The sequence below is a fragment of the Roseibium sp. genome (assembly GCF_965229775.1).
In the GTDB taxonomy this organism is placed as follows: Bacteria; Pseudomonadota; Alphaproteobacteria; order Rhizobiales; family Stappiaceae; genus Roseibium.
Genome location: NZ_OZ245929.1, coordinates 2,324,125 through 2,785,497 on the forward strand (window position 1 = coordinate 2,324,125; position 461,373 = coordinate 2,785,497).

Sequence of the window (461,373 nt, forward strand, 5' to 3'; positions counted from 1 at the left end):
TCGAGAAGGAAAACGCCGAGTAATCCGGCCCGATCTCGAAACGGAAAACGCGCGGAGGACCTCGTCTTTCGCGCGTTTTGTTTTGGCGGCACCGGCTCACGTCCTGACAATAACAACGCGTCCACCGGCGCATTCGGGAACGTGGATTTGCCTCCGGTGCGGAAGCTGCTATACCCGCGGTCGAATATCGCAAGAGAGGATCGACATGGGGCAAATGCGCTTGGTTGTCGTTGGGGCCGGCGGCCGTATGGGCCGGGCGCTGACCAGGGCCGTGACAGAGATTGACGGTGCCACCGTTGCCGCCGCGATCGAACGCGAAGGGTCCGAGTTTCTCGGCGCGGACGCTGGTGAACTTGCCGGTGTCGGCCCTCTCGGCGTTGCCGTGAGCGACGATCCCCTGACGGCTTTTGCCAATGCCGACGGCGTCCTGGATTTCACCGCTCCCGCGGCCAGCCTGTGGTTCGCGGAACTGGCCGCACAGGCGCGGATCGTCCACGTGATCGGAACCACCGGGTGGGCCGGCGGCGAGGACGAGCCGCTGAAGGCGGCAGCACGCCACGCAAGGATCGTGAAGTCCGGCAACATGAGCCTCGGTGTCAATCTGCTGGCGAGCCTCGTGCGTGTCGCTGCAGCCGCCCTGGACACGGACTTCGACATCGAAGTTGTTGAAATGCATCACAAACACAAGGTCGACGCACCGTCCGGAACGGCGCTTCTGCTTGGGCAGGCCGCTGCGGAAGGCCGTGGGATCGATCTCGGATCGCACGCAGTGCGCGCGCGCGACGGCATCATGGATCCCCGGAAGACCGGTGATATCGGCTTCGCCACGCTCCGGGGCGGCTCGGTGATCGGCGAGCATTCGGTGGTCTTCGCCGGCGAGGGGGAACGCATCGAGCTGACCCACCGTGCGGAAGACCGCCAGCTTTTCGCGCGTGGCGCCGTCAAGGCGGCGCTCTGGGGATACGAACAGAAACCGGGACTTTATTCGATGGCCGATGTCCTCGGCCTCAACGCATAATGATTGCCTGAAGCCCTTTTGAATAATACCGGGCTAAATGGCCCCGAATAATTCAAAAGGGCTCTAGTTTAAGGAGAACGGCATGGAACGCCTTCTTGTGCTTGTCCGGCATGGACAGAGCGAGTGGAATTTGAAGAACCTGTTCACGGGCTGGAAGGATCCGGGTCTGACCGAACAGGGCGTTGCGGAAGCACACCGGGCCGGTCAGCAGTTGCGGGACCTTAAGCTCGAGTTCGACATCGCGTTCACGTCCGATCTGTCACGCGCGCAGAAAACCCTCGGCATCATCCTGGACGAACTCGGGCAGTCCGGCCTGGAAACCCTTCAGGATCAGGCGCTGAACGAGCGTGACTACGGCGATCTGACCGGCATGAACAAGGATCAGGCGCGCCAGGAATTCGGCGAGGAACAGGTCCATATCTGGCGCCGTTCCTACGACGTGCCGCCGCCGGGCGGTGAAAGCCTGAAGATGACGGCGGAACGCGTTCTGCCCTATTACAGGGAAGAGATCCTGCCCCGGGTCCTGGAAGGCAAGCGTACGCTCGTTTCCGCTCACGGAAACTCGCTCAGGTCGCTGATCATGGAACTGGAAGACCTGACCCCGGAAGAAATCCTGAAGCGGGAACTGGGGACCGGAACGCCGATCGTCTACCGTCTGGATGAGAATGGCGGCGTCGTCAGCGTTCAGGACCTCGCCGACTAGGCAGACGAGAGTTTCAAGGAAAAAGGCGGTCGCGAGGACCGCCTTTTTTGTGTCGGGTCAGATTTCAAAGCCGCTTTGCGCGGCGATGTTCTTGAGCGGTCGTTCCGGCCTTGCACCGACATGGCTGATCACGTTCGCCGCGCACAGGCAACCAAGCTCGGCCGCGTCGCCGAGCTTGTAGTCGCGCGCCAGGCCGAACAGGAAGCCGGACGCGAAAAGATCGCCTGCACCGGTCAGGTCCACGACATTGCTGACGGCCTGTGCGGACACCTTGACCGTTTCGGTGCTGTCTAAGGCCATGGCTCCGTTCTCGCCGAGCGTGAGCGCTGTCAGGGCGCCGGAGTCCCGCGCCGCGGAAATGGCGGTGTCGAGATCAGCCGTTTCGTAAAGCGCCTTCAACTCGTGCTCGTTGGCGAACATCAGGTCGACGACCTTGTCCTTCAAAAGCCCCTGGAACTCGCTCCGGTACCGGTCGACACAGAAGGAATCCGACAGGGTGATTGCCACTTTCCGTCCGTTGGCGTGTGCGACTTCGGCGGCCTTCAGGAACGCTTTCTTCGCCTCTTCCGGATCCCACAGATAGCCTTCCATGTAGGTGACTGCGGAGGCCGCCACGACATCTTCGTCAACGTCGCTTGTACCGAATTCGACACAGGCACCGAGATAGGTATTCATGGTCCTTTCGCCGTCGGGCGTGATCAGGATCATCGACCGCGCTGTCGGGTTGCCGTCGACGAGGCGCGGCGTGTTGAAATAGACGCCCGTGCCGTTCATGTCGTGGTAGTAGCTGTCGCCGAGTTCGTCTTCGGCCACCTTGCCGAAATAGGCGGGGTTGCCGCCCAGCGAGGCTATACCCGCCGCCGTGTTTCCGGCGCTGCCGCCCGAAATGCGCACGGTCTGCCCCATCTTGTCGAACAGCCTCACGGCCTCGTCGGTATCGATCAGCCGCATGGAGCCCTTGACGAGGCTCTCGCGCACCAGGAAATCTTCTTCGACATGCGCGAACACGTCGCAGATCGCGTTGCCGATGCAAAGCGCATCAAATCTCGTTTCAGTCATGAATTCCTCTGAATATGAAAGCTGTTGTCGTGTCAGGAATGCGGATTTGGGCGCAGCGCGCGGTTGGCTTCCGGTTCCTTGATCTTGTCGCGGAAGGGGCTGGCCCGGTAGACGCCCAGGATGTTCAGTTCCGCGCAAAAGAAGGCGAGTTCTTCAAGCGCGAGGCCGACGGCCGGGTCGTCCGGGTGGCCTTCGACATCGGCGTAGAACATCGAGGCGAAGAACTGGCCTTCCAGCTGATAGGATTCCAGCTTGGTCATGTTGACCCCGTTGGTGGCGAAGCCACCGAGTGCCTTGTAGAGAGCCGCCGGCACGTTCCGGACGCGGAAGATGAAGGTCGAGATGACGGGCTGGCCGTTATGGGCCGCTTCCATCTTCTCCCGGGAGAGGATGACAAACCGCGTCGTGTTGTGCGCGGCGTCTTCAACGTCTCTTCGCAGGATATCGAGACCATAGATTTCAGCCGCCATTTCTGGCGCGAAAGCGGCCACCGTCGGGTCGTTCAGGTCGGCAACCTGGCGCGCTGATCCCGCGGTATCTCCGCCGACAACGGCCGTCAGCCCGAGTTCGCGGATGATGTTGCGGCATTGCCCGAGCGCGTGGATGTGGCTCTGCACTTTCTCCAGCTTGTCGATGGAAGCACCCCGGGGCGCCATGAGCTGAAACCGGATCGGCATGAAATATTCACCGATGATGTGCAGGTCCGACTTGGGCAGGAGGTGATGAATGTCGGCAACGCGTCCGGCGACGGAATTTTCGATCGGGATCATGGCAAGGTCCGCCGATCCGTCCGCCATTGCGGAAAAGCAATCCTCGAAAGTCGCGCAGGGAATGGCCTCGTAGTCCGGGTAGACACTCCTGCAGGCCATATGGGAATTCGCCCCGTTTTCACCCTGGAATACAATTCTCTTTCTGTCGGTCATGGATCTTTCGCGTTCTGGCGGTTGGGGTCACTGGGTCTGGAGCGCGGCACGCGCCCGCTCCAGGTCTTGTGGTGTGTTCACGTCCAAGGGGGCGCTGTCAATGATGGAAATGTCAATTCGCATGCCTGCCTCCAGCGCACGCAGCTGTTCCAGCTTCTCGCGCAGCTCCAGAGGCGAAGGCGGCATCTGAACGAAACGCTCAAGCGCTTCCCTGCGATAGGCATAGATGCCGATATGCTGGTAAAGCGGCCCGTCGCCGGTGGGAGCGGTCGCCCGCGTGAAATAGAGAGCCCGATGATGCCCCTGGCCGTTGGGCGTCGTCACCGCCTTCACGAAGCTCGGATCATCGCGAAACTCCGGAAGCGTGATTTCAGTCATGATCGTGCCGATCGAGACATCCGGGATACGCAGTGGTGAAAAGGCCGCACGGATCGCCTCCGGCTCGATCTGGGGGACGTCGCCCTGCACATTGAGCACCACGTCATAGCGGCCGTCCGGGTCGAGACTGCGGGTGGCTTCATGGATGCGGTCGGAGCCGGAAACATGGTCCTTGCTGGTCAGGACCGCCTGACCGCCGTGGTCCCTGATCGCCTCGGCAATGGAGGCATCATCGCAGGCAACGGCGACCGGCCCGATATCGGCGTGCTGGGCCTGCTCCATGACCCGGACGATCATCGGCTTTCCACATATGTCCGCAAGCGCCTTGTTCGGCAGCCGCGTTGCGGCCAGGCGGGCGGGAATTATCACCAGTGCTGCTGTCAATCCGGTCTCCATTCGGGCGGTGCGCGCAATTTTCGTGAAAAAAAAGCCTGCCGCGTCCGTTTGTCATATCAATTGCCCTTTTAAAGCTATGGACAGCAAGGTCAAAAAATTTGTAGGTTCCGGCGAAATTACATAAAGCTGATAGGGGTCCCGTTTTTCGGGAGCCCGGGCGCGTATGAGCTTGGAGCCGGAGAGAATGGATTCCTTCACACTGAACAAGGCCGCCGGTGCGGTTCTGATGGTTCTGATTCTGACGATGGGTGTTGGAATTGTTTCCGACGTCATTTTCCATCCGACGATCCCCGGGAAGCCGGGATACGAAATCGTGGTGGAATCGTCCCCGGATGCAACGTCGACCGTGCAGGCGGAGCCTGATGTCGTGCCGATTTCCGAACGCCTCCTCGCTGCGTCCGCTTCAGACGGCGCCAATGTCGCGAAGAAGTGTGCGGCCTGCCACACGTTCAACGAAGGCGGTGAAAACAAGTCCGGTCCGGCCCTCTGGGACATTGTCGGCCGCAAGCCGGGCGGACACGATGGCTTCCGTTACTCTTCCGCGATGACGGCCTATGGCGACGCCAATCCGGAATGGACCTACGAGTCGCTCGACAATTTCCTTGCCGGTCCCAAGAAGTACATCGACGGAACGTCCATGGGCTTCGCCGGTCTGCGCCGGCCGGAGGAGCGCGCCAACATGATCGCCTATATGCGCGAACAGTCGGGTGCTCCGAAACCGCTGCCCACGGAGTGAACGCAGCGATCTGAAACAGAGCATTGTTGTTAAAAAAGCCGGGTGTGCAGCCCGGCTTTTTTGTTGCTAAATGAAAAATTAACGAAGGTGGGTTCCGTTGTAGGACGGCGTTGGGTTGACGTCTGGCAGGGTCCACATGGGCAGACGCGCGAAACTAAAACATGTTCTAAAGCCAAGTGGGACCTGGGTGGCTTCCATTGCGGCCGTCTTTTGTTTCCTGGTGGGAATTGCGCTGACAGGCTACGTCGGACTGTTCGTGCGCAGTGAACTCGTCTACCACCACAAAAGCGACGTTCTGAGCGAGCTGAACGGCGTTCGTGCGCGCCTTGAGCTCGAGATCGGGCGCGCGGTCGCCCACGGGCTCGGCCTTCGGGACTATCTCGCGGAGTTCGAGGGCCGCGCCTTCGAACCGGACACCTTCCGCAATATTGCCACGGAACTGATCAACGAAAATCCCGGCATCCGCTCGATCGGCATAGCGCCTGGAAACATTCTGCGGGCCGTTTATCCGCTTGCACCGAACGAGGGCGCCGTCGGACTTGACTACCGCTCGAACACGGCCCAGTGGCCGGCGGTTGAACAGGCGATGCGTTCCAGGGAAATCGTTGTATCGGGTCCGGTCGATCTTGTTCAGGGCGGACGCGCGCTACTGGTCCGCATTCCCGTTTATCCGGCAAGCTACACCAGCCAGCCGCTTGCCGAGCGCACATACTGGGGCGTTGCCACGCTGGTGATGGACGAGGCGAAGCTCCTTGCGGCCGCCGGCGCCCTGTCCGTTCCCGAAGGCATCCGGATCTCGGTGATGTCGCAACCGGGAGACGGCGACGCTGCGGAGCTTCTGTTCGGGGACGCGATCCCTGCCGGCGCGGACCCGGTCAGCGCACCGCTGCTCTTGCCCGGCAATGTGGAATGGCAGCTTCTGGGCTACCCGGTCGAAGGCTGGCGGAGCACCGGCAGGGAAGTGTGGATCACGCAGTTTGTCGGCAGCGTCCTCGCCCTGGTTTTCAGCGCCATGACGTTCCTGCTCATCAGCGAAATCTACCGGGCGAGGTCGATTGCATTGCATGATCCGCTGACCGGGCTCGCAAACAGGCGCCTTTTGGAAGAGCGCATGAACCAGCTGGTGGCCATGTGCGACAGGTCCGGCGTGGGTTTCGAGATCTTCTATGTGGACCTGGACGCTTTTAAACCGGTCAACGATCACTACGGGCACTCCGTCGGCGACCAGCTCCTGATCGAGATCGGACGGCGCCTGCAGAACCAGACCCGCGAATATGACACGGTGGCGCGCGTCGGCGGCGATGAATTCATCGTGCTCACCCCCGGCAACATGCGGCAGGCGGAAAAGGAAACCTTCGTTGCCCGTCTGTCGGAGCGGGTGAATGCCGCGTTCCAGTTTTCCGGCACGCAAATCGACATAAGGGCGAGCATCGGCAGTGCGGGCTACCCGATGGATGCCGAGACCATCAGCGACCTCTTGCGTGTTGCCGACGCGCGCATGTACGCGCAGAAGGCCAGATCGAAGCCTTCCGCGTCGAATGTTCCCGAGGGCGGGGTTCCCCAAGCTGGTTAAATTTCTGTCATAATGACATCCAGCAGGTGACGTTTGTTCGGCTGATCCCTACACTGTTTCACAAGTAACCCTATAAATCTGGGTCTGAGGAACGGAAACGGGACGGAGAAACCGATAGTGTTTTCACGGCGTCTATTTAACAACGCGGCCGCGGCGGTCGGGTTTGTCAGTGTAGTTTCTTTTGCGGCGGTGCCGGCCGGACTGGCCAATACGTCCGAGCCTGAATGGCAACACGCAACGGCATTGACCGGAACACCCGGTTACAGCGCGGACGCCGCCCATTTCGACTATGTCAATCCGGACGCTCCGAAAGGCGGTCTGCTGCGCTTGTCGACGAGCGGTGGTTTTGACACGTTCAATCCGATCCTGCCGAAGGGCAACGTCGCGCCGGGCATCAATCTCATTTACGACAGCCTGATGGAACAGGCGCTCGACGAGGCCGACATCAGCGCCCAGTACGGTGTCATTGCCGAGGCGATGCGCTACCCGGAAGACTATTCCTGGGTCGAATACCGGCTCAACCCGGACGCCAGGTGGCATGACGGCAAGCCGATCACGCCGGAAGATGTCATCTGGTCGTTCGAGAAGGCGACCGAACTCAATCCGCGCCAGCGGTTCTACTACCAGAATGTGACATCGGCAGAAGAACTGCCCGGAGGCGTGGTGAGGTTCGAATTCGATACGGCGAACAACCGCGAGCTGCCTCACATTGTCGGGCAGGTGCTCGTGATGCCGAAACACTGGTGGACCGGCACCAACGACAAGGGTGAAACGAGGGATATCGGCGCCAGCACCCTGGAGCCGCCGCTGGGATCGGGGCCTTACGCGATCAAGAGCTTTGAACCGAACCGCCAGGTTGTCTACGAGCGGGTCGACGATTATTGGGGCGAAGACCTTCCGATCCGCGTCGGCACGAACAATTTCGGCGAGATACGCTACGATTCCTATCTGGACAGCACCGTTCAGCTCGAAGCCTTCAAGGGCGACCAGTTCGACTGGCGGTCTGAAAACGTGGCGAAAAACTGGTCGACGGGCTACCGGACACCGGCGGTCGATCAGGGCAGAATTCTGCTGGAAACCTTCCCGGACAAGGGCAGCGGGCTGATGCAGGCCTTCGTTCCGAACCTGCGGCGCGAAAAGTTCCAGGACGAACGCGTCCGCCGTGCCATGAACTATGCCTTCGATTTTGAATCGACCAACCGGACCGCGTTCTTCGATCAGTACAAGCGCATCGATTCCTACTTTGCCGGAACCGAACTTGCCCATTCCGGTCTTCCGGAAGGCAAGGAACTGGAAATCCTGGAAAGCGTCCGCGACCTGTTGCCGGCGGATGTCTTCACCGAAACCTACGAAAATCCCGTCGGCGGCGATCCGCAGACGATGCGCGGCAATCTGCGTGAGGCCTTCAATCTCCTGAAGGAAGCCGGCTACGAGCTGAAAAACGGGAAACTTGTCAGCAGCCAGACCGGCGAACCGTTCACCATCGAGTTCGTGTCCAACGATCCCAACTCCGAACGGTACGTGCTGCCCTTCGCGGCGAACCTGAAGCGCCTCGGGATCGACATGTCCTACCGGGTGCTGGACACGCCGCAATATATCAACCGGATCCGCAGCCGCGATTTCGACATGACGACACTCGGAATGGCCCAGTCGCTCTCTCCGGGCAACGAGCAGCGGGATTTCTGGGGGTCGGAAGCCGCCGACAAGCAGCAGTCCTACAATTACGCCGGGATCAAGGATCCGGGCATCGACGCGCTCATCGAGAAAGTGATCTTCGCCGAGGACCGGGAAACGTTGGTGGCAGCGACACGGGCGCTCGACCGGGTCTTGATGCACGGCAATTACGTCATCCCGCAGTGGTATATCGACACCTACAGGACCGCGCGGTGGGACCGTTTCGGACACCCGGACAACATTCCGGAGTTCACGCACGGCTTCCCGACGATCTGGTGGTATGACGAAGCGAAGGCCGAAAAGACGGGGGTAGCGAAATGAGCGCTGTCTCGACCCCGACCCGGAGGCAATTACTCAAGCTGTCGGGCGCTGCGGCGCTCGCCGGATCCATGCCCATCGGGACCACGTCCGGCTGGGCCGCCGGAACGTCAGCAGGCAAGCCCCAGCACGGCTTGTCGGTGTTCGGTGATCTCAAATACGGTCCCGATTTCACGCATTTCGACTATGCGAACCCCGACGCTCCAAAGGGTGGAACCTTCATCTTCCAGGCGCCTTACTGGTACTACAATCAGAACACCCTGACCTACAACACGTTCAATTCCTTCATTTTGAAGGGCGATGCGCCGCCGCGCATGGAACTGTGCTTCGACACGCTGATGGTGCGGGCCTATGACGAACCAGATGCCATGTACGGCCTTCTTGCCGAGACGGTGGAGGTCTCCGAAGACGGCAACACCTACACGTTCAATCTGCGGCCGGAAGCGCGTTTCCACGACGGTTCGAAGCTGACCGCCGAGGACGTCGCCTTTTCGCTGATGCTGCTCAAGGGAGACGGGCATCCGCAGATCAGCCAGAACATCCAGGAACTGATGGATGCCGAGATCCTGGACGAATACCGGGTTGCCCTGCATTTTTCCGGCAATCAGTCGCGGCAACTGCCGTTGCTCGTTGCCGGTCTGCCGATTTTTTCCAAGCGCTACTACACCGCCTATGATTTCAAGCAGAGCACGCTGACATCGCCTTTGTCGTCGGGCCCCTACAAGGTCGGCAAACACGCGGTCGGCCGCTATGTCGAATACCACCGGGTCGAGAACTATTGGGGAAATGATCTGGCGGTCCTGAAGGGACAGAAGAACTTCGACGTGATCCGCGTTGATTTCTACCGCGATCTGCAGGTGTCGTTCGAGGCCTTCAAGAAAGGCGAAATGACCTATCGCGAGGAGTTCCGGTCCAAATTCTGGGCGACGGAGTACACTTTCCCGGCAGTTGTCGAAAAGCGCGTGGTCAAGAAGGAGTTTCCGGACGGACGCCCCTCCGGCGCGCAGGGCTGGTTCATCAACACGCGCCGCGAGAAGTTCAAGGACCCGCGGGTCCGTCGCGCGCTCAGCTACGCGTTCGATTTTGAATGGTCGAACAAGAATCTGTTCTACGATCTTTATCAGAGGACCGAATCCTTTTTCGAGAATTCGGACATGAAGGCGGAAGGATTGCCCGCGCCGGACGAACTGGCGCTGTTGGAGCCCTATCGCGACAAGCTCCCCGAGAGCGTCTTTGAAACCGCATATATTCAGCCGGTCAGCGACGGGTCCGGTTTTGACCGGAAACTGCTCAGGCAGGCCAACGACCTCCTGAAGGAAGCCGGCTACGAACGTCAGGGCACCAGCCTGGTCGGACCGGACGGACAGCAGCTGACGATCGAGTTCCTGAACAATTCGCCTGCTTTCGAGCGCATCATCAATCCGTTTATCAAGAACCTGGAACGGCTCGGGGTAAACGCCACCTTCCGGCTTGTGGACCCGGCGCAGTATCAGTCGCGGCTGAACGACTATGATTTCGACATCTGCTCGCGGCGCTATTCCCTGAACGCGACGCTTTCCGAGGCGATCCGTACGTCCTGGGGGTCCAAGGCCGCGGCAACACCGGGAACCTACAACATCGCCGGTATTTCCGACCCCGTTGTCGATGCCCTGATCGACAAGGCCCTGGAAGCCGACACGCGTGAGGAGATGGTCGTGGCGGCGCGCGCGCTCGACCGGGTCCTCAGATCCGGCCACTACTGGGTGCCGCAATGGTTCAAACCTGTGCATAACGTTGCGGTATGGGACATGTTCGGACACCCGGACGTCACGCCACGCTATTTCTTTCCGGTGGAAGATCTCTGGTGGATAGACCAGGAAAAAGCGGAAAAGATCGGCAAAGCCGGGTAAAACCTGAATGTGGCAGTGTCAGTGCGCTTCATAAGTCCAAGGAAAAAGGGAACGAAATAACCCCATGGGCGCCTATATCCTACGCCGTGTCCTGTTGATGATACCGACCCTCGTCGGGATCATGGCCATCAACTTCATCATCATCCAGTTCGCGCCCGGCGGGCCCGTGGAACGCGTGATTGCGCAACTCCAGGGAACGGACGTGTCGGCGACCGCCCGGATCAGCGGCGGAGGCAGCGACTTTTCAGCGACCGGCAACGAAGCCTCTGGCGGGAGCGGGACCGCGGGCGATGCGGTCACGTCCAAGTATCGCGGCGCTCAGGGGCTCGACCCGGAATTCATCAAGGAACTGGAAGCGCAGTTCGGTTTCGACAAGCCGCCGCTTGAAAGGTTCCTGACGATGCTCTGGAACTACGCCCGGTTCGATTTTGGCGAGAGCTATTTCCGGGACATCCGCATCATCGATCTCATCAAGGAAAAACTGCCGGTCTCCATCTCGCTCGGGCTCTGGATGACCCTGATCTCCTACATGATCTCGATCCCGCTCGGTATCCGCAAGGCAGTCAAGGACGGAAGCCGGTTCGACATCTGGACATCCGGGATCATCATCATCGCCTATGCGATCCCCGGGTTCCTGTTCGCGGTGCTTCTCATTGTCCTGTTCGCCGGCGGGTCGTTCTGGGATTTCTTCCCCTTGCGCGGGCTGACCTCGGACAATTGGGCGGAGCTGTCCTGGTACGCAAAGATCATCGATTACTTCTGGCACCTTGTCCTGCCGCTGATTGCCCTGTCTCTCTCGGCTTTCGCGACCCTGACGCTGCTGACGAAAAACTCGTTCCTCGATGAAATCCGAAAACAGTATGTCATCACCGCGCGGGCGAAGGGGCTTGGGGAAAGCCAGGTTCTCTACGGCCACGTTTTCCGCAACGCGATGCTGATCGTGGTGGCCGGGTTCCCGGGTGCCTTCATCTCGGCCTTCTTCGCCGGGTCACTCCTGATCGAGCAGATCTTCTCGCTGGACGGACTGGGGCTTCTCAGCTTCGAATCGGTGATCAACAGGGACTACGCGGTCGTCTTCGCAACCCTCTACATCTTTGCCCTGATGGGTCTCATCGTGAACCTGATCTCGGACCTGACCTACACCTGGATCGATCCCCGGATCGACTTTGAAAGCCGGGAGGTGTGATCCATGGATACGCGCCTTGACAAGGATCTCGAAGGGGCAGGGTACGATGTCCTGAACCCGTTGCCGGAAGAGACGGCGCCGCCGCCGGTCAAGCGGGGCCTTTCGCCAATCAACCGGCGCAGGCTCGAGAATTTCAAGGCGAACCGGCGCGGGTACTGGTCCTTGTGGATCTTTCTCGTCCTGTTCTTCATGACCCTGTTTTCCGAGTTTCTGGTCAACGACCGGCCGATCGTGGCCATGTACAAGGGCGAGTTCCTGACACCGGTCTTCACCGAGTATCCGGAAGAGAAGTTCGGCGGGTTTCTGGCGACCACGGATTTCCGCGATCCCTTCATCCAGGAGGAAATCAACGCCAACGGCTGGATGCTCTGGCCGCCGGTGCGCTACTCCTACAACACGGTCAACAACGAGATACCGGTTGCCGCCCCGTCTCCGCCGACATGGATGATTCCCAAGGCGGAGCGCTGCGTTCAGTACCCGTTGGGAGACGAGGACCCGAACTGCACCCTGGGGAACTGGAACTGGCTCGGGACGGACGATCAGGGCAGGGACGTCGTCGGCAGGTTGTTTTACGGCTTCAGGCTGTCCGTCCTGTTCGGACTTGCGCTGACGCTTGCCTCGTCGGTGATCGGCATCGCTGCGGGGGCGACGCAAGGTTATTACGGCGGATGGGTCGATCTGGGCTTCCAGCGCTTCACCGAGATCTGGTCTGCGATGCCGACCCTCTATCTCATTCTGATCATTTCATCGGTGCTCACACCCGGCTTCTGGGTGTTGTTCTCGATCCTGCTCGCCTTTTCCTGGATAGCTCTCGTCGGCGTGGTCCGCGCGGAGTTCCTGAGGGGGCGGAACTTTGAATATATCTCCGCCGCGCGGGCGCTCGGGGTCTCCAATCCGGTGATCATGTGGCGGCACCTGCTTCCCAACGCCATGGTCGCGACCCTCACGTTCATGCCGTTCATCCTTAACGGATCGATCTCGACGCTCACGGCGCTGGATTTTCTCGGGCTGGGTCTGCCGCCCGGATCACCGTCACTCGGCGAGCTTCTTCGGCAGGGAAAGAACAACCTCAATGCGCCCTGGCTCGGCCTCACCGGCTTCTTCGTTCTGTCGATCATGCTGAGCCTGTTGATCTTTATCGGCGAAGCCGTGCGCGACGCCTTCGACCCGCGCAAGAGCCTGGCGCAGGGAGGTGCCAATGGCTAGCCGCACGCTCATCTCCGTCAAGGACCTTTCGGTCGCCTTTGCCCAGGGCAAGGGCCAGTCGCTCGCCGTCGACGGGATTTCCTTCGACATCGACAAGGGCGAGACGATCGCGCTGGTCGGTGAAAGCGGTTCCGGCAAGTCCGTTTCCGCGCTCTCGATCCTGAAGCTGCTGCCGTATCCGGCGGCGTCCCACCCGTCCGGCGAGATCCTGATGAACGGTCAGGATCTTCTGAAGGCGAGCGACAACGAGTTGCGCAAGATCCGCGGCAATGCGGTGTCGATGATCTTCCAGGAACCGATGACCTCGCTCAATCCGTTGCACACGGTTGAAAAGCAGATTTCGGAAGTGCTGCGTATCCACCGGGGCATGGGCGAAGCGCAGGCGCGCAAGCGGGTGTTGGAACTGCTCGACCAGGTCGGCATTCGCGAGGCGGAAACCAGGCTGAAATCCTATCCGCACCAGCTCTCCGGCGGACAGCGTCAGCGTGTCATGATCGCCATGGCGCTCGCCAACGAACCCGACCTCCTGATTGCCGATGAACCGACGACGGCGCTCGACGTGACCGTACAGGCACAGATACTTGAACTCCTGAAGAAACTGCAACGCCGGCAGGGCATGGCCATGCTGTTCATCACCCACGACCTCGGCATCGTGCGCAAATTCGCGGACCGCGTCTGCGTGATGACGGACGGCAAGATCGTGGAACAGGGGCCGGTCGCGGATATCTTCGACAATCCGCAGCACGACTACACCAAGCATCTTCTGGCCGCCGAGCCGAAGGGAGAACCGCCCGAGACGGACAAGTCCAAGCCGGTCGTGGTGCAGGCGGAGGATCTGAAAGTCTGGTTCCCGGTCAAGCGTGGTCTCCTGCGCAAGACCGTCGACCACATCAAGGCCGTCGACGGCATCGATATCGAGGTCAGGCAGGGACAGACACTGGGGATCGTCGGTGAGAGCGGGTCCGGCAAGACGACGCTCGGTCTGGCGATCCTGCGCATGATCTCGTCGACCGGACGGATTTCGTTCGACGGCAACGAGATACAGCAGAACTCGTGGAAGCAGATGAAGCCTCTGCGCCGGGACATGCAGATCGTTTTCCAGGATCCCTTCGGCGCCTTGTCACCGCGCATGTCCGTCGCCGATATCGTCGGCGAGGGGCTGCAGGTTCATTTCCCGGAAATGTCCTATGAGGACAGGGACCGGAAAGTCGCCCAGGCCCTGGTCGAAGTCGGGCTGGAGGCCGGCATGCGGCACCGGTATCCGCACGAGTTTTCGGGCGGTCAGCGGCAGCGGATCTCGATTGCGCGCGCAATGGTTCTGGAACCCAAGTTCGTCATGCTCGACGAACCGACCTCCGCGCTCGACATGAGCGTGCAGGCCCAGGTGGTCGATCTGCTGCGCGATCTGCAAAAGGCGCATGGCCTCGCGTATCTCTTCATCTCCCACGATCTGAAGGTCGTGCGGGCGCTTGCGAACGAAGTGATCGTAATGCGGCAGGGCAAGGTCGTGGAGGCCGGGCCGTCGGAGCAGATTTTCGATGCACCGAGAACCGACTACACCCGGGCGCTCATGGCCGCCGCTTTCCGCCTGGAAACGGCACCGGAAGGCGTTGTGAACGCCTGATTTTGCTGGCAGGGCCTTTCGATTGCAGCACAAACATCAAACGGCTTGTGATCCGAAACGATCGCGTGTGAGCCTTTGGGCGTAGGCAAGGGCTGCGGTCTGGTCCAGAGGTTTGGAGAAGAAGTAGCCCTGGCCGAGATTTGCACCGGTTGAAACGGCGAGGTTCAACTGGGCCTGATTTTCAATCCCTTCGACGACCACTTCCTTGTTGAGGCCCTTCGCCATTTCGACGATCTTCGCGAACAGAAAATGCTTTTCATTGTTTTTTGCGATGTCCTGGAGGAAGGAACGGTCGATCTTGATTTCGTCGAAGACCAGTTGCTGCAGGTAGCGCAGTGACGAATAGCCGGTTCCGAAATCATCCAGGGCAACGCGAACACCATTTGCGCGCATGCTGCTCAGGCTCTCGTTTGCCGATGCCACATTCTCCACGAGCACGCTTTCAGTCACCTCGATCGTCAGACATCGCGGCGGCAATCCGGCCTTCGTGACGCAATCAAGAATCCTGTCTGCAATCTGCGGTGTTCTGAACCCGAGAGCCGAGACATTTGAACTGATCCTGACCTGCGTTCCCGTAAGGTTGATGGCACAAACCGCGAATTCGGCAGCCTTGGCAAGCGTTGCAAGGTCAAGTTCGAGCACCGTGCCGGTTTCTTCGGCGATCTTGACGAACTCGCCCGGCGATACGGGCTTTGAATGCAGGTCCCACCTGGCTAGCGATTCGAATTCCACTGGCAGCCCGCTCGCAAGACAGATCTTGGGCTGGAACGCCACGCTCAACTCGTTGTGCCGGATGGCCTGGGGAAGTGCGGAGGTTATGAGCGACCGCCGGTTCAGGTCGCGGCGGATACCGTCATCAAATTCGCAGTACTGATCCTTGCCTCCGTTCTTGGCGACATAAAGCGCCGCGTCCGCATATTTCAGGAAGCTCTTCCTATCGTGCAACTGTCCGGGCCCGCATTCGGACAGGCCGACGGAGCAGCTTGATTGGATCGAAAAGCTGTCATGGGTCACTTCACGGCGGACCAGGTCAACGATGCTGGTACCGATCGATCGCATGGAAGGGATGCGTTCGGTTTTCGGGACAAGGAGGGCAAATTCGTCGCCACCCAGTCTTGCCGCCAGTCCTGAGGCATCAATGGCAAGGTTCTGTAACCGGCTGCCAATGGCGACGAGCAGGGCATCCCCCGCATCGTGTCCCATCGTATCGTTGATCGTCTTGAAATCGTCGAGATCTATCAGCGCCAGGAAAAACCTTTTTTCGCAACCTTCCGCGCAGATGTCGCCGAGCTTTTCCATGAACACGGAACGCCGCACAAGGCCCGTCAGGGAATCGTGGGACAAAACGAAATTTGAATGTGCTTCCGCCTCCCGTCTCTGTCTTTCAAGTTGCACCTGGCTTTCAAGTTCCACGATGGCCCGGGTTCGCCGGTATTCGCGGTTGGCCAGGATCTGATAGCCCAGCAGCAGCAGTCCGAACGCGAAACCCGCATAGGCCAGGCTTCTCGCAACATAACCGGTGAGGTCGGACTCAACGACAAAGGCACCCATCACGTCGCCCTTGGCAAAACGCGCGCTGCCCAATTCCCTGTTGTGACAGGTGACGCAGACCTCGGACGTCGCCAGGGTCGGGAATATCGAACGGCCGACGACACGCCAGTCCTCGACACGCAGCTCTTCGTGAATGCCGGCATTCCCGCTCGCAGCGATGCGGTCGATCGTGTCGGCAACATGCGCGAGCGGCTCCGTATAGCCGAGTTCAGCACCGGGACGCCCAGGAACCCTTACAGTCATGGGGGCATGGCTTGTGTTGCCGAGACGGGCCTGAAGAAAGGTCTCGAGTCCCATCCGCCGGAACGCGGCGGGTAAAGGCATGCCCGCTGAGTGCTGTTCGGCATATTGGCCGACAAACGCCTCGGCGAGTTGCACAATCCGGGCTCGGTCATCGGCTTCTGTTCGACTGAATTCCCAAAGGGAAACCGAAAAAAAGGAAAGGGCAAGCACAAGTGCTCCGGTAAACACCAGTGAGGCTGAAGCTAGTGGTTGTTGCCGAAACAGTCTCATGCGTAGTTAAAATTGCCGATAACGTGAGTAGTTCGACAAAGTTTACATGGATCTGATTACTGAACCATTGCTTGATGTGTGGCTTTTAGTTTGTTTTGTACGTATTTTTTTTAAGGGTGTTTTCACCCAACCCAGCAAGTCGCAAAGAAACCATTCTTTTCCTGGTCCTTGCCGATGGACCGGCGCGTCTTGAAGCCGATCAGCCCATCGGCACCGCCGACATCATGGCCGAGACCTTCAAGGCGAACCTGGAGATTGCGCACCGCCCCGCGCGTCGTGTCCTTCATCGGTTTCCAGCTGGCGACGAAGGGCTTGTTGCTGCCGTAGCGGTCAGCAAGGTGGCCCACGAAAAGCGCATAGGTGTCGCTCTCGTTGTATTCCTTGAGGACGTAGAAATTCTCGGTGGCTATGAAAGCCGGACCATAGCGGCCTGCGGGCAGAAGAATGTTGCCTGGACGGTTGATCTCATTGTCCGGAAAGGGTTTGCCGCTGACACGCTTGACGCCTTCGCCGACAAACCGGGATATTTTCTGCCGGTTGTCCGGGCCCTCGCGGGTGCAGGAGACCGTCTCCGGAAGATGGACCTCATAACCCCAGTCGCGGCCTTTCTGCCAACCGTGTGCGGCAAGGTAATTGGCGATCGAGGCCATGGTATCGACCTGGGACGTCCAGATGTTGCGTTTGCCGTCACCATCGAAGTCGACGGCATATTTCAGGTAGGAAGACGGCAGGAATTGCGGTTGCCCCATGGCCCCGCCCCAGGAGCTTCGCATGGCACTGCGGGAGACATCACCTTTCTGAAGGATATTCAGCGCGGCGATCAACTCGCCCTTGAAGAAGTCGGCGCGCTGGCCCATGAAGGCCTGCGTTGCCAGCACTCTAAGGGCGTCATGCGGGATCTTGGCGCCCCCATAGCCGGATTCGCGCGCCCAGATCGCCAGGATGATCCGCTTGGGAACACCGTATTTCGCCTCGATTCTCTGAAGCGTTGCCGCGTGCTTCTGCATGAGGCGGCGGCCACCGGGGACCAGCGAATTGAACTGGCTGTCCCGGAAGTAGCGTTGCGGAGACCGGAATTCGGCCTGGAAATTGATCTTCGGCGGAGCGCCCTTGCCGCCCGGTCCGACAAGGCCCGGCAGCGACGTATCCGGCGTCAACCCTGCCAGTTCCCTGTCCAGAGTTGCCTGTGACACACCGGCCCGTTTCGCCTCGGGGATGACGGTCTCATTCAGAAACTGACGGAACTGGGCATCGTATTTTCCCGCATTTGCACTGCCGGCAAGGGCAACGAGCGGTATCAGAAGCGCGGCAAGGGCAAGTGTCAGACCTCGGATCACGGCAGGCTCCAGCAGTTGAATCTCGGCGGCAAGCTTAGCACGGCGCGCGGCGAAGTCCGACCGGCATCAGACCTCGATCCAGCTTAAATCACCCGCCGCCTGTGTCGTGAGCCAGTCTTTTTCGAACCGGTACCAGCTGCCGCCGCGCTTCTGGTCATGCGACCTGGATATTGGCGTTCCCATCAGGTGGCACATCAGCAGTGTGCCTGCCGCCCCGTGACCGGCAAAGAGAACGGGCGTCTCCGGTGCGATGCCCGCAATGACGTCCTTCACGCCGTTCAGGATGCGTGCCTGTGCGTCGATCGCCCGTTCCCAGCCACGCACGGAGGTTGCGGGATCGGCGAAGAACTGGTCCGCGACCGCCTCGAATTCGGCAGGGGGCAGGAAGCCGGTTGCCGATCTGTCGTTCTCGTGAAGATCCGCGCGCACGAGCGGTGTGAGGTTCTGTATTGCGGCAAAATACGCCGCGGTCTCGATCGCCTTCGTTTCCCCGCTGGAGACGACCGCGCCGATCCCAGATGCGAACGGGAGCCCGGTCGCCTGTTGTGCGCGCGCGCGGCCAACCTCCGAAAGGCCCCATTTAGGGACGGGGACATTCGGGTCGATCGCGACCTCGGGATGGGTCAGATAAATGCACCAGGTCATCACAGACGCTCTTCAAGCCAGCCGACGATGAGTTCATAGGCGATGGAGATGGATGGCGGTATCCGGTGTTCCTCCGGGTGGGTGCCGTCGATCATCTGGCGCACCTCCGCCCGGTCGCACCATTTGCACGCCTCCAGTTCGTCATCGGCAATCTCGATGTCGAGGGACGTTGCCGTGCCGATGCAGCCAAGCATGAGATTGGCGGGAAACGGCCAGGGCTGGTTGGAAACCAGGGCGACCTCGCCGACCCGGATCCGGCTTTCCTCGAACACCTCCCGTCTGACCGCCGCCTCGATTGTTTCCCCGGGTTCCATGAAGCCCGCCAGCGTGGTGTAGACGCCTTCCGGCAAACGTGCGGGCCGGCCGAGCAGGGCGCGGTCCTCATGCGTGATCAGCATGATCACGCAAGGATCGGTGCGGGGGAAATGCGGAGCGCCGCAGGACGGGCAGTCGCGCCGGTAGCCGCCTTCCGCCATATGGGTCTTCGCACCGCACCTGGAGCAGTGCTGGTGGGTCCGGTGCCAGTGGATCAGCGCCCGCGCCTGGGCAAGGACGCTGAGATCTTCGGTCGAAAACGCATTCTGGAGCGCAAGGTTGCGCAGGTCCTGAACGAGCAGGCTCTCGTTTGCTTCCAGATCCTCGTCGCTGCAGGGCAATGTCGTTGCGAACAGGGCCTGGCCGCTATCCGGGCGAAGGCCCAGGAACACCATTTCGTCGGCGCTTGCGCCGAGCGCCAGCGCCGATCCCAGATCGTGTCCGATGCCGTTCTCGGCTTCGTTCCGAAAGACCAGCGTCTTGTCCGTGGACAGCACGACCCGCGTTTCGGCAAGGTCGAGCAGGCCTTTCAGGTAGCTGATTTCACCGCGCCGTTCCGACTGCCTGTCGAGGGTGTTGTCGATAAAGCTCATCTCCATTGCCTGGAGACTGGCGGCAGCTGCTCGCATGGTAAGGTCCCTGAAAATTTTTTGGGAAGGAAAGCGTTTGGGCGGACTTTAGGGCCGCACGGATGGTGTGTCCAGCGCGGCCTATTGCACGTCAGCGAGAGCGTCCCTGAGATCGCCGATCAGCCGGTCGGCGTGGTCGGTCTCATAGTCTGCCGGCGGAACGACGCCCCAGACGGGGCCGGGCCATGCGCTGTCATTGCGGAACCGTGCGATCACATGAACATGAAGCTGTGATACCTGGTTGCCAAGCGCGCCGACATTCAGTTTCTCGCACTCCGTGACCGTTCTGAGCGCGCTGCTGGACAGCGCAATTTCCCGCATCAACTGCATCTGGTCGCTGTCGTCCAGATCGATGATCTCGACGAGGTCGGATTTGCGTGGCACGAGCAACAGCCACGGATAATTGGCATCTTTCATCAGCCGTACCGAGGACAGCGGCAGATCGGCGACAAAAATGCTGTCACCTTCAAGGCGTGGGTTGAGGGCAAAGGAAGTCATGGTCGGGTGTCCGGTTGCTTTGGTCTGCGGACGCCCGAAGTCGGGAAGCCCGCGAAAATTGCATTTGTCCAACATATGGGTAGATTGCTCGCGAAGCGAAGCTGTTTTCGTGAATATTCCCGCCACCTCGACATTTCCGGACGACGCCATGCCCCTTGAAACACTCCTCAGTTTTGCACTTGTCGCCGCGCTTCTGGTCATGTCGCCCGGACCGAATGGTGTTCTCATCGCGAAGACCGTGCCGACATCCGGAAAGGGAGCGGCCGCCTTCAACATCGCCGGCTTCGTCGCTGCGTTCTTCCTGCACGGAACTCTCTCCATCCTGGGCATCTCCGTGATCCTCGTGCATTCGGCAGAGGCGTTTTTCGTCGTCAAGATGCTCGGTGCGGCATACCTGGTCTGGATCGGCCTGAAAGCGCTCCGCGATGCCCTGACCGGGCGCGTGCTTGCTTCCGGATCCGTTGCCCCGGCCCGGCGCCGGCGCACCATGATCCGGGCCTGCGGCGAGGGGTTTTTGACCAATGCGCTGAACCCGAAGGTCTCCATGTTTTATCTCGCCGCCTTTCCGCAGTTCATTCCCGAGGGGGCGGGCGCCGTGGCGGCGGCCTTCTCTCTGGTTGCCGTGCATGCGCTGATCAACGTCATCTGGTTCGGGGCGATGGTGCTTCTGCTCTCCAGCGTCTCCAAAGCTGCCGGGAGCCCGGCCTTCCAGCGCTGGCTGAAAGGCATTACCGGTTTGGTGTTCATGGGGTTCGGTCTGAAACTGGCGACCTTGCGGCCCTGACGCGGCCGTTTCCCCGGCAAACAAAAAACCTCTGGCAGCCCCTTGCCAAACCCCAGGGGGCATCTGATATAAGGCGCTCGGGAGGTTGGTGGTGGACGAGCCACTCGCCAACCGGGTCAGGTCCGGAAGGAAGCAGCCCTAACGAGCCTCGGCACGGGTCGCCGTGCCAGCCTCCCACCCTCATGAAACCCGCATACTTTGCGGCGGCCGCCTCCGGGCGGCATTTTTGTTTGTGCAGGCACCAGGGCCACCGTTGACTGGTCCCGGCTTGTGCAATCCGCATTTCACAGAAAAACGCAATCTTGCCGTCCCCATTTTCGAAAAAGGCGGTATGGTGCCGCTCATGGACGAGTCAGGTTTTCCGCAGGAAGGTGCGCCCGCACCGGTGACGAACAGCAATTCCGATTCCGGCGATCACCGCCAGGACGGTGCGTACCGTGTCCTGGCGCGCAAGTACCGGCCGAAGAATTTTGAGGATCTGGTCGGCCAGGAGCCGATGGTGCAGACGCTGGAAAACGCGTTCGAGACTGGGCGGATTGCCCAAGCCTGGATGCTGACCGGGGTGCGCGGTGTCGGCAAGACAACCACCGCAAGGATTTTGGCGCGTGGCCTGAACTACGAAATTCCCGGAGAAGCGGACAAACCGACCGTCAAGCTCGAACGGGAAGGCACCCATTGCAAGGCGATCATGGAGGGCCGTCATGTCGACGTGATCGAAATGGATGCAGCCTCCCACACGGGTATCAACGACATTCGCGAGATCATCGACGCGGCGCGCTACCGTCCGGCGACAGCGCGTTACAAGGTCTACATCATCGACGAAGTGCACATGCTCTCCAACGCGGCCTTCAACGGCTTGCTCAAGACGCTTGAGGAACCGCCCGAGCATGTGAAATTCATCTTTGCGACGACCGAGATCCGCAAGGTGCCGATCACGGTGCTGTCGCGCTGCCAGCGCTTTGATCTGAGACGGATCGACCAGTCCAAGATGATCGGCCTTTTGCGCCGGATCGCCGACGCGGAAAACATCCGGATTTCGGATGAGGCGCTTTTGCTGATTGCCCGGGCCGGCGAGGGTTCCGCGCGCGATTCCCTGTCCCTGCTCGATCAGGCTATGGCGCATGAGACCGGCGCGATCGAAGCGGACGATCTGCGCCAGATGCTCGGGCTTGCTGACAGGGCGCGCGTCATCGATCTGTTCGGGCACCTGATGTCGGGGCACATCGAAGAGGCACTTTCAGAACTTCAGGCCCAGTATGATGTTGGCGCGGATCCTGCGATCGTGCTGACGGATCTTGCCGATTTCACCCATCTGGTCACCCGCATGAAGGTGGCCCCCAAATCGGCGGACGAGGCCACGGTCACGGAAGCCGAACGCGCGCGCGGCAAGGACTTCGCCGAGAAGATTTCCGTGCGCCTGCTCTCGCGCGCCTGGCAGATCCTGCTGAAGGGTGTCCAGGAGGTTCAGACCGCGTCGAAGCCCCTGCAGGCCGCCGACATGGTGCTGGTCCGCCTCGCCTACGCGATCGATCTCCCCGATCCGGGTGAATTGCTGACCCAGGTGAAAAACGGCCAGAACCCGCTGGCCTCGGCGTCAGGCCCTGCCGGGCAGGGCGGTCACGGGGCCGGCCCGTCCGGCGGCGGCGCCCAGGCAATGGCAGTCGGCATGCCGCCACCGTCCGGAAATCATGGCCCGGGTGACGGCGGTGGCGCACCGTCAATGCAGGCGGCCGGCAGGCCGCAGCTTGCGGCGATAAGCGGGGGCTTGCCGGACCACGCCCCGGTCACCGGCAAGGCCGAAACGCAGCCGCAGCATATGCCGGAAACAATGCAATCCGCGCTGAAGAACCTTTACGATTGCGCCGCCCTTGCCTCGGAAAAGCGCGATATTCCGATGAAGGTCGCCATTCAGCGGCAGATGCGCCTGGTGAAGTTCGAACCCGGCAAGATCGAGATCCAGCCGACGGATGACGCGCCCGCCGACATCGCCGGGGAGTTCGGCCGCAAGCTGACCGAATGGACCGGCCAGCGCTGGTTCGTTGTCGTGTCGCGTGAGCATGGCCGGCCGACCATTCACGAAGAACAGGAAGCCAATCAGCAGCAGCTTCTGTCCGACGCCAAGTCACACCCGACCGTCGCCGCCCTGCTCAGCCAGTTCCCGGGGGCGAGGGTCGTCGATGTGAAGGTGCAGGTCACCGAGGAAGACGAGGCGGCCCTGGCCGATCCGATGGTGAGCGACCCGTTGCTCAACGAAGCCCTCGGTGAAGACGAAGACGATTGATCGGACGCTGTTGTTCTTCTAATAGCTGACCCCAGATAATGGACACGCGGCGCATCGCGCCTGAGAAATTGCAAGGAGAGATCCCATGGACTTCCTCAAGATGATGAAGCAGGCCAAGGAGATGCAGGAGCAGATGGGCTCGCTGCAGGAACAGATCATCGATATCGAGGTCGAGGGTGTCGCGGGCGCCGGTCTCGTGAAGGTGACGCTGAACGGCAAGAGCGACCTGAAAGGTCTCAAGATCGACCCTTCGCTTCTGAAAGAGGACGAAGGCGAGATTCTGGAAGACCTGATCATGGCCGCGCATACCGACGCCCGCGCCAAGGTGGAAATGGCCATCCAGGAAAAGACCCAGGAACTCATGGGTGGTCTCGGACTTCCGGCCGGTATGAAACTGCCGTTTTGAGGGTCACGCTGCAGTCGCGGGGGTAGGCAAAATAAGCTGGGTACCTGCGCCGCATTGCTGCACCCGAAAACGGCAAGATCAGAAGGATAGCCTCTCCCGCCGGGAGAGGCCGGGTCGAAGACCCGGGTGAGGGGGCAAACCTCTTCGAGCCTCCAGCCCGTCAGAGAAGATGAGAACATGGCACAAAAGAGCGTAGCGGGACCGGAAATCGAGCGGTTGATCCAGCTCCTCGCGAAGCTGCCCGGTCTCGGGCCGCGGTCTGCGCGCCGGGCCGCGCTGCATCTCATCAAGAAGAAGGACCAGCTTCTGGTTCCGCTGTCCGAGGCGATGGGTGTCGCGGTCAGTGAAATCGGGATCTGCTCGGTGTGCGGCACCGTCGACACCTCGGACCCCTGCACCATCTGTTCCGACCCGAAGCGCGACGAAACGGTTCTTGTCGTCGTTGAGGACGTCGCCGATCTGTGGGCGCTTGAACGCGCCGGCGCCGTGAAGGCGCGCTACCATGTTCTCGGCGGCACCCTGTCGCCGCTTGACGGCATCGGCCCGGAGGACCTGAACCTGGCGTCCCTGATCGATCGCTGCGGCTCCGAAAGCTTCAACGAAGTCATCCTGGCCATCAGCGCGACGGTCGAAGGACAGACCACGGCGCACTACATCATGGATCAGCTTGCGCCGCTCGGCGTCAACGTCACCAAGCTGGCCCACGGCGTGCCGGTTGGCGGCGAGCTGGATTATCTCGACGAGGGAACGCTGGCCCAGGCGCTCAAAGCGCGGACACAGTTCTAGAACGCTGTCCGGCTCACGCGCCACCTGGTCTCTTGCACCTTCCTGTCACCGCACCTATGTCGTTGCAGTCGCTCACAAAGACTTGAAGGTTTCATGTTCCAAGCAGCTTCCCGCGCCATGTCGCAGGTATTCGAGCAGCCGTTTCGCAAGATTTTCTGGAAAATGCTGGGGTTCACGCTCGCGATCCTGATCGTGATCTGGTTCGCCCTGCAGGGCATCGTCAGCCATCTTCTGGGTGTCGCGGCGACCGAGTGGGGCGACGGCAGCGCCTGGATCAGCTGGACGGAATGGTCGATTTCGATCCTGACCGGCATTGGCGCGGTCTTCGTGCTCGGCTTCCTGATCGCGCCAATATCGGCCTTGCTTGCCGGCCTGTTTCAGGATGACATCGCCGATATCGTCGATGCGCGGGACTATCCCGCGGACCGTCCCGGCAGCGCTCTGCCGCTTTCCAAGTCCCTGGTCCAGACCCTCAAGTTCACGGGTGTTGTGATTGTCGGCAACCTGTTCGCGCTGTTGCTGCTGTTGGTGCCCGGCGTCAATCTCGTCGCCTTTTTTGTCGTCAACGGTTATCTGCTGGGCCGTGAATTCTTCGAGTTTGCGGCCATGCGTTACCTGCCGCCTGCAGAGGCGAAGGCATTCCGCCGCGCCCGCGGCGGCACGGTCTTTCTCGCAGGACTGATCATCGCCTGCCTGCTGGCCGTCCCGATCCTCAATCTGGTGACGCCGATTTTCGCGACCATCTTCATGCTGCATCTCTACAAGAGACTTGCATCCGGGGCGGCGATCTGACGAACTGCTGCCGCTGGGTCAATGGATCTGCGCGCATGCAGGCCGGAGGATGACGATGCAGGAATTGTTGCTGGAAATCGCCGAGACGGCCGCAAACAGTGCCGACAAGGGCAAGGTGGCGACATATATCCCCGAGCTTGCCGGCATCGACCCGGATCAGTTCGGCATCGCCGTAGCGCTTGAGGACGGGCGTCTCATGACCGCCGGTGACGCCGATGTCCCGTTTTCCATCCAGTCCGTTTCCAAGGTGTTCGCCCTTGCGCTGGCTCTCGGGCGCGTCGGCGATCAGCTCTGGTACCGGGTCGGGCGGGAGCCCTCCGGGCTGTCCTTCGACTCCATTCTGCTTCTGGAGCGGGAAGACGGGATCCCGCGCAATCCGTTCATCAATGCGGGCGCCCTGGTCACGACCGATACCTACCTCGCCGGATCCAACCCGCGCGAGGCGCTGGGGGAACTGATCCGTTTCATCCGGGCCGCCGCGGACGACGACAGCATTCACATCAACGAAAAGGTGGCGCAGTCCGAGCTGGCGACCGGGCACCGCAATTTTTCGCTCGCGCATTATCTGGCCTCGCATGGCAACATGCGGTCCGATGTCGACAAGGTGCTCGGCACCTACTGTCACCAGTGCGCGATCGAGATGAGTTGCCGCCAGCTGGCGCTCGCCGGGCGGTTCCTGATCGAAGCGGAAACCGTGCCGGCGCTTGTCGCCGTCCAGCGCCGCCGCCGCATCAACGCCCTGATGATGACCTGCGGTCACTATGATGGCTCCGGCGACTTCGCCTTTCGCGTCGGACTTCCCGGAAAGAGCGGCGTTGGCGGCGGCATCCTGGTGATTTCGCCGGGCCGGGCCTCGATCGCCGTCTGGTCGCCGGGCCTGAACCGTTACGGCAATTCCAAGCTCGGCACGGAAGCCATGGAGACCTTCGCAAAACGGACCGGCTGGTCCGTGTTCGGCTGAGTGCCCCTTGCGAACCGGCAGCCGGAGCATCTCCGGCCGCCGTCCCGCTTTCTAGCTTTCTTCTTCCGCTGCAAGCATGCCGGACTTGAACAGGAGGCCTGCGGCGGCTCCGCCGATCAGCGGCGCGGCAATGAACAGCCAGACCTGGCCCAATGCGCCGGGGTTGCTGGCAACGCCGATGATCGCCGGTCCGAGAGATCGCGCCGGATTGACGGAAACGCCGGTGACGTTGATGCCGACGATGTGGATGACGACCAGCGTCAGACCGATTGCCAGACCTGCGAGATGCGCAGGCGCACCCTTTTGCGTGACGCCGAGAATGCAGACGAGAAACAGGAAGGTCGCGACGATCTCGAAGATCAGCGCTGACATCATGTTGTATTCGCCGAAATTGCCTGCGCCCCAGCCGTTCTGTCCGAGACCGCCGTCCCACCCGTCGGCCTTGCCGCTCAGGATGATCGCAAGCACTGCCGCGCCCGCCAGTGCGCCGAGCACCTGCGCGATCCAGTAGGTGATGAGTTCGTTCGCGGGCATCCTGCCGGCCAGGTAGACCCCGAGACTGACGGCAGGATTGATATGACATCCGGAGATCATGCCGATGCCATAGGCCATCGCCACGATGGACAGGCCGAATGCGAAGGCGATTCCCAGGACATCGATGGCGGTCGGGCCGGTCCCCATCCCGGCGATGACGGCTGCCCCGCACCCGAACAGCACGAGGGTGAATGTTCCAACAAATTCCGCGATTGCTTTCTTCATGAAATGTGCCTCCTGTTACCGCCGGCCAGCGGCCCCGCGTCACCGGAAATAAGATGACGCAGGGGAGAGTTACGCAATTTTGATCCGTTGGGAAGGGCAGAGTTTTGTGCGCCGCAGAACGTAATTTCCGGGATCTCATCGATTTAAGTCCACAACGGGCAAAGTAACTTTCCAGATTCTCCTTTTTGATGTTTTGACGCGACGCCATCTTGGCGCTAGAACCTTTCTAGACAACGCACTGATTTCCTTACGTTTGCGTAAGCGTAAGGTAGCGTCGTACGGGAGAGGAATTCCATGTCGAACGCCGATATGCGGGGCAACCGTCCGCTGTCACCCCATCTTCAGATCTACAAGCCGATTCTGACGATGGTCATGTCCATCCTGCACCGCATCACCGGTGCGGCGCTCTACTTCGGGACGATCCTGCTGGCGTGGTGGCTGATCGCCGCCGCCGCCGGCCCGACCTACTTCGACTTCGTGAACGGCATTTACGGTTCCTTCATCGGACGACTGATCCTGTTCGGCTTCACCTGGGCACTGGTGCACCACATGCTCGGCGGCCTGCGCCATTTCATCTGGGACATGGGCGCCGGCTTCGGCAAGGAGGCCCGTGAATGGCTTGCCAAGGCCACGATCATCGGTTCCGTCTCACTCACGCTGATCCTCTGGATCATCGGCTACATGGTTCGCTAAGGAGAGTGTCATGAGCGATATGCGCACCCCTCTCAACAAGGTTCGCGGACTGGGCTCTGCCAAGGAAGGCACCGACCATTTCTGGAAGCAGCGCCTGACGGCCGTGGCCAACGTTGTCCTGATCAGTTTCTTCGTGATCCTCGTGATCTCGATCCAGGGTTCGAGCCACGGCGACGTGATCGAAACCCTCAAGAACCCCCTGGTTTCGATCCTGTTCCTGCTGGTGATCCTCTCCGGCGTCTATCACATGAAGCTGGGCATGCAGGTGATCATCGAGGACTACATCCACGGTGAGGGTCTGAAATTCCTCACGCTGATGGCAAACACCTTTTTCTGCGCCTTTATCGGCTTCGGCTGCATTTTCGCAGTGCTCAAGATTGGCTTTGGAGGCTGACCCGGATGGCCAAATCCTACGAATTCGTCGACCATACCTATGACGTGGTTGTTGTCGGCGCCGGTGGCGCGGGTCTGCGCGCAACGCTCGGCATGGCCGAACAGGGCCTGCGCACCGCCTGCATCACCAAGGTCTTTCCGACGCGCTCCCACACGGTGGCGGCCCAGGGCGGCATCGCCGCATCCCTGACCAACATGACGCCGGACTGCTGGGAATGGCACATGTACGACACGGTCAAGGGATCCGACTGGCTCGGTGACACCGACGCCATGGAATACCTGGCCCGCGAGGCCCCGAAAGCGGTCTACGAGCTAGAGCACTACGGCGTGCCGTTCTCGCGCACCGAAGAGGGCAAGATCTATCAGCGTCCCTTCGGCGGGCACATGCAGAACTACGGCGAAGGCCCTCCCGTGCAGCGCACCTGCGCGGCGGCCGACCGGACGGGCCACGCCATCCTGCACACGCTCTATGGCCAGTCCCTGCGCCACAATGCCGAATTCTACATCGAGTATTTCGCGCTCGACCTGATCATGTCCGAGGACGGCGTCTGCCAGGGCGTGATCGCCTGGAACCTCGATGACGGCACGATGCACCGCTTTGCCGCCAAGATGGTGGTGCTGGCAACCGGCGGCTACGGCCGGGCCTATTTCTCCGCGACCTCCGCACACACCTGCACCGGCGACGGCGGCGGCATGGTCGCCCGGGCCGGACTGCCGCTTCAGGACATGGAGTTCGTCCAGTTCCACCCGACCGGCATCTACGGCTCCGGCTGTCTGATCACAGAGGGCGCGCGCGGCGAGGGCGGTTATCTCGTCAACTCCGAGGGCGAGCGTTTCATGGAGCGCTACGCGCCGTCGGCCAAGGATCTGGCCTCGCGCGACGTTGTCTCGCGCTGCATGACCATGGAAATCCGCGAGGGACGCGGCGTCGGCAAGAAGGGCGATCACATCTTCCTTCATCTCGATCACCTCGACCCGGCCCTGCTGGCCGAACGCCTCCCGGGCATTTCGGAAAGCGCGCGCATCTTCGCCGGCGTCGATGTGACCAAGGATCCGATCCCGGTCCTGCCGACGGTTCACTACAACATGGGCGGCATCCCGACCAACTACTGGGGTGAAGTCCTGAACGCGGACGGCAAGAACCCCAACCGCATCCAGGAAGGCCTGATGGCGGTGGGCGAGGCCGGCTGCGCATCGGTCCACGGCGCCAACCGTCTCGGCTCGAATTCCCTGATCGACCTTGTCGTGTTCGGCCGTGCTGCGGCGATCAAGGCCGGTGAAGTCGTCGACCCCAAGGAAGCGACGCCGGCACCGAACGAAGCCTCGTGCGAAAAGATCATGGATCACTTCGACAAGCTCCGTAACGCCAGCGGCTCGATCCCGACCGCGGACCTGCGTGACAAGATGCAGCACGCGATGCAGGAAGATGCGGCGGTGTTCCGCACGCAGGAAAGCCTGGAAGCCGGCTGCAAGCGTCTGAGCGATATCTGGAGCGACATGAAGGACCTCAAGGTCTCCGACCGCTCGCTGATCTGGAATTCCGATCTGGTGGAAACGCTGGAACTGGAAAACCTGATGGCGAATGCGATCACCACCGTCTATGGCGCCGAGGCCCGCAAGGAAAGCCGCGGTGCCCATGCACGCGAGGATTTCAAGGACGGACCGTTCTCGGGCCGAGACGACGAAAACTGGCGCAAGCACACGTTGGCCTGGGTCAACGAGGAAGGCGACGTGAAGCTCGACTACCGTCCCGTCGTCCTCGATCCGCTGACCACCTTCGAGGAAGGCGGCATCGACCCGAAAAAGATCGCGCCGAAAGCGCGTGTCTACTAGGGAGCGCGCTGCGTGAGCCAGTCGGCAACACTTCTGGACACAAGAAGCCCGTTCGGAACCTACCCGGCCGAACGGCTGGTTCGGGCTGCCTGGCGTCTGGCCGACCGGCATGATCTCTCACGGGGCCTGCGCAAGCGCATCCGCGCGCTCGTCGCGCGGGTTTTCAAGGGGCCCTACGACCTTGAGGCGGACGGCCTGAAATTCCGGATCTACCCCGGCGAGAACTACGACGATCGCAAGATCCTCGCCAAGGGACGGCTGCCGGAACGCGCCGAACACGGTCTGCTGGAACCGCACCTGCACGAGGGGACGGTCTTCGTCGACGTCGGTGCGAATATCGGCTCCTATGCCGTATTTGCCGCCCGGCACGGCGCAAGGGTGGTCGCCATCGAGGCGAACCCGCAGACCGCGCACAAGCTGAGTTTCAACGTGCGTGCCAACGACCTGGAAAACGTGACCGTCGTCAATACCGCGGTCGGGTCGAAGGATGACACGTTGCCGCTGTGGCACGAACCCAGCAATTGCGGTTTCGCCACTTTCGTGACCGACCTGACACGGGGCGAGTGGGCCGGCAACTGGACCCAGACCTACGTGACCGTTCGCCCGCTGACCGACATTGCGGACCAGCAGGGACTTGAACGGATCGACATACTCAAGGTGGATGTGGAGGGATTTGAGGACCGGGTCGTCCTGCCGTTCCTCCGCCACGCGGACGAGGCCATGTGGCCCCGTGTGATTCTTCTCGAAACCAATTGCCGGCCTTACTGGTCCGAGGATTGCCTGAGCGAACTGGCAAACCGGGGCTATGAGGTGACAGGCCGGACGAATGACAACATGGTCTTTGAGCTCACGACCTGAGCGAGAGGACGTTTTGGCCCTCGTGCCCCTGAAAGGCATGGCACGGGCCCAACGCGGAGCAGTAACGAGATGGTTCAGCTGACGCTACCCCGGAACTCCACGGTGACGGAAGGCAAGGTGTGGGACAAGCCGGAAGGCGCCACCAACTTGCGCGAATATCGCATCTACCGCTGGAACCCGGACGACGGCCGCAACCCGAGGGTCGATACCTATTTCATCAATGCCGATGACTGCGGTCCGATGGTGCTCGACGGCCTGATCTACATCAAGAACAAGATCGACCCGACGCTGACCTTCCGCCGCTCCTGCCGGGAAGGCATCTGCGGCTCGTGCGCCATGAACATCGACGGCACCAACACCCTTGCCTGCACCAAGGGCATGGACGAGATCGCCGGTGACGTGGTCAAGATCTACCCGCTGCCGCACATGGCGGTGGTCAAGGATCTGGTGCCCGACCTGACGCGCTTCTACGCCCAGCACCGCTCGATCGAGCCCTGGCTGCAGACGGTCTCTCCCGCCCCGGAAAAGGAATGGCTCCAGTCCCATGAGGACCGGGTCAAGCTGGACGGGCTGTATGAATGCATCCTGTGCGCCTGCTGCTCCACCTCCTGCCCGAGTTACTGGTGGAATGGCGACCGCTATCTCGGCCCGGCGATCCTGCTGCAGGCCTACCGCTGGCTGATCGACAGCCGCGACGAGGCAACCGGCGAACGCCTGGACAATCTGGAAGATCCCTTCCGCCTCTACCGCTGCCACACGATCATGAACTGTTCCCAGGCCTGTCCGAAAGGCCTGAACCCGGCCAAGGCGATCGCCGAGATCAAGAAGATGATGGTCGAACGGCGGGTCTGATCCCCCGATTTCAGAGCAAATTGCGAAAAGCCGTCCTTCAGGGCGGCTTTTTTGTGCGCGATGGCGCGGGTTCTTGACCGTTTCTTCCCGCCGTCCTGCACCGGATCTGCACAAAATCCCTGAAATCCCTGCCCGGTTTCACCATGGGTTCTCCCAGCCATCAGGCAAGACTGCTCTTCGCATTGGGTGCGCTGTCCCGGTTGCGCCCGCCTCGCAGAGGGACTTTGAATGACCGACAACACAGACCACGGCACCACTTACGGCCCGGTGCCGCCGCCGCAACCTTCAACGACAAGGGTCTTGACCTTCCTGAGCTCGCCGGCCGTCAAGTTCGTCCTGATAGGACTGCTCTCCTTCCTGCTGCTTGTTCCCAGCGTCTTTGTCTGGGTGCTCGTGGAGGAACGCGCGCATCGGGCAAAGGATGTCGCGCGCGAGATTGCCCGCTCCTGGGGCGGAACACAGGAGATCAACGGCCCCTATCTGGTGATCCCTTTCACCGAAACCTACACGACGGGCTCCGGTGAGGATTTCGAGACCATGACCGTCCGCAGAACGGCGGTGCTGTTTCCCGAGCGGCTGACGGTGGGCGGAGATATCGCGGTCGAGGAACGGAAGAAGTCCATCTATACGCTTCCCGTCTACAATGCGCGGCTCGACCTTGACGGCACGTTTGCCGCACCTCCCGACGACATGTTCGAACCGAAGCACGGCGGTACGATCGATGTCGCGGCCGACAGGGCCGTTGTCGTTATCGGCATCCGGGATGTCCGCGCGCTCAAGAGCGAGGTCGCGCTCGCTCTGGCCGGAACGGGAGCCGTCCCCTTCGAACCGGGTCTTGGGCCCCTGGCGCGTGCGGACGGCGATCCCCGCCGGTCATCCGGCCGATCCGGGATCAATGCAGCCGTGTCTCCCCAGGCCTGGCAGACCGGCTTTTCCTTCGACGTGAAACTGCAGCTCAACGGCTCGACGGCGATCTATGTCGCACCGGCCGGCCAGACCACGAAAGTCGCCGTTCAATCGGATTGGGCTCATCCCGGTTTCACTGGTGCCTTCCTGCCGGAAACGCGAACCATCACCAGCTCGGGTTTCGACGCCGCCTGGACAATTCCCTATCTTGCGCGCGGCATCCCGAAGGTCATGGAAACGAGCCATCTGCCGCTTCAGGACAAGCTCCTCGGCGTGAAGTTCGTCGAGCCGGTGAATTTCTATCAGACAATTTCAAGATCCCTGAAATACGCGATCGGCTTCATAAGTCTGACCTTTCTGGCGGTCTTCGTCCTGGAGATGCGCTCCGGCTGGCGGTTCCACTGGATCCAGTACGCTCTCGTCGGCCTTGCCCTGATCGTCTTCTACGTGATGCTGCTGGCCTTCGCCGAACATGTCGGCTATGCGCCGGCCTACCTGATTGCAGCCGGAGCGGCGACCCTGCTGAACGCGGTCTATATCGGCACGTCGCTCAAAAGCAGGCTGGCCGGTCTGGTGATGCTGGCGGTGCTCGGAAGTATCTTCGCTGTTCTGTTCGCCCTAATGCAGGAACAGGACTATGCGCTCCTGATCGGCTCCGTCATCGCCTTTGTCGCCCTGTCCATCACGATGTTCGTGACCCAGAGGATCGACTGGTCGGGGCAGGGAAGGCCGGATACGGAACCTGCCGAAGCAGCGGTCTGATGTGAATTCATTGTAAACCTGACGACCCCGGGCGCGGCAACAGGGCGGCCCGGGGTTTATTTTCTGCCGGGAACGCTTCACAACATCGAACTTCTCGCCCGCACGTCATTGCTGGTTTCGAGCCAACGTTGTCCAGTTTACCCTGAACAGCGTCTGGTGAGATCATCTTAAGTCATGAGACTTGTCATTCCGGCTGGAGCGCAGCGGAAGGCCGGAACCCAGTAAACTCTGGCCTCTTCGTATTCCCTTGATCTTCGCCCAAACGGGATACTGGTTCCCGGTCTTGCCGCTTGCGCGTCAAACCGGGACGACAAGCTCAAGAATGGCCCCAAAACCGTGCCTGCGAAGGCCTGCAGATTCGCGCGGATTCAAATCCTGCCGCTCATCCCGCGTGATGGACCGTGCAGTCTCTTCACGATGAGAGTTTTTTCTGGATGTCTGGCCGTTGAACACGATGCGAAGGTCATGAAATCTGATCTCGTTTGTCACCCCGGACGAACGCAAGTGAGATCCGGGGCCGGGGAGCCCCGGTCCGGAGGGTAGGAGACGGTGCAAACCGCCCGATTTGATGTCCTGCGATCCCGGCTTGCGTTTTGACTGGCCGGCACCGAGAGCCCCAGTCGGCTCGAAACGCACCCGTCCCTTGCTCTTACATTTCATTTGTTCTATTTTTGTTCTCATTTCAGTGAAGAGTTGGAGGCGCGTATGCACAAGAGCCGATTGGGAGATCTCGTGATCGATTGCGAAGGCGGTGATATCGACGAGCACGCCGCGTTCTGGGCGCAGGCGCTTGGGCGCACGCTGGAGGACGCGCCGAAAAACCCGCGCTACCGGCGGCTGTTCGGCAAGGATGGAGAAATCGGCATTCTGCTACAGGCGGTCGAGCATCCCGCGCGCGTTCATCTGGACATCGAGACCGACAATCCGGAAGCCGAGGTTGCCCGTCTGGAAAAACTCGGCGCGAAGATCGTCAGGCGCTTCGACAACTGGGTGGTAATGGAAGCGGCGAGCGGCCACAGGTTCTGCGTGGTCAACCCGCAACTGCCGGGTTTTGAAGAACGTGCGACTTCCTGGAAGGACTGATCCGAGGCGTCCGGTCACGGTCATCTCACGGCGTTGTGCGGGGGTGCGAACGGAGTTGAGTTGCCTCGGCAAGAGAATGCGTTACCTCTATCTGCAATCGATGGAGGATCCAACATGAAGCGTTTGTTGCGGCAGACTTTCCTTGCTGTACTTGTCGGCGTCGCCCCCGTTGCCACGGCACAGGCCGAAACGGCCATCTTCGCCGGCGGCTGTTTCTGGTGCGTGGAATCGGACCTTGAAAAGCTGCCGGGTGTCCGGGACGTCAAGTCCGGCTATGCCGGCGGCAAGAGCCAGAACCCCACCTACAAGAACTACGAGCGCGGCGGACACCGTGAAGTGGTTCAGGTGGATTTCGATGAAAACCAGATCAGCTATCAGGACTTGGTCCGGATCTTCCTGCGCACGGTCGATGTGACCGACCCGGGCGGTCAGTTCTGCGATCGCGGCTATGGCTATTCGACTGCGATCCATCCGCTGAACGACAAGCAGGCCAAGGCCGCGAACGCGGAGATTGCCAAGGCGAACAAGGTCCTTGGCGGAAGGGTGGTGACACCGGTCGAAGGCGCAGCGGTCTTCTGGCCTGCAGAGGATTATCACCAGGCCTACTACAAGAGCAATGCGCGCACGCTGACCCGTTTCGGCTATGTGACACGCGCGGAAGCCTACAAGGGCTACCGGAAAGCCTGCGGCCGCGATGCCAGGGTAAAATCCGTATGGGGTGCCGAGGCCTACAAGGGATTGCCCAAGGCCGGTTCCTGACCGGTGTGACCTGACACGCAACCCGGACCAGCGCCGGGTTGCCCTCAAACGCCGGCTTCAAAAGCCTCGACAAGCTCCAGAAACGTCTCGCCGTATTTTTCCAGCTTGGATTGGCCGACCCCGGATACGCTCAGCAGCGCATCGGGCGTGACCGGCCGGGCGGACGCGATGCCGGCCAGCGTGGCATCGGGAAAGACCACGTAAGGCGGGACATTCTGATCCCGCGCAATCTGGGTTCTCAGGCGCCGCAGGCGCTGGAACAGCAGCTTGTCTTCCTCGTCCAGTTCGTCGGCGACCGAGGCCGTTCGCGAGGATCGTGTCTGTTTCAGACCGGCGGCGTTCCGGTCCTTTCGCAATGAAATCGTCTCGTCGCCGCGCAGAACCGGACGCGCGGCTTCGCTCAGGACGAGCGCCCCGAACTGCGCATGGTCCACATCAATGTAACCCGTGGCGACCAATTGGCGCGCAATGGACTGCCAGGTTTTCTGGGAATGCTCCTGTCCGATGCCGAAAACCGACAGTTTGTCATGTGCAAACCGGGTCACCTTCTCGCTGGTCTTGCCAAGCAGCACATCGATCACGTGGCCGGTTCCGAAGCGCTGCCCGGTCCGGTAGATCGCGGACATCAGTTTGCGCGCGGATTCGGTTCCGTCCCAGGTTTCCACCGGAGACAGGCATGTGTCGCAGTTGCCGCAGGGCTGGGGATAGGTTTCCCCGAAATGCGCCAGCAGCGCCTGCCGCCGGCAGCCTGAGGTCTCGCAGATGCCGAGAAGCGCGTTGAGCTTGGTGTTTTCCGCACGTTTGATGTCGTCCGGCGCGTCACCTTCGGCAATCATCCGGCGCCGCTGTACGAGATCGGCCATGCCGTAGGCCATGAAGGCTTCCGAGGGCGCCCCGTCGCGGCCGGCGCGCCCCGTTTCCTGGTAGTAGGCTTCCACGGATGACGGCAGGTCGAGATGCGCGACATAGCGCACGTCCGGCTTGTCGATCCCCATGCCGAAGGCGACGGTCGCAACAAGGCAGAGCCCTTCCTCAAGGAGAAAGGCGTCCTGGTTCGCGGCGCGCTGATCAGAGGGCAATCCGGCGTGATAGGGCAGGGCCCGGATCCCCTTTGCCGTCAGCCAGTCCGCAATCTCTTCCACCTTCGCACGCGACAGGCAGTAGACGATGCCGCTTGCACCCTTGTGCTTGCCCAGGAAGTCCAGCAGTTGCTGGCGCTGGTTGGATCTTTCGACGATTTCGTAGCGGATATTCGGTCTGTCGAAACTGGTCGCGAAGACCTGGGAGTCCTCCAGTTTCAGGCGCGCGAGAATGTCCTTTTGCGTATGAGGGTCCGCTGTTGCCGTGAGGGCCACCCTCGGCACGCCCGGATAACGTTCGGCGAGACAGGACAGCGACATGTATTCCGGCCGGAAGTCATGGCCCCACTGGCTGACGCAATGCGCCTCGTCAATCGCGAAGAGTGCAATCTCGAGCGTATCCAGAAACCGCCGGAAGCTCTCGTTTCCAAGGCGCTCCGGGGTCACGTAAAGAAGGTCGATGTCGCCGCAGCGCAGTGCGTCGCGAAGGCGGTCCTGTTCTTCCGGCAGAAGGGTTGAGTTGAGCGCCGCGGCCCGGACGCCGGCGGCCGTCAGCGCGCCGACCTGATCCTTCATCAGGGCGATAAGGGGAGAGACCACGACACCGACGCCACGCCGGCACAGGGCCGGTATCTGGTAGCAAAGCGACTTGCCGGCGCCCGTTGGAAACAGCACGACGGCGTCCCTGCCGTCGATCAGCGTGTCGATCACCTCGCGTTGCCGGCCGCGAAACGCGTCATAGCCGAAGACGGTCTGCAAAACCGCCAGCGGTTTCGCCTCCGGGCGCACCGATGGCGGATCATTGAGGTGAAGATGTGGTGCGTCATCCGCGAGGAGGGCGGGCGAGACTGGCATGAGGCGGCTGATTCCCTAAAGTCTCCCGCACCATGTCTTATTCGCCAATGAAGGGCAAACCGGCCTGTGGATGATTTCACATCAAATGCGGATCGGCGGTCAGAATTCCGCGTCCGGATCCGTCGCGAGTGTCTCGGCGCAGTGAATGCGCATCTGCTCGGTGAGTTCGGTGAGGTCGCCCTGCAGTTTCTCGGGACGGATCGGCTTGTCGAAATGCACGTTGAAGGCAGCGTCCTTCTTGTTGAGCAATTCGTTGAAGACCGTCATGTCGCGCAGTTCGGTCGACACGCGCGCCAGGAAATAGAACAGGCCGGAGTTCCTCCCGCCCATATGCATCGGAATGATCGGTGCCTTGTTCTTGCGCGCCAGGGCGAGGGCGGAGGTCATCCAGGGCCGCTCGGTCAGCTTGCCGTCGTGCCAATAGGCGAGGCGGCCGGAGGGAAACAGCACCACGACCCGTTCCGTCGCAAAGGCGGATGAGGCGATCTTGATCGTCTCTTTCGACTTGGCCCGGCTCTTGAAATCCGCGCGCCACTCGACCGGAATGATCATTTCAGCCAGGCGCGGGTTGATCCGGATCGCATCCCTGTTGGCGAAGATCGCGAGGTCCGTGCGCCGCGACTTGATGGCGTCGTAAAGGACAATGCCGTCGGCGATACCGGTCGGATGGTTGGAAACAAGCACCACCGGGCCGCTTGTCGGCACGCGCTCGAGACCGAGCGTGGTCACGTTGAGTGTCAGAATTTCGCTCAAATGCGCGAAGACATCGACCGCTTCCATCTGGGCGATCGTATCCGCCATTTCGACGGCGGACCGGTATCTGAGAATCTTGTAGGCAAACGGCTTTATGAACGGCCACCAGGGGCTCGCCATGACAAGTTTGCCGCGTTCGGCGATGAGGGCGTCGACGATATGCGGGTCCGCAAGCTGACGCTGCAGGGTCTCCTGACGGCGCGCCGGCAAGGTATCTGTCGTCTGATCTGTCGTGCGCACAATGCACCTCTGCCCGTCGGTAACCTGTACTATTCACTTGCATCGTTAGCGAAATCGGCCGCGCGGTGCAAATGCTCCCTGCAATTAATTTTCGGCCGGCGGGAAGCTCAGCTCCATAGTGAACTCGTGAAAAGCGCCACAATTGTGATGAAAGACGCCGCCCAGGCCAGTGACCTGGGATTGGACCTGTCGGTCCAGTAGCAGAACACGTAGATCAGCCGCAATAGGATGAACAGCACCGCCAACTGGTCGATCCAGTAGGGCGAGGCGCCCTGGCTCATGGCGACGAAAACAGAGACGGCAAAGAACGGGAACGCTTCGAAGCCGTTGGCCTGCGCGGCCTGCGCCCGCGCCCTGAACCCGTCGCGCCAGTAGTCCGGGTTGCGCGGGTTTGAGTTGTCGAATTCCCTGTTGAGCTTGGCCGGAAAGGCCGACAGGATGGGCAGGATTGCAGCGGCGAGAATGCACCAGATTGCGATTGGCATGGAGAGTTCCTTGTTGTCCGGGTCCCCGATGACATAGGGCACCCGGCTGGCAATGCGCAAAAAGAATGCGCCTGGCCGGTCCGTTGCAGCGGCAGACCCCCGGAACGGCATGTCCAGGATTCCGGTGCGCACCGGTACGTCTTGTGGCGCTGGGCGCCACGTTGCCGCCATTTTGAAACTCTAACACCGCTGACGGAAGGCGGTCTCTGACAACGAAAATTCGTGACGCCGGCCCGGTCCGGGACAGGGATGCCGGGTGAGCGGGTTCGGACAGGCGGAAATACGGCAGCTGAGGACGGTGTTTCACACTGAAATTGCGGACAACTGCGCTGTGTTTTGGATTTTCAGTAAATAGTAAGTTAAGAGATGCCACGATGGTGAGGCGGAGATTAAGGGACTGATTCGTCATGAAACGCTCGGGTAAGCTGGTTTTGGTTTTGGGAATGGTGGTTCTGGCCGCCGGGTGCCAGAGGCTCTCTGGGGGCCCCAACTATGCTGCGCCGCTGCCCGCGACACCGACGACGCCCGTCGGTTCGGCATCGCTTGATCCGCTGGATCCGAATGCCGCTCCGCCTGTCGGCACGACGACCGACGGAACAGGGGCTTCGGCTGACCTTGCAAGCAACCCGGTTGCAGCGCCGAGCAACGCCCAGCAGGTGGGACGGACGGACCTTCTGGGTGGCTGGAAACTGGCATCTTCGGGCGACAACTGCCAGGCATTCATGACCCTGACGACCTGGTCTGGCGGCTACCGGGCAAATACCAGAGGTTGTACCACCCCGACACTGTCCGGAATCTCGGCATGGGATCTGAACGGCAATCAGGTCGTTCTGAAGGATGGTTCCGGCGTGATCGTCGCACAGCTTTATTCCAGCGAACCCGGGAAGTTCAACGGTCAGACGTCGACCGGATCGCCGATTTCCCTGTTCCGTTAAACGGCCTCAGTAATTCTGCTAGACACTGCGCGTAATAAGTGTATATTCACATTGCTACCGGAAAGGCTGTGCAATGTCGAAATACGAACCTTTACGCGAACACCTTGCTCGTCTTGAGGATGTCGTCTGGGCAGCAAAGCTCGACGAACTCGAGGACATTCTGGGAACCAACCTTCCGAAAAGTGCACGCGAGCACCGCACCTGGTGGGCGAATTCAGGCGGCAGCCTGGTTCATCAGAACTCCTGGCTGGATGCCGGCTGGCGTGTCGAGCGCACCGACCTGATGCGGGACGTGATCGTCTTCAGGCGCCTGCGGATCGGCGGCACCATTGCCGTCGGTAAATCCCAGACCGCCGAGCGCGCGGCCAAGAACCCGAAGCGCGCGGCTGAAAAGCGGCTCGCCAGGGAAATGCCGGCGTTGCGCCAGCCGGCAACGGTGACGCTGCGCTCCGAATGGACCGGGCTTGGCGATGTGCACCACACACCCTGTTCCAGCAACTCGATCCCGCAACAGGGCGGCGTGTTGCGTTTTGCCGCGATGGAAGGCGAAAGTGTCGTCACGGCCATTGTGGCAACGCTCGGCGTGCAGCAGGTTTATCGCGGCTTGAGAGCCCAGATGAAAGGGCTCGATGCGGAAGACGAGTCCCGCGTCGGTTCCGAGCTTATCGAGAAAGCGGGTCTTGATGCGGGCGAGCCGGTCGAGTGCGACGTCGTCAAGGCCGGCAACGCGTGGCTTCTGACCGACGGGCGCGGCCGCAAGGCCGACCTCGACGACCGCTCGGAATGCTACCTCGTCGCGCAGCTCCTTTACCTCCAGGAACTGCAAAGCGGCCGCAAGTCGACGCTGCTTCTGCGCTAGGGTTCTGACCCTGGAGCCCTTGTTGCTCAAAGGGTTCTTGTCTCCTCCCGCACAGCGTTCCCCCCTCCCTGTGCGTCCCGCCCGCATCCGGCTTGCCGGCTGCGGGCGATTTTTCGACATACTTTTCCGTAGTGGTTCCCTGTTTTATTTTCTCATTCCCATGGGCTGCTTTTGTTTTCGGCTCCCACAGGAATGTTCTTTGTTACATCGACTGCGCCGCCCGTACTTCTCGAAAGTACCCTGCGCTGCGATTTGTTCGGAGTTGATTATTGGACGGCACAATTTTGGTTGCGTCTTCGTTTGGAATCACTGCTGCCCGGTTTGGGAACTACATTCGGATTTTTTTGCCATAGAAAAAGCTACACAATTCCGATCGGTATCAAGTCGGGATACGGTGTTTTCTCCCGGATTGGTCTTCCCGGTTTGCTGCATAAGCGGCAGGACCGGGAACCAGTACCCGCGGTAGCCGGAGACTGAAACAAGACGGAAAATCGGGTGGTTACTGGGTTCCGGCCTTCCGCTGCGCTTCAGCCGGAATGACAAGTTCATAAACTGGGGATCGCCTCAACAGATCATTGCCGGGTTAATCTGGGCAGTAGTGATTTTGAAAGCGGAATTCGAGTCGATCGAAAAGCCGATTGTTGACCCAGTAACGGCAAAAGCTCACTGCAGTCTTCCTCGACGACATCTTCGGTTCTGCATCCAGCGATCCTCCACGGCCTGTGCTCCTGGCGGCGTCATCGAAGCCGACCGACTTTTCAGCTGTTTTTCAGATGACGGCCATTCAATCGTTTGAAAGTTGTTGACGTGAAGAAGTGTAACAGATTCAAACCATAACTTGACTTGCATCCAAGGCGCATTGACCTTATTCCGCCGAGCCAACAGTCACGTCCAAGGCCCCATGAGTCCTCATGGAGGGAGCAGCACCTTTGAAGATGGAACTGCCGGTCAACCGCGCGCTCAGCGCCCGCTACGATGCTCTGATCGCATCGGGCGAGATCACCGAGGATCCTGTCCAGCGGGAAGCCGTCAGACATCTCGATCTGCTCAACACCCGCCTTGCCGAGACCCGGCTCGCCTCCAAGAAAAGCTCGCTCGGCTGGCTCTTCGCCAAGAAGAAGAACCAGCTCTGGGCCTCCGTGAAGGGCCTCTACATGTGGGGCGGCGTCGGCCGCGGCAAGACGATGCTGATGGACCTCTTCTATGAAGTGACGGTCATCCAACGCAAGCGCCGGGTTCATTTTCATGAATTCATGAACGACGTGCACGAGCGTATCCACGAGCACCGGCAGGCGCACAAGCGCGGCGAGGTGAAGGGGGATGATCCCATCCCGCCGGTGGCAAAGCAGATCGCGGTGGAAACGCGCCTGCTGCTCTTTGACGAGTTTTCGGTGACAGACATTGCCGACGCGATGATCCTGGGACGGCTGTTCACGCAGCTCTTCGAACGCGGCGTGATCGTGGTTGCCACCTCGAACGTCAATCCGTCCAATCTCTACAAGGACGGCCTCAACCGGCAGCTCTTCATTCCCTTCATCACCATGCTGAAGTCACAGGTCGAGGTCCTGCATCTGGATTCACCGACCGACTACAGGCTCGAGAAGCTCGCCGGCGCGCCGGTCTACGTGACCCCGCTCGGGGACGCCGCGGACGTGGAGATGGACCGTCTCTGGACCAAGCTGACCCACGGCATGGCGGCGCATCCGGAGGAACTGGAAAACAAGGGCCGGACGATCCCGATCCCGAAGGTCGCCTCCGGCGTTGCCCGCTTCACCTTTGACGACCTGTGCATGCAGCCGCTCGGCGCCAGCGACTACCTGAGGATCGCAAACGCCTTCAGCACCGTCTTTGTCGACAATGTGCCGGTCCTTTCGAAGGCGCGCCGCAACGAGGCCAAGCGCTTCATCAATCTCATCGACACGCTCTACGACAACGGCATCAAGCTGGTGGTGTCGGCCGAAGCCGAGCCGCCCGATCTTTACGTCTCCGAAGGCGGCACCGAGGCGTTCGAATTCGACCGGACGAGTTCCCGGCTGATCGAAATGCGCTCGGAAGCCTACCTCGCGGGTGACAGACGCGAAATGCACGTATAAGTCTGCATTCCGTATAGGAGAATTATGCAGACGGGAAGAATTGAAAAATTTTGCCGCCTCAACCGCAATATTCTTTTGGCGAACTTGCGCGGGGACGGCAAAGGGGGTAGTGCCATCTGCAGTCATCAGCGGATGGCACTTAGTTCCATCTTACGTAAAGGGAAACTTTCGATATGGCGCGGAACAAAATTGCCTTGATCGGCTCTGGTCAGATCGGTGGCACGCTCGCTCATCTGGCAGGTTTGAAGGAACTGGGAGATATCGTTCTCTTCGACATCGCGGAAGGTGTTCCGCAAGGCAAGGCGCTGGACCTCGCTGAATCTTCCCCGGTAGACGGGTTCGATGCCAAGCTGGCCGGTGCCAACAGCTACGAAGCGATCGCAGGGTCGGACGTGGTCATCGTGACCGCCGGTGTTCCCCGCAAGCCCGGCATGAGCCGCGACGATCTCCTGGAAATCAACCTCAAGGTCATGGAACAGGTCGGCGCGGGCATTGCCAAGCATGCGCCCGATGCCTTCGTCATCTGCATCACCAACCCGCTGGATGCAATGGTCTGGGCGCTTCAGAAATTCTCCGGTCTGCCGAAGAACAAGGTTGTCGGCATGGCCGGTGTGCTCGACAGCGCCCGCTTCCGCTACTTCCTTGCCGACGAATTCAATGTCTCGGTCGAAGACGTCACCGCATTCGTTCTCGGCGGCCACGGCGACACCATGGTGCCGCTGACGCGCTATTCCACGATTGCCGGCATTCCGCTTCCCGACCTGGTCAAGATGGGCTGGTGCACGGCGGAGCGTCTTGAGGAGATCGTCCAGCGCACGCGCGACGGCGGCGCGGAGATCGTCGGCCTCCTGAAAACCGGTTCTGCTTTCTACGCACCCGCATCCTCCGCGATCGCGATGGCGGAAAGCTACCTGAAGGACAAGAAGCGCGTGCTGCCCTGCGCGGCCGCTCTCGATGGCCAGTATGGCCTCAAGGACACCTATGTCGGTGTCCCGGTCGTCATCGGTTCCGATGGTGTCGAGCGCATCATCGAGATCGACCTTCAGGGCGAGGAAAAGGCCAACTTCGAAAAGTCCGTCGGCGCGGTCGACGGTCTGGTGGAAGCCTGCAAGAAAATCCAGCCGGCGCTCGCCTGAGCGTCGACTGTCTCGGATAAGCAGCGGCCGTTCCTTCGGCGATCGAGGGAACGGTCCTCCGACAACGGGGGAAACACATGAACATTCATGAATACCAGGCCAAGCAGGTGCTGAAGGGGTTCGGCGCTCCGGTTGCAGACGGCGTGGCCATCTTTTCTGCCGACGAGGCGGAAGCGGCGGCCAAACAGCTTCCCGGCCCGCTCTGGGTCGTCAAGACACAGATCCATGCCGGCGGACGCGGCAAGGGCAAGTTCAAGGAACTTCCCGAAGACGCCAAGGGCGGTGTCCGTCTTGCCTTCTCGCTCGACGAAGTCACGGCGCATGCGAAGGAGATGCTCGGCAACACGCTGGTCACGAAGCAGACCGGCGCGGCAGGCAAGGTCGTCAACCGTCTCTATATCGAGGACGGCGCCGACATCGAGCGTGAACTCTATCTCTCCATCCTGGTGGACCGGACCGTCGGACGTCCTGCCTTTGTCGTTTCCACCGAAGGCGGCATGGACATCGAGGCGGTTGCCGAGGAAACCCCGGAAAAGATCATCACCCTGCCGATCGACCCGGACACGGGCGTCACCGAGGCCGATGCCGCAAAGCTCTGCGATGCGCTGGCGCTGGATGGTGCGGCACGCGAAGATGGCATGACGCTGTTCCCGATCCTGCACAAGGCGTTTGTCGAAAAAGACATGAGCCTTCTGGAAGTGAACCCGCTGATCGTCATGAAGGACGGTCACCTGCGCGTCCTCGACGCCAAGGTCTCCTTCGACGGCAACGCCATGTTCCGCCACCCGGACATCATGGAACTGCGTGACGTCACCGAAGAGGACGAGAAGGAGATCGAGGCCTCCAAATACGATCTCGCCTATGTCGCGCTCGACGGTGATATCGGCTGCATGGTCAACGGCGCCGGCCTTGCCATGGCAACCATGGACATCATCAAGCTCTATGGCGCCGAGCCGGCCAACTTCCTCGATGTCGGCGGCGGCGCCTCCAAGGAAAAGGTCGCGGCTGCCTTCAAGATCATCACCTCGGATCCGAACGTGAAGGGCATTCTGGTCAACATCTTCGGCGGCATCATGCGCTGCGACGTGATCGCGGAAGGCGTGGTGGCGGCCGTCAAGGAAGTCGGCCTGCAGGTTCCGCTCGTTGTCCGCCTGGAAGGCACCAACGTGGAACTCGGCAAGAAGATCATCAACGAAAGCGGTCTCAACGTGATCGCCGCCGATGATCTCGACGACGCTGCCCAGAAAATCGTGAAAGCCGTTAAGGGGGGCGCGTGAATGTCCATCCTCGTCAACAAAGACACGAAAATCATCGTTCAGGGCCTGACCGGCAAGACCGGCACGTTCCATACCGAACAGGCACTTGAGTATTACGGCACCAAGATGGTTGCTGGTGTCCACCCGAAAAAGGGCGGCGAGACCTGGGGCTCCGTGGAAAGCGCGGCGCAGCTGCCGATCTTTGCCTCCGTCGGCGAAGCCAGGGAAGCGACCGGTGCGGATGCCTCCGTGATCTACGTCCCGCCGGCAGGCGCGGGCGCCGCGATCATCGAGGCGATTGACGCCGAGATCCCGTTCATCGTCTGCATCACCGAGGGCATCCCGGTTGCCGACATGGTCAAGGTCAAGGCGAAGCTGGACAAGTCCAACTCCCGCCTGCTCGGCCCGAACTGCCCCGGCATCCTGACGCCGGAAGAATGCAAGATCGGCATCATGCCGGGCTCCATCTTCAAGAAGGGCTCCGTCGGCGTCGTGTCGCGCTCCGGCACGCTCACCTATGAAGCCGTCTTCCAGACCACCAACGCCGGCCTCGGCCAGACGACGGCGGTCGGCATCGGCGGCGACCCGGTCAAGGGAACCGAGTTCATCGACGTCCTGGAAATGTTCCTGGCCGATGACGAGACGGAATCCATCATCATGATCGGCGAGATCGGCGGCTCCGCGGAAGAAGAAGCCGCGCAGTTCCTGATCGACGAGGCCAAGAAGGGCCGCAAGAAGCCGACAGCCGGCTTCATCGCGGGCCGCACCGCGCCTCCGGGCCGCACCATGGGCCACGCGGGTGCCGTGATTTCCGGCGGCAAGGGCGGCGCGGAAGACAAGATCGCGGCAATGGAATCGGCGGGTATCAAGGTTTCGCCGTCACCGGCCAAGCTCGGCGAGACGCTTCTCGAAGTCTTGAAGGGCTAAAAACGCAGGAAATTGTGCTGACAGCAACGGAAACTGTTTACCTTTCCGTCTGCATGATGAAAGGATGGGTTGCGGCGCCAAGTGTGCCGCGACCAATTTTCGAGGGGCCGGTGTTTCATCGGTCTTTGTAGGGAACCGGCCGCGGGTCTTTTTCGGCCCGCCATAACAAAAAGGGCGGAGCAGCCCTCCGCTAAAGGACATGGCACGGCAGGAAGCGAACAACGTATTCGCACTGACGTCGTTGCTTTACGGCGCCAACGCAGCCTATATCGAAGACCTCTACGCCCAGTACAAGACGGATCCGAATTCGGTCGATGCCGAATGGCGGGACTTCTTCGCGGCCTTCCAGGACGAGAAGGAAGCCGTGCTGAAGGAAGCGCGCGGGGCTCCCTGGAAGCGCAAGGACTGGCCGATCGAAGCCAATGGCGACCTCGTCAACGCCTTTGACGGCAACTGGGGTCCGATCGAGCAGAAGCTTGGCGAGAAGATCAAGAAGAAGGCGGAAGCAACGGGCGCGCCGGTGTCCGATGCGGAAGTGCATCAGTCGACCCGCGACTCCGTGCGCGCGCTGATGATGATCCGCGCCTACCGGATGCGCGGTCACCTGCATGCGGATCTCGATCCCCTTGGTCTTGCCGGCAAGGGCGATCACGAGGAACTGCATCCCTCGTCCTACGGCTTCACGGAAGCCGATTGGGATCGCAAGATCTTCATCGACCATGTTCTCGGCCTGGAATACGCCACCATCCGCGAGATGATGGACATCCTGAAGCGCACCTACTGCTCGACGCTCGGTGTCGAGTTCATGCATATCTCCGATCCGGCCGCGAAGGCGTGGATCCAGGAACGCATCGAGGGGCCGGACAAGCAGGTCGCGTTCACCTCCGAAGGCAAGAAGGCGATCCTCAACAAGCTGGTCGAGGCGGAAGGCTTCGAAAAGTTTCTCGACGTGAAATACACCGGTACCAAGCGCTTCGGCCTTGATGGCGGCGAGGCGCTGATCCCGGCGTTGGAGCAGATCATCAAGCGGGGCGGCCAGATGGGCCTCAAGGACATCGTCCTCGGCATGGCCCACCGCGGCCGCCTGAACGTGCTCTCCCAGGTGATGAACAAACCGCATCGCGCGATCTTCCACGAATTCAAGGGCGGCTCCTACGCGCCCGACGAAGTCGAAGGCTCGGGCGACGTGAAATATCATCTCGGCGCGTCCTCCGACCGGACCTTCGACGGCAACAACGTGCACCTGTCGCTGACGGCCAACCCGTCGCACCTGGAAATCGTCAATCCGGTCGTGCTCGGCAAGGCGCGGGCGAAACAGGATCAGCTTGCCGCCGACAAGAACGGCAACTTCATCGAGACGACGGAAGTGGAGCGCAACACCGTTCTCCCGCTTCTGCTCCACGGTGATGCGGCCTTTGCCGGCCAGGGCGTCGTTGCCGAGTGTTTCGGTCTGTCCGCCCTGCGCGGCCACCGCACCGGCGGCTCGGTGCACGTCATCATCAACAACCAGATCGGCTTCACGACGAACCCGCGTTTCTCGCGGTCCTCGCCGTATCCGTCCGACATGGCCAAGGTGATCGAAGCCCCTATCCTCCATGTCAACGCGGATGATCCTGAAGCGGTCGTCTTCGCTGCCAAGATTGCGATCGAATACCGCCAGACGTTCCAGCGTCCGGTGGTCATCGACATGATCTGCTATCGCCGTTTCGGCCACAACGAGGGCGACGAGCCGGCATTCACGCAGCCGATCATGTACCGCAAGATCCGCAAGCACGCGACCACGCTGCAGCGCTATTCGGAACGCCTCATCAAGGAAGGCGTGCTCAGCCAGGAAGATGTCGACCGGATGAAGGCTGACTGGCGCAAGCACCTGGACGGCGAGTTCGATGCCGGCCAGGCGTTCAAGCCGAACAAGGCCGACTGGCTTGACGGCAAGTGGGCCGGTATGCGCCGTGCCGATGACGAGGAAGACCCGCGCCGAGGCGAAACCGGTATCCCGATGGGTGAACTGAAGGAAATCGGCCGGGCGCTGACCCATGTGCCGGAAGGCTTCAACATTCACCGCACCATCGCGCGTTTCATGAACCACCGTGAACGCATGATCGAAACCGGTGAGGGGATCGACTGGGCAACAGCCGAAGCGCTCGCCTTCGGATCGCTCCTGGCCGAAGGCCACCCCGTGCGCCTGTCCGGTCAGGACTGTGAGCGCGGCACGTTCTCGCAGCGCCACTCGGTGCTTTACGACCAGGAAAACGAAAGCCGCTACATTCCGCTCAATCACGTGTCTCCCGACCAGCAGCGCTACGAGGTCATCAACTCGATGCTCTCCGAAGAGGCCGTGCTCGGGTTCGAATACGGCTACTCGCTGGCGGAACCGCGCGCGCTCACCATGTGGGAAGCCCAGTTCGGCGACTTCGCCAACGGGGCGCAGGTGCTGTTCGACCAGTTCATCTCCTCCGGTGAACGCAAGTGGCTGCGCATGTCCGGTCTCGTCTGCCTGCTGCCGCACGGCTATGAAGGCCAGGGACCGGAACACTCCTCCGCGCGGCTTGAGCGTTTTCTTCAGCTTTGCGCCGAGGACAACATGCAGGTTGCGAACTGTTCGACGCCGTCGAACTACTTCCATATCCTGCGCCGCCAGTTGCGCCGCGATATCCGCAAACCGCTGGTCCTGATGACGCCGAAGTCGCTTCTGCGTCACAAGAAGGCGGTCTCGCGGATCGACGAGCTCGGCCCCGACACGACGTTCCACCGCGTGCTTTGGGATGACTGGGGTGCGAACCTCAGTTCCGAAGGCAAGCTGGTCTCCGACGACAAGATCCGCCGGGTCGTGATGTGCTCGGGCAAGGTCTATTTCGATCTGTTCGAGGAACGCGAGAAACGCGGCATCGACGATGTCTACCTGATGCGCGTCGAACAGCTCTATCCCTTCCCCAAGAAGGCGCTGATGCTTGAACTGGCCCGCTTCCCGCATGCGGAGATGGTCTGGTGTCAGGAAGAGCCGAAGAACATGGGCAGCTGGTTCTTCGTCGAGCCCTATATCGAGTGGGTCCTCGAACAGATCGATGCCAAGCATCGCCGGCCGCGCTACGCCGGCCGTTCGGCAATGGCATCCACCGCGACCGGCCTGATGTCGGTCCATCTTGCGCAAATGCAGGCATTCCTCGAAGAGGCGCTTGGAAACTGATCTTGAGAGGGCGGCATCGCCCTCTTTCAACAAATTGGCCGGGTAATTTTAAGAGAAGGCGACCATGGCAACCGAAATTCGCGTGCCCACTCTGGGTGAATCCGTTTCCGAAGCAACTATCGCACAGTGGTTCAAGAAGCCGGGTGACGCCGTCAACCAGGACGAACCGCTCGTCGAACTCGAAACCGACAAGGTGACCGTCGAGGTGCCCGCCCCGGCAGCTGGCACGCTGGAGAGCATCGTCGTCAAGGAAGGCGACACGGTTGAAGTCGGTGCCCTGCTTGGCCAGATCGCCGAAGGCGCCGCCGCCGCTGCAGCCCCCGCTGCTGCAGCGCCTGCTCCGGCCGCCGAAGCAGCCGCGCCTTCAGGTGGTGCGGCTCTGGTCGACGTGGTCACGCCGAGCGCCGGTGAATCGGTGACCGAAGCCGAGGTCGGCGAGTGGAGCGTCAAGGTCGGCGATGTCGTCAAGGCGGATGACACGCTTGTCGAACTGGAAACGGACAAGGCGGCTCAGGAAGTGCCTGCACCTGTCGGCGGAACGGTCGTCAAGATTGCCGCCGAAACCGGCGCCACCGTGGAACCCGGTGTTCTGCTCTGCCAGATCGATCCGTCGGGCGCAGCCGTTGCCGCTGCTCCCGCAGCTGCAGCTCCGGCGCCCGCACCCGCGGCGGCCTCCGGCACGTCGATGCCGCCGGCACCGTCCGCGCAGAAGATGATGGCGGAAAACAACCTCTCCGCGGATCAGGTCGCCGGCTCCGGCAAGCGCGGCCAGGTCCTGAAGGAAGACGTGATCGGCGCGATCGCCTCCGGCGCGACGGCAGCATCCTCCGCCCCGGCAGCGGCACCTGTCGCCCGTGGTCCTGTCGTGGCGCAGGACGAGGCGCGCGAGGAGCGCGTGCGCATGACCAAGCTGCGCCAGACCATCGCGCGCCGCCTGAAGGACGCCCAGAATACGGCCGCCATGCTCACCACCTACAACGAGGTGGACATGGGCCCGGTCATGGAACTGCGCAAGCAGTACAAGGACCTGTTTGAAAAGAAACACGGCGTCAAGCTCGGCTTCATGGGTTTCTTCACCAAGGCGGTCACCCATGCGCTGAAGGAAATTCCGGCGGTTAACGCGGAGATCGACGGCACCGACATCATCTACAAGAACTTCTGCCACATTGGCGTGGCCGTCGGCACGGACAAGGGTCTCGTGGTTCCGGTCGTGCGCGATGCCGACCAGATGTCGATTGCCGAAGTCGAGAAGGAGATCGGCAATCTCGGCCGCAAGGCGCGCGACGGCAAGCTCGGCATGGCCGACATGACCGGCGGCACCTTCACCATCTCCAACGGCGGTGTCTACGGCTCGCTGATGTCCTCGCCGATCCTGAACGCGCCCCAGTCGGGCATTCTCGGCATGCACAAGATCCAGGAGCGGCCCATGGCCGTGAACGGGCAGGTCGTGATCCGTCCGATGATGTACCTGGCGCTTTCCTATGACCACCGCATCGTCGACGGCAAGGAAGCCGTGACCTTCCTCGTCCGGGTCAAGGAAAGCCTGGAAGATCCGCAGCGTCTGGTCCTGGATCTCTGATCCGGGTCCTGATCGTTCCGAGGGCTATGGAGGCGGCCTCATGAGCCTGGAGTTTCTGATAACCGCGCTGATCGTCGTCCTGGTTCCCGGGACCGGGGTGGTCTACACGGTGGCGGTCGGCCTCGGCAAGGGGCGGCGCGCCGCCCTTGCCGCCACGATCGGCTGCACGCTCGGGATCGTTCCGGCGATCCTGGCATCCGTGGTCGGCCTGGCGGCGCTCATGCACACAAGCGCGATTGTCTTTCAGGCGGTGAAATATGCCGGTGTCGCCTATCTGCTTTATCTCGCCTGGCAGACCCTGAAGGACAGCGGTCCGGTGGAACTGAAGGCCGACAGCGCCGTGCGCAAGAGCTTCCTGGCGACAGCGCGCACCGGCTTCCTGATCAACATTCTCAATCCGAAACTGACGGTGTTCTTTCTCGCATTCCTGCCGCAATTCGTGAGCGCGTCCTCGGCGCATCCGACGCTCGAAATGCTTGCACTCGGCAGCGTCTTCATGGCGATGACCTTCGTCGTCTTTCTCGGCTACGGTCTGTTTGCCTCCCTGGTCGGCGAGAAGGTGCTCAGGAGCGACCGGGTCATGGTCTGGATGAGACGCACCATCGCGGCGGCCTTTGCCGGTTTCGGGCTTCGTCTGGCGATTGCGGAGCAGTAACAACAAACAGGGCGGACCCGGTCCGCTCAAACAGGTTCTGGAGTATTGATGTCTGACACTGTTGTCATCGTAACGGGCGGAAGCCGCGGCATCGGCGCGAGCGTCTGCCGCAAACTGGGACGTCTCGGGCATACGATCGTTGTCAACTACACCGCCAATCTGGCGGCCGCCGGCAAGGTTGTCGCCGAGATCGAGGCCGAGGGTGGCAAGGCCGTTGCCGTGAAGGGCGATGTCGGCAGCGAAAGCGATATCCTGACCCTGTTTCAGGAGGCCGACAAGCTCGGCCGCCTTGCCGGGCTGGTCAACAATGCCGGCGTCGTCGACATGTCCCAGCGCGTGGACGAAATGAGCGTCGAGCGCCTGAACCGGATCTTCACCATCAACGTCGTCGGCTCGTTCCTGTGCGCGCGCGAGGCCGTGAAACGCATGTCGACCAAACATGGCGGCGCAGGCGGTGGCATCGTCAATCTGGCGTCGGCCGGGTCCAAGCTCGGATCGCCGGCGCAATATGTCGACTATGCGGCCTCCAAGGGCGCGATCGACACGATGACGGTCGGTCTCGCACTCGAGGTTGCTGACGAAGGCATCCGGGTCAATGCCGTGCGCCCGGGCATCATCGATACGGAACTGCATGCCTCCGGCGGGCTTCCCGACCGCGTGGCGCAGCTTGAATCCAAACTGCCGATGAAGCGTGCGGGCAGCGCGGACGAAGTCGCGGACGCAATCGTCTGGCTCATGTCCGACCAGTCCAGCTACACGACCGGCGCCATTCTGGACGTGTCCGGGGGCCGGTCAATCCTACCGTAATCCGTCAATGGACTTGAAACTGAAAAGGCAAAGGCGACCAAAATGTCCCAATATGATCTTGTCGTCATCGGAACCGGCCCGGGGGGGTACGTTTGCGCGATCAAGGCGGCGCAGCTCGGTCTGAAAACCGCGGTTGTCGAGAAACGGGCGACGCTTGGCGGGACCTGCCTCAATATCGGCTGCATTCCCTCCAAGGCGCTCCTTTATGCGTCGGAAATGTTCGAGGAAGCCGGCCACGGATTTGAGAAACTGGGCATCAAGGTCTCCAAGCCGAAGGTCGACCTGCCGGAGATGATGAAGCACAAGACCGACGTGGTGGATGCCAACGTCAACGGCGTCGCCTTCCTGATGAAGAAGAACAAGATCGACGTGCACACCGGCACGGGCAAGGTTCTGGGAACGGGCAAGGTGGAGGTCACCGCGGATGACGGCAGCGTCTCCGTGGTCGAGACCAAGAACATCGTCATTGCGACCGGATCCGATGTCATGCCGCTGCCCGGCGTGGAAATCGATGAAAAGCAGATCGTCTCTTCGACCGGCGCGCTTGAGCTGGACAAGATCCCCGGCAAGATGGTTGTCGTGGGCGGCGGTGTCATCGGCCTTGAACTCGGGTCCGTCTGGAACCGCCTCGGCTCCGAAGTGACCGTTGTCGAATTCATGGACAAGATCCTTGGCCCGATGGACGGCGATGTCTCCAAGAACTTCCAGCGCATGCTGAAGAAGCAGGGCATGACCTTCAAGCTGTCGTCCAAGGTCACGGGCGTGGCCAAGAAAGGCAAGGGACTGGCCGTCACGATCGAACCCGCCAAGGGCGGAGACGCCCAGGAGATCGAGGCCGACATCGTTCTGGTTGCGATCGGCCGCCGGCCCTACACGGAGGGCCTTGGTCTCGACGCAGCCGGTGTCGTCCTGGACGAGCGCGGCCGGGTGCAGATCGATGCGCATTACAAGACCAATGTCGACGGCATCTACGCCATCGGCGATGTCGTCGCCGGTCCCATGCTGGCGCACAAGGCCGAGGATGAAGGTGTTGCAATCGCCGAGATCCTCGCGGGTCAGGCCGGTCATGTGAACTACGACGTCATTCCGGGCGTGGTCTATACGCAGCCCGAGGTCGCCTCTGTCGGCAAGACCGAAGAGGAACTGAAAGCCGACGGGATCGAGTACAAGGCCGGCAAGTTCAATTTCTCCGCCAATGGCCGTGCGCGCGCCATGAACCACACCGACGGCTTCGTGAAGGTCCTGGCCGATGCCAAGACCGACCGGGTTCTCGGCGTTCACATCGTCGGCTTCGGGGCCGGCGAAATGATCCACGAAGCGGCTGTGCTGATGGAATTCGGCGGCTCTTCGGAAGATCTCGGGCGCACCTGTCATGCGCATCCGACCATGTCGGAAGCTGTCAAGGAAGCGGCGATGGGGGCATTCGCCAAACCCATCCACTCTTAAAGTTGCGGTTTGCAATTCATCGGAGCGCTGCAGGAAACCTTGCCTGCGGCGCTCTTTGCATGTTAGCGGCATCGCGAGAGACCGGTCGTACCGTTCAAACGGGGATCGGCTTCGAAGGCTGAACACGGGAGATCATTTGTGCAGGGCGCGGAAACCAGCCGTTTCACGATGCTGCAGTCAGGGCTCTGGCTGTTGCTGGCAATAGCGGCCGCGCTCGTGTTCTTCTGGCCGGAGCGCACGATCGCGCATGTCGATGATCTGTTCTTCATCCCCTGGGCGGCCGAGGTTGCCGCAACCGGGAACCACGTCAATCCGCTCCTGTCGGTGCAGTTTCCCGGCCTGGAAAACTACCATCTCTACACGCGCTTCCACCTGATCCTGTCAGGCCTCTACCTGGACCTGTTCGGCGTCAGCCGGCTGAGCGTCGTCGGCTATGAGTATCTGTGTTACCTGCTGACAGCGCTTGCCTTTTCCGCCATGTGCCTGGCGATCCGGTTGCCGAAGGCAGCGCTGATGGCACCGCTCCTGTTCGCGCCGATGTATGTCGTGACCGGGTTCCGGCTCGAGATCACCGCCTGTGTCTTCTGGGCCTTGGGCTTTTTTCTGCTGTTCTGGCCTGCAAGGGAGCGGGATGGGGGAGACGCAACCGCGCGCTTTTCGGCGATCCGGACCATGGGCAAACTCGCACTTGCCTTTGCTCCGCTCGCCTCGCCGGCGGTGTTCGCGTGGAGCCTTGGTGCGATCATCGTCCATGACCTCTGGCGGATCGCCTTCCGCGATCTGAGAATCGTGACGCTGGCGATTGAAAATGCCTTGGCGCTTTGCGTGGCGCTGCTGATCTTTTCGCTCAGCATCGACTTTCAGTTTCGCGAGTTCATCGATCAGATCGTCTTCCACGCGCAGAGGTCGACCGGACACGGGATCAACGACGAAGCACTTGGCCGGGCAGCGATCTTTGCTGCGGTCGGTCTCGTGCTGTTGAAATTTTCTCGTCCTGCGGCGCTCGTCTGTCTGATGCTGTCCCTCGGGCAGGGGCTTGCAGCTTTCCTGCACGACAAGGTTCTGGTCCGGAACCTGGCCGCGACCATGGTGTTTCTTGTCGCGCTTGATGCCGTCACGCAGAAGCGCTTCAGGAATGTGGCGTATGTCCTTTGCGTGCTGGTGTTCCTGGTCGTCTCTGCCAACTTCCTGATCTTCTACATCCTGTCGGATCGTGCGCCGGGCCGGGAGGCCGCCGCCGGTGACTATCTGGACGATGTCGCTGCGCAAAAACTGGTCTTCATCGATGAGACCATGGCGCACCACTATCTCGATCATCAGACCCGTGACGCGATTTCCTGGACGTGGGGACGGAAATTTCCGCTCGCCCGTGCCGAGAAACTGGAGGAACTGCGCGACGGAGAGGTCTGGTACCTGAGCCCCTACACGCTGTTCGCCTATCTCAAGGGCCACACGGCCATTGCCCAGGCGCTGTCGAATGACGTCACCTACAGGCGCACGCCGCAGCTGCCCTGCGTGATGGGCCGTCATTCCTGCCGCCTGCCGGCAGATGGCTGGACAATGCTGCGCCTCGAGCGCGACGGGGAAAATGTGCGGGTGACGGACTACGCCGAGGAGCACGAGTTCGTCGTCCCGGATTGATCCGGCTTACCCGGGCAGCGTTGCCGTGATCACGAAATGGGTGATGGAGAAAAAGAACCGGCCGGAGCGGGCAAGCCGGACCTGTTCTTCCGCCCAGGCATCGGCCTCCTCTTTTGAAAAAGAACCCTTGGCGACGGCATAGGGTTTCATCAGATGGATCAGCATGTTCGCCAGCCCGTCGGGATGAAGACCGGTACTGGTGAACGGGACGGCCGTCACGCCGTCCACCCGGTAACCCGCTTCGCGCAGGATCGGCGGCAGAATGGCGGGAATGCACCGCTCGACAAGGTGTCCGTCCCATGTGTCCAGCATCGTCTTCATCCGGTCCGGCGCATCGCTCAACCAGGTGATGGTGTCCCAGTGCATGTCCCCGACGACGAGCCGTCCTCCGGGTTTGAGGATGCGCTTGATCTCGGCGACGGCGCCTGGAAGGTTGTCCAGATATTCAAACACCTGAAGGGAGACCGCCTTGTCGGCGGACGCCGTGTCAAGCGGCAGGTCCGCGACGGTCCCGCTGAGAATTTCGACATTCGTGCAGTTGGCGCAACGCTTCACTGCCGCGCCGCGCATGTCGTCGCTCGGGTCGATCCCGATGACCTTGCCGGTGCCGCCGAGGGTCCGGGACAATTCAAGCGTCAGCAATCCGTTGCCGCAGCCGATATCGGCGATGACGTCGCCGGGCGACGGGCTGAGCGCGTCGAAGGAGGCGCGTCTTCGCCGGGAAAAGTCGGCGCCGAGATAAGCTTCCTCCAACAGTTTGGTGGTACGCTCGTCGAACTGCAGCATCGCAACGTCCCCTTGTTTCAGTGTGCGTCGAGGCATTGGCCATGATCGCCAAAGGCCTTGAGCACGTTGCATTCCGTCACCGTGTGATCGCCTTCGCAGCTCGAAGCGATCCGGACGAGTTCCGCTTCCAGTTTTTTCAGATGCGCAATGCGTTCACGGATCGATGCGAGCTGGTTCTTTGCGATCCGGTCCGCCGCGTGGCAGGGCCTGTCGGGGTGCTGACTGAGCTCGATCAGGTCACGGATGGCCGGCATCGGCAGGCCGAGATCCCGGCTGTGCTTGATGAAGCGGAGACGGTCGCGATCCGTCTCGTTATAGCGCCGCTGATTGCCTTGTGTCCGAAAGGGCGCGTCGATCAGGCCCTCCTTTTCGTAGTACCGGATCGTCGGGACCTTCACGCCGGTCTGCTTCGACAGTTCCCCGATCGAAAAATCCATCAATTTACCTCTTGAACCTCTAGTCGCTATAGGAATTAGACTGTCCCGGTTCGAATAAATCAAGAGGCTTTGAGGAGCAGGACATGGGCGCATGCTGCGCGAAGACGCAGACCCCGTTTGACGGCATGTCAAGAGACTATCGGCGCCGTCTCTGGCTTGTGATCGGGTTGAACGCCGGCATGTTCGTCGTTGAAATGGCAGCCGGCCAGGCCGCCGGTTCGAAGGCCTTGCAGGCCGATGCGCTCGATTTTTTCGGCGACGCCGTCACCTACGGGATTTCACTGGCAGTGATCGGAGCGTCCCTGAGGACGCGGGCGCTTGCGGCGTTGGGCAAGGGCGTGAGCCTGCTTCTGATGGGGCTCTGGGTCGCCGGGTCGACCCTGCATCAGGTGTTTGTGCTCGGCGTGCCCCAGGCCGCCGTGATGGGGTCCATCGGCTTTCTCGCCCTTGCCGTCAACCTTGCGAGCGTGATGCTGCTGGTGCGCTACAAGGACGGCGATGCCAATGTGCGCTCCGTCTGGCTGTGTTCTCGCAATGACGCGATCGGAAATCTCGCCGTCATGATGGCTGCCCTGGGTGTGTGGGGAACAACGACTGCCTGGCCGGATCTCGCGGTTGCCGGACTGATGGCGGCGTTGTTCCTGAGTTCGGCGGTTCAGATCCTGTCGCAGGGCGTTCGCGAGTTTCGGCAAAACGCGCTGGCACCTGCCGAAAGCATCTGAACGGCTCCGGCATGCGGTTCAGGCGGAGACTGCCGCCGTGGTGCCACCCAGATGGACAAGCGTAATTTCCGGCGGGACACCTATTCTCAACGGCAGCAGGGAACATCCAAGTCCACCGGACACGATCAGGTGCCTCGGGTCTGCCGAAAGCCCTAGATGCCGATTGACCGTCGTACCCAAGGTGTCGACATAGTGGCCATAGGGAAAACGGTTGCCATGCTTGGCAGGATAGCCTGGCCGGTATCCGAAACAATTGATCTGGCCACCATGGGTATGCCCGCTCACGGTCAGGCTGACACGGCCGGGAACCTCGTTGAAAATATCAGGCTCATGCGCCATCAGGATGATCGGAGCGTCGTCGGTTACCTGCGCAAGTGTTCCCGTCAGATTGTCGAGACCCTGCCAATTCCTTCGCTTGAACTTCGGGCTTGGTCCGAGCGCCAACTGGTCGTCTATGCCTGCCAGCCAGAAGGGTCTTCCGTCCTTTTCGAGACGTATTGCCCGGTTCTGGTAAAGCGGAATGCCGGCATTGAGAAGCGCCTGGCCGTATTTCGTCGGACCGCTTCCGGTTTTCTGAGCCTCTTGATCATCCCACCAGTCATGGTTGCCCAGGATCGCATGCGTCCCGAGAGGAGCGGACAGGTTTGCGAAATGGTCTGCCCAGGCCTGCGGCGGGATCGGATCATATTGCATCTTGTGATCTGCAACGTAGTCGCCAAGCATCAGGATGATGTCCGGCTTCAGGACGTTTGTACGTTCGACGATGAAGCGGACCCGCTCGAGCCCCATCCAGGGATCACAAATATGCGGATCGGCGATGAGCGCAGCGGTGAGCTGCAGGTCCTTTGGCCAGGGTCCGGGCGTCAGATGGTACCGTTTGATCCGCAGACGGAAAGGTTCGATGCCGACTGCATAGGCAGCCGTTGATATCGAACTCAAGGCCGCGAGACCCAACCCCTTTAGAAACACGCGTCTGGAAATCATGAAACTCCCGCTTGTTGCAGCTTGCAAGTCTTTATGTTCGCCGGACTATTCGTGCCCTGGTGGGCGTAATGAAGGAGACTTTCAGCAGATACTGTGCAGGGAGCGTTTTTTCAAAAAAAAACCGCTGCCGAAGCAGCGGTAAGATAGATTGGAGCAAAAGAAACTTGAATTACTCGGTCGGTGCCTCTTCAGGGACCGGCACGATAACGTCTTCCTGCGTGATCTCTACGCTGAGATCATTCGTCGCGATGGCAACGTCGGTGTCGACTTCCGGAACGATAGACGTATCCGCGACAGTCATTTTTTCGTCGGCTTTGGCAGTTTTTCCCCAGGAACAGGCATGTGCCGGTGCAATCGCGAATGCCGCGATGGCGAGCCCTGCTATGGCTGTGCTGATCAGACGCATGATGAGCCTCCGTCTGTTGCTGCGCGGGACTGGCGCAGTAACGTCTAAGGTAAAGCAAAAATGAAATCGGACAAGGAAAAACCGGGTAGAGATTGATACCAAGGTTAAGATTGGCGCATTTACTTTCTGTTAAGGTTGTAGGTCTTCTGAGTCTTGGGCTGTGACAAGTCGTTGACAACGTTGACAACACGCGCGTCGAGAAGATCTCCGAAGGCCTTCAGCGTGATCTTCTTGCTGCTCAGGAATCCGATCAAAAGAACCTGTATTGCACCGTCCGAACGCAGTTCGGCCTTTGTCCAACCCCACTTGCAATCGCGCGGAATACAGGACGTGAAGGCTCTCACGCGCACCAGCACCTGCTCGTTTTCGCACGTGCTTTCCACCTCGATGCGGCTGATTTCCTTCGGTTCGGCATCGGGGTTGATCCAGACACCGTCCTCCGGCAGCGGGCAGTAGATCCGTTGCGCCTGTGCCGGTACCGTCGACAGGACGAGAAGTCCGGCAAAGAAAAGCAAGAGACGAGACATGATCACTCCACCTTGTGTTTCACCCGCATGATACCTCACTTCGTGCCGTTGCGCGGATGCGCCCGGTCATAGGCAGCCAGCAGATGCGCACTGTCTATCTCGGTGTAGATCTGCGTGGACGCGAGGCTGGCGTGTCCGAGAAGCTCCTGGATTGTCCTGAGATCGCCGCCGCCGGCGAGCAGGTGCGTGGCGAAGGAATGCCTGAGGGCGTGTGGCGTCGCGGTGTCTGGCAATCCGAGCGCCCCGCGCAGCTTCGCCATGGCCAGCTGGATCATGCGCGGATTGAGAGGGCCGCCGCGTGCGCCGAGGAAAAGAGGGCCGTCCGCCTCGATGGTGAAGGGGCACAGCTTGACGTAATGCGCGACCGCGTCGCAGACGGCTGGAAGGATCGGTACGATGCGTTCCTTGCGGCCCTTGCCCACGATGCGCATGGTCCGGGTTCCCGGCACGGGCGCCATCTTGCCCGTCAGGGACAGCGCCTCGGATATCCGGAGGCCGCAGCCGTAGAGAAGCGTCAGCACGGCGGCATTGCGTGCCTCTATCCAGGGCGCCGTCTCGAGGGCGAGTTCGCCGCTGGTGACATCGATGGCATCGCGCGAGGAAACCGGCTTGGGCAGCGACCGCGCCTGCCTCGGCGGTCGGACGGCGTCGGACGCCGCTGCGTTCACGTCCCCGCGCCGTTCCAAGTATTTCAGGAAGGACCGTATCCCGGCAAGGCCCCTGGCCAGTGACCGGCTCTTGACGCCCTGCCTGCGCCGGGACGCCAAGAACCCCCTGAAGTCGGCGGGCCTCAGGGCGGCGACGTCCTTCAATGACGGCGCTCCCCCGAGATGTTCCGTCAGGAAGCGGAGGAACTGCCGCAGATCGCGTTCATAGGCGACCAGCGTCTTGTCGGAAAGCCGGCGTTCATCGGACAGATGATCGAGCCAGAGCCCGATCCGGTTGTTGAGATCCGGCTTCGCGGTGACCAGCAGGTCGGACAGGTCGGGTGCGGTCGTGCTCATGGGCCGATTTTAGGCCCGTTTGCGTTCGGATTGGTTAATGCGCAGCATTGAATTTACCGGCGATTAAGCCCGCTCCCCTTAGATAGGCCGAATTGGGTTTATAGCGCGCAGGTGAGCGGACCGTGGACTTCGCCGGACGGATATACGAGCTTCTTCAGCTGCTGGTGACCAATAGGGTCTACAGCATCTCGTTTCTGGCCACCGCTGGATTTGCGCTCGCCGTGCTTCTGTTCGATCTCCATCGCCGCGGATACCGGTTCGACTGGCCCGTCAGGCTGATCCGCAGCGTGGGTGCAAATATCGGCTTCTGGTGGGTCAACCTCCTGTTCGCACCGATCGTCTTCCTGACATCCGAACACATCAAGCAGGGCTATGACACGCTCGGCATCCCGAGCGTCGACGAGACCTTCTGGTCCGGGGTGCCCTGGTGGGTGCTGGTTCCCTTCGCCGCGCTTTGCTACGATTTCGCCGACTACTGGAACCATCGCATCCTGCATCACCGCTGGCTCTGGCCGATCCACGCGATCCATCATTCCGATCCGGACCTGAACGTGCTGACGAGCTACCGGATCCACTTTCTGGAATCGCTGGTCATGACCACGTCCTACATCCTGCTCCTGAGCTGGCTCGGTTTCCCGACCGACGTGATGGGCTACGGCGCGATCCTGCTGACGCTGCACAACATGTATGTCCACATCAACGTGGACTGGGGCCACGGTCCGTTCAGATACGTGCTGGCGTCGCCGCGCATGCACCAGTGGCACCATGCCGACCTCCCCGAAGCCTACGGCAAGAACCTGGCAAATGTCTTTCCGGTCTTCGACCTCCTTTTCGGCACCTATTACGTTCCAGGACCGTGCAAGGAGCCCTTCGGCGTCCAGGATGTTCCGCAGAACGATGTCGTGAAGCTTGTCTTCTATCCATTCGTGGAATGGACGCGGCAGGTGAAGTCGGCGATCCGCGCGTTGAGGCCCGCCCATAAGCGCGGCGGGGAGGTCTCCCCGCAGGAACGGGAAGCCTTCAAATAGGCACGTGACGTGAAATGCGCGCCGGATCCGCACACCTCACAGTGTCCGAAAGCTCACCGCGAAGGCGATATCCGCCGAATGATCGTGGCCTTCCTTTGAATACATGCGGATTTCCCGGACCTCGGGCTTCGTGATCCGCCCCTCTTCCGCCAGTCCGGCAAGCGCGGCATCGAAACCGTGATCGCCGTAATGCGCCCGGTTGACGCCGATCACGAAGAGGGCGCCGCTTCGCGCGATCGAAAGCAGGCTCACCAGAACATCCGGGCCGAGATGTCCGTGCGTGAAGGCACCGGACGAAAGGACGGCACCATACGCATTGCTGATCGGTGCGAGGTCGCCGGTCAGGTCGATTTCGAAGGTCCGGCCGTAGAGCGCCTTCGCCGCTGCGCGTTCCAGCATCTCCGCGGAAATGTCCATCCCGTCGACCTGGGCAGCCGGCAGGCCGAGCGCTTCGGCAACCAGACCGGTGCCGCAGCCTATGTCCGCGACGGGGATATCGTCTGGCCCGGCCTTTTCCGTATAGATCCTGGCGATCGTTTCCGGATACACGAACCCGAGCGCTTCGGCGAAATCGCCGTCATAGGTGTCGGCAAATTCGCGGTAATAGGCCTTGTTGTCTTCCGGCGTGGAAAGCTTGTACGCGTTTTCCAGAAGCGCCTTGCCCTTGTCGTCTTCCGCCATCTTCGTGTTCCGTTTCACTAATCTTTCAAGCAAGTAGAACGGAAGCGTATTGGCGGCGGATGATGCGATCAAGGTGCGCGGCGTGGCGGGCAGGGTCATCTCGCTATAGAAGCCAACAAAAAAACGGCCCGGAAACCCGGGCCGCCCAAATGATCGGTTTTGCGTAAGGCGTCAGAGAATGCTCTGGCCCGTCTTGGCCCAGTCGGCCAGGAACGCATCGAGGCCCTTGTCCGTCAGCGGGTGCTTGACGAGGGTTTTCAGGGTTGCAGGCGGAACGGTGGCGACATCCGCACCGATGATCGCGCATTCCTTGACGTGGTTGGGTGTGCGGATCGAGGCCGCCAGGATTTCCGTATCGAAGCCGTAATTGTCGTAGATCACGCGGATCTCGCGGATCAGCTCCAGCCCGTCGATGTTCATATCGTCCAACCGGCCGATGAACGGGGATATGTAGGTTGCACCGGCCTTGGCGGCGAGCAGCGCCTGGTTCGCGGAGAAGCACAGCGTGACGTTGGTCTTGGTGCCTTCCTCGGTCAGCTGCTTGCAGGCTTTCAGCCCGTCGAAGGTCAGCGGCAGCTTGATGACGACATTGTCGGCGATCGCGCGCAGGACATGCGCTTCCTTGATCATCTGTTCGAACTCGGTCGCGGCAACTTCCGCGGAGACATCGCCGCCGGTGATCCCGCAGATCTCGGCAATCACTTCCTTGAAGTCGCGGCCCGACTTGGCAATGAGCGAGGGATTGGTCGTCACGCCGTCGAGTAGGCCCGTGGATTCAAGTTCCTTGATGACGGCGGTGTCGGCCGTGTCGACGAAAAATTTCATGTCTGGTAGCTCCCTGTGAAGCGCCGGTTCGGTCGCCGGAGTGGCTCGCCTGCGGATCCCGCAAAGCGATTTGCGTAATCGGTCGCGCTCTCTTTACCCTAGGATGATGACAAGAAGAACCCCTGATTCTCCGGTGGAAGAAATTTTTGTGGTACGTACCTCAAAAAAGTCAGCCCTTGATCCCGGCCCGTTCTGGCGCAAACGTTTGCGACTGCCCCCGGTGGTGAGGCGCCTGCGGGTGTCAGCCCGACCCGACAAGTTGCGGACCTGAATTCTCGTGCTGTTTGACGATCCAGAATTTGAGGAGACGATTGCCAGCGTCCTGGTGCCGGTCGCGGTCCCGACGGCCTATACCTACAAGGTGCCGCCCGGAAAGTCGGTTATTCCCGGAACGATCGTCAAGGTCCCGCTCGGGCCACGCGAAGTCATCGGCGCGGTCTGGGACGGGGAGCCGGACGCGGCGATCAATCCGAAGAAGCTGAAAAGCATCACCCGCGTCTACGACACCACGCCACCCCTCGATGCGGATCTGCGCCGGTTCGTCGACTGGGTGGCGAACTGGACGCTCGGAGCGCCCGGCATGGTTCTGCGCATGGTGCTGCGATCCGAAGAAGCACTTGAGCCGGAAGCGCCGGTGCCGGGTGTGCGCCGGATCGAGGGCGCCGAGCCCGACCGGCAGACCGCCGCCCGCCGGCGGGTGCTGGGCACGATGGAAGACGGTTTTGCCTGGACCAAAAGCGGCCTTGCCCATGCCGCCGGCGTGTCGCCTTCCGTAATTGACGGCCTGATACACCAGGAGGTGCTCGAAGTCGTCTCCATGCCGGCCGCGCCACCGCCGCCCAGACCGCAGCTCGACTTCGCCCGGAAGGAGCTGACACAGGCGCAGGCCAACGCGGCCGAGGGTCTGATCGCAAGCTTCGACAAGGGCGCAGGCGTGTCGCTGATCGACGGCGTCACCGGTTCCGGCAAGACGGAGGTCTATTTCGAGGCGATCGCGGAGGCGATGCGCCGTGAGCGGCAGGCGCTCGTGCTCCTGCCGGAAATCGCCTTGACGGAACAGTTCCTGCGCCGGTTCGAACAGCGCTTCGGTGTCTATCCCGCCGAGTGGCACTCGGAGATCACGCCGAAAAACCGCGCGCGGGTCTGGCGCGGCGTTGCGTCCGGCGACATCCGGGTGGTGATCGGCGCGCGCTCATCCCTGTTTCTGCCGTTCCGCGAGTTGGGTCTCATTATCGTGGACGAGGAACACGATGCCGCTTTCAAGCAGGATGACCGGGTTCCTTACAGCGCCCGGGACATGGCCGTCGTGCGTGGCCACATATCCGGATTTCCCGTCGTGCTCGCCTCCGCAACGCCTTCGGTGGAAAGCCGCGTGAACGCCGATTCGGGCCGCTACACGCTTTATGAACTTCCCGAACGGGCCTCGGGGGCGGCGCTTCCGGACCTCAAGGCCATCGACATGCGTCTTGACGGTCCCGAACGGGGCAGGTGGCTGGCGCCGCAACTGGTTCACGCGATCAAGGACACGTTTGCCGCCGGAGCCCAATCGCTCCTCTTTCTCAACAGGCGGGGATACGCGCCCCTGACGTTATGCCGCACCTGCGGCCATCGCTTTCAGTGTGCCCATTGCAGCGCCTGGCTGGTCGAGCACCGGTTTCAGAAGAAACTAGTCTGCCACCACTGTGGCCACACCGAGCCGGTGCCGCAAAGCTGTCCCTCCTGTGGCCAGGCGGACAGCCTCGTTGCCTGCGGCCCGGGTGTCGAGCGCATCGCAGAAGAGGTATCGGATCTTTTCCCTCAGGCGCGCACGCTGGTCCTGTCTTCGGACCTTGCAGGCGGGCCGGAGCGGCTGAAGCGGGAGATGAAGCTGGTGGAAGAGGGCGAGGCCGACATTGTCATCGGCACCCAGCTCGTCGCCAAGGGCCACAATTTCCCCAAGATGAAGCTCGTCGGTGTCATCGATGCCGATCTCGGCCTGGCGCATGGAGACCCGCGTGCCGCCGAAAAGACGTTCCAGCTGCTGGCACAGGTCACCGGCCGGGCGGGGCGCATGACCGGCGGCGGCGTCGGGCTGCTGCAGACCTATAATGCGGAGCACCCGGTCATCAGGGCACTCTACGGCGGTGACACGGCGGCTTTCTACAAGGCGGAAATCGAATCCCGGCGCGTCTCCGGCCTGCCGCCGTTCGGCCGGCTGGCGGCCATCGTCGTCTCGGGGCCGGACAAGGGGTTCGCGGAGGGCTATGCGCGCGCGCTCGCGCGCTCGGCTCCACCGGATGAGGCCGTCAGCATTCTCGGTCCTGCGGAAGCCGCCCTGGCGATGGTACGCGGCCGCCACCGCTACCGTCTGCTGACCATGGCGCCGCGCCAGTTCGACCTGCAATCCTACCTGCGGCGTTGGCTCGCCGCGGGGCCGAAGCCGACAAAGGGACTGCGCGTCCAGGTGGATATCGATCCGCAGCATTTCCTGTGACCGGCGCGATATCGGTCCGGTCAAGGCAGGTCTTTGCGGCAGGCCGGCAAGGTGGTGCCGTGCGCCGCCTGCACGCGGTGGATTCGGGCCGCATTCAACCAAAGTTCGATGACCCCGGGGGACGGCGCGGAGCACTTTTTCCCGCCTTGCGGTAAAAAACACCGAAGATTCGGTAAAAACAGTCTTTTGGCGAAGTTGCACACTGACAAACCCTGTGCTAATTGAGGCGCGGCTTTGGGGGAACGGTTTAACCGTCACACCTTCTGACCTCGAAATCATTCATTATTTTCAATGCCTTGCGAGCGCTAGCCGTTTTGCGGGCTTGAAAAACGTCAGAGAGCACGGACCTGGTGACTGACAACGTATCTCTCGTATCCGGCGTGGCACAGCGTTATGCGTCCGCCCTTCTCGACCTCGCGGAGGGTGACGGCGTTACGGCTGACGTGGAACGGGATCTGGGCGCTTTCGAAGGCATGCTTGCCGAAAGCGAAGATCTCGACCGTCTCGTGAAGAGCCCGGCATTCAGTGCTGAGGAGCAGCTTGCGGCGCTCACAGCACTTCTGGACAAGGCGGGCATCTCCGGCCTTGCCGCAAATTTCGTGAAGCTGGCCGCCCGCAACCGGCGCCTCTTCGTTCTTCCCGACATGATCAAGTCTTTCCGCGCCCTGCTTGCGGAAATGCGCGGTGAGGAGACTGCTGAAGTCACGTCTGCAGCAGCCCTGTCCGACGAACATGTCGCTGCCCTGAAAGAAGCCTTGTCGGCTTCAACGGGCAAAACCGTAAATCTCGCAGCGAAAGTTGATCCTGCTCTGATCGGTGGCCTTGTGGTCAAGGTCGGATCCCGCATGATCGACACCTCCCTGCGTACCAAGCTCAATTCACTCAAGTTCGCGATGAAAGAGGTCGGCTGATGGATATTCGGGCCGCGGAAATTTCCGCAATCCTCAAGGATCAGATCAAGAGCTTTGGCCAGGAAGCCGAAGTTTCTGAAGTTGGTCAGGTGCTCTCCGTCGGTGACGGTATCGCCCGTGTTTATGGTCTGGACAAGGTTCAGGCTGGTGAAATGGTCGAGTTTCCAGGTGGCATCAAGGGCATGGCCCTGAACCTGGAATCAGACAATGTCGGTGTCGTTCTCTTCGGGTCTGACCGCGACATCAAGGAAGGCGACACCGTCAAGCGGACCGGCGCCATCGTGGAAGTCCCGGTCGGCAAGGGCCTGCTTGGCCGCGTTGTCGACCCGCTCGGCAACCCGATCGACGGCAAGGGCCCGATCGACGCGACCGAAAAGCGCCGCGTGGACGTGAAGGCTCCGGGCATCCTGCCGCGTAAATCCGTGCACGAGCCGATGTCTACCGGCCTCAAGGCGATCGACGCCCTGATCCCGGTCGGCCGTGGCCAGCGTGAGCTCGTGATCGGCGACCGCCAGACCGGCAAGACCGCCATCATCCTCGACACGTTCCTGAACCAGAAGCCCCTGCATTCCGGTGATGACGAAGACGCCAAGCTGTACTGCATCTACGTCGCCGTCGGTCAGAAGCGGTCCACCGTTGCCCAGTTCGTCAAGGTCCTGGAAGACAACGGCGCCCTGGAATACTCCATCGTCATCGCCGCGACGGCATCCGATGCCGCACCGCTGCAGTTCCTGGCACCGTTTGCCGGCTGCGCGATGGGTGAGTACTTCCGCGACAATTCCATGCACGCCGTGATCGGCTACGACGATCTGACCAAGCAGGCCGTGGCCTATCGTCAGATGTCCCTGCTTCTGCGCCGCCCGCCGGGACGTGAAGCGTTCCCGGGCGACGTCTTCTACCTGCACTCCCGTCTTCTGGAGCGTGCTGCGAAGCTCAACGAAGAGCACGGCAGCGGTTCTCTGACGGCACTGCCGGTCATTGAGACCCAGGGCAACGACGTGTCCGCGTTTATTCCGACCAACGTGATCTCGATCACCGACGGTCAGATCTTCCTTGAAACGGATCTCTTCTACCAGGGTATCCGTCCGGCGGTGAACGTCGGTCTGTCGGTGTCCCGTGTGGGATCCTCCGCCCAGATCAAGGCCATGAAGCAGGTTGCCGGCCCGATTAAGGGTGAACTTGCGCAGTATCGCGAAATGGCTGCCTTCGCGCAGTTCGGCTCAGACCTCGATGCCACGACGCAGCGTCTGCTGAACCGTGGCGCCCGTCTGACCGAACTCCTCAAGCAGCCGCAGTTCTCTCCGCTGAAAACGCAGGAGCAGGTCGCGGTCATCTATGCCGGCGTGAACGGTTATCTGGACGGCTTTGGTGTCGACCGGGTGAAGGACTTCGAAGAAGGCCTGTTGCTGTTCCTCCGTGGTGAGCATGCGGATCTTCTGGATGCCATCTGGGAAAAGAAGGCCCTTGACGACGAACTGACCGGCAAGCTGAAGGCTGCCATCGACGCGTTCGCCAAGAACTTCGCTTAAGACGACACGCCGGGATAAGGAGCAGGGGCGGCCATGCCGAGCCTGAAGGACTTACGAAACCGCATCGCTTCCGTTAAGGCGACGCAGAAAATCACCAAGGCCATGCAAATGGTGGCCGCGGCGAAACTGCGTCGTGCCCAGGAAGCTGCGGAGGCTGCACGCCCCTATGCGGAGCGCATGGGTGCAGTGCTGGCCAACCTCGCGGAAGCATTCGAGGGTCGCGACGACGCTCCGAAGCTGATGTCCGGCACGGGCAACGATCAGGTGCATCTCCTGCTCGTTGCGACTGCCGAACGCGGACTGTGCGGGGGCTTCAACACCAACATCGCCAAGCTGGCCCGTGAAAAGGCACGCAGCCTGATCGCCGACGGCAAGACCGTCAAGATCATCTGCGTCGGCAAGAAGGGCTTCGACGCCCTGAAGCGCGAGCTCGGCCAGCATGTGATCGAGACCGTCGATCTGCGCAGCGTCAAGAATGTTGGCTATGCCAATGCCGATGAGATCGGCAAGAAGGTCCTGGCCATGTTTGCCGACGGCGAGTTCGACGTCTGCACGCTGTTCTACTCGACATTCGTCTCGGTGATCGCGCAGGAGCCGACGGCTCAGCAGCTCATCCCGGCCAGTTTCGAGGCCAAGGGCGATGGCGAGAGCGACGGTGCCCATCCGGTTTACGAGTACGAGCCGGACGAAACCGAGATCCTCGAGGATCTTCTGCCGCGCAACATTTCCGTACAGATTTTCCGGGCGCTTCTGGAAAATGCTGCATCCGAGCAGGGCGCGCGTATGTCCGCAATGGACAACGCGACCCGTAACGCCGGTGAGATGATCGACAAGCTGACGATCAACTACAACCGCCAGCGTCAGGCACAGATCACGACGGAACTGATTGAAATCATCTCGGGCGCCGAGGCGCTCTAGAGCATTGTGCGCCCTCTGGGCGCAGAGTGCCGGAATACTAACATTGTCGATCGACTCTTCCGCGCGATGTGAAAGACACGGGAAGCAGGTCGATCAAACGGGATCAAGACGAGGATTAGGGATATGGCTGACAAACAGGTCGGACGGATCACCCAGGTCATCGGCGCCGTTGTCGACGTCAAGTTCGATGACCACCTGCCGTTGATCCTGAACGCTCTGGAAGCTGACAACCAGGGTGTACGACTGGTTCTCGAGGTTGCACAGCACCTCGGCGAGAACACGGTACGCACCATCGCGATGGACTCCACCGAGGGTCTGGTGCGCGGACAGGAAGTTGTCGACACCGGCGCACCGATCGCCGTGCCGGTCGGCGACGGCACTCTGGGCCGCATCATGAACGTGATCGGCGAGCCGGTCGATGAAGCAGGCGAAATTCCGCACACGGACAAGCGCGGCATCCACCAGGAAGCTCCGACGTTCATCGAACAGTCCACGGAAGCTGAAATCCTGGTCACCGGCATCAAGGTCGTGGATCTGCTCGCACCTTACGCGAAGGGCGGCAAGATCGGCCTGTTCGGCGGCGCGGGCGTCGGCAAGACCGTTCTCATCATGGAACTGATCAACAACGTCGCGAAGGCGCACGGCGGTTACTCCGTGTTCGCCGGTGTCGGCGAGCGGACCCGTGAAGGCAACGACCTTTACTGGGAAATGATCGAATCCGGCGTGAACAAGGAAGGCGGCGGAGAAGGCTCCAAGGCGGCCCTCGTTTACGGCCAGATGAACGAGCCTCCCGGAGCGCGTGCACGTGTTGCCCTGACCGGTCTGACGGTTGCCGAGCATTTCCGTGACGCAGGCCAGGACGTTCTGTTCTTCGTCGACAACATCTTCCGCTTCACGCAGGCCGGTTCGGAAGTGTCCGCACTTCTCGGCCGTATCCCGTCCGCTGTGGGATATCAGCCGACGCTTGCGACCGACATGGGCTCGATGCAGGAGCGCATCACCACGACCAACAAGGGCTCGATCACGTCCGTGCAGGCCGTTTACGTGCCTGCCGATGACTTGACCGACCCGGCGCCGGCTTCGACCTTCGCCCACCTGGACGCGACGACCGTTCTGAACCGCGCGATCGCGGAAAAGGGCATCTACCCGGCCGTGGATCCGCTCGATTCCACGTCGCGCATGCTTGACGCCCGCATCATCGGTGAAGAGCATTACAACACCGCGCGTGCCGTTCAGGGGACGCTGCAGCGCTACAAGGCCCTGCAGGACATCATCGCCATCCTCGGCATGGACGAGCTTTCCGAAGAAGACAAGCTGACCGTGGCACGTGCCCGCAAGATCGAGCGCTTCCTGTCGCAGCCGTTCTTCGTGGCCGAGGTCTTCACCGGATCTCCGGGCAAGCTGGTTGCTCTCGAAGACACGATCAAGGGCTTCAAGGGCCTTGTCGACGGCGAGTACGATCACCTGCCGGAAGCTGCCTTCTACATGGTCGGCTCCATCGAGGAAGCCGTCGAGAAGGCACAGAAACTGGCAGCGGAAGCCGCCTGATTTCAAGATTGACCCGGACGTCCGTCGGGACGTCCGGTTTTGTTCAAGCATGATGGCCTCGCCATCTGAGAAGAAGACTGACAAGGAAGACGCCACATGGCTGAACTTTTCCAGTTCGAGTTGGTCTCGCCGGAACGCCAGCTCCTGTCCGCACAGGTCTCGGAAGTGGTCGTTCCCGGTGCCGAAGGTGAATTCGGTGTTCTGAAAGACCACAGTCCTTTCATGTCCAGCATCGCACCCGGCATCCTGAAGGTTCGCGGCGAAGGCGATTCCTGGGATGAGTATTTCGTGCGCGGTGGATTTGCGGACGTCTCTGCAGGCGGATTGACCGTTCTTGCCGAACAGGCGGTGCCGGTTGCGGAAATCAGCCGTGAGCAGCTCGACCAGGCGATCCAGAACGCCGAGGAAGACGTCGCGGACGCAAAGGATGACGCGACGCAACAGAAAGCCGACCGCACGCTTCGCCGGCTCAAGGACGTCGCCGAGGCGTTGAAGCAGGTCTGATACCGGTCGCACAGCATCCACGAAATTTAAACGGCTCCCCGGGAGCCGTTTTTTTGTGATCTGATCCCGGATTTCAAACGTAGAATAATGTTATTTGAAAATTCAAAGTAAAACTTGCGTGTTGCGCAACAATAAAGTGTTATCTGAGCGGTTTGTATTTTGAGATTGTAAATTCTGTTAGAAATAACTAAATATTTTTTTCCATTCAATAAAAACACTTTTTCTTTTTTGGAATTTTTACCTACAATTAATCTGAAGAACAAAATATTCCGCTACGGTATTTTTCTGGAGCGGTTCATGAGCGTCAAGATGAGAGTGCTGCTGGGGTTCGGCATCGTCGCCTGTTTCCTGGCTTTTTTCGGTACATTTTCCCTGTATCAATTCAACGCGTCTTCCCGGGCGGTCGCGGATCTTGCCGATATGAGCGAAGACGCTCTGCTGGCATCCGAACTGAATGCGGACATGGCCAAGGCGGTGCGCGCCACGCTGCGCTACATTGCTTCGCGTTCGCCTGAGGACAAGGCCGAGGCCCAGGACTTCATTGATCAGGTCAAGGCCGGCGGAGAAATCGCGAAGCAGGAAATCGCCAATCCAGAACGTGTCCGCAACAGGGACATCATCATTGCCGAGATCGGATCGTTTGAAACCGCATTGGCAGCCGTATCGACCCTCTATGCAGAGCGCGACGAACTCGTCACGAACAAGCTGGATGTTCTCGGGCCGGAGGTGCGCAAGCTGATCACGGAGATCAATCGCACGGCAACGGAGGACAACGATCCGGTGACGGCGAACTTCGCTGCGCAGGCGCAGGAGAACCTCCTGCTCGGCCGTCTCTACATGATGAAGTTCCTGGCTTCCAACGACGAGGCGGATTTCGAACGTCTGGAAAAGAGCTTCGCGGACTTCGCGGACCGGTTCAAGGCTCTCGACGAAAGTGTCGAAAACCCCCGGCGCCGGGAAATCCTGGCTGCGATCGAGCCGATGATCGTCACCTATCTCGAGGCAGCGCGGCGCGTCAGAGACGTAATCTGGGAACGCAATGCGATCAGGGACGACACGCTGCTTGCCAAGGGAGCGGAGATCAGCCGCCAGGCAACGCTCATGAAGGAAAGCGCCGGCGTCGACGCTGAGCTTATCGCCTCTGAAACCCAGTCCTATCTGAGCAGTGCCATGTGGCAGGTCGGAATCGCATGTGCGATCACGTTTCTCCTCGCCATCGCTCTGGCATTCGTCATCGCCCGGGCGATCACGAAACCGTTGACCATGCTCGTCGAGGACGCGCAGCAGCTAGCTTCCGGCGACACCGAGGTCGCCTTTGCCGAGGCGCGCCGAAAGGATGAGATCGGTGTCGTTGCCAAGTCCATTGCCGGTTTCCGGGACGGTGTCGTCGAGCGGTTGCGGCTCGAAGAGAAACAGCAGCAGGAGATGGCTGAGCGCGAGGCGCGCAATACCCGTGTCTCCGAAGCAGTCGTCGAATTCGAGCAGTCGGCCAAGCAGATGCTGGACACGATCACCGCAGCGACCGGAAACCTTCAGAATACCGCGTCGGCCATGACCGAAACAGCCCGCGGGACAAACGGCCAGGCGACCATGGTTGCCAGTGCGGCGGAGGAAGCAACGACGAATGTGCAGACGGTTGCCGCGGCTGCCGAGGAATTGTCCGTGTCGCTCGCCGGTGTAACCAGTCAGGTCGGGCATTCCGCCGATATCGCGCAAAAGGCCACCGACGACGCCGAGCGCACCAACCGGCAGATTGCCGGGCTCGCCAATGTTGCCGAAGACATCGGCGAAGTTATCTCGTTGATTTCCACGATCGCGGAACAGACCAATCTGCTTGCACTCAATGCGACCATCGAGGCGGCAAGGGCCGGTGAAGCCGGCAAGGGATTTGCGGTGGTCGCGGCCGAGGTCAAGGAACTGGCCAGCCAGACCGGCAAGGCCACCGAGGAAATCTCTTCCAAGATCTCGGCGATCCAGTCGGAAACCCGGGAGGCCGTCGACGGTATTCAGAACATCGCCACGACCATCCAGGAGATAAACACGGTCGCGAATTCGATTGCCACGGCCGTCGAGCAGCAGACCGACGCGACGGCGGAGATATCCCAAAGCGTCGACCAGGCCTCCCAGGGCACCGCCGAAGTCAGCCAGAGCATCGTTCAGGTCTCCGAGGCGGCTGCGGAAACGGACAGGGCCGCCGGGACGGTGGTCGAGGCGGCGGAAACGCTCTCGAAGCAATCCGAAGAGATGCACATCGTCATCGAGAAGTTCCTCTCGACGGTGAAAGCGGCATAGCTTCGGTCCCCTGTTGTCCGGTTTGACTTGAAAGGGATCTCGTGAGCGATCACCAGTCATTGATCTTGTCATTCCGGCTGCAGCGAAGCGGAAGGCCGGAACCCGGTAATCACTGGAATTTACGTATTCCATTCGTCAACGGCGACACTGAGTACTGGTTCCCGGTCTTGCCGCGTGCGCAGCAAACCGGGATGACAAATCGTGGAGGCTATTCTGTATCCCGCTTCGGCATCTGACGGCACAATGATGCTTTCTCAACGACGCTGATACATCTCGGCGGTCATGCCATGGCTTGACCATGGCATCCATGCCGTTTCGTTTCTGAAACATGCAGCGGAGGAGAGGTCACGGCATGGATTGCAGGGTCAAGCCCTGCAATGACGATGGTTGGTGAGAACATCCCAGGTCGGGAGACTTGTCATTCCGGCTGCAGCGAAGCGGAAGGCCGGAACCCGGTATCCAGCTGTTTCTCCTACTTCTGAGAACCGCCGGCCACAGTGGGTACTGGTTCCCGGTCTTGCCGCTTGCGCAGCAAACCGGGATGACACATCGAGGAGGCTATTCTGTATCCCGCTTCGGCATCTGACGGCACAATCACGCTTTCTCAACGACGTTGATACATCTCAGCGGTCATGCCATGGCTTGACCATGGCATCCATGCCGTTTCGTTTCTGAAACATGCAGCGGAGGAGAGGTCACGGCATGGATTGCAGGGTCAAGCCCTGCAATGACGATGGTTGTGGAGACGTGGTCCCCTCGTCGCTCGCTTGCTGCCTGGAAGTACGCTTTCACCGGATCGGCCGGCACAAAGGCAGACCTTGCCGCCTCCGCGAACTTCCATCTGTCCTCCGTCATGCCATGGCTTGACCATGGCATCCAAGCCGTTTCCTCTCTAGATCCTGAGGCGGAGGAGAGGTCACGGCATGGATTGCAGGGTCAAGCCCTGCAATGACGATGGTTGTGGTGACCATCTCAAATCAAGAGACTTGTCATTCCGGCTGCAGCGCAGCGGAAGGCCGGAACCTAGTAACCACTGGATTTTCCGTATTCCATTCATCAACGGCGACACAGAGTACTGGTTCCCGGTCTTGCCGCTTGCGCAGCAAACCGGGATGACAAATCGGGGAAACAGTTTCGCAAGCAGACCTGGTGTCGCACGGAATTATTGCGTTTTCTCAGAGACATAAGTTCGACAGTCCTTTCCGAACCGGACAGCAGTGGGTTCGATCCGAAAAGGCTTTTCGATTGTGAAACTGCTGCCGGAGCGCAATTGTCCGGATCAGCCGGCGGCAGCGCTCTCGGCCGCACCCGGCTCCAGATACTTGAAGGCGTTTCTGCCGCTGTTCTTGACGTCGTAGAGCGCGATATCCGCGTTCTTGATGATCGCACTCACGTCGTCACAGCCGGCATAGATCGGCGAAAGCCCGACGCTCACGCCGATCCTGATGGACAGATCGTTGATATTGAAGGGCACCTGGAGCTTGTGCACGATGCGGCTCGCGATGACTTCGGCGACCTTCCGGTCCGAGCGGTTGAGAATGATGCCGAATTCGTCACCGCCGAGGCGGGCGACGAGGTCGGTGGACCGCACGCAGGATTTCAGCCGTTCACCGACCTGTTTCAGGAGCGAGTCACCCGCGTCGTGCCCGTAGGTGTCGTTGACCGGCTTGAACTTGTCGAGGTCGAGAAGCATCAGAATGCTTTGCGTGTCGTCATCCAGTGAGCGCAGGGCTTCGTCCAGCGTCGCGTTGAACAACGTCCGGTTGGCCAGTCCGGTCAGGGTGTCGTGATGCGCGGCGTATTCGATCTTCTGGACAGCCAGCTCGCTGATGGTCACGTCTTCATGGGTGCCGATCCATCCGCCGCCCGGCAGTGGCGCGTGGACCGCGCTGATGAACTTGCCGCCGGGATGCTTGAACTTTGATCGCACGACTTCCCCGGACGACAGGCGGATCAGCAGGTCCCTGACATGCTCGAGCACGTCGCCATCGAACTCGCCGCGGCGTTTTTCCGCTTCGATCAGTTCGACAAGCGTCACGCCTGCGCGCACATCGCCTTCGGGCTTGTCGAAGATGTCGACATATTGCTTGTTCCAGAGCTTGAGCTGGCCATTTGCGTCGAACACGCTCACGCCCTGGCGCATGTTGGCAAGGATGGCCTCCAGCTCCTGCGATCTCAGGCGCGCGCCCCGTTCGTTTTCCGCCAGTTGCTCTTCCAGCTTCTTCCTGTCCGTGACATCGAAGAAATTGTAGACGAAGCCTCCCGAGGGGAGCGGTGTTCCTCGTATTTCCAGAAAGGTCCCGTCGGCTGCGCCGCGAACGTAGCTGTGCGGTTTGCTGCGATCGTAGGATTGGAAAATATCCAGAGCGAGCTGCTCGGGATCGCCTTCGCCGTAGTCTCCGCGTTCCGCGTTATATTTCAGGTAGTCGAGTAGGTGCAGTTTCTGATCGACGAAATCCTGCGGATATCCGAGCAACCTGGCGAACCCCGTGTTCGCCGAGCCGAGCTGGAAATTCTCGTCGTAATAGGCGAAGCCACCGGGAAAATTGTCGAAAATGGCCTGCAGCGTGTCGGCCTGTTCCTTGGTTTCGGTGATATCCGCAAGCGAAACGACAATACCGTCCAGGCCATGTTCGCCCTGGCTGTCGATCGGTCTCGCATTCACGCGAAGCCATGTCGCCCGGCCCGACGTTGCGGTCCTCAGACTTGCAACGAGATCGGTGACGGCATCGGGATCCCTGATGGCAAGGGCAAGCGGATTGTCGTCACTGATGGCGCCGAGCTCGGTGCAGGTCAGCGCGTGGTCGAGTTCTTCGATCTGCAGACCGACGAGGCGTCTGCCCTGATATCCCAGCAGCCTTTCGGCCATCGGGTTCGCCGTCTCAATCGTACCGTCATGCGACAGCAGCAGAATGCCTTCGCTCACCGCATCGAGCGTCGTCCTCTGAACCGCTTCGGCCTGGCGAATGATGAGTTCGCGCTGTTTGCGTTCCGAGATGTCCATGAGGCTGAACACGATCCCGCCATTCGGCAGCGGCATCGACCGCACGTCCAGGACGGTGCCGTCCGCCGTCACCCGCTCAATCTGCTCGGGCTTGCCGCTCATGAAGGGATTGAACCTGCCCTCGACGATTTCTTCGTGGTTGTCGTCGTCCTGATGTTCCTGCCGCGCGGCGTACATCATCGTTTCCTTCAGATGCGGGCGTTGCGCAAGAAAATCGCCTGGAAGCTTGAACGCGTTCTGGAACGCATCGTTGTAGTTGGCAAGGCGCATCGTCTCGTCAAAGTGAACCATGCCGCCCGGAAAATTGTCGAAGACCGCCTTGAGCGTATCTCCCTGGCGTTTGTTTTCCGTGATGTCCGTCAGCGACAGAACAGCGCCATCGAGGCCGAATTCATTGGCGTCGTCGATGGAAGAAACATTGATGCTGAGCCAGATACCCGCCGGTTCGTTGCGCCGCTTGACGTGAACAACCATGGCGTCGACCTTGGTCATCGTGTCGAGAACGGTCCGGACAAGGGCTTCAGGTTCGAGGTGCTGGTTGTCTTCACCGATGAAATCCAGGCCGAGGTCCTGAAACCGCGCGCCTTTGATCTTCTCGACCTCAAAACCGAGAAGGTTGGCCCCGGCAGCATTGATTGTCTGAATGCGCCCGGACCTGCCGACCACCACGACACCCTCGGACAGCGTCTGCAGCGTCGCCCGCTTCAGGGCTTCGGAAAAAAGGACTGTCTGCTCGTTTTCTTTCCGGGCGGTGATGTCCTGAAATGCTCCGACCAGCCGGACGACCTCGCCGTCCTCCAGGATCGGCCGGCCGACGGCGCGCACCCAGATGTCACGGCCCTTGGCGGTGACAAACGGCACCTCCACGTCCCAGGAGACGCCGTTTTCAATTGCGTCCTGCACTGCGGAGGAAACCTTTGCGCGGCTGTCGGGCGGGTAGAAGGACAGGGCGAAGTCCACAGTCGGCGTGAAGTCAGCCGGAACTTCGTGGATCTCCTTGGTCTTCTCGGTCCAGGTCAGGATGTTGGTGCGCAGGCAGAGTTCCCATCCGCCGACGCCCGAGACAGCCGTCACTTCTTCCAGTAGATCGCTCTCAAGGATCGCCCGCTCATGTTCGCGCGACGCCTCGCTGAGGGCAGCCTCTTTCTCTTGGCGCAATCGATGTGCCGATATCAGTCCCTCGACCACCTTGCCGAGCCGGCGCAACTGGTCCAGTTGCTGCGCGCTGGGTTGTTTTGGCTCGCGATCAATGACGCAGAGTGTGCCCAGCCGGTTCGTCCCGTCGATCGAGAGCGGATAACCGGCATAGAAGCGGATATGGGGAGCGCCCGTGACGAGAGGGTTGTCCCTGAACCTTTGGTCTTCAAGCGCATCGGGAACGACAAACAACTCGTCGGACAGGATCGCGTGCTGGCAGAACGACACGTCGCGGGCCGTGCCATCGACGTCAAGACCGCAGCGGGCCTTGAACCATTGCTCGTCTTCGCCGACCAGGGAGACAAGGGCGATCGGGCAATCGAAAATGGCGGCGATCGCATCGACGACGGCGTCAAACTCCGGCAGCCGTTCAGATCCGACGATCTGCAGCTCGTCCAGGGCTTTCAAGCGCTCCGTTTCCGCCGTTTCCAGTGTTGTGCTCATGCCGTGCTTCGCTTGTGGGGCAACACCCGGACCGGTCGCCCGGGTTGCCTCCAAGAGTGGGGCAACAAATGCAACAAATGATTAAGTCGACGGCGTGGCGAGATAAATTTAACGTTAGGGCAATCTGGTTGACAAAAATTCACAAGCGCCCGCGGCAAAAGATCATTCCGCATCCGACCGATTTTCCGGGCTCGATCAGGTCTCCGGCGGCAGATCGTCGAAATGCCTGAAACCGTTGCGGCCTTCGTTTTTCACCGCATAAAGCGCGATATCCGCTTTCTTGAGGATCGCGTTGGCGCTTTTGTCGGTGCTTGCAATTGCGGTGATGCCGACACTCGCGCTGACCTCGATCATGTTGCCGTTGATCTCGTACGGCTTCATGAGCGCTTCGACGATCCGTTTCGCAATCGCGCAGACCCGTTCCTGCTCTTCCGGCAGGTTCCGCGCGATGATGGCGAACTCGTCGCCGCCAAGCCGCGCGACCGTATCCTTGGAGCGCACGCACTCCTTGAGGCGTGTGGCAGCCAGGCGCAGCAGGCTGTCGCCGGCATCATGGCCATAGGTGTCGTTGACCGGTTTGAAGTGATCCAGGTCGATCATCAGGAGATCGCTGGTTTCACCGAAATGAACCGCCCGCGTGATGGCGTCTTCTAGCTTGAGATTGAAAAGCGTCCGGTTGGCCAGTCCGGTCAGCGTATCGTGATGGGCGGCATAGGTTATCTTCTCTGTCGCCATTTCCCGTGAGGTGATGTCTTCATATGTCCCGACCCAGCCGCCATCGGGCAGGGGCGTGCGGACAATGCCGATGATCTTGCCGTTGATGTGCTTGAACTTGGCCTTGACCACCTCGCCGGCGTCCAGCTGCCGGCGCAGCGTCGCATCAAACGCGACCGGGTCTTCGTTAAATTCGCCACGTTGCTTTTCGAGTTGCAGTACCTCGACCAGGCTCATGCCCCTCTTGATTTCACCATCCGACTTTCCGAACAGTTCGAGAAAATGGCGGTTCCAAAGCTTGATCCGTCCCTTGTCGTCGAACACGCTGACGCCCTGGCGCATATTGGCGATGATGGCTTCAAGTTCATCGAGCCGGCTTCTGACAAACTTTTCCTTGTCGACGAGCATCCCCTCCATTTCCTTCCTGGCGGTGATGTCCAGGAAGCTGGAGACATTGCCGCCTCCGGGAAGCGGGGTGCCGCGGATTTCCAGAACCTTGCCTTCGCGCGTCCGGCGCTCATAGGCGTGCTGGCTGCCTGCGCCGTACCTTTCCAGGCGGTCTGCAGCGATCTCGCCCGGATCACCCGGCCCGTAGTCGCCGCGGTCGGCCAGAAACCGGATCACCTGCTGCAGGTTGGGGCGTTGCTCGAGGAAGCTGCGTGGCATGTCCAGCAGCCGCTCGAATTCCTCGTTCCAGTAGGTCAGCTGAAGCTGGCTGTTGTAGTGAACGAGACCGCCCGGGAAATTGTCGAAGAAAGCCTGCAGCGTATCGGCCTGCTGCTTGTCACTCGTGATGTCCGTTAGGGACAGAACCACGCCATCATGCAGGCCGTCAGCTCCTTGCGTCACGGGTTTGACGCCAAGCCGGAGCCACTTGTCCTTTCCGTTGACCGAACTCGTCAACCGCACCTCCCGGTCCTGCAGGCTCTCCGGATGGCTCACCGCCAGCGAAAGCGGGTTTGCCATCGAGCCGTCGGGGGACGCGATGTCCTGAAGACCGTGCGCAAGGTCCTGGATATGGGTCTGTGCCAGTGTCGCCTCGGAGCATCCGAGCAACGCCGCTGCGGCAGGGTTGAAGGACCTGATGCGCCCGGACTGATCCAGGAACAGGATGCCGTCCCGGGACGCCTCGAATGTCGTCCGGGCCAGGAATTCCGGCCGGTGAATATCGGCCGGGGTGCCCCGGTGGTGGTCGCTCTGAGCGCGGGTTAGCGCCTCGCGCAGCTCGATTTCGGTTTTCCGCGCCTTGATCAGACCCTCAACCACCCGTGCTGCATTCTTGATGTGCTCGACATCGGCGTCACTGACCGCATGTGGTTTCGTGTCCATGACGCAGATGGTTGCGATGCGGTGCTTGCCGTCGACCTTGACAGGGCAACCGAGATAGAAGCGGGCGCCGAAATCGCCTGTCACGAGCGGAATGTCCTTGAACCGCTCGTCCTTGGTCGCATCCGGCACGATCACGACGTCATCGGACAGTATGGTGTGTCCGCAGAAAGAGTTTTCGCGCGGGACTTCCGTGGCGCCGAGGCCGAAGGCTGCCTTGAACCAGATGTCTTCTTCGTGGACGATCGATACGACGGAGATGGGGCAATCGAGCAGATGAGCGAGATTCGATACGACGGCATCGAATTCCGGCTGCCGTTCGGAACGAAAGATCGAAAGCCGGCGAAGGGCGTCAAGTCTTTCCGTCTCAATTTGAGCCTGCGCAAGCGCCATATTCGGCAAGGACTCCAAATCTGAAGTTGTACTGGCCACTGCCCGGGAAATAGTATCGATTTATAGTCAACATATACGCAATAAACCCAAAATTGAAATGTCGCCCTGCAAAAAAACCGAATAGTTGCATTGGCGTATCAAGAAACTGTCGGGACATAATTAATTATGACAAGGGGCTTTGCTTGTGGCTTGCCGCCCGGCTTTGATGCGGACTTGTGATAAAGGCCGAATTGTTGGCTCCCGGTGTCACGAACTGTACGGTGCATTGATCGGCCCGCCGGGAAGCGGCCGGGGCGGGGCGTTGGAAACGGCAACAAAAAACCCGGCGTCGAGGCCGGGTTCCGAAAGCGTGAATTTTGCCACGAACGATGTGTCCGTGGTGCGCTGGCAGTGTTACGCCGCGCGGCGGAAGGACAGGCTCATGCCACCACCCGAAGACCGGTTGCGGCGGCGCTCTTCCGGCGGAATGTAGACGATTGCGCTATGCTCGGTGCAATAGGAAACGCCTGCTTCGACGCGGTTGTTGCACGGGAACGTGTAGTTGCCTGCATCGCCTTCTGCCCATTTGCAGCAGCCCGGACGCGGAAGAGACAAGTCAGCCATTTTTATTTTCCTTTTCGTTCAAGCGACAAAAGCGCTCGAGCATCCTCGGGAGGTGAGGATCCGAACAGCTTTCGATAGATCTCGGATATTGCCAGCGCCCGGGACGATAACTGCCGTCCAACCCATCACAGGTGCTCTTCAGCAAGCGCAGGCATTACATAAGCGGCATGTCACAAAAATGCAATAGTGCAACAGGCAATTCCGGCTTGCATTCAGCGCATAGCGGGTTAACGGCTGGTTACCGGTATTTGGCGGTCGCGCACGCCTCACTGATCCTCGAACGATCCGCCCGCGTCTTTCAGGGCCTCGGGTGTGTCCAGATCCAGCCGAGCGGCCGGTCCCAACTCCACTTCGGCGACGAAACCCGGGTTCTCCGCGATGATGTGTCTGGCGCCGATATCGCCGCGCAAAGTCGCCAGGTCATGGAAGAAGCGCTTGTCCCAAAGAACCGGATTGCCGCGCTTGCCGTCTGCGGTCGCAGCGACAATGAGACCGTCGGCATTGTCGCGATAGGTCTCGATCATGGTCTTTATGTCGGCGCTGGTGATCATCGGCATGTCGCCAAGCAGAATGACCACCGCATCGGTGTCAGGGTCGAGTGCCTTCATCCCCGTTCTGATCGAGCTGGCCATGCCGTCTTCGAAATCCGGATTGAAAACGGGCATGATGTCGAGATCCGCGACTTCTGCGCTGACTTGTTCGCCAAGGTGGCCGGTCACAAGCAACGTATGCGACGGCGCCACCCCGATCGCGGCTTCACCGGCATGCCTGACCAGAGACTTGCCGTTCAGCCTTGCAAGCAGCTTGTTCGGACCGCCCATCCGGGTGGACTTCCCGGCACCGAGGATCATGACCGCGATCCTGGAAGCCGGCGACGGCCGTTTTACTTCACGCGGCTGCGGTCTGGTTCCGATTTCCATCAGCAGGCCTCCGACGCCCATGGCGGTAATGTCGTCCGGCCCTGTCTCCACATCTGCAAGCAAACGGTCGAGAACCCAGTCGAAGCCATTCTCCTTCGGGCTGCGCGCACATCCCGGAGCGCCCAATACGGGCACCCCCTCAAGGTCCGCGAGCATGAGCAGATTGCCCGGATCGACCGGCATGCCCAGATGAGAGACGGTGCCGCCGGCAAGGTCGACCGCCGCCGGGAGAACGTCGAGCCGGTCGACCACTGCGGACGCGCCGAACAGGATGAGGAAATCGGCACCTGCCGACACATGTGATGCCATCGCCGCGGCAACGGACGCTTCATCGTGCGGCACGCGCGCTTCCGAAAGGATGGTGCTTCCGCTCACGCGCAGCCGGTCCTCCAGAACACGGCGCGTCTTGTCCATCGTCGTGGTCTTGAGATGCGGCAGGCACGTTGCGACAAGTCCGACTTTGCGCGGCCTGAACGCGGCGACCCGAACGGCCCCTCGAACCGCGTCCTGCGCGCGCTGCAGGTCTGAGTGAGAGACGGCGAATGAGATGATCTTCGCCGTTGCGATCATGCGGTCCGCCATCACCTTGGAATGGTTCGGCAGGGTTGCGAAGGTGATGGCAGGGTCGATCCGGTTCGCCGCTTGCACCGCATCCGTGTCGACAACCAGGATGCCGGCCGTGTCGGCGTAAAGGTTCATGCGGCCGGTGAAGGCGGTGTCTTCGCCGACGGCCGGTCCCCTGGCTGCGCGTCCAAGGCGACGGGCGGCTTCGTCCTCTTCGACATCACCGGGCTCAAGGCGTGCTGCGACAAGTTCCGTGAGGCCGTGACGCAGAAGATCGCGGCAATCCCCGGCGGTCAGCACATGCCCCTTCTTCAGGACGCGGTCCGGAAGGTTTGTCTTGTGCGCGAGGATGCAGCCGGCAGCTTGGTCCAGCGGCACGGGACCGAACTTCATGTGCCGGGCTCCGGCGGCTTGCGCAGGGCCTTGATGATCGACCCCAGCACCGCGACCGCGATTTCCTCTGGAGACGCCGCGCCGATGTCCAGTCCGATCGGAGCATCGATCCGGCTGAACAGGTCCGGATCGACACCGGCATCGGTGAACCGTTCCAGCCGCTTGCCGTGGGTTTTTCGGCTGCCGAGCGCACCCACGTAGAAGCAATCCGAGCGGAGCGCTTCGATGAGGGGGAAGTCGTCGATCTTCGGGTCGTGGGTAACCGCGGCAACAGCCGTGAAAGCGTCCAGAGGCGTCTTCTCCAGGACGTCCTGCGGCCATTCGGCCTTGAGCGTGCTTCCCGGAAACCGGTCTTCCGTGGCAAAGGCCGTGCGCGGGTCGATCACCGTTACGTCGAGCCCTGCACGCTCGGCCATGGGCACAAGCGCCTGACTGATGTGAACGGCCCCGATGAGGACAAGCCGGGGTGCAGGAACCGAGACGGTCAGAAAGGCATCGCCGGTTTCGGTCTCGACCGTTCCGGATTTTCCGGAGCGGAACCGCTTGTCGAATTCCGGCGCCAGCGGTTCGCACGCATAGTCATCGGTCTTTCGGATCAGCGCTTGCGATCCGTCCTTCAGGTGCGTGACGAGAATGGCCGCGCGGCGCGCGGCCCGTTCCGTGTTCAAGTCTTCAAGCAGCCGGCGGTCCATGGTGCTAGGCCCGGTCCGTTGCCAGCCTGACGCCGAGGCCCACCAGGAGTGACCCGCCGATCCAGCGCGTGAATTTCTGGAACCTGGAGGTCCGGCCCAGGCGTTTTTTGACTTCCGAGGCAAAGAACACCGTCATGACATCGGCTGACGCGAAAGCGAAGTTGACGATCGTTCCCAGGACCAGGAACTGGATCCAGATCGGCAGGCTGGCTTCCGGGCTGACGAATTGCGGCAGGAAGGCAATGAAGAAAATGGCGGCCTTCGGGTTGAGCACTTCGACAAGAATGCTGTCCAGGAACGCCCTGCGGACCGATTTCTGCGGCAGGTCCGGAACCGGCCCGCTGTTCATGCGGGTGCGGATCATCTGGATACCGAGAAAAATGAGATAAAGGCCGCCGGCCACCTTGAGCGCGAAATAGAGCGTCGGCACAACGGTAAAGATGGCCGACAGGCCGAAAGCGGCTGCGAAGACGTGCGCGTAGCACCCGACATGGATGCCGGCGGCCGCCATGAAGCCGGCGCGCCGCCCGCGTGAGATCGTCTGTGCCGCGGTATAAAGCACGGCGGGGCCGGGCATGTAGGCGAACAGAGCCGTGGCGGCGAGAAAGGCAAGGAAGGTTTCGATTGTCGGCAAGGCTTCGTCTCAATCAGTTGACGGGTTCGACATAAACGCGAATGCGGCCGCCGCAGGACAGCCCGACGCGCCACGCGGTCTCATCTGCAACACCGAATTCAAGAGTGGTCGGCCGCCCGGTTTCGATCACGTCGACCGCTTCGGCCACAACAGCTCCCTCGACGCAGCCGCCGGAGACCGAGCCTTCGAAATTGCCGTCCGCGTCGATCACCAGATGTGAGCCGGTCGGACGGGGCGCCGATCCCCAGGTCTCGATGACGGTCGCGAGCGCGACCTGGCGGCCGGACCGGCTCCAGTCTTCAGCCGTTTGAAGCACATCCGCGATAGGCAGGTTGTCGTTGGTCATGAGTATTCCGCTGTTGGAAAATGCCCGGTTCAGTTCTCTGAATATAGACCTTTCCAGTGCAGATGAAAGCCGTCCTAAAGCACAAGCGGCACCCGGATGACGGGTGCCGCTCGGCTGTCCTCAAGAATTGGAATGTCTATTCGGCTGCTGACCGGAGCGCCGGGGCCGCGCTCAGCACGGTTCCGTCGACATGACCTTCGAAGGATTCGAAATTGTCGACGAACATCTGCACCAGCTTGGCCGCCTGGACATCGTAGGCCGCCGTGTCGTCCCAGGTTTCGCGGGGGGTCAGGATCCGGGCATCGACACCCTCAACCGCGACCGGGACTTCGAAGCCGAAATTCGGATCCGTGCGGAACTCGGCACCTTTCAGCTCACCGGAAAGCGCGGCTTGCAGCAATGCGCGTGTTGCCTTGATCGGCATGCGGTGGCCGGTGCCGTAGGCGCCGCCGGTCCAGCCGGTATTCACCAGCCAGCAATCCACGTTGTGCTCCGCGATCAGCTTTTTCAGAAGGTTGCCGTATTCGGACGGGTGGCGCGGCAGGAACGGGGCGCCGAAGCATGTCGAGAAGGTGGCCTGGGGTTCGGTGACGCCCTTCTCGGTGCCGGCCACCTTGGCGGTGTAACCGGACAGGAAGTGGTACATGGCCTGCGCGGGCGTCAGGCGGGCCAGCGGCGGCATGACGCCGAACGCGTCGGCCGTCAGCATGATGATCGTGTGCGGCACTGGGGCGCAGCCGGTCTCGCTCGCGTTAGAGATGAAATGGATCGGATAGGCTGCGCGTGTGTTTTCCGTCTTCGAGCCGTCGTCGAAATCCGGAACCCGGTTGTCATTCAGAACGACATTTTCCAGAACCGTTCCGAACCGCTGCGTCGTGGAGTAGATTTCCGGCTCTGCTTCGGCGGACAGCTTGATGGTCTTGGCATAGCAGCCGCCTTCGAAATTGAAGACGCCGTTTTCGCTCCAGCCATGTTCGTCGTCGCCGATCAGCGTGCGTGCCGGATCTGCGGAAAGCGTGGTCTTGCCGGTGCCGGACAATCCGAAGAATACCGCGGTATCGCCCTTGTCGCCGACATTGGCGGAACAGTGCATCGACATGAGCCCCTTGGCCGGCAGCAGGTGGTTCAGCATCGTGAAGACGGATTTCTTCATCTCGCCCGCATAGGATGTGCCGCCGATCAGGACGATCTTGCGTGTCAGGTCACAGGCGATCACCGTTTCGGTCCTGCAGCCGTGACGATCCGGATCTGCCTTGAAGCTCGGCAAATCGACGATCGTCATCTCGGGAACGAAGCTTGCCAGTTCCGCCGTCTCGGGGCGCAGCAGCAGATTGCGGATGAACAGGGAATGCCAGGCATATTCGGTGTAGACCCGCACGGGCAGCCGATGTGCCTTGTCGGCACCGCCGAACAGGTCCTGCGCGTAAAGGTCCAGTCCGTCCGCATGCGCGAGGAAATCCGACATCAGCGTGTCGAATTGCGCTTTCGACATTTGCGCGTTGTTGTCCCACCAGACCGTGTCCCGCGTTTCGTCGTCGAGCACCACGAACTTGTCCTTCGGGGAGCGGCCGGTATGGACCCCGGTTTCGGCAACGAGAGCGCCTCCGGCTGCAAGCCGGGTTTCGCCGCGCTTGAGGGAATGCTCGTAAAGGGCAGGTTCGCTCTGGTTCCAATAGACCGCGTTCAGACCCTTGAAACCGAACGTTTCGCTGCCATTGGAAGGATTCCTGACGCCTGTTTCCTGCATTTTACCGCCGTCCTCGTGAGGTCATTCTATCTGCCGGGACAAATGAAAACGCTGTGACCGGCAATGAGGGCTGCGAAACTAGTGGAAGGATATTTGGGCAGCAAGACTACTAAAGGTGCTATGTCTTTGTTTAATCGATTAAAATACTGCACAAAAAAAACGATGATTAATTTGATGGGCGAAGTAATAAACGAAACCTTCGGAATATTCGCTTTGTATGGCAAAGCGAAAATTTTCGCGCCGGAATCGCGCGCATCTGTTAACCTTGCGCGCACCCGGGCGCGATGATTTTGGTTTGGTGACGCTTTGGGGCGCATGCCTGTATAATTCGGTGAAATCCCGGGAACGCCTGGGTTGCCCGGCAAGTCTTCAGTCCGCCGGAAAATACTGTTTGCCTTAATTTATGCGCATTTAGCAGGCCAAAGGCTGTATGTTACAGTAAAAGCGAAGCGCCTTTTGTGCTGACCGGATTGGAAAATTGAAGCATGCCGACGATTGCTCTGGTCGATGACGACCGCAACATCTTGACTTCGGTGTCGATTGCTCTGGAAACGGAAGGATATCGCGTCCAGACCTACACGGACGGGACATCCGCCCTGGACGGGTTGCAGAGCGACCCGCCGCAGTTGGCAATTTTCGATATCAAGATGCCGCGTATGGACGGGATGGAGCTCCTGCGCCGGCTGCGCCAGAACTCGGACCTGCCGGTCATTTTTCTGACATCCAAGGATGACGAGATCGACGAACTGTTCGGGCTCAAGATGGGTGCGGACGATTTCATCCGGAAGCCGTTTTCGCAGCGCCTTCTGGTCGAACGTGTCCGAGCGGTCCTGCGCCGCGCGCAGCCCAAGGACGCAAGCGCGCCGAGGGAAGATGCCGACAAGCTGCTCGAACGCGGCCAGCTGGTCATGGACCAGGAGCGCCACACCTGCACCTGGAACAACAAGCCTGTCACGCTGACGGTCACCGAGTTTCTGATCCTGTCGGCGCTTGCGCAGCGTCCGGGTGTCGTCAAGAGCCGGAACGCGCTGATGGATGCGGCGTATGACGATCAGGTTTATGTTGACGACAGGACGATCGACAGTCACATCAAGCGCCTTCGGAAAAAGTTCAAGGTGGTTGACGACGACTTCGACATGATCGAAACACTCTATGGCGTAGGGTACCGTTTCCGGGAAGTCTGAAACAGCCATTGAGACAAGGCGTGGATGGCGGTTGAAAGCGAGAGTGCTGAGAATATTGTCCAGCCTGATCCGTCCAGCGGATCGGACCGCTCGCGCTTGCGCCGTCTCGGCAACAAACGCATTCGCCGTCGGCTGTTCAGCCAGGTAGGCCGTATCTTCGGCACCTATGTCCTGTCCTCTCTGACGCGCAGGATCATCGCGATCAATCTTGTCGGCTTGCTCGCGCTCGTGATCGGCATCCTCTATCTGAACCAGTTTCGCGCGGGCCTGATCGATGCAAGGGTGCAGAGCCTCCTGACCCAGGGTGAGATCATCGCGGGAGCGATTGCCGCCTCCGCGACGGTGGACACCGGCACCATCACCGTTGATCCGGAGCGTTTGCTGCAGCTGCAGGCGGGTGAAAGCATAACGCCGACGGTCGATGATCTGGATAGCCTTGATTTTCCGATCAATCCGGAACGGGTCGGCCCGGTTCTGAGGCGCCTGATCTCGCCCACCAAGACGCGGGCACGCATCTACGATCCCGAGGGCATCCTCATTCTTGATTCGCGGCATCTTTATTCAAGTGCCCAGATCCTCCGCTTCGATTTGCCGCCGCCGACCGCCGAGGAGACGGGGTTCTGGGACTCCGCCTGGCAATGGACCAAACGCTGGCTCAGCCAGGGCGATCTGCCGCTTTACCAGGAAGTCGGGGGCGGTGACGGCCGTGCCTATCCGGAAGTGGAAGCCGCGCTTGCCGGCTCGCCGGCCAGTGTGACCCGGATTTCCCCGCGCGGTGAACTGATCGTGTCTGTCGCCGTGCCGATCCAGCGCTTCAGGGCGGTGCTCGGCGCGCTGCTTCTGTCGACACAGGGCGGTGACATTGACGCCATCGTGCGGGCCGAAAGAATTGCGATCATCCGTGTCTTCCTGTTTGCGGCGACCGTGACGATCCTCCTGTCGATCCTGCTTGCCGGCGCCATCGCCGGACCTGTGCGGCGTCTGGCCGCCGCCGCGGATCGGGTGCGCCGCGGATCCAATTCGCGCGAAGAGATCCCGGACTTTTCCGACCGGCAGGACGAGATCGGCCACCTGGCGCGCGCATTTAGGGAAATGACCAACGCGCTCTACAACAAGATCGACGCGATCGAGAAATTTGCGGCCGACGTGGCGCACGAACTCAAGAACCCCCTGACGTCGCTCCGAAGCGCGGTGGAGACATTGCCGCTCGCAAAGACCAAGGCCTCGCAGGACCGGCTCATGGAAGTGATCCAGCACGACGTGCGCCGCCTCGATCGCCTGATCAGCGATATTTCGGATGCCTCCCGCCTGGACGCCGAACTCGCGCGCATTCAGTCCGAAACCATCGACATCGCCGAGTTGCTGCGCAACATGGCCGATGCGGTGAACCAGCGGACGGGACCGCAGGAAACCAAGGTCAAGTTGACGGTCGCCGATGCACCCGGCCAGAAACCCTATCAGGTGCAGGGACACGATATCCGGCTCGGCCAGGTGATCAGCAATCTTCTCGACAACGCGCGCTCCTTCTCGCCCGAAGACGGAACCGTCCGCATCGACCTTGCGCGCGAGGGGCGCAGTATCCGGATCACGGTTGACGATGACGGACCGGGTATCCGGGCGGAAAACACGGAGCGCATCTTTGAACGGTTCTACACGGACCGGCCGGACGGCGAAGGCTTCGGCAACAACTCCGGTCTTGGCCTGTCGATCTCGAGACAGATCATCGAGGCGCATGGCGGATCGATCTCCGCGACCAACCGCAAGGAAATGGACGGCGACGGCGAAGCGGAAATCGTCGGGGCCCGGTTCACGATCTACCTGCCTGCCGGGTCGGGTAAGTGAGCGCGCAGACGGTCCACGCCAATTGCCTTGTCGTCGGCACGCACGGGATCCTGGTTCGAGGCCGGTCCGGTAGCGGCAAGTCGGAACTGACCGACCTCCTCATCGAAGCGGCCGGTGTCAAGGGCAATCTGGGCGTCCTGGTTGCCGATGACCGCGTGTATCTGTCTTCCCTTGACGGACAGCTTTTGGCCCGTGCCCCGGAAACGATCTCGGGTCTGATGGAAGTCCGCGGCAGGGGAGTGGTGAAAACGCTCTCCATGGCCGCAGCGAAGATCGATCTGCTGGTTGATCTGAAACCGGAGAGCGCGATCGAGCGCCATCCGGACAGTGCTCTCGGTTGTGAGAAAATGGACGGCGTCCCGGTCCCGGTTTGTACCTGTCCGGAGAACAGGCCTCTGGAAAGCATGCGGCTGATACGCTGGAGCCTGAGGGAGCTTTTCCCGGGAGTACCGGACTACATTTAACGTTAGGGTACGGACCCATAAATGAAGCCGATTTGGCGGCAGAAATGGCAAAACAGCGCGAGGAAGCGTGCGCAGAGCGGGCTTTTTGCCCGGTCAAGCGCGGTGACGCTGCGAGGTAAAGCTATTTTGCCGTCCTTCGGATTTGGCCGTTTTGGCCATCTGCCGCGTCGCGAAAGGCTTGAAAATGAACCACATTTCCTGCGCTTTCGCTCCTCACAGATGGCCAAAACGATCCAAACCAAATTGGCTTCATTTATGAGTCCGCACCCTAGGCTCGCGTTTTTTGCTTGCAACTGGTTAACCGGTTGAAGAGAGTGCATCAGACTGATAGAGCCATGGTCCGCCCAGGGCATATGCAAACGATAGTCAGGCTGAAGACCGAATGATCGGACTAGTACTTGTTACGCACGGACGTCTCGCTGAAGAATTCAAGGCGGCGCTGGAGCATGTTGTCGGTCCCCAGGAACAGGTCGAGACCATTTCCATTGGCCCGGATGACGACATGGAGCAGAGGCGGCAGGATATCCTGTCGGCCGTCGAGGCCGCCAATTCCGGGAACGGTGTTGTGCTCCTCACGGACATGTTCGGCGGAACGCCGTCGAACCTCGCGATTTCCGTCATGGACAGCAAGTCGGTCGAGGTGGTCGCCGGGGTCAATCTGCCCATGCTGATCAAGCTGGCCAGCGTACGTGCGGACAGGGAATTGGCCGATGCCGTAGACGAGGCCCGCCAGGCCGGTCAAAAGTATATTTCAGTTGCGAGCCAGGTGCTGTCGGGACAGAACTGAAACGAATAGGACAGCATTGGACTTGATTGAAAAAGATCTGACCATCGTCAACCGCCGCGGCCTCCACGCGCGCGCCTCAGCCAAACTGGTCAAACTCGTCGAAACATTCGAAGCCGACGTGCATGTGTCGAAGGACGGCCAGACCGTCGGGGGCACGTCGATCATGGGGCTGATGATGCTCGCCGCCAGCCCGGGGTGCTGCATTAGGGTGTGCGTCAGCGGCAGCGACGCCGAGGTCGCTCTCGCCGCGATTTCCGAACTTGTCGAAAGCGGATTTGGCGAGACGGACTGATATTGGAAGCTCGTGCCGTTGCATCGATCCGTCCGGCTCCGCCCCGATGCGGTCCGGTGTGTCGGAAAAGGACGGCGCACCGCATCTTTGAAGGACTATCATGGCAAGCCAATCCGGTGACCGTACCCTTGCCGCAGCCCGAGCTGCGCTCAGCCACATTCACGAGGCGCTGGACCTGGAATTCGGGTTCGAACTCTGGGACGGCAGCCGGATCCCGGAAAACATGGAAGCGGACGGTCTGCGGATCGCCGTCGCACCGGCGGCGCTGACCAAACTGCTGCGCAGTCCGCGCATCAAGACCGTCGTCGATCTTTATTCGACGGGAGAAATCGACCCGCGCGGCGGAACGATCTTCGAATTCGCGGAAAAGCGCCCGAAGCTGAAAAGCCGGGAGCTGCGCAAACGGCTGAACAAGCTTCTTCTGATGAAGAACGCAGCATCGCTGTTCCTGGGAGCGGGCAAATCTGCGGCGCAGGAACAGGAAGACGGCCTGGATGCGGGAGCGGCCGCAGACAGGGGGTCGGGCAGCCGCAAGGACGACATCGCATTCCACTACGACGTCTCCAACGAGTTCTACAGGCTCTTTCTCGACCCGGAGATGGTCTACACCTGCGCCTATTTCAGGGACTGGTCGAACGATCTGGCTACCGCCCAGAAAGACAAGCTCGACATGATCTGCCGCAAGCTGCGCCTGAAACCCGGTGACCGCATGCTCGACATCGGCTGCGGCTGGGGGGCGCTTATCTGTCATGCGGCCCAGCACTATGGCGTCACGGCTGTCGGTGTGACCCTCGCTGAGGAACAGCTCAAGCTTGCGCGCGAACGGATCGAGGCACGCGGGCTGCAGGACAAGGTGTCCGTGGAACTGATCGATTACCGGGACATGAAGGGCCAGCAGTTCGACAAGATCTCCTCGATCGGCATGTTCGAGGCCGTCGGCCTGGACAATTACGACAACTACTTCCAGAGCGTCCATCGTCTGTTGAAGCCGCGCGGGATCTATCTGCATCACGCCATTACCCGGCGCGGCAAGAAGGATCTCAGGAAGTTTCGCCGCAAGAAACCCGAATACCAGGCGCTTGTCCGCTACATATTCCCGGGAGGCGAGGTTGATCATATCGGCTGGACCCTCACCAATCTGGAGGCGCATGGCTTCGAAGTGCACGATGTGGAAGCCTGGCGCGAACACTATGCGCGCACGACACGGCTGTGGGCGGAAAACCTGATGGCGGTCAGGGAGGCCGCGATCGCAGATATCGGTGAACAGAAATACCGGCTCTGGCTGGCCTATCTGTGCGGGGTTTCGCTCGGTTTCGAACGCGGCTCGATCGGCATTTTCCAGACGGTGTCGTCGCGCAGAACCAAGGGGCCGTCCGGGTTGCCGCCGTCCCGCGAGGACCTTTACAGATAATCGTTCACCTTTCTGACTAATGATATAAAGAATTCTTTATATCTTTATTGCATGAAGTCCTTCCTGGCGCTATAACCGCCCCCAACGGCTTCCGGCGTGCTCCGGAAACCGGCTTGCGGCTGCCGTTTCGATCGATCCTCGCGATTGACGGGAAAGCGGGCTGCGTTCACCAGGCCGGCGCAATCAGCTGGATTCAATTGCAGGACATATTCATGACCGACTACATCGTCAAAGACATCGGGCTCGCAGACTGGGGCCGCACCGAAATCGAGATCGCCGAACACGAAATGCCGGGCCTCATGGCCTGCCGCGAGGAATTCGGCGATGCCAAGCCGCTGAAGGGCGCCCGGATTGCAGGGTCTCTTCACATGACCATTCAGACGGCTGTTCTGATCGAAACGCTCGTGGCGCTGGGCGCAGAAGTCCGCTGGGCCTCCTGCAACATCTTCTCCACGCAGGACCAGGCAGCTGCCGCGATTGCCGCTGCCGGCATCCCGGTTTTCGCCGTCAAGGGCGAGACGCTGGAAGAATATTGGGACTACGCCGACAAGATCTTCGATTTCGCCGACGGCGCAAACATGATCCTCGACGATGGCGGCGACGCCACGCTCTATATCCTGATGGGAGCACGGGTCGAGGCAGGCGAAACCGGCCTGATCGAGAACCCGCAGTCCGAGGAAGAGGAATGCCTCTTCGCCCAGATCAAGAAACGCATGGCGTCGCATCCGGGCTGGTTCACCAAACAGCGTGACCTGATCCAGGGCGTTTCCGAAGAAACCACGACCGGTGTTCTGCGTCTTTATGAAATGCAGAAAAACGGACAGCTGCCGTTCCCGGCCATCAACGTCAATGACAGCGTCACCAAGTCCAAGTTCGACAACCGCTACGGCTGCCGCGAATCCCTCGTCGACGGCATCCGCCGCGGCACGGATGTCATGATGTCCGGCAAGGTCGCCGTTGTCTGCGGGTACGGTGATGTCGGCAAGGGCTCCGCCCAGTCGCTGGCCGGTTCCGGTGCCCGCGTGATCGTGACGGAAATCGATCCGATCTGTGCGCTCCAGGCGTCTATGGACGGCTACGAGGTGAAAACCATCGAGCAGGCACTGCCCGAAGGCGACATCTATGTGACCGCGACAGGCAACAAGGACATCATCACCCTGGACCACATGCGTGGCATGAAGGACATGGCGATCGTCTGCAACATCGGCCACTTCGACAACGAGATCCAGGTTGCCGCTCTGAAGAACTTCAAGTGGCGTCCGGTGAAGGATCAGGTCGACATGGTCGAGTTCCCGGACGGCAAGCGGATGATCCTGCTGTCGCAGGGCCGTCTTGTGAACCTCGGCAACGCCACCGGCCACCCGAGCTTCGTCATGTCTGCAAGCTTTACGAACCAGGTTCTGGCCCAGATCGAGCTCTACACCAAGGGCGATCAGTACCAGAACGAGGTCTATGTTCTTCCGAAGCATCTCGACGAAAAAGTCGCACGCCTTCACCTCGAGAAACTTGGCGTCACGTTAACTGAATTGACCGACAACCAATCCGATTATCTGGGGATTAATAAGGCCGGTCCGTTCAAGTCAGAGCACTACAAATACTGATTTTCGAAATCGCGGCTACTACATGTGGTAATGGCCGCGATTCGACCATGTGAACAAAAAAATGCAGAACCCTTCAAATTGAAGGGTTCTGTTAACTTTTCGGTTACGGACTCTTCTGCGTGATTCTCAAAAAGGTTATGGTTGAAACGAATCAGGGGCCAGGAGGCAAATGTCTCTGATTTGCTCCCATAAACCGGGGGCTGCACCCGCACAGCGGGAAAGGCGGCGTAAGGGGATCAGGAAATGCCGAAAGGCAGCAGGGACGACGTGCACAGGGGCACGCCGTGGCGAGATCGGAGTCTGAAATCTGTTAAGCTCGGCAGCACAGCGCTTGCCGGCTACGGCCTCATGACGGCGCCGGTTTCCGCCGACATGCTCGCCAACACCTCCGCCGCCATCAATCCGGGCGCCATGATCCTCGTCGGCGCCGTCGGCGGCATGTGCGCCTTTGCCGTAACGGCGGCAATCTCCCTCATCCGGCACCGCAAGCAATCTGCTCAAATCACCGCAGCGCTCGAGAAGGAAAAGGCGGATCTCAAGTTCCGTGTCGACCGTCTGGAGGCCATGCTGAACACGGACGAGCAGCGTGTCATCGTCTGGACGGGCAACGGAGCCGTTCCGCAGATCTGGGGTGTGCTTCCCGAAAAATCCGGTGTTCCACGGCCGCCGGCACAGCTTCTGGCCTTTGGCAGCTGGCTCACCGCGAAATGCGCTGGCGACCTTGAGCGCCACCTCGACATGCTGTTTCGCGCAGGCGAGGCCTTCACGGCCACGTTGAAGACCCGCACGGGCACGTATGTTGAGGCACTGGGGCGCACGACCGGAGGCGCCGTGGTTCTCAGACTGCGTGACCTGACCGGCGAACGGCAGATGCAGGCTGAACTCGCCGCACGCAACGCCAAGATCTCCGGCGAGTTGCACATGCTGCACGCCTTGCTGGATGCCATGCCGGCACCGGCGTGGCAACGGGACTCGGAAGGCAAGCTGACCTGGGCAAACGCGGCCTATGCGGAAGCGGTTGAAATGCCGGACGCGGAAAGGGCGGTGAAGGACGGGGTCACGTTCCTGGATGCCGCGGCCCGCACCGCAATGGCAGTCCAGCGCACGGAAGACGGTTGTTTCAGCGCGCGTATCCCGATCGTCGCCTCGGGCGCACGTCGGGTGTTCGAGGTCACTGATGTCAATGCGAGTGTCGGCGGCGCCGGCATTGCCGTGGACATCAGCGAACTTGAACAGGCGCGCAAGGAGTTGGGCCGCGCCGAAGACTATCACGGCCGCACCCTGGATCAGCTTGCCGCTGCTGTCGCGATTTTCGGCAGCGATCGCAAGCTGCAGTTCTACAACGCCGCCTTCCGTCAGTTGTGGGACCTGGACGACGCCTTTCTGGAAAGCAAGCCCGAGGACGGCACCGTGCTCGATTCGCTGCGCGCGTCGCGTAAACTGCCGGAGCAGGCCGACTACCGCGTCTGGCGCACCAAGATGCTCGAGAGCTATCAGTCGCTCGAGGCACGCGAAAGCTGGTGGCACCTGCCCGACGGGCGCACCTTGCGCGTCATCGCCAACCCGCACCCGCAAGGCGGCGTGACCTATATCTACGAGAACTTTACCGAACGGCTGGACCTGGAAAGCAAGTACAACGCATTGACGCGTGTGCAGGGTGAAACACTGGACAACCTGTCCGAGGCCGTCGCCGTGTTCGGCTCCGACGGCAAGCTGAGGCTCTGGAATCCCGCATTCGGGCGGATCTGGCAGATCGATGAAAACCGGCTCGCCGAATTGCCCCATGTCAACGAAGTCGTCTCTGCCTGCACGCTCAGCGAAACGGAAGAGACGGCCTGGCAGCAGCTAGCCGGAAACGTCACCGGCCTGCTGGACAACCGTACCCACAAGGTCAGCCGCCTGGAGCGTCACAACGGCGACGTTCTCGACTATGCCACCGTCCCACTGCCGGACGGAGGCACGCTCGTCACCTTTGTGGATGTCACCGACAGTGTGAATGTTGAGCGCGCGCTTCTGGAGAAGAACGAGGCCCTGCAGCAGGCGGACCAGATCAAGAACGCCTTCATCCAGCACGTTTCCTACGAACTCCGCTCGCCGCTGACCAACATCATCGGCTTTGCGCAGCTTCTCTCCGATCCGAAATTCGGCGACCTGAGCGAGAAGCAGGGCGAATATGCCGAATACATCCAGTCGTCCTCGTCCGCCCTGCTGGCGATCATCAACGACATTCTCGATCTGGCAACGCTTGACGCGGGCATCATGGAACTCGATCTCGGCGAGGTCGATGTGGCCTCCACCGTGTCGGCCGCCGTCGAAGGGCTGAAGGACAGGATCGCGGAAGCGCAGATCACCCTGCGGATGGACGTCCCGGAAAACATCGGTGTGATCGTTGCCGACGAGAAACGCCTCCGCCAGGTCCTGTTCAACCTGATCGCCAACGCGGTCCGGTATTCGGAAGAAAACGGCGTGGTCGATGTCAGCTGCAACCGCGACGAGGAATCGGTCACCTTCGTGGTGCAGGACCATGGCTACGGCATTCCGGCCGAGGTGCTGACCCAGGTGTTCAACCGGTTTGTCGGCCACGACACCGGCAGCCGCCGGCAGGGCGCGGGACTTGGCCTCGCGATTGTGAAGAGCTTTGTCGAATTGCATGGCGGCAGCGTTGACATTCAGTCGGCGGAAGGCAAGGGAACGACGGTCACTTGCGTGTTTCCGTCCCAGCCCGAACTGGCAGACCAGGTCGCCGCCGAATAGCAACAGGACGGCCCATGGCAGAGCATCGGCTGCGGGAGCTTCCTGCGTCAATTCTCAGACTGGAGACGAAGGACGAGGCCGAAACGCGCCTGCTTGCCGAAGATGTTGCCATGATCTTGAATGCAGGGGACGTCGTCTGCCTCTCCGGTGATCTGGGAGCGGGAAAGTCCACCTTCGCCCGAGCCTTGATCAGGGCGCTTGCCGATGACGAACTCCTGGAAGTGCCCAGCCCGACATTCACGCTCGTCCAGTCCTACGAGTTGCCGAGGTTCGACCTTGCACATCTTGATCTCTACCGCCTCGAGGAGCCGGACGAGATCGAGGAGCTCGGGCTCGCAGACCTGCTGCAGACGGGTGCGGCACTGATAGAATGGCCGGAAATGGCGTCTGAATTCCTGCCGCAAGACGCTTTGTGGGTTCAGATCAGCCAGCCGGACGCGGATGCCGGGCGGCGGCAGTTCGATTTTTATTCCTCTCGCGAGGACTGGCAGGGTCGGATCGCGCGGACGCAGGACACGCGCAGCTTTCTCCGCACGGCGGGTCTCGGCAATGCCGGGCGCCGGTTCCTGGCAGGCGACGCCTCCTTGCGGACGTTTGAAAGCATTGCGGACGCGGATGGAAGACGGGTTCTGATGCAATGGCCGTTTCGCGAGGGCGGCGTTCCGGAAAATGTGCGCGCCTACATGAAGGCCGTTCATCTGGCTGAAGACTGCCGTTCGGTCCTGGCGATCGGCATGGAGTTGCGCAAACGGGGCCTCAGAGCGCCGGAGACGATTGCCGCCGATCCGGAGAAGGGTCTTGTCCTCCTGGAAGACCTCGGACGGGAGACGATTGTCGTCGACGGAAAGCCCAATCCTGAGCGCTACGAGGTTGCCGTCGATGTTCTCGCGACCATGCACAGTCAGACTTGGCCCGATGCCGTGGATTTACCGGAGGGCGGCAGGTACGCGCTGCAACCCTATTCGGACAGCGCTCTGATTGCGGAGGCTTCGCTTTTTCTCGACTGGTACGTCCCGGAAACAGGCAAGGTTTCCGTCGATGCAGCGTTGCGGAAAGATTTCGAAGTGCTCTGGCAGGAGGCCCTGAACGGCATGGCCGATGCGCAAAGAGGCTGGGTGTTGCGTGATTTCCATTCTCCGAACCTGCTCTGGCAGCAAGGCGCTGAGGGAACGGACCGCATCGGGCTGATCGACCTGCAGGACACGGTGATCGGACCGGTCGCCTACGATGTTGCCTCGCTCCTGCTCGATGCACGCACAGACATCGGCGTCGAACTGGAAACGCGTCTTTACGATGCCTATGTCAGGCAGATGGAAACGCTTTTGCCCGGCTTCGACAGGCAAGGCTTTTCCAGGGCATATTCAGTGATGGCTGCCCAACGCATCACCAAGATCCTCGGGATCTTCGTGAGGTTGGCACGGCGGGATGGCAAGCCGTCATATTTGAGCCATCTGCCGCGTATGCTAGGCTATCTGGACCGGGTGTTCGAGCGTCCGGGCATGTCGGAACTGAAAGACTGGTATGGGCAATTCCGGCACTGAGGGCTCGCAGATTGGCCGGAACAATCGTTTGAGAGACAAGATGACACAACCGCGGTTTCGACCAACAAAGGCCATGATTCTTGCGGCCGGTCTCGGCAAGAGAATGCGGCCCCTGACGGCGACAACGCCCAAGCCGCTGATCGAGGTCAACGGGCAGGCGCTGGTCGACCATGGCATGGACCGTCTCGCGGCCGCCGGTGTGAAAACCTGTGTCGTCAACGTTCATTATCTGGCCGACCTGGTCGAGGTGCATGTACGCCGCCGCCAGGACATGGAAATTCTGATCTCCGACGAGCGCGAGGAGCTGCTTGAAACCGGCGGCGGCATCAAGAAAGCGTTGCCGCTCCTTGGGGATGACCCGTTCCTGCAGTTGAACGCGGACACCTGTTACTGGATCGAAGGTGTCAAACCGAACCTGGAACACATGATCGATGCATGGGACGGTGACCGCATGGACGCCCTGCTGCTGGTCGCCGAAACCGTGAAGTCGGTCGGCTATTCGGGGCGCGGCGACTTTGAACTTGCCCGGGACGGCAGTTTGACAAGGCGGCTGGAAAAGGGCGTCACACCCTTTGCCTATGCCGGTGCGGCCATCCTCCATCCGAGGGTCTTTGAAGGGGCGCCGGACGGGCCGTTCTCGATGAACATCCTGTTCGACCGGGCGATCGAGGCCGGCCGTCTCTTCGGTGTTCAGATGGAAGGCCTCTGGCTCCACATCGGCACGCCGGATGCGATCCGCGCGGCGGAATATGCGGTTCGAGAGAGCGCGGCCTAGGGTACGGATGTCCAAGCGACCGCGCCTTTATTCCGTTCCGCCGTCCGTTCCGTTTCTAGAGACGCTGGTCGATACCCTTGTCGACGGTACCCTTGTTCCGGGCTTCCGCCCGCTGGACGATCCGCACCTGCTCGCGTCTGCGACCATCTATCTTCCGACACGGCGGTCGGCGCGACTGCTGCCCGCGATCTTTCAGAAGAAGTTCGGTGCACGGCCGGTCCTGCTTCCGAAGATCAGACCTGTCGGAGACGCGGACGAAGACCTCTTGAGCCTCGACGCGTCGGCAGATCTTGCTCCCCTGCCACCTGCGATACAGCTGACGGAGCGGCATCTGACGATGACACGGCTCGTCATGGCGTGGAAAGGCGCGCTGCGGCGCGAAGTTCTGAATCTGCGCCTCGATGAGCCCCTTGGCGTTCCGGCCTCGACCGCCGATGCCGCCTGGCTCGCGGCCGACCTCCTGGCCCTCATGGACGAGATCGAGACGGAGGAAGCGGACTGGTCGGAAATCGGGTCGCTCGTTCCCGAGGACTTTGCCCGCTATTGGCAGATCACGCTCGATTTCCTCAAGATTGTGCAGGAGGCCTGGCCGGCGCATCTTGCCGAGCGGGGACAGATGGACCCCAAGGCGCGCAGATCCGCCTTGATCCGGCGCGAAGCGAAACGGCTTGCCGGAGAAGTTTCTGACGCTCCTGTTGTCGTGGCCGGCGTGACCGGGTCGGTTCCGGCGACGGCCGAACTGTTGAAGGTCGTTGCCGGCCTTCAGCGCGGCGCCATCGTCCTGCCCGGGCTGGACCCGCATCTCGACGACCGGTCCTGGTCTCTCTTGAGGACCGATGGCGGGTCCGCCAGAGCCGGCGGACATGCAGGTGGGCTGCGTCCGTCGTCCTTGCCGTCGCATCCGCAGTTTTCCTTCAGGCAGCTCCTGGACAGGCTCGGGGCCACGCGGTCGGATGTTGTTCCGCTCGGGAACCGGATGAGTTCCGGGCAAGCGCTCCGGGAAAAACTGGTTTCCGAGGCGTTGCGTCCCGCCGACACGTCCGATCAGTGGACCGCGTATCTGGCCGAAACCGGCGTCGCGGAGCGCACCGCCGCCCTTGACGGCGTTTCGCTGCTTGTCGCGCGCAACGAGGCGGACGAGGCCCTCAGCCTTGCCATCGCCCTGCGTGAAGCCATTGAACGGGGCGAGACCGCCGCCCTCGTCTCGCCTGACAGGATGCTGACCCGCCGGGTCGCGGCGGAGCTGACCCGCTGGAACATCCAGGTTGACGACAGCGCAGGCCGCCCGCTCGACCAGACGGCCCCTGCCGTCCTGCTGTTGCTGTCTGCAAAACTGGCGCTGAACGGCTGCGAGCCGATTGATCTTCTCGCGCTTCTGAAACATCCGCTCGCACGCCTCGGCCTGCCTTTCAAGGACATCCGGTCCGCGGCGCGGGCGCTTGAACGCGGTGTGCTTCGCGGCCCGAGGGCAAGGCCCGGAACGAGCGGTTTGCGCGCGGCGGTGGAGGCGAGCCGCAACGCGGCGGACACGGCGCACATGCCGCGCTGGAAGAAGGTGCATGACGGCGACTGGGATGTCGTCGCCGATCTGGTTGAAAGACTGGCCGCCGCGCTCGCGCCGCTCGAAGCCCTGGCGGAGAGCGCCGGGCCGGTGCCGGTCACGGAGCTGGCGCGCCTGCAGGTGGATGTCGTCCAGTCAATCGCGGCCGATGAGACCGGCTCCTGCGATGAACTCTATGCCGGTGAAGCCGGCGACGCGCTTGCGTTGTTCCTGAACGGCTTTCTGGAGGCCGAAGCAAGCGGATTGGCGATCGCGCCGCCGGAATGGCCGTCCGTCCTGCCCGCGTTCATGGCCGGTCAGGCCGTTCGGCGGCGATTGCCCGGAGATCAGAGGGTTCAGATCCTGGGGCCGATGGAAGCCAGGCTGCAAAGTTTCGACTTTGTCGTTCTGGGCGGCCTGAACGAGGGGGTCTGGCCTCAGCGGACACGCAACGATCCCTGGCTTAACCGTCCGATGAAACGGGATATCGGCCTGGAACCGCCGGAACGCCGTCTGGGTGCCTCTGCGCACGACTTCGCGCAAGGCATGGGCGCCGCCCGCGTTCTGCTGTCGCGAAGCGCAAGAACCGACGGGGCGCCGACCGTCGCGTCCAGATGGCTGCAGCGCCTGACCACCCTGGCCGGGCCGGATGTCGCTGGCGCGATGGAGCGGCGCGGCAGTCTCTATCCGCGTCTCGCGGATCTCATCGACCGGCCGGCAGGGCCGGTCAGGCCTGCGATGCGTCCGGGCCCTTCGCCCCCGCTTGCCGCGCGGCCGCATGCGCTGTCGATAACGGAAATCGAGCGATTGATCCGGGACCCTTACGCGATCTTCGCGCGGCATGTCCTGGAGCTACAGCCGGTCGACCCGATCGGCGGCGAACCCGGAGCGGCCGACAAGGGCAACCTGATCCACGATGCGCTTGCCCGGTTCCTGTCGACCTGGTCCGGCCCGTTGGACGACAGCGCCCTGGCGGCGCTGACGCAGATCGGCGAAGAGCTGTTCGAGCCGCTTGATGCCTTTCCGGCCATACGGGCCATGTGGTGGCCGAGGTTCCAGAAAATTGCCGCGGGTTTCGTCGCCTTCGAAAACCGGCGCGAACAGGAAATCGACAACCGGTTCCTGGAAATCGGCGGCGGTGTCGAGCTCCGGCTCCCGGGTTTCGAGTTCCGTCTGCGCGGGCGGGCGGACCGGATAGATATTCTGAAATCTGGCGGTCTTTCGGTGATCGACTACAAGACCGGTCAGGTGCCCTCGCAAAAACAGGTGGACGCGCTGCTGTCGCCGCAGCTCTCGCTTGAAGCCGCCATGGTGCGCCGGGCCGGTTTCAAGGGTGTGCCGTCCGACCGACCCGTATCGGAGTTGCTCTATCTGCAGCTGAAGGGCGGCGATGAGGCCGTCGTTCCGCTTCTGCGGAACCCGAAGGAGCGGGAGCTTGAGGATCTGATCGAGGATGCCTGGACCCGTCTCGAGCAGCTGATCGCCCATTATTGCGATCCCGGGACCGGTTATCTTTCCCGCGCCCGCGTGATGCGGGGACGGGCCCTGGACGGCGACTATGACCATCTTGCCCGGGCGCAGGAATGGGCGCTCGGCGGCGAGGACACGCCATGAGCGGTTTCCAGATCCCGGAACTGACGCGGCAGCGTCAGGATCTTGCGTCCCGGCCGCGCGCATCGGCCTGGGTGAGCGCCAATGCCGGCTCCGGCAAGACATTCGTTCTGTCGCGCCGTGTCGTGCGGCTGCTCCTGGACGGTACCGATCCCGGCCGCATCCTGGCGCTGACCTTCACCAAGGCCGCGGCCGCGGAAATGGCGACCCGCGTCTTCCGGATCCTGGGCGACTGGGTGACGATGTCCGATGATGTGCTGGCGACAGAGCTTCAGGCCATCGAGGGCCGAAGGCCTGATGCCTCCAGGCTTGCCATGGCCCGGAGGCAGTTCGCCCGCGCGCTCGAAACGCCCGGTGGCCTCAAGATCCAGACCATCCACGGTTTCTGCGAAGCGCTGCTGCATCAGTTTCCGCTCGAGGCGAACGTGGCCGGGCACTTCTCCGTGCTCGACGACCGTGTCGCCGCCGAGTTGATGGCGGAAGCACTTGGGGGTGTGCTGCACACGGCGGAGATGCAGCCGGAAAGCCCTCTCGGCCATGCACTTGCATCGGTAATCGATCTCATGAGTGATGGCGGGGTCCAGAAAGCGCTGGAGGACGTGATCCGGGACCGGGATTCCTTCCGCCGCTGGACGGTCGATGCCGGTGGTTTTGAAGCAGCGCTCGTGGAACTCGCCGGTTTGCTGGGCGTGTCTCCCTCGGACCGGCTTGCCGATTTCGATGCACGCTTCATGGAAACGTGCCCGCTGGATCTGAACATCTGCCTGAGCTTTGGCGAGGCCTTGCTGACAGGAGGCAAGACGGATCAGAAACGGGCAGAGGATCTTGCCAATGCACGCCGCCTGAAAGACCCGGCCCTGTTCCGGGAGGCGTGGCAATCGATCTTCCTGACCTCGAAACTGGAACCGCGAAAGTCCCTGGCGACCAAGAAGGTCGCGGCGGACTTCCCGGAGATGGTCGACAGGCTGGTGGCCGAACAGGAGAGGATTCAGGCGCAGCTGGACGAGCGCCGGAAGATCGTGACCTTCCAGGGAACCGCCGCGCTTTTGCGTCTCGCCGAAGCGGTCATTGCGCGATACGAGCGCGCCAAGACCGGGCGCGGGTTTCTGGATTTCGAAGATCTCGTCGTGAAATCAGCGACGTTGCTGCAGAAGTCGGATGCGGCGCTTTGGGTGCAATACAAGCTGGATCAGGGACTGGACCACATCCTTGTCGATGAGGCCCAGGACACGAGCCCGCGCCAGTGGGACGTGGTGACATCGCTCGCCTCGGAATTCTTTTCCGGAACGGGGGCTCACGAGCGCACCAGGACGCTCTTTGCCGTCGGTGACGAGAAGCAGTCCATCTACTCCTTCCAGGGCGCGGTCCCCGCCTATTTCGATGCGATGCGGCGCGCCTTCTCTAGCAAGGCAGAGGCGGCCGAACAGGAGTTTCACTCGGTCAATCTTCAGCTCTCCTTCCGCTCCACGCCGGACGTACTGGGAGCGGTCGACAAGGTCTTTCAGGACGAAAGCGCACATCGCGGCTTGTCCCAGGACGTGAGTGCCCCGGTGCACGAGGCGATCCGGCGTGACCCCGGCATCGTCGATCTGTGGCCGCTCGAGGCCGATGCGGAAACGGAAGAGCCGGAAGACTGGCGCTTGCCCATCGACCACATCGGCTCCGGCAGTCCGATGCTCAAGACTGCCCGGAGGATCGCTGCCGAGATCGCCGGCTGGGTCCGTCGCGGTGAGGCCGATCCGGGCGACGTCATGATCCTGGTCCGCAAGCGCGGTCCCTTCGTTGATGCCCTGAACCGGGAACTCAAGGCGCTCGATATTCCGACGGCAGGCAGTGACCGGCTTGTCCTGACCGAGCATATCGCCGTTCAGGATCTGACCGCGCTTGGCCGTTTCATGCTGTTGCCGGAAGACGATCTGTCGCTAGCAGCCGTCCTGAAGAGCCCGATCTTTGGCCTCCTGGACGACGATCTGGTCGAGATCGCACGCGAAACGGATGACAAGGCGCGTCCCGGAACGCTGTGGCAAATGCTCGTGAAACGATCGGAAACCGAGGAAAAGTGGCAGTCGGTCCGGGCTCGCCTGGAAGACTGGCGCGCGCGCGCCGATTTTGTTCCGCCGTACGAGTTCTTTGCGCGGCTGCTCGGGCCGGATGGCGGACGCAAGGCTTTCCGGGCGCGCCTCGGTGTCGAGGTTGACGATGTTCTGGACGAGTTTCTGGCACTGACAACCGCGTATGAACAGTCCGGCACTCCAGGACTGGAAGGGTTCCTGGCCTGGCTGGCCGCCGCGCCGACGGAAATCAAGAGGGAACTGACCAACACCAAGGGTATGGTCAGGATCATGACCGTGCACGGATCAAAGGGTCTGGAGGCCCGGATCGTGGTGCTCGTCGACCCTGGTGCCGCGCCGGTGAGCGCGATTCATGACCCGTCCTTCCTGCCGTACAAGCGCTTGAACAACGACCTGCTTCCGCCTGCGCTTGTGTGGTTGCCGCCGAAGGTTGACCGGACACCGTGGCACGAGGCCGCGGTTGAGGACCTTCGCGCAGTCCAGGCCGAAGAGTACAGACGGCTTCTCTATGTGGCTCTGACGCGCGCGGAAGACCGCCTGGTCGTGTGCGGGTGGGAACCGAAGCGCGGGCAGCACGAGGAGTGCTGGTATGCGCTTGTGGAGCGGGCGCTGAAACCCGGAGCGGAAGAGCTGACGAACGACCGGGGCGAAGTCATCGGCTGGCGCTGGCAGATGACCGCCGCCGACGCCCACACGCCGTCCGGAACCGGAAAACCGTCGCAAATGCCGGGCGGAGAGCAGCCTGAGGAGTTGCCGGACTGGCTGCTGACGCCCGTTGCACCGCAGCCCAGGAAAAAACGTCTGCAGCCGTCACGGGTTTTCGAGGAACTCGAAACCAAGGACGGGATCGAACCGGTTCCTGCACCGGCCCGTCTGCTGGGCAACACCCAGCCCGCGTCCTGGCCCCTGGAGCGTGGCCGCCTGGTTCACCGGCTTCTGGAACTTTTGCCGGCGATACCCGAAGAAGAACGCCTTGCGTCGGCGGACCGGTTTTTGAAGCAGGAACTAAAAGCCGAATTTGCCGGATATGCGGACCGGCTGCTGAACGAAGTCGCAAAGATCCTGCAATCGGACGATTTTGCGCCGCTGTTCGGCGGCGCCACACAGGCGGAAGTTCCGGTCGTCGGCTCGATTCGGACCAGTGACGGCATCGAAGTCGACATCTCCGGACAAATCGACCGGCTCCTGGTTGAGGATAACCGGGTTGTGATTGTGGATTACAAGACGAACCTCAACCCGCCCGAAACCGTCGACGCCGTACCGCTCGAATACCGTGCCCAGCTCAGTGTTTACAGGGAGTTGCTGCGCCGGATCTATCCGGACCGGGACGTATCGGCCTGCCTCTTGTGGACTTCCGTACCGTCCGTGATGGAAATTCCGTCGGAGATTCTCGATGCAACCCTCAACAAGCTCAGGCCCGATGGCACTTCGGCTTGACGACCGGCTTGCCGGTACCTACGTTCGGGCCAACAGACACGCTTACATCGGGTAGGCGTGACACAGCGAACCACGAGATCTAGATATGGCAACCACCCAAGTTACCGATGCTTCCTTCGAAGCCGAAGTTCTGAAATCCGATGGCCCCGTCGTCGTCGACTTCTGGGCCGAATGGTGCGGTCCGTGCAAAATGATCGCGCCCGCTCTTGAGGAAATCTCCGACGAGATGGACGGCGCGGTGAAGATCACCAAGCTCAACATCGACGAGAACCAGGACATGGCCATGAAATACGGCGTCCGTTCCATTCCGATGCTGATCCTGTTCAAGGACGGCGAGCCCATGGCGACCCAGGTGGGTGCAGCGCCGAAGGGCAAGCTCGCGGACTGGATCAAGAGCGCCATCTAACCCAATCTTCTGGCGGCTGCCCGGCTGCGGATCATAAGGACGCATCCGGCGGATAGGCGATGGCTTGTCCGCCGATTTGCTTTGAAATCTCCGCGACCGGACGTATAAGCATCCGCATACAGATCGAGCCGAACGGAACATCAATGAGTGACGAGAACAAATCCCCGGAAGACCAGCCGTCCGACCCGGCCCGGGACGCTGACGCCGCCGCAGCACAGACGGACGCGCCCGAGGCAGCAGCCGATCCGGTCGAGGTGCTGAAAGGCGAGAACGCGGAGCTCAAGGATCGGGCCCTGCGCGCCATGGCGGAAATGGAAAACCTGCGCCGGCGCACCGAAAAGGAGGTCAAGGACGCAAGACAATATGCCGTGTCCGGCTTTGCACGTGACATGCTGACAGTGTCGGACAATCTGCGCCGCGCGCTTGAGGCCCTGCCGGAAGACGACCGCAAGAATGCCGATGCGGGTGTCGCGGCGCTGATCGACGGTGTCGAAATGATCGAGCGCGACCTGCTCAACCAGCTCGAGAAGAACGGCGTGCGCAAGCTGGAGCCGGAAGGCCAGAAATTCGACCCGAATTTCCATCAGGCAATGTTCGAGGTCCCAAACACCGAAGTCCCGAACAACACGGTTGTTCAGGTCGTGCAGGCGGGCTACGTCATTGGTGAACGTGTGCTGCGCCCGGCGATGGTCGGCGTTTCAAAGGGCGGTCCGAAGGACGCACCGCAGCCTCAGGCCGAGGGCGGCAGCGAAGCGGGACAGACCGTCGACAAGAACGCTTGACGCGGACCTCTATGAACTCTTTTCCTGAAAGCCGCTCCTGACGGAACCGGGAGCGGTTTTTTGTTGGAGACTGCGATGCTGCTTCAGCTGCTCGATTATCTGGGCGTCGCCGTGTTTGCGGTCACGGGCGGCATCGTTGCGTCTCGAAAGCAACTCGATTTCATCGCGCTCCTCTTTTTCGCGACCGTGACCGGCATCGGCGGGGGGACCTTGCGCGACCTGTTGCTCGGAGTGCCCGTCTTTTGGGTCGAGAACGAAGCCTATCTGCTGGTCTGTCTTTTCGTCAGCATTCTCGTCTGGTTCTTCGCGCATCTGATCGAACGTTTGAACAAGCCGCTCAGATGGGCGGATGCGGTCGGCGTATCGGCATACTCCGTGATGGGGGCGGCAAAGGCCATGTCGGTCGGCGACACCGTGCTGGTCGCCGTCCTGATGGGCGTTGCCACGGCCACTTTCGGAGGTGTCATCCGCGACACGATCGCAGGCGAAGCGTCTTCGATCGTCAAGCCGGAGATCTATGTCAGCGCCGCCTTCGCGGGCGCCGGAAGCTTCGTTCTGCTCGCCGTGCTCGGAGTGCCACAACTCGCCGCAGCCGGTCTGGCGGCGCTCGTCGCACTCGTTCTTCGCGGTGGCGCCATCCAGAAAGGCTGGACCTTGCCGGGCTACGGACGATCACGTCCGTGAGGCTCGATTTTGTTTTGGCAAAGCGCTTCAAGATGATGGGAAAGTGCACTAGAGCATTTTCCGACCAATTTGGATCATTTGACCGAGGCCCTTTTTCGCGCTGGCGAGACGGTTCGCCCGCCGTGGTGTTGCCCACCACAAGGGTGAACCAACGACGCCAGAGCGGAAAAGGGCCCGGCCAATCTTGATGTTTGTCGCTTGAATGCGTTCCACAAAGGGTGAGGATATCCAGCCCATCGGCTGCGTTGTGCCACTTGCACGATGCACCGCATCGCGCTTCGTGACCCGCCTGGCCGAGTGAACCGGATATCCGCATCAAATGATTCAAATTGGTCGGAAAATGCTCTAGGTTGTGCATCTCGCGTAACGGAGCAGGTTGAGGTTGCAATGGGTGAGCATGGCACATTCTACTGGAACGAACTGATGACGCGCGACACCGGCAAGGCCCGGGAGTTCTACGGCAAGTCGCTCGGCTGGACCTTTGCCGAGATGCCGATGGAAGACGGCACGGTCTACGTTGTTGCCAATCTTGGCGACAAGCCGGTCGGCGGCATGTTCCAGATGAATGGCGCTCATTTCGAGGACGTTCCGGAACACTGGATGTCCTATATTGCGGTCGACAATATCGACGAGCGGCTTGAACTCGCGCTCGCCCATGGAGGCGAAGTCATCAGGCCACCCTTTGACGTCGCGGGTATCGGCCGGATTGCAATCCTGAAGGATGTCGGTGGTGCCGTCCAGGGCTGGATGACACCCGCAGAAATGGCCGATTAGAGCCACTTCTGCCCTGTCCCGGATTCACCTCTCACCGCCATCCCGGACGCAGCAAAGCGGAGATCCGGGACCGCAGGGCCGCCGCGTTGGCGAAAAACAGGACATGGCGGCTCCCCGATCCCGGCTTGCGCTGCGCTTGGCCGGGATGACGATCGAGAGTGGAAATGCCAGGAACAATCCTGTCGGTCGTCATTGCCGGACTTGATCCGGCAATCCATGCCGCTTCGTCCCGGCAACGAAAAGCCGTGCAAGCGGAACCGTAATCATCAGAGACGAAACGCCATTCAAAAATCCAGCCTAAACCCAGGCTTCGGTCTGAATGTTCTGCACAAAAACAAAGCCGGTTCCTGAGGAACCGGCTTTTTGTTTTTCCTAGAAGACAAGCCCCGACGTGGCTGAGACATAGAAAATCAGGCCAATCGATATTGCTGGTAGGCTTGCCGAATAGGCAAGTGTCGTCAGCATTGTTCTGCTCCTTTGCAAAACGCTATGGGGAAGCGTTGTACGCTCTGCCTTATCCGGCAATAAACTGTCAAACGCTTCTAAAGTCTCCCCCTCTGCTGCGTACTAATGTGGTGTCTCGCGTGCCGAGTTCCAGATCTCAGGATCTCAAAAAAACGTGTGCGGCAAGTGCGTAGTCTTCGAGACCGGTCTTGGTGCTTGGAAGAAACAGCGTTCTCTGGCCGTAGTAACGCCTTCCGGCCTTGCTGCCCTGGGCAAGTTCGAAGAGGTCGGCGGCACACTCCAGATCGGCATTTGCCGGAGCGGATTTGTCGGAGGAAAACAGCCGTGCTTCCTCCAGGAAAGCCGACGGCACGGTTGCCCTTGTGTCCAGGACGTCGACATGGCAGCCGACGGGCGGGTCGAGATAGGTGAGCGCGTGATACGTCCCGCTTTCGCTGTCGGGACCGGCGATGCAGATCATGTCGGCGCCTTCCTGCGCAGCATGAATTTCCGTGGTCTCGCCGAGGCTGACCTTGGCAAGGGACGGCTGGTTCGCGGCCTTCCTTCGTGTCTCCGCCGAGGTCCCGGCAAACAGGATCGATGTCAGGTTCCGGGTCGTGGCAAAGGCCGACAGGACGCGCGGCAGCAGCGGGTTGTCGCCGATGACCAGGAGCCGTGCCGTATCTTCGCGGGACAGATAAGAGGCAGCCAATGCATGCAGGGCGGCGGTCCGCCACGCGCTCAGGCGCATGCCGTCGATGAGGGCGATGGGCTGGGCGCCGGTCCCCGAGAACAGAATGTAAAGGCTCGAGGAACTCGTCTTTTGTTCCGGCAGTTCTAGGGAAAGACTGCAGCCGACATAGCCGCGGGTAACGTCCCTCTGCGCCGCGAAATTCGTCCAGGCGGGCTGGACGTTGAGGCGTCCTGCCGTCTCGTCGAGACGCTCGACCTGCTGCTCGGGGATGGTCGGCGCGATTGTATTGGACCGGAAGGCCCGGCGCAGTGTTTCGATTACGTCTCTGTCTTCCAGGCAGGCGTCAATCTCGTCGCTTGAGATAATCCGCATTCATCCGTCCGGTCCTAGGGTCAGGACTCATTAATTTGGTTTAATTGGCGCAGCAAACGGCAATGAGCTGCAAGGAAAATCGCGACAAGCGGGCTTCCTGCCCGGTTGAGCGGTTTGACGTGGCGGATCGAAGCCGTTTTTGCGTCCCGCAGGGATAGGGTGAATTTGCCCGGCAACGTCGTTGCAAATCTTTGGAAACCGGATGGTTTCCTGCAGCTTTGCGCCTCGTATCCGAACAAATTCATCCCTACCAATTCATCCAAATTAATGGGTCCTGACCCTAGGCAGCCGAGCGCTTGTCCGGCGCAAGCAGACCTTTTGTATTTGCCGAAGGCTGTGTGGCGCCTGTCATTTCACGAAGCTGATCGGCTTCCTTGTGCCACTTGTCTGCCTCGCGGCGCTTGAGCCGCGCTTCTTTCCGCCAGCGACCCTGTTTCGCCCAGGCACCCAGGCCGCCAACAACGATGCCGACACCGAGGCTTGCGAAAATCACCCAGAACAGCGGGATGTCGGGAATTGTCAGCCGCGGGTCCTGAGGGTCGAACGGATTGAGAGACAGATTGACGGTGTGCCTGTTTGCAACGGACAACGGCACGAGAACCACCGCGATCGCCAGAAGGATCAGGTTCTTGATGAAGCGGGTCAAGTCGGTCTCCCCGGAAGTGTCAGGTCAATGCTCAATTTCGGACGATGGACCGGCGAGTGCTGCTCAATCGTCGCCGTGGTCGACACCGTCATTCAAACGTATACGCATTTCCTTGCCGGTTTTGAAGAAGGGAACGTGTTTCTCGTCCACTTCCACTTTTTGTCCGGTTCGCGGATTGCGTCCGACACGGGCGGGCCGGTTTTTTACGGAGAAGGCGCCAAATCCGCGCAATTCAACCCTGTCTCCACGCATGAGGGCCTCGGTGATCTCATCGAGAATTGCATTCACGATATTCTCGACATCACGCTGGTAGAGATGCGGATTCTGTTCTGCGATATGCTGAACCAGCTCAGATTTGATCATTGAGAGCCCCCTCGCTTACGGTTTTTGTTCTGCCGCGTCTGAAGCCTGCCAAACGGATACGAGCCCGTCAAGCGTAAGGCCCCGTGGAATCAGCCCCTTAGCGTCATTTAACGGGTTTAAGATGGCAGATCCGATGCCTTTTCCGAATTCTCGCGAGATTCGAGAGGAGAATGGCAGCTCTTCAAGGTTTTCGTTTGTCGTCCATGTCAGCACCGGCAGATCCTTGGAAACCCCTTTTTCCGTCTCAAGCCATTCGACTGCCTTGTCCTCGCCCCCGATGGCATCCACCAGCTTGTTTTCCAGTGCGCTGTGTCCCGTCAGGATGCGCCCGTTGGCGAGATCCTTGGCGGTCGTCTCGTCAAGCTGCCGGCGTTCGGCAACCAGGCCGACAAACCAGGTGTAGGAGTCGTTGACCAGCGACTGAAGCATCGCGCGCGCCTGCGGTGTCGTCGCCGAATAGAAATCCGGCTCAGCCTTCAGCGGTGCGCTTTTGACGGCTTCCATTTCCACGCCGACCGTGTTCAGCAGCTTTTCGAAATTACCGAACTGGAACAGGACGCCGATCGAACCGGTGATGGTGTTGTAGCGCGCGACGATATGGTCGGACGCAAGCGCCACCATGTAGCCGGCCGACGTGCCGATTGTGCGGATCTCGGCGACCACCGGCTTCTTTTCCGCCAGTTCCCGCAAGGCCTGATAAAGCGCTTCGCCGCCGGTGGTGCTGCCGCCCGGAGAATTGATGGAGATGACAACGCCCTTCACGGCATCCGCCTTTGCGATCTTCTCGATCATCTTCAGCGTTTTCCGGTTTTCGACGATGACGCCTTCGATCGGGATCCGGGCAATATGGGCGGACCGCTTGGAAAGACCCGACACGCCCGACACGAACGCCAGGCCGGCAATGAGCGCCCCTGCAACAATGATGAACGTCGCCGCGCGCCAGAACGTCACCTTACGCCGCAACCGTCTTCTGTCCACGAGCGCATCAACATCAACAGCCATGTACCGGGCCTCTCCGAACAAGATCTTTTGAAAACCAAGCACCTAAATAGGGTGAGTGTCCTGCGAATTGCAATCGCTTATCGGACTCTGGCACCAGAATGAGGCAGTTTGGGGCAGGGAGCGGGATTATTCCATGTCGACTGGGCGAATCGCCGCACTAGGTGACGGACCCATAAATGAGGCCGAAATGGTTAGAGGCGGCGTGCTTTCCGTCAAGGCGCTAAAGCGCAGGAAATGTGGTTCATTTTCAAGCCTTTCGCAACGCGGAGGAGGCGCAATCCGGTCGAATCCGAAGGACATGGAATTGGCTTCACCCGGTGTTGACGCGTGCTTGACCCGGCAGCAAGCCCGCTCCGCACACCCTTCCTAACAGGATTTCGCCATTTCGCACGCCATTTCAGTCTCATTTATGGGCCCATCACCCAGCGGTTCTGAGCGCGCGGCGAGCCTTGTCCTTGCAGAATTTCTCCATGACACTGCCGCTATTTGATCCCGGCCAGCGTGATTGCAAATGTCAGCGCCTTGCCTGCGAGCGGATGGTTGGCGTCGAGCACGACTTCCTCATCGGAAAACTCGACGACCGTGACCGCCATGGTTTGTCCGGTCTCGGTCTGGGCCTGCAGCTGCAGACCTATTTCGAGCGGCACGCTGGGCGGGATATGGGCACGCGGCACGGTTTGCCGGGCCTCCGGGTTCACCGCTCCATAGGCCTCTTCGGCCTCGACCCGCACGGTCTTTTCGTCACCGATCTTCATGCCCGGGATCGCCTTGTCGAGACCGGGGATGATCTGGCCGGAGCCAACGGTGAATTCCAGCGGTTCGCGGCCTTCGGAACTGTCGAAGACGGAACCGTCATCCAGTGTGCCCTTGTAGTGAAGTTGAACCGTGTCACCGGCCTTGGCTTCGCTCATGTTGCCTGTCGCAATTCTGTCTGGAGGTGAATCTGGAGGCCGCGCGGAAAGCGCAGCTGCTCGTTGAAAGCTGAAGCGTAAAGCAAGGCGGTGAAATGTAAAGCTCGCAAGATTTACGTAAAACCGGTGTCCTCTGCCTGCCGCGCCTGGCGACGCGGCAGGAAACGGGCTTCGCTCACCACATCATGACAGCGGTCTCGCCTTCGGCCCAGTTGTAGTAGAGCCTGATCCGGAGCTTGTACTTGCGGTTCTTGACCAGGCGGACCGTGAAGCGCGCATTGCGGTTGAAGCCGCTGTCGTCGTCGCCTTCAACGAACACGGGTTCGCCGTCAATGTCCTCGAACAGCACCATGACCGTGTCGGATCGCCCGAATGTCGAGAAAGTGTATTCCCTGGAATGGCCGGGAATGACGGCGAAGTCCTTTTGATCGCCGGGTGCCAGCGCGAGCCGCTCGGACTGGAACGGCTTGAGTTGCGGCAGGACCGTCGAGCCGCCCTGGGAAGGATAGAACCGCCGGGCAACGTCCTTGTCTTTTTCGGAGAGGCCGGGAGCCGGTCTGAGCCCGGTGCGGAATCGCGCCGGCTGATCGATCAGTCCGGCCGAAAACGAATAATGCATGATCGAATCCGGATCCCAGTCCGAACCGTCGACGGAAGAGGGATCCAGCGTGTTCAGAATATTGTGGTCGGTTCTGGACCTGTCCCAGGGCGGGTTCTGCGTCCTGCGGAAATGCTCATAAACGGCCTCCCTGTTCCACACGAGACCGGTATTGGGGTTTTGGTGTTCGTGCTTAAACCCCAGCGCGTGACCGATTTCATGGATGGCGGTGTCGAGGCCGTTTGGGCCGGACTGGGTAATGTCCCAGCCGAAATTCATGGTCCTCTCCGTCTGGCCGACCCTCAGGGCCACCGTACCGACATAGGACCACGAACCGTTGTTGCGCAGAAAACCGATCCTGAGTTCGGCGTCTTCGATATCGCTCACTTCCGTGAATGTGAGACCGATCCCGACATCCTTCCAGATCTGGAAGGCCTGCCTGACGACGTCCTGCTCGTCACGCGGGCCGCCGAACCGTCCGTCCTTGAAAAGGTAGTAGTGAATGTTGGTTCCGTTCACCCACTTGTCGCCGGTCGACAGGATTGCGTTTTCCCGTTCGGGCGAAATTCCGGCAGCGAACTCCCGCTTCGGAAGGACCGGGAGCGAGCATGCCAGGGCAGTACCTTCTCCACCTTCTGCGTCCTGCTCCAGTCCGTAGGAGGTCATGTCCAGGCGGTCTTCCAGTTCCTCGATGCGGTCTTCGAGGTCGGCGATCCGGGATTTGGATGTCTTGCGCGTTGCCATTCCGAGTCTCCTTGTTTCCAGGGACTACGAAACTGTTGACTTGCAGTTTTGTAGTAAAATAAATCAGTTCTTGAAATAAATCTAAGATAGCGCAAGAAATCAATTTCGTAAACACGCATAACGTGTGGGCAGGTTGTAACTGAATCTCAAGAAAATTAGAGTCCGCAAAAAGCAAAACCCGGCCGTTCGGCCGGGTTTATTTTGTTGGATGTTTCAAAGCTTAGCGCTTCGGCAGCGGGATCCACTCTGCGACGGAAACGTCGGCATGCTGGAACTGCGGCATTTTCTCGCCGAGATCCTCCATGTTGCGCACGTCCTGCTCATTGAGGAAGGACTGGGTGATCAGCGTCGGCGGGACGATGACCTGTTTGCCGGGGTCCTCGCCGGCAAGCATCAGGGCAAGCGTACGGACGCTGACTTCGCCGACAACGGCCGGGTTCGTTGCAACTGTTGCGGCCCAGGCGGAATCCGGTTCGCGCATGGCGGAGATGTCCGCCGTCGAAACGTCTGCCGAATAGATCTTGATGTCCTGGCTCAGACCCGCCTCGTCGACGGCGATCTTGACCCCCTTGGCGAATTCGTCATAGGGCGCGAACACCACGTTGATGGTCGGGTTGGCCTGAAGAACGGAGCGCGCCTGGTTGGCCACCGAGTTGGCAATCGGGTTGTCCAAGGTTCCGAACATCGCCGCTTCCTTGATACCCGGATTGGCTTCCTTCACTTCCTTCCAGGCCTTGTCCCGGCGGTCCAGCGGAGCGATCCCGGGAACGTAGACATATCCGGCCGTAAAGGAGTTGCCGTTGTCCTTGATCGCCTGGTCGAGAGCCATTTTCCCGAGCAGGTAATCCGATTGTTCGACCTGCGGGATTGCGTCGTTTTCAACGTTCACGTCAAAGGCGACGACCTTGATGCCCGCGTCGACCGCGCGCTGCGCCGCCGGCTTCATGGATTCTGTCAGACCGTGCTGGATGACGATGCCGTCAACGCCGAGCGCGATTGCCTGGTCGACCATGTCGGCCTGCAGGGCCGCGTCCTGCCGGCTGTCGAAAACGCGGAGATCGACACCGAGCGCTTCCGCCTGGCTTTCGACACCGGCCAGATAGGACTGGAAGAAGTCGCCGGTCGACAGGTAGCGGACGAGCGCGATCTTGACCTCTTCCGGCTTGTCGAACGGGGCGGGCATGTCCGCGGCAAAAGCAGTGCATCCGCTGAGGCCGATGCCGGCCGCGAGGGTCAGTTTCATGAATTCACGTCTGAGCATATTGTTTCCTCCCAATATGAACGGCGCCTTGCTGGCGTCACGCTGTTCTCCTGCCGCCACGCCGTGACGACAGGTAGAATGTGAAAACGAGGGCTGCGACCAGAACGGCTCCCTTGACGAAATCCTGCATGTAGTAGGGAGCGTTCATCATCGTCAGGCCCTGAAGCAGGATCCCGACAAAGAGGGCGCCGGCCGCGGTGCCGAATGCATTCGGCCGCGCGGCGCCCAATACGGCGAACCCGATCAGCGCCGCGGCGACGCTGTCGAGCAGGAGATTGTTTCCCGAGGCGATATCGCCGCGCCCGAGCCGCGCGGCAAGCAGGATGCCGCCGACCGAGGCGAGCATGCCGGAAATCATGTAGGCAACGACTTTGTAGCGGTGAACGTTGGTTCCGACCAGTCCGGCAGCACGCTCGTTGGAACCGATCGCGTACATCAGTCTCCCGTGCCGTGTATATCCGAGGAACAGCCAGATCAGTACGGCAATCAGGAGGAACACGACGACGGGGACGGGCACAAGCCGGTCGAGAAAGAGGTCGAAGCGGTGGCGGCCGAGCCACAGGAACGCGGCCGAAAAGGTACCTTCGGCAACCGACCCGTCGGCGAGGCTCATGCCGGTGGCGATGGAATTGCCCTGCGTCGGGATGCGCTGCAGGCCGATCAGGAGAAACATCATGCCGAGCGTTGCCAGCAGGTCCGGGACGCGCATCTTGACGATCAGCAAGCCGTTGACGAGGCCGACCAGCGCGCCCATGAGCAGGCAAAGCGCGACGGCGACAAAGGCGGACTGTTCGAGGATGACCATCGTGTAGGCCGACAGCATCAGCGCGGACGTCGCGACCGACCCGATGGAAAGATCGAACCCGCCGACGACGAGCGTACAGGTGACGCCAAGGGCGAGAATACCGGTAATGGCGACGGACTGCAGGATGAACACGGCGGAGCGGGGGCTGGCGAAGCCGCTGGCATAAAGGGAAAAGAAAACGGCGAGCCCGCCCAGAAGGATCAGGAAGCCGTATCGGATTGCAAAATCGAGTGCGTCGTTGTTGTTCATCTGTCGAGTGTCATCCTGCAAGGGCCAGTCGTTCACCGGGGCCGGACACATCCGCAACCAGGCTGTTCAGATCAATGTCCCTGTTCACGTATTCTCCGGCGATCGCCGCCTCGTTCAGCACGATGATGCGGTCCGCGATTTCAAGGGCTTCGTCGATCTCCGCGACGAACACCAGCGTGGTGCGGCCCTTCGCCGTCTGGCGGATGTAATGGCCGATGTCGCGCCGCGCACCGATATCGACACCCTGGAAGGGCTCGTCGAGCAGAAGGATCCGCGAGGCCTTGAGCAGCCAGCGGCCGATCATGACTTTCTGCTGATTGCCGCCGGACAGCGTGTTGATGTCATCGGAATTGGACTGGCAGACGACACCGATCTTGTCGATCATCCCGTCCGTGGCGCTACGCTGCATCCTGTCGTGCAGGAAGGAAAACCCGCTGAACGCGCCGAGAAACGGCAGCGTCATGTTGTTGGCGATGTCGAAATCGGGCACGACCGCGTTCACGCTCCGGTCCTTGGGTGACATGAAGACGCCCTTTTGGACAGCGTCGCCGGCCCCCCTGGGACGATAGTCTTCACCGTCCAGAAAGAGCCGCCCCGCGTGCGGTTCGGCAAGCCCGTAGATGATCTCCGCGAGCCGTGTCTTGCCGGACCCGAGCAGGCCGGTAAAGGCGACGACTTCGCCTTCCCGCGCCTCGAAGCCGATGTCCTTGCTGTCTTCGAACAGCTTCAGGCCCTCGACGCGCAGCACGGGTTCGCCGCCAGCGACCGGGTCGATGTCGACCTCTGTCATCTGGTGTCCGAGCATGGCGTTGACCGCACCGACATAGTCGAGCGGTTCGGTCTCGAAGAGGCCCGAGATCGCACCGTCGCGCATGGAAACGATCCGGTCGGCAACGCGCCGGATGTCCGACATGCGGTGGGAAATATAGAGGATCGCGACCCCTTCGTCGCGCAGCCTGTCAATCAGCGCGAACAGCCGTTCGGCTTCCGACGACGACAGGGAGGAGGTGGGCTCATCCAGGATCAGCAGTTTGGGCGAACGCGCCATGGCGCGCGCAATCGCGATCATCTGGCGGTCGGCGACATCCAGATCGGCAACGCGCATGCGCACGTCCATGGTCAGGCCCATGCTTTCTGCAACGGCGCGAGCCTGCCTGCGCAGTTTTGCGTCATTGACGAAAAATCCGACCCCGGGCTCAGTGAGCCGGTCAAGGGTGAGGTTGGTTGCGACATCCAGATCCGGGATCACGCCATCGTCGATGGACTGGTGCACCGTCACGACACCCTTGGCTATGGCGTCGGCCGCATCCAGCGGGGAAAAGGCAGCGCCGGCCAGTTCTATCTCACCGGCATCGGCGAAGTGATAGCCGCACAGCACCTTCACAAGCGTCGACTTGCCGGCGCCGTTGGCGCCCATCAAGGCCGTGACTTCCCCGGATCGCAGCTCCAGATCAATGCCCTTGAGAACGTGGTTCTGCCCGAAGGACTTTTCCAGACCGCGGAGTTTCAGGGTGACGTTTCTCACCATTCCTCCCAATTTTTGACGAGCTCCTCTCCCGCTGCGCAAAGTTACAGCACGCAATATAGTCATTTGTCAACCAAGTTGACTTTTGAACAATCTTGATCATTATCAGGGCGAAATAGGGAGGAAGAAGCGCAGTCATGGATACGCCTGAGCAGTATCGGCCGTTGACGCCGGAGGACCTCGGAACGCGTCTTGCCTCGATCGGGGCGGTGGCAGAAAGGGTGGGAAGCGACCCGGCCGCCTGGGAGGTGAAGGAAGTCGGCGACGGCAATCTGAACCTTGTCTTCATTGTGGAAGGACCGGCCGGCGCCGTGGTCGTCAAGCAGGCGTTGCCCTATGTCCGGCTCGTCGGCGACAGCTGGCCCTTGCCGCTTTATCGCGCCTTTTTCGAGAACCACGCACTGGTCAGGCAGGCATCAAGAGATCCGGGCTCGGTGCCGGAGGTTTTCCATTTCGATGAGACGCAGGCGCTGATCGTCATGGAGTTCCTGGCGCCGCACAAGATCCTGCGCCGGAAGCTGATCGACGGTGAAAGGGTCGAGGGGCTCGGCGACTTCCTCGGCCGGTTCTGCGCGCGCACCGCGTTCCGTGGCTCAGAACTGTCCATGAAAAGCGCCGACAAGAAAAACGATGTCGGTCTGTTCGCGGGCAATATCGAGATCCCGGCGATTACCGAGGCGCTGGTATTCACCGATCCCTACTATGAAGCGGAGATGAACCACCATACGGACGGCCTGGATCCGGTCGTCAGGGACCTGCGTTCGGACGCGCGCCTGAAGGCCAGGGTCCAGCGGCTCATGATGAAATTCGCCTCCAACACCGAAACGATGGTGCATGGCGATCTGCACAGCGGATCGATCATGTCGACGGAAGACGAAAGCCGCGTGATCGATCCCGAATTCGTCCAGTACGGCCCGATGGGTTTCGATCTCGGCATGCTGCTCGCGAATTTTCTCATGGCCTATTTCAGCCAGCCGGCCCACCGGCAGGACGCTGATCTGGAGACCTATCAGGAATGGCTGCTTTCGGTGATCACGGAGACGGTCGCCGCTTTCGAGGACGAATTCAGGCACCTGTGGGCGACGGAGCGCACCGGCATGCTCTACCCGCAGACGCTGTTCGAGGGGCAGGGACATGCTTCGGATGAGGTCTGCGCGGAATTGCTCGAAGAAATCCGCGTCGATGCGCTCGGCTTCTGCGGCATTGAAATGCACCGCCGCACGCTCTCGCTGGCACATAACGCCGATTTCGAGGAAATCGAAGACAAGGCGCTGAAGGCAGCGCTGGAAGCACGCAATCTCCGCATGGGTGCAGAGCTGATCCTGAATGCCGGGACCATCGGCACGATGGAAGACCTCTTGTCGCTGGCGCGCAACTACAACGGAAGGGACATCCTATGAAGGTCGACGGAACCCATTACCGGTCGCTCTGGTGGGACGAGGGCAAGGACGCGCTGCAGATCATCGACCAGCGCTGGCTGCCGCATGAATTTCGGATCCAGCAGGTCGATACGCTCCAGGATTTCGCCGACGCGATCGTTGAAATGCGGGTTCGCGGCGCGCCCCTGATTGGAGCGACCGCCGCCTACGGCATGGCGCTCGCCGCCAGACTTGACCCTTCCGACGCAAATCTCGACACGGCCTGGGCGTTTCTGGACAAGACACGTCCGACGGCGATCAACCTGCGCTGGGCGCTCAACCGGTGCCGGGCGCATCTGAAGCCATTGCCGGAGGCTGAGCGAGCGGCAGCGGCGCTCAAACTCGCGCATGAGATTTCCGATGAGGACGTCGACATAAACCACCGCATCGGACAGAACGGGCTGGAGATCATTCGCAGGATCGCGGCGGGCAAGAAGGATGGCGAACCGGTCAACATCCTCACGCATTGCAATGCCGGGTGGATCGCCACTGTGGACTGGGGCACCGCCACCAGTCCGATGTATCAGGCCTTCAACGAGAACATCCCGATCCATATCTGGGTCGACGAGACCCGTCCGCGCAACCAAGGCGCCCTGACGTCCTGGGAGCTTGGCAGTCACGGCATTCCGCATACCTACATCACCGACAATGCCGGCGGCCACCTGATGCAGCACGGCATGGTCGATCTCGTTATCACCGGCACCGACCGCACGACTCGCCGGGGCGATGTCTGCAACAAGATCGGCACCTATCTGAAGGCACTCGCCGCCAGGGCGAACAATGTTCCCTTCTACGTCGCGCTGCCGTCTCCGACCATCGACTGGAGCGTCGATGACGGCGTTGCCGAAATCCCGATCGAGGAGCGGCTTGAACGCGAAGTGACCCATGTTCAGGGCCTGAGTGACGAAGGTCAGATCGCGCAGGTCCAGGTGACCCCGCACGGTACGCCCGGCGGCAACCCGGCCTTTGACGTGACCCCGAACCATCTGGTCACGGGCCTCATCACCGAGCGCGGCGTCTGCGAGGCGAGCGCGGAAGGCCTCGCGGGCCTGTTCCCGGATCTGGCGGCGGTTGCCAAGAGCGCATGAGACCCGCCTCGTCCAGGTCCCGGCCGTCGGAGCCCAGAAACGGCGCGCGCCCGCGCACCCAGGAGGACGCGATCGTCGAGGTCACCTGGTGCTATTACCAGGACGGGATGAACCAGAACGAGATCGCCGAACGGCTCGGGATCTCCCGCGCCACCGTGGTCAATTACCTGGCGGAGGCGCGCAAGAGGGACTATGTCCGCATCTCGCTAGACAGCGATGTCTTCCGGAACCAGGAGCTCGCCCGCCGGATCGTCGACCGTTTCAGCTTGAGCGATGCGGTGGTCATCCCGTCCTCTCCAGACGGACCGGAACGCTCCCTGGACCGGGTGACCCGCGTGGTTGCGGACTGGCTGCCCGGCTTGCTCGAACCCGGCGACCGGCTTGGTGTCGCCTGGGGGGAGACCGTCTACCGGGTCGCGGAGGCCGCGCCGAGGGTCGACCTTGAAGATCTCACCGTCGTTCAACTGGTGGGATCGCGCCCCGCCGCACTCGGTTTTGCCGCTGAAACCTGTTCGGCGACGCTGGCACGGCGCTATGGCGCGCATTGTGTGAACCTTCACGTCCCGCTGGTCCTGTCGGACAGGGAACTGGTTGAACGTCTCAAACAGGAGCCGGTCATCGAGGCGCAGTTGGAGGCCGTCGCCAATTGCAACAAGACGATCTTTGCCTGCGGCACCTGCGGCGAGGACAGCCACGTGGTGCACACCGGTCTCCTGGAAAAGGCGGATATCGACGCCTGCGCCGCCAAGGGGGCCATCGGGGTCATTTGCGGCCGGCTGATCGATCAGGATGGCCAGGGCCTCGACAGGGATATTGAGGACCGCATGATTGCCGTGACGCTTCAGCAGATGCGCAACAAGGACATGGGGTTGCTGGTGGGCTCGGGCCCCGATCGGGCCGCCCCGATGCTTGCAGCCATTCGCGGCGGATATGCAACCCACGTTGCGACATGTTCCGAAACCGCTGCCGACCTTCTCAAATTATCGGAAGACCATGCTTAAGCCACCTTACAAGGACACCGCCAAACTCCGTCAGGCGATCATCGAAACCTGCCGGGACATGAACCGGCGCGGGATCAACCAGGGCACGTCCGGCAACGTCTCGGCCCGGGCTGGGAAGAGGATGATCATTACGCCTTCCGGCGTCCCATACGACCGGATGACACCCGATATGCTGGTCTCCGTTCCCCTGAAGGGAAAGGGCAAGCAGAAGGGCGACTATCCCCCCTCGACCGAGTGGCAGTTTCACCAGGCGCTGCTCCGGGAAAAGGAAGACATGCATGCCGTCGTTCATGCCCACCCCGTGCATTGCACGGCGCTCTCGATCAACCGCGTCGAAATTCCCGCCTGTCACTACATGGTCGCGATCTTCGGGGGAAACACCGTGCCGCTCGCGGATTATGCCCTCTTCGGCAGCCAGGATCTGGCGGATCACGTCACCGGGGCGATGGCGGAGCGGTCCGGTTGCCTGATGGCCAACCATGGTGCTGTCGTCACCGGCGAAACGCTTGAAAAAGCGCTCTGGCGGATGGAGGAACTGGAGGTTCTGGCGCGCGCCTACATCGTCAGCCAGACGGTCGGCAAACCGCATATCCTGTCGAAGGGCGAAATCGACGAAGTCCTCGGCGCTGTCGCCAATTACGGCATCAAGTCGTCCTGATCTTCAGCGCCAGCCGCTGCATGATCACGCTGAACGCCGGAGCGCCAGGGATCCGAGACCCGAGGCGGCAATCAGAAACAGTCCGGCAAAGGCTGTTGTATCAGGCCAGTCGCCGAATACGACAACGCCAAGCACGGTCGCGGAAATGAGCTGCGTATAGACCAGCGGGGCGACGAGACTGGCATCTGCCGTCCGGTTGGCAATCACCAGAAGATAATTGCCTGCCGCTGAAGTCAGCGCACTCGCGATGATCAGGACCCAGACGCCGGCTTCGTTGACGGGAAGCGGCGAAGACAGGCCGAAGGGCGTCAGCAGCACCGTGCCGATCAGGAGCTGCGACATGAGCAGCCGGGTTGGCCGCATGGCCCCGGCAAGCAGCTTGGTCATGAACAGGTAGCAGCCGTAGAACGTTCCGGCGAGCAGGGCGAACAGCGTGCCCGCCGTCATGCCGAATCCGGGTTTGACCACCAGCAGAACGCCCAGAAACCCGATGACAAGGAGCACTGTATGCGCGGCCGACGGCCGCTCCTTCAGGAAGACGACGGCGAGGATATAGGAAATGATCGGTCCGATGAAAAAGGCACCAAACACGTTGGCGATCGGCTCGGTTTCCAGCGCCGTCAGAATGGAGCTGATCCCGCCCGCGATGAACACGGCCCTGAGGATCACCCGCCAGTCCTTCATCGGGCCAAGTTCGCGTCACTGCATCCGGGCAAGCGGCCACAGGACGAGCGCCGCGATCAAAAAGCGCGTCCAGGCGACAATGAAGGGATCCACACCGCTCTGCGTGAGCAGCTTGCCGCAGGTATCGCCGGTCACCACCAGCGTCACGGCAAGAAAGACGATGCCGGCGAGGCGGCACAGATCGAGGGCTGACATGTTGGAAATCCAGAAGCGGCAGACGTGAATGTCCCACGATCATTCCGGACTGCTGCATCGGACGCAAGCCTTGTAAACCTTTCTTCGGTTCGCTTGCGGCCTGGCGCGGTCTTACTTGCCGACGAGAAACGCCACCGGCGCGCCGTTCTTCTCGCCGTCGAACAGAACCAGCACCCTGTAGGCAGTAGCGGTTTCCTCCAGAACCAGCAACGTCTCGGCGCTCGCATTCAAGTCGACACCGGGCAGCGCGCCGAGTGGCTTGGCGGCATCGCCTGATACGCCGCTCCAGAACCAGAGCGACGGCGCCGGCGAGGGCGGCTTGCGTTTTTCGCCGCAGGTGAAATCCTCGGAGCCGCGGCGGTCGTCGCTCCGGCCTGCCAGAATGAGAAGGCCATCCTTAACCCGGGTCAGGTCACGGATGCCGACATTGTCGCCAAGCGCGACCTTGTCGGTCGTGGATGGAGGCGGCGTCTCCTGGAAGAGGTCTCCGGTCGAGACCCGCAGGATAAGCGCATGACCGGCAAGGCAGGGGCTTCTGAGACCGAACAGCATGTCGCCGTTCATCTCGGAAATCCCCTCGATGGTGACACCGTTCCGGTCCAGCGTCTGATCGGCAAACGGCGCGAGATCCGGTTTGGACTTGATCGTCTCGGTGAGCAGCGTTGTGCGCTCGACGTCCGGTGAGACCTTCTTGTCGTTGAACTTGAAAGCCGGTTTGCCGGAACCTGTCTCGACCGGAAATCGGAACAGCGTATACCGGGACGGCTGGAAGTCGCCGCTCCTGGACAACCCGTGCGAACCGGTGACATAAAAGTGGGAGGGTGCATCTTCGTTGCCGGATGGCACGAACACCACGCCTTCAGCGTCGATCTCGTCCATCTTCCTGCCGTCGATCTTTTTCGGCAGCAGCCGGATCACGCCTTTCTTGTCCGGATCGAGCCTGTTTTTCCCGATCCTGAAAAACTGCGCGTAGTTCTTCTCGTCATTCGCCGCAAGGCACCACCCGCCGTCCGGAGCGCAATCGGCACCGCTGATCGACTCGCGCGCGGCCGCACTCTTCTCGAAATCCGGTTTGACCTTCCATTTGGCCTTCAGCCGTTCAATCTCCGCCAGGGCAGGCGAAGCCAAAAAGGGTGCGAGGAGAAGGACGAGAAACAAGCGCATCGGTGACCCCCGTGCAGAACCAACTTGTGCCCGGCTATCAGGGCACATTCGCGTGTCCATGTCCACGATGGGAAACCTGCCGGCAGCGGCGCTTCGTGTCCCTGTGTGCCGGCCAACAAAAAAGCCCGGCATGACTGCCGGGCTTTTCATTTCCGTTCCCGATCTGCCGGGACACGAAAACCTTAGTCGTCGGACTGCTGCTTGAGGGCAGCACCCAGGATGTCGCCGAGAGACGCACCGCTGTCGGAAGAGCCGTACTGTGCGACAGCTTCCTTTTCTTCGGCAATCTCGAGCGCCTTGATCGACACGGTGACCCGGCGGGTCTTCTTGTCGAACTGGGTGATGCGCGCGTCGAACTTGTCGCCCACGGAGTATTTCTCCGGACGCTGCTCTTCGCGGTCACGGGAAAGGTCCGCACGGCGGATGAACGCAGTCAGGTCGCTGTCTGCGATCTTGACGTCCAGGCCGCTGTCCTTGATCTCGGTGACTTCACAGGTGACGACGGAGTTCTTGCGCAGTTCGCCGGCTGCGCCCGATTCCATCGGATCGCCGGTGAGCTGCTTGATGCCGAGAGAGATGCGCTCTTTCTCGACGTCCACGTCGAGGACGATGGCCTTGACCATGTCGCCCTTCTTGTACTCCTCGATGACCTGCTCGCCCGGACGGTTCCAGTCGAGGTCGGAAAGGTGCACCATGCCGTCCACGTCGCCGTCGAGGCCGATGAACAGGCCGAACTCGGTCTTGTTCTTGACTTCGCCTTCGACGTTGGCACCGATCGGGAACTGTTCCGCAAACGCATCCCACGGGTTCTGCAGGGTCTGCTTCAGGCCGAGAGAAATGCGGCGCTTGACCGGGTCGACTTCCAGGATCATCACTTCGACTTCCTGGGAAGTGGAAACGATCTTGCCCGGATGGACGTTCTTCTTGGTCCAGGACATTTCCGAAACGTGGATCAGGCCTTCGATGCCCGGCTCCAGCTCTACGAATGCACCGTAGTCGGTGATGTTGGTCACGCGGCCGTTGAACTTGGCTTCCAGCGGGTACTTGGCTTCGATACCGTCCCACGGATCGGTTTCAAGCTGCTTCATGCCAAGGCTGATGCGGTGCGTGTCCTGGTTGACGCGGATGATCTGCACCTTGACCGTCTGGCCGATGGTGAGAACTTCAGACGGGTGGTTGATGCGGCGCCACGCGATGTCGGTGACGTGCAGCAGGCCATCGATGCCGCCGAGGTCGACGAACGCACCGTAGTCGGTGATGTTCTTGACCACGCCTTCCACGGTATGTCCTTCTTCCAGGCTCTGAACCAGTTCCGAACGCTGTTCGGCACGGGTTTCTTCCAGAACGACACGGCGGGACACGACGATGTTGCCGCGGCGCTTGTCCATTTTCAGGATCTGGAAAGGCTGAGGCGTGTGCATCAGCGGGGTCACGTCGCGAACCGGACGGATGTCGACCTGCGAACGCGGCAGGAAGGCAACGGCGCCGTCCAGATCGACGGTGAAGCCGCCCTTGACCTGGTTGAAGATCTGGCCGTTGACTTTCTCGTTTGCTTCGAACGCGACTTCCAGGCGAACCCAGCTTTCTTCGCGGCGTGCTTTTTCGCGCGACAGAACAGCTTCGCCGAGAGCGTTTTCAACACGCTCGAGGTAAACTTCAACTTCGTCGCCGACACCCATTTCGCCATCGCGGCCTTTGGCGCCGAATTCCTTCAGCGGCACGCGGCCTTCAACCTTCAGGCCGACGTCGATGACGGCAAGGTCTTTTTCGATTGCAACGACGGTGCCTTTGACGACGGCACCTTCATAGAGGTCGTTCTGGACGAAGGACTCTTCGAGAAGAGCTGCAAAATCCTCGGTAGAGGGATTGAAATCGGTCATTTATACTCCTGAGCGCCTGTTGGCGCGCCGCCGGCGGGTTGGTGTTGCACTCCGGATTGCCTGTCTCCCGGGATCGCGATCTTCGCTGATCCTTCCGCTTCGAAAGCGGGCCGGCGGAGGCGGCAGACGGAAAATCCGGTCTCGCCACAGGACACGTTCCGAAGCGCGTCCTGCCGAAATTCAATTGTCGTTCATAAGAACCTGCGGCCTTCAAGGCCGGATGTGTTCCGGATGCACGGAAAGGGGCGCACCTGAAAGTGAACCCCTAAGTCCTGGGACCATCCTTGGCGCTCGAAATGATATCCACAGCCGCCTGGAACGCGGTTTCTATATCCATTTCTGTCGTATCAAGCAAGACCGCATCTTCAGCTTGTTTCATCGGGGCGACGGTTCTCTGGCTGTCGCGCTCGTCCCGGCGCTTGAGATCATCGAGAACGGACGCGTAATTTGCGTCCTTTCCCTTGGAGATCATTTCATCTGTGCGCCGCCGGGCGCGCGCTTCCGGAGACGCGGTGACGAACAGCTTGACCGTGGCATCCGGGCAGACCACCGTGCCGATGTCGCGCCCGTCCAGAACGGCACCGGGAGGCGTTTCGGCGAACCGGCGCTGAAGTTCGACAAGCTCCTTGCGGAGCCCGCCCAGAACCGCGATGCGCGAAGCCGCCTCGCCGATTTCATGCGCGGACAGAACCGTCTTGTCCATCTGCGCCAGATCGAGGTTCTGCGCGATCTCAATGGCAACGCCTTCGTCTCCGAGCGGCAGCCCCTTGGCAAGAAGCGCAGCCGACACCGCCCGGTAGGTCAGGCCGGTATCGAGATGCCTCAGGCCGAAATGATCGGCGAGCCTGCGCGCAAGCGTTCCCTTTCCGGAGGCCGCAGGACCGTCAATCGCGATAATCATGCCGCCTCGCTGGCTTTCTCGGAGAACTTGGCCCCGAGGGTTTCGAAGAGAGACGTGAAGGTCGGGAAGCTGGTCGCGATGACCGCACCATCATCGACGGTCACGGCCTTGTCCGACGCCATACCGAGCACGAGAAAGGCCATGGCGATGCGATGATCCAGATGGGTCGTGACGGTGCCGCCGCCGATCGTGTTGGCACCGCCGGTCACGGTCAGCGTGTCTTCCGTCTCCAGGCAGGGAATGCCGTTGGCTTCCAGGCCGCGCGCAACGGCGGCAAGCCGGTCGGACTCTTTCACGCGCAGCTCGTCGAGCCCCGGCATGAATGTCTCGCCGGAGGCAAACGCTGCGGCGATTGCCAGCACCGGATACTCGTCGATCATGGACGGTGCGCGGTCCGCCGGCACGGTGATGCCCTTCAGCTGGCTTGCCTTCACCCGCAGATCACCGACGTCTTCACCGCCTGTTTCCCGCCGGTTGACGATCTCGATGTCGCCACCCATTTCGATTAGCGTCGTGATCAGGCCGGTGCGGTGCTCGTTCAAAAGCACATTCTCGATGGTGATGTCGGACCCCGGGACGATCAGCGCGGCAACGAGCGGAAAACCCGCCGAGGACGGATCGCCCGGCACGTCGATGTCCTGCGGTTTCAGTTCGGGCTGTCCCGTCAGCTTGATGACCCGCTCGCCGTTTTCGTTCAGCGTGACGGAAATTTCCGCGCCGAAGCCCTTGAGCATTTTCTCGGTGTGATCGCGTGTCGGGATCGGCTCGATCACGGTCGTCTCTCCGGGGGCGTTGAGGCCTGCCAGAAGCACGGCCGATTTGACCTGCGCGGACGGCATCGGCACCCGGTAGGTGATCGGCAGGGCGGTTTCCGCGCCCCGGATGGACGCGGGCAGGCGGTCGCCGTCGCGGGCGATCACATTGGTCCCCATTTCGCGTAGGGGATCGAGCACGCGGCCCATCGGGCGTTTGGAAAGCGACGCATCGCCGACGAAGGTCGCCGCGATATTGTGACTTCCGAAGATGCCCATGGTCAGGCGGACGCCGGTGCCGGCATTGCCGAAATCGATCACGCCCTCCGGCTCCAGCAGGCTGCCGAGACCGATCCCGTCGACCGTGTAGGAGCCGTCGTCCTGTTTTATGATGGTCGCGCCGACCGCGCGCATCGCGTCGGCTGTCGCCAGGACATCTTCGGACTCCAGCAGGCCCTTCACGGTGGTGCGCCCGACGGCGAGTGCACCGAACATCATGGACCTGTGAGAAATGGACTTGTCGCCGGGCACGCGGATCGTGCCGGTCAGCGGGCTGCCCTTGCTCGCGGTAAGAGGCGTGGGCGCGGTATCATGTGACATTTTCAATGTCCGGAACTTGAGAGGTTTCGAAAAGGTGACACGTCCTATCATGCGGATGCGGCCCCGTCATCACCCGGTTTTTCCACGCGGCTCCGTAAGGCGCCGGCTTGCCGCCCTGGCCGGGCGCTTGCGTCCGCCCGGTCTTAGGAAATCGTAAAGCGTCCGGGGTCCATATAGTGCGATTTGTTGGCGAGAACTTTCCGGCGCGCTTGAAATTTGGTTCGCAACATGCAGAAGAATGGGGCGAACGGTTTTTTTGTCCGATTTGTCTTTGACAGCAGCTGAGCTTGACGCTATGGGGCGGCCCACCGACAAGTCAGCCAGATAACAAACGAAGGGTGAGCACAGTGGCAAAACCTGAACTTGGTACAAAACGGCTTTGCCCGAGCTGCGGCGCCAAATACTACGATCTGAACCGGGATCCGATCACGTGCCCGAAATGCGGCACGATCTTCGAGACCGTGATGACGGCACGCGCGGCCAAGGCGGCCAAGGTCGAAGAGAAGCCGGAAGAGGAAGAAGAAGAAGAGGACGCGGCAGCTCCGGAAGTCGTGAGCCTCGAGGAAGCTGACGCGGAAGCGGAAGGCTCCGATGATGTGCCGGATATCGACGGCGACGATGACGTCGAGATCGATAACGACGAATCCGACGACGACGTTTTCCTGGAGGATGAAGACGAAGACGAGGATTCCGTACCCGGTATCCGCGTCGAGATCGAAGACGATACCGACCAGTAATCCTCTTGCCGGGCCGCCCTTCCGGGCGGCCTTTCCATGGTTGTTCACGGCAGGATAATTCTTCGAAATTTCTGCTTGATCTTGGGGGGCGGTGTGACTATGTTCCGCCTCCATCGACGCCGGGGACCTAGACCGGCACCAAGATGCGATACGGGGCCATAGCTCAGCTGGGAGAGCGCTTCGCTGGCAGCGAAGAGGTCAGGGGTTCGAGCCCCCTTGGCTCCACCATCTTTCTTCTCACCTATATTGTGCACCGATCCGGCACGGGCTGCTTGAACGCCCGCATACGGCGGATTCCTGCATGTGCCTTGTTCGGCAATGCGTCCGGAAGAAAAGGCAGGGTTTACCGTGCCTTCGATTTGCAATCCAGGGTAAGTGCCTTGCGCACACTGATTTATCTGTGCGCGGACTGCCGCAGCAAAACACTTGACTTAACGTAAGCTCGCAGCGCCAAATGAAACGCAGGTTCCAGACATCCTTTTCTGAATCTGGAGGTCTTTGGCATGGTTCGCGCATTGTTGGTTTTGCCTCCGCTGCCGCAACCGATGAACACGCCCTATCTCGGCCAGCAGTATGTCGCCGCGGCGCTGCTTTCGGCCGGACATGCTGTGCGCTGCCTGGACCTTGCCAATGTCCCGGCACCGGTGGCCCGGACGCGGCTTGCTGAGGAGGTCCGCCGTTTTTGTCCCGATCTCATCGGCATGACGCTCTTCACCTACAACGCCCTGGCCGGATACCGGCTCGCCGACATGCTATCGGATGGCGATGCCCTTCTGATCGCGGGTGGACCGCACCCGACCGTGTTGCCAGAGGAGCCCTTGTCACACGGCTTCGATCTGTCACTCAGCGGCGAAGGCGAGCATGCAATCCTGGCTGTGGCCGAGGCGCTTGAAACCGGTGGCAGCTTCGACACCATTCCGGGCCTGCACGCACGGACCGGGCACGGTCCGCCCCATGGCACGATCGAGGATCTCGACGCGTTGCCCTTTCCCCACGTTGCCGCCGGAACCACGGACGAGGATGCCGTCGCAGGCGGTATCGTCACCAGCCGGGGATGCCCGGCGCGCTGCACCTTCTGTGCAAACTATGTTACGGGCCGCGCCTATCGCTGGCGCAGCCCGGAAAACGTTGTCGCCGAACTGCTGACGCTGCGCCGCAAGTTCGGTCTCGCCCACGTGCCGTTCTGGGATGATGCCTTTACCGCCCGCCGCCCACGGCTCGAGGCCCTGTGTGACGCCATCCTGGCGGAACCGGACCTGGCGGGCATGACCTGGACCTGCATCACGCCGGGAAACATGGTGCTTCCAAAGGATCTGGAGCGCATGCGCCGCGCGGGATGCGTGGCGATCAATTTCGGCATTGAAAGCGGCGACAGGAGTATTCTGCGCGCCATCAGGAAGGGGCAGACGCCCGAGCGCGTCATCGCAGCGGTCCAGGCCGCCAAGGCGGCGGGGATGACCACGATCGTGAACTTCATGTTCGGCTTTCCGGACGAGGGACCGGAGGAACTTGCCAATACCCGGGCCCTGATGGCGCAGCTGGCACCCATGACCGATTTCTTCAACAATTTCGGTGTGCTTGTGCCGTTTCCCGGCACGGCGATCTACGACCGGTATCACCTCGAGTACGGATTTACCGACTGGTGGCTTGATCCTGCCCGGATCCCGGCAGCGCCGGGAACGGATCTTGGATGTGATCCTGCGCTCGAAAGGAACTTCTTCAACTATGAGCCACAGCTGAAGGCCGAGATCGCCGATCTGGTTCGCTGGAAGGCCCGGCACAATGCCACCTGGGAGAGCCGGAACGTCAAAAGCGGTTAGAGATTTTTTTAAGGAGGCTTGAACAATGATTTCCAGTTTGCGTCATACCAGAATTTCAAAACATGCTGCGGAATTTGCGGGTCAGACCGCGAAATCGGTGGCCAAACACGCCACCCGTCAAGCCGACAATGTTTCGAACGCCGCCAGGAAAGTATCCGATATGGCAACGGATGTTGCCCAGAAGACATCCGGCGCCGCGCAAAAAACCGCGAACCAAGCTGCCGGGATCGGGGCGAAAGCCGCGAATACGGCAGGGCAGGGCGCCGCGCATGCCGCAAAGGTGCTGAACGAAGGCGTCGGCAACGCCGCCGGAAATCTTGCGAAAATCGGCAACGCCGGCGCCAGTGCCACCCAGGCACAGGCGACGTTGATGGTCGAACAGATGTATTCCATCGCGTCCGGCTCATCGGGAGGCGGCGGCGCGGCGCCGACCGCATCCTTCACTTCCGCCGACCAGGCGGCCGTGATCGACGCGATCAAGCCCGCGGTCAAACAGGCGGTCGACATGTGGAAGATCAGCGCACATTTCTCCGACCTCACGATCATGGCCGTGAGCGCGGTTGGCGCTCCGGGCTGCCTCGACGGTCCGGAGCTTGAATCCCATATCCGCATCCATCCGAAGGTCCAGTCGCTGTCCGGTCTTGCACGGGACATGGCCAACGGGATCGCCGAAGGCTTCTCGGACAATTTTTTTCTGTGGCAAAACGCGGTCACCGTCCCTGGCTTGCCGTGGTATCCGGCCTTTGCCGCTTTCCCGGGACCGATCGCCCCACCCATGCCGAATGTTCCAATGCCGCTGATCAGTTGCGTATCCGCCCGGGCCTCAAAGATCATGGTGCACTCGGAAATCGCCGATGCGATCACCCAGGCGCTGCCTGCTCCCTTGAGCGGGGAAACGGCTTTCATCAACCGCGTCGCGACGGGGCTGGCTCTTGCAGCGTCGACATGGCTCGGTTCAGCACAGGTGATGAACGTCCTCGGCCACGGGCAAGTTCCCTCCTTCGCGCCTCCCTATGTGCCGGTCGGCCCGGTGGTCGGGGGTACGATCATTGCGGCTCCAGGCCATCTGATGACGGCACCATCATTGAACCCGATCATCGTGTAGCCGGGTGCCGGCGCAAAGGGCCCACGTTTCCCAGCGCCAGGAGGACATGTCCAGATCTTCCGCTATCCGGGCAAGAAGCGCCGGCCGGTCCTCCGGCCGGACTTGTCCAAGCAGCGTGTCGTTCACCGGGGGCAGCGCCATCCAGTCGAGATAGGCCTGCTGCGTCAGCCTGAGCCGTGTATCCGACCGCGCCATGGAGAAGCCGTTTTCCCGGAATGCCTGCGCCAGGCTCGTATCGCTGAGGGGCGCCATTTCGGCGCCGGGTGGGTTTCCAAGATCAAGCTCGGCCAGCGCGGCTGGCAGGGCGGTGAGATGGGGATCCGTGCCGCCGCCCGGCTCATCGGCTTCGCCCAGATAGGCGGCGGGAAGCGAGACCGCGAGGGTGCCTCCCGGCGCAACAAGGTTCGACATCCCGCCGATCACCTCGCTCACCGGGCCGAGCGCCCAGATCGCGGCGCCGCAGATCACCCGGTCGAACTGCTGCCCTTCAGGCGGCGCGGAGCGCCAGGCGATCCGCCGGCCCCGCGTGCGGCGTTCGCCTTCCTGCCGCATGGCGCCGGACGCCTCCACAGCCACGAGCACGTCACCTTCTCCCAGCCGTTCCAGGCAGGCCAGAGCGGTACAGCCGATCCCCGCGGCGACATCGAGTACCCGGTGCCCGGGCCCGATTGCCGCGGCCTCGACCAGCGCCCTTGCCGCCGCCCCGTAGCGGTCGTGACGGTCGGTGAAAAGGCGGTAGCGTTCCGCGGTCACGGGATGGTTCCAGAGGAAAAGGCTCATCCGGGTGTCACCGCCGATCCGGGGCGAAGCGAAAGTCTATCGACAACCTCGGGCGGTCGGCGCTGCGATTGGGCAGGCTCCTGTGAGGGGTCAGGCCCGAAAACAGCAGAACATCGCCCGGGGCGCAGGGGACAGCTTGCCAATTGAACGGCATATCTGCGCTCAGTCCGGTTTCATCGTGCGGCTGGAGTTCCGTTTCCCGCTCGGCGACCTGAAGGGCCCCAAGCCGCCGCGGGCAATTGACGAGCGGAACCCAGGCAATCCACAAACCTGGCGTGTGGCAGTACCAGGCATCCTGATGCGCGGCCGTGCCGCATGGTTCACCGGGAAAGGTTATCCGGCAGACATCGGCCTTCAGCGGCTTCAGGCGTTGGCCACTGGCGCGATCGAGCACGTCTTGCAGGTCCGGGTCCGAGCGCAGGTCATCGACTTCCCGAAGCGCCAGCACATCGGCGAGAAAGGAGACATAGTCGGGATCGTCGATCTCCAGCCTCCTGCCACGCATGTGCGGCGTGGCCTGCCCATCCGTGTCGAGCCAGCCGCGAGCCGTTGCCGCGTCCCGAACCCGCGCCGCAAGCGATCTCACAAGACCCCGGTCAAGCACACGCCGCAACAGTCGCGGACGTTTGCAATCCGCTCCGGGGTTTGTTTCGAATGTCCGTGCCAGGGTCATCGGGAGCCCAAGACGTCATGAGGCATTGCGATATTCCTTGATGCCCGCGACGCCATGTCCAGCCGCCTGCCAACATGTCAAAGCGGGGCCACCTGCGTCAGCCGGACGATAACTCACTTTCGCTTGCCGACAAATGTTGCCGGTATCCGGTGCGGCAAACGGGTTGAAACCGCGGGTGTTGTTCAGGCGAGTTCGTCTGAAAGCCATTCCAGCAGTTTGTCGGTGTCCGGATGCAATCCGCGCGCGGTGCCGCGATAGACGGAAATCTCCGTCGGACGCGAAACAAACTCCTCGCAGGGTCTGACAAGCTTTTGTTCCTCGATCATGATCTGTGTGGTTCGCCTCCACCCGAGCGCAATGCCTTGCCCGGCGACTGCTGCCTGAAGGGCAAGCGGATAGCTGTCAAAATGAAGCAGACGAGGCCGCCTGGGCGCCGTTGTTGCCACGGCGCTGAACCAGTCGGACCAGTCCATCCAGTCTTGCGGTACCACCCGGTGTGCCAGCAGCGGGTAAGACCCGAGTTCGCCCGGTTTCAGTTTGCGGTCAGGCTCTTCCAGCAGGGAAGGCGCGCATACCGGGAAAATGTCATCCGATGCGGTAAAGGCCAGTTTCGCCGCGCCGGAAGGACGCCCTGATGTTTGCATGGCAGCATCAAAGTGTTCCTTTGCTTCGGTGATCGGGTTCAACGAACTGACAATGCGCAGCTCAACACCCGGGTGGCGTTCCTGAAAGCCGGCAAGCCTTGGCATCAGCCAGTAGAAGGCTTCACAAAGCTGGCAATGCAGGACCAGTTCTTCAGGCCGTCCAAAGCCCTGAAGCAGGGCCATTTCCTCGGCGATGTCGGAAAGCGCCGTTCCGACGACCTGGCCAAGACGGCGCCCCTCGCTTGTGAGAAAAACAGCGCGGTTCCGGCGATCGAACAGCACGACACCGAGTTCTCGTTCCAGCAGTGCGATCTGCTTGCTGACGGCTGTCTGGGTCATGCCGAGTTCTTCGGCCGCGCGGGAGAAGCTTTCGTGCCGCGCAGCGGCTTCGAATGGTTTGAGGCGCGAGAGTGACGGCAGCGGTCGCGGCTTGATTTTCATAACTTCAGCTCATGTAAAAACAAGTAAAATTCGCTTTTTTGATAGCTTAAAACATGATTTTTCAACGCGCAAAGGCAGTTTATCAAGCGCCGCCGCAGTCTGAAAAGTCTTGCTCGAATGGCGCTGCAGCCCAACAGGAGTTGCGTGTGGCAACGGTTTCAAAACTTGGACTGGCGTTTTGTCTGGTCTTCGTGACGCTGGAAGCGTTTCAGGCTGTTTATCTCGGGTCCGTCTTCCAGAAGGCGGATTCGTTTTTGGTCGGTGCTTGCGTGTTCGGCGTCTCGGTTTCAGCCTGCACCTTGATCACGGCCTTGTTTCGCCCGGGAGAACTCCGCGCGTCGCTGGTCTCATGGAGAATAGTCGCTGCCCTCAACGTCTTCGCTGCGACAACCTGGTGTACCTATTTTCTGGCAATTCAGCTGATCGAGCCGGCCATTGTCTTCACGGTCTTTTCGGGCATGGTTCCACTCGGGACCGTCGTCGCGGGCTGGTGCCGCTTGCCCGAAGCCGGAACCATGCGTCACAAGCCGGATATCATCGGAAACGCTCTGATCTTCCTTGCCGTGCTGCTTCTGGGAGCGATAACGGTTTTCGGCTATTCGGGGTTTGTCCGGGGAAGCTGGCTGTCGGGTGTCGCCGGTGTGGTTCTCTCCGCGGTCTCGGGTCTGTCTACCGCGTTTGTCATTCTTCTTTCAGTGCGGCTGCACGGGAAAGGTGTTGGTCCGCTGGCACAGTTCGGCCTGCGCTTCATTCTCTACACCTGCCTTGCGCTCGCCGCATACGCGACAGGACTGGATGACAAGGGCAACCCCATGTCACCTGCTGACCTTGCAACATTGGTTTTGGTTGGGCTGGGTGTGATCGCGTTTCCGCTCTATCTCGTTCAAAAGGCAATCCCACTGTTGCAGCCCTCCATCATAGCGGCCATGACCGCCCTGGGTCCGGTGATGGTGTTTTCGATGCAGTTGCTGGAAGGACGCGTCGACTATTCCGCAGCAACATTGACCGGACTGCTCGTTTACATGACCGGAGCGCTCCTGGCTGTTTACGGGTCAATATTGCAATCCACTCACACGCGCGCGGAATGTTCGCGAGCCGTGACATAGGGTACGGACCCATAAATGAAGTCCATTTGGCGGCAGAAATGGGTCGGTACCCTAGTCACCTGAATCTGAAGTTCGACTCATTTTGCAGCAGGCTTCGAACGAACTTCAGGTTCAAGAAGGTGACTAGCAAGTCTATGTTTCTAGTGCGGTTTACGAATTTGAAGTTCGCTTCGGAGACTGCTGCAGCAATGATGCGAACTTCAAATTCACCGCACTAGCTTCCGCCAGCCATCCCCTCAATCGCTGCCATGAACGACAGCACTTTTGCGTCCTGGCCGCGCGCACCGACGATCTGCAGGCCGACGGGCAGACCGGCTTCGGTCTTGCCGCAGGGAACAACGCCCGCGGGCTGCTGCGTCAGGTTGATCGGGAAGCTGAAGCTCGCCCATTCCGTCCAGCGCTGCAGGCCGGACCCGGCCGGGACTTCCAGTCCGGCCTCGAAAGCCGGAACCGTGACGGCAGGCGACAGGATGAAATCAAGGTCGGCAAGCGCCATGTCCATCCGTGCACCGAACTCGGCACGCTCGACCTGCGCGGCGACCAGTGTCCTCACGTCATAGCCGCCGCCCGTTCCGGCAATCTCCCGAAGGCCCGGATCGATCTTTTCCCGCTCCGCGGGTCCATACGGCGCCAGACGCGCGGCAGCGCCCGAAAACCAGTGTTTGTGGAACGTTTCGAGCAGGTCGTCTGCGGGAAGGTCGAAAGGCTCGATGACAGCGCCTGCCGCTTCCAGCCGTTGCATCTGGGCCTCGACAAGCGCGGCGACTTCGGCGTCGACCTTGCCCGCAGGCGGAACCGTCCAGTAACCGATGCGGCTGCCCCTGATGGCAGTGGCCGGATCGTCAAGCGGGGCGAGTTGACCTTCGCCCTGGTTCCAGTCGCGCCGGTCCCGTCCGCTCATCGCTTTCAGCATGGCGGCCGTATCGCGCGCATTGCGGCACATCGGACCGATATGGGCCACGGTTCCGAAGGGGCTCGCCGGATAGGCCGGCACGCGCGAGAAGGTCGGCTTGAGACCGGTGATGCCGCAGAAGGAGGACGGGATGCGGATCGATCCGCCGCCGTCCGTGCCCAGGTGAAAGACGCCGGCGCCGAGCGCTGCGGCAATGGCGGCGCCTCCGGAAGAGCCGCCGGGGGTCATGGCCGGATCGTGCGGATTGCGTGTGACCCCGAAGGCATTGCTGTCCGTGACCGCCTTCCAGCCGAATTCGGGCGTCGTTGTCTGCCCGAGAAAGACGATGCCGGCCGCGCGCATCAGCTGTACGCTCGGCGCGTCTTCCGGCTGGGGCGTATCGCTGGTGACAAGACTGCCGAAGCGGGTGGGCCAGCCTTTCACCCAGACGATATCCTTGAGGGTCGCCGGGATGCCGTCGACTGCCGACAAGGGGGTTCCCTCAACCCATCGGGCCTCTGATGCCCTCGCCGCCTCGATCGCGCCCTCGTGATCCAGGAACGTGAAGGCGTTGAAAACGGGATCGATCTCTTCGGCCCGCGCAAGGCACGCCTTTGTCACGTCAACGGGAGAGAGGGTGCCCGCGCGATAGGCACTTGCAAGCTCGTCTGCGCTCATCCGGCAAAGCGGGTCCGCCTGATCCAAACTGTGATACCCGTCGCTCATCCGCCATCACCTTCGCTGTTCGATTCACGCTGATGGTAGTCCTTTTCAGGGCTTGCGAAAGCCTAAAATCGCGGCTCAGGTTCCGCGGGGCGGTGGTGTCAGGGGCAGGCTGACCCGGATGATCGAAGTCCCGTTCGACCCGGCGGCAACGAAAGCGGTTCCGCCATGGACTTCCGCGATCTTGCGCACCAGCGGCAGGCCCAGTCCGTAGCCGTCGACATTCTGCTTGCCCGGTGCGCGGTAAAACGGCTGGAACACGTTTTCCCGGTCGGCCTCGGAAATTCCATCACCGCTGTCATGGACGTCAATCCGTGCGGTGTTTCCGTAAACGGACAGGGCAATGGTCACTGGTGGTACGCCGTGTTTGAAGGCGTTTTCGAGCAGGTTGCCGAGCATTCGGTGCAGGAGACGCGGATCTCCGGCAATCTCCGGAACGCGCCCCGAATATTGGCAATTGTCGTAGCGGGCGCATTCCTCGGCAACGAGAGCGAGGAGATCGACGGGTTCGGGCGTGCCCGTCGGCATGTCGCCATCGAGGCGGCTCATGACCAGGATCTCGTCGATCAGCGCGTCGAGTTCCTCGATATCGCGCTTCAGGGCGCTTCGGTGTCTTTCGGAAGCTTCCGCCTGATCCATCTCAAGCGCAAGCTTGATGCGCGCCAGTGGCGTGCGCAATTCATGCGAGGCATTGGCGAGCAGAAGCTTGTGTGCGCTGACAAGCTGCTCGATTTTGTCCGCCGCCGAATTGAACTTGCGGGCAAGCTGCGCAACCTCGTCCTGTCCCTGGACGTCGACGCGGGCATTGAGGTCTCCGGAGCCGATCCGGTCGACACCGTGGCTCAGGGTTTCCAGGCGCTTGGTGAGGCGGCGGGACACCGGATAGACGGCGATCCCGACGCAGACGGCGACAACAGCCAGCAGGAACAACAGGTTCAGGAGAGGCTCGAACGGAGGCGCGTCATGTGCGTCGGCAACCAGCCAGCGGCCATCCGGCAGGGCAAGCGAAAGGACCGGTCCGCCACGCGCCCGAAACCAGCCGGTTTCACCGGCGTGCCGATCCGGTGGCATGTCCGGTTCGCCGTAGACCGCGATGGACTGGCCTTCCTCGTCGAACAGGGCAAGGGCGATGTCGAGCTCTGCACCGAGGCCCGCAATCGTGCGCTGCTGATCTGCGCGGCTCGCATCGTCAGGCGGAAGCGTCAGGGCGACGAAGCGGCTGACCGTATCCAGGATGTTCCGGTTCAGGCGGTCACGGCCCACGGCTTCCCACAAGACGCCGGAAATGAGGACCACCAGCACGAGGCTTGCGATCAGAGTAGCATAAATCTGAAGGTAGAGCCTGCGTGTCAAGCCCGAGGCAAAGAAGCGGCGCGGTTTGTTTGCCATCGCGTCAGTCCTGTGCCCGGGCGAAGACATAGCCGGCGCCGCGCACGGTGATCAGCCGGCGCGGTTTGTTCGGATCGTCTTCGATTTCGGCCCGTATCCGTGAGACGTGGACGTCGATCGACCGGTCGAAGGCCGCGAGGCTTTCACCCTTCAAGAGGTCCATGATCATGTCCCTTGAAAGAACGCGGCCGGCCCTGCTGGCAAGGATCTCCAGCAACTGGAACTGGTGGGCGGTGAGGTTGCAGGCCCTGCCGTCGATCCGCGCCTCCATCGCCGACCCGTCGATTTCGAGCCGGCCGAACCGGAAGATCTGCCGGTCCGGCTCGACCGGACCACGCCTCAGGATCGCCTTGAGGCGGGCAAGCAATTCCCTCGGCTCGAAGGGCTTGGGCAGGTAATCGTCCGCGCCGAGTTCCAGCCCGATGATGCGGTCCATGGGTTCTCCCTTCGCCGTAAGCATCAGGATCGGTGTCTGGTCGGTCGCCCGCAGGATGCGGCATACCTCAAGCCCGTCGATATCGGGCAGCATTATGTCGAGGAGGATTGCGTCGAAACGGTTCCGTTTCTGCAGGTCGAGGCCCTGCTGACCTGTCGGCGCGATCGACACGCTGAAACCCGACGCGCCGAGATAGTCCTGAACCATCTCGGCAAGCCGGGCATCGTCTTCAATGAGAAGGATGTGCTGCGTCATCTTACGGCGCGCTTCGTCCTCGTTAGTGGTGACGGAACCCCGGACGCATAGCACGGAACTCCTTGATGCGCTCGTCAAGTTGGCTGCGCTGTTCCGGTGACAGAACATCCGCGACCTCGATCATCATGCCGGTCAGCGTCTTGCTCACCTCGTCGGCAAGTGCGAGTTTCTCGGCGCGGAGAGCCTCGACGGCGAAACGGTCGACCTCCTGGGCCAGCAGCAACTCGCGAAGCTCTTCCCCAACGCCGGACATGTCCATGCGCATCGCCTTCAGGTCAAGTGCGACCGGGGTCACGATGCCGATGATTTCATCCACCTGCTCCTGTGTCGCGTCGATCTCGATCGCGACATGGCGAACCACACGCGTGATGCGTTCCTTGATTTCCTCATCGCTCAGCCTGAGCAGCATGCCGGGTCCGCCACGGGCCTTGCGCCAGCTGATGCCGTGAATGTCCGGTAGGCCGCCAGCTTGAACGGAACCGGCAACTTGGCTGTTCAGGGCGGGCGCGGCAATGGCCTTGGAAGCGCTGTTGACGCTGATTGCCGACCCCGTCAGGATTCCGGTGCTGATCAGGCAGGCCGCGATGAGCCGGCTTGTGCGCGGGGTTGCCGTTTTCAGGCGCAGGTTTTCCAGTTTCCGAAGCATGTCAGGGTCCTTTCGGGTTGGTCGGGGGGGGGCAGAGAGGGGTCGCTTCCGCGTGTCTAGTTGCGCCTTCCACGAGGCGCGATTTCCTTCAGTATGTGCATCTGCTGAGGTGTCAGCACCGCTGAAAGCTCGGTCTCAAGCTCGCGCTGGTTCTGCATCATTTCAGCGCGCAGTTTTCGCATGACCTGAAACGACGGCCGTCCCTTTGAAGGGTCGACACCGTGTCTTGCCAGGAGCGCTTTCGTCTCGGCGAAGTGGGTGTCCATGATGGAGATGAAGACGGGGGTCTGTTCGGGTGACAGGCTGAGCTTCGCAGCAAGATCAGCCGGTCTTGGCGGCGCAGGCACTTGCTGCGCAAGACTGTGTCCGGCCGTCAGGGCCAAAGCCAGGATGAGTGCGGCGGTCGCTATACCGGCACGGTGAAGGCGTATCCGGAGGGTCTCGATCATGAGGTCGTTTTCCTTGTTGGCACTGCCGGAAAACCCCAAGAGTGGGGGCTGGGTGTTTTCCGGCAGTCAGCGGGCGATTGCAGCGTCCCGATACCGTAGGAAATAGACCGCCTCGGTTTCTCGCGTTCTTCGCGAGTGTAAAGAAATGTAAAGCCGGAAAGACTCGGACGGACGCAACACCCCGGCCGGGCCAAAAGGGAGCTTGCGCAACAGATGGAAGTCTGCGGCGCCGTGCTGAAACAGCGTGGAACCACTGTCAGGGCGCACTGAGCCTGTTCGCTCAGGTAATGGTCCAGCCGTCGGACAGGAGGCGCGCGCCCGGGGGCAGGTCGTCCCGGAAAAGACCACCGGAGGCTGCGATATGAGAGCGTTCCGCCGTGTCGCGCATCTTGGCCGATGCTCCACATCGTCCCGCGACACGCTCCTCGCGGAACACTCTCATGTCCCGGTCTGATAGGGTCTTACTTTTTTAAGGTTGGTATCTGGGGGTCAAGCGGCCGGCGCGATCAGGTGTCGGACCCTCGGAGCGTCCGGGCCTTGATGGAATTTACGCACCTCATCCTGCAGGTCCGCGTCTGTCCGGGTCACGCGGTCATGCTGGCGCAGGTGATCGAGCCAGCTTGAAACGATAAAGCTCTCCGTCCAGTGCTCCGCATTTTCCGCGTCCTGAAACAAATTCCAGTCGACAGCTCCGTCACGCCGGCGCTGCGCGGAAAACCTGCGCAATGCGGTCACGAAGGCATCGGTGTCGGCCGCCTTCACGTGATAGTCGATCAGGATCATTACCGGCCCTCTGTCCGCGGCAAGTTCGTCTGAAACAATCGGCGCCGGCCAATGTGCCGAGGGCGTCAGGTCAAGCGAACCGACCGAAGTCAGCGGCACCCGGCGCACCAGAGCCAGCATCACCACCAGGACAACGGCTGCCGCCAGGAGAGCCGCCGGGATTCCCGCGATCGCGGCTACCTGTCCCCAGATCACGCTGCCAAGGCTCATGGAACCGAAGAAAACCGTGAGGTAAATGGAAAGCCCGCGCGCGCGCACCCACTCGGGCAAGGACGCCTGGGCCGAGACATTCAGGCTGGAAAGCACGGCGATCCATGAGAAGCCGGCAAGCAGGGAGACCGCATAGCCGGCGATGGCGGAGGGAACCAGCGCGAACACCGCGAGGACCAGCGCCGTTCCGATTGTTCCCGCCGCGACCGTGTCGTCGGCTCCGAGCCGCTTGCGGATCTTCGGCAGGAAAAGGGCCCCGAGGACTGCGCCGCCCCCCACACAGCCGAGCAGCATTCCGTAAAGTCCGGGGCCGCCTGAGAGCAGGTCCTTTGCGATTAGCGGCAGCATGGCCCAATAGGCGCTCGCAAACAGGAAGAAGGCGATGGCGCGCAGGAGCGTCGACTTGAGCGCGGGACTGTGCAGCGCATAGCGCACACCTGTCTGTATGGCGCTGAAGACCGGTTCGGGCGGCAGTCGCCTTTCGGTTTTGTGCTCTGGCTTCCAGAAGACCAGAGCGGCAAGAATGCCGACAAAGCTGAGCGCGTTGAGGGCGAAGGGAGACGCCAGGCCAACGGCCGTTATCAGAACGCCGGCGAGCGCCGGGCCGATTGCGCGGCTGATATTGATCCCCATCGAATTGAGGGCGACGGCCGACGACAGGTCCTTCCTGGGAACAAGACTTGGCACAATCGCCTGCCAGGCGGGCGCGACGAAGGCGGCGCCGGTTCCGAGCAGGAAGGTGAAGAGCAGCAGGAGTTCGACGGTCGCCTGTCCGCTGGCAACGACAACGGCAAATAGACCGGCGACAACGCCCATAAGCAAATTGACCACCAGCAGGAGCCGCCGCCGGTCGACTATGTCGGCAACAGCGCCAGCCACCAGGGCGAACAGGAAGACGGGCAGGGTGGTCGCAGCCTGCACCAGCGAAACCATTACCGGGCTGGGAGACAGTGTCGTCATCAGCCAGCCGGCCCCGACATCATGCATCCATGTCCCCACGTTGGAAACGACGGTTGCTGTCCACAACATGGCAAAGGGGAGCGACTGAAACGGTGCCCACGCACCACCTTCCCGGGCGGTCACCGGTTTCTGTTCAACGTTGGTAGACATGGAAACGCTCCGGGCTCGCTTGGTTCTTGCAGATTTAGTCGGGCAACGGCGGCAACAGGCCGGCGCGCTTAGTCTTGTTGAAGGTCGGCGGTGACGGTCACGGTCATGCCGGGGCGCAGGGTCCGCTCCGGGTTCGGGACCAGGGTAAAGACGGTCAGCGCACCGCTCGCCTCTTCAACGGTCGCGCCTGCAAATTCGGGCCTGAGGCCGGAAGCGACTGTTTCACCGCTTTGCAGCGTGACCGTCAGGGACAGCTTCGGGAACAAGTCCTCCAGTGTCGTTGCCCCGGTGGCCCGAAGCGTCGCGAGACGCGTTTCGTAAGGCACCTTGTAGGCCACGAGCACAGGGTCCAGTTGCACGATCCGCGCGAGCGGCGGACCGGCCTCCGCTTCCAGAAAAGCGCCGAGAGCGGCGGACGGGCGGCTGATGATACCGGCGATTGGCGCGCGGATTGTCGCCTTATCGAGCTCCAGCTCTGCCCGGTTCAACTGGGCGACAGCAATCATGCGCCCCGCTTCGGCTGCGGCAAGCAGTGCCGTGGCGTCGTCCAGGCTGGCATTCGAGGCAACTTTGCGCTCCGAAAGGGTTATCAACCGGGAGGCCCGTTGCTGCGCCGCTGCCAGCTGCGCATCTGCGGCTTTCAACTGCGCTTCGGCCATCTGCACATCGATGTCCAGCGTGCGCGTGTCCTGACGCATCAGCGCCTGTCCTTCGCTGACCAGCTCTCCGCCCTGAAACAGGATTTCGGTGAGTTGACCATCGGTTCCTGCGGACAGAACGGCGGTTTCACGCACCTCGACGGTTCCCACGAATACAAGATCTTCAGCCAGCGTTGGAGAAGCGATAAGGAGAACGCAAAGGAAAACCAGAACGCCGAAGGGCCTGGTTTTGTGGTGCAACGGTTTGTTGGTCATGTCTCTTGCCTTGCTCAGGTGCGATTGCGCGCGGGCATTTCGCGCGTGCCGCCCGCAGTCCCGGACTTTGCCGTCGCGAACGACTTGTCGTGGAGGCAATGCGCGGCAGCTTCCTGAACCGTGAATTTCGATTTTGCCCAGGAGACCGCCGTTTCCCCGATCAGCATGCCCAGAAGACCGAGCAGGGCGATGACGGGCGGTGCCGGCGAACGCGTGCCCAGGAGAGCGTAGAGCACGCCAACACCGAGCCCGATGCCAAGGGAAACGAGGTAGGGTGTGTAATTCATGTCTGTCTCCTTCAGGCTCAAGCGAAGCTCAGGGTGTTTGCCGGAGCGCCGGGGGCACCGAAGAACGGTACGGGCGACCAGTCCGGCAATTCAGCCAGCGGCGGTGGTGCATACTCGGATAGCGTGCCCTTGGCATGGACAATCTTTCCACCCGACAGTGTCAGATCTGAGGTGATCTCGGTAATTTCACCTTCCTCGACGGCAAAGTAATCCCGGTCGAGCACGGCAAGGTCGGCAAGCTGACCGGCCGTGATCTGACCCTTGATGCCGTCTTCGCGGCTGAACCAGGCACCGGCTGCAGTCCAGTGGCGCAAGGCGTCCTCGCGGCTCAACCGGTTTTCCGCCGCCCAGATGATGTCGCCGCCGCGTCCCTTGCCCGAGACCGCCCAGTGAATGGCGAGCCAGGGGTTGTAGGACGACACGCGCGTGGCGTCGGTTCCTGCGGCAATTGGCACGCCGGAGGCCATCATCTTGCGGACCGGCATGACGTCCCTCAATGCGTCTTCACCGTAGCGCTCGCGATAAGCCGTTGCCTGGAAGGCAATGCGGTTCTGGTAGGAGATACCACCGCCCAGGCGAGCGACCCACTCCATCGTCTTTTCCGAGATCGTCTCACCGTGATCAAAGATCCAGTTGAGTTCCTCAAGAGCCCTGTCGCGGCCAACCTCCTCGAGCACCGTGAGTAGGCGGTGCGCACTTTCCTCGTATGTGCAGTGGAAGCGGATCGGCCACCGGTTCTCCAGGAGGAACTCCAGAACCGGCCTGAGATCACCCTCCATGCGCTTTGGCAATTCGGGGCGCGGATAGGAGAAGTCCTCGAAATCATAGGCCGATGCGACCAGCATTTCACCGGCGCCGACACACTTGAGATAGGAGTTGCCCTGATCCGGCTTCACCATGTCATGCCAGCGCTTGAAGTCGTCGAGCTCGAAAAGCGGCCGCTGTGCGAACAGTTGATAGCCGATGCGCACGGTCTGTTCGCCCCGCCGGTTCAACTCGGTGATGACACCGTAATCGTCCGGGTAGTTGAGAAAGCCGCCGGCGCAGTCGAGCGCGGACGTCAGGCCAAGTCCGTTCAAGGCCCGGAAATAGTGCTTCGTCGACAGGATCTGCTGTTCGAAATCGAGTTTCGGCGCCATGTCGAGAAGCGCGTAGAGCGGCTGCGCGTTCGGCCGTGCGAGGGCGAGGCCGGTCGGGTTGCCGTTGTCGTCGCGCTCAAGCCGGCCCGAGACGAAAGGCTCGTAGTAGTGGCTGTCGATCCCGAGCGCACGAAGAGCCGCCTTGTTCAGCCAGGCGCGGTCGTAGAGATGCAGCACATAGACGGGCACATCCGGCGCAACGGCATTGATCTCGTCGATGGTCGGCAAGCGGCGCTCGGCAAACTGGTCTGCGGACCAGCCGCCGACGACGCGGATCCATTGCCCGGCCGGTGTCCGCTGAGCCTGGGCCTTGAGCATGGCAAGACCGTCCGCAAGCGAGGGAACGTGGTCCCACCTCAATTCCATGGCGAAATTGTTGCCCTGCCGGATGATATGCGTGTGACTGTCTATCAGGCCCGGAATAACGCGCTTGCCCTTGAGGTCGATCACGGTCGTGTGGCTGCTCTTGAGCCGCATGATGTCGTGGTCGCTCCCGACCTCTAGGATCTTTTCGCCTGCAATTGCAACGGCCTCGGCAACCCGGTCCTGCGCGTCGAAGGTCGTGATTTTTCCGTTGGTTAGGATCAGGTCTGCTTCGGTCATGAGATCTCTCTGGAAATTGGAATTCAGGTCTTCGGGAGACCGGTGTCTCAAACCGGTCTCCCGATGGCTTTGTTACAAGGACCGGGTATCGCCAAAGGTGATCACCGGCGACCAGTCGGGGCTGACCGGGGGTACGTGCCGCAGGTCGTGATGCGCCAGATCGTCCTTCGCGAACACGACCTTGCCGTCAACGGCGGTCAGGGCTGAGGTGATGCGCCCGATTTCCGCGTCGGTCACGGCGAAATAGTCGCGGTCGAGGATCGCGAAATCCGCCAGCTGGCCTTCGGTGATCGCGCCCTTGCGGCCGCCGTCCCCGGTGAACCACGAAGAGCCGACGGTCCACACGCGCAATGCTTCCTCGCGTGTGAGCAGGTTGGCGTCGTCGTACATCCGCATGCCGCCGCGCGACAGACCAGTCGCCATCCACTGGATCGAGTACCAGGGGTTATACGAGGTCACCCGGGTCGCATCGGTGCCTCCGCCCATCGGCACGCCCAGATCCATGATGAATCGGAAGTTTGGTGTCTTCTTGAGCTTTTCCGGGCCATAGTTGCGCACGAAGTCCTCAGCCTGGAACTGGAGGCGGTTCTGCAGCGCGATTCCGCCGCCGAGTTCCGCGATTCTCTCAAGGTTCCGCTCAGAGAATGTCTCCACGTGGTCGATGAACCAGCCGTCGACAAGGCCCGCACCCCTGGCCACGTCCTCATAGACCTTGAGCAGCCGGTCACCCGTCTCGTCATAGGTGATGTGCTGACGGAAAGCCCAGCCTTTTTCTCCCAGCAGGGTCATGATCTTGTGCTGGATTTCCTCGGCATCACGGTCGATTTCCGGACGCGGATCTCCGAAGATCTCGTAGTCGTAGGAGGCCCAGGTCAGGTTTTCGCCCGCACCCACGAGCTTCAGCATGTCGTCGCCGGTACCCGGAGTGAAACGCGACGTCCAGTCCGTGTAATCGTCGAACTCGCGGCCCTTGACCTGTGGGAACGTATGATAGCCGATCCGCGTGGTCAGCAGACCTTCGCGGTGCATGTGATTGATGACCTTGTAGGGATCGGCATTCGGGAACTCCATACCGCCGCCACCGGCATCCGAGACGGACGTGATCCCGAGCGAATTCAGCTCGTCCATGTATTGCATGGAGGAGTTGATCTGGTCGCGGATCGACAGCTTCGGCGCCTGGCTGAGGGTCTTGTACATCAAGAGCCCGGACGGTGCGGCCAGCAGCCGGCCCGTGGATGCGCCGGTCTCGTCCTTTTCGATGATGCCGCCCGGATAGGTCGGATGATCGGCCTGATCGTAGTTGAAATACGAGATTGCGCGGCTGTTGAGCAGCGTCATTTTGTACAGGTAGTGGATCAGAACCGGATGGTTCGGTGCAACACTGTCGAGTTCCTCGATGGTCGGCAGGCGCTTTTCCTTGAACTGGAATTCCGAAAAGCCGCCCGCGACGCGGATGAACTGGCCTTCCGGTGTCCGGTCCGCCTGCAGGCGCAGAAGGTGAAGCGCTTCCTCCAGGCTGTCCGCTGCATCCCAGCGAACCTCGAGATTGTAGTTCACGCCACCGCGGATCGAGTGCGTGTGACTGTCGATCAGGCCGGGGATGATGCGTTTCTTGTTGGCGCGGATGACCTGCGTGAACGGCCCGATCAGCGGTGCAACATCGGTTTCGTCGCCGATGGCGATGAACCGGCCGCCGCGCGCGGCGAGCGCTGTGGCTTCCGGACGTGCCGGATCCATGGTGGTAATGCGTCCGTCGAGAACGACCAGGTCCGCGAAACCGCCATTGATCTGGGCGTAGGCAGGTGTCAAGGCGCTCGAACCAAGAAGGGCGGCCGCCCCTTGCAGGAACTGACGTCTTTGGATTGGCATAACAAACCTCCGTCCGGCATGCCGATGACAGCCGGTGCGAATAAACAGGGACTGAAGGAAGGAATGCCGGCGCTGGCCGAACCAGCGCTGGCTTGTCAGGACAGCAGCTTACTCGGCCGCAACGCCCGCTTCCGATGCGTGTTCTCCAAGAGCCCATTTGGAAAAGCGCACCTGGATACCGTAGGGTGTGTGAGCCTTGAGGATTTCCATGACACCGTCATAAGTCTCGCCGCGAGCCCAATCCTGTTGGAGTTCAAAAATGAACTGCAGCGAGTTCATCGGAACAGCACCAGCCTGGACCAGCCGATCCATGGCGCGCTCGTGTGCCTCGGGTGTAACGTCGCCACACGCGTCGGCGGGAATATAAACCTCGTAGCCTTCGTTTAGCAGATCGAGGCTTGGGAACATGACGCATGCCTCTGTCCAAAGGCCGGCCAGGACGATCTTCTTGCGCCCGGTCGCCTTGACGGCAGCACGAAAGTTGCCGTCGACCCAGGAATTGATCGAAGTGCGGTCAATGATTTCCGTTTCTGGAAATAGATCCGTTACTTCCGGCATGAACGGGCCTGAAAAGCTGTCCTTGGCGACCGTGGAAATGATCGTCGGAAGACCGAAAAGCTTGGCACCCTTGGCCAGTGTTTGCACATTATGGACAATCGACAGGCGGTCGTGGCTTTCAACGCCTTGGAACATGGCCGGTTGAAAATCGATCAGGACAAGTGCGGCGTTTTCAGGCGTAATCATTTCAAGTTTAGACATGCGATGAGCTCCTTTGCGAGGATTCAATGGATGATTTTGGTTGCAGAGTTTCCGGTGCCTGGCCGTCCGAACCCAAAGAGATTTCCCGACAAGGTTTCTGGACCAGGTTGATTGAGGAACCGAACGCTGCACGCCGTCTGCGTCTCATGGACGATGAGGAGAATCTGGGTGTGCCGCGCGCTTGAGGCGTCGAATTTGACGGACATTCAAATCTCCATAACTTCTGGGGCGAACAGGGTTTCTGGTTCGGTCGAAAAGGGAGATAGGCGCTTCCAGCTGGAATTATTTCATCTTTCGTGCATATGTTTTACAGGAATTTGCGGATTGGAAATCGGTGCGCGTACAGCGCGTCAACATGGACTGAACAATGGGTCGCCACGCCTTTAAGAACGAACCTGAACACTGCCGCGTATACAGGCAGATCCGTGAGAAAGATGCGATTCCGGAACTGTTCGGGATTGAGGAACAATGGAACATGCCGGTGGTTCGGCACAAGGCCAGTCTCGGCCCGGGCACACGCTTTGAAGGCGTGGGGCATTATATCCTGACCTATCACATTGGCGGAGCAAATGCGCGCCGTCTCGACCTGAATGACGGCTTGTCGATCGCCAGTCAGGGGGCATTGTCGCTGCAGAAGCCGGACAGCTCCGGGATCTTCTCGTCGACCGGTATCGTCGACTACGCCCACTTTTACTTCAACCAGGGCCTTCTGTGCGAGATTGCAGACGAGCTTGAGGGCGCGGAGGTTGCCGAGCCGGACGATTTCTTCGCTCTTTTCGACGCGGCGGCGGCAAGTGACGCAGCTGCCTATGTTCAGCGAGCCGCCAATCCGGAAGACCCGCCGACGTCCATCGAGATGGACAGCCGGGCGTATTTGCTGGGCCTTGGCCTGCTGCGTGCTGTGCGCTCCCGCTCCGGGCACGTCGCCAGTCTCAGCCGGGTCAAACCCGGCTGCGCGATGCGGCCTGTGCTCGATTTCATCGAAGACCGCATCAGCGACCCGTTGCGCTTGACCGACCTTGCGCGGACGATCGACATGAGCCCGTTCCATTTCACACGGGTTTTCAAGACGGAAATCGGCCTCTCACCCTCGAAATATCTCGCAAGGCGGCGGGTGGAACGGGCGCGGGACCTTATTCAGGAATCGAGCCTGCCACTGGCGGAGGTTGCTTTCCGAACCGGTTTTTCAAGCCAGGCGCACATGACGAACCGCATGAAGGCGGAACTCGGCTCAACTCCTGGTGAATTGCGCAAGGGGTGATTATTCAATCGGCGGAGTAACCGTTGAAGAAGATATGCACCTTCATGGCGCGTGCACGGTCTCCGGCCCGTTCGAAGGCTTCGACCGCCTTTTCCAGCGGGAACGACGGGCTGATGATTGGAGACACGTCGATCGTACCGGTGTCGATTGCCTTGACGGCGGCGGCGAATTCCGGGTGAAACCGGTGCGTCCCCCGGACGACGATTTCCTTGCTCACGATCAGGTTGAGCGGCATCGGGGTATCTCCTGCGACCCCGACCGCAATCAAGCTGCCGCGCGGCCTGAGACAGGCCAGCGCATCGCGGATTGCGGGCGCCGCGGCGGAACATTCGAACGCGACATCGAACTGCCCCTTGTCAGCCATGTAGGGACCGAGCCCGTCGTGTTCCTCTGCCAGGTTTACGGTCTTGTCCGCCCCCATCCGTTTCGCGACACTGAGCGGCATCGCCTGCAGATCCGTCGCAACGATTTCGCGCGCTCCGGCGTCCCTGGCCACGGCAACGCACAGGGCCCCGATCGGTCCTGCACCGGTCACGAGAACGCGTTTTCCGTTCAGATCCGGAGCCTGCGCCCGTGCATGCAGGCAGACGGCAAGCGGTTCCGCGCACGCGGCCTCAACTGGGTCGGCATTTAATCCGAACCTGAAGACCCGGGTTTCCGGAACCACGACCCTTTCCCGAAACAGACCCTGCTCATGGGGCAACCGGTAGGCGGATCCCATGAACCGCATGTCGAGGCAATGAACCGGGTTGCCTTCCTTGCAGTAAAGACAATTCCCGCAAGGCCGGCTCGGATTGATGGCGACGAGATCTCCGACATGAACCGCATTGACGTCGTCACCGGTCTCGACCACCCGGCCGGCAGCTTCGTGCCCCATCGCGATCGGTTCCCGGACGCGGACCGGTCCGAAGCCGCCATGGTGATAATAATGGAGATCGGAGCCGCAGATGCCGCCGGCCTGAACAGAAACTTTCACGTCGCCGGGGCCCGTGACCGGTTCGGGGTGCGATTCAAGCCGCAGGTCGTGGATACCATGCAGCACACAGGTGCGCGACGTCATGGCGGGTCCTATCCGAATATGAGGTTTGGCAGCCAGGTCGCCAGGGCCGGGACGAACGAAACCAGCAAGAGGACGATGATGTTGCTCAGGAGAAAGGGCAGAATGGCCCTGACCACCGGCGACAGCGGCAACCTTGCAATCCCGGCGCAGACGAACAGGCAGACGCCGACCGGCGGTGTGGTCAGTCCGATCATCAGGTTCAGCACGGCAAAGGTCGCAAAATGCAGCGGCTCGATGCCGACGGCCTGCGCGAGAGACAGGAGCGGAACGAACAGGATGATCAGCGCGGCGATCGTCTCCATGAACATGCCGACAAAGAGCAGCAGCAGATTGATGATCAGCACGACGAGAATGGGATTGTCGGTGATCGAAAGCACGGTGCCGGCAATGGCCTGAGGAATCCGTTCGGAGACCAGGATCCAGCCGAATACGTTGGCCAGGCCGACCAGCGCCAGGATCGAGGCGGCTGAAACGGCGCTGTCCGCGATGATCTTCGGGACCTTCTTCAAGGGAAGTTCCCGGTAGACGAACGCCCCGACAATGAAGGCATAGACGCTTGCGACAACTGCGGTTTCCGTGGGCGTGGCGATGCCGCTCAGAAGACCGTAGATGATGATGCCCGTCATCGCGATCGCCCAGAAGGCGCTCGCAAAGGCACGGACGAGTTCGCCGGTGCCCCGCCACGGTTCCCTCGGAAAGTTGTTCCGCCGTGCGATCACATAGCAGGTGATCATCATTGCAAGGCCCATCAGCAGACCCGGGATGGCCCCGGCCATGAACATCTGGCCAACGGAGATGCCGCTCAGGGCACCGACGATGATCATCGGGACACTCGGGGGGATGATCGGTCCAACCGTGGAAGACGCCGCGGTGACGGCTGCCGAGAAGTCCGCCGGGTAACCGGCCTTTTTCATGCCGGGGATCATGACACCGCCAATGGAGGCCGCGTCCGCGACCGCCGTGCCGGTGATGCCGCCAAATAGCATCGAGGCACCAATATTGGTCAGTCCCAGCCCGCCCCGGACCCAGCCGACCAGTGCATTGGCGAACCGGATGATCCGTTCGGTGATGCCGCCGTTGTTCATCAGGTTTCCGGCCAGGATGAAACCGGGGATGCTCAGCAGAACGAACACGTCGATTCCGGCGTAGACCTTCTGGGGGATGACCACGAGCGGGATGCCCGAGACCAGAAGATAACTGAGCGACGACAGCCCGAGGGCGATGGCAACGGGGATACCGATCACGAGCGAGCCGATAAAGACGGCAAACAGAACGAACACGTCCAAGGTCAGATCTCCTGCTTCAATCGTGGATCATCGAGGTGCAAGAGCGTGAGAACGGCGCGCATGAGTGCAAAGACCAGGAGCAGAAGAAACAGCAGGAAAACGCTGAAATGAACAAACGACATTTGAAGGCCCATCGCCGGAGATTTCTGGAGCAGTCCGATCTGAACGTATTTCCAGGCGCCCGGTAGCAGTACTGCGGCAAGACCTGCAGTCGCCAGGGAGGCGACGAAGCGCAGCATGCGCGGCCACGGATCGGGCAGGGCGTCGCAGACGATGTCGACATTGACGAGGTCGCCGCTCATCAGCCCAAGTCCGACACCCAGCGCGGTCATGTAGATCAGGGCAAACCGTGTGAGTTCCTCCGTCCAGACCGGGGAATCGCCGATTGCACGGCCCAGAACCTGGGTGAGGACCGCGATGATCAGCACCATGAACGCCAGCAGAACCCCGGTTCGGCAGAGCAGTTCGAGCGCGCGGTAGACGTGCAGGATGAGCTTCATGATACGGCCCGCAGAAAGGCCCGCCGCTGTCTTCACAGCAGCGGCGGGCAAGTTGGGGGAGGGAATTACTTCTGGCTGTTGAAGAGATCTTCCACGATCGGTTTGATCTCGTCATTCACGTTGGCCAGAACGGCGTCCTTTGCCGCTGCCGCATAAGCTGCCCCGTCAACCTCGACGAAGGTCATGCCGTTTTCTTCCAGGTAGGCACGATCCTCGGCGAGACTGGTTTCCAGGAGGCCGCGCTCGAATTCCTGTGCGCGCTTTGCAGCTTCAAGAACAAGCGCCTGGTCTTCGGCGCTCAGATTTTGCCAGGTCGATTCGGCGATCGTCAGGTAGATCCAGGACCGGACATGCTGGGTCAGGTTCACATGGGACTGAACCTCGTTGAAATTGGCGGAGCGGATCAGGGCAAGCGGGTTTTCCTGCGCCCCGATGGTGCCGTTTTGCAGGCTCGTGAACACTTCGGAAAAGGCCATCGGCGTCGGCGCCGCGCCGAGCGATTTCCAGACATCCACGAAGAGAGGGACGTTGGGGACGCGCATCTTCAGGCCTTCGAGCTGATCGGGAGCCGAGATGGCCCGGTTTGATGTGAGGTTGCGCGGTCCGCGCGCAAAATAGGCAATCGGCCGGATCTGCGCCTTCTCGATGATCTGGGCTTCGATCTGGTCGCCGATTTCCCCTGATGCAACCTCGTCCATGTGCTCGGTCGAGGCATAGGCGTAGGGCACGGCGAGAAGAGCGGCCATCGGCGCCCAGTTCTGGAGGCTTTCCCCGGTGATCGTCATGTCGACCGTACCGAGCTGCATGCCGTTGATGAGATCGATTTCCTTGCCGAGCGACTCGTTCGGATAGACTTCGACCGCGATCCGGCCATCGGTCAGGGTGGAGAGCTCTTCGCCGAATTTGACCGCCGCCTTGTGCCAGGCATTCTGTTCGTTCGCCAGATGGCCCAGCTTCAGTGTGGTGTCCTGCGCCACCGCCGCACCGGCCACGAACTGCGTCACGAGGCAGGCTGCAAGGAAATTGCCAATTCTGAATGTCATGACTCTCACTCCCGTTTGGATGATGATCCGTCGGTCGCCAGATCCTCGCAGCGATCGAAATAGACCTGATTTCTCTCTATGATCTGGGGCAGAGTCTTGAGGATCTCGTTCAGATGTTTGCGCATCGGCTGGGAGGCTGCATCCGGTTTCCCCGCATCTATCTGATCGACAATGGCGGTATGCTGATCGATCAGCGTGGCAAAGGGAAAAAGCTCGAAGCTGAGGAACCGGACCCGGTCCATCTGGCTTTTCAAACCTTCCACGAACTGCCACGCAACGTCCTTTCCGGCCGCTTCCGCAAGCGTGCGGTGGAACCTTTCATCTTCATTGATGAAGTCTGCTGAGGACGCTTTTCCGATCTTGGCCTGATGCCGCAATTGCGATCGCAATTCCTTTATCAGGGCCGGCTGCGGATCCTGTGCGAGCAATCGCACGATGTCGGCCTCGACCGCTTCCCGAACGAACCGCGATTGCAGAACGGTCGGGTAGTCGATCCTGGTGACAAGCGTGCTGCGCTGAGGCCGGATCAGGAGCAGTCCCTCCTCGGCCAGCTTGATGAATGCTTCGCGAACCGGCTGCCGGCTGATGCCATAGCTTTTGGCGATCTCTGCCTCGGACAGCTTGCTGCCCGGCGGGAGGTCATTCTTGACGATCCGTTCGCGCAATATGCGCCGCACCTGCGGCGCAATCGCAAGCGTATCGTCAAGCCACGTATCGATTCCGACTTCGTTCAACACGAGAAGTCCTCCCAGAGCGGTTATCTGCCATACTGCCATACTAGTCAACAAAAATTTGACAAGCGGCCGCCAAGCCTTCAAAAAATGGGTTACACGTTGATCCAACGGTATAGGAGGGAACCGGCTTGCGCGAAACATGGAGATGGTTCGGACCGGCAGATCAGGTCTCGCTGGATGATGTCGCCCAGGCTGGGGCCCGCGGGATCGTGACGGCATTGCATCATGTTTCGCCGGGAGACGTCTGGTCGCCGGACGAGATTTCCAGGCGGCAGGCCGCGATCCGGAGCCAGACGGCGCATTTGCCCGAGCCACTGGAATGGGAGGTCGTTGAAAGCCTGCCGGTCTCGGAGGACATCAAGAGGCAGACGGGCAATTGGCGGGAGCATGTCGCAGCGTACAAGACCAGCCTGACCAACCTCGCAGAGGCCGGTCTGAAGGTAATCTGCTACAACTTCATGCCGCTGCTTGACTGGACCCGGACCGACCTGGCCCATCAGGTCTCCAACCGGGCGACATGCATGCGTTTCGATCTGGTCGACTTCGTCATGTTCGACCTCTTTCTCTTGAAGCGGCAAGGCGCGGCATCCGACGTTCCGGAGGAGGTGGCAGAGGCCGCCCGCAAGCGGTTCGCGGATACGGACGATACCTTCAAGACCGCGCTTGTCGGCAATGTCATCTGCGGGTTGCCGGGCGGAAACGACCAGCTGACGCTCGATGATATCCGCGCCCATCTGGCGGCCTATGAACCTTTTGATCATGCGGCGCTCTGCGCGCACCAGACGGCGTTTCTCGAACTTGTCGTGCCGCATGCAGAGAGGCTTGGGCTGCGTCTCTGCTGCCATCCGGACGATCCGCCGTATAGCCTCCTGGGACTGCCTCGGATTATGTCAACGGAAGAGGACTATCAGCGTCTGGTGAGGTCGGTTGATTTGCCGGCAAATGGTATCACTCTTTGCTCCGGATCGCTCGGTGCCCGGGCCGACAACGACCTTCCCGGCATGATGGTGCGCCTCGGCGCGCATGTTCATTTCCTGCATCTGCGCAATGTAAAGCGGGAACATGACACGGTGTTCGGGTCTTTCCATGAATCGGAACATCTCGGCGGCGACGTCGACATGCCGGCTCTGATTGCGGCGGTGCTTGCCGAGGAGGAAAACCGCCGCCAGAGCGGCCGTGCGGATCATTCCATCCCCTTCCGGCCGGATCACGGACAGGACATTCTGGACGACCTGTCCCGGCGGGCGCAGCCCGGCTATCCCGCGATTGGGCGGCTGAAGGGACTGGCCGAGCTGCGCGGCGTCGTTGCCGGACTGGACTATGCGTCGCGCAGGCAAGCTGCCGAGTGACCCCCATCGTCTCCGGCCAATTCGCTCAGCCGGCCCTGGCGCCGAGCGCGCGCAGTTCGCTGATCATGCGGGCATTGTCGAGCGCGATGACACTCTGGTCCGCAAAGGTATGGGCCAGCGCAGTCACCTGCGCATTGAACGGCCGGACCTGCTGCCGGTAAATGGTGAAGGCACCGACCAGGCCGTCGCCCGACAGCATCGGGATTGCCACGAAAGAGCGCGCCCCGCCCAGATCGGCCGTCGCAAGGCGCAGCGGATCATCCGTTCTGTAAAGTTCCTCGGACCGGACATCGACGATGTTGACGACGTCCCGCACCGTTTCCATCCGTCCGAGACCGGTCGCCTTGCCGACCGCGAAAACCCCCTGTCGGTCGAGCCAGTCCCGAAAGCCTTGCGGGATGCCGCGCGTGAAGCGTGCCGAGAACCGCCGGTCGCCGTGATACTCGAACAGGATGCCGAATTCCGCGTCGCACAGCTCCAGTGCATGGCCCAGGATCGCCGCCATCACGGCTTCGGTGTCGCCGCGCGAGCGGCTGATGATCCGCAACACCTCGCTGAGCGCCCGCTCGCGCCCGATGGCTTCCTCCAGGCTCAGAGCCAGTTCTGAAATGACGGCGCCATGGTCGGTTTGGGTCTCGGCGGGCGGGCTGGCGCCGTCCAGGCGGGCACGAAGTTCCAGCTTCGAGGACACTTCCAGCTTCCGGTAGATCGCGGCGAGATGCGTCCGCACCGTCGAAGGCGCGATGTGCAGGCGCTCGGCAATCGCGTGATAGGTTTGCCCGCGCGCATAGCTTTGCGCAATTTCCAGTTCGCGCGGACTGAGTATCGTGTCTGGCTGCACCTGCTTCCGCCCCCGGCTGTCCTGACGCATCCTGCGACGTCTGCCGGCAACGTGCAATCCCGCATGGACCTCCGACAAATACTGCACCGGCAAGCAAAAATTACAGCATCTGCACGATACCGGTCCACGAACGCCGTTCCTATGCTTGGCCGATATGGGGGAGTAGATGAGCAAAACCAGGCAGTCACCAAACCACTTCGCGGCAGATGGCTCGGTCCGGACCGGTGCGCGCACGCATCGCAAGCAACAGATCGGGTGGGCGTGATGCGCTGGAGGATGCTTGCCCTGCTTTTCTTTGCAAGGATTGCCCTCGGCTTTCAGTTCCAGACCGCCGCGTCCGTTGGCGGCGACCTCGTCACGGTCTTCGGCATCGATTATTCCGACGTCGGTTTCCTCATCGGCCTGTTCATGGTTCCCGGCCTGTTTCTGGCTTTGCCCGCCGGGGCCATGGGCCGGTATGTCTCCGATCGCGGTCTTGCCTTCGCCGGATTGAGTGCGCTGGCGCTGGGGGGACTCGTGAGCGGGTTCGGACCCGGCCCCGTCACGATCGGCCTCGGCAGGCTCGTCGCCGGAGCGGGCTTTCTTCTCTCCACGCTTTATTTCACCAAGATGATTGCCGACTGGTTCGAAGGCCGCGAGATATCGACGGCGATGAGCATTCTCGTCATGAGCTGGCCTTTCGGCATCGCGATGGGACAGGTGGGGCATGCCTACCTGGCCGGCTTGCAGGACTGGCGCTTGCCCTTCGTGGTCGCGTCGCTGTATTGCGCGGCCGCGGCAGCCGGTGTGCTGCTCTTCTACCGCGCGCCTGCGGGGAGGAAAGCCGTACAGGGCGCCAATTCGACCCGGCTGAGCCGCCGTGAGCTGCAACTGATCCTTCTTGCGGGAACGGCATGGGGCGTCTTCAACGCAGGCTATGTTGCCTATCTCTCCTTTGCGCCGCACAGGCTGGAGGAACTCGGACATCCCGCGCTTCAGGCTGCCGCGGTCGTAAGCGTTGCCAGTTGGATCATGATTGCCTCGGGCGCGGTGTGCGGCCAGATCGTCGACAGGTTCAATCACCGCAATCTCGTGCTGATTGTCTGCATGACGGCGGCGGTCGTCTCGCTCTGGCTGATGGGGGTGTCCGGCGCAGGTGTCGCCGCCAGCCTGCTGTTCGGCCTTGTCGGCATGGCGCCTGCCGGCGTCATCATGGCCCTGGCCGGCGAGGCCGTTGCCCCGGCGAGGCGCGCATTCGGCATGGGCATCTTCTTCACGGTCTACTATGCAATCATGGCGGCCGCGCCACCACTGGCCGGGTGGATTTTTGAACGATCCGGGACCGCCGGTGCACCGCTTGTGTTCGGCATGATCCTGTTTGCATGTGTCGTTCCGGCCGCTCTGGCGTTCCGGTTGGTGAAAACGGGAGAACGCGCCGTCACACCGAAGGAGGATGGTCAATGAAAATACGAAAGACACTTCTGATCGAGGAAACCGTCGAGACCGATGAATTCGGCGCGGCCTGCGATCCGCTGATCCGGATGGCGGCACTTGCGGTCCTGGAAAATCCGTTTGCCGGAATTGACGCCGATGACCTTTCCGAGCTGTTTGAAATGGGAGCACGGCTCGGAGACCGGCTGGCAGGACAGATCATGCACCGCCTGGACGGTGCGCCGACCGGCTATGGCAAGGCGGCGATCGTGGGCTCCGAGGGGGTCGCCGAGCATGGCGCGGCGCTCCTGCACCCGATGCTGGGCAAGCCGGTGCGCGCAGCCATCGGCGGTGGCAAGGCCCTGATGCCGTCCAACGTGAAGGTGGCCGCGCTTGGTGACACCATAGACCTGCCGCTTGGACACAAGGACGAAGCCTGGGCGTTCAACTTCATCGATACGCTGTCGGTGGGCATCGCCGACGCACCCCGCGCGAACGAGATTGTCTTGTGTGTCGGCATAGCGAGCGGCGCCCGCCCGCGCGCCCGGGTCGGCGACGGCCCCCGATAGAAAAACGGCACCGGCAAAGTGGCCGGTGCCGTTTCCGCTTTGATCATGCGCCGTCCGGAGCCGTCTTTAGCTGATCGGGTCGTCGTTCACGAGGAACTCGACGGCCGGAAGCAGGGCGGCCGGATTGACATCGGAGGAAATGCCGTTGAACTCGATCGTGCCGGTCAGATGGGTGATCAGGAGATCGCCGTCATGGGAGGCACCGAGCGAAACGGCGCCGGCGTCGACGAGGTCGAAGAGTTCCAGTTCGTTCGGATCGTTGTTGGCGACGATGGCGGCCAAAAGGTCCGGATCGCCGTCCCGGAGGTCCAGCACCAGCTTGTCCCTCTTGACGTTGAAATCGGCGATCACGTCGTCGCCTTCGCCGTCACGGAACGGGTTGAAGATGAAGCTGTCGGCGGACCGGCCACCGACCAGGAAGTCGTTGCCTTCTTCACCTTCCAGGCTGTCTTTTCCGCGTCCTCCGTTGAGGTAATCGTCGTCGGCACCGCCTTCGAGCATGTCCTTGCCGCGTCCGCCGATCAGAGTGTCGTGGCCGTCGCCGCCATCGAGGACGTCGTGTCCGCGTCCGCCGTTCAGGTAGTCGTTGTCGGCACCGCCTTCGATCGTGTCGTTGTTCCGGCCTCCGAGGAGGTAATCGTTGCCGTCACCGCCCTTGATGAGATCGTCGCCTCTGCCGCCGAAAATGATGTCATGGCCGCCAAGACCGTTGGCAATGTCATCGCCTTTCCCGAGCGAGATGAAATCGAAATGATCGGAGCCGATCACGGCATCCGGGCCGTTGCCGGTGAACAGGAACCCGCCCGTTGCAAACGTGATGTCGTAGGGCAGCAGAACGTTGTCGATCACGTGAACGATGCCGTTGTCGGCAACGATGCCGTTTTCGGAACCTGCCGGGTTGGCAACATTGGGGTCGGCGAAACCGTCGTCCTTGTCGCCGAGCGAAAGCCCGGAGGAGGCGTCCGGCTCGATCGTCTCGCCGGAAAGGGTCGTGATGCTGCTGCTTCCGGCAACCGCTGCGCCGTCAAGCGCGCCGCCGGCAATGTGATACGTCAGCACCGACTTCAAAAAGGCGGTCGGGTCGTCGGAAGGCGACAGCAGTTCGGAAGCCGCGATCAGGGCCGGAACGACCTTGGTCTCGTCCGAGCCGATGCTTGGGTCGAGCGCATTTGCGAGGTTGAGAAATGCCTGGTCTGTTGGTGCGAAAACGGTCAGCGTCGCGGTTGGATCACCGGCAGCGGTGGCAAGATCCGGAAAGGCTCCGAGGGCTGCTGTGAGAATCTGAAAATCATTACTTCCGCTCGCGATATCGAGGATCGTGTTTGTAGGCATTTTTTGCGCTCCCTACTTGCGCCCCATCGCGGCTGTTTACGGTTGGTTGGACGATCGGTTTGAAAAAGAAGACGAAATGCCGTTCACAGTCTCGTGAAGACGGGGCGCCGGTCGCATCCGTCTTGGCCCGGACCGAAACATTGAAATATACGATTTTTGCAGTCAGGTTATCCCGGACGTCGGCCTGCCGCAGGTCTGGCCCCCACATAAGGAGCGACGCATGTATCTGGCAATGAACAGGTTTTCAATTCTTGAAGGCCAGGAAGAGGCGTTTGAAACCGTTTGGCGTGAACGGGAATCCAGACTTTCGGATGTTCCCGGTTTCAAGACGTTTCATTTGCTGAAAGGCGCGTTCGACGAAAAGACCGGAACGACACTATACGCGACCCACACAATCTGGGCGGATCGCGAGGACTTCCTGAACTGGACGAAGTCGGAGCACTTCCGCGCGGCGCACAGAAATGCCGGCGACAACAAGCATCTATATGCCGGCCACCCGCAATTCGAAGGTTTCGAGGCTGTTCTGAGCGAGTGACTTCGCTGAACAACGCTTGGACTTTGACGTGCCGCCCCGCTTGTGTGCGAGGCGGCAGGCCCGTTGTTACTCGGCGGCTTTGGCCGTCAGATTTTTCAGCGCGCCTGTCATCTTGCCGATGCTCGGATGGTCGGCGGGCAGACCGTGTTCCGCCGCAAGGGCTGCCGGTGCCCGATAGACCAGGATGGTGCCGTCGCTCGTTTCGATGATTGCAACCCGGATCGGCAGGTCCAGTCCGGCTTCCGGCGCGTCCTTGATGACCGGCGTGCCAAGCTTCGGGTTACCGAAAATCACGACCTGATTGGCCGGAATTTCCATGTCGACGCTTTTGCCGCCAGCGGCATGATCCACCCGCGCGAACACCTTCGCGCCCGCCTTTTCGACGGCGGCGACCAGATTGTCTGCGGTCTGGGCGACCGAATGCGCGCTCGGAACATGAACAAGCGAGGAGTCGGCTGCATTGGCGGCAGGGACGAGAAGCGATAGGGCGAGGGCCGAGAGAAGGGACTTGAAAGCAGTGGTCAGCATGGTGGTCTCCGCAATGGGTGATTTGAACGGCGCGCAGTTTCGCTTGTTGATTGTCCAACAGGCCAATCACACTTTTATGAGGAGAACGTGGCAACCGAAAACGAGGCTGACGAGAGGTGGACGCCAGAACCTGTTCGCACCGGTTCAGCTCCGTTGAAATCCGGCGACGAAGCACCTGCGTAAAGAGGGCGGTCTTTCAGGAGGGGCTCGTGATTTTCACCGCTGCGATCAGGTCGGGACTGGCTGTTGTTTGCGCATCTGTTTCATTTGCCGCGAGCGCACCGCTCATGGCAAGTCCTTCCGACGCGTGGGCTTGGAAGCATCGCGTTGTCGTGGTGTTCGCGCCGCACAAGCGGGATGCGTCGTTGACCGCGCAGCGCACCGCCCTCGCAGGCACTGGTGCCCATATCGCGGACCGGCATATGGCCGTTATCGAAATAGTGAACGGCGAGGCGAAAACCGTCATGGGGACCCGGCTCGATGTCTCGGCTTCCGGGATGAAGAAATTCCTGCGCAAGAACGACGACAGGTTCGAGGTTTTCCTGTTGGGCAAGGATACCGGCGTAAAATTGCGTTCCACAACGCCCGTGACCGGTGATGACCTGTTTTCCCTGATAGACACCATGCCGATGCGGCGACAGGAAATGACAGCCGGCAGCGGCGCAAAAGGTTCGTGAGGGGAGACGCGCATGGAAACGCAGATGACCGGAACGGATAACATTGCATCTGCGAAGGCGGAGGCAATGCCTTTGCCGGCAAAGTGGCTTGGTGCGACCGGTGCAGTCCCTTTCGTCGCCACCGCGATTATCGCGGCGTTTGGTCCGGAAAACTGGTCGGCATGGGCCGCGCACGCCCTGGCGTATTACGGCGCGGTAATCCTGTCGTTTCTCGGTGGTATCCATTGGGGTCTGGCGATCTCCGACAGCGGGACCGCGAAGATATCGGCGGCGAGGCTGTGCTGGAGTGTTGTCCCGTCGCTGATTGCTTGGGGCGCGCTGCTGTTGCCGCTGTTTTATGGATTGATGGTTCTGACAGCGGCATTCGGGCTTGCTCTGTTCGTCGACACGAGAGCCGGTACGCGCGCGGTCGTTCCCTCGTGGTTTCCCGACCTTCGAACGGCTTTGTCGATTGCCGTGATCGCGTCTCTTCCCCTGGGACTGATCGGCGCTGCCTGAATGGTGCCCTTCCAGCATCTCGACATCCGGCCTTCTTGAGCGCGCGCATCCGAGCTTCTACAGGAATCGACGTGCCTCGCCTGCCACGGCAACCCGACCGCAGCTCACGCGTTCGTGATTGGCGATTCTTACAAGTGTTTACAATCTACCTATCAGTAGATAGATTGTTGGCAAATGACCTCGTGAGGTAGGTTTGGTACGCCCTTGCTTGCCTGCGATTCAATACGCAAGCAACGAGGGCGGGTGACACGGAGATTGACGACGATGGAACTGAATGCGGATTTTGACGAGAGCGTCCAGATAACACCTGCCGAGCACGACTGGGTGTCGTCTCCGATGCCGGGCGTTGAGCGCATGATGCTTGACCGCCTCGGTGCCGAGGTGGCCCGTGCAACGACGATCGTGCGCTACGCGCCGGGCAGCGCCTTTTCTGCCCATACCCATGACGGCGGTGAGGAATTCATCGTTCTGGAAGGCGTGTTCGAAGACGAGCACGGCGCGTTTCCTGTCGGATCCTATATCCGCAATCCGCCCGGATCGAGCCACACGCCGAGCGCGCCGCAGGGAGCCGTGATCTTCGTCAAGCTTTGGCAATTCGATCCCGAAGACCGCAGCCATGTCCGGATCGATACCGGCAAGCTTGGCGCGGTTGCCGATGCGAACCGGCCGGGTGTGAGCGTATCGCCGCTCTTCGAGGACTCGTATGAAGCGGTGAGCATGGAAACCTGGGCAGCCGGAACCGAGGCAATCGTCGAAGCGCCGGGTGGTGCGGAGATCTTCGTTCTGTCCGGAAGTGTCAGCGCCGGCGGCGCGGCGCTCGAGCCCTGGTCCTGGCTGCGCCGGTCGGACGGCCACGACGTGGTCCTGAAGGCCGGTGCCGACGGTGCCCGTCTGTGGGTGAAGCGCGGACATCTTCGCAACGTCTCCGCCCCTGAAAACCGGTAAGCGGCGGATCCTGCAAGGTGACCGGCATGCGGTTCGACAGCGTTGTGATCGGCGCGGGCCTGAGCGGTCTCGCAGTCGCCAGGGTTCTGCTGGCAAGGGGCGAGTCTGTCGCGCTTCTCGAAGCAAGGGACAGGGCAGGCGGGCGCGTCCTGTCACGTTCCGTTTCTGCGACGGGGCCGCGATATGACCTCGGCCCGGCCTGGATCTGGCCCCACAACACCAGAATGCTGACCCTCGTCTCGGAACTCGGTCTGCCGCTGATGCGTCAGCACTCGGCGGGCAAACTGGTGTTTCAGGATCAGAACGGCGCGATCCGCCGCGATCTCGATTTCGCCACCATGGGCGAAGCCTTGCGCGTCGAAGGCGGCCTTGCACGGGTCACCGACAGCCTTGTGCGCGCCTTGCCGGAAGGTGTTCTGCGCCTCGGCCATGCAGTCAACGAAGTCGAAGCCCGTGACACGGGGGTTCGCCTGACGGGGGAGAGCGGGGAAGGCCCATTCACGGTCGAGGCGGACCGGGTCATCCTGGCCTTGCCGCCGCGTCTTGCCGCCAGCAGGCTCGATTTTCTGCCCGCGCTCCCGGAAGCACATGTTCAAAGCATGAAATCCGTGCCGACCTGGATGGCCGGACATGCCAAGCTCGTCGCCGTATTCGAACGCGCCTTCTGGCGCGAGGCCGGTCTGTCCGGCGACGCAATCAGCCACCTGGGACCGCTATTCGAAATCCACGACGCGTCGCCTGACCCGGATGCATCGGGCGGGGCCGCCCTGTTCGGCTTCGTCGCACCGGGCCGTGCGGGCGGAGATTGCGACGAGGCCCGACTGGTCGAGGATGCAACGCGTCAACTTTCGGCACTGTTCGGCCCGAACCTCGGTGCACCAACACAGGTGCTTTTGGAGAATTGGGCAAAGGACCCGTTCACGGCAACAGCGCTTGATCGCCCGGACCTTTCCGGACACCCCCGGTATCGCAGGCTTGGTTTCGCGGAGGCGCCCTGGTCGGGACGGGTTCTTTTCGCCGGCACGGAGACGGCGCCCGAAAACGGGGGCTTTCTGGAAGGGGCCCTGGAAGCCGCGGAATCGATTTGAGCCTGCGGCATGTGTCTGAACGGGCATAATGAATTTTACGACCGTGCAAGGGCGAGAGGATTTGAGATAAGGTTCCCCCTGAGCAAAAGCAGGACCGGATGGGCATCTGGCTGCGCTAGGGTACGGACCCATAAATGAAGCCGATTTGGCGGCAGAAATGGCAAAGTCTCGCGAGGAAGCGTGCGCAGAGCGGGCTTTATGCCCGGTCAAGCACGGTGACGTTGCGAGGTGAAGCCATTTTGCCGTCCTTCGGATTTGGTCGTTTTGGCCATCTGCCACGTCGCGAAAGGCTTGAAAATGAACCACATTTCCTGCACTTTCGCTCCTCGCAGTTGGTCAAAACGATCCAAACCAAATTGACTTCATTTATGAGTCCGTACCCTGAAGTCAGAAGTGGGGAATATCATGGAGCCTGCAGCGGTCGCCGATCCGATAACGATTGACAGCTTTGCCGCCTTCACGCTCGGTATCGTCGTGTATTTCGTGGGAGCGCGGCTCACGAAACGGTTTTCGATCCTCTCGGCCTACAGCATTCCGGAACCCGTCAGTGGAGGCCTCGCCGCCGCTTTCTGTGCGCTCCTGGTTGTCGTGGCGACAGGCCGGACGATCGAATACGATCTTTCCGTGCGCGATTTCCTGCTGGTCTACTTTTTCACCACGGTGGGTCTGAACGCGCGTGTTTCCGACCTGACGCGCGGCGGGCCGGTTCTGGCGATTATGCTCGGCCTTACCCTGGTTTTCATGATTGTCCAGAACGGTGTCGGTGCTCTCGGCGCGCTACTGTTCGGACTGCCGTCGCAGGCCGGTGTTCTGCTCGGCACGGCGTCCCTGATCGGCGGTCACGGAACGGCGATTGCGTGGGGCCCGACAATTGCCTCCCAGTACGGCGTCACCGGTGCCGCCGAACTCGGCATTGCCTCGGCCACGGTCGGGCTGATCCTTGCAAGTGTCCTCGGCGGTCCGATCGCCAAGTACCTGATTTCCAAGAACAGCCTGACGGCGACGGACGAGACGGATGCCATCGAGACCCACGAGGCCGCGGCAACCGATGAGACCCGCGCACCGATCAACCACGTGGAGATCATGCGGTGCATCCTCTGGATCCACGTCGCGATCGTGATCGGCTATTCCGCACATGAGAGCCTGCTGACGGCAGGCCTCAAACTGCCGCTTTTCGTCCCGTGCCTGATTTCCGGCATCGTGTTGTCCAACGTCGTGCCTATGGTTTTCCGAAAATCGAAATCTCCGGCGGGCACACAGTCGCTGGATCTGATCAACGAGTTCAGCCTGTCCGTTTTCCTGTCCATGTCGTTGATGAGCATGGAACTCTGGACCCTGGCCGGCAGTGCGGGCGTACTTGCCGTGACCATGGTGCTGCAGGCGGTGGCGGCGGCGGTGTTCATCGTGTTCATCGTCTTCCGGGTGATGGGGCGGAACTATTTCGCCGCGGTGCTGTCTGCCGGGTTTGCGGGCTTCGCACTCGGTGCGACACCGACAGCGATCGCCAACATGAAAGCGGTGACACAGCGCTACGGGCCGTCGCCGCTCGCCTTCATCGTGCTGCCGCTGATTTCCGCTTTCTTTGTCGACCTTGCCAACGCGTTCATCATTCAGTGGTTCCTGAGCCTGTGAGGACCTCCGGCCGCTCTGTCACGCCCAAGGTAAACGGCGGCAAGCGGAGCCACCGCAGATGAGACGTCTCCTGCTTGCCGTGACGAGGATCGGCGCCGGGGTCCTTGTCCTTCTGATCGCCGTCTTCATGGCGCTGGCCAGCTATTACTGGCTGGGTTGGCCGGACTGGCTGCGCCTGACGCTTGCCGTCGCGGTCATGCCCGTGTTGGCGGTCCTGTGGTTCTTCCCCGGTGAGCGACGATGGACGCGCCGCGGGGCCGCGCTCGTTTTGATCGCTGTCTTTTTTGCCGCCTATTCGCAGAAGGAAGTTCTGCCCCGGGCGTTCGTTCCGCTGCATGAACGCGTCAGCGATGCGAGCTTTTCGGGAAACATCGTCGAGATCGACAATTTCCGGGATGCGATCCACCCGATCGGGGCGCCCGCGCAGCCCAGATGGACGACCCGTTCCTTCGATCTGAGCGAACTCGCAGGCGCGCAGCTTGTCTACCAGCCCTTCGGCAACTCCGCCGCGACGGTCCACGTGATGATGACCTTCGCGTTTCGGAACGGCGATCACCTCGCCGTCTCCTTCGAAGCGCGCCGGACGAGCTGGGACAGATTCGATGCGCTGGCCGGCTTCTTCAGGCACGACCAGCTCTATCCGGTTCTGGGCACCGAACGCGACCTGCTCTGGAAGCGCCTTGCGCACGTACCGCCCAACGAACTTTACTTCTTCGACATCCAGGGATCCAACGCCGAAATCCGGGCCTATCTCACGCGGCTTCTGGAATTTGTCGCCGAACTGCACGACAGGCCGCAATTCTATTCAACGGTCTCCGAAAGCTGCTTTACGACGCTGATCAAGCTGAGCCCGCAGGTTCAGAACGCTGTGCCCTGGTACGACTTGCGGCGCTGGGTGCCGGGCGCTTCGGTCGGGCTGCTGCAGGAACTCGGTGTCATTGAAAACGATGTCACCGAGGAAGAACTGACCAGGAGGCAAAGGCTCGGACCCGGCGTGAAGCCCCCCTGGGAGTTCGAGAGTGCCAACGACTGGAGCCGCCATCTGCGGTCGCGGATCGGGGTTCCGCAGACCGCTTCGATGGGACAGTAGAGGATGTGGCGCACAGACCGTCCGGCACGGACAGGTCAGCGCACCGCCCTGACTTCGGGCTGGATGAAGTTGAAGATGGTCTGGGGGTCGCGGCCTGCGAACAGGAATTTGATGACGATCGCCGCGGCGGCTTCGAGCTGGTAGGCGTGTTCGTTGCCGCCCAGGCGCAGCGGATCCGCACCGACGTCCCTGATCAGTTGGGCTATCGTCTCATCCGCCCCGGCATCCGCCGTATAGAGCGTCACCATCTGGCGGCCGTCATAGGTCATGTCGTCGTCTTCCCAGACCGCCACCTGCGCCATGTTGAAGGCCTTGCCGACGTGAGCATCCGGCAGATGATCCGAAATAGCCTGGGTCAGCGACCGGCCGTCGTCGCGCGTCGTCAGGAACGTCTCGATGCTGACCGGATTGTTGATGTCGATGACGATCTTGCCTGCAAATGCCGACGGGCCGCCGGCGCTTTCAATGCCGCTGAAAGTGTCCTCCCAACGGGTGGCGAGAACGACGACGTCGCCAAAAGCGGCCGCTTCTTCCGCAGATCCCGCGCGTGCTCCGATCTCCGCGGCGACGGCGTTTGCCTTGTCCGGGTTCCGTCCCGAAAGCATGACCTCATGCTTTCCCGTCCACTTGCCCGCGAGTGCTTTCGCCATGCCGCCTGATCCGATGATGCCGATTTTCATGACTTAATCCTTCATTCGTGATGGCTTGTATTTGGCGAACGATCACGCATAACTAAAATTATGAATTTGTATGGCTTCTATAATCTGCATGGATATTAAGCAGGGAGATATCGGGCTGCTTATGGCCCTGGATGCCCTTCTCGAGCATGAGAGCGTGTCAAGGGCGGCTGACCAGCTCGGTATCAGCCAGCCGGCCATGTCGGCTCAGCTGAAACGGCTGCGGAGCCTCTTCAACGATCCGCTCCTGACCCCGTCCGGCCGGAGGCTGGTCGCGACGAGCCGCGCCCGGGCGTTGCAGCAGGATCTGCGCCGTCACTTGCAGAACCTCGACGCGCTTGTGCGCGAAAACGAAACCTTTGATCCCGCAGTAACGCGAAAGACCTTCAGGATGATCGCGACGGACTACGTGCACCTGATCCTCGCTGCGCGGCTGGAGGACCGGATCAGTGCCGTTGCCCCGGATGCGCGTCTCGCTTTCCTGCCATTCGAGCCAAGGTCGATGTGGGAGAGCCTGGAGGGAGATACAGCCGACCTCGCGCTGGTCACGGGAATGGACCTCCCGGACGCGATCAGCCGGCCCGCGATGAAAGAGACATTCTGCGTGATCATGCGCCGCGGTCATCCGCTGGAAGATGGAGAGCTGACATGCGCTGCCTTCTGCGCGCAGCGGCACATCCTGATATCGCCGGAAGGCGGCGGTTTCGTCGGGGCGACCGACCGCGCGCTCGCAGGCCTCGGGATGAAACGTCATGTCGCGGTCTCGCTGCCGAGCTTCCTGCTCGCGCCCGGTCTGGTTGCCGCTTCGGACGCGCTTTGCGTCGTGCCCCGCAGACTTGCTGACCTTTATCGGGACAGTGTTGTTTGCCGGAACTTGCCGTTCGACGTGAGCGGTTTCGAGGTCGACATGCTGTGGCATCCCCGCCGCCAGAACGATCCGGCGCACATCTGGTTCCGGGGTGAGGCCGCCAGTCTGGCAAGGGCAATTTGAGGCGAACGGCGCTCATGCTGCCGGAATGACGGATCGTGAGCCCGTTTCTTACAGGGAATTCATTTGTGTATGCGCGGGTTCGACACAACATCAAGGACGAGAGATAGGAATGATCGAAGGACCGCGAGTTATCATTGAAGGGATTTTTTATGTGTTTGATCCATGAGAAGGACGGTATCAGCCGGCGGAACCTGATTGCAGGCGGACTGGCGGGTGCAGGCGTGCTTGCGGCCCCGGCGGCTTTGGCCCAGGAGGCATCCGGTCCCGTGAACACGTCAAGACCATCCTCTCCGGAAGAAGCCCTGCAACTCCTGAAGGAAGGCAACGCCCGTTATGTTGCCAATACGCCGATCAACACGGATCATTCCCTGGACCGGGCCAAGCGCGCCCAGAGACAAAAGCCATTCGCGGCCGTTGTTGCCTGTTCAGACTCCCGTGTTGCGCCCGAGATTGTTTTCGACCAGGGGCTCGGAGACGTTTTTGTCGTCCGTGTCGCCGGCAACTTCATCAATGAAGACGGGCTTGCCAGTCTTGAATTCGGAGCCGCAGCGCTGGGTGTCCAGGTGATCGTCGTCCTCGGGCACACGGCTTGCGGAGCGGTGGATGCCACGATCCAGTCCATTGAAGACAGAACGCTGCCACCCGGGCACCTGCCCAGCCTGGTTGAGGCGATCCGGCCGGCGGTTTATGACGTCATGCCCGAACAGCCCGCCGATCTTCTTTCAGCAGCGATTGCCCAGAATGCACGCCTGAACGCCGACAAGGCGTCCCGGTCCGGGCCGGTGCTTACCGACCTGAAGGAAGCCGGAAAGCTTGTATCTGTTCCGGCCGTTTACGACATCGCGACGGGCAAGGTCGATTTCCTTTAGAGCTATTCGGCGACTGGCTGCGCTTTGGTCAGGGCAGCTTTTCCACCCAGTCCATGGCCCAGTCGCCGAGCGGCTCCAGCCTTTCGAAGAGCTGCCGTCCGTCTTCGGTCAGGGCATAGCCATCCTCTGCGTTGTAGATCAGACCGGCCGCGCGCAGTTCCTTCAAACGGGTGTTGAGAACGCTGGGTGATGCCGATCCGCAGCGGTCCTGGAGGTCGCGGAACGTCCGGTTCCCGTCGCTGAGGTTCCAAAGAACACCCATGGACCATCGGCGGCCGATCAGGTCGAAAAGCACCATGATCGGCTGACCTGATGTCGACCCGCGCACAGGCGCGCCCGGTTTTGGCAGTTTCGGCGGCGCTTTCTTTCCGGCCATCTGATCCTCATTTCGCTTGCTACGAAAATAGTAGCAGTATATGCTACGAATATAGTAGCAAAGGAATGATCAACATGAAAGACGCTGCAAGCCCTGCCGATATCGCCCTGTGGCTGGTCCTCGCATTGCTGTGGAGCACCTCCTACACGGCCATCAAGGTCGGCGTTCAGACGCTCGATCCGGTCGTTCTTGTTGCCGGAAGGCTCGTGATCGGCGCCCTGGCGCTGTTCGCTGTCCTGAAGCTGCGCCGGATGGCACTGTCCGGCCGTCTGGAAGACTGGAAACACTATGCGGTCAGCGGTTTGCTCGGCAGCGCGATCCCGTTTCTGCTGATCTCCTACGGAGAGCAGACGGTCGACAGCGCCCTGGCATCCATCCTCATGGGCATAGCGCCCGTGACGACGGTCTTCATGGCGTCCTTTGTCTTTTCCGACGAGTATCTGACGCCCCGGATCGTGCTCGGTCTCGTCTTTGGCATCGCCGGGGTGACGCTACTTGTCGGTCCGGAGGCGCTGAAGGATCTTGGCGGTGATCTGACGGCGCAATTGTCGATCCTTGCTGCCGCCCTGTGTTACGGCGTCACGACGATCTACGTCAGGCGTTTCGTCAAGCGGCCACCACTTGAAATGGCAGCCGGATCGACGATCTTTGCCGCCGTTGCCATGACTGTGATGGCGGTTCTTTCGGGCTCGACAGCTGCCGTTGACACGAGCGCCGCATCGCTCGGAATTGTTGTTTATCTGGGTCTGTTTTCGACGGCTCTGGCCACGCTGATCTATTTCCAGCTCGTGCCGAGGCTTGGCGCCACGAGGATGTCGCAGGTCAATTTCGCCGTGCCGGTCGGAGGCGCGCTCATTGGCGCGACCGTGCTCTCTGAATCCCTCGCGCTTCACCAGGTCGCGGCGCTCGGGGTCATCATGGTTGCGATTTTCCTCGTGACGAAAAAGCGCCGCCCGAAAGGCCGGGACACTGTATCGATCAAGCCGGGTGCAGCCGAACAGGAATCGCTTGTCTGCAGGCCGCCTATCGCTAACCGGTTGATGCATAACGGCAATGCAGTTGCAGACATGGAACTCCCCTTGCGTCGTTCCGATATAGGGCACGAAAGGAGATGGCGATGACACATGCATTCGACATCCGCACCGAAGACATGCCCGCAACCATGCGCGTCCTGCTGGACGAATACCCCCGCGACAGCTGGGACGCACATCCGGGCTTCAAGGAGAAGACGAAACACTGGCTCGGTGCACATCAGATGTTCCGAAAGCTCGGTGAACTCGTGCGGTCCGAAACCGAACTCTACCTAGACAGGTCCAGGGAGCCGGACGATTTCGCCGGGCGTCTGTCCTATTACGGCAATGCGCTGGTGGCAAATCTCCACGGACATCACAACTGGGAAGACAAGAGTTACTTCCCGGAACTGTCGGCAGCCGACCCGCGATTTGATAGAGGTCTGGAGATCCTCGAAAAGGATCACCAGGAACTGGACCGCGTTCTGGACCAGTTCACGGAAACCGCGAACCGGTCGATCAAGCTGATCCATCTCGACGAGCCCCAGGTGCGCGAGGAAGCAGGCCGGCTGCACGGTCTGGCCGGAACGATCGAAGCCTTTCTCGACCGGCACCTTGCCGACGAGGAGGAACTTGCCGTTCCGATCATCCTGCATCACCGCTTGCGCGGATGACCGGCTGACACAAACCTGGCCGCACACGAAGGAAACCGTGTGCGGCACAGCGTCCTTTTTCCATCAGCTCCTGTCTGAAGCCGGTTCGCCCGCGTTAACCGCGCCGGGTCCGTAATATCGCTCACGCTCCACCGCCATCGCACGCTCCCAGTCGGCACGGAGCTGAGCCAGGCGTTTGGGAACGCGATCTTCCAGTATCTCTGCCTGTGTGATCCGCTCGGTCCGGAAGTACCGGAAGCCGCTCCGCAACTCGCACCACGCAGCCAGGATCCGGCCCTCGTCCCTGTATCCGAGCAGAACGGGCCAGACGATCCTGTCCGTCAGCGTCCCCCTGTCGTCCCGGTATTCCAGCCTGATTTTTTTCTGCCGCCGGATCGCGGCCCGGATATCGGACGAGGCAAGAACCTCGGGCGGCGTCTCCACCGGTGCGACGCCGGTCACCGGCTGGGCGAAGAAACTATGCAGATCGTCCGGGGCGATGGCTTCGATCTTCGCAACAAGGCTTGCCGCAGCACGCCGCATGTCCGGTTCGCCGCGTGTCTGCACCCACTGTGCCCCGAGAACCGCCGCTTCGATTTCATCCGGCGTGAGCATCAACGGCGGCATGTGAAAACCCGCCTCCAGCACATACCCGACCCCGGCCTCGCCGCGGATCGGAACCCGTTGAGCCATCAGTGCGGCCACGTCCCGGTAGACTGTTCGTTTGCACACTTCCAGTTCCGCAGCGATCGCAGTGGCGGGGACGGGACCGCGTGCGCGTCTCAGGATCTCAATCAGTTCAAACAGCCGGTCGCCGCGCCTCATGTCACCTCCTTTTTTCGAATGCTGACACCATGCTGACAATACGCTGTCAGCATGGCGCTGCTAAATCAAGGTCAGCGGAACTGGAGAGGAGATACGCGTGCAGAATTCGGATAAGAAAATTTCGGGAAGCTGCTGTTGCGGCGCCGTGCGGTTCACCGTCAAGGGTGCGCCGGGCATGATGGGAACCTGTCACTGCTCGCGCTGCCGGAAATTGGGCGCAACGCCGTTCATATTCGTCAAGCGGGAGCAGTTTGAACTCGTGAGCGGGGAAGCGGAGATTGCCTGCTACCAGCCCGAAGCGCCCTATACCTATATGCGCTCCTTCTGCCGGCGCTGCGGGACAGCGCTCGGGGAACCGCTCTCGGAGGAAACCTCCTTTCCCGTCAACGCGCATTGTTTCGACGATGATCCGGGTGTTCGCAACACGTTTCATGAATTCGTTGCCGAAAAGCCGGCCTGGTATGAAATCTGCGACGGCGCACGGCAATTTCCGGGGCATCCGGAAACCTGACGTCGATGGATATGCGGCGAATTTGTGAAGTTGTCGTGGACGCGGGACGCGTCGCCGGATAACACTTCTGCACGGCCCCATTGATCGGACCGGTCAATGGAGATGCAAGATCGCCCGCCCACCCAACACAGTTCCGTCCAGCTCCGGGCACTTCAACACCATGCGCGGGATCGCGCTCATGGCGCTCGGCATGTTCATGTTTTCCGCCGTCGACACCATGGCGAAATTCCTGACCGACACGATCCATCCGTTCCAGATCGTCTGGTGCCGCCAGCTGGGCCTGCTGCTCGGTGTCTTTGTTCTCATCGGCCTCAAGGGCCGCTCCGTGCTCGTCTCGGCCAATCCCGTTTTGCAGATCGGGCGGGGTGCGCTCGCCGCGGTCTCCGCAACGCTTTTCATAATCGGTGTCAAGTTCGTTCCGCTGGCGGACGCGGTCGCGATCACCTTTGTTGCGCCCTTCATGGTCACCGTGATGGGCGCGCTCATCCTGCGCGAGCCGGTTGGCATCCGCCGGTGGACCGCCGTCATCATCGGGTTCATCGGCACGCTGATCGTGATCCGTCCGGGGCTGGGTGCCCTGCACCCGGCGGCGGGCTTGCTGGTGATTGCCGCCGGGGCCTTCGCGCTCCGCCAGATCCTGTCGCGTATTCTCGCCGGCGGTGACAGCGCCGGAACGACAGTGGCCTATACCGCGATCGTCTCCTGCATCCTGTTGACCGGACCGATGCTCTTTGTCTGGGAGACGCCGGGATCGGCAACCGAAATCCTGCTGCTTGTCACCATGGCCGTTCTTGCGGCAGCCGGGGAAACGCTCGTGATCCTGGCGCTGGATGCCGCACAGGCTGTGGTGGTTGCACCGCTGCAGTATACGCTGTTGATCTGGGGCACGTTCTACGGCTTCGTCGTCTTCGGGCAGTTTCCCGACGGCTGGACCTGGCTCGGTGCCCTCATCATCGTTGCCACCGGCATCTATACGCTCAACCGGGAGCGCCTCGCGCTGCGCAGAAAACGCTGAAACCGGAAAGCCGCACCGGGCATACGGTCCCGGCCCTAAGCGCCGCGAACCAGGCTGTCGGGCGTCTCCAGGTAAGCCAGCAGATCTGAAAACGCCATGGGTCTGGCAAAGTAGAACCCTTGCAGCCGGTCGCAGCCGAGCCGGGTCAGGATCTCGGCCTGCTCGCGCGTTTCCACACCTTCCGCCGTGACGCCCAGCTCAAGGGCCTGGCCGATTTCGATGATCGAACGCAGCAGGCGCAGCCCGCCGCTGCCTTCGGCAACCAGCGAAACAAGCCGCCGGTCGATTTTCAGACGGTCCGGGTTGATCCGCTGCAGCGCAACGACCGACGCGCGCCCGCTGCCGAAATCATCGACTTCGATGCCGATCCCCAGCTCGCGCAGTTGGCGAAGACGGGCCAGGAAATCATCGTCCTGCTCCTCCAGAAAGATGGTTTCCAGAAGCTCGAAACTAATCTGGCCGGCATAGGTGTCCACGCAGTCGCGGATTGTCTTGATTTCGCTGTCGTTGATCCGGTTTTCACTGACATTGAACGACAGCGACAACGGTTCGCGGTATGCGCCGAAGGCCTGCTGGCATTCCCGGACCGCCCGTTCGAAGATCATGCGGTCAATGTCTGCCGCCACATGCAGATCCGTTGCAACCGACAGAAAGGCAGCCGGTGTGAGGATCCCTTTTTCAGGGTGATGCCAGCGCGCCAGCGCCTCGATCCCGACAACCTGCCGGGTCTCGGCATCCACCTGCGGCTGGTAGAAAGGCACGAATTCATCGGTCTCGATCGCACGCAGCAGGTCGTCGGCGACATCCTTCGTGCGCTGCACTTCTTCAAGGTCGGACCGGTCGAAGATGCCGAGTTGCCCGCGTCCGTGCCGCTTGGCCTTGTAGAGCGCGACGTCGGAATTCGTCAGGAGCTGGTCGACATCGGCAAGCGGCGTACGTGCCAGGCCGATCGAGGCACCGAAGCGGCAGATCTTTCCCTCGTAGCGCATCGGGCGCGACAGGTCCTCAAGCAGCACGTTGGCAAGGTTTTCGGGCCGGTTGACGTCGTCGTCGCACACATAGAGCAGCACAACGAATTCATCCCCGCCGATGCGGGCGACGACGTCTTCCGCGTTCACTCTGGCCAGAATGCGCCTGGAGATGTCCAGCAGCACCTCGTCGCCGGCGGCATGACCCATCGTGTCATTGATCTGTTTGAAACGGTCCAGGTCGATATGCAGGGCCGCGATCTCGCCGCCGTGGCTGGAGCGCCGCCGGACAAAGTCCTCGAATTTCTGGGTGAGATAGCGCCGGTTGCCGAGACCTGTCAGGTCGTCGTGAAGCGCCTTGTAGGTGATTTCCTGGTTCGCCTTTTCCAGCCGTGCGGAATACTGCTCCAACGCACGTTGCTGGCGAACGACCTCCGTGATGTTCAGGCGCAGGACGACATATTCGCCCTTTTCGGTACGAGAGCGAACCATGCGGTGATGCTGGTCGTTTGAAAACTCGAAATCCTCGACACCCGGCTCCAGGACATCCGGTGTGCAATACGCCTCGACCCATTCCTCTTCGCGCCCGATGGCCGCCGGGATACGTCCGCATTTCGCCGCCGTGCCGAGAAGGTCTTTCAAACTGGCGCCTGCTTTGATCTCGTCCGGATCGTCCGTCATGGATATCGCGTAGGCCGGGTTCCAGATCACCAGGTTGTGGTTTTCATCGTAGATCGCGAACGGATCGGGATAGGCATTGATTGCCGAGAACAGGCGGTCCTGCGTGGCCTCCAGGGCCCGGCGCTGGCGCACCAGTTCAGTCGTGTCGATGCGGAGCATGACAAGGTCGCCGTTTTCGACGCGTGTCCGAAGCAGCCGGTGATGTACATCCCCGGGAAGTTCCAGGTCCTGAACGGGCTTGGCGACATCGACCTCCTGGTGGTCATCGGACATCCACTCTTCTTCCCGGCCGATCGCGTTGGCGATCTTGCCGGCCTTGATCGCAATGCGTGCGACCAGTGTCCGGTGCATGCCGGCCTCCAGCTCGTCCGGGTCGTTTGTCATCGAAGCCCGATAGGCGTCGTTGCACACGACGAGACAATCGTCGGAATCATAGATGACGAAGGGGGCCGGATAGGCGTTCAGTGCCGCCAGCAGCCGGGCCTGTGCCGCTTCTGCGGTACGCTTCTGCCTGACGAGTTCGGTGGAATTCAGCCGGATGACCACGAAGTCGCCATTCGAGGATCTGGAGCGCAACAGCCGGTGATGAATGTCGCCGTCCAGTTCGACGTCTTCCCAGCCGCTGCCCAGGTTCTCGGGCGTCATGACGCTCTCCACCCAGGCTTCCTCCTGCCCGACGGCATCGGGATACCGCCCGTGTTCAATCGCAAGGCCCAGGACGTCGCGCAGATGCATGCCTTCGGCCAGATCTTCCGGGTTGTCGGTTACGGAAGCGGCGTAGCCGTCGTTCCAGCAGACGAGTTTGAGATCCTTGTCATATATGACGATCGGGTCCGGATAGGCATTCAGGGCCGCGACGAGCCGCGCGTGGGTGCGGTCCGATGCCTGGCGCTCGCGCGTGATCTCGGTCGTGTCGAACCGGATGGCAAGGAGGTCGCCATTCGCGGCCCGGCTGCGCAGGACACGCTGGTAGACATCGCCTGCAAGCTCCAGGTCGGATGTTGGTTCGGACGTTTCGGCCAGTTGGATCTGCTTTTCCAGCCAGGCGTCCTCCTGACCGCGCGCCTCCGCAAATCGGCCGTTTTCAAGCCCGATCCGCAACAGCGCCTCAAGGCTCAGGCCTGCCTTGATGTCACTGGTGGTCTCCGTCAGGGATGCGCTGAAGGCCCTGTTCCAGAAACGAAGCCTCTTGTCCTTGTCGTACAAGGCCACCGGATCGGGAAAGTCCTGCAGCGCCGCCTTGAGACGGTCGTCTTCAAGGTGCATCTCTCCGGTTTGCTCAGGCTCGTCATGCGCAGGGCGTTCGTTGGCGGCGCGGAATGTTGCGCAAATGAAATGGCCGCCGTCTTCCGTGTTCTCGACGGCAACGAAAGACACACTCACCTGCAAGTCCGAACCGTCGGACCGATGGCAGGTGTCTTTCGTGGTCTGCGCCTTGCCGCGCCTGGTGAGGTCTTCCAGAAAGGCGGCGCTGAAACCGCGCGGGCCGGACGGGCTGAAAAGACAGGCCATGTCGCGGCCGACAATCTCCTCCGGCCGGTACCCGAAGAGGTCCGAAAAGGCAGTGTTGACATGAATCAGGGGTGCCGACGGCGCGCCGGGCAGAAGATGCCCGACGGCGACCGCGTCACTCATCAAATCCATAAAATTGGTCTTTAACGCCGCAAATTCCATTCCGCCTCACAACTCAGTATTTGAGTGTAAAGGAACGAAGTTAGATAAACATAAATTTGTGATGTGGCAGGTGCTTAAAGGGAATTCAAATTCAATATATTGTCATTTCTGTCAATATTGTCGATTTAAGCTAGATGTATTGCCTGGTTGCAGCGAAAAATTCATGGTTTTATTATAAATCTTGAATTGCAGCAGCGTAATCTTCAACTCAGTAGTCTTCGCCTGCATATCGGTTCGGTTGATCCAATGCCTTCGGGTCACCTATGAAATCCGCCCAGTCGGCACCGGGTTTCCAAATGCTGTCCATGTTTTCAAAAGCCGTGGCCTCTGCAAGGAGATGACCCGTTCTGGCATAGCGGTAGAAGAATGCGCTGACCCGTGCATTGTAGATGCAATGCACGTGGATTGTTGTGTCCTTCAGATTTTCGAGCGCGTGCCGGAACGCGTCAAAGTCGGCGTCGGTGGGATGGTCGAATTCGACCGGAATGTAGACATATGTCATTCCGAGGCCGGAGACGGTTCCCGGCTCGTCCTCCAGCGCGCCCTTGTTGTGATGAGGACCGAGATTGACGACATGAGTGACGCCCAGAGATTTGATCTCGGCCAGTTCCGCCTCGCTCGGTTGTCCGGACGTTGTAATCCTGCCGGATATCCGCCGCCAGTTCAGGATGTGGGGGAGATCGCGCATGGCACGGGCTCCCGTCAGGCCTGAAGGTCCGCGCATTGCGGATGCGCCTTGGTGAACCGTTTTGTGGAAGCCGGGTTTTTGACAAGGTGTTTCTCGGGCCGCACCGGCCGTTCGACAAAGTTGCCGCCGCAATTGGGGCAGGTGTCCCCGAAGCGGTTTTCAGCGCAGTCGGCGCAGAAGGTGCATTCGAAAGTGCATATGCGGGCGTCGGTTGCCGAAGGGGGAAGATCCTTGTCGCAACACTCGCAATTCGGTTTGAGCAAAAGCATGGGACGTCTCCGTTTTGTTGACCAGTGACCGGTTCGTGCAGCCCTAGGGTACGGACTCATAAATGAAGCCGATTTGGCGGCAGAAATGGCGAAATCTCGCGAGGAAGCGTGTGCAGAGCGGGCTTTATGCCCGGTCAAGCGCGGTGACGCTGCGACGTAAAGCCATTTTGCCGTCCTTCGGATTTGGCCGTTTTGGCCATCTGCATCGTCGCGAAAGGCTTGAAAATGAACCACATTTTCTGCGCTTTCGCTCCTCGCAGTTGGTCAAAACGATCCAAACCAAATTGACTTCATTTATGAGTCCGTACCCTAGACTACTGAATTGTTCCGTGGCATGAATGACAAGATGACCTCGTTTTCTGCCAAAATCGCCGAAACCCGCGCCAAGGCCAGACCGGTGGTGTTCGTCGTCTACCCGGACATCGTCCTGCTCGACCTTGTCGGACCGTTGCAGGTCTTCAGCCACGCGCCGGACCCGCAAACGAAAACCAACGGCTACGGGTGTGCCGTTGTCTCGCTGAATGGCGGCATGGTGACGACGAACACGGTGGTCTCGATCCCGAGCGAACCAGTTTCGCAGTACCTGGACGCCGAGATCCATACGCTGGTCGTCGTGGGTGGGGACGGCGCCAACACGGCCATGCACGACACGCACGTGCTCGACATGGTCAACGCCCTGGCGGAACGGGCACAGCGGGTCTGTTCGGTCTGTTCCGGCGCGCTGGTTCTTGCGGCGGCAGGTCTCTTGAACGGGCGAAGAGCGGTGACGCACTGGGACGACTGTGCAACGTTGGAAGCCGGGTTTCCCGAAGTGAAAGTCGAAATCGACCCCATCTACATCAAGGACGGCAATGTCTGGACCTCTGCCGGCATAACGGCCGGCATCGATATGGCGCTTGCCGTGGTCGCGGAAGATCTCGGCCGGCGCTCGGCGCTGCGCGTCGCAAGGTCCATGGTCACGCACATGGCGCGCGCCGGGGGGCAGTCGCAATTCAGTCCCGTGTTGCGCCGGCAGCTGCTGGATTCGACCGGCCGCTTCGAGGACCTTCATCATTGGGTCGCGGAAAACCTCTGTCGTGATCTGAGGGTCGAGGAACTTGCCGCGAAGATGAACATGAGCGCCCGGAATTTCGCCAGGCTGTACACCGGGCAAATGGGTTTGACACCGGCGAAAGCGGTCGAGGCCATTCGAATAGAGGTGGCCCAGACCCTTCTGGAAACAGGTGAGAAGACCGTCAAGCAGATCGCCGTGCAGTGCGGTTTCAACGACGAAGAGCGCATGCGCCGGGCCTTCATGCGCACACTCAACGTCTCCCCGACGGATTACCGGCGCGGCTTTCGCGCCGACTGACTCGAGGGAAATTCCGCTACGGCAGACTATAAATCAAAATGAATATGAATGAAGTAATACACAAATTCATTTGATGTAAAATTGTAAACGCAAATATATCGACAAATTTACCTATAGATAATTTGGAAAGAATTTATAAAATGATGAAAAAGTAAAGCGTTTTTCGAGGGCTGAATTTGTGAAAATCGCCGGATAGAAGCAAAAAGTCATTGAGGGGGGAATATGTTTAAACAAATACTTGTGATGGCGGCCATTCTGCTGCCGGCTACGGCTTATGCCGAACCGAGCCTGGAACGCGGTGAATATCTTGTGCGGGGCCCTGCCGCCTGCGGCAATTGCCATACGCCCCAGGGGCCGAACGGGCCTGATATGGCCAACGAGCTTGGCGGGTTTCTGGTCGAAAAGAACGACGCGATGGAGGCCTGGGCCGTCAACATCACGCCGGGAAGCCGGGTGGCCGGGTGGAGCGATGAAGAGCTTGCCCGGGCAATCCGCGAGGGCATCCGGCCCGATGGCAGCGTTATCGGCCCGCCGATGCCGATCGGTCTCTACCGGGGGCTCAGCGATGACGACCTCATGTCGATCGTGATGTTCTTGAGGACGGTTCCGGCCAGCGACAACCAGACGCCTCAGTCGACCTACAACTTCCCGCTTCCACCGGCCTACGGGCCTCCGATCGACACGGTGGCGTCGATCCCTCAGGGGGTGACGGTCGAATACGGAGAATACCTGGCCGGTCCGGTCGCGCACTGCATGGAATGTCACACCACCTTCGGCGAAAAGGGGCCGATGTTCGAGACCCATCTCGGCGCGGGCGGCTTTGAGTTTCATGGACCCTGGGGTGTTTCGGTCGCTCCGAACATAACGCCGCATGAAGACGGGATACCCGGCTATTCGGACGAAGAGCTCGCACGGATGATCACGCAAGGCCAGCGGCCCGACGGCAAGCCGATGCTGCCGCCGATGGGCTACGGCTACTACAACACGATGACGCCGGAGGATTTGGCAGCGATCCTGCTTTATCTGCGCCAGATACCGCCCCTGCCGAGCCCGGGCTGATCGTGCCGCTGCAAAGCGGCACGCGGATCACTTGAGCGCGCGCATGCTGCGCAGCGGATCGGATTGCACCGCCACCCGCTGAACGTATTTCAGGTGGCCGACGGCAGGCAGGAATTCCTGGTGCGCGGGCTTGTGCTCCAGGAAGTCCTGCAGCCGCAGCAGGTTGATCGGCTGTTTCTCGATGAGCGCCTTCACGCGCTCGACCGCCTCGTCCAGCGGATAATTGTCTATGAACTGGCAGGCCGTTTGTGTCGGTGTCAGGATATAGAAATCCTGCGCCTGCCTCGGCGCGTAGCGCGTTATGTCGAACGGCGATGCACCGAGGGCATGAAACTTGGGCATCAGTCCGCAAATGCCTGACTGCCCGTGTTTGACAACCGTGCCCGAGGTCTGTCTGTAGCCGAGTTTTTCGAGCCGTTGCACCACATGGCGGCGCATCGCCGGCGACAGCATGTCCGCGTCCGAACGATCGTATTTCAGGTCGTCGAAAACCGACAGAAGCCTGAGACCCGTATCGGCGACGTGGAGATACGGCCCCAGCTTCAAAGGCTCGGTCTGATCGAAAATGTTCAACGCACACATCCGTTCCGAAGCGTGTTCCAGCGGGTGCAGGAACAGCAACGCTCAGTCATGCCTCCTTACCTAGAGCGCAGGTGAGCGTTGAGGAATAGGGGCAACCACATGGTTTGCGTCAAACCGTCCAGACGTCGATTTCGTTCTGCCGTCCGCGCAGCTTGATGGGTTTGCGGTGCGAGAACCTTGTCGCCGGTTCGTCCGCGTCGTCGGACAAGCCCGCCCGGCGCATCAGCTCCTCGCTGACAACGCATTTGCATCCCAGTTCGCGGGTGGAGGCTTCCAGCCTGCTGGCGACGTTGACCGTGTCGCCGACAACGGCAAATTCCAGCCTGCGCGACGGGCCGATATCGCCCAGGATGACCGGTCCGAAATGAACGCCGATCGAGACGTTGATCGGGATCTGTCCCTGTGCTTCCCGTTCCGTGTTGAAGCTCTCGGTTTCCTCGATCAGCTGCAGGGCCGCCTTCAACGCGTTGGCCGCATCGCCCGGGCCGGTTTCCGGCGTGCCGAACGTCGCCATGACACCGTCACCCAGATACTTGTCCAGGGTGCCGCCGTTCTGGAAAATCGAGCGTTCGACGAACGCATGGTAGTGACGGAGCAGCTCCATCACGTCCTCCGGCGAGTGTTCTTCCGCGTATTTGGTGAAGCCGACGATATCGGTGAAAAGAACGGCAACGTCCTGCGTGCGCACCGCACCGATGTCCCGGTCCGTGGACGCAAGGACATCGACGAGGCTGGAGGGGAAGTATCGCGACAGATTTGCGCGCTCGGCGGCGATGTTCGCCTGGCGCATCAGAAGCTGGTTGGACCGCCATCCCTTGATCGCCAGGATCGCGGCGACGATCAGCATGACGACCAGTTCCTGCACGCGCACGCCGGGTTGAACGCTGTTCGGATCCAGTTCGCTTTCGACCAGCGGATACCCTGCAAAGGCACTCGCGGCGGCGGCGGTCAACTCCGGCACCATGTGTCCGAACCACGCCACGCCGAGCGAACCGATCAGCCATAACAGGGCAATCCAGGTGCCCATGGCCCAGACCGTCCGGTAGGAATAAGCCAGGGTGCCAAGTGCGAGGAATATGAAGAAGTAGATGAAATTGTCGAACCGGTACATGAAGGCGGTCGGCACATCCTCGCTCAGGAACGGGTTCGGCGTCACGAACAGGAGCGTCAGCAGGCTCACATCGGCAAAGATCAGGAGAAGCTCGGACTTTGAATAGCCCACACTTGCAAGGCGCAGCTGCAGCCAGCCGAGCGCAATGAACATCAGCAACGTGGCTTCATAGAAGAGTACGCTCGGGCTGAAATTCAGAAACGGCAGCAAAATTCCGATCAGGATAAGCGCGACCGTCCGGGCGATGATCGCCAGCCGGTGTCCCTCCATTTTTTCCTTTTCCAGCGCTTGCGCGAGGAATGGATTTGAAAGGGCCTGCTGCTTTTCTTCTTCCTGCATCCGGCGCAGGCGTTCGAGGAACCTGAGTGGCGGTGGTAGTCTGAGAGCCGGCATGCTCGCTCCGTTTCACGGTCGGTTCGATGGGCGAAGGTTATCACTCAATCGAAGCCGGATTGAAACGATTTCAGCGGTCGAAATTGCAATGGATTTTCGTCCGTTCTGCCGGTGTGTGGACAGCAACCGGTGCGCGCAAACATCGAAGGCCGTCGGAAAATGCTCTAGGTTCTGGTCAGGAATTAAGGATTACCTGATCAGGATATGAATTGCGGCAATCGTCACGAAGCCCATGAAGTTGGCTAAGAGTTTGTCGTAGCGAGTGGCGACGCGTCTGAAGTGTTTGAGCTTATTGAACAAACGCTCTATGGCGTTCCGTTCTTTATAGATTGTCCAGTCACAAGCATGGGGCCGCAGGCGATTGTGGCGTGGCGGAATGACGGGTGTTGCTCCCAAATCAAGAATAGCGTCGTGGAAATGCTCCGCATCGTATGCCCGATCCGCGATAACATAGCCGGGTTTGTAGCCCTTGATCAGCTCAGCCCCGAACAGAACCTCGCCCCGGTGTCCTGGACTGGAGACAAAGCGCAAGGGCAGCCCTAAACTGTCACATACGCCGTGCAGCTTGGTTGTCAGCCCTCCCTTGGAGCGCCCGATACCCTGGGCTTCAGAGCCCCTTTTTTGCGACTTGCGCCGCTGGCGTGTTGATGAACCCGGACAACGGTGGCATCGACACTGAGCCATTCAAAGTCCGCGTCCTCATTCAACGCTTTGAAGATGTTTTGAAAAACGCCTCTTGAAATCCAGTCGTAGTAGCGTTGCTTGACCGTGCCGTAACGGCCATAGCGCTCAGGCAGATAACGCCACTTGGCTCCCGAGCGTGCGATCCACAAGACTGCGTTCAGAAAACGCCGGTTATCCGTTCGTGGACCGCGTTTGCCTCGGCACCCTCCAGGCATCAACGGTGCAAGACGAGCCCATTGAGCGTCCGTCAGTTCATCCTCGTAACGCGTCTCAGACATGACTGATCTCCAAAAATCAGTCTTGAATCTGATTTGCTGCCAAAAGGGAATCCCTATTCGTTAAATCCTGACCAGAACCTAGCGTTCCTGAATGAACAGGGACTACGCACTTGATGGAGAGGCGGCGCGCCTGGCCGTCAGTGAGGGCAGGGCCGGACCGGCCTGGTACCGACCCAGGATCGATCCGGACAGCATCCGCGCCCTGCGCGAAAAGTCGGATGCGATCGCGCTGCGGGACACGGTGCTCTGGCTTGGCCTCATGGTTCTGTCCTGCGGTGTGGCGATCTGGCTCTGGCCGTCCTGGTGGTCCGCTCCTTTCTGGTTTGTCTATGGCGTCTTGTATGGTTCGGCGTCGGATTCGCGCTGGCATGAATGCGGACACAGGACGGCCTTCAAGACGGCCTGGATGAATGCCGTCGTCTATCAGATCGCCAGCTTCATGCTCATCCGCAACCCCGTTGTCTGGCGCGCAAGCCATGTCCGGCACCACACGGATACGATCATCGTCGGCAGAGACCCCGAAATCGTGGCAATGCGGCCGCCCGATCTCATCAGGCTGCTGCTCAATCTGTTCGGGATCGTCGACACCATTTACCTGGTAAGACGCATGTTCCTGCATGCCGGCGGGCGACTTCATCCGGAAGAGAGCACTTACGTGAGCGAAAGCGACCGGGGCAAGGTGTTCCTGATCGCGCGGATCTGGCTTGCGATCTATGTCGCAACGATCGCCCTGAGCATCTGGCTCGGATCAATCCTGCCGCTGATGGTGATCGGCTTGCCGAGACTTTATGGCGCCTGGCATCACGTGATGACCGGCATTCTGCAGCATCTGGGGCTGGCGGAAAATGTTGCCGATCATCGCCTGAACACGCGCACGGTCCTCATGAACCCGGTCAGCCGGTTCATCTACCTCAACATGAACTACCATCTGGAACACCACATGTTCACGATGGTGCCCTACTATCACCTGCCGAAACTGCATGAGCTGATCAGGCACGACGTTCCCGCGCCTGACCCCTCGATTTATGCAGCTTTCCGAAGGCTGGTGCCGGTTCTTGTCAAGCAGCTTCGATACGCCGACGCGGTGATCATTCCGGACCTGCCGGAAGGCGCGACACCTTATGGAAGCGAAGTGGACCGGCTCCGGCCGCACGCTGCCTAGCGCTTTTTCCGACTGATCGGTGCGAAGTCTTCAGGGACTGCGGGCAAATGTCTTAAGAAACGAATTCAACTCCAGGCATCAATCTCTCCCGGAGGCCGGAAAACGCTGCTTACGCAAAAAAGTCATCGAAAAACGGAACGTCCGTATCATGCGGGCGTTCGATGTGCTCATGAGCAATGGTCATTTCTTCGATCCCGATATCCGTTTCCTTGGATGTGTCGCCGGCGGAAAACTCCGGATCGAACTCTTCTTCCGTGTCGCTGTTGTCCGCGTTCTTGAAATTGAAGTTGAACGTGTCGTTGCTTTGGTTGCGATCCAGTTCTTTATAGGTCCATTCGATCTTTTCGTAGTTGAGTGTGACTTCAGACATGGTGTTCTCCTTGCGTGTTCATGACGTAACGTTATGTTGGAGTGCCGTCTTGATCTGTGACCCAAATTACATTGTGACGTTTCGCGTATCAGCAGTGGGGTTTTGACGGGTCGACGTTCCGCACCGCACGAAACGGCTCCAGGGAAGTCAAAGGAACACTCACGGAGTTTTGCCTTGAAGGTGTCCGCTCTCCGGCAAAGGATCGTCCCGGTTTCAATCAGGGCAATTCTGGATGCGTGCGTTTTTTGTGTCGGTCTTCCTGCTTGTTTTTCCGCTGTCCGCTGTTGCCAGCGATCCGGGCAGCCGTGGTGAAGTTCCGGGCGGGTATTACCTTGCCGCCGCGCCCGATGACTGGGACGGCAAGACGCCGCTGGCGCTTGTCGTCTACTTCCATGGCTGGAACAGCTCGCCGGAGGCAACCTTCCGCAACAGGGCGATGGTCAACGGCGTGACCAGCCGGAATGCCCTCTTCGTTGCGCCCTTTGCCGAGCGGGGCTATTGGCGTCAGATCGGGGAAGGCCGCGCGGAACCCGGCCGCGACGAGGCAGCCTTCATTCGCGCCGTCTTGAAAGACGTGCACAGCCGCTGGCCGGTCGATGAGAAAAGGACACTGGCGTCGGGTTTCTCGCGTGGGGCCTCCACGGTGTGGAACATCGCCTGCTACATGGGCGGCGCGTTCCGCGGCTATGCACCCATTGCAGGCGGGTTCTGGCGGTCGAACCCGGAGACCTGCCCGAGCGGGCCGGTCAATCTGCGGCACATTCACGGTCTTGCCGACGGTGTCGTCGCGTTTGAAGAGGTCGGCATCTACAATTCCATGGCGATCACGGACGGAATTGACATTCTTGCCGGGCTGAATGGGGTGTCGGGCGAGAGCCGGCCGGTCGAAAGCGGCGACCGGCGTCTTGACTGCGAGCGTTGGGACAAGAGCCGGAGCCGGCGTGTTCTCGAACTCTGCCTGCACGAGGGCGGGCATTCCATTCCGGCTGAATGGGTCGCCCATGGCCTGGATTGGCTGGATGCCCTGCCGGACGGGTAGCAACGCGGCGCGACGGCAAATCGAACCAAAAGAGCCGAAGCGGCCCGCGTGGCGCGCGATCCGCTTCGAGGCTGTGTATGTTTGGTGGGCGGGTCACACCGCCGGCCGGGAATTTTCCTCCAAAATCGAAGGGCGCCTTGCGCGTTTCAGCGAGAGAGCGCACAGAACGCCGACCACGAGCTCGATCACGAGGGCAAGCAGGATGGCGTCCGAAGGTATGCCATCAAGCACGATGCTCACGATCCGGCCTGCCGCATAGGCAAGAAAAACAGCGGTTCCGAGCGTTGCCGAAAATCGTGTCCAGTCCGCCTTCAGAGCCCCGAGGAAAATCAGGGCTCCAAGGAGCGCGAGGTTTGCACCGGGTGCCCTGACTTCGCTGTAGAAGTCAGCGCCGGCCGGAAGCACGATCCCGTAGGAGACATAAAAGGCGTCGGGTGCGAACGTGATGGCCGCGCCGATCCCGAGGGCGAGCACGCCTGCAACAGCAAGCGTCAATCGCGTGACGTGCGCGTTCATGTCGATCTCCTTTGCGGCTTCGGGCTCAGGCTGCAGTGGACCAGGCACCGGCCCGAGCGGCCTTTGCGGCGAATTCTGCGAAATCGCGAGGCTTGCGGCCGAGGGCGCGTTCGACACCGTCTGTCACGTGGGCGTTGCGCCCGTCGAGCGTTTCGCGCGCTATTGCCTCAAAGATATCTGCAATGAACGGTCCGGCAGCCTCTGCGACCCCTGCCCGGAATTCTTCGAAGCTGATTGGGATGTGCCTGACCGGATGCCCGGTCGCCGCACCGAGTTCAGCAGCCATTTGCGCGAAGGACATGAGCCTCGGGCCGGTCACTTCATAGAGCTCTCCCAGGTGCCCGTCCTCCGTCAGCGCCGCCACCGCAACATCGGCGATGTCGTCGATATCGATGATCGGCTCGAGAATGTCGCCGCCGGGCATCGGCAGGACACCATCCAGAACGGGATCACGAAGATAGCCTTCTGAAAAATTCTGCGCGAACCAGGCGGCGCGGACGATCGTGTAGTCGACACCGGAGGCACGGATCACGTCCTCGCCGAGCCGTGCATGGTGTTCGCCGCGCCCGGTCAGCATGACCAGGTGTTCGACACCGGCTGCCTTTGCGGCTGCGGCAAGGGCCTCGACTTTTTCCACGGCGCCCGGAATGGCGATGTCCGGAAAATAGGTGACATAGGCGCTGATGACACCGTCGAGGGCCGCGTTCCATGTTTCCGGCCTGTCCCAGTCGAATGGAATGGCGGCACCGCGTGAACCGCGCCGGACGGGGACGCCCTTCTGATCGAGGATGCTGGCGACGCGCGAGCCGGTCTTGCCGGTCGCGCCGATAACGAGGGTGGGTCTGGTCTGCATTTGGTCTCTCTCTTGGTTGAAGCGATGACCCTAGAGATAGAAAACCGGATGCCCGGGGTATTGACCGCGTGTGCCACAGTTTTGATCCGCCGCGCCAATCCTGCGTGCCAGGTCACACGCATGGCTCCCTGTCGCGGCTGGCGTCAGCCGTGCTGGACGGCGCGCCGGAAGTTGGCCGGCGTTTCGCCGCGCCAGCGCTTGAAGGCGCGCGTGAAGGCGCTCTGTTCGGCAAAGCCGGTCAGAAACGCGATCTCGGCAAGCGCATAGTCCGTGCGCCGGAGCAGCCGGACGGCCAGGTCCTGGCGGGCCTCGTCGACGAGATCCTGGAAGGCGTGGCCCTGTGCCGCCAGCCGACGCTGCAGCGTCCGGGCGCTCAGGCCCAGGCGGCCGGCGACATCGGCAACATTCGGCACGCCTTCGCTCAAGGCCCGGGACACGAGACTGCGCACACGGCCATCGAGTTCCTGCGCCTCGGGCAGCTCCGCGATTTCCTTTTCCATATGGGAATCAAAGAACGCGGAAATGCTTGGGTCGCCCAGCTTGTTCGGCGCGAACAGATAATCCCTCGACACTTCGATGGCATCGCGATCGGCCCCATAGTGGACCGGGCAGCCGAAATAGCTTTCATGCGCGGAGATATCGTCCGGGGCGGAATGCTTGAAGTAGACGGCGTCCGGCGAAAATGGCCCCTGCGCCACTTCCCTGCTGATCTGCGTGACCGCGACGATGGTCTGTTCGTTCGACAGGCGCATGCCGAGATGGCGCGCGCCGGTACGGTTGAGGGTCATGAAGAACCGGCCGTCTTCCGCGACGCATTCATAGGTGGACACGCTGGTCAGCACCCGCGCATAGCGTTCCGCGCGCTGGTAGGAACCGCGCAGGTCGATCGCCGATTTCCAGGCCAGCCCGAACGCGCCGTAGTCGTCGCAGCGCATGGAAGAGCCGACGCGGATCGGTACGGACGCTCCGTGCGGATCCTCCCTAACGACCCGCTCGCACAGTGCGTAGTAGTCCGTGTCCGGCACCATCTGCTTCGGATCGACAGGTGCATCTGGATCAACGCCGACCGACTGAAAAAGCACGCGCCTGCGCGCGCCCCCGTTAGGGTCCGCCGCGGTCACCGCATCAATCACCTTTTGCGCGAACAACGCCGATATCTGTCCCATGGCGGAAAGTATAGCGGAGGGAAAGGAAACTTCGAGATAGGCGGATGCATGCTGACTTGAGTGACACGGCAAAATGAGAAAAATCACTCTGCGGCCTCGACACATGTCGCATGTCGCGCCTTTGAGGTATGCTTCGTTGAAAAGGAGAATCTCAAGTGTCAGTTGCGAAACCACGCGGTGCAGCGCAGCGGGTTTTCCGCTTGAACCGGCAACTGGTGTGCCTGGCAGGGCTGTTCGCGCTGCTCGTGTTCGCCGCGCATTCGGACGCCGTAGGCCAGGACAAGTTCATTTTCGAGGCCGACAACAGCGGACTTCCCTTCGCGCCGCATGGATTTGGCGCCGTGTCCAATTCGAGGCAGCCGGGTCCGGACGTTCTCGGCGCAGAGGGTCAGGGCGATTATTCGGCGTATCTGAGTTCGTTTTCGCTGGTGACGCCGGAAAAGGATCTGTCCGGTCTCTGGACGGTTTTTCGCGTCACCCAGGTCATGTGCCGCGCGCTTTACCGTGGCGAGAAGAACCTTGTTGAAGCGGCACCAAAGGGGTTCGTCATCGCCCGTGACGACATTCACGGCTTGGGTTTTGAAAGACCGGGATGGAAGGGAGAATCGTTCGCCGTCACCAGAACCGGAGACAGTGAACGCGACGCCGCCGGCGGTCATCCATTCTGGAATGTGAGTTACGATGATGCGGGCCGTCTCGAATCCTGCGGCGTTGAGCTTGTCTCGATGACGCAAGAAGCGGACGCTGCCGGGCAAGACCCGGAGTACGATGCCGCTGTCCGCTTTCTTTACATTGGCATGCCTCAGATTTTTTTCGGGATCATCACCGAGCCGGTCATGGCCGGTGTCCACCCGCCCGGTCCCGGCGATGCAATCACGGTGATGGCTCCCTGTGGCGGCGCATGGTGCCGGATCTCGACCCTTTACCAATTCAGCCCGGAGCGCTGGTACGTGAGTTCAAGGATCGGGTTCGGCAATCCGCTGGGGCTCGAACAAACACCCTAGGTGCGGAATCCAAAAAGGCTGTTCACGTTCAGCACGCCGCCTTGTGTCAAAGCCGTATTCGCTTCTCGCTCTTCGGATCGAAGAGATAGAGATGATCCGGGTTGAGGCTGAGGCCGACGATGTCGTCCTGGTCCTTGCGCAGGTGCCGGTCGCCGCGGGCGATCACCCGCTGTTGGCCCCACTCGACGGTCAGGAAAGAAGCCTCACCGGTGTTTTCAAAGGCATAGATCGGCGCGTCGATATCCCCGGCGCCCGCCTCGTGCACGTTGATGTCGTCCGCGCGCACGCCCAGGACGACATCGTCCCTGTCTCCGGTTGCGATCGGTGCGAGGCGCAGGCCGTTTTCGGTGAGGAAGTGACCGCCCCTGACGCTGCCGCGCACGAGGTTCATTGCCGGAGAGCCGATGAACCCGGCAACGAAGAGATTGGCCGGGTCGTTGTAGATCTCGTCCGGCGTTCCAAGCTGCTGGATAATCCCGTGCTTCATCACGGCAACCCGGTCGGCCAGCGTCATCGCCTCGATCTGGTCATGGGTGACATAGACGGTCGTCACTTTCAGTTCCCGGCTGAGATGTTTCAGTTCGGCGCGCATGGTCACCCGCAGCTTGGCGTCGAGATTCGACAGCGGCTCGTCCATCAGGAACACTTTCGGCGTGCGCACGATGGCGCGGGCGAGCGCGACGCGCTGGCGCTGGCCGCCCGATAGCGCCTTGGGCTTTCGGTCGAGAAACTGGGTCAGTTCCACCTGCTCTGCCGCGCGCTCCACCCGGGGGCGGATTTCGGCCTTCGGCGTGCCGCGCACCTTCAGCGGGTAGGCGATGTTGTCGAATATGGTCATGTGCGGATAAAGGCCGTAATTCTGAAAGACCATGGCAACGTCCCGGTCCTTCGGCAGGTCGTCATTGACGACCCGGTCCCCGATCCGGATCTCGCCCGAGGTCGGTTCCTCCAGCCCGGCGATCATCCGCATGGTTGTCGTCTTGCCGCATCCCGACGGCCCGAGCAGCACCAGGAATTCCTTGTCGTGGATGTCGAGGGACTGGTTGTCAACGCCGACAAAGTCGCCCCAGCGCTTGGTCAGGTTCTTGAGGATCACCTCAGCCATTTACCGCACCGCTCCCATGGTCATGCCCTGTACGAAATATTTCCGGATGATGAGCGCCAGAATGAACATCGGCGCCATGATGATGATCCCTGCGGCGGACAGGAGGTTCCAGAGGTCGCCTTCCTCGCCCTTGAACAGCGCCAGCCCGATCGGCAGCGTCACCGCGTCCTTGTTGGTGAGAATGAGCGCGAACAGGAACTCGTTCCACGCGATGATGAAACAGAAGATCGCCGCGGTGAGCAGCCCCGGCGCCGCCATGGGCAGCACGATGTTGCGGATCACCTGGAGCCGCGAGGAGCCGTCCACCATGGCGGCCTCCTCGGTATCCATCGGGATCCCGTCGATGAACCCCTTGATCATCCAGATCGCGAAGGGCATCACGATGGCGAGGTTCACCAGGATCAGGCCGAGGCGGGTGTCCAGGAGCCCGATATCGCGGAACATGACGAAGAACGGCAGGATGATCACGACTGCCGGGACGAACTGGGTCGCCAGGATCATCACCAGCATCGTCGTCTCGCCGCGCAGGCGGAACCGGCTGAAGGAATAGGCGGCACAGGTCGCGATCGGAATGGCGAAGACCACCGTGACGAAGGCGACCACGGTGGAGTTGTAGAGCTTTTCGCCGAGCCGGTAGGGGTCATCGAAAACGGTGCCGAAATTCTCCAGCGTCGGCCGGAAGAACAGTTTGAGCTGGTAGACGTCGACGTGCGTCTTGAACGCCGCCAGGAAGATCCAGACGATCGGAACCAGCATGATGAAGGTGGCGATCAGGATGAGGGTCAGCTGAACCGCGTTCCAGAACTGTTTGCGTTGCCTGCCGGTCATGTCAGTCCTTCCGGAAAACGTATCTCGCGTAGAGATATGTCAGGAGGATCATCGGAATGACCATCAGCCAGGCGACGGACGCCGCGTATCCGATCTGGCCGTATTTCATCCCGTTGAAATAGATGTAGTGGCTGAGCGTCTGGGTGGCCGTTCCCGGCCCGCCATTGGTCAGCATGAAGATCTGGTCGAAGGTCTTGAGCGAGAAGATCGATTTCAGGATGATCACGACCGCGAGCACCGGGGCGAGCTGCGGCAGCGTGATGTCCCTGAAGACCCGCCACCCGGATGCGCCGTCGACCTGGGCGGCCTCGATCGTGTCCTGCGGGACGGAAGCCAGCCCCCCGATCAGGACCAGCGTCAGGAAAGGGATCCAGCCCCAGACATCGGCCATGACGCAGACCGCGAAGGCAAGCGTCGGGTCGGCGAGCCAGCTGACATCGGCCAGCGGCGGCATTACCGCGCCGAAAAAGGCGTCGAACAGCCCGAATTCCGGATTGAACATGAAGCGGAACGAGACCCCGATAAGCGCCGGCGACATCGCAAACGGCAGGATCAGCAGCGTTTGCACGCCCGAGCGCAGCCGTCCGCCGGGAGCCAGCAGAAGCGCCAGCCCCAGTGCCAGCAGCGTCGTCAGACCCACCGTGAGGAGGGTGTAGATGCCGGTGACCCAGACCGAATTCCAGAAGGCGGGCTCTTCAAAGAAGGCCCAGGTATAGTTTTCCAGGCCGATATACTGGTCGAGCGAGCCGGGCCGGTTCAGCCGCCCGACGGTTGCCGACAGGCGTGCGCTCTCCATCAGCGGCCAGATCGCGGTCGCAAAAACCACCATCACTGCCGGAAGCACCAGCACGTATTTGAGTGTGTTGTCGCGCATGGGATTGCGTGCCCCCCTCCTGGGCGGAGAGGGGCTTTCGGACCTTACTGGATGCAGCCGGAGCGGCGAAGGACGCGGGTCGCCTGCTCGGCGGCGCCGGTCATGAGTTCGCGGACGTCTCCGCCTGCCGCAGCTTCCGCGATGGCCGCTGACAGGAGGTCGCCGACCTCGGGCCATTCGGCGATTTGCGGCATGATGTCGGACTCCTTCAGGGAATCCCATGCAGCCGCCTGGATGCCGTCATTGGCGGCGTTCACATCCGGATCCTGCAGCGAGGAGATGTGCGTGACCACGTTGTTGACGATCGGCTTGCCGGCAACTTCTCGCTCAACCGCGTTGGCCTTGTCCATCTCCGGGTTGGAAAGCCACTTCATGAACTCCCAGGCCGCATCCTTGTTCTTGGAATACTCGGAGATCGAGAACGGCATGGAAATGGCGTAGGTTTTCGTGGCGCCCTGATAGGAAGGCATGCCAGCGAAAGCGACCTGGTCCTTGGTCAGCGTGCTGGAATCCGGATTATGGAAACCGGAATACGCCCACCACCAGACGGGGATCATCGCGGATTTGCCCTGCATGAACGACTGGCGTGCGTCCTGTTCGACAAAGGCCACGGAATTCGGATTGGTGACTTCATGCACCGTGTGCAGGGCGATGTAGTCTTCCGTTGCCTTCAGGGCTTCCTCCGTGGTCCAGGCCGGTGTGCAATTGTCGTTGAAGACATCGCCGCCGGCGGCCCACAGGAAGTTCAGCCAGATGAACAGGTTCTGCCTGTTGCCGTCATTGTTGAAGTAGAGCGCGAGCGGCGCGATGTCCGGATTGCTTTCCTTCAGCTCCTTGCCGATGCGAACCACGTCCTCCCAGGTCTTGGGCGGTTCGGAAATGAGATCCGCGCGGTAGAACATGAGCTGGGGGTGGGCGCGCAGCGGAAAACCGAGGGTCTTGCCCTCGAACTGGGCCGACCTTGCAAACGCGGCCGGGTAGCGGTCCATCGAGATGCCGTCGCGCGCCATCAGCTCGTCGATCGGCATCAGCCAGTGCGCGTTGGGCGGTCCCCAGCTGTCGAGATAGTTGACCACGTCGAAGGTGCCGTTCGCGGCGATACCCTCGGCGTTGATTTTCTCCTGAAGGCTGCCGAAGGGAATGAAGGTCCACTCGGTTTCGATACCGGTCAGTTCGGTGAACTCGCCGTCGCGCAGCATCAGCCCGTCGAATTGGGGCGTGACGACGCTCAGGATGTTCAGCTTGGTACCGTCGAATGGTTTGCCGGCCGTCAGGCCGTGGGGCAGGTCTTCGGCAGTGGCCTGAGGCACACTCCATGCCAGTCCCGCGGCCGTCACTGCCGCAAGAAGTGTCCGTCTGTTCATTGTTCAGTTTCCTCCCAGGATCGTGCGGTTGACCGCAATTTCCAAAGGCAGGGTAGCACGTTTGCATACGAATGCAAAAAAGATTTACCTTAGGGTATGGACCCATAAATGAAGCCGATTTGGCGGCAGAAATGGCAAAACCGCGCGAGGAAGCGTGCGCAGAGCGGGCTTTATGCCCGGTCAAGCGCGGTGACGCTGCGAGGTGAAGCCATTTTGCCGTCCTTCGGATTTGGCCGTTTTGACCATCTGCCGCGTCGCGAAAGGCTTGAAAATGAACCACATTTTCTGCGCTTCCGCTTCTCGCAGCTGGTCAAAACGATCCAAACCAAATTAACTTCATTTATGGGTCCGTACCCTCGGTAATCCATTGTGCATTGCGTGGTGGCGCTCAATGAAAATCCCGGCTCGGGAACAGTTTCTTCGCCTGGTCGCGCGGGTGCATGGCACGTGGCTTGGGAGCGGCTGACTTGAGATGCACCGGCACCTCGTCGGTCTTGCCGGTCATCTGGCCGAGGACCTCGTCATTGGGATGGCCGAGCAGGGCGAGCTTGTGCGAGCAGTCCTCGATGTGATCGGCGATCAGGTGGACGACAATGCCCTCGCGCTCCAGTCGTCCGGTCACTTTCAGAAGCCGTCCGCCGATGACGGCGGCGCGGAATTTCTCGTACATCTTCGGCCAGACGACCACGTTGGAAACCCCGGTCTCGTCCTCCAGCGTGATGAAGATGACGCCCGAGGCGGTGCCGGGGCGCTGGCGGGTGATAACAAGGCCGGCGACGGAGACGCGCCGGGCCTCGTAAGGCGTGAGCCGCGCCAGCCGGTCATGGGGCGTCAGCTGCGGGATGTGCGGGCGCAGCAGCTCCATCGGATGGGCGCGCAGGGTCAGGCGGGTGGAAAGATAGTCCTCTACCACCTCCTGGCCGAGATGCATGGCGGGCAGGAGCACATCCGGCTCGAAGATCGCCTCGCCGTCGATCGGGTCGTTGAACAGCGGCAGCGGCTTCGGGCTGCGGATGGTCTTTACCTGCCACAGCGCATCCCGGCGGCTCAGGCCCATGCCGGCAAAGGCGTCGGCCTCCGCAAGACGTTCCAGCGTCGCCGGCGGCACGCCGGTCCTGAGCCAGAGCGTCTCGGTATCCGGATAGCCGTTGCCGCGCGCGGCCACGATCCAGTCGGCATCCTCCTCGCGCATGCCCTTGATCTGGCGGAAACCGAGCCTGAGCGCCAGCGCGCCGTCGCTGCGCCGCTCCAGCGTGTTGTCCCAAAGGCTCGTGTTGACGCAGATCGGCCGCACCTCGACCTGGTGTTCGCGGGCATCGCGCACGATCTGCGCCGGGGCATAGAACCCCATCGGCTGCGAGTTCAGGAGCGCGCAGGCGAACTCGGCCGGGTAATGGCATTTGAGATAGGCCGAGACATAGGCGAGCATGGCAAAGGCGGCCGCATGGCTTTCCGGAAAGCCGTATTCGCCGAACCCTTCGATCTGGCCGAAGCAGCTTTCGGCGAACTCCCGGTCGTAACAGCGCCGGATCATGCCGGCGATGAATTTCTCGCGCAGCTGGCCGATCGTGCCCATGCGCCGGAAGGTCGCCATGGAGCGGCGCAGCTTGTCGGCTTCCGAGGGGGTGAACCCGGCGGCGACGACGGCGATCTGCATGGCCTGCTCCTGGAACAGCGGCACGCCGAGCGTCTTGCCGAGCACCTCCTCCAATTCCTTCGACGGAAACCGGACCGGCTCCTTGCCCTGGCGGCGGTTGATGTAGGGATGCACCATGCCGCCCTGGATCGGTCCGGGGCGGACGATCGCCACCTCGATGACGAGATCGTAGAATTCGCGCGGGCGCATGCGCGGCAGGAAGTTCATCTGCGCGCGGCTTTCCACCTGGAACACGCCGATCGCATCGGCCTTGCACAGCATGTCATAGGTGGCCGTGTCGGCCTGGGGCACGGTGCCCAGGGTGAACGCCCGGTCATGATGGCTGTCGATCAGGTCGAAACACTTGCGGATGCAGGTCAGCATGCCGAGGCTGAGCATGTCGACCTTGAGGATGCCGAGCGCGTCGATATCGTCCTTGTCCCATTCGATCACCGTGCGGTTTTCCATCGCCGCGTTCTCGATCGGGCAGAGCGCGTCGAGCCTGCCTTGCGTGATCACGAAGCCGCCGACATGCTGGCTGAGATGGCGCGGAAAGCCGATGATTTCCCGGATGAGTTCGATCGTCTGGGCAATGCGCCGGTTCTCCAGGTCCAGTCCGAGCTCCTTCATCCGCGCATCGTCCGGCCCGCTGTTGGAGCTGCCCCAGATCTGGCCGGAGAGCGCCGCGGTCACATCCGCGTTCAGCCCCATCACCTTGCCGACTTCGCGGATGGCCGCGCGGGTGCGGAAATGGATCACCGTGGCGCAGAGCCCGGCCCGGTGGCGGCCGTATTTCTCGTAGACATACTGGATCACCTCCTCGCGCCGCTCGTGTTCGAAATCGACGTCGATATCCGGCGGCTCGCCCCGGTGTTCGGAAATGAAACGTTCCGAGACCATGGTGATGGTTTCCGGCCCGACATCGGTGATGCCGAGCGCGTAGCAGATGATCGAATTGGCCGCCGAGCCGCGCCCCTGGCACAGGATATGCCGGCTGCGGGCAAAGCGGATGATGTCATGGACCGTCAGGAAATAGGCGGCGAACTTCAGTTTGCGGATCAGCCGCAATTCCTTGTGCGCCAGGTTTTGCGCATGCTCCGGCACACCGGCGGGATAGCGCATCTCCAGGCCTTCGAAGGTCAGCCGCTCCAGCCGCTCCTGCGGGTCTTGCCCGTCGGTGATCTCGTCCGGATATTCATAGGAGAGTTCCGACAGGTCGAAGCTGCAGCGCGTGGCGATTTCGACCGTGCGCCGGAGGGCCGCCGGGTGGTGGCGGTAGAGGCGGGTCATGTCGGCGGCCGACTTCAGCCGCCGCTCGCCATTGGGCAGCGCCCGTGTGCCGATCTCGTCGATGGTGCAGCCTTCGCGCAGGCAGGTCAGCACATCGGCAAGCCGCCGCCGTCCGGCATGATGCATCATGACATCACCGACCGCGACCATGGGGGTTGCGAGAGAATGGGCCACTTTCGCGCAGGCGCGGAACCAGGCCTGGTCGGTGCCGTCATACCGGGGCGCTGCCCCCAGGAACACGTGGCCCGGAACTTCCTGGCGCAGCGTGCGGATATGATCCCGGGCGGTTTTCGAAAAGGCCTCCTGCGTGTGGCCGCCCTGGGGCAGGGCGATGAAGATGAGGCCCTCGGAGAACTTGACCACATCCTCGAAGTCCAGGTGGCAGTCGCCCTTTTCCGCCCGCCGCTTGCCGAGGGTCAGCAGCTGGCTGAGCCGCTCATAGGCGGCCCGGCCGGTCGGCAGGGCGACGAAGTCGACCGGGCTGTCGGTGAGCACCAGCCGGGCGCCGACGATCAGCCGCGGCAGCTTCAGCACCTCCGGCACGGGCAGGGGCGGGATCTCGTTCGTCTGCTGCCGGGAGGAGGCGTCGATCTGCGAATGGGAGCGCACGGGCACCCCGCCTTCGCTTGCCGCGCGCCTGATTTCCTTGAGCGCCGAATAGGCCCGGACAACACCGGCCAGGGAATTCCAGTCGGTGATCGCAATCGCCTCAAGCCCGAGTTCTGCGGCCCGCGTGACAAGCTCTTCCGGGTGGGAGGCTCCGCGCAGGAAGGTGAAATTGGACGTAACCGTCAGCTCCGCATGCCGGGGAACATCCCAGTGCAGGCTCTCCGGTGAGACGTGAGAGGTCATCGGCGGACCTCCCGCCTCTTCCTCCTGCTGTCACCCCGGACAAGCGTCAGCGCAGATCCGGGGCCTACTCGCCTTTCAGCTTGCCGAAGCAGGAGGTTCTGGCCTCTGCGCCGGCTTCCTTCTAAGGGCTCTGAAAACGAGTGGGTCCCGGCTCTCGCTGCGCTCGGCCGGGATGACAATAGCGGATGAGGCGAGGCAGCCGGAAAACCTGTCCCTGATGCTGCCACCTTCGTCCCCGACCCCTCATCCTGAGGAGGGCCGGGACGGCGGGAAGAAAAGGAGAGGGCAGAAAGAAACATCAGCCGAACTCCCCCTGCACATACCAGCCGGGGTTCTGCGGCGTGTGGAACAGCCACAGGCGCTGGCCCTGGCCCGTGGCGATGCGCCAGTAGTCGCGCAGGCCCCGTGTCCAGTCGTCGTCGCCTTCCCACCAGGCCGGCGTGATCCGTTCCGGGCCTTCGGCCTGAAGCGTCGTCAGGGCGCGGCCGCGCCAGCGGAAGCGGGGCGGCGGTGTGGTGCCGGCCCCGGTGATCGGTTCGGGAGGGAAAAGACGCAACGGACGCGGACGCCGGTAGGGCCAGGAGCGGACCGGCGTGCTGTAGGCCGCAGGCACCAGCTTGAAGCTGCGTTCCGGGATATGGCTGTCGACGGGGGTGAAGCGCTGGATATTTTCCAGCCCGATGCGGTTGCCGAGCTGGGTGATCAGATCGGCGAGGCTGTCCTTTTCCAGGGTTTGCGACGGGGTCAGCTGACGGGGGCCGAGATCTTCCACCCGGGTGGCTTCCAGGCGGATCATGTCGATGCCGTAGCCGGCATCGACCGCGCTGACCCCGCGTTCGAACAGGGCCAGCATCCGGTCGCCGTCGCGCATCGGCCGGGCCAGGCGCAGTTCGACCGACTGGTTTTCCTGGTCCACCCTGCGGAAGGTCAGTTTCAGGCTGCGGGCGCCTTTTTGGGCCGTGTCCAGCTGTTCGCACAAATGGCCGATCAGCCGTTCCGCCCCGGCCATGACGTCGTCCACAAGGCCGATCGGGTCGGGCAGGGTCATGCGCACGGCGAAGCTGATATCTTCCTTCAAGGGAGAGATCTGTTCGGGGAGAGTGCCGAGCGCCTGGTCGAGGCGGCGCAGCACCTCCGGATCGTAGCGCCGGGCCACGCTTGCCCGCGGCAGGTTGTAAAGATCGGAGACGGTGGCAATGCCGAGCCGCTCCAGGCTGGTACAGGTCTGGTCGGCAAGGCGCAGGGCCGCCAAGGGCAGGGGGCCGATACGGGCAAGCGTTTCGCCCGGTCCGGCGATGCCTTCGGCAAAGCGGGACAGCGCCCAGGCGGTGCCCGGCGTGGAGGCAAGACCAAGCCGGGCGGTAAGACCGGCCCGGGCAAGACGAGCACGGATATCGTCAAGTAAGGGCGCCTCGCCCCCCATCAGATGCGCCGAGCCGGTGATGTCCAGGAACAGGCCGTTCAGCCCGTCGAGACCGACCCAGGGACAGTAGCGGGTCGCCCACCGGGCCAGCAGGCGCAGAAAACGCTGGTCGGCTTTCGGGTCGGCGGGCCGGGTCAGCAGCCCGGGGCAGAAGCTTCTGGCATGGACAAGCGTGATGCCCCTGTTGAGACCGGCGCTTTCCGCGCGCGGGCACAGGTCGTAGACGCGTTCGGAATTGCGGTCGTAAAGGGTCAGGGCAAAAGGCGCGTCAACGGGATTGGCGCGGAGCGAACGCTCAGCCGCCAGCCTCGGAAACCACAATGACACGATGCGCCGCTGCATCCCAACGCACTACCCACTCTGACAATGTTCCTGTTTTGTTCTTTATAATCGACCACAGCCAGGGAGTCGAGTCGTGATCATTTTGCCAAGGGCCGGTTGATGGGGGCGTCTCCCGGCCATGCGCACCGGGCGCGGGCAGGCCGCTGCAGCGCCATCTTGTCTCCGCCGCGTTGCTGCCACCGCCTTCCGGCACCAGAAGAAGCGCCGTCGTTCCGCCGGTTTCGGCGGCCAGCTGCAGCCTGCGGCCCTCCGTCAGCCCGATCGGGTCGGTGATCTCGGCGACCACAAGCCCCACCGCACCGGACCGGAGCGCGGTTTCCGCACTGGCAAGGACATTCAGCGGCGTATCGGCGCGGGTGATCAAAAGCTTGCCCGGATCGCAATAGGGCGCAAGCCCTTCCGGGTTGACCACGGGGCGCCAGCGTTCCGACACCCAGACCACCGGACCGCTTGCCTGGCCGGCCGTGATCGCGGCAAAGACCAGGCCGCCTTCGCCGCACACTTCATGGGCACGGGCGCGTTTCAGCGGATAGGCGGAGGAAAACGGCAGGGACATGATCTGGCGGCAATGGCATCGGGTTGACGGTCCCTTTTGAACATAAGGCCAACCGCGTTCCCGTCAAAGCCGGATTTTGCGCCGCGCGAATCGCACCCGGGCGCAGCAGGCGCGTCTCATCGGAAAATCCGTCGTTGCATGGCAAAAATACACGGTCATTGTTTCTGCGGACAGGTGGTGCCGAAGCTTCCTGTAAGCCGACTAAGCTTTCTATCGGGCCGGTGGCGGACAGCGGCAAAAGAGTGTTGCAAAGGGCGCATGCCAAGGTGGCCGCTTGGTCAGTTTTCCTGAAAATGCGATTGAGGAAACCTTCGATTTCCGAACCGTGGCAAGATAGGTGCAAAGTAAAGCCCCTTCTCGATTGCGGACGCGGTTAAGGCGTGTTTAAATGTTCATATGAGCGTCATACAACGTTCATATGAAAACAATACGAAACGCAGGCGTTATCGTTTCAGGTGCCGGAAAAAGCCGTTGTGGCACCGAGAGAACAAACTGCTGACCGGGGCATATCGCCCTCCAATGTGGGAGCAAATAAACATGGCTTATCGTAAGACCGTCGCCAGCTTCGTTGCTGCGGCTGCCCTTCTGGGAACTTCCTCTGCTTCTTATGCAGCGACCGACATCGCCTGGTGGCACGCAATGGGCGGCCGTCTCGGTGAAGTCGTTGTAGACATCGCAAACGGTTTCAACGCCGACCAGAGTGCCTGTAAGATCACCCCGGTCTACAAGGGCACCTACGAAGAGACCCTGACGTCCGGTATCGCCGCTTTCCGTGCAGGCGAACAGCCGAACATCCTGCAGGTCTTCGATGCGGGCGCAGCGACCATCATCGGCGCCAAGGGCGCGGTCATCCCGGCTCAGGACATCCTTGAAAACGCCGGTGTCGGCTTCAACATCGAAGACTATATCGAAGGTGTCCGCAACTTCTACGCCGACAGCGACGGCAAGATGATCGGCATGCCGTTCAACTCGTCCACGCCGATCCTCTACTACAATGAGGAAGCTCTGGAAAAAGCGGGCGTTGAAGCTCCGAAGACCTGGGAAGAATTCCAGGAAATCGCTCCGAAGCTGAAAGAAGCCGGCTATGTGCCGCTCGCCCAGTCCCACCTGCCGTGGATCTTCACCGAGAACTTCAAGTCCCGTCATAACCTTCAGTTCGCGACCAACAACAACGGTTACGACGGTTCCAAGGACACCAAGCTGGTATTCGGTGAGCCGATCAAGAACCACTTCACCGCCGTCAAGGGCTGGCTGGACGACGGCATGTTCGGCTACTACGGCACCGGCTGGGGCGACAACCAGACCCCGTTCAACGAAGGCAAGGTTGCCATGTGGCTCGGTTCCTCGGGGTCCTTCGGCGGCATCCAGAAAACCGTCGAGTTCCCGTTCTCCGCGACCTACCTGCCTTACTGGGATGCAGTTGACGGCGCCGGCACCGGCACATTCATCGGCGGCGCGGCCCTGTTTTCCATGGCCGGCAAGCCGGACGATGAAAACAAGTGCGTTGCTTCCTTCTTCGAGTACCTGACCTCTCCGGAAGTCCAGTACATGTGGCACAAGGAAACCGGTTATGTGCCGATCACGACCGCCGCTTACGACCTGGCCAAGAAGGACGGCTACTACGAGAGCACCCCGGCCGCTGAAATCGGCATCAAGCAGCTGACCCTGCCGGGCGGCGACTGGACCAAGGGCTACCGCATGGGTTTCTACGTCCAGATCCGCGACGTCATGAACCGTGAGTACGGCAAGATCATGTCCGGCGAAACCTCTGTTGAAGATGCATTTGCTGCCATCGAAGAAGAAGGCAACAAGCTTCTCGAGCGTTTCTCCAAGACCACCGGCAACTAAGCCGGACGGACCACTTGTCCTGGGGGCGCATCACCTGCGCCCCCATTTCCATGCTCATGAAGCGGGCCGGCCTGGTGACAGCCCGCTTTCCCGCCCTCTGCGGTCGAGCAACAATCAGGTCGCGGCCATATGAAAAAAGTCCAGTTCAAGTCCCCGTTGCTGCCCTATCTGCTGCTTCTGCCGCAGCTGGCCATCGTGACGATCTTCTTCCTGTGGCCGGCGGCTGAGGCGGTCCGATCGTCCTTTTATCTTGAAGATCCCTTCGGCTTCGGCTCGACCTTTGTCGGCATCGACAACTTCACAGACACGCTGACGTCGTCCGACTATGGCCGCGTCGCGCGCTTCACCGCCGTCTTCACGTTTTTCGTGACCTTCCTGTCGCTTGGCATCGCCCTTCTCTTGGCGGTCAAGGCGGACAAGGTCATCCGCGGCGCGTCCAGCTACAAGACGCTGCTGATGTGGGTCTATGCGGTTGCGCCTCCGGTGGCCGGCCTGATCGGTGTGCTTCTGTTCGACCAGCACGTCGGGCCGATCGTCGATTTCTTCGCCATGTTCGGCTGGAAGATGCAGATCGGCGTCAACTATTTCGACACCAGCTTCGCCATGATCGTCACCTCGGTCTGGAAGCAGATCCCGGTCAACTTCATCTTCTTTCTGTCCGGTCTGCAGGGCATATCCAAATCCGTTCAGGAAGCGGCCAGCATTGACTGCCGCTCCGGCATGCGCAGATTCTGGACCGTCACCTTCCCGCTTCTGGCGCCGACCGGGTTCTTCCTGCTGATCATCAACATCACCTACGCCTTCTTCGACACGTTCGGCATCATCGACGTGATGGTGAAGGGAGAGCCGGGCAACAACCCGGTAACCCTCGTCTACAAGGTCTATCTCGACGGATTCCGGGGCAATGACCTGGGCGGCTCGTCGGCACAGTCCGTCATCCTGATGGCCCTGGTGTTCATCCTGACAATCATACAGTTCCGCCTGATCGAGCGGCGTGTGCATTACACGTGAGGAGCCGGAAATGAAAAAGAACCAGATCTGGGACCACGTCATTCTGCTTGTCGGCGTCTTCTTCATGGTCTCGCCGGTCGTTCTGACCCTCATGACGAGCACGCACGATGCCATCACGGTCTACAAGGAAGGCGTCCAGTTCCTTCCCGGCGGCAAGTTCCTCGAAAACTACGAAACGGTCCTGTTCCAGGCCGGCGGGTTTACCAAGGAAGTCGACGGTTTCGTGATGCTCAAGAACTCGATGATCCTCGGCCTCGGCTTTGCCATCGGCAAGATCATCATTTCGATGCTCGCGGCCTATGCGATCGTCTATTTCCGTTTCCCGATGGCCTCGCTCTGCTTCTGGATCATCTTCGCGACCCTGCTGCTTCCCCTGGAAGTCCGCATCCTGCCGTCTTACGAGATCGTCCAGCAGCTCGGCATGGTGAACACCTATTCGGGACTGATCGTCCCGCTGATCGCGTCGGCGACGGGGACTTTCTTCTTCCGTCAGTTCTTCCTGTCGGTTCCCGATGAACTCCTGGAAGCGGCGCGTATCGATGGTGCCGGTCCGTGGAAATTCTTCAAGGATATCCTTGTGCCGCTGTCACAGACCATGATCGCCGCGATCTTCATCATCATGTTCGTCTTTGGCTGGAACCAGTATCTGTGGCCGACCCTGATGACGACGGATGAGAGCCTGTTCACGCTGGTGCGCGGCATCAAGCAGATCCTGCAGGTCTGGGTCGGTGCCCAGATCCCGGCCTTCAACGAGGCAATGGCGCTGGCGATCCTCGCGATCGTTCCGCCCGTGCTCATCGTGGTGATTTTCCAAAGCTGGTTCGTCAAGGGGCTCGTCGAGAGCGACAAGTGAGAAACTAGAGGTAACTTATGTCAACGATCACTCTCGACGCCGTCCGGAAGGTGTATGCGGGCAATGTGGAGGCCGTCAAAGGCGTCTCCATCGATATTGCCGACGGCGAGTTCATCGTGCTTGTCGGCCCGTCCGGCTGCGGCAAGTCGACCCTGCTGCGCATGATTGCCGGCCTGGAAGACATCACGACGGGCGAATGCAAGATCGGCGACCGGCTGGTCAATGACGTCGATCCGGCCGATCGCGATATTGCCATGGTGTTCCAGAACTACGCGCTCTATCCGCACATGTCGGTCTATAACAACCTGGCCTACGGTCTGAAGAACCGCGGCATTGCCAAGGACGAAATCGACCGCCGCGTGAAGGAAGCCGCCCGCATTCTCGAAATCGGTGACTTTCTCGACCGCCGGCCGCGGCAGCTGTCCGGTGGCCAGCGCCAGCGCGTTGCCATGGGCCGCGCCATCGTGCGCGAACCCGCCGCGTTCCTGTTCGACGAGCCGCTGTCCAACCTGGATGCCAAGCTGCGCGTCCAGATGCGTGTCGAGATCAAGCGCCTGCAGCGCTCGCTCGGCACCACCAGCGTCTATGTCACCCATGACCAGCTGGAGGCCATGACCCTGGCCGACCGCCTGATCGTCCTGAATGGCGGCAACATCGAACAGATCGGGGCCCCGATCGATGTCTATGACAAGCCGGCCTCGACCTTCGTTGCCAGTTTCATCGGTTCACCGGCCATGAACCTCCTGAAGGTCAAGGCAGGGGAAAACGGTCTTGCCGGCGAAGAAGGCGGCGGTCTGTCCGGTCAGAACACCAAGGGACGGGACCGCTACACAATCGGCATCCGGCCGGAACATCTGGAAGTCACCGATGCGCCGGGCACCGGCGACGGCGTTACGCTGGAAGTGACCGTGAATGTTCTGGAGCCGATCGGTGCGGAGAGCTTCCTTTATTGCAGCCTCGTGGATGACGGACCGGAAATCGTCGTGCGCGTGTCCAGCCACGCCAAACATGAGCCGGGCGAGAAACTGTTCCTGCATGCCGCCGCCGAGAACGTACATTTCTTCGACGTGGACACAGGACGCCGGATCGACTGAATGTCGTCAGACTTCGGACGGGTGGCGAACGAGGGTGCTGTCCGTTTCGAAAAGGCCACTCCGGGAAACCGGGGTGGCCTTTTGGTTTCATCCTGACGGTCCTTGTCAGGAGAGTGGCAGGAAGAGGCTGGGACAGAACGTCAGCTTCTGGCAAAGACTGGGCAAACGAACCGTCACGCACAAGGACCGACGATGGAACCATTCAAGAACAAGATCTCGCCGGATCTCGTAAAGTGCCTCGGGCTGCATATCGAACGGCATCTGCAAGGGTTCGACCGTACGTCCTACGAAGCCGCCATCCTGGCCGAACTGGAAAAGCTCGAACTGAAACAGCGTGCGCGGCTGATCGCCGACGAGACCGGCAAGATCCTCCCCGAAACCCTGGACGCAAAGTTCCACATTCTGAGATCGATTCTGCACCCGCTTGAAAATGAAGGCGTCGACCGGGCAAGCGATGATAAGGGCATCAGGGGCTGGGGCATGATGCCGCTCGGCATGGTCGTCACCGATTTTGGCCTGGAGGACTTCGACAAGTCCTTTGCGCTCCTGAAGGAAATGACCAAGCGTGCGACGGCCGAGTTCGAAGTGCGCCCGTTTCTCGACAGGGATCAGGAGCGGGCGCTCGCCATCATGACGCCCTGGGTGAACGACGACAGCGTCCATGTCCGCCGGCTCGTCTCCGAAGGCACCCGCCCGCGCCTGCCCTGGGGCATGCGTCTGAAGAAGCTCGTCGAGGACCCGGCACCGACCCTGCCGCTTCTGGAAGCGCTCAAGGACGATCCGGAAGATTATGTCCGCCGTTCCGTAGCCAATCACCTCAATGACATTGCCAAGGATCATCCGGACCTCGTCGCCGAGATCGCAAAACGCTGGCTGAAAGGTGCCGGCAAAAACCGGCAGCAGCTGGTGCGCCACGCCTGCCGTTCCCTCATCAAGCAGGGCCATGCCGGAACGCTGACGGCCTTCGGGCTGAACCCGCCGGAGATCAGCGTTGACGGCCCGCTGGTCAGGACACCGGCCGTCACTTACGGCAACGCGCTGACCTTCGAGGTCGGGCTGACCTCCACGGCCCGGAAGCCGCAGGACCTCGTGATCGACTATCTGGTTCATTTCAAGAAGGCCAACGGAACGCGCGCGCCGAAAGTCTTCAAATGGACGAAGGTGAAATTGGAACCGGGAGAGACGGTGTCCCTGTCCCGCGATCACGCCATCCGTCCGATCACCACGCGGGTCTACTACGGCGGAACCCAGGCCGTCAGCCTCCGGATCAACGGAAAGGATTTCGGCCATGCGGAGTTCGAGCTGGTGATGGATAGGGATTGAACTGCGAACCCAATCGCCGTCCCGGACAAGCGTTAGCGCAGATCCGCGACCGGAAAGCCGAGACGACTGTTTTCGTTTTCCGAGAAGCTTCTGCCTCCCCGGTCCCGGCTCGCGCTGCGCTTGGCCGGGATGACGATGGCAGGGCTGTGTCACTCACACTTCTCTCATACTGAGGAGGACCGCTAGGTTCGTCTCGAAGGATGGCCAACTCACAGCTTGTCGTCCCGGTTTGCCGCTCTGGCGGCAAGACCGGGAACCAGTAGTCCGTGCGGTTGGCCAGTGAAGACGACGGTCAGGCAAGGGGATACTGGATCCCTGCCTTCGCAGGGATGACAACGGAAGACTGTGCCGCAAATGTTTCCGCCTCACATCCGCAAGACCTCATCCTGAGGAAGGGCCATAGGCCTGTCTCGAAGGATGGGCCACACGGCTCTGCACCCGCTGCTTGATCTTCACCCGATCCGCTTCAGCCGCAACATGCACAGGATCCCGAACGCCGGGCCGATGGCCATCAGGGCGAACGTGCCCGGCCAGCCGATCAGCTCTGCCCCGAGCGGTGTGACCTGAAACGGGAAAGAAAATCGTTTATCTTCCTAATAGAGATCATCTTTTTCAATAGTATCGCGCACAGTCTTTATCATGAATGGCAGAATCAAATAAATCGAAATCATAATATTCATTAGTAGAAAGAGCCCGGTATATTCAAGGTTCGGATATAGGTAGATCGTAAGAAAATATGCAAGCCAACCAACTGCGCAAGAAATCAGTTCAGTTCGAAAGGTGAGATGTTCTCTTTTGCTTTTTCTATTGCTGAATACTATCGTAAGATAAATATTCCCCATAACTAGGCACGCCAGCATCCGGTCCCCGTATTTCGATGGATCAAGATTTGCCCGTAACATGAAGTAGAAAATCCAACCGCATGCCACCACAACGATTTCTAACTTGAAGGGCAGCCTTCCCTTCATGATCAAAGCCGCTTCAGCCGGAACATGCCTAAAATCCCGAGCGCCGGGCCGATGGCCATCAGGGCGAACATGCCCGGCCAGCCGATCAGGTCGGCGCCGAGCGGTGTGAGCTGGACGGTGAAGAAGGTCAGCGCAAAGCCGAGGGCGGTCTGGAAGCTCATCAGGCTGCCGGCCTGTTCGGGCGGCGCGTAGTCTGCGACGAGGGCGGAGAACTGGGCGGAATCCGGCAGGATCGCCGCGCCCCAGACAAGCACGCACAGGATCGTCAGCCAGACGGGGCCGCCGAAGGTGAGGGCGGAGGCGACCGCTGCGGTGCCGCTGACGGCCATGGCCAGGATCGCGATATTTGCCTTGCCGACCCGGTCGGCGACAATGCCGGCAAGGACGCTGGCGACGCCGCCGGCGGCGATCGTCAGAAAGGCGATCAGGCGGGAGAGGGAAACGGCCTCGCCTTCTGCCATATGCGCGGAAAAGGAAAGCGTGAGCGCGACGCCGATCCAGGCCCACATCGCATATAACTCCCACATGTGACCGAGATAGCCGGCATAGGCATAGCGTATCCGGGCGTTGGTCCAGGCGGTGAAGATCGCGTCGATCTTCATGCGCGGAGCCCTGGCATGAAACGGTCCGAGACCTGCGAACAGGCAGAGCACACCGCCGACTGCCGAAGCGAGCGAGGCGACGGTCAGGCTCCAGCGCCAGTCGGCGCCGCCCAGAAGCGCCAGAAGGTGTGGCGCCGCCGAGCCGAGCGTCAGGGCACCGACAAGCGCGCCGACCAGAAACCCCCGGTCCTTCTGGCCCCAGCCAACGGCGATCTTCATGCCCACGGGATAGACCCCGGCAAGCAGCGCGCCCGTTGCAAACCGTGCCAGGATCGAGACGGTACCCCCAGGTTCCACGACAAGAAGACTTGCGTTGAACAGCGCGGCCGTGATCGCGCAGAAGGCAAACAGCCGGCGCGGATCGATCCGGTCGGCCAATCCGAGGAGCGCGGAGGCGAGTGCACCGACGACGAACCCGATCTGAACGGCGCTGGAAAGCGCCGCCTGCCGCATTTCGGAAATCGGATACTCGCGTGTGAGATCCGGCAGGATCGCGGCGGACATGAACCACAGGCCCATCCCGGCGACCTCCGCCACCATCAGCAGCGTGAGCGAACGCCACTTGCCTGTGAAGTCAGTCTCCAAGGCCGAGCTCTTTCCTGACCTTTTTGGTGAGCTTGCCTGCAATGATCTTGTGGGCGGCGGTGATATAGGCCTTCAGATCCTCTTCTGAAAGCGCGCCTTCCTTTTCCATCTGCACCCACTTCGCCCGGGCGAGATAAGGGGCGGGGATCAGGCCTTCCTGCTGGATGAGCAGCGCGTAGGACATGTCGGAACACTTGAACCCGATCCGCTGGTGATCGCCGTCGCCCCAGCGCGAGCATATCGCGAAGATCTTGCCGCCGACCTTCCAGACGGAGGCATTGCCCCACTGGATCACATGGGTCGTTGCGGGCAGGCTTTTGCAGAAGGCATCGAATTCGTCGCGGGTCATCGGAAACTCGTGTCTGAACAGCACGCTGGGAACGGGAGCGCAGAGTGACGTTTCATGTCCGTTCGTGCAAGCCGCGCGCTGATCAAAAAAATATGTCACACATTCCGGTGCACTGCCCTCTAACACTGTGAACGACCGCAATACAGGATCGCGACATGACAATTGCAGATGTATCACCGGCAGTGATCAGGGCCGCACAGGATGGCGACAGGCAAGCTGTGGAAGCGGTTCTGCTGAGCGTTCAGGACCGGATCTACAACCTTGCGCGCAGGGTTCTGGTCAACCCGGAAGATGCCGGTGAGGCGACACAGGAAATCCTGATCCGGATCCTGACGAAACTGTCTACGTTCCGGGGAGAGAGCGCGTTTTCCACCTGGGCCCACCGGATCGCCATCCGCCATATTCTCGGCGCGAAAAAACTGCGCGACCGCGACCCCGGCCTGACGTTTGAAATCTTTGCCGCCGATCTGGAAACGGGACTTGTTGCAGACCCGCCGGATGCGCCCGATCAGGCGCTGCTTCTGAACGAGTTGCGGGTCTCCTGCACCATGGCGATGCTTCTGTGTTTGTCGATGGATCTCCGGCTTGCCTACGTGCTCGGCGATGTCTTCGAACTGGACCAGTCCGAGGCCTCGCAGATCCTGGAGCTGGCACCGGCGACCTACCGCAAGCGGCTGTCGCGCGCCCGTGCCGAAGTGATCGCCTTCACTTCCCGCCATTGCGGGCTGGTCGGCGAGAACACGAAATGCAGTTGCCGCAAACGGTTGCCGGCCGCGCTTGAGGCAGGCCGGGTGCAGCCCGGTTCCTACCCGAATTCGGCCGGTTCCCGTCTCTCTTATTCCGATGCAAGGAACGAGATCGGCACCGTGGTCGAAGACCTGAAGACCTTCAAGCTCCAGCAGGCGGTTCCGCATCGGAATTGCCCCGCGGATATCCGCACCGAGCTCACCAGAATTCTGTCTCCGGGGCGTTAGCATCGCTTCCGGCGCAGATCCGCCAGAACCTGAAAACCTCGACTGAATACCGAACCGGCTTGGCAACAGGCGGGACTGGCACCGCTTTGCCTTGTCAATGAACGGAGACCCCATGAACCAGCGACGTTACGCAGCAACGGCCGCGGCCGTGATCGCACTTTCAACCCTTGCCGTCCCGGCAATTGCACAAGGAACAGACAAGATGACACAGGATCAGGAAGACGTTCTGGCCCTTATCGGAAAAATGACCGGCTCGTTCGAGGCAGGGGACCTCGACACGGTCATGCAGACCTATGAGACCGATCAGACCATTATGTTCGAGCCGGGCAAGCCCGTCTCGGATCCGAATGGCGCGAGACTGGCCTTCGAACAGTTCCTGACCGTCTCGCCGAAATTTTCCTATTCCGGTCACGAAGTCATCGTGGAGGGCGACATTGCGGTTCATATCGCGCCCTGGCAGATGACCGGAACCGGTCCGGAAGGCAAACCGGTCGAGGCGGCGGGGCTCTCGATCGCCGTGTTGCGCAGGCAGCCGGACGGGTCTTGGAAAATGGTCATCGACAACCCGCATGGCAGCCACCTGCTGGCCGGTTCGGCCGACTGACCTTCGGCGACGGGCTGCGCCTTTAAGGGCGCAGCTTCCTTATCGACTGGTGCGGTGGTCCCCGATCCGATCGCGTTCCGTCGTTTTGCATCCGGTCCGACGCTCCATCGGGTCTTCCGGCACGAGCCCCGGCAGGCGCGGTGCCCGTGCAAAGGCAGCGAACGCACGGAGCCAGTGAAACCGGAAAAATGCACGCACCCAGGCGCGCTGTTTCGCCTGTCTGAGTGTTATGGCCTGCCTTTCGAAAGAAACATGCTCCGGAAGGTCTTCCGGCCAGAGTTCCGCATGATGCGGATAGAGGCTCCTGCGCGGGTCGTTCCAGGCGTGGCACCCTTTGCAACCGGTCGTACCGGTGGGCAAGACTGTACTTGGAATTGTCATTCGAAATTCCTCTCATATTTGATTTTGAAGGAGTGTGTGATGCATAATCTCTCATGAAATTCATCTATCTGCATGTTTTTGAATTGAAATTGAGATTTCAAAAATGAAACAAAATATGGATTGGGAAGATCTGAGGCTCTTTCTCGCGGTCGCCAGGGCCGGCGGTCTTGCCGGTGCCGCCGAACAGACGGGGGTGAGCGCGGCGACACTTGGCAGGCGTGTCGCGTCTCTTGAAAGAAGCCTGAACGTGAGGCTGGTGGAGCGCGAGGCGCGGGGCTATCAGCTGACCTCCGCCGGCCGTGACCTGCTGGTCCGTCTGGAGGATATGGATGACGCCGCCCGCGCGATTTCGGCGTGGCGGGAAAGCGGCAACACCAGGAGGCGCGTACGCATCTCCGCGGGCGACTGGACCGCGCGGCTGCTCATGGACAATATCGGCGCTTTCTGGTCGCAGGACGATCCCTGGGTTCCCGAGTTTCTGGCCGATCCGCGCAGCCGCGATGTCGCCCGGCGGCAGATCGACATTGGCGTCAGGAGCCGGCGGCCGAAACAGGAATGGCTTGCCGGCAGGAAGATCGGAACCGTCCGATATGCTGTCTACCAGGCGGCGTCGGTCGGGGACGCGTCCGGGATCGGCTGGGTCGGCGTTGTCGAGGATGAGGCCCATTTCCCGACCGGCAGCTGGATACGTGACCATCACGGCGAGGAGGTCACGGTCACGGTGAACCGGGCCATGCATGCCCTGCCGCTGGTCCGGCAGGGTGCGGGGCGCATGCTGTTGCCGATGTTCGTCGGCGAGGCATTTTCAGACCTTGTGCGCCTGGGCGATCCGATCGCGTCCCTTCAAACGGAAAGATGGCTGGTCATGCACCAGGACGAACGGCATGAACCTGCGGTCCGCCAGGCCTTGTCCGCCTTGGGAAAACTGTTGAAAACAGACCCGGTTCTGCGATCCGAATTGTGAAAACCTGCCCGGCAAGCCCGCGAAATCGGCGGAAATGACCACTCGCCTTGAATCAATTTTAACTAGGCTCCATATTTACTAACGAATGGAGCCGGTTGGTTCCTGCCCGGATGCCTGATTGGGTCCGGGTGCAAGGTCGCTTCGACAAGGACTTTGAGGATGTCACGCATGTCAGCGTTTTCCAGCCCGTTTATGCTCGGGTTCGACGATATCGAACGTGTGCTCGATCGCGTTTCAAAAGCCGCCAATGACGGCTATCCGCCCTATAACATCGAACGGCTTCCCAAGGTCGAGGGCAGGGGCGACGTCATACGCATCACGCTTGCGGTCGCCGGCTTCACCCGGGAACAGCTTGATGTTTCGGTGGAAGAAAGCCAGTTGGTCATTCGCGGCAGGCAGGTCGACGACAAGTCGCGCGAATATCTGCATCGCGGCATTGCCGCACGGCAGTTTCAGCGGGCGTTCGTTTTGGCCGAAGGCATCGAGATCCTCGGCGCTGACCTGAAAGATGGCCTTTTGTCCATCGACCTCGCGCGTCCCGAACCGGAACGCGTTATAAGAAAAATAGAAATCTCCAGCGGCGAATAGACCCTCGTCGGCAAGAAGAACGGAGAAAGACTGATGCACGATCCCAATAGCCCGGACTGGGCTGACCAGACCATTTTGTCCGAATTCATGTCTGCGGATGAACTGACCGAGCTTGGTACCGGCGATGTAGCCTACATCAAGCCGATCAAGGCCGGAGACCTGAAGGAAATGTTTCCGGACGTCCCGCCTTTGCACGACAACGTGACGCTCTACGCGCTGCAAAATGCGGACGGCACGCCGATCCTGCTTGCCGACAGCCGCGAAGCAGCCGTGGCAAATGCCTTCGAGGCGGAGCTTGAAATGGCGTCGCTGCACTGAGCGATGCGTTGATTGGTGCCCTCAAGCGCCGAGGGATCCGGCACGCAGCGTGCAGCGGGACCGAGGATTTGGACGCGGCCTTCTTGAGGCCGCGTTTTCATTTTTAGCCGACGATCAGCTGTTTCAGCTGCAGCGACTCGTATTCCAGTTCGGTCAGGCGGTAGTTCACGACGTCGCCGATGGTGACCATGCCGACGACAGCGCCGTTTTCGACGACAGGCATGTGGCGGAACCGTCCTTCCGTCATCTTGCGCAACAGAGAAATCAGCGGATCATCCGGTCCGCAGACCTCCACGTCGCGTGTCATGATATCCCCGACCGTCTGCTTGAGCGTTTCCCCGGGGGTCTCCGCGAGCCTGCGCACGATGTCCCTCTCCGACAGGATACCCTGAAGCTCACCGGCGGCATCCTTGACGATCAGCGCACCGATCCTCTTGTCCCGCAGCATTTCAGCGGCTTCCAGAAGCGTGTTCTGGGGGCGGAGGGCGAAAACTTCCTGACCCTTCGAGGCAAGAATCTTGCGCACGGAAGCCGCCTCGTTCGTCGTGTTGGTTTGCGAGGACTGGCTGTGGGTGGTTGCTTGCATCTTGTCTTTACGGCTCGGGGCCTGATAAGAGCTTGGCATGATTTTGGCTCCCTTCTGTCTGTCCCTCTGCGGACTTGACAATCAGCTTAGCCGAAACATGCCTGTTTAAGGAACTCTTCAAATTGCAAGATTTGATACTCTCCCCGTTTGTTGCCACAAGCCTGTTCGTTCTGGCCTGTTTCGCCGGCTTTCAGTACCGGCGTGTCTGGGTCAACGAGGGACCGAGATGGAAACTCTGGCTTTTCGGGGTTCTGGCGGGCGTTTGCCTGGCCGTCGTGGCGTTCATACCGGTCGCGGCGAACAGCTGATCCGGGAGGCCGGGTCTCAGCCTTCCATTTGTGCGTTCATTTTCCGCGCCCGCGGGCAGGACGCAAGACGGTCGCGCAACGGGCTGTCCGGATCGATTTCCTTTTTGCAGACCAGGCAGTGATCCGCATCCGCAATCGCGTTCAGGCCACCGCAGCTTCCCTTGATGGTCCGTCCGGAAAAGATCACGCCGATCGCCATGCCGACAACGACGACAAGCAGAAGCGCAAATGCCAGAACGAAGGTCATCAGGATCTCAATCCGGTTGTTTTATCAGGCCTGCAGCGCCTTGAAGCGATTGCTTGTCGCCGTCACGAAGCCGCTGTTCGGCGCGTCTGCTTTCCGATCGATGAACATTACCGCCAGATCGCGCTGGTTGGCAATCTCAAGCCCGCGGTCCGTACCTGCGGCAAGAAGAGCGGTCGACCAGGCATCCGCCATCATCGTGTTTTCCGCCAGAACGGTCACGGACGCCGTCCTGTGCGTGATCGGCCGGCCGGTATGGGCATCGATGATATGCGAATAGCGTTTGCCGTCCTGCTCGAAATAGTTCCGGTAGTCGCCGGACGTGGCCATGCCGAGATTGGACACACTGGCAACCTGGAAGGTCTGGCGCGACAGCGCATTCGGCGATTCAATGCCGATCTGCCACTCCATGCCGTCCGCATTGCGCCCGGAGACGTAAATGTCGCCGCCGATCTCGACCATGAAATCCGTAAGACCGAAAGATCTGACCACTTCTGCGATCTGGTCAACGCCGTAGCCCTTGCCGACCGAGGGCACGTAGATCTGCGTGTCCGGACGTGTCTTGCGCAGGCTCGTGCCCTGGACCTCCAGGCCATCCGTCTGGCCTGCCGAGCCCTTGGCGGCTGCAAGAACAAGCGTGTCGGGTGCGGCGTGGATGCCCGGCTTGCTGGCGCCGAAGCCCCAGGCTTCGATCACCGGACCAAGCGTGATGTCGAATTGCCCGTCGCTGGCGTGATTGACGTCCTTGGACGCCAGAACCACCTTGGCAAGGCCTTCCGACACCTGCATCGGGTCGGTCGAATTCAACGCGTTGAAACGGGAAACCTCCGAAGCCGGGTCCCAGTTGGACAGCTGCTCATTGACGCTTGCGAGGCTTTTTCCGATCGCCTTTTGCAGCGCGGCCTTGTCAACCTGCCGGTCATGATCGACAGCCGTTACCGAATATCCTGTTCCCATCGTGGAACCGGAAAGTTCCAGAATATCCGCTCCGCCCTTGCAGGCGGCCAAGGACAGCGACATCAGGATGAAGCTGCGCCGGGAAAATAAGATATCAGTGGGCACGGTACCAGTCTCCGGTAGATCATGAGCGACATGTGTCGCATGTCCACTCGCGCTTTTCATTGGTTTTGCCGGCCAATTCAACCAAAAAATTTTGTCCACAGGCAAATTAGTGCTTTTGACCGAGGCAAAAACATAGCATATGCGGGGCTAGAATTTTCTGGAGGCCGGGTGCGTGCAAAGCTTCAAGCTCAAAAAAGGTCTGGATCTGCCGATAACGGGCGCGCCCGTTCAAGAGATCAGCGACGAGCTCAAGACAAACTCCGCTGCGGTTCTGGCGGCAGACTATATCGGCCTGAAGCCGCGTCTGCTTGTTGGTGAAGGCGACACCGTCGGCGTCGGCACGCCCCTCTTCTTCCATAAGGACACGCCCGAGGTGATGATCGTGTCGCCCGTGGCCGGCCGCGTCAGAGCGATCAATCGCGGCGCGCGGCGTGTCTTGATCAGCGTGGTGATCGACATCGACGACGGTGCGGCCGAACCGGTTGATTTCTCAGGTGTCGGCGATCTGGGCGAAGCCTCCGGTCTCGTGGAACGGCTCTGTGCCTCCGGCCTCTGGACCTCTTTCCGCACCCGTCCTTATTCGAAGGTTCCGGATCCGGCAACTCGGCCGGCGGCGTTGTTCGTGACTGCGACCGACACCGAACCGCTTGCCGCCGACCCGGCCACTATCATCGGCGAAAACGGGGCCGCGTTCGAAAAGGGGCTCGAGGCAATCAGATCCCTGAGCGACGGAAAGACCTATCTTTGCTGCGAAACGGGGGCCGAGATCCCCGGTTTGACCATGTCCGGTGTCGAAGTCGCCGGGTTTTCCGGACCACATCCGGCGGGGCTCGCCGGAACGCACATCCATTTCCTGGATGCTCCGAGCGCGGAAAAGACGATCTGGAGCATCGGCTACCAGGACGTCATCGCGATTGGGAAGCTGCTCGAGACGGGACATTTCGATCCGAACCGCGTAATTGCCCTGTCCGGCCCGCGCTGCGCCAAGCCGCGGCTGGTGCGGACGATCGCCGGTGCATCGATGGAAGAATTGGCAGACGGCGAGATCACCGGCGATGAACCCGTGCGGCTCATTTCCGGATCGGTGCTGAGCGGACGTCTGGGCGAGGGACCGAGCGCTTACCTTGGACGCTATGCGCGGCAAATGACCGTGATCGAGGAGGATCGCAAGCAGATCCCGATGGGCTGGATCTTGCCGATGCCGTCCAAATACGCATTTCAGCCCGTGCTGGGCTCCGCGTTTTCAAAGAAACTCTACGCGCTGACGTCGAACCTGAACGGCGGCCGCCGGGCGATGGTTCCGCTCGGGACCTTTGAGGAACTGATGCCGCAGGATTACCTGCCGACCCAGCTTCTGCGCGCGCTCCTGGTCATGGACACCGACCAGGCGCAGGCGCTTGGCGCACTGGAACTGGACGAGGAAGATCTCGGACTGGTAGGCTTTGCCTGCCCTGCGAAATATGAATATGGCATTGCGCTCCGTGATTGCCTGTCGAAGATCGAAAAAGAGGGCTAGGTTTTGGGTCTGCGCAGCTTCTTTGACCGCATTGAGCCGCTTTTCGTAAAGGGCGGAAAATACGAGAAACTTTTCCCTGTCTACGAGATGGTGGAGAGCTTCCTTTATACACCGCGGACCGTCACCACCGCAGCACCGCACGCGCGATCCTACATCGACATGAAGCGCATCATGACCTACGTGGTCATCGCGACGATCCCGTGCATTCTGGTGGGGCTCTACAACATCGGCTTCCAGGCAAACCACGCGATCGCGACGTATGGCGCGTCCGGATGGCGTGCCTGGATCATCGAAGCGCTGGGGATCGGGTTCAATCCGGCCAATCCATTTGCGAATTTCGTGCACGGCCTGCTCTACTTCCTGCCCATCTACATCACCACGCTGGTCGCGGGCGGCATCTGCGAAGTGGTTTTTGCGACCGTGCGCGGCCATGAGGTCAACGAAGGTTTTCTCGTGACCTCGATGCTTTATGCGCTGATCCTGCCGCCGACTGCACCGCTCTGGCAGGTTGCCCTCGGCATCGTGTTCGGCGTCGTCATCGGCAAGGAAGTCTTCGGTGGAACCGGCAAAAACTTCCTCAACCCGGCACTCACCGGCCGTGCGTTCCTCTATTTCGCCTATCCGGCGCAGATGTCGGGCGACACCATCTGGACGCCGGTTGACGGCTTTTCCGGCGCGACGGCGCTGTCCGTCTCCGCATCGGACGGCTACGCCCAGCTCGCAGCCCATGGCATGACCTGGATGGATTCCTTCCTCGGCATCATGCAGGGCAGCATCGGCGAAACTTCGACCCTTGCCTGCCTGATCGGCCTCGCCTTCCTGCTTGTGACCAAGATCGCCAACTGGCGCCTCGTCGTCGGCTGTCTTGCGGGCATGATCGCATTTTCCACGCTGCTCAACCTGATAGGCTCGGATACGAACCCGATGTTCGCCATGCCCTGGTACTGGCATCTGGTTGTCGGCGGATATGCCTTCGGCCTCGCGTTCATGGTCACCGAACCGGTGTCCGCGTCCCACACCAACATGGGGCGGTACATATACGGCGCCTTGATCGGTTTCATGGTCGTCATGATCCGGGTGATCAACCCGGCCTTCCCGGAGGGCATGATGCTGGCGATCCTGTTCGGCAACGTGTTCGCACCGCTGATCGACTATTTTGTCGTGCAGGCCAACATCAAGCGCAGGGCGAAGCGAAATGCCTGAAGACACCGGACAGAACGAAAACAGCCAGAACAAGGGCTTCGTGCGGCGGTTTCTCGACATGCCGGCCGACTCCGTTCCCAAGACGGTGTTCGTGGCCGTGTCGCTGTGCCTGGTCGCGTCCATGATCGTGTCGGCGGCCGCCGTTTCCCTGCGCCCGCTCCAGGCCGTGAATGCGCTGAAGGACAAGCAGATCAACATTCTGCAGGTCGCCGGCCGCTATGAACCCGGCACCGATGTTGCAGAAGCATTCAAGGTCTTCGAACCGCATGTCCTTGAACTGGCGACCGGCGAGTTCACGGATGCATTCGACCCGGCGACCTTCGACGACCTTGCCGCTGCCAGCGATCCGGAAACGTCCATCGCCCTGGAGAACGATCCGGCATCGATCGGCCGCCAGTCCAAATTCGTCACGGTCTATCTCCTGCGCAAGGACGACGGCAGCCTGGACAAGGTGATCCTGCCGTTGCACGGCTATGGCCTCTGGTCGACGCTTTACGGGTTCATTTCGCTCGAGGCGAACGGCAACGACATCTACGGATTGCAGTTCTACCAGCACGCGGAAACGCCGGGGCTGGGTGCGGAAGTCGACAATCCGCGCTGGAAGGCCCTTTGGAACGGCAAGAAACTCGCCGACGATGGCGGCAATCTGCTGATAACCGTTGCCAAGACCGCCCCGCCGCAGGGGGAAGAATATCATGTGGACGCGCTGGCAGGCGCAACGCTAACCTCGGTCGGCGTTGATAACCTCGTGCGTTTCTGGATGGGCGAGGCGGGCTATGCGCCCTTCCTGGCCAAACTGCAAGCAGGAGAGATCTGATGGCGCAGACCAGAAGACAGATGCTGATCGATCCACTGGTCGACAACAATCCCATCACGCTGCAGGTTCTCGGGATCTGTTCTGCCTTGGCCGTGACCTCCTCGCTGCAGGTCTCGCTGGTGATGGCGATCGCCGTGACCCTTGTGACGGGCTTCGCATCGATGTTCATCTCGATGTTGCGCAACCACATCCCGGGTTCGATCCGGATCATCGTGCAGATGGTGATCATCGCGTCTCTCGTGATCATCGTGGATCAGGTCCTGAAAGCCTATGCCTACGAAATTTCGAAGACCCTGTCGGTCTTTGTCGGCCTGATCATCACCAACTGCATCGTCATGGGCAGGGCAGAAGCCTTCGCCATGAAGAACCCGCCGGTTGCCTCCTTCATCGACGGTGTCGGCAACGGTCTGGGATACGGTCTGATCCTGATGCTGGTCGGTTTCATCCGTGAACTCTTCGGGGCGGGCAGCCTTTTCGGCTTCAACATCCTGCAGACCGTGAACAACGGCGGCTGGTACGTACCCAACGGCATGCTGCTGCTGCCGCCGTCAGCCTTCTTCATCATCGGGCTGCTGATCTGGGCGTTCCGGACCTGGAAGCCTGAACAGGTCGAGGAACCCGAATACAAGATCCAGGTGGTGGACGCGCACTGATGGAACATCTGGTCTCCCTAGCCGTCAAGGCGATCTTCGTCGAGAACCTCGCGCTGTCCTTCTTTCTGGGCATGTGCACCTTCATCGCCGTGTCGAAGAAGATCTCGACTGCGATCGGTCTCGGCATTTCGGTCATGATCGTCCAGGCGATCACGGTTCCGGCCAACAACATCATCCTCAACTATCTGCTTGCACCCGGTGCGCTCGCCTGGGCCGGGTTCAGCGATGTCGACCTGACCTTCCTTGGACTGATCTCCTATATCGGCGTGATCGCGGCGCTGGTGCAGATCCTCGAGATGGTTCTCGATAAGTACTTCCCGCCGCTCTACAACGCGCTCGGCGTGTTCCTGCCCCTGATCACGGTGAACTGCGCCATTCTCGGCGGATCGCTGTTCATGGTGGAACGCGACTACGATTTCACCGAGTCGGTCACTTACGGGCTTTCCTCCGGTTTCGGCTGGGCCCTGGCAATCACGGCCATGGCCGGCGTCCGGGAAAAACTGAAATACTCCGACATTCCTGAAGGCCTTCAGGGTCTGGGCATCACCTTTATCACTGCCGGACTGATGGCTCTCGCCTTCATGTCCTTCAGCGGCGTTAAACTGTAACGGGAGAGCCTTGTGGCCACATTCGGACTCGGCATTCTGCTCTTTACCCTGATCGTGCTGGCGCTCGTCACGATCATTCTCGGCGCGCGTTCCAAGCTCGTGTCGACCGGCAATGTCAATATCAGCATCAACGGCGAGAAGACGATCTCCGTCCCGGCCGGCGGAAAGCTGCTGCAGACCCTCGCCGAACAGAAACTGTTTGTGCCGTCCGCCTGCGGCGGTGGCGGAACCTGCGCCCAGTGCCGGGTCAAGATCTTTTCCGGCGGCGGCTCGATCCTCCCGACGGAGGAAAGCCATATCACCAAGCGCGAGGCGGCCTGTGGCGATCGCCTGTCATGCCAGGTTGCCGTCAAGCAGGACATGGAGATCGAGGTTCCCGAGGAAGTCTTCGGCGTCAAGAAATGGGAATGCACCGTCCGCTCCAACGAGAACGTCGCGACCTTCATCAAGGCGCTGGTTCTGGAGCTGCCGGAAGGCGAAGACGTCAACTTCCGTGCCGGCGGCTATATCCAGATCGAGGCACCGCAGCACGCACTCAAATACACCGACTTCGATGTCGAGGAGGAATATCGCGAAGATTGGGACCGCTTCAATCTCTGGCAATATGAATCCGTCGTTTCCGAACCGCTGGAACGCGCCTATTCCATGGCAAACTACCCCGAGGAAAAGGGGATGATCATGCTGAATGTCCGCGTGGCGTCTCCGCCTCCCGGGTCGTCCGGCATTCCTCCGGGCAAGATGTCGAGCTACATCTTCAACTTGAAACCGGGCGACAAGGTTACCATTTCCGGTCCCTTCGGCGAGTTCTTCGCACGCGAAACCGAAAAGGAAATGGTGTTCATCGGCGGCGGTGCCGGCATGGCGCCGATGCGCAGCCACATCTTCGATCAGCTCAAGCGTCTGAAGTCGAAGCGCAAGATCAGCTTCTGGTATGGTGCGCGCTCAAAGCGCGAAATGTTCTTCGTCGAGGACTTCGATCAGCTCGCTGCCGAAAACGAGAATTTCGAATGGCACGTGGCACTGTCCGATGCGCTGCCGGAGGACGACTGGTCCGGCTACACCGGGTTCATTCACAACGTGCTCTACGACGAGTACCTGAAGAACCACCCGGCACCCGAGGACTGCGAGTTCTACATGTGCGGACCGCCCATCATGAACTCTTCGGTCATCAACATGCTGCTTGAGCTGGGTGTCGACCGCGAAGACATCATGCTCGACGACTTCGGCGGCTGAGGTAAGAAAACCGGACATTCAGCAGGAACGGAGACGCGCTGCCCTGATCGCCAAACGGTCAGGGCAGTTTCTTTTTCGGCAAGGTGGTCTGGCCGGTTCGCATCAAACGGCAGGAAGACCTTTGAGCACGGGTTCGGGATTTGCTTGCCGGCATCCGGCGGACGCAGACACGCCTGCTCACTCAGGTCTTGGGGGTGACACCCGACCCTAGACGAGCGCCGGGTCTTTCGCCTTCTGGGCTGTTTCCTCGGCACTCGCCGATCCGTTCGCCTGCGGGGAGGATCCCTGCGCCTTTCCGGACGAAGTGCCCGACACCGCAGGCGGTTTGCGCCAGGGCGTGCTCTTGAACCAGGCAACCACGTAGGCAACCGCGATCAGCGCCAGGAAGCCGCCGAAATTGGTGTAGATCTGCGCTGTCCACTCGCCGCGTGCCCAGGCCATGTCGCGAAGGATGGCGACCGTCTGGGCGATGACAAGGCTGGCCATGAAGACGGCCAGGGACTGCTGGCCCACTTTCTGGACCACGCGCACGAATCCGCCCCAAAGGGCACCGTGGCCGAGTAGATACTTGCCGTGTTCGCCGGCGGCCACCCAGGCAACATAGGCCAGCGCCAGGAAGTGAATGTAGCGCAGGATACCGAATTCGGTCTTGACCCAGAGCGGCCTGATTGCCTCGCGCACCTCGCGTGCCCAGACGACGTCCAGGTGGTTCTCGCTGTGGATGCGGAAATAGGCGAAGGGAACCGTGATCAGGATGATCGCGAGGGCCGCAAGGATCAGGTTCCGGTTCACCGGCGGCGCCGGAATCCAGCCGCGCATGAAGGCGAACCCGGTGAAGAACAGCATTTGCCAGGCAAACGGGTTGAAGAACCACTTGCGCTCCGACCAGGGCTCCGCCGGCAGGTCGAGCAGGCCGAACTGTGAGGCGAGCCACAGACCGAATGAGAATGCGAAGGCTCCGGGCACGGAATAGCGTGCAATCAGCATGATGGCCGGCATCAGGGCCAGGATCACCACATACATCGGCAGGATGTCGAAATAGTTGGGCACCCAGGTCATCGTCATGAGGCCGGGCAGGGCAATCTCCGTCTTGTTGTAGAGATGCCAGAGGTTCAGCGAATTGACGTAGTCCTGGGTCAGTCCGCAGCAATCGTTCAGGAAGCCGCTTTCGTGCACCATCACCAGCCCGACCGCGATCACCAGGAACTGGCCGATAAAGGCCCAGTAGACCTGCCACATGCGCTGCACGACACGCGCGGCGCCGATGCCCCATCCATAGACGTCGAACGTCTTGCCGAACGCGAGGGCGGACGCCATGCCGGAGCAGAAAACGAAAATCTCCGTCGCGTCGGAAAAACCGAAACGCGCAGGGATCCACAAGGTCCACCAGTTCCACGGCACATGGGCAATGAAGATGATGAACATCCCTATCCCGCGAAAAAAATCGAGCCGCGGGTCGCGAGGACGTTTCGTTTGTGTATGTGCGTTCACGTCAAATCCAGAAAATTGCAGTCGCTCGGGCGCCAGGTCCTTCAGTAGGAATTGGCGGCCCTGAGGTTCTCGTCTTCCATGACCTGCTCGGCCTTCTGCATCTTGCCGCAGATCTCGAGCCGTTGCTCGGCAAAGCGATCGAGTGCACCGCGCTTGTCGCTGCGGCTCTTGATAATGGTTTCGGCCTCGCTCGAAAAGCCCGCGCGCAGGGCAGCGTCGATCGTGATGCGCTCAAAGACGTCGCGCTGCGCATGGGACCCGCCGATCGTGTAAAGATTGTCGCGGGCAGAGGTCAGCAGCGAAAAGGCGGAGGCGTAGTTACCCTTCCGGTACTGCTCCAGTCCGAGCCCTGTCGGCAGACCGGCTTCCGCCGAGATGCGTCCGAGATCGGTTTCGGTCTTCGAGCGTTCCTTCAGGCCGGTCAGAAGCCGGTCCGCGCCCATGCGCCGGCCGCCGTTCAAAAGCGCCAGCAGGTAGTGAAGATCGGCGAAGACGTTACACCCGTCTTCGGCGCGCTTGTCGGACAGCTGCGCGATCTCCTCCCAGCGGGACCCGACATCGACGCCTTCCAGCTCGAGCCGGACGAGAAGCGAGGCCGCGTTGGAAATGTCGCGGTAATCGTCCGTCTTGTCCTTGCGGATATCGGCATCGTAGAGCGCGAGCGCCTTGTCGGCCTGTCCCTGGTCGAGATACATCAGCGCGAGGTGCCACCACACATGGTAGCCGAAATTGTTGCAGTGGGCCCATCCGTCTGGATGGTTCTCCAGCCAGCCGACACCTTCTTCGGACCGGCCGGTCATGTCATGCACATGCGCGACCGCATGCAGGCCCCAGGCGTCGTCCCGGGCAAACTCCAAACCCCTGCGCCCGGACGCCTCGGCAAGCCGGTAGTCTCCGGTTTCCTCCAGCGAGAACGCCCGGCACCCCAGCAGATAGCCATAGGCGGGATGCTTTTCGTCATAGGCGGAAAAGACGCGGTCGATGGACTGGCGCATGCCGACGGCGTCGCCGAGGACGAAGCGAATCGCGTGGATAAGCTTCATCATGAAGGCATCTTCGGGCACACGAACCAGCATGGCATCCAGAATGTCCACCGATCTGGAGGGGAAACCGTCGAGCCAGACATCGAGCGCCTGGACAAAGGCTGCCTCGCGATCGGTAATCGGCGTGTTCCGGGCGGATGTTTTTGCAATCTTCAGACACTCGCCGGCGGTCGCATTAAGCTCCTTGCGTCCGAGCAGAAGGCAGAACATTCCCCGCGCAGCGTGGCCGAGTGCGAAATCCGGGCTCAGGCCGAGACAGGTTTCGAGATGGACCGGTGTGGTCTTTCCATGCGCCAGAAAGGCCAGCACGGTCGCGTTCCAGGCCGCTACGGCGTCCTTGTCCGCGAGAGTGAGATCATATCCAAATTGATCGCTGAGACGCATGTGTGGCCTTCTCGTTTCCCATGCTGGCGGCTACCGTGCGGTCTCAAGGACAACGCGAACGGCAGCAGGCAGCCGAATGAATTCTCACCGCTAAAAATCCGCAGCCTTCTCATGAACTGCAAAACACAAAAAGGTGTTGGCAATGTGTAGTGCAGACATTGAGCTTTGGATTGTGAAGATATGGCGGGTGATGCAAGGGTAAAGCCCAATTTTTCGGCACTCTGCTTGGGACGGGCTGCAAGGATCGGCAGCAGGAAAAGGGTAGTAATTCTATGGCTGTCACGATTGGGAAGTCACAGGGCACCGTCGTCGCCGTTGCGGCCGGCCTGCTCGCGCTGATTTCGCTCGGTGCCTATGCCGAGGCCGGTCTGCGTCAGGCTGTCGCAGTCCTGATCGGCGGTGTTGCCGGACTTTCCCTCTATCACGCCAGTTTCGGGTTCACCGCCGCCTGGCGGCGGATCGTGACGGAACGGCGCGGTGCGGGTCTGCGTGCGCAGTTCGTGCTGATCCTGCTCACAAGCGCCGTCTCCTTTCCCCTGATCGCCTGGGGCGCCCAGCTGGGATGGCCGACTGGAGGCTTCGTCTTCCCGTTCGGCGTTGCCGCGGCCATTGGTGCCTTCATGTTCGGTGTCGGGATGCAGCTTGGCGGTGGCTGCGGCTCCGGAACGCTGTTCACGGCCGGCGGCGGATCGACGCGCATGATGATCACGCTTGCCGCCTTCATCCTGGGCTCGGTGCTGGCAACGGCCCATCTTCACCTCTGGGGACAGTTGCCGAAACTGCCGGCAACATCGCTTATCCGCGAATTCGGACCTCACGGGGCGTTCCTGATCACGGCTGCCGTCTTGGGCGCGCTGGCCTTCGCGACTGTACGCATTGAACGTGGTGCGCACGGTGAACTGGCCACCTCCCGCAAGACGGAGTCGTTCCTGACAGGGCCGTGGTCGCCCATGACGGGGGCCATCATGCTGGCCATCGTCGGCATCGCGACCTTTGTCGTGGTTGGCCGGCCCTGGGGCATCACGTCCGCCTTTGCGCTATGGGGCGGCAAGATCTTTCATGCTGTCGGCATTCCGGTCGACACCTGGCCATACTGGACGTGGCAGCGCAGTGCCTTGGAAAACTCCGTTCTGAGGGACACTACGTCGGTGATGGATTTCGGCGTCATCCTGGGAGCGATGGCGGCGGCGGCCCTTGCCGGCAGGTTCGCGCCGGTCTGGCAGCTCAGCCGCCGGGATCTGCTGACGGCGATCGCGGGTGGTCTGCTGATGGGCTACGGGGCACGGCTTGCCTATGGCTGCAACATCGGCGCCTATCTCGGTGGCCTGGTGTCCGGATCGCTGCACGGCTGGCTTTGGCTGCTGTTCGGCTTTCTCGGAAGCCTGCTGGGCACGCGTCTGCGCTTGAAACTCGGGATGGGGTAGATCACACCCGATTGTGAAGCGTGCGTGAACGCGTGCACGCTAGGCTCTCGACCAACGACATTTTTTTCTGAAGGACGGGCATATGCGCACCCTGCTCAGCTTCTTTTTGCTGGTTTTCTTCTCCCTTTCTCCCGCAATGGCAGACAGTGTCGCGGAACGCGAAGGCTGGCAGGTCATCGCGACGGACAAGCCCTACCAGGCGCTCGTCGATGATCTTAAGGCCGCCATCAAGGCGGAAAAGATGCTGCTGGTGACACAGGCGAGCGCGTCCGCCGGCGCCAAGGGGCGCGGGCTGACGATCCCGGGCAACCGCGTCATGGGGGTCTATCGCAACGATTACGCGATCAGGATGCTGGAGGCATCGGTCGCCGCCGGCATCGAGGCACCGATCCGGTTTTATGTCACCGAGGACACCGGCGGCACCGCGACCCTGTCCTGGAAAACGCCGAGTTTCGTGTTCGCACCCTACATGGAAGAGGGCGGCGATGCGCTTGCCGAACTGGCAGCCGAACTGGACAGTGTGTTTCAGACCATTGCCGCCAAGGCTGTTGCATCCCGGTAACACGCGGCTTTCATTGTGCTTTGTCGATTGGGGACGAGGAAAATTTGGGCTTGTCGTGACTCACTTGCAAGGTCACACTCAAGGCGTCGTCAACTATTGAAAGGAGGTGTGCCCATGTCTAGTGAGTATCGGAACGTGGCCCGGAAGTCTGGGTGGAATGGATCGGTGCTGGAGCAGCCTCTGGTATTGCAAAGTTTCACCGGGATCTGATCCGGACCTAGGGTCTACGTCGATCTCATGGGAGGGCCGCACCGCGGCCCTCTTTTGTTTTTGCGGTTCCCTGCTTCTGTGAAGAGGATTTCCCGCCACGGCGGATCAGATGAGGCCGACGGCCTTGCGCACGTCCTCGTCCCGGAGCGAGCAGTCGATGCCGCGATAGGGATCGCCCGCATCGGTACTCAGCCAGCAGATGGCCTCGCCGACCCATTCGGCCGGAATATGCACGGACGGATCCAGCTGACTGACCGGGTTGATGCCGGAGGCCTTGATGTCGACCTGCATCTGGGTCGCGACCGTTCCGGGGCTGAGGCCGATGACACGGATGCCCTTGTCGCCGAATTCCTTTTCGCCGCATCGCGTCAGCGACAGGGCCGCGGCCTTGGAGGAGCAGTAGTGGCTCCAGCCCTCCAGCGCTCCGGAGGCCGCCCCCGAACTGATGTTGATGATCGTCCCCGACCCGTTTTCCAGCATCTGCGGAACGGCTGCGCGGATCCCGTGGTAGACGCCTTTGACATTCACATCGATGACGTTTGCCCAGGCTTCGGGATCGGACGCTTCGATCCTGCTGATGGGCTCGATGACCCCGGCATTGTTCACCAGGATATCGAGCGTTCCGAACGTATCGGTGCAGAACCGGACGGCCTTTTCGACATCGGCATAGTCTGCGACATCGCACGTGACGGCGGCTGCCGCGCCTCCGCCGGCGTTGATCTCGGCCGCGATCCGGTCAATGTCACCGGCGGAGCGTGCCGCGAGCACGACCTTCGCGCCGTATTTCGCGAGACTGCGTGCAGCGGCTTCGCCGATACCGCGGCTTGCGCCCGTCACCAGGGCAACTTTTCCAGACAAATCAAACATAAAACGTACCTGAACTGTGCGGACCCGTGCGGCCCGCGTTGAACTTGGCGCAAACTTAGTGTGAGAAAGCCGCAGAATAAACAGTTCGTTTGCAGTAACATCGTGCAGGAATTACACGAATGCCTGAACGATGTATTTTGAGGGTTCCTGATCCTGCCCGACGAACCTGCCTCGGGGCCGGACAATGACAAGGCTTATTGGATGGCTGCAGAAAAATCCGCGCTGCAGACGGGTCTCCGTCAGCTCTATTTCGGTCACTCGACGCGGGCGCGGGTCTTCAGGTTCACGCTTCTGGCGTTCGATGTCATCACGATCGGATATTTCATCGTCTCGTCCGTCATGGATCCGGAACGCCACTTTCACACGCTCGACTTCATTCTTGCAGGCGTCCTGTCACTGGATTACATCGCGCGCCTGATTGCCTCGGCGGCGCCTGCCCGGTACCTGTTCAGTTTTGGATCGCTCACCGACATCGTGGTGATCGCGTCGCTGCTGGCCCCGGTTTTCCTTGAGAACTTCGCGTTTCTGCGGGTCGTCAGGATGCTGCGGCTGTTGCGCTCCTATCATTTGCTGAAGGAACTGCGCGAAGCCTCGAGCTGGTTCCGCAGAAACGAGGACATTCTCCAGTCAGCCGTCAACCTTGTCGTCTTCATTTTCGTCGTGACGGCGATCGTCTTCGTCATCGAGGATGACCGCAATCCGAACATCAATAATTATCTCGATGCGCTTTATTTCACAGTGACGACCCTGACGACCACCGGATTTGGCGACATTACGATGACCGACAGCATCGGCCGGCTGATGACGGTGCTCATCATGATATTCGGCGTCGCGCTGTTTCTGCGTCTGGTGCAGACCATCTTCCGGCCGTCAAAGGCGCGGGTCAGTTGTCCCGATTGCGGCCTGAACCGTCACGACACCGATGCGATCCACTGCAAGCATTGCGGACGTATGCTCAATATCCCGACCGAGGGCGCATGGGACTGAACGGCGGTCCGTCTCGCCGATTTGTGATGATGCGGTGCTGGACAAACAGGCCCTGACGCCCTTCTCTTCGGATCGGCCGCTCGTGTTTTGGAGCGGGAAGAGCGCTACAGGAGCTGATCTTGAATTCAGACACGTTGTCCTCCGCCGCCTGCGCCATCTTGCTGGCTTCAACCTTTCTGGCCGCTCCAGCCCATGCTGACGACACGGCAGGCTGCGGCGGAGAAACCCCGTGCGCGCTGGACGGCGGCGAATATTACATCCACCTGCCTCAGGCAAGCGTCGCGGACGAGCCAATCGGAGCGATCCTCTACCTCCACGGACATCGCGGCAAGGCGGTCAACGCCATCCGCAATCAGGGCTTCCAGCGCATGGCGGACAAGCTCGGCGTTGCCTTCGTCGCCGTGCAGGGCGTCAACGGTACGTGGTCGTTTCCGACCGCGCCGAGAAACCTGCGCGACGAGTCGGTCTTTTTCGACAGTGTCCTGAGCGACCTTGAAGACCGGTTCGATGTCGAACGGGACAGAACGATGCTGTCCGGATTTTCGTCCGGCGGTTTCATGACCTGGTATCTGGCCTGCGAGAATGCCGGCCGGTTTTCCGGATATGCACCGATCGCCGGGGCCTTCTGGGAACCGCTCCCCGAGAACTGCCCGACCGACAATCCCTACCTGTTTCATGTACACGGCACCAGCGACACCGTTGTTCCGCTGGCCGGGCGCTGGCTCGGCGGCGGACAGTGGAAGCAGGGCGACGTTTTTGAAAGTTTCGACGTCTGGCGGCGGCAGAACGGCCTTTCCGAGGCAAGTTCCGAAAAACTGACCGACGGCAATCTGCAATGCGAGCGCTGGGCGCCCGAAGGCGGGCTGTTCGAACTCTGCCTTCACGATGGCGGTCACAGTGTCGAAGCCAAATGGATCGAACGGGCCTGGAACGAACTGGGTGAGATCAAGGGCTGGGACCGGAAAAGCTGAGGGCTCACACCGCATTAACGGGAATGTGAGGCAAGGTGTTGCGCGTGCAATCCGACTAGGGTACGGACCCATAAATGAAGCCGATTTGGCGGCAGAAATGGCAAAATCTCGCGAGGAAGCGTGCGCAGAGCGGGCCTTTGCCCGGTCAAGCGCGGTGACACTGCGAGGTAAAGCCATTTTGCCGTCCTTCGGATTTGGCCGTTTCGGCCATCTGCATCGTCGCGAAAGGCTTGAAAATGAACCACATTTCCTGCGCTTTCGCTCCTTGCAGCCGGTCAAAACGATCCAAACCAAATTGACTTCATTTATGAGTCCGTACCCTAGAGTTGACGGGAAAGGGGGGATGTGTCCATGTCCCGTCTGAATGTCAGTCGAAAGGTGTCGCGTGTCCCAGTCCGCCTCCAAACCCGGTGCCTTGTCCGGCCTTGTTGTTGTTGATCTCTCGCGTATTCTGGCCGGGCCGACCTGTACCCAGGTGCTCGGCGACCTGGGCGCGGAAGTCATCAAGATCGAACGGCCGGGCCGCGGTGACGACACGCGCGGGTGGGGTCCTCCCTTCCTGAAGGATTCCGCCGGCAACGAGACCGCCGAAAGCGCCTATTACCTCTCGTCGAACCGGAACAAGGCCTCCGTCGCCATCGATCTGGCAACACCGGAGGGCCAGAAGTTGATTGCCGACCTTGCGGTAAAGGCCGACATTCTGGTCGAGAATTTCAAGGTGGGCGATCTCAAGCGGCGGGGCCTCGACTACGAGACGCTGAAAGCGCGCAACCCGGGCCTGATCTATTGTTCGATCTCCGGTTTCGGGCAGACGGGTCCCTACGCCCATCGCGCCGGATACGACTTCCTGATCCAGGGCATGGGCGGGATCATGTCGCTCACCGGGTTCCCCGATGATGAAGGCGGCACGGAGACCAAGTGCGGTGTCGGCATTGCCGATGTGATGTGCGGCATGTACGCCGCCGTTTCGATCCTGGCCGCACTCAATCACCGCCATGCGACCGGCGAAGGCCAGCACGTTGATATCTCCCTGCTCGATGCCCAGGTGTCGTGGCTGATCAACCAGGGCGCCGCCTATCTCGTTTCCGGAGACGTGCCCGGGCGGCTCGGCAACGGTCATCCGACCATCGTGCCCTATGAAACCTTCCCGGCTGCTGACCGGTCCTTCATCATCGCTGTCGGCAACGACACGCAGTTTCAGAAGTTCTGCGATGTGGCCGGCGCACCCGAACTGGCAGCCGATCCGCTCTATGCGAAAAATGCCGACCGGGTCCGCAACCGCAAACAGCTGATCCCCCTGATCCGCCGCCAGACCATCGAAAAAACCGCTGCCGAGTGGATCGCGGAGCTTGAGAACGCGGGCGTTCCCTGCGGTCCGGTCAACGATCTAGAGCAGGTGTTTTCCGATCCGCAGATCCTTGAACGGGGAATGCGGATCACCCTGCCGCACCCGGTCAGCGGGACGGTGGACCTGATCGGGTCCCCGATCAACCTGGAAAAGACGCCTGTCACCTACGCCAAGGCACCGCCGATGCTCGGGGCCGACACGGGCGACATCTTGCAACGTCACCTCGGCTTGTCCGACGAAACATTGCATGGCCTGTCCGAGAAGGGCATTGTCGGCCTCCGAACCTCACCAGAAGACAAGGAAATATCCGCCAAATGACCACCGGCGCAGACATCATTGCCGGCAAGCTTCACGCTGCCGGTTGCCGACACGCTTTCGGAATCCCCGGGGGAGAGGTTCTTGCCCTGATGCAATCGCTCGATCAGGCCGGCATGAATTTCATTCTGGTCAAGCACGAGAACGCCGGCGGGTTCATGGCGGAAGGCGGCTGGCATGCGGACGGCGCGCCCGGTGTGCTGCTGGCAACGATCGGTCCCGGAGTGGCGAACGCGGTCAATGTGGTCGCAAACGCGTGGCAGGACCGGGTCCCGCTGATCTTCCTGACGGGATGCGTCGACCAGGGTGAAGCGGAGAGCTACACGCACCAGGTCTTCGATCATCAGCAACTGCTGCGCCCGATCGTCAAGGCAAGCTTTTCGGCGCGTCTCGGCGCGCTCGACGTGATGATGGAAAAGGCGTTGGCGATCGCGCTCGACGGTCAGCCGGGCCCGGTGCATATCGATGTGCCGATCAAGGTCGCTGAAACGGAGACGGAAGAACCGTGGTCGCGCTCGTTCCTGTCTGCTCCGGTCGCAACCAGAGCCGCGACCGGCTCGGATCTGGACACCGCGATGGCGCTCTTTGCGAAAGCAGAGCGTCCGATCGCCATTGCCGGTGTCGATGCGGTCAATGAGGGCGCCTCGGCGGCGATCAGCGATTTCTGCAGGGAATTCGGGATCCCGCTGGTCACGAGCTACAAGGGCAAGGGGCTTCTTGACGAGAACGATCCGCTGGCCCTCGGCGGCGCGGGCCTGTCGCCCAAGGCGGACGGCCATCTTCTGCCGCTGATCAATCAGAGCGACTGCATTCTCCTGCTCGGCTATGACCCGATTGAAATGCGGATCAACTGGCGCAATCCCTGGGACAGGGATGCATCGGTCATTGACGTGACCCCGGTGCTCAGAACCCATGGCATGCACAGCGTCTCGGCCACCTTGCGCAGCGCTGTTGTTCTCGCGCTGGAACTGCTGGGCGCGGCACGCACACCGGACCGGCCTTCCTGGCCCGGCGGGGAACCGGAAAAAGTCGCGGCGGAACTCGCCGACGGCTTCGGGCCGGAGAAGGACGGCTGGGGCCCGGCAACCGCATTCCACACCTTGCGGGAGGTGATGCCCGCCGAAACCGTTGCGACCGCTGACAGCGGTGCGCACCGGATCCTTGTCAGCCAGATCTGGAAATGCCCGCAGCCGCGGCAGATGCTGCAATCCTCAGCGCTCTGCACCATGGGCTGCGCCGTGCCGCTGGCCATGGGCCACAGATTGGTTGAAGGCACGTCGCCGGTGATCGCGTTCGTCGGCGATGCGGGTCTTGAGATGTGCCTCGGGGAGTTATCGACCCTCCGGGATCTGAAGATCCCGGTGATCATCTGCGTCCTCGTCGACACCAGCCTTGCGCTGATCGAGTTGAAGCAGCGCGGCAGCCAGAGACCGAATGTCGGTGTCGACTTCGGCGAGACCGATTTCCCGGCCGTTGCGCGCGCTTACGGCGGGCACGGCGTCTGGATCGACAACGCGGGTGATCTCAGGCAGGAGGCAACCGACGCGCTGCAGCGCGACGGCTTCACCATTCTCGCCTGCCGCATAGAGCGGCGTGCCTATGACGGGGCGTTCTAAGAGCTCTTTCTCCACGCGCCGCCAAAGTCGCGGGCGTTGAACAGAACGTGCAGTCCTGTCTCAGGGCAGCACGGCCGTTCCCTCGATCTCGACCAGAAACTCCGGCAGGGCGAGCGACTGCACACCGAGCCAGGTGTTTGGTGCCGGCGTGACGTCGCCCCAGAATTCACCGAGCGCCATGCCGACGGGCTCGAGTTTTTCCGGCGTGTGGTTCACGACGTAGGTTCTGAGCCGGATGAGATGCTGCGGGCCGAGGCCCTGGTCCGCAAGCACGGCCTTGAGATTGGCAAGGCACTGCCGCGCCTGTGCGTTCAGATCATCTCCGCCGACCAGTTGGCAGTCCTTGTCCCAGGCAACCTGCCCGGCAAGATGCAGCAGCCTGCCCGGCTCGGACACGGCTGCGTGTGAGAAGCCCCACTGGACGCTGTTATAGAGTGTTTCGGGGTTGATACGATCGGACATGAGACCCTCTTCGCAAGACACGGTAGGCCTTCACTTTAGCCGAGTGCCCGGTATTGGCCACCCCTTGTGCGATACGTTTCCGTTACCCGGCAATGGTGACGGGCGCGGCGGCAGGGAGCCAGGCCGCGCCCGGTCTGTCAGGCGGTGCCGGTTTGGCCTTCGCGGCCGCGTTTCCAGAGGCCGAAGCCGAGAAAACCGCCGAGTACCCCGGCAAGCAGCAGGCCGGGTGCGGGCAGGGGAACCGGTGTCGCCGGTGTCTCGACGGTTTCGAATGCGCTCACCTGCGCCTGCCGGGTGATGCCGATCGCCCCCGTGACCTCGATCCCGAAGACCGTGAGCGAAGCGACGTCGAAGGATCCGGCAAGACCGGTGATATCGACAAATCCCGTGCGCGGGATCCGGGCCGGATCGGAGGCACCGAGAACACCCGGCAGGAAATCCGAACGCTCCGTTGGAATCCCGATCGTTGCATCCAGCGCCGAAGTGATGGCGTCAACCCGGCTGAACAGCAGCGGGGTCAGGCTGGAATCCAGAATACGCACACCGACGGCATCGCTGCCACCGAACAGATCGGCCGATGACAATCTCAAAAGGAGCGAGTTCGGTTCAAGTTCCAGGGCGCCGAATGTCGTAAATGTGTAGCTGCCCCGGATCGTGTCACCCGCGGCAACGGGGACGGCGACCGCGGCGCTCGACAGGAACGCCCAAAATGCGGTGGTCGTGAAAAAAGTCCTCAACATCTGAAATACTCCTTTTGTGAAAAACGGCTCTAATTCCCCTCGGACGCCATCACCGTGAAAATGGCGTCCTGGATCAGACGGCAGGCATTGGGCCCGGCCGTTCCGTCGGCCTTCGCCGTATCGGGAAATGGGGGCGGCAGGCTGTCGTCCCGGCAGCCCCCGCGGTAGCTCGTGAGCATTGAGGCGGCGAGGTCCGGGATCAGCGGACCATGGTCGTTCAGGACCAGGTGGATCTCGCTCTGGTGAGGTGCATCGAACCGCTGCTCGTACCATCCGCCGGAGACGCCGCCTGCGGGCAGATACGCGCTGAATTCCGCGCGCCCGTCAGGTGTGTTGACCACACCATCGGCATAAACGATCTGTGTGCCGACCTCCGCGGCCCTGCCGATAACGTCCTCGGCGGTGCATGGTGTCGCCGAACAGTTTTCCGGTCGCGTCATGATCACCCACCAGGCCGTCGTGACGTTGCCGGGAACGAGTTCGGACGTGCGCAATGTCATCGTTGCGCCGTCGGGCGTTCTCGACAGCCTGGCCTGCGACCCGCTGATCGGCGTTGCCGGCTTTTCCGCCGTTGCCATGTGTTCGACGGTCCGGGAGATCATCGGGCCGTCACCCGCCTGCGCCCCAGCTGCGAGGACGGCCAGGCCGGTTGCGGCGAGGAAGGCCTGCTGGAGAAATCTGGAAGCATTCGACATCGTCTGGTCCTTTCAAGCTTGGGTGAGACTTCAACGGGAAAGCGGCGCGCGCTGACCTGCGGAATCTGTCTCGGGCGCAATGTTCTGGTTGAATCTGAAGAGGTTGGCCGGGTCATACGTTTGCTTGACCGCTGTGAGCCGGCCGAGGTTGCCGCGATAAGCGTTCGGTGCCTTTCCGTCGGCCTCGGTGATGAAGTTGACGTAGGATCCGGGCGCGGCGTGCGCGGCGATCTTTTCCGAGACGTGCTTCAGCCAGCCGATCATGTCGGCGTCGTCGCTTTCATCGCGCCAGCGCGCACCCGGCGTCGTCATGAACGGGACCTGCCGGTGCGGGAAGGCCGTGGCGCCTTCGCCGACATCCGCGACGGCACCGCCGAGAAGACAGATCAGAAGTTCCGATTCCGTGCTCGGCATGCCCGGCGCCAGGTCGACCAGAAGATCGATCAGCTCAGGCGTCAGGGCGTGATGGTTGTGTGCCCGCCAGTAATTGCGGGCGCCGAAATCATAGGCGCCATCAAGAAAGCTCTGCGCCTCCGTAAAGGGCCTGGCCGCAAACGCGCTGCCGAGCGGTTCGACACCGGCGTAAAGGCATTGCAGGTCGGCCTGTGCTTCTTCGGCCGGGCCTGCGTGGAACTGCATCAGCGTCAGAACCTTGGTCCCGTGAACGCTCTCGGGCAGAACCGGCACGGGCGGCGCAGTCATGAGGTTTGCCCACACACAGGCTTTGCGTGGCAGGGAAGGGGCCTGCGCGGCATAAGCGGACAGGACGTTTCGCGCGTCCTCCAGGGCAAAGAAGGCCGGGCCGAAGAGAACCTGCGGACCGACCGGATGCAGCCTGAAGGTGAATTCGGTCACGACACCGAAATTGCCGCTGCCGCCGCGTATCGCCCAGAAGAGATCGGCGTGTTCGCTCTGCGAGCAGACCGCGACCGTGCCGTCTGCCAGCACGATTTCCGCCGAAAGCAGGTTGTCGACCGCAAGGCCGTGAAGGCGCGCCAGCCATCCGAAGCCTCCCCCGAGCGTCAGGCCCGCGACCCCGGTCGAGGAGACCACACCGCCGGGCGCTGCCAGACCAAAGGGTTGCGCGGCTGCATCGAGATCGGCCCAGGTCGCCCCGCCGCCGACCCGCGCCAGGCGATGATCGGCATCGATTTCGATGTGTTTCAGATCCGACATGTCAATCATCAGTGCGCCGTCAGCAACCGCCGAACCGGCGATGTTGTGGCCGCCGCCCTTGATGCAGACATTCAGTCCGCAGTCGGCCGCGGCCGTGACCGTGCGGCGAACGTCGTCGGGATCCCTGGCAATCACGATGGCGGCCGGGAACCGGTCGATCAGCGCGTTCCAGACCTGTCTTCGTGCATCGTAGCCCGCGTCGCCGGGAAAGACGGCGGCAGGGCCTAGACGTTCCGCCAGCTGCGAGGTGAGAAGGTCTTCCATATCGTCGTCCACTGTCCGTTGTCTGTTGACCGTTCGAACAGCGTGCCGGGAACTGCGGCCGCGAAAAACTCATGAATGTGCAGTAACTCCAGATTCTGGAGTTGTCCGGCTACGGGCACCGCCGTACTCTTTTTGAAACATGACGCCAGATGGGAGGAGTGCCGGATGCCGTACAAGGGTTATGGACAGTACTGCCCGCTTGCCTTGGCCGCGGAAGTCCTATGCGAACGCTGGACCCTGCTTGTCATCAGCCGGGTGATTGATGGCTGCACGCGGTTCAATGAAATTCACCGTGGTGTGCCCAAGATCTCCGCGACACTGCTGAGCCAGCGCCTGTCGAGCCTGGAACATGCCGGCCTGATCACGCGCCGCGCGCTCGACAACGGCCGCGGCTTTGCCTACGAACTCACCGACGCCGGAAGGGATCTCGACCCGATCATCATGAGCCTCGCTGTCTGGGGCCAGAAGTGGTCGCGCGACATGGAAACGGAAGATCTCGATCCCGCCTTCCTCGCATGGAGCATGCACACCAGGCTGAATGTGGATGCGATGCCCGCGAAGCGGATCGTGATGGAATTCGCCTTTTCCGGCACCCACAAGGGCTTCAGCCGCTTCTGGCTGGTGGTGGAGGACGGCGAGGTCGACATGTGCCTGAAATATCCGGGCTTTGAAGAGGATCTGTCGATCTCGTCCGATATCAGGCGGTTCATCGAAGCCTGGCGCGGCATGCGCGATCTGCGCAGTGAAATCGCCAACGGACACATCACGGTCGTCGGCCAGGAGGAATACCGGCGCGCCCTGCCGGACTGGCTGATGCTCAGCGCGCTTAGCCGCTTCCCCCGGCAAACCGGAGCCGAGGCGGACCTGGCTGGAGACGCCCCGGTCGCTTAGACGGACTAGCGGGGCTGCTGCCAAATTCCTGCCCGCGCAAATGTGCTTTGTGACGGCACCGGACACATGACGTCGGCGCTGCAACCTGGTCATTTCCCTGCCCGACTCTCTCCGCTGGACCTCTGACTTTCGTGCGCTTATGTTGCACCTGCGAAGAAGATGCACTCCGGCCGGAACCGGGGGTGGGAGGATGACGATGAAGATCTGCCGGACAAAGGCGGAGATGCGCGATACCGTGCGGGACTGGCGGGCGCAGCGGGAGACCGTTGGACTGGTGCCGACCATGGGCTATCTGCACGAAGGGCACCTCGGTCTCGTTCGGATGGCGCGCGAGAATGCGGACAGGACCGTCGCCAGCATTTTCGTCAATCCGACCCAGTTCGGCGCGAATGAAGACCTCGATATCTATCCGCGCGACGAAGCACGAGACTTGAGCCTGCTGGAACAGGAAGGTGTCGATGCCGTCTTTCTTCCAGGGGTTGAGGAAATGTACCGGCCGGGCGAGCCCGCCTATGTCGATGTTCCCGAGCTTTCCGGAATTCTGCAGGGGGCTCTGCGTCCCGGCCATTTCCGCGGCGTATCCACGGTCGTGACGAAACTGTTCAACATCGTTACGCCCGATCTCGCCGTGTTCGGCGAGAAAGACTACCAGCAGCTCACGCTGATCCGGCAAATGGTGCGCGACTTGGACATGCCGCTTGAAATCCTCGGCCATCCGACGGTTCGCGAGGCCGATGGTCTGGCCATGTCATCCAGAAATGTCCGCCTGCAGCCCGCTCACCGGCAGGAAGCGGTTGCGTTGAACGAAGCGCTGGACGAGGCGGTACTTGCAGCGAAGACGCGTCCCGCGATCGAAGACCTGGAAACGGTGGTCAGGTCACGTCTGGAGGGCTCGCCGTCGGCAACCGTTGAAAGCATCGACATCCGCGATGCCGACACGCTCGAAGAGCTGTCAGGCACGCTGAACAGCCGTGCCGTTATCCTGCTCGCGGTTCGCTATGACACCGTTCTGCTGATCGACCAGCGTGTTGTCGCACCGGATTTTTGAACAACAAGGACACCAGATGAGCGCCCAGAAACCCGTCCGCCGCCTGACGGCCCCCCAGATCGCGAAGCGCAAGGGCGGCGAGCCGATCGTCTCGCTGACCTCCTACCACGCACACACCGCGTCCATCGTCGACCAATACGCCGACTTCATCCTGGTCGGCGACAGTCTCGGCATGGTCATGCATGGCATGGAATCAACGGTCGGTGTCTCGCTCGACCTGATGATCATGCATGGCAAGGCGGTCGTCAGGGGCACGAACAAAGCCCTCGTGGTCGTGGATATGCCCTTCGGCAGCTATGAGGAAAGCCCGGCCGAGGCCTTTCGCAACGCCGCACGTGTCATGAAGGAGACCCAGTGCGGGGCGGTCAAGCTGGAAGGCGGCGTCCGCATGGCCGAAACCATCCGCTTCCTGACCGAGCGCGGCGTCCCGGTGATGGCCCATATCGGCCTGACGCCCCAGTCCGTCCATGTGATGGGTGGTTTCAAGACCCAGGGACGGCAGCCGGACGACTGGGACCAGCATTTCGAGGATGCGCGCGCGGTAACGGAGGCCGGGGCTTTCGCCGTTGTCCTGGAAGGCATGGTGGAACCGCTCGCCGCGCAGATCACCCGGGAAGTTCCGATACCCACCATCGGCATCGGGGCGTCCGCCGAGTGCGACGGCCAGATCCTGGTGCTGGAAGATATGCTCGGACTCAACCCGGCGCCGCCGAAATTCGTCAAGGTCTACGGCAATCTCGGCGGGCAGATCGAGGCCGCGGTCAAGGCTTATGCGGATGAGGTCAAGGAGCGGAGTTTCCCGGCAGAGGACCAGGTTTACCGCTGAGCGGGCAGAATTTAATAAACGCCCGATTTCCGGCTGCATCGCATTTCCGAACGGCTTATGGTCAGGCCATGCTGATGACCCGACCTGATTTCGATACGCTCTATGAAGCGCTGCTCAATCGCGATCCGTCCTATGACGGGCGCGTCTTCGTCTGCGTGGCCTCCACCGGCATCTTCTGCCGCCTGACCTGTCCGGCACGCAAGCCGAAGCGGGAGAACTGCACCTTCCATGAAACCGTCGGTGAATGTATCGATGCCGGTTTCCGCCCCTGCAAGCGCTGCAAGCCGACGACACCGGAGGCGAGCGCGGACCCGGTCGTCAAACCGCTGATCGAGGCGCTTGAAAAACGGCCGGGCTATCGATGGGGCGAGCCGGACATTGTCAGGATGGGGCTCGACCCGTCGACGGTGCGGCGGGCCTTCAAGCGGCATTTTGGCATGACCTTTCTGGAAATGGCCCGCCAGCGCCGGCTGCAGGAGGGGTTCTCGACGCTCGCCGAAGGGGGCAAGGTGATCGATGCCCAGATCACGGCAGGCTTTGAATCCCCGAGTGCGTTCCGCGAAGCCTTTGCGAAAATTCTGGGGCAGGCCCCCGGAACCTTTTCCGATGACCCTCTGCTCATGGCCGACTGGGTGTCATCGCCGCTTGGCCCGCTGATCGCCGTCGCCGACAGGACCCAGCTGCATCTGCTCGAGTTCCTGGACCGGAGGGCCCTGCCGGCCGAATTCAGGAAGCTGCAGACATTTGCGAAGGGCAGGATCGGGTTCGGGCGGACAGGGGTCACCGACCAGATCCAGGAGGAACTGGATCGTTTCTTTGCCGGCAAATCAGGTGTCTTCGAAACACCGCTTGCGCTGCACGGCTCTGCCTTCACCCGGGACGTCTGGCGGGAATTGCTGAAGATCCCGGCGGGCCGCACCAGAAGCTACTCCGATCTTGCCAGTGAACTGGGGCGGCCGTCGGCGGTCCGGGCGGTTGCGCGCGCCAACGGCGCAAACCAGATCGCGATCGTCGTTCCCTGTCACCGTGTCCTCGGGGCTGACGGATCGCTGACCGGCTACGGCGGCGGGCTCTGGCGCAAGCAGCGCCTGATCGAGCTGGAACGGAGCTACGCTGAAGCCGATCGGGTGACATGAAGTGCACAGCACCATCGTAAGGATGAGAAGATTCGAACCAATTTATGTCATTGAAAGAAAGGCATAAGTTCAACTGGCAGCGACTCGGGATCTTAGGAGTTGTCATCAATTCATTTGGACACGATTGGGCTCGTCGTCAGAATGAGCTCAAATGGGCCATCGTTGTCAGTCGTGATCTACTGCTGTTCTGCCCTGGACCTGACGGTACTTGCTGGTTGGGCGACGTTAGGTAAAGACGCATTCCCCCGCCGTCATTCCGGACAAGTGCAGCGCAAGCTGCATGCCGATCCGGAAACCAGATTTATTTCGCGCCGAAGGCGCGGCTTATCATGCCGGTATCGAGAAAAGTGTTCGCTTCGCTCACGCAGATCTCTGGATACCCGATCAAGCCGGGCACAGGTTCCAGATCAGCGTTCGGCATCGCCTCACTTGTCTGGAATGACGGTGGGGGAACGTCACACTCTCCTTCGTCACCCCGGGCGAACAAAGTGAGACCCGGGGCCGGGGAGCCAGGCTGGAGCGGTGCGGCTTTTCTTTTCAACCGTCATCCCGGTTTGCCGTTCAGGCGGCAAGACCTGGACCCAGTCCCCCGGGTGGCTGGAAACTGAACAAAGACAGTCGCGCACGAGTTTACTGGGTTCCGGCCTTTCGCTTCGCTCCAGCCGGAATGACAAGTCCATTGCTTGGAGGTCGCCTTGCACAAACGATTTCGAGGTGAACCGGGCAGCAGTGGAAGCGCGTCGGCCATGACGGAACTGACACGGAAACAGTGACGTCAGGCAACTCCGTTTCAGGGAACCCGGCCAAGTTCCTCCACGATGATGGTTCCGATCGTGTCGCAATCCTCTTCGGTGAAGCTCAGCGGGACGCGCAGGTCCATGATCCGTCTGAGGATCGCGATGGTTCCGGGCAGTGACTGTTCAGGCGCGTATTTCCAGCTGTCGAACCGGCTGGTGAAGCCGACCGGGTTGGCGTCGCCGAACCATTTCAGTTCCACGCCGCGCTTCTTGCAGGCCTCCACGAAGGACCTGCAGGTTTCGTCCGTCCAGTCCGGGACAAGAAACTGGAACGACGAGCCGACATAGAGCTCCTGCTGCGGACGGTTCGGGACCGCCGCGTTCGCAGCACTGCGAAGCTTCGCCTCAAGGATCTGGTAACGCCGGTTCCATCGCCCGATGTTCCGGTCAAGATGGGGCAGCTGCGGCCTCAGGATCGAAGCCCGCAGATTGTCCATGCGCGAGGAACAGTTCGGGTTTTCGTACCTCGGGGCTTCGAAGGCAGCCATATCGGGGCGCGCGAGATGTTTCTCGAACAGCATGTAGGACCCCGACAGGATGACGGCATTCGCCATGATGTCAGGATCATCCGTCGTCAGCAGACCGCCTTCGCCGCTGTTGAGATGCTTGTAGGTTTGCGTGCTGAAACAGGCGGCCTTGCCGTAGTTGCCGCTCTTGATGCCGTTCCACTCCGCGCCCATCGTGTGGGCGCAATCTTCTATCAGCACCACGCCGCGCTCTTCCAGAAGCGCGCAAAGCGCATCCATGTCGGCGAGGTGGCCGCGCATGTGCGACAGTAGCAGAACCCTGGCAGTGCTGGACTTGATCTTGGCTTCGAGATCGGCAAGGTCGATGGTGAGGTCGGCCGTCGTCTCGACGAAGACGGGGACCGCACCAACGGCCGCGATCGCTCCGGGCACAGGCGCGAGCGTGAACGCATTCGTCAGGACGGCATCGCCGGACTGCACGCCTGCGGCGCGCAGCGCGATTTGCATCGCGGTTCCGCCGGACGTGGTTGCCAGGCAGTATTTCGCGCCCTGATAGGCGGCATATTCGCTTTCCCAGAGCGCCGTGTCTCCGTCTTCACCCTCAACCGTGTTGTAGCGGTGCAGCCGCCCGCTCTCCAGAACGCGCGCCGCTTCTGCGATCGCCTCGGGCGATATCGGCTCTTGCTGCGTGAACGGCTTGTTGAAAACCAGTACGGACATGGCAACGGGTCTCCGGAGGCGCTGCGTCCCGCCGGGGACGGCAACCGCATGTGTTCTTAAGCCCGCACTTTGGCAGGCTTTTGACAGATTGTCTTGCAAAGGATTCGCACTGTTCGCGGCATTGCGGTCACGCTCGGCATGTCCGGCAAGAAACCGCATGCCGGGCCCTCCTGCGCGCGGCTTTCGCCGGATGAACCGTGACCGGAGGAAGGCGTCTTTGTCTCCTTTTTGCGGCAGAGTTATCGATCGGTAAACCCCTGAAGATTTTCGGGAAACCGCGGATTTGGGCGCGCCGGTCACATCAGGGGCCCGAGCTAAGCGTTTTGGGAATAAGTCGCATGCCAGATATGCAGAAATAGACGTGCGATTCTCAGTATCGATGCATTGAATTCTTAACTTCTGTCGATTAAGTGTCCGGTTAAGTTGAAACGCCATCATTCTGGGCCGTGCCCAGGCAGAAGGAGGTCGCCATGACCCGTGATGATCTAATTCGCGAGTACAGAGAGCACAGCGGATCCTGGCAGGGTCTAGTTGGTGTCTACGCCGTGATTGTTGGCGTTATGGCTCTGTCCGGCTATCTGATGGTCGGCTGACCGCACCTGAAAGTGTGCGCAAAGAAAAACCCCGGGATGCAAATCCCGGGGTTTTCTGTTGTGTTCGGATCAGACGTTGGCCGCTTCGCCAATCGAATCCGTGCCCCGTTCCTCAAGCAGCGTCGTCAGCCAGTTCGGATCCATTTCCGGAACCGACGACAGCAGGAGGTCCGTATACGGATGATGCGGCGGGGTGAACATCTTGTCCTTCGGGCCCTGCTCGACGACCTTGCCCTTCTGCATCACCACCACTTCGTCGGCAATCGACCGGACGGTCGCCAGATCGTGGGTGATGAACATGTAGGCCAGGTTCAGGTCTTCCTGCAGCTTGTCCAGCAGCTTCAGGATACCCTCGGCGACAAGCTGGTCGAGCGCACTCGTCACCTCGTCGCAGATGATGAAGGAAGGCTCGGCCGCAAGCGCGCGGGCAATGCCGATGCGCTGCTTCTGTCCGCCTGACAGCTCCGGCGGGAACCGGTTGTAGAACTTCGCCGGATCCAGTTCGATCAGGTCGAGCAGTTCATCGACGCGGTTTTTCAGTTCGGCCCCGTGAAGGTTGCCGTAGAACTGTGCCGGGCGGCCGATGATCTCGCTGATCCGGATCTTGGGGTTCAGCGCGGTATCCGCCATCTGGTAGATCATCTGCGCCTGCCGCAGCTGATCCTTGGTTCTGTCCTGATACCTCGGCGGCAGCGATTCCCCGTTGAACAGGATCTCGCCCTTGGTCGGCGGCAGAAGACCCGTTATGCAGCGGGCTGTCGTCGATTTGCCCGAGCCCGATTCGCCGACAACGGCCACCGTCATGCCTGCATAGATGTCGAACGAGACATCATCGAGAACCTGGATCTTGCCATAGGCAGCGTCCACGTTCTTGACCGAGACGATCGGCACGGCATCGGCTTCCGCCGGCCGGTCCTTCTGCGGCCTCTTGAAGCTGCGCACCGCCCAGAGGCTCTTCGTGTAGTCCTCGCTTGGGCTGTCCAGCATCTGCTCCGTGGGCGCTTCCTCGACTTCCTCGCCCTTGAGCAGAACCTTGATCGTGTCTGCCATCTGCGCGACGACGGCAAGGTCGTGCGTGATATAGATCGCGGCGGTGTTGAACTGGTCGACAATGTCCCGGATCGCGGCCAGAACCTCGATCTGGGTGGTGACGTCCAGCGCGGTCGTCGGCTCATCGAAGATGATGAGGTCGGGACGGCAGGCCATCGCCATGGCGGTCATCGCACGCTGCAGCTGCCCGCCCGAAACCTGGTGCGGGTAGCGGAAGCCGATTTCATTCGGATTGGGCAGACGCAGGCGGTGATAGAGCTCCATCGCATCTTCCTGCGCTTCGACACGCTTTTGGATGCGGTACTGGATCGGAGCTTCCGTATGCTGGTCGATGATCCGGTGTGCCGGGTTGAACGAGGCCGCCGCGGATTGCGCAACATAGGCGATGCGCGATCCGCGCAGGGCCCTGAGATCGCTTTCCGGTGTCGTGGTCAGCTCCATGCCGTCGAACTCGATCGAGCCGCCGGAAATCCGGCAGCCATCTCTCGCGAACCCCATGGACGCAAGCCCGATGGTGGACTTGCCGGCACCCGACTCCCCGATCAGGCCGAGAACTTCCCCCTTGTGCAGGGTCAGGTCGACGCCATGAACGATTTCGACCCATTGCTCGTCGGAATAGCCCTCGATCCGAAGGTCCTTGACTTGAAGAAGGACATCTTTCTTTGGGACCATGATCAAACCTCCTTCAGGCCGGAGGACCGGAACAGCATCCAGTCGACGACGAAGTTGACCGCAACCGTCAGAAGCGCGATGGCTGCTGCCGGGATCAGCGGTGTGAGTTCACCAAACGAAATCAGCGTTGCGTTCTCGCGCACCATCGATCCCCAGTCCGCGGTCGGCGGCTGGATGCCGAGACCCAGGAACGAAAGACCGGCGATGAGCAGGAACACGAAGCAGAACTCGAGACCGAATTCCGCGATCAGCGGCGCGGTCGAGTTCGGCAGGATCTCCTTGCGGATCAGGTACCAGGTTCCTTCCCCGCGAAGCTTGGCAGCCTCGATATAGTCCATCACCACCACGTTGCCGGCGACGGCACGGGTCAGGCGGAAGACCCGCGGCGAATAGATCAGCGCGATGACCACGACGATCACGACGAGGCTGGTTCCGAAGATACTCAGCATCAGCAGCGCGAAGATCAGGGACGGGATCGACATGATCACGTCCGCCGCGCGGCCCATGAACTGGTCGAACCAGCCGCCTTTCGTGGCAGCGAGCAACCCGGCCAGCGCGCCGGCGATGAACGCAAGTGCCGTGGCCAGGAGGGCAAGGCCGACGGTGTTGCGCGCGCCGTAGATGATCCGGCTGAACATGTCACGTCCGAGCTGGTCGGCACCGAGCAGCATGTTCTCGTCCGCAGGCGCAAAGGCCGAGGAGATCACTTCCGCTTCGCCGAAGGGGGCGATCACGGGTGCGAAGATCCCTGCAATTGCGTAGGTGAAGATCACGAACATGCCGAAGGCGGCTGTCAGTGGCGCGGTCCTGAGTTCCTTCGCGACACCATCTGGAGCGATGATGATCAGGAATTCGCGAAACGCGTAGGAGACACCTGCCGCGAGCGCGAGCAGGCCCGCCGCGATCGTGATGAAGCGCAGCGCAGGGACGCCGCCGATGATCCCGGTGACGAAGGAAATCAGCGTCAGCGAGAAGACCAGCAGGAAGATCTGCCGTTGCTTGAAATACGCTGCCAGGCACGAGGCCCCGATCAGCAGCGCATAATATCCGATAACGAATGAATTCATGTCGCTGCCCTCACTTCGGATGCCGCAAACGCGGGTTGGTCAAGATCGATCCGACATCTGCTGCAAGGTTGAGCAGAATGAAGGTCGCAGCGAAGATGAGACAGCACGCCTGAACGATCGGGAAGTCGCGTTTCGACACCGCGTCGACCAGCAACTGTCCGATGCCCGGATAGACGAACACCACCTCGACAAGGACAACACCGGTGATCAGGTAGGCCAGGTTAAGGGCGACAACGTTGATGATCGGCGCCCAGGCGTTGGGCAGGGCGTGTTTGACGATGACTTTCCAAGCCGGCACGCCTTTCAGGCGGGCCATTTCGATGTATGGCGATGCCAGCAGGTTGATGATCGCGGCCCGCGTCATGCGCATCATGTGTGCGGTCACGACCAGCACCAGCGTCAGCGCCGGCAGAAAGGTCCTGTGCAGCAGTTCACCGAAGCTCATGTCGCTGCTCAGGCTCGCGATTGCCGGGAAGTAGTTGGTTTTCACGGCCAGATACAGGATCAGGATGTAGCCGAGAAAGAATTCCGGAGAACTGATCGAGGTCAGCGTGACAACGTTGGCGACCCGGTCGAACAGCGTGTTGCGCAGGAGCGCAACGATCACGCCGAGAATGATCGAGATCGGAACTGCGATGACAGCCGCGTAGCACGCCAGGAACAGCGTGTTGACGAAGCGGTCGCTGATCGCTTCGCTGACGCGTTCGCCGGATATGAGCGAAACGCCGAAGTCGCCGGTGACGGCACCGCCGAGCCATTGGAAATAGCGAAAGATCGCGGGCTGATCGAGGCCCATCTTTTCGCGCAAGGCGGCAACGGTTTCAGGTGTGGCGGCCTGCCCGAGGACGGCCTGGGCAATGTCGCCCGGCAGCAGCTCGACCGCGAAGAAAATCAGGATTGAGATCACGAGAAGCGTGACCACACCTAAGCCAAGTCTCTTAAGGACCAGCTGTAGGATGTCCCCCATTTGTCCCTCCAGAATAAAGACGCCCGGTACCCCAATTGACCGGATTTGTGTCAGGCGCGGATCCCGAATGGGCCCTGAATTTATCTTTGTAAGATGCCCGACAGTCTAGGATGGAGCCGCCCGGTTGAAGGCAGTTCCAAGTGAATTGCGGCGGACAGTGTCCGCCGCAACAGCTGAAATCAGCCTTCGAACCACCAGCGGTGGGTTCCCCTTCCGCCGTCGGTTTCCCAGGAGGCGGAAACGCTCGGGCCGTGCTTGACGTTTTTCCGGCGCGCGTAAACGAAGTTGACGAACATCGGAATGACCGTGCCGCCGTCGTCGCGGGCCAGCATGCACATCTCGTGGTACATTTCGGCACGCCGGGTTTCGTCCAGTTCCGCTTTCGCCTGGAGCAGCAGCTCGTTGAAACGCGGGTTTTTCCAGTGCGCTTCGTTCCAGGCCGCATCGTCCTTGTAGGCGAGCGTGAACATGTTGTCCGGGGTCGGGCGTGCGCCCCACTTCACGAACACCCATGGTTTCTTGAGCCAGACATCCGACCAGTAGCCGTCATTGGCCTCGCGCACCGGCTTGATGTCGATGCCGGCTTTCTTGGCCTGCTCGGAATAGAGCACGATCATGTCGACCGCACCCGGCAGCACGCTGTCCGCGGCGGACAGGCTCACCGAGAGGTTTTCCATGCCGGCCTGTTTCAGGTGCCACTTCGCCTTTTCCGGATCGTATGTCCGCTGCGGAATGTCGGCCGGGAAATACGGCATGTTCGGTGACACGTGGAAGTCGTTGCCCGGGATACCGGTGCCGAACACGATCTTCTCGACGATCTCTTCGCGGTCGATCGCAAGCTTCAGGGCCATGCGGACATCGACATTGTCGAACGGTGCGACGTCGCAGAACATCGGCAGGGTGATTGCCGAGCCGGACGGAATGTTGTCGACCTCAACGTCCGGATGACGCTGCAACAGGGCCATGGTTTTCAGGTCGACGGACGAAATCGCGTCGACATCGCCGGTGACAAGAGCGGTCTGACGTGCGTTCGGGTCGTTCAGAACGGTCATGTCGATGCGGTCGAACCAGGCGCCTTCGCGGTGCCAGCCGTCATGGCGGACAAGCGACGTGCCGATGCCGAATTCGTTCTTCTCGATCTTGTAGGGACCGGCGCCGACGCCGCTCTCCCAGTCGACCGTGCCGTCATCGTTCGCCGGCAGCATGACCAGGTGGTAGTCGGTCATGATCCACGGAAGATCAGCGAAGCCCTGGCTGAGTTCGATCACGATGTGCTTGTCGCCATCAACCTTGATGTCGACGACACTGTCGAGAAGGGCCTTGGCCGCAGAAGTCGACTTTTCACCACGGTGGTGATTGAGCGATGCGACCGCGTCGTTGGCCGTGAACTTGCGTCCGTCGTGGAACGTGGCGTCGGTGTTGAGTTCGAACGTCCAGGTCTTGGCGTCCGGGCTGGCTTCCCAACCGACGGCCATGTCCGGACCAAGCCCGTTTTCTTCCGTGATCTCAGTCAGATAGCTGCGGTGTGTATGCGCCAGCTGAATGGAATAGACACTCTGATAGGTGCCCGGATCGTGGTTGTCGCTGGTGTTGCCGTCATGGACGCCATAGCGGAACGTTCCGCCGCGCTTCGGCTGCGCTTTTGCCTGGGACGTCCACAGGCCGGTGGCCGTTGATGCCGTCACACCGGCAAGCATCGAATATTGCAGGAATTCACGTTTCGAGATGCCGCCCGAGCGGGCCGCCTTCTCAAGATTGTTCATCAGCTCTGGATTTTTTGATTGTGTCATACTTACTCCCCTTCAGGACCGGTGCCGGACTTTGGGCCCGGCGAAATTCCCACATATAGCTTCTTCGTTTTTCCGGTATTTGCAAAGCTCATATGCGACATTTAATCAGCAAAACACGAACACCGCCGATTCCGCTACCCTTTTGATAAAATTCTTGCTTCCATATTTTGGAATTTGTTGAACACCATTTTTTTGCATGGGCGCACAGAATATGACCAGTTGCTTCATTTTCGGGCGGCGAACCGGCGGATGATCGGGTCTTGAGCTGGATATATTATTGAATACTTGGGCAACATCTGGCAACGCGATAGAAATTAACTTTTTTTAACGTTTGAGTCGCAGGTGAGCCAAGTTCTTGGGTGCAAAACCAAATAAATCCGGAGCGTTTACAAGGCTTTCGCTTCCCTCGGGTCTTTCCCGGAAGCGTGCTGACTGGTCGGTTGGACCTCTTTCGTAAAGTTGTCGTGAAATGGTTGATGCTCCGTGCCCCCTTCATTCCGGCAGATACCTTTCCGACCAGAGTTCTCCGGCATGTCCGGTGGCGATCAGGGCATCGATCTCTTCGTCATCGAAACCGAGTCCGGCGAGGATTTCGCGCGTGTGGGTACCATACTTGGGAGCAGGCCCCGGTATCGTGATCTCGGCACGTTCGGGGCGCACGGCATTCGGTGCAACCAGATCGACCCAACGGCCCATGGGATGAAGATCATGCCGGACGGCGCTGAACGTGTTCACGCGAATGTCCGGGGTTCCCTCGCTTTCCAGGTAGAGATTTGCATCCCGCGTCGCATGCAGCGAGCCGAGCGGCACGACTGCCGCCGACGTCCCGGAAATCCGCTGAGCCCAATGGCTTGACGGCTGAACGGCAAATCTCTCCGCAAGCGCCGTTTCCAGGCCGGCTTCATCCAAACCGGCGAGATCGGCGAGTTCCGGAACATGCCGCAGCACGGTCTGTCCCAGCGTCGGGGCCGCGAAGAACATCCAGCCATCCGCCGCTTCATAGCACCGATAGAAAGGTCCCCAGCCGCGCGCATTGCGGCCGCTTGGTTCGTCGAACGGCCTGCGATCTGCGAAGTCATACATGAACTGCGCCTGGATGAGTTCACCCGCCGAGGCAAGTGAAGCCCGGGCGACACCTCCCTTGCCGGTCTTCCTCAACCGCTCGAGCGCGGCGCCAAGCGCGACACAGGCGCAAAAACCGGCAAGGACGTCAATGGTGCCGAAATGCGCGTGCTCTTCCGGTGTTCCGGGACCGCCCCCGAACCGGGTCATGACGCCCGTCGCCGCTTGGGCCAGATCGTCATATCCCAGATGATCCGACTTGGGTCCGCGCCGCGGTGCCCCAAACGCGTCGAGCTGAACGAGAATGAGCCTCGGATTGAGGTCCGCGAGACGCTCTCCGGTCAGGCCGAGCGCCCGGCATTGCTCGTCCGTTCCGTTTACAGTAACGACATCGGCCTGCGACAGGAGCTGGCGGAGCGCCTGCTGTCCGCCGTCGGATTTCAGATCCAGTAAAATGCTTTTCTTGCCGCGCTGAGCCTGCAGGCCGAACACCACGGCGTTCCACGGATCGACCGACGGAGACACCGGTTGAACCAGCGTGACATCCGCGCCGAACCGGGCGACGGTCGCGCCGACCGTGGGGCCGGCGATCACGTTGGTCAGGTCCAGCACTTTCAGGCCATCGAGCCATGTACCACCCTGCCGGTCATGCCGTTGCCGCGGTGCTTCCCGAAGGATGTCGGAAAGGGACGGGGCCAGGTCGTCGGGCAATGGGCCGGGGTTCTTCGAAGCGGCAAGAGCATCATCTGACAGCCAGGCGACATTTCCCATCTGCCGCATGGGCCCGTGACGCGGATCATCGACGTCAAGAACCAGGCCGGACTGCAGCGCATGCGGATCGGACAGCCACTCCCGGGTGCTGCGCTGCGCGGTTGCCGGCGCTTTCGCCGCGCCGAACAGCGCTTCCCACTCATGTGCGGGCCGGGTCAGGAACGCGGCCTTCATGGCTTCGGAAATCCGCACGCGGTCCTGCCGTCCGACGGGATAGCTTCTCAGGGCCCAGTCGGAGGGCCAGTCGCATTGATCACGGTAGACGTCGAAATCCGGCAGATCATCGAGAAGGTTCTTGAGACCGAGAACCTCCAGCACGCGGCGCGGATGGCTGACGATCGAGCAGGCAACGACGTAAAAGCCCCTGCCGTCGGCACATGTATAGGTGCGGTAAAACGGATCCAGGAATTCCGAAAGCGCGGCGAAGCTCAGATTGTTCGGCAGCCCGAGCCCGGCGCGGCGCTCAAGCTCATGTTCGCGCGGCGACTTGTAGCGGTCCGGATAGTCTTCGATCTGTTCGCTGTTATAGGCAAGGCCCTCGAACAGCGCCGACGCAAGCGGCACCTCGATGTGATCCCCGCCCATGTGATCTCGCGCCTGCAAGGCGAACAGAACCGACATGGCGCCAAAGGCCGCACCATAGGCCGAGGCAAGGCCAAGGGGTGTGAAAGACGGATTGATCCCCATCAGGCGCCGGTTGAGTCCCATATCCGTGAACTGCCCCGTCCGGGCAGCAATCACGGCTTCCCAGGCCGGAATGTCGCGCAGTTCGCGATCCGTCGATGCAAAGCCGGGCAGGGACAGGCTGACAAGCGACGGGTTGACGTTCTGCAGGATCTGCGGTCCAAGGCCCAGCCGTGTCATGACACCGGGCCGGAAATTGTCGATGACGACATCGGACCGGGCCGCAAGGTTCAGCGCGGTTTGTCTGCCGCCGTCGGTCTTGAGATCGAGTGAGAGGGCGCGCTTACCGCGCGACAGCATGTCGAAGGCCGGATCCATCCAGCGCGGGCCGCCGGGCGGATCGATGCGGATGACCTCGGCGCCAAGATCGGCAAGCATCATCCCGACAAGCGGACCGGCCAGATAGTGCCCGAAGTCGAGCACCCTGATGTGCGAAAGCGGCCGGTCGTTCACGGATGCACACTCCGAGCTTGGTTCCCTGACAGATCAGACTAAGTGAGGCGTCAGAAAAAATTGGTCTCATTCAGCCAAAAATCATTTCCAAACGGTCAACTCTGCCAGGCCAGCGCGACCTGCTGTCTCGAACGCACGTCTGCCGCGCTCTGATACATCCGCGGCCACCGCTTTGCCGCCATCTGCCGCCCGGCAGGTCAAATCGCGGCCAAATGTCGGAAAACGCATGCGCTGTTCGGTTTCGGGCAGGAAAAGCGTGGGCGCAGGGCGCAGTCTGACGTCACAACACACAGACTTCGGAGATGTTCATGAGTGTCGCAGTTCGCAGCCGCAGTGGCGGCCGTGCAGGCCGCCGGGCCCTACGTACCGCGCCCGACCACGAAATGCTTCCCGGCCTGACCCGGAACCTGCCGCTTTGCGAACCGCTCGATGACGACCAGATCCGCAAGCTCGACGACGCTTCCATGTCGATCCTCGAGGAAGTCGGGATCATTTTCCGGGACCCGATCGCGCTGGAGGACTGGAAGAAAGCGGGTGCCAGGGTCGACGGTGAGCGGGTTTATCTCGATCGCGGCCACGTACGCGAGCTGATCAGGACCATTCCGTCGAGCTTCACCTATCACGCGCGCAATCCGAAAAAGAACGTCCCGCTCGGCGGCAACCGCACCATGTTCGTGCCGATGACGGGTGCGCCCTTCCTGCGCGACCTGGATGATGTCCGGCGCAATCCGACGCTCGACGATCTTGCCATGTTCCACAAGCTGAGCCACATGCTGCCGGCGATCCACTCCAGCGCGCACCACATCGTCGAGCCCTACGACCACCCCATCAGCCACCGCCATCTGCGCATCACCTATTCGTCGATGAAGCATTCCGACAAGACATTCATGGGCATGACCACCAGCCCGAAGAATGCCGAGGATGTCATCGAGATGTGCGCGATCCTCTTCGGCGAAGACTACCTGGAAGACCATCCGGTCACGACCGGAAACTGCAACGGGAACTCGCCGCTTGTCTGGGACGAGACCATGCTCGGCGCCATGCGCGCCTTTTCGAGAAGAAACCAGCCGGTGCTGTGCTCGCCTTTCGTGCTCGGCGGCGCGAACACGCCTGCATCCGTCGTTCCCGCGGTCGCTCAGCTGAACGCGGAAGCTCTCAGCGCGCTCGCCTACACGCAGGTAATCCGCAAGGGTGCACCTGCAATCTACGGCCACTATCTTTCCACGGTCTCCATGAAGTCCGGCGCGCCGATGGCAGGCACACCGGAGATCAGCCTGATGAATTTCCTGATCGGACAGCTTGCCCGGCACTACGACGTTCCATGGCGGACATCCGGGTCGCTTGGCGGCGCCAAGACGTTCGATGCCCAGGCAGGCTACGAAAGCGCGACAACGCTGAATGCGGTCATCCACGCGGGCGCCAACTATGTCTGGCACACGGCCGGCTGGAACGAGGCCGGCATGCATTGTTCCGTTGCCAAGTTCATTGTCGATGCGGAGCAGTCGGCAATGGTCTACCGGATGGCCGAAGGTCCGCGCTGGGACGACTTTGACGAGGCGCTTGCCGCCGTGCGCGACGTCGGTCCGGGCGGCCATTATCTGGGCCACCCGCACACGCAGGAGAATTTCCAGCGCGCGTTCTTCATGCCGGAGATGTTCGACAACAACTCGATCGAGCAGTGGAAAGCCGAAGGCGAGGTGGAGATCACCGAACGCGCCCTTAAACAGGCCAGGAAACTCCTGTCCGAGTACCAGGAACCGAAGCTGGATGAAGCGCGCAATGAGGCCCTGCTGGACTACATTGCCCGGCGCGAGCGGGAAATCCCGGCGGAAGATGCCCTGAACCAGGACTATTGAAAAACGGACAGGCGACGTTCTTCGTCTCCGCCCGTGCGATCGCGAGTTCCGGATTGAAGCATGAAAATCAAGTCGGTAGAGATGTTCCGCCACGATCTCCCCGTGAAGAACGGGCCCTACACGATGGCCAATGCCGAGGTCTGGGCCCTTGAGACGACGCTGGTCAAGCTTGTCGCCGACAATGGTCTTGTCGGCTGGGGTGAGACCTGTCCCGTCGGCCCGACCTATGCCGAAGCCCACGCGCTGGGCGCTCAGGCCGCACTGAAACAGATGGCGCCGGCTCTGATCGGCAAGGAGATCCGGCCGGTTCTTCTGAACCGCGCCATGCACGGTGCGCTCAACGGGCACAACTATGCCAAGGCGGCCATCGACATCGCCGCGCATGATCTCCTCGGGAAGCACCATGGTGTGCGTGTTGCCGATCTGATCGGCGGTGCCGCGCGTGACAGGGTTCCGTCCTACTATGCGACCGGCGTCGGGGCTCCCGAGGAGATTGCCCGGATCGCGGCCGACAAGCGGGACGAGGGCTATCCGCGCCTTCAGATCAAGGTCGGCGGGCGTCCCGTTGAGATCGATATCGAAACCATCCGCAAGGTCTGGGAAACTGTGTCGCCTTCCGGCATGCGCCTCGCCGTCGACGGCAACAGGGGCTGGACGACGCGCGATGCCTTGCGTGTCAGCCGGGAATGCCCGGACATCCCCTTCATAATGGAACAGCCCTGCAACCGGATCGAGGATCTTGAAAAGATCCGGCCGCAAGTGAGCCATGCGATCTACATGGACGAGAGCGGCGTGGATCTTGCGGCGGCCATACGCGCGGCCGCGCTCGGCATCGTCGACGGCTTCGGCATGAAGGTCACCCGGATCGGTGGCCTGCAGCAGATGGCGGCCTTCCGGGATATGTGCGAAGCACTGAACCTGCCGCACACATGCGACGATGCCTGGGGCGGCGACATCATCGCGGCTGCGTGCACGCATGTTGCCGCGACGGTCAAGCCAACGCTGCTCGAGGGTGTCTGGCTGGCGCAGCCGATGATCGAAACGCCATATTCTGAAAACGGGGGCGTGGAGATCCGACAGGGCCATATCGATCTGCCGTCCGGCCCGGGTCTCGGCGTCGATGTGAACGAGGCGCTGTTCGGGCCCCCGATTGCGGCCTACTGAGCGGGAGACGTGTCATGCGATTTTCAGGCAGGAAGGCGCTGGTGACGGGGGCGGCAGGCGGCATCGGCCGGGTCATCACGGAAATGCTGCGCGCCGAGGGCGCCGCTGTCGCCGCCGCGGACCGGGATTGCTCACCTGTCGAAGCCGAGGCCCTGCTGGAAGGAGATCTTCTGGACGCGGCCTATTGCGATGGCCTGCCATCAGCCGCTGCAGAAGCGCTTGGCGCGCTCGATATCATCGTCAACAACGCCGGCGTCATCACCCGGGGACCGGTGACGGAAACGACGGATGCGGACTATGCGCTCTCGGTCGGTGTGAATGTCGAAGCACCCTTCCGCATCTGCCGGGCGGCCATACCAATCCTCGCCGCAAATGGGGGCGGAGCAATCGTCAACACGGCGTCCTGCTGGGGCGTGCATCCGGGTCCGAACCACGCCGTCTACTGCATGACCAAGGCAGCGGTCGCCTCGCTGACCCAGTGCATGGGCCGTGACCATGCCCATCAGGGCATCAGGATCAACGCGGTCTGCCCGAACGAAGTTGACACGCCGATGCTCCGGACCGGGTTTGAGAGGCGCGGTTTCGATCCGCAGTCGGCGATCGAAGAGCTCGGGAAGACCGTGCCGCTCGGCAGGGTCGCGAGGCCGGATGACATTGCCGAAGTCGTCCTCTTTCTTGCCTCCGATGCGGCGCGTTACATGTGCGGATCGCTGGTCGAGGTCAATGGCGGGAAATCCGTGTCATGATGCGTTTCGAAGGAAAAGTGGCACTCGTTACCGGCGGGCGCAGCGGCATCGGACAGGCGATTGCGATCCGCCTGCGCAGCGAGGGCGCGCGCGTCTTCACCGTCCAGCGCGGCGACGATCCCGGCTTTGAAAGCATCTCCGCAGATCTTTCCGATCCGCAGGTGCCCGCGCGCATTGTGGAGGACGTTGCCTCCCGCGCCGGCGGGCTCGATGTTCTGATCAACAATGCCGGGGTCATGCAGGAAGCGTCGGTGGAGGATATGGACCTTGACGACTGGCAGCGCGCGCTTGCCGTAAACCTGACAGCGCCGTTCCTGCTCATCAAACACGCCTTGCCGCATCTGAAACGCAGCCGTGGTGCAATCGTCAATGTAGGATCCATCGAAGGCATTGGCTGCAATGGCCATCACGCCGCCTATTCGGCCTCCAAGGCCGGGCTCCACGGCCTGACGCGTGCGGTTGCTGTCGACCACGGCAAGGACGGTATCCGCTGCAACGCGGTTGCGCCCGGCTGGATCGACACCGATCTCAATCTCGATTTTGTCAACGCCATGCCCGACCCTGAGGCGTTCAGGCGCGATGTCGGCTCTCTCCATCCCGTCGGACGCACAGGAGACCCGCAGGAAGTGGCCGCGCTTGTCGCGTTCCTCGCCGCAGAGGAAAGCGGTTTTGTCACGGGCCAGACCTACGTGGTCGACGGGGGGCGGATGACGCGGCTGAGCCTTCCGTGACCCGAACGGGCTCAGGCGAGGACGGCCGGACGATGCTGGAACGCCGCGCGGATCTCGCTTGCCATGGAATTGACCAGGTCCGCATCCTGATGTGCGCCCATCCCGATCACCAGCTTGGAGGACGGCGTCGGCACGAAACCCTGATCCTCACCCAGGATCGTCATGGAACGGTCAATGGAGGACTGTGCGAGAACGCCGATGGCGACCCCTGCTTCGACGGCCGCTTTAACCCCCGCAACACTCTGGCTGGAATAGACCAGACGGAACGGTTTACCCGCCGCGGTGAGGGAGGCGATCGCAGCTTCGCGCCACCAGCAGGCACGGTCGAACAGCGCGACCGGCAATGGGTCTTGCTCCAGAAGATTTCTGTGTCTGTTCATGACCCAGTGCGTGGTGTCCTCGTAGATGACCTCTTCGTCTGAGGCAGGGTTCTGCACCTCGTAAACGGCAAGATCCAGCTGACCCTTGGACAGCATGCCGGGGAAGTCCGGGCTGAGGGAACAGGTCACGTCCAGCTGAACCTGAGGGTGGCACTGCGCGAAGTTGCCGACGATCCGTGTCAGTTTTGCCCGGCCGTGGTCATCGGGAATGCCAAGCCGCAGCGATCCGCTCAAAGGTGCTGTCGTCAGGTCGCGCAGGGTCGCGTCCAGCCTTGCCGTGACGTCTCTGGCGACGGGGAACAGCTGCTTGCCGGCATCGGTCAGGACCACGCCGCGTCCGTTCCGGTGAAAGACGCTCTGGCCGATGGTCTGTTCCAGCCGCGCGATCTGCAGGCTGATCGCGGACTGGGAGCGACCGATCCGTGTTCCGCCCTCGGTGATGCTGCCGGTTTCGGCGACGGCGAGAAAGGTGCGCAGAAGGTCGCTATCGAGGTTAGGCATTGGTTTTCTCAATATCTGAGTTTTAAGATATTCATTTTTTATATGAAGAAGACACGGTTATCCTGCCGACGTCAATCAGGAGAGCCGCCGATGAATGTTCAGCAAACGACCTTGACGGGCAGCAGGGGCCGCGTCTGGCGTTACGCGGCGCTTGCCGCCCTCATCATCATTCCGGTCCTGGTCTGGCCGGATTTTGTCATTGATGGCCTGACATTTTCGGTAATGGGTCTTGTGGCCGTTTCTCCGCTTGTCGTGCCGGGTATCGTGCTGACGGCGTGGATCATGGCGAGCGGTGCCGACAGGATCATCAGCCGCGCATTCGAGGGCCGGATGCTGCGTGCGATCATTGCCGCTTCCCTGATCGGCGCGATCACGCCCGTCTGCGGCGTCACGATCCTGCCGCTCATGGTCGGGCTTCTGGCGGCCGGTGTGCCGCTCGCGCCCGTCATGGCGTTCTGGCTGTCCTCTCCGGTGACCGACCCGGCCATGCTGGCAACCACGGCGGCAACCCTCGGGCTTGCTTTTGCCGTCGGCAAGACGGTCGCGGCCTTCGGCCTTGGTCTTTTCGGCGGAGCCGTCACGGCAGCTCTCGGCCGGCAGAACGAAGTCGGCGAAATCCTGCGCAAGGGCGGGCTTGCCTCCGGCCTTGCGGCCAAAAGCTGCTGCGGCGCTTCCACATTCGAGCCGCGCGTCTGGTGCGAACCGGGAAGACGCGCCGCCTTTTACCGGCAGGCGGCGGCGACGACGCGCCTGATCCTGATCTGTCTGATCCCGGCCTTTTTCGCCGAATACGCCCTCAACGCTGTGCTGACTCCCGGATCACTCGCGCAGTATGTCGGTGAAGACAAGTGGTGGGCCATTCCGGCCGCCGTCTTCGTCGGAGCCCCCGCCTATATCGACGGTTACGCGGCGCTGCCGCTGACCCGTGCCCTCGTCGACAACGGCATGGCGCCGGGTGCAGCCATGGCCTTTCTGGTGTCCGGCGGCGTGGTCAGCATCTGGGGCGCCCTGGCGATCTTCCCGGTTCTGCAACTGCGTCCGTTTCTGCTCTATCTCGTCCTTGCGGTGACAGGGTCGATGATGGCGGGCTACGTGTTTGGCTGGGCGGTTTGATGACTGGTCGGCCGCGCCCGCAGTTTCCTCTCCCGCCGGGGGAGGTCGGCCTGAAAAGCCGGGTGAGGGGGCAGGTGTCGAGATATCTTTCAGACATATGCCCTCAACCTGGCGCTCTCGCATTGGGAGCGGGTAAAACTCCGCAAGTTGTAACTGCTTGAGCATGGTTGCTTCGAGACAGCGCCGGCGTGCTTCCTCAGGATAAGGATTCTCATTCTCGATTGTCATCCCGGACTTGATCGGGGACCTACTCGTTGCCAGAGCGGGGGCCTTTGCCTCATTGGCTACAGCAACCATGAAGAGCGGTGGAACCTTCTTGCCGCGCGACTGGCCGGATTGGATCCCCGATCAAGTCGGGGATGATCCTGCAGGAGATCGGCGAATTCAACATCTCTGGATGAAAACAGATCTGCCTACTCTGCCGCCGCCCGCCATTCCTTCCAGCGCAGAACCATGTTGGCGCCCAGTTCGCGGAAGGGCTGGGGCGGCAGTTTCTTCGGGCGCGCTTCCGCACCGAAGTGGCGGGTGATCTCGCTTGAGATGCCGCAGGCCAGATCGGCGGCGCCCATGCCGGTGAGCGTGCCGCGCGCGGTCCCGAGACCATTCTGCACGCAGCCCGAATAGACACCGTCCTCCAGCTCCCGCATCACCGCGACCGAGTTCAGGCTGAGGCAAAGATGCCCGGCCCACCGGTATTCCATGTTCAGTCCGGCCAATTGCGGAAACCGCTGATCGAACTTGCGCTGCATGACACAGGCCGCCCGCTCGAGGCTCCTTGCGGGCGGGCGCATGTCGGGTTTCAGCAGCGCGCAGGTGCGCGTGATGATCCGGTTGCCGCCCTGCGCGGTGTCGATCCGGCGCATGGTGGTTCCCATCGGGTCCGACGGGGTCACGCCCCAGCGCGGCGCGCCGCCGAGTTGAGCAAGCTGATCGGCGTCCAGTTCAGGCGTCATGACCGCGAACAGGAACAACTGCATCAGGCGGTCCTGCTCGTAGCCGAAACTTTCCAGATGCCCGTTGACGGTGAGAATGATCTTGTCCGCCCTTGCGTGTCCCTTGGGCGTGACGACTTTCCAGCCTGTTCCGTCCCGCTGAAACTGCGTGACTGGGCTGTTTTCGAATATCCGGACGCCCGCCTGCCGCAATCCGCGCGCCAGACCGCGGATATAGCCGGCCGGCTGCAGCATGACCGTCCCGGGCGTATGGAGGCCACACAGGTAATGGCGGCTGCCGGTGATTTCCGACATCTGCCTTTCGTCCAGCATCTCGAAGGCTTCGCCGAGACCGGCAAGGTGCTGTGCATAGCTTTCGTTGTGCCGGACCGCCTTGGCGCTCACCGCACCGTTGATCTTGCCCGCCCGGTCGAAGAAATTCGGATCTATCCCGAAAGCTTCCACTGCCTTGCCGGCGAAGTCGATGGCCTCGCGGTTGAGGCGGGTGATCGCCCGGTCGTCGCCTGCGCCGGCGTAATCCTCGGAGTTGAGTTCATGCGGCAGGTCGATCATGAAACCGGAATTGCGTCCGGCGGAGCTCTCCGCGATCCGGCACGCGTCCAGAACCACGATGCGCATGCCCGGATCGATCTGCGTGAGACGCCGGGCTGCAGACAGACCGGCGAAACCGGCACCGACGATGACGACATCGGCCCTCGTGGAACCGGACAAGGCTTCCGGTTCCGGCTGGTCCGCCAGTATCCGGTTCCAGGCGGCCGGGCCGGCCAGATCCGGAAGTCTCCTGGCGGACCTCGGCGCTGTCATCCCACGGCCTCGTCCTCGTCGTCGGAAAGGTCGAGCCAGATCGTCTTGAGCTGCGTGTACTGGTCATGAGCGGCAAGGCTATTGTCGCGGCCGCCGAAACCGGACTGCTTGTAGCCGCCGAAAGGTGTTGCGATATCGCCTTCGCCGAAACAGTTGACCGTCACGGTCCCGGCGCGGATGGCGCGCGCGCCGCGCAGGGCCTTCTTCGTGTTGGCCGTAAAGATCGAGGCCGCCAGCCCGTATTCGGTGGAATTGGCCAATTCGATCGCTTCGTCGAACCCGGACACCGTCATGACATTGAGAACCGGACCGAAAATCTCTTCGCGCGCAACGTTTGACCCTGCCGGTGCTTCCAGGATTGTCGGCTCGACGAATGCATTGTCCCGGGTCTTGCCGCCCATCAGCACGGTCGCACCCGTATCCAGGTAGGAACTCACCTTGCCGAAATGCGCCGAAGACACAAGCGCGCCGACACGATGCTCCGGATCGAGCGGGTCGCCCATGGTCCACTCGCGCGCATGGGCAAATATCCGTTCCAGCAGCGCGTCCTTGATCTCCTCCTCGACGATCAGCCGCGAACTGGCCGAGCAGTTTTCGCCCATGTTCCAGAAGGCACCGTTGACGACATGCGCCGCGACGCGATCCAGGTTTTCGGCATCCTTCAGAACGACGCTGGGGTTCTTGCCGCCCATTTCCAGAACGACTTCCTTCAGATTGCTGTCGGCCGCATAGCGCAGGAAGCGGCGCCCCGTCTCGGTCGATCCGGTGAAGGAGACCATGTCGACATCCATGTGCCGGCCGAGCGGTTCGCCGACATCGGGTCCGGTGCCCGGAACGACGTTGAGGACACCGCGCGGGATGCCAGCTTCCACGGCAAGTTCCGCGACCCGCAAGGCGGTGAGGCAGGTTTCTTCCGCCGGTTTCACGATCACCGAACACCCGGCGGCAAGCGCCGGGCCGATTTTCCACGCCAGCATCAGCAGCGGAAAGTTCCAGGGCAGGACGAGCCCGACCACCCCGATGGGCTCGCGCACGATCATCGCTATATGATCATCGGAGGCCGGGGATACCTGGTCGTAGATCTTGTCGATCGCTTCGGCGTGCCACTTCAGACAATGAATTGTCTCTGGAATGTCGACGGTCTCGCAATCGAGGATCGTCTTGCCGCTGTCGACACTCTCCATGACCGCAAGCTCGCGCCGGTTGCGCGTCAGCAGCTTGGCGAAACGGATCAGGATGTCCTTGCGCTCCGACGGGTGCAGTCTGGACCAGCGTCCGTCCTCGAATGCCTCGCGCGCCTTCAGAACGGCAAAGTCGACATCCTCCGCACCGCAGGCCGCAATTTCCGCTATCGTCTCACCCGTTGCCGGATTGACGCTTGCAAATGTCTTTCCCGAAGATGCGGGACGGTACCCCCCGTCGATGAAGGCATTCGTCGGCAGGGTGAGTTTTGCGGCAAGAGCCCGGTATTCTTCGTGTGTCAGAAGATCAGTCATGCTCACGCTCCCGCCGAGATGTCTTGGATGGTGGATTTCAGCACGCGGATGACCTGTTCCAGCTGCCGCTTGTCGTCCTTGTTCAGTGCTTTCAACGGCGGCCGTGGCGGACCGGCGCGAAGACCGGTCATTTCAACCCCATGCTTGACGCACTGGATGAACTTGCCGCCCTGTTCCAGAACGCGCATCAGCGGCATCATCGCGGACATGATCCGGCGGCCCTTGGTGAAATCGCCCTCCACGGCGCAGGCCCGGTAGAGCGCGACGTGCTCGTGCGGAAGGAAATTGGATCCGGCACAGACCCAGCTGCGTGCGCCCCAGGCGAAGAACTCCAGCGCCTGATCGTCCATGCCGCAGGACATCTGGATATGGGGATAGTCGCGTGCGAGAAGGTGGACGCGGTTTATGTCTCCGGAGCTTTCCTTGATTGCACATACGTTGCGCGAACGTCCGACCCGGTCGAGAAATTCCTCGCCCATGTTTACGCCCATGCGGCCCGGATAGTTGTAGAGCATGATCGGCAGGTCGGCGGCCCGGTCGATGGTCAGCACATTGAGCGCGTTTTCGCGTTCCGTCGGCACCGCGTAGGGCGGTGTCGCCACCAGCAGCGCAGCCGCACCCAGCTTGGCGCCGCCTTCGGCGAGCGCGACGGAATCCGGCGTCCGCATGGTTCCCGTGCCGACGATCAGGGGCAGCCGTCCGGCCAGTTTCTCCTGCGTGAAGCGGGCGAGTTCAAGCCGCTCCTCGACGGTCTGGGTGTAGTTCTCACCGGTCGATCCGCCGGATATCAGCCCGTGGACGCCGCTGTCCACCAGGTGGTCGATCGCCTTTTCAAGCGCGTTCCAGACGACATTGCCGTCATCGTCATAGGGAGTGACCACGGGCGTATAGATGCCCTCGAAAGCCATGATGGGTGTCATAGGGTCCTCATGCGGATTTCTGTTTCGGCGGGACACCAAGCGGAGCTTCCAGCCCGTCCGGCATCACGAACAATTCAATCTGGTCGCGCGACAGCGCCCAATGCTCCAGGGCCAGCTCGGCGGCGCGATCCTCATCGCCGTTTTCGATGCAGGCGATCATTTCATCGTGCTGTGCACACGCCAGCGCCAGCCGGTCTTCCTTTGCGCCGGACTTCGGCTTGAAAAACGTCATCGCAATCCGCGTGTGATCGATCAGCAGCCTGTCCAGGCTGGCGAGCAGGTAGCTGTTTCCGGCCATCTGCCCGGTGATGCGGTGAAACTGGTCATTGGTGAGCGCGCGCTCGGTGGTGTCGCCCGATCGCAACGCTTCGCGGAAGGCTTCCTGCGCCTGCTTCAGGTCCTCGATCTGGGACGGTCTGGCGTTCTGGACGGCAAGACGCAGGATCGAGCTGTAGATGAGAGGCGCGGCCAGGAAGAAGTCGCGGAGCGTGTAATGCGTCATGTCTGACACCCGCGCGCCGCGGTTCTGCTGAAGGACCACGAAGCCCTCACCGGCCAGTTGCTGAAGCACCTCGCGCAAGGGTGTGCGCGACAGACCGTAGCGGTCGCATAGCTCACCCTCCTCGAGAGAACTTCCCGGCACCCGGTCGAGCGTCAGGATGGCGCGTTTCAGATCTTCATAGGCGAGCGATTTCGCACTGCCGCGAATATTGGGCATGACCTTTCCCCAACCGATTTTTGTTGACCTGTTTGTATACATGATGAATACAATAGCAACACAAGAATTATACAAAGGCGTCTTCGAGGCTCATGAACCGGAGGCGACAGAGGCCGGAGAAAAGCGACATGTCCCGCACAACCGACGTCAGCTTTCTTTTGCTGGACGATTTTTCCCACATTGCGTTTTCATGCGCCGTCGAACCCCTGCGCATTGCCAATCTGCTTTCGGGCAAGGAACTCTATCGATGGCGCCTGGTCTCGCCGTCGGGGGAAAGCGCGGTTTGTTCGAACCGCACTGTCACGCTCGTGGATCAGGGTCTTGATCCGCTCCCGCCCAGGGGAAGTCTGTTTCTGATATCCGGTCTGAATGTCGGCGAACGGGCGTCGCCCGATGTGCTCTCCTTCATTCGCCGCGAAAGGGCGCGGGGCACCCGGATCGGCGCGCTCTGTTCAGGTGCCTTTGTGCTTGCCAAGGCTGGCCTTCTGGACAACCGGCGCGCGGCCATGCACTGGGCCTTCCACGACAGTTTCCAGGAGAATTTTCCCGAGGTGGAACTGGTGCGCAATGTCTTCGTGGCCGACGAGGCCTTCGTGACCGCATCGGGCGGCACCGCGGCAACGGACCTGATGCTGCATCTGATTGGGGAAACGCACGGCCTCGACCTTGCCATGGCGATCGCTGACCAGATGGTTTATTCGGGCGTTCGTCCGGCGCATGCAACGCAGCAGATTTCGGTTCAGGCGCGCTACGGCATCCGCAATCCGCATATCGCCGAGGCCATCCGTCTTCTGAACGAGAGCGCCCCGTTCTACATGCCGACCTCGGAGATCGCGCGGCGCATCGGCATTTCCACCCGTCAGCTGGAAAGGCTGTTCCAGAAACACCTGAAAATGTCGCCGAAGAAATATGCGATCAACCAGAAGCTGACCAAGGCGCGGAACCTTCTGCTGCAGACCGAGCAATCGATTTCGGAAATCGCGCTCGCCTGCGGATACGAGTCGCCGTCCCATTTCATCCGGACCTATCAGAACCGGTTTGGCGTGACGCCGCACAATCAGCGCGTCTTTGCACAGGACACGCTGTCGGTGCACCAGATCGCCTGATCCGGACCGGCGGCAGGCGCAGACTGCAAGAAACGTCAGTTCAGCGGCAGCCGCCGGAAGCGGCCCGGCATGGCCGGATCATGGAAGTGATCGAGCGGCCCGTTGTCGGCGAAGTGCCGGTGCCAGTGGGCAAGGGCGCTGCGGTCGAGGGTGACGCCGAGCCCCGGACCTTCGGGCACGGCAATCACGTTATCGGTCTGGCGGAAGGGGCCGCCCTCGATGACATCGCCGACCTGCCAGCGGAACAGGGACTGGCTGGGTTCGGTTATCCACGGCATCGCCGCCGACATGTGCAGGTAACCGGCGGTCGCAATTCCCGCATCTCCGGAATAGCACCAGAAGCCGACACCCATGGCCTCGCAGGCGCCGATGAAGCGCACGGTCCGGGCAATACCTCCCAGAACGGCAAAATTTGTCACGATGTAGTCCGGCGCACCCAGGCTGACGGCACGGCGGATATTGGGAACATGGGTCGACAGGCGGATCGAGGAATGCTTGCGTAGCTCCGCCATCTCCTCGAAGGTCGCGACCGGGTCCTCGTAGTTGCGGATATCGTAAGGCTCGATCTCCCGGAAGATCCGGATCGCGCTCGGCAGAGACCATTGCATGTTGCTGTCCAGCCGCAGCATGGCGTCCGGCCCGAGCGCCGCACGCAGGGTCTTGACCGTATCGATCTCAAGCTTCGGATCGCCCAGGATCAGCTTGCCCTCGAACAGGGTCGCGCCGTGCTCCTCGCGCATGCGCAGGCAGTAGTCCGCAACCTCGCCGGGGCTCGTTTCACCGCCCGCGCGGAAGGCGAAATATTCGGTAAAGGGGATGTCCTTGCGCACGGCCCCGCCGAGCAGGCGGTAGAGCGGCTCTCCCGACACCTTTCCGCGCAGGTCCCACAAGGCAATCTCGATCGCTCCGAAGGCCTTTACAACGGAACTGTCATCGGTGTTCTGCACGATCTGCCAGGGCGGAACGCACAGGCTTTCGCATCCGGCAATGTCCAGCGGGTCCGCGCCGATCAGCCGCTCGCCCATATGCTTGATCGTACCCAGAACGTCGACCGACGGGGCTTCGCCGAGGCCGGTGAGACCCTGATCGGTCTCCACTTCGATGATCGTTTTCGACGTGCCCGGGTAGTGGCCGCCGGTCCACCACATTGGCTTTTCCAGGGGGATGTTGACGGGCGTTGCCTTCAGGCCGGTGATCTTAATACCAGGCATCGGGAAGCTCTTCCTTGCGCCGTGCAACGAAGGCTTCAAGCTCCTCGCGCGTTGCGTCATCCATTGGCGGCGGCTGGTAGTCCGCGAGCATGGTCTGCCAGCGGTCGAAGGCGCGCCGGCGCATGTCCTTCGATCCGCCTTCCTCCCAGCTTTCCACGTTCTCGCTGTCCGACAGTCTGGGTTCGTAGAAGGCCGTCTGGTAGTTCCGCATCGTGTGCCCCGACCCCAGAAAATGCCCTCCCGGCCCGACTTCGCCATAGGCGTCCCGTGCGAAAGCCTCGTCCGATGTGTCGAGGCCGCCACCCAGCACCTTCTGGTAGGAACCGAGCCGGTCGGCATCCATGATCAGTTTTTCGAAACCCGTGCACAGGCCGCCCTCCAGCCAGCCTGCCGCATGCAGGACGAAGTTCGCACCGGCCAGCATGGTTGAATGCATGCTGTCCGCGCTTTCATAGGCGGCCTGGGCGTCCTCGATTTTCGAGGCGGTCAGGGAGCCGCCGCATCGAAGCGGCAAACCCGCGCGGCGCGCCAGCTGTCCGATGGCATAGTTGGACACCACCGGCTCGGGCATGCCGAAGGTCGGGGCACCGCTTTTCAGGCTCATGGAACTGAGAAAGTTGCCCAGCACGAAAGGCGCACCCGGCCGGACAAGCTGGGAGAAGGCGCAGACCATCATCGCCTCGGCCATGGCCTGGCAGATTGAGGCGGCCGTCGAGACGGGGCCCATGGCGCCGGAGAGAATGAACGGCGCAACGACGATCCCCTGTCCGCGACCGCAATAGACGCGCACAGCCTCGCTCACCACCTTGTCCACCAGGAGTGGCGAGTTGGTGTTGACGTTGCCCATGATCACGCATTCGCGTTCCATCACCTCGCGCCCGAAGACGATTTCGGCCATGGCGACACTGTCTTCCGCCCGGCTCATTTCGGTGATCGCGCCCAGATGCGGCTTGTCGCTCAGCGTCATGTGCGCAAACAGCATGTCGAGATGGCGTTTAGACACCGGGACGTCACAGGGTTCGCAGGTCACGAACCCGCCGTGATGCAGGTAGGGGTGCATGTATGCGAGCTTGACCAGCTTCTCGAAACTCGCCATGTCGCCGTAGCGGCGTCCACCCTCAAGGTCGCGGACGAAGGGCGATCCGTAAACCGGCGCGAACACCTGGTTGGCGCCCCCGATCGTCACGGTCTTCTGAGGATTGCGCGCGAGCTGTCTGAATTCCCGCGGTGCCTTGCTGCAAAGCGCGCGGACAAAGGCGGCATCCGCACGCACCAGGTCCCCTTCCAGGCGCGCGCCGGCATCGCGCCAGATCCGCAGGGCCTCCGGGTCATCACGGAAGGCGATCCCGACCTCTTCGAAGATCCAGTCGACCTGGGCCTCCAGCGCCGCGATCTGCTCTTCATCGAGGATGTTGATGTCAGGCAGGACGCGCCTGATGAACGGGGCGTCCTGTTTGCTTGCTGCGCTGCGTCCGCGCGCCGCGCGTGCACGTCTCGCCATGGGCATGCCTTTCACGGAACCGATCGAGCAAAACTAGTCTGTTCCGACGAACTTGTGACGATTGAAAAAAATCGCGCTTTGCATAAAATGAAATTATGCAAAGCCTCTGGAGAATCGTTGGATCTCCGCGCTACATCCTTATTTTTGAGGCGGCGGCACGGCATGGATCCTTTACCCGGGCGGCGGCGGAGCTCAATGTTCAGCAGCCGGCTGTCAGCGCGGCAATCAAACAGCTTGAACAGGCCCTCGGCACACCGTTGTTCCTGAGGTCGCACAAGAAGATCGAGCTGACGCCGGTGGGGGCGGGGTATTACGCCGAAGTATCGAAAGCCCTGCACCAGATTCTGGAGGCAACCCGCGCCGTCCAGTCGGAAGCCAGAAGTGCCATTGTCACCCTGTGTGCCTCGACGGCATTCAACACCTACTGGATGATGCCGCGGCTCCGGACCCTGCGCGATCTCCATCCGGAAATCGACCTCCGTCTGCAATCGAGCGACCGGGAACCGGATATTGATGATGAGGGTATTTCGCTCGCCGTTCGGCGGGGAGACGGAGACTGGCCGGGGTGCCATGCTTTCCTGATTGCGCCCGAAGTCATCTATCCGATTGCCAGTCCGGGATTGATGGCGCAAACGGCGGTCCGCCGCAGGCAGGACATTCTCACCGCGACGCTGATCCATCTCGAGGAACCGGTGCGTGAGCGGCCGGGTTGGAAAGACTGGTTCGAGGCGCAGAACTGCACCGTGACGATACCGCCGTCGGGTCTCAGGCTGAATGACTATGCGCTTGTTCTGAACGCCGCGATCTCGGGCGAGGGTTTTGCCTTCGGCTGGAACCACCTCGCCGCGGATCTTGTCGCCAACAACCTGCTCGACGCCCGCCGGGAATGGAGCTGGTACACCGGGATGGGGTTCTACCTTGTCTGGTCGAAGGCCCGCCCCCTTAGCGAAAATGCAGAACGGGTCAGGGACTGGCTCATCTCGGCCGCCGGGAGTGGGCACACCGCCGGTTGACCATCATGGCCGGCGATCTTTGTCGGTGCCTTGGCCTATTGGTTCAGCGTATCGAATATCGAAAAGCAGGCCGACGAACGGCTGACCGCTCTGGCGAGTGCCCGCGCAGCAGGCCTGGGAAACTACCTTCACGGCATCGCGCAAGACTTGACCGTCGCGGAGGCGAGTCCGAAAATGGTCGTGACTTCGCGAACAAGGGCCTGGTTTGTGCGGCATTTTCTGGGAGCAGTTTTTCGATTGCCGGTGGCGCTCGGACTGAGCGCGCTGACGTCAGCCTGCATCGTGTTCCCGGTGCCGGCTGTTCTGGCACCGAAAGTGTCGGGTATCGTGCTGCAGAACGGCATGCCTGTTGAAGGCGCGGACATAGTTCTGACAACAGCGGTGCCGTTTTCCGGCGATCCCGTTGCCGCATCTGATGGCAATCCAAGGGCAACGGTGAAGACGGATGCCGATGGCCGCTTTGCAATCGGTCCGTTGAGGGGCGTCAAGGTTTTCCACGCACTTGGCGATGAACTTCATTCCGTTTCACTTGTTATCAAGGACAGGGGCCGAATTTACCTGGGCTTTTCTAATATCGGGATAGGGAACGCCGCGAGGCCACTCGAGGGAACATGCAATCTTGCAAGGCCGATCCGAACCTCGCCTTCACCCGTTTTCTGTGACCATTGGAGCTTGAAAAAGCTTCACTGAGCCTGGAATCCAGGGTGCTTCGCCTCGCCTCTGATGCCGGTTCTTTTCCGGCACCGCACCGACTCGCGTCTCGCAGCCCACCCATGGTCCTTAACGGCAATCTTGAGCGATGCTAGGATGAGCGCCTGCAAAGACGTTTTCGCAAATAAGTTGGTTTTCTGCCCCGGCGACACCGGGATATTCAATTAGCTGGAGACGATATCCATGCGCATTCAGTCGACAAAGAGATTCATTGAAACAGTCAATGCCCCGGAAGTGGCGAAGAAGGAATTCGCGCGCGGCGACGTGATTGAAATCGATCAGGATGCTGTGCCGGACAGGCAAGACAAGGCCATCGGCAAGTCGGTTCTCGCGCTCGAAAACACGCCTCTGACACGGGACGTGACCATTCGTATTCCGGAATTCAAGGACCCTGTCGCCAACCTCAAGTTTCAGGCCGAACTGCACAGGAACCTTGCCGGTCTTTACGAGAAGCAAGCCGAGATCGCGAAACCGGATGAAAAACCGAAAGAGTTCAGCGTCTCCAGAACGTCGGGTTACGTGGTGCTTGGCGGCGGGGCAGGATATACCGGAGCGGTTCTTGCGCAGGCCATTTTTGATACCGGCAAGAACAGCGGCAATCCGTGGGTATCGACCGCGAGCATTGCCTGCGGTCTGCTTGGCGGCGTCCTTGCTGCAGATGCCGCGAACGGGGGTGTCGTTATGGATCTGGGCGAAAAGATAACGAAAATCTATAAAGGTTTCAGAGACTAGAAACCGTTCAATGTCAACATGGGTCAGGGTCTGGTGACGTTTGGGAACCGCGCCGCGCGAGGGCCGCTGGCCACACACACTTTCGGCCTTCCCCGTGACCGTCGAGACATGCAAATGGAGCGGATCTGGATGATTGCAACGCTGTCGGCGGATAGCGATACGTTTTGCAGCGCGCAGCGGCGCTGCATCGCCAGCATGAAGATGGCCTGGCGGGCACAAGCCAGGCTTTCGCGACAATGTGGAAATTGCTCGCAAGCATGATGCGGAGCTGCAAGAAAGGGTTCGAACTTCCAGGCTCGGGGTCTGTGAAAAATCACATGACGGAAACATCTGCCCTAAATGACAAGATCCCCGCCCACGGCATGGGCGACGCGGCCGCATTCGACCTGGTCAGCGGCTGGGTGCGGGCGCATTCGGCTCAACTGGGCCGGCCGGAGGCTCTCGCCCATATGGATCCGGCCCCGTCCGCCGTCGCCGCGCGTCTTGCCGGGCTGAACGCCGAGTTCAACCAGAACCTGCTTCATCCGGATCTGAGCCCGTTCGCGGGCGAGGCGGAGCGTCTGGTCGTCAAATGGCTTGCGCCGTTTTTCGGAATGAGCGCGGGACACATGTGCGCCGGTTCCACCATCGCCAATCTTGCGGCGATCTGGTGCGCGCGCGAGCACGGAGCAACACGCGTGGTCGCCTCGGCCGACGCGCATGTTTCCGTGCCCAAGTGCGCGCACATTCTCGGTCTTCCGTTCGAAAGTGTCGCCGTCACCGCCGTCGGCCGCATGGATATCGGTCTCCTGCCGGACCTGAAGGATGCTGTCCTGGTCCTGACCGCGGGCACCACGGGCCGGGGTGTGATTGACGACCTCGGTCTTGCGGGCAGGCAACGGCGGCAGGATGGGGGTCCGGCCTGGGTGCATGTCGACGCCGCATGGGCCGGTCCGCTGCTCCTCACGAAATATGCCGGCCGCCTGGCCGGAACCGAACACGCCGACAGTGTTTCGGTGTCGGCGCACAAGTGGCTGTTCCAGCCAAAGGATTCAGGCCTCGTTCTGTTCAAGAACCCGCAGGCACAGCAGGCGATCAGTTTCGGCAGTTCCTATCTGGCAACACCCAATGTGGGCGTTCAGGGGTCACGCGGGGCGGCCGGCGTCGCGCTTCTCGGCACGCTGCTCGCCTGGGGGCTGGAAGGTCTTGCCGAACGCATCGAGCACCTGATGATCCTGTCGGAACACCTGGCGGAGAGGCTCGCCGCAGACCCGCGCACGGAGCTGAAACAGATGCCGGAAACCGGCGTGGTCAACTGGCGCCCGGCAAACGGCAACCCTGAGGAAATCATCGCCGCCCTCGGCCCCGTTGCCTCGCGCACGGATATTGCCGGAGAGCCCTGGGTCCGTCAGGTGGCCGCGAACATGCATGCGGATCTGGACGCGGTCTGGTCGCGCATCGACGACGTCCTCACCGGTCACGGCGGATGACCGGACCGGGAGAACGCATGTCTTGCATTGACCGGTGCCGCTATTCGATGGTGATCTCGACGCGCCGGTTCTGCGCGCGTCCGGCCGGAGTGCCGTTGTCGGCGATCGGTTCGCTTTCCCCCTTGCCGACGACCGAAAAGTCCGGCGCATGGTAGACGCCCTTGCTGACAAACCACTTCTTCACCGCTTCCGCGCGCCGAAGCGACAGTGACTGGTTGTAGCCGGCGCGCCCGGTGGAGTCCGCATGCCCTTCGATGGTGACGCTGGGAGCCGTGCGCTTGTTGATCTCGTAGGCGACCGCACCGAGCCGCGAGATCGCTTCGGGACGCAGATCGTGGCGGTCGAAGCCGAACAGAACGTCCGCCTCCAGACGCACCTTCTTCTTGCCGCGGGGCGGCGGTGTCGGCGGGTCTTCGTAGGGGATGACCGGGAGATTCCATTCGGGTGCGATCGGGTCATCGTGATCGGGCAGGCCACGTTCGACCTCGTCCCACTTCACGTGGATCAGCCCGTCATGAATATCGATGCCGGCAGTCGGCGTGCCGATGCTGTCTTCGTAGCCGAAATCGCCCGAACCGCTGATCGACTTGTAGACCATGAGCGGCTTGGAATAGCTGGAATACCCGTCAAGGATGTTCAGGACGAAACCGGATGCGTTCTGCCCGCTGAGGGCCTGGATGGATCCGATGACCAGCTGGGCCCGGCGCAGGTTCAAGTCCTGGAAGCTGGTCGGACGCTTCGATCGCAGGTTCTTGTAATAGTATCTGAGGTTCTCGCTGTAGGCCGCCGGAACGACGGACAGGCCCCCGCCGATCCCGTAAAACGCGATCGTGCAGACATCGTTGGTGTCCCTGTTCCGCAGCTTGTAGTGATAAAATCCGGCGGTGATGATCTCGCCGCCCGAAAACGAACGCACGGGCGCAATCGCCCAGCGCGAAGATGGCTCTGTTTTCCAATCCATTTTAACAATCCAAAAATAAACAAACGTAATGCCGCGCAGATGGGGTTACGTTGGCGTCATTTCAAGGGTTGAGGAGGGGTGTGCCCGAAAAGATGGTGCAAAATCAGATGCTTGTAAGTTGATGAAATCTGGCGGCAGCTTGTCGGGATGGCGCGCGCACGCATCGCTGTGCGGTTCGGAAAACATTTTCGAACATGTGCCGTTGAGAAGGCGGCATAATTCCGTTCGGTGCCAAGTCGGGAAAAGGGATCGTTTCCCGGTTTTGTCGTCCCGGTTTGCCGCAAAAGCGGCCAGACCGGGAACCAGTACCCCTTGCAGCAGGAGATCAAAAAAGAAGGAGGGTCAGGTGTTTACTGGTTTCCGGCCTTTCGCTGCGCTTCAGCCGGAATGACAGGCTCATTGACTGATGATCGCTTTGCCGGAACCGATTTCGGATCAAAGCCGACAGCAGTGCGTCGGCTGCGTACATTCGCTTGCAACCTGCAGGGAACCCGGTTGAGCTTAGAAGCGCCTCTATCAGCACCGGTGCAAGCTTCTCAGGCACGGTTTCATGAGCGTGAGCGGGTGCCGGCGCTGCAGGTTTGTTGAAGGGGGCGCACAGCTACAAAACCGGAAAACCGTTAAAGACGGGTCCTGTCAGTTTTTCTTTTTCGATTTCGTCCTTGATGTCGTTTGAAAAGAACAGACCGTGTATGACGTGTTTGTCGATCCACACTTTCCGGCCGCCTATCAGATCTTTGCTGAAGACAAATTCGCCCGATGAAAAGTCCCAGGAAATACCGTGGAGCATTTTTGCCGTTGTATGAGCACGGCTCATCGTGTCGACGCGGGCACAGATGTTAAAGAAATACATCAGCCGCGCATGCGATCCGTCTTTAAAAACAACTTCGATTGGGAAGAATTGATGCGTATCTGGCTCAAATCTTTCAATGATATCTTTGAACTCCTGGGAAACCAGGATAAGTCCACGCAACATGAATACATCATAAGGACGATGCTTCTTGCTGGACCACATCATTTTCGTGGGAATATGCTCCGGCTTTACTTCTCTACCGGCATACATCAAACCAGTTTTGAATGTTGGATTATCGCCCATATCCAGGGTCGTATCGACATATTCAATCTTTCGCGGGTCCCCATCGAGAAACGTCCGCTCCACGAGAAACCCGGCTTCTTCCTTGAATCCTATGACCCAGACCAAATCACTGCTCATCGTCTCTTCCCGGTATTCAGTCAGCCCAGTTGTTACCGCCTTGCGATGCCGTGTCGTTCATTTGAAATTTCTATTTTAGGTTGGCGCAACCCAATAGATACAATTGATTTCTTGTCGCTTTGCTAACGGGTAAACTATGCGCGATAGTGCTGACCGAACCATTCGAAGACACAGGTTCAGTCCACGGCGATCTTGAAGACCGCACCTGTCAGGCTGAGCGCCGGTCAGCGGCGGACTTTGGCCAAGTGCGTTTGGCCGGAAAAGTGACATGTCGGACGGGCATCATGCCCAGGCCGCAAGAAACGGAGAGCGCTGGTTATGCACTGCATGGCAGCACGCTCTTTACCAGTGAGACCCAGCCCAACCACATGCACTTTGATATCAATGTCTTTTTCACCCCATGATCGGACCAACGCACAGGCGTCTGCGTTTCAGCAGGAGCTTGGACTCATACCAACCGTCATAGATAGAAACCCATTTCACCGGGATTATTTTGCCACAAGGCAAGGCGCGGTTTGCGCAGTAGTGTCGGCACTCCAAGCAAATCGCAACGCGGCATTGGGGCAAAAGAACCCGGCCTCCGGTGGCATGAAACCGGCCATCGGCTGCGTTGTGGCGCTTGCCCGATGCGCCGGCATCGCGCTGCGCACCACGCCTGACCGAGTGGACCGGTTTGATGCCATGAAATGGGTTTCTATCTATGAAGGTTGGTATGAGGTGGCCCATATGATCCGGAAGGGCCAGTTCCAAACGGCAGGCCATTCTGCCTTTCAGCAATTTTCTGTACTCGCTGTATGACTGCGTCCAGCGATAGCCATATCTGCCAACAGTTCAAAAACTTGCGCCAGAACCCAAGTTTATACGGATCCGGCGAGCGAATTTCATCCGGGCCAGCAGTCAAGCATGCCTCGAAAACTGGCGATGCCGACGAACCGCATGAATTCTACAACAACGCGATCATCCGTTCCAGGTTGGCCATTGCCCGCACGCCGTCCACGATATCCGGAGCATTTGTTTTTTCGCCCCGGAACGCTGCGGCGACGTCCGCCATCAAGGCGCTGTACCCTTTGTGATCTTCGTTGGCGGCTGCCGTAAAGTTGGGCTCCCATGACAAAGTATCTGCCTTTTCCAGAAGGCAGGCCGCCGGGTCGTCGGCCTTGAAGGGCGGATTGCGGTAGCAGGCAACATTGATGATGTTGTCGACCTCAAGGCGAATGTGATCGCCCATGATCTGAATATGTTCCATCGGCGTGCCCCGGGACTGGACGGTTCCCATGACGATTGTGCCGATCACGCCGTTCTGGCATTCGAAATTCAGGTGAAAGAGAAGATGTCCCGGTTTGGGTTCACGCTTGCGAACAGCCAAGTCGGCCAAGTCGGCACCCGCAAGCCATGGAATGAGATCCATGTAATGCACGCAGTGATGAAGATAAAACCCGGTGTAATCCGCTTCGCCTTCAAAATAGGTCGGGGCAGTCATATAGCTGCCGGAAATTCCGAGAACATCTCCAAAATCGCCGCTCGCAAGCATGTTGCCAGCAATGCGGTTACCGGTTGAATAGCGCTTCATGAACCCCAGCAGAACAGGTTTCCCGGCCTTTTCAGAAGCTAGGGCGATTCTTTCAGCACCAGGTCGATCTTTTGCCGGCGGCTTTTCCAGAAAGACCGGCAATCCATGTTCCAAAGCAACGAGAGAAGCGGTCTCATGAAGATCCGGTCCGACCGCCATGCCAATCGCATCAATACCCTTATGCGCAATAAGGTCCCTGAAATCGGTATAGACGGCTTCAGCGCCGTACTGCCAGGCCGCAGACGCTGCGGCCTTTTCGTTTACGTCGCACACTGCGGCAATATTGATGTTGTTACGTCCCAACTGAGGCATCAGCATTTGTGTTGCGTGGCGGCCGCAGCCAATCCAGCCGATGTTCAAAACCGTCATTGCGCATACTCCGCCATCGCCATGCAGCTGCGGATCAACGCAAGACTGTTGTGCAGCTTTTCGGTTTCATCCTCGCGCGGCGCTCGCCATTGGGCAATTGGCAACCCGACCCGGTCATCCGCCCGCCGAAATGGTTCCAAAGAAACCGGTCCAGTGTAAGAGATATCTGCCAGCGCCTTCATGATGGCCGGCCAATCAAGATGGCCTGTGCCGGGAAAGCCCCTGTGATTTTCATTGGCCTGGAAGTGGACGACACGAGACCCTGCCATTTTGATGGCATCAGGAATGGAACGGTCTTCCATGTTCATGTGGAACGTATCCAGGACAATGCCGAGACCAGGATTTGAAACCGCATCAACCACCTGGATTGCCTGTGTCGTGGTGGACACAACGTCTGTTTCAAAGCGGTTGAGCGCTTCCAGCGCGAAAACACACCCGGCAGATGCCGCAAGAGGAGCGACTTTGGCAAGACCTTCGATTGTCCAGTCCGTACGCGCCTTGATCTGGTCATCCGTCCAGGCAGTCGGAGCCCGGCCTGCGAACACCATAGGCTCTCCATAGAGTGGACCACCGATGATCTTCGCCCCCAATGAATTTGCAACGTCCAGGCACCGTTTGAGGTAGTCTGTCCCGCCGCTTCGGCAGTCCGGATCGCCGCTTGCAATCGAGCGCTTCAAATTGACCCGTGCGGCGAGAACCACATCAAGTCCTGCGTCCTGCAACGCGGCTTTCGTCTCCTTCAGGTCGAGATTATCTTCCGGTTCGGGCACAAGCAATTCCACGAAGTCAAAGCCCAGTTCCTTTATTTCTTCAAACAAACCGAGGTTTTCCGGGCCAAACGGCCGGATAAATTGCATGGAAATAATTCCGATGGGATTTTGCATTTGATTTTGCCTATTGGTGGTCAACCCTTGACCGCACCTTGTGTAAGACCGCTGATGAGGCGCTTTTGGACGATAAGAAAAAGGATGGTGGCTGGCATTGCTCCGACAATACCGCCTGCAGTTAGAAGACCCCATTCAACCTCGTATTCGCCGATCAGGGTTTGAATGGCGACTGTAATCGGCCGAACATTGCGCCCCCCCAGTGTCAGGGCGTAAAGATATTCATTCCAGGCCGTGATGAAGATGTAGATCCCGGTCGCAACAATGCCCGGTGCACAAAGCGGCAGGACCACACGCCACAGGGCCCCGAGCCGGGTGCAGCCGTCGGTCATCGCTGCTTCATCGAGACTCTTGGGAATACCGTTCATGTAACTGGTCATCATCCAGACTGAAAACGGGATCGCCACGGTTGCATTTGCGATGATCAGGGCCAAATGGGTGTCCAGAATGCCCAACACCCGCATCATGACAAACAGCGGCAGGATCAGAAGCACCACCGGGAACATGTTGATGATCAGGAACTGCAGCAAGAGGTAGCGTTTGCCGCGGAAGGAAAACCGCGAAAACGAATAGGCAGCCGTGACGCTGAGCGTAAGGCCGACAATGACCGTTCCCCCGGCAATGATGAAGGAATGCAGGAGGTTTTCCAGGAAGCCGACCGTTGCAAACAGGCGGATGTAGTTTTCCAGTGTCGCTCCAGCGAGGCTGGGGCCTTCGGTAAAGAGCTTGCTTTCAGGCGTCAAAGACGTCAGCAGCATCCACAAATAGGGGCCGAGCGTGAAAAAAAGGATCAAAACCATCGGAAAATCGACGGTCAGAATGCGCCGCCAAAGACGCTTTCTGCCAACCATTAGTTCACCGCCTTTCCAGCACGGCGCAGGTAGACAATAACAAGTCCCAACAGCATGAGGGTGAACATGACGGCAAGTGCAGATCCGTAACCAAAATCGAGATTGGTGCGGGCCTTCACGAAGGCATAGAGCGGAAGTGTATAAGTCGCATACCCGGGACCGCCGCCGGTCATCACATAAATGACGTCTATGGAATTGGCGACCCAGATGGTCCGTAAAAGAACAGCTGTTACCAGTACTCCCGAGATCCCGGGAAGGGTAATGTGCCAGAACTGACGCAATGTGCTCGCCCCATCAAGGGCAGCTGCTTCGTAATAGCTTTTCGGAATGGACTGCAGACCGGCCAGGATCATTACGGCGAAGAACGGGAAGCCCTGCCAGGTGAGCGTCAGTATTATCGCATAGAGTGCAGTGTCCGGGTCTGCCAGCCATGGAATGGAGCTTTTCAGAATGTTCATCCGAAGCAGGAATTCGTTCAAAACGCCATAATTAGCGTCGTAAATCCAGACCCACATCAGAGCGATGACGACACTGGGCAAGGCCCAGGGAATGATGATGAGCGCGCGGGCGAGCGGGCGCCAGGGAAAACGCTGATTGAGCAAAAGCGCGGTTGCCAGACCCAGAAGAAGTTGCGCGGGGATCGTCAGGCAGATCCAGATGACCGTGTGCCGGAACGAAATCCAAAACACCTCATCCTGCAAGGCAGCCCAAAAGTTCTTCAACCCAACGAAGGTGAAGGCCTTCGGTTTCCAGAGGACATAATCGTGCAAGCTCATCCACGCAGCTTGAACCATCGGAAAAAACACTATTGCCAGTGTCACCAAAACTGCAGGAGACAACAGCGCGTAGGGGAGTACGTTTCTTGCGAGGGCAGCTTTGCTGACTGGCCCAGTCGAAGTCTGCATAGTCAGGGTCCAACCTTTGCGGCTCTCGGCACCGCAGTGTTGCTGTGTAAATGGATCGGTCTAACGGGAAGGGGGGCTGCAGGGTTGCGCCCCCCCCCCCCTAGGGGTCAGGCTCAAGGGTTGTAGAGCTTGTTAATTTCCGCGTTCATCTGTTCTGCGGAGATTTCCCCGGTCAGGGCCCTTTGCATGTTCACCGGCCAGACAGTGTTCACAAAGTCAGACGTCTCCGGCTTGTTCGGGAGCAAACGTGCAAAGGGAAGAGACTGAACGGTGGCGTCTACAAAGCGCTTTTCATGAAGGGTCCAATTCGCAGAATCCGTTTTGGTAACGGGCAGCTGACCAGTCGCCTTGTTGAATTCCATGTTGTTTCCGGCGCTGGACAGAAAGGATATCCACTTCCAGGCGGCGTCCTTGTTTTCAGCAGTGGAAAAGACTGCTGTCGATTCATCACCGAAAGCCGTCCAGTAACCACCACCGCATTCTGGCACCGGCGTCGCGGAGACTTTGTCACCCAATGCTTCGACCATACCGTTTGAAGATCCAATGTGATGGATCGTCATCGCGGTTTTACCCGCCTTGAAAGCGCCTGTTACTTCCTTAAAGCCATCATTTGGGGCTGACGGCGGAAACACCTTGTCTTTCTGGAACAGATCTACAACCCATTGGGTGCCAGCAACACCAGCTTCGCTTGTTAGACTTCCGGCTTCGAAATTGGCACCGCGGGAAAGGACGAAGCTGCCCCAGTGATCATGCCCGCCTTTGCCGCCGCGGAAGCCGAAGCCATAGACATCCGGCTGACCGTCCCCATTTGTATCCCGCGTCAATTTGATGGCAGCGGTTCGGAACTCGTCGCATGTTTTCGGAGGCTCAAGACCGAGCTCCTGCAGCATATCTGCACGGTAATATAGATAAAGGACCACATATTGGACCGGCAGATAGTAATTATTGCCATCAGACGCCTTGGTCAGTTCCAGCAGATTTTCCTGGAGATCAGCCTTGCCGTCCCACGCATCGATCTGACTGCCGATCGGTTCAAGGGCTCCCATTTCAACCAGACGCGGCTGAGCAAACATCTTTACCATTGCGGCGTCCGGCGCATTGCCTGCAACGATCGCGGTATAAAGATTGTCGTAATAGCTGTTCCACGGGACATTTTCCGCTTCGACCTTGATACCGGGATTTTCCGCCTCGAATTTTGCAACGAGTTCAGACATCGGATTGTCTGCATTGTCGAAGTGATACCAGAAACGTACGGTATCTTCTGCGTGTGCTGTGGCTGTGCCCGCGAGCAGGCCCAAGGCCAGTGTGGTCGATACAAGTTTTGACATTCTCTCCTCCACTTATTTCCAATTTCGTTGTTTAGGGCCTTGTGAGTTCGCGGAACGCCCTCCCGGCGTCCGCGGCAGCCAAACAGGCTTCGGGCAATTCAAGGCTCATTTGCATGAAGCCATGCACGACGCCCGGATACAGTATGTACCTGTCGGTCCGGCCAAGGCTGCTGAGGCGGCGAACCATGATTTCCGTATCCGAGCGAAGAGGATCAATTGCTGCTGCGGTCAAAAAGAGCGGCGGCAAAGACTTTAGCTGTAGATCAGAGGCCTCAAGGGGGGCCACCATACAGGACTTCCGGTCGACGGGATCTGGCACATACCAATCCCAATACCGCATCATTTTGTCCCGTGTCAGACCCGGCCCGTCTCTTTGCCCGAGATAGGAGGCTGTCTCAAAATCGGCTCCATAAACGCCGTAGAACAGTAATCCGCAATCGGGTTGCGGCACTGCGCCGCCTTGCAGGGAAAGCATCAGTGCCAGCGCAAGATTGGCCCCTGCGCTGTCGCCGGCCACAGCGGCCGGCCCATCACAATTTGAAAGTTCGGGAACACCGGCGACAACGGCCTCCCAGACTGCCTGGCAATCTTCAAGAGCACTCGGATAGGCAGCCTCCGGGGCAAGTCGGTAATCAAACGCGAGGACGTGTGCCCGGGCCTCCAAAGCCAGAAGCCGGGCCGCGCGCTCATGAGTTGCCGAGCTGCAAAGCGCCCAGCCGCCGCCATGAATGAAAACAATCAGGCCCTGCGCATTTTCCGGACTGAAGAGGAAACACGGTATAGATGCGCCAGCCTTTGAAGGAATGGAAAAGGAGGTCACCTTTTCGACTTCTGGCAATTTCTGGTTCCAGCGCTCGTTGGTCTGCTCGGCCAGTTCCCTTGCCTCTTGCGGAGGAAGCAGTGTCGGATCGCCAATTCCTGCATCTTCTTCGGCAAGTCGCTCAAGAATACGCTTCATGACCGGAGTGAGGGTCAAGTCTTCTTTGGTGGCTGGCAGCACTGTCATCGCACACCATCTCTCGGACCGGCCAGAATGTCAGGCCCAAGTTCAACAATCGTTGTGATGTGCCGCGACAAGGCTTCGGACGCAGCCACTTCATCGCCAGAAGCCAGCGTATCAAGAATGGCCACATGCCGATCTGCGGTTTCCATGAGGCCCCGGCTCGACCCCGCATTTAGGATCTTGTAGCGATGGTTGTGAATCAGGCATCGACGCAGAATGGGGCGCGTGCTCGGCAAGTCTGCCGCCTCATAAAGATTAAGGTGAAAACTTCGGTCATGAAGAGACAGCAGGTATTCATCACCCTCTCTGGCCGCCTCGCGCATATTGTTCAGACCGGTTTCAAGTTTCTTTTGCAAATAAGGGCCGTAGCGCTCAAGAACCCTTGCCACACCGCGGCATTCAATATCCCGCCGGATCAGGATCATCTCCCGGGCGTCGTCCGCCCGGCAATCGGCAACAAACGTTCCACGATGAGGCAGCCTTTCAACAAGGCCGTCCGTGTCAAGAAACATTAAGGCTTCCCGGATTGTGCTCTGGCTGCACTCGAAACGGTCGGCCAGGTCGAGCTCCAGGATCACCTGCCTCGGAGCAAGGTCGCCCAGCATGATATCTCTTTGAAGATCTTCAAATATCAAATGGCTGCGTTTTGCCGCGCGCCTGGCTGGCGTGCGGCCTCTGCCGGACCCGCCGTTCTCCGAATTATCAAAACTTTCCGCAGCCATATCTGTCTGTTGTTACTTGTGTATCGATAACGTTATCGATAATGTAGCGATAATAGATATCAGGCGCAAGCGTTTTGATCGGCCAGTATCTTTTTGAACCTGATTGACCAACTGTTTGCGGCTTGGATTTGCTTGGATAGGCACAAGTCTCTGATTTGGGCACTTAAATAGACTTGGACCGGGGAGGGTATATTGGCGAGCTTGCAACTTCAGCAGATTGTAAAGAACTACGGGGCGGTGCCGGCCGTCAAAGGGGTCGACCTCGAAGTTCGTGATGGCGAGTTCGTGGCATTTGTAGGGCCGTCAGGATGCGGCAAAAGCACCTTGCTCCGGATGATTGCAGGACTGGAAGAAATCACCGATGGAACCCTAAGAATTGGCGAAACGGTTGTGAACGACCTGGAGCCGCGGGACCGGGACATTGCGATGGTCTTCCAAGATTATGCGCTCTATCCGCACATGTCGGTTGCCGACAACATAGGGTTCGGACTGCGAATGCGCGGGATGACACCTGAGGAACGGTTGAGGCGTGTTGAGGAAGCAGCTGACATCCTACAAATCACCCAGCTACTGGAACGAAAACCAGGCCAGTTGTCAGGCGGTCAACGCCAACGGGTCGCAATGGGTAGGGCCATTGTCCGCAGGCCCCAAGTTTTCCTGTTTGACGAGCCATTGTCCAATCTTGATGCAAAATTGAGGGTCGACATGCGAACGCAAATCAAGCGGCTGCATCAATTGCTGAAGACGACCACCATCTATGTCACCCACGACCAGGTAGAAGCCATGACACTCGCAGACCGGGTTGTGCTTCTCAAGGAGGGAGAAATTGTTCAACAGGGCGCACCTGTTGACGTCTACCAAAACCCCATGACCCGTTTCGTGGGCGAGTTTATCGGCTCTCCCAAGATGAATATTCTGAATGTGACGTCGGCACCAGACTACGCGGCTACGGCAGTTGAGGCGACGGATGTCAGCGTTCCAATTGAAGCCAAGCAACTGCCTGAGGAGAGCGATCTTCTTCTAGGTGTCCGGCCGGAACATCTGACCCCCTGCCCCGCTGGCGAAGCCATGTTCCGGTCCGTGATTGATGTTCTGGAACCTTTGGGGTCCGATACAATGGCCATCTGCATGGTTGGTGATCAGGAAATGACCGTCCGGATGTCACCAGATCCCGCCCTGCGACCGGGCACTCGACTAAACCTGAAAGTCAGCCAGAACGACATTCATTTGTTTGATCGCTCAACGGGAGCACGGATATAGTGCCAATTCTAGAGGCCGTATTTTCATTGGAACTGTTCCCCGTCAGGGGTTTCGCGCACCTGACGGGATGCGTCGGCATCACGAGGTTGGTCTGCCGGTTCGCTGCTAAAGAGATCGCGTTGATCGTGCATGACGATGCAAGCCTCCAAACTGCCCCGCAATGCGGGTGATTAGGGAAAGCAAGCACGTCCCGCGCTCTAAGTCGGAATTGCGCGGGGCGGGAAAAGATCGACTCACCTCTCACGCCGAGACGCTGGCCGAGGTCGAGACCGAATGCAACCGCGAGCAATTGGTTCACTCAATTTGCGGCGAAATGTGGTAACCGACCCCGGATGATGGGCCAAATGATGGGCTGGAAATCACGCAATCTGATTTCTTTATGTCTATCAACATAATATAAGAATTCATGGCGGAGAGAGGGGGATTCGAACCCCCGGAACGCTTGCGCGCTCAACGGTTTTCGAGACCGCCCCGTTCAACCACTCCGGCACCTCTCCGCGGTACTTGCGACAAACGGGTCTCAAGTGGCGCGGAACATAGACAAGCTCTTTTTTATCCGCAAGACCCGATTTGCATTCTTTGAACAGGCTTGTCCGGCGTGCGGTGTCCCGGGCGAATTCCACCCCGCCGGACCGGGCCCGTTGACGCAGGCGGGGCAATTGCTTCGGTGGGGCCGCGGTAGGGGCGGGCGGCGTGGCACTTGATGCATATTTCCGTTTGACTCCGCGCGCCGGAGAGTTATATTGCGCGAGCTCGAAAAGGTTCAGCTTTTGCGGGTTTTCTTTGTCAATCAAGGCCTGCCGGGCTTCTCGCTTCACGCAACCCGACACAAAGATCTGCCCGACGGATGGCAATCCGCTGGGGCAGGCGCCTGAGTTCGACCTGAACGCAACCGGTGCTTCATGAGCCACAAGGCCGTGCCGGTGTCAAAAACGAAAAGAAGGACGTGCGCGACATGTTCGCAGTAATCAAAACCGGTGGCAAACAGTATACTGTTGCCGCAGACGACCTCCTGAAGGTCGAAAAACTCGACGCCGAAGCCGGCAGCACCGTCACGTTTGACGAAGTGCTCATGGTTGGCAACGGCACGGACACGACTGTTGGCGCTCCGACCGTGGAAGGTGCCAGCGTTGTAGCGGAAGTGGTCGATCAGGGCCGTGGCCGCAAGATCATCGTATTCAAGAAGCGCCGGCGTCAGAATTCCCGCCGCCGCAACGGGCACCGTCAGTCTTTCACCCTCGTCAAGGTGACCGACATTCTGACCGGCGGCGCAAAACCGGCCAAGAAGGCTGCGCCGAAAAAGGCAGCGCCGAAGGCCGAGCCGGAAGCCGAAGCGGCACCTGCTGCTGAAGCGGCTCCGAAAACCGAGGAAGCTCCGAAGGCTGCCGCGGCAAAGGAAACCAAGAAGGAAGACGCAGCTGTCGAGCCGCTCTTCACCGCACCGGACGGCAAGGACGATCTGAAGAAGATCTCCGGCGTCGGCCCGGTCCTTGAGAAGAAGCTGAACGCTCTGGGCATCACCACCTACGAGCAGATCGTCAACTTCTCTGCGGACGACATCGCCCGCGTTGATGAGGTCCTGAATTTCAAGGGCCGTATCGAACGCGACAACTGGGTTGAACAGGCCAAGGAACTGGCAGGCGAGTAAGCCGCCGTTTCAGGACTGTTGATTTAAGAATTCGAAGAACGAGGAGTTCTAACGATGGCACATAAGAAGGCAGGCGGTTCGTCCCGCAACGGCCGCGACTCAGCTGGCCGCCGTCTCGGCATCAAGAAATACGGCGGGGAATCGGTGATTCCCGGCAACATCATTGCTCGTCAGCGTGGCACGACGTGGCACCCGGGCACCGGCGTGGGCATGGGCAAGGATCACACCATTTTCGCGACCGTGGAAGGCAAGGTTCAGTTTAAGGCGGCAGCCAACAAACGAACACTTATCAATGTGGTCCCGGTGGCGGAAGCTGCGGAGTAAAGCCGACGTGAAGTTTCGAAACGCCGGCGTCCCTTAAGACCCCGGCAATTCGAGACAGGTCAGCAACCAGTAGACCAGTCGAAGATCCAAGGGGGAGATGGGACGCCATCTCTCCCTTGATTTGTTTGTGCTGGAGGAAATGATGGTTGTTGAAAGTGATGGATTGTTAGACGAGAGCAGTCTGGTCGCGGCCCCGTTGCCGCAGGAAGCGGTTCATGTGCGGCTCGACGTGCCGCGCAAGGACGATCTGGCCGATCTCGTGTTTTTGGCCAACAACAAGACCGTGGCGGCGAACCTCGCCATGATGCCACACCCCTTCACGCTGGAAAACGGCCGCGCGCTGATTGCACGGGCGGCACAGGTGAGGAAGAACACCGGCCTTTTTGCCATAAGGCTGAAAAGCACCGGCCGCCTGATCGGCGTTGCGAAATACGCGGCGCTGGAAGAGGACGGGACCGTGCATGTGGGCTACTGGCTGGGCGAACCTTTCTGGGGACGGGGCTATGCGACCGAAGCGGTGCATGCGCTGGTAGACCACGCCTTTACCCACCATGACATGGACGAGCTTCAGGGCTCTTGCCGGGTCACCAATCCCGCCTCGCGCCGGGTGCTGGTGAAATCCGGGTTCCAGTACCGGGATCAGGCGATGATCCGGTCCATCGGTGCGGGCGGGTCCGTGCCGATCGAAAGATATGTTTTGGACAGAACCGTTTGGAAGTCTTTGAAAGGATGGGGGCAGGGACAATGACCGGATTGCAGGACCTAAGAACACGACGATTGATCTTGCGGCCGATCGCGATGGCGGATGCCGAGGCGATGATCGAACTGGGCGGCAAGGATTTCGAGGTCGCCCGCTGGATGACCTCCTTCGCCTGGCCCTACGAGGAAGGCTCGGCCGAAGCGTTCCTGAAAACGGTCGTCGGCAAGGATCCGCTGGAAACCGAAGCGGTGTTCGCGATCACGCTGGGCGGCGTCTTCATCGGGATCGCCGCCGTCGAAGCGCCCGGCGATCTTGACAATCTCGCCGATCATCCGACGCTCGGCTACTGGATCGGCCGGCCGTTCCAGGGCCACGGCTATGCCAGCGAAGCGGTTGAAGCGGTCATCGAATGGGCCTTCGCGGCTTATGGGACCGACGCGATTGCAGCGCGTGCCTACGAGGAAAACTTCCGCTCCCGGGGACTGCTGCGCAAATTCGGTTTCAAGCCCTACAGCATGACCGAGCGCTTCTCCCGGGCGCTTGACCGCAAGGTGTCCAATGTTGTCGTCCGGCTGGCGCGGTCCGATTTCGAGGCCCGGAAGGCCGCGGCATGACCACGCCTTCGATCCGGACCGGCCGGTTGACACTTCGGCCGCCGGCGCCGGACGATCTCGACCGGTGTGCCGAACTGCTTGGCGACTATGAGGTCGCCAAGATGCTGTCGCGCGTGCGCTATCCGTATGACCTCGAACAGGGGCGGCGGTATCTGGAAAGATCGGCTGCGCGCTGGGAGACTGTCGAAACGGCGGACGAACTCGGTTTCCACGTTGACCATCAAGGCGAAATGATCGGCGGCCTCGGCTTCAAAAAGTTGCAGGAGACCCCGGAGATCGGCTATTGGCTGGGGCGGCCTTATTGGGGCAAGGGGTTCATGAGCGAGGCCTTGACGGCCGCAGTTGCCTGGATGTTCGACAACACGGCGCATGAGCTTCTGGCCTGCGAAGCGATGACGGAGAACCCGGCCTCGATCAAGGTGATGGAAAAGGCCGGTTTCCGGCCGGTCGGTGAAGTCGGTTGCGTAAGCGTGTCGCGTGGCGAGACCTTGCCCGCCATAAGAAGCGAACTGACACGAACGGATTTCATGCGCGGACTTTGACCTTTCCCGGTCATGGCCTGACAGCTGGACGAAAAAGAGAAGAAAAATGAAATTCCTAGATCAGGCCAAGGTGTATGTCCGCTCGGGCAATGGCGGCGCAGGCTGCGTGTCGTTCCGGCGCGAAAAATACATCGAATATGGCGGTCCCGACGGCGGCGACGGCGGCAAGGGCGGCGATGTCATCGTTGAATGCGTCGACGGTCTCAATACGCTGATCGACTATCGCTACAAGCAGCATTTCAAGGCCGAGACCGGCATTCACGGCATGGGCCGCAACCGGACCGGCGCGCACGGCAAGGATGTCGTCCTGAAGGTTCCGGTCGGCACCCAGATCCTGGAAGAAGACAACGAAACGCTGATTGCCGACCTGACCGAACTCGGGCAGCGCGTCGTTCTCATGAAAGGCGGCAACGGCGGCTTCGGCAACGCCCACTTCAAATCCTCGGTCAACCAGGCGCCGCGCCGGGCCAATCCGGGCCTTGAGGGTGAGGAAAAGTGGATCTGGCTCCGCCTGAAGCTGATCGCCGACGCCGGCCTCGTCGGCCTGCCGAACGCCGGCAAGTCGACCTTCCTGGCGACGGTTTCGGCCGCCAAGCCGAAAATCGCCGACTATCCCTTCACGACACTCCACCCCAATCTCGGCATCGTCCAGATCGACGGCAACAGCTTCGCGATGGCGGATATCCCCGGGCTGATCGAAGGCGCGCACGAGGGCACCGGTCTCGGCGACCGTTTCCTTGGCCATGTCGAACGCACACGGGTTCTCCTGCATCTGGTCGACGGGTCAGGCGAGGAAGATCCGGGCGAGGCCTACAGGGTGGTCCGCGGCGAACTGGAAGCCTATGGAGGCGGCCTCACCGACAAGCCGGAAATCGTCGCGCTTTCGAAATGCGATGCGCTCACCGATGACCTGATCGCCGAACAGTCGGCAAGCCTCGAGGCGGCCTGCGGCCAGAAACCGCTGATCCTGTCCTCGGCGAGCGGGCTCAATGTCGACCGCGCGCTGCGCATGATCGTGCGCGGCATCGACAAGGACAAGGAAGACGCGGCCAACCAGGTGCCGGCGCCCGAGCAGGAGGGGTGGCACCCCTGATGTCGGCGAAAGCACATCGCAGTCTTGCGGCCTTCAAAAGGATCGTCGTCAAGATCGGCTCTGCCCTGCTGGTTGAAAACGGCGAGTTGAAGCGCGACTGGCTGGAAGCGCTGGTCTCCGACATCGTGCGCCTGATGGGTTCTGGCGCTGAAGTGCTGATCGTGTCCTCAGGGTCGATTGCGCTGGGGCGCGGTGAACTCGGATTGCCGAAGGGGCCTCTCAAGCTGGAAGAAAGCCAGGCGGCGGCCGCTGCGGGCCAGATTGCGCTGGCACAGGCCTATGCAGGCGCGCTTGAAACGCATGGAAAGAAGGCGGGCCAGATCCTGCTGACGCTGGGCGACACGGAAGAACGGCGGCGATACCTCAATGCACGCGCGACAATCGGCACGCTGTTGAAGATGGGGGCGGTGCCGATCATCAACGAGAACGATTCCGTTGCGACCTCCGAAATCCGCTATGGCGACAATGACCGCCTGGCGGCGCGTGTGGCGACAATGGCGAGTGCGGACTGCCTTGTCCTGCTGTCCGACATTGACGGTCTCTACACCGCGCCGCCTTTAGAAGACCCGGATGCGGTTTTCCTTCCCGAGGTGCCGCGCATCACCGCCGAGATCGAGGCGATGGCCGGCAGCGCCGGATCGGAGCTTTCGCGTGGTGGCATGAAAACGAAGATCGATGCGGGCAAGATTGCGACAGCGGCCGGAACATCGATGGTCATCACCTCCGGCAAGGAACTGAACCCGCTGGCGCGGCTTGGTGACGGCGGACGGGCGACGTGGTTTCCGGCAGCCGCAACACCGGCCAGCGCGCGCAAGGCCTGGATCGGCGGTCACCTGGAGCCGCGCGGACAGATTACGCTCGACGAAGGCGCGTTGAGGGCCATGAAGGCGGGCAAGAGCCTGCTTCCGGCAGGCGTCGTCTCGGTCTCGGGAAGCTTTTCGCGTGGCGATGCCGTGACGCTCCTGAGCCCGGATGGACGCACGATCGGGCGCGGTCTCATCGCCTATGACATTGTTGAGGCCCGCCTGATCGCCGGCCGCAACAGCCGGGAAATCGAGGCGATCGTCGGATATCCGGGCCGTGCCGAGATGGTGCACCGGGACGATCTCGTACTTGAGGATGCGTTTTTGAACGGAACGCGTTAAAAAACGAGCGAATGTGCGGGTGCTGGAACCTGCCTGTGAGGAGTGAAGGAAATGCTGGACGTGGTTGAGGCAAGGACGACCGAAGATCTGATGGCAGAGATCGGGCAAAGGGCCCGTGCTGCCGGACGGGTTCTTGCAACTGCACCAGCAGAGGTGAAGAACAGGGCCTTGAGCGAGATGGCGAAGGCCGTGCGCGCCGCGACGCCGGACATCCTCGCCGGCAACAAGCTGGACGTCGAGGCAATGAAGGCGAACGGCCAGACGGCTGCGTTCCTGGATCGGGGCACCCTGACCGGGGAGCGCATCGAGGCGATTGCCCGGGCGCTTGAGGATATCGTGGCGCTTGACGATCCGGTCGGTGGCGTGATCGCCGCGTGGGACCGGCCGAACGGTCTCAGGATCGAGCGCGTCCGTACACCTCTCGGCGTGATCGGCGTGATCTATGAAAGCCGCCCCAATGTGACGGCGGATGCCGGCGCCTTGTGCCTGAAGGCCGGGAACGCCGTCGTTCTGCGTGGCGGTTCCGACACGATCCATTCCAACAAGGCAATCCACGCGGCGCTGCAGGTTGGCCTCAGGGCCGCCGGATTGCCCGAAGACGCCATTCAGATCGTGCCCGTCACCGACAGGGCCGCGGTCGGTGAAATGCTCAAGGGACTTGCAGGAAACCTGGACGTGATTGTGCCGCGCGGTGGCCGCAGCCTCGTCGGGCGGGTCCAGACCGAAGCCCGTGTGCCGGTCTTTGCCCATCTGGAAGGGCTCGTTCACATCTTCCTCGACAAGGACGCGGACATTGCGAAATCCGTCGATATCATCGTGAATTCCAAGCTGCGCCGCACGGGAATTTGCGGTGCGCTCGAAACCCTCCTGGTTCACGAGGATATTGCACGCGCGCATCTGCCGGCCGTTGTTGCGGCCTTGCAGGAAAAGGGCTGCGAAATCAGGGGATGCGACAGGGTGCGCGAGATCTGCGGCGACGTGCTGGCCGCAAGCGAGGAAGACTGGTCGACCGAGTATCTCGACAAGGTACTGGCCGTCAGGATCGTGCCCGGCCTTGAAGCCGCGATGGAGCACATTGCGACCTACGGCTCCAACCATACCGATTGCATCCTGACCGAGAACCAGGCGGCCGCTGACCGCTTCCAGGCGGAAGTGGATTCGGCCATTGTCCTGCACAATGCATCCACCCAGTTCGCCGATGGCGGCGAATTCGGCATGGGCGCGGAGATCGGCATTGCGACCGGCCGCATGCATGCACGCGGACCGGTCGGCGTCGAGCAACTCACCAGCTTCAAGTACAAGGTTCACGGGTCGGGTCAGACGCGTCCATGAACCCATCGAACATCAGGGCCGGTCTGCACCAGGACTGGCTCAGGCTTCCGCATGTTGAACCGGGAAACCGCATCGGTCTGTTCGGCGGGTCTTTCAATCCGCCGCATTCCGGCCACCGCCTTGTCGCGAGTACTGTTCTCAAGCGGCTTGGCCTGGATCAGATCTGGTGGTTCGTGACGCCCGGCAATCCGCTCAAGGATCACGCCAACCTGGCGCCGCTTGCAACGCGGCTTGACCTCACGGCTGCGCTTGCCGACCACCCGCGCATGAAAGTGACGGCATACGAGACCGTGCTCGGGACGCCCTACACTGCCAGAACGATCGGCGCGCTGTGCGCCATGCGTCCTTCTGTCCGATTCGTTTGGGTCATGGGTGCTGACAATCTTGGCAGTTTCCATCGCTGGCAGGATTGGCGGCAGATCGTCGGTTCTGTGCCCATCGCGATTGTCGACCGGCCGGGTGCGTCCCTTTCGGTACTGTCGTCTCCAATGGCGAAAGTATTTGAAAAATATAGACTTCCGGAAGAAGTGGCAGCGCGGCTTCCTGATCTGGAACCCCCGGTCTGGACCTTCCTGCACGCACCGCTTGACCGGACATCATCAACCGGTCTGAGAAATCTGCCTGAATAGCAGAATTGTCATTTTTACCGAGAAAAAACCCCTGTCTTGAAAATGCCAAACGGGAAGCGGTATTATAGGGACGGTCGCGGCGAGCGCGGCCGAGGTACGGTCAACCGGTCCTGCATCCAAAACGGGTGACGTGAAACCGAACGATCTGGTTCGTGACGACGTTGGTTTCGGGACGGCACAAACGGCGAAAGGCACTACACCTGACCATGACCTTTGAAAGTGGGCGGACAGAATTGTCCTCTCCTCTGCAGGCTTCCGTAAGCGCTGATCTTGCGGCAGGTCTCCTCGATACGGTTCTTAGCAGTCTTGACGATTCCAAAGCTGAGGACCTGATAACTCTCGACATCGCTGGTAAGAGTTCTCTGGCAGATCACATGGTGATTGTGTCCGGCCGGTCGCATCGTCATGTCGGCGCGATCGCCGATCATCTGCTCAAGAACCTGAAATCCGCCGGGGTCAAATCCGCAACGGTGGAAGGTCTGAGCACCTGTGACTGGGTGCTGATCGATGCGGGCGATGTGATTGTACATATTTTCCGTCCCGAAGTTCGCGGGTTCTACAATCTCGAAAAGATGTGGGCACCGGACACGGACGAAGCGCCGCAATATATCGGCTGAACGCGCTGATGTTTCCAGCTTTCAGGCCTGGGGGTCTGAAAGTTGGATGAGCCGGTGTGCTCCCGCGGGAGCAGGCCGGGTTGCCGCGAATTTGAAGACCGGATTTCCTCCGGCAGGGATCTCATGCGCTTCACACTCACCTGCGTCGGCAAGATGAAAGCGGGTGCGGAAAAGGACTTGCTCGACCGTTATCTCAATCGCGCGCGCAAGACCGGCCGCGGGCTCGGTATCTCGGATGTCCGCGTTGTCGAACTGGCCGAAAGCAGGGCGCAGCGCCCGGAAGACCGCAAGGCGGAAGAAGCGCAGGCCCTTCTGGGGACTGTCGCGGGATCGGCAAGGATCGTGGCGCTTGACGAGAACGGCAAGAACCTGACCAGCGCAGATTTCAGCCGTAAACTGGAAAGCTGGAAGGATCAGGGCATTTCCGACGTCATGTTTGCGATCGGAGGCGCCGACGGTCACGGGCAGGCACTCATCGCCCGGGCAGACCTCAAGCTCGCGCTCGGTGCCATGACGTGGCCGCACCAGATTGCGCGGATCCTTCTGGCCGAACAGATCTATCGCGCCATGACCATTCAGTCCGGCCACCCTTACCACCGGGTCTAGGTGATGGACCCATAAATGAGGCCGAAATGGTTTGAGGCGGATTGCTTCTCCTCAAGGAGCGGAAGCGCAGGAAATGTGGTTCATTTTCAAGCTTTTCGCGACGCCGGGGAGGCGCAATCCGGTCAAGCACGCTGACGCCACGGGGTGAAGCCATTTCGCATGCCATTTCAGTCTCATTTATGAGGCCATCACCTAATTTCCCTGCAAAACCGCGCTGCTTACCTGGACACCGACATGGTAGATATTCCGACCCTTCGCACCGAACGCCTGATCCTGAGGCCGATGACGATGGACGACTGGCCCGCGTATTTCGCCTTCATGCAGAGCGGCAGGTCCGCCGGCATGGGCGGCCCGTTCGACAAGAAGATGTCCTGGGCCCTGTTTTGTCACGATATGGCCCAATGGCCGCTGATGGGCAACGGAGGCCTGATGATCGACGACGGCGCATCGGGAACGTGCCTCGGTCAGGTCGGTATCAATCACGGTCCCCTGTTCCCGGAACACGAACTGGGCTGGTTTGTCTACCCCGGTGCGGAAGGCAAGGGCATTGCATTCGAAGCGGCGCAGGGGTTTCTGGACTGGGCACGGAGCGAGCGCAGGCTGCCGGGCCTCGTCAGCTATGTGGATGAGGACAATCTGCGGTCCCGGCAGCTTGCGGAGCGGCTTGGGGGCGTGCTGGATGCTGAAGCCGAACGGCCAAACCCCGAAGACCTCGTTTACAGGCATTTCTAGGCGCGTGGTCGCTGATCAGGGCGCTTGTTGGCCCATCCGCCTGTTGCAAGAAACAAGATCGTTAACTTTTGTTAATGCCTGAAGTGATCTGAAAACACGTTTTTGCCCGTATCTCGCCGTATTCCGAACGTAACGGATAAGAGAAGAAAAAGGTGGAACAGACACAGGCAGTCTAAGAACCGTGACGGTTACCGGATTAAGACGCTGGTTACCTCAGTAAACGGTTCGTTAACGCAGTCAGTGTATCGCGGGAAGGGTAACCTTTGGGAGCTGACGAGAATTGAGACCGGATCGCATCAAGGCTGTGCGTCCTGGATTTCGGAACTGGCGGACATCGGGCTCGTTTTTGAGCGGGCTCCTGCTTTGCCTCATGCTCGCCCCCGCACCTTTGCAAGCAAGTGAAAGTCTCGATGAAGAGGGGCAGGCCGAAAGCGCCGAGGTCTCTGAAATCGATGCGTTCCTGGAGCGCAAGAAGGAGCGCGAGGAGGAACTGGCCGCGCTGTCGCGCGATATCGAGGTGTCCTCCGATCGGCAGGCTGCGATCGCCCGCGAGATCCGCGCACTGGACCGTGACCGGGAAACGCTGAACGCGAAGATCATAAGCACCTCCGACACGATCAAGGTGCTCGAGAAGGAGTTGACCGACACCGAACGCAGGTTGATGAGCCTTGGCGAGAATGAAGATGCGGTGCGCCTGTCGCTGATCGCGCGCCGCGACGTTCTGGCCGAAGTCCTGGCCGCCTTGCAGCGCATCGGCAAACGGCCGCCCCCGGCGCTCGCCGTACGTCCGAGCGATGCCCTTTCGGCAGTCCGGAGCGCGATTCTTCTGAACGCGGTCATGCCGGAGCTGAAAGTGGAAACCGAAGCGCTTGCCGCTGACCTTGCCGAATTGCAGCGTCTGAAGTCGGTCATCGCGGAGGAGAAGAACCGGCTGGGCGGCGATGCGATGCGATTGGCTGAGGAAAAGTCCCGCCTTGAGCTTCTCTTGAGCGCGAAAAGGCAGGAACATCTGAAGTCGGTCAAGGTTCTCGAGGAGGAGAAGAAGCGCGCGGCGCAGCTTGCCGAACAGGCCGGGTCGCTGGAAGAGCTGATCGCCAACCTGGAGGTCGAAATCGAAAGCGCCCGAGAGGCGGCCGAGAAATCGCGACAGGCAGCGCTGGACGCCAAGCGGAACGCCTCGCGCAATTTTGATCCCTTTGCCGATCCGGGACGGCTTGCGCCGCAGATATCGTTCGAAGAGGCTAAGGGCCGATTGCCGCAGCCGGTGGCGGGGACCCTGCTCAAGGATTTCGGACAGGAAGATGATTTCGGTGGTGTGACGGAAGGTCAATCTATTGCCACAAGGCCGGGGTCTAATGTGACCTCGCCGGCGGACGGATGGGTGGTTTATTCAGGTCCCTTCCGTTCTTTCGGTCAGCTCTTGATCCTGAACACCGGTGACGGATACCATGTGCTCCTCGCCGGCCTGAATCGGATAGACGCGGAATTGGGGCAGTTTGTTCTTACCGGGGAACCGGTTGGTGTTATGGGCGCTACCCAGTGGGCAAGCGCGTCGACGTTCGGCTTGGGTTCCACCCAGCCGATCCTATATGTTGAATTTCGGAAGGACGGCCGTGCGGTCGATCCCACTCCCTGGTGGGCACGCACAGAAGAAGAAAAGGCTCGCGGATGATACGGAAAGCTTCCTTGCTGCTGGTGGGTGCCCTGATGGGGGCTGCGGCAGTTACGACAATGTCCCAGATGCCGTTCAAGGTATCGGCTGCGGCAAACGCGGCTGCAACCGACACGTACCGGCAGCTGAACCTGTTCGGCGACGTTTTCGAGCGTGTGCGTTCGGATTATGTGGAAGTCCCCGATGATGCACAGCTCATCGAGAGCGCCATCAACGGGATGCTGACGTCGCTCGACCCGCATTCCAGCTACATGTCACCCAAGAGCTTCCGCGACATGCAGGTGCAGACCCGCGGTGAGTTCGGCGGCCTCGGCATTGAGGTCACGATGGAGGAAGGCCTGGTCAAGGTCGTTTCCCCGATCGACGAAACGCCGGCTGCGAAAGCCGGTGTCCTCGCCGGTGATCTGATCACCTATATCGACGGTGAGCAGGTTCAGGGGCTGACCCTGAACGAGGCTGTCGAAAAGATGCGCGGCCCCGTCAACACCGACATCATCGTGACGATCCGCCGCGAAGGCCGCACCGAACCCCTGGACATCACCATCACGCGCGACATCATCCGCATCCGTTCGGTCCGCTGGCGTGAAGAGGAAGATGTCGGCTACGTTCGCGTGACGCAGTTCAACGAACAGACCTTCGACGGCCTCAAGAAGGGCATCGAGGAAACCACGGCCGCGATCGGTGAAGACAAGGTCAAGGGTTACATTATCGATCTGCGCAACAACCCGGGTGGTCTTCTGGACCAGGCAATTGCCGTGTCCGACGCGTTCCTCGACCGTGGCGAAATCGTTTCGACACGTGGCAGGGAAGCCGATGAAACCCAGCGCTATAACGCCCGCGCCGGCGATCTGACCGAGGGCAAGCCGGTAATCGTGCTCGTCAACGGCGGCTCGGCCTCCGCGTCCGAAATCGTAGCCGGTGCTCTTCAGGACCACCGCCGCGCTACGATCCTCGGCACGCGGTCCTTCGGCAAGGGTTCGGTACAGACGATCATCCCGCTCGGTGCCAACGGAGCGATCCGTCTGACGACGGCGCGCTACTACACACCGTCCGGTAACTCCATCCAGGCAAAGGGCATCGTGCCTGATATCGAAGCCCTGCAGGAGCTTCCGGAAGAGCTTGTCGGCCGCGTGGAGACCCGTGGTGAAGCCGGCTTGCGCGGACACCTGGAAGCGGAAGGCGAAGAGCAGTCCGGCAGCCAGGCCTATGTCCCGCCGGATCCGGAGGACGACACCCAGCTCAACCTTGCGCTTGATCTTCTGCGCGGCGAACAGGTGAACAGCGCCTTCCCGCCGGTGTCCGACAGCGCTGCGGTCAAGAACTGACCGCGTCTTAGACGATCCGCTGCGCGCCGCTCGTTGGCGCGCAGCCCTTCCATTCTCGTTCTGCGTATCCCGAAAACAAGAAACCTCGCCGGCGCCATGCCGGGACAAAGGCTCAGAACGACATGTCGAGCGAAGATCTCACAGCTCCCCTAGGGATGGGCAAGCGGCGGCTGGTCAGGCTGCCGTTCGGCCTTATCGGCGTCGGCCTCTTGAGCGTCTTCGTAACAACGGCTCTCATCTGGGTCGCGGTCGTGGACGATCCCCTGGGCGGTGAGCCGGTGGCGCTGATCCCGCTTGAGGCCACGGTTGAAGGCGTGACCTCCCAGGACATCGAGGTCGTCGAAATCCGGCCGGGGCTGAACGAGGACCTCGGTCCGAACCTGAGGCCCGACGCCGGCCAGGATCTGCTCGGACCGCGCTACAACATGGTGCAGCGTCCGGACGGCAAGGGACCGGAAGCACCTGTCGAAAGCCTGTCGGCCAATCCTGACACGCGGGTCAGCGAACGCTCCGACTACGGCTTCCTTCCGAAAGTCAGCGATGCAGGCGTCCGTCCGCTGGATGCCTATTCCCGCCCGATCGTCCGCGAATTCACGTCCATTCCGAAGGTTGCCGTGATCCTGAACGGGATGGGGCTCAGCGAAACGGGGACGCAGAACGCGATCGACCGGTTGCCGGCGGATGTCACGCTCGCCCTTGCGCCTTACGGCGACGACCTTGACCTGTGGATGCAGCAGGCACGCACCAAGGGCCACGAACTGCTCTTGCAGCTGCCGCTGGAACCCTTCGATTTTCCGGACAATGACCCGGGCCCGCATACGCTTCTGGTCAGCCTGCAGCCGGCGGAAATGCTCGACAGGCTCGCATACCTGCTGACGCGGGCGACCAACTATGTCGGCACGATCCCCGACATGGGTGCGCGCTTCACCTCGACGAAGCCGTCGATCCAGTATCTGCTTGAAAAGCTGAAATCCCGGGGACTGATGTTCGTGGACAACGGCACGTCGTCGCGCAGTCTGTCCGCGGAAACGGCGAGCGAGTTGCGGATACCTTATTCCGGTGTCGACGTGGTTCTGGACGAGGTTCCGCGCGAGGACAATATCGACGCGAAGCTGCTCCAGCTCGAGAGCATCGCACGGTCCCGGGGCGTCGCCGTTGCAGCGGGCTCCGCTTTGCCCGTGACGGTTCGCCAGCTTGAAAAATGGGTACGGGATCTGGAACAACGGGGTCTCCAGCTTGTGCCCGTAAGTGCGACAATCGACGGATAGGCCCGAAGCCCGGGCAGACAGAATTTCTGATAGGTGATGTAGTGAATAAGCGCGCGCTTGGTCCGGGGTTTCCGAAGCCGTCCGAAGGCCTGCCCTACCGTCCCTGTGTCGGGATCATGCTGATCAACGGGCAAGGCAAGGTCTGGATCGGCAGCCGCGACGACGGCGGCAGCACGGCCAACTACGAATTCGCCTGGCAGATGCCGCAGGGCGGCATCGACAAGGGCGAGACACCGCTCGAGGCCGCGCGGCGGGAGCTTTACGAGGAAACCTCGATCCGGTCCGTGACGCTTCTGGAAGAGGCCCCGGACTGGTTCGCCTATGACTATCCGCCGGAAGTGGTGAGATCGACGCGCAAGGGCAAGTATCGCGGCCAGGCGCAGAAATGGATCGCCTACCGCTTTGACGGGCAGGATGACGAGATCAATATCCTGGCCCCGCCGGACGGCCATTCGGCGGAGTTCGCCGAGTGGCGCTGGGAGAACGCGGAACGCCTTCCGGACCTGATCGTGCCGTTCAAGCGGCCGGTCTATCTGCAGGTTGTTTCAGCATTTTCCCACCTGACATCCTGACCGTCGGCGAGCGTCATCGTCAAAGCGTCAAGTTTTGAAGTTTCGTTGTCGCTTTTCAAACAGACAAGGCAAAGTTCCACCGCTAGCATCCGGCTCAAATGGATTTTCAGCACGGCAGCCGCATGCGGTTTCCGTGTCTTTCCAGGACTTGGGCAAGAGCAGGGGCACGCGTAACAGGCCGCGTGCCTTGCACGTTTAGGAGGAACGCCAATGTCTTTCGGCAAGGGGCTTTCACGAAAGCCGTCCCAGCCAAAAGGGCGTCAGTTGGAAGATGCGGCCCTGAGTGAAGTTCAGGCGCTCTTGGGCGACGAACCGCGCCGCGCCGATCTGCTGATCGAACATCTGCATAAGATACAGGATGCCTATGGTTGCCTCGAGGCACGGCACCTGAAAGCGCTGTCGGTCGAGATGAAGATGGCGCAGGCGGAAGTCTACGAAGTCGCCAGTTTCTACCACCACTTCGATATCGTTCGCGAGGAAGATCAGAAGCCCGCTCCGCTGACGATCCGCGTCTGTGACAGCGTGACCTGTTCCATCAAGGGCGCTGACGCGTTGGCGGCGGCACTCGAAAGCGGTGTCGACCCGTCCAGGGTCCGGATTCAGAAGGTCCCCTGTATCGGCCGTTGTGCCGGTGCGCCGGCCGTGCAGGTCGGCAAACGCGCCGTCGACAACGCCACTGAACTTTCCGTCCGCGCGACCCTGTTCGAGGGGACGACGGCGGCGGACGTGCCGGACTACATCAGGCTGGAACAATATCAGGCAGATGGTGGCTACACGCTGCTGCAGCGCGTGCGCGCAGGTGAATTCGATGCGGCCGCCCTTGCCGACATGGCTCTGGAGGCGGGCCTTCGCGGGCTTGGCGGGGCCGGATTCCCGACCGGGACCAAATGGAAGATCGTCAACGATCTTCCGGGACCGAAATACCTGACGATCAATGGCGACGAGGGCGAGCCGGGCACCTTCAAGGATCGGTTCCACCTGGAGCGCGATCCGCACCGGCTGCTGGAAGGAGCGCTGATTGCCGCGCATGCGATCTCGGCGGACCGGGTCTATCTCTACATGCGCGACGAGTATCCGGCAGTCCTTGAGATTTTGGCCACTGAAATCGACGCCCTGCGCAGTGCAGGCATCATCACGGGCAATGACATCGAGCTGCGCCGCGGCGCCGGCGCCTATATCTGCGGTGAAGAGAGCGCCATGATCGAATCGATCGAGGGCAAGCGCGGTCTGCCCCGGCATCGCCCGCCTTTCATCGCCCAGGTCGGCCTGTTCGGCCGCCCGACCCTCAACCACAATGTCGAAACGCTCTACTGGATCCGTGACATTGTCGAAAAGGGACCGGAGTGGTTCGCGTCCCAGGGACGGCGGGACCACAAGGGCTTCCGGTCTTTCTCGGTTTCGGGCCGGGTCAAGGAACCCGGTGTCAAGCTGGCGCCGGCCGGGATCACCATGAACGAGCTTCTGGAAGAATTCTGCGGCGGCATGGAAGACGGCCACACCTTCAAGGGGTACCTTCCCGGTGGCGCGTCGGGCGGCATCCTGCCGGCCTCGCTTGCCGACGAACCGCTGGATTTCGGCACGCTCGACAAGCATGGCTGCTTCATCGGCAGCCACGCCATTGTCGTCTTTTCCGATCAGGATGACATGCGCGACGTCGCCCTCAACCTGATGCGCTTCTTCAAGCACGAGAGCTGCGGCCAGTGCACGCCGTGCCGGTCGGGAACGGAGAAGATGGAACATCTGCTTGCTGCCGGTGACTGGAACGAGGCAAAGATCGCGGATCTGGATGCGGTCATGCGCTCCGCCTCCATCTGCGGCCTTGGCCAGGCAGCTCCCAACCCCGTGGCTTCCGTGCTCAGGTTTTTCCCGGAGGAATTCGAAAGATGAGCCAAATCACTTTCTCCCTCGACGGCAGGGACGTCACCGCCCAGGAAGGGGAGACCATCTGGCAGGTGGCCAAGCGCGAAGGCGTTGCGATCCCGCACCTGTGTCACAAGGACGCCGCCGGATACCGGTCCGACGGCAATTGCCGCGCCTGCATGGTCGATATCGAAGGTGAGCGGGTGCTCGCCGCATCCTGCATTCGCACGCCGTCGGAAGGCATGGTCGTCAAGACGGAAACGGAGCGAGCGTCCAAGGCCCGGGAGATGGTGTTCGAGCTGCTGGCAGCCGATCAGCCAAGCCGCGAGGCGCACCCTGATCCGGAGAGCGACTTCTGGAAATGGTCCGACGCGGTTGGTGTCACGGACAGCCGGTTTGCACCGGGTGAAAACCCGGCGCAGGACATTTCCCACCCGGCGATCGCCGTCAATCTCGATGCCTGCATCGCCTGCAATCTGTGTGAACGCGCCTGCCGGGAAGTGCAGGTGAATGACGTGATTGGCATGGCGGATCGCGGCTCCCACACTGTCCCGGTCTTCGACCTTGCCGACCCGATGGGCATTTCCACCTGCGTGGCCTGTGGCGAGTGCGTTTCGGCCTGTCCGACCGGTGCACTGATGGAAAAGAGCCTTCTGGACGACGCGGGCAAGGTGCGCGAAGTCTTCGCCGAGGAAACCGTCGACAGCGTCTGCCCGTTCTGCGGCGTCGGCTGTCTCACGTCCGTTTCGGTCAAGGACGGCGAGATCGTCAAGGTCGAGGGCCGCGACGGTCCCGCCAACGAAAACCGGCTGTGCGTCAAGGGCCGTTTCGGGTTCGATTATGTTGCAAGCCCGGAGCGGTTGACCAGGCCCCTGATCCGCCGCGACGACGCTCCCAAGCGCGGCGACATTTCCATGACGCTGGCGAACCATCTCGACTACTTCCGGGAAGCCAGCTGGGAAGAAGCGCTGGACCGTGCTGCCGGCGGTCTGAAGGCCGCCTTCGACGCCAAGGGCGGTGCGGGCGTGGCGGGCTTCGGCTCGGCAAAGGGCTCCAACGAGGAGGCCTATCTCTTCCAGAAACTGATCCGTCAGGGGTTCCAGACCAACAATGTCGACCATTGCACGCGGCTTTGCCATGCATCTTCCGTAGCGGCGCTGATGGAGGGGATCGGTTCCGGTGCCGTGACGGCACCGTTCAACGCGGCCGAAGATGCCGATTGCATGATTGTCATCGGCGCGCGCCCGGCACAGAACCACCCTGTCGCGGCGACCTATATCAAGCAGGCCGCAAAAAAGGGCACCAAGCTGATCGTGATGGATCCGCGCGGCCAGGACCTGATGCGGCATGCGGATTACGGACTGAAGTTCAAGCCCGGCACTGATGTTGCCATGCTGAATGCGATCCTCAATGTGATCATCACCGAGGGTCTTTATGACAGCCAGTACATCGCGGCGCATGTCGATGGCTTCGAAGCGCTCGCCGAGAAGATCCGAGAATTTACTCCCGAGGCGATGGAACCGGTCTGCGGCATTGACGCGCAGACCCTGCGGGAGGTTGCCCGCCTTTACGCGACCAGTGCCAGGTCCATCATTTTCTGGGGCATGGGCGTTTCGCAGCATGTTCACGGCACAGACAACGTCCGCTGCCTGATCGCGATGGCCCTGACGACCGGCCAGATCGGCCGCCCCGGCACCGGGTTACATCCCCTGCGCGGTCAGAACAACGTGCAGGGCGCTTCCGATGCGGGTCTTATCCCGATGGTCTTTCCAGACTACCGGTCCGTTGAAAATGCGGACATCCGGGGCGAATACGAAGATGCCTGGGGCCGGACGCTCGATCCGGTGCGCGGGCTCACCGTCGTCGAGATCATGAACGACATCCTGGCCGGCGGCATTGAGGCCATGTTCGTGCAGGGTGAAAACCCGGCCATGTCGGATCCGGATCAGACCCATGCCCGCAAGGCGCTGTCTTCGCTGAAGCATCTCGTCGTTCAGGACATCTTCCTGACCGAAACCGCCTGGCATGCCGATGTCATTCTTCCCGCGTCCGCACATGCGGAAAAGCTCGGCACCTACACCAACACCAACCGCCAGGTGCAGATCGGCCGTCCCTGCGTTCCGATGCCCGGAGAGGCGCGCGCCGACTGGCAGATCCTGATCGAGATCGCCAACCGCCTGGGCCTCGACTGGACCTATGACGGCGTTCCGGCAATCTATGAGGAAATGCGCTCGCACATGGCGTCCCTCAACAACATTTCCTGGGACCGGCTCGAGAACGAGGGAACGGTGACCTATCCGGCCGACGCGCCGGACAAGCCCGGAAACGAGATCCTGTTCGGCCAGTCCTTCCCGACCGCGGACGGTCGCGGCAAGATCGTGCCGACGGACCTGGTGCCGCCGGACGAATTGCCGGACGAGGACTTCCCGCTCGTGCTCACCACGGGCCGGATGCTGGAACACTGGCACACCGGCGCGATGACGCGCCGCGCCGCGGTGCTCGACGCCATCGAGCCGGAACCGGTGGTGTCCATGAACCCGCGTGACATCAAGCTTGCAGGCCTCGAAATCGGCCAGCAGGTGACTGTTGAAACCCGGCGCGGTGCGATCACGCTGACCCTGCGCGCCGACCGCGACGTGTCCAGTGGCATGCTGTTCATTCCGTTCTGCTTCTTCGAGGCACCTGCCAACTTCCTCACCAACCCGCAGCTTGATCCATTCGGCAAGATACCGGAGTTCAAGTTCTGCGCCGCGAAGATAGGACCGGCCGAGCACCGTCAGGCGGCGGAGTGACAAACCGGAAAAGGCGGCCATTGGCCGCCTTTTTTAATGTCAAACGTGCGATGCATGAAAGCGTTCCTGCGCACCCGTAGCAAGTCTCTGCGCCTGAGCCTGCAGGTGATTTGCACAAAGCGCGTATTATTGCTGTGTGCTTGCGACCGCAAGCACGTTCGACAAGAGCGCTGAAAGGAGTTGATCTAGGTCGTCGCGGCTGGACGCTCCGTATTTCAGCGCCATAACTGTGGTCACGAATAGATGCGCCTGTTTTTTTACCGTTAGCCCATTCGCGGCAAGCGCTGCCTCGTATGGCGCCAGCAATTCACAAATCAAAATCTCGTGGCGCTGGCGGGAGCGGGTGATCTCGTCGCGACCTGCTTCGTTGTGTCCGGAAACAAGATCTTCGGCATCTCCTGCGTTTTGCAGAAGTTCAAAGCTTTTAATCACGGTCTCGGCAAAGTAGGCGTCCAGTTTCTCTGACAGTGTTTTGCAGGCGTCCAGTCGACCCCTGACAGCTGCGAGATTGCGATCCGTGATCACCCGGATCGAGGCACGGATGAGATCGTCCTTTCCACCAAAGAGATCATAGAGTGTTTGCCGCGAAACGCCGGCTTCCGCCGCGATGTCGGCCATGGCCGTCTTGCGCGCACCAAAGCGCACGAAGCAACGGATGGCTGCCTCGACAATTTTTTCTTCTGTTTCGTTCAACGGCTTGGACTGAATTTCGATCATGGAGGTCACATAAAGTGAATTCGACCACTTGACAAGTTGCGTAAGAAGGTCAAATACAAGCTTACAGAAAAGATAAAGTTGTAAAGTTTGGTTTTGAATGCGGCCGGAGAGCGCCTCGTTTCGGAATCAACGAATGATGCGACGATCTGCGCTGCTCTTTGTTGTGGTCGAATGCACATCGAAATTAGGAGTAACAGGATGTTCGGAAACATGATCTCGAACATGATGGTCAAGCCCTTTCAGTCACCGCTGTTCGACAGTCCGGAGGCCCATGGGCTCGACTATGAGAATGTGGAATTCAAGGCGGAAGATGACGTCACGCTTCGCGGTTGGCTGATCAAGGGCGGGACCGGCAAGGTGATCGTCCAGAGCCATTTCGGCGTCCAATGCAACCGCGGCGGCTGGACCCCCAAGGGCCACGGCCCGATCGCACCGTGGAAGCAGGACATCAAGTTCCTGCGTCAGGCAAAATACCTTGTCGACCAGGGATACTCTGTCCTCATGTATGACCTGCGCGGTCACGGCGAGAGCGACATCGGCACCATCCCCTGGGTGAGCTGGGGCCCGGAAGAAGCCAAGGATGTGATCGCGGCCGTCGACTTTGCGAGCGAACAATATCCGGAGGCGTCAATCGGATTGCTCAGCATTTGCATGGGCTCGGCATCGACCACGTATGCCTTCGGCCGCGAGGATGGCCTGGGCAGGCGGACGAACCTCAAGGCAATGATCGCGGTTCAGCCCCTTCTCTATACCTGTTTCATCAAGGCGCTCGGCATGCCCGGTTTCATGGCCCGGTCGGGTGAAAAGGTCAGCGCGAAACGGCTCGGCTTCGACATGTCGGCACCGGATTTCGTCAAGGATGCGCCGAAAGTGACAGTGCCCACTCTGGTCGTTCAGAACACCAACGACCCCTGGACGGAAATGGGCATGGTGCGCGACTACTACGACGCATTGAAAGTGGAAAAGGACCTGATGCTGCTCGATCTCGAAAAGAGCCGGTTCGCCGCCTACGATTATCTTGGCACCCATCCCGAAGAGATGATGGGCTGGTTCGACAGGTATATGTGATGGTCTGGACACTTTTGAAATGGGGCGTCCCCGCCCTCATCGTCGCTGCGTTCGCAGGGGCTTTCCTGACGAAGAAAACTTTCCACGCTGAGACCGTGATCGAAGCTCCCGCCGAGACTGTCTGGGCGGTCCTGATGGACACCCCGTCCTATCCCGAATGGAACCCGGTTTTTGTCGAAGCCAAGGGCGACTTTGCCGAGGGCGCGAAGCTCGCCTACAAGGTGCGCGACCCGAACGGCAACCTGCTTGAAATGACGGGGACCGTTGTCACCTTTGCACCTTTAAGGGAACTGCGGCAGACCGGCGGCATTCCCGGGCTGCTGACATTCGACCATCAATGGCTGCTGGAACCGGTCGATGGCGGAACGAAAGTCACCCAGCACGAGGTCGATCGGGGTCTGGGGCTCTGGTTCTGGAACTCCGACTGGATTGAGCCGTCCTATGCAAAGACCCTGGAGGCGCTCAAGGAGCGTGTTCAAACAAAAAGGGCGCACCAAGGCGCCCTTTGAGTTTCATTTCCATGCACCCACGCAGGGAAATTGTCTGCGGGGGAACCGCTCCCGCTTCAGTTTGCCTCGATCTTCACGTTGAGAAGGTCGGGCAGGGTTTGCGGTGCTGCCATGCTGCCGAGGATCTGAGCCAATGGCACCGGGTTCGGCGGTGTCAGCGTGATCTTCAGGTCTTTCGGGTCATTGAGGAATTTTGATGCCGCGTCGCTGACCATCTTCGTGAAGGCTTCGTTCTGGATCGGTGCGGTGGCTCCCGCTACCTGGGCGATCAGCGCCTGCTTCAGCGCCTCCTGCGGAATGCCCTGGGCTTCGGAGATGAACTTGAGGCCGTTCCCGGTCACCCCGGCATCGTTGAAGGTAATGGAGGCATCGACGAACTGGGCCGAGATTGCAGCAAGCTGGCCTTGCCCCTCCGGATCCTCGAACAGCGCCTTGGGGACGTTGGCAAAGCGGAGGGAGGCCTCAGCCCGGCCGACACCTTCAATGTCGATCATCAGGCGTTCCAGCCGCAGGTCCTGTGTTGCCTCGTCCCAGTAAAGACGCGCTTCGTCGGACCAGACGATCGTTTCCAGGCCTAGACCCTGGAACAGGGCCTGTGCCTGTGGATCCTGCACCGCCTTGACCGGAATGCGCAGGCCGTCGGTCTTGGAAAAAAGACTGGTCGGAATCGGCGGGACCGTGGTCGAAACGGTTGTTTCAAGCTTGCCGAGCGCGGTCTGGCCGATTTGCGGAATGTTGACCTCAAGGCCTTCGAGCTCATACCCGAGGGACCTCGGCATGAAGGCCCGGGCGACTTCCAGCGGGTTGTTTTCGCCGTAGGTCGGATCGGACATCAGCTTGCCGATGACCTCTTCCATTGGGGCATAGTCGGCAAACTCAATGTCGCCGATGGCGGCCCAGTCCAGTTTGGCGGAAACGCCTTCCGGCAAGTTGGGGGCATCCAGACCGACCAGCATCATTTCACCGATGCCGTTCGAACTGATGTCGGTCATTGCCATTTCCTTGATCTTGATCGCCGAATCAAGACCCGGGCCAAGCGGAAAGATCACGGACACGCCGCTGATACGCGCATCGGCAAAGCCGAAGGACCGGTAGAACTGGAACACATTGGTAATCAGTTCTTCCGGCCCCGGCGCCTGCTTGTTGAAGAGCTGATCCATGAGCTGCAGGACATTGTTGTCGCGTTTGACGACAGTCGCCTTGTCGAGCGTTGCCTTTTCGGCCGCGATCGTCAGGGCGACGCCCTCCGCGATTTCCTGGCTGGACTTGTAGTCGACAGCCGATCCCGACCCGATCAGGGTCTTTTCCTCGCCGGTTTCGGCAACGGCGGGATCGAAGAGATCGATCATGCTCTTGATGTCGATGTCGCTGTAGATGGTTTTGCCCTGGCTGGTTGTTTGGGCAAGCATCTGCCCCGACGCCGGTTCGAGCGTCCTGAGGTTCTGCGTCATCCGGTCGATCGAGTATTCCGCGATGCGCCCGTCCTGGGCACCGGACATCAGATAGCCATCCATCTGGATGGTGCCTGTAAGCACCGCGACCTCTTTGCCGTCCTCCGTCGCATAGGCCTCGATGGTCACGCCGGTGCTGTCTACCTTCACCTCATCGTAGGACGTCAGAAGCGTGGCCTTGACGAACGGGAGCCAGCTGCTGGCCCGTTTGGCCGGATCATCGGCCGGGATCTCTGGGATGACGAAGTCGTAATTGGTCGCTGAAATGCCGGACATGCGGCCGTCGACCTTGAGGCGGCCCTTGCTCTCTCTCGCGCCCTCGATCAGCAGCTGGGAATCGTCGGCATAGACCCAGCTCTCCGACGTGAAACTGTTGTTGTCATGCGTCAACCCGGTGATCGTGACCGACGGCGAGCTGAACGACAGCGAATAGGTGATGTCCTCCAGCTTGGACGGATCGATCGCGGTCGCCCCGTCGTTGCCCGTGACGTTGGTCTCCTCGACGGGAAAATCCTTGAGCACGCCGCTGAAGGTGAGTTTGCTGTCCGTCAGCGTCAGCGTATCGCTGCCCGCGTCGTAATCGACAGATCCGTTTTCAAACTCCAGCCCCAAGTTTTTCAAACCTTCGACATAGGCGTCGAACGCGGCCTTCCCCGTATCCTGTGCGAAGGCGGTCCCGGACACGAGGACAAGTGCGGTGCTGAAGGACAATAGCCTGGCACGTGTTTTGATCGGCGTTAAGGTCTCGGCGGAGGCGGCTTTAAAAATCAATGTTTTGGCTCCAAATCGGATCATCGGACTGAACCGTCGGAAGACGGTCGATTACGAAATAGGGGGCTGTCATTGGCCATACCATGACTATGACCCATTCTTTTGGTGACGTCGAATCGTGCTGCGTAAAAGTGCGGATCTAGAACGCCCATTCCTCGCGAACCTGGCTGTCGGTCTCAAGACCCTGCGCAAGATGTCTTCGCGCCGTCCACGCGTCTTCGGATGCAAGCTGCCGGAAGGCCCACACGGCCGCGCCCCGGACTGTCGGATCCGGATCGCCGAGAAGCGCCTCGACCTTGGCCAGAAGGTGGGACAGGCCGGAATTTCCGGCGGCAATCAGCACGTTGCGCAAGAAGCGGTTGCGGCCGATCCGCTTGATCGGAGATCCGGAAAAGAGTTTTCGGAAGGTGGTATCATCGAGATCGAGCAGGTCGGTGAGGTCCGGGTTGGTCAGGTCGTCACGCGCGCTGAGCTTGGCCTCGCTTGCCGCTTGCGCGAACTTGTTCCATGGGCAGGCGGCAAGGCAATCGTCGCAGCCATAGATCCGGTTTCCCATCGGCTTGCGGAACTCATGCGGGATGGGACCGTGATGTTCGATGGTCAGATACGAGATGCAGCGCCGGGCATCGAGCTGATAGGGCGCCGGAAAGGCATCTGTCGGGCAACTGTCGAGGCAGGCCCTGCATCTGCCGCAATGATCCTGTTCAGGAGCGCTTGGCGGCAGTTCCAGCGTCGTGAAGATCGACCCCAGAAAGAACCACGACCCCAGGTCGCGTGAAACCAGGTTTGTATGTTTCCCCTGCCAGCCGAGACCGGCAGCCTGGGCGAGCGGCTTTTCCATGACGGGCGCCGTGTCGACGAAAACCTTGACGTCGCCTCCGGCTCTCGAAACAAGGAACGAAGCCAGTTCCTTCAGCCGTCCCTTGATCACGTCGTGATAGTCGCGATGCCGTGCATAGACGGAGATCCCGGCTGATCCGGGATCCTCCAGATGCGCCAGCGGGTGGTTTTCCGGGGCATCATCGGGGCCGTAGTTCATGGCAAGCATGAGAACCGACCGCACCTCCGGCCACAGGGCTAGGGGAGACGTGCGGCGGCTCTCCGTCTCCTGCATCCAGTCCATCGTTCCGTGATATCCGTGCTCCAGGAACGCGCGCAGCTGCCCGCCCGCCGCGGGGATGCTGTCGGCGGCCGTCACCCGCAATCCCGCAAAGCCGAGGCTTTCGGCTTTTTGTTCAAGTGCGGTCAGCAGTTTTCTGGTCTTTTTGTCCAAGGGTGTCGGCAGCACGTGTTGGGACCGGTTTGAAGACAGGAAACGCCTGGCCCTTAGCGCGTGCCCATTGTTGCAGGCAAGTTCTAGAAATCAAGGTCCGCGTAAGACGCGGCCGGGGGCATGCCCAGCACCTTCTCTCCGAGGAGGGGGCGCATGCACGGGCGCGATTTCACCCGGGCGTACCAGCTTTTGACGTCCGTTTCATTGCTCCAGGGGACTTCCCCCAGATAGTCGGCACAGGACAGGCCTGCCGCGAGCGCGAAATCCGCAAAGGACAGCCGGTCGCCTGCCAGCCAGCGGCGGGAGGCGACCAGGTAACCGAAATACTTCAGATGATGGTGGATGTTGGCCCGGGCAACGCGCAGCGCCGCGGAATCCGGTTCGCCGCCCCCGGCCGACTTGGGCATGATCTGCTTGTAGATACGCTCGCGCACCAGGTGTCCGACGACTTCCTGGTCGAATTTCACCAGGCTCCACTCGACGAGACGCCGCGTTTCGGCGCGCGCTTCGGGATGGTCCGGCATCAGCCGCCGGTCGGTGAGCGCATAGCCGCGCGTCTCGTCGAGATATTCCATGATGGGCCCCGGGCCGCAGATGGCCGGACCGTCATTTTCCACGAGCACCGGAACGGTTCCTGCGGCATTGAGCACCAGAAGCTCCTGCGGCCGGTCCCACGGCTCGACGTGACGTTCCTCGAAGGCGGCGCCGTATTCGCTCAGGACAAGGCGAATGAATCGGGACGACGGCGAGAAAGGGTGATGGTAAAGCGTGAGCATGAAAGGGTTTAGAGCCCGAACTGTGGCAAGACTAAGAATTCTTGAACCAGTTTGCCTCACATATGGTTATCAAGGGTTTGACGTGGGGAAATTGGTCCTGCAAATAGGCAGCCGCCGCGCAAACGACGAGACGCGAATGATTGCCGGTTCGGTTCAAAAATCATCACGCCTGCTGGAGAAAAACATCCAATGGACGGCCAAACGATTGTAAATGCGCTTATTTTGGGAATTGTCGAAGGACTGACGGAATTCATACCCGTATCGTCAACAGGACACCTGCTCCTGCTTGGTCACTTTCTCGGATTTGAAAGCACCGGCAAGACATTCGAGGTGCTGATCCAGCTGGGCGCGATCCTGGCGATTCTCTCTGTCTATTTCGCCAGGTTGTGGACCCTGGCGATCTCGCTGCCGAGCGATCCGGCCAGCCGCCGGTTTGTGGCCGGCATTCTGATCGCCTTCCTTCCGGCTGCCGTGATCGGTGTCATGCTGCACAGTTTCATCAAGGAGGTGCTGTTCGAGACGCCGGCGCTCATTTGCACCACCTTGCTGGTGGGCGGTGTCATCCTGCTCTGGATCGACCGGTTGCCGCTGAAACCGCGCTACACCAACGTGATGGACTATCCCCTGTCGCTGTGCCTGAAGATTGGCTTCTGCCAGTGCCTCGCAATGGTGCCCGGTGTCTCCCGGTCCGGCGCGACGATCGCCGGGGCTTTGCTGATGGGAACCGACAAGCGCTCGGCCGCCGAGTTTTCGTTCTTCCTGGCCATGCCGACCATGGCCGGCGCGTTTGCCTATGATCTCTACAAGAACCGCAATGTCCTGTCCGCCGACGATGCCATGCTCATCACCATCGGTTTCGTGGCGTCGTTCATCTCCGGCGTCTTCGTGGTGAAGGGCCTGCTGGATTTCGTCTCCCGGCACGGCTTCGCGCCATTTGCCTGGTGGCGCATCTTCGTCGGCCTTGCCGGTTTCGCCGGTCTTTATTTCCTCGGATGACTATCCGGCGGCCGTGTCATGGCCGTAAAGCGCTGTCAGCGCGGCAAGCTCGGCGGCGAATTCCGCGCGCAGGCTGTCCGGTGACAGCAATTCGGCCCCCGGCCCGAGCCACCTGACAAGCGGCAGAATTCGGGCCCGGTCGGTGCTGGGGATGCTCAGCAGGATCCTGCCGTCCCCGGCTGGCGTGAACACCGCGTGCCGGTAGTACCAGTCCGCACTCAGTTTCTTCGCCTGCTGCGCGGTGATCAGGATCTTGGCGATTTCCTCCTCCTGCTCCCACCTGCGCATGGCCTGTGAAAGCCAGGCGCCGCCCAGCAGTGTCTTGATGGAAAACGACTTGTCGGGCCGGAAGAACATGCCGCTGATCTCAAGGCCGCGCACACGGTCGGCCCTGTAGACCTTCACCGTCTGCGTGTCGACGCAGCGCCCGGCGAGATACCACAGATCCCGGTCGAACATGACACCGTAGGGTTCGACATCATGCGCCTTGGCGGTGTTGCGCGACGGGTTGACGTGGTCGAACCGCACGCGCTTGCCGTCCAGGATCCCGGCCATGAAACCGTCCAGCGCCCGCTGCCAGTCTTCCGTCGGCTCGGCCTTCGTTCCGGCATGAAAGATGTCCGGCGGAATCGGTTCGATGCCGACGATCTTGTCCGCCTCTTTGAGCAGGCCGTGGACCGTTTTCGGAAGCGTTGCCAGCAGTTTCTTTTCCGCAGACGCCAGATCGTTTGCCAGCGGCACGGTACGGCTGCTGCGCACCAGCGCCATGGCGGCAAGGAGTGCGGCCGTCTCGTCGCGCGACAGCGCGACGGGCGGCTGAAGGTAGCCGCTGGCGAGCCGGTACCCGCCTTCCGCGCCGCGTTCCGCATCGATGGGAACGCCGAGTGCGATCAGCCTGTCAATGTCCCTGTAGATGGTTCTGAGGGACACCTGGAAGCGTTCGGCGAGCACGGTCGCCGGGACGAGTTTGCCGCCGGTCAGCAGCAGCAGGATGCCGAGCGCGCGTTCAATCGGGTTCATGAAAAGGGACCTTGGACGGTTGTTTCGAAAAAAATCATATCCCGGGAACAGAACGAGATCAAACCTGACTCACAGCTGTCAGGATTGACCTGCCATCTTGGTGTTGTCGCTGCAAAACGGCGGTGATGATCCCCGAGGAGTTGAGAGATGAGCTATGAAATTGACACCGTTTTCCGCAGCCGTGCGCACAGCCGCAGCATTGTGTTCACCGTTCTTCGTGTATGTGCCGACGAGCTCCGCCGGTATTTTCGCCGCCGGACAACTGCCCGTGCCCTTTCTCATCTGAATGAGCAGGAGTTGAAGGACATTGGCCTCAGGCGCACCGAACGCGGATACAGCGAACTGCACCAGGACCGCTACGGCGCACACTTCTGGAAATAAGACCGGCCGGCGGCTGGCTTGAAACAGTCAGCCGCCGGTCTTCCGCAGGAGGGCCTTCACCTCCGGTTTGTTCCACAACAGGAACATCACCACCAGAGCGGTCAGGGCGCACGCGATCACGATGTAGAACGGCAGGTCGAGATTGATCCCGATCAGCTCGCCGCCGATCAGCGACATGGCGCCGGCATTGAAGGTGAAGACCGCGATCGTCATGCCCATCACCCATCCCTGTTCTTCCGGACCGACAGATGCCGAGAAGATCGACAACAATGTCGGGTAGGCAATGCCGAAAATGAAGAAGAAGCAGAAGATCGGCACATAGGTCAGCGGGCCGTCCGGTGACAGGATGAACAGGCACGTCGCCAGGATCCAGACGATGAAATTCACCGCGAGGATGCGCTCCTTGGTGAACCTCTTCTGCACGGGCACGACGAAGAATGTGCTCGAAATCGCGATGGCCGCGCCGATGGTCATCATCGCGAAGCTGCTGCCAAGAACGCCGTAGCCGAACCGGCTGGTCAGGTAGTTGTCGACGAAGACGTAGAACGTCACGTTTGCCAGGTGAAAGAAAAACAGCACGATCGTCAGCCGGATGACGAGCGGAAAGTCCTTGATCCGCCAGAGCGTCTCGATGATTTCCGCCGGGCGCAGCGCGAAGTTCTCCCGCTCTGCCGGATCCTCCTTGTAGAAGAAGACAACCAGAAAGACGGCGATCGCGACAAGGACGAGGCTGGCAAAGAAGGGCAGCTTTATGCTGGCGATGCTGCCGATCAGGATCGGGTCGGACAGGAACCCGCCGATCAGCGGCCCGCCGACGAGGCCGAAACTGATGCCGAGCATGATGTAACCCATGTTTCTCGACAGGTCCTCGTCATCGGTGCTGCCGTCCACCATGGCGGCCTGGGCGATCGGCTGGTTGCCGGCGGTCAGCCCGGTAATCGCGCGCCCGAGAATGAGCAGAAGGAAGCTGTTGGCGTAAAGTGCGATAATGGTCAGCGCATAGCCGGCGAACGCACCGAACAGGCAGATCAGGATGGCATTCTTGCGCCCGATCTGGTCCGACAGTTTCGAGATATAGGGTGCGCCGAAGAACCAGCAGATGAAAAAGATGCCGATGATGAGCCCGTAGTTGAAATGGCGGGCCGCGGTCGACGTGTCCTTTGCCAGGATCGACGTGCTCGGTTCCATGATCAGGCCGTTGATGATCGGGAACACCAGCCCCTGACCCAGAAGGTCGACAAAAACGACAAAAACCATGGTTATCTTGGCAATGGGTGACATGGGCCCCTCCTGTCGGGAGAAAGCCTAGAACCATTTTCAACAAAACTGAAGCGTTCAGGAGAATCGGCCCTGGCGCGTTCCCGCAGAAGCCTGCGCTGCTTTTGGCCATATCACCGCTTCCGGAGGCGGCCGGACCAGCGGAATGACAAGTTCATTGTCCGCGGTCCGCCTCGCGAGATTCAAGTCGGCCTAAACAGGATAGCAGCGCACTTGATCTGGCAATCCATGCTGCGGCGCCGGTGGACGTTTGAGCTCGGAAAGACGGGTGGTGGCGCGAAAACGTTCTTGCCGCGGCTGTCACCTCTCCCGCCGGGAGAGGTCGGCCTGAAAGGCCGGGTGAGGGGACAGGTGTTGCCTTATCTTTCAAATACATACCCCTGCTCCGACTGGGAAAGGGAAAAACGCCGCAAGGTGTCGCTGCTTGAACAGGGGCGCTCGCGACCGCGCCGATGCGCGTCCTCAGGGTGAAGGTATCGAAGCTCTGTCCGGGCCGTGTTGGCGGTGTGGCATTTACTTGGCCATCCAAGGAGTGTCATCCCGGTTTGCCGTGCAAGCGGCAAGACCGGGACCCAGTATCCCGTGTGGCCGGCGATCAAAAAGCCAGTGAGGCAGGTGTCTACTGTTTTCGGGCTTTCGGCTGCGCCGTGCTTGTCTTTTGCGATCACCCGAGCTGCGTCGCAGCTCAGACCGTAACCAAGGCTGCGTCGTAGCTCAGACCGTTACCCGTGCGGCGTCGCAATTCAGACGGGCCTGTGCGCGTCGTATTGCCCGTGTTGCCGGAAGCGTTCCAGGTATGTCGGCAGGATGCTGGCCAGCGTGGCGGGCTTGATGCCGATCCCTTCCAGCGTGCGCCCGTCCTTTATCGCGGCCTCGGAGACCACGTTGTCCGTCTTCAGGAGTTCCACCTGATCGGCCGTGAGCGGCGCGCCGGGAAGGAGCTGCATGACCTTGCCCATCGCGGAGGCGACCGGAAACGGGATCGGCAGCAGGAAACGCGACCTGCGCGTGATCTCCAGCATCTCTTCCAGGCAGTCGCGGAAGCTCTTGTGCTCCGGTCCGCCGAGTTCGTAGGTCGCGCCCGGTGTCAGTTCACCGTCGACGGACCTTGCGACGGCCTCGGCGACATCGCAGACATAGACCGGCTGGAACCTGGTCTCACCGCCGCCGATCAGCGGCAGGGCCGGCGCAAAGCGTGCCATCTCGGCGAACTGGTTGAAGAAATCGTCTTCCGGCCCGAACACGATCGACGGGCGCAGGATGACGCTGTCCGGCAGGGTCTCCAGGACACCGGCTTCACCGGCGGCCTTGGTGCGCGCGTATTGGGACGTGCTGTCCGCGTCGGCACCGATGGCGGAGATATGCGTGATCGCGGAAAGCCCGGCGCCGCGGGCGGCCTCGGCGATTGCGCGTGGTCCGAAGGCCTGAACGGCATCGAAGGTCTGGTTGCCGGTCGGGGCAAGAATGCCGACCGCGTTGATGACGGCGTCCGAGCCGATCACGGCGCGGTCGATCGACCAGCGGTAGCGCAGGTTCGCCTGCACCGCCATGATCTGTCCGGGCGCACCGAGCGGCTGCAGGTGCGTCGCCAGGTCCGGCCGCCGGACGGCGGCCCGGATCCGGTAGCCGCGCCGCGCCAGCGACTGCACGATATGCCGGCCGAGAAAGCCCGACCCGCCGAAGATTGTGACGAGTTTGCCGTTGAGAGGTGTGGACATCTGGAAATGCCTTTTTTCGCGTCCGAACAGAAGGGGCCGAAGCGCCAGCGCCGCGCCCGTCAGCTTGTTTCTTAGACCTTTGTGAGCCGGGTGTGAAGGGCTGCCTGCGTTTGATCAAAAAAAGTCGCACCTTGCGATTGACAAGGGCCAGCCCGCCGCTTACAAGCCCCCCTCACAGCCCAGGTGGCGGAACTGGTAGACGCGCTAGCTTCAGGTGCTAGTGCCCTTACGGGCGTGGAGGTTCGAGTCCTCTCCTGGGCACCAAATTCCGATTTCAGACAGTCCGATACGGTCTGATATCCTCCAAAAAAGCTCCGGTTTTCCGGGGTTTTTTTCGTTTCATGTGTCCGGTGTCGTCCAACGGCGTTTGTTGGTATCCAGCGCATTTGTTGGTATATTTGTTGGCAGTTTTCCTCGAACGAGCCGCAATTGTTGGTACTTGAAGCCGCGATTGTTGGTATGGGGTGCCAGAAATGCCTTTGACTGACCGGCAAATCCGCAGTTTCAAAACGCCTGAGAAACCCAAAAAGATTAGTGATGGCGGAGGCTTGCATCTGTTGCTGACGCCGGGCGGCTCGCGGCTCTGGCGGTTATCCTACAGGTTTGCGGGCAGTCAGAAGACGTTGGCATTGGGAGCCTATCCTCATGTGACCTTGGCCTTAGCGCGTCAAAGACGCGATCTGGCGAAAGGTCAGCTTGCTACTGGTATCGATCCTTCCCACCAACAGAAGGTGGAAAAAGCCGAAGCGAAAGTTGCTCATGGCAACACCTTCGGAGCGATTGCCGACGAGCTTCTGAAAAAGGAAACCCGCGAAGGTAGGGCCAAGACGACGCTCGACAAGAAACAGTGGGTACTCAGCCTGGCACGACCGGCCCTCGAGCGTCGCCCCATAAAAGCAATAACCGCACCAGAAATTCTCGCCGTTTTGCGTAAGGTCGAAGCACAGGGGAATTACGAAACGGCAAGAAGGTTAAGGGCAACGATCGGGCAGGTGTTCCGGTTTGCCATTGCCACGACTCGCGCGGAAAATGATCCGACGTTTAGCCTGAGGGGTGCTCTGACGGCTCCACAGGTAACGCACCGAGCCGCGATTACAGACTGGCAGCACCTTGCGGGTCTTGTTCGCTGCATCTGGGAATACGAGGGCTCCTACGAGACCCGGGCCGCGCTCAAGCTAATGGCCCTTCTCTATCCGAGGCCCGGGGAACTCAGACAAGCCGAATGGTCCGAATTCAATCTTGAAGAGGCCACGTGGACAATTCCGGCACAGCGAACAAAAATGCGCAGGGAGCACAAGAAGCCTCTTCCAGGCGCTGCAGTCGAAATTCTACAGGACTTGCAGCAGTTGACCGGACACCGGCCACTCGTCTTCCCGTCCGTTTCATCCCCGAAGCGCCCGATAAGCGAGAACACCCTCAACGCCGCCCTGAGGCGAATGGGCTTTACCAAGGAAGAAATGACCTCTCATGGCTTCCGGGCAACGGCCTCGACGCTGCTCAATGAAAGTGGCGAGTGGAACCCGGATGCGATCGAGGCAGAGCTTGGACATGTCGGGGCTGACGAAGTGCGCCGCGCATATCACCGCGCGGAATATTGGGAAGATCGTGTAAAGATGGGGGAATGGTGGGCCGACAGCATTCAAGGCCTTATCAGTTGAATTGGGCTTAGCCGAAATGGAGCGAAGACATGGAGTTGAATGTTTTCTATTGGGCGCGAAAGTCATATTGGACGCTTGAGGAAGCTGCGCAGCTTTGTTTTGGATTCGAGCCTTTACCGGTTCCTGAGTATGAAGAGACCATCTACTCGGCTGAATTGCCGCACGGTGTGGCGCCAGAAGTTGAATGCATTTATGAACTCATTGATCGTGCCCATGCCATAGGTGATCTCCACTGCGCCATGATCAACTCGGCAATAGTCGTGAAGCCATTCTTGCTGCTTGAATGGTGCTACAAAAATGACCTCGTTTTCGACGAAGATTTAGAAAGCGAAGTTTTGGCATTGAGCCGAAAAAACAATGACAAATTGCCCATATCTGAACAACGCGAAATCGAAGTTGAGCCTAGTGAGCAAGCTCGAGCGAAAAGCCGTTCGAGGACTCCTGAAAATGACGATAAGGCGCGTGGCAGGCCAGGGCAATATGACTGGGACCTGTTCCACGCAGAGATCATTCGAATCGCCAACACGCCAGATGGATTGCCAGATAAGCGAGCAGACCTAGTCAGAGCAATGCTTCTCTGGTTCAGTGAGCGTTTTGGAAAGGAACCCTCAGAAAGTGCGGTCAAGAAAAAAATAATTCGAATTTACAGTCACTTGGAAGAGGTGAAAAAATCAAAAAATTGAGTTTTTCACCCTTTCTGACTTATTCTCCTTTCAGGACCTGACAGTTGGTAACCGTCACTAATGGACGGAGACACATCATGTCAGACCAAATCGAACTTCCCCAGACCGGCTTCCTCCGGTTGAAATCCATCATCGCTCCCAACGGCCCCATCCCCGTCAGCAAGTCCACGTGGTGGGCGGGTGTCAAAGATGGTCGGTTTCCCAAGCCGGTCAAACTTGGCGCACGGATTACCGTTTGGCGCGTGGAAGATATCCGCGCACTTTTGGAAAACGGAGCCGCCTGAGATGGCCGGCAAGCGTTCGAGCGGGCACCGCATCAAGAGCCATCGCAGCTACACTGTCGATGAAGCCGCTCGGGCACTCAAGCTTTGTAAAGGCACTATCAGAAGATACTTGAAAGATGGGCTTCCTTGCCTGGACGACCAACGTCCGATTCTGATCCTTGGTCAGGATCTGAAGGGTTTCCTGGTCTCAAGGCGCAAACCCAAGCAGATCTGCAAAATTGATCAGTGCTTTTGCATGTCCTGCAAAACGCCGCGCAAGGCCGCCTTTAGCGAGGTGGAGTTTCGTCCCACCAAGGCAGGGCGTGGCAACATTCGGGCGCTCTGCGAGGTCTGTTCTACGGTGATGCACAAGGCCGTGTCAGCAGATGGATTACGGGCTCTTAGGGCCATTTTGACCGTGACGGATGTGCAGGCGGAAACACGCCTAGATGATGGCAACTCTTCCTGCACAAATGATCACTTCAAAAAGGAGCCTGAAACCCATGCGTAAGCATCATCCGAAAAACGAGCGGATCAAGCGCCAGTACCTTGCCTATCTGGAGGAGGCAAAGCGAATGTCTGAAAAGACCACGGACCAAGTTGCAGCGGCCATCGCCATGTTCGAGGCATCGTCAGGCTACAAGGACTTTGTGCTCTTCCGGATCGAGCAGGCGCGCAAATTCAAGCGTGACATGACCGACTACGTCAATCCGGAGACCGGAAAACCTCTGGCAAAGGCAACCATGCGGTCGCGCCTCAATCACGTGAAAGCGTTTTTCCAATGGCTATCGAGAGAGCCCGGCTACAGGTCCAAGCTTCGGTATTCGGACGCCGACTACTTCAATCTGTCGGCCAACGATACGCGCATAGCCACGGCAAAGCGCGAACAACCCGTGCCCAGCGCCGAGCAGATCCGATACGTCCTCAAGTCCATGAAAGCGGCGACCGACATCGAAAAACGCGACCGCGCCCTGATCGCTTTCACCTTTCTAACCGGCATCCGCGATGACGCGATGGCGTCGCTGTCGATCAAACATGTCGACTTGGAAAGACGGCAAGTTTTCCAGGACGCCCGTGACGTTCGCACGAAGAACCGCAAGACCATTACCACTTGGTTTTTTCCCATCGGCGCTGATGTTGAGGAGGTCGTGCGAGAGTGGATCGAATATCTCACATCTGAAAAACTTTTTGGTCCGGATGATCCGCTGTTTCCTTCTACGCATGTGACCAAAGGTCAGGATGGTCTTTTCGGTGCAAGAAGACTGCTCCGATCGAATTGGTCCAACGCCGGGCCGATTCGCAGGATTTTCAAGCAAGCCTTCGAAAGTGCGGACTTGCCTTACTTCAATCCGCATAGTTTCCGCAAAACCCTGGCCCAGATCGGCGAGCGCACCTGTAGGACACCGGAAGAGTTCAAGGCCTGGAGCCAGAATCTGGGTCACGAGAATGTCCTCACGACGTTCACGAGCTATGGGGCTGTTTCCACTCATCGGCAGGCGGAGATATTGGGGTCGCTTGGACAAGGTCCGGATAGTTCTGATCTCACTGAGGAAGGAGCTCCCGACAGCGCAACTATTCAGTTTGTGTTGGAGCACTTGAGAAAGCAGATCTGAGGCCTCTTTCGACATGGTCTTCGAAAATCGACTTCTTTTCACGGATCTCTTGACGCGCATCAAACTGTGTTCGTTTCATCATTGACAAAATGCTGCTTCGTCGAGGTGTGGGTTGTAATGAGTACTGCTTAGGGTTTAGATGGTGGTTGTGCTTATCGAAGTAAAGAACGCGGTCGATGTGGTGACACAAAAACAAATGATCTCCTCAAGAAAACCATAGACATCAATGAAAGCTTTTGAGTTTGAACATCATGTGATCAAAACCTACGAACGGTTTTCGAGATCATTTACCCAGATCAAAGCGGATGATCTGAAATCTGAAATCGATGCGCAATATGATGAGGGCCGATTTTGGCCCGATGCACTATTATCATTGAACCCCAGGTTTTTGTCCGGCCCCGATGTTGACGAGCTTGTCGCGTCCGGAAACCTCGACGAAGGCACAGGCAAAGTGTTTCGTTTTGGTGAAACTCCATTGCGTTTTCACCGGCACCAAGCTGAAGCAATTGCGAAGGCAAAGTCTGGCAGCAGTTATGTAGTCACAACCGGCACTGGTTCTGGCAAGTCGCTATGTTTTTTTGTGCCTGTAGTGGACAGCATTCTTGGCGCGCTCCGGGCGGGCAAGCCGCGCAAGACACGTGCAATCATCATCTATCCTATGAACGCTTTGGCAAACAGCCAGCTCAAGGAGATTGACAAGTTTATCGGTCAATCAGGACTTCCAGAAAATTTGAAATCTGTCGTAAAGCGCTATACGGGCCAGGAAAGCCAGGAAGAGCGCAAGAAGATTGCTGCGAACCCACCTGACATTCTCCTGACCAACTATATGATGGCCGAGTTATTACTGACTCGTCAGGACGAACTTGATGCGCAGGTTGTTGCGAATGCCGGGGGGCTCGAATTCATCATTCTTGATGAATTGCACACGTACAGGGGCCGGCAAGGTGCCGACGTTGCGGTGTTGGTGAGACGGATACGAGACCGTTGCGCACCAGATAAAGCTCCCGTCTGTATCGGCACTTCAGCAACAATGGCTTCAGAAGGCACGGAAGAAAGTAGAGCTTTGGCGGTCGCCAAAGTTGCGACACGGTTGTTTGGAAGTGACATTGGCCCTGACGCGGTGATTGACGAGTCGCTCCAACGCGCAACTGACGACAATATCAAGCTCGAGCAAGTAAAGGGTCAACTGGCATCGGTTATTGGTCAGCCACTTCCGGAAAAACTCGACGATGGCACTCTTAAAAAGCATCCATTATCGGTTTGGACGGAGCTAGCTCTTGGGTTGGACGACGGCCTAGAATTGAAGCGGAAAAAGCCAATCCCGTTCGGCGAGGCTGTTAAACTCCTTTCAGACCACAGCGGTGCCGATGAGGAACCGTGCCGCGAAACACTCGAAGCCTTTCTCACGCGCGTCAGCTTACACGACCGGTGTGCGGACGGCTTTGAGCGGGCCCGGTGTGTCATCGGCATCCGGCCGGAGCGGGGAGGATCGTTTGAAAATGGTAAATCCGGGCTTTACCAAAATCGCGTGCGCGCGCAGATCTTAAGCTTTGGTGGCAAGCGGTTGCCGTAAGTGCCTGTCGCGGTTGCAGGACAGGTTGTCCGGGTGTCCGGTGCGCGCAATGGGGAACACGGAAAAAGTGAACAAAAAACGGTGCATCATGCCCGGAAACCCCAAAAACTCGCCGATTGATCCTATGGTTTCTTAACTTTTTGCCGCTGAATTACCGTAACGCAAGCCCCGGACACCCGGATTCGCCGACACCGGCAAGGAAGTGGTTGCCGCGCAGGGCGCTTGGGTGGGCGGTCTTTTTTCACCGTCCGGGTGAATTGAAAAGTTGGTTGAAGCAGTTTGACAAATATCGATCTTAGACACAGCGATTTTGGACCTTGTGCCTGCCCCAACTGCACCGGCGATTTCGTTGCAGAAGCGGTGGAGGCCGAGACTGCCGTCCGTCAGCCGCAGCAGGCCCCGACCTACGACAACAACCAGGTCGTCGGTCAGATCGATTCCGGCCGCGAGTGGAATTCGAACACCATTACATACGGTTTCCTGCAATCCTCCCCGTCCTGGGGTATCGGATACGAGGGCAACGGATTTTCGAAATTCACCGCCTATCAGCAGGCCGCCACGCGGCTCATCGTCGACCTCTGGGATGACCTGATCGCGCCCTCCTTTGTCGAACAGACGAGCAATCAGCAAAACGCCGCCATCAATTTCGGCAACACCACGACAAACATCGCCTACGCCCATGCCTATTACCCGGGAAACTATCAATGGGCCGGTGAAGTCTGGCTGAATTCGGCGACCTATACGGCGCTCTATTACCCCGACCCGGGGGACTATTACTGGATGACCATCATGCACGAGATCGGCCATGCCGTCGGTCTTAGTCATCCGGGCTCCTATAATGGCGGCTCGCCGACCTACGCGAACAACGCCGAATATGCGCAGGACACCCACCAGTGGTCGGTCATGTCCTATTTCAGCGCCTCGAACACGGGCGCGGACTGGAACGGCGGGTTCGGCTGGCAATACGCGCAAACGCCGATGGTGCACGATGTCCTCACCATTCAGTCCAAATACGGTGCGGATACCACGACCCGGTCCGGGGACACGGTCTACGGCTTCAATTCGAATGCCGGCAATGACCTCTTCGACTTCAGCCAGAACCGCGCGCCCGTCCTGACGATCTACGACGCCGGCGGAACCGACACGCTTGATCTGTCCGGTTTCTCACTGCGGGCGATCATCGATCTCGAACCGGGGACCTATTCTTCGGCCGGCGGCACGTCCAGCACGATGACCTACAACATCGGCATCGCCAACGGCACCTGGATCGAAAACGCCATTGGCGGGTCCGGCAACGACACCATTTCCGGTAACGTTCTTGCCAACGATCTAAAGGGACTCGGCGGCAACGACAGCCTTGACGGCAAGGACGGCAACGATGTCCTTCACGGCGGCGCCGGCAGGGACACGCTGACCGGCGGCGCAGGCAGCGACACGTTCGTCTTCGAAGAGGGCGACACGGGCAATTCCTTCAGCACCTGGGACCAGATCACCGACTTTGTCGCCGGGCTCGATCTGCTCGACCTGTCCGCCATCGACGCGGACGGAATCTCAGGGTCGGTAGACCAGTTCACCTTCATCGGGCAAAGCGCATTCTACGGTGTGGGCGCGCTGCGCTACGCCTATGATTCAAGCCACAATCACACGCGGGTCGAAGGCGATACCGACGGCGATGGCATCGCCGACTTCGGCATTGCCCTCTGGGGCAATATTGCCCTGACCATCGACGATTTCACGGCGGGCAGCGCCACGCTCGGCGTTCCGCTCTCGCTGACGGGCGACGCATCCGCCAACACGCTGGAAGGTGGGCTTGTCGGCGACACGCTGTCCGGTCTCGGCGGCAACGACATCCTGCGCGGCTTTGCCGGTGACGATGTCCTTGACGGCGGCACCGGTGCAGACACGATGGAAGGTGGCGAGGGTGACGACACCTATGTTGTCGACAACGTGGGCGATATCGTCACCGAGGAAGGCGCCGTTTCCTTCACCGTGCCCACCGGCTGGGAGCTGAAGGGCGTTCACGACGTCAACGGCGACGGCAACCAGGATGTGCTGATGTCCAGCGGTACGCAAGTGCAGTTCTGGCTGCTCGATGAGAGCTGGTCGGTCTCGTCCACCGTCAACCTGCCCTACAACGCCGCCTGGCCGGTTATCGGGCTGGTCGACGCCAATGGCGACGGCCAGATGGACGTCCTTTATAACAAGGCGGGCACCGCCACCTACTACGCGCATTATTTCAATGGTACGGCGCGGATCGGCGGCGGCTACACGAACAACACCTCTGTTGCGTCCTCCGACCTGCCGTCCGGCAATGCCGGCACGGACCTTGTGCAATCGTCGATCAGCTACACGCTGACCTCGGGCGTTGAAAACCTGACCCTGACCGGGTCAGGCGCCATCGACGGCACGGGCAACGAGCTGGACAACATCCTGATCGGCAATTCGGGGGCCAATGTTCTTTCCGGTGAAGCGGGTGCCGATACGCTGACGGGCGGCGGCTCAGCCGACACGTTTGCTTTTGCGGCAGGTGACAGCGGCCCTGCGATAGATGACCGGGATCTGATCACGGATTTTGTCTCCGGGACCGACCAACTGGATCTGTCGGCAATCGATGCCGACGAAGGCACGTCCGGCAATCAGGCCTTCCGTTTCCTGGGCACCGCTGCCCTCGACGGAGACGCCGGAGCGCTGCGCTACAGCTATGATGCCGGGCGCGGAGTCACCACGCTCGAAGGCGACACCGACGGGGACGGCAGTGCCGACTTTGCAATCGATCTGAGCGGCAACATCACTCTCTCCGATGGTGACTTCACGGCGGGATCGCTTTTGGCGGCCATCACCCTGACGGGCGACGGATCCGCCAACACGCTGGAAGGCGGGCAACTCGGCGACACATTGTCCGGTCTCGGCGGCAATGACACCCTGCGCGGCTTCGCCGGCGATGATGTCCTTGACGGCGGCACCGGTGCGGACACGATGGAAGGCGGCGAGGGCGACGACACCTATGTGGTCGACAATGCCGGCGATGTTGTCACCGAAGAGGGCTCCGTTTCCTTCACGGCTCCGTCCGGCTGGACCCAGTTGGGCATTCACGACGTCAATGGTGACGGCAATCTGGACGTCCTGATGTCCAGCGGTACCCAGGTGCAGTTCTGGCTGCTCGACGAGAGCTGGTCGGTCACGTCCACGGTGAACCTGCCTTACAATTCCGCCTGGCCGGTTGTCGGGCTGGTGGATGCGAACGGCGACGGCCAGATGGACGTTCTCTACAACAAGGCCGGCACGTCCACCTATTACGCGCATTATTTCAACGGCACGACCCGGATCGGTGGCGGCTACACGAACAACACGGCGGTTCTCTCTTCTGCAATGCCTTCGGGCAATGCCGGGACCGATCTGGTGCAGGCCTCGATCAGCTACACGCTGACTTCGGGCGTTGAAAACCTGACGCTCACCGGGTCAAGCGCCATCGACGGCACCGGCAACGACCTCGACAACATCCTCATCGGCAACTCCGGCAGCAACGTGCTTTCCGGTAAAGCGGGTGCCGACACCCTGACCGGTGGTGGTTCCGCCGATACGTTTGCGTTCTCCGACGGCGACAGCGGCACCGCCATCGATGACCGGGATCTGATCACGGACTTCGTCTCCGGCACCGACCTTCTGGATCTGTCGGCAATGGATGCCGACGAAGGCACATCCGGCAGTCAGGCCTTCCGTTTCCTGGGTACCGCTGCCCTGGACGGGGCGGCAGGGGCGCTGCGCTACAGCTATGATGCCGGGCGCGGGGTCACCACGCTCGAAGGCGACACCGATGGAGACGGCACGGCCGACTTTGCCATCGACCTCAGCGGCAACATCACGCTCGCCGATGGGGACTTCACGTCGGGTTCGCTGCTGACCCCGCTCACCCTGACGGGCGACGGCTCTGCCAACACGCTGGAAGGCGGGCAACTCGGCGACACATTGTCCGGCCTCGGCGGCAACGACACTCTGCGCGGCTTCGCCGGTGATGATCTGCTTGACGGCGGCACCGGCGCGGACACGATGGAAGGCGGCGAGGGCGACGACACTTATGTGGTCGACAACGCCGGTGACGTTGTCACCGAGGAAGGCGCCATTTCCTTCACCGTTCCCGCCGGCTGGGAGCTGAAGGGCGTTCACGACGTCAATGATGACGGCAATCTGGACGTCCTGATGTCCAGTGGAACCCAGGTGCAGTTCTGGCTGCTGGACGAAAGCTGGGCGGTCTCGTCCACGGTGAACCTGCCGTACAATTCCGCCTGGCCGGTCATCGGACTGATGGATGCCAATGGCGACGGCGAAATGGACGTCCTCTACAACAAGGCCGGCACCTCGACCTACTACGCGCATTATTTCAACGGCACGGCGCGGATCGGTGGCGGTTACACCAACGACACCACGGTCCTTTCTTCCGACCTGCCGTCGGGCAACGCCGGAACCGATCTCGTGCAGGCCTCGATCAGCTACACGCTGACCTCGGGCGTCGAAAACCTGACGCTGACCGAGACAAGTGCCATCGACGGCACCGGCAACGACCTCGACAACATCATCATCGGTAATTCAGCTGCCAATGTCCTCACCGGTGGCACGGGCGATGATACCCTGACGGGCGGCGGCGCCAGCGATACGTTTGCGTTCGCGAATGGCGACAGCGGGCATGATACGATCACGGACTTTGCCGCCGGGGCGCTCACTGACGACATCATCGAATTCGAAACGTCCGTGTTTTCAGATTTTGCAGCCGTGCTCGCCGCGGCAGCCGACGAGGGTGCAGACGCCCGGATCACGATCGATGCGAACACCTCTCTGCTGCTTCAGGGCGTCGGTGTCGCCGACCTCCACCAGGACGATTTCGTGTTCGTGTGAGAACGCGTTTCACCAAAGCACGATTGCTGTTGCGTCTCGCGCATGACCGGAAACGCGGCTGCCGCCGGTTTCCGGTCAAATTCGCTGGTCCCGGGCGCGACCAAACGGCCTGCGGGCAGCAAGCCGGTTCCGGCCTCGCGGCTACCCCGAAATGCCGCCGTTTTCCGCCTGATTGCCTCTGCGCACCTAGGGTAGGGATCGCGCAATTCCGATACGATCTCTGGTTGGTGAATGCCATCGTTCCCGGCTCGGTACCAGGTGTGCGAGCGGCGCAACCCAGAGGCGTCGCCCTTTTGAAAGTTAATCAACTTTAACGATTTGTTCTTGACATTGCCTTGGCAGATTTTGCAACTTAAGAGCTAAATGATATCACTGCCTTAAAGTGCAACCGTTCAAGAATTTTGCCGACGAACCGTAACAAAACCGAATTGAGGAACGCTGGATTTCTCATGCGGGTCGCGCTCGGTCAAATCATTCTTGAGCGAATAAATGAAGCATGAGTGTGTTGGACAAGACGAGCAGAAACATTTCCGGGGTCCCCCTGGATCTCGGCTACATGCGGGCGGCAGCGGATGGTTCGCGGTCGGCCGGGGCATCCTACATCGAAACAACAGACGCAGCCCGCGACACCTCGACTTCATACAGCATTGATGTAGGGGATAGTTTTTCCGGCGAGATCGGCATCGAGGCCACAAGCGGATACCTCGGATATGACGCGGTTGACTTAATTGAAATGCCGCTGGTCCTGGGGCAAACCTATGCGTTTGTGCTGACCTGGGACGAAGCGCACAACAACCCGTACCTCCGGGTCCGGGAGAATGGATTTGGTTTGAGCCAGACGGCTCCGGTGAACACCGCCGAACGAAGTGCGCTGCTGATCTACAACGCAACCAACGCCCGGGAATTCCATCTTGATGTCCACTCGGCCGTCCAGGACCCCTATGGTGGCTCTTACACCATCACAACAAGACTTGTGGAAAAGGATGAAACGACTGACGCTCCACCGAGTGTCGCGACACCCTATTCCATGGGGGTCGGCGAGACGTTCACTGGAACAATTTATCATTCGTTCGATAATGACTGGGTCCAGATAGAGCTGGCTGTCGGCATCAGTTATACATTTGACATGCGCTCCTATGGCGGGTTCCTGTCGGAATTCGAATTACGCGACGGCAATGGCGCAGTGGTTGCGTCCCAGGAAGCGGCCGAGCCGGACGCGGACCTGCAGTTCACCTTCACACCGACGGTATCCGGGTACTTCTATCTGGATGCAGGCGCCAGTTCGAGCAACAGTTATATCGATGACGGATACTATGAAGTAACGGCCCAGGCCAATGGCCCGGCCTACGATGAGGTTACCGACGCGGCGAGCGATAGCTCCACGTCCTTTACGATCTCGGTCGGTGACACATTTACCGGAATTTTGTCCGAAACCACCGACGAAGACTGGATCAGAATAGATCTCACTGCGGGTGAGACCTATACATTCGCCGTGGACGGCATCGGCGAACTCGCGGATACCTGGTTGAGACTGCGCGACAGTGACAGCATGCTTGTTGCCTGGGACGATGATGGCGGACCGGGCAACTTTTCCTTGTTGAATTTTGCCGCCACCGAAAGCGGAACCTATTATCTCTCGATAGAGTCCGACGAAGCCGACTACAAGGGTCTGTATACTCTCACCACGAGCACCAGGGATCCCTTGCCGCCGGCTGTCTTCACGGATGTCGAAACCGAAGACGCGCCCGACAATACGTCGACGACCTACAGTCTTTTGCCGGGCGATTCCTTCTCCGGCGACCTGAGCAGCCTCAACGATACAGAAGCGGACTGGCTCAAGATACAACTCGGCGCCGACCAGGTTTACTCGTTCACGCTGGATTGGGACGATCCTGAAACGCCTCAATTGTTTCTGTACGGCTCGGGCGGGCAATTCCTGAATTTTGGCGTCGATCAATCCACAGAGTCAAAAATTGAACTGGTTTTGCCCTCGGTTACGCCGGGAGACTACTACGTCGGCATAACCTCGGGCGCCAACGGCACATTTTCGGGCTCTTATAACCTGAAGACGAGTGTTGTCGCGGTAGACGAAGGCGTTGATGCGACGACAAGTACGGCAACGACTTCCGAGATGTCGGTTGGCGAGACATTCACAGGCGTGTTCGAAAGCAGCGGAGACCGGGATTGGATAAAGGTCTACCTGGAAGCCGGAACGGCTTACTCCTTTGAACTCGAAAGCTTTGGAACCCGGGGTTCAAGCTTGCGGCTGCGGGATGATCTGGGAGCCGTTGTCAGCGTCAATGAATTTGAAGGTGACAGTTTCGTCAACGCGCAGATCACCACCAACGTGGCAACGTCTGGATACTACTATCTGGACGCCGGCGCGAGAGCTGGATCCAAAACAGGTTATTACGAACTTACCGCCAAGGCGAACGTCTATACCTACGACCAGATCGCGGACTATCTGGTTTCCGGTTACTGGGGCGAGCAATACGCGTTCAATGTGACGCCCGGTGGGTTCCTCACGGTCGACATCACCGGCTTGACCGCAGCCGGAAAATATCTGGCCACCACTGCGCTGGAAGCCTGGACCATTGTCAGCGGAATCAATTTCAGCTTCGTCTCGAACAACGCCCAGATCACGTTCGACGACAACGAAAGCGGCGCGCATGCCGAGTTCTTCTACACGGGATCGACGATCGACTTCGCGAACATCAGTATCTCGACAAACTGGCTGGCCACCTACGGAACGTCGCTCGACAGCTATTCCTTCCAGACCTACATACACGAAATCGGCCATGCACTCGGTCTGGGGCATCCGGGGCCGTACGATATCGTCGCCACGTATGGCGTTGACAATATCTATCTCAACGACTCGTGGCAGGCATCGATCATGTCGTATTTCGACCAGATCGATAACACCTTCATCGACGCCAGTTTCGCTTTCCTGCTGACCCCGATGGTTGCCGATATTCTTGCCATACAACAGCTGTATGGCACGGCGACGGACATCCATCTTGGTGACACGACCTACGGCTTCAATTCGACAGCCGGCGGTTATCTCGACAATTTCGTGAATTCGTACAACCCGATCGCCGGCACCATCGTCGACAACTCGGGCATCGACACGCTCGACTTCAGCGGCTTCTTCTCCGACCAGACCTTGGATCTTCGTGAAGAGACGCCTTCTGACCTTGGCGGCCTCACTGGAAACTTTTTCATCGCGCGCGGCACCGTCATCGAGAACGCGATTGGCGGCAGCGGAGATGATACGATCATCGGCAACGCGGTGGCGAACGTGCTCACGGGGGGAGCCGGCGCGGACACGCTGACCGGTGGCGCTGCCGGCGACACGTTTGCATTTGCGGATGGTGACAGCGGAACGGCCGTCTCCGACCGGGACCTCGTTACCGATTTCGTGTCGGGAAGCGACCTGCTGGACCTGTCGGCAATGGATGCCGACACGCAGACCGGCGGCAATCAGGAATTCCGTTTTCTTGGGACCGACGCCTTTGACGGGGCGGCCGGTGCCCTACGCTATGCCTATGATGCAGGCCGCGATGTCACGACGCTTCAAGGCGATACCGACGGCGACGGCACCGCCGACTTTGCCATTGACCTCACCGGCAACATTGCCATTGGCCTCGGCGATCTTGCCCCGGACAGTGCCAGGACCGGGCTTCCGGTTTCGCTGACGGGGGACGGGCTTGCGAACACGCTGGAAGGTGGCTTCGCCGGCGACACGCTGTCCGGCCTCGGCGGCAATGATACTCTGCGCGGCTTCGCCGGTGATGACCTGCTTGACGGCGGCACCGGCGCGGACACGATGGAAGGCGGCGAGGGCGACGACACCTACGTGGTAGACAACATTGGCGACGTTGTCACCGAGGAAGGTGGCGCGTCCTTCACGGCCCCGTCCGGCTGGACGCAGTTGGGTGTTCACGATTTCAACGGCGACGGCAATCTGGATGTGCTGATGTCCAGTGGCACAAAGGTGCAGTTCTGGTTGCTGGATGAGAGCTGGTCCGTATCCTCGACGGTTGATGCTCCTTTCGATACCGCCTGGCCGGTTGTTGGACTGATCGACGCCAATGGCGACGGCCAGATGGATGTCCTTTACAACAAGGCCGGCACCTCGACCTACTACGCGCATTATTTCAACGGCACGACGCGGATTGGTGGCGGCTTCACGACCAACACGGCGGTTCTCTCTGCCGCGCTGCCGCCAGGCAATGCGGGCACGGACCTTGTTCAGTCGTCGATCAGCTACACCCTGACCTCGGGCGTTGAAAACCTGACGCTCACCGGGTCAAGCGCCATCGACGGTACCGGCAACGAGCTGGACAACATTCTCATCGGCAATTCCGGTGCCAATGTTTTGGCTGGTAAAGCTGGGGCCGACTCCCTGACGGGCGGTGGCTCAGCCGATACGTTCGCCTTCGCTGACGGCGACAGCGGCATCGCCGTCGATGACCGCGACCTGATCACGGACTTTGTGTCCGGGACCGATCTTCTGGACCTGTCGGCAATGGACGCCGAAGACAACACGTCCGGCAACCAGGCGTTCCGCTTCCTTGGAACCGGAGCGTTCGACGGGGACGCCGGGGCCCTGCGCTATGCCTATGATGCCGGCCGCAATGTCACGACGCTGGAAGGCGATACCGACGGCGATGGCAGTGCCGACTTTGCAATCGACTTCAGCGGCAACATCACCCTTGCAGATTCGGACTTCACGTCAGGATCGCTGCTGACGCCACTCACCCTGACGGGCGATGGCTTCGCCAACACGCTTGAGGGCGAGCGGCTGAACGACACGCTGTCCGGTCTAGGCGGCAACGACATCCTGCGCGGCTTTGCCGGCAATGACCTGCTTGATGGCGGCACCGGTGCGGACACGATGGAAGGCGGCGAGGGCGACGACACCTATGTTGTCGACAACGCCGGCGACGTCGTCACCGAGGAAGGCGCCGTCTCCTTCACCGTTCCCGCCGGCTGGGAGCTGAAGGGCGTTCACGACGTCAATGGCGACGGCAATCCGGACGTTCTGATGTCCAGCGGCACCCAGGTGCAGTTCTGGTTGCTCGATGAGAGCTGGGCGGTCTCGTCCACGGTGAACCTTCCGTACAATGCCGCCTGGCCGGTCATCGGTCTGCAGGACGCCAACGGCGACGGCCAGATGGATGTGCTCTATAACCAGTCGGGCACCTCGACCTACTACGCGCATTATTTCAACGGCACGACCCGGATCGGCGGCGGCTACACGACCAACACCACGGTTCTGTCCGCCGACCTGCCCTCGGGCAATGCGGGCACCGATCTCGTCCAGTCCTCGATCAGCTACACGCTGACCTCGGGCGTTGAAAACCTGACCCTGACCGGGTCTGGCAATATCGACGGCACGGGCAACGACCTGGACAATATCCTCATCGGCAATTCCGGGAGCAATGTCCTTTCCGGTAAAGCAGGTGCCGACACCCTGACCGGCGGAGGCGCTGCCGACACGTTCGCGTTCGCTGACGGCGACAGCGGCACCGCCATCGCCGACCGGGATCTGATCACGGACTTTGTCTCCGGGACCGATCTTCTGGATCTGTCGGCAATGGACGCGGAAGAAAACACGTCCGGCAACCAGTCATTCCGGTTTTTGGGAACCGCTGCTCTGGACGGAGACGCCGGAGCCCTGCGCTACGCTTATGATGCCGGGCGCGGGGTCACCACGCTTGAGGGCGACACCGACGGTGATGGCACGGCCGATTTCGCCATCGATCTGAGCGGCAACATCACCCTTTCCGAAACGGACTTCGTCACCAAATCGCTCCTTCTTCCGCTCACTCTGACAGGTGACGGATCCGCCAACACGCTCGAGGGAGATCAGCTCAACGACACGCTGTCCGGCCTCGGCGGCAATGACACTCTGCGTGGATTTGCCGGCAATGACCTTCTTGACGGCGGCACCGGCGCGGACACGATGGAAGGCGGCGAGGGCGACGACACTTATGTTGTCGACAATGCCGGCGACGTTGTTACCGAAGAAGGTGGCGCGTCCTTCACGGCTCCGTCCGGCTGGACCCAGTTGGGCATTCACGATTTCAATGGCGACGGCAATCTGGACGTCCTGATGTCCAGCGGCACAAAGGTCCAGTTCTGGCTGCTGGATGAGAGCTGGTCGGTCTCCTCGACGGTTGATGCACCTTACGATGCCGCCTGGCCGGTTGTCGGACTGATCGACGCGAATGGCGACGGCCAGATAGATGTCCTTTACAACAAGGCCGGCACCTCGACCTACTACGCGCATTATTTCAACGGCACAACGCGGATCGGTGGCGGCTTCACGACCAACACGGCGGTACTTTCTTCCGCCCTGCCGGCAGGCAATGCGGGCACCGATCTCGTCCAGGCGTCGGTCAGCTACACGCTGACTTCGGGCGTTGAAAACCTGACGCTCACCGGGTCAAGCGCCATCGACGGCACAGGCAACGAGCTTGACAACATTCTCATCGGCAATTCCGGTGCCAATGTTTTGGCTGGTAAAGCGGGTGCCGACTCCCTGACGGGCGGTGGCTCAGCCGATACGTTCGCCTTCGCCGACGGCGACAGCGGCACGGCCATCGATGACCGCGACCTGATCACGGATTTCTCGTCCGGGACCGATCTCCTGGACCTCGCGGCAATGGACGCCGAAGACGGGACTTCCGGCAACCAGGCATTCCGGTTTTTGGGAACCGCAGCCCTGGACGGGGACGCAGGAGCGCTGCGCTATGCCTATGATGCCGTTCGCAATGTCACGACTTTGGAAGGCGATACTGACGGAGACGGTTCGGCCGATTTCGCTATCGATCTGAGCGGTAACATCACTCTATCCGCAACGGATTTCGTCGTCGGATCACTCCTGACGCCCATGACACTGACGGGCGACGGCTCCGCCAACACGCTGGAAGGCGAGCGGCTGAACGACACGCTGTCCGGTCTCGGCGGCAACGACATCCTGCGCGGCTTTGCCGGCAATGACCTGCTTGACGGCGGCACCGGTGCGGACACGATGGAAGGCGGCGAGGGCGACGACACCTATGTTGTCGACAACATTGGCGACGTCGTGACCGAAGAAGGCGCCGTCTCCTTCACGGTTCCCGCCGGATGGGAGCTGAAAGGTGTTCACGACGTCAACGGCGACGGCAATCTGGACGTGCTCATGTCCAGCGGCAGCCAGGTCCAGTTCTGGCTTCTGGATGAGAACTGGGCGGTCTCGTCCACGGTCAACCTGCCTTATAATGCCGCCTGGCCGGTCATCGGTCTGCAGGACGCCAACGGCGACGGCCAGATGGACGTGCTCTACCAGCAGTCGGGCACCTCGACCTACTACGCGCACTATTTCAACGGCACGACCCGGATCGGCGGCGGTTACACCAACAACACCGCGGTTATTTCCGCCGCACTGCCGTCTGGCAATGCGGGCACCGATCTCGTCCAGGCCTCGATCAGCTACACGCTGACCTCGGGCGTTGAGAACCTGACCCTGACCGGGTCCGGCGCCATCGACGGCACGGGCAACGACCTCGACAACATCCTCATCGGCAATTCCGGCAGCAACGTGCTTTCCGGTAAAGCGGGTGCCGATACGCTGACCGGCGGCGGTTCAGACGACACGTTTGCCTTTGCCGACGGTGACAGCGGCACCGCCATCGCCGACCGGGATTTGATCACGGACTTCGTGTCCGGAACCGATCTTCTGGACCTGTCGGCAATGGATGCCAACACGACAATTCTTGGACCGCACGCATTTCGCTTCCTGGGAACCGCGGCACTGGACGGGTCAACAGGAGCACTGCGCTATGCCTATGATGCCGGGCGCGGGGTCACCACGCTTGAGGGCGACACGGACGGTGATGGCACGGCCGATTTTGCCATCGATCTGAGTGGCAACATCACCTTGTCGGAGTCGGATTTTGCCGCCGGTTCACTGGTGGAACCGGTCAATCTGGCGGGGGACGGGGCAGCCAACACGCTCGAGGGCGGGCTTGTCAACGACACGCTGTCGGGCCTTGCCGGCAATGACATCCTGCGCGGCTTCGCCGGCAATGATTTCCTTGATGGCGGCACTGGCGCGGACACGATGGAAGGCGGCGAGGGCGACGACACCTACGTGGTCGACAATGTGGGTGATGTCGTCACTGAGGGCGGCGCCGGGGCCTTTACCTATCCGGCCGGTTGGGACGTGAAGGGCTTTCACGATTTCAATGGTGATGGTCACATCGACATCCTGGCCGTTAGCCAGACCCAGGCCGTGTTCTGGCTTCAGAACAACTGGCAGCGTTACTCGGCGATCGAGATTCCATTCAACGCCGCCTGGCCGGTGGTTGGCCTGGTGGATGCGAACAACGACGGCCATATGGACGTCCTTTATAACCTGGCGGGCACGTCCACATATTACGCGCACTATTTCGATGGCACCACGCGCATCGGCGGCGGCTACACGAACGACACCACGGTTCTTTCCGCCGACCTGCCGTCTGCCAATGCCGGGACCGACCTCGTCCAGGCCTCGGTCAGCTACACTCTGACCGCTGGCGTCGAGAACCTGACGCTGACCGGCACGGACGATATCGACGGCACCGGCAACGAACTGGACAACATCCTCACCGGCAATTCCGGAGCCAACGTCCTGACCGGTGGCGATGGCAGCGACACGTTTGTCTTTATCACCAGCGACGGCGGGCACGACACCGTTGCGGACTTTGCGGCCGGAGCCCTGTCCGAAGATGTGATCGAGTTCGGCAGTTCGGTGTTCGCGGACTTTGCGAGTGTTCTGGCTGCCGCGGCCGATGACGGCACGGACACCACGATTACGATTGATGCCGACACCTCAATACTGCTTCAGGGAATTCTTGTCGCCGACCTGCATAGTGATGATTTCCAGTTCGTGTAACAGGCTCTTTTTTCGAAAAGACCACGATGCACCGCGACCCGATATTCGCGGGCGGCCGAGCGCCGGTTCGTCGCGGTTTTCACGGCGCTGAACCGACTTTTGCTTGGCATTCCCCGGGCACGTTGGCGTAATTTGCCAAGTTAACCACTGCCGTTAAGTAAGCCTCAATCTGTGGCGACCCAATCCTGTTGCCTCTCTTGGCCAATTGGGGGATCCATGGAGAACAGGAATTTTGAAAAAGGGGCAGTCTTGCTGGCGTTCGGATGCGTCGGGCTTGCGGTTGTCCTTGTTGTTGCCAGCAGCTTTTATTTTGATCCGGACTGGAGAGCCGACAGCCCGGAAGAAGAGGCGTCCTACGCGGGCCCGGCCGAAACAGGCTCCTGACACATGCATTCTGCGGCCTGTTGCCGCTTTTGAAATCAGCTTCCGCCGTCACCGTCCCAAAGGTCATCGTGGTTGCGATGACACTCTGTCAGGCCGTCCTTGAAGAACTTCTCGTAATACGGGATCTCGACATGATGGACCTGTAGCCACACGCCGGGAACGTGGATGGCCTCGCAATGGGCCGGGAAACGGCCGTGCGTGTCGTAGATGTAATTGCACACGTCGCGGGCGCAGCTGATGACGTCCTGATTGTACTCCGCCGCTTCCGCCAGATAGCGCTCGCCGTAGTCGTCCTTGTAGATCTTCTTGAACGTTTCTCGGTCCTGATAGACACCGCCGGTGCCGAATTTCTTTTCCAGAACCGCATCGACCGCGTCGCTCATGGTCGCGAAATTGGGCGGACACTTCGCAACGATCAGGTCTTCGCCCTTGTGCCGCAGGGCAATGGGGTGAGACCGGAGGTTGGTGAAGCGAGGCAGGGGCACGTGCCAGCGCAGGATGTCCATGAGCCGCCATTTCGGCACGGCGTGCTCGAAGCCCAGCATCGGTCCGTAGCGGTCGCTGAATTTCGGATCGCCGGTCAGAACCGGAGGGCTGATGGTCGCATGGATCCAGGCACCGAGACCCATCGCCTCGGCCACGAGAAAGAGGTTCTGCAGCAACAGTGGTGCCTCCAGCTGCGTTCTTAGAGACCCGATGATGCCGAGCGGCACCTTGATGTCGTCATTCAGGAACTTTTTGCGCACCCACTCTTTAACGCCGGCGGAGAAATAGAAGTTTCTGTCGTCGACAAGCGCGGGCCGTGACCCGTCCGGTTGCGTCAGGAGATACATCAGGCCGTTGATATACTGGTGCGAAAGGTCGACCACCGGGACCAGGATCGTTGTCCCGGGCAGGTTGGAAAGGAGGCGGTTGCTGTCGAGATAGGCGGGGAAGTTCCGCCCGCCCTGGTTCACGTCGAGGCGCCGGTCAAGAAGCTGGACCTTTGCCTCCGCCGCGCGCGCGATCAGCGTCTCCGGCGAGAAAGGTTCGCCGCTCGGCGGCAGCTGACGCAGGAAATAGGTGCCGCTGTCGTTGATCAGGAAGAAGTGGGTGCCTTGTGCGTTGTCCGGGCTTCCCGCCGTCCGTCCCGTCATCGTCAGATTGGGTTTTGCCATCACGAGGCGTCCGGTGTCCGGATCCTGAAACGGCCTGTCCGGCATGGTCAGGCCCGTCGCCCCGGTCGTGGCGATCAGAACGGCTTCCTCAAGATCAGACAGCGGCTTCGGTTCCTGCTCCGACTTGTACGTCATGGAACCGGCGGCGACTTCTTCCACGCCGCGCGGCACCCGGTGCGTCCGGCGCCGCCACATCGTTTCCAGAAGCGGCCGTGCGAGAAGGTCGTTGAGGCCCTTGTGCGTGTTAACCTGCTTGTCCATGTTGAGCCTCCACTTTATGTGCGGGCACCTGGACGATCGCGCGCACCAGCGCGGCGACGATGAGAGTGCCGGTGAATACGAAACCCAGAACCTGAATCGCCCCGCCCCTGAGAACGACGAGCGTGCCCGCGAAGATCAGGAAGGCGATCAGCCGGACGATCAATTGGAACCAGAAGGACTGCATGCGCGCCGGCAGCAGCCAGATCATCAGGACATCCAGCGTCCACAGGCCCAGCAAAAGGAAGTTGCCGCCTGCAATCACCGTGCCCTGTTGCACAAACGTGTCCGCGACACCGTCGAAGATGATGAAGACGGCCCAGTAGGCGTGAAGCACGAACAGCACCCAGGCGCCGGTCCAGAAAAGATAGGCCAGATTGCTGACCACCTGGCTGGAGGTCCGAAAGAGCCAGAAGGCGAGGGCAGGCAGCAGCAGAAACGTCGTCGCCCAGATGGTCAGCTTGGTGCGCCCGAGCTCCAGGTCTCCACCGAGTTCCGGTGCGATCATGCACCAGATGATGAGAAGTCCCGCAGGTACATTGACCAGGGTGACCTGGGAGAGAGTGAGCGCGCTCGGTCTGTCATTGGGCATGTCGAACCTCACAGCGTTTTCAGATAGGCGAGCAGGTCTGAAAGGGCGGCGGGATCGCGCCGTGGATCGTCGATCGCCCAGGGATAATCATGCCCGGAATTGGAGTTGCCGGGTGCGGTCGTGTCGAACCGGAAATACCGTCTGTCGTCCCGTGCGGACGGGCTGTGAAACCCTGCGCGCTCGGTGTCGTAGGTGTTCCGGCCCCGGTAGAATTCCGGCCGCCTCGGCTCCAGATTGATCAGCTCGGCCAGCGTCAGCACGCTTGCATTGTGCAGGTAAGGCGCTCTGAGGAACGCGCCGTCGACAGGCCCTGCGACATAGCCGCGAATGGCAAGATTGCCGGCGTCTTCCGGCTGCGGAAAGACATCGCCCCGGTCAAATGTGAACGGATGTTCCTTGGGAAAATAGGCATGCAGTGCATCCGGCATTTCGCCGTAGTGCCGGAACATCACCCGTTCCGGATCGGTGCCGATTTCGCTCAGGGGAATGACTTCGTGTGTCCGCGGACCCGCTTCCCAGCCGTCCGCGGCCTTGTCTCCGTGACAGGACATGCAATAGCTCCGGTAAACCTCCCGGCCTCTTTGAACGGCAGCCGGATCCGGCGGGGCCGCGGCCGGGAAGACGTCTTCGAAAGCCGGAGGCTTCAGGTCGACCGTATAGGCGATCGCCTCACGGATATTGTGGACGATCTCGGGATGCGCAAGGTTCACTTCCGTCGCACCGGCCGCCACCGCGGCCAGTGAACTGCGGGCATTGACATCGGCCACGGAGCCGTCGAACTGCGCCCGCTCACGCCAACCCTGATTGTAGATCGTGGCGATCTTGGAATGGATCGGCAGATTGTTGGCCGGATAGTGCATCACGTTGCGCAGAAGCGTGCGGAACGCCAGCGTGCGCGTCGGCCCGGTCGGCGTGACATCCTCGTCGCGCGAGCGGCCATGGCCGTAGGGTTCGTCGAAACGGGCAATGCCGTCTTCAAGGCGGTTTCTGATCTGCCGGAGCCAGAGCCCGGTCATGACGCGTTCGGGGAGCGAAAGCGTCTCGCCCGTCTTGTCCTCGTAGGCCGCCAGGATGGCCGGCACCGTCAGGCGGTAGGGCGCGGTCTCCGCCGGTTCGCCTGCCGGCGCGGGCATGCGTTCCAGGAGCGACGATTGAAAGGCGTCCAGCCACGCAAACAGGTTGATCGAAACGCTGCCTGGCCCAAGCAGGCGCACCGGCTCGGCATCGTCCGAGGTTCCGAATTCCGTGGTATGGCAGAGGGCGCAGGTGAGCGCGACAAAGGGAACAGGCGAGGGCGCTGCCGTCAAGGGCCGGTAGTTTGTCGTCGTGAAGCCGACCGGAAGGCCGTTCGGGTTGTCGGGATCGTCGAGGAAACCGAACTGGTCCACCCAGCTGCCCGCCTCCGGGCCGGCGGGCTGGAAGTGGTGCGGAAACAGGTCCGGCAGGACAAGGGCGACCGGCAGCGGCATGACCTCGGTGCCGATCGTGCCGTGCCGGAAGGCTTCGGGCGCGGCGCGCAAGTTCGGCTTGGCCCACGTGGTTTCGACATAGACGAGATAGCCGGTGGCAACCACGGCAACGAGCACGACGGCGTTCAGAACCCAGAGGGCGACGCGCCACACATAGTTCAGACGTGGAACGGAGACGGGCATGAGCGTGTCTCCTCAGGTCTGACGCGGACGCCAGGGCGCGAAGGCGCTCTGCCCGGTCGGCAGAACGCTGGCGAATTCCGGGAAATGGCGCAGGATGATGCTGGTCATCGTGTTTTCCTGGACCCAGGCAAGACCAAGCGGTGAATAGATCTCCGGGCGGAAATCGACGGTCAGGAACCGGTCCGACTGCAACCGTCGCGTTGCCATCAGAATGAAGATGCGGAACGCGGTGTCGGAGAAACCGAAGCCCGGCGGCGGCGTTTCCGCGAAGAGACCGACCATGGTGTCGATATTGTCGAACGAGCCGTAGATATCCTTCAGCAGGCGGACGTCTTCACCGTTGGCGGTGATCTCCTCCCAGCTGCGGATCGGCGGCTTGTGCAGGCCTTGCCGGAACTTGTTGTAGCGCGGAATGCCGCGCGAGCGTTCGCGCATGATATCGACGACGGAGAGATCGATGATTTCGGTCTTCAGATTGTGCGACGTGCGCGTGAAGTGCTGAAGGGCGCGCGGATAGTTGTGCAGCGTGATCGCGCCCGGATGGGCATTCCCCATCGAATAAAGGACATCCGACAGGCCGATCCGGCGCATGACTTCGTCGGTTCGAATACCCTGGATGTCATTGAATTCGAGCTTTTCACGGAAAGTGCCTGTCTGGCTGTCATGGATACGGCAGTCGTCCGGCAGAAGCGGATGCAGCCGGTAGACGGTGACGAAATCCTCCGTCAGGCAATAACGCGCGCCGTGATGGTCCGGCAGTGTTTCCGGAATGCCGCGCAGCGCGTGCGCTTCCTGAAGCCAGAGCCCCATGCGGGTAAATGCGCCCGCCGGTCCGGACCAGTTCGCATTGAGGGCAACATCGATTTCCGGTGTCGCAAGAATGGCGGGTGTCCACTCGACCGTATGGATCTTTGCAATCAGGGCAGAGATGACGAGCCGCGCGGTCTGGTAGATCCGTTCATCGTTCCAGTCCCGGTACTCCCGGCGCAGCGCGTCACAGACCGTGTTGTGCTCGCGTGCGAACAGCGTGTGCAGGGCCGAGAGGCCAAGCCACCAGCTTTCGTTGAAACCGGTGACTTCCATGCCGAGATCGTTTTCCGGCAGATAGCCGTTCTCCAGGCGCAGCATCGGACCGGTGCCATCCCTCAGCCGGTCGGATTTCTGCAGGCTGCTGCCATAGATCTCCGACCCGTCCCACCAGTGCGAGACGGTGTTCTCGAAGGTCAGCCTGTCGTCGCCCTCGGTTCCGATCGGCTGGTCCCCGGCGATCCGCATCACGGATTCTTTCTTGCCCTTGGGCGTGTTTTTCCAGGTCTGGCCTTCCGGCATCGGGACTTCCAGATCACTCTCGCCGAGAGGGCGCCGGGCGTGCTGCACCCAGTCATGTACCTGGAACTGGATCCAGGCGGCTGCAAGTACGTTGAGCGAGGTCGCCGGGATGAACGATTTCCGGTAGAGCAGCTGCTGGCTGATTTCGACCGGATTGGGCGTGTTGATGTCGTCCGGACGCGGGTCCGGCGTGAGATTGCGCCCGAACACGGCGCCGACCTTGCCCATCTCCGGAACGCTGAGATCATTCTGCGTTCCGTCGAAAAACCGGCCGTCCCAGGCCGCTTCGGGCGTCGGCCCGCCCGGCTGGGCCGCCTGCGGATTGGGTTCGACCGGTTCGCGGTCGATGAGGTTTTCCTTGCGCAACTGATGGCGCAGAAGCGACAGGTTCAGGAGTGCAACCAGATGCGGAAGCCGGTACCAGGGGCGCCAGCGATTGATGAACCCGAAGGTCGGTGCCAGCACGGCCGTGACGATCCGGTTGCGCAGCGGAATGGGTTCATAGAACCTCTTGCGGGCCCGATGCGCGGCACTGGCCGCATAGACGGCCTTGCGTGCCCGGTTGAGATTGCCAAGCGGCCGGAACCCGGGCTGCGTGTTCCAGGGGTTGAAGGCAAGCCTGTCGATGGCCGCGGCCTTGTCCTGTGCCTCGAGCGTCGTTACGTCCTGTTCGGGAACGGTGAGGCGCGCGGCAACGATCGGCGGCGACCTGTCCTCGGGCCATTCGGCGGCGGCGTCTTCGACCGGCGTGACCTCTTCGCTGACGAACCGCTGAACGCAGAATTCCCAGCTGACCTCTTCTTCCTGGACCCTTTTCGTGATCTCGCTGCGCAGGTAATTCGGATCTGTCGGAATGTCCGTCTCCGAGCCTGCTTCGGGCTCTCCGGATGCGGGCCGGATAAAATATCTGACCGGACCGGCGTCGCCCCACAGGATCGCGCCGCGGCTCCAGAAACTTTCCTGCGAAAGCGTGTGCACCTTGCGGCCCGTTCCACCGGACACGTTGCGCAGCATGCGGATCGCCTCGCGTGGACCGACTGCGAAAAGAAGTTTGACGACCCCGATGATGCGGTTGCCGGCCATCGCGCTGGCGAAGGCAATGAACTGCTCCGCATCGCGCGCATGGGGCACGGGAAAATTGGTCATGAGGAGGTCCTGGACCTCATCTCCGGCATCGACCCGGAGCGCCGCACCCCGCAGGTCCCGCTCGCTGTCTGGCTGATGCTGACCGCTGGCGTTTGACAGGCGCAGGGTGGTGGAAAGGTCGGCGCCCTTTTGCCAATGACCTGCGACCAGGTCATCGGGCAGGTCCCCGGAAACGTGAAGGACGGCATTGTCGACCGAAAGAAGCGCCTTGGCGTGCTGGGCGCGGTCAATACGCAGCGCGCCGGACCGTCGGCGCACCTTGTCCTGAACCTTCAGGATGGTCGCCGCAAACCGCTCGAAGTCGCGCCGTTCCTGCTCGGCTCCGCCTCTCTCGTCACTGTACCTCTCCCACTTCGTTATGCCGGCAAGATCGCCCGTTTTTTCTTCAGTGGTTTGGTCTTCTGGTTCCAACATACACGTACCCTCACAACCAATAAGAGAAAAATCAGAAAAACAAGAAAAGAATATAAACTGTTGTAAAGTATTATATTTCTGATTTATTTCATTTTCAATGCTCTTACATGTCAGTGCTTGATGGATACATTAATTACGTTACGAAAGTAGAGGAAGTCATTTAGGGAAAAGGGGAATTTTGAAATGAGAAATTTGTTTAATTTACTTGACGGGTTCGGGGCGTGAGTGTTGTCACGGTCTGGCTCGGGGCGCAGGAGAAAGAGCGTTTCAGTCTACAACCCGGAAAACGGCACCGCCGGCGGTCAAAGACCTCTGCCGGGTGGAAATCTGAACCCGTATTGACCTGAGGAGCGGGTGCAATGGCCTTGCAACGCGGTAAATTCGCCGCGCATTTGAACCCGGCCGGCCCTTGTTAAGGTCGCATTTACCATAATACTGTTGCCTGCTTTTGATGTTGATTTTGTTGTTAGGGTCCTGACCTAGTTGAGGGAAACACGCCGGTCAGGGGTGCATGAGGCGTTTCGAACCGGCAGAGTTGCCGGAATGCCCCTGCCAGCGTGAATGAGCCAAAGGACACGTACATGTCGCGAAAACTGAGCCGCCGCAGCCTGGTGTTTTCTGTTCCTTTTCTTCTGGCAGCCTGCCAGGGCCAGCAGAAATCGACTGTTCAGGCCGGCCTGACACCGCTGGCTGACGGCACGCCGAATTATGCGTCCGCCTATGCCCCGGTCCGCGATGGCGGATTTTCTCTGCCGGGCATCGACTATCAGTCCTTCGATCCGAAGTATCTGCGCCAGACCGTGTTTTATCCGACACGGTATCCGGCCGGCACGATCGTCGTCGATCCGAGAAAGAAGTTCCTCTATCTGGTCGAACCGGGCGGACGGGCAATCCGCTACGGCATTGGCGTCGGCCGGGCAGGCTTTGCCTGGAACGGTGAAGCGGTGATCCGCTTCAAGCGTGAATGGCCCAAATGGTTCCCGCCCGACGAAATGATCGAGCGCGACCCGAAGCTGGAAAAATACCGGGATGGCCAGGAAGGCGGCCCGGGCAACCCGATCGGTGCCCGCGGCCTCTATCTCTGGCAGGGCAACAAGGACACGCTCTACCGCATTCACAGCACCAATCAGCCGCGCAGCATCGGGACCAATGCGTCCAGCGGCTGTATCCGCATGTGGCACCAGGACATCATCGATCTCTACAAGCGCGTCGATGTCGGCACCAAGGTCGTCGTTCTAGGCTGACCCTCAGCCCGTCCCGTTCACCTGCGCGTCAAAGAATGGCTCGGGACTGTCCGTTTCCGTCAGCCGTTTGCCGTCGATCAGCCAGAACCGTGTTCCGACATTGCGGACAAAGGTCCGGTCGTGGCTGACGATCAGCGCGGTTGCCTTGTGAACCAGCAATTCGTGCTCGAGCGCCTCCTGGCCGTCAATGTCGAGGTGGTTGGTCGGCTCGTCGAGTATGTAGAAGTTCGGCCGTTTGAGCCGCAGAAGCAGCATCGCCAGCCGGCTGCGTTGTCCGCCGGAAAGCGTCGAAATGCTTTTTTCCTGCAGGTCGATGGAAAGCCCGGCTTCGGCGAGTAGCGCGCGCGCCCTGTTGTCGCCGACATCGGACGCCTCCGTAACCGCCGACAGCGGGTTCTTGAAGCGGTTCAGTTGCGACAGGTTCTGATCCGACACTCCTGAAACGGCGGAAGGCGCAACACGCGTGTCGGCGGTCTCGGCCCCGACGGCGTCCATGATCCTTGACAGGAACCGCGATTTTCCGCTGCCGTTCGCTCCCAGAACGACCACGCGGTCGCCGGGATTGATCCAGAGCTGCGGAAGTTTGAACAGCACGCGTCCGCCCGGAACCGTCACGAAGGATTCGGCCAGGCTGACCAGCGCCTTTGCATGGACGCCTGAATTTTCCAGCCGGATCTTGCCCGCAGAGTGGGGTCTTTCGGCGGGCCTGGCGGCGGTCTCTATCTTGTCCGCCCGTTCTTTCAGCTGCTTGGTCTTGCTGAGCAACAGGTCGGACCCCGAGTTGACGCCGATATTCTTCAGTTTTGCAGCCTTGCGCCGGAGCTGGTTCGCCTTGGACATGTCGTTCTGAAACCGGCGTTCGGCGGCACTGTCCAGTTCCGCAAGGCTTTGACGCGCGTTGGTGTAGGGCAGCGAAAACAGCTGCGATTCCTCGCGGCGCAGGAAGAGGGTGCGGTTGCAGACGGCATCGAGGAACGCGCGGTCATGGCTCGCGATGATCATCGGTGTGCCGCGGGCAACCGTTGCCATCCAGTCCTGCAGAATGCCGATCCGGCCGAGATCCAGGTGGTTCGTCGGCTCGTCCAGCAACAGCACATCGGGTTCGCTTGCCCAGGCGCGGGCGAGAAGCGCAACCCGTTGCCAGCCGCCCGACAAATTGGTCAAGGGCTGATGCCAGTTGCTTTCCGGAACGGCGAGATCGTTCAACGCGATATCGACGCGCCAGCTCTCCGTCTCCATCTCGTCCGGCGCGAGGGCGGACAGGACGGCGTCGTAAAGGGGCAGGTTCGCAAGATTGTCGGGGACATCCTGGGACACGAGCCCGACCTTGGTGCCCCTTGCCAGCGTCATCTCGCCGTGGGTTGCCTCGGCAAGGCCGGCCATGACGCGCAGCAAGGTGGATTTTCCCGTGCCGTTTGCCGCGACGAGGCCGATCCGGTCGCCCTTTTCAAGGCTCAGGTTCAGGTTTTCAAACAGGGGTGAGGAGAGAACAACGCCGAGATTGCGCAGATTGATCAAAGACATGAATCACAACTTTCAAACCGGGATACGCGGCTCGCTGAGCCGCCTCGTGGGCAGATCGTCGTGACGTTGATGATGTCCTTCGATCAGCCCTACAAACGCGTTTGCAGGGCCTGGACGGGACCGCGGGTTCGATCATGATATCGAAAATATGTCATGTGATCCTCCTGCGGTTCGTGTTGAGTTCACGCGCCAAGCTAGTCCGGCTGCTTCATTCAGTCAATTGCCTTGAATAGCTGTTGGCGCCGATGAAACCGGCGGACGCATGGTTCGGCCACGGATCAGGCCGGCGCGAACATGTCCTTGTAGGCATCGCGCAGGACGTTCTTCTGCACCTTGCCCATCGTGTTGCGCGGCAACTCGTCCAGCAGGATGAGTTTTCGCGGATGCTTGAACCGGGCGAGCGATGCCTTGACCGCGTCATGCATCGCATCGAGGTCCGGGGACGTGTTTTTCTCCGGTACAATCACACCCAGCACCGTTTCACCGAAATCGGGATGCGGCACGCCGATCACCGCACTTTCCAGAACGCCGGGCTGATCGTCGAGGACAAGCTCGATCTCTTTCGGATAGATGTTGTAGCCGCCGGAAATGATCAGGTCCTTGTTCCGTCCGACGATGTGAACATATCCGTCATCGTCTATGCGGCCGAGATCACCAGTGATGAAAAACCCGTCGCCGCGCAGTTCTGCGGCTGTTTTCTCCGGCATCTGCCAATAACCCGTGAAGACATTGGGGCCGCGCACTTCGATCTGGCCGACGTCGCCCTGGGGCAGGCTCGCCCCGCTTTCCGGGTCGGTGATCTTCAACTCGACGCCCGGAAGCGGGAAGCCGACGGTTCCCGCACGCCGCTCGCCGTCATAGGGGTTGGACGTGTTCATGTTCGTTTCGGTCATGCCGTACCGTTCCAGGATACGGTGACCCGTCCGTTCCTCGAACTGGATATGCGTCTCGGCGAGAAGTGGCGCGGAACCGGAAACGAACAGACGCATATGGGCCGTCAGATCCTTTGTGAACCGGGGATCGTCAAGGAGGCGTGTGTAGAATGTCGGCACGCCCATCATCGAGGTTGCCTCGGGCATGTGTGCAATGATCTCGTCCACGTCGAATTTCGGCATGAAGATCATGCTGCCGCCAGCCGCAAGGATCACATTCGTTGCAACGAAAAGGCCATGCGTGTGGAAGATCGGCAGCGCATGCAAGAGGACATCCGCGTTCGAGAAGCGCCACTCCCTGACGAGTGTCTGGGCGTTGGACAGGAGATTGTTCTGCGTGAGCATGGCGCCCTTGGACCGGCCCGTCGTTCCGGACGTGTAGAGAAAGGCGGCCAGGTCATCGCCGCTGCGCTCCACGGTGGCAAAGTGCGGTTCCATGCCGCTCGCCCCCGTGCTCAGGGAGCCCGAACCGTCCGCATTCAGCGTTTCGAGCCTTGCCCCCAGGCTGTCCGCAACCGGCTTGAGATCGGCTTCGCTTTTGCTGTCGCAGACGACCAGGGATGCACCGCTATTGTCGATGAAATAGGTCAGTTCCTCGACCGTATAGGCCGTGTTGAGCGGCAGGAACACCAGACCGGCCTGCGCGCAGGCGGCGTAAAGGGCAAGCGCTTCCGGCGACTTTTGAACCTGAACGGCAACGCGGTCGCCGGCGGTCAGGCCGAGCCCTGTCAGAAAATTGGCAGTCCTGGCGGCCTTTTCCAGAAACGCCTGATGGGTAACGGTGTGCCCGTCCAGCAATCGCAGAAACGGCGTCGTCTTGCCGGCATGAATGCCAAAAAGGCTGTCAAAGAGTGGGTTTGGCATTGGCGTCGCCTTTTCTGTTCTTGTTGAGCGCAGCCGATCGTGCGAGCGACCTGACTGCGTCCGTGGCCATGACTTCCTGCGTCGTTGCGAATTTTTCGTGGTTTTGCGCCACTTTGGAGAGATCGTAAAGATAATTCACCATCGCACCGCCCGACTGGGCCTGGCCCTTTTCGGACGTGTCGGCCCCGGCGTGGACGGCATGAACGATCGCGCCGTTGCCGAGGTGAAACCGGGCGACAGGATCGAAGGGCCGCTCTCCCCGCGACTTGGCATTCAAGAGATAGTGCGCCGCCTTGGCCTTTATCTCGTCCGGTTGATCATCTGTCCACGCGTCGCCTTCTCGTTCCAGCCAGCGTGTCAGGCCGGGGATGGGAGACAGGGTCACGAATGTCTTCAGTCCGCCGAGCTCGGCCGCAAGGTCGGAAGCGACCTGCTTGATCAGCGAGTTCCCGAAGGAAATGTTGGCCAGACCAGCCTGGCAATTCGAGATCGAATAGAACACCGCCGTGTCGGCATCTTCGGCCGCGTGTGCTTCCCGGTCCTCAGCCAGAAGGGATTGTATGGAATTGGCAATGCCCTTGGTCAGGGCGACCTCCACGAAAATCAGCGGTTCGTCCGGCATGGAGGGATGAAAGAAGGCGAAGCAGCGCCGGTCCGCCGGTTCCAGGCGACGGCGCAGGTCATCCCAGCTGTCAATCGCGTGCACGGCTTCATAGGCGATGATCTTTTCCAGTATGTGCGCCGGGCTTTCCCAGTTGATCGGCCTGAGCACCAGGAAGCCGCGATTGAACCAGGACGCGAACAGATGCCTGAGATCGAGATCGAGCGCATCCAGATCCGGTTCCTGTTTGCCGAGCCTGAGGAGGTCCGCACGCATGTCGACGAGCGTGCCCGTTGCGCCCGGCACCCTGTTGAGGCGCCGGAAAAGCTCCTGCCGGCGTGGCTCGGCGGCCGTCATGAAATCCCGGTAGGTCGCCTTGGACGGTGACCGTTCATAGGCATTGAGTGCGGCGCGCACCTTTTCCGGGTCGATGTTGAGCCTGCCGGCGATCGTCTGGAAGAAGACGAGTTTTTCGTCGTCATTCAGGTTCTCGAACCCGGACAGGATATCCTGCGCAAGGGCGAGGCCCGACGTCTCGCCCGCCGAGCCGACCAATTCGTCGGCAAGGTCTTCCAGCGGCCGCTCATTGCTGAAATAGCGCCCGGGGAGCCGGTAACGGCGCTCGAAGACCGTCGATAGAAGGTCGGCTAACAGCGTCATACCGCTTTCCCCATGACCACGTCGGGAAGCCAGGTCGCCAGTTCCGGAAACAGGCACAGGAGAATGATCGCCAGCACCATGCATCCGACAAACGGCAGGGAACCGGTCAGGATCGTCTTCAGTGAAATATCTGGCGCGATGCCGTTGATCACGTATAGGTTCAGGCCCACGGGCGGGGAGATCAGGCCGATTTCCATGTTGATCGTCAGGACCACCGCAAACCAGATCGGGTCGAAACCTGCTGTCGTGATGATCGGCAGGAGGATCGGAGCCGCCATCAGAATGACGGCGACCGGCGGCAGGAAGAAACCGGCGATCAGCAGGAAGATGTTGACCGCCCCCATCAGGACCCAGCGGTTGACGTCCAGCGTGCCGATCCACTCAGCGATCGACTGTGTGATGAAAAGCGAGCTGAGCATATAGGAGAACACGCCTGCGGCAGCGATGATGAACAGGATCATCACCGATTCCTTGGTGCTGTCCCGCAGCACCACCCAAAGCGCCTGGGGCTGCCAGAGCTTGTAGATGATCATTGCGATCATCAGGCACAGTAGCGCACCCACCGCAGCGGTCTCCGACGGTGTTGCGACCCCGCCATACATGGCATAGAGAACGCCCAGGATGATGGCGATGAAGGGCAGGACGCGCGGCAGGATTTCAAACCGCTGCCCCCATGTGTAACTGCCCGAACTCAGGCGTTTGCCTTCGCCCGACCGCCAGGTCGAATAGAGCGACCAGGCCATGAACAGGCCGACCAGCAGCAGTCCGGGGATGACGCCGGCAAGGAACAGGCGGCCGATCGAGGTCTCGGTCGCGATGCCGTAGACGATCATCGTCACCGAGGGCGGGATCAGGATACCGAGGGTTCCGCCCGCGGCGATCGAGCCGGCGGCGACACCGTCCGGATAGCCGCGCTTGCGCATTTCCGGAATGCCCATCTTGCCGATGGCAGCGCATGTCGCCGGCGACGATCCGGACATGGCCGCGAACAGCGCGCACGCCCCCAGATTGGAGACCACCAGGCCACCCGGGACGCGCGTCAGCCATCGTTCCAGCGCTTCGTAGAGATCGGCCCCGGCGCGCGTCGACGCGATCGATGCGCCCATGATGATGAACATCGGGATCGACAGGAGCGCGAAATTGTCGAGCTTGCCGAACAGGATTTCCGGCATGAGTTCCAGCGAACGGGGACCGTCGAAGATGATCAGGAAACCGGCGGAAACGATCAGGAGGCCGATGGCGACCGAAACGCCGGAGAAAAGAACAAGGATTGTGGCGATGGCAACGATCGCACCAAGAAGAAGGGGATCCATCTCGCTTACTCCAGGCCAAACGGTTTGTCGGTTCCGGTCAGGACGGCCACCAGGTCAGCGATCAGCTGAAGCAGGAGCAGGCCGAAGCCGATCGGAATGGCGAGATAGGGGATCCAGAGCCTGACGCCCCAGACCGTGTCGGAGCGCCAGCCGCGATCCCAGGCGAAGTGCCAGTATTCAAAGCCGTACCACAGCATGATCGACACGATGACGATCGACAGGACGGACGTGAGCATGGCGAGCAGGAACCGAGCACGGGGGCCGAGCGAGAGCGGAATGAGATCGACGTTCACGTGCCCGCGCAGGCGCTGGACATAGGGCAGTCCGACCAGTGTCGCCGCGATCACGAGATAGATGACCGCCTCTGTCTGCCAGACCGTCGACCCGTTGAGAACGAACCGCACGAAGATCATCTGGCAGGTGATCGCCACGGCGGCGACGATCATGGCCGACGAGCACCAGCCTGCCAGGGTTGAGATGGCTGCGACGGCGCGCAGGAACGGGTTGTTTCCCGTGCGCGCGGCAACAGCAGAGCTATGGCCGGCCATTACCGACTCCCTCAAGATCCGGGATTGAAAGAAAAAGAGTGGCGGCCATCGGCCGCCACCTGGCATGTCACTCTACGGCGAGAGCCTTGTCGAGCAGATCCTGCCCATCCGGAACCTCTTCGACGAATTTCTGGTACGAGGTCTCCATTGCCAGTTTGCGCCAGGCTTCGAAGTCTTCCGGGCTCATCTGTGCAATCTCGACACCGGCTTCCTCAAACACCTGGACGGAGGCCGCATCCTGTTTCTTCGCCTCTGCAAGGTAGAACGCCTCGGCCTTTTCAGCACCGGCCAGAAGGGCCTGCTGCTGCGCTTCGGTGAGACCCTCGAAGGTCGACTTGTTCATCAGAAGCGGCTGGTACATGAACCAGAGAGCAACGTCGCCCGCAGGTGTGTAGCACTTGACCTGTTCGTAGATGCGGTAGGAGACGAACGAGGAAGACGACGTGTTGGCCGCCTGCAGAACGCCCGTCTGCATGGCGTTGTAGATCTCCGAAGACGCCATGGAGGCGATCGAGGCGCCTGCGCCTGCAAGCATCTGTTCGAAGGACTTGCCTGCCGCGCGCGTCTGCAATCCTTTCACATCGTCCGGGCTGGTGATGCACTTGTCGGTTCCGGCGAATCCGCCGGCCAGGTAGCCATGGACCAGAACCATCACGTCATCGTCGGCCATTTTCGCTTCCAGGGCGTCCATGAACGGCGAATCGCTGAGCCGGGCCGCGTGGTCGTGGTTCTTCACCAGACCCGGCATGAGGGTCAGGTTGTAGGCCGGCTGCTGGCCGCCCGCGTAGCTCAGCGGGAACACGGTCATGTCGAGCTGGCCGCGGCTGAGCGGCTTGTATTGCTCGCGCGGTTTGAACAGGGACTTCGAGCCGAAGATCTTGATCTCCAGATCGACATCCGCGGCCGCGACTTCATCAGCCACGATCTGCGCGACCTGATGGCGGACATCCTTGTTGGACCATTGGTGAGACAGCCGGAGCTCCGTCGCCTGAACAAGCGTCGCAGTGCTCATGACGGCAAGGGCTGCCACCGCGCCTTTCAAAATTGATTTCATGTTTTCCTCCCGAAGTGCCCGAACGGGAATTTCTCCCGGACGGCGCGCGCAGTGTAAGATCGTTCTGTATTTTTAGTCAACAATCTTGTATACAAAAATTACGGGTTTGCGTTTCAGCGCCCGCCGAACTAGAAGAAATGTCATGGAACAACGGCGTGCCGACAACATTGCTGAAGCGCTTGAGGAGCACATTTTCAGCGGCATTTTCCAGAACGGGGACCGTCTCGACGAGGTGAGGCTCGCCGAGCAATTCGGCGTATCCAGGACACCGCTGCGCGAAGCGCTTCAAAGGCTGGCGCTGTCGGGGCTGGTTGAGCTCGTGCCGCGGCGCGGCGCGTTCGTGCGCCAGCCCGGACCGATCGAACTGATGGAGATGTTCGAGGTCATGGCGGAGCTTGAAGCCGTGTGTGGCCGCCTGGCCGCACTCAGGATTTCCGATGAGGCGATTGAAGAACTTCGGGACGCGAATGCCAGGTGCCAGATGGCCGTCGAGGCCCGGGACACGGACGGCTACTACGCCGAAAACGAACGCTTCCACAAGACGATCTACCGGCAATCGGGCAACGGTTTCCTGGAGCAGGAAGCGACGAAACTGCACAAGCGCCTGAAGCCGTTCCGGCGGCAGCAGCTGAAGTTCCGGGGACGCATGGCCCAGTCCATGGCCGAACACGAGGCGATCGTCGAGGCCCTGTCGAACGGTAACCCGGAAGAGGCGGCCGGTGCCCTGCGCAATCATGTCGCTGTTCAGGGCGAGAAGTTCCACAATCTGATGTCGAGCCTGAAGCAAAAGGCCGGATAGAACTGTCCGCGCCCGTGCCCGGCGTTGCCCGGCAAGAAGGCCTACGTGGTTTTTCAGATTGACCTTCCAGTGACTGGAGGCCCTAACTGACGCGTGTAATCAGTCTTGATGAAGAGCGCGCCGATCATGCAGGAAACCGTTGCCACTTTGGAAAGCCCCACAGATGCCGATCAGGCCGTCGACCCGGTCTGCGGCATGTCGGTGACGCTGGGCAAGGGCAAGCCGTCGCTGAAATACAGGGGCGAGACCTATCACTTCTGCAATCCGAAGTGCCACGACAAGTTCGACGCCGACCCCTACTTCTACCTGTCCGGCAACAATGAGAAAAAGAAGAAGCTGGATGCGGAAAAATCCGCCTCCGGTGCGCTTTTCACCTGCCCGATGGATCCGGAAATCGTTCAGGAAGGTCCGGGCACATGTCCCATCTGCGGCATGGCACTGGAGCCGATGAGCGGCGTGTCGGACGAACCCAACCACGAACTGATCGATTTCACCCGCCGTCTCCGGGTAAGCGTTGCTGCCGCCATTCCGCTCCTCGTCCTGACCATGGGACCGATGGTCGGGGTGCCGGTCCGCGACTGGATCGGCGAAGGTGTTGCCATCTATCTGGAGGCCATTCTGGCGACGCCGGTCGTTCTGTGGGCCGCCCTGCCGTTTTTCCAGCGGGGCTGGACGTCGCTTGTCACCCGGCATTTCAACATGTGGACCCTGATCATGATCGGGGTCGGCACGGCCTATCTCTATTCCATGATCGCGGCCTTCCTGCCGTTCCTGTTCCCGGAGGCACTGAAAAGCGCGGGCGGACACATGCCTGTCTACTTCGAGGCGGCCGTCGTGATCATCGCCCTGGTTTTTGTCGGTCAGGTCCTGGAACTGAACGCGAGAGAACGCACCGGGGACGCCATCCGCGCCCTGCTCGATCTTGCGCCCAAGACGGCGCGGCGCGTCGCCGATGACGGTGAAGAATATGACGCGCCTCTGGAAAACATCCTGGCCGGCGACCGGCTGCGTGTTCGTCCCGGCGAAGCGGTGCCGGTCGACGGCGTCGTGCTGGAGGGAAGCTCGTCCGTCGACGAAAGCCTCGTCACGGGTGAACCGGTGCCGGTGCAAAAACAGCCCGGAGCCAAGGTCACGGGCGGTACGCTCAACAAGACCGGTTCCGTGATCATGCAGGCGCAGCTCGTCGGCGAGGACACGATGCTCGCCAAAATCGTTGACATGGTCGCTTCCGCGCAACGCTCCCGCGCACCGATCCAGGGCCTCGCGGATCGTGTCGCAAGTTATTTCGTTCCCACCGTTGTCGCGGTCGCGGTGCTCGCCTTTTTCGCCTGGCTGGTCTTCGGGCCCAGCCCGTCACTCGTGCACGGCATCGTTGCCGCCGTTTCGGTCCTGATCATCGCGTGTCCCTGCGCGCTCGGGCTTGCAACCCCCATGTCGATCATGACGGCAACGGGCCGGGGTGCACAGGCCGGTGTGCTCGTGAAGACCGCCGAAAGCCTGGAACACCTGGCTGAGGTCGATGTCATCGTCGTCGACAAGACCGGTACCCTGACGGAGGGCCGGCCTGTTGTGACCGACATCCTGCCGAATGACGGTGTGAGCGAAGACCATCTGCTCGGCCTTGCGGCCGCGCTTGAAAAGGGATCGGAGCACCCTCTAGCGGAGGCGATCCTGGAGGTGACGCGCAAGCGGGACGTGGATATCCCGGCGATGACCGGTTTCGAGGCCGTGACGGGCAAGGGCGTGACGGCAATGATCGGAAACAGCCGCGTCATCTTCGGCAATGCGGCATTCGCAAGCGAAACGGGAGCCGATCTCGATACGCTGCAGGGCCGCGCCGAAGAGCTTGCCGAACTCGGCAAGACAGTCATGTTTCTTGTGCAGGATTTTGCCGGTCAGCCCTTACTCCAGGGCGCGATTGCAGTCGCCGATCCGGTGAAGCACAACGCCAAGGCGGCGATCGACGCGCTTCATGCCGACGGCGTCAAGATCGTCATGGCAACGGGTGACGCGCCACGAACGGCCGGGGCGGTTGCTGCCGCGCTTGGCATCGACGAGGTCCACGCCGGTGTCCTGCCGCAAGACAAGCAGAAACTCGTCGAAGACCTCAAGGCTGGTGGCCACCGGGTCGCCATGGCGGGCGACGGGGTCAACGACGCACCGGCTCTGGCTGCCGCCGATGTCGGCCTCGCCATGGGAACCGGAGCGGATGTTGCGGTCGAAAGCGCTGGCCTGACCCTGCTCAAGGGGGATCTGGAAGGCATCCTCCAGGCACGGACGCTCGCCAGCGCGACGGTAAAGAACATCCGTCAGAACCTCTTCTTTGCCTTTGCCTATAACTCGGTCGGGGTACCGATTGCGGCGGGCATACTCTACCCGGTGCTGGGGGTCTTGTTGTCGCCGATGCTGGCGGCAGCGGCGATGAGCCTGTCTTCGGTTTCCGTGATCACGAATGCGTTGCGTTTGCGCACACTGAAGCTTTGAGGTCCTGAAATGAACATCGGAACCGCATCTGAACAAAGCCGGCTTCCCGTCAAGACGATCCGCTACTATGAGGATATCGGTCTCGTCACGCCGCTCCGCAGCGAAAACGGTTATCGCGACTTCTCGGACACGGACCTGCAGACGCTGAAATTCCTTCAGCGGGCGCGCAGTCTCGGGTTTTCCATCGAGGAATGCCGCGAGTTGCTGTCGCTCTATGAAGACGGCAACAGGGCCAGCGCCGATGTAAAGGCCATCACGCAGTCCAAGATCACCGAGATCGACCGGAAGATCGATGAACTGAGATCCCTGAAGAAAGTCCTGACGACGCTGTCCGATGCCTGTCACGGCGACAACCGGCCGACCTGTCCGATCATTGATGATCTTGCCGGCAGGAGCGATCCGAAGAAGGACAGCAAGGAGCAATCGGGATGAGCCGGGCGCGGATCCTGACAACGGCCGCTGTGTCGCTCGCCCTGGTCCTGGGCGGCGCTGCTTTCTGGCTGTCACAGCATCAGCAGGCATCGCAACCCTCCGGGGCCGGCGGTGCGATGGTTCAGGTTCGCGTGCCGGAGTTGTCTGGGGTTGCGCTGGAAGGGCAGGCACTCTTCCAGGGCAACTGCGCCATGTGTCACGGAGATCTTGCTGACGGGCGCCAGGGAATGGGGCCGCCTCTGGTCCACAAGATCTATGAGCCGGGTCATCACTCCGACGGCTCGTTTTACCTGGCGGCTGCACAGGGAGTGCGCGCGCACCATTGGCGCTTCGGCAACATGCCGCCCGTGGTGACGGTGAGCCAGGACGATGTGGGAAAGATTGTTGCATTTGTGAGGTCGCTGCAGCGAGCCAACGGTATCTACTAGTCACCTGAATCTGAAGTTCGTCTCATTTTGCCGCGGGCTTCGAACGAACTTCAGATTCAAGAAGGTGACTAGCAAGTCTATGTTTCTAGTGCGGTCTACGAATTTGAAGTTCGCTTCGGAGACTGCTGCAGCAATGATGCGAACTTCAAATTCACCGCACTAGGAGGGAGATCATCCAGATGAAAATCGGAACACGTTCGGCGGCGCTTGCTGTCGGCCTGCTTGGTTTGGCCGCAGGCGCTGCGTGGGCACATGGCGGTGCGACGGGCATCGTCAAGGAACGCATGGACGCGATGGAGGACATCAGTCAGAACGTCAAGACTGTCGGACAGATGCTGAAAGGCACCACCACCTATGATCCGGCTGAAGTCGCGCGGGCAGGTTCGGCCATTGCCGCGCGCGCAGGCGACGCGATGACAGGGTTGTTTCCCGAAGGCAGTCTCCAGCACCCTTCGGAGGCCAGCCCGGAGATCTGGGCGGACTGGCCGAAATTTTCCGCCTATGCCGAGAGCCTTCAATCCTCCGCACTGACGCTCAAGGACCTGGCGGCCCAGGGAGCTGAACAGAAGGCCGTCGCCGCGGCTTTCGGGAAGGTCGCGGCGACCTGCAAGTCCTGTCATGAGGCCTTTCGGATCAAAAAGTAGCGGTTTCCGGTTCTGACGCAGCGTCTTCAAAGCAGGCATCCGGCAATGCGCTTGCCACGACCGGCCGCATGTTTTACCTCACGGTCAAACATTTCCGGTATTGAGACATATCCGGCAAGGCAAGAGGAGACCGCGCGACATGACCATCAGATACCACAAGGAAGATCTTCCTGATCTGACGGCCTACGCGGCGGCGGAGGCTGTTGCGGTCGATTCGGAGACTCTCGGGCTCAACCCGCACCGCGATCGGCTGTGCGTTGTGCAGCTCTCTTCGGGGGACGGCACGGCGGATGTCGTCCAGATCGCGCGCGGACAGAGCGAGGCTCCCAACCTCGCCCGTTTGCTCACCGACACGGCCAAACCGAAGATTTTTCACTTTGCCCGGTTTGATGTCGCCGTGCTGCGGCACTATCTAGGCATCGAGGTCGAGCCGGTCTGGTGCACCAAGATCGCTTCGAAACTCGTGCGGACCTATACGGACCGGCATGGCCTGAAGGACATCACCCGTGAATTGCTCGGGGTTGATCTTTCAAAGCAGCAGCAGAGTTCCGACTGGGCGGCGGAAACCCTGTCGGATGCGCAGCTGGCCTATGCGGCTTCGGATGTGCTGCACTTGCACGCGTTGAAGAGAAAACTGGAGTTCATGCTGCAGCGGGAAGAACGCAGCCATATCGCGGAGGCCTGTTTCAAGTTTCTGCCGACGCGCGCCGAACTTGATCTCAAGGGATGGGAAGAAACGGACATTTTCGCGCATTCCTGAGGATGGCGGCGCGTGTGATCGGCGCCATTGCCGCAGTTGGAGAGTTTGTTGAGTATCACCAGCGGACATTTGGGGAATGCAGTTCCCGGGCATCAGCTCAGCCGTGTGCAGCGGGCAGCGCGCCGTCACAGCCTGCTGGTGCGTCTGCTGCGCTGGGCCTTCCCGGCGATCGGTCTGCTGATCCTGGCCGGCATGACCGGGCTTGTCGTGCTGTTCAATGTCCTGAGCGGTTTCGGTGCGGCCAACGTGATGCTGACAAGCGAGGGACTGGTGATGGATCATCCCGAATTGTCGGGCCATGATGGCGATCGTTCTTACAAGGTCACCGCGCGCCGTGCGATCCAGAGGTTGAGCGATCCGCGGATCATCGATTTGGAGACCATCCGCGCGGACATCGTCCTTGGCAAGGACGAGAGCGCCGAAATCATTGCCCTGAAGGGCACCTATGACAATGCCGCTGAAACCTTGCGCCTATATGACGGTATCCAGATCGAATGGAGCGAAGGGTACACGGTCGACCTGTCTGTCGTGGACGTCAATTTGAAGAACGGCGCCATGAAAACATCCGAACCGGTTTCAATTCGCTCCGATCAAGGGCATGTTCAGTCCGGTAATCTCTCCTATGATAAGGCAAATGGCCTCGTCCGGTTTTCGGATGGTATCAAGATGACGATCAATCCGGCTTCGGAAGGACAATAGCAGATGACAGTTTTGAAACGCCTTGCTCTTGGGGTTGCCGCCGTTTTCCTTTCATCGGCCGTGCAGGCGCAGACCTTCTCCGATTCCTTCGCCGGGTTCGGATCGAACGACGGAGAGCCGATCGAGATCGAGGCGAGCGAACTTCTCGTCGAGGACAACAACAACACGGCGACCTTTGTCGGGGACGTCGTCGTCATTCAGGGCGAAACGAGCCTCGAAACGGAACGGCTCAAGGTGTTTTATGCCGGCTCGGGTGCGTCCGCCGGGGAAGGGGCCGTGCAGCAACGCATTTCACGCCTCGAGGCGGAAGGCGGTGTTTTCGTCACGTCCAAGGATCAGACCGCCAAGGGCGACGCGGCAAGCTTCGACATGAACAAGGAAATCATGGTGATGACCGGCCGCGAAGTCGTTCTCAGCCAGGGGCCCAATGTGGTGGTCGGCAACAAGTTGACGGTCAACCTCAAGACCGGGCAGGCGAACCTGACCGCGGCCAAGGGGAAAGTCTCCGGTTCCGGCGGTGGCGGCGGGCGCGTCAAGGTGCGGATCATGCCCAACAGCGTAGAAGAAAACTGATACTTTGTGTGCCGGACCGGTGGACATGTCCCGGTGTGCGAAACGGTCTTGATGCAGCGATTGATTGGATATTCTTAAGTGAAGATTTCATCTTCGGATTACGACGGGTTGCACGGAACAATGCCTGATCAAGAGGTGCCCGGAGACGACCTGTCGCAGGCACTTGTGGTCGACGGTATCGGCAAGACCTATGGCCGCCGCCAGGTGGTGAAATATGTGAGCCTGACCGTGAAGCCGGGCGAATCCGTCGGTCTGCTCGGACCCAACGGTGCCGGCAAGACAACAACCTTCTACATGATCACCGGCCTCATTCGTCCGGACCAGGGGCAGATCCTTCTTGAAGGCTTCAACATCACCAAGATGCCCATGTATCGCCGGGCTCGATTGGGGATCGGCTACCTGCCTCAGGAAGCTTCCATCTTCAGGGGGCTGACCGTCGAGGAGAACATTCGTGCCGTGCTCGAGGTGATCGAGCCGAACCGGCAGAAACGGCGCGAGGAACTCGACTCGCTTCTGGCGGAATTCGGTCTCACGCATTTGCGCAAGTCGCCGAGCATCGCCCTGTCGGGCGGTGAACGCAGGCGCGTGGAAATCGCGCGTGCGCTCGCCAGCCGCCCCTCCTTCATGCTGCTTGACGAACCGTTCGCCGGTATCGATCCGATTGCAGTCGGCGACATCCAGCAACTTGTGCGTCATCTGACCCAGCGCGGCATCGGTGTCCTCATCACGGACCACAATGTCCGCGAGACCCTGGGCCTGATCGACAGGGCCTACATCATTGCTTCTGGCGAGGTTCTCACCGAAGGTCTGCCTCAGGAAATCGTCACGAATCCCGATGTACGCAGACTTTATCTGGGGGAACAATTTACGCTTTGATGACGAGTATCGAGCTAGGGTATAGTGCAGGTCTGTAACTAAGAAGCAAAAAGCAGACCACTAGAAGCGACACGCGCCTGGGAACTCGATGGCCATTTCAACAAAGTTGGAGATGCGGCAAAGCCAATCGCTGGTGATGACGCCGCAACTGATGCAGGCGATCAAGCTTCTGCAGATGTCCAACCTTGATCTCGTTTCCTACGTCGAGGCTGAACTCGAGCGCAATCCGCTGCTGGAAAAGGGGGACGGCGAAGCTGGCGAAGGCGGCGCCCCCGACGCGCCGGAGGCCGCCGGCCAGACCCCGGAAACCGTCAATGGCGCTGCCGAAGGTACAGAAGAGCCGAATGCCGGCGACTGGATGCAGAACGACCTGGAAACAGGCTCGGAAGCCATTGCGTCGCGAATGGACACGGATCTTGGAAATGTCTTTCCCGATGAGCCCGGGGTCCCGGCCTCTCCTGACCCTGCCCAGCTGAAATCCGGCGACAGCTACAAGAACGCATCCAGCAGCGCAGCCTCCGAGGATTACAATCTCGAAGCTTTTGTCGCCGAAGAGGCCTCTCTTGGAACATCGCTTGAAGAACAGATGAATCTGGCGCTCAGCGACGAGGCCGACAAGCTGATTGCGGGCCATCTGATCAACTCGCTGGATGAGAACGGTTATCTTTACCTGGACCTGAATGACGCGGCCGAACAGCTGGGTGTTGATCTTGGCCGTGTCGAGACGGTTCTCGGCGTCTTGCAGACCTTCGAGCCCGCCGGCGTCTTCGCACGCAATCTGGCCGAATGTCTGAAGCTGCAGCTGATCGACAAAAACCGGTTCGACCCGGCGATGGAAGCGCTGATCGACAACATCGAACTGCTTGCAAAGCGGGATCTGCAAACCTTGCGGAAGATCTGCGGCGTCGACGACGAGGATCTGATCGAAATGATCGCCGAAATCCGCGCTCTGGACCCCAAGCCGGGCAGCGCCTTCGGCTCGGCGCTGGTGCAGCCGGTGGTGCCGGACGTCTTCGTGCGGCCGGCAAATGACGGGACATGGGCGGTGGAGCTGAACTCGGACACCCTGCCCAAGGTGCTGGTGAACCAGACCTACTATGCAACGGTGATCAAGACGGCGCGCAACGAGACCGAGAAGGAATACCTGACCGACTCGCTTCAGACCGCGAACTGGCTTGCCAAGAGCCTGGATCAGCGCGCCAAGACCATTCTCAAGGTTTCGACGGAGATCGTGCGCCAGCAGGACGGGTTCCTGACCTACGGCATCGAGCACCTGCGCCCCTTGAACCTGAAGACGGTCGCGGAAGCCATAAGCATGCACGAATCGACCGTGAGCCGGGTCACCTCCAACAAGTTCATGGCGACACCGCGCGGCATCTTCGAATTGAAGTATTTCTTTTCCTCGGCCATCTCCGGCACGGGTGACGGTGACAGCCATTCGGCCGAATCCGTGCGTCATCGCATCAAGACGATGATCGATGCTGAAGACCCCAAAGCGATCCTCTCCGATGACACGATTGTCAAAACTCTCAAGGAGGACGGCGTCGACATTGCCCGGCGCACCGTGGCCAAGTATCGCGAGGCCATGAAAATCGGGTCTTCGGTGCAGCGCCGGCGCGAGAAAAACACCAGATTGTAGCTTTCCGGCGTGCTTTTGCCCGCATGCGGTTTCTTCTCGGAACGCCCCGAAATTCCACACAAGTTCGATTTTGTTTTGTGATGTCCACGTAAATAAAATGTTGGATATACGCTATTCTAACGCAGTCGACGCGCACCTATTTATTTACAATTGACACTTTGCGTTAGCGCAATTATAGCACCGCCCTCATGACGTAATGAGGGGATGGCGCTCTGGCGCTGACTGGTCCATTGTGGACCTGAGGCGTTTCGCGTCTCGGCATCGGCTGCGGCCGATGAACTAACGGCCAACAGAAAAAGAAGAGGTCCCCATGGCTTTGCGGATTTCGGGTAAAAATGTGGATGTGGGCGATGCACTGCGCGAGCACATCACAGACCGGATTGAAGACGCCCTGTCGAAGTATTTCACGGGTGGATTCACTGGCCACGTTACGCTCAGCAGGGAGGGCACAGGCTTCAAGTCCGAGTGCAGTCTGCATCTGGACACGGGAATCGTGCTACAGGTGTCTGCACAGGATCAGGATCCGCGCAACAGTTTCGATGTTGCCGCGGACAAGATCGAAAAGAGGCTGCGCCGCTACAAGCGGAAGCTCAAAGACCACCACAGCCACAATGGCAACGGTCGGGAAGCGTTTGAAGCAGCGTCTTACGTGCTCGCCTCCACGGAGGACGACGAGGAACTGCCGGCGGATTTCAATCCGCTCGTCATTGCCGAGACTTCGGCGAAGGTGAAGACCATGACGGTTGGCATGGCGGTGATGGAACTGGATCTGACCGAAGCGCCGGTCGTCATGTTCAAAAATGCGGCAAACGGTGGCGTAAACGTTGTTTACCGCAGGCCGGATGGCAATATAGGGTGGATAGACCCTGCACTGGTGGCCGGCGAGGCTGCCGAATAGATGATGCGGACGAAGCTGGCCTCCAAGTGCAGGCCGGCTTCCAGGATTTGTAGGCGAACTTATGGATCTTAGTGATCTTCTGGGTAAAGACGCGGTAATTGCCGGCCTGAAGGCCAAAAGCAAGAAACAGGCAATTCAGGAACTGTCTTCCCGTGCAGCCGAACTGACCGGGCTTTCGGAGCGCGAGATTTTCGATACGCTGCTGCAACGCGAACGTCTGGGCTCGACCGGTGTCGGCCACGGCATTGCCATTCCTCATGGAAAGCTGACGCGTCTGGACCGCTTGGTGGGACTGTTTGCAAAACTGGAAAAACCGGTTGATTTCGACTCGCTTGATGATGAGCCCGTCGATCTGGTTTTCCTGCTGCTCGCACCGGAAGGCGCCGGCGCGGACCACCTGAAAGCCCTGGCGAGAATTGCCAGGCAGCTTCGGGACGGATCCGTCACGCAAGGGGTGCGCGCGTCCGCGGACGCTGCAGAGATCTACGATTTCCTCATTCAACCGATCGCCTCGTCCAACGCGGCCTAATCGATTAGAGCAATTTGCTCCATGAAAAAAGTCCGGCGAAAGCCGGACTTTTTTGTTTCAGACCTCTGCGGGTTCCGGGTCGCCCTGGACGATGCCCGGCTGCGCCGCCGTCTGGGAGGCTCCTTTGGACAGGGCCGCCAGGTGCAGAGCGGCCAGTTCCGGTGGTGGCGCGGTTTCTTCGGGAATGCGCCACAGTGTTGACCGGATCCCGAGTTTGCCGAGCGACTTCGTCGACGTCGCAACCGCGATCCCGATTGCGAGCAACGGTCCGATTGCGATGGGCAGGATCGGCCAGACAAGTTCGATCGGCTGGAACGAGAACCAGGTGAACGCCACGATGCCGAAAAGCGTCTGCGGCCAGAGCTTGGACATTGCCAGGGACAGGGGAAGGCGTGCGACGCCGCGCGCCTGTGCGCCCCATCCGATCGTCTTGCCAATGGCGAGACCGCCCATGAACATCGTGTGCGCAACCGCCATGATCGGCGCAAGCATGGCCGAGTAGACGATTTCAGACCCGAAACTAACCAGAATGCGGATTGGCCCGCCGAACGCCTTTCTGAGGTCGCGGCGCGCAAGCACGTCGACCACGGTCGCGATCTTGGGCGCGAAAACCATGCTGAGCACTGTAAAGAACATCACGACGCCCGTGTCCGCCCGATAGGGGGCATAGTCCGTCGTCATTCCCAGCACTGCGGCACCGACCATGAAGCCGATCCATGCGGGAGAACCGAGGAACATCAGGATCGCGAGGACCAGTTGCGCGCGGCTGACGGGTTTCAGGCCCTTCATGCCGATGAGGCGCCGGTACTGGAGATTGCCCTGGCACCAGCGCAGATCCCGCCGGATGAATTCCAGCAGATGCGGGGGATTGTCCTCGTAGCTGCCGGTTTCCAGCGGAAGCACGCGGCACTCATAGCCCGCACGGCGCATCAGGACCGCTTCCACCTGGTCATGGGACAGGATCGTTCCGGCGAGCGGACCCTTGCCGGGCAGGACCGGCAGGCGGCAATGCTCCTTGAACGGCTTCAGCCGCAGAAGTGCGTTGTGACCCCAGTACGGTCCGCAATCGCCCTGCCACCATGCGCTGCCGATCGTGTAGGAGCGCATGCCGAGCCGCATGCCGAACTGGAAGACGCGTGCAAAGGCGCTGTCGGTCGGAAGGCCGACCACGAGGCTCTGCAGGATACCGACATTCGGGTTCGCTTCCATGCGGCGTACAAGCGTCGCAATGGCGTCCGCGGACATGTAACTGTCGGCGTCAAGCACAAGCGCAAAGTCGTGTTCATCGCCCCAGCGCTCGCAAAAGTCCTCGATATTGCCCGCCTTGTATCCGGTGTTCATGGACCGGCGGCGGTAAACGACGTCCATCTGCCCGTCAAATCTCTGAGACAGCCGGGCCGCCATTTCCTGTTCGTGGAGAGCGATCGTGTCCTGCGAAGTGTCGCTCAGAACGTACAGCTTGAAGTGCGGCGCGTGGCCTGAGCGGATCAGGTTGGACACCATCGCGCTGAGGTTTTTCTCAAGGCTGTCGACATCCTCGTCGCGCACGCACGAAAGCAATGCCGTCGAACTCGTCAGGGGTGCGGTCGCGTTGCCGGGAGCGATGGGACAGACCGCTTTCACCGGATCGCGCGAAAGCCGCATGACCAGCAGGCCGATGACCGCGTTCCAGAACCCGATGATCGTCCAGGGAAGCGTCACCATGAAGCAGAGCAAGATGAACAGGTCGAGCGGTGTCAGCCCGCCGGGCGACAGGGTGACCGCCATCAGTGCCGTCAGCCCGAAAAAGCTGATTGCAAGCAGTGCGGCGAATAAAAGCCGCCTGACCGTCATTTTGCGCGCTGAAATGTCTGAACGGGAGGGGTCAGAGACTCGAAACATTTTTGTGACTTCCAATCCGGGCAATCGTGGCGATAGTGCGCATGTCAAAATGTCCTGATATTGACACTGGCCAAGTGAACAAGCGGAACGTTACGGGAATGACGGACAAAGGGGTGGTGACGCGCGACACAGCCGAGGCTCGGGCGCTGTGGTACACCGAAAAAATGCAATGCGAAATCAAGCCGGTTGCGGCAAAGCGACCGCAAGGCGGAGAGGTGCTCGTGGACACGCTCTTTTCCGGCGTCAGCCGCGGCACGGAGGGGCTTGTCTTTCGTGGAGAGGTCCCGCAGAGCGAATGGCAACGCATGCGCGCACCGTTCCAGACGGGAGACTTTCCGTTCCCCGTCAAATACGGCTACGCCGCGGTCGGTACGGTGCGTGAGGGCGATCCGGCTCTTGCCGGCCAAACCGTATTTTCGCTCTACCCGCATCAAAGTGCCTTCACTCTCCCAACCGATGCCTGTGTGCCGATTCCAGATGGCGTTTCGCCGGAACGTGCTGTTCTTGCAGCCAATATGGAAACAGCGATTAACGCTATATGGGACGGAAAACCATCACCTGGGGATCACATCTGCGTGGTCGGTGGCGGCGTCGTCGGTCTCCTGACAGCTTACGTTGCCGGACAGCTGCCCGGATCAGCGGTCACCGTCATCGATACAAACCCTGAGCGTGCAAAAACTGCGCATGCTCTCGGACTTTCTTTTGCACTGCCGCAAAACGCGCCGCGAAACCAGGACATCGTGTTCCATGCAAGTGCCACGGCAGCCGGACTTTCAACCGCGCTGGAATGCGCCGGAGACGGCACGTCCATCATCGAAATGAGCTGGTATGGTGCTGAAAACGTTGCCGTTCCGCTGGGTGCCGACTTTCATTGCCGCCGCCTGAAACTTGTGTCCAGCCAGGTGGGCACCATAGCGGTGGAACGCCAGGCGCGCTGGACCTACAGGCGCCGCCTGGAGACAGCGCTGACGTTGCTGAAGGACCCGGTTCTGGATTGTCTCATCAGCCACAGACTCGCCTTCGCGGACTTGCCCGACCGGCTTCCCGATTTGTTGAACAAAGCGTCAGATGTGCTGATGACCCTTGTCGTCTATGACGAAAAAACTTGCTAGAACGGGGCTCGGTTTTTCTCAGATGCCCGTTTCACCCGCAGTTTCAGGAACCAGGAAATGTTTGCAGTAGAAGTTCGCGACCACGTCATGATTGCCCATTCCTTCAAGGGGGAGCTTTTCGGACCGGCGCAGGCCCTGCACGGTGCGACCTTTGTCATCGACGCGGCCTTTCTGTCCGGGGAACTCGACGACAACGGTGTGGTCATCGATATCGGCCGGGCTCACGAAGCCCTGAAGGAGGTTCTGGAGCCGCTCAACTACAAGAACCTTGACGATGTTCCGGAGTTCGCAGGCGTCAACACGACGACGGAATTCCTGACCAAGCACATACATGATCACCTTTCCAGGGCAGCGCGCGAAGGCCGGCTTGGCCGTCCCGGAAACGAACTCGACGCCGTGCGGGTCACGATTTCGGAATCCCACGTCGCGCGCGCCTGGTACGAGGCCAAGATCTGACATCGCATGAACAGGCTTTATTTCGCTTACCCCGGAGAGCTGGATACGCCGACAGGCGGATACGGTTACGACAGGAAGATCATTGCCGGACTGCAGGACCTTGGCTGGCAGGTGGAGCTGGTGCCGCTCGGCGCGGGATTTCCCTTCCCCGATGCCGGAACACTTGAAGAGGCCCGGACCGGGCTCGACGGGCTCCCGGACGGTGCCCTGGTGGTTGTCGACGGCCTCGCTTTCGGCGCCATGCCGGAGGTTGCTGCGTTTACTTCCGGCCGGCTCGATCTTGTCGCCCTGGTCCATCATCCCCTGTGCCGTGAAACCGGATTATCCGGCGCGCAGGCGTCAGGTCTTCTTGACAGCGAGCGCAACGCGCTGGGCCACGCCAGGCACGTGATCGTGACAAGTCATGCCACGGCCACGCAGGTCGCGGAGCTCTTTGGCGTTGCAGCTGACGGCATCACCGTCGTTCTGCCGGGAACCGAAAAGCAGGACTGCGCGGCGCGCAGAGCCACCGGCAGGCTTCGGCTGCTCTCGGTGGGCACTGTGGTCAGGCGCAAAGGCTACGATCTGCTGTTTGCCGCGCTCGACGGTCTTCGGGAGTTCGACTGGCACCTGGACATTGTCGGCGGACTTGACGCCGACCCGGCGTGCCATGCCGCGCTGCAGGAACAGCTGTCCGCGCTCGCGCTTACCGACCGCGTTACGTTCAAGGGCGCCGTTGCACCCGGCGAGCTTTCCGGTTTTTACCGGAAGGCGGACGTCTTCGTGCTGGCAAGCCGTTACGAAGGCTATGGCATGGCCTACACGGAAGCGCTGGCGCACGGGCTCCCCGTGATCGGCAGCGGTGGTGGTGCCGTTGCCGATACGCTTCCGGACGGCGCCGCGATCTATTGTGGAACGGAGGACATCGGGAAACTCAGCGCTGCGCTGAAGTCGCTGTTGAGCGACGAACGCGCGCGCCTCGATATGGCTGCAGCGGCGCGGCGCGCAGCCGAAGCGCTTCCGGACTGGCGGGATGCGGCGGCACGGTTTGCCGATGCCCTGGGCGGGGCGGGCCGATGAGCGGGTTTTCTTCCGAATGGCTGGCGCTGAGAGAACCGCTGGATGTTGCCGCAAGAGACCGGACCGTCGAGGCTGCGTTCCTGGAACATGTGCCCGCCGCAGCGCCCCGGATCCTTGATCTTGCGAGCGGGGCAGGCTCAACGGTTGCGGCGTTGAAGGACCATCTGCCCGAAGACACCGGCTGGCTCCTGACGGACCATGATCCCGCTCTGCTTGAAGTGGCGGCGTCGCGTTGGCGCGGAAAGAGCACGGGAGACCTGTCCGTGCTCCAGATCGATCTTGCCGGAGATGTCGAGGCATTGCCTTTTGCCGGGGTCGACGCGCTCAGCACATCCGCTTTCCTCGATCTGGTTTCCGAGCCGTTTCTTCAGCGCCTCGTGAACTGCGTGGTCGGGGCCGGCAAACCGTTCCTTGCCAGTTTGACCTATGACGGCCGGATCGGGTTCGAACCCGCGGCACCTCTTGACGAGGCGATGCGCAATGCGCTGAACGACGACCAGCTGTCGGACAAGGGCTTCGGCAATGCCCTGGGGCCGGGCGCCGCACCGCGCGCGGTCGAGCTGTTCAAGGCGTCCGGCTACAACGTGGTGCAGGGGCGGTCCGACTGGCAGATCGGTCCATCCGACACGGGTTTCCTGGAAGAGTTTCTCGGGGGCTGGAGCCGGCTCGGTACGCGCTACGGAGCGACGCGCGAAGATGTCGAGGCCTGGCGCACCGGGCACCTGGAGCAGGCGAAGTCGGGCAGGTTCCGGTGTACGGTCGGACACATTGATTTCGCCGCCTTTCCGGGCTGACGGTCCTGAATGTTTGTCACTGTCGCAATAGGTCAAATCAGACACTTAAAATTAAGGAAAGAGTAAGTATAAGCGCATCGTTTTGTCCAAAATGAGCGTAAATTACGCAAAAATACCCGATAATTATTGGGCTTCCGAAATTCTCTAAAGCACGTGCTAAGAAATTTCCGGTAGTTCAAGCCTTAAAGAGCACGTCATGTGTGCAAACGACAAAGGCAATCAGGGAAAGAGATCACGCTCCGATGGCTCCGCAGAGGGCCACATAGCGGGTTGGGTCTCGGGGCAACTGCGTGATGGATCAGCGCTTAGAAACTTCAAACAGGGCGATCTACGTTGACCTGGACGGGACTTTGCTTCGCACGGACCTGCTTTGGGAAAGCCTGTTCCAGGCATTGCGGCGCAACCCCCTGATCGTGTTCTCGTTGTTCGGCTGGGTTCTCAGAGGCATCGCCTACACCAAGGCCCGCCTGGCCGAAACGGCCGAGATCGACGTGACCGTTCTGCCCTACCGCTCCGAAGTGGTGACCGGACTGGAAAGCCAGAAGGCGCTCGGACGGCGGCTGGTGCTGGCAACCGGGTCAAACGAAAAGCTCGCCCACGCCGTTTCGGAACATCTGGGCCTGTTCGACGCCGTGCTTGCGTCCGACGAAAAAACCAACCTCACCTCGGGGCGCAAACTGGCCCGGATCGAAGCCGAGGCGGGAGATCTGGGGTTCGAATATTACGGCAACTCGCATCATGACGTATGTCTGTTCGAAGCCGCATCAGAAGCGGTTGTCGTGGCCCCGGACAGGGCGGCCGACCGATGGCAGAAACAATCGGGTGCCAGCCGGGTCGATGCGGGCGGAAGCCAGGCAAAAGCGGCGCTGAAGGCGATGCGGCCGCACCAGTGGCTGAAGAACACGCTGATCTTCGTCCCGGCGGTCATGGCGCACGAGATCTTCATCGGATCGGTGTTTCTGAGTGCCGTCCTGGCCTTTGTCGCCTTCTCGCTCTCGGCGTCGGCGATCTATATCCTCAACGATCTGCTGGATCTTGAAGCGGACCGCAATCACAAGACTAAGTGGAAACGGCCGTTTGCAAGCGGTGAACTGAGCATCCCGAACGGCCTCGCTCTGGCTTTCGGCTCGATCGCGATGGCGTTCCTGATTTCCACGGCTCTGCCGATCGGTTTTGCGGGCATTCTGGCGCTGTACCTGGTCATCACGACAGCCTATTCATTCTCGGTCAAGCGCATGCTGCTGCTGGACGTGTTCGTGCTTGCGGGGCTCTACACGATCCGTGTGCTGGCCGGTGGCGTTGCCGCGAGCATTGAATATTCCTTCTGGCTGCTTGCCTTTTCGGTGTTTTTCTTCCTCTCGCTCGCACTGGTCAAACGGTTCACCGAACTGCAGCAGGTTGGCGAAATCGCGTCGCGGGAAGTCACCGGCCGCGGCTACCGGCACGTCGATCTCGAAACGATTTCCCAGGCAGGCATGACGTCGGGTTTTGCCGCTGTTCTCGTGCTTGCGCTTTACATTCAAAGTCCCGCGATCGAGCGCGCCTATTCCGTGCCTCAGATGATCTGGCTGCTGTGTCCCCTGATCCTCTACATCATCATGCGGATCTGGATCCTGGCCCGCCGCGACGAGATGCACGAGGATCCGATCGTGTTCATTTTGAAGGACTGGCGCAGCCAGCTGATGATCGGGTGCGGCGCGCTTCTGTTCCTCGTCGCCGCTGTCTGGTGAGTCCCATGAACGCACATGTTGAAAGCTGGGGCGGGTTGAGCGTTGAAACGTCCGGATTGTTGAAGCCGGAGGCATTCCTCGATGACTCGCGCGCATCCGGCGGCGCACTGCCCTACGGCAATGGCCGCAGCTACGGCGACAGTTGCCTGAACGCCGCCGGCGTCGCGATCGCCACGCGATCAGCCCGCAAGATCCTTTCCTTTGACGAGACGACGGGCCTGCTGGAGGCCGAGGCCGGATTGCTGCTCTCCGAACTCATCGACGCGGTGGCTCCGAAGGGATGGTTCCCCGCCGTCTTGCCGGGAACGCAATTCGTCACGCTTGGCGGCGCCATCGCGAACGATATCCACGGCAAGAACCATCACCGGAAGGGAACGTTCGGCTGTCACGTGACCGAGATACATCTGGACCGGACGGACAGGGGGCCGCTCGTCATCAGGCCCGGGGACGCAACCGGTCTCTTCGAAGCGACCGTCGGCGGTCTCGGCCTGACCGGTCTGATCCGCAAGGCGACTGTCCAGCTGATGCGCGTTGGGGCGTCGTCGATCAGGCAGGAGACGACCCGCTTCAATGATCTCGAAGAATATTTCGGACTTGCACAGGAAGCTGACGACCGGCACGAATATGCCGTTGCCTGGCTCGACTCGATCAGCAGGGGACGGCGTTTCGGACGCGGACACCTGATCGCGGGCGATCATGAAACGGAGGGCGGACACCCGGCTGCCGGGAGCGCGTCGCCGCTCAAGGTGCCGTTCACGCCGCCGGTCACCCCGCTGCAGGGACCGTTTCTCCGGCTGTTCAACGAAACCTACTTCCGCGGTGCACCGGCCGGTGTTTCCACCCGGACGGTCGGGTTTGAAAAGTTCTTCTTCCCGCTGGACCGGATCGGGCGATGGAACCGCCTCTATGGCCCGCGTGGCCTGCATCAGCACCAGAGCGTCATCCCGGAAGAGGCCGGTTTCGAGACGGTGAAAAAGCTGCTCGAGTGCACACAGGCAAACCGGCACGGTTCGTTCCTGACGGTGCTGAAACGGTTCGGCCAGGTCCGAAGCCCGGGCTTCATGAGTTTCCCGCGTGCCGGCTACACGCTGACGCTGGACTTTCCCGACAAGGGCAGCCCGACCCTGCGGCTTCTTCAGGAACTGGATGAAATAACCCTTGCGGCGGGCGGGGCAATCAATCCCTACAAGGATCGCAGAATGTCATCTGCGACGTTCAAGGCATCGTTTCCCGACTGGCAGAGACTCGAGACCCTGCGCGATCCGGCACTGCTTTCCGATTTCTGGCGCAGAACGGCCTTGAATTAGGAGGTTGTTATCAAAGGATAGTTGAAACCAAATAAAAATCCAGCCTTTCAAGTAACGAAGCGTTATTCATACGAAGGCGGGTAAATAAAAAGAATTTCGAATTAATCTAATCTAATTGAATTCACGGGATAGTCCGACTGATAGAAATCGCGTGCGGAGACGGCCTTGCATGAATACCTACCTGCCCTTCATTCTGTTCACGGTTCTGACAAATGCCGCTGCGCAGATCATGCTGAAATACGGCATGACCCAGATCGGTGATTTCAGCTCGCTGCACAGCAATCTGGTCGTCAAACTGCTGCAGGTTGTCTTCACGCCATTCGTGTTCCTCGGACTGTGTACCTTCGTGATTTCCATGGCGTCGCATCTCTACGTCCTGTCCAAGGTCGAGCTGTCCTACGCCTATCCGTTCCTGTCGCTCGCTTACGTCGTCGTCGCCGTCTACGCGTACTTCATCTTCCAGGAAGACTTGAACGCGATGCGGGTTTTCGGGATCGCGCTGATCTGCGTCGGCACGGTCTTCATCGCGCAGGGCGGCTCGAAACAGGACGCGGTGGCGGCGCAGGCCAAGGTTCAAACAGCTTCTCTTGAGGAGACTCCGAAGTGAAACATATCCTCTTTGGCGGCGACGGGTTCGTCGGCCGGCAGCTCGCGAAACGCCTCTCAGAAGAAGGCGAAGAGGTGATCGTCGCCGATATCGCGGACACGAACAGGCACATCTACGCCAAGGCGCGCTTCATCGGTTGCGACGTGACGGACCCGGAGGCGATTGCCGCGGTGCCGATGTCGGGCGATGACATGGTCTATAACCTGTCGGCGAAAATGCTGTCACCGATCCAGGTGCGCGCCAAGCGGCACGACTTCTTCTATCCGGTCAACTACGACGGCACGAAAAACATCATCGAGGCGATGGACCGCGCCGGAGCCGGCCGGCTCGTGCACTACACGACCGACATGGTCTACGGTCACACCGTCACCTATCCGATGACGGAAGATCATCCGGTCTCACCCCTTGGCGAATATGGCCAGTCGAAGCTGGACACCGAAACGCTTGCGCAGGAGTGGCGGCAGCGCGGCATGGACATAACGCTGTTCAGGCCGCGCCTCATCATCGGGCCGGGCCGTCTGGGTATCCTGACGAAACTCTTCAAGCTGATCGACCTCAACCTGCCGGTCCCGATGATCGGTTCGGGCAAGAATCCCTACCAGTTCATTTCCGTTTATGACTGCGCCGACGCGGCCTACAAGGCCTGGAAGGCGGGTGTCCCGAACGAGGCCTATAACCTCGGGTCGATCGATCCGCCGCCGGTCAGAAAACTCCTGGGGGACCTCGTCAAGCATGCGAATTCAAGGTCGCTCCTCGTGCCGACCTGGGGCTTCGCGGTCAAGCGGACGCTCGACCTGCTCGATGCCCTGAACATGCCGATCATGGACCCGGAACAGTATCTGATTGCGGACGAGATGTGCGTTCTGGATGTGTCCAAGGGCGAGCGTCAACTCGGCTGGGTTCCGGCGTATCGGGACGAGGACATGCTGATTGCAGCCTACGACGAATACCGCGCGCAAAAAGACAGTGGCACCGGCATCGGACAGGGCACCGCCCAGCCGGCAGAATAGGAATTCCTGATGATGCAGAACACCGCACTTCGTGACGACTTCGAGCATTCCGGCGCAGATCTGCCCGATCCCGGCAAGCCGGACCTGATCACGGTCGAAGAGGCCAAGGCGCTTGACGCAGGGACAATGGCGGATCTCTTCAAGGAGCACATCAATCCCGGCCAGTTCCATTTCATGAAGCTGCTCGGGTTTCACAAGGTCAAGATCGAGACGGCCGAAGGCATGTACTATGTCGATCAGAACGGCCGGAAGATCCTGGATTTCTTCGGCGGGTTCGGATCGCTGGCACATGGCCATAATCATCCCAGGGTGATCGCGGCGCGTCAGAAGTTTCAGGAAGAAGGCCGCCACGAGATAGCGATTGCGTTCCTGTCCCAATACGCCACGGCACTTGCAAAGAACCTGGCTGCCTGTTCGCCCGGCGAACTGGACATGGTCTTCCTGGGATCCTCCGGATCGGAAGCCATGGAAGCGGCGGTCAAGGTGGCCGAACGCGCCTCAGGCAGGAAAAACTGCAAGATCGTGCATGCGGGCAATTCCTTTCACGGCAAGACCAAGGGTGTTCTGTCGATCACGGATTCCGATCTGTACCAGGGCGATTTCAAGCTCGTCGACAATCACATCAAGGTTCCGTTCGGCGATCTGGAGGCGCTGACCCGGGCGATTGAAGCCGATGCCGATATCGGCGTGGTCGTTCTGGAAACGATCCAGGGCGGTGGCGGCATCATCTCCGCACCGGAAAGCTACTGGAAGGGCGTTCGCGCGCTGTGCGACACGCACAACGTCCTTTGGGTCGCGGACGAGGTGCAGTGCGGGTATGGCCGCACCGGTAAGTTTTATGCCTTCGAACACTATGGCGTGGTGCCGGACGTGACCGCGCTGGCGAAGTCGCTTGGTGCCGGCAAGGCGGCCGTGGGCGCGATGATCGCGAAACGCGACGTCTACATGAAGGCCTACGGGTCTCCGAAAACGGCCATGATCCATGCCCAGGCGACGTTCGGCGGGATCGGCGAGGCAAGCATCACGGCGATAGAAGGGCTGAATGTTCTCTACGACGAAGACCTGATCGAAAACGCCGCACAGGTCGGCGCGCACCTGATTGCCCGTCTGAAGCAACTGCAGCAGAAATATCCGAAGATCATCAAGGACGTGCGCGGTGAGGGCCTGATGGTCGGTCTCGAATTCCAGGACTTCTCGAAGACCATGCCGGTCGTGCTGCGTCCGATGCTGTCTCTTCTGGACGAAAAGCTGAAAGGGTCTCTGTCCGGTTTTATCGGTGCGCAGTTGCTGCGGGACTACGACATCCTGGTGGCCTTCACGGAGTACAATCGCAACGTGATCCGCCTGGAGCCGCCGCTCGTGTGCACGGCGGAGAATGTCGACACGTTCTGCGATGCCTTCGACGATCTTCTGTCCAAGGGAATCGTCAGCATCGTCAACGGTTTCATCAAGTCACAGACAGGCTGACCCGCCAACCGGCAACTTTGCATCCGGATGACAGAACCCGCTCCATTGAGAGCGGGTTTTTGCTTTGCCGGGCAGCACGCCCGGAGGTCAAACCGGCCTTGTTGGGCGCAGTGAAAATTGATCGAAATCTTGTCTATGTTGACTTTTTGGCAATCAAATATCAAGAAGCGTCCTGTTAAAATATTGATTTGAAAGAGTTTTTTGTTTTTTTGCGCTATTTACGTTGCATTAATAATGTGTTAATTTGCCCATGTGGATAGAATCCAACAGATTTGAGAAGGCTCTGTGCAAAGGGCACGCTTTTATCACATTTTGGGCAAAGTTCGTTTTGGTAGGAGTTACCAGATGAGAATTCTGAGTTTGGCAATTGCGGCGGCGGTAGCGCTTCCGCTGGCATTTACCGGGGCGGCAGTCGCTGCACCGGCTTCTGGACTAATCGTCGGAGACATTTCCGAGTCCGGCCCGTCTCCGCGTCACCCGGATGACGCTGGTGCAGCGTTGGTTGACGACTTCAGCCAGGTGTCTACGGACGGCAATCCGTCCTTCACCCTTGCTGGACCGGTGAACCACATCTTCGGCACCATTCGTCATCGCAATAACACCCAGTACAAAGATGCCTGGGAGATGACAATCACCAAGGCAACGAAGATCGCGTTCAGCTGGATGCCGCATGAAGGCACAACGGGCGGCTTCGACGGCACGTTCTTTAACCCGATCCTGAATTACGTATTCGGCGGTACGGGCAGCACAACTATCGGCGTGTTGGCACCGGGCACCTACAACTTCAGCGTCGATGCGACGACCCACGGCACGCCTGAGCAGCTGGGCCACTGGAAAGTCAGCGCAACGGTTGTTCCGCTCCCGGCTGGCGGTATCCTCCTGCTGACCGCGCTTGGCGGCATGGCGCTTTACAGGTCCCGCAGGAAAGCTTGAGGTCAACGCTTCAGGCGTAGACTTGAGAATTGAAAACGCCGCCCGTCCGGGCGGCGTTTTTGTTTTCGGATCAACATGCTGGTTTGTCAGACCCGGGAGCGGTCTTCCTCGATAGAATGCGAAAACACCGGTTTCCAGATTTCCATCAGAACGACCAGCAGCGGCAGCATGTAGGGTAGGTAGATCCGGTCGTCCGGGAGCGGGAAGGTGACAAACTTGCCACCAATGCAGAGCGTGATCGCGATGACCGCTATCCATTGTCCCTTGGAGACGTTTGCGCCGTTGCGCAAGAGCAGTCCGAAGCCGAGGAGGAAGATCGCCAGCACCATCAGCCAGTTGAAGGCCTGCACGGTCCGGGCGAGATTGACCACAAGCGCCTTGACGTAGAGCACAGCGTCGAAGGCCGGATCGAAGCCGCGCATGTCATCCTGGTACTCGACATTCGAGAAATAGAAATGCGGCCACCAGCCCGGATGATCGGCAGAACTCGTGATCGGGAAATAGAGCAACAGGGCCCCGGCGAAGAGAGCGAGATAGACCAGCCGGTCCCTGCCGACGGCGAGCGCTGCAAGCAGCAGCGCGAAGAACAGCAGGAGCCCGTCCGGCCGGACCAGAAACATCATGAACAGGAAGGGCGCGGCAAAAAGGGGCCGCTCACGGCAGACGAAATAGAGCGCCGGCAACGCAAAGGCCGCCATCATGAGGTCCGGCGTCGCCTCGCGCGCCGAAAAGGTGTATCCGATCAGCATTGCGGCCGGGCCGATGATCATCAGACCCTGGACGAAGTTCTGCCGGGCACTCCAGAAGAGAATGAAGAGCCCGATGGCCGCTGCAGAAACGGTTGAGATGATCGTTGTCGCGTGCACGCGGCCGGTCACGGTTGCAAGCTGTTTGATCGCTTTGATGTAGCCGACCTTCACCCGGAACATCGGGAAAAGCGACACGAAATGCTCCGGCTGCTCGTACTGATTGACCCGGTAGGGGATGCTGGCCGTGATCTTGTAGAACTGCAGATCGGATGCCGCTTCCTTCACTTCGCCATAGGCCAGCTTGTGAATGTCGTCCGGGCTTTCAAGCTGATCTTCGGCAGCGATCCCGACATAGGCCAGAATGTCCCAGTTATAGACCGGGTTGAAATAGGCTAGGGCAAGCGTGCCCAGAACGATCAGCGAGAATACGCCAACCGAGAAGGCACTCACCACTTCTTTCGAAAGGACTTTTTGGGTCGAGTGGAGGACCGTTTCAAAACGATCGCCGAAGGTGTTCGTCAAGGACATGGCTCGAATGGGTCTTTCCGGTTGATTGGGCGCATGACTGCCGGTCCCCCGTCGCGCCGCCACAAAAAAGCCAGCCGGGCGCGGCTCGCATCCGCAATCGGCGACAACTCCAAGTAGCGGTCGATGGCGCGAGCATAGCGGTGGTGACCTAATATCGCCTTAACCGGATCGATTGCAGGTGAGTCAAAGGCAACGCACGCCGGCTGCTAAGTTGCTTTCAGGCCGCGCAAACGATCGCGGACGCTGGTCAACACCGGTTCGTACTCGGATTTCGGGACCGTGCGAAACGCCGCCAGCGCGCCGAGATAGACCACGGCGGCGGCGCTTACGGCAATCAGTAGTCCGGCAATGCCGTCGAGCCTGGACAAAACGAGCGTGGCGGTGCCGGCGCAAAGCAGGGCGGCGCAGATGCATTTCAGCAGCGCAAGCACCGGGATCTTCAGCTGGAGCACACGCCGGCAGTAGATGCCGAGGATCAGGAGAAGCAGCACGCTTGCCGCCGCACGCGCAATCGCCGCCCCGATCGGACCGAAGGCGGGAACGATCAGGAGGAGCGCGACCGTGGTGATTGCGCACCATGCAATCGTCATGCGCAGCTCGTCGGCGCTGCGGTCCTTGGCAAGGATCGCGCGGGAAATCACGGAGGACAGCGCTTGGGCGATGGAAAAGCCGAGAAGGATCACGGCCGGCCAGACGGCGGGGCGGAAGTCCTCGCCGAAGACGAGCGGTATCAGTTCCGGCGCGATCGAGGCACCGCCGATCGCGATTGGCGCAATCACGATTCCAAGCCAGCGTATCGTGCCCTCGAAAGCAACCCGGATGGCCCTGTCGTCCTTTTGATCATGGAGCACGCCGAATTGCGGAATGACGAATGCCAGGCTGAAAATCGCGAACTGCGCAACCATGCCCGACATGGTCAGCCCGATCGCATAGTAGCCGACCTGAGTGAAGGTGAAAAAGAAGCCGATGACCGCGAGTTCGATGCGCGCGCCGAAAAGCGCGAATATGCTGCCCGAAAACCAGTTGTTGCGCGCGTAGAGCACCACGTCGTTCGGCAGTTTGCGATCCGCGGGAGGGGGGCCGCCGACATATCGCCGGAGATCAAGCGCCTGCGGCAGATGACGGGTCGCGTGGCCCAGGATAGCGCCGACGGGGCCAAGCACGAAGGCCCCTGCAAAGACCAGCACCGGTTGGACGAGACAGCCGACAAGGGTCATCGCCGCCGTCCGGTCGAATTGCCCGAGACCCTGACCGGCACCGATGGCCATTGTTGCGTAAGCATAGCTGAGGAACAGGACGGTCGTGGCGACCCAGACCATTGATCCCGGCATGTTGTCCTGGCTCTGCTGCCAGAGGGCGTAAAGCAGGATGCCGCCTGCCATCAGCCCGGTTGTCAGCACGAAACGTCTGAGCAGGTTCCGGAAAAGCGGGCTCTTCCTGACGTCCGCGTCCGCGTCTCGGGCAATGAAGCGAAGTGCGGCCTGCGGCATCCCGAAATCCGAGACCACGGTCGCGACGGACATGAACCAGAGTGCATATGCGACAATGCCCGTGCCTTCGACACCGAGCGTCCGCGCGACAATGATGCTGCACACGAAACCCATGAGCATGGACAACATGCCCGCGGAGGTGTTGATGACCGACATTCGCAGCATGGATGCCATTGGATCGCGCTTCGTGTCCCTGTCTCCGCCCCGGTTGACGAGCGGTCCTTTCTTGCGACGGAGAGTTTGCATCGCCGGAGTGGACCTGTTCGCGGCGATCGGCTCGTGGGGAGCTCCTGTACGTTGAATATCCGAATTCGCTTAAGATTTGATGAGTGGTTGATCCTGGTCGAGGCCAAGCAGACGATTGGCGACATCCTTCCAGTCAAGCACGCCCGATGCCTCGTCGGTGAACGTCGACCCTAGAGCCGCCGTGATTGCCGAAACGAGGGAGTCGGGATCTCCGGGCTCATATCCGTGCCGGTTGATCTTGTCACCAACCGCGAAGACCGGGCAGATTGCCGGCAGTCTCAGGTACTCGTACTGCATCAGCTTGAGGCTTGAATCCGCGAGATAGGCGGCGTCCGCGCGCTGCCTGTAGGGCGCAACGCCTGCGTCCGCGTGTTTCAGGTACGGCAAGGTGTCCCGAAAGGGCATGCGGCCGTATTCGGTGACATTGTTGAACGTGCCTTCAATGCCCGGTGTGCCGATGAGGTGGAAATGAACATCGGGAAACGCATCCGCGGCAACGTCGAAAAAGGACGCGTCGAACAGCATGGACCCGACCGTCGCGACATTGCGGCCCGTTTCATACGGGCTTGCGGATATTCCGTCGAAGTCGGCTTTCGACACCCCGTGCGGAACGAAAAAAACGGGACGGCCGAAGTTCTGAAAGTGTGGCGCCATCGCCCGGGCCACGACCACGATGCTGTCGATTGCCTGCCTGTCGCGGTAGAGCTGTTTCGATATGAAGGTGTGCGCCCCGATCGTTTCGAGCAGATCCGCCACGAAATAGATGATTTTCGAATTTGGCGCCGACCGGCGGATGCGGCCGATCAGGGCAGCGGAAATCCCGGATTCCACGACAATCAGGTCTGCATCGCGCGCCGCATCGTCAAGCGCCTTGCACGCAGATCGGATCCACCAGCGAAACAGGGTGTCGGTCAGGCCTTCGAACTTGCCGAGACCTCTGCCGAACGGATGCACCGGAGAACGCCAGAGATAGCAATCGATCCCATCCACGGTCTGCCAGGCATTGGCCCGGCCAAACAGATTTTTCCGATGATCGTCGCTCAGCATCGAAAGCGCACTGAAGCCGACGGAAAAGAACTGAACAGCTGCACCCAGATCCCGAAAGGCATCGGCGAGGAAGTGCCGGCCGGCGCGCCAGCCGGTCCTGTAATCGTGTCTTGAGATCAGGAGGATCTTCTGTCCGTTCACGAATGTCTCCCTGTGCACGATCGGGTGGCTTTGTCGTTAAGTCGGAAATTAACGCTTGTGTGCTTAAACGCGCTTCATGCCGTTTGCATGCACCCCGCATGCGCTGTGGAGACAATGACCATGTTCGTGTTGACAATGGTTTAAGGAGTGGGGTTTCAGGTAATCGAGATGGATAGTGTTGCGGCCGGTCCGAAGAAACATGCGAGTGTCAAACACAGGATGCAGCGTATCTTCTGGAGATTGATCTCCGTTTTCCCGGACAAGATCTATCTGACCTGGAAGTACTTCTCGATCTTCGGCCGCTTTCCCGACTGGAAATCGCCGGTCCGGTTTTCCGAGTATCAGCAGATCCGGAAGCTGGAAGACCGCAATCCTCTCTATTCCAAGGTCGTCGACAAGGCGGATGCCAAGGGCTACATCACCGAGCGGGTCGGCGACACGGTCGTGATCCCGACTTACTGGGTGGGCACCGATCTGGCATCAGTCGACTGGAAAACGGTGGCACTGCCGGCGGTCGTCAAACCGACCCACGCAAGCGGCGCCGGGTTTTTCCTGCGCGGGCAAAGCGACATCGGTGACCTGATGAAGCAGAGGCCGGAAGCCGAATGGCTGTCCGCCGACCATTCGCGGATCAACCGGGAATGGGCCTATTCCAATGTCGAGCCGCGCATCATCATCGAGAAGTGTATCGGTGAGCCCGGTGAGCTGCTGAGTGACTACCGGTTCTACAGCTTCAACGGCAATGTCGTGCATATCGAAGTTCGCACGCCCAAGCCCGACGGCATGTATGAAAGTGTCTATTCACCGGATTGGGAACGCCTTGCCGTTCACATGAACTATTATCCCCTGCTCGCAGAAGAATTGCCGAAGCCCGACAAGTTCGACGCCATGCTTGAAATCGCGCGGTCCCTGAGCCAGGGACTGGGATTTGCCAGAATAGATCTCTACAACACTTCGGAAGGGATCTTCGTGGGGGAGATCACGCTCTATCCGAGCGGCGGCTTCGAGACGTTCGTGCCGGACAGCTACGACTTCAAGCTCGCGCGCTACTGGGACGAATTCGTCACTCAGTAATGCCAACCGTCATAGATAGAAACCCATTTCACCGGGATTATTTTGCCACAAGGCAAGGCGCGGTTTGCGCGCTAGTGCCGGCACTTCAAGCAAATCGCAACGCGGCATTGGGGCAAAAGAACCCGGCCATCGGCTGCGTTGCGGCGCTTGCCCGATGCGCCGGCATCGCGCTGCGCACCACGCCTGACCGAGTGGACCGGTTTGATGCCATGAAATGGGTTTCTATCTATGAAGGTTGGTATAACGCTTGCTGGATTGTTTTTCCATTCAGGCTTAATCAAGTATTGCGATCCGCGATGAAAATATCGCGACGGAATTGCATTTTCTTTACTTTGATTTTTTTTCGAATTTTAAGACCCGGTCAGCATACTTCGTGAGTCTGTAACGCAGTTTGACGGTCGACACCCGGCCTTGCGCGATGACGGGGAATGGAATGAACATGCTGACAGAAGTGGATCCGGCTCACCGACTTGAATCGAATGTTCGCAGCTATGTTCGCAGTTTTCCCTTCCTGGCCAAGTCGGCATCCGGCAGCACGATCGTTGCCGAGGACGGTACCGAATACATCGATTTCCTTGCCGGTGCGGGTGCCCTGAACTACGGGCACAATTGCAAGGTCATCCGCAACGCTCTGATCGGCTATCTGTCCGACGACGGCATAACCCACAGCCTCGACTTCGCGACGGTCGCCAAGAACCGGTTCATCGACGCGTTCGACCGGTTGATCCTGCAGCCGCGGGGAATGAGTTTCCGGTTTCAGTTCTGCGGTCCGACGGGTACGAATGCCGTCGAGGCTGCGATCAAGATTGCGCGCAAGGTGACGGGAAGGCGCGATGTCCTGGGCTTTACCCACGGGTTCCACGGCATGACGGCCGGCTCGCTGCAGCTCACGGACAACCCCTATTACAAGGAAGGTCTCCCGGATCTTGAGCAGCAGGTAAACACGCGACTGCCCTTCTGTGCGTCCCCCGAAGACCAGGAAGCCTCGATTGCGGCCATTGCCGAGACCCTTCAGTCCAGGTCGGACGGCGGGACTGCGCCGGCGGCAATCATCGTCGAACCCATCCAGGGAGAGGGCGGCATCAACGTTGCGCCGATATCCTGGCTCAAGGCCCTCGAAGGCTTGTGCCGGCAGTTCGGCGTGTTTCTGATCATTGACGACATCCAGATGGGCTGCGGGCGCACCGGCGACTTCTTCAGTTTCGAGAAGGCCGGGATCAGTCCCGACATCGTCGTGCTTTCAAAGTCGATCGGTGGATACGGCCTGCCGATGGCGCTCGTTCTCATGAAGCCAGAGCATGACGTCTGGAAACCGGGACAGCACAACGGCACGTTCCGGGGCAACAATCTGGCCTTTGTTGCCGCGACCGTGGCCCTGGAGCATTTCTGGAGCGACTTCGAGTTTTACGACGAGGTCAAGGCAAAGGCCGAACACATCGAGGAAAGGCTCGGACAGCTTGTCGCCGAGAATCCGGCCCTTGAGCTGAGCTATCGCGGCAAGGGGTTCGTGTGGGGGCTGGAAAGCAGGTCATCTGCGGACGTCGCAGGCCTGATCCAGAAGATGAGTTTCGAGCGCGGACTGATCGTCGAGACATGCGGCCGTCATGACCAGGTCCTGAAGTTTCTGGCCCCGTTGACGAGCACGATGAAGGAACTCGATCAGGGTTTCGATGTCCTCGAAGACGTCTGCGCCCTCCTCAACAGCCGCGAGGCCGGTACGGATCTCGGGCACAAGAGAGCCGCGGCAGGCTAGCCGGGGCTTCGGCAACCGCACCTGTCCGGAAACAGGGCCTTTGTCAAATCATACAGATTGACCGGAAAAAACTCTAGCGTTCGGTCAACCCGCATTGTCCGGCCGATGCGTCTGCGGCCAGGAAAGGTGCAAGCACCTTCATCTGCGGCCGGATCTGTCCATCGACAGGCTGCAGCGACAGGGGATAGTTGCCCCACCAGTCGCCCGCTGCCCAGGCGGTCCACCCGATCCAGGTATCGCTGTTGTCGTTCAGATAGCCCACCATGTCCCGGAGACCCTGGAGGCACTCCTGTGATGTGGTGCCGCCGAATTCACCCACGAAGCCCCTGTAGTCATGCTTTTCCATCCAGGCAGCGACCTGCTTCAGGGCGTCAATCGCATCATCGGCGCGCGGACAGCTGTCATGCGTTCCCGAGTAGTCTTCGTCGAGATACTGGTGAACCTCGAACGCGAAATTGTCCTGCGGGTCGCGAACGGCCTCCGCGTGCTCTGCATTTGAACCGCCCTCCTGCGGATCGAACCAGTGTGAGGCTCCGGTCCAGATTGTGCCGGGCACGAGCACCAGCTGGTTCGAACCGGCTTGTCTGATGGCGTCGAGGCCGGCTTGCGCGGCTTCGAACCAGGTCTTTGCCAAAATATCCGCCGGCTCGTTCATCAGGCCGAGGACGACCTTGTCGTTCGATGCGAAATACGGCGTCAGCCGCCGCCAGAAATCGCCCAGCGCGTCCGCGCTGACCACGCCATTCCCGATCCTGTCGCCGCGGTATTCGGCGTAATTGTGCAAGTCGAGGATGACTGTCAGCCCCCGGCTCGTTGCCGCCTGAACCGTGACCTGCAGCCGCGCGAGTTCTGCCGGGTCGAAATCTCCGTAGAGCTCCGGCTGCAGCCGCTCCCACCGGAATGGCAACCGGATCGCCGTCATCGATTGCGCCGCTGCCCAGTCGAGTGTCGTATCGGAGGGGTATATGTACCCTTCGCCATGCTTCGCGTCCGGTCCGCCGAATTCGGCACCTGCAATGTTGACGCCGCGCAGGCAGCCGGTTGCCTGAACCGCCGTTCCGCAGAGGGTGAATATGAGCGCAAACGAAGTGAGCAGGCGGACCGGACCGCTCGCTCCTGTCCGGCGTGAGAAAAAGCGAACGTGTCGGGTCGGATGGTTCTGTCGCACGGAGGGCCTGTCGGTTCCCGGATGATGGGTTGGATAAAGATCTTGTTGACAGGCAGGTGATAATGTCAAACCGGACACAGGCAGACAACACCCCTCAACCGGATCATTCAAATGGACGCAACAGGTCAGCGAGGCAACGTTCACGACGCCGCGCCGGCCTTTTCAGACAAGTCTGTCGTTCATGTTGTCAGGCAGTTCTCTCCGAGCATCGGAGGGCTGGAGGATGTGGTCAAGAACCTGGCGCTTCATCAGAAGGACCGGTTTGCAGACGTCAAGGTCGTGACGCTGGACCGTCTCTTTACCGACCCGGCCACCAGGCTGCCCGGCCATGAAGTGATTGACGGCATCGATGTCGTGCGCATCCCGTATCGCGGCAGCTCGCGGTATCCGATCGCTCCTTCTGTTCTGGGCGAGATTGCGAATGCCGCCCTTGTGCATGTTCACGCGATCGATTTCTTTTACGACTTCCTGGCGCTCACGAAACTTTTTCACCGCAGGACGCTCGTCGCCACAAGCCACGGCGGGTTTTTCCACACGCGAAAGTTCGCCCGGCTGAAAAAGGTCTGGTTCAACACGCTGACGCGTCTATCAACACACCAGTACGCCGCGCTCGTGTGCTGCAGCGGCAGCGACCTGGAGCTGTTCAACCGGATTGCGCCCCGGAAGACGTCATTGATCGAAAACGGTGTCGACGTCGGCAAATTCGGGGATGCAGCAGCGCAAAAGCCACGGAAATGCCTGCTGACACTTGGCCGTTTTTCCGCCAACAAGCGGCTGGACCGCTTGCTGGATGTGATGGCAACGCTGTGCGCCACGGACCCGGCCTGGCATCTGGACATCGCGGGCATGGAATCCGATCTGACCGGCGGCCAGCTTGCGGAAATGGCCGAGGCACGCGGACTTTCAGACAGCGTCGCGGTTCATGTCGGGCTTTCGGACACAGAGTTGAAGGCGCTGACCGCGCAGAGCAGTTTTTTTGTCAGCGCCTCGGAATACGAGGGCTTCGGGCTCGTTCTGATCGAAACAATGAGTGCCGGTCTGCTGCCCGTTGTGGAGGCGAACGAAGCCTTCAGCGCCGTTGCACGCAAACACGAAATCGTTCGCACGGTTGACTTTGCCGACTGCCGCCGGGCGGCCGATGCCTTGCAGGCCGGCTTCCAGGATCTGTGCGAACAACCTGACCTGCGCGAGAACGCCATCACCGCGGCGAGCGGCTATGGCTGGTCCGCAAAGGCGCGCGAATATGAAGACCTTTACAGGGCCGTGATCCCGGCCTGAGCCCAGGCAACTCGCACCCTGCTACCTGACATCATGAGCTCTGGCGGCCGCGGGCATCAAACGAAGGCCGGTCTCTGGTCCGCATCACGTCAGCGGCGCCTGCCGCGACCCAGAACAGGGCTGCCAGCTTGATGGAATAGAACGAATTGGAAATCGTCATGAGCAGCGCGATATAGGTCGCCGCGAGTGCCTTGAACTGGATGGCGCGCTGATCTTCGATCGGTGCGAACATGTAGGCGGTCCAAAGCGCCATCAGCCCGACAGCGCCGATCTGTGCAAGCGAATAGGCAAAGCCATTGTCGGCGAGGAACGGGATGTTCCTCTCCACGCCGAACAGGATCTCCGGTGTAACCTTCTGGAGCAGCTGGCTGGCATGAAGCAGGCGTCCACCCAGATCGTCCGTCCAGCCGATGGTCGTGGACCATCCGCCGTAGAGCGCAAGTGCGAACAGCACCAGGAGCGGCAGCGCCCACCAGCTGACCCGGGGCAGAATACGCCCCAGTATGGCGGCGGCGATCAGGGCAAAACAGACGAGCATGCCGAAGCGGGCGTCAGGCAGCACGACCGCCACGAAGGCCGCCAGGAACATGAGCAGGCGGTGCCGCATACCGCTCCGGAACAGCGCCCACAGGCACAGGAACGCGCCAAAATTTCCCATCGTCACAGGTTCGAGAAACACCGAGGATGCACGGACATTGCCCAGAAAGGCAAGGAAATTGCGGCCGCCGATGCGCGTGCTGGAGACGAACAGGTTGGATCCTTCGACGAAATTCGCATCGGCGGTCAGCGTCCCCCGCGCGACATAGTAGTCGAATATGCTGACGATGCGTGTGTAGATGTCCAGAAAGAGGAACTCGAAGAATCCGACCGCAAGCACAAGGATCGTGCAGATCCAGACCAGCCTGTCGGCATCCTCGATCCTCCTGATGTTCCGGCCGATCATGTAAAAGACGATCGGGATCAGGAAATCGCGGATGGCCTTGAGGTCAAGCTCGGGGCGCAGCGCCAGGATGAGGCCCATGTAGCTGAAGTAGAGCAGCAGAAGCAGCAAAAGCACGCTGTTGCGGCTGAAGACGAGGAACAGGGCCGCAGACAGCAACGCCATTTCGCACAGTATGACAAGGCTCTCGGATATCCGGAAGGCGTTGGTGTTTACGAAGGCCAGGGCGAAGTTGAAAAGCAGCGTACCGGCAACGACCGCATAGACGCATCGGAGCCAGAGACGGTATTGCGCCGCGTCCTGCAAGTGCTGTGTCGGCCAGGACTGGCTCTGGTCATACGGGGTTGAGTACGACATTTCCGACGATCCGGTCGAACCAGGGTTCCAGGAAAGCTGCGGCGTGCTCGAATTCGGCTGAATTGGTGTTACCGACGGCGGTGATCAGGACGATACAGTCGCAGTGCCGCAGGAGAACCGGAAGCATCGGGCTCTCGTCGATATGTCCGGCGTCGATGAGGAGGATGTCTTCATACGAGGATCCGAGATCCGCTCCGGAAGCGTATTTCTTGCGGGTGTCGATCTGTTCCACGCTGAGGTAGCCGGACAGTCCATGACCGTAGCCGGCATGCATCGGCGGTACCGTTTCCCGCGTGCCGCCGAGTTTGGCAATGGCCTGGCTGAAAGCCTCGATCCGCGAATTCCGGGATACCGGTCTTGCCTGCATCTCCTCGGCAGTGCCGCGTCCGGGAGATGTATGCGCAAACAGGATGTCTTCGCCCATGTCGTGCAGTTCTTCCGCAACACCGCGCACGAAGCCTGCGGTGTTGCCGGTCCTTCCGACCGAAAGCGCAAGAATGTTCGCCGGACGATTGTGGTCGATCGCATGCCGGAGTGCGTAAGCCACCCGTGCACGTGCGATCGCGGATTTGTTCTGTTCGAAGGATTGCGGCTTGCCGAACAGGCGCGGCGACGGGATCCGTGCGGAAACGCCTCGTGCGGACGGGTTGCTCAGATTGGCGAGGATCGGCGCGCCGGTCTGTGCAACCAGCTGCCGCTCCGAGACCATCGGTCCTTTCAGGACGGTCAGGGCGACGGCGCCTGAGGCAGCGACGGCAAATCCGAAAACCAGAGCCGCCGCGAGCACAACGATCTTCCGGGGGCCATTGGCGTTGGTCGGCACGGAGGCCTCGGACAGGATGCGCGTCGAATTCGTGTCGACATCGGGCAGCTCTTCCAGCTCCCGCGAGCGTTTGAGAAAGGCTTCGTAGACGGCCCGGCTCGCGTCGGCTTCGCTCTGCAGCTGGCGCAATTCGATCAGGGCCTTGCCTTGAAGACTGTTCTGCGACTGCAGGTTCTTGGACTGGAGTTCAAGTGCATTGACCGTTGACTGTGCCTGTTCAAAGCGGCTGCGCACGGCCTGTTTGATACGTTGCAATTCGCTCTTTATTTCCCGCTGCGTGTTGGCGAGCTGAGAGCGCAGTTCACGAAGCGTCGGGTGGTTGGCGCCAAGGGTGGTCTCAGCTTCCGCGACCTGTTGTGCGACCCGTGCATTCTGAACGCGCAAGGAACTCAGGACGGAGTTCCCGGCTCCGGACGGCACGGTTCCCGCTTCGACATCGGAGAGCGTCAGTGGCGCCATCTGGCCGTAAAGCGCCTTGCTGCGCTCAAGGTCGACACGGGCATCCGTTATCTGTGTGTTGAGCGCCTCGATCTGCTGGTCAACGATCGACCCGCCGGAGGTGCTGATCAAACCCTGCTGCGCCTTGTAGGCCTCGACGGCAGCTTCCGCCTCTTCGACCCGCGCGCGCAATTGCACGGCTTGTTTCCCCAGTGTCGACCCGGCCCGGGCAAGTGCTTCCGTCCGGCTGCTGCGTGTCTGCTGGATGTAGGCGTTTGCCGTTTCATTGGCGATCGCGGCGGCAAGATCCGCATCCGGATGTGTGACCGTTATGGAAAAGACGAATGAATCGTCGCGCCGGTTGACGTCGATGATCTCTCTCAGGCCTTCCAGCGTCGCGGTGCGCACATCGACCGATGACCGTGAGCCGTTTGCCGGCCCGCCGAGGACGGCGCCAAGCAGTCTTGCCTTCAGGCCGGGCCTCATGAAATCGGCATTGCCGTCCAGTTTCAGCGTATTGGCGACCTCGTTCAGAACCGCGGCCGACAAGATGACGAAAGCCTGGCTGTCGAGATCCATGCCCTGGAGGGCCTGATTGCCGCGAGATCCGGATGTATCCGCTCCGATGATCTGTACGCCTTCGGGCTGGATCAGCAATTCCGCGCTGGTCTGGTAGACCGGTGTCTTGAGGAATGCGTAGGTAAGCGCCAGCACTGCGAACACGATGGGGCACACGATCAGCCAGACGACATGGCGTCGCAATATCGCCGGTATCTCTGACAAGTCTATCATCGTGCGATCGAACTTCGGTTTCGCTTATGCGCCAGCGCGCTTTGCAATTGATCACGCCCTGTCCGTTTTGTCCCCGCGCGATCGGTCATCAGAACGATTGGTAAACAAACATGATTAACGCATCGCAAATGCATGCCCCGATTACGGGACAGGTCGGCACCCGTGTGAAAATACCAATAACAAAATCTATCGAATTTTATCTTTAATGACACGAAGTATTAATAGTAAATATCTCAAGACTTTTCTTATTAAGTTATTTTAATTGTGTTCGGTCTAAGACAATAAGATCCTGAATAAAGATAAGATGAAAAAGTGCATTCGATACAGTATGGCGCTCATTCAATGAACAAGGTGGACTTGAATCTTCCGATCAGAGTCGGGTCGACGGCCATAGGGCCGCTGTCGATTCTGAGGATGAATTCAGAGGAAGCCGTCCAGCTTGTTCGGACGTCCGTCAAGCTGCGCTATCCGGTCGAGATTGCCATCTGCAATGCACATACGACCCTGACCGCGCTCGATGATCCGGCCTTTGCGGCAACGCTGCAGGAAATGACGCTGCTGAACGATGGCATCGGCATCGACCTTGCCAGCCGGTTTCTGAATGGCAAGGGGTTTCCGGACAATCTGAACGGCACCGACCTGGTGCCGGCAATACTGTCCGAAATTGAATCGCCGCTTCGTATCTTTCTGCTCGGTGCAAACGAAACCAGGGTTCAACTGGCGAAGGAGCATATCGAGCGGGTATATCCCCGTCATCAGGTTGTCGGTGCACGCAATGGCTACTTCGACATGAGCGATTGCAATGCTGTGTGTGCGGAGATCAATCGTACCGCACCGGACCTTCTTCTTGTCGGGATGGGCAATCCGCGGCAGGAGACCTTCATTGTTCAAAATCGCGCCCATCTGGATGCGACGGTCGCAATCGGCGTGGGTGCTCTCTTCGATTTCATGTCGGGATCGGTGATCAGGGCGCCGAAGATGGTTCAGGCCGCGGGCCTGGAATGGCTGTTCCGGTTGCTGCAGGAGCCGCGCCGGCTGTTCCGCCGCTACGTGATCGGGATCCCGCGGTTTTTCGCTGCGCTCGTCAGGCTGAAATACGGCAAAGCCGAACTCTGACGCAAGGTACTAGAACTTTTTCCGGTCCATCAGATCCTGCGCTTTTTTGAGAACTCCGGTGAGATCCGGTGCCGTTTCAGCCTCCGGCAGCTGTGGCCGGTCAATCATGAACACCGGCAATTTGAGCAACCGCGCCGCTTCGATCTTCGCATAGGAGCGTCCGCCTCCGCTGTTTTTCGTCACGACATGCGTGATGCCGTGTTTCCGCAGGAGGCCGGCTTCTTCCGAAGAGGATTGCTGCGGGCGCTGCAGGATCAGGTCCCAGCCCGCCGGCAGCGGTTGCCGGGGCGCTTCGATCATCCGGGCAAGGCAACAGATGTCCCCGCGCCACGTGAATTGCCAGATGTCCTTGCGCCCGACGGCGAGGAACGCTCTGGCATCTTCGGGCAGAGCTTGAGCCGCGTCCCGCATGGAACCGAAATGCATCCAGTCGTCATCGGGAAGCGCTGTCCAGGTGGACCTCTCGAGCCGGATGAGCGGAAGCCGCAGGGCCTGGCATGCCTCGGACGCATTGCGGCTCATCTGCGCGGCGTACGGATGGGTCGCGTCGATGACGAGCGTGACGTCCTCCGAGCGCAGGAAATTGCTCAGCCCGGCAACGCCGCCGAACCCGCCAACCCTGGTCGGTACCCCGAGATCCGGCAGATCCTTGACGACCCCGGCGAAGGAAGCCGTTACGCGTGCGCCGGCAAAACGGTCCGCGAGCTGTTTGGCAAGCTGGCGGGCCTCGAATGTCCCGGCAAGCAGCAGGATGTGGTCAGCCCTCGTCAAAGCCGCATTCTCCGAGGATTTTGCCGTCGCGGTCCGTGACCAGGACTTCCAGCGAAATGGGGGCGTCCCTGAGGATCTCGCGAACCTCCCGTTTCGTGCGTCGTGCCAGGAGGCTGCTCAGATCGAGCTTTTCCTCGCGGGATCTGTCGAGCACCTCTTTGGCTGTATTTGCCGTGGCGGCGTCCGCAACAAGAGACGCGGACGCACCGGCTTCTGTGAGCAGGTCCTGCAAGAAAACGAAATCGACGGAGCTACGCCCGGAATGAAGGTCCAGCGCGCCGTTGGCAAGCTTCGAGAATTTCGCGAAGCCGCCGGAAAGCGTCAGCTTGTCAACCGGGTGCCTGCGCAGGTACTTGAGCAGGCCCCCGGCAAAGTCTCCCATGTCGAGGTAAGCCGTCTCGTCGAGCACGTAACGGCTCCGGACGGCGTCTTCCGATGCCGAACCGGTTGCACCGACGACGTGTTTCAGGCCGATGGCACGGGCCACGTCGATGCCGCGGTGGATCGAGGCAATCCATGCGGCGCAGGAAAACGGGCGCACGATGCCCGTCGTGCCGAGGACCGACAATCCGCCGACAATGCCGAGCCGCGGGTTCATGGTCTTCAGCGCGAGTTCTGCGCCGCCATGGATCGAGATTTCGACCTCTGCATCCGGCAGAGCACCCAACCTGGCTGCGGCCTCCGATATCGCCATTTCGATCATCTGGCGCGGCACGGGATTGATGGCGGGCTCTCCAGGCGGGATCGGCAAGCCCGGTCGCGTGACCGTTCCAACCCCTTCGCCCGCCTTGAACCGGACACCTTCACCTGCGGCCAGCAAACGCACGGTCGAGGTGATCAGCGCGCCATGCGTAACGTCCGGATCGTCGCCCGCATCCTTCGTGATCGTGGCGAAGGCCGAACCGTTCGAGACGCCGTGCCGTGTCAGAACGAAATCCGTTGTTCCCCCCTTGGGCAGGGTGATGTCCACCGGATCGGGGAAGCTGCCGGAATGAAGCGCGGTAAACGCGGCCTTCGCCGCCGCCGTTGCGCAGGCGCCGGTGGTCCAGCCTCGTCTGAGTTCTTTCGGCTCGCTCTTCGACATGATCCTTCTATAGCCGAAGTCTTGAAGCAGCGCGCGCCTCTGCCGCGTAATTGACTGAAATGTCGCATTCCTTTCGATTTCTATCGCTGATTTGCTTGGCGAGCGATGATTTGCCGGATAGACAGGAACGATGAGCGTGTCCGAACTGAACAACACTCTGCCCAAAGGGCTTCCGGAATTCGAATCCGGCTGGGTATGGCTTGCGGGTGCGGGCCCGGGAGATCCGGGGCTGTTGACGCTGCATGCGGTGAACGGTTTGCGCCAGGCCGACGTCGTCGTCTACGACGCGCTTGTCGACAAGAGCATCCTCGATTGGGTCAGGCCGGGCACCATCACCGACTATGCCGGAAAACGCGGCGGCAAGCCGAGCCCGAAACAGCGCGACATCACGTTGAAGCTGATCGACTATGCCCGCTCGGGCAAGCGCGTTCTGCGTCTCAAGGGCGGCGATCCGTTTGTCTTCGGGCGCGGCGGCGAGGAAGCCCTCGGCCTGGTCGAGGCCGGTGTCCCGTTCCGGATCATACCGGGCGTCACCGCCGGGATCGGCGGCCTGGCCTATGCCGGAATTCCCGCAACCCATCGCGACTGCAACCAGGCCGTGACGTTCCTGACCGGACATGACCAGACCGGACTGACGCCGGATGCCGTCAACTGGGACGGCGTCGCCAGGGGATCACCCGTCATCGTGATGTACATGGCAATGAAGCATCTGGAGACGATCGCCGGAAAACTCATGTCGTCCGGACGTTCTGAGCACGAGCCGGTCGGCATCGTGTGCAACGCGTCCCTGGCCGGGCAACAGGTTCTCGAAACCACTTTGGGACGCTGTGCCGAAGAGGCAAAGGCCGCCGGTATCCAGCCGCCGGCCATTGTCTGTGTCGGCGAAGTCGTTCGTCTGCGCGACGGCCTCGATTGGCTGGGCGCGATGTCGGGCAAGGTGCTGAATTCCGATCCGCTCGGCCTCAGGTCCGAAAGCCGCTCGGCAGATGCCGGCTGAGCCTGATGCCGGGGTAGCCAGGGGTCTCCTGATCGCGGCTCCGTCCTCCGGGGCCGGCAAGACCACGCTGACCCTGTCCCTGATCAGGGCGCTCAGGAATGCCGGGCGCTCCGTCGTCTCCGCGAAATCCGGCCCCGACTACATCGATCCGCGCTTTCATGAAGCTGCGAGCGGCACCCCCTGCATCAATCTCGATGCCTGGGCGATGGACGCGGCGACGCTGTCTTCGCTGGCGGCCGGGCAGGGGGCAGGGAACGATCTGATGATCGTCGAAGGGGCCATGGGGCTTTTCGACGGAGCTGCGAACGGGCGCGGATCGGCGGCGGCACTCGCCGCAGCGCTCTCCGTTCCCGTTGTTCTGGTCGTCGACTGCGCCCGGCAATCCCAGTCGGTCGCTGCGCTGGTGCACGGGTTCAATACTTACCGATCGGACATCGACATTGCCGGGGTGATCCTCAATCGCGTCGGCAGCGCGCGCCATGAAGCCATGCTGCGGACGGCTCTCGCACCCCAGGGAGTGAGCGTTTTCGGGGCCTTGCCAAGGTCAATGGATCTGGTTCTGCCCGAAAGACATCTGGGCCTCGTGCAGGCCTTCGAGCATCCTGACCTTGAGGCCTTTCTGGAAAAGGCCGCGGATCTTTGCGCTCGGAACGTCGATCTCGCAGCGGTCGCGGGCGCTTGCGGCATCATTGCCGGTGGCAACCGCGAAGAGACTAGGCTGCCCGTGCCCCTGGGTCAGCGAATTGCGATCGCGCGGGACGTCGCCTTTGCCTTTTGCTATCAGCACCTGCTTGATTTCTGGAGGCGTGAAGGGGCGGAACTCAGTGTCTTCTCACCGCTGGCGGACGAGGGGCCCGAGCCGAGCGCGGATGCCGTCTTCCTGCCCGGAGGCTATCCCGAACTCCACGCCGCGGCTTTGGCTGCCGCCGGAAATTTCAAAGCCGGTCTGCGCGAGGCCGCGCGCGCGGGAGCCCTCATTTACGGGGAATGCGGCGGCTACATGGTTCTCGGGGAGGGGCTGGTCGACGCGGATGGTGCCCGGCATGACATGCTCGGACTTCTACCGCTGGAAACCTCGTTCGCAAAGCGCACACGGCATCTCGGATACCGCAAGGTCGACCCCCTTGGCGGTCTGCCCTGGTCAACGTCCCTGTCGGCGCACGAGTTTCACTACGCCACCATCTTGAGAGAAGGAAACGCGCAGCGTCTCTTCCGCGCAAGTGATGCCGAAGGCAGTACCCTGCCCGACATGGGCCTGCGGGCCGGTACCGTGATGGGGTCATTTGCCCATGTGATTTCGTAAACCGGTTGAACCGCGAACGGGTGTGTTGCTCGCGAGGTTGGTGCCTTTCCGCACATTCTCTCGGCAATTTCTGCAAGCCTGGCTGTCTTTCTTGTCGTCCGGAAACGACAAGAAAGGGACCTGCATGCACATTGTGATCGTGAACCCTCCGCACACGGCGATCGGCAGCCGTATCCCGGATGACCACCTGCCGCCCCTTGGTCTTCTGGCAATCGCCGGTCCCCTGATCGACGATGGTCATCGGGTCGAATTGCTGGATGCGGAATTCGGGCCAATGTCCGCGGCCGAAATTACAAGGTCAGTCGTTTCAGCGGACTGCGACCTTCTCCTGCTCGGCCACTCGGGCTCGACCTCCGCGCATCCGACAGCCGTCGAAATTGCCACGCTGGTCAGGAGAGCCAACCCCCGGATCAGGATCATCTATGGCGGTGTCTTTCCCACCTATCACTGGCGCGAAGTTCTGTGTGACACGCCGGAATTCGACGTGATCGTGCGCGGGGAAGGGGAGGAGACCTGCCGGCAGCTTGTCCTCGCGGTGGCAGCGGGAACACCGCTGCACCGGGTTAACGGTCTTGCCTTCAGGCATAACGGTGAAATTGTTTCGACACCGCCGCAGCCGGTCATTCGTGATCTGGACGCCTACCGGATCGCCTGGGAACTGATCGACTTCAGGAACTATTCCTACTGGGGCCGCAAGCGTGCTGTTGTCGTCCAGTTTTCCAGAGGCTGTCCGCATCCCTGTACCTATTGCGGCCAGCGTGGTTTCTGGACCCAGTGGCGGCATCGAAATCCGGAAAAATTCGCGGCGGAAATCGCATGGCTCCATCGTGTCCATGGCGTTCAGGTGTTCAATTTCGCGGACGAGAATCCGACCTCTTCGAAGAAAATGTGGAAGCGGTTCCTGGAAGCGATTATCGCCGAAGGCATCGACGTGACCCTGGTCGGGTCAACGCGGGCCGACGACATCGTTCGCGATCGCGACCATCTCAATCTTTACCGGAAGGCCGGTATCGAACGGTTCTTGATGGGAATGGAACACACGGACGAAGAAATTCTGCGAAAGGTCAGAAAAGGCGGGTCAACCAGCATCGACAGGCAGGCCATCGACTTGATGCGCCGGCATGGGATGCTCTCGATGGCGACCTGGGTCGTCGGTTTCGAGGAGGAACGGGACCGGGACTATTGGCGGGTCTTGCGCCTGCTGCTGTCTTACGACCCGGATCAGATCCAGTCGCTTTACGTCACGCCGCACCGCTGGACGCCCCTCTTTCGCGACATACGCCACCGGAAGGTCATTCAGCTGGATCAGCGCAAGTGGGACTACAAGCACCAGGTGCTCGCGACACGCCATGTGCCGCCCTGGCGTGTCTTCTTGTGGGTCAAGCTCATCGAGTTTGTCGTCCAGTCCCGGCCAAAGGCCATCTGGCGGCTCCTGACCTTCAAAGACCCGAAGCTCCGGCACGCGCAGAGATGGTACTACCAGATGGGCAAACGTGTCTGGTTTCACGAAGTGTTCGGATTTCTGTTTCGGGACAACAGGACGGCAACCGGCCCGACGGTTGCGGAGTTCTGGGGCGACAGTCTGGAAAACGAGAATTCCATGGCTCGTGGTCCGGTTGAAAAGCCCGCGCTGAAAACGAAACAAGCCGGTCCGGTGCGGGCTTAGGCCATGGCTGTGAACCGCGCCCTGGCCATTGAAAGTCCCACCGGACGGGTTGGGATCAGGACGCCTTGGCTTTCTTTTTCGGCCTCAGGACATGTACATGGTCGGCGTCGTAGAGCGCGCTGTCGCGGAAGTCTTCCCCCGGTTTCAGCGCATGGCCGACGAAGATCAGCGCGGTGCGGGTGATCTTGGCCTTGCGCACCTCTGCGGCAATCGTTGACAGCGTGCCGCGGATGAAGGTTTCATCCGGCCAGCCGACCCGGTAGGCCACGATGACCGGACAGTCCGCGCCGTAATGCGGCGTCAGCTGGCGTTCGATTTCGCGCAGGTTCCGGATAGACAGGTGGATCGCAAGCGTCGCGCCGCTCTTGCCGAGTGTATCGAGATCCTCGTTATTCGGCATGGCCGACGACTGCATCGCCGTGCGGGTGACGATGACCGTCTGTGCGACTTCCGGGATCGTCAGTTCGGCTTTCAGCGCGGCCGCAGCGGCGGCGAAGGCAGGCACGCCGGGGGTGACGTCGTAGTCGATCCCGAGCGCATCGAGGCGGCGCATCTGTTCGGCCGTCGCGCCGTAGATCGACGGATCGCCGGAATGGACCCGGGCGACGTCCAGGCCCTCTGCATGGGCCTTCTTGATTTCGTCGACAATGTCATCGAGCGTCATCGGCGCGGTGTCGATCACGCGCGCGCCTTCGGGCGCTGCGGCAACGATTTGCTCCGGTACGAGCGAGCCTGCATAGAGGCAGACCGGACAGGACTGGATCAATCTCAATCCGCGCACCGTGATGAGGTCGGGATCGCCGGGCCCCGCGCCGATGAAATGAACGGTCATTGGATGTCTTCTGCCTCTTCGGTTTCCGGCGCGGTCTCGGCGCTGTCCGGTTTCGGTGCATCGATCCGCTTGGCATAGCCGCGCGGTGTATAGACGAAAATGCTGCCGTCGCCCTTCATGATCGCTCGCGTGTTCGATGACCCGACCAGGACCGTCGTGAGCATGTCGACTTCGTCGACGGTGAGCGCTTCGAGGGTGGTGACTTTCAGTGTCTCTTCCGGCCGTCCGAGATTGACGCCGAGAACAACGGGTGTCGTCGGCGGCCGGTGCTCCAGCAGGATCTCCCGCGCAGCGGCAAGCTGCGTGCGCCGGCGCTTGGAGACCGGATTGTAGAACGCGATCACGAAGTCGCCTTGGGCCGCGGCCTTGAGCCGGGCCTCGATGGATTCCCAGGGGGTCAGCAGGTCGGAGAGCGAGATGGCGCAGAAGTCATGACCGAGCGGGGCACCGATCCGAGCAGAACAGGCCTGGAGCGCCGATATGCCCGGCGCATTGGTGACGCTGACACGTTTGGCGGCATCCGAGACACCGCCGAATTCCTCGTTCCGGTGCAGCAGTTCGTAGACCAGCGCGCCCATCGCGTAGATGCCGGCATCGCCGGACGAGATCAGGGCAACGTTCTTGCCCTTGCCGGCTTCCTCCAGCGCGAACCGCACCCGGTCCTCTTCGGCGCCAAGCGGGAAATTGTGGTGCTTCTTTCCGGTGATGTGGGTGTCGACGATATCGAGATAGAGCGAATATCCGACCACGTCCGTGGCGTCCGCCAGGAGCTTCGTGGCTTCGGGCGTCCGCCAGTCGTCCTTGCCCGGCCCGATGCCGATTACCGACAGGTGTCCTCGCGCGCGGCCGACCGTTTCCGGGTCGATCGGCTGGGGCGCACGGGCAATCGCGCAGGTTGCGTTTTCCGTTTTCTGCTTCTCGACAACGAGCGATCCGAACGGACCGGAGGCGGCAAGCGAAGCACCTTCCGACACGCCGTGGCAGCCGACTTCCTGGAAGACGATGTTGGACGGGTTCTTCAGACGCGGGGTCTCGCGCTGAAGTTCCACTGCCGAAAAGACCCGAAGCGGCACGTCCAGATATTTGGCGAGTTCAAGAACCGCGGTTTCGTCGGACTTCAGCTCAATCGTCGTCACACAGGCGACGGCACCCCTGGCGATCCCGGCGTCAGCCAATTGCGTTTCGACAAGATCAATAAGCTCCTTCGGGTCGCAATAGCGGGCGCAGCCAACACCGATGGCATATTTTTGGGGATGGTAGACAAGCTGCGTCGGCCCGCCTTCCGTCGGTTTCTCGGTGGCTGTCAGAGTAATCGCGGCGTCATCGGACGTGTTGAGATCCGCCTTTGTGAGCCAGTCGGCGGTTCCCTCGATGCGGACTTCCGCGCCGGACAGCAGCTCCGCCATGACGGGTTTGGCATCTTCCGGATTGGCAAGCAGCCAGCCCTTGGGCGGTACGTCGAGCGCGATGCCGAGCTTTGTGTCCCCGGCCGTCGTGATGGCCGCGTGCCCGCGGAGCGACTTCGCCAGGATCCTGGCCAGTTCGTTGGCACCGCGATGTCCGCCGAGAAGCGGCACGATGCTGGAACCGTCCTCGGAAACCGCGATCACGGGGGGCTCGGTGCGTTTGTCGCCGAGGATGGGCGCGAGCGCGCGGATCAGTATGCCACTGGCGCAGAAGCCGACGATCGGATGTCCGGCCTTGAAAAGCAGCTGCAGGTGCTCGATCGTTTCATTGAACTGGGTGTCTGCCGTCGGGACACGCCCGGCCAGACCGTGAATGCGCGCCGTGGAAAACCGGCGCGCGACATCTTCTGCGGTGTCCAGCCCTGCCTGGTTCAGGACGAATAGGATGGGGGAAGCGTCCACGCTTCGTCTCCCTTGTAAATGAGGATCATGGAAAAATAGGGTGCCGTCTCCGCATCAAGGTCGATCAGGCGGTGCACCTTCTGCTTGTCAAGGCTGGCCCGCTCGACATAGCCGGCCTGTTCCAGAAGGCCCATGCGATCGAGCAGCGCCCTGAGACGGGCCAGGTGCCGGCCGACCTTCATGATCGCCACCGCCTGGGCCTCTTCGATCTTTTCCTCGATTGCGTCGTCCGGCAACGGCCCGGGTATCACCGTGAGCACGTCGTTTCTGGAGGTGAGTGGCCGCTGAAGCTGCGCCGCGCAGGCCGTCAGCGAGGTCACGCCCGGCACGACTTCTATCTCGAAACGGTCGCACAGCCGCTCGAACAGATACATGAACGAGCCGTAGAAGAACGGGTCGCCCTCGCACAGCGTGACGACATCTTCGCCGGTGGCAAGCACCTCCGCGATCTCGGCCGCAGCCTTGTCGTAAATCTCCTGCGCCGGAAAACGTTCGACACGCATGGGAACGACAATCGGAATCTCGCGTGCGTCCTGCGGGATGGTCGACGCGGCGATCGAGCGCGCAAAGCTCTCGCCGGTGTCGGGCGCGGGGTAGGCAATGACTTTCGCCGAAGAGATCAGCCGGTGGGCCTTCAGCGTCATGAGTTCCGGATCTCCGGGGCCGAGACCGATGCCGAACAGGGTTCCGCTCATGATTTTTCAAGGCTCCATTGCGTCACCGGCATCAGCGGCCGCCAGCCGGTCAGGCCGCCGACGGGACTTGCGCGATGGATCGAGAGTTTTTTCAAGGAACCGCCGTGTTTCTGGTAGGCGGCAAGCAGAACCGCCTCGCTTTCCAGTGTCACGGCGTTGGCAACGAGCCGGCCGCCGGTAGGGAGCGCATCAAGCGAGGTGTCGATGATGCCGGGTGCCGTCAGACCGCCGCCGATGAAGACGGCGTCCGGCCGGGCCAGGCCATCGAGGCCTTCGGGAGCCGTTGCGTCAACAAGTTCCAGATGCGGGACGCCGAGGGCGATCGCGTTTTCCGCCGCCATCTTGCGCCGTTCCGCGTGTGGCTCCAGACCGATGGCACGGGTGCGGTTCGCAGCCCGCAGCCATTCGATGGCGACCGAACCGCAGCCTGCACCGACGTCCCACAAGAGTGCGCCCGGATGCGGTTTCAGTTCGCCGAGCGTCACCGCGCGAATGTCCTGTTTGGTCATCTTGCCGTCATGGCGGAAGGCGTCGTCGGAAAGACCGGGAACGCGGGTGCGTACGCGTGTTCCCGGGTCGGCCGTGACGTCGAGGGCCAGCGTATGAAAGGCGGCCACTTCGCCTGACCAGTCTTCGGCAATGCCGCTTGTCCGCCGCTCCTTCTCGCCGCCGAGATGTTCAAGCACGGTGATCCGGGTGCGTCCGTAGCCTTCATCCGCGAGCAGGTCGGCAACCTGCCGCGGTGTCTCCGGACCGCTCGTCAGAACCAGAAGGCGCGCGCCGGGGTAGAGCGCGCAACGCAGAAGGTCGACCGGCCGGCCGTGCACGGAAAGACACTCGCAGTCCTGAAGAGGCCAGCCCATGCGGGAGGCCGCCAGCTGGAAAGCGGAGGGCGATGGCAAGACCGTCATGTCCTGCGGATCGAACCGCCGGACAAGGGATGACCCGAAGCCGAACCACATCGGGTCGCCGGTCGCAAGTACGGCGACCTGTCGCGATCGGAGCGCTTCCAGGTCGGTGAAGACGGTGGCAAACGGGGATGGCCAGGTTCTTTTTTCGGCAGCGAAATCGCCTGCGAGCGCCAGGTGCCGCGCACCGCCATAGACGACATCGGCACCCGCCAACGCCTCCCGGCCGCCGGGTGCGAGAACGCCGTCCTCGCCGATCCCGACCAGCGTCAGCCAAGGGGAGCTCATGTGTCCTCCAGCCGATAGGGTTTGGGCGGTGTCTTTGGCGTCAGTTCCGCGGGGCTGGCGTCAGTCTGCGGTACGGCCTGCTTCATCCCCTGCGATTTCCGGGTCAGCGGACCATCTGTCGTCGCGTTACCCGTCTCATCGACGGAAGCCGGCCGGCCGCCGGAATGCGACAGGAACCCGCGCGAGCGCATGGGCTTTCCCGCACCGCTTGATTTCAGATCCTTGCGCCGTCCCGGTCCCGTCATCTCAGGCCTCCTCCGGCAGTCCGGCGGCAAGGGCGTTTACGGCGGCTGCCGCCATTGCCGATCCGCCGCGCCGGCCTCTGATCGCGAGGTAGGGTATCCCGAACGGGTTTTCGATCAGCGCGTCCTTGGATTCGGCGGCCCCGACAAACCCGACGGGAAAGCCGAGCACAAGGGCGGGTTTCGGCCCGCCGGACGCGATCGTCTCCAGGAGATGGAACAGCGTCGTCGGCGCATTGCCGACGGCAACGATGGCGCCGTCAAGCCGGTCGTGCCAAAGGTTGACGGCGGCTGCCGAGCGCGTCGTGCCGAGTTCTCTCGCCATCTCCGGCACGCGGGTGTCGTTCAGCGTGCAGACGACATCGCAGGCCGATGGCACGCGGGAGCGGATGATGCCGTGGGCGACCATTTCCACGTCACACAGGATGGCGGCGCCGGCCTCGAATGCCTGGCGCGCCGAAGGTGTCAGATCGTCTGACCAGGCAAGGTCCTTCGGCAGATCGGTCATGCCGCAGGCATGGATCAGCCGCACGGCAACCGCATGCAGATCTTCCGGCAGATGCGAAAGATCCGTTTCACCGCGCACAATGGAAAAGGACTGCCGGTAGATGGCCGACGGGTCCTTCTCGTATGCGTAGGCCGGAGTAGGTTGCCTGGTCACGGACGCTTATCCCTCGCGCTTCAGAGATTTCGGTCCGTGCGGATGGTCCGCGTGCGGGTAGGGATGATGATGATGGCCATGGTCATGATCGTGCCCGTGACCGTGACTGTGACTGTGCCCGTCGCCATGGTGGTGATGCCCGTGGCCGTGGTCATGCCCGTGATCATGATTATGGTGATGATGATGTCCGCCGGCCTGAACCTGCTTCTCGCACGCCCCGGTGCAGATTTCGTCGCAGAGCTGGCACTCGGCTTCCGCGCCAAGTCCCTCGACATGATGGTGATGGCTTTCCTGCGCCAGGCCCACTTCCGCCTCGAAACCGAGCACCTGTTCGCGGTACTTGCACATCTGGCAGTTCATCAGGTTGGCACCCTGCAGGATTTCCTGAACCCGGTCTGCCATCGTGTCGATAACCTGGGGATGGTCGTTGAGATAGCCCGCCTTGAGAAATTCGATCTCCGGGTGATTGGCCGCAATCTCGTCTGCCGTGTTGTAGATCCGTTGAACCAGAACGCCTGTGAAGAGGAAATACGGAAACACGATGATGCGCTTGTAGCCGAGCCTGGCCGCGTGTTCGAGGCCCGGACCGACGAGCGGGAAGGTGACGCCGGAATAGCATGTTTCCGCCCAACCGAAGCCGAAACCTTCCCAGAGCAGCCGCGTGATCTTGGTGACGTTCGAGTTGGCATCCGGGTCGGACGCGCCGCGCCCGACGACCATCAGGAGCGTTTCATGAAGCGGTACGTCGCTGTCCGCTTCGTCGATGGCTGCCTGGATGCGGGCCGCCGCCGCCTTGACCATGCGCGTGTCGACGGCCAGTTCGCGTCCATAGGAGATTTTCATCTCCGGATGCATGGCCTGATAGGTGTTCAGAACCGACGGGATATCATTCTTGGCGTGACCGGCGGCAAACAGCATGCCGGGTACGGCGAGCACGCGCGTGCAGCCCTGCTCACGCAATTTGTTCAGACCGTCATGGATGACGGGATTGGCGAATTCCAGGTAGCCGTATTCGACCGGCCAGTCCGGGAAGCGCGCCGTCAGGCCTTCGGCGAGCTGTGCAAATTGTTTGACCGCGCCCTTGTTGCGGCTGCCATGGCCGCAAATCATCAACCCGAGTTTTTCGCTCATTGCGCGGCTTCCCCGGCGGTCTCGTCGTCTGCGGTTGCTGCTTCGGGTGTGTCCTCGGCGTCTTTTTTCTTCCGGTCTTTCAGCGCGACAAGACCGGCGACCAGTGCGGCACCTGCAACGGCGGCTACGCCGATCCAGTGCGAATGCCCGGCCAGTTCACCCAGGTGGCCACCATGGGCAAAGGCGGTTGACGGCAGAAATACGGTCAGAAGTCCGGTGAGATACGTCCGGTGGCTCATTCTTCTCTCCCAATGGCAGGCGCCTGCAGGCAATCGATGGCGGCGGAATCGGAAGACGAAAGCAAACACGAACGATGAGCCGGCCGGAATTCGGCCGCTCTGCAAGTGCCTTGGACAGCTCCGGCATTGGTCCCCTGTGTGGGTCAACCGCATCCGGAATCGCTTTCAGTCCCTGATAGGACGCCGTCAGGTCGCGGCAATCTAGGGGAGCCGTCCCGACCGATCAAGCGCGAATGCGACATCCATTGGTCGAAACGGACAACATACCGGATATGCACATCTGAAGGTGCGCTGCATCCCGGCTTCGGGAAGTGGCAGCAACCTTTTTCGAAAGACTGATGGGTGGTTGACGGGCTCCGGGTTTTTCTGAAATGACCGGCCGGGTGCCAACACTTTTCCAACCGGGGTGAGACCATCTTGCTGGACCAGATGAACTTTTCCGCAGACCTCTGGCTTTCACCCGGTCCGGGCGGCTGGACATTCGTCACGCTGCCTGAGGCGTGTGCCGACCAGATCCGGTTTGTAGCCGCTGGTCAGAAGGCGAAAAGCTGGGGCATGATCAAGGTGAAGGTCACTATCGGATCGTCGACATGGCGCACGACCATCTGGCCGGACAAGGCGTCGGGCTCCTTTCTGCTGCCGGTCAAAGCGGCTGTCAGAAAGGCCGAGAAGGTCTCGGTCGGCGACACGGTCAAGGTGGACATGACGGTCGTGGATGAGCCGAGGGCCTAAACCTGGGCACTTGCGGGAGTGGACTAGGGTACGGACTCATAAATGAAGTCAATTTGGTTTGGATCGCTTTGATCAACTGCGAGGAGCGAAAGCGCAGGAAATGTGGTTCATTTTCAAGCCTTTCGCGACGTGGCTGTTGGTCAAAACGGCCAAATCCGAAGGACGGCAAAATGGCTTCACCTCGCAGCGTCATCGCGCTTGACTGGGCATAAACGCTCTGCGCACGCTTCCTCGCAAGATTTTGCCATTTCTGCCGCCAAATCGGCTTCATTTATGAGTCCGTACCCTAAGCCGCCACCACCCAGTCGTCCGCATCTTCCCGCGCACCGATCAGGGCGAGGCCATTGGCGACGGACGTGAGTTCGTTGCCGCCCGAGATTTTCTCCGCGCCGAACCGGTTCGCGAACTGGCGCCGGACAGCGGGTACGAACGACGTTCCACCCGTCATGAACACCCGATCGATCTCGTTGTCTCGCAATCCCGCCTTGGCCAGCGCCGTATCGAGCGCCTTGTCCATCTTGGCAAGATCACCCGCGATCCAGCTTTCGAAATTCCGACGGGAAACGGTTGCCCGGAAATCGGTCCCGAGCGGTGAGAAGGAAAACTCGGCCTCGTCTTCCACCGACAGCCGGGCCTTGGTTTCCGACACGGATTTATAGAGCGGATAGCCCTGGTCCTCGTCGACCAGTTCGATGAAGAGCTCGATCTTGTCCGCCTCCAGGCACCAGCGCAGGAGCTTCTTCATTTCCTTGAAATCGTCCGAGGTCTTGAAGATGGAAAGCATGTGCCAGCGCGCGAAATTGGAAAAGAGGTTGGGCGGGATTTCCAGCACCTTGCCCATGCTCTGGTAGGCCGATCCCTTGCCCAGTTTCGGCAGCACGACATTGTCGATGATGCGGTAGTCGAACGTGTCGCCTGCAATCCCGATCCCGCCGCGCCCGAGCGGGGTTGCCTTGAGGTGTCCGCCTGCCGTTTCAAAGCGCATGATCGAATAGTCCGTGGTGCCGCCGCCGAGGTCGGCAACGAGGATTGTCGTATCCCTTTCAAGTGACTGCGCGTAGGAAAACGCCGCGCCGACCGGTTCCATCACGAACAGGATGTCTTCGAAACCGACTTTCCGGAACGCTTTCCTGTAACGCTCCATTGCCAGCCTTTCGTCCGGCCGGTGCCCGGCGAATTCGACGGGCCTGCCGACGACAAGCCTGGTTCCCGCGGGATCGAAGCTTGTCCCCGCGCGCTCGAATGCGCAGCGCAGGAAGGTCGACATGAGATCCTCGAATTCGAACCGGACGCCGTAGACGCCGGTTCCCTTGAAGAGGCTGCTTGCCGCAAATGTCTTGAGCGACTGGATGAAGCGCACATCCCCGAAGCTTTCCAGAAACTGACGGATGGCCCAGGGTCCGACCTCGGGATGCAGCGCCCTTGCGGCACCGCGATCGAGAAAGCTCAGGACGGTCGGCAGCGACGTGAAGCTTTCGTCCCTGTCCTGAAAGCGGATCGGGCGTGTTGCGCCAGGTCCGTCCGCCGTGACCGCAACCGTGTTGGAAGTTCCGAAATCAAGTCCGATGGTTTCAGTCATGTCGGCCGTCCTCACGAGGCAACGCGCAAACGCACCGCGGGCTGGTCGCGGCTGTTCTGGCGTGAAGAGCTCTGGAAATTGGAATGGCCGGGCTGAATACGGGCAATCAGGAAAAAAGGCAAGGCCAAACGGTTCGTCCGGCCATCAGTCTACGAAAAACCCGTGCCGGTTCAGTGATGTTCCAGGAGGCTGTCCTGTTCCGAAAACTCGTCCGGGTCCGGTGTCCGCATGACATTGGACTCCTTGCGGGTTCTCTTGCGGCGCTCCGTTGGCGAGAAGCCGAACTTTTCCCGGTAGACGCTTGCGAAATGCGCCTGGTCGACGAAGCCCGTCGAGAAGGCAACCTGCGCGACCGCCATGCGCGTCTTGCGCAGCAATTCATCGGCCTTGTGCAGGCGGATATCCATGTAGCAGCGCATGACGGAGATGCCGAGGTCCGACTTGAAATTGCGTTGCAGCTTGCGCGAGCTGACACCGGCGAGCATCGCGATCTGGTCCAGTGTCAGGAGGTCGCTGACATGGCTTTCCATCAGGTCGACGGCCGCTGTCACGCAGCTGTTGACGCCGGTGTTGCTGCCCAGATACCGCGAGCGCAGCGGTTCGTCCGCGCTGCGCATGCCGCTGTGAACCAGCCAGTCGCTGACCGTGGTCGCCAGTTCCGCGCCCAGTTCCGACTTGATCAGGGCAAGCATCATGTCCAGCGATGCGACCCCGCCGGCGCAGGAATAGCGGTTCCTGTCGATCACGAAGATCCGCCGCTCCAGGAAGTACCCATCCGAAAGGGCGTTGAGTTCCTCGAAGTGTTCCCAGTGAACCGTGAAACGTCGGTCTTCCATCAGCCCGGCCTTCGCCAGAAGCGCGCCGCCGCCCGAGATGCCGCCGAGGGCGACCCCGTGCGCGGCAAGCTTGCGCAGCTGTGCGTAGAAGGCTGTATTCTCCGCCTCGTCGAGATTGGTCCCGGCGGCGACCAGCAGTAGATCGACCTGGTTGCTCAGAATGCCGAGCGGCTCGGTTTCGATATAGGCGCCGCAGGACGCGCGCGCGCGGCCCGCGTTTTGCGAGTAGTAGGTCAGCTGAAAATATTCGGACCCGCCCAGAAGGTTGGCTGCTCTCAGGGGCTCGATCGCCGACGCGACCGACATGAGCGCGTAGCCGTCGACCAACAGAAAACCAATCTTGCGCCGTCTGGTCTCGCTTTGCATTCCAATATCTTAAGCAGAGTCAGCCCGAGAAGCTAGGGTCTGTTGAGGTTCAGGTTTCGGTCGTGGCGCGTGTCGGATTTCGGGCCCGAAGAGGAGGAAAGTCTGCCGTGGTGTGGCCCACCACAAGGAGTTTCCGACGCTGTCGGGACCGAAATCCGCCGCGTCGCGACGCGATTTGGCGAAAATAGCCCGTTTCGGCGTCGCAATTTCTTGAAAGGGATTGCCCTTTCTGCGAACTCGCTCCTTGAACCAGGCTATTTTCATCCAAACCACGACCAAATCCTGAACCTCAACAGACCCTAGGCTGATAGGGTGGTTTCGAACCCGACCCGCCATAGTAGAGACGGACAACGTGTTCGGCCTCGGCGAAGAACAGCCACCGGGACGCGAAGGCGCCGGCGAGATAGAACAAGGTGGCAAGGATCGCGGTGAACAGGTTGACGGGCAGAAGCGCGACAATGAGCAGCGGTAACACGATCATGCCCGCGAACGCGATGATACGAAGTTTCTGGACGTGCTTGCGCCCGACCACATGCACCATTTCCTTCAGGAGGTAGTTCGATCCGGTATGTGGCGGCTCGAACAGCCGCGCGCTGCCGCGATCGCCCAGCCCGGTTGCCGTTTCGATCGTGTGCCCACGTTCAGCAAACCTACGGTCGCCGAGCACCCAATGGAGGATCTGAAACCCGCCGGCGAGAAGCAGCAGGACGAGCGCTGCAGCGCTTTGCTGGGCCAGGATTGCCCCGCCCGCGAGCGACACGGTCAACATGTGCACGGGCGTCAGCCAGTGGTTCCAGCGCGGCACCGTTTTCAGTTGCGCGTAGATCATGGACGTGGCCACGACCGTTGCGATGGACAGGATGGCGCCGAGCAGGCCGAGCGGTGAGATCGAGACACCGATAAAGACCGCGGCCGCCCCGTAAATCGCCAGGATGATCAGCGCGCCGGTCGACAGCCAGGCTTCCCGTGAGAGCCAGCTCGTGCGCCATTGGGTAAAGGCCTTCAGGGCGCGCTGCGGGTTGCCGAGATGGAAGGTGGAGGCCACCAGGCCGCCGACCGCCAGGGCATAGGCAACGGCGAAATAGAAGAACGCTTCTACTCCGTGGACGTCAGGCAGGCCCAGTCCGAGGAACGTCAGAAAGCCGAAACCGAGACCGGAGAGGACGGTAAAGATGATAACCGAAGGTGCCGGATGCATCAGAGCGCCTCCAGTCTTTTGTCGAGCCAGGCCAGGAACCCTTTCGGCTCCTCGGCGACGGGCTCAAGAAGCGGCGTGAGGACATCCATGTCCGGCAGCTGATCCTTGGGCCGGGGCGGCAGGTACTTGTTGACCGGCTTTGTTCCCTGTTCCGGCATCAGGTCGATGCCGCCGCGCTCGGCGACCAGTTTCGACACGTTGCTGTCCGGGTCGGCAAAGTCACCGAAATGGCGGGCACCGGCCGGGCATGTTCTGACGCAGGCGGGCACACGGTCTTCTTCGGGCAGGTTCTCGTTGTAGATCCTGTCGACGCACAGCGTGCATTTCTTCATCACGCCGGCGACGGCGTCCATCTCGCGGGCGCCGTAGGGACAGGCCCAGGCGCACAATCCGCAGCCGATACAGGCGTCTTCGTTGACGAGAACAATGCCGTCCTCTGTCCGCTTGTAGCTGGCACCGGTCGGACAGACCGTGACGCAGGGCGCGTCTTCACAGTGAAGGCAGGACTTCGGGAAGTGGACCGTCTGGCTGCAGCCGCCGCCCTTCGGTTCCACTTCGTAGCTGTGAATGCGATTGAGGAAAGTGCCGACCGGATCGCCGCCATAGGCGTCGGTATCGCTGAGCGGCGCGCCGTAGTTTTCGGTGTTCCAGCCTTTGCAGGCCGTGACGCAGGCATGACAGCCGACACATGTGTCCAGGTCGATGACGAGGCCGAGTTTCTTGTCCGTGGTCGCGGGCAACTGGGTCATGAGGTCACCTTCTGTTGCACTGTGGCGGGTCCTTTGCCGACCGGCGATTTCAAGGGGCCGAACGCAGGCTGGCTTTCCGCCGGAGCAGCGGCCTTTTCAATCCTGACCCTGAGGTCGAACCACGCGGCCTGACCCGTCACGGGATCCGAATTCGACCATCTGAGGCCATCGCCCTTGGGGGGCAGCAATTCGTGGATCAGGTGGTTCAGCAGGAAGCCGCTGGTTGCCTCCGGCGCGTCGTCGTCGAGCGCCCACGCGCCCTTGCGCTTGCCGATCGCGTTCCAGGTCCACACGGTGTTTTCGTTGAGCCCGGCCATATGGGCGACCGGAACCGTAATCTCGCCGTGGACGGAGGTGAGCCGCGCCCAGTCGCCGTCCTCAAACCCGTTTTCCTGCCAGATCTTTGTCGGCACATAAAGCGGGTTGCGCCCGTGAATCTGGCGCAGCCAGGCGTTCTGGCTACCCCAGGAATGGTACATGGCCATCGGACGCTGTGTGAGCGCATGCACGGGATAGGCCTCCGTGTCGACGGCCCCGTCCTCGATGGGCGGATACCAGACCGGGAGGGGGTCCAGATAGTCCTTGATCTGCTGTCTCAGGTGATCGGGCGGTTGCCGCTCTCCGTGCCCTTCCGCTGCCAGCTGGAACCGGCGCAGCGGTTCGGCATAAAGCTGAAACAGATAGGGCTGGGGGGCATCGTAAAAGCCGAGCCCGACCGCCCAGTCCTGGTAGGCGGCGTTCCAGGGCTTGTAGTAGGACGCTTCGTCGGGAACGTGTTCCACGAAGAAACTGCCATTGTCGATATAGCGCTGCAGTTGGTCCGGATTGACGTCTCCGCGGCCGGTCTGCGTCCCGTTTCCGCGGAACCCTGCGAGCGGTCCGATCCCCGGCCTGCGCTGGTGATTGACCATGTAGTCCGCGTAATCCTTGTAGAGCGCGCTGCCGCTGTCGTCGACAAATCCGGGCAGCTTGAGCCGGGATCCGAGATCGACCAGCACGGACTGGAAGCCGCGCACATCACGGTCGGGCTCGATCACTGGCCAGCGAATGGCATCGGCGGCGGCATCCGCCTCACAGATGGGCCGGTCCAGAAGCGAGATGCAGTCGTGGCGTTCCAGATAGGTCGTATCGGGAAGGATCAGATCCGCATAGGCCACCATTTCCGAGGAATAGGCATCGGAATAGATGATCCGCGGGATGACATAGTCGCCGTTTTCGTCCTTGTCCGTCAGCATGTCCATGACACCGCGTGTGTTCATGGACGAGTTCCACGCCATGTTGGCCATGTAGAGAAACAGGGTGTCGATCTTGTAGGGATCGCCCGCATGCGCGTTGGAGATCACCATGTGCATCAGCCCGTGGGCCGAAAGCGGGTTCTCCCAGGTAAATGCCTTGTCGATGCGCGCCGGGGTGCCGTCTTCCTTGAGCGCCAGGTCGGCGGGACTGCGGACGAAGCCCAGATGCGGTCCGTCCAGGGGGCAGTCGGGCTTTGAATGGCAATGCGGTGTCGGGTGGGCTTCGACGGGTTTCGGGTAGGGAGGCTTGAACCGGAAGCCGCCCGGAACCTCGACCGTGCCCAGCAGGATCTGCAGGACATGCAGTGCGCGGCAGGTCTGGAACCCGTTGGAATGTGCGGAGATACCGCGCATGGCATGGAAACTGACCGGACGGCCGAGCATCTTCTCGTGGCGGGTTCCCCTGAAATCGGTCCAGGGCTGGTCGAGTTCGAACGCTTCTTCGAAGGCGACCCGCGCAAGCTCTGCGGCAATCGCCCGGATGCGGCCGGGGCGCACGCCGCATTGCTCGGACACGGCTTCCGGGCTGTGTTCATCGGAAAGAAACCGGTCGGCAAGGTGCTGGAAGACGGTCTTGTGGGTCACGCCGTCCATGTCGACCTGGGCCGCCAGATCCGGTTTGACGCCCTGCTTGTCGAAGGGCTGCAATGTTCCGCTTGTCCGGTCGATCACCAGCGGTTTGCCGTCATCGTTGCGGATCAGCAATCCTTCTTCTGGAGAGCCGGCTGTTGCGTTGACAAGGCACGGTGCATTCGTGAACTGGGCAAGGTACGAGAGATCGACCTTCCCGGCCTTCAAGAGGACATGGATCAGCGAGGCGATGAACAGACCGTCCGTCCCCGGTGTGATACCGACCCATTCATCGGCGATCGCATTGTATCCGGAGCGGATCGGATTGACGCCGATCACCTTGCCGCCGCGCGCCTTGAGCTTGCCGAGACCCATCTTGATGGGGTTGGAATCGTGGTCTTCCGCAACGCCGAAGATCATGAAAAGCTTGGTGTGGTCCCAGTCCGGCTGGCCGAATTCCCAGAAGGCGCCGCCCATCGTGTAGATGCCGGCGGTTGCCATGTTGACCGAACAGAACCCGCCATGCGCCGCATAGTTGGGCGTGCCGAAATTCTGAGCCCAGAAACTGGTGAAACTCTGTGACTGGTCGCGTCCCGTGAAGAAGGCGAGTTTTTCCGGAGCGGATTTCCGGACAGGCTCCAGCCAGGACGTGGCCAGCTCAAGGGCTTCGTCCCACGAGATCTCCTCGAATTCTCCCGAGCCGCGCGGACCCGTTCGCTTGAGCGGTGCACGCAGGCGCGACGGCGCGTTGACCTGCATGATGCCGGAAGACCCCTTGGCGCACAAAACGCCCTTGTTCACCGGATGGTCCCGGTTGCCCTCGATATAGGCGACTTTCCCGTCCTTGAGATGCACATTGATGCCGCAGCGGCAGGCGCACATGTAACAGGTCGTCTTGCGAACCTCGTCGGATACCTTCGGCGACGTCTCGACAACGGGAGCCGTCATGCCGGCTGCTCCCCGGCTGTCGCCACGCTATCCTTGTGAACTGACTGTGCGGTCGTGACTGCGATCATGTGAAGAATGTCCTCCGAGCTGCACCCGCGCGACAAATCGTTTGCCGGATGCGAGAGACCTTGCAGAATCGGCCCGATAGCTTTCGCTCCCCCGATTCTCTGTGCGATCTTGTACCCGATATTTCCTGCGTCAAGATTTGGAAAGATAAAAACGTTCGCGTTACCTTCAATCGGCGAATCCGCGGCCTTCGATTGAGCAACTTCAGGTACGAACGCTGCGTCGAATTGCAATTCACCGTCGATGAGGAGATCGGGAGCCGCGTCGCGCGCGAGCATCGTTGCCTGTTGAACTTTCGAAACCGCGTGATGTTCCGCGCTGCCCCGCGTCGAAAACGACAGCATCGCGATCCGGGCCGTTTCGTTCGTCAGGTCCTGAAAGGAGTGTGCCGAGGCAATGGCGATTTCGCACAATTCCTCCGCGGTCGGATCGACGACCAGCCCGGCATCGGAAAAGATGCACGCGCCTTTTCGTGCGTGGTGGTCTTCGCAGAAGAGAAACAGGAAGAAGCTCGAAACCAGCTTCGTGCCTTCCGCCACACCGATCACCTGGATCGCGGTCTTGATGATTTCCGCGGAAGACAGCACCGCACCGCCGATACAGCCGTCCGCATGTCCGGCCTTCACCAGCAGTGCCGCATAGACATGCGGCGTGAGCGCCTGCTGCAATGCCTGATCGGCGTCAACGCCCTTGTGCTTGCGCATCGCGTGGTAGAGTGCGGCAAGCTCTTTCGTCAGAGGCGATGTGGCCGGCCGATGGATTTCCAGCCCGTCGATGCTGTCGACAGCCGCCAGCTGTTCGTCTTCAGGTTCGGCGTCGCGGACCAGAATGATCCTGGCAATGCCCAGCTTTCGTGCCTCGACCGCGGCCTCGATGACCCGTGGGTCCGCGCCTTCGCTCAAAACGATTGTCTTGTCCGAACGGGCGGCGTTCCGCAGGATTTCTTCCAAAGGTTTCATCGGACCTTGCTTTCCTGGCACTGGCTGACCGGCCTGGCTGCCGACGATGCCGTCCGCAAAGGACGGGCGGCGGGGTCCTGGACCGATGGGCTGGTGCCGCCGCCGATCCGGCGGATCAGGCGGCGGCACCGGTTCGAACGATTTGCCGATGGCCTCCCCGGAGGGGAAGTCCGGCGGAGACCTGGGCAAACCGGGACGGGCGCTTAAACGCCCGTCTGGGGACGCATGTCGGACGCGGAGATCCCGGCGACGGCGACAGGCTTTTTCATCGCATCGCGGCGGAACGGATCGCCGAGTTCCTGGTTGATCAGAACCTCGAGCAGGGTGGTCTTGCCATGGTTCATCTGGTCGTCGATGGCCTTGTCGAGCATCTGTGTCAGCTCGTCCATCGTCCGGGCCTGAACACCCTGGAGACCACAGGCTTTCGCGATTTCGGCGTAGCTCACCTGTTCGTCGAGTTCGGTGCCGACAAAGTTGTCGTCGTACCAGAGGGTCGAATTGCGCTTTTCGGCGCCCCACTGATAGTTGCGGAACACCACCATGGTGATCGGCGGCCATTCCTTGCGGCCGATTGCCGTCAGCTCCGTGACCGCGATGCCGAAGGCACCGTCACCGGCAAACCCGACGACAGGCGTATCCGGGCAGCCGATCTTGGCGCCGACGATCGCCGGCAGGCCGTAGCCGCAGGGGCCGAACAGACCCGGTGCAAGATACTTGCGGCCGGTTTCGAAGCTCGGATAGGCGTTGCCGATGGCGCAGTTGTTGCCGATGTCGGAGCTGATGATGGCTTCCTTCGGCAGGGCTGCCTGGATGGCGCGCCACGCCTTGCGCGGGCTCAGCCACTCCGGCTTGGCGGCGCGGGCACGCTCGTTCCAGTTGGTGCCCGGATCGTCGTCTTCGTGATCCATGGAGGAAAGCTGCTGTGCCCAGCGGGATTTCGTCTGCGCAATCGTGTGCACACGGTCGTCACGGCCGGCGTTGCCGGCGCTTGGCGATAGCCTTTCAAGCAGCGTTTCCGCCACTTTCTTGGCGTCTCCGACGACGCCGACGGTAACGGGTTTGGTCAGGCCGATCCGGTCGGGATTGATATCGACCTGGATGATCTTGGCGTCTTTCGGCCAGTAGTCGATGCCGTAGCCCGGCAGGGTCGAGAAAGGATTGAGCCGGGTGCCGAGCGCGAGCACGACATCCGCCTTGGAAATCAGTTCCATGCCGGCCTTGGAGCCGTTGTATCCGAGCGGACCGGCGAACAGCCGGTGGGAGCCCGGGAAGGCATCATTGTGCTGGTAGCCGCAGCAGACCGGCGCGTCCAGACGTTCGGCAAGGTCCATGGAGGCCTCGATCGCACCGCCGATGACGACGCCGGCACCGTTGAGGATCACCGGGAATTTTGCACTGCTGAGAAGGTCCGCAGCTTCCTGGATCGCGCTCTCGCCGCCGGAGGGGCGCTCGAACTCGACGATCGCAGGCAGGTTGATGTCGATGACCTGGGTCCAGAAATCACGCGGCATGTTGATCTGTGCCGGCGCGCTGGCGCGCTTGGCTTGCAGGATCACCCGGTTCAGGACTTCGGCGACGCGGCTCGGATCGCGGACTTCTTCCTGGTAGGCGACCATGTCCTTGAACAGGGCCATCTGTTCGACTTCCTGGAAACCGCCCTGGCCGAGCGTCTTGTTGGCAGCCTGCGGCGTTACCAGCAGGAGCGGCGTGTGGTTCCAGTAGGCGGTCTTGACGGCAGTGACGAAGTTCGTGATCCCGGGTCCGTTCTGCGCGATCATCATGCTGACCTTGCCCGTCGAACGCGTGTAGCCGTCGGCCATCATGCCGCCGGATCCCTCGTGGGCACAGTCCCAGAATTTGATGCCGGCATCCGGAAACAGGTCGGAGATCGGCATGAATGCGGAGCCGATAATGCCAAACGCGTGCTCAATTCCGTGCGCCTGAAGCACTTTGACGAATGCTTCTTCAGTCGTCATTTTCATGTCGAATACTCCCGTAAATTCAAGAAAATCCTGTCTCGCAGCTGCTGCGTTGAGACGCGATTTAACTCGACTTGTTACTGCTCGCTTAGGGCCAGTTTGTGAGACACAATAAGACCAGATTGCGCCAAAGCTTCTCCCGCGCAATGCGGTTTTATTGTTAACGGATTTAAAAAATTGAGACAATAGGTCTCAAAAAATTAAATTTTGACCGATCTATTCCTTTTCCCCAGACCGGGAGACAGGCAAAAAAGATCGACTGCACGCCTTGATCTAGACCTTCACCCGCTCCGACTTGGGATCATAGAGCGGTTTGAGCGACGCCTCCGCCTTCACCCGCGTTCCGGCGACCTCGATTTCGTAAGTGGAACCGAGCACCTGCTCGGCGGTCTCGCCGGGGCAGGGCACGTAGCCCAGACCGACCGCGCCACCGAGCGTGTGCCCGTAATTGCCGCTGCTGAGGAAGCCGACGACATCGCCGTTCCTGAGGATCGGTTCGGCGTGATAGAGAAGGGGCTCCGGTTCGCTCAGACGGAACTGGAGAAGCCGCCTGTCGAGCCCGGCCTCGCGCTTGCGCAGAACCGCATCCCTGCCGATGAAGTCCGGCTTGTCCCGCTTGACCGCGAAACCGAGCCCGGCCTCCAGCACGTGGTCCTCGCAGGTGATGTCATGACCGAAATGCCGGAACCCTTTTTCGATCCGGCATGAATCCATCATGTGCATGCCGCACAGTTTCGCATCGAGATCCTGTCCCGCTTCGTGGAGGATCTCGAAGACGTGGCCTGCCATGTCGGATGAGATGTAAAGCTCCCAGCCCAGTTCGCCCACATAGGTGACCCGGTGGACCCGGGCGAGCCCCATGCCGATTTCTATCTCCTGGGCCGTGCCGAACGGATTGGTGGCGTTGCTGAAATCATTGGGCGAGACCCGCTGCAGCAGCGCACGGGAGTTCGGACCCATCACCGCAAGCACGGCTTCGCCTGCCGTGACATCGGTGATCACGACCCTCCGGTCTCCGGCATGGCGCCGGAGCCATGTTTCGTCAGCCAGCCGCGTCGCGGCGGGCGTCACCATCAGGTAGGCCGTCTCCGACAGGCGTGTGATGGTCACGTCGGCTTCGATACCGCCCCGTTCGTTGAGCAATTGCGTGTAGACGATCTTGCCGACCGGAACGGAATAGTCACCGCCGCCGACATGGTTCAGGAAGGCCTCCGCGTCCGGGCCCTCGATGCGGATCTTGCCGAAAGACGACATGTCGTAGATGCCGACATTGTCGCGAACCGCCTTGTGTTCGCGTGCCGCGTTTTCAAACCAGTTCTGACGCTTCCAGGTATAGCGGTATTCGCGTTCCTGGCCCTCATCGGCGAACCAGTTGGCGCGCTCCCAGCCGGCAAGCTCGCCGAACACCGCCCCGTTGGCCTTCAGGTGTTCGTGGAACGGTGTTCTGCGCACGCCCCTTGCCGTTGCCTTCTGGCGGTAGGGGAAGTGGTCAGCGTAGAGCAGGCCGAGCGTTTCCTTCGAGCGTTCGAACAGGTAGTGCCGGTTGCCCTGGAAGGGCTGCATCCGCGAGATGTCGACGTCGCCCAGATCGAAGGGTTTTTCGCCCGTGTCCATCCACTCGGCAAGCGCCATGCCGGCGCCTCCGGCAGACTGGATACCGATGGAATTGAAGCCGGCGGCGACCCAGAAATTGTCGAGCTCTGGCGCAAGTCCCAGGTGATACGCGTCATCCGGGGTGAAGCTTTCCGGGCCGTTGAAGAAGGTATGGATCCCGGTTTCGGCCAGAAGCGGCAGCCGGTTCACGGCCGCTTCCAGGATCGGTTCGAAATGATCGAAATCCTCGGGCAGCTGATCGAACTCGAAATCATCCGGGATGCCGTTCATGCCCCAGGGTTTGGCGTTCGGCTCAAATGCGCCGAGCAGGATCTTGCCGGCATCCTCCTTGTAGTAGGCGCATTCGTCCGGCACCCGCAGCACCGGCAGCTGGGTCAGGCCGGGGACGTTTTCGGTGACGATGTAGAAGTGCTCGCAGGCATGCAGGGGTACGTTGACACCGGCCATTCGGCCGAGTTCGTGGCCCCACATTCCGGCGCAGTTGACCACGTGATCGCACTCGATCGTGCCTGCACCCTCCGCAGTCTGCCATTCGACACCCGTGACCCGCTTGCCGGATTTCACAAGCCCGGTCACCTTCACCCGTTCCATGACCTTGGCACCGCCCATGCGCGCGCCTTTGGCCAGCGCAAGGGCGATGTTGGCGGGATCGCCCTGACCGTCCAGGGGCAGGTAGACCCCGGCCACCACGTCCTCGGTGTTAAGGTGCCCGTAGCGTGCCTTGACCTCGTCCGGCGAGATTTCCTCGACCTCGACGCCGAAGGCGCGGGCCATCGAAGCCTGCCGGAAAATCTCTTCCCTGCGCTCCTCGGTCAGGGCCACCGTGATCGACCCGCATCGCCGGAAACCGGTCGCAACCTCCGTCTCCGCCTCCAGGTTGCCGTAGAGCTCCTGGCTGTACTTGGCCAGACGGGTCATGTTCTCCGTCGCCCGCAGCTGTGCAATCAGCCCCGCGGCATGCCACGTCGTCCCGGAGGTCAGCTGCTTCCGCTCCAGCAGGACAACATCGGTCCAGCCTTTCTTGGTCAAGTGATAGGCGACGGAACATCCGACCACGCCTCCACCGATGACGACGACGCGGGCTTTTGATGGAGGTGTCACTTTTTACTCTTTCCGTTTGTTTGCGCGTGAATGTTGATTTCAGGGTCTGGCAAGCTCTGACAGCGGCTGTGCCGCGCGCAGGGCTGCGTCGGTGGCGTCGTCGAAGGTGTGCCCGTCCTGTGACAGGATCTGGCGTATCTTCTCCCGGGCACTGTCGAGCAGCATTGGCCGGCCGCGTTCTTCCCATTCCTTCGGGCTCGTCCGATCGGCAAGTTCGGGATAGATGTATTCGCTCTGCATGAGCTGAAGCGTCTGATCATGCCCGAGATAGTGGCCCGGGCCTTCCAGCACGACGGACCGGATGACGTCGATATCGACGAATTCGTCCTTGACCTCGATCCCGCGCACACAGCGCAGAACCTGACCGAGCATGTCGTTGCCGAGGACCAGCGATTCCTTGCAGAAGCCCAGCAGCGAGGCGTGCATGCCGACGGCCTCGTAGACCATGTTGAGGCCGGACAGGCCTGCCATGACATTGCTGATGCCCTGTTCCCATCCGGCCTGCATGTCGGGAAGCTTGCTGTCGGCAATGCCGGCTGCAGCACCTCCCGGAAGGCCGTAGTAATGATGCATCTGGGCGCAGGCGGAACTCAGCAGGGCCTGTTCGCCGCTTCCCCCGGACATGGCCCCGGTGCGTAGGTCGCTGACGAAGGGCCAGGTCCCGAACATCGCCGTGTGACCGGGCTTGATCGCGTTGACATAGACCACACCGGCAAGGCATTCGGCGACCGCCTGGACGACAGCCGTCGCGATCGGCGCGGGCGCCGTTGCCCCGGCCTGACCGGCGGACAAGAGCAGGACAGGCATGCCCGCGTGGATGCAGGCTTCCATCACTTCGCAGCTCTCTTCGGCGAAGGTGAGCGGCGGGACCACGAAACAGTTGCTGTTGGAAACGAAGGGGCGTTCGCGCCAGGCATCTTCGCCCCCGGCCATCAGGTGAAGCAGCTCCATGGCGGGGGCCACGTTGGCAGCCTCTGTGAAGGACGTGCCGATGTGTTTTGTCGTTCCCGCGCAGGCGGCATAAACCGTGTTCACATCGAGATCCCGCGGCGACTCGAACTCGCGGCAGACAACGGGGCGCTGAAAGAAGTGAACATTGTCCAACTGCTGCACCAGGCGCGCGATGTCGTACATGTCCTGGACATTCGGGTTGCGGTAGTCGCCCGACTTGGGATCGACGATGTGAACCGCGGCTCCGGCCGTGCCGAAATGCACATTCTTGCCGGACAGATGCAGATCGAACCTCGGATCCCGTCCCATCAGCGTGATGTCGCGGGCGGCCTTGGCCAGCATGTCCTCGACAAGGGCGCGTGGAAAGCGGATGCGTCCGTCGTCGCCCTCGATCGCTCCGGCGCCTGTCAGGATGGCTCTCCCCGAGGGCGGCGCGGACGCGAACCCGATGACCTCGAGCGCCTGAAGGGCGGCCTCGTGAATGCGCAGGACATCCGCTTCCTTGAGCACCTGGTAGAACCCGCCGGGCATACCCGGCCTTACCGGCCGGACCGCCTCGTCCAGGGGCCGTGAACGGGCCGCTGTGCGGGCCGAACGGCCCCCGGCGCGACGGCGTTGTTTCACTTCAGCTCCGCTCATGCAATCTCCTCCCAAATCATGCCGGCAGGTTTCGCTTGGTAGTCATTTTTTTCATCAGGCCCGAAGCCGTTCGTTTTCAGGGTCCCACAGTGGCTGATCCGCCTGCACGACCGCCTTGTGCTTCTGACCGTAGACTTCGAGCTCGAGCTCGGTTCCGGGCGTATCCAGTCCCTTGCGGACCACACCGAGCGCTATGCAAGCGTTCACCCGGTAGCCCCAGTCGCAGGACGTGATTTCTCCGACGATTTCGCCGTCCTTCAACAGGCTGGACATGTACGGTGCATCATGGTCGCCCGCGTCCACGACCAGGGTAACGAAGCCCTTGGCGGACCCTTGCTGCTTTTCGATCATGAGCGGCTGCTTGCCCGGGAAGTCCTGCGGCTTGTCCAGCTTGACGAAACGCCCCAATCCGCTTTCGAACATGGAATAGTCGGTCGAAAGGTCGCCCTTCCAGGTCCGGTAGCCTTTCTCGATGCGCAGCGCGTTGAGCGCGAACATGCCGAACGGTTTTGCACCGGCCTCCAGAATGGCCGCATAGATCGCGGGCATGTCGTCCATCGCCGCGTGCACCTCCCAGCCGAGTTCGCCGGTGAAGGAGACGCGCACCAGCATGGCGGGCTTGCCTGCGACGGTCGTCTGCTGATGGGTCAGCCAGCCGAGCGACAGATCCGCGTCCGTCAGCCCCTGGAACAGCTCGCGGGATTTCGGCCCGGCCACGATCAGCGTCGTCATCTCGTTCGTGCGGTCGATGAGCGTCAGCCCCTCCGGCAGGTCCGCCTTCAGAAGATCGCGATCGTGCCATTGCGCGACGGCCGCTGTAATCAGCGTAAAGTCGTCTTCACCGTGGCGGATCAGCGACATTTCGGTCAGGACGCGCCCGCGATGGTCCGGGAAATACCCCAGATTCAGGCGGCCTGCCTTGGGCAGTCCACCGGCGATTTTTCCGCGCAGCCACTCGGCCGCACCTACGCCCGTCAGGCTGAAACGGGAGAAACCGCACAGGTCAAGGACACCGACGCCATCGCGGACAGCTTCGCACTCTTCCTTGATGCGCGGCTGCCACGGACCGGACCGCGCCCAGGTCTGTGTCGCCTCTTCGGAGGTATCGTCGCCTTCCTTGGCAAACCAGTTGGCGCGCTCCCAGCCGTTGAACGCTCCCATTTGCCCGCCGAGTTCGAGGATTTTCGCGTGGTTGGGCGACAGTTTGCGGTCGCGCGCGGCCGGCCAGCTGTGATGCGGGAAGTGCATTGCATATTCGTGGCCGTAGACTTCCATGGCCTTGTCGATGCAGTACTGCTTGTCCGTATAGTCGGTGTAACGGCGCGGATCGACGGCCCACATGTCCCATTCGGTGCAGCCGTGCATGATCCATTCGGCCGCAACTTTCCCGGCTCCGCCGCCCTGGGCGATGCCGAAGGTGAAGGTATGCGCCTCGAAGGCATTCGGTACGCCTGGCATCGGGCCGATCATGGGCAGTCCGTCTGGGGCGTAGGGAATGGGGCCGTTGATGTTGCGGCTGACGCCCTGGGTGCCGAGCAGCGGCACGCGCGCCATCGCGTCCTCGATGTACCATTCCAGCCGGTCCAGATCGTCGGGATAAAGCTGGAAGCTGAAGTCGTCTGGCATCGGGTCGTCGGCGCGCGTCCAGGCGGACTGGCAGTTGCGCTCGTAGGGGCCGAGGTTAAAACCGGTTGTTTCCTGGCGCAGGTAGTAGGATGTGTCCACGTCCCTGAGCAGGGGCAATTTGCGCCCGTGCTTTTCGCTCCACGCGGCGACTTCGGGAACCGGTTCGGTGAGGAAATACTGGTGGCTCATGACGGCGAGCGGCACCTTCCGGCCGCCGAAGGGCAGGAACCATTCACCGACCCGTTCGGCGTAGTAGCCTGCGGCGTTGACCACGTATTCGCAGCGGATGTCGCCCTTTTCCGTGTGTACGATCCACTCGCCGTTCTCGCGGCTGACGCCGGTTGCCGGGGTGAACCGCAGGATCTTGCCGCCATGCGAGCGCGCGCCCTTGGCAAGAGCCTGGGTGACCTGAGCGGGATCGATATCCCCGTCGAGCGGGTCCCAGAGACCGCCTTCGAGATCGTGGATTTCCAGGAACGGATAGCGCTCCTGCATCTGTTCGGGCGTGCACATCTCCATCTCGACGCCCATGTGCCGGCCCATGCCGGCCACGTATTCGAACTCCCTCATTCGCTCTTGCGTGTGCGCAAGACGGAGCGAGCCGCTGACGTGATAGTTGAGCGGATAGTCGACCTCCTCGGCCAGTCCCCGGTAAAGTTCCAGCGAATAGCGCTGGATGTTCATGATACCGAAACTGGCGGAGAAGGTCGGGCAGTTGCCGGCCGCGTGCCAGGTGGAACCGGCGGTGAGTTCGTTCTTTTCAAGAAGAACGCAGTCGGACCAGCCGCCTTTCGCAAGATGATAGAGGGTGGACACTCCGACGACGCCACCACCGATGATGACTACACGGGCTGTAGTGGGAACTGACATTCTTCAGCTTTCCTTTTGAAAGGGTTCAGTAGACCGGCGGGGAAATCACCCAGACGGCAACTGCGGGTTCCGAGTAGGGGTTGGCCCAGCGGTAGGAGGCGTTGCGGATGCGGAAACTGTCTCCGGTGGTCACGGTGAAAGCATCGTCATCCAGCCAGATGTCCAGCTTGCCCGATATCATGTAGGCAAGCTCCTGCGTCGGGCGTGAAATGCGGTTCTTCCGGCTCGAGCCGGGTTGAAAGGTGGAATGGATCATCTCGAAATCGTCGGTGAGATCCGGAGACACCAGCGCTTCGACAAGGCCGGCATCCCGTTCTCCGATGATGCGCCGCGCGGACGATCGCACGATCCTCCCTTTCTCGGCGTCGGGGGCATCGGTGCTGCCGAAGAAGATGGAGAGCGGAACCTCGAAAATGTCCGCAATCTGGCGGAGGTCGGACAGGCGCGGCGTCGAGATGTCCCGCTCGATCTGGGACAGCCAGCCGACGGACCGGCCGAGCCTCTGGGCCAAGTCCTCAAGTGTCATCTTTCGGGTTGTGCGAAGGGCTCTGAGATCCTCGCCCAGGCTGCTCATTTCCATTCCGGCGATCCATCCGTGAAAATTTCAAGGATAATTTCATTCCGGATCATGAAAAAATCAACAAAATTTTCACGCAGGGGTGAACTTTTTCATTTGTGGCCGATTTGGCAAGCGTTTACGGGCAGTTAGGAACGTTAAAAGCGCCTCAGGCGGCGGCTTCGTGCATCCGCTTCGCGATGCAGGAAATGCCGTCGGGAATCCGTGCCGAAGCGATCGAGGAATAGGCCAGCCGGTAGTGCCCCTGCTGTTCTTCGCCCTGCGCGAAAAACGCGCGGCCGGCCTCGATCAGGACACCGTCCTCGCGAAGCTGCATGGCCAGCCTGGAACTATCGACGCCTTCCTTTGCCTTCATCCAGAAGGAAGAGCCTCCGAACGTGCCCTGGCCGATCTGTGTCAGGCCGTTTTCCTGCAGGCTCTGCTCCATGATCGATCTGCGTTTCCGGTAGATGCGGCCCATGCGGGCGATCTGTGCATCATAATGGCCGAGAGACAGGAAATAGGCGGCAGTGCGCTGGATAAGGCCGGGCGGATGCCGCAGCACGAGCGACCGTAGGGCGCGCGCTTCGCGGATGAACGGCTCGGACGCGACCAGGTAGCCGAGCCGCAGGCCCGGAAAAAGGGACTTGGAGAACGAACCGACATAAATCACCGACCCCGTCGGATCGAGCGACTTCAAGGCGGGCGAGGGCGACTTCAGGAACGAGATTTCGAACTCGTAATCATCCTCCACGATGATGAAGCCACGGCGCGCGGCCAGATCCAGAAGCCGCTCGCGCCGTGAAACGGGCATCGTCGCGTTGGTCGGGCAATGGTGGCTGGGCGTCGTGAAGACGACGTCGGCGTCCTCGGGCAGGTCCTCCGGCGGCATGCCCGCGGCATCGACATCCACCGCAACGGTGTTGCAGCGGGTCTGGCTCAGGATCTGGCGGAGCCCCGGATAGCAGGGGTTCTCGATGGCGGCCGTGCGCCGCTGGGTGAGGAGGATCTGGGCCGTGATCCAAAGCGCATGCTGCGCGCCCATCGTGATGAGGATTTCCTCCGGCCGTGCCGTGATCGCGCGCCTCGGCAGGATCTGGCGCAGGATGAACTCGACCAGCATGGGATCGTCACGCTCGTAGTAGTCCGTCGCCAGCGTGTCGAAATCCTTCCGCCCGACAGCCTTGAGCGCGCAGTTCCGCCAGTTGTGGTGATCGAACAGTCTCGAATCCGACTGCCCGTAGATGAACGGATACTTGTAGTCGCGCCAATTGTCGGGCCGCACCAGAGGCACATGTTCGGAAAACCGTTGGCCGATCGTTTTCGACCAGTCCACCTGGGCCTTGTCCGACTGGTCCGGCAGCGAGAATTTCGGCCGGCTTGGAGCTGTCTGGGCAACGAAATAACCGGACCGGCCCCTGGAGACGAGATACTCGTTAGATACAAGTTCCGTGTAGGCGATCGTGACGGTGATCCTGGCAACGCCCAGATGCTCGGCCAGCTTGCGCGAGGACGGCATCTTCTCTCCGGGCAGGCAGCGGCCCGACAGGATCGCTTCCACGACCAGCCGCTGGATCTGCTGTTGGAGGGACGTTTCATTGTCTGGCCGGAGAAAGAAAGTCTCTGCCGGAATCGCCATATCTGGCCCTAATTTTTAGTTTCCTTGGACTTATAGAACAGGATTCTCGGGCGGTTGGCAATTGTGGAAACAGAGACGCGAAGGATGGCGGCTCCGAAAGCGCGCCGGGCTTTACCCGGCAGACGAATGATCAAGGGACAGTTGTTTCTCGGGACCTTATCCTGAGGAGACCTTCAAACTGCATTCTCCCCGCCGGATAGAAACCAATCGGCATGGATGCCATGGTCAAGCCATGGCATGACCACAGTGCGCAGATTTTTTCTCTGTACCGGGCCACCTTCCCCAGTCATTGCAGGGCTTGACCCTGCAATCCATGCCGATTGGTTTCCGTCCGGGAGCGCCTTCGAAAAAGCGCCATGGCACTTGACCACCCGCAAGCGCGGTCACCTCTCCCGGTGGGAGAGGTCGGCCTGAAAGGCCGGGTGAGGGATGAGAGCTGTCCGCACGCGTCAGACGTTTGCCCCCTCACCCTGACCCTCTCCCGCCGGGAGAGGGAAATGTGAGCCTACTCGGCGACCGTCCCCGGATCTCCGGACACCCACACAATGAGGATAAGACAACAACAGAGCCGTCTCGGACCCGATCCGGGACCTGCCGGGCAATTGTCATCAGACCCCGGCTCAGGGCCGGGGAGGCGCGGACATTCAAATCCCGTTGCAGTCGGGCCCGCCCCGCATGGATGCCATGGTCAAGCCATGGCATGACCGCAGTGCGTAGATTTTTTTCTGTACCGGGCCACCTTCCCCAGTCATTGCAGGGCTTGACCCTGCAATCCATGCAGATTGGTTTCTGTCCGGGAGCGCCTTCGAAAAAGCGCCATGGCACTTGACCACCCGCAAGCGCGGTCACCTCTCCCGGTGGGAGAGGTCGGCCTGAAAGGCCGGGTGAGGGATGAGAGCTGTCCGCACGCGTCAGACGTTTGCCCCCTCACCCTGACCCTCTCCCGCCGGGAGAGGGAAATGTGAGCCTACTCGGCGACCGTCACCGGATCTCCGGACACCCACACAATGAGGATAAGACAACAACAGAGCCGTCTCGGACCCGATCCGGGACCTGCCGGGCAATTGTCATCAGACCCCGGCTCAGAGCCGGGGCGGCGCGGGTATTGAACGCCTCTGTAGTCGGGCCCCCGCCATATTGATGGGGGAAGCCGGGAGGAGAGGCTGTCAGCCGAAGACGCGTGTCAGAGCGCCGTCGATCGCATCGGAGATCTGGTCGATGTCGCTTTCCCCGGCGATCAGCGCCGGAGACAGGCAGATCACGTTGTTGAGCCCGGGCACGGCCCGGTTGCTGATGCCGATGATGACGCCCTGCGCCATGCAGTCGGCGGCGACCGCCTGCATCTGCTTTTCGGCGACAGGTTCTTTCGTCGCGCGGTCCGCAACCAGTTCCGCACCGCAGAACAGGCCCTTGCCGCGAACATCGCCGACGACCCGGTGCTTCTCCATCAGGCCGTTCAGGTTCGACATCAGCCGCTCACCCATGCGCGTGGTGTTGTCCAGCAGGCCCTCGTCTTCGATGATGCGCATGTTCTCAAGCGCCGCGGCCGGGCCGGCCGTGCATCCGCCGAAGGTGGAGATGTCGCGGAAGAAACTCATCGGATCGGACGCATCGTCCTTGAACATGTCAAAGACCTCTTCCGTGGTAACCATGCAGGCGATTGCCGCGTAGCCAGATGCGACGCCCTTGGCCATCGTCACGAAATCCGGCTTGATGCCGTAGTGCTGGTAGCCGAACCAGGTCCCGGTGCGTCCGACACCGCAGACCACTTCGTCTATATGCAGCAGGATGTCGTACTTCTTGCAGATCTCCTGGACCCGGTCCCAATAGCCCTGGGGAGGCGTGATCACGCCGCCGCCGGCCGTCACCGGCTCCAGGCAAAGCGCACCGACCGTGTCCGGGCCTTCGCGCAGGATAACCTCCTCGATGGCGTCTGCAGCGCGTTCGCCGTAATTGTCGACATCCCACTGGGCGCGGTACTCGCAGCAATGCGGAACCTCAACGAAACCAGGCGTATAAGGTCCGTATTGCGCGTTCCGTTCCTGCTGTCCGCCCGCCGAGATCGCCGTGATCGACGACCCGTGATAGTCGCGCTCGCGATAGAGGATCTTGTGTTTCTTGCCGCCATAGCGCTTGTGCGCGATCTGTCGGACCATCTTGAAGGCCTTCTCGTTGGCCTCGGTGCCCGAATTGGTGAAATAGACACGGCTCATGCCCGGCATCTTGGAAATCAGGCGCTCGGAAAACAGCGCGCCGGGAATGGAGCCCGCGGAGTTCGCGAAGTAGTTCAGCTTCACGAGTTGATCGCGAATGGCATCGGCGATGGACTCGCGCCCATAGCCGACATTGACCGTCCACACGCCGCCTGAAACGGCGTCGAGATGTTCCTTGCCGGTTGCGTCCCAGAGCTTCATGCCCTTGCCTTCGACCATGATCTTGGGATCGATCGTCTCCAGCGCCTTGTGCTGAAGCAGATGATGCCAGACGTGGTTGCGGTCGGCTTCAATGATTTCGCTCAGATCGTTCGGTGAAGCAGCGACGTTCATGGCGATGTCCTTTCAAAGCTGCGGGTCATGGACGCGAAAAGGGTGAATTCGTTTCGGACTGCGCAAGCGTTTTTTTGTGCGCCTGCTCACAATTCAAGCAGTCCGTTGCATCAATTGTTTTCAGTCAACACGGCCCGGCGGGGACATATAGGGCCAGATAAAGATATACAATAGATCCAGATCAGTGTTTCTATTGTAACCGGGCCGTTCTGTCGTAACCATTTTCGCCATGCAGGCAAGCCGATATTCGAGGAGAGCGGCACGAGACAGGAAAATCTGCGCGTCTGTAATGTATCGAGGGAACAGTGAGAAAAAATCAATGACCTACAGATCAAAACTTCTAGGCACATTCGCAGCTCTGGCATTCATGAGCGGGTTGCCGGCAAATTCATCCGCCGAGGAACTGACCGTGGCCTACTTCCTGGAGTGGCCGATGCCGTTCCAGTATGCCAAGGAAAAGGGCCTTTACGAAAAGGAACTCGGCGTTCCGATCAACTGGGTGTCGTTTGACACCGGGACGGCCATGTCCGCCGCAATGGCGTCCGGCGACGTTCAGATCGCCGTCAGCCAGGGCGTACCGCCATTCGTGGTCGCAGCGTCCGCCGGCCAGGACATCATCCTGACGGACATCGCGGTGAGCTACTCCGAAAACGACAACTGCGTCGTGGCCGAAGCACTCGAGATCGACAAGAACAACGCCAAGGAACTGGAAGGCAAGCAGGTCGGCGTTCCGATCGGAACGGCTGCCCACTACGGCTTCCTGTCCCAGATGAAGCATTTCGGCGTCGACATCACGACGATGGAAATCGTCGACATGGCACCTGCTGACGGTGCAGCCGCCTTCGCACAGGGCAGCCTGGACATGGTCTGCGGCTGGGGTGGTGCGCTTCGCCGCATGGTGGAACACGGCAACGTGCTTCTGACCGGCGCGGAAAAGGAAGAACTCGGCATTCTCGTGTTCGACGGCATCAGTGTCCCGTCCGATTTCGCGGCGGAAGACAGTGAAATGCTGACCAAGTTCCTCAAGGTGACCGCCGAGGCGAACGCCATGTGGAACAAGGGCGAGAACAAGGATGAGATGATCGAAGTCATCGCCAAGGACGCGGGTATGGACGTGGATGCAACCGCCGCCACGCTCGCAACCTTCACGTTCCCGAATGTTGAAGAGAAGCTCAGCGACAAGTGGATGGGCGGCAACGTCCAGACCTTCATGCTCGGCGTGGCGGATGTCTTCCAGGAAGCCGGTTCGATCCCGCAGGCGCTCGACAGCTATGTCGACACCGTGGATTCCAGCTATCTGGCAGCCACCAACACCGAGTAAGAACACATCCCTGCAAGATTTGGGGCGGCCGTTCCAGGCCGCTCCATCCTTCCTCCTTTCAAGCTGCAGGAGATGACAGGCAATGGACGGCCTCCATATCGAAAATGTCTCCATGCGTTTCGATCTTCCCAACGGAACACATGTACAAGCGCTCAAGGATGTTTCCATTGAGCTGAAGACCGGCGAAATCATGTCGGTTCTGGGACCGTCGGGTTGCGGCAAGACCACCCTCTTGAACATCGTCGCGGGATTTCTGGCGCCGACCGGCGGCCAGGTGCGCATGAACGGGCACGTTGTCACCGGGCCGAATGCCGAGCGCGGCATGGTGTTTCAGAAAGGCGCGCTGTTCGAGTGGATGAACGTGCGCAAGAATGTCGAATTCGGGCCGCGCATGAAATCGACGCCCAAGCGCGAACGCGACCAGATCGTCGACCATCTTCTCGAGACGGTCGGCTTGCAGGATTTCAAGGAAAAGGCCGTGTACGAGCTGTCCGGCGGCATGCAGCAACGCGTCGCTCTGGCGCGCTGTCTTGCCAACGATCCCGACGTGATCCTGATGGACGAACCGCTCGGTGCGCTGGACGCGCTGACGCGCGAGAAGATGCAGGGCCTCGTCCTGAAGCTCTGGAAGGAAACCGGCAAGACCGTCATCCTGATCACGCACTCCGTTGAAGAAGCGCTGCTTCTGGGCGAACGCCTGCTCGTCATGGCACCGCGCCCGGGCCGCATTCACAAGGAATACCGGCTGCCATTTGCAGAGCGGGGTGTCGAGGCGGACCTTCGTGAAGTCAAGAAGAGCGACGGTTTCGGCGAGACGCGCGAGGAAATCCTCTCGATGATCTGGGAAATGGAAGAGGAAATCATGGGCCGATCGGAGACCGCAGCATGACCGGATCAGTCGTTTTCCTCGTATATGCCGGCCTGTTTCTCGCCAGCTATTTCCTCGTGAGCTACCTCAGCAGCATCATGCAGCGCGGACAGGATTTCACCAGCCTGAAGACCGTCACCTTCGGCGACGAAAGCGCGATCCGGCCGAACCGGGCCGCGTCCGTGATTTCGGTCATCGTGATCTTTTTCATCTGGGGTGCGTTCACCGGTTCGAAACTCGTGCCGTTTCATGTCCCCGGGCCGTTCACCGGCGAGACCAGCTTCACCTATTCGGTAGTCAACGATGCGGGTGAAACCGGTGACGCGACGGTTGACATCATTGTCCACGAGCCAGGCGCAAAGATTGACGACCCGGAAGTTGCCACGACAGAGGGGCTCGCCCAGAACGATTCCGGCACCGTCGGTGCCTGGCGGTCCGTCCTGTTACGCGTCACGCGCAACGACGGGGAAGGGGCCCGCGTCACGGCAGTGAACGGTCAGGCGATCGAGCCCGGGCAGTCGGTTTCCGTCGACAACGGCACGGTCAGCATGACGCCGAAAGGGTCGCTGAACTTCGAGCCCGACAAGGGCCTGCAGATGGAACCGATCTGGATGCCGTCGCCTGAGGCCGTCGCCAGCCGGTTCACCGAAATCGCCTCCGAGGGCTACCAGAACTTCACGCTTTGGGAACACCTAGGCTGGTCGCTGCTCCGCGTGGTTGGCGGCTTTGTCGCCGGTTCGATCATCGGCATTCCGCTCGGATACGCCATGGGGCTTTCCAGCTGGGTGCGCGGCTGGTTCGACCCGATTGTCGAATTCATGCGGCCCGTTCCGCCACTGGCGCTGATCCCGCTGGTCATCATCTGGTTCGGGATCTGGGAAACCGGCAAGATCGTCCTGCTGTTCCTGGCCGCACTCTGGATCATGACCATTGCCGCACGGGCGGGCGTGTCGGGCGTGAACATCAGCAAGGTGCACGCTGCCTTCTCGCTGGGAGCCAACAAGCGTCAGATCCTGCGCTATGTCATCGTGCCAAACTCGCTGCCCGAGATCTTCACAGGCGCGCGCGTTGCCATGGGTGTCTGCTGGGGAACGGTTGTTGCGGCGGAACTCGTTGCGGCGCAGAAGGGGGCCGGGATGATGATCATCGCGGCGTCGAAGTTCCAGCTGACCGACATCGTCATCATGGGCATCATCCTCATCGGCATCGTCGGCTACAGCATCGACATCCTGATGCGCATGGCCGAGCGGGTGCTCGTGCCCTGGAAGGGCCGCGCCTGACAAGAAGCCTGACAAACCACCTGAGGCATCGGAGGCGCGGCGCGAGCCGCGCCTCTTCTGTTTCCGCGGAGTGAAGGAACGCGGAATTTGCGTCCTCAGTGTTCGATTTATCGTCTTTTCTGACATGGGAAAAAAGACGGATAAAGAACAGGCATAGTTTATCTATTTGAACTTTCGAGTCTATTTAAGTATATTGTCAATGTGGGCGTCGGCTAGATTTGATGTCTACTTGAAACTAGAGACCCTGTTTTCAGTGGGGTCCGTAAAATTAAATCGTGCTTAGTATTTTTGGACGTGCGCCGATCGGTTCCTTTGATGGTATCGGTGAGCGATACCGATTGATTGCAACATCGGGTGCGCCACACCGGCCTGGAGCCTCGAACGTCGGCCGTTTTATTGTGTTTTGGAGGCGAGATTGTGAAACATGCTGCTCCGAAAGAAAAACATTTCATGCTGCGCCAGGAACTGGTGAGTGTCCTTCGAAGGCATCAGGACACGCTCTGTCCGGCTGAACTGCTGGCGGTTTCAAGCCAGCTCGTCGGCAATCTGATTGCCCTGCAGGACGAAACCAGGCTGTCGCCCGACTTCGCGATGGAAATCGTTCTGCGCAATATCGAGGAAGGCAACCGCGCCGCCATCGCCGACGTCAAGCTGCAAACCGGCATGGGTTAGTTTGCCGGTGTCTTGCGGGTGGAGCGCGCACGTCCGGTTCAAGTTCTGAAATCATCACGGCCGCCTGTGTCCGTCCGGGAACAAGCCGCGCGCAAAGACGCGGGCTCTGGCTGCCCTTGCCATCGGGAAAGCGGATTTTATATTTCGAAGCTGAACAGGTGCCGGTGACGAAAGCGGCATGAAAGCGCTTGGTGCTTTTGGTGCCCGCAGGGCCCATTTCCAGCGGCGTGCAGACCCGTCCAGCAAGGAAACCCGAACAGATGACCGATCCCGTGATTGCACAGAAAGCCCCGTTTGCCGTCGAGGTTGAAGCGGGCAAATCCTATTTCTGGTGTTCCTGCGGCCGCAGCGCCAACCAGCCGTTCTGCGACGGCAGCCACAAGGACACCGGTCTCACACCGGTCAAGTACACCGCCGAGAAGGATGGCCGCGCGTTTTTCTGCGGCTGCAAGAACTCCGCAAACGCACCCATGTGCGATGGCAGCCATTCGAAGCTTTAGGGTACGGATCCATGAATGAAGCCGATTTGGCGGCAGAAATGGCAACATCTCGCGAGGAAGCGTGCGCAGAGCGGGCTTTATGCCCGGTCAAGCGCGATGACGCTGCGAGGTGAAGCCATTTTGCCGTCCTTCGGATTTGGCCGTTTTGGCCATCTGCCGCGTCGCGAAAGGCTTGAAAATGAAACACATTTCCTGCACTTTCGCTCCTCGCAGTTGGTCAAAACGATCCAAACCAAATTGACTTCATTCATGAGTCCGTACCCTAGCCCTTGAACCGGGAAAGTTGGAGCCCGCGGCGGCGGCACCGTCAGCATGGCATGGCGACCGCACCTGACGCGTTGGGCGCGACGGGTCCGGGCTGATTGCGGCAGCCTGAGGGACCATCGGAAAATCCCCGCAAAGACAGTGTCTGGATAAAGATTTGAAACACGACATCGCCTTTGCCCGGCTGCCGGAAATCGCGCCGGCCGAGATCGCGGAGCACATGTCCGACCCCCGGGTCGCGGAGCACATGCCGCTGCTGACCTTCACGTGGGATGAGGCAGCCGTGGCAAAGTTTGTTGGCCAGAAGGAAGCGTGCTGGACCCGCGACGGGCTGGGCCACTGGGCAATCCTGTGCAACGGCCGCTACGTCGGCTGGGGCGGCTTCCAGAAGGAAGGCGATGAATGGGACTATGGCCTGGTCCTGCGGCCGGACGCCTTTGGTCTCGGGATCAGGATTTCGAAAAAGGCGCTGGACTTCGCGCTTGCCGATGAACGCATCCCCTACGTGACGTTCCTTCTGCCCCCCTCACGCAAGAACCTGGGCGCCCTCAAGCGCTTCGGGGCAGTCTGCATCGGCGACATCGACTATGACGGCGAAAGGTTCCTGAAGTTCCGGCTTGAGACGGCGTGACCAGTTGACGACCGGCGTCGCTGAAAAGACTATCCGGTGCTTTGTCGGCGGAATGAGCGAACAAGAAAAATATGGTGGACAGAGGGTCCACCAGAAGTTGAGTTGCGATCGCTTTCAAATTGTTTCAAGATATCTGATAACGAACTGATTTTATTTAATTAATTTACTATCCGCCTTTCTGCATTGTATCAATAGGCCTCACGCAGATGCACTCAATCTCACCAAAAATGATGGGCTGAGCGATGAGTTCACGCTGACAACGTTCAGCTCGGAAGGAACGCAGGCATGCTGACAGACGCCAAGGCGAGAAATGCTAAACCGGGCGACAAAGCCGTTTCTGATCAGGAAGTAATTTCCCGGGTATGCAGGGCCGGGGCCGCCGTCAGGGCAATCTTCACGGCAGCGAAGTAGTCGAGCACCTGCCGGTATGCCGACTGGTAGTTAGCAAGACTGCTGAAACCGAAGTCGCTTTCTTTCATCCCCGCGTCCAGTCTGTAGCCCCGGTGCGCCTCATCCACGTTGAGGCAGTCATAGATCCCTTTCGCGAGACAATCTGGTGATCGTGTAGGGTCTCGATCCAAGGTTGCCGCAAGCGCGGCTTCGGATAGAAGCGCGTGAAGTCAGATTGCTTCAAAGACGATTTCCGGAACGACAACTTCCCATTTGTCCTGCCGGAGCGTGTGATGGAAGGTCTCGTCGGAGTCGTCTTTGCGTCTTCCGAGGATGGCAGCAATTTCCGCCCGCGCGAACCTTGTATTTTCAGGAAACGCAAAACTCCTTGCCATGCGGCCCAGGCTGTCGCCATTCGCGTCTTTCAGGTGCCAACGGTCCTTCTCGAAGACCAGGGTAACCGGGTCGCCGGCGGATGCGGAGGCAATGGCTGCGAACACGGGATGGTTTTCGCGGTACCTCCCCGCAAAGGAGAGGTCGACTGTGCTTAGATCGGCCGGCTGGAAAAACCGCCTCGGTCCGGGGACCGCCGACAGATCGGGAACAACCGACCGGCAGATGATCGCGTCTGATCGCGTGGGCAGGTATTCATGATTGTCATTGCTCATGACGATCAGGTTGCGGCGTGCACGTGTCATGGCCACGTAGAAGAGCCGTCTCGGTGCATCGGCATCTTCTGCTCGTGAGGGGCGTTCCCAGCCACCGTCCAGAATGACGACATCGTCGAATTCCAGCCCCTTGGCGCTGTGAGCTGTCAGAAGCTTCAGCCCGCGCTGCTCCCCCCGGGATTCGCGAGACCATTCAGCAAGCCATTCAACAACATCGTCAGATGGCAGGCGCCGGTCTCCAATTTCCCGAGCGAGCAAATCCAGCCCCGCATCGATCCGGCCGGTCCACTGGGTGCTGGGAATGGAGCTCAAAATCTCGTGGAGGTCAGTCACCGTGAAAAGCCTGCTCCGCTCTTCCTTTATCGCGTTCAGAAAGGTTTGCATCTCCCGGATCCGCCAGAGACCGGGACCGCGTTCATTCGCGAACTCGACGGGAATATCGAGTGCATCCGCGAAGTCCCGGACGGGAGCCAGTTTGCGCCAGTCCCGCGAGATGATCGCGGCGCGCGACCAGGTCCAGTCAGGGACAACGTGTGACAGACGCTGCAGTTCATTCAGCGCCGCAAGCGCCTGGGCATCGTTGCCGCTCGGGCACTCGAGGATCTGGACGCGGCCTTGCGCGACGGGATCGAGTGCCGACATCGTGCCTCCCATCGGTTCCCTGCGGCGCGCCTTGTCGACAACAATCTCGTTCCCGCTCTTCATCCTGTCCGCGGCGCCCTCGATCACGGCGTTTGCGGCGGAAATGATGTTGCCGGTCGACCTGTAGTTGTCGGTCAGAAAAACGGGTTTGGCCGAATAGTCTTCCTCGAACTGCCGGATATGCCTCACGGACGCGCCGGCAAAGGAATAGATATTCTGGTCGTCGTCGCCCACGGCAAACAGGCTGATGCGAAGGTCCGGGTCATCGAGGCTCCGCCCGGCCACGGCTGCAATGAGCGCGTATTCTTCCGGCCCGACGTCCTGGTATTCATCCACCAGAAGCCAGCGATAGCCTTGAACCAGGGTGTCTCTCAGCGCTTCGGCCGCAACCTTGTCCAGCCCGTCGCCCCGCAGCAGATGAACGGCATCCATCAGAAGCGTGTCGAAATCCGGGGTCTCGGCGTTTGCGCGGCCGGTGAAGCTCGCGCCGACAAGGCGCATTGCCAGCGCGTGAATGGTTGAAACGGTCACAAAGCGCGCCTCGTCACCGATCAGGTTGCGGAGCCGTTCCCGGATCTCGGCAGCGGCATGGCGATTATAGGCAAGAACAAGGATCCCCTCCGGATCTTCCCGCTTGATTTTGACGAGATAGGCAATCCGGTGCACCAGGACGCGTGTTTTTCCGGAACCGGGTCCGGCGAGCACGAGGACGTTGGTCTGCTCGCGATCGTCGCGAACGATTTTTTCCTGCGTTGAGTTCCCCAGCGCGTCGACGATAGCGGACCAGGCCTGGGTCGTAGCCTGTCTTCTGAACTCAACGCCCCGCCCGGGCATCCACCGTTTCATGAACCTGTCTTGTTCAAGCTCGAAATAGTCGTCCGCAAGCCGTCTGGCTTCGTCCATGCGTTCAAGACCTTTTTCGGCATAGGCGGCCATGACATGTGTCTGGATGGTCTGCTCGGTATAGTGCTCCTCAAGAGGGGTAAAATCCTGGACGGTAAAGTTGCCTCCGTCTTTGTTGAGATGGATCGTAATTGCAGGGCGGAAGACGGAAAGACCTTTGCCGAGCGTGATCACCTGTTGTTCGTGAAGCCAGAGAAGGCCGCGATCCATGAGCTTGCTCGGGTCCTTCACCGAGCTTCGAAGCAGCACGTCGCTGGTGATCGAGGCAAGCAAGGCTCCGAGCGTTGTCTCCACCGGAACGTCTTTTCCGCGGACGTGAAGCGGTACTTTTCCAATCAGATGGGAAAGCAGTCTTTCTGCGCCGAGCCTTCGGATTTCAGCGGTCTGTTCCACGATGGACCATGAACGCTGCAGACGAACGAACAGGCTGCCCCGTGAGGCCTTGCGAACGTGAATGTTTCCGCGTCCTCCCTCCATGTCCCGGCCATCCTGCGCAATGCCTCTCAGAAGCGTCTCGATAATGTCCGGGCGTACAGAGGTGTGACCTGCTTCGCGCAAGGTCTGACTGGTGATCGCGAGATTGAATGGCGTTGCCTCGCCATCGTCCGCGTCCGGTGCCTCTTCCCTCAACATGGAGATGAGGTCCGTTTCAAGTTCCGAAGCGGCCTTGAACCGGGCTCGTGCCGCGTTATCGATCCCGACAGGGACAAAGATCGTGATGTTCGTGTCGTCTTTGGCGATACCCAGAGCTTCCAGGTCGGCAAGCGCTCGGCGAAGTGCCGGGGGTGTCAATCCGCTCACACCTGCGAGCACGTCGGTCGAGATCCCTTCCTCGGAAGGTGCGTTGATCAGATGTTCGACAATGCTCAAGAGCTGCCTTCGGCGCTCGTTCGTCATGTCGGCGCGCAGCAGAATTTTCTTTGCTTCCTTGAGATCGGTTACCAGGAGGGACGCCGGAAAAACCTGAACGCGGTTTTCCTCGCGCATCAGGAGCTTTGCCTCTTCGAGCCAGGCGACCGCCGTTTTCACGCGGGTGTCGTCCGTCGCACTATCGCGCTCGAAGTCCTGCTCTTTCTCTTCCTTTACGATCTCTCCCGGGGTGGCGACAACTTCACCAGTCTTCCGGGTGCGGACGTCGAGCCGTCTAAGCGCCTTGAGAATTGCTCCGATTTCGTGGCGTGCCAGTCGCGATCGCGCGCTCAGACGGAACTGACGGTCAACGTCTTCCGTGTTGAAGAGGAGGACACACTGAGCCGGGTCACGGTCCCGCCCGGCGCGCCCTGCTTCCTGCAGATAGTTCTCAAGGGAACCAGGCACATCCCCATGAACGACCAGACGGATGTCCGGCTTGTCGATGCCCATCCCAAAAGCGTTTGTTGCAGCGATGACGCGCAGTTCACCAACCCTGAACGCTTCTTGAATGTCCCGCTTTTCTTCAGGGCTCAGACCGGCATGATACCGTTCCGCGGCAAGCCCCTGCTGCTTTAGAAATTCGGCAACGCGTTCCGTCGAGCTTCGCGTGGCGCAGTAGACGACGGCTCCGGAGGCCCCGGTCGATGGCAGATGATCTTCCAGCGTATCAAGGATATCGGCCATCTTCGTGGATTGCTGTGTCGGCAGCACCTCGAAGCTTAGGTTGGTTCGCGATGCGCCGCCATCGTGCACTGTGAGCTCCAGATCGAGCCGCTCCTTGAAGTGCTCGCTGATATCTCGAACGACGTCCGGCTTTGCCGTCGCCGTGAGGCAGAGGACGCGCGTGTCCTCTCCGCCAGCCCGTTCCTTGATGAAGCGGCCGATGTACCGATAATCCGGCCGAAAATCGTGGCCCCATTTCGAAACGCAATGGGCTTCGTCGGGGACCCACAAACCGACCTCGCGCTGATCGAGGACAGACCGGACGGAGACGCTCCGCAGTTGTTCCGGGGAGATCAGCAGCATGGACGCGTCGCCCATGCGCACCTTGTCCAGGGCATCCTGCCGCTCCGGCAGCGAGAGCAGTCCATTGACTGTCACGGCGGAAGAGATGCCGGCGCGCGCCAGGCCCTGTACCTGGTCCGCCATGAGCGCTACGAGCGGTGAGATGACCACCGTGAGCGCGCCTGTTTTGTCAAACCGGGAGAGCGCCGGGATCTGATAGCAGACGGACTTGCCTGTGCCCGTTGGGAGAATGCCGAGCAGGCTCTCACCCTGCATGGCACTTTCGACTATGCGCTCTTGAAGCGGGCGGCCGAAAGCATCCATCGGCTCCGGGCGGAAAGCTTCGAACCCGAACCACCGCTTCAGCGCAAGCCTGGGATCGTGATGGGTACGGCAATAGTCACATGCCGGGTTGCCGCAATTGTTGTCCCTCAAGGTCTGGACGATACGCGAGGCATCGCGAAACTGCGCACGCACCCAGGGCGGCATGACTGAATCGCCTCCGGCAACCGAGATCCACGAAAGGGCGTATGCCATCGGCCAGCCGAGGCTGGTGTCCTCGAGCCGAATGAGAGTGCGTTCGACCATCTCCGAGCATGCAGCAGTACCGAGCAGGCGACGAATTGCGTTCTCAGCCTCATGCAGGCTCGGGGCCGGAGCTTTGCGGATCTCGGCGAAGACGCGATCAAAACCACCACAGCGCGGCTCGCGGCAGCACAAATAGTGATACGCGGTCAGAGCGTCGGGTGACTTTGCGTTGAGCCTTGCAAACTCCGCGAGCTGGTTCTCAAGCACCTCAAAGACAAGCTGCGCATCAAACTCCGGATTGTTCACGTGACCCGTCTGAAGACGTCCATCCTGATAGTGTTTGACGAGGTGGTGATAGGGATTTCGCGGAAAAGCCAAAGGGTTGAGCCAAAGCGTATCGATTGGGGCTTCCGCCATTTCCGCGAAGGCGGGCGAGGCCGCCGCAAGATGCGGCAGATCATGTTTCAGAATATTGTGCCCGATGACATGTTCATAGCCCCGGCAAAAGCCATCCAGCTTTTTCAGCGCCTCTGCCACTGCCCCCTCGGCAACAAGGTTCGGCACACCAAGATCCTGCACAACAGCTGCGAACGCGAAAATCCTGGCTGTCGCCGGATCGACCTCCAGGTCGATGGAAACAGCGTGCGCCAGAAGGTCGGACTGGATTTGCTTAGCGTCCATTTTCATACAGCGATTGACAGACAGCTCGTCTCAAGTCTCTGAATGCAAAGCATTTTCAACTTTAGGTTTGACAGGTGCCAAACAAGTTAGTTCAGAGTAATTAACCGATCGTCTCCCGGCGGTTCAGCAGTTTTTACAAGGTGATCGCAAACAGAGCCTTTTGAGACGCCTCGACACTTTGCTGAGGCTCTCCAGCGAAAACGGCTGTTCATATGCCACTGAACACGGGAACCGGGAAGCCTTTTTGCAAAAGCAGCAAGCAAACGGTCAACGGCGTTCCTATGTTGCAAACATATGCAAATGAAGGAAAGTGATGCTCAGCGCGATACTATACGCGGCCATGTTGGCCGCGCCGGAAACAATGCCGGCGCAATTCCATCAAGCACCGGCTCTGGTTCACCAGATCAAGAAACGCAAGCGCCGCGGTGGAAGTTCCTCCGATCAACGAAAGCGCGGGTCAAACGTTCCTTACTATGTCGGTTTGCTTCTGATTATTGGGGACACGGAATACTCGTGCGACAATGGCACCCGTCCCGTGCTTCTGAATAATGGACAGGTGGTTTGCTACGTCCGTTAGGCTGATAGGAATAGGGCCGCATGTAAACCGATGCCCTGTCGCATCAGGGCTCCAGCCGTCGTGCGCCGGCCGAGCCAGTGGCCAGAGCCCGCAAGCCCAGACATGGAACAGCAGCGTCGACCTGTTCTGATGAGGCGTAAGAACGGCTCATCTGATTATATTGTCCATCACCTGAGAAAGAAATATGGCGGACAGAGAGGGATTCGAACCCTCGATACGGTTGCCCGTATACACGCGTTCCAGGCGTGCGCCTTCAGCCACTCGGCCACCTGTCCGTTCCAGGCTGAACCCGCCTGAGTGCCGCGCAATATACTCAGCCTGATCCCAAGTGCAAGCGCTCAAACGCGTTTTTTTTGGCGGCGTCAAAGGCTGTGGAACATGCCCGCGATTTCACCTCTGCAGCCGGATGCCCTGCGGTATCCCAAACCGGCTTTTTCGATCAAAATCACAAGAATGTGTTGCATATCAATTATTGAACAAGAAATCTGGGATATTACTCTAAGGACGTTGAGGCACACTTTGTTTTGGAAGTGACCAACGTGTTTGAAACCAAAGGGATATTAACGAAGGGCACCTTGAAAAAGGCCGGTACCGACATGATTAGTATTGTAAAATTTGTTTTTCGCCTGATGGGTCTCACATTTCTCGCCATCGCCATTATCGCGGGCATTTCCGATGCCAGCACCTCCATCGCTCAGTCGCAGGTGCAGCTCCAGCCGCTCGGACAGCTGTTGTTCGGTCTCTTCCCCGACACGTTTCCGATCCTCCAACCCGCCATCGAACGTCATGTTCATCCGGCGCTTTGGGATCCGGTTCTGCTGACGCTGATGACCTGGCCGGTTTGGGCCGTTGCCGCACCGCTTGGTCTCGGTTTTCTGTGGATGGGTGCCCGCCGCGGACGCATTCAGCCGCAATTCGCCTGAGGCTCCTCAAGACACGCATTCGTGAACTCACTTGGAAACGGCGCACAAGTACGCCACATTACGGGCAATGCTTGTGACGCCGTTCCGGCTTTCCCCATGTGACGGGGGAGGGCCGGTATTTCCAGGAGTTTGCCAATGTCCTTCATGACCATGCTCACCAAGAAGTTCTCGCTGCCGGGCAAGGATGAAGCTCTGCCCGGGCGTGACAGGGCCATCGTGCCCGGCGAGGCGCACTTCGTGAACGGCAACGCGATGACCGGCCCTTATCCCGACGGCATGAAAACCGTGCTTGTCGGAATGGGATGTTTCTGGGGCGCGGAGCGTCTGTTCTGGCAACTGCCGGGCGTGTACGTCACCGCCGTCGGCTACGCGGGCGGTTACACGGCGAACCCGACCTATCATGAAACCTGCAGCGGCCGCACCGGGCACACGGAAGCGGTGCTCGTGGTCTATGACCCCGACGCCATCGGACTGGAAGACCTGTTGAAGGTCTTCTGGGAAAATCACGATCCGACGCAGGGCATGCGCCAGGGCAATGACACCGGCACCCAGTACAGGTCGGCGGTCTATGTGAATTCCGCCGACGACCTGGCACTTGCACTCAAGACCCGGGACGCCTATCAGGCGGCGCTTTCGAACGGTGGCGTTTCCGCGTCCATCACCACCGAAATCCGCGAACTTGACACGTTCTTTTTTGCCGAAGACTACCACCAGCAGTATCTGGCAAAGAACCCGGCCGGCTATTGCGGCATTGGCGGAACCGGGGTGTCCTGCCCGACCGGGATCGGTCAAACGGCCTGAACGTGACGCCTGAAGACCGGGCTCGCGGCGGTCTCGCCGTCGCGAGGGCGCGCGGGTTGGCGGGTATCCGGAAATTTGACAGGGAGGTCTGCCTGCTGCGGCGGGCCGTTCTCGTCAAACACGCGAAAAAATCCGATATCTCTTTCGTTTCGCAGCGATAATTCAGTTTTTATTAAAATTACAGCGTGATCTTCAACACCGGAGAAGGTGTACATGGGGGTCTTGCGATGAGCCGCTTCGCAAAGGGTTTTGCGGCCGTCTATTTTCTGATGTGCAGCGCGGTCGTGCTGACGGGATCCCTGATGCCAAGTGGCGTCGGTCCGGTCGCGGTTTTTGCCAAACCCTGGGGTAAGTCCGCAATCGAGGTCGTCGCCGCCACGGAGTCGCCGGTGATCTTCGTGCGGGACGGATCCTGGATCGCGCTGACGGAGTCCTCCGACACCAAGTTAGTTAGCCGGCTTTACGAAGCGGGAGCCGGATTTGTTGCCTCGAGCGCGGTCGCAATCGCTTGCGCGCGCCTGTCGGGTCTTTCACTGGAGAAGAATTCATGAGCGAAATGGCGGTGGGGGTCTCGGGCCTGGATTGCTTTCGGGAGCGGTTTTCCAAGATCGTGATCTATTTCACGTGGTTCAATGTCGGTCTCGTCGCGGTAACGGCGTGGCTGGTCGGCAATGTATCCTTCGGCATGGTTGCCGGCGGTGCCTTTCTGCTCGGCGCGGCCGCAACGGCCTGCTGGCTGAAATTCGGCGCAGGCGTCGAAACGCGCCTGGCGACGGCCATGTCCCTGGCCGGCCTCGTCGCGCTTTTCGTCGCTTCGCTGTCGACACCGGAGGGGCAGAACTCGTTCCAGCTCGACGGCCACATGTATTTCTTCGCGGTTCTCGCGATCCTGGCCAGCTGGGTCGACTGGCGCGCGCTGGTCGCCTATGCGGCGGTCGTTGCCGTGCATCATCTGGCGCTGAATTTCATCATGCCCTGGGCCGTGTTTCCGAACGGCGCGGATTTCGCGCGGGTGGTGTTTCACGCGCTCATCGTGGTCGCGGAGGTTGGCGCGTTGTGGTGGATGACCAACTCGCTGGCGACCGCGTTTACCGCCTCCGACCAGGCGCGTGAGGAGGCGGAGAAGGCCCAGGCAGAGGCGCTCCTGCTTCAGGAGGAGAATTCCCGCCACACGGACGCGGAGCTTGAAAAACAGCACACGGTCAGCGAGCGTATCGCGGTCTTCCAGCAGGAAATCGCCTCCAAGCTCGATGGTGTCGGGGTCAAGGTTGCCGAAATGCGCGGCTCCGCGGAAGAGCTCGGCGCCGTAGCACAGGATACAACCGGCCGCGCGACTTCGGTGTCGGATGCCTCTGAAACCGCGTCATCGAACGTGCAGATGGTGGCTTCGGCCGCGGAAGAACTGTCGTCTTCGATTGCCGAAATCTCCCGGCAGGTCGAGCAGACAACCGAGATCGTGATGAAGGCGACGGAAAACGCACAGACCAGCAACCGCAAGGTCGCGGGGCTCTCGGAAGCCGCCAACCGCATCGGCGAAGTCGTCACGCTGATCCAGGCGATTGCCGAGCAGACCAACCTGCTCGCCCTGAACGCGACGATCGAGGCCGCCCGGGCAGGCGAGGCCGGCAAGGGCTTTGCGGTCGTCGCCGCCGAGGTCAAGGAGCTGGCGACACAGACCTCCAAGGCGACCGAGGAAATCGGTGCGCAGATCTCAGCCATCCAGGCGGAAACGAAAGGTGCCGTTGAATCGATCGGCGCAATCGCGGAAACCATGGACGAGGTCAACAGCTACACCGCCGCCATCGCCGCTGCCGTTGACGAGCAGGGCGCGGCCACCCAGGAAATTTCGCGCAATGTTGCCGAGGCAGCCGACGGCACCGGCCGGGTTGCGGAAAATATTGGCGGCGTGCGCGAATCGGTGGAGCGCACCAGCCGCTCCGCATCCTCCATGGCCGACGCGACGGAGGTTCTGGACGCGGAGACATCCGAGATGCGCCACGCGATCGATGCATTCCTGCAGGATGTGGCTGCCGCTTAATCAACCAAAAATGACGTAACGCATAAAATTGGCCGGCTACACTTGAGCCGGCCATTTTTTTATCCTGCGCACAGAATGTTTGACTTGATGCCGCGCGGATGTCATGAGCCGCACTTCGAAAGACAACTGAGCGGTCTGGCACAGGGCAAAAAATGGTCGAGACGTCTGCCTGCATCGGAAATCGGCATGAGGCAACCGAAGGCAAGCTGCTGCCCGGATCGGTCCTGTTGCTCGACCTGTTGAAGCAGCGCTCCGCCAGGCTGTTCGAAAATCCCGTCGAAATCGTCACGTGCACCGTATTGGAAGACGTCCCGGCTTGCCTTGAAAGACTGGAAGCCGCGCAGGACGAGGGCCGGTTTGCCGCCGGATTTCTCGCCTACGAATTGGGCTATGCGTTCGAGACAAAGCTTCAGGCACGTTTTGAACACTCCGGTGAGCCGCTGCTGTGGTTCGGCATTTACGACCGCGTCACGGAACTTGAGATCGGGACGGCAAGAGAGCTGCTCGCCAGGTCGGCGCAAGGAGAGGGCGCATCGGTCGAGGCGCCGCGCTTCGACATGGACCGGAGCGCCTATGCGGATGCATTCGGGCGTGCGCGCGACCACCTCGCAAAGGGCGATATCTATCAGGTCAACCTGACCATGCGCGCGGAGCTGTCCCATGCGGGCGCACCTGAAGCGCTGTTTCTGGACCTGATGCAGCGCCAGCCGGTCGAATTCGCCGCATTCCTCAAGATGACCGACAGGACGGTGCTGTCGCTCTCGCCGGAACTGTTCCTGGAACGGCAGGGAGAAACCCTCAGAACCCGGCCGATGAAAGGGACCGCCCCGCGGGGGCGGTTCGCCTCGGAAGATGCAAGGATTGCCAGGGACCTCGCCGGCGATCCCAAGCAGCGGTCCGAAAACACCATGATCGTCGATCTGATGCGCAACGACCTGTCGCGCATCGCGGTGACCGGATCCGTCAGGGTGACGAAGCTGTGCGACGTGGAGCGCTACAAGAGCCTTCACCAGATGACCTCGACGATCGAGGCGACGGTTGCCGCAAGCGTCGGGTTCCCGGCGATCATCCGGAACCTGTTCCCGTGCGGCTCGATTACCGGTGCGCCCAAGCTCAGCGCAATGCAGATCGCGCATAATCTGGAGAGCGGTCCGCGTGGCGTCTATACCGGGTCCATCGGCTGTCTCGAACCCGGTGGTGACTTCCGCCTGAACGTCGCGATCCGCACGCTTGTGCTTCGGGATGACGGCACGGGGCAGGCCGGGACCGGGTCCGGGGTGGTGTTCGATTCCGGCGCTGCGCCGGAATATGACGAGTGCATTCTCAAGCTCAAGTTCATGACTGAGGATATCCCGGATTTCGACCTGATCGAAACGATGGCCTATGACCCGTCGGAGGGCTTTCTGCTGTTCGAGCGGCATTTGCAGCGGCTGCAGAAGTCGGCAGACTATCTCGGTTTCCGGTTCGATCCGGATGCCGTGCGCGCCAGGTTGCTGGGCGAGGCCGAGGATTTCACCGGGCCGAGGCGCGTACGCCTGCTCATGAATGCGGATGGCGAGGTTTCGATCACCTCGACGGACCTGACGCCCGTGGATGAAACCACGGTGTTCAATCTCGTTGTGGCAACGGAAAGAACGCGCGCATCCGACAGGTTCCTCTATCACAAGACCACGAACCGCGCCTTCTACGACGAAACCCGCGCGCGCTACCAGGCCGAGACCGGTTGCCAGGAAGTGCTGTTCCTCAACGAGGACGGTTTCCTGACCGAAGGCAGCTACATGACCCTGTTCCTAAAGAAGGACGGCGTGCTGCTGACACCGGCGCTTCATCACGGTCTGCTGCCGGGCACGTTCCGCGCCGGATTGCTGGAGCGCGGACTGGCGAAGGAAGCCGATCTGACGGAAGAGGACTTGGCAACCGCCGAGACGGTCTTTGTCGGCAACTCGGTAAGGGGACTGGTGCGCGCTCGTCTTCTGACGACGGTGCAGGCTGCGGGCGGCGAGAGCGTGGACGATGGCGAACTCGTCGTTGCCCGCCAGGCCGTTTGAGACCGGCTGCAAAACCCGCTTTGGATGACGGCGTCGCTCATGTTGTCCGCAGGAGCGCACGCGCTTAATACCAACCGTCACAGATAGAAACCCATTTCACCGGGATTATTTTGCCACAAGGCAAGACGCGGTTTGCGCGGTAGTGCCGGCACTTCAAGCAAATCGCAACGCGGCATTGGGGCAAAAGAACCCGGCCTCCGGTGGCATGAAACCGGCCATCGGCTGCGTTGTGGCGCTTGCCCGATGCGCCGGCAACGCGCTGCGCACCACGCCTGACCGAGTGGACCGGTTTGATGCCATGAAATGGGTTTCTATCTATGAAGGTTGGTATAAGGTCTTGCGATGGGCCGCATTCTGGAAACCGAACTCTACCAGCCTGTCAAAGCGTACCTCACCGAACAGGGATATGAGGTGAAAGCCGAAGTCGGCGCAGCGGACATTGTCGCCTGCCGCGGGGACGAGGACCCCGTCATCGTCGAATTGAAGACCGGGTTCACGCTCGGCCTGTTTCACCAGGCCATTGCGCGCCAGTCGGTGACCGACGCGGTCTACGTAGCCGTTGCGCGCGGCCCCGGACGGCGCTTCCAATCCGCCCTGAAGAACAATCTCAAGCTCGCCAGGCGGTTGGGCCTTGGCCTGATCACGGTGCGGCTTTCCGACGGACTGGTCGAGGTGCACATCGATCCGGCGCCGTATGCGCCGCGCAAGTCGAAACAGCGCAGGGACCGTCTGCTCAGGGAGTTCGCCAGACGTGTCGGCGATCCCAACACGGGCGGGTCGACACGCGTGACGCTTGTGACCGCCTATCGCCAGGATGCCATGCGCTGCGCGGACCATCTGAACGCCAACGGTCCCAGCCGAGGTGCGGAGGTCGCGAAGGCGACCGGCGTTGCCCGGGCAACCCGGATGATGGCGGATGATCACTATGGCTGGTTCGAGCGCGTCGAGCGCGGCATCTACGGATTGACCCCAAAGGGCAGGCAGTCGCTTGCCGAACGGGATCAGGACGCCTGACACGGCGCAGCGGTCAAATCAGCCCGGGCCTCAGCCCGGCTGGAACAGTTCCACGACGTTGCCGGACGGGTCCTCGCACAGGATCTGCCGGCCGCCCGGGCCTTCGACGATATCGTTCTTGAAGCGGACCCCGGCCCCGCGAAGGTCTTCAACCGTTCCGGCAATATCCGTGACGACCACGACTATCCTGCTCCAGCCGCCCGGGGCGGGCTTCGAGCCGTCCGGCATCGGCCTGGACGCCGAGGCCGGCGGACCGGCGACCCAGAGCTGCAGGTCGTCCCTGCTCAGGATCGCCATCGCGGGTCCGTATTGCTGCTCGAGCGCAAATCCGAGCTGATCCTGGTAAAAGGACACCGCTTGATCGACATCGTCGACAATGTAGCGAAATGTGGCCATGGAAATCCCCTGCTCTGCGTTTTCTGGCGGTCACGGAGGGGAGCTTAGCACACGCAGCAGGCGGTCTGCGAGCGCAGCACACGCCATGAAGTAAGTTCCAAAGATCGGAGCCGGTGCGCCGCTCTCCGGTCATCTGAAACGGGAAGTTCAGTTACAGGGAATGGCATCTTCCATTGCGCTCAGGAATAGCCAGGAGGCATCGATGTGTCGTTGCGCCTTGTTTTCGCCGAGATACGCGACGAACAGTTCGACATACTGCTTGTAGGAATATTCGTTGCTGATGCAGATGTTCCACGGGTAGTCGGTGCCGTCCCGTTGCGCCTGCTGTCTGCCGGCTGAAATCTGCGCCAGAGCGCCGACGACATATCCGTAGCAGACATCCTTGCTGACCGGCCGGCCGTACTGGCAGGCTGAAAAAAGATCATTGCCCGATAGGGCGTGTGCCGGTTTCGCATCCATGAGCGTCACCAGGGCAAAGGCCGCCACTGCCAGTCCGAATGTCCGCATTTGATCCGTCCCCTCCAAAGCGTTTGTCACACCTCTCTACAGACTGTTGCCGTTGTCAATCCGTGATCACCCGGTTTGCCGCCACGGCACCACCTCCAGCTCCGGCCAGAGATCCTTCATCCGCTTTGCCTTCTCCACGTAGGTCTCTTCATTCTGCTGCGTGAAATTCGGCACCAGGCGCATGGCGAAGAGGTTCGCCAGGCCGAAGGGTGCGTGAATGTCGAGCGTGCCGTCTGCCTTGAGGCGCGCTGCAACCGCGTGTGTGCGGGCCGCATAGGTCGTCAGCGCATCCATGGAGCAATCGAGAGGGCGATAAGGCCGGCCGAAGCGCTGCTCGTACCAAAGGTGGACGCGTGCCTGGTTCCGTACTTCGAGCAGGTCGGCGAATTCGGGAAGGGCGTCGTTCATGCGCCTGATGACGTCGTCTTCGGCCTCGTAGGAAAGGTCCTGCCCGTCGAAATAGATGACGTCGAAATCCTTGATGCCGTAAAGCAGCGCCCGCCCGGTCAGGACATTCCAGACCGTCTGGTAAAGGCCGCCGGAAACCAGCCAGGCATCGGGCAGGTCGAGATCGCGGATCGCGGCAAGGACCTCCATGACATGCGGCACGGACGCGATCACGTCCGTCAGGTGGGCAATGCGGTCTTCCTCGCGGGCCTGATACGGATCGCCGAATGCGGCGGGCTTGTTGGAGCCGGGAGGCATTGTCATGGGATAGTCCTTTTTCCGGGTCGATGACGCTATCCGATTCTGAGGTCAAGGGCACAGACCTATAAAGCATACGTAGCTTTTACGAGGCTGCCCGGCACAGTTGAAAATGAGTGATCAGATGTACATCCGTCTCTTGCTTGACACACCCGTTTCCGGTGCCATGTTTGAGACGGGGCAGCCAGATCTGGATGGTTCGAATGAAGACATTTTCCGAAGACGTCTCGAAATCCCTGCGTAAATGTATGGTGTTGGCGATCGGGGCTACGGCACTCACCACAGTTTCGGTTCAGGGGGCGTATGCACAGTCAGGCAGGCCCGACACGCGCTCTCTCACCTGTGGACAGGTGCAATCGCTGATCAAGCAGAACGGTGCCGCGGTCCTGCGCACCGGTCAGTACACGTTTGACCGGTACGTCTATACCCGGAACTTCTGCCAACACGGAGAGGTCACGAACAAGCAGTGGGTGCCGACCAAGGACGTGCGGCAATGCCTGGTGCGTGTCTGTATTGATCCGAATATCCTGAGGTTCAACGACTTCTAGAATGAAACAGGATCCAGTGCCGCGCCGGGATTTACCGGCGGCGGTACCGGATTGACGCGTGTGAACGAGACAGACGGCCGCCGGACGGAAACGTCCGCCGGCCCTCCGAGTGGGGAGTGTGCCTGATGACCTTCGCCAGACCGTTTTGCGCCGCAGCGGCCGCCTTTGGCCTTACGGCGGCGACCCTGATGGCATCCGTGTCCGTGACACATGCGCAGGCGCGGCCCGACACGCGTCAGCTCACATGCGCCCAGGCACAGGCTCTCGTCAAACAGAGAGGCAGTGTCGTCATGACCACGGGTCCGACGACCTTCGACAAGTTTGTCGCGACGTCGAACTACTGCTCGCCTGATGCGAAGATGCTGCGCCCGAAATTCGCACCCACGAAAGACAACAAGAAATGCGCAGTCGGCAACCAGTGCTTCCGGAGCCGGAACTTCCGCTAGGTGATGGACTCATAAATGAGGCCGAAATGGTTTGAGGCGGATTGCTTCTCCTCAAGGAGCGGAAGCGCAGGAAATGTGGTTCATTTTCGAGCCTTTCGCGACGCAGAGGAGGAGCATTCCGGTCAAATCCGAAGGACATGGAAATGGCTTCACCCCGTGTCGTCAGCGTGCTTGACCGGGCAGGAAGCCCGCTCCGCACACCCTTCCTAACGGGATCTCGCCATTTCGCATGCCATTTCAGTCTCATTTATGAGTCCATCACCTAGGCCCCGCTACACGGTAATCGGGCCGCATGGCGCGTCGCGCGCAGCGTATTTTGAAGGATCCGCTGCGCGCATGTTGGTCGCTCTTTCCCGGCCGGGTCAGCCCCGAAGCGTGCCGCCGGTCGCCTTTTCGACATTGGCGATGATTTTCTTCGCCACCGCGTCGATTTCCTCATCCGTTAGCGTTTTCTGGCGCGGCTGCAGCAGCACGTCGATCGCAACGGATTTCTGACCGTCCGGCACACCCTGGCCTTCATAGATGTCGAACAGGGTCACGTCGGCAATAAGGGTCTTTTCCGCACCTCTTGCCGCTTTCAGCACCGTCTCGGCAACAACATCCTGGCCGACGAGGAACGCAAAGTCGCGCCGGACCGGCATCAGGTGGCTGGCGTTGAGTGCCCCCTTGGAGCCGCCCGTCTTTTTCTTCGGCTGCGGCAGAGCGTCGAGGTCGATCTCGAATGCCACCAGGGGACCCTCGATATCAAGCTCGGCAAGCGTCCGCGGGTGGACTTCGCCGAAGACCGCCAGCGTGTTTTTCGGCCCGAGTTTCAGACAGCCGGAACGTCCGGGATGAAACGTCGGCGGGGCATCGGTATAGACCTGCAGTCGGTCAACCGGTGCGCCGATCGCGGCAAGCGCGGCTTCCGCGTCGGCCTTCGCGTCAAAGACGTCCACATCCGCCGAATTTCCGGACCAGTGCCGGGCGGGACCCTGAAGTTTCGCCGTGCCCCGGCGTACGCCGGCGGCGACCATCTTCTGGCCCTCGGGCGTGTCGCCGTGAAAAACCTGGCCGATTTCGAAGAGGGCAACATCGCCGAAACCCCTGTCTGCGTTGCGCTGGGCCGCAGTCAACAGGCCCGGGAGCAGGCTCGGGCGCATGTCCGACATCTCGGGAGAGATCGGATTGGCGAGCTCGAGCGTGGCATTGCCGCCGCCGAAAAGTTCGGCCTGGGGCCTGGAGATGAATGACCAGGTCACGGCCTCGTTGAACCCGCGCGCGGCAAGCGCACGCCGTGCCCGGTTGCGCCGGATCTGCCCGGTTGTCAGGACCTTCTGCCCGACGGTGCCGGTGCGCGGCAGGGGGGTCAGCGGCACCCGGTCTAGACCGATGATGCGCACGATCTCTTCCACGAGATCGGCCTTGCCCTCGATGTCCGGACGCCAGCTCGGCGCCGCGACCTTGACCGTGTCGCCGCCGCCGGAAATCCAGAATCCGAGTGATTTCAGCGTCAGGTTTGCCTCGGCGAGCGAAACCTCGACACCCGACAGACGCCGGATTTCCGAATAGGGGAACTCGATGATGTTGCTGCTGTCCGGAACGCGGCCAGCCTGGGTCGTTTCCGACGGCTCGCCGCCGCACAGATCGAGCACCATGCGGGTGGCATATTCCAGGCCGGGCATCATGTAGTCGGGATCGACCCCGCGTTCGAAGCGGTAGCGCGCATCCGTGTTGACGCCGAGCTTGCGGCCGGTGGCCGCAATGTCGTCCTCGTCCCAAAGCGCGGACTCGATCAGGACATTCACCGTCTCATCCGTACAGCCGGACGGTTCCCCGCCGAGGATGCCGCCAAGGCTTTCCACCGCGTTGTCGTCGGCGATCACGCAGACGGTGTCGTCCACCTCGTAGGACTTGCCGTTGAGGCCATCGAGGCTCTCGCCTTCCTTGCCGCGGCGGACCACCAGGTTTCCGTGCACCTTGTCGGCGTCGAACACGTGCAGCGGACGGCCCTGGTCGAAGGTGATGTAGTTGGTGATGTCGACAAGGATGTTGATCGGCCTGAGGCCGATCGCCGTGAGACGGTCCTGCAGCCACTGCGGCGACGGGCCGTTCTTGATGCCCCTGACCATGCGCAGTCCGAATGCCTTGCACATCGGCTTCGTGTCGCCGAAGTCGAGCGACACCTCAACCGGACACGGATAGCTGCCGCGGATCTGCTCATGCGAGCGTTCTTTCAGCTTGCCGAGGCCGGCGGCGGCCAGGTCGCGGGCAATGCCGTAGACGCCGGTGCAGTCCGGCCGGTTCGGCGTCAGTCCGATTTCGATGACCGGCTCGTCCAGTCCCGCCCACTCGGCATAGTTCACGCCGACCGGCGCGTCCGCGGGCAGGTCGATGATGCCGTCATGTTCGTCCGACAGTTCAAGCTCGCGCTCCGAGCACATCATCCCGAAGCTTTCCACGTCGCGGATCTTGCCTACGGACAAGGTGGTGTCCAGACCGGGAATATAATCGCCCGGCTTGCCGAGCACGCCGACCAGTCCGGCACGCGCATTGGGCGCCCCGCAGACGATCTGAACCGGATCGCCTTCGCCGGTATCCACCTTGAGCACACGCAGCCTGTCGGCATTCGGATGCTGTTCGGCTTCCAGGACCTTGGCGATCCGGAAGGGTTTCAGCCTGTCGGCGCGGTTGGTGACCTCTTCGACCTCCAGCCCGATCATCGTCAGCCGTTCGACGATCTCTTCCAGGCTGGCATCGGTTTCCAGGTGCTCCTTGAGCCAGGAAAGGGTGAACTTCATCTTCGGTACTCTTTATCTCTTGCGCGGCGTCGTGGGCCGCATATCCGGTCAATTCGAAAGATCAGTTGCCGAACCGGCCGACCTCGGGCAGCACGGTCGCGTCGCCGTAGCTCTCCGCGAAACGGCGGCCGATCTCACCGAATTCGCCTGTCCAGCGGCGCACCATGTCCGGCGTGATCTGCTGATTTGTGGCAATCGCCTGTGCGGCTTCCGCCTCGATGCGGTCGCGCAGGATGCCGAGTTCGACCTGGGCCGCATATTCCGCCCGGTACTTCCCGAGCCATCCCATCGCGACGATCACGACCATGACCAGGAGCGCGGCGGTGCTTGTCAGGCCCGCCCACTTGGCTGTTCCGCCAATGCGCCGGTCGCTGGCGATCAGGACCATCGAGGCAATCGTCAGGAAGGCGACGATATAGATCGCCTGCAGGAAGCTCTGGTACTTTTCGGCCGAGCTCGCTTCGTGATTGGCGCGCAGCGTGGTGATCCGGTCCCGCAGGTAAAGGAGGGCGTCCGCTTCCGTGCCGAGCTTGTCGCGGAAATAGGTGTCGCAAAACCGCAGGCGGCCACGGGACTCGATCTTCTCGGCGCACGCTTCCATGAACGACGTTGGTGTCGGCACGCGCTCGTCTCTGTCTGCCGTCTGGGCGGTGGCCGGGAGGACAGCGCCGAGAAGCAGCATGACGACGAGGGTTAAGCGGGTGATCAATGACATAGACGTTTGCCCCAGGATCCGGGTGATTAGGTGGACAGGCCGCCGAACAGGGTCGGCAGATCGAGCGGACGGAAGCCGTAATGCTGGATCCAGCGGACATCCGCGTCGAAGAAGGCTCTCAGGTCCGGCATGCCGTATTTCAGCATGGCGATCCGGTCGATTCCCATGCCCCAGGCGAACCCCTGGTAGACATCCGGATCCAGGCCGCAGTTGCGGATGACGTTCGGATGCACCATGCCGCAGCCGAGGATCTCCAGCCAGTCTTCGCCCTGGCCGATCCTGACCTCGCCGCCGGAGCGGTCGCACTGGATGTCGACTTCCATCGACGGTTCCGTGAACGGGAAGAAGCTCGGGCGGAAGCGCATCTTGATGTCGTCGACCTCGAAAAAGGCCTTGCAGAATTCCAGCAGGACCCATTTCAGGTGGCCGAAATGGCTCTCCTTGTCGATCACCAGGCCTTCCACCTGGTGGAACATCGGCGTGTGGGTCTGGTCGCTGTCGCAGCGATAGGTGCGGCCCGGAATGATCACGCGGATCGGCGGCTCCTGCGAACGCATGGTTCGGATCTGCACGGGCGAGGTGTGCGTGCGCAGCAGCAGGCGCTCGCCGTCTTCCTTTTCGTTGAAGAAGAACGTGTCATGCATTTCGCGCGCGGGATGGCCCTCGGGAAAGTTGAGAGCGGTAAAGTTCAGTTCATCCGTTTCGATGTCCGGACCTTCGGCAATCGAGAAGCCCATATCGGCGAAGATGGCGGTGAGTTCGTCGATCACCTGGCTGACCGGATGAATGCGGCCGGCTTCGGCAGGGGACGGGCGCAGCGGCAGGGTGACATCGATGGTTTCGCTGGCAAGGCGCGCTTCCAGGGCCGCTTCCGCAAGAATGTCCTTGCGGGCGCTGATCGCGTCGGTGATCCTGGCTTTCAGCCCGTTGAGGGCCGGCCCCATGACCTGGCGCTCTTCCGGCGTCATCTTGCCGAGCGTCTTCATCTGCTCGGAGATCTTGCCCTTCTTGCCAAGGGTCGTGACCCGGATGTCCTCAAGGGCGGTTTCGGTCTCCGCGCCGTCGATGGCCGCCAGGAGATCGGTTTCTAAAACGTCGAGATTTGACATGCGTGCTCGGTTGTCGGTGCGCGCGCCGCGCGCAGAAATGAAAGTCGGGGTCTTTTAGCGAATAATGACGCTGAATGCCACGGCCTCGACCGCATTATTGCGTGAGCCCCAGGTGAATGGAAAAACGCCGATTTTCAGGGATGAAAGACCGGGCGCCTCAGCGCATAAATCGTCCGCAGGCCGGACCCTGCAGTTCGGGAACACGCACCGCAAAGGCACGCAAGCGCAGCGAAACTGCGGCGTGGCCGGAGGAACAGCGATGCTTCGTGCGGTCGGTCATGGGCGCAATGTACCTGAAGACGAGGCGAAGGCAAGAGGCAATGGCAGGCTTGCCTTAGATCGGCGAACCTCGGAAACGTCAATCCGGACAAGCAAGTACTCTCCAGAAGCCAACATGCTTTCTGAAGTCACCCCCGGACTTGATCGGGGATCCATTCCCCGCTCTCCCGGTTTGCCTTATGAATGGCAAGACCGGGACCCTGTGTGTTTGAAGTGTGCCTAATTTTGTTGAACGGGCCATTTGTTCGCCGGACCCTGGTAACCTCTCCCGTCGGGAGAGGTCGGCGCGACTGCGCCGGGTGAGGGGACGAGCCCCGGTGCGATACGCGAACGTCTGATCCCTCACCCCGACCCTCTCCCGGCGGGAGAGGGGACTTTCGCTGCGGCGCTTGCGCAGCAGCTCAGCGCACTACCGCAGGATTTGGCTTTTGCTTGGCGTTGAACGGGCATTTTTCGCCCGGCCTTGGTAACCTCTCCCGTCGGGAGAGGTCGGCGCGACTGCGCCGGGTGAGGGGACAAGCCCCGGTGAGACACGCGAACATCTGATCCCTCACCCTGACCCTCTCCCGGCGGGAGAGGGGACTTTCGCTGCGGCGCTTGCGCAGCAGCTCAGCGCACTACCGCAGGATTTGGCTTTTGCTTGGCGTTGAACGGGCATTTTTCGCCCGGCCTTGGTAACCTCTCCCGTCGGGAGAGGTCGGCGCGACTGCGCCGGGTGAGGGGACAAGCCCCGGTGAGACACGCGAACATCTGATCCCTCACCCTGACCCTCTCCCACCGGGAGAGGGAACCTTCGCTTCGGCTCGCGCGTACCAGTTCTGCGCGCCTCCTCAGGACGTGGCCCTTGCCATTCGTCATTCTCCGTCAAACCATGGCATGACTGACGTGGGGAGTGCTTTCTCATCCCTGACCTACGCCTCAACCTCGTCCGCGCCTTTGGGCCGTCCGATCGAGGCCTGGAGTTCCTCCGGAAGCCAGCTTTCGAATGCGCTCTTTGCGTTCGTGCGCGGGGCTGTCCTGCCGCTGATAAGCCAGTAGCCGAGCCCGGTTGCCGGGCGCTGCGGGAACGGGGCGATGACCTGGCCGGACTTCACCGCGTAGACGGCAAGGGTTTCCCAGGCGAGAAACACGCCCTGGCCGGCGATGGCGGCATCAAGGCAGAGCGAGCCGTCCGAGAAGGTCGGCCCGTCCTTCAGGATGCTCTCCTCCAGGCCAAAGAGATCGAGCCAGGTTTTCCAGCTGAACATCTGGCCGGGGTCGCGGATGACCGGCAGCTTGCCGATATCCGCCGGTTCGCGGATCTCCTCCGCCAGGGCCGGACTGCAGACCGGAAAAACCCGCTGGTTGAGAAGCTTTTTCGCATTGAGCCCGGGGTAGGGCCCGCGCCCGACCCGGATGCACAGGTCGACGTCGCTGGTATCCGGATCGACGAGGTCGACGGTCGCCTCCACGCGCACGCGAATGCCCGGATGCGCCCTGTTGAAACTCTTCAGGTGCCAGACAAGCCACTTGCCGGCAAAGACCGGAGCGACCGAGATGGTCAGCGCGTCTTCCCGGCCGCGTTCGGTCGTTGCGACCGCCGTGGACAGCGAGGTCATGGCTGTTGTCAGATGCGGCTGCATCGCAAGCATGTGCGCGGTCGGCAGCAAGAGCCGGTTCCGGCGCTCGAACAGCTGTACGCCCAGTTGCGCTTCGGATTTCTGGACCTGCTGGCTGACGGCCCCGACGGTGACACCGAGTTCTTCGGCCGCGGCCTTGATCGATCCGAGCCGGGCGACGGCTTCAACGGCCCGCAATCCGGAAAGGTGGACTCTGTTGAGGTTCTTCATTTTAGAAAAGCTAAATCGAAAATCAGAAGAAGTCGATTTTTTTCAGCAGTGATAAGCTATAAATATCCAGCATAGCTAAATTCATAAAAGGAATTTGGCCATGACCAAAAGAACAATAAAAAGGAGACTGAAACTCATGATGAAACTGTTTTTGCGCCGCCAGACCAAGGCGACATCGCCGTCCTGGTACGATCGGACCGATCCCCTGTCCCATCCGGCCATCCAGCGCATGAGCCCGCGGGAACTCGCGGATCTGCCGTTCAACCGGCGCTAGAGCATCGGACCGGCTGAAACGCCGGTCTCATGAGAAGCCAGACATGTCCGGCCACCCGGGCAGTCACATTCGACTAAAACAGAAAACGGCGCCTGGACCCTGTCCGGCGCCGTTTCTGTTTTTTGACCGCGAGACGATTTGGCCTTGACCTGGAGTCGCTCCAGACGGGTAAGTTTGCCCAAACCCGGAGAGGCACCTCATGCGGATTTCAGAAGCGTCAACAAGGTCCGGCCTGAGTGCCGATACCATCAGGTTCTATGAAAAGTCCGGTCTTGTGCCGCCGATCGAGCGCGGACCCGACGGCTTGCGGCGCTTTTCGCCGGAAAACGTCGAGTGGCTCGTCCTGCTCTACTGGCTGCGCAAGACCGGCATGCCGATGAAGGAAATGCGGCGGTTCGCAGCGCTTTACCGCGAGGGCGAGGCAAGCATTGCGGAGCGCAAGACGGTGCTGCTCAATCATGAAGAACGCCTCCATCGGCGCCGGGCCGAGCTGGACCGCTGTGCGGATGTGCTTGCCCACAAGATTGCGACTTACAGGAAAATTGAAAGAGAGGTGTCATGAAGATCATTCTCGTAGGAGCGTCGGGAGACGTCGGAAAGGCGGCTTTCGACGAACTTTCCGGACGGCACGAGATCATCACGGCGGGCCGCAACTCCGGCGACGTGCGCGTGGATCTGGCATCGCCCGAGAGTGTCGAGGCGATGTACCGGGCGACCGGTCCCGTCGATGCGGTCGTCTCGGCCGCCGGCGAGGTCGAATTCGCGCGTCTCGGGGACATGAGCGTCGAAAAGTACCGGTTCGGTCTTGAAAACAAGGCGCTCACGCAGGTCGGGCTCGTTCTGGCCGGTTTGACAACGGTCCGGGACGGCGGTTCGTTCACGTTGACAAGCGGCATTCTGGATCGGGACCCTGTCCTGATGGGAACAGGGGCCGCCATCGCGAACGGAGCGCTCGCCGGTTTTGTCAAATCGGCCGCGATCGACATGCCGGGAAGCCGGAGGATCAACGTCGTCAGTCCCGGTCTGCTCGAAGTCTCGGCGGAGCAGTACGGTGCCTGGTTTCCCGGCCACGACCTGGTCTCGTCCAGGCGCGTCGGCCTCGCCTACGCCAAATGCGTCGAAGGCGCGATCACGGGCCAGGTGGTCACCGTGGACTGATTGCCTTGTGTCATCGGCCCGCCGAACAAATGCGCGCCGGGCTGCAAGGTTTGATCCGCGCGAAGGCGTTGCGGCATGGATTGCCGGATCAGGTCCGGCAATGACGGGAGATGGAAACCGTGTCGCCGATACCGTCTGTCGTCATCCCGGCCAAGCAGAGCGCGAGCCGGGATCAGGGTGGCAGGGGCCTGGCTGGTGTTCCCGTGTTTGACGGCGACGTCACCGCTCTCCGGCCCCGGATCTCCGCCGCGCTGCGTCCGGGGTGACGATTGGAGACGTATTTTTTGCCACGCCCAACTACGTCATCCCGGACTTGATCCGGGATCCAATCCACCTTGCCTCGAACAGCCTGCGTTGGTCGGGAAACGGCGGACGCCCCACTGTGAAACAACCGGCGCTCTGGAAACGAGTGGGCCCCTGATCTCCGCTGCGCTGCGTCCGGGGTGACGCCTGGGGAACTGGTTTGCCGGTACCTGCCGTCATGCCAGGGCCTGCCCATGGCATCCATGCCGTTCCGGTTCCATCCGGCTCGGATCAGGTCCGGCCATGACCGGAGCTGGACAAGCTGCGCGCGCGTACCGGAGCCTCGCCCCTGTTCACTCGTCCATCTTGAGGGCCTGGATGAAGGCTTCCTGGGGGATTTCGACCTTGCCGAACTGGCGCATCTTCTTCTTGCCCGCCTTCTGCTTTTCCAGAAGCTTGCGCTTGCGGGTGGCGTCGCCGCCGTAGCATTTCGCGGTCACGTCCTTGCGCAGTGCGGCGATCGTCTCGCGGGCGATGACGCGTCCACCGAGGGCGGCCTGGATCGGGATCTTGAACATGTGCCGCGGGATCAGGTCCTTCAGCTTTTCGCACATGGCGCGGCCGCGCCGCTCCGCCTGGCTGCGGTGCACCAGCACGGACAGCGCATCGACCGGTTCTTCGTTGACCAGGATCGACATCTTGACGAGATCGCCCGCCCGGTAGTCGGAAATCTGGTAGTCGAACGAGGCATAGCCCTTGGAGACCGACTTCAGCCGGTCGTAGAAATCGAAGACGACTTCGTTGAGCGGCAGGTCGTAGGAAACCATGGCACGGCTCCCGACATAGGACAGGTCCACCTGGATGCCGCGCCGTTCCTGGCACAGTTTCAGGATCGCGCCCAGATACTCGTCCGGCGTCATGATGGTTGCCCGGATCCACGGTTCGCGGATTTCCGAAATCTTGACGACATCCGGCATGTCGGCCGGGTTGTGCAGCTCGACATCGGAGCCGTCGGTCAGCGTCATCTGGTAGACAACGGACGGGGCCGTTGCAATCAGGTCCAGATTGAATTCGCGCGACAGCCGCTCCTGAATGATCTCCAGGTGCAGCAGGCCGAGAAAGCCGCAGCGGAAGCCGAAGCCGAGCGCCGCCGACGTTTCCATCTCGAAGGAGAAGCTTGCATCGTTGAGGCGCAGCTTGCCCATCGCCGCACGCAGGTCTTCGAAATCGTTGGCATCGACCGGGAACAGGCCGCAGAACACGACCGGCTGGGCCGGCTTGAAGCCCGGCAGCGGCTCGGTGCACGGTTTCTTGTCCAGCGTGATGGTATCGCCGACCCTGGTGTCGGCCACTTCCTTGATCGAACCGGTGATGACGCCGATTTCGCCCGACCGCAACTCGTCCACCTGGATGAATTTCGGCGTCATGACGCCGACCCGGTCGACGTCATAGGACGCGCCGGTGCCCATCATCTTGATCTTCTGGCCCTTCTTGAGGGTGCCGTTGATCACGCGCACAAGAACCATCACGCCGAGATAGGTGTCGTACCAGCTGTCGACCAGCATGGCCTTCAGCGTGTCATCCGGATCGCCTTCCGGGGCGGGCAGCTTCTGGACGATCGCTTCCAGGACGTCTTCGACGCCAAGCCCGGTCTTGGCGGAGATCATGCAGGCATCCGACGCATCGATACCGATGACATCCTCGATCTGTTCCTTGATCCGGTCCGGCTCGGCGGCGGGAAGGTCGATCTTGTTCAGGACGGTGACGATCTCGTGGTCGTTGTCGATCGCCTGGTAGACGTTGGCAAGCGTCTGCGCCTCCACGCCCTGCGACGCATCGACGACGAGCAGCGAACCTTCGCAGGCGGCGAGCGAACGGGACACCTCGTAGGCGAAATCCACGTGGCCCGGCGTATCGATCAGGTTCAGCGTGTATTGCTGGCCGTCCTTGGCATTGTAGATGAGCCGGACGGTCTGCGCCTTGATCGTGATGCCGCGCTCGCGCTCGATATCCATTGAATCGAGAACCTGATCGGTCATTTCGCGATCGGTCATCGTTCCCGTCATCTGGATCAGGCGGTCGGCCAGGGTCGATTTGCCGTGATCGATGTGGGCAACGATGGAGAAATTTCGGATGTTGGAAAGCGTCTTCGTCGTCATGGCCGCCCGTTTACCACCGCAATTTGCTTTCGACCAGAAAAATGCGAGCGCGAAGGCCGGAAATCCGTTGCTTTTTTTCAACTTTTTGGAATGAACCGACTGCAAGGTGCCCGGCGTCGAAGACAAAGCGCCGATTGGCGTGGCGTGTTGCGGATCGGGAACGCGAGAAAGCGAGGCCTGCCAGCCGGTCGTACTCGGCGGCCGGAGCGCGACAGGAGGGGCGGCAACGCGGTCAGTTCGCCGTCAGAACCGTCCTGCAGTCCTTTGGAAGCGCCGCAAGCGCCATGGGGCGTTTCTTGACCACCTTGGGTTTCTCGCCCGCCTTGGGCGGGTTCTTCGGCACCCAAGGTTCATCGGAGAGCCAGTAGGCCAGGTGCGAGCCGCAGCCGTCGCCGGGCGGCGGCGGGTCCTGGTTCTTGCAGCCGGCACTTCCTGACGGGCAGGAAAGCCGGACATGAAAATGATAGTGATGGCCCCACCACGGCCGGACCTTCCGGAGCCAGGCGCGGTCCCTGCTCTTTTCGAATTCGCAGAGCGCCTTCTTGATGGTCGGATTGACGAAGATACGCGCAACACGTGCGTCCGACGCTGCCCGGCGGATCAGCCGCGCATGCGTGTCCGTCCACTTGGCCGGGTCGACGCTGCGGTCGGCACCCTTGACGTCAAGCGGCCCCTTGAGCATCGAGATGAACGGAATTTCCTCGCGCTCTTCTGCCGTGAGGCGCCGGTTGGGCATTTCCCTGAGCCAGATGTCGGCATCAAGTCCGATCTGGTGGCTGGAGTGGCCGAACAGCATCGGCCCGCCGCGCGGCTGCGCCAGATCACCGACGAGCAGACCGTTCCAGCCCACTTTGGGAGCATCCGCCGCAAGATCCTTCAGATAATCGATCAGGTCGGGATGACCCCATGCTCGGTTCCTTGAAAGCTTCATCACCTGCCAGGTCGGCCCGTTCGCGGGAAGCGAGGCACCGCCCGCAAGGCAGCCTTTTGCGTAGGATCCGATCGCGCGTGCTTTCAGCGGCGCGGGGCCGTCTGCAGCGCCGAAATAATCCTTCGCCGGCAATTGCGAACGCAGCACGAGTTTAGGCGTCTCGGCGACATATCCTTCCGGGACATCGCGTTTCCTCACCGGTACCGGCACGCCTGCAACGGTGGTGACGCTCGGCTGGGTGATTTCGGCGGCGCTCCGTTCCGGTTTGCCTGCGGGAACGGGCACCGGGTTTGCAGGTGCCGGTCCGGCTGCACTCAGACCCAAAAGGAGGCCGAGACCGGCAAGGGGTAGCTTGCAGGACACCCGTTTTGCTGGTTGGGACTTGCTCACGTCAGCGCCTCGTGCATGTTCCCGGCGGGCCGTCTTGCGGAAGATTATCCGCGGCGGTCCGCGTGTTCAGGCAGCATGCACCAGATCGGACCCCTGCGCATCTGTTTCCGCGGTTTCCACCTGCGCTTTCAACAGATCGGCCAACTCGTCGAGAAGGACGGTGTTGTCCCGAATGATCCGGTCTGCCGCACCATTAAGCAGGATGATGTTGCCCGGGCGGGCGTTGTCCATGTCCTCGGCTTCCGGTTCCAGCGCGGTATCGAGACGGTGATAGGTGACGTTGTCCATCAGGCCGAACAGGTGCTCCGCCTGATACTCGGCGGTCTGCGATTGTCCGTCGGAGAAGATGGACAGGATCGGGACACCCTTTGACGGCTGCATCCAGCCGAGGGCTCCCCAGCCGATGGCCTCAGAATAGGGAAATGGCCTTTCCGAGGCGCGGCCGGTGCCGAGGGAAAGAATGACAATCTCGTCGTCCTCCCAGCCGAGCTTGCGTGTCTCAAGATAGGCTGCGATCGCGGGATCCTTCATGAACACGCCCCCGTCGACCAGGGCCTCTTCGCGTTTACGGCTCAGGTTTTCAACGCGCGCCGGTTCGAAATAGGAAGGCGCTGCAGTCGTTGCCCGCACGGCCTGCCAGAAATAATAGTCGTCGGGCCGGCCGCCATTTTCCTCCAGCCCGTTCGTCATGAAGACGGCCTTGCGCTGCTCGATGTCATAGGCGGTCAGCACAAGCTTGGTCAGCGCGCTTGCCATGGAGGTCCAGCCGAAACGCTCCTTGAGCAGCTTCTCCAGCGGACGCGCGTCATAGGTTTCGTCGAACAGGCCAAGCGGATTTGTGACGGCACGCGCGAAGCGCGCGCTGATGGAGTTGGTGAAGATATCCCTGGCTTCGCGTTCGTAGAACGCACGCAACTCGTCGATCGTGGCGGCCGCTTCGCCTGCCTTGCCGCCCGGCCGCGGTGCACTCAGTCCGGCTGTGATCAGGCCGCCGGTCGACGTGCCGGCCATCAGGTCGAACATCTGGTGAAAGGGTTTGTTGACCCCGCGCTGACCCAAACGGGCCTCGAGCGATTCAAGCACGCGCAGGGGAATAAGGCCGCGGACACCGCCGCCGTCAATCGAAAGGATGAAACGCTTTTTCTGGGTCATGGTCAGTCCCGGGGTGGTCAAATTCGTAGGGCAGCGCCTGTTCGCAAACCGGCATCATACGCTTATGTGATCGTTGATTAAATGTTTGCGACCAATTGCGACACTGCAATGGCAATTTTTTAAAGATAGGCTTCAAATGACAAATTTGGAGAGCAACAGGTTAAGCGAATAGTTGGAATTCTGCTGAATTTCCCGATTTGCCACAGATACAACCCGCAATACACACTGGCGACCCTTTATCCGGAGGTTGATTTCGGACTAGGATCGCTCCGATTAATAGGTCCGAACTCCGGATCGCGCCGATTGCCAATACCCCCAACAGGACGTCCCATGAATATCGATCTACTGCGCCGACTTTGCGAAACTCCGGGAGTGCCGGGCCACGAGCACCGCGTGCGCGCGCTTATCCAGGATGAGATCAAGGGGCTTTTCGACGAGGTCACGGTCGACCCGATGGGATCGCTTCTGTGCCGGCGTGACAGCCGCAAGGCTCCCAGGAAAGGCGCCCCGAAAAAGGTCATGCTGCTGTGCCACATGGACGAGATCGGTTTTCTGGTCTCCCATGTCACCGACAAGGGTTTTCTGCACGTCCAGCCGGTCGGCGGCTTTGACGCGCGGAACCTGTTCTCGCGCCGCGTTCTTGTCTCCACCGATGACGGCGACTTCAAGGGGGTCATGAATCCGGGCGGCAAGCCGATCCACATCTCGTCCCCGGAAGAACGCAAGAAAATTCCAGAGCCCAAGGACTTTGTGGTCGATCTGGGTCTGGGTGAAAAGGCCAAGGATGTGGTCAATGTCGGCGACATGGTGACGATGGACGAGCCGCTGATCGAAATCGGCGAGAAGGTCGTCTCGAAGGCGCTCGACAACCGAATAGCCTGCTGGCTCGGGATCGAGGCCGTCAAGGGTCTCGGCAAGGCCAGGCACGAATGCGAAATCCATGTCGCGTTCACCTGCCAGGAGGAAGTCGGACTGCGCGGCGCGCGGACCTCGTCCTTCGCCATCAAGCCGGATATCGGTCTCGGCGTCGACACGACCCTTGCATGCGACACGCCGGGAGTGCCCGAACAGGACCGCACCACCGTCCAGGGCAACGGCTTCGGCCTTCATGTCAAAGACAGCAGTTTCATCGCGGATCGGGACCTCGTGAAGGAATTCGAGGCGCTGGCGCAGAAGGAAAAGATCCCGTTCCAGCGCACCATGCTCGCGGCTGGTGGCCAGGACGGCGCAGCGGCCCAGCAGGCTGCCGCGGGCGCCAAGGCCGTCGGCATCGTGGTCGGGACACGCTACATTCACACGGTCACCGAGATGATCCACAAGTCGGACCTTCAGGCGGCGCTGGATGTGCTCGTCGCCTATCTGAAAAAAGCCAAGAGCTGATGCGGTCACCGGGCGAGCCCCATGACCTGATGATCTGAGGATTTGAGGCGGCTGGCGCGCGCGGGCGTCAACGCTAAGGCGTCAGCTGTCAGCCGTCACGGGCCGCAGAAAGTGCCGGTCATAGCGGCGGATGCAGTCCGTTTCCTCCGCAAAGGCGATCGCCTTCCGGCATGCCTCGTCTTCCATGCTTAGCGCGCGATAGGTTTCATAAGCCGCCAGGGACGGATATGAAAACAGGCAGACCGCGAGATCGTTCGGACCTTCATGCGGCAGATAGTAGCCGTGGTGCGTGCCGCCGAACTTTTCCACGAGCGGGATCCACATGCGGGCATATTCTTCGAATTCCGCCGTCTTGGCCGGATTAATCTCGTATTTGATGTAACAGGTGATCATATGCGCTTTTCTCCCGTGGCCGCACTCTCATCGAGTATGGGTCGACGCCGTCGATAACAGATTCTTCGGGAATGGCGCGGTTCAAAAAAGTAGGCGCAGAGGCATTGCTACCCGGATTGGAGAACCGGATCGATTATCACCGGTCAATTCAGGATTGTTTCCGCTTGTGACCAGGTCGGAATGCAGAACGCGTCCTGGATTTGTCTTCCCGGTTTGCCGCGTGAGCGGCAAGACCGGGACCCAGTACCCGGTGACGCTGGAGTTTTGAAGAAGACGGTGACACAAGTGTTTACTGGTCTCCGGCCTTTCACTGCGCTTCAGCCGGAATGACAAGTCTTTTGACGGAGTTCGACTGGCCAGCTTCATCGCGCATCAAAAGCAAAACCCCGCCTCAGGGACGGGGCCGATGGACTTTGCACGGCGGTGCGTCCGCCGGCATCAGGTCGTTCAGGCGAGCCGGTTGGCCAGGTTGGAAACCTGTTCGCCGGTTCCGGCATAAAGTTCGCTGACCGATGCGCTCAGATAGCTGAACGAGCTGTCACCGAAGTCTCCCTCGATCGTGGCCGCGCTGGCCGAGCGGACCGAAAGACCCGTTTCGCTGTCGTAGGAAACCCGCTCGTAGGAGACGAACTGCGCGGATATCGTTTCTCCGCCGATCTCGGCTTCGATTGTGGTCGTTGAAATCGATGCGCTTTCATAGGCAACGGATGCCGACACGCCGCTGTCTTCTTCACCGAGTGCTGCCTGCAGTTTTCCGGCCGTTTTCTGATAATCTTCGACCTTTGCCAAAGCACGCTCGCGGCTTTCTTCGTCGTCCTCGCCCTTGCCCTTTTCCACCGCCTGCTGCAGCGCTGCGATCACGACCGCGTCTTCCTCAGCCTTCTTGCTGGCGGCTTCGAGAGCGGAAGCCGGGGAGGCCTTGTTGTGGCCGTTACGCTGGCCGATTTCGTGCCCGTATGCGTTGCCTTTCGGGCCGGGTCTGGATCCTTCCGGACCGTTGCTCGAAAAGGAGGCGGAAAACAGGCTTGCACTCTGTGTCGTGGTTTCGACTGTGATTTGCATGGGCATGGTCCCGGGTTCACCTGACCGTTCTGGGCAGGCGGAGTTCCATTAATATTCACTTAATCAAGTAAACATGCCGTTAACCCTGGAACGGCTTGCAGTCCGGCGTGTCACGGCCTTCCGGAAAAGGCGTCCTGAAGAAATCGTCCGCCCAGCGTCACGCCCCTGTCGTCGATGGAATGGCCGAGCCCGGGCAGTTCATGGAGGTCCGTTTCGACACCGGCGTCTGACAGGGCGTCGCGGGTCACACCTGCATGGTAGCTGGGAACGACATCGTCGTCCTCGCCGTGAACGATGAGAACCGGGCTCTCCGTCTGAACCTCTTGCAGCCGGTCGGCTCCCGGGAGCAGGCCGGAATAGGCGAGAAGCGCGGCCGGTGGCCGGTTTCGCCTGAGGCCGCATTGAAGCGCCATCATGGCGCCCTGGCTAAAGCCGAATAGCGCGAGAGCGTCGTCTTTCAGGGCGAGCTCTTCCAGCACCGTGTCCAGGAACCGGTCAAGAACCGGCCGGCCTGCTTCCGCGCCGATCCGGTATTCTGCCGGCGTGCGTTCGCTCAGGGCGAACCACTGGCGTCCGCCGAACCCGGCAAACGGCAGGGGTTCAGGCGCGTGCGGTGCGATGAAAGCCGCGTCCGGAAGCAGGGCCTGCCAGAAGCGGCCAAGATCGATCAGGTCGTTGCCGTCGGCGCCATATCCGTGCAGCAGCACCACAAGCCGGCGCACCGGAACGCCGTCATCGGGAAGAAGCCTGGGGCCATCAAGAACAGGGGCGTCCGTCATGCTTTGATGCTCCGTTACGGGGTTCGGTTACCGGGCTCGGCACTGTCGGAAAGCGTGTTTCCGAGCTTAAGGAACGGCAGCGCGATCAGCATCGCAGCCAGAATCAGCAGCCAGGCGAGTGCAAAGGGCGCACCGGGAAAATAGACCGGCGCGCCGGGCGCGGAAAAATAGGCAAAGGTCTGCGTCATGACAAACGGGCTGATGACCATGGACAGGCCGGCCACGGCTGAAATCAGGCCCTGCAATTCACCTTGCGCGTTGTCCGGTATGCGATTTGACATAAGACCCGTGAAGGCGGGTGTCGCCAGAGCGCCGAGCGAGGCGAAAACGATCATCGCGTAGGCCATCCAGCCGCTCTCGGCGAACGCAAGGCCTGTCATGGCCACGAGGTTTGCGCTCAATCCGATGAAGAGCGTGCGGCCGGACCCGAACTTCGGTTCGATGACGCGGATCAGATAGCCTTGGGCGATCGCGAAACCGACGCCGACAAGCGCGAGCGACAAGCCGATATCGGCTGGCGTCCAGGCAAATTTTTCTTGCGTGAAGAAGCTCCAGATCGCGGGATAGACATAATGGCCGATATCAAAAAGGAAGAGAGCCAGGAGCAGCGTGCGCACGGCGGGAAACTTGGCGATCTGCTTCAATGCACCGAGCGGGTTTGCCCGTTTCCAGTCGAATGGGCGGCGGTTCTCCTGCTTGAGCGTTTCAGGCAGTATGAAATAACCGAAGAGGAAGTTGACGAAGGACAGCGCCGCTGCCGCAAAAAAGGGCGCTCGAGGGCCATATTCCCCGAGGAAGCCGCCGATCATCGGGCCAAGCACGAACCCGACACCGAACCCGGCCCCCACAAGGCCGAAGTTTTTGGCCCGGTCTTTCTTCGATGAGACATCGGCTATGTAGGCGGAGGCTGCTGAAAATGTAGCGCCGGCGACGCCGGAGATCGTGCGGCCGATGAAGAGCACCAGCAGGTTCCACGACAGGGCCATGACCAGATAGTCGACCGCCATCGTGAACATGGACACCAGAAGGACCGGGCGGCGGCCGAAGCGGTCGGACAGATTTCCGAGTGTCGGTCCGAACACGAACTGCATCAACGCATAGATGACGCTCAGGGCGCCGCCCCATCGCGCCGCTTCGCTCACCGGCAGCTGGGTCAGTTCCGTCAGCAGGGACGGCATGACCGGCATCATCAGTCCGATGCCCATGGAGTTGATGATCAGCGTGACAAGGATGAACCCGAGTGCACCGCGATTTGGCGGATTGGACGGCAAGGCATTTTCCTGGCAGGTCGCAATGGTTGTGGCCGCAAACGGGCCGGAGTTGACACAAAACCACGATGGTTCGCTTCTGGCCAGTCCCGCCAGTCCCTCGCTTGCCTGCGCTCAGGATGGCTGCGGCGCCATCACCTGGAAAATCAGGCCCTGCACGTCCTTGCCGAGTTCCCGGCGCAGGACGTCCTTTCGGTCCTGTGCGTAAATGAGGGATGCGCTTTCGGCACATTTCCGGATGTAGTCCGGCGTATGCGCGTAGCGCCCCGAGCTGTCGACGCGAAAACCCCGCGCGCTGCCGTCTTCCAGGTGTTCGACACTTGCGATCAGCCGTCCTCCAGGCTTGAGCGCCTTGGCCAGGGCCTCCATGAAAGGCTGGAGATTGCCGATGTAGCACAGCGTATCAACGCAGACGGCAAGGTCGAACCGGGTTGGCAGGTCATCGCTCAGGAACGAGACAAGCTCGCCCTCCACCAGAAAGTCGTAGACCTCCAGCTCGGCTGCTTTTTGCATCATCCCCTTGGACAGGTCGACACCGGTCAGCTTCACACAGTGGTCGCGGATCAGCGGACCGCAAAGCCCTGTTCCACAGCCCAGATCGACCACGTCCTGGAACTTGGCGGTCTCCTTCTCCGCCAGGGCGACGACATCTTCGGCAACCAGGTCCGGTGCTCGATATCCCAGTTTTTCCAGAACTTCGTCGAAGCTCGCGGCAAACTTGTCGAAGTGTCCTGTAACATAGTCTTTCGGAGCGCCTTCCAGCTCGTCTCCGCGCACGGCTGCAAGATGATACTGCGCCGCTTTGTTGTTCGGGTCGGCGTCGACGATCCGCTCAAGGTGTTTCAGCGCGAGGTCCTCACGGCCTTCGGCGGCAAGAATGCGGGCGCGCCAGACGGCATTCGGGGATGTTGGCGTGTCAATTTCAAGCGACTTGTTGAAAGCGTCGGTTGCCTCTTCGCTGCGCCCCAGGAACATATTGGCAAGACCGTATGTGTGCCATGCTTCGGGGTTTTCGGGATCCAGCCGCACGATCTCCGACATGATGGTCAAAAGCCCTTGATAGTCGCCGGTGTTGCGCAGCAGCACGTTGATGTTCTTCCAGGCTTCCGGGTGCCGGGGTTCGTATTCAACGGCCTGAACATAGGCAGCAAGCGCACCTTTCGGTTCGCCGGTGAGCTTCAGGATGTTGCCCAGATTGTTCAGGGCCGATGTGTTGCTTCCATTGATTTCGAGAGATCTCTGGATCAACTCGATTGCGCTGTCAGCGCGCCCGGCATCGAAGTGAAGCAGGCCGAGAAAGTGCAAACCGTCCGGGTCTTCCGGGTTCTTGCCCAGGATTTCGAGGTAGATGTCTTGCGCCGTCGCAAGGTCGCCGTTGCGATGCGCTGCGATACCCTCCTGCAGCCTTTCGTCAGTTTGCATGTGTCCCCCAATAAAAAAGGGCGGTCGAACCGCCCTTGCTGTCGGAAAGATCCGTAAGGTGAGCTTACAGGACTTTCAGATCTTCAGCTACCATCTGACCGCGGCGCCACTCGAGATCGAACGCCACGAGCTGGCCTTCCTTCAAGGTGTCGATGCCCGACCGGTGCAGGGCTGAAATCTCGACGAGAATATCCTCGCCGTCTTCGGGTTGGATCGTACCGACACCGCGGCGCTGATCGAACCATCTCACGTTTCCATGTTGCATGGAGCTTGCTTTCCAAATTTACGCATCTAGACATACACGCGGTGTTCATATCCCGGCTTTTCGACGTCTTGATGACACTGTTTCAAAGGTGGCTGAAGTACTCCTCAGTTTTCCTCCAAAAATAAACGCTCTTCCGCGCAGCTACTCTTCGCTGCCGCAGTCTTGTGCGCAGTTCATTTTATGAAGGGTTCTACTTTCCCGGCTAAGTGGCGCGGGAAAGCTTAGTGTCACTTATTATGGTAAGAAATTTGTTAATTTCAAGATGGGGCCGAATGAGCGCAGCCTGGTCGCGGGCAAGGCGATGCCCGCGCGCTGGAACTTCATCATCAACGTGCGCGCGGCTGCCTGCGGGCGCGCGTTGCGGACAGGGTCAGCGATCCAGCTGCCCCAGAATGACATATTTCAGGATCTCGGCGACCTGTTCGGATGTTTCAGCGACCGCCAGGGCCGCGCCGTCGACCTCCTTGAGCGGATGGGTGAGCGACGGGTCGTGGACGACGATCAGAGATTTGCCGAGCGCCGAGGCGTAACCGGCATCGAAGGCGGCGTTCCATTGTTTGTACTTGTCGCCGAAGCGCACGACCACGATGTCGGCCTTTTCGATCAGCGTACGGGTGCGGATGGCATTCACCTTGGCTCCCTTGTGATCGTACCAGAATTTCTTGTCCTCATCGCCGAGTATATGGGCGCCGCAATCGTCGCTGGCGCCGTGATCGGTGACCGGTGCGGAAAATTCGACCGGCAGGTCGAGGGCCTTGACGCCTTCGATGATCCGCTCGCGCCAGTCCGTGTGAATTTCACCTGACAGGTAAACGCGCCAATTGCTCATGTGTCTTTCCTTTGTGTTGCGGCAAGCCGGCTGACAGCTTTGCACCAAAGCTGGGTTGCCGATGCTGCGGCGTCAAGTACCACCGCCATATGCGCCTGAAACCGTCTATCCCGTCTTTGGGTCGCTATTTCGTATTCAGGTGCCAGACACCGTCCCAGTCTGCTGGCGCTCCCTGGGTTGATATCAGGTCGAGCCGATTCAGGAAAACGGCCGCGATCCCATCGTGAGGATGTGCGGCAAGTATCTTTTCGAACCCGGCCCGTGCCTCTGGCCAGTTCGCGTCAGTAAAGGCTTGAAGTGCGGTTTCGGAATCGATCTGCATTTGCCTGAGGGCATCGGTCATCTTGCCCGTGTGGGCGAGCGGCGCATAAATTCTGGTCGGTTCCGTCTTGCCTTTCACCTGGATCTTGTCGATCGCCCTGAACTCGATACCGGCCGCGGTGTCCCGCGTTCTCTGGCAGACAAGGATCTGCGTCCCGTAGATCTTGTTCGCAGCCTCGAGACGCGCACCGAGATTCACCGTGTCGCCCATGATGGTATAGTTCTTGGTCTTGGCCGACCCGATCGACCCGATTACCGCTTCTCCGGTGGCAATGCCGATCCTCTGACGTAGGACAGGCAGGTTTTTCTGCAGGCCGGTGAGTTCCGGAAGTTCCTGCTGGAACTGCTTCATGAGGTGAACATTCGTCAGGGCGCTCTCCACCGCAAGCGCGGCCTGGTTGCCGTCATCGGAGAAAGGCTGCGCCCAGTAGGCCATGATCGCGTCGCCGATATATTTGTCGATGACGCCTTCCCGCGCGGTGATCTCCGACGACATCAGGTCGAGGTAGCGGTTGAGCACGCGGACGAGGCCTGCGGGCGTGAATTGCTCGGAGATCGTGGTGAAATCGGCAAGGTCCGAGAAATAGACCGAGACCACCTTCTTCTGGCCCGCCGTTGCATCCGACTGATCGGCGATCAGACCCGAGACAACCCGCGGGTCGAGATATTGTCCGAACGTGTCCTTGATCCTCTGGGTGCTGCGCAACCCGTCGACCATCGTGTTGAAGCTGCGTGTCAGGGAGCCGATCTCGTCCCTGGAAAGCGGTTTAAGCTCGATCTCGAAATCGCCTTCTTCCACGCGCTTCGCACCCGAGGAAAGGGCGCGCATGGGTCTGAGTATTCCGGAGATCACCAGAGAGGACAGGAGCAGGGCAAGCAGCCCGGCCGTTGCCGTCGCCGCAATGCTGGCGTAGAGCGCCTGCTGTTCGTGCAGCGCCGCCGTTGCAATCGACAGATCCGTGAACGCGCTGACGTGTGCTCTCAAGGAGTTCAGTCTCTCG

405 protein-coding genes, 4 tRNA genes and 1 other RNA gene (2 of these 410 cut by a window edge) are annotated in these 461,373 nt (G+C 60.9%); 219 read left to right on the top strand and 191 right to left on the bottom strand.

Going from position 1 to position 461,373, the window contains the following annotated elements:
- From pnp to ACO07N_RS10610, 3 genes are all read left to right on the top strand, one after another.
- A protein-coding gene (gene pnp / locus ACO07N_RS10600) for a polyribonucleotide nucleotidyltransferase (RefSeq protein WP_421980983.1) crosses the window boundary here: on the top strand, positions 1–23 show its final stretch. 2,104 nt of this gene lie to the left of the window's left edge; 23 of the gene's 2,127 nt are visible here — the last part of the coding sequence; its start codon lies beyond the left edge, outside the window; its stop codon occupies positions 21–23.
- Positions 24–214: 191 nt separating this feature from the next.
- A complete protein-coding gene (gene dapB / locus ACO07N_RS10605) occupies positions 215–1,018 on the top strand; it encodes a 4-hydroxy-tetrahydrodipicolinate reductase (RefSeq protein ID WP_421980984.1) in 804 nt (267 codons plus the stop codon).
- Between the two features lie 82 nt (positions 1,019–1,100).
- Positions 1,101–1,721, top strand: a complete 621-nt coding sequence (locus ACO07N_RS10610; protein WP_421980985.1) for a 2,3-bisphosphoglycerate-dependent phosphoglycerate mutase — start codon at positions 1,101–1,103, stop codon at positions 1,719–1,721.
- 57 nt (positions 1,722–1,778) lie between these two features.
- Here the strand turns inward: ACO07N_RS10610 and ACO07N_RS10615 are convergent, their stop codons facing one another.
- From ACO07N_RS10615 to ACO07N_RS10625, 3 genes are read right to left on the bottom strand one after another with little or no spacing between them, the layout of a single operon-like run.
- Positions 1,779–2,780, bottom strand: coding sequence for an adenosine kinase (locus ACO07N_RS10615; RefSeq protein WP_421980986.1), 1,002 nt, complete (start codon positions 2,778–2,780; stop codon positions 1,779–1,781).
- Positions 2,781–2,812: 32 nt separating this feature from the next.
- Complete coding sequence (locus tag ACO07N_RS10620) at positions 2,813–3,703, bottom strand: prephenate dehydratase (RefSeq protein WP_319385350.1); 891 nt, start codon at positions 3,701–3,703, stop codon at positions 2,813–2,815.
- A 27-nt stretch (positions 3,704–3,730) separates the two neighbouring features.
- Positions 3,731–4,477 (bottom strand): 3-deoxy-manno-octulosonate cytidylyltransferase, encoded by a 747-nt coding sequence (locus tag ACO07N_RS10625; protein WP_421980987.1) that lies wholly within the window; start codon positions 4,475–4,477, stop codon positions 3,731–3,733.
- Between the two features lie 184 nt (positions 4,478–4,661).
- Between ACO07N_RS10625 and ACO07N_RS10630 the strand changes: the two genes are divergently transcribed.
- The 7 genes from ACO07N_RS10630 to ACO07N_RS10660 all read left to right on the top strand — a co-directional run bounded on the left by ACO07N_RS10630 (position 4,662) and on the right by ACO07N_RS10660 (position 14,683).
- A complete protein-coding gene (locus tag ACO07N_RS10630) occupies positions 4,662–5,213 on the top strand; it encodes a c-type cytochrome (RefSeq protein WP_421980988.1) in 552 nt (183 codons plus the stop codon).
- 187 nt (positions 5,214–5,400) lie between these two features.
- Positions 5,401–6,786: a diguanylate cyclase domain-containing protein gene (locus ACO07N_RS10635; protein ID WP_421980989.1), complete on the top strand. Its 1,386-nt coding sequence runs from the start codon at positions 5,401–5,403 to the stop codon at positions 6,784–6,786.
- A gap of 114 nt (positions 6,787–6,900) precedes the next feature.
- Positions 6,901–8,781, top strand: coding sequence for an extracellular solute-binding protein (locus ACO07N_RS10640; RefSeq protein WP_421984414.1), 1,881 nt, complete (start codon positions 6,901–6,903; stop codon positions 8,779–8,781).
- The gene (locus tag ACO07N_RS10645) at positions 8,778–10,667 is read left to right on the top strand and encodes an extracellular solute-binding protein (protein WP_421980990.1); all 1,890 of its coding nucleotides are present in this window, start codon (positions 8,778–8,780) and stop codon (positions 10,665–10,667) included. Before ACO07N_RS10640 ends, ACO07N_RS10645 begins: the two co-directional genes overlap by 4 nt.
- A 64-nt stretch (positions 10,668–10,731) precedes the next feature.
- Positions 10,732–11,853, top strand: coding sequence for a microcin C ABC transporter permease YejB (locus tag ACO07N_RS10650; RefSeq protein WP_421980991.1), 1,122 nt, complete (start codon positions 10,732–10,734; stop codon positions 11,851–11,853).
- Between the two features lie 3 nt (positions 11,854–11,856).
- Entirely contained in the window at positions 11,857–13,059 is a 1,203-nt protein-coding gene (locus ACO07N_RS10655) for an ABC transporter permease (RefSeq protein ID WP_421980992.1), read from the top strand.
- The gene (locus ACO07N_RS10660) at positions 13,052–14,683 is read left to right on the top strand and encodes an ABC transporter ATP-binding protein (protein WP_421980993.1); all 1,632 of its coding nucleotides are present in this window, start codon (positions 13,052–13,054) and stop codon (positions 14,681–14,683) included. The genes ACO07N_RS10655 and ACO07N_RS10660 overlap by 8 nt, the downstream gene beginning before the upstream one ends.
- 36 nt (positions 14,684–14,719) lie before the next feature.
- Here the strand turns inward: ACO07N_RS10660 and ACO07N_RS10665 are convergent, their stop codons facing one another.
- The 5 genes from ACO07N_RS10665 to ACO07N_RS10685 all read right to left on the bottom strand — a co-directional run bounded on the left by ACO07N_RS10665 (position 14,720) and on the right by ACO07N_RS10685 (position 20,171).
- Complete coding sequence (locus ACO07N_RS10665) at positions 14,720–16,477, bottom strand: putative bifunctional diguanylate cyclase/phosphodiesterase (RefSeq protein WP_421980994.1); 1,758 nt, start codon at positions 16,475–16,477, stop codon at positions 14,720–14,722.
- 392 nt (positions 16,478–16,869) lie between these two features.
- Entirely contained in the window at positions 16,870–18,084 is a 1,215-nt protein-coding gene (locus tag ACO07N_RS10670; RefSeq protein ID WP_421980995.1) for a lytic murein transglycosylase, read from the bottom strand.
- Between the two features lie 66 nt (positions 18,085–18,150).
- Positions 18,151–18,729, bottom strand: a complete 579-nt coding sequence (locus ACO07N_RS10675; protein WP_421980996.1) for a histidine phosphatase family protein — start codon at positions 18,727–18,729, stop codon at positions 18,151–18,153.
- Positions 18,729–19,673: an NAD(+) diphosphatase gene (nudC, locus tag ACO07N_RS10680; RefSeq protein WP_421980997.1), complete on the bottom strand. Its 945-nt coding sequence runs from the start codon at positions 19,671–19,673 to the stop codon at positions 18,729–18,731. Before nudC ends, ACO07N_RS10675 begins: the two co-directional genes overlap by 1 nt.
- Before the next feature lie 81 nt (positions 19,674–19,754).
- Positions 19,755–20,171, bottom strand: a complete 417-nt coding sequence (locus tag ACO07N_RS10685; protein ID WP_421980998.1) for an HIT domain-containing protein — start codon at positions 20,169–20,171, stop codon at positions 19,755–19,757.
- Positions 20,172–20,319: 148 nt separating this feature from the next.
- Between ACO07N_RS10685 and ACO07N_RS10690 the strand changes: the two genes are divergently transcribed.
- From ACO07N_RS10690 to ACO07N_RS10720, 7 genes are all read left to right on the top strand, one after another.
- A complete protein-coding gene (locus tag ACO07N_RS10690) occupies positions 20,320–20,955 on the top strand; it encodes a LysE family translocator (RefSeq protein WP_421980999.1) in 636 nt (211 codons plus the stop codon).
- Positions 20,956–21,035: 80 nt separating this feature from the next.
- Positions 21,036–21,133: signal recognition particle sRNA small type (gene ffs / locus ACO07N_RS10695), an RNA gene on the top strand.
- Between the two features lie 165 nt (positions 21,134–21,298).
- Positions 21,299–23,236 carry a DNA polymerase III subunit gamma/tau gene (locus ACO07N_RS10700; RefSeq protein ID WP_421981000.1) on the top strand — a complete coding sequence of 646 codons (1,938 nt, stop codon included), beginning with the start codon at positions 21,299–21,301 and terminating at the stop codon, positions 23,234–23,236.
- 85 nt (positions 23,237–23,321) lie between these two features.
- Positions 23,322–23,642, top strand: a complete 321-nt coding sequence (locus ACO07N_RS10705) for a YbaB/EbfC family nucleoid-associated protein (RefSeq protein ID WP_299476533.1) — start codon at positions 23,322–23,324, stop codon at positions 23,640–23,642.
- A 177-nt stretch (positions 23,643–23,819) separates the two neighbouring features.
- Complete coding sequence (recR, locus tag ACO07N_RS10710; protein WP_421981001.1) at positions 23,820–24,428, top strand: recombination mediator RecR; 609 nt, start codon at positions 23,820–23,822, stop codon at positions 24,426–24,428.
- A gap of 93 nt (positions 24,429–24,521) precedes the next feature.
- Positions 24,522–25,220: a sulfate transporter family protein gene (locus ACO07N_RS10715; protein ID WP_421981002.1), complete on the top strand. Its 699-nt coding sequence runs from the start codon at positions 24,522–24,524 to the stop codon at positions 25,218–25,220.
- A 55-nt stretch (positions 25,221–25,275) separates the two neighbouring features.
- The gene (locus ACO07N_RS10720) at positions 25,276–26,181 is read left to right on the top strand and encodes a glutaminase (RefSeq protein ID WP_421981003.1); all 906 of its coding nucleotides are present in this window, start codon (positions 25,276–25,278) and stop codon (positions 26,179–26,181) included.
- A gap of 51 nt (positions 26,182–26,232) precedes the next feature.
- Here the strand turns inward: ACO07N_RS10720 and ACO07N_RS10725 are convergent, their stop codons facing one another.
- On the bottom strand, positions 26,233–26,940 hold the full coding sequence (locus tag ACO07N_RS10725) for an MIP family channel protein (RefSeq protein WP_421981004.1): 708 nt from the start codon (positions 26,938–26,940) through the stop codon (positions 26,233–26,235).
- A 294-nt stretch (positions 26,941–27,234) separates the two neighbouring features.
- On the opposite strand from ACO07N_RS10725, the gene sdhC reads away from it, so the two are divergent.
- From sdhC to msrA (ACO07N_RS10765), 8 genes are all read left to right on the top strand, one after another.
- Complete coding sequence (gene sdhC / locus ACO07N_RS10730; RefSeq protein WP_319385369.1) at positions 27,235–27,633, top strand: succinate dehydrogenase, cytochrome b556 subunit; 399 nt, start codon at positions 27,235–27,237, stop codon at positions 27,631–27,633.
- A 10-nt stretch (positions 27,634–27,643) separates the two neighbouring features.
- Positions 27,644–28,027, top strand: a complete 384-nt coding sequence (gene sdhD / locus ACO07N_RS10735) for a succinate dehydrogenase, hydrophobic membrane anchor protein (RefSeq protein WP_421981005.1) — start codon at positions 27,644–27,646, stop codon at positions 28,025–28,027.
- Between the two features lie 5 nt (positions 28,028–28,032).
- The gene (gene sdhA, locus ACO07N_RS10740; protein WP_421981006.1) at positions 28,033–29,859 is read left to right on the top strand and encodes a succinate dehydrogenase flavoprotein subunit; all 1,827 of its coding nucleotides are present in this window, start codon (positions 28,033–28,035) and stop codon (positions 29,857–29,859) included.
- Between the two features lie 12 nt (positions 29,860–29,871).
- A complete protein-coding gene (locus ACO07N_RS10745) occupies positions 29,872–30,717 on the top strand; it encodes an FkbM family methyltransferase (protein WP_421981007.1) in 846 nt (281 codons plus the stop codon).
- 69 nt (positions 30,718–30,786) lie between these two features.
- Positions 30,787–31,569, top strand: a complete 783-nt coding sequence (locus ACO07N_RS10750) for a succinate dehydrogenase iron-sulfur subunit (protein WP_421981008.1) — start codon at positions 30,787–30,789, stop codon at positions 31,567–31,569.
- A 228-nt stretch (positions 31,570–31,797) separates the two neighbouring features.
- Positions 31,798–33,237, top strand: coding sequence for a cell envelope integrity protein CreD (gene creD, locus ACO07N_RS10755; RefSeq protein ID WP_421981009.1), 1,440 nt, complete (start codon positions 31,798–31,800; stop codon positions 33,235–33,237).
- Positions 33,238–33,942: 705 nt separating this feature from the next.
- On the top strand, positions 33,943–34,320 hold the full coding sequence (locus tag ACO07N_RS10760; RefSeq protein WP_421981010.1) for a VOC family protein: 378 nt from the start codon (positions 33,943–33,945) through the stop codon (positions 34,318–34,320).
- Positions 34,321–34,434: 114 nt separating this feature from the next.
- Entirely contained in the window at positions 34,435–35,079 is a 645-nt protein-coding gene (msrA, locus tag ACO07N_RS10765) for a peptide-methionine (S)-S-oxide reductase MsrA (RefSeq protein ID WP_421981011.1), read from the top strand.
- Between the two features lie 44 nt (positions 35,080–35,123).
- Here msrA (ACO07N_RS10765) and recQ read toward each other — a convergent pair whose 3' ends face one another.
- The 3 genes from recQ to ACO07N_RS10780 form a co-directional block, all read right to left on the bottom strand.
- Positions 35,124–37,013 carry a DNA helicase RecQ gene (gene recQ / locus ACO07N_RS10770; RefSeq protein ID WP_421981012.1) on the bottom strand — a complete coding sequence of 630 codons (1,890 nt, stop codon included), beginning with the start codon at positions 37,011–37,013 and terminating at the stop codon, positions 35,124–35,126.
- 99 nt (positions 37,014–37,112) lie between these two features.
- Positions 37,113–38,006 carry a GNAT family N-acetyltransferase gene (locus ACO07N_RS10775; RefSeq protein WP_421981013.1) on the bottom strand — a complete coding sequence of 298 codons (894 nt, stop codon included), beginning with the start codon at positions 38,004–38,006 and terminating at the stop codon, positions 37,113–37,115.
- Positions 38,007–38,113: 107 nt separating this feature from the next.
- Complete coding sequence (locus ACO07N_RS10780; protein WP_421981014.1) at positions 38,114–38,623, bottom strand: MAPEG family protein; 510 nt, start codon at positions 38,621–38,623, stop codon at positions 38,114–38,116.
- 275 nt (positions 38,624–38,898) lie between these two features.
- On the opposite strand from ACO07N_RS10780, the gene ACO07N_RS10785 reads away from it, so the two are divergent.
- The 12 genes from ACO07N_RS10785 to ACO07N_RS10840 all read left to right on the top strand — a co-directional run bounded on the left by ACO07N_RS10785 (position 38,899) and on the right by ACO07N_RS10840 (position 55,012).
- Positions 38,899–39,426 (top strand): protease inhibitor Inh/omp19 family protein, encoded by a 528-nt coding sequence (locus tag ACO07N_RS10785; protein ID WP_421981015.1) that lies wholly within the window; start codon positions 38,899–38,901, stop codon positions 39,424–39,426.
- A 73-nt stretch (positions 39,427–39,499) separates the two neighbouring features.
- Positions 39,500–40,285 carry a DUF7662 domain-containing protein gene (locus tag ACO07N_RS10790; protein WP_421981016.1) on the top strand — a complete coding sequence of 262 codons (786 nt, stop codon included), beginning with the start codon at positions 39,500–39,502 and terminating at the stop codon, positions 40,283–40,285.
- A gap of 935 nt (positions 40,286–41,220) precedes the next feature.
- A complete protein-coding gene (gene zapE, locus ACO07N_RS10795; RefSeq protein ID WP_421984415.1) occupies positions 41,221–42,378 on the top strand; it encodes a cell division protein ZapE in 1,158 nt (385 codons plus the stop codon).
- A gap of 173 nt (positions 42,379–42,551) precedes the next feature.
- On the top strand, positions 42,552–43,514 hold the full coding sequence (gene mdh / locus ACO07N_RS10800; RefSeq protein WP_421981017.1) for a malate dehydrogenase: 963 nt from the start codon (positions 42,552–42,554) through the stop codon (positions 43,512–43,514).
- A 77-nt stretch (positions 43,515–43,591) separates the two neighbouring features.
- Complete coding sequence (sucC, locus tag ACO07N_RS10805; protein ID WP_421981018.1) at positions 43,592–44,791, top strand: ADP-forming succinate--CoA ligase subunit beta; 1,200 nt, start codon at positions 43,592–43,594, stop codon at positions 44,789–44,791.
- The gene (gene sucD, locus ACO07N_RS10810) at positions 44,792–45,697 is read left to right on the top strand and encodes a succinate--CoA ligase subunit alpha (RefSeq protein ID WP_421981019.1); all 906 of its coding nucleotides are present in this window, start codon (positions 44,792–44,794) and stop codon (positions 45,695–45,697) included. It begins immediately after the preceding gene.
- A gap of 199 nt (positions 45,698–45,896) precedes the next feature.
- Positions 45,897–48,884, top strand: coding sequence for a 2-oxoglutarate dehydrogenase E1 component (locus tag ACO07N_RS10815; RefSeq protein ID WP_421981020.1), 2,988 nt, complete (start codon positions 45,897–45,899; stop codon positions 48,882–48,884).
- A 64-nt stretch (positions 48,885–48,948) separates the two neighbouring features.
- Positions 48,949–50,463, top strand: a complete 1,515-nt coding sequence (odhB, locus tag ACO07N_RS10820; protein ID WP_421981021.1) for a 2-oxoglutarate dehydrogenase complex dihydrolipoyllysine-residue succinyltransferase — start codon at positions 48,949–48,951, stop codon at positions 50,461–50,463.
- 40 nt (positions 50,464–50,503) lie between these two features.
- Positions 50,504–51,118: a LysE family translocator gene (locus ACO07N_RS10825; RefSeq protein WP_421981022.1), complete on the top strand. Its 615-nt coding sequence runs from the start codon at positions 50,504–50,506 to the stop codon at positions 51,116–51,118.
- A 48-nt stretch (positions 51,119–51,166) separates the two neighbouring features.
- Positions 51,167–51,925 carry an SDR family oxidoreductase gene (locus ACO07N_RS10830; RefSeq protein WP_421981023.1) on the top strand — a complete coding sequence of 253 codons (759 nt, stop codon included), beginning with the start codon at positions 51,167–51,169 and terminating at the stop codon, positions 51,923–51,925.
- 42 nt (positions 51,926–51,967) lie between these two features.
- Positions 51,968–53,371: a dihydrolipoyl dehydrogenase gene (gene lpdA, locus ACO07N_RS10835; protein WP_421981024.1), complete on the top strand. Its 1,404-nt coding sequence runs from the start codon at positions 51,968–51,970 to the stop codon at positions 53,369–53,371.
- A 138-nt stretch (positions 53,372–53,509) separates the two neighbouring features.
- Positions 53,510–55,012: a hypothetical protein gene (locus ACO07N_RS10840; RefSeq protein WP_421981025.1), complete on the top strand. Its 1,503-nt coding sequence runs from the start codon at positions 53,510–53,512 to the stop codon at positions 55,010–55,012.
- Positions 55,013–55,018: 6 nt separating this feature from the next.
- Here ACO07N_RS10840 and ACO07N_RS10845 read toward each other — a convergent pair whose 3' ends face one another.
- Entirely contained in the window at positions 55,019–55,834 is an 816-nt protein-coding gene (locus ACO07N_RS10845; RefSeq protein WP_421981026.1) for a methyltransferase domain-containing protein, read from the bottom strand.
- Positions 55,816–56,235, bottom strand: a complete 420-nt coding sequence (locus tag ACO07N_RS10850; RefSeq protein WP_421981027.1) for a MerR family transcriptional regulator — start codon at positions 56,233–56,235, stop codon at positions 55,816–55,818. Before ACO07N_RS10850 ends, ACO07N_RS10845 begins: the two co-directional genes overlap by 19 nt.
- An 83-nt stretch (positions 56,236–56,318) precedes the next feature.
- On the opposite strand from ACO07N_RS10850, the gene ACO07N_RS10855 reads away from it, so the two are divergent.
- Positions 56,319–56,957: a cation transporter gene (locus ACO07N_RS10855; protein WP_421981028.1), complete on the top strand. Its 639-nt coding sequence runs from the start codon at positions 56,319–56,321 to the stop codon at positions 56,955–56,957.
- Between the two features lie 18 nt (positions 56,958–56,975).
- On the opposite strand, the gene ACO07N_RS10860 is transcribed toward ACO07N_RS10855, so the two are convergent.
- From ACO07N_RS10860 to ACO07N_RS10875, 4 genes are all read right to left on the bottom strand, one after another.
- The gene (locus ACO07N_RS10860) at positions 56,976–57,941 is read right to left on the bottom strand and encodes a metallophosphoesterase (RefSeq protein WP_421981029.1); all 966 of its coding nucleotides are present in this window, start codon (positions 57,939–57,941) and stop codon (positions 56,976–56,978) included.
- A 169-nt stretch (positions 57,942–58,110) separates the two neighbouring features.
- Positions 58,111–58,347, bottom strand: coding sequence for a hypothetical protein (locus ACO07N_RS10865; RefSeq protein ID WP_421981030.1), 237 nt, complete (start codon positions 58,345–58,347; stop codon positions 58,111–58,113).
- A gap of 119 nt (positions 58,348–58,466) precedes the next feature.
- The gene (locus ACO07N_RS10870) at positions 58,467–58,874 is read right to left on the bottom strand and encodes a serine/threonine protein kinase (RefSeq protein WP_421981031.1); all 408 of its coding nucleotides are present in this window, start codon (positions 58,872–58,874) and stop codon (positions 58,467–58,469) included.
- Positions 58,875–58,909: 35 nt separating this feature from the next.
- Positions 58,910–59,878 carry a tyrosine recombinase XerC gene (locus tag ACO07N_RS10875; RefSeq protein ID WP_421981032.1) on the bottom strand — a complete coding sequence of 323 codons (969 nt, stop codon included), beginning with the start codon at positions 59,876–59,878 and terminating at the stop codon, positions 58,910–58,912.
- Between the two features lie 122 nt (positions 59,879–60,000).
- Between ACO07N_RS10875 and ACO07N_RS10880 the strand changes: the two genes are divergently transcribed.
- Positions 60,001–60,906, top strand: coding sequence for a sterol desaturase family protein (locus ACO07N_RS10880; RefSeq protein WP_421981033.1), 906 nt, complete (start codon positions 60,001–60,003; stop codon positions 60,904–60,906).
- Positions 60,907–60,942: 36 nt separating this feature from the next.
- On the opposite strand, the gene ACO07N_RS10885 is transcribed toward ACO07N_RS10880, so the two are convergent.
- Together ACO07N_RS10885 and fsa are read right to left on the bottom strand one after the other, a co-directional pair.
- Positions 60,943–61,587, bottom strand: coding sequence for a class I SAM-dependent DNA methyltransferase (locus ACO07N_RS10885; RefSeq protein WP_421981034.1), 645 nt, complete (start codon positions 61,585–61,587; stop codon positions 60,943–60,945).
- A gap of 171 nt (positions 61,588–61,758) precedes the next feature.
- Entirely contained in the window at positions 61,759–62,412 is a 654-nt protein-coding gene (fsa, locus tag ACO07N_RS10890) for a fructose-6-phosphate aldolase (RefSeq protein ID WP_421981035.1), read from the bottom strand.
- 277 nt (positions 62,413–62,689) lie between these two features.
- Between fsa and ACO07N_RS10895 the strand changes: the two genes are divergently transcribed.
- The 7 genes from ACO07N_RS10895 to ACO07N_RS10925 all read left to right on the top strand — a co-directional run bounded on the left by ACO07N_RS10895 (position 62,690) and on the right by ACO07N_RS10925 (position 72,587).
- Positions 62,690–64,885, top strand: coding sequence for a primosomal protein N' (locus ACO07N_RS10895; protein WP_421981036.1), 2,196 nt, complete (start codon positions 62,690–62,692; stop codon positions 64,883–64,885).
- Between the two features lie 350 nt (positions 64,886–65,235).
- Positions 65,236–65,796 carry a F0F1 ATP synthase subunit delta gene (locus tag ACO07N_RS10900; protein WP_421981037.1) on the top strand — a complete coding sequence of 187 codons (561 nt, stop codon included), beginning with the start codon at positions 65,236–65,238 and terminating at the stop codon, positions 65,794–65,796.
- The gene (gene atpA / locus ACO07N_RS10905) at positions 65,796–67,325 is read left to right on the top strand and encodes a F0F1 ATP synthase subunit alpha (RefSeq protein ID WP_421981038.1); all 1,530 of its coding nucleotides are present in this window, start codon (positions 65,796–65,798) and stop codon (positions 67,323–67,325) included. Before ACO07N_RS10900 ends, atpA begins: the two co-directional genes overlap by 1 nt.
- A gap of 33 nt (positions 67,326–67,358) precedes the next feature.
- Entirely contained in the window at positions 67,359–68,243 is an 885-nt protein-coding gene (locus tag ACO07N_RS10910; protein ID WP_421981039.1) for a F0F1 ATP synthase subunit gamma, read from the top strand.
- 123 nt (positions 68,244–68,366) lie between these two features.
- Positions 68,367–69,791: a F0F1 ATP synthase subunit beta gene (atpD, locus tag ACO07N_RS10915; protein ID WP_421981040.1), complete on the top strand. Its 1,425-nt coding sequence runs from the start codon at positions 68,367–68,369 to the stop codon at positions 69,789–69,791.
- Between the two features lie 96 nt (positions 69,792–69,887).
- Complete coding sequence (locus ACO07N_RS10920) at positions 69,888–70,295, top strand: F0F1 ATP synthase subunit epsilon (RefSeq protein WP_421981041.1); 408 nt, start codon at positions 69,888–69,890, stop codon at positions 70,293–70,295.
- Between the two features lie 297 nt (positions 70,296–70,592).
- Positions 70,593–72,587, top strand: a complete 1,995-nt coding sequence (locus ACO07N_RS10925) for a methyl-accepting chemotaxis protein (protein WP_421981042.1) — start codon at positions 70,593–70,595, stop codon at positions 72,585–72,587.
- 1,279 nt (positions 72,588–73,866) lie between these two features.
- On the opposite strand, the gene ACO07N_RS10930 is transcribed toward ACO07N_RS10925, so the two are convergent.
- The 8 genes from ACO07N_RS10930 to ACO07N_RS10965 form a co-directional block, all read right to left on the bottom strand.
- Positions 73,867–77,232: a PAS-domain containing protein gene (locus tag ACO07N_RS10930; protein WP_421981043.1), complete on the bottom strand. Its 3,366-nt coding sequence runs from the start codon at positions 77,230–77,232 to the stop codon at positions 73,867–73,869.
- A 195-nt stretch (positions 77,233–77,427) separates the two neighbouring features.
- Positions 77,428–79,665 (bottom strand): PAS-domain containing protein, encoded by a 2,238-nt coding sequence (locus ACO07N_RS10935; RefSeq protein WP_421981044.1) that lies wholly within the window; start codon positions 79,663–79,665, stop codon positions 77,428–77,430.
- A 393-nt stretch (positions 79,666–80,058) separates the two neighbouring features.
- Positions 80,059–80,268: a hypothetical protein gene (locus ACO07N_RS10940; protein ID WP_306142487.1), complete on the bottom strand. Its 210-nt coding sequence runs from the start codon at positions 80,266–80,268 to the stop codon at positions 80,059–80,061.
- A gap of 266 nt (positions 80,269–80,534) precedes the next feature.
- Positions 80,535–82,145 (bottom strand): NTP transferase domain-containing protein, encoded by a 1,611-nt coding sequence (locus tag ACO07N_RS10945; RefSeq protein WP_421981045.1) that lies wholly within the window; start codon positions 82,143–82,145, stop codon positions 80,535–80,537.
- Positions 82,142–82,837 (bottom strand): XdhC family protein, encoded by a 696-nt coding sequence (locus ACO07N_RS10950; RefSeq protein ID WP_421981046.1) that lies wholly within the window; start codon positions 82,835–82,837, stop codon positions 82,142–82,144. The genes ACO07N_RS10945 and ACO07N_RS10950 overlap by 4 nt, the downstream gene beginning before the upstream one ends.
- A gap of 4 nt (positions 82,838–82,841) precedes the next feature.
- The gene (locus ACO07N_RS10955) at positions 82,842–83,471 is read right to left on the bottom strand and encodes a LysE family translocator (protein ID WP_421981047.1); all 630 of its coding nucleotides are present in this window, start codon (positions 83,469–83,471) and stop codon (positions 82,842–82,844) included.
- Positions 83,472–83,484: 13 nt separating this feature from the next.
- The gene (locus ACO07N_RS10960) at positions 83,485–83,817 is read right to left on the bottom strand and encodes an XdhC family protein (protein WP_421981048.1); all 333 of its coding nucleotides are present in this window, start codon (positions 83,815–83,817) and stop codon (positions 83,485–83,487) included.
- 136 nt (positions 83,818–83,953) lie between these two features.
- Positions 83,954–85,564, bottom strand: coding sequence for a phosphoenolpyruvate carboxykinase (locus ACO07N_RS10965; RefSeq protein WP_421981049.1), 1,611 nt, complete (start codon positions 85,562–85,564; stop codon positions 83,954–83,956).
- Between the two features lie 485 nt (positions 85,565–86,049).
- Between ACO07N_RS10965 and ACO07N_RS10970 the strand changes: the two genes are divergently transcribed.
- The 17 genes from ACO07N_RS10970 to ACO07N_RS11050 all read left to right on the top strand — a co-directional run bounded on the left by ACO07N_RS10970 (position 86,050) and on the right by ACO07N_RS11050 (position 107,521).
- Complete coding sequence (locus ACO07N_RS10970) at positions 86,050–86,748, top strand: response regulator transcription factor (RefSeq protein ID WP_029064229.1); 699 nt, start codon at positions 86,050–86,052, stop codon at positions 86,746–86,748.
- A 24-nt stretch (positions 86,749–86,772) separates the two neighbouring features.
- Entirely contained in the window at positions 86,773–88,590 is a 1,818-nt protein-coding gene (locus ACO07N_RS10975; protein WP_421981050.1) for a stimulus-sensing domain-containing protein, read from the top strand.
- Positions 88,587–89,054: an HPr kinase/phosphorylase gene (locus ACO07N_RS10980; RefSeq protein ID WP_421981051.1), complete on the top strand. Its 468-nt coding sequence runs from the start codon at positions 88,587–88,589 to the stop codon at positions 89,052–89,054. Before ACO07N_RS10975 ends, ACO07N_RS10980 begins: the two co-directional genes overlap by 4 nt.
- A gap of 21 nt (positions 89,055–89,075) precedes the next feature.
- On the top strand, positions 89,076–89,363 hold the full coding sequence (locus ACO07N_RS10985) for a hypothetical protein (RefSeq protein ID WP_421981052.1): 288 nt from the start codon (positions 89,076–89,078) through the stop codon (positions 89,361–89,363).
- A 73-nt stretch (positions 89,364–89,436) separates the two neighbouring features.
- Complete coding sequence (locus ACO07N_RS10990; RefSeq protein WP_421981053.1) at positions 89,437–89,841, top strand: PTS sugar transporter subunit IIA; 405 nt, start codon at positions 89,437–89,439, stop codon at positions 89,839–89,841.
- Positions 89,842–89,863: 22 nt separating this feature from the next.
- A complete protein-coding gene (locus tag ACO07N_RS10995) occupies positions 89,864–90,133 on the top strand; it encodes an HPr family phosphocarrier protein (protein ID WP_421981054.1) in 270 nt (89 codons plus the stop codon).
- Positions 90,134–90,233: 100 nt separating this feature from the next.
- Complete coding sequence (locus tag ACO07N_RS11000) at positions 90,234–91,544, top strand: class I SAM-dependent methyltransferase (protein WP_421981055.1); 1,311 nt, start codon at positions 90,234–90,236, stop codon at positions 91,542–91,544.
- Positions 91,545–91,756: 212 nt separating this feature from the next.
- On the top strand, positions 91,757–93,145 hold the full coding sequence (gene ahcY / locus ACO07N_RS11005) for an adenosylhomocysteinase (RefSeq protein ID WP_421981056.1): 1,389 nt from the start codon (positions 91,757–91,759) through the stop codon (positions 93,143–93,145).
- A 243-nt stretch (positions 93,146–93,388) separates the two neighbouring features.
- The gene (locus ACO07N_RS11010; protein WP_421981057.1) at positions 93,389–95,899 is read left to right on the top strand and encodes an ATP-binding protein; all 2,511 of its coding nucleotides are present in this window, start codon (positions 93,389–93,391) and stop codon (positions 95,897–95,899) included.
- Positions 95,900–95,913: 14 nt separating this feature from the next.
- Complete coding sequence (gene tsaE / locus ACO07N_RS11015) at positions 95,914–97,440, top strand: tRNA (adenosine(37)-N6)-threonylcarbamoyltransferase complex ATPase subunit type 1 TsaE (RefSeq protein WP_421981058.1); 1,527 nt, start codon at positions 95,914–95,916, stop codon at positions 97,438–97,440.
- A 73-nt stretch (positions 97,441–97,513) separates the two neighbouring features.
- On the top strand, positions 97,514–98,215 hold the full coding sequence (locus tag ACO07N_RS11020; protein WP_421981059.1) for a nucleotidyltransferase family protein: 702 nt from the start codon (positions 97,514–97,516) through the stop codon (positions 98,213–98,215).
- Positions 98,216–98,222: 7 nt separating this feature from the next.
- Entirely contained in the window at positions 98,223–101,369 is a 3,147-nt protein-coding gene (addB, locus tag ACO07N_RS11025; protein WP_421981060.1) for a double-strand break repair protein AddB, read from the top strand.
- Positions 101,366–104,875: a double-strand break repair helicase AddA gene (addA, locus tag ACO07N_RS11030; RefSeq protein WP_421981061.1), complete on the top strand. Its 3,510-nt coding sequence runs from the start codon at positions 101,366–101,368 to the stop codon at positions 104,873–104,875. Before addB ends, addA begins: the two co-directional genes overlap by 4 nt.
- Positions 104,876–104,960: 85 nt before the next feature.
- Positions 104,961–105,281 carry a thioredoxin gene (gene trxA, locus ACO07N_RS11035; RefSeq protein ID WP_306142470.1) on the top strand — a complete coding sequence of 107 codons (321 nt, stop codon included), beginning with the start codon at positions 104,961–104,963 and terminating at the stop codon, positions 105,279–105,281.
- A gap of 143 nt (positions 105,282–105,424) precedes the next feature.
- Positions 105,425–106,063: a nucleotide exchange factor GrpE gene (gene grpE, locus ACO07N_RS11040; protein ID WP_421981062.1), complete on the top strand. Its 639-nt coding sequence runs from the start codon at positions 105,425–105,427 to the stop codon at positions 106,061–106,063.
- Between the two features lie 75 nt (positions 106,064–106,138).
- A complete protein-coding gene (locus ACO07N_RS11045) occupies positions 106,139–106,747 on the top strand; it encodes a trimeric intracellular cation channel family protein (protein WP_421981063.1) in 609 nt (202 codons plus the stop codon).
- 387 nt (positions 106,748–107,134) lie between these two features.
- Positions 107,135–107,521, top strand: a complete 387-nt coding sequence (locus tag ACO07N_RS11050; RefSeq protein ID WP_421981064.1) for a VOC family protein — start codon at positions 107,135–107,137, stop codon at positions 107,519–107,521.
- A gap of 601 nt (positions 107,522–108,122) precedes the next feature.
- Here ACO07N_RS11050 and ACO07N_RS11055 read toward each other — a convergent pair.
- The 10 genes from ACO07N_RS11055 to ACO07N_RS11100 form a co-directional block, all read right to left on the bottom strand.
- Positions 108,123–109,031, bottom strand: coding sequence for an ornithine cyclodeaminase (locus ACO07N_RS11055; RefSeq protein ID WP_421981065.1), 909 nt, complete (start codon positions 109,029–109,031; stop codon positions 108,123–108,125).
- 20 nt (positions 109,032–109,051) lie between these two features.
- Positions 109,052–109,294 carry a hypothetical protein gene (locus tag ACO07N_RS11060; RefSeq protein ID WP_421981066.1) on the bottom strand — a complete coding sequence of 81 codons (243 nt, stop codon included), beginning with the start codon at positions 109,292–109,294 and terminating at the stop codon, positions 109,052–109,054.
- A 17-nt stretch (positions 109,295–109,311) separates the two neighbouring features.
- Complete coding sequence (locus ACO07N_RS11065) at positions 109,312–109,677, bottom strand: lipopolysaccharide assembly protein LapA domain-containing protein (protein ID WP_421981067.1); 366 nt, start codon at positions 109,675–109,677, stop codon at positions 109,312–109,314.
- A 63-nt stretch (positions 109,678–109,740) separates the two neighbouring features.
- A complete protein-coding gene (ihfB, locus tag ACO07N_RS11070) occupies positions 109,741–110,040 on the bottom strand; it encodes an integration host factor subunit beta (RefSeq protein ID WP_299476276.1) in 300 nt (99 codons plus the stop codon).
- A gap of 15 nt (positions 110,041–110,055) precedes the next feature.
- Positions 110,056–111,042: a signal peptide peptidase SppA gene (gene sppA / locus ACO07N_RS11075; protein ID WP_421981068.1), complete on the bottom strand. Its 987-nt coding sequence runs from the start codon at positions 111,040–111,042 to the stop codon at positions 110,056–110,058.
- Between the two features lie 482 nt (positions 111,043–111,524).
- The gene (locus tag ACO07N_RS11080; protein ID WP_421981069.1) at positions 111,525–111,953 is read right to left on the bottom strand and encodes an FKBP-type peptidyl-prolyl cis-trans isomerase; all 429 of its coding nucleotides are present in this window, start codon (positions 111,951–111,953) and stop codon (positions 111,525–111,527) included.
- Between the two features lie 175 nt (positions 111,954–112,128).
- Complete coding sequence (locus ACO07N_RS11085) at positions 112,129–113,295, bottom strand: matrixin family metalloprotease (RefSeq protein WP_421981070.1); 1,167 nt, start codon at positions 113,293–113,295, stop codon at positions 112,129–112,131.
- Between the two features lie 220 nt (positions 113,296–113,515).
- Positions 113,516–114,538 carry a substrate-binding domain-containing protein gene (locus ACO07N_RS11090; RefSeq protein ID WP_421984416.1) on the bottom strand — a complete coding sequence of 341 codons (1,023 nt, stop codon included), beginning with the start codon at positions 114,536–114,538 and terminating at the stop codon, positions 113,516–113,518.
- Between the two features lie 55 nt (positions 114,539–114,593).
- Complete coding sequence (locus ACO07N_RS11095) at positions 114,594–115,610, bottom strand: ABC transporter permease (protein WP_319385436.1); 1,017 nt, start codon at positions 115,608–115,610, stop codon at positions 114,594–114,596.
- A gap of 10 nt (positions 115,611–115,620) precedes the next feature.
- Entirely contained in the window at positions 115,621–117,138 is a 1,518-nt protein-coding gene (locus tag ACO07N_RS11100; protein ID WP_421981071.1) for a sugar ABC transporter ATP-binding protein, read from the bottom strand.
- A gap of 134 nt (positions 117,139–117,272) precedes the next feature.
- On the opposite strand from ACO07N_RS11100, the gene mtnK reads away from it, so the two are divergent.
- From mtnK to ACO07N_RS11120, 4 genes are read left to right on the top strand one after another with little or no spacing between them, the layout of a single operon-like run.
- Positions 117,273–118,535, top strand: coding sequence for an S-methyl-5-thioribose kinase (gene mtnK / locus ACO07N_RS11105; protein WP_421981072.1), 1,263 nt, complete (start codon positions 117,273–117,275; stop codon positions 118,533–118,535).
- Positions 118,532–119,641, top strand: a complete 1,110-nt coding sequence (gene mtnA, locus ACO07N_RS11110; protein ID WP_421981073.1) for an S-methyl-5-thioribose-1-phosphate isomerase — start codon at positions 118,532–118,534, stop codon at positions 119,639–119,641. The genes mtnK and mtnA overlap by 4 nt, the downstream gene beginning before the upstream one ends.
- A complete protein-coding gene (locus ACO07N_RS11115) occupies positions 119,638–120,642 on the top strand; it encodes a sugar-binding transcriptional regulator (protein ID WP_421981074.1) in 1,005 nt (334 codons plus the stop codon). Before mtnA ends, ACO07N_RS11115 begins: the two co-directional genes overlap by 4 nt.
- Positions 120,635–121,300 carry a class II aldolase/adducin family protein gene (locus ACO07N_RS11120; RefSeq protein WP_421981075.1) on the top strand — a complete coding sequence of 222 codons (666 nt, stop codon included), beginning with the start codon at positions 120,635–120,637 and terminating at the stop codon, positions 121,298–121,300. Before ACO07N_RS11115 ends, ACO07N_RS11120 begins: the two co-directional genes overlap by 8 nt.
- A 24-nt stretch (positions 121,301–121,324) precedes the next feature.
- On the opposite strand, the gene ACO07N_RS11125 is transcribed toward ACO07N_RS11120, so the two are convergent.
- The 6 genes from ACO07N_RS11125 to aroA form a co-directional block, all read right to left on the bottom strand.
- Positions 121,325–121,984: a DMT family transporter gene (locus ACO07N_RS11125; RefSeq protein WP_421981076.1), complete on the bottom strand. Its 660-nt coding sequence runs from the start codon at positions 121,982–121,984 to the stop codon at positions 121,325–121,327.
- Between the two features lie 15 nt (positions 121,985–121,999).
- The gene (locus tag ACO07N_RS11130) at positions 122,000–122,179 is read right to left on the bottom strand and encodes a hypothetical protein (protein WP_421981077.1); all 180 of its coding nucleotides are present in this window, start codon (positions 122,177–122,179) and stop codon (positions 122,000–122,002) included.
- Between the two features lie 111 nt (positions 122,180–122,290).
- The gene (locus ACO07N_RS11135; protein ID WP_421981078.1) at positions 122,291–123,343 is read right to left on the bottom strand and encodes a DUF3616 domain-containing protein; all 1,053 of its coding nucleotides are present in this window, start codon (positions 123,341–123,343) and stop codon (positions 122,291–122,293) included.
- A 182-nt stretch (positions 123,344–123,525) separates the two neighbouring features.
- On the bottom strand, positions 123,526–125,223 hold the full coding sequence (gene rpsA, locus ACO07N_RS11140) for a 30S ribosomal protein S1 (RefSeq protein ID WP_421981079.1): 1,698 nt from the start codon (positions 125,221–125,223) through the stop codon (positions 123,526–123,528).
- Between the two features lie 265 nt (positions 125,224–125,488).
- Complete coding sequence (gene cmk / locus ACO07N_RS11145) at positions 125,489–126,124, bottom strand: (d)CMP kinase (protein WP_421981080.1); 636 nt, start codon at positions 126,122–126,124, stop codon at positions 125,489–125,491.
- A complete protein-coding gene (gene aroA, locus ACO07N_RS11150) occupies positions 126,121–127,476 on the bottom strand; it encodes a 3-phosphoshikimate 1-carboxyvinyltransferase (protein WP_421981081.1) in 1,356 nt (451 codons plus the stop codon). Before aroA ends, cmk begins: the two co-directional genes overlap by 4 nt.
- Positions 127,477–127,823: 347 nt before the next feature.
- Between aroA and ACO07N_RS11155 the strand changes: the two genes are divergently transcribed.
- The 4 genes from ACO07N_RS11155 to ACO07N_RS11170 all read left to right on the top strand — a co-directional run bounded on the left by ACO07N_RS11155 (position 127,824) and on the right by ACO07N_RS11170 (position 131,138).
- Positions 127,824–128,213 carry a TIGR02300 family protein gene (locus ACO07N_RS11155; protein WP_421981082.1) on the top strand — a complete coding sequence of 130 codons (390 nt, stop codon included), beginning with the start codon at positions 127,824–127,826 and terminating at the stop codon, positions 128,211–128,213.
- 152 nt (positions 128,214–128,365) lie between these two features.
- Positions 128,366–128,441: transfer RNA gene (locus ACO07N_RS11160), tRNA-Ala, on the top strand.
- A gap of 275 nt (positions 128,442–128,716) precedes the next feature.
- Complete coding sequence (locus ACO07N_RS11165; protein ID WP_421981083.1) at positions 128,717–130,033, top strand: B12-binding domain-containing radical SAM protein; 1,317 nt, start codon at positions 128,717–128,719, stop codon at positions 130,031–130,033.
- A 160-nt stretch (positions 130,034–130,193) separates the two neighbouring features.
- Positions 130,194–131,138, top strand: coding sequence for a hypothetical protein (locus tag ACO07N_RS11170; RefSeq protein WP_421981084.1), 945 nt, complete (start codon positions 130,194–130,196; stop codon positions 131,136–131,138).
- On the opposite strand, the gene ACO07N_RS11175 is transcribed toward ACO07N_RS11170, so the two are convergent.
- From ACO07N_RS11175 to ACO07N_RS11185, 3 genes are all read right to left on the bottom strand, one after another.
- Positions 131,115–131,918 carry a class I SAM-dependent methyltransferase gene (locus ACO07N_RS11175; RefSeq protein WP_421981085.1) on the bottom strand — a complete coding sequence of 268 codons (804 nt, stop codon included), beginning with the start codon at positions 131,916–131,918 and terminating at the stop codon, positions 131,115–131,117. The two genes, ACO07N_RS11170 and ACO07N_RS11175, sit on opposite strands and share 24 nt — an antisense overlap.
- 7 nt (positions 131,919–131,925) lie before the next feature.
- Positions 131,926–132,591, bottom strand: coding sequence for a phytanoyl-CoA dioxygenase family protein (locus tag ACO07N_RS11180; protein ID WP_421981086.1), 666 nt, complete (start codon positions 132,589–132,591; stop codon positions 131,926–131,928).
- A 182-nt stretch (positions 132,592–132,773) separates the two neighbouring features.
- Positions 132,774–133,676, bottom strand: coding sequence for a LysR substrate-binding domain-containing protein (locus ACO07N_RS11185; protein WP_421981087.1), 903 nt, complete (start codon positions 133,674–133,676; stop codon positions 132,774–132,776).
- 146 nt (positions 133,677–133,822) lie between these two features.
- Here ACO07N_RS11185 and ACO07N_RS11190 point away from each other — a divergent pair, with 146 nt between their 5' ends.
- Complete coding sequence (locus ACO07N_RS11190) at positions 133,823–134,782, top strand: hypothetical protein (protein ID WP_421981088.1); 960 nt, start codon at positions 133,823–133,825, stop codon at positions 134,780–134,782.
- A 214-nt stretch (positions 134,783–134,996) separates the two neighbouring features.
- On the opposite strand, the gene ACO07N_RS11195 is transcribed toward ACO07N_RS11190, so the two are convergent.
- From ACO07N_RS11195 to ACO07N_RS11250, 12 genes are all read right to left on the bottom strand, one after another.
- Positions 134,997–136,400, bottom strand: a complete 1,404-nt coding sequence (locus tag ACO07N_RS11195; RefSeq protein WP_421981089.1) for an amidase — start codon at positions 136,398–136,400, stop codon at positions 134,997–134,999.
- A 75-nt stretch (positions 136,401–136,475) separates the two neighbouring features.
- The gene (locus ACO07N_RS11200; protein WP_421981090.1) at positions 136,476–137,786 is read right to left on the bottom strand and encodes a sensor histidine kinase; all 1,311 of its coding nucleotides are present in this window, start codon (positions 137,784–137,786) and stop codon (positions 136,476–136,478) included.
- A gap of 4 nt (positions 137,787–137,790) precedes the next feature.
- Positions 137,791–138,477 (bottom strand): response regulator, encoded by a 687-nt coding sequence (locus tag ACO07N_RS11205; RefSeq protein ID WP_421981091.1) that lies wholly within the window; start codon positions 138,475–138,477, stop codon positions 137,791–137,793.
- Between the two features lie 22 nt (positions 138,478–138,499).
- Entirely contained in the window at positions 138,500–139,123 is a 624-nt protein-coding gene (locus ACO07N_RS11210) for a Spy/CpxP family protein refolding chaperone (protein ID WP_421981092.1), read from the bottom strand.
- Between the two features lie 56 nt (positions 139,124–139,179).
- A complete protein-coding gene (locus tag ACO07N_RS11215; RefSeq protein ID WP_421981093.1) occupies positions 139,180–139,572 on the bottom strand; it encodes a hypothetical protein in 393 nt (130 codons plus the stop codon).
- A gap of 280 nt (positions 139,573–139,852) precedes the next feature.
- On the bottom strand, positions 139,853–140,014 hold the full coding sequence (locus ACO07N_RS11220; protein WP_421981094.1) for a hypothetical protein: 162 nt from the start codon (positions 140,012–140,014) through the stop codon (positions 139,853–139,855).
- 47 nt (positions 140,015–140,061) lie between these two features.
- Complete coding sequence (locus ACO07N_RS11225) at positions 140,062–141,675, bottom strand: MFS transporter (RefSeq protein ID WP_421981095.1); 1,614 nt, start codon at positions 141,673–141,675, stop codon at positions 140,062–140,064.
- Between the two features lie 68 nt (positions 141,676–141,743).
- On the bottom strand, positions 141,744–142,589 hold the full coding sequence (locus ACO07N_RS11230) for an efflux RND transporter periplasmic adaptor subunit (protein ID WP_421981096.1): 846 nt from the start codon (positions 142,587–142,589) through the stop codon (positions 141,744–141,746).
- Positions 142,590–142,603: 14 nt separating this feature from the next.
- Positions 142,604–142,876 (bottom strand): DUF1427 family protein, encoded by a 273-nt coding sequence (locus ACO07N_RS11235; RefSeq protein ID WP_421981097.1) that lies wholly within the window; start codon positions 142,874–142,876, stop codon positions 142,604–142,606.
- A 17-nt stretch (positions 142,877–142,893) separates the two neighbouring features.
- Positions 142,894–144,618, bottom strand: a complete 1,725-nt coding sequence (locus tag ACO07N_RS11240) for an amidohydrolase (protein ID WP_421981098.1) — start codon at positions 144,616–144,618, stop codon at positions 142,894–142,896.
- Between the two features lie 72 nt (positions 144,619–144,690).
- A complete protein-coding gene (locus ACO07N_RS11245) occupies positions 144,691–146,487 on the bottom strand; it encodes an amidohydrolase (protein ID WP_421981099.1) in 1,797 nt (598 codons plus the stop codon).
- 108 nt (positions 146,488–146,595) lie between these two features.
- On the bottom strand, positions 146,596–147,246 hold the full coding sequence (locus ACO07N_RS11250; protein WP_421981100.1) for a hydrolase: 651 nt from the start codon (positions 147,244–147,246) through the stop codon (positions 146,596–146,598).
- A gap of 475 nt (positions 147,247–147,721) precedes the next feature.
- Here ACO07N_RS11250 and ACO07N_RS11255 point away from each other — a divergent pair, with 475 nt between their 5' ends.
- The gene (locus ACO07N_RS11255) at positions 147,722–148,507 is read left to right on the top strand and encodes a helix-turn-helix domain-containing protein (protein WP_421981101.1); all 786 of its coding nucleotides are present in this window, start codon (positions 147,722–147,724) and stop codon (positions 148,505–148,507) included.
- Between the two features lie 4 nt (positions 148,508–148,511).
- Here ACO07N_RS11255 and ACO07N_RS11260 read toward each other — a convergent pair whose 3' ends face one another.
- The 5 genes from ACO07N_RS11260 to ACO07N_RS11280 all read right to left on the bottom strand — a co-directional run bounded on the left by ACO07N_RS11260 (position 148,512) and on the right by ACO07N_RS11280 (position 153,130).
- Positions 148,512–149,567, bottom strand: coding sequence for an L-idonate 5-dehydrogenase (locus tag ACO07N_RS11260; RefSeq protein WP_421981102.1), 1,056 nt, complete (start codon positions 149,565–149,567; stop codon positions 148,512–148,514).
- 8 nt (positions 149,568–149,575) lie between these two features.
- The gene (locus ACO07N_RS11265; protein WP_421984417.1) at positions 149,576–150,847 is read right to left on the bottom strand and encodes a TRAP transporter large permease; all 1,272 of its coding nucleotides are present in this window, start codon (positions 150,845–150,847) and stop codon (positions 149,576–149,578) included.
- Positions 150,848–150,855: 8 nt separating this feature from the next.
- Positions 150,856–151,353 (bottom strand): TRAP transporter small permease, encoded by a 498-nt coding sequence (locus ACO07N_RS11270; RefSeq protein ID WP_421981103.1) that lies wholly within the window; start codon positions 151,351–151,353, stop codon positions 150,856–150,858.
- Between the two features lie 65 nt (positions 151,354–151,418).
- Positions 151,419–152,396, bottom strand: coding sequence for a TRAP transporter substrate-binding protein (locus ACO07N_RS11275; protein WP_421981104.1), 978 nt, complete (start codon positions 152,394–152,396; stop codon positions 151,419–151,421).
- 5 nt (positions 152,397–152,401) lie between these two features.
- Entirely contained in the window at positions 152,402–153,130 is a 729-nt protein-coding gene (locus ACO07N_RS11280) for a GntR family transcriptional regulator (RefSeq protein WP_421981105.1), read from the bottom strand.
- Positions 153,131–153,258: 128 nt separating this feature from the next.
- Here ACO07N_RS11280 and uxuA point away from each other — a divergent pair, with 128 nt between their 5' ends.
- A complete protein-coding gene (gene uxuA, locus ACO07N_RS11285) occupies positions 153,259–154,479 on the top strand; it encodes a mannonate dehydratase (protein ID WP_421981106.1) in 1,221 nt (406 codons plus the stop codon).
- Positions 154,480–154,504: 25 nt separating this feature from the next.
- On the opposite strand, the gene ACO07N_RS11290 is transcribed toward uxuA, so the two are convergent.
- Complete coding sequence (locus ACO07N_RS11290; protein ID WP_421981107.1) at positions 154,505–155,320, bottom strand: LuxR C-terminal-related transcriptional regulator; 816 nt, start codon at positions 155,318–155,320, stop codon at positions 154,505–154,507.
- 264 nt (positions 155,321–155,584) lie between these two features.
- On the opposite strand from ACO07N_RS11290, the gene ACO07N_RS11295 reads away from it, so the two are divergent.
- Both ACO07N_RS11295 and ACO07N_RS11300 read left to right on the top strand, forming a co-directional pair.
- Complete coding sequence (locus ACO07N_RS11295) at positions 155,585–156,763, top strand: CynX/NimT family MFS transporter (RefSeq protein WP_421981108.1); 1,179 nt, start codon at positions 155,585–155,587, stop codon at positions 156,761–156,763.
- Complete coding sequence (locus ACO07N_RS11300; protein ID WP_421981109.1) at positions 156,760–157,299, top strand: amino acid synthesis family protein; 540 nt, start codon at positions 156,760–156,762, stop codon at positions 157,297–157,299. Before ACO07N_RS11295 ends, ACO07N_RS11300 begins: the two co-directional genes overlap by 4 nt.
- 66 nt (positions 157,300–157,365) lie before the next feature.
- Here the strand turns inward: ACO07N_RS11300 and ACO07N_RS11305 are convergent, their stop codons facing one another.
- Complete coding sequence (locus ACO07N_RS11305; protein WP_421981110.1) at positions 157,366–158,631, bottom strand: fasciclin domain-containing protein; 1,266 nt, start codon at positions 158,629–158,631, stop codon at positions 157,366–157,368.
- 220 nt (positions 158,632–158,851) lie between these two features.
- Between ACO07N_RS11305 and ACO07N_RS11310 the strand changes: the two genes are divergently transcribed.
- Entirely contained in the window at positions 158,852–159,166 is a 315-nt protein-coding gene (locus ACO07N_RS11310) for an antibiotic biosynthesis monooxygenase family protein (RefSeq protein WP_421981111.1), read from the top strand.
- A gap of 66 nt (positions 159,167–159,232) precedes the next feature.
- On the opposite strand, the gene ACO07N_RS11315 is transcribed toward ACO07N_RS11310, so the two are convergent.
- Positions 159,233–159,694, bottom strand: coding sequence for a DUF302 domain-containing protein (locus ACO07N_RS11315; protein ID WP_421981112.1), 462 nt, complete (start codon positions 159,692–159,694; stop codon positions 159,233–159,235).
- A gap of 209 nt (positions 159,695–159,903) precedes the next feature.
- Here ACO07N_RS11315 and ACO07N_RS11320 point away from each other — a divergent pair, with 209 nt between their 5' ends.
- From ACO07N_RS11320 to ACO07N_RS11345, 6 genes are all read left to right on the top strand, one after another.
- Entirely contained in the window at positions 159,904–160,371 is a 468-nt protein-coding gene (locus tag ACO07N_RS11320) for a DUF4174 domain-containing protein (RefSeq protein WP_421981113.1), read from the top strand.
- Between the two features lie 12 nt (positions 160,372–160,383).
- Entirely contained in the window at positions 160,384–160,869 is a 486-nt protein-coding gene (locus ACO07N_RS11325) for a DUF3429 domain-containing protein (RefSeq protein WP_421981114.1), read from the top strand.
- Between the two features lie 264 nt (positions 160,870–161,133).
- A complete protein-coding gene (locus ACO07N_RS11330) occupies positions 161,134–161,814 on the top strand; it encodes a cupin domain-containing protein (RefSeq protein ID WP_421981115.1) in 681 nt (226 codons plus the stop codon).
- Between the two features lie 26 nt (positions 161,815–161,840).
- Positions 161,841–162,902 (top strand): flavin monoamine oxidase family protein, encoded by a 1,062-nt coding sequence (locus tag ACO07N_RS11335; RefSeq protein ID WP_421981116.1) that lies wholly within the window; start codon positions 161,841–161,843, stop codon positions 162,900–162,902.
- Positions 162,903–163,307: 405 nt separating this feature from the next.
- A complete protein-coding gene (gene gltS / locus ACO07N_RS11340; protein ID WP_421981117.1) occupies positions 163,308–164,534 on the top strand; it encodes a sodium/glutamate symporter in 1,227 nt (408 codons plus the stop codon).
- Positions 164,535–164,592: 58 nt separating this feature from the next.
- The gene (locus tag ACO07N_RS11345) at positions 164,593–165,624 is read left to right on the top strand and encodes a DUF4105 domain-containing protein (RefSeq protein ID WP_421981118.1); all 1,032 of its coding nucleotides are present in this window, start codon (positions 164,593–164,595) and stop codon (positions 165,622–165,624) included.
- Between the two features lie 35 nt (positions 165,625–165,659).
- Here the strand turns inward: ACO07N_RS11345 and ACO07N_RS11350 are convergent, their stop codons facing one another.
- Positions 165,660–166,304 (bottom strand): NADPH-dependent F420 reductase, encoded by a 645-nt coding sequence (locus ACO07N_RS11350; protein ID WP_421981119.1) that lies wholly within the window; start codon positions 166,302–166,304, stop codon positions 165,660–165,662.
- Between the two features lie 88 nt (positions 166,305–166,392).
- On the opposite strand from ACO07N_RS11350, the gene ACO07N_RS11355 reads away from it, so the two are divergent.
- Together ACO07N_RS11355 and ACO07N_RS11360 are read left to right on the top strand one after the other, a co-directional pair.
- Complete coding sequence (locus tag ACO07N_RS11355) at positions 166,393–167,292, top strand: LysR family transcriptional regulator (protein WP_421981120.1); 900 nt, start codon at positions 166,393–166,395, stop codon at positions 167,290–167,292.
- A gap of 149 nt (positions 167,293–167,441) precedes the next feature.
- Positions 167,442–168,161: a carbonic anhydrase gene (locus tag ACO07N_RS11360; RefSeq protein WP_421981121.1), complete on the top strand. Its 720-nt coding sequence runs from the start codon at positions 167,442–167,444 to the stop codon at positions 168,159–168,161.
- Positions 168,162–168,189: 28 nt separating this feature from the next.
- On the opposite strand, the gene ACO07N_RS11365 is transcribed toward ACO07N_RS11360, so the two are convergent.
- The gene (locus ACO07N_RS11365) at positions 168,190–168,537 is read right to left on the bottom strand and encodes a winged helix-turn-helix transcriptional regulator (RefSeq protein WP_421981122.1); all 348 of its coding nucleotides are present in this window, start codon (positions 168,535–168,537) and stop codon (positions 168,190–168,192) included.
- Positions 168,538–168,611: 74 nt separating this feature from the next.
- Between ACO07N_RS11365 and ACO07N_RS11370 the strand changes: the two genes are divergently transcribed.
- Positions 168,612–169,658 (top strand): DMT family transporter, encoded by a 1,047-nt coding sequence (locus ACO07N_RS11370; protein ID WP_421981123.1) that lies wholly within the window; start codon positions 168,612–168,614, stop codon positions 169,656–169,658.
- Positions 169,655–170,221 carry a hemerythrin domain-containing protein gene (locus tag ACO07N_RS11375; RefSeq protein WP_421981124.1) on the top strand — a complete coding sequence of 189 codons (567 nt, stop codon included), beginning with the start codon at positions 169,655–169,657 and terminating at the stop codon, positions 170,219–170,221. Before ACO07N_RS11370 ends, ACO07N_RS11375 begins: the two co-directional genes overlap by 4 nt.
- A 63-nt stretch (positions 170,222–170,284) precedes the next feature.
- Here ACO07N_RS11375 and ACO07N_RS11380 read toward each other — a convergent pair whose 3' ends face one another.
- Entirely contained in the window at positions 170,285–171,025 is a 741-nt protein-coding gene (locus tag ACO07N_RS11380; RefSeq protein WP_421981125.1) for a helix-turn-helix transcriptional regulator, read from the bottom strand.
- 97 nt (positions 171,026–171,122) lie between these two features.
- Between ACO07N_RS11380 and ACO07N_RS11385 the strand changes: the two genes are divergently transcribed.
- Both ACO07N_RS11385 and ACO07N_RS11390 read left to right on the top strand, forming a co-directional pair.
- Complete coding sequence (locus tag ACO07N_RS11385; protein ID WP_421981126.1) at positions 171,123–171,536, top strand: GFA family protein; 414 nt, start codon at positions 171,123–171,125, stop codon at positions 171,534–171,536.
- 160 nt (positions 171,537–171,696) lie between these two features.
- Complete coding sequence (locus ACO07N_RS11390; protein ID WP_421981127.1) at positions 171,697–172,551, top strand: DMT family transporter; 855 nt, start codon at positions 171,697–171,699, stop codon at positions 172,549–172,551.
- Positions 172,552–172,586: 35 nt separating this feature from the next.
- Here the strand turns inward: ACO07N_RS11390 and ACO07N_RS11395 are convergent, their stop codons facing one another.
- From ACO07N_RS11395 to ACO07N_RS11405, 3 genes are all read right to left on the bottom strand, one after another.
- On the bottom strand, positions 172,587–175,844 hold the full coding sequence (locus ACO07N_RS11395; protein ID WP_421981128.1) for an EAL domain-containing protein: 3,258 nt from the start codon (positions 175,842–175,844) through the stop codon (positions 172,587–172,589).
- 238 nt (positions 175,845–176,082) lie between these two features.
- Positions 176,083–176,562, bottom strand: a complete 480-nt coding sequence (locus tag ACO07N_RS11400; RefSeq protein ID WP_421981129.1) for a protein tyrosine phosphatase family protein — start codon at positions 176,560–176,562, stop codon at positions 176,083–176,085.
- A 14-nt stretch (positions 176,563–176,576) separates the two neighbouring features.
- On the bottom strand, positions 176,577–176,831 hold the full coding sequence (locus ACO07N_RS11405) for a DUF1272 domain-containing protein (RefSeq protein WP_421981130.1): 255 nt from the start codon (positions 176,829–176,831) through the stop codon (positions 176,577–176,579).
- Positions 176,832–177,177: 346 nt separating this feature from the next.
- Between ACO07N_RS11405 and ACO07N_RS11410 the strand changes: the two genes are divergently transcribed.
- Both ACO07N_RS11410 and ACO07N_RS11415 read left to right on the top strand, forming a co-directional pair.
- Positions 177,178–178,182 carry a GlxA family transcriptional regulator gene (locus ACO07N_RS11410; protein WP_421981131.1) on the top strand — a complete coding sequence of 335 codons (1,005 nt, stop codon included), beginning with the start codon at positions 177,178–177,180 and terminating at the stop codon, positions 178,180–178,182.
- Between the two features lie 222 nt (positions 178,183–178,404).
- Positions 178,405–179,241 (top strand): c-type cytochrome, encoded by an 837-nt coding sequence (locus ACO07N_RS11415; protein WP_421981132.1) that lies wholly within the window; start codon positions 178,405–178,407, stop codon positions 179,239–179,241.
- Positions 179,242–179,268: 27 nt separating this feature from the next.
- Here the strand turns inward: ACO07N_RS11415 and ACO07N_RS11420 are convergent, their stop codons facing one another.
- The 3 genes from ACO07N_RS11420 to ACO07N_RS11430 form a co-directional block, all read right to left on the bottom strand.
- On the bottom strand, positions 179,269–179,814 hold the full coding sequence (locus tag ACO07N_RS11420) for a hypothetical protein (protein WP_421981133.1): 546 nt from the start codon (positions 179,812–179,814) through the stop codon (positions 179,269–179,271).
- A 118-nt stretch (positions 179,815–179,932) separates the two neighbouring features.
- Positions 179,933–181,327 carry an adenylate/guanylate cyclase domain-containing protein gene (locus ACO07N_RS11425; protein ID WP_421981134.1) on the bottom strand — a complete coding sequence of 465 codons (1,395 nt, stop codon included), beginning with the start codon at positions 181,325–181,327 and terminating at the stop codon, positions 179,933–179,935.
- Positions 181,328–181,516: 189 nt separating this feature from the next.
- Positions 181,517–182,289 (bottom strand): IS5 family transposase gene (locus tag ACO07N_RS11430; protein ID WP_421980360.1). Its coding sequence is split into 2 segments (ribosomal slippage): positions 181,517–181,953 and positions 181,953–182,289, totalling 774 coding nucleotides; the frame shifts between segments, so codons are not numbered across the junction.
- A 91-nt stretch (positions 182,290–182,380) separates the two neighbouring features.
- On the opposite strand from ACO07N_RS11430, the gene ACO07N_RS11435 reads away from it, so the two are divergent.
- Complete coding sequence (locus tag ACO07N_RS11435; protein ID WP_421981135.1) at positions 182,381–183,451, top strand: fatty acid desaturase family protein; 1,071 nt, start codon at positions 182,381–182,383, stop codon at positions 183,449–183,451.
- 109 nt (positions 183,452–183,560) lie between these two features.
- On the opposite strand, the gene ACO07N_RS11440 is transcribed toward ACO07N_RS11435, so the two are convergent.
- The gene (locus ACO07N_RS11440; RefSeq protein ID WP_421981136.1) at positions 183,561–183,821 is read right to left on the bottom strand and encodes a hypothetical protein; all 261 of its coding nucleotides are present in this window, start codon (positions 183,819–183,821) and stop codon (positions 183,561–183,563) included.
- 232 nt (positions 183,822–184,053) lie between these two features.
- Between ACO07N_RS11440 and ACO07N_RS11445 the strand changes: the two genes are divergently transcribed.
- Positions 184,054–184,860, top strand: coding sequence for an alpha/beta hydrolase family esterase (locus tag ACO07N_RS11445; RefSeq protein ID WP_421981137.1), 807 nt, complete (start codon positions 184,054–184,056; stop codon positions 184,858–184,860).
- A gap of 93 nt (positions 184,861–184,953) precedes the next feature.
- Here ACO07N_RS11445 and ACO07N_RS11450 read toward each other — a convergent pair whose 3' ends face one another.
- The 3 genes from ACO07N_RS11450 to ACO07N_RS11460 form a co-directional block, all read right to left on the bottom strand.
- The gene (locus tag ACO07N_RS11450) at positions 184,954–185,376 is read right to left on the bottom strand and encodes a DUF4345 domain-containing protein (RefSeq protein WP_421981138.1); all 423 of its coding nucleotides are present in this window, start codon (positions 185,374–185,376) and stop codon (positions 184,954–184,956) included.
- A 25-nt stretch (positions 185,377–185,401) separates the two neighbouring features.
- Entirely contained in the window at positions 185,402–186,229 is an 828-nt protein-coding gene (locus ACO07N_RS11455; protein WP_421981139.1) for an NmrA family NAD(P)-binding protein, read from the bottom strand.
- 143 nt (positions 186,230–186,372) lie between these two features.
- A complete protein-coding gene (locus ACO07N_RS11460) occupies positions 186,373–187,377 on the bottom strand; it encodes an AraC family transcriptional regulator ligand-binding domain-containing protein (RefSeq protein WP_421981140.1) in 1,005 nt (334 codons plus the stop codon).
- Between the two features lie 173 nt (positions 187,378–187,550).
- Here ACO07N_RS11460 and ACO07N_RS11465 point away from each other — a divergent pair, with 173 nt between their 5' ends.
- Positions 187,551–188,399 (top strand): hypothetical protein, encoded by an 849-nt coding sequence (locus tag ACO07N_RS11465; RefSeq protein WP_421981141.1) that lies wholly within the window; start codon positions 187,551–187,553, stop codon positions 188,397–188,399.
- 46 nt (positions 188,400–188,445) lie between these two features.
- On the opposite strand, the gene ACO07N_RS11470 is transcribed toward ACO07N_RS11465, so the two are convergent.
- The 4 genes from ACO07N_RS11470 to ACO07N_RS11485 are packed head-to-tail and all read right to left on the bottom strand — an operon-like array spanning position 188,446 to position 192,570.
- On the bottom strand, positions 188,446–189,504 hold the full coding sequence (locus ACO07N_RS11470; protein ID WP_421981142.1) for an ABC transporter ATP-binding protein: 1,059 nt from the start codon (positions 189,502–189,504) through the stop codon (positions 188,446–188,448).
- Positions 189,505–190,332 carry a carbohydrate ABC transporter permease gene (locus tag ACO07N_RS11475; protein ID WP_421981143.1) on the bottom strand — a complete coding sequence of 276 codons (828 nt, stop codon included), beginning with the start codon at positions 190,330–190,332 and terminating at the stop codon, positions 189,505–189,507.
- 1 nt (position 190,333) lies between these two features.
- Entirely contained in the window at positions 190,334–191,206 is an 873-nt protein-coding gene (locus ACO07N_RS11480; RefSeq protein ID WP_421981144.1) for a carbohydrate ABC transporter permease, read from the bottom strand.
- Positions 191,207–191,250: 44 nt separating this feature from the next.
- Positions 191,251–192,570, bottom strand: a complete 1,320-nt coding sequence (locus tag ACO07N_RS11485; protein ID WP_421981145.1) for an ABC transporter substrate-binding protein — start codon at positions 192,568–192,570, stop codon at positions 191,251–191,253.
- 108 nt (positions 192,571–192,678) lie between these two features.
- Here ACO07N_RS11485 and ACO07N_RS11490 point away from each other — a divergent pair, with 108 nt between their 5' ends.
- Positions 192,679–192,933 carry a hypothetical protein gene (locus ACO07N_RS11490; RefSeq protein ID WP_421981146.1) on the top strand — a complete coding sequence of 85 codons (255 nt, stop codon included), beginning with the start codon at positions 192,679–192,681 and terminating at the stop codon, positions 192,931–192,933.
- A 25-nt stretch (positions 192,934–192,958) separates the two neighbouring features.
- Here ACO07N_RS11490 and ACO07N_RS11495 read toward each other — a convergent pair whose 3' ends face one another.
- The 3 genes from ACO07N_RS11495 to ACO07N_RS11505 all read right to left on the bottom strand — a co-directional run bounded on the left by ACO07N_RS11495 (position 192,959) and on the right by ACO07N_RS11505 (position 198,669).
- Positions 192,959–196,348 carry an error-prone DNA polymerase gene (locus ACO07N_RS11495; RefSeq protein WP_421981147.1) on the bottom strand — a complete coding sequence of 1,130 codons (3,390 nt, stop codon included), beginning with the start codon at positions 196,346–196,348 and terminating at the stop codon, positions 192,959–192,961.
- Between the two features lie 298 nt (positions 196,349–196,646).
- On the bottom strand, positions 196,647–198,098 hold the full coding sequence (locus ACO07N_RS11500; RefSeq protein WP_421981148.1) for a Y-family DNA polymerase: 1,452 nt from the start codon (positions 198,096–198,098) through the stop codon (positions 196,647–196,649).
- Positions 198,067–198,669, bottom strand: coding sequence for an ImuA family protein (locus ACO07N_RS11505; protein WP_421981149.1), 603 nt, complete (start codon positions 198,667–198,669; stop codon positions 198,067–198,069). The genes ACO07N_RS11500 and ACO07N_RS11505 overlap by 32 nt, the downstream gene beginning before the upstream one ends.
- A 537-nt stretch (positions 198,670–199,206) precedes the next feature.
- Between ACO07N_RS11505 and ACO07N_RS11510 the strand changes: the two genes are divergently transcribed.
- The 6 genes from ACO07N_RS11510 to ACO07N_RS11535 all read left to right on the top strand — a co-directional run bounded on the left by ACO07N_RS11510 (position 199,207) and on the right by ACO07N_RS11535 (position 205,365).
- Positions 199,207–200,517, top strand: coding sequence for an extracellular solute-binding protein (locus tag ACO07N_RS11510; protein ID WP_421981150.1), 1,311 nt, complete (start codon positions 199,207–199,209; stop codon positions 200,515–200,517).
- Positions 200,518–200,646: 129 nt separating this feature from the next.
- Complete coding sequence (locus tag ACO07N_RS11515; protein ID WP_421981151.1) at positions 200,647–201,528, top strand: ABC transporter permease subunit; 882 nt, start codon at positions 200,647–200,649, stop codon at positions 201,526–201,528.
- Between the two features lie 10 nt (positions 201,529–201,538).
- Positions 201,539–202,381: a sn-glycerol-3-phosphate ABC transporter permease UgpE gene (gene ugpE / locus ACO07N_RS11520; RefSeq protein WP_306142395.1), complete on the top strand. Its 843-nt coding sequence runs from the start codon at positions 201,539–201,541 to the stop codon at positions 202,379–202,381.
- 17 nt (positions 202,382–202,398) lie between these two features.
- Positions 202,399–203,475 (top strand): sn-glycerol-3-phosphate import ATP-binding protein UgpC, encoded by a 1,077-nt coding sequence (locus tag ACO07N_RS11525; protein WP_421981152.1) that lies wholly within the window; start codon positions 202,399–202,401, stop codon positions 203,473–203,475.
- Positions 203,476–203,667: 192 nt separating this feature from the next.
- A complete protein-coding gene (locus ACO07N_RS11530) occupies positions 203,668–204,798 on the top strand; it encodes a DNA alkylation repair protein (RefSeq protein WP_421981153.1) in 1,131 nt (376 codons plus the stop codon).
- 417 nt (positions 204,799–205,215) lie between these two features.
- Positions 205,216–205,365, top strand: a complete 150-nt coding sequence (locus tag ACO07N_RS11535) for a hypothetical protein (protein WP_421981154.1) — start codon at positions 205,216–205,218, stop codon at positions 205,363–205,365.
- A 403-nt stretch (positions 205,366–205,768) separates the two neighbouring features.
- Here ACO07N_RS11535 and ACO07N_RS11540 read toward each other — a convergent pair whose 3' ends face one another.
- Positions 205,769–206,953, bottom strand: a complete 1,185-nt coding sequence (locus ACO07N_RS11540; protein ID WP_421981155.1) for an MFS transporter — start codon at positions 206,951–206,953, stop codon at positions 205,769–205,771.
- Positions 206,943–207,302, bottom strand: a complete 360-nt coding sequence (locus ACO07N_RS11545) for an MmcQ/YjbR family DNA-binding protein (protein ID WP_421981156.1) — start codon at positions 207,300–207,302, stop codon at positions 206,943–206,945. Before ACO07N_RS11545 ends, ACO07N_RS11540 begins: the two co-directional genes overlap by 11 nt.
- Positions 207,303–207,457: 155 nt before the next feature.
- Between ACO07N_RS11545 and ACO07N_RS11550 the strand changes: the two genes are divergently transcribed.
- The gene (locus ACO07N_RS11550) at positions 207,458–208,276 is read left to right on the top strand and encodes an RNA polymerase sigma factor (RefSeq protein ID WP_421981157.1); all 819 of its coding nucleotides are present in this window, start codon (positions 207,458–207,460) and stop codon (positions 208,274–208,276) included.
- Between the two features lie 112 nt (positions 208,277–208,388).
- The gene (locus ACO07N_RS11555; RefSeq protein WP_421981158.1) at positions 208,389–208,880 is read left to right on the top strand and encodes a YybH family protein; all 492 of its coding nucleotides are present in this window, start codon (positions 208,389–208,391) and stop codon (positions 208,878–208,880) included.
- A 39-nt stretch (positions 208,881–208,919) separates the two neighbouring features.
- On the opposite strand, the gene ACO07N_RS11560 is transcribed toward ACO07N_RS11555, so the two are convergent.
- Entirely contained in the window at positions 208,920–209,261 is a 342-nt protein-coding gene (locus tag ACO07N_RS11560) for a hypothetical protein (protein ID WP_421981159.1), read from the bottom strand.
- 103 nt (positions 209,262–209,364) lie between these two features.
- On the opposite strand from ACO07N_RS11560, the gene ACO07N_RS11565 reads away from it, so the two are divergent.
- The 3 genes from ACO07N_RS11565 (at position 209,365) to ACO07N_RS11575 (ending at position 211,131) form a co-directional block, all read left to right on the top strand.
- Complete coding sequence (locus tag ACO07N_RS11565; protein ID WP_421981160.1) at positions 209,365–210,225, top strand: LysR family transcriptional regulator; 861 nt, start codon at positions 209,365–209,367, stop codon at positions 210,223–210,225.
- Positions 210,226–210,384: 159 nt separating this feature from the next.
- Positions 210,385–210,813 (top strand): Hsp20 family protein, encoded by a 429-nt coding sequence (locus tag ACO07N_RS11570; protein WP_306144507.1) that lies wholly within the window; start codon positions 210,385–210,387, stop codon positions 210,811–210,813.
- A 33-nt stretch (positions 210,814–210,846) separates the two neighbouring features.
- Complete coding sequence (locus ACO07N_RS11575) at positions 210,847–211,131, top strand: DUF1150 domain-containing protein (RefSeq protein ID WP_319385518.1); 285 nt, start codon at positions 210,847–210,849, stop codon at positions 211,129–211,131.
- Positions 211,132–211,234: 103 nt separating this feature from the next.
- Here ACO07N_RS11575 and ACO07N_RS11580 read toward each other — a convergent pair whose 3' ends face one another.
- Entirely contained in the window at positions 211,235–211,756 is a 522-nt protein-coding gene (locus tag ACO07N_RS11580; RefSeq protein ID WP_319385519.1) for a CBS domain-containing protein, read from the bottom strand.
- Between the two features lie 83 nt (positions 211,757–211,839).
- Here ACO07N_RS11580 and ACO07N_RS11585 point away from each other — a divergent pair, with 83 nt between their 5' ends.
- Entirely contained in the window at positions 211,840–212,025 is a 186-nt protein-coding gene (locus tag ACO07N_RS11585; RefSeq protein ID WP_421981161.1) for a hypothetical protein, read from the top strand.
- A gap of 16 nt (positions 212,026–212,041) precedes the next feature.
- On the opposite strand, the gene nqrM is transcribed toward ACO07N_RS11585, so the two are convergent.
- Together nqrM and ACO07N_RS11595 are read right to left on the bottom strand one after the other, a co-directional pair.
- Positions 212,042–212,272, bottom strand: a complete 231-nt coding sequence (gene nqrM / locus ACO07N_RS11590) for a (Na+)-NQR maturation NqrM (RefSeq protein WP_421981162.1) — start codon at positions 212,270–212,272, stop codon at positions 212,042–212,044.
- 24 nt (positions 212,273–212,296) lie between these two features.
- Positions 212,297–213,331 (bottom strand): FAD:protein FMN transferase, encoded by a 1,035-nt coding sequence (locus ACO07N_RS11595; protein ID WP_421981163.1) that lies wholly within the window; start codon positions 213,329–213,331, stop codon positions 212,297–212,299.
- Between the two features lie 172 nt (positions 213,332–213,503).
- Between ACO07N_RS11595 and ACO07N_RS11600 the strand changes: the two genes are divergently transcribed.
- From ACO07N_RS11600 to nqrF, 6 genes are read left to right on the top strand one after another with little or no spacing between them, the layout of a single operon-like run.
- A complete protein-coding gene (locus ACO07N_RS11600) occupies positions 213,504–214,847 on the top strand; it encodes a Na(+)-translocating NADH-quinone reductase subunit A (protein WP_421981164.1) in 1,344 nt (447 codons plus the stop codon).
- A 3-nt stretch (positions 214,848–214,850) separates the two neighbouring features.
- The gene (locus tag ACO07N_RS11605; RefSeq protein ID WP_421981165.1) at positions 214,851–216,050 is read left to right on the top strand and encodes an NADH:ubiquinone reductase (Na(+)-transporting) subunit B; all 1,200 of its coding nucleotides are present in this window, start codon (positions 214,851–214,853) and stop codon (positions 216,048–216,050) included.
- Positions 216,043–216,867 carry a Na(+)-translocating NADH-quinone reductase subunit C gene (locus tag ACO07N_RS11610; RefSeq protein WP_421981166.1) on the top strand — a complete coding sequence of 275 codons (825 nt, stop codon included), beginning with the start codon at positions 216,043–216,045 and terminating at the stop codon, positions 216,865–216,867. Before ACO07N_RS11605 ends, ACO07N_RS11610 begins: the two co-directional genes overlap by 8 nt.
- On the top strand, positions 216,867–217,520 hold the full coding sequence (locus tag ACO07N_RS11615) for an NADH:ubiquinone reductase (Na(+)-transporting) subunit D (protein WP_421981167.1): 654 nt from the start codon (positions 216,867–216,869) through the stop codon (positions 217,518–217,520). Before ACO07N_RS11610 ends, ACO07N_RS11615 begins: the two co-directional genes overlap by 1 nt.
- Complete coding sequence (gene nqrE / locus ACO07N_RS11620; RefSeq protein WP_319385527.1) at positions 217,520–218,128, top strand: NADH:ubiquinone reductase (Na(+)-transporting) subunit E; 609 nt, start codon at positions 217,520–217,522, stop codon at positions 218,126–218,128. The genes ACO07N_RS11615 and nqrE overlap by 1 nt, the downstream gene beginning before the upstream one ends.
- Positions 218,129–218,140: 12 nt before the next feature.
- Positions 218,141–219,361: an NADH:ubiquinone reductase (Na(+)-transporting) subunit F gene (gene nqrF / locus ACO07N_RS11625; protein WP_421981168.1), complete on the top strand. Its 1,221-nt coding sequence runs from the start codon at positions 218,141–218,143 to the stop codon at positions 219,359–219,361.
- Positions 219,362–219,568: 207 nt separating this feature from the next.
- On the opposite strand, the gene ACO07N_RS11630 is transcribed toward nqrF, so the two are convergent.
- Together ACO07N_RS11630 and ACO07N_RS11635 are read right to left on the bottom strand one after the other, a co-directional pair.
- Positions 219,569–220,852, bottom strand: a complete 1,284-nt coding sequence (locus ACO07N_RS11630; protein ID WP_421981169.1) for an OpgC family protein — start codon at positions 220,850–220,852, stop codon at positions 219,569–219,571.
- Between the two features lie 41 nt (positions 220,853–220,893).
- A complete protein-coding gene (locus ACO07N_RS11635; protein ID WP_421981170.1) occupies positions 220,894–222,279 on the bottom strand; it encodes a tetratricopeptide repeat protein in 1,386 nt (461 codons plus the stop codon).
- Between the two features lie 272 nt (positions 222,280–222,551).
- Between ACO07N_RS11635 and ACO07N_RS11640 the strand changes: the two genes are divergently transcribed.
- Both ACO07N_RS11640 and ACO07N_RS11645 read left to right on the top strand, forming a co-directional pair.
- A complete protein-coding gene (locus ACO07N_RS11640; RefSeq protein ID WP_421981171.1) occupies positions 222,552–223,703 on the top strand; it encodes a YeeE/YedE family protein in 1,152 nt (383 codons plus the stop codon).
- Between the two features lie 82 nt (positions 223,704–223,785).
- Entirely contained in the window at positions 223,786–224,265 is a 480-nt protein-coding gene (locus tag ACO07N_RS11645; protein WP_421981172.1) for a DUF302 domain-containing protein, read from the top strand.
- Between the two features lie 315 nt (positions 224,266–224,580).
- Here ACO07N_RS11645 and ACO07N_RS11650 read toward each other — a convergent pair whose 3' ends face one another.
- Complete coding sequence (locus ACO07N_RS11650; RefSeq protein WP_421981173.1) at positions 224,581–225,342, bottom strand: SDR family oxidoreductase; 762 nt, start codon at positions 225,340–225,342, stop codon at positions 224,581–224,583.
- A gap of 201 nt (positions 225,343–225,543) precedes the next feature.
- Between ACO07N_RS11650 and ACO07N_RS11655 the strand changes: the two genes are divergently transcribed.
- The 4 genes from ACO07N_RS11655 to ACO07N_RS11670 all read left to right on the top strand — a co-directional run bounded on the left by ACO07N_RS11655 (position 225,544) and on the right by ACO07N_RS11670 (position 230,579).
- Positions 225,544–226,329 carry an ion transporter gene (locus ACO07N_RS11655; RefSeq protein WP_421981174.1) on the top strand — a complete coding sequence of 262 codons (786 nt, stop codon included), beginning with the start codon at positions 225,544–225,546 and terminating at the stop codon, positions 226,327–226,329.
- Positions 226,330–226,448: 119 nt separating this feature from the next.
- Positions 226,449–227,300: an alpha/beta hydrolase family esterase gene (locus ACO07N_RS11660; protein WP_421981175.1), complete on the top strand. Its 852-nt coding sequence runs from the start codon at positions 226,449–226,451 to the stop codon at positions 227,298–227,300.
- A 364-nt stretch (positions 227,301–227,664) separates the two neighbouring features.
- Complete coding sequence (locus ACO07N_RS11665) at positions 227,665–228,966, top strand: CaiB/BaiF CoA transferase family protein (protein WP_421981176.1); 1,302 nt, start codon at positions 227,665–227,667, stop codon at positions 228,964–228,966.
- Entirely contained in the window at positions 228,963–230,579 is a 1,617-nt protein-coding gene (locus ACO07N_RS11670) for a thiamine pyrophosphate-binding protein (protein ID WP_421981177.1), read from the top strand. The genes ACO07N_RS11665 and ACO07N_RS11670 overlap by 4 nt, the downstream gene beginning before the upstream one ends.
- Positions 230,580–230,639: 60 nt before the next feature.
- Here the strand turns inward: ACO07N_RS11670 and ACO07N_RS11675 are convergent, their stop codons facing one another.
- The 4 genes from ACO07N_RS11675 to ACO07N_RS11690 all read right to left on the bottom strand — a co-directional run bounded on the left by ACO07N_RS11675 (position 230,640) and on the right by ACO07N_RS11690 (position 233,916).
- Positions 230,640–231,041, bottom strand: coding sequence for a RidA family protein (locus ACO07N_RS11675; RefSeq protein WP_306144486.1), 402 nt, complete (start codon positions 231,039–231,041; stop codon positions 230,640–230,642).
- 137 nt (positions 231,042–231,178) lie between these two features.
- Positions 231,179–231,781, bottom strand: coding sequence for a hypothetical protein (locus ACO07N_RS11680; protein WP_421981178.1), 603 nt, complete (start codon positions 231,779–231,781; stop codon positions 231,179–231,181).
- A 29-nt stretch (positions 231,782–231,810) separates the two neighbouring features.
- Positions 231,811–232,476 carry a hypothetical protein gene (locus ACO07N_RS11685; protein WP_421981179.1) on the bottom strand — a complete coding sequence of 222 codons (666 nt, stop codon included), beginning with the start codon at positions 232,474–232,476 and terminating at the stop codon, positions 231,811–231,813.
- A gap of 30 nt (positions 232,477–232,506) precedes the next feature.
- Positions 232,507–233,916, bottom strand: coding sequence for an FAD-binding oxidoreductase (locus ACO07N_RS11690; RefSeq protein WP_421981180.1), 1,410 nt, complete (start codon positions 233,914–233,916; stop codon positions 232,507–232,509).
- A gap of 165 nt (positions 233,917–234,081) precedes the next feature.
- On the opposite strand from ACO07N_RS11690, the gene ACO07N_RS11695 reads away from it, so the two are divergent.
- The 4 genes from ACO07N_RS11695 (at position 234,082) to ACO07N_RS11710 (ending at position 237,817) form a co-directional block, all read left to right on the top strand.
- Entirely contained in the window at positions 234,082–234,807 is a 726-nt protein-coding gene (locus ACO07N_RS11695; RefSeq protein ID WP_421981181.1) for a winged helix-turn-helix transcriptional regulator, read from the top strand.
- A gap of 196 nt (positions 234,808–235,003) precedes the next feature.
- A complete protein-coding gene (panC, locus tag ACO07N_RS11700) occupies positions 235,004–235,855 on the top strand; it encodes a pantoate--beta-alanine ligase (RefSeq protein ID WP_421984418.1) in 852 nt (283 codons plus the stop codon).
- Between the two features lie 16 nt (positions 235,856–235,871).
- Positions 235,872–236,681 carry a 3-methyl-2-oxobutanoate hydroxymethyltransferase gene (gene panB / locus ACO07N_RS11705; protein ID WP_421981182.1) on the top strand — a complete coding sequence of 270 codons (810 nt, stop codon included), beginning with the start codon at positions 235,872–235,874 and terminating at the stop codon, positions 236,679–236,681.
- A gap of 68 nt (positions 236,682–236,749) precedes the next feature.
- A complete protein-coding gene (locus ACO07N_RS11710) occupies positions 236,750–237,817 on the top strand; it encodes a bifunctional transcriptional activator/DNA repair enzyme AdaA (protein WP_421981183.1) in 1,068 nt (355 codons plus the stop codon).
- Between the two features lie 790 nt (positions 237,818–238,607).
- On the opposite strand, the gene ACO07N_RS11715 is transcribed toward ACO07N_RS11710, so the two are convergent.
- Positions 238,608–239,801 carry a DegT/DnrJ/EryC1/StrS family aminotransferase gene (locus ACO07N_RS11715; RefSeq protein ID WP_421981184.1) on the bottom strand — a complete coding sequence of 398 codons (1,194 nt, stop codon included), beginning with the start codon at positions 239,799–239,801 and terminating at the stop codon, positions 238,608–238,610.
- A 470-nt stretch (positions 239,802–240,271) separates the two neighbouring features.
- Here ACO07N_RS11715 and ACO07N_RS11720 point away from each other — a divergent pair, with 470 nt between their 5' ends.
- A complete protein-coding gene (locus tag ACO07N_RS11720; RefSeq protein WP_319385547.1) occupies positions 240,272–240,394 on the top strand; it encodes a hypothetical protein in 123 nt (40 codons plus the stop codon).
- A 69-nt stretch (positions 240,395–240,463) separates the two neighbouring features.
- Here ACO07N_RS11720 and ACO07N_RS11725 read toward each other — a convergent pair whose 3' ends face one another.
- From ACO07N_RS11725 to ACO07N_RS11745, 5 genes are all read right to left on the bottom strand, one after another.
- The gene (locus ACO07N_RS11725) at positions 240,464–242,116 is read right to left on the bottom strand and encodes an ABC transporter ATP-binding protein (RefSeq protein WP_421981185.1); all 1,653 of its coding nucleotides are present in this window, start codon (positions 242,114–242,116) and stop codon (positions 240,464–240,466) included.
- 2 nt (positions 242,117–242,118) lie between these two features.
- The gene (locus tag ACO07N_RS11730) at positions 242,119–243,183 is read right to left on the bottom strand and encodes an ABC transporter permease (RefSeq protein WP_421981186.1); all 1,065 of its coding nucleotides are present in this window, start codon (positions 243,181–243,183) and stop codon (positions 242,119–242,121) included.
- Between the two features lie 10 nt (positions 243,184–243,193).
- A complete protein-coding gene (locus ACO07N_RS11735; protein WP_421981187.1) occupies positions 243,194–244,150 on the bottom strand; it encodes an ABC transporter permease in 957 nt (318 codons plus the stop codon).
- A 179-nt stretch (positions 244,151–244,329) separates the two neighbouring features.
- A complete protein-coding gene (locus ACO07N_RS11740) occupies positions 244,330–245,940 on the bottom strand; it encodes an ABC transporter substrate-binding protein (RefSeq protein WP_421981188.1) in 1,611 nt (536 codons plus the stop codon).
- A 492-nt stretch (positions 245,941–246,432) separates the two neighbouring features.
- A complete protein-coding gene (locus tag ACO07N_RS11745; RefSeq protein WP_421981189.1) occupies positions 246,433–248,910 on the bottom strand; it encodes a CoA transferase in 2,478 nt (825 codons plus the stop codon).
- A gap of 308 nt (positions 248,911–249,218) precedes the next feature.
- Here ACO07N_RS11745 and ACO07N_RS11750 point away from each other — a divergent pair, with 308 nt between their 5' ends.
- Genes ACO07N_RS11750 through ACO07N_RS11765 form a run of 4 tightly spaced genes read left to right on the top strand, consistent with a single transcriptional unit; the run spans position 249,219 to position 253,407 of the window.
- Positions 249,219–250,766, top strand: a complete 1,548-nt coding sequence (locus ACO07N_RS11750; protein ID WP_421981190.1) for a trimethylamine methyltransferase family protein — start codon at positions 249,219–249,221, stop codon at positions 250,764–250,766.
- Between the two features lie 60 nt (positions 250,767–250,826).
- Positions 250,827–251,930 carry a mandelate racemase/muconate lactonizing enzyme family protein gene (locus ACO07N_RS11755; RefSeq protein WP_421981191.1) on the top strand — a complete coding sequence of 368 codons (1,104 nt, stop codon included), beginning with the start codon at positions 250,827–250,829 and terminating at the stop codon, positions 251,928–251,930.
- Between the two features lie 14 nt (positions 251,931–251,944).
- A complete protein-coding gene (locus ACO07N_RS11760; protein WP_421981192.1) occupies positions 251,945–252,676 on the top strand; it encodes an SDR family NAD(P)-dependent oxidoreductase in 732 nt (243 codons plus the stop codon).
- Positions 252,673–253,407: an SDR family NAD(P)-dependent oxidoreductase gene (locus ACO07N_RS11765; protein ID WP_421981193.1), complete on the top strand. Its 735-nt coding sequence runs from the start codon at positions 252,673–252,675 to the stop codon at positions 253,405–253,407. The genes ACO07N_RS11760 and ACO07N_RS11765 overlap by 4 nt, the downstream gene beginning before the upstream one ends.
- A gap of 11 nt (positions 253,408–253,418) precedes the next feature.
- On the opposite strand, the gene ACO07N_RS11770 is transcribed toward ACO07N_RS11765, so the two are convergent.
- Positions 253,419–254,288 (bottom strand): LysR substrate-binding domain-containing protein, encoded by an 870-nt coding sequence (locus ACO07N_RS11770; protein WP_421981194.1) that lies wholly within the window; start codon positions 254,286–254,288, stop codon positions 253,419–253,421.
- Positions 254,289–254,378: 90 nt separating this feature from the next.
- On the opposite strand from ACO07N_RS11770, the gene ACO07N_RS11775 reads away from it, so the two are divergent.
- Positions 254,379–255,401 carry a permease gene (locus ACO07N_RS11775; protein ID WP_421981195.1) on the top strand — a complete coding sequence of 341 codons (1,023 nt, stop codon included), beginning with the start codon at positions 254,379–254,381 and terminating at the stop codon, positions 255,399–255,401.
- A gap of 413 nt (positions 255,402–255,814) precedes the next feature.
- Here ACO07N_RS11775 and ACO07N_RS11780 read toward each other — a convergent pair whose 3' ends face one another.
- Genes ACO07N_RS11780 through ACO07N_RS11795 form a run of 4 tightly spaced genes read right to left on the bottom strand, consistent with a single transcriptional unit; the run spans position 255,815 to position 260,292 of the window.
- A complete protein-coding gene (locus ACO07N_RS11780) occupies positions 255,815–257,158 on the bottom strand; it encodes an NAD(P)/FAD-dependent oxidoreductase (RefSeq protein ID WP_421981196.1) in 1,344 nt (447 codons plus the stop codon).
- Positions 257,155–258,654, bottom strand: a complete 1,500-nt coding sequence (locus ACO07N_RS11785; protein WP_421981197.1) for an aldehyde dehydrogenase — start codon at positions 258,652–258,654, stop codon at positions 257,155–257,157. Before ACO07N_RS11785 ends, ACO07N_RS11780 begins: the two co-directional genes overlap by 4 nt.
- A gap of 2 nt (positions 258,655–258,656) precedes the next feature.
- Complete coding sequence (locus ACO07N_RS11790; protein WP_421984419.1) at positions 258,657–259,562, bottom strand: dihydrodipicolinate synthase family protein; 906 nt, start codon at positions 259,560–259,562, stop codon at positions 258,657–258,659.
- Positions 259,563–259,581: 19 nt separating this feature from the next.
- Positions 259,582–260,292: a GntR family transcriptional regulator gene (locus ACO07N_RS11795; protein WP_421981198.1), complete on the bottom strand. Its 711-nt coding sequence runs from the start codon at positions 260,290–260,292 to the stop codon at positions 259,582–259,584.
- Between the two features lie 128 nt (positions 260,293–260,420).
- Here ACO07N_RS11795 and ACO07N_RS11800 point away from each other — a divergent pair, with 128 nt between their 5' ends.
- The gene (locus ACO07N_RS11800; protein ID WP_421981199.1) at positions 260,421–261,398 is read left to right on the top strand and encodes a GlxA family transcriptional regulator; all 978 of its coding nucleotides are present in this window, start codon (positions 260,421–260,423) and stop codon (positions 261,396–261,398) included.
- A gap of 35 nt (positions 261,399–261,433) precedes the next feature.
- Here the strand turns inward: ACO07N_RS11800 and ACO07N_RS11805 are convergent, their stop codons facing one another.
- Together ACO07N_RS11805 and ACO07N_RS11810 are read right to left on the bottom strand one after the other, a co-directional pair.
- Positions 261,434–262,609, bottom strand: a complete 1,176-nt coding sequence (locus tag ACO07N_RS11805) for a mandelate racemase/muconate lactonizing enzyme family protein (protein WP_421981200.1) — start codon at positions 262,607–262,609, stop codon at positions 261,434–261,436.
- Positions 262,596–264,110 carry a trimethylamine methyltransferase family protein gene (locus tag ACO07N_RS11810; RefSeq protein ID WP_421981201.1) on the bottom strand — a complete coding sequence of 505 codons (1,515 nt, stop codon included), beginning with the start codon at positions 264,108–264,110 and terminating at the stop codon, positions 262,596–262,598. Before ACO07N_RS11810 ends, ACO07N_RS11805 begins: the two co-directional genes overlap by 14 nt.
- Before the next feature lie 95 nt (positions 264,111–264,205).
- Between ACO07N_RS11810 and ACO07N_RS11815 the strand changes: the two genes are divergently transcribed.
- From ACO07N_RS11815 to ACO07N_RS11830, 4 genes are all read left to right on the top strand, one after another.
- The gene (locus tag ACO07N_RS11815) at positions 264,206–265,123 is read left to right on the top strand and encodes a LysR substrate-binding domain-containing protein (RefSeq protein ID WP_421981202.1); all 918 of its coding nucleotides are present in this window, start codon (positions 264,206–264,208) and stop codon (positions 265,121–265,123) included.
- A 30-nt stretch (positions 265,124–265,153) separates the two neighbouring features.
- Positions 265,154–265,813 (top strand): hypothetical protein, encoded by a 660-nt coding sequence (locus ACO07N_RS11820; RefSeq protein WP_421981203.1) that lies wholly within the window; start codon positions 265,154–265,156, stop codon positions 265,811–265,813.
- Between the two features lie 204 nt (positions 265,814–266,017).
- Positions 266,018–266,566, top strand: coding sequence for a hypothetical protein (locus ACO07N_RS11825; RefSeq protein ID WP_421981204.1), 549 nt, complete (start codon positions 266,018–266,020; stop codon positions 266,564–266,566).
- Between the two features lie 317 nt (positions 266,567–266,883).
- Entirely contained in the window at positions 266,884–268,035 is a 1,152-nt protein-coding gene (locus ACO07N_RS11830; RefSeq protein WP_421981205.1) for a pyridoxal phosphate-dependent decarboxylase family protein, read from the top strand.
- Positions 268,036–268,075: 40 nt separating this feature from the next.
- Here ACO07N_RS11830 and ACO07N_RS11835 read toward each other — a convergent pair whose 3' ends face one another.
- Positions 268,076–268,996: an OmpA family protein gene (locus tag ACO07N_RS11835; protein WP_421981206.1), complete on the bottom strand. Its 921-nt coding sequence runs from the start codon at positions 268,994–268,996 to the stop codon at positions 268,076–268,078.
- A 601-nt stretch (positions 268,997–269,597) separates the two neighbouring features.
- Positions 269,598–270,209 (bottom strand): imm11 family protein, encoded by a 612-nt coding sequence (locus tag ACO07N_RS11840; RefSeq protein WP_421981207.1) that lies wholly within the window; start codon positions 270,207–270,209, stop codon positions 269,598–269,600.
- Positions 270,210–270,797: 588 nt separating this feature from the next.
- Between ACO07N_RS11840 and ACO07N_RS11845 the strand changes: the two genes are divergently transcribed.
- Positions 270,798–271,007: a hypothetical protein gene (locus tag ACO07N_RS11845; RefSeq protein WP_421981208.1), complete on the top strand. Its 210-nt coding sequence runs from the start codon at positions 270,798–270,800 to the stop codon at positions 271,005–271,007.
- Positions 271,008–271,152: 145 nt separating this feature from the next.
- On the opposite strand, the gene ACO07N_RS11850 is transcribed toward ACO07N_RS11845, so the two are convergent.
- The 7 genes from ACO07N_RS11850 to ACO07N_RS11880 all read right to left on the bottom strand — a co-directional run bounded on the left by ACO07N_RS11850 (position 271,153) and on the right by ACO07N_RS11880 (position 277,841).
- Complete coding sequence (locus tag ACO07N_RS11850) at positions 271,153–272,148, bottom strand: Gfo/Idh/MocA family protein (RefSeq protein WP_421981209.1); 996 nt, start codon at positions 272,146–272,148, stop codon at positions 271,153–271,155.
- A complete protein-coding gene (locus ACO07N_RS11855) occupies positions 272,145–273,032 on the bottom strand; it encodes a sugar phosphate isomerase/epimerase family protein (protein WP_421981210.1) in 888 nt (295 codons plus the stop codon). Before ACO07N_RS11855 ends, ACO07N_RS11850 begins: the two co-directional genes overlap by 4 nt.
- 20 nt (positions 273,033–273,052) lie before the next feature.
- Positions 273,053–273,883, bottom strand: coding sequence for a carbohydrate ABC transporter permease (locus ACO07N_RS11860; protein WP_421981211.1), 831 nt, complete (start codon positions 273,881–273,883; stop codon positions 273,053–273,055).
- Entirely contained in the window at positions 273,883–274,788 is a 906-nt protein-coding gene (locus ACO07N_RS11865; RefSeq protein WP_421981212.1) for a carbohydrate ABC transporter permease, read from the bottom strand. The genes ACO07N_RS11860 and ACO07N_RS11865 overlap by 1 nt, the downstream gene beginning before the upstream one ends.
- A gap of 113 nt (positions 274,789–274,901) precedes the next feature.
- Complete coding sequence (locus ACO07N_RS11870) at positions 274,902–276,116, bottom strand: ABC transporter substrate-binding protein (RefSeq protein ID WP_421981213.1); 1,215 nt, start codon at positions 276,114–276,116, stop codon at positions 274,902–274,904.
- Between the two features lie 31 nt (positions 276,117–276,147).
- On the bottom strand, positions 276,148–277,122 hold the full coding sequence (locus ACO07N_RS11875; protein WP_421981214.1) for an alpha/beta hydrolase: 975 nt from the start codon (positions 277,120–277,122) through the stop codon (positions 276,148–276,150).
- Entirely contained in the window at positions 277,119–277,841 is a 723-nt protein-coding gene (locus ACO07N_RS11880; RefSeq protein WP_421981215.1) for a GntR family transcriptional regulator, read from the bottom strand. Before ACO07N_RS11880 ends, ACO07N_RS11875 begins: the two co-directional genes overlap by 4 nt.
- Positions 277,842–278,033: 192 nt before the next feature.
- Between ACO07N_RS11880 and ACO07N_RS11885 the strand changes: the two genes are divergently transcribed.
- The gene (locus ACO07N_RS11885) at positions 278,034–279,101 is read left to right on the top strand and encodes an ABC transporter ATP-binding protein (protein WP_421981216.1); all 1,068 of its coding nucleotides are present in this window, start codon (positions 278,034–278,036) and stop codon (positions 279,099–279,101) included.
- A 407-nt stretch (positions 279,102–279,508) separates the two neighbouring features.
- On the opposite strand, the gene ACO07N_RS11890 is transcribed toward ACO07N_RS11885, so the two are convergent.
- Positions 279,509–279,598: transfer RNA gene (locus ACO07N_RS11890), tRNA-Ser, on the bottom strand.
- Between the two features lie 458 nt (positions 279,599–280,056).
- Between ACO07N_RS11890 and ACO07N_RS11895 the strand changes: the two genes are divergently transcribed.
- From ACO07N_RS11895 to fdhF, 18 genes are all read left to right on the top strand, one after another.
- A complete protein-coding gene (locus ACO07N_RS11895; RefSeq protein WP_421981217.1) occupies positions 280,057–280,749 on the top strand; it encodes a 50S ribosomal protein L21 in 693 nt (230 codons plus the stop codon).
- Positions 280,750–280,803: 54 nt separating this feature from the next.
- Positions 280,804–281,073, top strand: coding sequence for a 50S ribosomal protein L27 (gene rpmA / locus ACO07N_RS11900; protein WP_305984616.1), 270 nt, complete (start codon positions 280,804–280,806; stop codon positions 281,071–281,073).
- Positions 281,074–281,215: 142 nt separating this feature from the next.
- On the top strand, positions 281,216–281,821 hold the full coding sequence (locus ACO07N_RS11905; protein WP_421981218.1) for a GNAT family N-acetyltransferase: 606 nt from the start codon (positions 281,216–281,218) through the stop codon (positions 281,819–281,821).
- Positions 281,818–282,387 carry a GNAT family N-acetyltransferase gene (locus ACO07N_RS11910; RefSeq protein ID WP_421981219.1) on the top strand — a complete coding sequence of 190 codons (570 nt, stop codon included), beginning with the start codon at positions 281,818–281,820 and terminating at the stop codon, positions 282,385–282,387. The genes ACO07N_RS11905 and ACO07N_RS11910 overlap by 4 nt, the downstream gene beginning before the upstream one ends.
- Positions 282,384–282,929 (top strand): GNAT family N-acetyltransferase, encoded by a 546-nt coding sequence (locus ACO07N_RS11915; protein ID WP_421981220.1) that lies wholly within the window; start codon positions 282,384–282,386, stop codon positions 282,927–282,929. The genes ACO07N_RS11910 and ACO07N_RS11915 overlap by 4 nt, the downstream gene beginning before the upstream one ends.
- 46 nt (positions 282,930–282,975) lie before the next feature.
- Positions 282,976–284,022: a GTPase ObgE gene (obgE, locus tag ACO07N_RS11920; RefSeq protein ID WP_421981221.1), complete on the top strand. Its 1,047-nt coding sequence runs from the start codon at positions 282,976–282,978 to the stop codon at positions 284,020–284,022.
- Positions 284,022–285,167 carry a glutamate 5-kinase gene (proB, locus tag ACO07N_RS11925; RefSeq protein ID WP_421981222.1) on the top strand — a complete coding sequence of 382 codons (1,146 nt, stop codon included), beginning with the start codon at positions 284,022–284,024 and terminating at the stop codon, positions 285,165–285,167. The genes obgE and proB overlap by 1 nt, the downstream gene beginning before the upstream one ends.
- 51 nt (positions 285,168–285,218) lie before the next feature.
- Positions 285,219–286,499 (top strand): glutamate-5-semialdehyde dehydrogenase, encoded by a 1,281-nt coding sequence (locus ACO07N_RS11930; protein ID WP_421981223.1) that lies wholly within the window; start codon positions 285,219–285,221, stop codon positions 286,497–286,499.
- The gene (locus ACO07N_RS11935; RefSeq protein ID WP_421981224.1) at positions 286,496–287,128 is read left to right on the top strand and encodes a nicotinate-nucleotide adenylyltransferase; all 633 of its coding nucleotides are present in this window, start codon (positions 286,496–286,498) and stop codon (positions 287,126–287,128) included. Before ACO07N_RS11930 ends, ACO07N_RS11935 begins: the two co-directional genes overlap by 4 nt.
- 206 nt (positions 287,129–287,334) lie before the next feature.
- Entirely contained in the window at positions 287,335–287,745 is a 411-nt protein-coding gene (gene rsfS, locus ACO07N_RS11940; protein ID WP_421981225.1) for a ribosome silencing factor, read from the top strand.
- Between the two features lie 123 nt (positions 287,746–287,868).
- A complete protein-coding gene (gene rlmH / locus ACO07N_RS11945) occupies positions 287,869–288,351 on the top strand; it encodes a 23S rRNA (pseudouridine(1915)-N(3))-methyltransferase RlmH (protein WP_421981226.1) in 483 nt (160 codons plus the stop codon).
- A gap of 234 nt (positions 288,352–288,585) precedes the next feature.
- Complete coding sequence (locus ACO07N_RS11950; RefSeq protein WP_421981227.1) at positions 288,586–289,083, top strand: GNAT family N-acetyltransferase; 498 nt, start codon at positions 288,586–288,588, stop codon at positions 289,081–289,083.
- A gap of 280 nt (positions 289,084–289,363) precedes the next feature.
- Positions 289,364–290,755, top strand: a complete 1,392-nt coding sequence (locus ACO07N_RS11955; protein WP_421981228.1) for a murein hydrolase activator EnvC family protein — start codon at positions 289,364–289,366, stop codon at positions 290,753–290,755.
- Positions 290,752–292,080: a S41 family peptidase gene (locus ACO07N_RS11960; RefSeq protein WP_421981229.1), complete on the top strand. Its 1,329-nt coding sequence runs from the start codon at positions 290,752–290,754 to the stop codon at positions 292,078–292,080. The genes ACO07N_RS11955 and ACO07N_RS11960 overlap by 4 nt, the downstream gene beginning before the upstream one ends.
- Positions 292,081–292,202: 122 nt before the next feature.
- The gene (locus ACO07N_RS11965) at positions 292,203–293,348 is read left to right on the top strand and encodes a divergent polysaccharide deacetylase family protein (RefSeq protein ID WP_421981230.1); all 1,146 of its coding nucleotides are present in this window, start codon (positions 292,203–292,205) and stop codon (positions 293,346–293,348) included.
- A 41-nt stretch (positions 293,349–293,389) separates the two neighbouring features.
- The gene (locus ACO07N_RS11970; RefSeq protein ID WP_421981231.1) at positions 293,390–293,920 is read left to right on the top strand and encodes an RNA pyrophosphohydrolase; all 531 of its coding nucleotides are present in this window, start codon (positions 293,390–293,392) and stop codon (positions 293,918–293,920) included.
- Positions 293,921–294,130: 210 nt separating this feature from the next.
- A complete protein-coding gene (locus ACO07N_RS11975; RefSeq protein WP_421981232.1) occupies positions 294,131–295,807 on the top strand; it encodes an NAD(P)H-dependent oxidoreductase subunit E in 1,677 nt (558 codons plus the stop codon).
- The gene (gene fdhF / locus ACO07N_RS11980; protein ID WP_421981233.1) at positions 295,804–298,572 is read left to right on the top strand and encodes a formate dehydrogenase subunit alpha; all 2,769 of its coding nucleotides are present in this window, start codon (positions 295,804–295,806) and stop codon (positions 298,570–298,572) included. The genes ACO07N_RS11975 and fdhF overlap by 4 nt, the downstream gene beginning before the upstream one ends.
- A gap of 126 nt (positions 298,573–298,698) precedes the next feature.
- Here the strand turns inward: fdhF and ACO07N_RS11985 are convergent, their stop codons facing one another.
- Complete coding sequence (locus ACO07N_RS11985; protein ID WP_421981234.1) at positions 298,699–299,289, bottom strand: TetR/AcrR family transcriptional regulator; 591 nt, start codon at positions 299,287–299,289, stop codon at positions 298,699–298,701.
- 198 nt (positions 299,290–299,487) lie between these two features.
- Here ACO07N_RS11985 and ACO07N_RS11990 point away from each other — a divergent pair, with 198 nt between their 5' ends.
- The gene (locus ACO07N_RS11990) at positions 299,488–300,357 is read left to right on the top strand and encodes an alpha/beta hydrolase family protein (RefSeq protein ID WP_421981235.1); all 870 of its coding nucleotides are present in this window, start codon (positions 299,488–299,490) and stop codon (positions 300,355–300,357) included.
- Positions 300,357–300,866 carry an SRPBCC family protein gene (locus ACO07N_RS11995; RefSeq protein ID WP_421981236.1) on the top strand — a complete coding sequence of 170 codons (510 nt, stop codon included), beginning with the start codon at positions 300,357–300,359 and terminating at the stop codon, positions 300,864–300,866. Before ACO07N_RS11990 ends, ACO07N_RS11995 begins: the two co-directional genes overlap by 1 nt.
- 56 nt (positions 300,867–300,922) lie before the next feature.
- On the opposite strand, the gene ACO07N_RS12000 is transcribed toward ACO07N_RS11995, so the two are convergent.
- From ACO07N_RS12000 to ACO07N_RS12010, 3 genes are all read right to left on the bottom strand, one after another.
- Positions 300,923–303,028, bottom strand: a complete 2,106-nt coding sequence (locus ACO07N_RS12000; protein ID WP_421981237.1) for a hypothetical protein — start codon at positions 303,026–303,028, stop codon at positions 300,923–300,925.
- Between the two features lie 199 nt (positions 303,029–303,227).
- The gene (gene queG / locus ACO07N_RS12005; protein ID WP_421981238.1) at positions 303,228–304,361 is read right to left on the bottom strand and encodes a tRNA epoxyqueuosine(34) reductase QueG; all 1,134 of its coding nucleotides are present in this window, start codon (positions 304,359–304,361) and stop codon (positions 303,228–303,230) included.
- Positions 304,362–304,444: 83 nt separating this feature from the next.
- Positions 304,445–305,137, bottom strand: coding sequence for a glutathione S-transferase family protein (locus ACO07N_RS12010; RefSeq protein WP_319385635.1), 693 nt, complete (start codon positions 305,135–305,137; stop codon positions 304,445–304,447).
- A gap of 189 nt (positions 305,138–305,326) precedes the next feature.
- On the opposite strand from ACO07N_RS12010, the gene ACO07N_RS12015 reads away from it, so the two are divergent.
- Positions 305,327–306,133 (top strand): undecaprenyl-diphosphate phosphatase, encoded by an 807-nt coding sequence (locus ACO07N_RS12015; protein WP_421981239.1) that lies wholly within the window; start codon positions 305,327–305,329, stop codon positions 306,131–306,133.
- Here the strand turns inward: ACO07N_RS12015 and ACO07N_RS12020 are convergent, their stop codons facing one another.
- Positions 306,134–307,153 carry a helix-turn-helix transcriptional regulator gene (locus ACO07N_RS12020; RefSeq protein WP_421981240.1) on the bottom strand — a complete coding sequence of 340 codons (1,020 nt, stop codon included), beginning with the start codon at positions 307,151–307,153 and terminating at the stop codon, positions 306,134–306,136.
- 147 nt (positions 307,154–307,300) lie between these two features.
- Here ACO07N_RS12020 and ACO07N_RS12025 point away from each other — a divergent pair, with 147 nt between their 5' ends.
- Positions 307,301–307,534: a DUF1127 domain-containing protein gene (locus ACO07N_RS12025; protein WP_421981241.1), complete on the top strand. Its 234-nt coding sequence runs from the start codon at positions 307,301–307,303 to the stop codon at positions 307,532–307,534.
- Positions 307,535–307,561: 27 nt separating this feature from the next.
- Here ACO07N_RS12025 and ACO07N_RS12030 read toward each other — a convergent pair whose 3' ends face one another.
- On the bottom strand, positions 307,562–308,815 hold the full coding sequence (locus ACO07N_RS12030) for an MFS transporter (RefSeq protein ID WP_421981242.1): 1,254 nt from the start codon (positions 308,813–308,815) through the stop codon (positions 307,562–307,564).
- Between the two features lie 740 nt (positions 308,816–309,555).
- A complete protein-coding gene (locus ACO07N_RS12035) occupies positions 309,556–310,530 on the bottom strand; it encodes a complex I NDUFA9 subunit family protein (protein ID WP_421981243.1) in 975 nt (324 codons plus the stop codon).
- A 177-nt stretch (positions 310,531–310,707) separates the two neighbouring features.
- On the opposite strand from ACO07N_RS12035, the gene ACO07N_RS12040 reads away from it, so the two are divergent.
- The 10 genes from ACO07N_RS12040 to ACO07N_RS12085 all read left to right on the top strand — a co-directional run bounded on the left by ACO07N_RS12040 (position 310,708) and on the right by ACO07N_RS12085 (position 330,517).
- Positions 310,708–310,794 (top strand) — tRNA-Leu (locus ACO07N_RS12040).
- 209 nt (positions 310,795–311,003) lie between these two features.
- A complete protein-coding gene (locus ACO07N_RS12045; RefSeq protein WP_421981244.1) occupies positions 311,004–312,188 on the top strand; it encodes a tyrosine-type recombinase/integrase in 1,185 nt (394 codons plus the stop codon).
- A gap of 29 nt (positions 312,189–312,217) precedes the next feature.
- Positions 312,218–312,871 carry a hypothetical protein gene (locus tag ACO07N_RS12050; protein WP_421981245.1) on the top strand — a complete coding sequence of 218 codons (654 nt, stop codon included), beginning with the start codon at positions 312,218–312,220 and terminating at the stop codon, positions 312,869–312,871.
- 77 nt (positions 312,872–312,948) lie between these two features.
- Positions 312,949–313,155, top strand: a complete 207-nt coding sequence (locus tag ACO07N_RS12055) for a helix-turn-helix transcriptional regulator (protein WP_421981246.1) — start codon at positions 312,949–312,951, stop codon at positions 313,153–313,155.
- Between the two features lies 1 nt (position 313,156).
- Positions 313,157–313,645, top strand: a complete 489-nt coding sequence (locus ACO07N_RS12060) for a helix-turn-helix domain-containing protein (RefSeq protein ID WP_421981247.1) — start codon at positions 313,157–313,159, stop codon at positions 313,643–313,645.
- The gene (locus tag ACO07N_RS12065) at positions 313,638–314,747 is read left to right on the top strand and encodes a tyrosine-type recombinase/integrase (protein ID WP_421981248.1); all 1,110 of its coding nucleotides are present in this window, start codon (positions 313,638–313,640) and stop codon (positions 314,745–314,747) included. Before ACO07N_RS12060 ends, ACO07N_RS12065 begins: the two co-directional genes overlap by 8 nt.
- A 226-nt stretch (positions 314,748–314,973) precedes the next feature.
- Positions 314,974–316,320: a DEAD/DEAH box helicase gene (locus ACO07N_RS12070; protein ID WP_421981249.1), complete on the top strand. Its 1,347-nt coding sequence runs from the start codon at positions 314,974–314,976 to the stop codon at positions 316,318–316,320.
- 360 nt (positions 316,321–316,680) lie between these two features.
- On the top strand, positions 316,681–321,210 hold the full coding sequence (locus tag ACO07N_RS12075) for a M10 family metallopeptidase C-terminal domain-containing protein (protein WP_421981250.1): 4,530 nt from the start codon (positions 316,681–316,683) through the stop codon (positions 321,208–321,210).
- 496 nt (positions 321,211–321,706) lie between these two features.
- Positions 321,707–330,133, top strand: coding sequence for a M10 family metallopeptidase C-terminal domain-containing protein (locus ACO07N_RS12080; protein ID WP_421981251.1), 8,427 nt, complete (start codon positions 321,707–321,709; stop codon positions 330,131–330,133).
- 216 nt (positions 330,134–330,349) lie between these two features.
- Positions 330,350–330,517: a hypothetical protein gene (locus ACO07N_RS12085; protein ID WP_421981252.1), complete on the top strand. Its 168-nt coding sequence runs from the start codon at positions 330,350–330,352 to the stop codon at positions 330,515–330,517.
- A 35-nt stretch (positions 330,518–330,552) separates the two neighbouring features.
- On the opposite strand, the gene ACO07N_RS12090 is transcribed toward ACO07N_RS12085, so the two are convergent.
- The 4 genes from ACO07N_RS12090 to ACO07N_RS12105 are packed head-to-tail and all read right to left on the bottom strand — an operon-like array spanning position 330,553 to position 337,065.
- A complete protein-coding gene (locus ACO07N_RS12090; RefSeq protein ID WP_421981253.1) occupies positions 330,553–331,935 on the bottom strand; it encodes a hypothetical protein in 1,383 nt (460 codons plus the stop codon).
- Positions 331,919–332,524 (bottom strand): hypothetical protein, encoded by a 606-nt coding sequence (locus tag ACO07N_RS12095; RefSeq protein WP_421981254.1) that lies wholly within the window; start codon positions 332,522–332,524, stop codon positions 331,919–331,921. The genes ACO07N_RS12090 and ACO07N_RS12095 overlap by 17 nt, the downstream gene beginning before the upstream one ends.
- 8 nt (positions 332,525–332,532) lie before the next feature.
- Positions 332,533–334,176: a c-type cytochrome gene (locus tag ACO07N_RS12100; protein WP_421981255.1), complete on the bottom strand. Its 1,644-nt coding sequence runs from the start codon at positions 334,174–334,176 to the stop codon at positions 332,533–332,535.
- A gap of 12 nt (positions 334,177–334,188) precedes the next feature.
- Complete coding sequence (locus tag ACO07N_RS12105; RefSeq protein WP_421981256.1) at positions 334,189–337,065, bottom strand: peroxidase family protein; 2,877 nt, start codon at positions 337,063–337,065, stop codon at positions 334,189–334,191.
- Positions 337,066–337,646: 581 nt separating this feature from the next.
- Between ACO07N_RS12105 and ACO07N_RS12110 the strand changes: the two genes are divergently transcribed.
- Complete coding sequence (locus ACO07N_RS12110; protein ID WP_421981257.1) at positions 337,647–338,309, top strand: L,D-transpeptidase; 663 nt, start codon at positions 337,647–337,649, stop codon at positions 338,307–338,309.
- A 3-nt stretch (positions 338,310–338,312) separates the two neighbouring features.
- Here the strand turns inward: ACO07N_RS12110 and ACO07N_RS12115 are convergent, their stop codons facing one another.
- The 6 genes from ACO07N_RS12115 to dctP all read right to left on the bottom strand — a co-directional run bounded on the left by ACO07N_RS12115 (position 338,313) and on the right by dctP (position 345,805).
- Positions 338,313–339,833, bottom strand: coding sequence for an ABC-F family ATP-binding cassette domain-containing protein (locus ACO07N_RS12115; RefSeq protein WP_421981258.1), 1,521 nt, complete (start codon positions 339,831–339,833; stop codon positions 338,313–338,315).
- A gap of 278 nt (positions 339,834–340,111) precedes the next feature.
- Complete coding sequence (locus ACO07N_RS12120; protein ID WP_421981259.1) at positions 340,112–341,629, bottom strand: malonate--CoA ligase; 1,518 nt, start codon at positions 341,627–341,629, stop codon at positions 340,112–340,114.
- The gene (locus tag ACO07N_RS12125; protein WP_421981260.1) at positions 341,610–342,890 is read right to left on the bottom strand and encodes a malonyl-CoA decarboxylase; all 1,281 of its coding nucleotides are present in this window, start codon (positions 342,888–342,890) and stop codon (positions 341,610–341,612) included. Before ACO07N_RS12125 ends, ACO07N_RS12120 begins: the two co-directional genes overlap by 20 nt.
- The gene (locus ACO07N_RS12130) at positions 342,887–344,203 is read right to left on the bottom strand and encodes a TRAP transporter large permease (protein ID WP_421981261.1); all 1,317 of its coding nucleotides are present in this window, start codon (positions 344,201–344,203) and stop codon (positions 342,887–342,889) included. The genes ACO07N_RS12125 and ACO07N_RS12130 overlap by 4 nt, the downstream gene beginning before the upstream one ends.
- Before the next feature lie 5 nt (positions 344,204–344,208).
- On the bottom strand, positions 344,209–344,751 hold the full coding sequence (locus tag ACO07N_RS12135; protein ID WP_421981262.1) for a TRAP transporter small permease: 543 nt from the start codon (positions 344,749–344,751) through the stop codon (positions 344,209–344,211).
- 67 nt (positions 344,752–344,818) lie between these two features.
- Positions 344,819–345,805, bottom strand: a complete 987-nt coding sequence (gene dctP, locus ACO07N_RS12140; RefSeq protein WP_421981263.1) for a TRAP transporter substrate-binding protein DctP — start codon at positions 345,803–345,805, stop codon at positions 344,819–344,821.
- Between the two features lie 142 nt (positions 345,806–345,947).
- On the opposite strand from dctP, the gene ACO07N_RS12145 reads away from it, so the two are divergent.
- The 12 genes from ACO07N_RS12145 to ptsN all read left to right on the top strand — a co-directional run bounded on the left by ACO07N_RS12145 (position 345,948) and on the right by ptsN (position 356,566).
- Entirely contained in the window at positions 345,948–346,604 is a 657-nt protein-coding gene (locus ACO07N_RS12145; RefSeq protein ID WP_421981264.1) for a GntR family transcriptional regulator, read from the top strand.
- Between the two features lie 108 nt (positions 346,605–346,712).
- Positions 346,713–349,088: a heavy metal translocating P-type ATPase gene (locus tag ACO07N_RS12150; RefSeq protein ID WP_421981265.1), complete on the top strand. Its 2,376-nt coding sequence runs from the start codon at positions 346,713–346,715 to the stop codon at positions 349,086–349,088.
- 9 nt (positions 349,089–349,097) lie between these two features.
- Complete coding sequence (gene cueR, locus ACO07N_RS12155; RefSeq protein WP_421981266.1) at positions 349,098–349,520, top strand: Cu(I)-responsive transcriptional regulator; 423 nt, start codon at positions 349,098–349,100, stop codon at positions 349,518–349,520.
- Complete coding sequence (locus tag ACO07N_RS12160; RefSeq protein WP_421981267.1) at positions 349,517–349,948, top strand: c-type cytochrome; 432 nt, start codon at positions 349,517–349,519, stop codon at positions 349,946–349,948. Before cueR ends, ACO07N_RS12160 begins: the two co-directional genes overlap by 4 nt.
- A gap of 179 nt (positions 349,949–350,127) precedes the next feature.
- Positions 350,128–350,592: a c-type cytochrome gene (locus tag ACO07N_RS12165; RefSeq protein ID WP_421981268.1), complete on the top strand. Its 465-nt coding sequence runs from the start codon at positions 350,128–350,130 to the stop codon at positions 350,590–350,592.
- Between the two features lie 139 nt (positions 350,593–350,731).
- Positions 350,732–351,352 (top strand): ribonuclease D, encoded by a 621-nt coding sequence (locus ACO07N_RS12170; protein ID WP_421981269.1) that lies wholly within the window; start codon positions 350,732–350,734, stop codon positions 351,350–351,352.
- 48 nt (positions 351,353–351,400) lie between these two features.
- Complete coding sequence (gene lptC / locus ACO07N_RS12175; protein ID WP_421981270.1) at positions 351,401–352,051, top strand: LPS export ABC transporter periplasmic protein LptC; 651 nt, start codon at positions 351,401–351,403, stop codon at positions 352,049–352,051.
- A 3-nt stretch (positions 352,052–352,054) separates the two neighbouring features.
- Positions 352,055–352,624: an LptA/OstA family protein gene (locus tag ACO07N_RS12180; protein ID WP_421981271.1), complete on the top strand. Its 570-nt coding sequence runs from the start codon at positions 352,055–352,057 to the stop codon at positions 352,622–352,624.
- 120 nt (positions 352,625–352,744) lie between these two features.
- Positions 352,745–353,500, top strand: a complete 756-nt coding sequence (lptB, locus tag ACO07N_RS12185; protein WP_421981272.1) for an LPS export ABC transporter ATP-binding protein — start codon at positions 352,745–352,747, stop codon at positions 353,498–353,500.
- An 88-nt stretch (positions 353,501–353,588) separates the two neighbouring features.
- Complete coding sequence (gene rpoN, locus ACO07N_RS12190; protein ID WP_421981273.1) at positions 353,589–355,139, top strand: RNA polymerase factor sigma-54; 1,551 nt, start codon at positions 353,589–353,591, stop codon at positions 355,137–355,139.
- Between the two features lie 310 nt (positions 355,140–355,449).
- Positions 355,450–356,037, top strand: a complete 588-nt coding sequence (gene hpf / locus ACO07N_RS12195) for a ribosome hibernation-promoting factor, HPF/YfiA family (protein ID WP_319385667.1) — start codon at positions 355,450–355,452, stop codon at positions 356,035–356,037.
- A gap of 61 nt (positions 356,038–356,098) precedes the next feature.
- The gene (gene ptsN / locus ACO07N_RS12200; protein ID WP_421981274.1) at positions 356,099–356,566 is read left to right on the top strand and encodes a PTS IIA-like nitrogen regulatory protein PtsN; all 468 of its coding nucleotides are present in this window, start codon (positions 356,099–356,101) and stop codon (positions 356,564–356,566) included.
- A gap of 57 nt (positions 356,567–356,623) precedes the next feature.
- On the opposite strand, the gene mdoH is transcribed toward ptsN, so the two are convergent.
- On the bottom strand, positions 356,624–358,447 hold the full coding sequence (gene mdoH / locus ACO07N_RS12205) for a glucans biosynthesis glucosyltransferase MdoH (protein ID WP_421981275.1): 1,824 nt from the start codon (positions 358,445–358,447) through the stop codon (positions 356,624–356,626).
- Positions 358,448–358,545: 98 nt separating this feature from the next.
- Between mdoH and ACO07N_RS12210 the strand changes: the two genes are divergently transcribed.
- From ACO07N_RS12210 to ACO07N_RS12255, 10 genes are all read left to right on the top strand, one after another.
- On the top strand, positions 358,546–359,559 hold the full coding sequence (locus ACO07N_RS12210; RefSeq protein WP_421981276.1) for a zinc-dependent alcohol dehydrogenase: 1,014 nt from the start codon (positions 358,546–358,548) through the stop codon (positions 359,557–359,559).
- 57 nt (positions 359,560–359,616) lie between these two features.
- A complete protein-coding gene (locus ACO07N_RS12215) occupies positions 359,617–360,015 on the top strand; it encodes a 6-pyruvoyl trahydropterin synthase family protein (protein WP_421981277.1) in 399 nt (132 codons plus the stop codon).
- 6 nt (positions 360,016–360,021) lie between these two features.
- Positions 360,022–361,074, top strand: a complete 1,053-nt coding sequence (locus ACO07N_RS12220; protein WP_421981278.1) for a glycosyltransferase family 4 protein — start codon at positions 360,022–360,024, stop codon at positions 361,072–361,074.
- Complete coding sequence (locus ACO07N_RS12225; protein ID WP_421981279.1) at positions 361,071–361,868, top strand: methyltransferase type 11; 798 nt, start codon at positions 361,071–361,073, stop codon at positions 361,866–361,868. The genes ACO07N_RS12220 and ACO07N_RS12225 overlap by 4 nt, the downstream gene beginning before the upstream one ends.
- Before the next feature lie 293 nt (positions 361,869–362,161).
- Entirely contained in the window at positions 362,162–363,598 is a 1,437-nt protein-coding gene (locus ACO07N_RS12230) for a UbiA family prenyltransferase (RefSeq protein WP_421981280.1), read from the top strand.
- A 5-nt stretch (positions 363,599–363,603) separates the two neighbouring features.
- Complete coding sequence (locus ACO07N_RS12235; protein ID WP_421981281.1) at positions 363,604–364,905, top strand: FAD-binding protein; 1,302 nt, start codon at positions 363,604–363,606, stop codon at positions 364,903–364,905.
- Positions 364,906–365,074: 169 nt separating this feature from the next.
- Positions 365,075–365,512 (top strand): EamA family transporter, encoded by a 438-nt coding sequence (locus ACO07N_RS12240; RefSeq protein ID WP_421981282.1) that lies wholly within the window; start codon positions 365,075–365,077, stop codon positions 365,510–365,512.
- Entirely contained in the window at positions 365,509–366,522 is a 1,014-nt protein-coding gene (locus ACO07N_RS12245) for an NAD-dependent epimerase/dehydratase family protein (RefSeq protein ID WP_421981283.1), read from the top strand. The genes ACO07N_RS12240 and ACO07N_RS12245 overlap by 4 nt, the downstream gene beginning before the upstream one ends.
- 12 nt (positions 366,523–366,534) lie before the next feature.
- Positions 366,535–367,989: an aspartate aminotransferase family protein gene (locus tag ACO07N_RS12250; protein ID WP_421984420.1), complete on the top strand. Its 1,455-nt coding sequence runs from the start codon at positions 366,535–366,537 to the stop codon at positions 367,987–367,989.
- Between the two features lie 345 nt (positions 367,990–368,334).
- Positions 368,335–368,922 carry a VPLPA-CTERM sorting domain-containing protein gene (locus ACO07N_RS12255; protein ID WP_421981284.1) on the top strand — a complete coding sequence of 196 codons (588 nt, stop codon included), beginning with the start codon at positions 368,335–368,337 and terminating at the stop codon, positions 368,920–368,922.
- A gap of 86 nt (positions 368,923–369,008) precedes the next feature.
- Here ACO07N_RS12255 and ACO07N_RS12260 read toward each other — a convergent pair whose 3' ends face one another.
- From ACO07N_RS12260 to ACO07N_RS12270, 3 genes are all read right to left on the bottom strand, one after another.
- On the bottom strand, positions 369,009–370,199 hold the full coding sequence (locus ACO07N_RS12260; protein WP_421981285.1) for a hypothetical protein: 1,191 nt from the start codon (positions 370,197–370,199) through the stop codon (positions 369,009–369,011).
- A gap of 206 nt (positions 370,200–370,405) precedes the next feature.
- Complete coding sequence (locus ACO07N_RS12265) at positions 370,406–371,935, bottom strand: lipopolysaccharide biosynthesis protein (RefSeq protein WP_421981286.1); 1,530 nt, start codon at positions 371,933–371,935, stop codon at positions 370,406–370,408.
- 69 nt (positions 371,936–372,004) lie between these two features.
- Complete coding sequence (locus ACO07N_RS12270; RefSeq protein ID WP_421981287.1) at positions 372,005–373,123, bottom strand: hypothetical protein; 1,119 nt, start codon at positions 373,121–373,123, stop codon at positions 372,005–372,007.
- 168 nt (positions 373,124–373,291) lie between these two features.
- On the opposite strand from ACO07N_RS12270, the gene ACO07N_RS12275 reads away from it, so the two are divergent.
- Complete coding sequence (locus tag ACO07N_RS12275; protein WP_421981288.1) at positions 373,292–374,197, top strand: ATP-grasp fold amidoligase family protein; 906 nt, start codon at positions 373,292–373,294, stop codon at positions 374,195–374,197.
- Between the two features lie 433 nt (positions 374,198–374,630).
- On the top strand, positions 374,631–375,950 hold the full coding sequence (ectB, locus tag ACO07N_RS12280; RefSeq protein ID WP_421981289.1) for a diaminobutyrate--2-oxoglutarate transaminase: 1,320 nt from the start codon (positions 374,631–374,633) through the stop codon (positions 375,948–375,950).
- A gap of 73 nt (positions 375,951–376,023) precedes the next feature.
- Here ectB and ACO07N_RS12285 read toward each other — a convergent pair whose 3' ends face one another.
- Positions 376,024–377,118, bottom strand: a complete 1,095-nt coding sequence (locus tag ACO07N_RS12285) for a glycoside hydrolase family 5 protein (RefSeq protein ID WP_421981290.1) — start codon at positions 377,116–377,118, stop codon at positions 376,024–376,026.
- Positions 377,119–377,229: 111 nt separating this feature from the next.
- On the opposite strand from ACO07N_RS12285, the gene ACO07N_RS12290 reads away from it, so the two are divergent.
- On the top strand, positions 377,230–378,396 hold the full coding sequence (locus ACO07N_RS12290) for a glycosyltransferase family 4 protein (protein WP_421981291.1): 1,167 nt from the start codon (positions 377,230–377,232) through the stop codon (positions 378,394–378,396).
- A gap of 31 nt (positions 378,397–378,427) precedes the next feature.
- On the opposite strand, the gene ACO07N_RS12295 is transcribed toward ACO07N_RS12290, so the two are convergent.
- Together ACO07N_RS12295 and ACO07N_RS12300 are read right to left on the bottom strand one after the other, a co-directional pair.
- Positions 378,428–379,693, bottom strand: coding sequence for a UDP-phosphate alpha N-acetylglucosaminyltransferase (locus tag ACO07N_RS12295; protein WP_421981292.1), 1,266 nt, complete (start codon positions 379,691–379,693; stop codon positions 378,428–378,430).
- Complete coding sequence (locus ACO07N_RS12300) at positions 379,671–381,746, bottom strand: GumC family protein (RefSeq protein WP_421981293.1); 2,076 nt, start codon at positions 381,744–381,746, stop codon at positions 379,671–379,673. The genes ACO07N_RS12295 and ACO07N_RS12300 overlap by 23 nt, the downstream gene beginning before the upstream one ends.
- 414 nt (positions 381,747–382,160) lie before the next feature.
- Here ACO07N_RS12300 and ACO07N_RS12305 point away from each other — a divergent pair, with 414 nt between their 5' ends.
- Complete coding sequence (locus ACO07N_RS12305; protein WP_421981294.1) at positions 382,161–382,862, top strand: WecB/TagA/CpsF family glycosyltransferase; 702 nt, start codon at positions 382,161–382,163, stop codon at positions 382,860–382,862.
- Positions 382,863–382,871: 9 nt separating this feature from the next.
- On the opposite strand, the gene ACO07N_RS12310 is transcribed toward ACO07N_RS12305, so the two are convergent.
- Positions 382,872–383,633 carry a cobalt-precorrin-6A reductase gene (locus ACO07N_RS12310; RefSeq protein WP_421981295.1) on the bottom strand — a complete coding sequence of 254 codons (762 nt, stop codon included), beginning with the start codon at positions 383,631–383,633 and terminating at the stop codon, positions 382,872–382,874.
- Positions 383,620–384,717 (bottom strand): cobalt-precorrin-5B (C(1))-methyltransferase, encoded by a 1,098-nt coding sequence (locus tag ACO07N_RS12315; RefSeq protein ID WP_421981296.1) that lies wholly within the window; start codon positions 384,715–384,717, stop codon positions 383,620–383,622. Before ACO07N_RS12315 ends, ACO07N_RS12310 begins: the two co-directional genes overlap by 14 nt.
- Before the next feature lie 130 nt (positions 384,718–384,847).
- Between ACO07N_RS12315 and cobA the strand changes: the two genes are divergently transcribed.
- The 3 genes from cobA (at position 384,848) to bchE (ending at position 388,683) form a co-directional block, all read left to right on the top strand.
- On the top strand, positions 384,848–385,714 hold the full coding sequence (gene cobA / locus ACO07N_RS12320; RefSeq protein WP_421981297.1) for a uroporphyrinogen-III C-methyltransferase: 867 nt from the start codon (positions 384,848–384,850) through the stop codon (positions 385,712–385,714).
- Positions 385,704–387,017: a cobyrinate a,c-diamide synthase gene (locus tag ACO07N_RS12325; protein WP_421981298.1), complete on the top strand. Its 1,314-nt coding sequence runs from the start codon at positions 385,704–385,706 to the stop codon at positions 387,015–387,017. The genes cobA and ACO07N_RS12325 overlap by 11 nt, the downstream gene beginning before the upstream one ends.
- A gap of 124 nt (positions 387,018–387,141) precedes the next feature.
- Positions 387,142–388,683: a magnesium-protoporphyrin IX monomethyl ester anaerobic oxidative cyclase gene (bchE, locus tag ACO07N_RS12330; RefSeq protein ID WP_421981299.1), complete on the top strand. Its 1,542-nt coding sequence runs from the start codon at positions 387,142–387,144 to the stop codon at positions 388,681–388,683.
- A gap of 55 nt (positions 388,684–388,738) precedes the next feature.
- Here the strand turns inward: bchE and cobM are convergent, their stop codons facing one another.
- From cobM to ACO07N_RS12370, 8 genes are read right to left on the bottom strand one after another with little or no spacing between them, the layout of a single operon-like run.
- Positions 388,739–389,515, bottom strand: coding sequence for a precorrin-4 C(11)-methyltransferase (gene cobM / locus ACO07N_RS12335; RefSeq protein WP_421981300.1), 777 nt, complete (start codon positions 389,513–389,515; stop codon positions 388,739–388,741).
- Entirely contained in the window at positions 389,512–391,383 is a 1,872-nt protein-coding gene (gene cobJ / locus ACO07N_RS12340; protein ID WP_421981301.1) for a precorrin-3B C(17)-methyltransferase, read from the bottom strand. The genes cobM and cobJ overlap by 4 nt, the downstream gene beginning before the upstream one ends.
- Positions 391,353–392,078 carry a precorrin-2 C(20)-methyltransferase gene (cobI, locus tag ACO07N_RS12345; RefSeq protein WP_421981302.1) on the bottom strand — a complete coding sequence of 242 codons (726 nt, stop codon included), beginning with the start codon at positions 392,076–392,078 and terminating at the stop codon, positions 391,353–391,355. Before cobI ends, cobJ begins: the two co-directional genes overlap by 31 nt.
- Positions 392,075–393,274: a precorrin-6y C5,15-methyltransferase (decarboxylating) subunit CbiE gene (cbiE, locus tag ACO07N_RS12350; RefSeq protein WP_421981303.1), complete on the bottom strand. Its 1,200-nt coding sequence runs from the start codon at positions 393,272–393,274 to the stop codon at positions 392,075–392,077. The genes cobI and cbiE overlap by 4 nt, the downstream gene beginning before the upstream one ends.
- A complete protein-coding gene (locus ACO07N_RS12355) occupies positions 393,271–393,519 on the bottom strand; it encodes a hypothetical protein (RefSeq protein WP_421981304.1) in 249 nt (82 codons plus the stop codon). Before ACO07N_RS12355 ends, cbiE begins: the two co-directional genes overlap by 4 nt.
- 1 nt (position 393,520) lies before the next feature.
- Complete coding sequence (locus tag ACO07N_RS12360; protein WP_421981305.1) at positions 393,521–394,177, bottom strand: precorrin-8X methylmutase; 657 nt, start codon at positions 394,175–394,177, stop codon at positions 393,521–393,523.
- A gap of 6 nt (positions 394,178–394,183) precedes the next feature.
- A complete protein-coding gene (locus ACO07N_RS12365) occupies positions 394,184–395,308 on the bottom strand; it encodes a sirohydrochlorin chelatase (protein WP_421981306.1) in 1,125 nt (374 codons plus the stop codon).
- The gene (locus ACO07N_RS12370) at positions 395,305–395,547 is read right to left on the bottom strand and encodes a DUF6732 family protein (protein WP_421981307.1); all 243 of its coding nucleotides are present in this window, start codon (positions 395,545–395,547) and stop codon (positions 395,305–395,307) included. The genes ACO07N_RS12365 and ACO07N_RS12370 overlap by 4 nt, the downstream gene beginning before the upstream one ends.
- Positions 395,548–395,964: 417 nt before the next feature.
- Here ACO07N_RS12370 and ACO07N_RS12375 point away from each other — a divergent pair, with 417 nt between their 5' ends.
- Entirely contained in the window at positions 395,965–396,279 is a 315-nt protein-coding gene (locus ACO07N_RS12375) for a DUF1905 domain-containing protein (protein ID WP_421981308.1), read from the top strand.
- Between the two features lie 286 nt (positions 396,280–396,565).
- Here ACO07N_RS12375 and ACO07N_RS12380 read toward each other — a convergent pair whose 3' ends face one another.
- The 13 genes from ACO07N_RS12380 to ACO07N_RS12440 all read right to left on the bottom strand — a co-directional run bounded on the left by ACO07N_RS12380 (position 396,566) and on the right by ACO07N_RS12440 (position 418,366).
- Positions 396,566–397,858 carry an Hsp70 family protein gene (locus ACO07N_RS12380; RefSeq protein ID WP_421981309.1) on the bottom strand — a complete coding sequence of 431 codons (1,293 nt, stop codon included), beginning with the start codon at positions 397,856–397,858 and terminating at the stop codon, positions 396,566–396,568.
- A gap of 170 nt (positions 397,859–398,028) precedes the next feature.
- Entirely contained in the window at positions 398,029–399,060 is a 1,032-nt protein-coding gene (locus ACO07N_RS12385; RefSeq protein ID WP_421981310.1) for a GlxA family transcriptional regulator, read from the bottom strand.
- A 289-nt stretch (positions 399,061–399,349) separates the two neighbouring features.
- Positions 399,350–400,258, bottom strand: a complete 909-nt coding sequence (locus tag ACO07N_RS12390) for a dimethyl sulfoxide reductase anchor subunit family protein (protein WP_421981311.1) — start codon at positions 400,256–400,258, stop codon at positions 399,350–399,352.
- Entirely contained in the window at positions 400,258–401,007 is a 750-nt protein-coding gene (locus ACO07N_RS12395) for a 4Fe-4S dicluster domain-containing protein (RefSeq protein WP_420335532.1), read from the bottom strand. Before ACO07N_RS12395 ends, ACO07N_RS12390 begins: the two co-directional genes overlap by 1 nt.
- Positions 401,004–403,820 (bottom strand): molybdopterin oxidoreductase family protein, encoded by a 2,817-nt coding sequence (locus ACO07N_RS12400; RefSeq protein ID WP_421981312.1) that lies wholly within the window; start codon positions 403,818–403,820, stop codon positions 401,004–401,006. Before ACO07N_RS12400 ends, ACO07N_RS12395 begins: the two co-directional genes overlap by 4 nt.
- Positions 403,817–404,845: a phosphate acetyltransferase gene (gene pta, locus ACO07N_RS12405; protein WP_421981313.1), complete on the bottom strand. Its 1,029-nt coding sequence runs from the start codon at positions 404,843–404,845 to the stop codon at positions 403,817–403,819. The genes ACO07N_RS12400 and pta overlap by 4 nt, the downstream gene beginning before the upstream one ends.
- Positions 404,846–405,048: 203 nt before the next feature.
- Positions 405,049–406,827, bottom strand: coding sequence for a sulfoacetaldehyde acetyltransferase (gene xsc / locus ACO07N_RS12410; protein WP_421981314.1), 1,779 nt, complete (start codon positions 406,825–406,827; stop codon positions 405,049–405,051).
- A gap of 270 nt (positions 406,828–407,097) precedes the next feature.
- A complete protein-coding gene (locus tag ACO07N_RS12415) occupies positions 407,098–409,539 on the bottom strand; it encodes a GcvT family protein (RefSeq protein ID WP_421981315.1) in 2,442 nt (813 codons plus the stop codon).
- A 39-nt stretch (positions 409,540–409,578) separates the two neighbouring features.
- The gene (locus ACO07N_RS12420) at positions 409,579–411,129 is read right to left on the bottom strand and encodes a trimethylamine methyltransferase family protein (RefSeq protein WP_421981316.1); all 1,551 of its coding nucleotides are present in this window, start codon (positions 411,127–411,129) and stop codon (positions 409,579–409,581) included.
- A gap of 54 nt (positions 411,130–411,183) precedes the next feature.
- The gene (locus ACO07N_RS12425; RefSeq protein WP_421981317.1) at positions 411,184–413,625 is read right to left on the bottom strand and encodes a GcvT family protein; all 2,442 of its coding nucleotides are present in this window, start codon (positions 413,623–413,625) and stop codon (positions 411,184–411,186) included.
- A gap of 25 nt (positions 413,626–413,650) precedes the next feature.
- Positions 413,651–414,205, bottom strand: coding sequence for a helix-turn-helix domain-containing protein (locus tag ACO07N_RS12430; RefSeq protein ID WP_421981318.1), 555 nt, complete (start codon positions 414,203–414,205; stop codon positions 413,651–413,653).
- 145 nt (positions 414,206–414,350) lie between these two features.
- Complete coding sequence (locus tag ACO07N_RS12435; RefSeq protein WP_421981319.1) at positions 414,351–415,820, bottom strand: PLP-dependent aminotransferase family protein; 1,470 nt, start codon at positions 415,818–415,820, stop codon at positions 414,351–414,353.
- A 1,166-nt stretch (positions 415,821–416,986) separates the two neighbouring features.
- Positions 416,987–418,366, bottom strand: a complete 1,380-nt coding sequence (locus ACO07N_RS12440) for an aspartate aminotransferase family protein (RefSeq protein WP_421981320.1) — start codon at positions 418,364–418,366, stop codon at positions 416,987–416,989.
- A 319-nt stretch (positions 418,367–418,685) separates the two neighbouring features.
- On the opposite strand from ACO07N_RS12440, the gene ACO07N_RS12445 reads away from it, so the two are divergent.
- The 7 genes from ACO07N_RS12445 (at position 418,686) to ACO07N_RS12475 (ending at position 423,902) form a co-directional block, all read left to right on the top strand.
- Positions 418,686–419,687, top strand: a complete 1,002-nt coding sequence (locus ACO07N_RS12445) for an ABC transporter substrate-binding protein (protein ID WP_420335541.1) — start codon at positions 418,686–418,688, stop codon at positions 419,685–419,687.
- Between the two features lie 82 nt (positions 419,688–419,769).
- Positions 419,770–420,576 carry an ABC transporter ATP-binding protein gene (locus tag ACO07N_RS12450; protein ID WP_319385718.1) on the top strand — a complete coding sequence of 269 codons (807 nt, stop codon included), beginning with the start codon at positions 419,770–419,772 and terminating at the stop codon, positions 420,574–420,576.
- The gene (locus ACO07N_RS12455; RefSeq protein ID WP_421981321.1) at positions 420,573–421,835 is read left to right on the top strand and encodes an ABC transporter permease subunit; all 1,263 of its coding nucleotides are present in this window, start codon (positions 420,573–420,575) and stop codon (positions 421,833–421,835) included. Before ACO07N_RS12450 ends, ACO07N_RS12455 begins: the two co-directional genes overlap by 4 nt.
- Positions 421,836–422,252: 417 nt before the next feature.
- The gene (locus ACO07N_RS12460) at positions 422,253–422,507 is read left to right on the top strand and encodes a hypothetical protein (protein WP_421981322.1); all 255 of its coding nucleotides are present in this window, start codon (positions 422,253–422,255) and stop codon (positions 422,505–422,507) included.
- Between the two features lie 260 nt (positions 422,508–422,767).
- The gene (locus ACO07N_RS12465; RefSeq protein ID WP_421981323.1) at positions 422,768–423,007 is read left to right on the top strand and encodes a CDGSH iron-sulfur domain-containing protein; all 240 of its coding nucleotides are present in this window, start codon (positions 422,768–422,770) and stop codon (positions 423,005–423,007) included.
- Between the two features lie 15 nt (positions 423,008–423,022).
- A complete protein-coding gene (locus ACO07N_RS12470) occupies positions 423,023–423,280 on the top strand; it encodes a hypothetical protein (RefSeq protein ID WP_421981324.1) in 258 nt (85 codons plus the stop codon).
- Positions 423,281–423,428: 148 nt separating this feature from the next.
- A complete protein-coding gene (locus tag ACO07N_RS12475) occupies positions 423,429–423,902 on the top strand; it encodes a GNAT family N-acetyltransferase (RefSeq protein ID WP_421981325.1) in 474 nt (157 codons plus the stop codon).
- A 341-nt stretch (positions 423,903–424,243) separates the two neighbouring features.
- Here ACO07N_RS12475 and ACO07N_RS12480 read toward each other — a convergent pair whose 3' ends face one another.
- From ACO07N_RS12480 to ACO07N_RS12490, 3 genes are all read right to left on the bottom strand, one after another.
- Positions 424,244–424,381 carry a hypothetical protein gene (locus tag ACO07N_RS12480; RefSeq protein WP_421981326.1) on the bottom strand — a complete coding sequence of 46 codons (138 nt, stop codon included), beginning with the start codon at positions 424,379–424,381 and terminating at the stop codon, positions 424,244–424,246.
- A 141-nt stretch (positions 424,382–424,522) separates the two neighbouring features.
- Positions 424,523–429,631 (bottom strand): RecQ family ATP-dependent DNA helicase, encoded by a 5,109-nt coding sequence (locus tag ACO07N_RS12485; RefSeq protein ID WP_421981327.1) that lies wholly within the window; start codon positions 429,629–429,631, stop codon positions 424,523–424,525.
- Positions 429,632–430,393: 762 nt separating this feature from the next.
- A tRNA-Ser gene (locus tag ACO07N_RS12490) sits at positions 430,394–430,483 on the bottom strand.
- A 249-nt stretch (positions 430,484–430,732) separates the two neighbouring features.
- On the opposite strand from ACO07N_RS12490, the gene ACO07N_RS12495 reads away from it, so the two are divergent.
- The 6 genes from ACO07N_RS12495 to ACO07N_RS12520 all read left to right on the top strand — a co-directional run bounded on the left by ACO07N_RS12495 (position 430,733) and on the right by ACO07N_RS12520 (position 437,032).
- Positions 430,733–431,131 carry a hypothetical protein gene (locus ACO07N_RS12495; protein WP_421981328.1) on the top strand — a complete coding sequence of 133 codons (399 nt, stop codon included), beginning with the start codon at positions 430,733–430,735 and terminating at the stop codon, positions 431,129–431,131.
- Positions 431,132–431,266: 135 nt separating this feature from the next.
- Positions 431,267–431,932 (top strand): peptide-methionine (S)-S-oxide reductase MsrA, encoded by a 666-nt coding sequence (gene msrA / locus ACO07N_RS12500; protein ID WP_421981329.1) that lies wholly within the window; start codon positions 431,267–431,269, stop codon positions 431,930–431,932.
- A 227-nt stretch (positions 431,933–432,159) separates the two neighbouring features.
- Positions 432,160–432,483: a hypothetical protein gene (locus ACO07N_RS12505; RefSeq protein WP_421981330.1), complete on the top strand. Its 324-nt coding sequence runs from the start codon at positions 432,160–432,162 to the stop codon at positions 432,481–432,483.
- Positions 432,480–433,970 carry a methyl-accepting chemotaxis protein gene (locus ACO07N_RS12510; protein ID WP_421981331.1) on the top strand — a complete coding sequence of 497 codons (1,491 nt, stop codon included), beginning with the start codon at positions 432,480–432,482 and terminating at the stop codon, positions 433,968–433,970. Before ACO07N_RS12505 ends, ACO07N_RS12510 begins: the two co-directional genes overlap by 4 nt.
- Before the next feature lie 152 nt (positions 433,971–434,122).
- Positions 434,123–436,018 carry an aminodeoxychorismate synthase component I gene (gene pabB / locus ACO07N_RS12515; RefSeq protein WP_421981332.1) on the top strand — a complete coding sequence of 632 codons (1,896 nt, stop codon included), beginning with the start codon at positions 434,123–434,125 and terminating at the stop codon, positions 436,016–436,018.
- Between the two features lie 342 nt (positions 436,019–436,360).
- Positions 436,361–437,032, top strand: a complete 672-nt coding sequence (locus ACO07N_RS12520; protein WP_421981333.1) for a DUF2161 domain-containing phosphodiesterase — start codon at positions 436,361–436,363, stop codon at positions 437,030–437,032.
- Positions 437,033–437,062: 30 nt separating this feature from the next.
- Here the strand turns inward: ACO07N_RS12520 and ACO07N_RS12525 are convergent, their stop codons facing one another.
- From ACO07N_RS12525 to ACO07N_RS12535, 3 genes are all read right to left on the bottom strand, one after another.
- The gene (locus ACO07N_RS12525) at positions 437,063–437,428 is read right to left on the bottom strand and encodes a VOC family protein (RefSeq protein ID WP_421981334.1); all 366 of its coding nucleotides are present in this window, start codon (positions 437,426–437,428) and stop codon (positions 437,063–437,065) included.
- 147 nt (positions 437,429–437,575) lie between these two features.
- Positions 437,576–437,935 (bottom strand): Rap1a/Tai family immunity protein, encoded by a 360-nt coding sequence (locus tag ACO07N_RS12530; protein WP_421981335.1) that lies wholly within the window; start codon positions 437,933–437,935, stop codon positions 437,576–437,578.
- A gap of 66 nt (positions 437,936–438,001) precedes the next feature.
- Positions 438,002–438,646, bottom strand: coding sequence for a nucleotidyltransferase family protein (locus tag ACO07N_RS12535; RefSeq protein ID WP_421981336.1), 645 nt, complete (start codon positions 438,644–438,646; stop codon positions 438,002–438,004).
- Positions 438,647–438,843: 197 nt separating this feature from the next.
- On the opposite strand from ACO07N_RS12535, the gene ACO07N_RS12540 reads away from it, so the two are divergent.
- Together ACO07N_RS12540 and ACO07N_RS12545 are read left to right on the top strand one after the other, a co-directional pair.
- On the top strand, positions 438,844–439,188 hold the full coding sequence (locus ACO07N_RS12540) for a hypothetical protein (RefSeq protein WP_421981337.1): 345 nt from the start codon (positions 438,844–438,846) through the stop codon (positions 439,186–439,188).
- Positions 439,189–439,313: 125 nt separating this feature from the next.
- On the top strand, positions 439,314–439,634 hold the full coding sequence (locus ACO07N_RS12545) for a hypothetical protein (RefSeq protein WP_421981338.1): 321 nt from the start codon (positions 439,314–439,316) through the stop codon (positions 439,632–439,634).
- Between the two features lie 362 nt (positions 439,635–439,996).
- On the opposite strand, the gene pheT is transcribed toward ACO07N_RS12545, so the two are convergent.
- The 4 genes from pheT to ACO07N_RS12565 form a co-directional block, all read right to left on the bottom strand.
- Positions 439,997–442,414, bottom strand: a complete 2,418-nt coding sequence (gene pheT, locus ACO07N_RS12550) for a phenylalanine--tRNA ligase subunit beta (protein WP_421981339.1) — start codon at positions 442,412–442,414, stop codon at positions 439,997–439,999.
- A gap of 61 nt (positions 442,415–442,475) precedes the next feature.
- Positions 442,476–443,129, bottom strand: coding sequence for a phenylalanyl-tRNA synthetase subunit alpha (locus tag ACO07N_RS12555; protein WP_421981340.1), 654 nt, complete (start codon positions 443,127–443,129; stop codon positions 442,476–442,478).
- A 26-nt stretch (positions 443,130–443,155) separates the two neighbouring features.
- Positions 443,156–444,238, bottom strand: coding sequence for a phenylalanine--tRNA ligase subunit alpha (pheS, locus tag ACO07N_RS12560; RefSeq protein WP_421981341.1), 1,083 nt, complete (start codon positions 444,236–444,238; stop codon positions 443,156–443,158).
- 1,190 nt (positions 444,239–445,428) lie between these two features.
- Positions 445,429–446,346: a LysR substrate-binding domain-containing protein gene (locus ACO07N_RS12565; protein WP_421981342.1), complete on the bottom strand. Its 918-nt coding sequence runs from the start codon at positions 446,344–446,346 to the stop codon at positions 445,429–445,431.
- A gap of 136 nt (positions 446,347–446,482) precedes the next feature.
- Between ACO07N_RS12565 and ACO07N_RS12570 the strand changes: the two genes are divergently transcribed.
- The 4 genes from ACO07N_RS12570 to ACO07N_RS12585 all read left to right on the top strand — a co-directional run bounded on the left by ACO07N_RS12570 (position 446,483) and on the right by ACO07N_RS12585 (position 448,044).
- Positions 446,483–446,620 carry a hypothetical protein gene (locus tag ACO07N_RS12570; RefSeq protein ID WP_319385746.1) on the top strand — a complete coding sequence of 46 codons (138 nt, stop codon included), beginning with the start codon at positions 446,483–446,485 and terminating at the stop codon, positions 446,618–446,620.
- 199 nt (positions 446,621–446,819) lie between these two features.
- On the top strand, positions 446,820–447,182 hold the full coding sequence (locus ACO07N_RS12575; RefSeq protein ID WP_421981343.1) for a MerR family transcriptional regulator: 363 nt from the start codon (positions 446,820–446,822) through the stop codon (positions 447,180–447,182).
- Complete coding sequence (locus ACO07N_RS12580) at positions 447,179–447,778, top strand: short chain dehydrogenase (RefSeq protein WP_421981344.1); 600 nt, start codon at positions 447,179–447,181, stop codon at positions 447,776–447,778. Before ACO07N_RS12575 ends, ACO07N_RS12580 begins: the two co-directional genes overlap by 4 nt.
- A gap of 119 nt (positions 447,779–447,897) precedes the next feature.
- On the top strand, positions 447,898–448,044 hold the full coding sequence (locus ACO07N_RS12585) for a hypothetical protein (RefSeq protein ID WP_421981345.1): 147 nt from the start codon (positions 447,898–447,900) through the stop codon (positions 448,042–448,044).
- 330 nt (positions 448,045–448,374) lie between these two features.
- On the opposite strand, the gene lepA is transcribed toward ACO07N_RS12585, so the two are convergent.
- The 3 genes from lepA to ACO07N_RS12600 form a co-directional block, all read right to left on the bottom strand.
- The gene (gene lepA, locus ACO07N_RS12590) at positions 448,375–450,180 is read right to left on the bottom strand and encodes a translation elongation factor 4 (protein ID WP_421981346.1); all 1,806 of its coding nucleotides are present in this window, start codon (positions 450,178–450,180) and stop codon (positions 448,375–448,377) included.
- A gap of 232 nt (positions 450,181–450,412) precedes the next feature.
- Positions 450,413–451,429, bottom strand: coding sequence for a penicillin-insensitive murein endopeptidase (gene mepA, locus ACO07N_RS12595; RefSeq protein ID WP_421984421.1), 1,017 nt, complete (start codon positions 451,427–451,429; stop codon positions 450,413–450,415).
- A 138-nt stretch (positions 451,430–451,567) separates the two neighbouring features.
- Entirely contained in the window at positions 451,568–452,653 is a 1,086-nt protein-coding gene (locus ACO07N_RS12600; protein WP_421981347.1) for a patatin-like phospholipase family protein, read from the bottom strand.
- A gap of 330 nt (positions 452,654–452,983) precedes the next feature.
- Between ACO07N_RS12600 and ACO07N_RS12605 the strand changes: the two genes are divergently transcribed.
- Positions 452,984–454,033 carry a M42 family metallopeptidase gene (locus ACO07N_RS12605; protein ID WP_421981348.1) on the top strand — a complete coding sequence of 350 codons (1,050 nt, stop codon included), beginning with the start codon at positions 452,984–452,986 and terminating at the stop codon, positions 454,031–454,033.
- A gap of 81 nt (positions 454,034–454,114) precedes the next feature.
- Here ACO07N_RS12605 and ACO07N_RS12610 read toward each other — a convergent pair whose 3' ends face one another.
- From ACO07N_RS12610 to ACO07N_RS12645, 8 genes are all read right to left on the bottom strand, one after another.
- Positions 454,115–454,426, bottom strand: coding sequence for an NIPSNAP family protein (locus ACO07N_RS12610; protein WP_421981349.1), 312 nt, complete (start codon positions 454,424–454,426; stop codon positions 454,115–454,117).
- A gap of 447 nt (positions 454,427–454,873) precedes the next feature.
- A complete protein-coding gene (locus tag ACO07N_RS12615) occupies positions 454,874–455,488 on the bottom strand; it encodes a hypothetical protein (RefSeq protein ID WP_421981350.1) in 615 nt (204 codons plus the stop codon).
- Positions 455,489–455,598: 110 nt separating this feature from the next.
- Entirely contained in the window at positions 455,599–456,267 is a 669-nt protein-coding gene (locus tag ACO07N_RS12620) for an alpha/beta hydrolase (protein ID WP_421981351.1), read from the bottom strand.
- Positions 456,268–456,281: 14 nt separating this feature from the next.
- Positions 456,282–457,538: a TCR/Tet family MFS transporter gene (locus ACO07N_RS12625; protein WP_421981352.1), complete on the bottom strand. Its 1,257-nt coding sequence runs from the start codon at positions 457,536–457,538 to the stop codon at positions 456,282–456,284.
- A gap of 111 nt (positions 457,539–457,649) precedes the next feature.
- Positions 457,650–458,957 (bottom strand): tetratricopeptide repeat protein, encoded by a 1,308-nt coding sequence (locus ACO07N_RS12630; RefSeq protein ID WP_421981353.1) that lies wholly within the window; start codon positions 458,955–458,957, stop codon positions 457,650–457,652.
- 64 nt (positions 458,958–459,021) lie between these two features.
- Positions 459,022–459,222 (bottom strand): cold-shock protein, encoded by a 201-nt coding sequence (locus ACO07N_RS12635; protein WP_421981354.1) that lies wholly within the window; start codon positions 459,220–459,222, stop codon positions 459,022–459,024.
- 370 nt (positions 459,223–459,592) lie between these two features.
- Positions 459,593–460,051: a YtoQ family protein gene (locus ACO07N_RS12640; RefSeq protein WP_420335603.1), complete on the bottom strand. Its 459-nt coding sequence runs from the start codon at positions 460,049–460,051 to the stop codon at positions 459,593–459,595.
- A gap of 124 nt (positions 460,052–460,175) precedes the next feature.
- Positions 460,176–461,373, bottom strand: the 3' portion of a protein-coding gene (locus ACO07N_RS12645; protein ID WP_421981355.1) for an adenylate/guanylate cyclase domain-containing protein. 608 nt of this gene lie beyond the right edge of the window; only the last 1,198 of its 1,806 coding nucleotides appear in the window; its start codon lies off the right edge, out of view; the stop codon is at positions 460,176–460,178.

Bases quoted from the DNA above. Each gene is read 5' to 3' on its own strand.
- dapB (WP_421980984.1), top strand. From the start codon at position 215: ATGCGCTTGGTTGTCGTTGGGGCCGGCGGCCGTATGGGCCGGGCGCTG.
- ACO07N_RS10610 (WP_421980985.1), top strand. From the start codon at position 1,101: ATGGAACGCCTTCTTGTGCTTGTCCGGCATGGACAGAGCGAGTGGAAT.
- ACO07N_RS10615 (WP_421980986.1), bottom strand. From the start codon at position 2,780: ATGACTGAAACGAGATTTGATGCGCTTTGCATCGGCAACGCGATCTGC.
- ACO07N_RS10620 (WP_319385350.1), bottom strand. From the start codon at position 3,703: ATGACCGACAGAAAGAGAATTGTATTCCAGGGTGAAAACGGGGCGAAT.
- ACO07N_RS10625 (WP_421980987.1), bottom strand. From the start codon at position 4,477: ATGGAGACCGGATTGACAGCAGCACTGGTGATAATTCCCGCCCGCCTG.
- ACO07N_RS10630 (WP_421980988.1), top strand. From the start codon at position 4,662: ATGGATTCCTTCACACTGAACAAGGCCGCCGGTGCGGTTCTGATGGTT.
- ACO07N_RS10645 (WP_421980990.1), top strand. From the start codon at position 8,778: ATGAGCGCTGTCTCGACCCCGACCCGGAGGCAATTACTCAAGCTGTCG.
- ACO07N_RS10650 (WP_421980991.1), top strand. From the start codon at position 10,732: ATGGGCGCCTATATCCTACGCCGTGTCCTGTTGATGATACCGACCCTC.
- ACO07N_RS10655 (WP_421980992.1), top strand. From the start codon at position 11,857: ATGGATACGCGCCTTGACAAGGATCTCGAAGGGGCAGGGTACGATGTC.
- ACO07N_RS10660 (WP_421980993.1), top strand. From the start codon at position 13,052: ATGGCTAGCCGCACGCTCATCTCCGTCAAGGACCTTTCGGTCGCCTTT.
- ACO07N_RS10665 (WP_421980994.1), bottom strand. From the start codon at position 16,477: ATGACTGTAAGGGTTCCTGGGCGTCCCGGTGCTGAACTCGGCTATACG.
- ACO07N_RS10675 (WP_421980996.1), bottom strand. From the start codon at position 18,729: ATGACCTGGTGCATTTATCTGACCCATCCCGAGGTCGCGATCGACCCG.
- nudC (WP_421980997.1), bottom strand. From the start codon at position 19,673: ATGCGAGCAGCTGCCGCCAGTCTCCAGGCAATGGAGATGAGCTTTATC.
- ACO07N_RS10685 (WP_421980998.1), bottom strand. From the start codon at position 20,171: ATGACTTCCTTTGCCCTCAACCCACGCCTTGAAGGTGACAGCATTTTT.
- ACO07N_RS10690 (WP_421980999.1), top strand. From the start codon at position 20,320: ATGCCCCTTGAAACACTCCTCAGTTTTGCACTTGTCGCCGCGCTTCTG.
- ACO07N_RS10700 (WP_421981000.1), top strand. From the start codon at position 21,299: ATGGACGAGTCAGGTTTTCCGCAGGAAGGTGCGCCCGCACCGGTGACG.
- ACO07N_RS10705 (WP_299476533.1), top strand. From the start codon at position 23,322: ATGGACTTCCTCAAGATGATGAAGCAGGCCAAGGAGATGCAGGAGCAG.
- recR (WP_421981001.1), top strand. From the start codon at position 23,820: ATGGCACAAAAGAGCGTAGCGGGACCGGAAATCGAGCGGTTGATCCAG.
- ACO07N_RS10715 (WP_421981002.1), top strand. From the start codon at position 24,522: ATGTTCCAAGCAGCTTCCCGCGCCATGTCGCAGGTATTCGAGCAGCCG.
- ACO07N_RS10720 (WP_421981003.1), top strand. From the start codon at position 25,276: ATGCAGGAATTGTTGCTGGAAATCGCCGAGACGGCCGCAAACAGTGCC.
- ACO07N_RS10725 (WP_421981004.1), bottom strand. From the start codon at position 26,940: ATGAAGAAAGCAATCGCGGAATTTGTTGGAACATTCACCCTCGTGCTG.
- sdhC (WP_319385369.1), top strand. From the start codon at position 27,235: ATGTCGAACGCCGATATGCGGGGCAACCGTCCGCTGTCACCCCATCTT.
- sdhD (WP_421981005.1), top strand. From the start codon at position 27,644: ATGAGCGATATGCGCACCCCTCTCAACAAGGTTCGCGGACTGGGCTCT.
- sdhA (WP_421981006.1), top strand. From the start codon at position 28,033: ATGGCCAAATCCTACGAATTCGTCGACCATACCTATGACGTGGTTGTT.
- ACO07N_RS10750 (WP_421981008.1), top strand. From the start codon at position 30,787: ATGGTTCAGCTGACGCTACCCCGGAACTCCACGGTGACGGAAGGCAAG.
- creD (WP_421981009.1), top strand. From the start codon at position 31,798: ATGACCGACAACACAGACCACGGCACCACTTACGGCCCGGTGCCGCCG.
- ACO07N_RS10760 (WP_421981010.1), top strand. From the start codon at position 33,943: ATGCACAAGAGCCGATTGGGAGATCTCGTGATCGATTGCGAAGGCGGT.
- msrA (WP_421981011.1), top strand. From the start codon at position 34,435: ATGAAGCGTTTGTTGCGGCAGACTTTCCTTGCTGTACTTGTCGGCGTC.
- recQ (WP_421981012.1), bottom strand. From the start codon at position 37,013: ATGCCAGTCTCGCCCGCCCTCCTCGCGGATGACGCACCACATCTTCAC.
- ACO07N_RS10785 (WP_421981015.1), top strand. From the start codon at position 38,899: ATGAAACGCTCGGGTAAGCTGGTTTTGGTTTTGGGAATGGTGGTTCTG.
- ACO07N_RS10790 (WP_421981016.1), top strand. From the start codon at position 39,500: ATGTCGAAATACGAACCTTTACGCGAACACCTTGCTCGTCTTGAGGAT.
- zapE (WP_421984415.1), top strand. From the start codon at position 41,221: ATGGAACTGCCGGTCAACCGCGCGCTCAGCGCCCGCTACGATGCTCTG.
- mdh (WP_421981017.1), top strand. From the start codon at position 42,552: ATGGCGCGGAACAAAATTGCCTTGATCGGCTCTGGTCAGATCGGTGGC.
- sucC (WP_421981018.1), top strand. From the start codon at position 43,592: ATGAACATTCATGAATACCAGGCCAAGCAGGTGCTGAAGGGGTTCGGC.
- sucD (WP_421981019.1), top strand. From the start codon at position 44,792: ATGTCCATCCTCGTCAACAAAGACACGAAAATCATCGTTCAGGGCCTG.
- ACO07N_RS10815 (WP_421981020.1), top strand. From the start codon at position 45,897: ATGGCACGGCAGGAAGCGAACAACGTATTCGCACTGACGTCGTTGCTT.
- odhB (WP_421981021.1), top strand. From the start codon at position 48,949: ATGGCAACCGAAATTCGCGTGCCCACTCTGGGTGAATCCGTTTCCGAA.
- ACO07N_RS10825 (WP_421981022.1), top strand. From the start codon at position 50,504: ATGAGCCTGGAGTTTCTGATAACCGCGCTGATCGTCGTCCTGGTTCCC.
- ACO07N_RS10830 (WP_421981023.1), top strand. From the start codon at position 51,167: ATGTCTGACACTGTTGTCATCGTAACGGGCGGAAGCCGCGGCATCGGC.
- lpdA (WP_421981024.1), top strand. From the start codon at position 51,968: ATGTCCCAATATGATCTTGTCGTCATCGGAACCGGCCCGGGGGGGTAC.
- ACO07N_RS10845 (WP_421981026.1), bottom strand. From the start codon at position 55,834: ATGCCTCGACGCACACTGAAACAAGGGGACGTTGCGATGCTGCAGTTC.
- ACO07N_RS10850 (WP_421981027.1), bottom strand. From the start codon at position 56,235: ATGGATTTTTCGATCGGGGAACTGTCGAAGCAGACCGGCGTGAAGGTC.
- ACO07N_RS10855 (WP_421981028.1), top strand. From the start codon at position 56,319: ATGGGCGCATGCTGCGCGAAGACGCAGACCCCGTTTGACGGCATGTCA.
- ACO07N_RS10860 (WP_421981029.1), bottom strand. From the start codon at position 57,941: ATGATTTCCAGACGCGTGTTTCTAAAGGGGTTGGGTCTCGCGGCCTTG.
- ACO07N_RS10865 (WP_421981030.1), bottom strand. From the start codon at position 58,347: ATGCGTCTGATCAGCACAGCCATAGCAGGGCTCGCCATCGCGGCATTC.
- ACO07N_RS10870 (WP_421981031.1), bottom strand. From the start codon at position 58,874: ATGTCTCGTCTCTTGCTTTTCTTTGCCGGACTTCTCGTCCTGTCGACG.
- ACO07N_RS10875 (WP_421981032.1), bottom strand. From the start codon at position 59,878: ATGAGCACGACCGCACCCGACCTGTCCGACCTGCTGGTCACCGCGAAG.
- ACO07N_RS10885 (WP_421981034.1), bottom strand. From the start codon at position 61,587: ATGGCGGAAGACGACAAGGGCAAGGCGCTTCTGGAAAACGCGTACAAG.
- fsa (WP_421981035.1), bottom strand. From the start codon at position 62,412: ATGAAATTTTTCGTCGACACGGCCGACACCGCCGTCATCAAGGAACTT.
- atpA (WP_421981038.1), top strand. From the start codon at position 65,796: ATGGATATTCGGGCCGCGGAAATTTCCGCAATCCTCAAGGATCAGATC.
- ACO07N_RS10910 (WP_421981039.1), top strand. From the start codon at position 67,359: ATGCCGAGCCTGAAGGACTTACGAAACCGCATCGCTTCCGTTAAGGCG.
- atpD (WP_421981040.1), top strand. From the start codon at position 68,367: ATGGCTGACAAACAGGTCGGACGGATCACCCAGGTCATCGGCGCCGTT.
- ACO07N_RS10920 (WP_421981041.1), top strand. From the start codon at position 69,888: ATGGCTGAACTTTTCCAGTTCGAGTTGGTCTCGCCGGAACGCCAGCTC.
- ACO07N_RS10925 (WP_421981042.1), top strand. From the start codon at position 70,593: ATGAGCGTCAAGATGAGAGTGCTGCTGGGGTTCGGCATCGTCGCCTGT.
- ACO07N_RS10930 (WP_421981043.1), bottom strand. From the start codon at position 77,232: ATGAGCACAACACTGGAAACGGCGGAAACGGAGCGCTTGAAAGCCCTG.
- ACO07N_RS10935 (WP_421981044.1), bottom strand. From the start codon at position 79,665: ATGGCGCTTGCGCAGGCTCAAATTGAGACGGAAAGACTTGACGCCCTT.
- ACO07N_RS10940 (WP_306142487.1), bottom strand. From the start codon at position 80,268: ATGGCTGACTTGTCTCTTCCGCGTCCGGGCTGCTGCAAATGGGCAGAA.
- ACO07N_RS10945 (WP_421981045.1), bottom strand. From the start codon at position 82,145: ATGAAGTTCGGTCCCGTGCCGCTGGACCAAGCTGCCGGCTGCATCCTC.
- ACO07N_RS10950 (WP_421981046.1), bottom strand. From the start codon at position 82,837: ATGGACCGCCGGCTGCTTGAAGACTTGAACACGGAACGGGCCGCGCGC.
- ACO07N_RS10960 (WP_421981048.1), bottom strand. From the start codon at position 83,817: ATGACCAACGACAACCTGCCTATCGCGGATGTGCTTCAAACGGCTGAA.
- ACO07N_RS10965 (WP_421981049.1), bottom strand. From the start codon at position 85,564: ATGCAGGAAACAGGCGTCAGGAATCCTTCCAATGGCAGCGAAACGTTC.
- ACO07N_RS10970 (WP_029064229.1), top strand. From the start codon at position 86,050: ATGCCGACGATTGCTCTGGTCGATGACGACCGCAACATCTTGACTTCG.
- ACO07N_RS10975 (WP_421981050.1), top strand. From the start codon at position 86,773: ATGGCGGTTGAAAGCGAGAGTGCTGAGAATATTGTCCAGCCTGATCCG.
- ACO07N_RS10985 (WP_421981052.1), top strand. From the start codon at position 89,076: ATGAAGCCGATTTGGCGGCAGAAATGGCAAAACAGCGCGAGGAAGCGT.
- ACO07N_RS10990 (WP_421981053.1), top strand. From the start codon at position 89,437: ATGATCGGACTAGTACTTGTTACGCACGGACGTCTCGCTGAAGAATTC.
- ACO07N_RS11000 (WP_421981055.1), top strand. From the start codon at position 90,234: ATGGCAAGCCAATCCGGTGACCGTACCCTTGCCGCAGCCCGAGCTGCG.
- ahcY (WP_421981056.1), top strand. From the start codon at position 91,757: ATGACCGACTACATCGTCAAAGACATCGGGCTCGCAGACTGGGGCCGC.
- ACO07N_RS11010 (WP_421981057.1), top strand. From the start codon at position 93,389: ATGCCGAAAGGCAGCAGGGACGACGTGCACAGGGGCACGCCGTGGCGA.
- tsaE (WP_421981058.1), top strand. From the start codon at position 95,914: ATGGCAGAGCATCGGCTGCGGGAGCTTCCTGCGTCAATTCTCAGACTG.
- ACO07N_RS11020 (WP_421981059.1), top strand. From the start codon at position 97,514: ATGATTCTTGCGGCCGGTCTCGGCAAGAGAATGCGGCCCCTGACGGCG.
- addB (WP_421981060.1), top strand. From the start codon at position 98,223: ATGTCCAAGCGACCGCGCCTTTATTCCGTTCCGCCGTCCGTTCCGTTT.
- addA (WP_421981061.1), top strand. From the start codon at position 101,366: ATGAGCGGTTTCCAGATCCCGGAACTGACGCGGCAGCGTCAGGATCTT.
- trxA (WP_306142470.1), top strand. From the start codon at position 104,961: ATGGCAACCACCCAAGTTACCGATGCTTCCTTCGAAGCCGAAGTTCTG.
- grpE (WP_421981062.1), top strand. From the start codon at position 105,425: ATGAGTGACGAGAACAAATCCCCGGAAGACCAGCCGTCCGACCCGGCC.
- ACO07N_RS11045 (WP_421981063.1), top strand. From the start codon at position 106,139: ATGCTGCTTCAGCTGCTCGATTATCTGGGCGTCGCCGTGTTTGCGGTC.
- ACO07N_RS11050 (WP_421981064.1), top strand. From the start codon at position 107,135: ATGGGTGAGCATGGCACATTCTACTGGAACGAACTGATGACGCGCGAC.
- ACO07N_RS11055 (WP_421981065.1), bottom strand. From the start codon at position 109,031: ATGCGGATTATCTCAAGCGACGAGATTGACGCCTGCCTGGAAGACAGA.
- ihfB (WP_299476276.1), bottom strand. From the start codon at position 110,040: ATGATCAAATCTGAGCTGGTTCAGCATATCGCAGAACAGAATCCGCAT.
- sppA (WP_421981068.1), bottom strand. From the start codon at position 111,042: ATGGCTGTTGATGTTGATGCGCTCGTGGACAGAAGACGGTTGCGGCGT.
- ACO07N_RS11080 (WP_421981069.1), bottom strand. From the start codon at position 111,953: ATGAGCGAAGCCAAGGCCGGTGACACGGTTCAACTTCACTACAAGGGC.
- ACO07N_RS11085 (WP_421981070.1), bottom strand. From the start codon at position 113,295: ATGGCAACGCGCAAGACATCCAAATCCCGGATCGCCGACCTCGAAGAC.
- ACO07N_RS11090 (WP_421984416.1), bottom strand. From the start codon at position 114,538: ATGAAACTGACCCTCGCGGCCGGCATCGGCCTCAGCGGATGCACTGCT.
- ACO07N_RS11095 (WP_319385436.1), bottom strand. From the start codon at position 115,610: ATGAACAACAACGACGCACTCGATTTTGCAATCCGATACGGCTTCCTG.
- ACO07N_RS11100 (WP_421981071.1), bottom strand. From the start codon at position 117,138: ATGGTGAGAAACGTCACCCTGAAACTCCGCGGTCTGGAAAAGTCCTTC.
- mtnK (WP_421981072.1), top strand. From the start codon at position 117,273: ATGGATACGCCTGAGCAGTATCGGCCGTTGACGCCGGAGGACCTCGGA.
- mtnA (WP_421981073.1), top strand. From the start codon at position 118,532: ATGAAGGTCGACGGAACCCATTACCGGTCGCTCTGGTGGGACGAGGGC.
- ACO07N_RS11115 (WP_421981074.1), top strand. From the start codon at position 119,638: ATGAGACCCGCCTCGTCCAGGTCCCGGCCGTCGGAGCCCAGAAACGGC.
- ACO07N_RS11120 (WP_421981075.1), top strand. From the start codon at position 120,635: ATGCTTAAGCCACCTTACAAGGACACCGCCAAACTCCGTCAGGCGATC.
- ACO07N_RS11125 (WP_421981076.1), bottom strand. From the start codon at position 121,984: ATGAAGGACTGGCGGGTGATCCTCAGGGCCGTGTTCATCGCGGGCGGG.
- ACO07N_RS11130 (WP_421981077.1), bottom strand. From the start codon at position 122,179: ATGTCAGCCCTCGATCTGTGCCGCCTCGCCGGCATCGTCTTTCTTGCC.
- ACO07N_RS11135 (WP_421981078.1), bottom strand. From the start codon at position 123,343: ATGCGCTTGTTTCTCGTCCTTCTCCTCGCACCCTTTTTGGCTTCGCCT.
- rpsA (WP_421981079.1), bottom strand. From the start codon at position 125,223: ATGACCGATTTCAATCCCTCTACCGAGGATTTTGCAGCTCTTCTCGAA.
- cmk (WP_421981080.1), bottom strand. From the start codon at position 126,124: ATGATTATCGCGATTGACGGTCCTGCGGCCTCCGGAAAGGGAACGCTT.
- aroA (WP_421981081.1), bottom strand. From the start codon at position 127,476: ATGTCACATGATACCGCGCCCACGCCTCTTACCGCGAGCAAGGGCAGC.
- ACO07N_RS11165 (WP_421981083.1), top strand. From the start codon at position 128,717: ATGGTTCGCGCATTGTTGGTTTTGCCTCCGCTGCCGCAACCGATGAAC.
- ACO07N_RS11170 (WP_421981084.1), top strand. From the start codon at position 130,194: ATGGCAACGGATGTTGCCCAGAAGACATCCGGCGCCGCGCAAAAAACC.
- ACO07N_RS11175 (WP_421981085.1), bottom strand. From the start codon at position 131,918: ATGAGCCTTTTCCTCTGGAACCATCCCGTGACCGCGGAACGCTACCGC.
- ACO07N_RS11180 (WP_421981086.1), bottom strand. From the start codon at position 132,591: ATGACCCTGGCACGGACATTCGAAACAAACCCCGGAGCGGATTGCAAA.
- ACO07N_RS11185 (WP_421981087.1), bottom strand. From the start codon at position 133,676: ATGAAAATCAAGCCGCGACCGCTGCCGTCACTCTCGCGCCTCAAACCA.
- ACO07N_RS11195 (WP_421981089.1), bottom strand. From the start codon at position 136,400: ATGAGCGACGGGTATCACAGTTTGGATCAGGCGGACCCGCTTTGCCGG.
- ACO07N_RS11200 (WP_421981090.1), bottom strand. From the start codon at position 137,786: ATGGCAAACAAACCGCGCCGCTTCTTTGCCTCGGGCTTGACACGCAGG.
- ACO07N_RS11205 (WP_421981091.1), bottom strand. From the start codon at position 138,477: ATGACGCAGCACATCCTTCTCATTGAAGACGATGCCCGGCTTGCCGAG.
- ACO07N_RS11210 (WP_421981092.1), bottom strand. From the start codon at position 139,123: ATGCTTCGGAAACTGGAAAACCTGCGCCTGAAAACGGCAACCCCGCGC.
- ACO07N_RS11215 (WP_421981093.1), bottom strand. From the start codon at position 139,572: ATGATCGAGACCCTCCGGATACGCCTTCACCGTGCCGGTATAGCGACC.
- ACO07N_RS11220 (WP_421981094.1), bottom strand. From the start codon at position 140,014: ATGAGAGTGTTCCGCGAGGAGCGTGTCGCGGGACGATGTGGAGCATCG.
- ACO07N_RS11225 (WP_421981095.1), bottom strand. From the start codon at position 141,675: ATGTCTACCAACGTTGAACAGAAACCGGTGACCGCCCGGGAAGGTGGT.
- ACO07N_RS11230 (WP_421981096.1), bottom strand. From the start codon at position 142,589: ATGACCAACAAACCGTTGCACCACAAAACCAGGCCCTTCGGCGTTCTG.
- ACO07N_RS11235 (WP_421981097.1), bottom strand. From the start codon at position 142,876: ATGAATTACACACCCTACCTCGTTTCCCTTGGCATCGGGCTCGGTGTT.
- ACO07N_RS11240 (WP_421981098.1), bottom strand. From the start codon at position 144,618: ATGACCGAAGCAGACCTGATCCTAACCAACGGAAAAATCACGACCTTC.
- ACO07N_RS11245 (WP_421981099.1), bottom strand. From the start codon at position 146,487: ATGCCAATCCAAAGACGTCAGTTCCTGCAAGGGGCGGCCGCCCTTCTT.
- ACO07N_RS11250 (WP_421981100.1), bottom strand. From the start codon at position 147,246: ATGTCTAAACTTGAAATGATTACGCCTGAAAACGCCGCACTTGTCCTG.
- ACO07N_RS11255 (WP_421981101.1), top strand. From the start codon at position 147,722: ATGCCGGTGGTTCGGCACAAGGCCAGTCTCGGCCCGGGCACACGCTTT.
- ACO07N_RS11260 (WP_421981102.1), bottom strand. From the start codon at position 149,567: ATGACGTCGCGCACCTGTGTGCTGCATGGTATCCACGACCTGCGGCTT.
- ACO07N_RS11270 (WP_421981103.1), bottom strand. From the start codon at position 151,353: ATGAAGCTCATCCTGCACGTCTACCGCGCGCTCGAACTGCTCTGCCGA.
- ACO07N_RS11275 (WP_421981104.1), bottom strand. From the start codon at position 152,396: ATGACATTCAGAATTGGCAATTTCCTTGCAGCCTGCCTCGTGACGCAG.
- ACO07N_RS11295 (WP_421981108.1), top strand. From the start codon at position 155,585: ATGCGCTGGAGGATGCTTGCCCTGCTTTTCTTTGCAAGGATTGCCCTC.
- ACO07N_RS11300 (WP_421981109.1), top strand. From the start codon at position 156,760: ATGAAAATACGAAAGACACTTCTGATCGAGGAAACCGTCGAGACCGAT.
- ACO07N_RS11305 (WP_421981110.1), bottom strand. From the start codon at position 158,631: ATGCCTACAAACACGATCCTCGATATCGCGAGCGGAAGTAATGATTTT.
- ACO07N_RS11310 (WP_421981111.1), top strand. From the start codon at position 158,852: ATGTATCTGGCAATGAACAGGTTTTCAATTCTTGAAGGCCAGGAAGAG.
- ACO07N_RS11315 (WP_421981112.1), bottom strand. From the start codon at position 159,694: ATGCTGACCACTGCTTTCAAGTCCCTTCTCTCGGCCCTCGCCCTATCG.
- ACO07N_RS11325 (WP_421981114.1), top strand. From the start codon at position 160,384: ATGGAAACGCAGATGACCGGAACGGATAACATTGCATCTGCGAAGGCG.
- ACO07N_RS11330 (WP_421981115.1), top strand. From the start codon at position 161,134: ATGGAACTGAATGCGGATTTTGACGAGAGCGTCCAGATAACACCTGCC.
- ACO07N_RS11335 (WP_421981116.1), top strand. From the start codon at position 161,841: ATGCGGTTCGACAGCGTTGTGATCGGCGCGGGCCTGAGCGGTCTCGCA.
- gltS (WP_421981117.1), top strand. From the start codon at position 163,308: ATGGAGCCTGCAGCGGTCGCCGATCCGATAACGATTGACAGCTTTGCC.
- ACO07N_RS11345 (WP_421981118.1), top strand. From the start codon at position 164,593: ATGAGACGTCTCCTGCTTGCCGTGACGAGGATCGGCGCCGGGGTCCTT.
- ACO07N_RS11350 (WP_421981119.1), bottom strand. From the start codon at position 166,304: ATGAAAATCGGCATCATCGGATCAGGCGGCATGGCGAAAGCACTCGCG.
- ACO07N_RS11355 (WP_421981120.1), top strand. From the start codon at position 166,393: ATGGATATTAAGCAGGGAGATATCGGGCTGCTTATGGCCCTGGATGCC.
- ACO07N_RS11360 (WP_421981121.1), top strand. From the start codon at position 167,442: ATGTGTTTGATCCATGAGAAGGACGGTATCAGCCGGCGGAACCTGATT.
- ACO07N_RS11365 (WP_421981122.1), bottom strand. From the start codon at position 168,537: ATGGCCGGAAAGAAAGCGCCGCCGAAACTGCCAAAACCGGGCGCGCCT.
- ACO07N_RS11370 (WP_421981123.1), top strand. From the start codon at position 168,612: ATGAAAGACGCTGCAAGCCCTGCCGATATCGCCCTGTGGCTGGTCCTC.
- ACO07N_RS11375 (WP_421981124.1), top strand. From the start codon at position 169,655: ATGACACATGCATTCGACATCCGCACCGAAGACATGCCCGCAACCATG.
- ACO07N_RS11380 (WP_421981125.1), bottom strand. From the start codon at position 171,025: ATGAGGCGCGGCGACCGGCTGTTTGAACTGATTGAGATCCTGAGACGC.
- ACO07N_RS11390 (WP_421981127.1), top strand. From the start codon at position 171,697: ATGCGCGGGATCGCGCTCATGGCGCTCGGCATGTTCATGTTTTCCGCC.
- ACO07N_RS11395 (WP_421981128.1), bottom strand. From the start codon at position 175,844: ATGGATTTGATGAGTGACGCGGTCGCCGTCGGGCATCTTCTGCCCGGC.
- ACO07N_RS11400 (WP_421981129.1), bottom strand. From the start codon at position 176,562: ATGCGCGATCTCCCCCACATCCTGAACTGGCGGCGGATATCCGGCAGG.
- ACO07N_RS11405 (WP_421981130.1), bottom strand. From the start codon at position 176,831: ATGCTTTTGCTCAAACCGAATTGCGAGTGTTGCGACAAGGATCTTCCC.
- ACO07N_RS11410 (WP_421981131.1), top strand. From the start codon at position 177,178: ATGACCTCGTTTTCTGCCAAAATCGCCGAAACCCGCGCCAAGGCCAGA.
- ACO07N_RS11415 (WP_421981132.1), top strand. From the start codon at position 178,405: ATGTTTAAACAAATACTTGTGATGGCGGCCATTCTGCTGCCGGCTACG.
- ACO07N_RS11425 (WP_421981134.1), bottom strand. From the start codon at position 181,327: ATGCCGGCTCTCAGACTACCACCGCCACTCAGGTTCCTCGAACGCCTG.
- ACO07N_RS11435 (WP_421981135.1), top strand. From the start codon at position 182,381: ATGAACAGGGACTACGCACTTGATGGAGAGGCGGCGCGCCTGGCCGTC.
- ACO07N_RS11440 (WP_421981136.1), bottom strand. From the start codon at position 183,821: ATGTCTGAAGTCACACTCAACTACGAAAAGATCGAATGGACCTATAAA.
- ACO07N_RS11445 (WP_421981137.1), top strand. From the start codon at position 184,054: ATGCGTGCGTTTTTTGTGTCGGTCTTCCTGCTTGTTTTTCCGCTGTCC.
- ACO07N_RS11450 (WP_421981138.1), bottom strand. From the start codon at position 185,376: ATGAACGCGCACGTCACGCGATTGACGCTTGCTGTTGCAGGCGTGCTC.
- ACO07N_RS11455 (WP_421981139.1), bottom strand. From the start codon at position 186,229: ATGCAGACCAGACCCACCCTCGTTATCGGCGCGACCGGCAAGACCGGC.
- ACO07N_RS11470 (WP_421981142.1), bottom strand. From the start codon at position 189,504: ATGGCTGAGGTGATCCTCAAGAACCTGACCAAGCGCTGGGGCGACTTT.
- ACO07N_RS11475 (WP_421981143.1), bottom strand. From the start codon at position 190,332: ATGACCGGCAGGCAACGCAAACAGTTCTGGAACGCGGTTCAGCTGACC.
- ACO07N_RS11480 (WP_421981144.1), bottom strand. From the start codon at position 191,206: ATGCGCGACAACACACTCAAATACGTGCTGGTGCTTCCGGCAGTGATG.
- ACO07N_RS11485 (WP_421981145.1), bottom strand. From the start codon at position 192,570: ATGAACAGACGGACACTTCTTGCGGCAGTGACGGCCGCGGGACTGGCA.
- ACO07N_RS11490 (WP_421981146.1), top strand. From the start codon at position 192,679: ATGAAGCCGATTTGGCGGCAGAAATGGCAAAACCGCGCGAGGAAGCGT.
- ACO07N_RS11495 (WP_421981147.1), bottom strand. From the start codon at position 196,348: ATGACCTCTCACGTCTCACCGGAGAGCCTGCACTGGGATGTTCCCCGG.
- ACO07N_RS11505 (WP_421981149.1), bottom strand. From the start codon at position 198,669: ATGTCCCTGCCGTTTTCCTCCGCCTATCCGCTGAAACGCGCCCGTGCC.
- ACO07N_RS11510 (WP_421981150.1), top strand. From the start codon at position 199,207: ATGGCTTATCGTAAGACCGTCGCCAGCTTCGTTGCTGCGGCTGCCCTT.
- ACO07N_RS11515 (WP_421981151.1), top strand. From the start codon at position 200,647: ATGAAAAAAGTCCAGTTCAAGTCCCCGTTGCTGCCCTATCTGCTGCTT.
- ugpE (WP_306142395.1), top strand. From the start codon at position 201,539: ATGAAAAAGAACCAGATCTGGGACCACGTCATTCTGCTTGTCGGCGTC.
- ACO07N_RS11525 (WP_421981152.1), top strand. From the start codon at position 202,399: ATGTCAACGATCACTCTCGACGCCGTCCGGAAGGTGTATGCGGGCAAT.
- ACO07N_RS11530 (WP_421981153.1), top strand. From the start codon at position 203,668: ATGGAACCATTCAAGAACAAGATCTCGCCGGATCTCGTAAAGTGCCTC.
- ACO07N_RS11535 (WP_421981154.1), top strand. From the start codon at position 205,216: ATGGGCCACACGGCTCTGCACCCGCTGCTTGATCTTCACCCGATCCGC.
- ACO07N_RS11545 (WP_421981156.1), bottom strand. From the start codon at position 207,302: ATGACCCGCGACGAATTCGATGCCTTCTGCAAAAGCCTGCCCGCAACG.
- ACO07N_RS11550 (WP_421981157.1), top strand. From the start codon at position 207,458: ATGACAATTGCAGATGTATCACCGGCAGTGATCAGGGCCGCACAGGAT.
- ACO07N_RS11555 (WP_421981158.1), top strand. From the start codon at position 208,389: ATGAACCAGCGACGTTACGCAGCAACGGCCGCGGCCGTGATCGCACTT.
- ACO07N_RS11560 (WP_421981159.1), bottom strand. From the start codon at position 209,261: ATGACAATTCCAAGTACAGTCTTGCCCACCGGTACGACCGGTTGCAAA.
- ACO07N_RS11565 (WP_421981160.1), top strand. From the start codon at position 209,365: ATGAAACAAAATATGGATTGGGAAGATCTGAGGCTCTTTCTCGCGGTC.
- ACO07N_RS11570 (WP_306144507.1), top strand. From the start codon at position 210,385: ATGTCACGCATGTCAGCGTTTTCCAGCCCGTTTATGCTCGGGTTCGAC.
- ACO07N_RS11575 (WP_319385518.1), top strand. From the start codon at position 210,847: ATGCACGATCCCAATAGCCCGGACTGGGCTGACCAGACCATTTTGTCC.
- ACO07N_RS11580 (WP_319385519.1), bottom strand. From the start codon at position 211,756: ATGCCAAGCTCTTATCAGGCCCCGAGCCGTAAAGACAAGATGCAAGCA.
- nqrM (WP_421981162.1), bottom strand. From the start codon at position 212,272: ATGACCTTCGTTCTGGCATTTGCGCTTCTGCTTGTCGTCGTTGTCGGC.
- ACO07N_RS11610 (WP_421981166.1), top strand. From the start codon at position 216,043: ATGCCTGAAGACACCGGACAGAACGAAAACAGCCAGAACAAGGGCTTC.
- ACO07N_RS11615 (WP_421981167.1), top strand. From the start codon at position 216,867: ATGGCGCAGACCAGAAGACAGATGCTGATCGATCCACTGGTCGACAAC.
- nqrE (WP_319385527.1), top strand. From the start codon at position 217,520: ATGGAACATCTGGTCTCCCTAGCCGTCAAGGCGATCTTCGTCGAGAAC.
- ACO07N_RS11635 (WP_421981170.1), bottom strand. From the start codon at position 222,279: ATGCGTCTCAGCGATCAATTTGGATATGATCTCACTCTCGCGGACAAG.
- ACO07N_RS11640 (WP_421981171.1), top strand. From the start codon at position 222,552: ATGGCTGTCACGATTGGGAAGTCACAGGGCACCGTCGTCGCCGTTGCG.
- ACO07N_RS11645 (WP_421981172.1), top strand. From the start codon at position 223,786: ATGCGCACCCTGCTCAGCTTCTTTTTGCTGGTTTTCTTCTCCCTTTCT.
- ACO07N_RS11650 (WP_421981173.1), bottom strand. From the start codon at position 225,342: ATGTTTGATTTGTCTGGAAAAGTTGCCCTGGTGACGGGCGCAAGCCGC.
- ACO07N_RS11655 (WP_421981174.1), top strand. From the start codon at position 225,544: ATGGCTGCAGAAAAATCCGCGCTGCAGACGGGTCTCCGTCAGCTCTAT.
- ACO07N_RS11665 (WP_421981176.1), top strand. From the start codon at position 227,665: ATGTCAGTCGAAAGGTGTCGCGTGTCCCAGTCCGCCTCCAAACCCGGT.
- ACO07N_RS11670 (WP_421981177.1), top strand. From the start codon at position 228,963: ATGACCACCGGCGCAGACATCATTGCCGGCAAGCTTCACGCTGCCGGT.
- ACO07N_RS11675 (WP_306144486.1), bottom strand. From the start codon at position 231,041: ATGTCCGATCGTATCAACCCCGAAACACTCTATAACAGCGTCCAGTGG.
- ACO07N_RS11680 (WP_421981178.1), bottom strand. From the start codon at position 231,781: ATGTTGAGGACTTTTTTCACGACCACCGCATTTTGGGCGTTCCTGTCG.
- ACO07N_RS11685 (WP_421981179.1), bottom strand. From the start codon at position 232,476: ATGTCGAATGCTTCCAGATTTCTCCAGCAGGCCTTCCTCGCCGCAACC.
- ACO07N_RS11690 (WP_421981180.1), bottom strand. From the start codon at position 233,916: ATGGAAGACCTTCTCACCTCGCAGCTGGCGGAACGTCTAGGCCCTGCC.
- ACO07N_RS11695 (WP_421981181.1), top strand. From the start codon at position 234,082: ATGCCGTACAAGGGTTATGGACAGTACTGCCCGCTTGCCTTGGCCGCG.
- panC (WP_421984418.1), top strand. From the start codon at position 235,004: ATGAAGATCTGCCGGACAAAGGCGGAGATGCGCGATACCGTGCGGGAC.
- panB (WP_421981182.1), top strand. From the start codon at position 235,872: ATGAGCGCCCAGAAACCCGTCCGCCGCCTGACGGCCCCCCAGATCGCG.
- ACO07N_RS11710 (WP_421981183.1), top strand. From the start codon at position 236,750: ATGCTGATGACCCGACCTGATTTCGATACGCTCTATGAAGCGCTGCTC.
- ACO07N_RS11715 (WP_421981184.1), bottom strand. From the start codon at position 239,801: ATGTCCGTACTGGTTTTCAACAAGCCGTTCACGCAGCAAGAGCCGATA.
- ACO07N_RS11720 (WP_319385547.1), top strand. From the start codon at position 240,272: ATGACCCGTGATGATCTAATTCGCGAGTACAGAGAGCACAGCGGATCC.
- ACO07N_RS11725 (WP_421981185.1), bottom strand. From the start codon at position 242,116: ATGGTCCCAAAGAAAGATGTCCTTCTTCAAGTCAAGGACCTTCGGATC.
- ACO07N_RS11730 (WP_421981186.1), bottom strand. From the start codon at position 243,183: ATGAATTCATTCGTTATCGGATATTATGCGCTGCTGATCGGGGCCTCG.
- ACO07N_RS11735 (WP_421981187.1), bottom strand. From the start codon at position 244,150: ATGGGGGACATCCTACAGCTGGTCCTTAAGAGACTTGGCTTAGGTGTG.
- ACO07N_RS11740 (WP_421981188.1), bottom strand. From the start codon at position 245,940: ATGACACAATCAAAAAATCCAGAGCTGATGAACAATCTTGAGAAGGCG.
- ACO07N_RS11750 (WP_421981190.1), top strand. From the start codon at position 249,219: ATGAGTGTCGCAGTTCGCAGCCGCAGTGGCGGCCGTGCAGGCCGCCGG.
- ACO07N_RS11755 (WP_421981191.1), top strand. From the start codon at position 250,827: ATGAAAATCAAGTCGGTAGAGATGTTCCGCCACGATCTCCCCGTGAAG.
- ACO07N_RS11760 (WP_421981192.1), top strand. From the start codon at position 251,945: ATGCGATTTTCAGGCAGGAAGGCGCTGGTGACGGGGGCGGCAGGCGGC.
- ACO07N_RS11765 (WP_421981193.1), top strand. From the start codon at position 252,673: ATGATGCGTTTCGAAGGAAAAGTGGCACTCGTTACCGGCGGGCGCAGC.
- ACO07N_RS11770 (WP_421981194.1), bottom strand. From the start codon at position 254,288: ATGCCTAACCTCGATAGCGACCTTCTGCGCACCTTTCTCGCCGTCGCC.
- ACO07N_RS11775 (WP_421981195.1), top strand. From the start codon at position 254,379: ATGAATGTTCAGCAAACGACCTTGACGGGCAGCAGGGGCCGCGTCTGG.
- ACO07N_RS11780 (WP_421981196.1), bottom strand. From the start codon at position 257,158: ATGACAGCGCCGAGGTCCGCCAGGAGACTTCCGGATCTGGCCGGCCCG.
- ACO07N_RS11785 (WP_421981197.1), bottom strand. From the start codon at position 258,654: ATGACTGATCTTCTGACACACGAAGAATACCGGGCTCTTGCCGCAAAA.
- ACO07N_RS11790 (WP_421984419.1), bottom strand. From the start codon at position 259,562: ATGGCTTTCGAGGGCATCTATACGCCCGTGGTCACTCCCTATGACGAT.
- ACO07N_RS11795 (WP_421981198.1), bottom strand. From the start codon at position 260,292: ATGCCCAATATTCGCGGCAGTGCGAAATCGCTCGCCTATGAAGATCTG.
- ACO07N_RS11800 (WP_421981199.1), top strand. From the start codon at position 260,421: ATGTCCCGCACAACCGACGTCAGCTTTCTTTTGCTGGACGATTTTTCC.
- ACO07N_RS11805 (WP_421981200.1), bottom strand. From the start codon at position 262,609: ATGCCTGGTATTAAGATCACCGGCCTGAAGGCAACGCCCGTCAACATC.
- ACO07N_RS11810 (WP_421981201.1), bottom strand. From the start codon at position 264,110: ATGGCGAGACGTGCACGCGCGGCGCGCGGACGCAGCGCAGCAAGCAAA.
- ACO07N_RS11815 (WP_421981202.1), top strand. From the start codon at position 264,206: ATGCAAAGCCTCTGGAGAATCGTTGGATCTCCGCGCTACATCCTTATT.
- ACO07N_RS11825 (WP_421981204.1), top strand. From the start codon at position 266,018: ATGCGCATTCAGTCGACAAAGAGATTCATTGAAACAGTCAATGCCCCG.
- ACO07N_RS11830 (WP_421981205.1), top strand. From the start codon at position 266,884: ATGACGGAAACATCTGCCCTAAATGACAAGATCCCCGCCCACGGCATG.
- ACO07N_RS11835 (WP_421981206.1), bottom strand. From the start codon at position 268,996: ATGGATTGGAAAACAGAGCCATCTTCGCGCTGGGCGATTGCGCCCGTG.
- ACO07N_RS11840 (WP_421981207.1), bottom strand. From the start codon at position 270,209: ATGAGCAGTGATTTGGTCTGGGTCATAGGATTCAAGGAAGAAGCCGGG.
- ACO07N_RS11845 (WP_421981208.1), top strand. From the start codon at position 270,798: ATGAAACCGGCCATCGGCTGCGTTGTGGCGCTTGCCCGATGCGCCGGC.
- ACO07N_RS11850 (WP_421981209.1), bottom strand. From the start codon at position 272,148: ATGACGGTTTTGAACATCGGCTGGATTGGCTGCGGCCGCCACGCAACA.
- ACO07N_RS11855 (WP_421981210.1), bottom strand. From the start codon at position 273,032: ATGCAAAATCCCATCGGAATTATTTCCATGCAATTTATCCGGCCGTTT.
- ACO07N_RS11860 (WP_421981211.1), bottom strand. From the start codon at position 273,883: ATGGTTGGCAGAAAGCGTCTTTGGCGGCGCATTCTGACCGTCGATTTT.
- ACO07N_RS11865 (WP_421981212.1), bottom strand. From the start codon at position 274,788: ATGCAGACTTCGACTGGGCCAGTCAGCAAAGCTGCCCTCGCAAGAAAC.
- ACO07N_RS11870 (WP_421981213.1), bottom strand. From the start codon at position 276,116: ATGTCAAAACTTGTATCGACCACACTGGCCTTGGGCCTGCTCGCGGGC.
- ACO07N_RS11875 (WP_421981214.1), bottom strand. From the start codon at position 277,122: ATGACAGTGCTGCCAGCCACCAAAGAAGACTTGACCCTCACTCCGGTC.
- ACO07N_RS11880 (WP_421981215.1), bottom strand. From the start codon at position 277,841: ATGGCTGCGGAAAGTTTTGATAATTCGGAGAACGGCGGGTCCGGCAGA.
- ACO07N_RS11895 (WP_421981217.1), top strand. From the start codon at position 280,057: ATGTTCGCAGTAATCAAAACCGGTGGCAAACAGTATACTGTTGCCGCA.
- rpmA (WP_305984616.1), top strand. From the start codon at position 280,804: ATGGCACATAAGAAGGCAGGCGGTTCGTCCCGCAACGGCCGCGACTCA.
- ACO07N_RS11905 (WP_421981218.1), top strand. From the start codon at position 281,216: ATGGTTGTTGAAAGTGATGGATTGTTAGACGAGAGCAGTCTGGTCGCG.
- ACO07N_RS11910 (WP_421981219.1), top strand. From the start codon at position 281,818: ATGACCGGATTGCAGGACCTAAGAACACGACGATTGATCTTGCGGCCG.
- ACO07N_RS11915 (WP_421981220.1), top strand. From the start codon at position 282,384: ATGACCACGCCTTCGATCCGGACCGGCCGGTTGACACTTCGGCCGCCG.
- obgE (WP_421981221.1), top strand. From the start codon at position 282,976: ATGAAATTCCTAGATCAGGCCAAGGTGTATGTCCGCTCGGGCAATGGC.
- proB (WP_421981222.1), top strand. From the start codon at position 284,022: ATGTCGGCGAAAGCACATCGCAGTCTTGCGGCCTTCAAAAGGATCGTC.
- ACO07N_RS11930 (WP_421981223.1), top strand. From the start codon at position 285,219: ATGCTGGACGTGGTTGAGGCAAGGACGACCGAAGATCTGATGGCAGAG.
- ACO07N_RS11935 (WP_421981224.1), top strand. From the start codon at position 286,496: ATGAACCCATCGAACATCAGGGCCGGTCTGCACCAGGACTGGCTCAGG.
- rsfS (WP_421981225.1), top strand. From the start codon at position 287,335: ATGACCTTTGAAAGTGGGCGGACAGAATTGTCCTCTCCTCTGCAGGCT.
- rlmH (WP_421981226.1), top strand. From the start codon at position 287,869: ATGCGCTTCACACTCACCTGCGTCGGCAAGATGAAAGCGGGTGCGGAA.
- ACO07N_RS11950 (WP_421981227.1), top strand. From the start codon at position 288,586: ATGGTAGATATTCCGACCCTTCGCACCGAACGCCTGATCCTGAGGCCG.
- ACO07N_RS11960 (WP_421981229.1), top strand. From the start codon at position 290,752: ATGATACGGAAAGCTTCCTTGCTGCTGGTGGGTGCCCTGATGGGGGCT.
- ACO07N_RS11965 (WP_421981230.1), top strand. From the start codon at position 292,203: ATGTCGAGCGAAGATCTCACAGCTCCCCTAGGGATGGGCAAGCGGCGG.
- ACO07N_RS11975 (WP_421981232.1), top strand. From the start codon at position 294,131: ATGTCTTTCGGCAAGGGGCTTTCACGAAAGCCGTCCCAGCCAAAAGGG.
- fdhF (WP_421981233.1), top strand. From the start codon at position 295,804: ATGAGCCAAATCACTTTCTCCCTCGACGGCAGGGACGTCACCGCCCAG.
- ACO07N_RS11985 (WP_421981234.1), bottom strand. From the start codon at position 299,289: ATGATCGAAATTCAGTCCAAGCCGTTGAACGAAACAGAAGAAAAAATT.
- ACO07N_RS11990 (WP_421981235.1), top strand. From the start codon at position 299,488: ATGTTCGGAAACATGATCTCGAACATGATGGTCAAGCCCTTTCAGTCA.
- ACO07N_RS11995 (WP_421981236.1), top strand. From the start codon at position 300,357: ATGGTCTGGACACTTTTGAAATGGGGCGTCCCCGCCCTCATCGTCGCT.
- ACO07N_RS12010 (WP_319385635.1), bottom strand. From the start codon at position 305,137: ATGCTCACGCTTTACCATCACCCTTTCTCGCCGTCGTCCCGATTCATT.
- ACO07N_RS12015 (WP_421981239.1), top strand. From the start codon at position 305,327: ATGGACGGCCAAACGATTGTAAATGCGCTTATTTTGGGAATTGTCGAA.
- ACO07N_RS12020 (WP_421981240.1), bottom strand. From the start codon at position 307,153: ATGAACCCGATTGAACGCGCGCTCGGCATCCTGCTGCTGCTGACCGGC.
- ACO07N_RS12025 (WP_421981241.1), top strand. From the start codon at position 307,301: ATGAGCTATGAAATTGACACCGTTTTCCGCAGCCGTGCGCACAGCCGC.
- ACO07N_RS12030 (WP_421981242.1), bottom strand. From the start codon at position 308,815: ATGTCACCCATTGCCAAGATAACCATGGTTTTTGTCGTTTTTGTCGAC.
- ACO07N_RS12035 (WP_421981243.1), bottom strand. From the start codon at position 310,530: ATGTCCACACCTCTCAACGGCAAACTCGTCACAATCTTCGGCGGGTCG.
- ACO07N_RS12045 (WP_421981244.1), top strand. From the start codon at position 311,004: ATGCCTTTGACTGACCGGCAAATCCGCAGTTTCAAAACGCCTGAGAAA.
- ACO07N_RS12050 (WP_421981245.1), top strand. From the start codon at position 312,218: ATGGAGTTGAATGTTTTCTATTGGGCGCGAAAGTCATATTGGACGCTT.
- ACO07N_RS12055 (WP_421981246.1), top strand. From the start codon at position 312,949: ATGTCAGACCAAATCGAACTTCCCCAGACCGGCTTCCTCCGGTTGAAA.
- ACO07N_RS12060 (WP_421981247.1), top strand. From the start codon at position 313,157: ATGGCCGGCAAGCGTTCGAGCGGGCACCGCATCAAGAGCCATCGCAGC.
- ACO07N_RS12065 (WP_421981248.1), top strand. From the start codon at position 313,638: ATGCGTAAGCATCATCCGAAAAACGAGCGGATCAAGCGCCAGTACCTT.
- ACO07N_RS12070 (WP_421981249.1), top strand. From the start codon at position 314,974: ATGAAAGCTTTTGAGTTTGAACATCATGTGATCAAAACCTACGAACGG.
- ACO07N_RS12080 (WP_421981251.1), top strand. From the start codon at position 321,707: ATGAGTGTGTTGGACAAGACGAGCAGAAACATTTCCGGGGTCCCCCTG.
- ACO07N_RS12085 (WP_421981252.1), top strand. From the start codon at position 330,350: ATGGAGAACAGGAATTTTGAAAAAGGGGCAGTCTTGCTGGCGTTCGGA.
- ACO07N_RS12090 (WP_421981253.1), bottom strand. From the start codon at position 331,935: ATGGACAAGCAGGTTAACACGCACAAGGGCCTCAACGACCTTCTCGCA.
- ACO07N_RS12095 (WP_421981254.1), bottom strand. From the start codon at position 332,524: ATGCCCAATGACAGACCGAGCGCGCTCACTCTCTCCCAGGTCACCCTG.
- ACO07N_RS12100 (WP_421981255.1), bottom strand. From the start codon at position 334,176: ATGCCCGTCTCCGTTCCACGTCTGAACTATGTGTGGCGCGTCGCCCTC.
- ACO07N_RS12105 (WP_421981256.1), bottom strand. From the start codon at position 337,065: ATGTTGGAACCAGAAGACCAAACCACTGAAGAAAAAACGGGCGATCTT.
- ACO07N_RS12110 (WP_421981257.1), top strand. From the start codon at position 337,647: ATGTCGCGAAAACTGAGCCGCCGCAGCCTGGTGTTTTCTGTTCCTTTT.
- ACO07N_RS12115 (WP_421981258.1), bottom strand. From the start codon at position 339,833: ATGTCTTTGATCAATCTGCGCAATCTCGGCGTTGTTCTCTCCTCACCC.
- ACO07N_RS12120 (WP_421981259.1), bottom strand. From the start codon at position 341,629: ATGCCAAACCCACTCTTTGACAGCCTTTTTGGCATTCATGCCGGCAAG.
- ACO07N_RS12125 (WP_421981260.1), bottom strand. From the start codon at position 342,890: ATGACGCTGTTAGCCGACCTTCTATCGACGGTCTTCGAGCGCCGTTAC.
- ACO07N_RS12130 (WP_421981261.1), bottom strand. From the start codon at position 344,203: ATGGATCCCCTTCTTCTTGGTGCGATCGTTGCCATCGCCACAATCCTT.
- ACO07N_RS12135 (WP_421981262.1), bottom strand. From the start codon at position 344,751: ATGGCCGGCCATAGCTCTGCTGTTGCCGCGCGCACGGGAAACAACCCG.
- dctP (WP_421981263.1), bottom strand. From the start codon at position 345,805: ATGAAATCAATTTTGAAAGGCGCGGTGGCAGCCCTTGCCGTCATGAGC.
- ACO07N_RS12145 (WP_421981264.1), top strand. From the start codon at position 345,948: ATGGAACAACGGCGTGCCGACAACATTGCTGAAGCGCTTGAGGAGCAC.
- ACO07N_RS12150 (WP_421981265.1), top strand. From the start codon at position 346,713: ATGAAGAGCGCGCCGATCATGCAGGAAACCGTTGCCACTTTGGAAAGC.
- cueR (WP_421981266.1), top strand. From the start codon at position 349,098: ATGAACATCGGAACCGCATCTGAACAAAGCCGGCTTCCCGTCAAGACG.
- ACO07N_RS12160 (WP_421981267.1), top strand. From the start codon at position 349,517: ATGAGCCGGGCGCGGATCCTGACAACGGCCGCTGTGTCGCTCGCCCTG.
- ACO07N_RS12165 (WP_421981268.1), top strand. From the start codon at position 350,128: ATGAAAATCGGAACACGTTCGGCGGCGCTTGCTGTCGGCCTGCTTGGT.
- ACO07N_RS12170 (WP_421981269.1), top strand. From the start codon at position 350,732: ATGACCATCAGATACCACAAGGAAGATCTTCCTGATCTGACGGCCTAC.
- ACO07N_RS12180 (WP_421981271.1), top strand. From the start codon at position 352,055: ATGACAGTTTTGAAACGCCTTGCTCTTGGGGTTGCCGCCGTTTTCCTT.
- lptB (WP_421981272.1), top strand. From the start codon at position 352,745: ATGCCTGATCAAGAGGTGCCCGGAGACGACCTGTCGCAGGCACTTGTG.
- rpoN (WP_421981273.1), top strand. From the start codon at position 353,589: ATGGCCATTTCAACAAAGTTGGAGATGCGGCAAAGCCAATCGCTGGTG.
- hpf (WP_319385667.1), top strand. From the start codon at position 355,450: ATGGCTTTGCGGATTTCGGGTAAAAATGTGGATGTGGGCGATGCACTG.
- ptsN (WP_421981274.1), top strand. From the start codon at position 356,099: ATGGATCTTAGTGATCTTCTGGGTAAAGACGCGGTAATTGCCGGCCTG.
- mdoH (WP_421981275.1), bottom strand. From the start codon at position 358,447: ATGTTTCGAGTCTCTGACCCCTCCCGTTCAGACATTTCAGCGCGCAAA.
- ACO07N_RS12210 (WP_421981276.1), top strand. From the start codon at position 358,546: ATGACGGACAAAGGGGTGGTGACGCGCGACACAGCCGAGGCTCGGGCG.
- ACO07N_RS12215 (WP_421981277.1), top strand. From the start codon at position 359,617: ATGTTTGCAGTAGAAGTTCGCGACCACGTCATGATTGCCCATTCCTTC.
- ACO07N_RS12220 (WP_421981278.1), top strand. From the start codon at position 360,022: ATGAACAGGCTTTATTTCGCTTACCCCGGAGAGCTGGATACGCCGACA.
- ACO07N_RS12225 (WP_421981279.1), top strand. From the start codon at position 361,071: ATGAGCGGGTTTTCTTCCGAATGGCTGGCGCTGAGAGAACCGCTGGAT.
- ACO07N_RS12230 (WP_421981280.1), top strand. From the start codon at position 362,162: ATGGATCAGCGCTTAGAAACTTCAAACAGGGCGATCTACGTTGACCTG.
- ACO07N_RS12235 (WP_421981281.1), top strand. From the start codon at position 363,604: ATGAACGCACATGTTGAAAGCTGGGGCGGGTTGAGCGTTGAAACGTCC.
- ACO07N_RS12240 (WP_421981282.1), top strand. From the start codon at position 365,075: ATGAATACCTACCTGCCCTTCATTCTGTTCACGGTTCTGACAAATGCC.
- ACO07N_RS12250 (WP_421984420.1), top strand. From the start codon at position 366,535: ATGCAGAACACCGCACTTCGTGACGACTTCGAGCATTCCGGCGCAGAT.
- ACO07N_RS12255 (WP_421981284.1), top strand. From the start codon at position 368,335: ATGAGAATTCTGAGTTTGGCAATTGCGGCGGCGGTAGCGCTTCCGCTG.
- ACO07N_RS12260 (WP_421981285.1), bottom strand. From the start codon at position 370,199: ATGTCCTTGACGAACACCTTCGGCGATCGTTTTGAAACGGTCCTCCAC.
- ACO07N_RS12265 (WP_421981286.1), bottom strand. From the start codon at position 371,935: ATGCAAACTCTCCGTCGCAAGAAAGGACCGCTCGTCAACCGGGGCGGA.
- ACO07N_RS12275 (WP_421981288.1), top strand. From the start codon at position 373,292: ATGGATAGTGTTGCGGCCGGTCCGAAGAAACATGCGAGTGTCAAACAC.
- ectB (WP_421981289.1), top strand. From the start codon at position 374,631: ATGAACATGCTGACAGAAGTGGATCCGGCTCACCGACTTGAATCGAAT.
- ACO07N_RS12290 (WP_421981291.1), top strand. From the start codon at position 377,230: ATGGACGCAACAGGTCAGCGAGGCAACGTTCACGACGCCGCGCCGGCC.
- ACO07N_RS12295 (WP_421981292.1), bottom strand. From the start codon at position 379,693: ATGTCGTACTCAACCCCGTATGACCAGAGCCAGTCCTGGCCGACACAG.
- ACO07N_RS12300 (WP_421981293.1), bottom strand. From the start codon at position 381,746: ATGATAGACTTGTCAGAGATACCGGCGATATTGCGACGCCATGTCGTC.
- ACO07N_RS12305 (WP_421981294.1), top strand. From the start codon at position 382,161: ATGAATTCAGAGGAAGCCGTCCAGCTTGTTCGGACGTCCGTCAAGCTG.
- ACO07N_RS12315 (WP_421981296.1), bottom strand. From the start codon at position 384,717: ATGTCGAAGAGCGAGCCGAAAGAACTCAGACGAGGCTGGACCACCGGC.
- cobA (WP_421981297.1), top strand. From the start codon at position 384,848: ATGAGCGTGTCCGAACTGAACAACACTCTGCCCAAAGGGCTTCCGGAA.
- ACO07N_RS12325 (WP_421981298.1), top strand. From the start codon at position 385,704: ATGCCGGCTGAGCCTGATGCCGGGGTAGCCAGGGGTCTCCTGATCGCG.
- bchE (WP_421981299.1), top strand. From the start codon at position 387,142: ATGCACATTGTGATCGTGAACCCTCCGCACACGGCGATCGGCAGCCGT.
- cobM (WP_421981300.1), bottom strand. From the start codon at position 389,515: ATGACCGTTCATTTCATCGGCGCGGGGCCCGGCGATCCCGACCTCATC.
- cobI (WP_421981302.1), bottom strand. From the start codon at position 392,078: ATGAGCGGAACCCTGTTCGGCATCGGTCTCGGCCCCGGAGATCCGGAA.
- cbiE (WP_421981303.1), bottom strand. From the start codon at position 393,274: ATGAGCTCCCCTTGGCTGACGCTGGTCGGGATCGGCGAGGACGGCGTT.
- ACO07N_RS12355 (WP_421981304.1), bottom strand. From the start codon at position 393,519: ATGACGGGACCGGGACGGCGCAAGGATCTGAAATCAAGCGGTGCGGGA.
- ACO07N_RS12365 (WP_421981306.1), bottom strand. From the start codon at position 395,308: ATGAGCGAAAAACTCGGGTTGATGATTTGCGGCCATGGCAGCCGCAAC.
- ACO07N_RS12370 (WP_421981307.1), bottom strand. From the start codon at position 395,547: ATGAGCCACCGGACGTATCTCACCGGACTTCTGACCGTATTTCTGCCG.
- ACO07N_RS12380 (WP_421981309.1), bottom strand. From the start codon at position 397,858: ATGACTGAAACCATCGGACTTGATTTCGGAACTTCCAACACGGTTGCG.
- ACO07N_RS12385 (WP_421981310.1), bottom strand. From the start codon at position 399,060: ATGCAAAGCGAGACCAGACGGCGCAAGATTGGTTTTCTGTTGGTCGAC.
- ACO07N_RS12390 (WP_421981311.1), bottom strand. From the start codon at position 400,258: ATGCATCCGGCACCTTCGGTTATCATCTTTACCGTCCTCTCCGGTCTC.
- ACO07N_RS12395 (WP_420335532.1), bottom strand. From the start codon at position 401,007: ATGACCCAGTTGCCCGCGACCACGGACAAGAAACTCGGCCTCGTCATC.
- ACO07N_RS12400 (WP_421981312.1), bottom strand. From the start codon at position 403,820: ATGACGGCTCCCGTTGTCGAGACGTCGCCGAAGGTATCCGACGAGGTT.
- pta (WP_421981313.1), bottom strand. From the start codon at position 404,845: ATGAAACCTTTGGAAGAAATCCTGCGGAACGCCGCCCGTTCGGACAAG.
- xsc (WP_421981314.1), bottom strand. From the start codon at position 406,827: ATGAAAATGACGACTGAAGAAGCATTCGTCAAAGTGCTTCAGGCGCAC.
- ACO07N_RS12420 (WP_421981316.1), bottom strand. From the start codon at position 411,129: ATGAGCGGAGCTGAAGTGAAACAACGCCGTCGCGCCGGGGGCCGTTCG.
- ACO07N_RS12425 (WP_421981317.1), bottom strand. From the start codon at position 413,625: ATGTCAGTTCCCACTACAGCCCGTGTAGTCATCATCGGTGGTGGCGTC.
- ACO07N_RS12430 (WP_421981318.1), bottom strand. From the start codon at position 414,205: ATGGAAATGAGCAGCCTGGGCGAGGATCTCAGAGCCCTTCGCACAACC.
- ACO07N_RS12435 (WP_421981319.1), bottom strand. From the start codon at position 415,820: ATGGCGATTCCGGCAGAGACTTTCTTTCTCCGGCCAGACAATGAAACG.
- ACO07N_RS12440 (WP_421981320.1), bottom strand. From the start codon at position 418,366: ATGAACGTCGCTGCTTCACCGAACGATCTGAGCGAAATCATTGAAGCC.
- ACO07N_RS12445 (WP_420335541.1), top strand. From the start codon at position 418,686: ATGACCTACAGATCAAAACTTCTAGGCACATTCGCAGCTCTGGCATTC.
- ACO07N_RS12450 (WP_319385718.1), top strand. From the start codon at position 419,770: ATGGACGGCCTCCATATCGAAAATGTCTCCATGCGTTTCGATCTTCCC.
- ACO07N_RS12455 (WP_421981321.1), top strand. From the start codon at position 420,573: ATGACCGGATCAGTCGTTTTCCTCGTATATGCCGGCCTGTTTCTCGCC.
- ACO07N_RS12465 (WP_421981323.1), top strand. From the start codon at position 422,768: ATGACCGATCCCGTGATTGCACAGAAAGCCCCGTTTGCCGTCGAGGTT.
- ACO07N_RS12470 (WP_421981324.1), top strand. From the start codon at position 423,023: ATGAAGCCGATTTGGCGGCAGAAATGGCAACATCTCGCGAGGAAGCGT.
- ACO07N_RS12480 (WP_421981326.1), bottom strand. From the start codon at position 424,381: ATGAAAGAAAGCGACTTCGGTTTCAGCAGTCTTGCTAACTACCAGTCG.
- ACO07N_RS12485 (WP_421981327.1), bottom strand. From the start codon at position 429,631: ATGGACGCTAAGCAAATCCAGTCCGACCTTCTGGCGCACGCTGTTTCC.
- msrA (WP_421981329.1), top strand. From the start codon at position 431,267: ATGTCCTTCATGACCATGCTCACCAAGAAGTTCTCGCTGCCGGGCAAG.
- ACO07N_RS12505 (WP_421981330.1), top strand. From the start codon at position 432,160: ATGAGCCGCTTCGCAAAGGGTTTTGCGGCCGTCTATTTTCTGATGTGC.
- ACO07N_RS12510 (WP_421981331.1), top strand. From the start codon at position 432,480: ATGAGCGAAATGGCGGTGGGGGTCTCGGGCCTGGATTGCTTTCGGGAG.
- pabB (WP_421981332.1), top strand. From the start codon at position 434,123: ATGGTCGAGACGTCTGCCTGCATCGGAAATCGGCATGAGGCAACCGAA.
- ACO07N_RS12520 (WP_421981333.1), top strand. From the start codon at position 436,361: ATGGGCCGCATTCTGGAAACCGAACTCTACCAGCCTGTCAAAGCGTAC.
- ACO07N_RS12525 (WP_421981334.1), bottom strand. From the start codon at position 437,428: ATGGCCACATTTCGCTACATTGTCGACGATGTCGATCAAGCGGTGTCC.
- ACO07N_RS12530 (WP_421981335.1), bottom strand. From the start codon at position 437,935: ATGCGGACATTCGGACTGGCAGTGGCGGCCTTTGCCCTGGTGACGCTC.
- ACO07N_RS12535 (WP_421981336.1), bottom strand. From the start codon at position 438,646: ATGACAATGCCTCCCGGCTCCAACAAGCCCGCCGCATTCGGCGATCCG.
- ACO07N_RS12540 (WP_421981337.1), top strand. From the start codon at position 438,844: ATGAAGACATTTTCCGAAGACGTCTCGAAATCCCTGCGTAAATGTATG.
- ACO07N_RS12545 (WP_421981338.1), top strand. From the start codon at position 439,314: ATGACCTTCGCCAGACCGTTTTGCGCCGCAGCGGCCGCCTTTGGCCTT.
- pheT (WP_421981339.1), bottom strand. From the start codon at position 442,414: ATGAAGTTCACCCTTTCCTGGCTCAAGGAGCACCTGGAAACCGATGCC.
- ACO07N_RS12555 (WP_421981340.1), bottom strand. From the start codon at position 443,129: ATGTCATTGATCACCCGCTTAACCCTCGTCGTCATGCTGCTTCTCGGC.
- pheS (WP_421981341.1), bottom strand. From the start codon at position 444,238: ATGTCAAATCTCGACGTTTTAGAAACCGATCTCCTGGCGGCCATCGAC.
- ACO07N_RS12565 (WP_421981342.1), bottom strand. From the start codon at position 446,346: ATGAAGAACCTCAACAGAGTCCACCTTTCCGGATTGCGGGCCGTTGAA.
- ACO07N_RS12570 (WP_319385746.1), top strand. From the start codon at position 446,483: ATGATGAAACTGTTTTTGCGCCGCCAGACCAAGGCGACATCGCCGTCC.
- ACO07N_RS12575 (WP_421981343.1), top strand. From the start codon at position 446,820: ATGCGGATTTCAGAAGCGTCAACAAGGTCCGGCCTGAGTGCCGATACC.
- ACO07N_RS12580 (WP_421981344.1), top strand. From the start codon at position 447,179: ATGAAGATCATTCTCGTAGGAGCGTCGGGAGACGTCGGAAAGGCGGCT.
- lepA (WP_421981346.1), bottom strand. From the start codon at position 450,180: ATGACGACGAAGACGCTTTCCAACATCCGAAATTTCTCCATCGTTGCC.
- ACO07N_RS12600 (WP_421981347.1), bottom strand. From the start codon at position 452,653: ATGACCCAGAAAAAGCGTTTCATCCTTTCGATTGACGGCGGCGGTGTC.
- ACO07N_RS12605 (WP_421981348.1), top strand. From the start codon at position 452,984: ATGAATATCGATCTACTGCGCCGACTTTGCGAAACTCCGGGAGTGCCG.
- ACO07N_RS12610 (WP_421981349.1), bottom strand. From the start codon at position 454,426: ATGATCACCTGTTACATCAAATACGAGATTAATCCGGCCAAGACGGCG.
- ACO07N_RS12615 (WP_421981350.1), bottom strand. From the start codon at position 455,488: ATGCAAATCACAGTCGAAACCACGACACAGAGTGCAAGCCTGTTTTCC.
- ACO07N_RS12620 (WP_421981351.1), bottom strand. From the start codon at position 456,267: ATGACGGACGCCCCTGTTCTTGATGGCCCCAGGCTTCTTCCCGATGAC.
- ACO07N_RS12630 (WP_421981353.1), bottom strand. From the start codon at position 458,957: ATGCAAACTGACGAAAGGCTGCAGGAGGGTATCGCAGCGCATCGCAAC.
- ACO07N_RS12635 (WP_421981354.1), bottom strand. From the start codon at position 459,222: ATGCAACATGGAAACGTGAGATGGTTCGATCAGCGCCGCGGTGTCGGT.
- ACO07N_RS12640 (WP_420335603.1), bottom strand. From the start codon at position 460,051: ATGAGCAATTGGCGCGTTTACCTGTCAGGTGAAATTCACACGGACTGG.